Here is a 461,373-nt window from a genome sequence, read left to right on the forward strand (position 1 = left end):
ACGTAGCGAAAAACGCGCCATTTGCTTAAAAGCTTGGTAACGACGCGAGTAAAAGAGTTGAGCCGAGACAACTCCGCCCGCAGCGGCCACGCCGATTACAATTCCGTTAACTATGTTAGTCCACTGGTTAGCGGCCGAGATGGCTGCTACTGCGTTTAACTTTCCGACCATGAAGTTGTCAATAAAACCGTTCAAAGCAAAAAGCATCGCCCCGAGAATTACCGGGTAGAAAACTAGGAAATAACGTTTCCACTGACGAGCATCGCTCGGAAAAAAACTGCCTAAAAATCGCCTCTTCTCCGCGCGCTGAACTTCAAGTTGATCGTTTACTTCCTCGTTAACTTGCTCGCTAACTTCTTGCGAGTAATCTTCGTCATCAATCGTTGGGGTATTGCTCGTTGGTGTCATCGTCGTTATAAAAAAACGAACGCTCGTTGTTTCAAACTCGATGTCTTCCCAGTCAAAAACATGGTCGTAGTCGACCGTCTCAACATCAATTTCCAACTCGCCATCCACGACGTTAAAAGTTGTACTAACGCTGACAGGTCCGCCGCCGTACTCGCTGTCAATTCGTCACTGACGCGCTGCCTTGAAAATTGTACTCATTGTCCTGACCAAGAATTTCTCACGACTCCAAACTCAAACTTAACTTCAATTGGCACTTCCACCTTCAAAATGGTGTGGCGAAAAGTTTGCAGTGCCTCTTCCACAGTTTGAGCGTTAATTTAGTCGGTCATTTTTGCACCATAATTCAACATTCTACTAAAAAACCGCTTGCTCACGGCGGAGCGGCACGGTTTTAACTATTCTTAGTGCTGAATAACTCTACTTCCAAAAGGAAGCAAAAAATTTCCACCAAAGTCTTAATTTGGTAACCGATTAAACCGGCTAAGGCGATTGAAAAGACAACGTAGACTAGTCAAGCTAGTTCGCGGCGGGAAACTCGGATGATTTTAGCCCACTCAACTTGAGCTAAAACAAAGAAGGAAACGAGCAAGGAGATCAAATAAATCGTTAGTTGGACAAACCAGGGCATTAATCTCCCCGAGCGACTTTAATGCGGTTTAATGCTCGCTCTAACTTAAAATGTATAACGAATTTGCTGACTAGTTGAAAGTCTCTCCTCGCGAAGCCTTTTCTCTCGGCGTCAATTCGGGCTGACTCGGCTCTTTTTAAGTCAATCGCGTCTTTAAACTCGCAGCCGGAGTAACGACTTTAACGCCTTGGGCGTCAACTTGCATTAAACCGCCACCAGTGCCAAGACTTTGTGGGAGCGACTTTTTTCCTCTCCGATACTAGCTTGAGCAATGTCTAAGGCCGCTACGAGCGGGGTGTGGCCCGCTTGGATACCGATATAACCCCGGGTTGTTTTGAGCGTCACAAATCGGAACTGGGTCGTCAAAAAAAAAACGCCGTAAGGAGTTAAGATTGTCAGATGAATTTGTTTCATCGCTAAGCGTTAGCTTCCTTTTCTTTTTTTGCCTTAGCGAGTGCTTCGTCAATCGTACCAACGTAAAGAAAGCTGCTCTCGGGTAAGTTGTCGTGTTGACCGGCTAGAATTTCGCTAAACCGCGGATCGTTTGTTCCACTTTGACAACTTACCTTCTATACCCGAAATTTCTGGGCTACGAAAAACGGTTGGGACAAAAAGTTCCGAACTCGGCGAGCACGTTGAACAACTTTCTTGTCTTCTTCTGAAAGTTCATCCATTCCCAAGATCGCGATGATGTCTTGCAGTTCTTTGAAACGCTGCAAAATGTTTTTAACTTCTTGGGCCACTTGGTAGTGCTTTTCACCGACCACTTCCGGGTCAAGCAACCGCGAAGCCGAAGCCAGCGGATCAACGGCCGGGTAAATCCCGAGCGCGGCAATGTTCCGGTCTAAAACTGTTTTTGGCGTCCAAAGTGAGTAAAAGTTGTCGCGGAGCTGGGTCAGTTAAGTCGTCAGCTGGCACATAAACGGCTTGCACCGAAGTAATCGAACCCTTTTGAGTGGTAGTAATTCTCTCTTGGAGTTGACCCATTTCGGAGGCCAAAGTCGGTTGGTAGCCCACGGCCGAAGGCATGCGACCAAGCAAAGCCGAACTTCCGAACCAGCTTGGGTAAAGCGGAAAATGTTGTCGATAAAGAGCAAAACGTCTTGCCCTTGTTTATCGCGGAAATATTCGCCATGGTCAAAGCTGATAAACCAACCCGCATACGAGCTCCGGGTGGTTCGTTCATTTGACCAAAGACAAGCGCAGTCTTATCCAAAACGCCCGCCTGAGCCATTTCGTGGTAAAGGTCATTACCTTCCCGCGTTCTTTCGCCTACGCCAGCAAAAACTGAAAGTCCGCCGTGTTGAGTAGCGATGTTATTGATTAACTCTTGAACCAGCACGGTTTTACCCACGCCAGCTCCGCCAAAAAGACCAATTTTTCCACCCGAGCGTAAGGCATCAATAAGTCAATCACTTTAATGCCCGTTTCCAAAATTTGCGCCTCGGTGCTTTGTTGAGCGTAAGTTGGCGCGCTGCGGTGAATAAAGTCACGGGGCGCTTTTTTGGTAAAAGGCTTCTCGTCAATCGGATCGCCGAGCACGTTAAACATTCGACCAAAACGCTTGGTCAAACGGGCACCGAAATTGGTCCGCCGTGTCAAAAACTTTTTGACCGCGGACTATCCAAACCGTTGAGTCCATTGCGATGCAACGTGCTGTGTCGTTACCAATGTGTTGGGCGCTTCGAAAACTTGTTTCTCACCTTTGGTGTCAAGTTCCAGCGCGCTCAGTAAAAGCCGGGATTTATGGTCGGCAAACCTGACATCAATGATTGGTCCCAAAACTTGGGTAATCGTTCGTAGTTTTTTGGCATGTTTCCTTTCGGGCTAGTTTTGGCTGCCAGCCACAATTTCGCTAATTTCTTGGGTAATCGCCGCTTGGCGCGCTTGGTTGTAACGAACTGTTAGTGTGTCGATCAATTCGGCGGCGTTATCAGTTGCGTTTTCCAATCGCAATCCGACGAGAAGCCATCTCAGAATACTTTGGACTCCACCAGTTTTATCAAAAACAAGACCGCGATGAAAAAGGGCATCATTTGGTGAACGATGCTAACGTCTTTGGGTTCAAACTCAGTTAGCTCCTCGTGCAAACTCGTTTCAGCCCGCCTAGTTGCCTCGGCCAGCGACCACACTAAAGGCTCAAACGAAATTGAGTTGATGTACTTGGTGCTGACGATTCTTAAGTCTTCACGCTTTGCTCAAGCAAAAGTCGCCGATTCGGTCCACGATTTGGTTATTAAACGGTAAGTAAATGTTTTCGCCTAAGTTGCTAAACGCTAGGTCAACGCTGCGACCAATTGTCTCAAAGTGACGCACTCCTTTAGTTCCGACCACGATTAGGCGGTCTTGGGGACCGATCTGAGATTGAGCTAGTTTTAAAACGTTGACATTGTAAGATCCGCTCAATCCTAAGTCAGAAGTAATCACCAGCCAAAGAACTGGCGCGTCTGGTTATCGCCAAAAAGCGTTTTTGGCTCCGCCAAAGTGGCGCAAAGTCGGTCAAAAAATTGCTTCCAAACTGGCAAGAACTGGTCCGAAGCACTAAAGTGACGACGTAACTTTTGCAGTTTAGAAGTCGCGACTAGTTGCATAGCGCGAGTAATTTTTTGATCGCAACAACACTATTTATGCGACTTTTTATTTCTTGGAGTGACGGCATTAGTCTTCGAAGTTGGCTCCTCTATTTTTGGCAGCGGATCGTGAATCGTCCGCGACATAGTTTTTAAATAGTTTTTTAGGAAAGTTTTGACAAAGCGGTAAACTTCCCAGCGCAACCTGCTCATAAAGCTCGGGGCTTAAAAGCTTTGGCCTGGCTTAGTTGGTAACGCAGTTTTTTAGCCACTGATTCGCGGCCAAAGTAACGTAAGAGTTCCTCTTTAAACTGACTCACTTGCTCAACTGGCAAAGGATTGGTTAACTTTTCTTTGACCGCTAAAAGCAAAAATCGCCTGGTCAATTTGTCAATCGGCGCGTACTGGTGTTGTTTTCATAAGCTCGAGCACTTTTTTCCCTGACTCAAAACCCGCTTAGTACTTTGGTCAAGGTCAGAGCCAAACTGGCAAAATCAACCATTTCGTTATAACTGAGCCAACTCGAGTTTAAGCGAACCAGTTACTTGCTTAATCGCCTGATTTGAGCTGCTGAACCAACGCGCGAAACCGAGTAACCTACGTCAACAGCTGGGCGTTGACCGAGGTTGAAAAGACTTGTCAGCATAAAAATTTGTCCATCGGTAATCGAAATGACGTTGGTCGGAATGTAAGCGGAAATGTCGCCGGCTTGCGTTCAATGATTGGTAAAGCTGTGATCGAACGCGCCGTGCTGCGGATTGATTTTAGCAGCTCGTTCTAAAGTTGGGAGTGAAGGTAAAAAATCGTCGCCAGGTAAGCTTCTCGACCAGGAGGGGCGACGCAACAAAAGCGACAAAGTTCGGTAAGCAACGCGTGTTTAAGATAAATCATCGTAAACTATCAAAACATCCTTGCCTTTTTCGCGCCAAGCTTCGGCAATCGTAACTCCCCGTGTAGGGAGCAATGTACTGCAGCGGAGCTTGTTCGCTGGCACTAGCGTCAACCACAGTCGTGTACTCCAGCGCTTTGTAACGTTTTAACTTACCCACGATTTGAGCAACCGTGGAACTTTTTTGTCCAATCGCCACATAAACGCAGTAAACATCTTTGCCGCGCTGGTTAATAATCGTGTCAATCGCCACCGCGGTTTACCATTTTGACGGTCGCCAATAATTAAATTCGCGTTGACCTTTGCCAATCGGAATCATGGAATCGATTGCTAAAATGCCCGTTTCAATCGGTTGGTTGACTTCTTCGCGCGTCATTACTCGGGGGCGATTTGGAAATTTCCCGGCGGGCCAATCCTTTGAGAGCTTTTTGCTCGTCATCGGCTCACCTAGCGCGTTAACTACCCGACCGAGCAGAGCATCGCCCACTCCGACCCGAAATCACTTGTTTAGTCCGTTTAACGACGTCGCCTTCTTTCACGTGACGGGCTGGTCCATCAACACAAACCAACCGCGTCTTCTTCCAGACTAAGAGCCATCCGTAAAGATTTTTTGCCAAAACTTAACAGTTCACCGAGCATCACTTTGTCAAGACCAGAGACGTTGCAATCCGTCGCCGATTTTAAGTAGTACCCGCTTTTCCTGAGGTGTAATTTGGTGGGTAAATTTTTCAATCTGCGGCCTAAGAATTGCCGCTAAGTCCGATGCTCTAGTTGCCATCTTGGAGAATTCCTTTCAAAGTTAAACGCTCACGGAGCGCTTCTAAACGGGCATTGATCGAATCGTCAATCGCCTGGTCTTCAATCACGACTTTAACTCCGCCAATTAACTCCTGGTCAATTTTGTTAACTAGTTCAACGGTTTTTTCATTTGGCGGCTAATTTTGGGCTAATTCGCGTGATTTGCTGCGGAGTTAATTTTCACTCGAGTAAAGCACGCCGCTTTGCACTCCGAGCGCTTGGCTAGCCAGTTCGCCAAAGTGAGACAAAATTTTGCTCGCTAAGTAGGCGTTTTTCCGCTCGGCTAAAATGAGCATTAAGTTGATTAGTCAGCGGTCAAATTTGCGTGTTAAAGCCTTTTCAATGAACTGGGTTTTTTGCCGCGTGCTCAATTGGTAAGAATCAAGCGCCGACGCTAGAGTTGGGTAAGTGCGAAATACCTCCGCTAACTCCGCGGCCTGCTTTTTTAAAAGAGCAGTTTTGCGCGCTTTTTGAGCGAGTTGGAAAGCGCCAAGGCATAACCAATACTTTGGGTGCTATCCATTATTTTTTACCAATGAATTCTTCCACTAGTTTACGGTTAGTCGGAGAATCCATTTCCTTGCCGATCACCTTTTTAGCAGCGTCAATTGCTAAATCAACAACCGCTTTTTGGGCGTCGCTGTAAAACTCTTCGCGAGCCTTTTCAATCGATACTTTAGCCTTTTCCAGCAGAGAGTCGGCCTGGTCTTTCGCTTCTTCAATTGTCGCAAGTTTTAACCTTTGCGCTTCTTTTTTAGCATCGCTAATAATAGCGTGGGCCACGTTGCGAGCGTGGAGAAGTTCTTCGTTGGCCAAAACTTGGCTTTGACGGGACTTTTCCAGTTGCTTTTCAGACTCGTCAATGTTGTCTTGAATGTAGCGACGACGTTTGCTGTACATTTGGCGAAACAGGGTTGTAAAGCAGTTTGGTCAAAACTAAAAGCAAAATTAACAGCGCCAGTAAAGTTGCGACCACTGTTGGTCAAGTGGGGAACAGTTTATCGGCGATGTCAATGTTTACAGCCTGCCACATAATTTCCTAACCTCCGAAAGCAAACAGAAGTAAAAACGCGATCAAAAGACCGTAAATCACGGCTGTTTCAGTCAGCGCAATTCCAACGATCATGGTGGTACGAATTTTACTCTGTGCCTCAGGATTACGTCCGACTGCTTCGCAAGCTTACCAGCGGCGTAGCCTTGCGAAATTCCGACCCCGATTCCCGGCAAAAGCGCGAGAGCGGCTCCGATCGCAATTAGTCCTTTTTCCATAGTGAATTCCTTTCCTTTAAGTGAATTAGTTTATTCGGTTTCTAATGACCAGTATAGCATCGTTAAAAGTGTGAAAACATAAGCTTGGACAATTCCACTGAAAATGTCAAAGTAGGCGTGAAAAACGGGCGCAATTAAGCTCCAAGTAAATTGATCTCGCCAACCACGGGAATCATTTGCCAAATTCACCCCGTCATGTAGTAGAGCAGATAAAGAATGATTGATCCGCCGATGATGTTACCAAACAGACGAAAAGAGAGCGAAATTAGCGGAGCAAACTGTCCGATTAACTCAAGCGGGTTGGATAAAAAACGAAGTCAGAACCGTCAACGTTTGTAAACGATTCCGACTACGTAAACGCCCATCCAAGAAACTAACGCCAAAGTCAAAGTCACGCTGTAAGAAGTTGAGACAGCCGGCACTCCGACTAGCGAAATCAAGTTGCCAAAAACTAAAAAGGTGAGCAAAGTGAAAATGTAGGGCGCTGGACGCTCAAGTTTATTTCCAGCTACATCACGGTAAAGGTTGTCCACGCCATAACATAGTGCTCGGCAACTTGGGCTACGCCAACGGGCGCACGGTTAACGGGTTGTTTACTAACTTTGAGATAAACAACGATTGACAAAACGATTAAAATCAACACCACCAAATCATTGAGAAAATGTGGGGCTGTAGTTTAACCGATAAAAAGGCTTCTTTAAGTTGTTGCACTAGTTATTTTCTCCGGCTGAGATTTTCGGCAAAGAAAACCGACCCACGTGTAGTTAGTGAGAACATAACCTCCAACCCCAGCAAAAACATTAACCGGTTTTGTAAAGCTAAGTCAACTACTTTCTGACCACGCGAGTCCGTTGGAAAATTTATTAACGGCGATGGCAACAATCAAAACTAACGCCATCACCAGAAGCAAGGTTCACGATCTAAGCAAACCAAGCGCGAAACCTTTGGAACTATTTTCAAGCAACCAGCGGGAGTAAGCGCTGTTCATCCAAGCGTTGGCACCGCTAATTAGCGAACCAAAAATTCACCCGACAATTAGACTGTAATCCAAATGCTGCTAAGACTTAAAGCTAGTGTTGTCAAAATTCAACTAACCACTAGCGTTTGTCCGATCCAACTGAGTTTCTTTTTGTTATGCAATTCGCACCTAACGACGAGTAGCTTGACTAGTGATTAGTCGCGTACTCACTAACTATTTTACTACATAAATAGTGCGGTGCCCAGGGCATAACCGGTTAGTAAACCGGTTTTTCTAACAAATTGGGTTGGGGAACTAATTTTCCGCCAACGTAAACTTTTTCGATGTTCCGGTCGTCGCCAATGTAAACAAAACGTTGAATTCGTTCAATAAGTCAAGTGGTTTGTTTTGACCAAGTGAGCGGTCGTCAATTACTAGAGCGTCAAAGCGGTAACCGGGTTCAAACTACCAACTTTACCAAACATTTCACCGCACCTTTAGTTGCTAAGTAAAACGCTTCCGGAGTGGTAAGTGCTTTTTCTTTCTCAACTAGGTGAGCTTGGAGCAGCTTTGATCCGTGGATCGCTGCGACCATGTTGTGGAGTAGCGAGTTGTCGTGTCCACCGGAAACGTCACTACCTAGGCCAACTTTAACGCCGTTTTCAAAGAAACGCCGAATTGGAGCGATTCCGCTGAAAAGGTTAAAGTTTGAGTAAGGACAGTGGGAAACAATTACGCCGTATTTTTTCAGTTTCTCAATTTCGGGTTGCTTAGATTGAACGCAGTGTGCCATCACTGTTGGAGTTTCAAGTAGTCCAAAACGCTCGTAAACCGATACGTAATCGGGTGAATCGGGGAAAAGTTCTTTGACCCAAGCCACTTCACCTTTGTTTTCGGAAAGGTGAGATTGAACTGGAACTTGGTATTTTTTAGCTAAATCTCCGAGTCCTTGCATTAGTTTGGCTGAGCAAGTCGGCACAAAACGCGGAGTAATGATTGGATTAACTAACGGGTGTTTACCGTGGTATTCCTTAATAATTTCCTCGGTGTCACGCAAAGAATCCTCAGTTTTTTCAACCAAGTTATCAGGCGAGTTAATGTCCATGTTAACTTTTCCGACCAAGGATGAAAGACCAGATTTTTAAACATGTCTAACAGCAGTTTAGTCGCATCCTTGTGGATGGTGTTAAACACAACGCTGGAAGTTACGCCGTTTTTTTCAAAGGGTCGTAATAAAGTCGTTGTAAACTTTGCGAGCGTAGTTCAAATCTTTGAACTTAGCTTCCTCGGGGAAAGTGTAAGTTTCCAGCCAAGCAAAAGTTCTTTGTCAAGACCTAGTCCGCGGTTAGTAAACTGCGGAGCGTGGATGTGAGTGTCAACTAGACCAGGAATAATTAACTTGTCTTTGTAGTCGCTCACGGGGTAAGAATGATACTGGGAAGGGATGTCCTTGCCAACTGCTTTGATGACATCGTCTTCTACGACAATGTGGCCATTTTCGATTAGTTCAAACTGACTCGGTTTTGAAGTGTAAACGATGTGACCTTTAACAATAAAACCTTTTTTCACTTTTGCTTCCTTTGCAATGGATCTACCCGCCTAACTTAAGTGTTTGCGGCGGATAGGTAAAGAAGTTTTGTGTTGGGCCTGTGAGCCCCCAAAAAACCAGTGGACAACCGCCAACGGTTAGTCAACTCTTTACCGATGAAATTATAAACAAAAGCCACTGGAAAAAAGATTTCCAAAAGTTGCCGACCAACTAAATGCGACGATTACGGAAAATGTAGAAAATTACGATGGAATTCATCAACAAAGCGATCGCGTTAGAAACGATTAATCCGTAAGCTCCGTAGGCACCGGGACCGTTAGCAATTAGAAGGACGATACCGTAAATCATGAAAAAGAGAGCTCCTAAGTGGAAAATCAAGTACTGCGAAAGCGATAAGTTGGCAGTTTGTTTGGTTTGAATCGTGCGGATGGCGTTAGGTAAGAAAGAAATCGTCACCAAAATTCCTCCGATGATTCCAAACAATTCAAAATATATATTCATTGCGATTTAACCTTTCTGTCAAAACAACTTTTCCATTATACAAAATAAAAAGTTCCGCTCGCTCAGGAGCAGAACTTTTATTAGTAGCGGTAGTCTAAACTAGTGTTCGAGCTCAGTCAACGCGGTAAACAGCGATTCCAAGCACGATGCACTTCATTAACTCACCGAAGCCGTTTCCAACTAGCGCAACGGTTACTCCAGTTCAGTTAATCGCTTTGACTCCGGTTTCCGGATCAATCGGCAAGGTAGCCGAACTAATTCCAAGCGAAATCAAGAATCATCCGACGATAAACACATAAGCCGATATAACGTCTAGAACCGAAGAAAGCATCGCTCTTCCGCCTACCCGTAGAACCGATAGGAAGACCATCGTGAACGATAGAAGAAGAATCCAAACGCGTGTCAGACGGTGTGCCACTGGGTGTAGAAGAGTAGCATGCTGCCGGCTGGGAGACGGAAAATTGGTCCCATTCCGAAAATACCAATCATAAGAAGCATGAGCGCTAAAATGAAAGATATCATTAGCACCATTCCGCAGAAGCGTTTGAAGGCAAGTTTAGCGCCTTCGGGGTCACCAGCTCCAAGACGTGTTCCGACATAGTAAGGAATCAGAGTCCGGTAACCTTGGAAAATCGCGAAGAATAGGTTGACAATCGTCATCGTAATCACGATCGCTTTCATACCTAAGTCTCCGGAAGTTGGACCTCCCAGTTTAATCATCACGATTTGAACAAGCGCTAGAGACAGTGAAAACAATACGTCCGAGAAGGCAATTTTGCCAAAGTTTCCAAGCACTTTCACGAATAGATCTTTGGAAAGAACTTGGTCACGTGAGAACGGACTGAAAGCGTGACGAACGCTTGGCATCGCAAAACAAAGACCAACGTAGGTTGCGGCTTCAAAGACCCTTGAGGTAATTGTTCCCAAGCGGCTCCTTTAACACCCATACCCCACTGAGTTACCCGGAAGACTGGGTTGTGGCCGTCGTACTCAATTAAGCCGTAGTCCATGCCTTCCAATTGTGTTGCGGCTTGGCCAGCTTTAGGCATTAGGATGTTTAGTCCCTCTCCGCCGCTGGTTACGCTCACAATGTTATCGCGCAGCTGTTCAATGTTATTGACCTCGCAGCGCTTAGACCGTATTTAACGATGTCTTCGTTACGTAAAATCGCGCCAGGTACGTTTCAAAGCGCCAAGTCCACTACGACAACGCGCTGGTTTTCGCTGAGTTGTTCTCAAACTGTGTTCCAGCTAGTGTCGGTTCCCCGGCCATCTACGATAGACCAAATGTTGGCTGATTCTTCCTTAATTTGTTCAGGAGTTAAACCAGCAATATCAGCGGGAACATTAATACCGTTTTGAATGTCGCGGTTAATTTGTTCCCAATTTTCTAAAGCACCTTCAATGTACCGGCGAACCGCGTCACCGGAAATGTAGTTGTCAAACCTCCAATTTTTGATCAACCCGTTGTAGCCCGTCATAAACAGTGGATTGAGCGTACTGTTAATGATAAAGGCAGTTCCTGAGACAATCATCGGGATAAGCGGCTTACCTCATTCAACGAAAGTAAACTGGATCGGTAAAACTAGACCCAGCAACACAAATGACCATGAAACAAGCGCTCAATACTCTTTAGCGTGTTTAATCGCCGCGCTGTTTGGCCCTCCGTTGTTTGAGAGGAAAAAGTAAAAAAGCCCTTGGTCGTTTTGAGGAGCTAAGGCTGCTGCCGTTAGCACCCCGGTTAGAACAAGGGCGATTGAAGTTCCAATCACAATTTTCCAGCTTACCGTTTCACGGACTTTGGGAGTATTTTTAGCACCGAAATACTGACCGGTAAAAATACCTCCCGCCACACAGGCCGAAATGACCGTGAACAGGATAAGTTGAAAGACGGCGTTGGAAGAGCCGACTCCCGCCGTGGCGTCTTCACCAATCAAGTTGGAAATAAACATCGTGTCAACCATGTTGATTCCCGCAATAAAAATTGATTGGATAACCACAGGCAGCATTAATCTAATCGATTTTTTGATGAACTGTCAATCAAAAAAGGACGAGATTTTTGCTCGGAATCCTGATGATGGATTTTTGTTATCGTATGTACTAGTCATACGAGATACATTATACATCAAGCGAAATAATCACGCCAGTTGGAAATTTAACCTATTGAAGCGACTTTTCTAACTTTAAAAATCGTCCTTTTCAATCCTGAATTGGAAGTTGATAATGAGTTAAAAAAACGTGTCTGGAACCGGGAAGCGTCTGGCCAAATCATCAACCTTTTGACTCACGCCCGATGAGTGACCACGTCAAACTTGGTCAATTAGGTGAGCCAGTTTTTCAAACTCAGCCGCGCCAAACCCGCGCGTTGTCATCGCCGGCGTGCCCAGACGAACTCCGGAAGTAACCGTTGGTGACTCGCTGTCGTTTGGCACCATGTTTTGTTAGCGATGATGCCGTGCTCCTCTAGAAGAACAGCCGCTTTTTGACCAGTTAGTCCGTAAGACTTTTTAACGTCAACTGTCAGTAAGTGAGTGTCAGTTCCGCCCGTGACCACTTTTGCTCCCAACTTAGTTAAAGTCTGAGCTAACACTTGGGCGTTTTCGACAACTCTTTGAATGTAAGTTCGGTAGCCGGGCAAAAGCGCTTCGCCAAAAGTGACTGCTTTACCGGCTACAGCGTGCATCAGAGGACCGCCCTGCAAAAACGGGAAGACTGCCCGGTCAATTTTACGGGCTAATTCGGAATCGTTAGTCATGATTACTCCGCCGCGAGCACCGCGCAAAGTTTTGTGGGTCGTGGAAGTAATTACGTGGGCATGACCAACGGGACTAGGATGGGCTCCGGTGGCAACTAGGCCGGCAATGTGGGCGATATCAGCCACGAGGTAAGCGCAACCTGGTCAGCAATTTGACGAAAACGAGCTCAGTCAATTTGACGCGGATAGGCCGAGTAGCCAGCCACAATCAAAGCCGGTTTTTCACGGTGAGCAATTTGGGCGATTTGATCGTAATCAAGCAAACCCTGGTCATTCACGTCGTAGCTAACGGCTTGGTAGTAAAGACCAGAAAAGTTGGCGCGGTAGCCGTGCGAAAGGTGACCGCCCGCGTCAAGCGCTAAACCGAGAATTTTTTGGCCTGGTTTAATTAACGCAAGGTAAGCCGCGTTGTTGGCTTGAGTACCCGAGTGGGGTTGGACGTTAGCGTAATCAACACCAAAAAGTTTGCGCAGTCTCTCAATCGCTAAAAGTTCGATCTTGTCGGCTTGGGTTGTTCCGCCGTAATAACGCCGACCTGGGTAGCCTTCCGCGTACTTATTAGTAAAAACGCTGCCTACGGCATTGAGCACTGCCTTGGAAACGTAATTTTCCGAAGCAATTAGTTCAATTTCAACGTTTTGACGTTTCTCTTCGGCCTCAATAATCGTATCAACGTCTCGGTCAGTTTTACGTTTCACAAACCACCTCTTGGCACTAACAGTTAGACGACCGCGCGGTTACGAACCGAAGCGATAATTTCGCACGTTATCGTTACTGCGACTGTGCTGACAGCGCCGCCCACAATTAAAACGTCGGCAATGTTAAAAGTTCCCCGGTCAGCCCAAGGGGTGTAAATCACGTCTCGCACATATCCAAATATGTACCAGTCTAGCGTGTTACCTAAAAGTCCCGCTAAGGTGATCGCTAAACAAAAAGCCACAATTTTGCGGCGATTTAAAACGGCAATTAAAAACACCAGCAAGGCAAGAACTGTTCCGACTCCCGCAAAAGCCGCTGGCGGAACTTGGATTTGGAGTCAGTTAAACAAACTTGAGTTGGGATGCTTAACTCGTCGAAAACCAATTCAACCTAACGAACGTTCTTCTCCGTTAAAAATAGGGTTCTTAAAAACAAATCATTTTAACCATTGGTCAAGGGCGATCAAAGCGCCGCTGACTACCAAAATGATAAGTAGGTTTATTAGTCGACGACGACGTTTGGGGTTTGAAGTTGTGATGTTAGGGAAAAATGCCATGTACAAATTATACTCTGCTGGCACCTTGTAAAACTAAAACTTCTTGGCAGCGCTGGCAAAGACTTTCCTCGTTAACCTGATCGGGTAAATAATGGTTCCAGCAACGAACGCACTTGACCGATTCAAAAGTGTCAACTTGGTTATTTTTGCCCCAGACTACTTGTCCGACCATTAAAAGTTTGGCTAAATCCCAATTTTCTAACTCGGGTCACTTTCTCTCCAAGGTTACCCGGGCGGCGTAACTGCGACCGATTTGACCCGCCTGCTTAGCTTCTTCAACCATTTTAAACACTAAATCTTTCAGTTCAAAAAACTGCTTAAAACGTTTAAGGTCAGCTGGTAAAACTTTGCTTTGGTAATCAATTTTGGTGAGGAAGATCGACGTTTTCTGCTGGTCAAAGCGATAGACCTGATAAGCTTGCTCGCAAGTAGTTGGTAAAACCGGAGCGAGTGCTTGCAAAACAAAAATTAGCACCTGGTAAATAACGCTCTGGATCGCTCTACGCTCGGGGTCGTTGGCCGCATTGGCGTAAAGAGCGTCCTTCGAAACTTCCAAGTAGTACGAGGAAAGTTCTAGCACAAAGAGGTTGACTAAATTAACAACTTGGTTAAAGCGACTAGCTTGGTATTCGCGCTGGACCGATTTTTTAAGGTCAGCCAACTTTACTAAAACTAACCGGTCTAGTTCGCTGTAATTCGGTTTGGTCGCGGGCTTTCAAACAAAGTCAAACAAAACGCCGAGCATAAATTTAATTTGCTTCTCAGTCCCCGGTAAAAAGTTGCGACTTGCTCTAGAATTGGTTCAGAGACGCTCACGTCCGCGCCGTATTCGCTCAGTGCCACCCAAAGTCTTAGAATTTCGGCTCCGTAACGAGCGACGATCTTGGCTGGATCAATCACGTTGCCCAGCGACTTAGCCATTTTAACGCCGCGCTGGTCGAGAACAAAGCCGTGCGAAATAATCTTTTTAAAAGGAGTTTGATTAGCAAAAGCAACGCTGTTAACGAGCGAGGAATTAAACCAACCGCGAAACTGGTCGGCGCCTTCCAAGCAAAGATCAGCTGGCCTGCCATTTAAAGATGGTAGGCGAAACGAAGTCCCCGAGTCAAACCAAACGTCCATAATGTCAGTTTCTTTTTTTCAACTTTTAGCCCGCTCAGTCCAAGCGGTTGGAACGAGTTTCTCGTTTGGTCATTCCCATCAAATTTGACTGCCGTGCTGGGCAACTAATTTAACGATGTGTTTAAAAATAGCCGGTTCAAAAACGGGTTGACCTTCGCGGTCGTAAAAATGCTTAGCGGCACACCTCAACTTCTTTGACGCGAAATCGTCCAAGTCTGGCGGGCCAGAGCCATAGTTGACAGTCGCTCGGTTGCTCACCCAGGGTAACCCTTAACTCCGACTAGCGCTTTTTTGATCCGGACTTTGAGCGGTGCTAAGTTGACAAACCACTGTTTGGTTGCCCGGTAAATGACTGGTTGATGCGTTCGCCAGTCGTGGGGATAAGAGTGGGTAATTGCTCGCTCGGCTACTAACTGAGATCTCTCTCGTAAAAACTGACAAATTAGCGGATTAGCTTTGAGGTAAAACTGACCTTGCGCAATTGGACTAGCTTGGTTAATAAGGCCTTGGTCGTCTAAGTGCATAATCATCTCAAGACCGTATTTTTGACCCAGCTCGTAGTCCTCCACGCCAAAAAGAGGAGCAAGGTGAACTAGACCTGTTCCTTCCTTGGCATCAACGTGATCGCTCAAAACGACTGGTCCGCTCCGCTCGCTAAAAGGTCTTTGGTAAGTTAGATCAACCAATTGCTCGCCGCTTAAAGTTTGACTAACGCGGTAATTTTTCAACCAGCTAGCTCGGCCACTTTTCCAAACAATCTTTGGCTAATAAAAAAGACTGCTGGTCAACTTGGACAAGGGAGTAGATTATTTTGGCGCCGACAGCCAAGGCGCTGTTAGCTGGCAAAGTTCAAGGCGTGGTGCTCATCAGCAACAGTTTGTTTGAGACGGAACTTTTTGGTTGCCTTTTAAAACGCTAAGAGCCACATAAATTTCCGGTGAACTAACTTGCTTATAAACAATTTCAGCCTCGGCTAAAGCGCTTTGCGAAGAAGGGGACCAATAAATCGGTTTGAGCGCTTGGAAAACTAATTTGTCTTGCACCATCTTGGCAAAAACTTCTAGTTTGGCGGGCTTGATAAACCGAATCATCGGTCTGGTAAAAATCGTCTAGGTCGGGCAAGAGTTGTAAAGTTTCAAACTGCTTTTTCTGAATTTGAATTTGCTCCTGAGCGTAAGCTTGAGCGAGTTGGCGGATTTTAGCTGGTGCAATTGCTTGACGATCGTGAGCAGTCTTAGTTAAAACTTGGTTTTCAATCGGCAAACCGTGGGTGTCCCAACCCGCAACAAAAGGAGTCGCATAACCCTCTAAAGTTTTGTTTCTTAAAACGATGTCTTTGAGAATTTTGTTGAGCGCGTGACCAAGGTGAATTGAACCGTTCGCATAAGGCGGACCATCGTGTAAAACAAACTGACCTTGACTAGCGTTTTGCTTCAAGGCACGCTTGTAAATCTGCTCCTTTTTCCAAAACTCGCGCCAACGCGGTTCTTCGTGAGTAAGGTTAGCCCGCAAAGAAAAATCGCTCCTTGGCATTAAGAGCGTAGTTTTTCAATCTGAGAGTGAATTTGGGGACTTTTTCATAACTTCCAAGCGCAGTGCCTGCATTATAAACTAACTGAGCGGCTAAGGAATAACTTATAATTCCAATGAATCTGAACGAGTATTTTAGCACTTGACACCTTAGAGTGCTAGACATGCTATAATTGAACTAGCAAGGAGATCGCATGGAATTTAGTTTTAACCCTACCCAAGAGTCTAACAACCCACTCAAAGACTTCGGACGCAACTTAACCGACGAAGCAGCTCGTGGCAAATTGGATCCGGTCATTGGCCGGGACGACGAAATTCGTCGTATCATCCGGATTTTGTCACGGAAAACCAAAAATAATCCCGTTTTAGTCGGGGAGCCCGGAGTCGGAAAAACTGCCATCGCTGAAGGACTAGCCCAAAAAATTCTCAGCGGCGATGTGCCGGAAAACTTGAAAGACAAAGAAGTGATTGAAATTGACATCCCCGCTTTAATCGCTGGCGCTTCTTTCCAAGGTCAGTTCGAAAAAAGACTCAAATCGCTCATGAAAGAAATTAAGGAGGCTCAAGGCAACTTAATTCTTTTCATTGACGAAATCCACATGATTGTCGAACGGGTAAAAACGCCCAAGGCGGAATGGATGCCGCCCAAATTATCAAGCCGATGTTAGCCCGCGGAGAAATGCGTCTAATCGGCGCAACTACGCTAGACGAACACCGTAAGTACATCGAACAAGACCCGGCTCTAGAACGTCGTCTCCAAAAAGTTTACATCGCCGAACCTTCCGAGGAAGAAACTGTCACCATTTTGCGAGGACTCAAAGATCGCTTTGAGTCTTACCACGGGTGAGAATTCATGACAACGCCTTAGTGACAGCCGTTAAACTTTCAAGTCGTTACATTTCCGACCGTTTCTTGCCAGATAAAGCGATTGACTTAGTTGACGAAGCAGCCGCTGCGATCCAAACCGAAATGAACTCAAAACCAGAGAACCTAGAAAAAGTTGAGCAGCGCTTAGCAATGCTAGAGATGGAGAAAGTCGCTCTTTCCAGCGAAAAGATCCTAAGTCCCGCGAAAGACTCGGCGAAATTAAAGACCGGATTGGGGAAACCGAAAAAGAAGTTAAGGCGCTTCGGAGCGCTTGGAATCGCGAGAAAGAAATTCTCCGTGACATCGTAAATACAAAGAAAAAGTTGAGCAACTCAAAACTCAGCAGCAACGCTACCAAGCCGAAGGAGAGTTTGAAAAGCTTCAATCTTGCTTTACAAAGAAATTCCTGACTGGGAGAAAAAACTCCAAAAAAGCCGAGGAGCAAGCCGGGCAACGCGAAAACTCGATGATTAAAGAAGATGTAGACGAGGAAAGAAATTGCTAACGTAGTCGCTAAGTGAACAGGCATTCCAATTACTAAACTGCTGCAAGGTCAACGTGAAAAACTACTGACTTTGGAAAAACACCTGCCAACGGATCAAAGGCCAAACTAACGCGCTTAGACTAGTCAACGACGCTATCTTACGTTCGCGAGCAAACGTGAATGACCCTAACAAACCAATCGGTTCGTTTATTTTTATGGGACCAACTGGCGTTGGTAAAACCGAAGTGGCTCGGGCACTGGCTTTTGAACTTTTTGACACCGAAAAAAGCATGATTCGGTTAGACATGTCAGAGTACATGGAAAAACACGCCGTTTCACGTCTAGTCGGTGCTCCTCCAGGCTACATTGGTTTTGACCAAGGTGGTCAATTGACCGAAGCAGTTAGACTCAGACCCTACTCGCTCATTTTTGCTTGATGAAATTGAAAAAGCTCACCCCGAAGTATTAAACATTTTGCTGCAAGTCTTAGACGATGGACGGTTAACTGACGGTAAAGGCAAAGTGGTTGACTTTAAAAATACAATTGTAATCATGACAACTAACATCGGATCGCTTGACATTTTAGAGGGCAAAAAAAACGAGCAAGTACTAAATTGCTCTACAAATTTCTCAGACCCGAGTTTATTAACCGAGTGGACGAAATCGTGGTCTTTAACGCTTTAGACGAAGAAGCGGTTCGGCAAATAACGGTGGTTGAACTAGAAAAGTTATCCAAACGTCTAGCCGACAGAAACATTTTGCTCGAGTTTGACGCGGGGGTAGTTGATAAAATCGCCAGCGAAGGTTATGACCCGCTTTTTTGGCGCACGGCCAATTAAACGTTACATCGTCAAAAACTTAGAATCCGATTTAGCTCGTAAAATCATTAGCAATGAAATCAAAGAACAAACCCAGTACGTGGTCAAAACACTTAACAGCGAGTTTGTCTTTGACGAAAAACGTCTCAACTAAACTTCAAAGTGACCGCCCAGCGCCCTCACAATCGCACGGGCAAAAGCCAAACTTTGTTCAAAATCGCGCGCGGTAATTAAGTTCTCCGCTACTTCCAGCGCGGTTTTTTTGTTGGACTTAGTTAGTCCATAACCTGGGTAGGCAGTGATGGCGCGTCCCTTGAATAATTTCGGCTTTGACAAGCAGTTGGGGAGCGGCACAAATTGCTCCAATTAGTTTGTTGCTGGCGTTAAAACGTTTAATCAAACTAAGCACTTTTGGCATTTTTGAGCAAAACCGCGTGACCTGGTCCGCCCGGAATGACCAAAGCGTCAAACTGGTCTCACTGGTCAATGCTGGACATTTTCTGACTGACAACTTGAGCCACGTACTTACCTTTGACTAACTCTTTGTCCTCGGGCGATACGATGCTGACCTGAAAACCAGCCCGGCAAAAACGTCCACGCTCGTGATTAATTCAATGTCTTCAAAACCTGTGGCGGCTAAAACTAAAATTTTGGCGGTTTTTTTCATGCTCAAATTATACCTTATCAAGTAATGTCAGTCAGACGAGCGAGCTCCTGGAAAGTGTGTTGGCGACGGTACTTAAAACTAAGCGGCGACGGGTGAGCGTCAACGATTGCTTGACTGCTAATAATTCGGCGGTAGTTTTTTGCTTCGTTACCCCAGAGCACCCAAATTGGTGCTTGACTTTTGTCAAGTCAACGAATCACTTTTTCGGTAAAACCTTGTCAAATGTGTTTGTGACTGTTAGGCATGTGCACGCGAGTAGTCAGCGAAGTGTTAAGTAACAAAACACCCTGCCTAATTCAATGTCTAAGCGTGCGGTCAGCGTAAACTTTGCCTTGCACTTGCCGAATCTCTTGGAAAATGTTGCTGAGCGAGGCCGGATCGGCGCGTAAGAATTAACGGCAAAAGCTCATCCGTTAGCTACTTCCGGCGTGGGGTAAGGGTCTTGGCCAAGAATAACCACTTTTATTTTGTCGGGTTCAAGCTCAAAAAAGCTGAGCACTTGCTCGCGTTGAGGAGTAATTGGTTCGTTCCAATCAAGCGAGTCTAAAATCGCTTTGACCTTCCTCAATTAAAACTTTGGGTCAGTCCATAGTTAATTGTAAACAAAGCCGCGCAAAATAAAACCACCCGGGAGGGTGGTTAGCAGTTAGTTTCACTAACAAACGAGTATTTGCGTTTTCAATCCGACCAATTCGCAACCAACTAGTTGGCCTTACTTCTTGATCATCTGGACTTTACCGACGCAAAAAACTCGGCAAGTCATCAGTCTCGTCTTCATCGACTAGCTCAAGTGAGTCATCGGCGCTGACCGGTTTAACACGCGTTTCTTCGCTAATGTGCATTTTAGCACTTTCGGGAACGGGTCTTTGACCAGCAATTCACGCGTTCCCTCGTCTTCAAAATCAAGGTCAATTGTGTCCAGAACTTGCGACACTTGGTGCTTGATTTGTTCTTGAGTGAGCGGTTTTTGCTGTTTTAGACCAGTTGCTATCACGGAAACTTGGATGTCGTTACCAAGACTTTCAACGATTGAAACACCGAAAATGATGTTCAATTCGTCACCAGCGGCTTTTTTGATCGTCTCAACGGCTTTGTTAGCTTCATCAAGAGTGATGTCGCCACCGGAGATGTTAATAATCGCATCTTGGGCTCCGAAAATCGAAGCTTCTAGAATCGGACTGGAAATGGCGTGAGTAGCGGCTTTAATCGCTTTGTCTTGACCGTTTGCTTTACCAATTCCGATCAAGGCTGGACCTTTGTTGCGCATGACGGTCGTCACATCGGCAAAGTCTAAGTTAATTAGCGCCGGAAGCGCAATTAAGTCGGTAATCGTGCGGACAGTTTGCTTAAGCACTTTGTCAGCGTACATAAAAGAATCTTTTAACGAAATGCTGCCAAACTGTTGAAGTAGTTTGTCGTTAGAAACGACAATTAGCGAATCGACTTCGGCGCGTAAGTTATCTAATCCTACTTTCGCGTTGTCAATCCGCTTAGTTCCCTCAAAAGCAAAAGGTGTCGTTACGATCCCGATTGTGAGTGCTCCGAGCCCTTTGGCGACCTTGGCGATTACTGGCGATGCGCCAGTTCCAGTGCCGCTCCCATACCCGATGCAATAATGACCATGTCTGCGCCTTCCAGTAGGTCGCGAATTTCCGACTCACTTTCCATCGCTGCCCGGTGTCCTTCTTCCGGATTAGCTCCGGCGCCTAAACCACGGGCACTTTTGCCAAGCGTCAATCGATCGTTTGCAATCGAGGAGTTAAGAGCTTGTTGATCGGTGTTAGCGACAATAAAATCCACCCCTTGAATTCCTTCTTGAATCATGGAATGAATCGTGTTGCTGCCACCTCCTCCAACTCCGATTACTTTGATTTTGACGATTGAATCTAAATGCTGTTTAGTTTCATCCATTTCTTCCTCCAATTCACTGGTAGATGCGATTCCAAATCCCCTTACCTTTTTGACTAACTAACTTAAAATCGCTTAGCAAGTCGGGATTTGTTTCCACGATTGTATCATAATGAACACCGCTAATTTGATCACTCTTCTCCATTAGTTTTGATTAGTCCTAGACTAGGCAGGTTGTGAGCGTTTCGCTCCACGAACGTCATGGGAGCGTAAGCTGACACGTTTTGTTGCCCTAGTCTTTGACGAGCAAATTCCTCCAAACCCTCTAAAATGCTTGCCTTACCAACGATGACAAACGGAAGATCCAAATACGTGAACCTAACTTTTTTCTAAGTAGCCGCGAACGACTAAAAGAATTCGAGCGAGGCGGATTTGGCAAAAATGGTTTAACCAACTGCTTGTTAGTCCAGGTTGATCTTGGGTAAGAGCAATCGACTGAGATGACTCTTTCCTTGCTAAATCAATGTTAACTAATAAAAGTCGCTCGATTTGCTCAGTTTCATAAGCAAGCTTTTGGCTGAGCGTTTCCAGTCAACTTAGGTAACGCTTTGGTCTAACCGGAGCATCAAAACTACGGCGTGTTTTTAATTAAAGTTAAGTAGGTGTGTTACCACTTAATCTAAGGTGACCACTCCTTGCGATTGAGCTCCATCGGACGCACTAGCTAAAGCGCGAGCTTGGGGAGTCAAAACAATTTGGTTAATTTTTAGTTCGTGGACTTGAACAAGTTTGTTGATAAAACTTTCAATTTGCCGACTAATTGTTGTCAGCGCCAGAATGGCAGTCAGTTTTTGACCGCGTTTATTGAGAGGTGCACTGTTGTAATTTTTGACCACTACATCGTGAACCTGAAAACGAAGTGGTTGAACTAAAATCAACGCTCGCTGACTAGTCGTGTTTTTCTCACGAACTAGTGCCAGCAAGTTATCAATGTCTTGCGTTGCACAAGTCCGTTAGGAATTTTAATTGACTGGCTAGTTAAGTTAATTTGTTGCTCCACTTCATCAAACGGGTCAAGAATAATTGAAACACGAGAGATTTTGCCACCAACTGATTTCTCAACGGATCGCAAAGTATCCTTAATGAAAAGGTGGTAATCGACCCAAGTAGACCGAGCGTTAAAGAGCTCAACCGTTGCGGTTGGCAATTTCTCGTAAACTTGGATGCTGATTGCATCTTTCTGAATTAAAAAGTTAGTGATGATGTTGCGTTTCATGTTTATTCTTAGGTTGTTTGGTGTTAATTAAAACACGGAGACGAGCCGAACGGGACCGTTTGTTTTTGGTTATTTCACTCGGTTCCGGTCGGAAACTTTTGGCGCGGTAGTTCGTAGTTTGAACAACCGGTAATTTGTTGTTTTCTTGGTCGGTCAAAGCGCTAAATTCACGTTTAACTATTCGATCTTCACAAGAATGAAACGTGATCACAAGCAACCTGCCTTGAGGATTAAGACGTTTGGTAGCTTGCTCTAACATGCTTTTGAGCCCGCCTAGTTCATCGTTGACCGCAATTCTTAGCGCTTGGAAAACTTGTCGAACGACATTTTTCCGGCGCACTAACGGAGCGGGCAGCGACTCCCTAACAATTCTCGCTAACTCAAGCGTAGTTTCAATTGGTCGCTTTGCTACCAGCGCATTCGCAACTCGGTGAGCGAGTTTTACATCTGCGTTATTCCGGAACAATTGCGCTAACTGATTGGCGCTCGAGTGGTTGACAATTTGGTGAGCATCAAGCGTTTGACTTTGGTCCATTCGCATGTCAAGCCGGGCGGCTTTGGAATAGGAGAATCCGCGGTGGGCCTCGTCAAACTGTGGGGAAGATACGCCTAAATCAGCCAAAATACCGTCAACCTTACCAACGCCAAGCCGATCAAGTTCTTCGTTAAGATAACGAAAATCTCGGTGTACAAGTCGGAAGTTAGTGCGGTTTTCTTGACTTAGTCTGCGCTGGCAAAACTCAATTGCCTGCAAGTCTTTGTCAAAACCGATTAACAATCCCGCCTGATCAAGTCTGGCTAAGATGGCCTGAGCATGAGAGCCCCGACCAAGAGTTAAGTCTAAGTAAATTCCCGTTGGTTTGATGGCTAGTTCGCTCAGAACTTTATCCAGCAAAACCGGAACATGCTCTGAATTAGAACTGACCGCCATCTTCCAACAGTTTTTGAGCTAACTCCTCAAGCGATTTTCCACCACTGTGGTCTTTTTGGAACTTTTAAACGTCTCGGCTGGCCAAAGTTCAACTTTGTTACCAACTCCGACGAAAACAACGTCCCTGGTGATTTGCGCTCCTTGGATCAAGTGGTCGGGCAACATGACTCGACCTTGACCGTCAACATTCAACTCGGCGGTGTTACCCAGCAAAAGCCGGGCGAAAATTCGCGCCTTAGAGTTAAGCATGTTGTTGCCAAGTAATTTGCTTTTCCACAAATTGAACGAGTCGGCGTCGCGTAGTTCGAGTACTTTGTCGGGTCCGATTGTAGCGTAAAAAAACCATTCCGAGTTCCTGACGGAGCTTCACCGGAACGATTACCCGCTTTTTTTGATCAAGTGACCGTTCAAAGTTACCGAACATATTTACCACTTTCTACCACAAATCACCACTCACATTATAGCGAGTTTTTTGGGAGAGACGAGTTTTTTTAAGTCGCTAAAGAAAACCATCCCCGGGTGAACCCGGTGGATGGTAAACAAAAAAATTAATCGTTAGTTTTATGAAGGTCGGTTCTTTTTTGGTACTTGACCAAGCGGTGGGGTACTTTTGTGCCGCTAACGTTGACTAGGTTAGGCAACTTAATAGCGTGGTGTGCCCGTCGCTTGTTTTTGCGAGATTTAGAAGTTTTTCGTTTTGGGACTGCCATCGGTACCTCCTCTTAGTTTTTGATTATAACACCAGAACCGCAACTAGACTTGTGATTTATTAACTCCGTCGTCATCGGCATTAACATCTAGCACGACTGTTTCTTCTAGACCAGCTTCTTTGATCATGCGCTCTTTTTCACGTTCAATCGCACGCAGTTGTTTTTTCTCGCGGGAAGTTAACTTTTCAGGCTCTTCAACAGCTGGTGGCTGATCTAAGTCAGGGGTCTGAGTAATTTCGCCTTCCTCGCGCTTAGTTTGGTATTCGTCTAAAACATCTTTGATGTTGGCCTTGTAAAGAAACAGCTCCTCGGGAATGTGGTTGAGCTCACCCGTAATGATGCGGGCAAAACTATCAATCGTGTCTTCCAAACTAACCGAAGCGCCCTGAATGCCTGAGAAACGTTCGGCGACGATAAAGGGTTGAGTTAAAAAGTTTTGCAAACGCCGGGCAGTCGCGACTATGTGTTTGTCTTCGTCAGTTAGTCCGTTGAAACCAAGAATCAAAATAATGTCTTGGAGCTGATTTAGTTGTTCAATGAACTCTAACACGCGCGTAGCGACTTCGTAATGGAGTTGGTGAACCGATCCGCGAGCCAGAAATTTGGAGTTAGATTCAAGCGGGTTAACAGCTGGAAAGCGACCTTGAGCAGCGATGTTTCGATCCAAAATAATTGTGGAGTCAAAGTGGGCAAACGCAGCTACCGCTGAAGGGTCACTCAAGTCGTCAGCCGGGATGTAAACCGCCTGCATGGAGGTAATTGAACCTTCTTTGGTTGAACCAATTCTCTCTTGAAAAATACCCATCTCCCACGATAGAGTCGGTTGGTAACCAACCGCGGAAGGTAGTCTTTCTAGGAGTGAAGATAGTTCGGCTCCGGCTTGAACGTAGCGGAAAATGTTGTCCACGAAAAGCAAAATGTCTTTTTTAAGCGTGTCACGGAAGTACTCAGCTACTTTGACGCCGGCAAAAGCAGCCCGGTAACGAGCTCCAGGCACCTCGTTCATTTGAGCATAAATGAAAGCGGTTTTTCCAGAAATTTAAGGTCTTTGGCTTCTTGCCATAGTTCGTGTCCTTCGCGCGTTCTTTCACCAATCCCAACAAACACCGACAGTCCATCGTGGTTTTTAATGAAGGAGTTGATTAACTCTTGAACGACAACAGTCTTACCGACTCCAGCCCCTCCGAGCAATCCAACTTTTCCACCGCGCGGAATTGGTAAAAGTAAGTCAATCACCTTCACGCCCGTTTCAAGTATTTCGTTGGAAAGCACGCTTTGGTAAGACTCTTTCTCAGTTCGTTCTACGTCAAGAATTTCCAGACGAGCACTAGCTTTGATTTTGTGTTCGCTAGCATCGTAAGGACGTCCGAGCAGATCCATCACCCGACCCAGAATTTCTCGACCAACGGGAATGGTCACCCCTAAGTTGTCAGTCGTAACCACATTGCCAAGTCCGGTTCCATCGACTTTAGTTAGGGCGTAAGCCCGTACCGTATTGGTGTCAATCAGTTGGGCCACTTCAAAAAATTCTTGCGAACCATAACTAGTGTCAACTTGTAAGAGAGCGCCAATTTTAGGAATTTTCCCGGTTCCAAAACGCACATCAATTACTTGCTGGTTAATCGCAACAATGCGACAATTAGTTTTCGGGTCGATTTTTTAGACCTGATTCGCGGAGTTTTTACTTGAGTTTTAGCCATTATTTACCTCCTAAGTTGCGCGCCACGTTTTTGTAAATCCGGCCGTCATCGCGAATGTCCCGGTAAAGTTCAACAAAACGGTCGTTTTTGCGGATGTGCGGGTACTGCATAATCAAGAAGTACTTGAGCATCGGCAAAACAATTTCGCGGTTGACTAACTCCGAAAAGGCTGGTTTGACTTCACTAGTTGAGATCATCTTACGAATGTGACGACCAAGAAAATCGTTTTCCATGTAGGTGTTAAGCAGTTTTTTGATGAAGACAATTTCGTGGTTGTTTCAAAAAAGTTAAGGTAGCCTTGCTTGTAAAGCGTCAAGAGCAGCGTACCAGTCTCGTAAAAAGTACATCTAACTCAGGTTGAATTAAAAGCGCCGTTAAAACACGTCCTTTTTCCAAAATTGTCGCGTTTTGACCTTGGGCTCCCCGGTCAAACGAGCTAATTTACGAGTTTCCTCATACTGAGAAATAGTCAACTTGAGTCCGCTCGACACGCTGGCCAAAGCTTTGGTTTGAGCTGCGGAACCAACCCGGGAAACCGAGAAAGGTACATCAATCGCCGGACGTTGACCGGAGTTGAAAAGTGTCTTAGAGGTAAAAATTTGTCCATCGGTAATCGAAATCACGTTGGTTGGAATGTAAGAAGTAATGTCACCAGCTTCAGTTTGAACAATTGGCAGCGCGGTTATCGAACCGCCTCCAAAGTTCTCGTTAAAGCGACCAGCACGCTCTAGCAATTTGGAGTGAAGGTAGAAAATGTCACCCGGGTAAGCTTCACGAGCTGGAGCTGAACGAATCAGAAGCGCCAACTCACGGTAAGCATCTGCGTGCTTTGAAAGATCGTCGTAAACAATCAAGACATCGTCGCCGTAAGTTTCCTGCAAGTACTCAGCGATCGTAGCTGCCACGAAGGGCGCTAACCATTTTTTGGTCGCGACTGTTTCGGCTGAAGCGGAAACGATCACTGAGTTTTCCAAAACTCCGCCTTGCTCCAATTTGCGGTAAACATCTAAGACCGAAGTTTTTTTCTGACCAATCGCTACGTAAATAACTTTTGTGTCTGAGCCTTTCTGAGCCACCATCGCGTTTAGGGCGATTGAAGTTTTACCAGTTTGACGGTCACCCAAAATTAACTCTCTCTGTCCGCGTCCAATCGGAATCGCTCAATCAACAGCCGCCAAGCCAGTTATTAGTGGTTGGTTGACGAAGTCGCGAGCGTAAATTGGCCGGGCAATTCGGAAAATTGGTCGACGGACTTTCGCGCTGGAACGTACTTTCGGACGATGGTCGCTCATCACTTGTCCGTCAATGTTAATGATGTTACCCATAATTTGCTCGGTAAATTCAATTTCAAACTCACGACCTGTCGGTTTGCAAATGTCGCCAACTTCAATTGGTTGCACGATAGAAACATCAAAAAGAGCAATGTCAGCGTTTTGTTCGTTAGCACGCATAACAATACCCCGGGTTTGATTGGGAAAGCGAACAATTTCGTTGAGAATGAAATTGTACTTTCCACTTACTTGGACGATGTAGTCCTTGATTTTTGTTACTTTGAGAGCCATAATTACCTTCCTTACATTCTACCCAATCGGCACGAAAATTCCGAGTACGACCAGTGTGAGAGCCGCGACAACGAAGACCGCAAAGACAGTCCGTGAAATTGCCAGCGAACGACTTGTGAGTATTTGACGAGAGAATTTACGTCAAGTTAGCGCCAAGCCGACCACGCTAATCATACTTAAAATTGCTCCGGCCACGATAATCGTGATTTTAGCGGAAGCGCTCGATTTGTAGACCGCTTCAATAAACTCACTACCGTAGGGAACTTGGAGCGACAAGTAGCGCACAAGGTCGCTTTTAAGCAAGTCTTCGGCGATAACCGGCGCTTGGTCACGACTGCTGAGTCCGCTGATGAAATAACGAATGTTGTAATAACCAGCGTTAACCCCGACACTCGTAATTGTGTTTGGTTCGTAAGCCGCATCTCCCAGCGCTTTGCGCAACACATTCTGGTCTTTCTTGCTTAGTTCGGGGTGTAGTTCCAAGTACTTAGTGATGATTGATTCAAGGTTACGACCGATGGCTAAATTTCTATGTAAGTTGAAGTGGTACGACCACCGAAGTACTCGTAACGGAAAACTTCATCGTTTTCCACAATCGCTCTAATCGCTTCCCGAACCACTTTGCGAATTTCATCCGCGTAATCGGCATTTTCAATTTTTCCGGCTGTGATTTCGTCAATGATTGTCCAAGGGCGCGGAAATTGCCGCCGATAATTTCGGTCAAGACTTTGTCAAGCAAATGGATCATGTTTTGAGCTAGACGCGCATTTTGGGGATCGCGGTAACTTTCGGGTTTAAGAATGTCGCCTTTGCCATCTAAAAACCAACTGATAAAGTTTTGGCGATCGGAATCCTCTAGGTAGCGGGAATACAAACCGTTATTAGTAATGAAAGTCAAAATTGAACCTAGTTCTTCGCTCCCGTTGCTTACTTTGGTAAAGTAGGCTGATTTAGCGTAGTAAAGCTGCATGTCTCTCAAAATCTCTGACATTTGACTCGTGTCAATCAAGCCCAAAACGTCGGGGTTAATCCCAATTGCATCATCGCGTTCAGTCTCTAAGTACTCGCCCATGTAAAGAGCTAAAACACCGCCTTTTAAAGTGTCAAAGTTGTCTTTCTCAAGTTTAAACAAAACGTTTAACGCTTCGCTAAGCGGTTGGGAAATGATGTGCATCACAATTTGAAGCGATTTTTTTTCACTCCGGTGTTGAAGTGTCGATGTTTGAACCATCAACGGGCGCTTTGTTTTTGTTCTTGACATCAGCATCCAAATCCCAAGGCAAATTTCTAGCGGCTACTTCCTTGATAATCTCGGTGATGATTTCTTGCATCTCCTCAGTTAAAGCTGCGCCGGATCAATAACGGACAATTGCGTCGCTAATTTGCATTAAATTTTGACCTTGAATACCAGTGTTATTGACGATTCTTTTCTCAATGAACGATAACTTGGTGGAGGTGTCGCTCATTAAGTAATAGTTCTGTTCGCGGAGGTTATCGGTAATCCCGAACTTTTTTTCCAACCAAATCGCGTAGCGGTTAGTTGAATCAACTAGTCGCTGAACAATGTTCTGCCCGGTATTAGGAATTAAAATCGGGTTTCCTTGCTCGTCAACTAAGTCACGACCCGTCTCAGGATCCTCGGCAACAAGTTGGTGGTAGACTTTGTTCTTGTTAATTATTCCGCCATTTTCGTCTTCGTAGTAACTTTCGTAGGTGACTGGAAAAAACGGGATATCCTTTAGCCAAAGGCGGGTTTGGGAACCAAGCCAGGTTGGGTTCAATGAAATATTGGTCAGCTGAGTCAATGCTTCCCGACCAGTTAGCGTAAACATAACCCACTATGTGTTTGTAAAGTTCGTCAATGTCGGCCTTGGCTTCGATGATAATAATTCGTTGTCCTTGGGTAATGTCTTCAATCGGGTTCACGCCAGTTGGCGGTTCAAAGAAAAACTTGTCACGTCAATTTTTGTTTTCGTAATTCTGCTCATCAGTCGGCGGAACTGTCGGGTTAATTTGCATGACACCCTTTTGCAAGATTAAATCAACTTGTAGTCAATTGACAGTTTTTCCACCGGTCGACAACTCGTGTACATTAGTTGAGATTGAAATTGGCGAGACTCCTTGCGCCACTTCGTTAAAATCGCGGGTATTAATTGCGAACTTGCTCGGATTAACTTCGATGTTTAGTTCGGTGTCAAAATTAATTTCCAAAATGTTGTTTTGACCGTCAAAAACATCGGAGCCCTTGTTATTAAACTTGAGCGATTCGCTCCACTTTTGTGCCGGGAGCCATAAAGAAGCGCAAATGTTCGGCTTCCTCAATTTTTTGCCCCATGGTTGGTACATCAATCTCTTGACGTCAGTTAGAAAGGTTCAGCGCAATGTTGAAACTGTCACTCGTGTCGCCCGGATCGTAAAGCGGCGCGCTAGGATCAAGCGGATCTTCGCGGTAAGGGTAAGAAGTGTCGTTAAAATTGGTAATCATTTTCATGTGATTTGGACTGAGTGAATTGTCAAGAATTCCGTAAGTGAGCGCTTGGACAGCCGAATCGCTCGTGTCAGATTCCACGCCAAAGTGAACTACTTGGTTTGAACTTGACGGTTTAATCATGATCTCTAGCGTTGAATTGTCGGCAGTTTTGGCTAGGCGAACAACATCGGTTAGTTTTTTGACTTCTGGCGTTTCCTGACTAGCAAAGTCATAAACGTGTCCATCAAATCTGTCGCGAATGAAAATCGTGTTGTTATCAGCTAATTCTTGAAGGGTAAAGTCAGAATCGCTACTGCTAACTAGGTCCTTTAATTCGTTGTTTTGGTTATTAAGAATTAGTTGGTACTCGCCCGACTGGGAATCAGGATCGTTTTCGTCTTTGAGACTAAAAACGTAACCTTCGTTGTCTGGCACTTGGGCTAAGTTAATTTGCGCCACTTTGTACATGAAATCGGTTGGAATGGTAACTTGGGCACCGCTGACATCCGTTGCGCTAGCGCTAAAAGTGTCAACCACGCTCTCTGGGCGACGAATCTTAAGATCAACATCGCGGCCAAGCACCTTGAACTGGTTCAAAGTTCTGAAAGCTTTGTTAACTTCTGTGCGGTTGGTAAATTGCGTTTCTAAGCGCTGAGCGCGCTCTCTGATGCCGGGAATCTCGGGAGCATTAATCGCCGCGACAATCGTGATTAAGGCGTTATCGTAGATGCCCCGAATTTCATCGGAGTAAATGTCTAGAGCTACCAGACCCCGGATCAGCGCTTGAACTTGACGCGTGTTGTTGTTTTCCGTCGGTGAAGGCAAAGTAGGAATCGTGTAAAGAGTCTGGGGAGTGTCTCCATCGGCAAGTGGTTGAATCGCTTGCCCAACCGAATGAGACGGAGATTCTAAGGTGCTGGAATGAGCAAGAGCTAATCCGCTTGAACTGAAAAGAGTTAAAGTGCTCGCAAAAACCGTCGCTATTCAAGAACGTAATTTCATTAGGCCAACTCCTCCTGCAACAACGTGCGGTTTTCCCGGATGATGCGCCTAATCATCACATCCAACAAATAGTGGCGAACAAGCGAATTACGGCTTGTTCGTAAGCATCTTCTACGTCAAGTCGTTGTTCGGCTTGGAGAGCCGATTGCTTAGACAAGTCAGTTAACCGACGGTTAGCCAGTTGAATTTCCTTTTGAATCGCTGAGTAGTAAGAGCTAAAAATGTCGCTCGCTAGAGCTGACTTAACTAAACGAGGATCGCGGTCAGCGTAAGAGCGAATTAAGTGCGAAATGTACTGAATATCAACGTACTTAAGGTCTTCCGAACACATTAGCAATAACCCTTTTTGACTAGCAACAAAGAAAACACTTGAAGCTAGAAAGTCGTAATACTTATCAAATTCGTCCCAAACTCTAATCCAAGTCGTTTCGTAAGATCCGACTGTTTGCTTTTTAGACTCGTCGGATAAATCAAATCGCAAAACGCCCTGAGTGAAGTTAAAAAGACGCACGCGGGTTGGTTTCGCCGCGAAAACTTCGTTAAAAACTCGCGAAATTGAAATTAATTCCAAAGGTTTAAGCATCGGACCTCCTTTTTGGGACTGGTTGATCATCTTCTAATCCGATCACCGAGAAGGCCACTGCACTCGTAATCAGTTCGTTGGTAATGTTTTCTTTCCGAACTCTTTGCATCATCGCTTGGACGCGTTCAACTTCGCTCTTAATGTTGTTTTCTTTGTCTTCAAGCGACTGAAGTTCACGGGTTTTTAGCGAAAGGCGGTACTGAATCATTGATTCATAAACTTTCAGTTCAATCGCCAACTTAGCAATTCTCTCAGCCACCGAACTTAAGTCACGTCGTCAAGTCACTTTACTAAGGTCAATCTCTTCAATGATTGAAATTGCTGAACCAAAGTTTTCTCAGTCGTGTTTAGTTAATTTCTTAGTTTTGTTCTCAAAGGGGTAAATACTTAGAGACACGACTCTTTGCTCAATAGCGCTCAAGTAAATTAGTTGGGCCTCAACGAACATCAAGTCGCTGTAACCGCGGTAAATTTGCCAGGAAATACGCCGGTAAATTGAAGGATCATCAATGTCTTGGAGACTCATCTGTTTAGCTACATTGATTCCGCGCTTTGTCAAAAAGTCAGCTAACTCCCGACCGATGACAACGTAAATATCGTTAGCAGTGTGATTTTTGGAAATGTATTCGTTAATTAACCGGTGGGCATACTTTCCTAGGCGATCCGAACTTGGGTTTGCCATTACAAAGTAAAGATTGCGTTTCTTAGGCACTCGCGACTTCTCAACTAGGAACATAGCCGGCTCGTAAACGTTGTACTTCCGGTACAAATCAATCATGTAATTGTTGAAAACGGTGTAAGAAAAGTTGATTTGGTCAATCTTGTCTTTGATCTCGCCAATTTCACGAATGATCTGGATCTTTTGGATGTTAATCACGCGGGTGAATTCTCCAAAAGTCTTGATCCGATTTTTGAGTTGTCTTAAATTAGCCACTAATCCGTTCCTTTACCGATTGCGCCACCACGCTTCATGCGACGTGATCCGTCAGTTTTGCTTTTAGCGCTAGAAACTGACTTTTTGGCTTTTTGCGATTTAACGCTCGAAGTTGAAGATTTTTTAAGCGCCTTTGCCCGACTTGTTTGAGAAGTCGGTCTTTTGCCTTTGTTTCGCTTAGAAGAAGTTTTTTGGCTAGAGCCCGTAGTTGCCTGACTTGGAACAACTGTTGGCAGTTCGTTATCTAGGTGAGTTGGGTTGGTTAAACTCAATTGATCCTCTTCAAAGTGACGAGAAGATTTTTGGCTTTTTTTGCTAGACTGCCCTGAACTCTTGCGGATCTTTTTGGCAAACCAACGTTTAGTAACCACAGGTGCATCGTCTTTGGTAGAAACAGGGTTTTTAACCACGACTTTGTCTTCGGTCTGAGGACTAAACTCGTCATCAAGAGCAGTGGTTGGCAATGTGCTTTCGTGTTGCATTAGTTTAGCGTCAAATTCAAGTGTTTTTTCCAGGGTTTTTTCGGCTTGAATCATTTTCTTGCGCTCTAATTTGCGGCGCTCACGGCGCGCTTTAAGAGAATCGCGCTTAGATTTGCGCGGTCTTCCGTCATCTTTAGCTCGAAATCCTTCGTCTGGTTGAGGAGAAGGTTTACGACGAGTTTTGGCGTCAGCTTCTTCTTGAGCAATCTTAGCCAAAGTTTGCTGCATGTTAACCACGTCGTCACTAACAGCCACAATTTGTTGTTTTTGCTGGTCTTGGTAAGTTTGGAAATCATGGTTGAGACGAACTAGTCTTTCGTGTGAATACAGCAAAATCGTGCTTCGGCTCTCAAAGTTAACGCGCGCCAAGATGAAATCACCTAGTTGAACATAGTAACCGCGACGTACGTTTTCGTCTAGAGCAAAAGTAAAGTTTTCCACGATCGGACGGTCGCTGATACTTAGTTTGTTGTCTTTGACTAGACGATCAAAAAGTTTTTGCCAAGAAATGGCACGTATTTCGGAAACAAACTTCGGACTAATTCGCGAAGCCAAAAGAACTTTGTCAACGTAAACAACTACCTCAAAGAAGAGTTCGCTTGAAATCTCAACGCCGACTCCAGTTGATAAAGTCGCAAAAATTTCGTCCGTAAAAATAGTGATCACATCAAGCACTTTGTCCACGTCTCAATTACGATTGAAGTTGATTAAAGAGAGTTGAACGCTATGAAAGATAGTCCCACGTAAGCACCGCTGTCAATTACATCTTGGTAAGTTGCGTTGATGCGACGGCGCGCCAGATCGTAGTTTTGAGCGATTGATTCGCGAGTTAACTTCATCAACTCTTCGTTTTGACGATCGTTTTGCGTACTATCGATCAGGAAGTTCATTGAGTCAGTAGTACGAATAATTTCGGTGAAACTTTCGCGACCTGGGTCTTGGTTAAAAGGGATCGTTTTTTTGATCGAGTTCGTTTGACACGCCAGTTTCGGCTAACATGTCCTCTTGATTGTTCTTTTTGCTAAATAAAGCCATTACCTTACCTCCGTGGTAGTCGTTGTCGGACTAACGAGCGTTGCTTGACGACGATCTGTTAAGTGTTTAACAAACCCGTACCCGACCAAGTAAATTAAATCAATTGTAATACTAATCATCTCAGGTGCAAGCGCGATGAGCAAAAAGAGAACGATTAGTTTATCGGCCACGATGTTCATAATTGCGATCGTGTTTTCCACGAAAACAACTGTGAAAACTAGACCGACAATCGCTGCCGTGGCGGCCATGCTAACTCCGATGAGAATTCGGAAGTACTTTGAAAAAGTGATTAAGTTGCTGAAATGAGCCCAAGCCATACCGCTTACGACCGTTAAGCAAGTCACGAACAAAATCGCGTAAGACATCGTAGCGTACTCTTTGGCGTGCGGATAAATAACGGGCAAAAATTCAACGGCGGTTAAACCTACAAGAGCAACTGCAATCACATAAGAGCGCAGTACCAACTCGTTAATAATCGGGTTGGTTCGGGGAATATTTCTTAACCGAGCGTTAATAAATAAGTAGAGCATGAAAGCCAGCAGAAAAGCGCTGTCTATTCCGACCACTACTCAAAGCAAAGTTTGTCATTTGATACCAAAGGCAAATTTAATTGAGATTGCCAACATAGCACTGAAAGTGACTGCGGTTGGAAGAGCGCCCAAATAGCGGTAAACTTTTTCAAATACTTCGCTTGCTAGAGGGATTAAGCTTTAGAGTGGCAGCAATGCCAATTGCCATAATGGTAACGCCAATTACCCAAGGCAAAAAAGCTCCGAGCATTATGTCAAGTTGCCTAATTTGACTAACGTCGTAAAGGCGCCAAATTAAGTACGCGTTTAAACTGACAACCACCGGCCCAATCAACGTAGCTAGTGTGCGCCATTTTGCGTTGGGATAAATTCTTGAACGAGCCAAGTTAAGAACAAGAGCGTAGAACGAACTGGACACAGCCATAACGATTTGCAAAATCACAATTATTCAAAGTAGGGAGCGGTAATCGGGTCCTTCCATAGTTTCTATCAAGGATATCCCGTCAGCAAAGTAACTGGCGCAATTAAATAACCTATCATCTCCCAGAAACTGATTTTATGGGGTCGACTCCGGGACCAGAACTGAACTACTCCACAAACAAAAAGGAGCGATATAAGCGTTAATCAGTTGATTAAGATCATTGGGCGTTCACCCTCTCAAAATTTAAATCGGTTAGCAATGTAATGAGCATCATCGTTGCCAATGGCCGAGTAGACGACAAAACCGATCACAAAGCGTGGATGATCACTATTAGCAAAACGTAAAGACGTTGACTAAAACGACTTCTCTGTCGAAATCCAACTGGCAGCATGTATGGTTCAATACTCATCACGTTTGCGATCCGAGTATTGTTATCAACGACGCTTTGGTTAATGTTTGCCATGTTGCTCCTTACTACTACTTTCCCTAGCCGTTAGTCGGTCGCGGCTGAGCAAAAACAATCGTTTGCTCGTAAGCCTCGCGACGACCAGCCCTTTCAAGGTGAACAATGATCCGGGTGTCTCTCCGACCAACTTGAGGGGGCTGATAATCAACCCGGTAATTAATGTCCTTAGGAATGCCACGAACCATTTCGGAGTAACTTCTAAAACTGGTTCTCCGCTTAGATCCACCGCAATTTTAATTAGATTGGGCGAAAAGATTCGGGCGTTAGAAAACATGTTTTGGTCGCGAAGCGAGTTTTTGTGCTCCTCACGGCTTTGTTTAAAAGTGATTTGTTTACCAATGATGACAGATTTGGTCAAGGTGCCAACTTTCACATTTACCTCAACCTCTTTCGCGTTAGCGGGCGGACGTAAGTACCGCACCGATAAAACTCGGAAACGAGGGTTTACCTCAAACAATCCGGCTGGTAGGTGACTGGTCGGGAAGGGAGGCAGTAAATCCTGGTTGATTTGAATGTCGCCTGGACCAATTTTTCCGAGTTGGTAATCATTGTACGACTCGTTAAGTTTGATCCATTTTTCAAAGGGTCACTCCACTAGGTTATTACCATAGCGCTCAACGGCAATAATTCGAAAAGTCGCGTAACGCGAGTCATCTTTAAAACCAACGAGTTTAATGTCCTTGATTGACTCGTACCGGTAGCCGGGCACGATCGTGGTAGATTTTTTAAGTTCGCGATCCAAAGTTTCATCTCCGCGGTAAAGATCGTGTAAAACGACTGGATCATAAAAACGACTGCTAATGTCAACCGAACGTTTTCAACTCGAATTGTTTGCCAACGACCGCTGACATATTGTCGCTTAGAGTACTTGAACTCTAAACGTTTAGGAATTAACAAGTTGACAGAACGATAGGAAACGACTAGCGTCATGTCAACAAAACGATCGTCCTCGCGAATTTGGTCGTAGTGGTATTCCACGTCAACTAAGCGCAGATTTTGGATCGGACCTTGGTAACTGAACTGCTCAGCCCGAATAAACGTGGGCGGAGCTAAGCGGTTAAGGGGCAAATAAACAAAGTCGCGTGGTTTGATTCGACTGACAAGATTTTCAGCTTCTTCGCGAATGGTCTGACCAAAATCAAACTCAACTTGTTCGTTAAAAATCCGACCGTCGTAATAGTACTCAACTTGTAGGTAAGAACGGGTTTCATCAATGCTTGCCGGCGGCATGTAGATTACTTTTCGCAGTTTGGCCCCTGATTTAGCCGTCACGATTGAACTACTAATTTTGATAGGCGGAACACCCCTAACAAAAGAACGATCAACGCTGTAATGTTTCACTTGATTGAGTGGAATTATTAGTCCCTTTTCAATCGCAACTTCTGTGTCAACGGTGATTTGACTAGTTTGCGCTGGTCGATCAACTTTGATGTACTGAGTTTTTTCAACTTGAGGTTCAAGTCTTTTTTCAACCGAGTTGCTAGTGATAATCGGTAACTGGACTTTGTAAGTTTTTTCAGTCTCGGGTGACTCGCTCGAAAGATGGTACTCAATCATGGCGTAGCCTCGGAGATTTTCGCTCTCGGTGTCAAAGTTTTTAGGCACATTGATAAATGGTTTGGCCGAGTAGACCACCCGGTCTACGACCACGTCCTCATATTTAGCATCAATGTCTTGCGGTTGAAGATGACGGTAATTTTTCTTGATCAACGAATCTGGGCGAATCTCAAACGAATCAGGACGGCGAATTTCTTCAAGACGTTGGTTTCAAGTGTAGGCAAATGGCAAATCAAAAATGTTGTTAACTCGATCGCCAGTTTTGCTTTCGGCTAAAACTTCTAAACGACCAACCTTTTCGTTGCCAACCGGATGGCGGTAATCAAGACTGATTAAGTTTCAACCCTTACTCAAGGTAAGGTCTTTCTCAGTCACATTGGCAAGCGGATAACCAACTAGCAGTTGCTCGTTAAAAGCAGCTACAATCTGTTGATTTTCCGATGAATTAACTAGTTTTACTTTCATAATAGTTTACCACACAATTATAAAACAAATAGCGTGTAGTTCTCCATTTTTTTTCCTATCCTAACCGTCTTCTCCGGTGACGGATAACCAGCGTAATCACCGTCGCTACCGCGGCAAAGAGTCCCAGAATGGAAACCGCTAAAATCGTGGTCAGTAGTTGACCTGAAATAGTTGATTCAGGCACTAAGAAATCGATTTTAATGCTCACGGTTTTGAAAACCACGAACGCTAATGTTGTTGAGTCCTTGGCGGGCTCCTAGGGTGATGTGCAAGTACTGACCGTTATGCAGTTTTTGCGGCAGAGCGTAGCCAAAACGATCTAGGTCTGGTGGTCATTGGCTAGTGCTTACGTAAAACTTCCACTGCAGTTTATCGCGGTGAACGATCGCTTGACCGCGAACATCAACTAGCATTTCGCTAGGATCAGACGAAATAAGCGGCGAGTTAATTTGGACATCGGCTTGATTTTCGCGTGAATCACTTAGCCGCAAAGCAACAGTTGGTTTGGCGGATTATAAGGATTAAAGCGGTCAAAAACTGCGACCTCTAAATCACTTAAATCAATTGTTTGCTCAAGCCCTGAAACCTTTACTCAACCGGTTAAAAAGTCTTTGGTCAGTCCTGTGTCAGGCAAGTTAGAAGCGAGTCTAACAGCGACGTAATCATCGTTTGATAAATCAGTCGGCGGTACTGAGGTTCACTCAACATCTTCTCACGATGGCTCATTTTGTCCTTTTCGGTAAACAGCGTATTCCCAGTGGTAACCCTTGATTGCTTCCGGAGTTACCGCTACCGATCCAGTTCCGTTTGATCCAATGAAAGTTAGTGTCGGAGGTTGCTGGTCGGTTGGCGGAGCAATAACTAGGTCTTTAATTGTCAGTTGTCTAGCAACTTCTTTGGACAAACTGAACTCGGGGTCTTTTGAATAAAGTTCAATCCGAATTTGGTCGTTGTTAGCTAATTTAGTTGGCGGGTTAGCCGAAGAAACTGGGGTGCCGTAGTTACCAGTGTCAGGGTCGTATCTTCTCAGAATGTAACGAATGCCGACTTTTTCGTAATAAGGCGCTCCGCTCGAATCCACGAGTTTACCTTGGGCGTCTTTAATAGTTTCGCGGTTTAAAATACTTGAAGCTGTCAGCGTGGCTCAGCCGTTTAAGATTTTATCAGCTGGGATTAGGTTGCCTTCCGAATCGTGAGACGGGTGGCTGCCCATCCTAATTACGCTTACTTCGGTTAAATCAACTTGGTTCACGTTGAGGTAGTTTTTTAAGCCTTGAACTTCAAAGTTAATTCACTCATCTTTCCAAAGTGCTAAGCGACTATCTCCCACGGGACTAACGTGAATACCTTGCTCGGGCTTGTTGTCACTTGGGTTAAGTTGGTAAAGATCGCGTGGCAAAGCACGAACCGAAATCCTATCGCCGTTTTTCAGTTGGGTGAAGTAGTCTAGGGCGTGTCAATTAATTCCGTCGGTACTTGCTTGGAAAGTTAAACCTTGGGCGTCTAAGGTATTATCAGTTTCAATCACTAAGTTTGAGCGGTCATTAAAACCTTGGATTTGGATTTTAATGTTCACTTTTTGAGGATCAATGAAGAGATTGCGCACTTGGTTTCAACCAAGTAGGTGTTCGGGCTGATTTTCTTCCTGGTCGGTTTCACCCCATGAATAAACTTTGGCAAAAACAACGTCATCCGGTGAAACAGCGCCTAGACGAATCCGCACTCACATACCGTTGTTAAGCTGGTCGGGAACTTGCTTTGCCACGGTAGTTGCTCGATTTGACGAGCCGATAACTGACGCGGATCAGTGTTAACAATTTGGAACTGTCACTCAACTCCGCCGCGCGGATCAAAACTCGGTCCGATTTGCGGCTTAGGTAGTGAACCGGATTCGCTGCGATCGTACTCTAACCAGTTATCACCTTTTTGATGTTCGGTTAAGTTAGCGATTGTTCCCTGACCCACATAACCTTTAAAACTAAATTCGGGTCGCGGCACTCCGTCTGAATTAATCCGGTCTTGCAAAGTAGCTACCACAAAAGTGACTGGTTGGTTGAGTTTTTGGTAATCGGGGTGGAAAACATAACCAGAACTGCGCGGAACCATTTGGACCGTGATTTCGTCGCCGTTTGAAACATCCAACGGAATCGTTAACTGGTTTTCTAAGGTAGGTTTCCCGCTTTGGTATTTAATCTGGAAGTTTCAGCGTCATTGCTTGTTCTCCGTACTTGGTCCAGACATAGTAATCACGGCGTTGCCATTTAGTCTCTCCTCCGGTTTATTTGAGTAGACTAAGTGCTCTTTAGACGCGTAAGTGTCAGGGTAAACGTAAAGTCCGCGAACTGGAATTGGCGTTTGGTTTTGGCCGCTTTCAGAACCGGCTAACAATCCGCCGCGGTTGTAAACATCTTGACTCTTTTCCTTAGGAAAGAGCTCGTTAGGAAAGTTTAACTGCTCGTCTTGGTAACGGAAACCGTAGCCAGCCGCGCTCTTAACTCAAACAGCAAGGCTGAACCAACCGATAGATTTTTGGTCGCCGAAGGTAGTTTTCAGACGCCTTCAATTTCTCTAAAACCAGGCTGTCAACCAACTGTCAAAGTTGGATAAAGCGTGTTTTGCCCTTGCTCGGTTAAGTAAACCACTTCTTTTTGCCCGTTTTTATCAAGCGTCGTGTAGCCGTAAATAGGACGCTGGTAGTTGGTTAAGTAAGCGTTAACTGGTTGACCAGTTGGCGCAAGAGGTTCTAACACCATCATGTAAGCATCAAACAAACTGTTAAGACCATGCTCGCCCGGAATTAGACTCACTTGACCTTTGCCATCACTACCTTCAAACTTCAGCGTTGGCATGCCCGGCACCTCTTCAATGCTTTGACCTTCTAAGTCAATTAGGTGAGTTGGATCGTAAAACGCGTAATTATCTGGTAAATCGATCGGTTGGACTAGACCGCTAACAGGGGCAAATTTAATCTCAGCCGACCAGCGCACGGGACTATTTTCTTTCTGTCCAGGTCGCTCGGGATCGTCGGATTGAGGGTCAATAATCACGTAGCCATTCCGAGCTCTGAGACGAGCGTAAACGATTTGTCCGTTGGAAAGCGAAATCGGATAGCGACCAAAATTAAACACCTGAGCTTCGGGTGCTTGGTCGTAGCTATGTCACCCTTCTTTGGTCAAAGTAGTTTGACTGTCAACATCAAAGCTGGTTCAACTGATATCTTGACCGTCGGCATTCACAACGCGGTATTCCAGCACGTAATAAGGTTTGCTAGTTAGATCAGTTAGGACCGATCCATCAGCTCTTAGTAGTTCAATTGACAAATTACCTTGGTTATAGTTGCCGTCTGGATCTTTGGTTTTAAAACGACCTTCGCCGTTAAAACCAACGTAAACAGCGTCGCCAAACTTAATGCCGGTTGTGTCAACTGTCAGAGCCACGTAAAATTCACGTTCTCACGTCTGGTCTCCCAGCTGACCTTCTAATCCGCTCGCACTACCGTCGGGTAGTTCATAACCTTGGTCTGGACTGATTCGAATTCTGAGTCCGGCAAAATTAGTTGACTTAACTAACTGCTCTGGATCATCTTGGCTTCACGGAGTTCACTCACTAGTTTGGGTCGCGCGAGAACTAAATTCAAAGTGGGCGTGACGCGGTGCTAGAGCGTTAAGACGAGTGCGGTTAAGGAAGTCATTAGCGTCAAAACGGTTTTGGTCTAGAAGGTAGTAAGAGCGTCCTTGCTCATTAATATCGTTATCGTCGTAAACAATTTTTTCAATTCGGACGTAACGTTCGGTTTGACCGGCCTGGTAAACAATTCTAAAGAGCGGATCATTTGCAAACTCTTGCCAAGTTTGCTTGTTTGGTAAGCGCTGGTCGGGCGTGTCAACGATGATCGGTTGAATTAATTGCTGAATTTCTAGGGAGCGATTAAGTCTGTTTTCTTCAATGCTAACGCCCTCCTCAGTGGTAAACTCATATTCATCGCGACTCGCGTTTTTAATGATGTAGCGAATTGCCACGTAGGCATCGCGGTCTTTGTCAAGTGCCTTAATATCTTTACCTTCAATTAACGGCATAATCTCTTCCAAGGTGTCAAACCAAACTAATTGACCGGACGCATTTTTCTTAACTAATGCAAACTGAACTTGCCCGTGAATTTGCCCATCGTCCGAAGTAGGCACTTCTGGCGGCTGGTTCAATCACTTAGGATCGTAAGTTTTACCTTCTAAGCTGACTAAGTCAAAATTCTCCAACCAAGCCTGATCAAGAACGATCGCTACTTTCAGTTGACTGGCGCTCAGCTTGGTAATTTGTTGCCCTTCTAAAACATCACTACCAAGTTTAAAGTCGCTGCTTAAAGGAGCAAACCGGATTCAAACGCCTAGGTGCTCGGGAATCTTGTTTGGAAACTCGTCTTCTCAGTTAGCGTCAGAACTAGGTGCGTCAGGGTCGTTAAGATCCGCGTCAGTCGTAAACTGGAGTTTTACGCCGCGTTCAGTTAGGAGATTTTGATCCAGTTTTGGGTCGTTAAGTTTGAAGTTGATTCTCAAGTTATTACCGCTGACTAAAACTGATTGATCGCTTAAAACTGTGATGTCTTCGGTGTAAACAACGTTAATCAGCGTTGCGGCTTGCGAAGGTATCACTAACGAGTCATCGCTCACTTCGTTATCATCTTTTTTGTCTTCCAAGATGGCTCAACCGATTCGCAAGGTGTTTCTCCGGAAGTTAAGTTTTTTAGTGTCAAGCGCGGCTTTAAATTCGGCTAAAGTTTCAAAAGTGAAAGTGGTGCCAGCCGGATAGTCCTTATTAGGACGAGTTGCCTCAACTTGGTATTTAATAGTTAGCCCCATCTCCTTAATTCACTGAGCACGCTGGTCTAAATCAACGATCGGAACGTATTCACCGGTCTGTTCATCCATTTTTTCGTATTTAATTGAAGCTTCGGAGCCGTTTAGGTAAGGGGTTTGCTCGGCTCTAAATTCGCTTTGCGTGTCACCACTAATTACCATGCTTTCTAAAACGCTAGAATCAACTTGGATGGTGTAACGCATATTTTCCGTGCTAATTTTAATCATCGCCACTTTTGAACCGTCTATTTCGTACTGGGAAGCCAGGTAGTACTGCTCAGGGAAAACTGGTACAAAACGAATTCAAAGCGATTTGTGAATTGGATCCAGTCCTTGTGATTCGATCACGCTGCGGTTGCTCAAACTATCTTGTCAATGGCTACTATCAAGTAGTTCACTCGGGTTTTCAACTACGGACCACTGCACTTTCATGTTGTACTTAGGAATCGCTTGCCCGCCCTTGAGAGTGCCAGTTTCGCGTCAGTGCATGTTAGCGCTATTAATTGATCCGTTAAGTTCGTATTCGTTATTACCGTTAATCAGCTCTGCGATTGGTTTTTCGTCGCTTTGGATCGTTCAAATGTTGACAAAAGTTTTAAACTCGCTCGTGTCAATCTGAACTTGCTGATCTTGACTGTCGGGCAAGACTGCGTCCTTAGGATCAAGCAGTCTTCAACGGGCTCAAACATTTTCGTGACTAAAGTCTTCGGGCAACGTTAAATTAGCGTCTTTGGGTAAATTGCGACGCTCAGCCATTTTTTCAAGCAGCGCCTCTTTGTTGTACCAACTACCAAAGTAAAGGTAAACAATTTCCACGTACTCGTATTTGGCTACATTGTTATCAACTTGCGATTCATCCAAACCTTTTTCAATGTCGCCGTCTAGATCGCTCACTAAGTAGGAGTGACCTAAAATTTTCAGTTGAGTCAATTCATCTTTATCTACGTCAATCATTAGTTTGAACCGGCGGGCCTGGTTAGCGTCGGTTTCTTGAGTTTTTAAAGTTTGGTGAGAATGCGACTGATCTTCGTAACCAATGTAAAGACGAGTGTTTTCGTAGTCAGTCGACGCTCCTTCGCGGTTAATTGGCACGACTTTCGCTCAAAGTTGACGGGCTACTTGGGTACTTCAACTGGCTTTGCTAAAGTCAGGTAAATCGTCTTGATAATTAAGCTCGTCAAGGCTGTAAACTAGTTTAAGACCGTGACGAGTGAGTTCTTCAGAACTGACTGGGTAAGTTGGCGACTCGGCGGTTTGTCCATCAATTAGTAGTTGGTAGTTGTGGGTGTGACCTTCCACGACGATAGCGCCTAAAGCGCGGCGGAATCTTTCTCCGTCAAACCACTTCCGGAAACTTAAACTTAGGTCTAAGCCAGGCACAACTTTTAAGTTGATCGCTTTTTCGTCGCTAACCATGTAGCGTGAGTTTGTTGCGCCTCATTTAATGTAAATGCGGTTAATGTTTAGATCTAAGTACTTTGGCGTGGCCCGACCCACTTGACTTAACTGGCGAACTTCTTGGTTAGGGTTAGCGCGGTAAACCACCTTGGAGCCAGATAAAATGAGTTGGCCGTTCAGGTAAGCGCTAAAATCACTTTTGTTAAGCCAAAGCGCTTGGTCGCTTAACTGGTTGACATTTGAAATAGGTTGGCCGTTTTTCAGATCAATAGCGTACAGAATTTCAACGTAACCTTCAAAAGTAGTTTGGTTAAGACTATCAAGCAAGTCGATTAACGGCGTGCCGCCTTCTTGCATTCCGTTATTGTCTTCGTGAATTAAAACGTCGTGCGTGTGACCGGTAAAGTCAATTTGGCTTAAAAGTGTGTGGTCGGTGTTAATCACAACTGGCAACTGAGATGTGTCAATGATGTAAGCGTTTTGAGCGTCTTGCTGGTGGTGATCCTGCGGTTTAACTTTGGTAGCCTCAAAGTACTGACTAATTATTCAAGTCGGTTCAACACCGCTAATTTGTTTGCCAAGGTCATTCGCAATTGGCACAATTCGCAGTGCCAAGAAAGATTTGCCGCCTTCAAGCGGAGTAAGAGTTACTCAAAATCCGTGAGCGATGTCGCGGTTAATGCCTTCTTTTTCCCCAGCACTAATTTCTTGGTCGCGAACGATGGTTCAACTTGCGCCTTCTTTTAAAGTAGCTCCGTCCTCGGAATCGGTGCTAAATTGGAGTTGGAAACCGAGCGGCTGTAAAACACCATTAGTCAGTTGGTCAGGAATTGAAACCGCGATTCCTAACCTAGCTGATGTACGACCTTGGAGTCCGATGCTAGTGTTAGCGTCGGTTCCGTAAGCTAACATCTTAGTTCACTGGCTAATGTCGCGGTAAGTGTAAAGATTATCAATCTCAGGTTCTCCGCGGCTGACTTTGTCTTGCTCAGGTGAAAGAGAGTATTTTTCGCTCGTTGGCACAAAGCGAACAGACACGTAAGTTCTCACAAACTGTTTAAACGAAGCAACTTGAGAGTTAGCCGCCTGGTTGAAAGTTAAAAACTCCTGTTTGTTCATGCTGGCCTTGAGCTTGGAAACGCTAATTTTAGTGTCGCTGTCTAAGCCCATAAACGTTAGGCGACTTTTCATAGTTGAAAACTCTTGCCAGTCTAAAAAGTTAGTCAAACTGTAGTGGAAAGTTAAGTGCTCTCTGGTGAGTGACTCTAGTTGCTCGTTAATAGTTGGATCGTTGGTCAGTCCTTCAAAACTGCTCAGTTTTGAACTTAGACCGTCGATGTTTACCCGCGTGGGCACTAACTGAATGCGCGAAGTCTCGTTGATTGAGTGCGGCTTAGAATCAGATACAAACGGCATCTCGCCATCTTCGTAAGGCTGATCAGCCACAAACCGGACTCAAACATAACGCTTGCCATGGTCAGCAATTTCGCTTGGCGGTTGGTCAGACCAATCTTGATCAGCAGGGCTAGGTGATTCTAAAGTTGAAAACTGAATTTTAGCGTGGAGTAAGTGGGTCTGGTCGCCGGTGTTAAGAATTAGTTCCGGTATTTCTCAACCAAGTTGTTGGTTATCAACGTAACCACCCCAGTCAACGCCGTTATAAACTTTCCGATCGTACTGACCACTTTGCGGTGATCACCAACCGCTTTGCTCGTCTTGAGTCACTACCTTAATTTTGCTAATCTCAGCAATTAAAGGACTAACGTCTATGAAACGCTGAACTTTTTCAACGTTAGGTTGAACGTCAACGCTCGCGCTCTCTGAACTGATTGCATAACCTGTTAGTGCTCGGTAACCAACCCGGATTTTTGCCGTCCTCAACTACCATCAAACCTCAAAGTTTGGAGATATTTTAAAAACTCGTCAAAACGCGCGTAACTTGTCCCTGCTCAACGTCAAGCAGTTGGTAAACAACTTCTAAACCGGTGTAAGTCGCGTTTTCGTTGTTCATCTGTCCCCACAAGTCGCTTTTTAAGGCACTTGGGTCGATGCTATCAATTTCTAAGTCGCGGGTGTTGCCTTTTAGCAGCACCTTAGTGGCTAACTGACTGCGGTCAGCTTCAATGAACTTAAGCACGCGCGTATTCGCTAAAGCGCTCTGGTGGTCCCATATCACAAATGAGTCTTGTCGCTCTGGTTGGTCGTCGGTACCAATCACTAACTTGCCAGGGTTAGATTCAGTTGGAATAATTCGAAAAGCTAACTCGTAAAGGAAGTTAATTTTGTCAGGTAAAGCGTTAGTTTTAACTTGAACAGCATCAAAGTTGGGCTGACCTTCGCTAATGATTGGAGTAGTTTGAACTCGCGCATTTTTGAGCGAGAGTTCGTTCTCTAAATCAATTTTGACTATTTTAGCAAACTCCTCGCTTCTTAAGTGGGCAGTGTCGCCCTCAATTTTAAGTTTGGCAAACTTCTTGTAGTAATCGCTAACATCAACCCATTTCATTAAGTTACTAATGTCGGGCTGAGTCTCAGCCTCGTCAGTTGGGATGTATTTCTCGGATGAGCGTGATCTTCAAGCTACGCGAGCTGAGGTAAGTTCAATTTTGTTTCAAAACGGACGCGACTCGCTAACCGGTAACAATTGGTAACTGCTGTTAGCAATTGATCAACCTTTTACAGGACGGTTACCGTTTAACACCTGGGATCCGCTTACTACCAGTTGACCTTTAGCTCAAGCGATGAAATCTTCGCGCTCTAACCAGTGGGAAAGGTTTTTATCATCAATGTGGTAAGCTACCCGAATATCACCGCTGTAATCTGGCGAATTAGGGTTTAAAGTTGCTAAAACTTGACTCGCGGTTTGGCCGCTTAATAGTTCTTCAATTTGTAAATTACGAGTGTGGTTAGCTAAAACAATGGTTTTTAAGTTGCTCTGTGCACCGCTATCGTTAGTTACGACTAGTGTCACCAACTCAACTGGCAACTCTAACACATAAGGCGCCAGGTCAGGTCGGTTATTCCAGTAGTCTGACAAGTGAACCATGGTGGCGTCAAGTCAATTCTCGTAGAGCGAAGGATCAGACGGGGTTGGTACACTTTGGTTTTGGTCGTCTTTGAAAGGTACAAAGCGGAAAGATATTTTTGGTTGTGAACCATCGCTTGGTTGGTTAACGCTAATCAGTTGACCAGTTCCAGCCGCAATGTTAGGAATTCCCCGGTCTTTGTTGGAAGGGATTCCAGTCGGACTTAGGTTGACGCTTTGCCAACTAGAGCCTTGAATAGAAATCTGAAGTTTAATGCCGACTTTATCTAAGTTAGAAGTCATTAAAGGCTCAGGTACTACGAGAGCTACGCCATCTTTTTGACCCACAACGCCGTAAAGTTTAATGCCCGATTCGGCGGTGGTCCCAAGCGACTTAATTTGACCAGAAATGTCTCTGTAAGCGAAAAAGTTTTCAATGTTAGGAGCCCGAATTGAATTGTTTACATCTTGGCGGCGAATTACGTAAAGATCGTCGTTGGTCGTTTTAGGACTAATTTGCACGCGCACGTTAACGCGGCTAAATTGATCGTAGTTCTGTTCCATTCAACGGACAAAAGCCGATTCGTAACAGGCGGATTTAATTTGTCATCTTCGTCTTGGACAAAGTACTCTAGAGCGGTGAAATTAGGTAATTCCACGCCCGAGCGTCAATCACGGCGTCAAACGTATTTTGGGTGAAAACGACTTGCGTTAGATCAACGTTATCAACGTTAATCCGAGCGAGCACTTTTTGAAGGTTAGAGCTGGCTGTTAAGTCCCAACTTTTACCCTGGTTAGATAAAACGTAACGATCATTAGGGTAATCTTCTGGCGTCACTTTGGCATAAAGGTAACGATCTTGGTGATTGAAAGCAACTTGTTTTGGTAACTGGTTTAAAAACTGCCAATCGTCTGCGTTGTCAAAACTAGGCGATGAAGCAGTTGAAAACTCTACTTTTAACCCCGCTTTCTTTAGTTGATCAACTAGAAAACCAATGTCTTGTCAAAGCACTTGGTCTGAGTCAGATTTATAACGTTCAACCACCGCCTTAACATTTTTTTCAAGACTTTCTCGGTAGTCTTGGACTCAAATGTATTTTTTTAGCGTGCTCATCGCTTCTAAGTTAAGCGTGACAGGACTTAGGCGTTCGGACAACTGGTAGGAAGAAGGACTAGTTGTTAAATCAACGCCGATACCAAAAAACTGGGTCGCCCACTTATTTGCGTCCCGGTACCATAAGTTGGCTCCTCCGCGGGCACTAACGCCGTTACTTTGCCAAAAGTCTTTTAACTGTTCAAAAGTCATTCAAGCAAGCGGTTTAGCGCTTAAATTCATGTGGTTTTGCTGTTGGTCGCTAATTACGCTACCTGCATTAAGCGTTAACTTAAAGGCAAGGTCTTTTTTGGCCAAGACAGGAAGCTGAGTTCCGTCCGCGTAAGCGATGTTTTCTAACTTGCCAAAGATGTGAGAATGACCCGTTAAATAGGCTTTGTCAAGCGCTAGCAGACTCACGTCAAAAAACCTTTTTCAATTTTTGCTAGGAGCACTAGCTTGATAAAGATCGTGTTTTTGGTGACTGCTCTTAGTTCAGAAATGCTCGGGGTCTTTAACTTTGGCAATTGAATAAAGGTTGACAGCGAACTCTCAACGGCGCTGATCTCAAATGTTAGCCGGGGTTGATCCGTCAAAAAGTTTAAGTAGTTCAGCTTGGGTTAATTGCGTTTTACCGCGCACGGTCTCTTTCTGAGCATCACTTAGCCCCAGGGCGTTCATTTGCGCTTCGCTAATTGGAGTCGGTTGGTTATCAAAACGATAGCCCCAAATTATCTGGTCTAAAACTGCCGCCGAATCTTCGGATCAACCGCTTCATTTGTGGGTGTTGCCCGTCGGAGCAAAACGCGCCTCAAGCACCGAAGCATCGATGTAACGAACTACGTTAGCCATGTCAATCTCTGTGCCACGACTTTCGCTTGGACGGTAATTGACTAAATCAGTGCTTAGTCAAGTGAAGATGAAAACATTTTCTGGACCCAGCATCTTGTTTCAATCAGGAGTGGCTTCTTGAGCAGTTAAATCGCCGTAAACAAAACTATCTGGGTCGGCCGCGGTCGCTTTTCAACGTTTGACCGCTTGGCCATCTTGATCAACCACTTGACCGCTTGAATTAGCTTTTAACTGACCGTTAATCCACTTAACAAAATCTTGCATTTCCAGCGCCAGTCTGTCACCTGCAATCGCGACATGTAAAGTCGCCTTGACGTAAGCAGTGTAATCGCTGCCCTGGTTAAGGTCTTGGAGTCAAGTTTGCCAATCGCTGTGATTTCCAACTACGTTAGCTTGGAAGTTGTCATTAGTTCGACCCGCAATCTCCACTTGACCTGACGTTGGTCTAATGGTCACTACGACCGTTGGTAAATTATCCAGGGTAATCACGTAGACCTCTGGTTTTTGGAAGTTTGAATCAAAGAAATCCGAGTTATGCACTTTGGTCGCCTCTACGATTGCTTGGTAATCGTTTGGACTGTTTATCTCGGGAGTTTGACCATTTTCATCCGCGTAAGGTACAAAGCGAAAGGCGAGCGAAGCGGTTTGACCACCAATTTGTTTGACGGTGAAAATAGCTCCTAGTCCGGCCGGAATTGCTGGGATACCTAGGTCTTGGTTAGGATCAATTGCTTGATCAAGTTGTGGGAAGATGTCAATCCAATTTTGCTGGTTATCCACACTCACTTGCAAAGTCGTTTTTCAAAGCGATAATTGATCTTGTTTAAGCGTAGTAGGCAGTCTAATTGCGATTCCGTTATCCACTCCGAGCGAACCAAAAACATCCACTTTGTTAGAACCGCTGCTGTTTTTAAGCGCATCTAACAAACTGGTTATGTTTCGGTAAGAATAAAACTGGTCGGTGTTAACGTTTTGAACTTGGTCGGTTCCTTTGAAAACAACTTGGACACCTTCTTTAGCCGCTACTTTGGCCCGGAATACCCGGTGTAACGAGTAATTAGGACCTTTTGAAAGTTCGTCTGTAAAGGCACTCAGTAGTTCGTCGTAAGTCATCCATTTGTTGCCAAAAATACCTTCACCTTGGAAAAGAATGCTAACGTAAGGCTGAAGATCATCGCTAAGAACGTTGTAGTCAATGGAAGGTTTGCGAATATCTCCTTTGAAAATAATGGCGCTTAGATCTACTTCTGAAACATCCAAGAAAGTTTTGACAAGACGGATTTTGGATGACTCGGTTAAGTCAATTACCTTGGGCCAAGAAATGATGTAATTGCCAGTCTTTTCTCCTCAAACAACTTGAGCCCATAAAAAGCGAGCGCTTGGATCGCGGTCAAGTTTTGTCGGCAGTTTGTAGTTGTAATTTCAACCTTGCGCGTCAAAACCGTAACTAGGTCCAACTTTGGCGTCAGAAAAGTCTAGTCTTACTCCGCGGGCACGGAAATCGTCAAAAAGCGGGTTAATAAAGTCTGCTTCGCGGTGCCAGCGGACTTGCTCGTTGGTACTTGCTTCCGACGTATCGGCTTCAATTTGTTTAAGTTTGTCCACTAAGTCGTTAACTTGAACATATTTAGTGAATGCTTCTATAGTTTCGGTTGGTATGGGTGTTTGAGAAGTGATGCTAATTTTGTAGTCGGTTTTTGAGTAAGAGTCAAAAAAGGACGCAAGTACTTTCCCGCCGTCGAGTCCCTCTATTACCCCGGCTTGGTCTATGTAAAAATATCATCTTAGTCCACCTGTTCCTCCGTAAACTTGATCAAATCCCCACTTACGATCTTGAGAAACTCAAAGATTAGCTTGCATCTCGCCATCTTTCAAACTAAAATGTTCACTCAAACCCTTGTTAGTTAATCTGTTGAGAAGCTCGGGTGTGTTTTTAATGTTCATCGCTTTCATTTGGGCTTCAGTGAGAAAAGATTTTCCGTCTTGTCGCGGCAAACTAAGACCCAATCTGAGCTGGTAAGACAGTCCGGCAATTGAATTTGGTTTTCAATCTGACTCTACCTTGATATCGGCGGTGTGGCCAGTTAAACGGAATTTTTCGGAGATTTTTTCGGGTTTCAAAAAGATAATGCGCGGTCTTGAGTTGATCGTGTCAAATTCCAAAGTTTGGGAAACAGCTGAACCGATGAATTTTTCTTCCATCCAAAATCTGTTTTCGTCGCTTAGTCTAACGTGTAAATAAAGCTTGTTGAAAACTCAGTCGAGTTCTTCTTCGTTGAATAAGTTGGCTGAGTCTTGGCCGTTAAGCATTCCGAAAGCTTCTTGAAATTGCTTTAAAGTTATTAGACCTGAACTAGAGAAAAGGTCGCTGTCAGCTGAACTAAGTTTTAGACGTGCTGCCTGCTCGGCACTAATCGGTGAGCCGTCAATTTTAAAAGAGTAAAAATATTGGATTCAGCCCGCCTTGAAAGCTTGCCCAATCATGTCACTGCGCTTCTGATTGGGCCAGTTGTTAACTAATGCTTCGGCAGAATACCCACTTATCTCTGGGCGGTTAAAATCGTCGGATAGTTCCACGTAGCGGACAATTTGTGCCACTACTTGGTCGGTATTAATGTCTAAAACTTGTGAATCAGCACCTAAGAAATAGCCTTCGTCAAAATTGGCCCACTTGACTTGGATATTTCAAGTTAAATAGTTCCAGCTTGGAATTGGAAACATTCGCAGGGAGGCTGAAACTTGGTCAGCGCGAAGAGGCGTTATTTTTTCCAGTCAATGAATCTATTCCGCTAACGCGGTTTCCGCTGGGATCGACCACAAAACCTTCGCTGTCGACTTGAAGTTGTCCGTTAAGCCACAGCACGAAGTTATCCAGCGCAATAAAGTAATTAGGGCTCGCGTCTTCAAGGTACGAAATCAAAAATACAGGTTTAACTTTTTCGGATAAATTTTGATCTAAACCAGAGTTTAGACTTTGCAAAGCTTCTTGCCAAGTTTGACCGCCAATCGAAAATTGAACCGCAAAGTTATCGTTAGTGCGTCCTGAAAAACTAATTTGCCACTGACTTGGATCGTTTGGAATGTTGATTGACTGTTTTTGGTTGCTTAAATCAACCTCAACAACAGTTGGACCAGTAAAATTATTTCTAACATAATCAGAGGGTTGCACCTTTAACTTTTTATTTTCAATTATTGATTGATAAGAACTTCAGTCCGAGATGGAAACCGTTCGTCCGACGTCATCCTTAAACGGTACAAGGCGTAAATAGAGCGACTGGTTTTGAGAAAGAGTAATTAACTGCCCCTGACCAGCTGGTATTTCGGGAATGTCATAAATTGGATTAGCCGTTATTTTTTCTAAGTCCAGAGACACATTTACTCATGTCTCGCCATTTTTGCTAAGTTGTAACTTATAACCTGCCTTGTCTAGTTCCGAAGTTTTCAAAGATTGCGGTACTTGGAGGGCAGCGCCATCATTGACATCAATTACGCCGTGAACTTGCACATCAGAAAGCGCATTGACAAATCTGTCTATGTTATGGTAAGCGAAAAACTCTGATGTATCAGGGTGGACGAGACCAGGAAGAGAAACAAAAGATGGGCCTCCTGAAGAAGGTTTGTATTCAGCGCTGTTACTTCTAGCAAACGGAATTTCATACACACCATAACGAGGGAAGACTCCGGGTTCCTTGCCAGATTGTGTTAAAAATGCTCGTTTTAGAAATTCCAAGTTTCCATGGGCACGGGCACGTATTTCGTATGGTTTACTATATTCAATAACTCAAAAAGTTTGCCATACATCCTCTAAATGTTTAATTTCATCGGGAAAAGTCATGCCAGAAGTATCAACTCTGAAGTTAGCTGTGTTACCAATAAACTTAATTTTTTGGAGGTTTAGTCCTCCCTCACCCAAATTGATTAGCGATTTCACTTCCTTAGTTTGGGCAAATCAATCTGGTCATCAGTTAACATTACTTCAGTGCCAAGTTGAGAGGTATAATCATGCGATCTTTGAGTAAATCGCATTGAGTCGGATCAATTCGCACCCTTACTGATTCTGAATTTTAAGAAACGGTTTTTGTAATAAAGGGCTGTCTCGGCTGGCAAATCGCTGGTCCAAGTCGACCCAGTCGAGATTTCCAACTTTAAACTGTGGTTTTCAATTTTTTCAACTAAATTCTTAAACTTCTCAAGGTCTCACTTTAACTCTGAGTGTCAAGATGTTTCAACGTCCAAAAGACCTTGGAATGAGTCCTTGACCATTTGAAAGACCACGTCTGATGGAATAACCTTTTTTACATAAGTTGTCTCAAGGTCCATCGTAACTTGGTTTAACTGCGAAAGAATCGTAAATTCATCATGAGTATCTAACTTAATTTCAAGCGATGGCACTACTCAACGGCTTTCCGCTGGGTATCACAAATTTCCGCCAAACGTAACATATGAACCGACTGACAATTCCAAGGGTCGAAAAAGTTTCATAAGACTGATCTCTTGGCTGTCAAAAATCCTAATTCAATTTAAAGAAAAAGGCACATTTTTCTGAAAGTTAAATTCTTTCATTTGCGTGCTGGTTGGTTCTTGACCCTTGTTAAAGGAGACCATAACTATTAGATGTGGGTCTCCTTTGCTATAAGCTCCCAAACCCGTTTTACTTTGTCCGTATTGTAAAAAATTTGAATAATTAGAAATTGCCAATTTACTCAAATCAAAAATATCGGTAAAATGTACCTCTTTCACTCGGAATTCAACTTGGTGGGAGTGATAAATTGTTGCGGTTTAAAGTCGCTTTCATTGCTCCAAAAGCGGTCGTTATTAATCACAGGTCAAGCGTAGAGCGATTGCATAAACGACCATTTGTTCTCCTTTGAATTTCAAAAATTGGCCCTGCTTTGACCATTGAAAATACCCATTAACTCGGTTTGGGTTAAACCTAAACCTTGACTTTTTCTTTGCTTAATGAGCTCAAAATCAGCAATACTCAAACCAGCATCATTGACAAGAGTTGGTTCTCCACCATCTTTGCCTGCTCACGGAGCGTAGTACCACTTAAAGACGGGAACGTTTTCTCTGATGCCATCTGGTAATTCGCCAGTGTCTTCTTCCCAACCCGACTTAATGTGGTGGGTGTCACCCACTAGTTTGAGACGGGGTTGCAAGTTGTCAATCGGATAGTAAATCTTCACCCCGTCAATTCACTCGTTATCACGGTCAATTCACGAAGTGGAGTCTACCGTCAAATACGAAACGTTGCTAACCAAACGAGCGACCATGTCAGCTAACAAAGGAGTTCCTATGTGCTTAGAACTAACTTTTATGCCTTCGGAAGCGGGCAAATAAGTTAGTTTGTCTTGGGCGGTCTCTTCCCAACCTGTAACCACTTTACCAGTTGACTTATAAGTTAGTCGTCCAAGACTATCAGCAACCAGTTCGCCTCGGTAGTAAGCGACAAAGTCTTCAATTCGGAAGTAAATCGGGTTTTCGCTCACTAAGTTTAGGTCAGAGTTTTTTGGATAAGCACCAGTTGAGATTACTAGCGATACTCCGTCTTTGTCTCCATCAGCAACCAAATCTCGACCACCATTAGCTTGTTTAAGCGCCTGTTTTCAATCTACTCCGTCAAAAGTAGCGCTCACAAAACTAAAACCACTGCTACCAGCATCATGAGTGCGGCCGGTAAATTTCACCTTTAAATCGCCACTAGGAATTTCAACTTTCTGCTGCAGTTGTTGCAAAACGTTTTTTAGGGTATAAACCCGTGGTCGATTAAACGTACTGCTACCATTTGGATCTTGAGCCGTGTGAAGACTGACTCGCGAAACTTGGTAATAGAGATTGTAGTCTTGATAAGTTGCTAGTTCAAGATCTCACCAAACATTTCGTATTGGAATAATCCGGAAGTTAATTTCATCTTTGTCTGCAATTGGGTTAAAAGTTACATTTGCAAAGTGAGTTTTTCCCTCTCTCTTAGGAGTTATTCGTTGCCATGATCGACCAGCAACTTGGTACTGCAGTCCAACTCCAAATCTTCCAAATCTAGTTTCAAAATCAACGTCTGTCAGAAATTCCAGTCTAACTCCTCCCCCAACATTAACTTGTCCCGAAACTTTAACATTTAGTTCATACGGCGTGTCTGGTTTGATGGTTTGGGGCTCTTCCTTTGTCAATCACCACTCAGACGCTCGATTATCCGAATAGCGATAGTATTTGGATGTGTCAAGTGAAACTTCGTACCAACCGATTTTTTCAGAGAATGAATAGGAATCTATTTTGGGAGCAAATTCTTTAAAAACAAACCCTGGCATTGGGTCTAAAAAAACTCTGAACTCAATGATTGCTATGTCATCAAATACGGAAACTGCTCTTGAAACTAAATGACTTCTTAATTCTGAGCTGGAGTATGTGGCTCAAATTTTCCGTCTTTTTGGCGCACTACATACACCAAGCGTGTTTTACCGCCGCCTTCAACTGGAACTAACTCATTGGGAAGAGAGCCATAAGTTGGTAAAACTGCAAAGTGATGAGGCAGACTGTGGTAACTAGTTAGACCTCCACTTCCTTCAAGATTGACTTTTACGACACCGGGATCCTTTTCTGAGGCATTAAAACTAAGAAAATGAGGCAGGGATTTTAAACCGATAACTTCGGCGGCATACAAGGCGTTGTTTCTTATGGAAGCTTTTTTTTCCGTCCACGGTGAAATCTTCATCGTCGGCTTCCACATCTCTTGCGGTAGTTCCAACATTAAGGAGGGTCAATTTAATCCGTACTCAAAAAATGCGTGTGTTTGGATCATCAGCAATACGAACAGATTCTAAATCTCTCTTAAGAACTAATTCCGAGGTAGCAGAGTACTTTAATTCACCACCATCAAAACCAAAAATAACTTGTGGTGATCAAACGCCATCGTCAAAGATTTGCTTGATTTCCTGAATGATTGCGTGTATTTCCGATATGTTTCACCTTGTTCTGTTGGGAGTACTAGGATCAAATTCAACCCGCATAATTCGGGCAAGTTTTTTGAATAACTCGTTGGCTTTGGGAGCGAATTGAACTTGATCCAACTCAAGTCCAATGTTTTTTAGTTTTAGCGCATAATCAATTGACCGACCAACTAAAGTGTAACGAGTGCTGCTTAAAGAAATCTTGATCTTCAAGTTTTCAAAAACTCAGCGCTTTTCACTATCTGACCAAAGATTAGGAGCGTTGGACGAGCCGTCAAAAATCTCCTGAAGTAATTGGATATTTCAATGACTTCGAGCAAGGTTTTGGAGTTTTGACGTCGCAGAACTATGATCGCTCAAAAGACTTGATAACGGTCTTTTCCCGCCGTCAAATAAAAATTTAAGTCGGGCCACTCTCCCAATTGCCCAGTCATCGAGCGGATTATCGACTCCGCTAATGTGTCTGCTGTTACCACGGAAACGGAAGTTAGCCAGTTGCTCGTGGATTAGTTTTTGATCAAGCGCTTTTTTAATTCGCTGACTTTGCCGCAACCAATTATCAATCCTAATTTTTAGCGCTTCATCGCCCGGCTCTTGTTGGTCAAGTTGAACTAAAGCAAACTCAATTGAGTCGTAATGAGCCCGGTTGTTAAGCGTATCAAAAAGGTTGCCGGCTTGGGAAGATCCGTCAAAGACCCACTTTAACTCCTGCAGTGTTAACCACTTTTTGCTAACTAAAAGATCTGCGCGAGCGCCCGCGGCACCAAAAGTCAACCGACGCGAACCAGACAAGGAAACTAAGTATTTAAGACCAAACTTTTCAGCCTCAATTCCCAACTCTTGACCTTGGTGATTGAGCAGCGACTTCAAATGGTTAGTTGAATTGTGCTCAAAATCGTAAGAGCTTCTTGGCGTTCAATTGCGCGCTAAACCATGCCAGTATTGATGAGGACTAACATGTTTTTTCCAGTCCACTTCAGTTACTTTGGAAGATCCGTTAACAACCGGCGAGCCAAAGCGAGTTTCAATTTTAATCCGCTGATTAATTAGTTGAGTCAATCTATCAAAATTAGTGTTGATTCACGCCAGAAAGTCTTGGGTTGAAAGTCAATCCGCTTGATCTTTTAAGCGGTGGTAAAAACCGACTTGGGAAAGCCTTTCAACCGACCAACTTGGGTTGTAAGTTTGGATAAGTTTCCACAATGAAGTGCCGTTATTGGCTTTAAATTTAAACGCAAAATTCTCGCCGACAAAACCTTGCGTTTCAATTTTTAAAAGATTAAGTAACTCCTCGGGAAAAGCGAGCGGTTGTTCAAGCAAAACGCATTCTTCTAGGTGGTAAGTGAGCGACTGACCGCGGAAAGTTAAACTGACCTCTAGGCTTTGACTAGTCAAGTCGTAGTTAGTAGCGGCAATTTTTACCTCGGCGGGCAAACTGGTTCCAACTGACTTAAGCCAGGCAGTCAAATCAAAGTTAGGCGCTGAGTAGTCTTGGTAAGAAAGTTGTCTGTTGATTAATCCTTTGATTGATTCAAGTCATTTCTCAATCGCTTGAACGTGACTCTTTGCGTAAGTTAGCGTAAATTGACGTGGCTTAGATCACTCGTCTTGACGCCCAATCCGGTAAGTAACTTGTTCTTCGGTTTGACTCAGTCAACTTTGGCTGAGAATTTCTAAAGTCAGACCTACCGGCAAATCAATCTTCTCGCTAATCAGACCAATCCCAGTCTCGCTACTTGGGTCAAACTCAAGCGGACTTTCCATTTCAAAGTCGCTCACCTTGAAATGGTTTAGGTAAAACCAGTCCACTGAGCGATAAACTAATTCGCTAGCACTTTCGCTTGCAAGGTAATACTGGTCTTGATCTGCGTGAGCTAAATCGCTGGGGCGGATGTCGTAAATCTTCTCAAGATTAAGTTGGTGATCTAGATCAGTCAAATGACCGCCAATCTGATTATCACTGCTAGTCTTAGCAAAAACCCAAGGGCTGCTAAAGTCTTCGTGCCAAATTAAGACTGACTGCTCGGAACCTATTGGCCAATTACTTTCAATTGTCCGCAAACTTAGTCTTTCGGGCAAATGGTTTGAGTTGGGGCTGGCCTTTTGCTCTTGATCAAGAGATTGAGACGCGCTCGGCACAGTCAAACCAACTGTTATTCCAACTAGCGAAACGACTGAAGATGTGAGCAAAAATGGTAGGCGTAACTTAGTGAATAATCGCCTAAATTTATTGGTTCTTTTTACTAAAATACTCCCAATTTTCATACGAGGTAATTATACTATTTTTTAAATTTTTTTAATCAAAAAACTAAAAGTATTTGGATAATTTTTTTAGGGTGCATATTCGCAAAAAAACCGCCAATCAAATAGCGGTTTTGTGAAATTTTTAATCCAAAAAACAAACGATCAACTAATTTGTCACAACTAGGTTAGCCGTCTTCTCCGGTAACGGATAACTAGCGTGATCACCGTCGCTAACGCGGCAAAGAGTCCCAGAATGGAAACCGCCAAAATCGTGGTCAGTAGTTGGCCTGAAATAGTTGATTCAGGCACTAAGAAATCGATTTTAATGCTCACGGTTTGAAAACCACGAACGCTAATGTTGTTGAGTCCTTGGCGAGCTCCTAGGGTGATGTGCAAGTACTGACCGTTATGCAGTTTTTGCGGCAGAGCGTAGCCAAAACGATCTAGGTCTGGTGGTCATTGGCTAGTGCTTACATAAAACTTCCACTGCAGTTTATCGCGGTGAACGATCGCTTGACCGCGAACATCAACTAGCATTTCGCTTGGATCAGACGAAATAAGCGGCGAGTTAATTTGGACATCGGCTTGATTTTCGCGCGAATCACTTAGCCGCAAAGCAACAGTTGGTTTGGCGGGATTATAAGGATTAAAGCGGTCAAAAACTGCGACCTCTAAATCGCTTAAATCAATTGTTTGCTCAAGTCCTGAAACCTTTACTCAACCGGTTAAAAAGTCTTTGGTCAGTCCTGTGTCAGGCAAGTTAGAAGCGAGTCTAACAGCTACGTAATCATCGTTTGATAAATCAGTCGGCGGCACTGAGGTTCACTCAACATCTTCTCACGATGGCTCATTTTGTCCTTTTCGGTAAACAGCGTATTCCCAGTGGTAACCCTTGATTGCTTCCGGAGTTACCGCTACCGATCCAGTTCCGTTTGATCCAATGAAAGTTAGTGTCGGAGGTTGCTGGTCGGTTGGCGGAGCAATAACTAGGTCTTTAATTGTCAGTTGTCTAGCAACTTCTTTGGACAAACTGAACTCGGGGTCTTTTGAATAAAGTTCAATCCGAATTTGGTCGTTGTTAGCTAATTTAGTTGGCGGGTTAGCCGAAGAAACTGGGGTGCCGTAGTTACCAGTGTCAGGGTCGTACCTTCTTAGAATGTAACGAATGCCGACTTTTTCGTAATAAGGCGCTCCGCTCGAATCCACGAGTTTACCTTGGGCGTCTTTAATAGTTTCGCGGTTTAAAATACTTGAAGCTGTCAGCGTGGCTCAGCCGTTTAAGATTTTATCAGCTGGGATTAGGTTGCCTTCCGAATCGTGAGACGGGTGGCTGCCCATCCTAATTACGCTTACTTCGGTTAAATCAACTTGGTTCACGTTGAGGTAGTTTTTTAAGCCTTGAACTTCAAAGTTAATTCACTCATCTTTCCAAAGTGCTAAGCGACTATCTCCCACGGGACTAACGTGAATACCTTGCTCGGGCTTGTTGTCACTTGGGTTAAGTTGGTAAAGATCGCGTGGCAAAGCACGAACCGAAATCTTGTCGCCGTTTTTCAGCTGGGTGAAGTAGTCTAGGGCATGTCAATTAATTCCGTCGGTACTTGCTTGGAAAGTTAAACCTTGGGCGTCTAAGGTATTATCAGTTTCAATCACTAAGTTTGAGCGGTCGTTAAAACCTTGGATTTGGATTTTAATGTTCACTTTTTGAGGATCAATGAAGAGATTGCGCACTTGGTTTCAACCAAGTAGGTGTTCGGGTTGATTTTCTTCCTGGTCGGTTTCACCCCATGAATAAACTTTGGCAAAAACAACGTCATCCGGTGAAACAGCGCCTAGACGAATCCGCACTCACATACCGTTGTTAAGCTGGTCGGGAACTTGACTTTGCCACGGTAGTTGCTCGATTTGACGAGCCGATAACTGACGCGGATCAGTGTTAACAATTTGGAACTGTCACTCAACTCCGCCGCGCGGATCAAAACTCGGTCCGATTTGCGGCTTAGGTAGTGAACCGGATTCGCTGCGATCGTACTCTAGTCAGTTATCGCCTTTTTGATGTTCGGTTAAGTTAGCGATTGTTCCATGACCCACATAACCTTCAAAACTAAATTCGGGTCGCGGCACTCCGTCTGAATTAATCCGGTCTTGCAAAGTAGCGACCACAAAAGTGACTGGTTGGTTGAGTTTTTGGTAATCGGGGTGGAAAACATAACCAGAACTGCGCGGAACCATTTGGACCGTGATTTCGTCGCCGTTTGAAACATCCAACGGAATCGTTAACTGGTTTTCTAAGGTAGGTTTCCCGCTTTGGTATTTAATCTGGAAGTTTCAGCGTCATTGCTTGTTCTCCGTACTTGGTCCAGACATAGTAATCACGGCGTTGCCATTTAGTCTCTCCTCCGGTTTATTTGAGTAGACTAAGTGCTCTTTAGACGCGTAAGTGTCAGGGTAAACGTAAAGTCCGCGAACTGGAATTGGCGTTTGGTTTTGGCCGCTTTCAGAACCGGCTAACAATCCGCCGCGGTTGTAAACATCTTGACTCTTTTCCTTAGGAAAGAGCTCGTTAGGAAAGTTTAACTGCTCGTCTTGGTAACGGAAACCGTAGCCAGCTCGCGCTCTTAACTCAAACAGCAAGGCTGAACCAACCGATAGATTTTTGGTCGCCGAAGGTAGTTTTCAGACGCCTTCAATCTCTCTAAAACCAGGCTGTCAACCAACTGTTAAAGTTGGATAAAGCGTGTTTTGCCCTTGTTCGGTTAAGTAAACCACTTCTTTTTGTCCGTTTTTATCAAGCGTCGTGTAGCCGTAAATAGGACGCTGGTAGTTGGTTAAGTAAGCGTTAACTGGTTGACCAGTTGGCGCAAGAGGTTCTAACACCATCATGTAAGCATCAAACAAACTGTTAAGACCATGCTCGCCCGGAATTAGACTCACTTGACCTTTGCCATCACTACCTTCAAACTTCAGCGTTGGCATGCCCGGCACCTCTTCAATGCTTTGACCTTCTAAGTCAATTAGGTGAGTTGGATCGTAAAACGCGTAATTATCTGGTAAATCGATCGGTTGGACTAGACCGCTAACAGGGGCAAATTTAATCTCAGCCGACCAGCGCACGGGACTATTTTCTTTCTGTCCAGGTCGCTCGGGGTCGTCGGATTGAGGGTCAATAATTACGTAACCATTCCGAGCTCTGAGACGGGCATAAACGATTTGTCCGTTGGAAAGCGAAATCGGATAGCGACCAAAATTAAACACCTGAGCTTCGGGTGCTTGGTCGTAGCTATGTCACCCTTCTTTGGTCAAAGTAGTTTGACTGTCAACATCAAAGCTGGTTCAACTGATATCTTGACCGTCGGCATTCACAACGCGGTATTCCAGCACGTAATAAGGTTTGCTAGTTAGATCAGTTAGGACCGATCCATCAGCTCTTAGTAGTTCAATTGACAAATTACCTTGGTTATAGTTGCCGTCTGGATCTTTGGTTTTAAAACGACCTTCGCCGTTAAAACCAACGTAAACAGCGTCGCCAAACTTAATGCCGGTTGTGTCAACTGTCAGAGCCACGTAAAATTCACGTTCTCACGTCTGGTCTCCCAGCTGACCTTCTAATCCGCTCGCACTACCGTCGGGTAGTTCATAACCTTGGTCTGGACTGATTCGAATTCTGAGTCCGGCAAAATTAGTTGACTTAACTAACTGCTCTGGATCATCTTGGCTTCACGGAGTTCACTCACTAGTTTGGGTCGCGCGAGAACTAAATTCAAAGTGGGCGTGACGCGGTGCTAGAGCGTTAAGACGAGTGCGGTTAAGGAAGTCATTAGCGTCAAAACGGTTTTGGTCTAGAAGGTAGTAAGAGCGTCCTTGCTCATTAATATCGTTATCGTCGTAAACAATTTTTTCAATTCGGACGTAACGTTCGGTTTGACCGGCCTGGTAAACAATTCTAAAGAGCGGATCATTTGCAAACTCTTGCCAAGTTTGCTTGTTTGGTAAGCGCTGGTCGGGCGTGTCAACGATGATCGGTTGAATTAATTGCTGAATTTCTAGGGAGCGATTAAGTCTGTTTTCTTCAATGCTAACGCCCTCCTCAGTGGTAAACTCATATTCATCGCGACTCGCGTTTTTAATGATGTAGCGAATTGCCACGTAGGCATCGCGGTCTTTGTCAAGTGCCTTAATATCTTTACCTTCAATTAACGGCATAATCTCTTCCAAGGTGTCAAACCAAACTAATTGACCGGACGCATTTTTCTTAACTAATGCAAACTGAACTTGCCCGTGAATTTGCCCATCGTCCGAAGTAGGCACTTCTGGCGGCTGGTTCAATCACTTAGGATCGTAAGTTTTACCTTCTAAGCTGACTAAGTCAAAATTCTCCAACCAAGCCTGATCAAGAACGATCGCTACTTTCAGTTGACTGGCGCTCAGCTTGGTAATTTGTTGCCCTTCTAAAACATCACTACCAAGTTTAAAGTCGCTGCTTAAAGGAGCAAACCGGATTCAAACGCCTAGGTGCTCGGGAATCTTGTTTGGAAACTCGTCTTCTCAGTTAGCGTCAGAACTAGGTGCGTCAGGGTCGTTAAGATCCGCGTCAGTCGTAAACTGGAGTTTTACGCCGCGTTCAGTTAGGAGATTTTGATCCAGTTTTGGGTCGTTAAGTTTGAAGTTGATTCTCAAGTTATTACCGCTGACTAAAACTGATTGATCGCTTAAAACTGTGATGTCTTCGGTGTAAACAACGTTAATCAGCGTTGCGGCTTGCGAAGGTATCACTAACGAGTCATCGCTCACTTCGTTATCAGCTTTTTTGTCTTCCAAGATGGCTCAACCGATTCGCAAGGTGTTTCTCCGGAAGTTAAGTTTTTTAGTGTCAAGCGCGGCTTTAAATTCGGCTAAAGTTTCAAAAGTGAAAGTGGTGCCAGCCGGATAGTCCTTATTAGGACGAGTTGCCTCAACTTGGTATTTAATAGTTAGCCCCATCTCCTTAATTCACTGAGCACGCTGGTCTAAATCAACGATCGGAACGTATTCACCGGTCTGTTCATCCATTTTTTCGTATTTAATTGAAGCTTCGGAGCCGTTTAGGTAAGGGGTTTGCTCGGCTCTAAATTCGCTTTGCGTGTCACCGCTAATTACCATGCTTTCTAAAACGCTAGAATCAACTTGGATGGTGTAACGCATATTTTCCGTGCTAATTTTAATCATCGCCACTTTTGAACCGTCTATTTCGTACTGGGAAGCCAGGTAGTACTGCTCAGGGAAAACTGGTACAAAACGAATTCAAAGCGATTTGTGAATTGGATCCAGTCCTTGTGATTCGATCACGCTGCGGTTGCTCAAACTATCTTGTCAATGGCTACTATCAAGTAGTTCACTCGGGTTTTCAACTACGGACCACTGCACTTTCATGTTGTACTTAGGAATCGCTTGCCCGCCCTTGAGAGTGCCAGTTTCGCGTCAGTGCATGTTAGCGCTATTAATTGATCCGTTAAGTTCGTATTCGTTATTACCGTTAATCAGCTCTGCGATTGGTTTTTCGTCGCTTTGGATCGTTCAAATGTTGACAAAAGTTTTAAACTCGCTCGTGTCAATCTGAACTTGCTGATCTTGACTGTCGGGCAAGACTGCGTCCTTAGGATCAAGCAGTCTTCAACGGGCTCAAACATTTTCGTGACTAAAGTCTTCGGGCAACGTTAAATTAGCGTCTTTGGGTAAATTGCGACGCTCAGCCATTTTTTCAAGCAGCGCCTCTTTGTTGTACCAACTACCAAAGTAAAGGTAAACAATTTCCACGTACTCGTATTTGGCTACATTGTTATCAACTTGCGATTCATCCAAACCTTTTTCAATGTCGCCGTCTAGATCGCTCACTAAGTAGGAGTGACCTAAAATTTTCAGTTGAGTCAATTCATCTTTATCTACGTCAATCATTAGTTTGAACCGGCGGGCCTGGTTAGCGTCGGTTTCTTGAGTTTTTAAAGTTTGGTGAGAATGCGACTGATCTTCGTAACCAATGTAAAGACGAGTGTTTTCGTAGTCAGTCGACGCTCCTTCGCGGTTAATTGGCACGACTTTCGCTCAAAGTTGACGGGCTACTTGGGTACTTCAACTGGCTTTGCTAAAGTCAGGTAAATCGTCTTGATAATTAAGCTCGTCAAGGCTGTAAACTAGTTTAAGACCGTGACGAGTGAGTTCTTCAGAACTGACTGGGTAAGTTGGCGACTCGGCGGTTTGTCCATCAATTAGTAGTTGGTAGTTGTGGGTGTGACCTTCCACGACGATAGCGCCTAAAGCGCGGCGGAATCTTTCTCCGTCAAACCACTTCCGGAAACTTAAACTTAGGTCTAAGCCAGGCACAACTTTTAAGTTGATCGCTTTTTCGTCGCTAACCATGTAGCGTGAGTTTGTTGCGCCTCATTTAATGTAAATGCGGTTAATGTTTAGATCTAAGTACTTTGGCGTGGCCCGACCCACTTGACTTAACTGGCGAACTTCTTGGTTAGGGTTAGCGCGGTAAACCACCTTGGAGCCAGATAAAATGAGTTGGCCGTTCAGGTAAGCGCTAAAATCACTTTTGTTAAGCCAAAGCGCTTGGTCGCTTAACTGGTTGACATTTGAAATAGGTTGGCCGTTTTTCAGATCAATAGCGTACAGAATTTCAACGTAACCTTCAAAAGTAGTTTGGTTAAGACTATCAAGCAAGTCGATTAACGGCGTGCCGCCTTCTTGCATTCCGTTATTGTCTTCGTGAATTAAAACGTCGTGCGTGTGACCGGTAAAGTCAATTTGGCTTAAAAGTGTGTGGTCGGTGTTAATCACAACTGGCAACTGAGATGTGTCAATGATGTAAGCGTTTTGAGCGTCTTGCTGGTGGTGATCCTGCGGTTTAACTTTGGTAGCCTCAAAGTACTGACTAATTATTCAAGTCGGTTCAACACCGCTAATTTGTTTGCCAAGGTCATTCGCAATTGGCACAATTCGCAGTGCCAAGAAAGATTTGCCGCCTTCAAGCGGAGTAAGAGTTACTCAAAATCCGTGAGCGATGTCGCGGTTAATGCCTTCTTTTTCCCCAGCACTAATTTCTTGGTCGCGAACGATGGTTCAACTTGCGCCTTCTTTTAAAGTAGCTCCGTCCTCGGAATCGGTGCTAAATTGGAGTTGGAAACCGAGCGGCTGTAAAACACCATTAGTCAGTTGGTCAGGAATTGAAACCGCGATTCCTAACCTAGCTGATGTACGACCTTGGAGTCCGATGCTAGTGTTAGCGTCGGTTCCGTAAGCTAACATCTTAGTTCACTGGCTAATGTCGCGGTAAGTGTAAAGATTATCAATCTCAGGTTCTCCGCGGCTGACTTTGTCTTGCTCAGGTGAAAGAGAGTATTTTTCGCTCGTTGGCACAAAGCGAACAGACACGTAAGTTCTCACAAACTGTTTAAACGAAGCAACTTGAGAGTTAGCCGCCTGGTTGAAAGTTAAAAACTCCTGTTTGTTCATGCTGGCCTTGAGCTTGGAAACGCTAATTTTAGTGTCGCTGTCTAAGCCCATAAACGTTAGGCGACTTTTCATAGTTGAAAACTCTTGCCAGTCTAAAAAGTTAGTCAAACTGTAGTGGAAAGTTAAGTGCTCTCTGGTGAGTGACTCTAGTTGCTCGTTAATAGTTGGATCGTTGGTCAGTCCTTCAAAACTGCTCAGTTTTGAACTTAGACCGTCGATGTTTACCCGCGTGGGCACTAACTGAATGCGCGAAGTCTCGTTGATTGAGTGCGGCTTAGAATCAGACACAAACGGCATCTCGCCATCTTCGTAAGGCTGATCAGCCACAAACCGGACTCAAACATAACGCTTGCCATGGTCAGCAATTTCGCTTGGCGGTTGGTCAGACCAATCTTGATCAGCAGGGCTAGGTGATTCTAAAGTTGAAAACTGAATTTTAGCGTGGAGTAAGTGGGTCTGGTCGCCGGTGTTAAGAATTAGTTCCGGTATTTCTCAACCAAGTTGTTGGTTATCAACGTAACCACCCCAGTCAACGCCGTTATAAACTTTCCGATCGTACTGACCACTTTGCGGTGATCACCAACCGCTTTGCTCGTCTTGAGTCACTACCTTAATTTTGCTAATCTCAGCAATTAAAGGACTAACGTCTATGAAACGCTGAACTTTTTCAACGTTAGGTTGAACGTCAACGCTCGCGCTCTCTGAACTGATTGCATAACCTGTTAGTGCTCGGTAACCAACCCGGATTTTTGCCCGTCCTCAACTACCATCAAACCTCAAAGTTTGGAGATATTTTAAAAACTCGTCAAAACGACGCGTAACTTGTCCCTGCTCAACGTCAAGCAGTTGGTAAACAACTTCTAAACCGGTGTAAGTCGCGTTTTCGTTGTTCATCTGTCCCCACAAGTCGCTTTTTAAGGCACTTGGGTCGATGCTATCAATTTCTAAGTCACGGGTGTTGCCTTTTAGCAGCACCTTAGTGGCTAACTGACTGCGGTCAGCTTCAATGAACTTAAGCACGCGCGTATTCGCTAAAGCGCTCTGGTGGTCCCATATCACAAATGAGTCTTGTCGCTCTGGTTGGTCGTCGGTACCAATCACTAACTTGCCAGGGTTAGATTCAGTTGGAATAATTCGAAAAGCTAACTCGTAAAGGAAGTTAATTTTGTCAGGTAAAGCGTTAGTTTTAACTTGAACAGCATCAAAGTTGGGCTGACCTTCGCTAATGATTGGAGTAGTTTGAACTCGCGCATTTTTGAGCGAGAGTTCGTTCTCTAAATCAATTTTGACTATTTTAGCAAACTCCTCGCTTCTTAAGTGGGCAGTGTCGCCCTCAATTTTAAGTTTGGCAAACTTCTTGTAGTAATCGCTAACATCAACCCATTTCATTAAGTTACTAATGTCGGGCTGAGTCTCAGCCTCGTCAGTTGGGATGTATTTCTCGGATGAGCGTGATCTTCAAGCTACGCGAGCTGAGGTAAGTTCAATTTTGTTTCAAAACGGACGCGACTCGCTAACCGGTAACAATTGGTAACTGCTGTTAGCAATTGATCAACCTTTTACAGGACGGTTACCGTTTAACACCTGGGATCCGCTTACTACCAGTTGACCGTTAGCTCAAGCGATGAAATCTTCGCGCTCTAACCAGTGGGAAAGGTTTTTATCATCAATGTGGTAAGCTACCCGAATATCACCGCTGTAATCTGGCGAATTAGGGTTTAAAGTTGCTAAAACTTGACTCGCGGTTTGGCCGCTTAATAGTTCTTCAATTTGTAAATTACGAGTGTGGTTAGCTAAAACAATGGTTTTTAAGTTGCTCTGTGCACCGCTATCGTTAGTTACGACTAGTGTCACCAACTCAACTGGCAACTCTAACACATAAGGCGCCAGGTCAGGTCGGTTATTCCAGTAGTCTGACAAGTGAACCATGGTGGCGTCAAGTCAATTCTCGTAGAGAGAGGGATCAGACGGGGTTGGTACACTTTGGTTTTGGTCGTCTTTGAAAGGCACAAAGCGGAAAGATATTTTTGGTTGTGAACCATCGCTTGGTTGGTTAACGCTAATCAGTTGACCAGTTCCAGCCGCAATGTTAGGAATTCCCCGGTCTTTGTTGGAAGGGATTCCAGTCGGACTTAGGTTGACGCTTTGCCAACTAGAGCCTTGAATAGAAATCTGAAGTTTAATGCCGACTTTATCTAAGTTAGAAGTCATTAAAGGCTCAGGTACTACGAGAGCTACGCCATCTTTTTGACCCACAACGCCGTAAAGTTTAATGCCCGATTCGGCGGTGGTCCCAAGCGACTTAATTTGACCAGAAATGTCTCTGTAAGCGAAAAAGTTTTCAATGTTAGGAGCCCGAATTGAATTGTTTACATCTTGGCGGCGAATCACGTAAAGATCGTCGTTGGTCGTTTTGGGACTAATTTGCACGCGCACGTTAACGCGGCTAAATTGATCGTAGTTCTGTTCCATTCAACGGACAAAAGCCGATTCGCTAACAGGCGGATTTAATTTGTCATCTTCGTCTTGGACAAAGTACTCTAGAGCGGTGAAATTCGGTAATTCCACGCCCGAAGCGTCAATCACGGCGTCAAACGTATTTTGGGTGAAAACGACTTGCGTTAGATCAACGTTATCAACGTTAATCCGAGCGAGCACTTTTTGAAGGTTAGAGCTGGCTGTTAAGTCCCAACTTTTACCCTGGTTAGATAAAACGTAACGATCATTAGGGTAATCTTCTGGCGTCACTTTGGCATAAAGGTAACGATCTTGGTGATTGAAAGCAACTTGTTTTGGTAACTGGTTTAAAAACTGCCAATCGTCTGCGTTGTCAAAACTAGGCGATGAAGCAGTTGAAAACTCTACTTTTAACCCCGCTTTCTTTAGTTGATCAACTAGAAAACCAATGTCTTGTCAAAGCACTTGGTCTGAGTCAGATTTATAACGTTCAACCACCGCCTTAACATTTTTTTCAAGACTTTCTCGGTAGTCTTGGACTCAAATGTATTTTTTTAGCGTGCTCATCGCTTCTAAGTTAAGCGTGACAGGACTTAGGCGTTCGGACAACTGGTAGGAAGAAGGACTAGTTGTTAAATCAACGCCGATACCAAAAAACTGGGTCGCCCACTTATTTGCGTCCCGGTACCATAAGTTGGCTCCTCCGCGGGCACTAACGCCGTTACTTTGCCAAAAGTCTTTTAACTGTTCAAAAGTCATTCAAGCAAGCGGTTTAGCGCTTAAATTCATGTGGTTTTGCTGTTGGTCGCTAATTACGCTACCTGCATTAAGCGTTAACTTAAAGGCAAGGTCTTTTTTGGCCAAGACAGGAAGCTGAGTTCCGTCCGCGTAAGCGATGTTTTCTAACTTGCCAAAGATGTGAGAATGACCCGTTAAATAGGCTTTGTCAAGCGCTAGCAGACTCACGTCAAAAAACCTTTTTCAATTTTTGCTAGGAGCACTAGCTTGATAAAGATCGTGTTTTTGGTGACTGCTCTTAGTTCAGAAATGCTCGGGGTCTTTAACTTTGGCAATTGAATAAAGGTTGACAGCGAACTCTCAACGGCGCTGATCTCAAATGTTAGCCGGGGTTGATCCGTCAAAAAGTTTAAGTAGTTCAGCTTGGGTTAATTGCGTTTTACCGCGCACGGTCTCTTTCTGAGCATCACTTAGCCCCAGGGCGTTCATTTGCGCTTCGCTAATTGGAGTCGGTTGGTTATCAAAACGATAGCCCCAAATTATCTGGTCTAAAACTGCCGCCGAATCTTCGGATCAACCGCTTCATTTGTGGGTGTTGCCCGTCGGAGCAAAACGCGCCTCAAGCACCGAAGCATCGATGTAACGAACTACGTTAGCCATGTCAATCTCTGTGCCACGACTTTCGCTTGGACGGTAATTGACTAAATCAGTGCTTAGTCAAGTGAAGATGAAAACATTTTCTGGACCCAGCATCTTGTTTCAATCAGGAGTGGCTTCTTGAGCAGTTAAATCGCCGTAAACAAAACTATCTGGGTCGGCCGCGGTCGCTTTTCAACGTTTGACCGCTTGGCCATCTTGATCAACCACTTGACCGCTTGAATTAGCTTTTAACTGACCGTTAATCCACTTAACAAAATCTTGCATTTCCAGCGCCAGTCTGTCACCTGCAATCGCGACATGTAAAGTCGCCTTGACGTAAGCAGTGTAATCGCTGCCCTGGTTAAGGTCTTGGAGTCAAGTTTGCCAATCGCTGTGATTTCCAACTACGTTAGCTTGGAAGTTGTCATTAGTTCGACCCGCAATCTCCACTTGACCTGACGTTGGTCTAATGGTCACTACGACCGTTGGTAAATTATCCAGGGTAATCACGTAGACCTCTGGTTTTTGGAAGTTTGAATCAAAGAAATCCGAGTTATGCACTTTGGTCGCCTCTACGATTGCTTGGTAATCGTTTGGACTGTTTATCTCGGGAGTTTGACCATTTTCATCCGCGTAAGGTACAAAGCGAAAGGCGAGCGAAGCGGTTTGACCACCAATTTGTTTGACGGTGAAAATAGCTCCTAGTCCGGCCGGAATTGCTGGGATACCTAGGTCTTGGTTAGGATCAATTGCTTGATCAAGTTGTGGGAAGATGTCAATCCAATTTTGCTGGTTATCCACACTCACTTGCAAAGTCGTTTTTCAAAGCGATAATTGATCTTGTTTAAGCGTAGTAGGCAGTCTAATTGCGATTCCGTTATCCACTCCGAGCGAACCAAAAACATCCACTTTGTTAGAACCGCTGCTGTTTTTAAGCGCATCTAACAAACTGGTTATGTTTCGGTAAGAATAAAACTGGTCGGTGTTAACGTTTTGAACTTGGTCGGTTCCTTTGAAAACAACTTGGACACCTTCTTTAGCCGCTACTTTGGCCCGGAATACCCGGTGTAACGAGTAATTAGGACCTTTTGAAAGTTCGTCTGTAAAGGCACTCAGTAGTTCGTCGTAAGTCATCCATTTGTTGCCAAAAATACCTTCACCTTGGAAAAGAATGCTAACGTAAGGCTGAAGATCATCGCTAAGAACGTTGTAGTCAATGGAAGGTTTGCGAATATCTCCTTTGAAAATAATGGCGCTTAGATCTACTTCTGAAACATCCAAGAAAGTTTTGACAAGACGGATTTTGGATGACTCGGTTAAGTCAATTACCTTGGGCCAAGAAATGATGTAATTGCCAGTCTTTTCTCCTCAAACAACTTGAGCCCATAAAAAGCGAGCGCTTGGATCGCGGTCAAGTTTTGTCGGCAGTTTGTAGTTGTAATTTCAACCTTGCGCGTCAAAACCGTAACTAGGTCCAACTTTGGCGTCAGAAAAGTCTAGTCTTACTCCGCGGGCACGGAAATCGTCAAAAAGCGGGTTAATAAAGTCTGCTTCGCGGTGCCAGCGGACTTGCTCGTTGGTACTTGCTTCCGACGTATCGGCTTCAATTTGTTTAAGTTTGTCCACTAAGTCGTTAACTTGAACATATTTAGTGAATGCTTCTATAGTTTCGGTTGGTATGGGTGTTTGAGAAGTGATGCTAATTTTGTAGTCGGTTTTTGAGTAAGAGTCAAAAAAGGACGCAAGTCGATCATTGTTAATTTCCGTTACCCCGGCATGGCTTATGTAAAAATATCATTGCAGTCCACCTGTTCCTCCGTAAACTTGATCAAAACCCCACTTACGATCTTGCGAAACCCAAAGATTAGCTTGCATCTCGCCATCTTTCAAACTGAAATGTTTACTCAAATCATTGTTATTTAAGTTATTGGTAGGCTCGGGTGTGTTTTTAATGTTCATCGCTTTCTTTTGAGCTTCAGTGAAAAGAGATAATCCGTCTTGTCGCGGCAAACTTAAACCTAAATTGAGCTGGTAAGACAGTCCGGCAATTGAATTTGGTTTTCAATCTGACTCTACCCTGATATCGGCGGTGTGACCAGTTAAACGGAATTTTTCGGAGATTTTTTCGGGTTTCAAAAAGAGAATGCGTGGCTCTTCATTGATTGTGTCAAATTCCAAAGTTTGGGCAACAGCTGAACCGATGAATTTTTCTTCCATCCAAAATCTGTTTTCGTCGCTTAGTCTAACGTGTAAATAAAGTTTGTTGAAAACTCAGTTGAGTTCTTCTTCGTTGAATAAGTTGGCTGAGTCTTGGCCGTTAAGCATTCCGAAAGCCTTGGTAAATTGCTCTCAATTTAATAGGCCCGAACTAGTTAACAGGTCGCTGTCAGCTGAACTAAGTTTTAGACGTGCTGCCTGCTCGGCACTAATCGGTGAGCCGTCAATTTTAAAAGAGTAAAAATATTGGATTCAGCCCGCCTTGAAAGCTTGCCCAATCATGTCGCTGCGCTGCTGATTGGAGTGGTTGTTAACTAATACTTCGGCAGAATACCCACTTATCTCTGGGCGGTTAAAATCGTCGGCTAGTTCCACGTAGCGGACGATTTGCGCCACTACTTGGTCGGTATTAATGTCTAAAATTTGTGAATCAGCACCTAACAAATAACCCTCGTCAAAATTGGCCCACTTGACTTGGATATTTCAAGTTAAGTAGTTCCAGTTTGGAATTGGAAACATTCGCAGAGAGGCTGAAACTTGGTCAGCGCGGAGAGGCGTTATTTTTCCAGTCAATGAATCTATTCCGCTGACACGGTTTCCGCTGGGATCAACCACAAAACCTTCGCTGTCAACTTGAAGTTGTCCGTCAAGCCACAGCACGAAGTTATCCAGCGCAATAAAGTAATTAGGGCTCGCGTCTTCAAGGTACGAAATCAAAAATACAGGTTTAACTTTTTCGGATAAATTTTGATCTAAACCAGAGTTTAGACTTTGCAAAGCTTCTTGCCAAGTTTGACCGCCAATCGAAAATTGAACCGCAAAGTTATCGTTAGTGCGTCCTGAAAAACTAATTTGCCACTGACTTGGATCGTTTGGAATGTTGATTGACTGTTTTTGGTTGCTTAAATCAACCTCAACAACAGTTGGACCAGTAAAATTGTTTTTAACGTAGTCAGAAGGGTGAACTCTAGTTGAATTGATTTGTTCTTGATAAGTGTTCTCCTCAACAGATCCACGAACAGCCCCGACATTGTTTTTGTAAGGTGTTAAGCGAAAATAAAAAGCATTTTTCTGGTTTTCTGATGGCCTAAGCGTAACTAACTGACCTTGGTTAGCGGGTATTTCGGGAATGCCATACAAAGAATTGGACGTAATTTTATCTCTGCTCAAGGCGATGTTTTTTCATGCTTGTCTATCAGTGCTGTACTGCAGTTTGTAACCCAATTTATCCAATTCTGTATTCATAAGTCCTGCGGGAACTCGGATAGCCAAACCATGTTCAATGCCGACCACGCCGTAAACTTTAATGTTTGAGAGATCTGTGACAAATGTGTCAATGTTTTGATAGGCAAAAAAATCTGAATCATTCAAACTGAGAAAACGTTGACCAAAAAATTCGCTGTTAGAGACTGTGAAAGTAGTAGTGAAGGATGGACCTTCCGGCACAACAATGGTTTGCCCTCGTATTCATCCGATAGGATAACCAACATCAACACGCGGGAAAACGCCAGGTTTGCGTTGTGCATCTTCTAAAAACATCTTTCTCATATCAATTTCGTTAGCATAAGTTTTTTTTCATGTGCCCATCGAGGGGTAAGTTGAGAACCAAAAAAACTTTCATAGTTTCTCTAGATGTTTGATTTCATCAGGGATAGTAATCTCTGAGTAATCAATTTTGAGGTCGCGGGTGTTACCAATAAACTTAATTTTTTGGAGGTTTAGTCCTCCCTCACCCAAATTGATTCACGAGCTTACTTCCCTTAGTTTTGGCCAATCAATCTCGTCATCAGTTAACATCACTTCAGTGCCAAGTTGAGAGGGAAAAGTAGGCAATGTTTGACCAAATCGCATTCGGTCTGATCAATTCGCGCCCTCACTGATTCTGAATTTTAAGAAACGGTTTTTGTAATAGAGGGCTGTCTCGGCTGGCAAATCACTGGTTCAAGTTGACCCAGTCGAGATTTCCAACTTTAGACTGTGGTGTTCAATTGTTTCGACTAAATTCTTAAATTTCTCAAGGTCTCACCTTAACTCTGAGTGTCGAGATCATTCTACGTCCAAAAGACCTTGGAATGAGTCTTTGACCATTTTAAAGACCGCGTCTGATAGAATAACCTTTTTTACATCAGTTGATTCAAGGTCTATCGTGACTTGGTTCAAATGCGAAAGAATCGTAAATTCATCATCAGTATCCAACTTAACTTCAAGCGATGGCACTACTCAACGACTTTCCGCTGGGTATCACAAATTCCCACCATATGAGGGATATCTAAATAGTGGTTCAAAAAGTTTTAGGAGACTAAGTTTATTGGTGTCAGAAGCTAACAGAATTCAATTTAAACGACCAGAAACTTCTCTTTGAAAGTTAAATTCTTTCATCTGCGTGCTGGTTGGTTCTTGCCCCTTATTGAGAGAGACCATAGTCTTTAAATGTGTTTGTGATATATCGTAGCTCCCCAAACCTGCACTTTCTTTACCGTAATAATACAAATCAGCTGAATATGCTCCCAACGATAATTTGCTTAAATCAAAAATATCCGTAAAAATGTACCTCTTTCACTCGGAATTCAACTTGGTGGGAGTGATAAATTGTTGCGGTTTAAAGTCGTTTTCATTGCTCCAAAAGCGTCATTATTAATCACAGGTCAAGCGTAGAGCGATTGCATAAACGACCATTTGTTCTGCTGTGAATTTCAAAAATTGGCTCTGCCTTGACCATCAAATATTTGCATTAACTCGGTTTGAGTTAAACCTAATCCTTCGCCTTTTCTATTAAGAAGTAGGGTAAGACTTCCGTATGGCAAATTAGCGTCGTTTGTAACAGTCTGTACATTGCTGCCATCCTTGCCTGCTCACGGAGCGTAGTACCACTTAAAGACGGGAACGTTTTCTCTGACGCCATCTGGTAATTCGCCAGTGTCTTCTTCCCAACCCGACTTAATGTGGTGGTGTCACCCACTAGTTTGAGACGGGGTTGCAAGTTGTCAATCGGATAGTAAATCTTCACCCCGTCAATTCACTCGTTATCACGGTCAATTCACGAAGTGGAATCAATCAGAAAATTTGAACTATTGCTAGCAAAACGAGCGACCATGTCAGCTAACAAAGGAGTTCCTATGTGCTTAGAACTAACTTTTATGCCTTCGGAAGCGGGCAAATAAGTTAGTTTGTCTTGGGCGGTCTCTTCCCAACCTGTAACCACTTTACCAGTTGACTTATAAGTTAGTCGCCCAAGACTATCAGCAACCAGTTCGCCTCGGTAGTAAGCGACAAAGTCTTCAATTCGGAAGTAAATCGGGTTTTCGCTCACTAAGTTTAGGTCAGCGTTTTTTGGATAAGCACCAGTTGAGATTACTAGCGATACTCCGTCTTTATCTCCATCAGTAACCAAATCTCGACCACCATTAGCTTGTTTAAGCGCCTGTTTCCAGTCTACTCCGTCAAAAGTAGCGCTCACAAGGCTAAAACCACTGCTACCAGCATCATGAGTGCGGCCGGTAAACTTCACCTTTAAATCACCGCCTGGAATCTTTACTTCTCTCTCTAATTTTTGGCCAACGCCTTCTAACTTGTAAATACGAGGATGTTTGAAAGGACTGCCTCCAGCCGGGCTTTGAGCTGTAAGCAGATCCACTCTACGATCAATGTTATACACACTGTAGTCTTGAGGGAGCCCCCCTGTGTAAACTCAAAAGGCGTTTCGAATTGGAACAATTCGAAACTGAACAAAATCTTCGTTTGATACCGGGTCATAGGTTATGTCGGCAACATGAGTGCTTCCGCTTTGCTTTGGCGTAATCCAGTTCCATTTACGACCTGCTACTTGGTACTGAAGCGCCACGCCTAAATTTTCAAAATCATCAGCGTAAGTTCCTTTTCCTAGAAACTCTAGTCTAACTCCGTTGGTAACGCCTATTTCACCAGAAAATTTGATGTTTAAGTCGTACGGTGAATTATGTTTAATATCAATTATCTTTTCCTTCATGAGTCATCACTCAGAAGCTCTGTTGTCAGAAAAACGAAAGTATTGAGAAACATCAATTGCCAACTCGTATCAACCGACTTTTCCGAGTTTAGGGTCTTCAAGTTTTGGCGCAAAGTTTCTGAAGACATAACCGGGCGTGGGATCAAGAAAAACTCTAAGACTTACAACCGATTTATCCCCGTAGCGCGGAAGTTGTTTTTTCAAATAATTTTTCAAATCTTCCGGGTTATAACTAGCAAAAAAATTGCCGTCTTTTTGAACTGCCACATAAATTAAGCGAGTTTTTTCGCCGCCAGGAATTAAATCCTGGGGAATTGATTTGTAATCCACTTCAACTTGAAATTTGTCAGAGTAAGGAAAATCCATTCACTCAACTAATCTTCAAGCAATAATTTTGGCTAAGGCTACATTTGGGTCGTTCTCTCGAGCGTCTAAACTTAACTCCCATCTAAGAGCACGCATTCCTGTAACAAAGTGAGCGTTAAGAATCTTATTTTCAATTTTGCCAAGAGCACCTAAATCTTCGTTTTGAATACCAAAACCAGGGTTGCATCCGCCATTTTGGGTAATTGTGATTCAAAAATAACGAGCATCAGGGTTTTTTTCAACCCTAATCTTGTCCAACTGTTCCTTGAGGGCGTCTTCGCCAAAATTCGCAAAAGAAGTCAAACTACTGAAGCAACTTTCGGTTGGGAGGCTTCAGTACTGTAACTTAAGTGAGGGTAAGTAATGCTAGAAACTGCGCCGGGAACACTTAACTCCTTAATGAAATTTATCAATTGAGTTACATTCCACTTGTATTTTGTCGGATCAGAGGGATCGAGTAACACCCGAACACTTTCGGCAAATTTTTTCAGTCAAGCGTTTGCGCTCATGGGAGCACGAGCGATTTTTGTCTCTAGTCCCAAGTCGCTAAATCTAACTTTGTGTTCGCCGATTACATTAGTCAAAATGTAGCGAGCATTGTTGACTAGAACTTTCGTAACTAAGTTTTCAAAAACTCAACGATTTTCGCTCTCTAACCAAAGGTTAGGCGCATTGGGCGAACCGCCAAAAACTTCTTGAAGCATTTGACTGTTTCACTGATCCTGGCTAAGGTTAGGTAGCATTGCTTGCACTCCGGACTGGGCTTCCAAAAGACGGCGTGAACGCCCCTTAGCGCGATCAAAGGAAAAGTTTAGCCGCACCACTTTAGCAATTGCCCAGTCATCGAGTGGATTATCGACTCCGCTAATGTGTCTGCTGTTACCACGGAAACGGAAGTTAGCCAGTTGCTCGTGGATTAGTTTTTGATCGAGCGCTTTTTTAATTCGCTGACTTTGCCGCAACCAATTATCAATCCTAATTTTTAGCGCTTCATCGCCCGGCTCTTGTTGGTCAAGTTGAACTAAAGCAAACTCAATTGAGTCGTAATGAGCCCGGTTGTTAAGCGTATCAAAAAGGTTGCCGGCTTGGGAAGATCCGTCAAAGACCCACTTTAACTCCTGCAGTGTTAACCACTTTTTGCTAACTAAAAGATCTGCTCGAGCGCCCGCGGCACCAAAAGTCAGCCGACGCGAACCAGACAAGGAAACTAAGTATTTAAGACCAAACTTTTCAGCCTCAATTCCCAGCTCTTGACCTTGGTGATCAAGCAGCGACTTCAAATGGTTAGTTGAATTGTGCTCAAAATCGTAAGAGTTTCTTAGCGTTCAATTGCGCGCTAAACCATGCCAGTATTGATGAGGACTAACATGTTTTTCCCAGTCCACTTCAGTTACTTTGGAAGATCCGTTAACAACTGGCGAGCCAAAGCGAGTTTCAATTTTAATCCGCTGATTAATTAGTTGAGTCAATCTATCAAAATTAGTGTTGATTCACGCCAGAAAGTCTTGGGTTGAAAGTCAATCTGCTTGATCTTTTAAGCGGTGGTAAAAACCGACTTGGGAGAGTCTTTCAACCGACCAACTTGGGTTGTAAGTTTGGATAAGTTTCCACAATGAGGTGCCGTTATTGGCTTTAAATTTAAACGCAAAATTCTCGCCGACAAAACCTTGCGTTTCAATTTTTAAAAGATTAAGTAACTCCTCGGGAAAAACGAGCGGTTGTTCAAGCAAAACGCATTCTTCTAGGTGGTAAGTGAGCGACTGACCGCGGAAAGTTAAACTAACCTCCAGGCTTTGACTAGTCAAATCGTAGTTAGTAGCGGCAATTTTTACCTCGGCGGGCAAACTGGTTCCAACTGACTTAAGCCAGGCAGTCAAATCAAAGTTAGGCGCTGAGTAGTCTTGGTAAGAAAGTTGTCTGTTGATTAATCCTTTGATTGATTCAAGTCATTTCTCAATCGCTTGAACGTGACTCTTTGCGTAAGTTAGCGTAAATTGACGTGGCTTAGATCGCTCGTCTTGACGCCCAATTCGGTAAGTAACTTGTTCTTCGGTTTGACTCAGTCAACTTTGGCTGAGAATTTCTAAAGTCAGACTTACCGGCAAATCAATCCTCTCGCTAATCAGACCAATCCCAGTCTCGCTACTTGGGTCAAACTCAAGCGGACTTTCCATTTCAAAGTCGCTCACCTTGAAATGGTTTAGGTAAAACCAGTCCACTGAGCGATAAACTAATTCGCTAGCACTTTCGCTTGCAAGGTAATACTGGTCTTGATCTGCGTGAGCTAAATCGCTGGGACGAATGTCGTAAATCTTCTCAAGATTAAGTTGGTGATCTAGATCAGTCAAATGACCGCCAATCTGATTATCACTGCTAGTCTTAGCAAAAACCCAAGGGCTGCTAAAGTCTTCGTGCCAAATTAAAAATTGCGTCTGTTGGTGACTTTCAATTAAACGCTTTTCAATTTGCTTAAGGCTGACGCGCGTAGCCGGGTCTAAAAAATTACCGTCCGCTTTTGCTTCCGAGGCCAAAGCAAGTTTCTCAGACTCACCTTTAGAGTTAGTCACCCAAGTCGCCGTTAAAGCAGCGGTTCCCAAAAAAGTCGCGGTCAAAGGAAACTTTCACCAAAAAGTTTTCTGTCTCCACTTAATTCAGTTTCAAACTTTTTTCATCATGCTTTTTTTAATAAAAACATTGTACTATAATTTATTAAAAAAAATACTAAATATCCGAAAAACTGCCGAGTCTTTCTGAACAAAAAAACTGCTAATCACCAATCAGCATAAGAAAATTAAGTTGGTTAGAAAAAAAGGTGTCAGTGTCTATTTACGGAGCGAAAGTTGTTTGATAGTTGACTGGTAAAGATTTAAATCGGTTCTTTTCAAGTAAGCAAGCATTTTTTTGCGTTGTTCAATCTTAGCTAAAAAACCGCGTTTAGAGTGAATGTCTTTCGGATTAGTTTTGAAATGCTCTTTTAAAGATTCGATTTGACTAGTTAAAAGCGCAATTTGAACAGCGGGCGCACCGGTGTTATCAGCACGCTGACCAAACTTTTTAACTAAGTCTGCTTTTGCTACTTTCGTGACCATAAAATTTTTACCTCGCAAACTTTCTTATGAGCAAAATTATACAGAACCGGATTTATTTTCTTAAATATTCCTCAATTTTCTCACGCGCTTGAACAAAGTCTGATTTTTTAACAACTTGATCGTTTTGGTCATTAAAAAACCTTAGACTAGCCAAAATTTCCGCTCTGCAAGTTTGCCTGCCTAACTCAAACTGGTAATCGGGCACAACCAGCTGACAATCTTGGTCCGTGATTCGACAAAGCCCTCAGTAACGAATCGCATTAATAAAAACTCAAACCGCGTAAATTCCCGGCAAAGGTTTAACGATGGGCGGATAGTCAAAACGTCCTTTTTGATCAACTTGAACTTGAAAAGTGAACGGAAAAAGTGCCCGTTCATTAATTAAAGCGACTTCACCCAGGGTAATTAACTGTTTAAGTTCCCGCGTTGAAAGTTTGACCGACTGACTTTTGAGATGTTTGATAACTAACGTGGATGGGAATCACTTTTTTAAGTCTTCAACACTAGCTTGACGATTTTGACCAAAACGAAACTTTTCGCCCACAACTAACGTCTGGGCGTTTGTCAAATGAACGATTTGCTTAACAAAACTAACTCCGTCTAAATCTTTAACTTGGGCAAAATCAACTAGGTAAGCAAATTTAAATCCGAGCGCAGCTAATTGCTGCAATCGAACCGCTAACTGGTTATAAGACCGGTCGTGACTCTTGCTGGGAATTTGACTAGGATCGCTAAAAAGCAAGACGCCGAGCGGTTTTTTTTAACTTGCGAGCTTTTTCAAAAAGAAGGGCGTGTCCGCGGTGCAAAGACTCAAAAGCACCCAACACTAAAACCGTTTGGTTTGGCTTGACTTGGCCGGGGTAGCGGTAAACGTCCATGGTTAAACTTGTTTGATGGTCACTCAAGGTGGTATGGTGCGCAAGAAGGGAGTTGAACCCTTACTCCGTTAGGAACTAGTGCCTAAAACTAGCGTGTCTGCCAATTCCACCACTTGCGCTTGGTGCGCCCTAAAAGATTCGAACTTTTAACCAAAAGCTTAAAAGACTTCTGCTCTACATTGAGCTAAGGGCGCTGGTGCTGGTTATAGGACTTGAACCTACAACCTACGGTTTACAAGACCGTTGCTCTCCCAATTGAGCTAAACCAGCCAATGGTGCAAGATGAGGGGCTCGAACCCCCGACCCTCTCCTTGTAAGGGAGATGCTCTCCCAGCTGAGCTAATCTTGCGTATTGGTGACCCATGCGGGAGTCGAACCCGCTCGTGTATGGATGAAAACCATATGTGTTAACCGTTTCACCAATGGGCCTTGGCGCCGAATACAAGATTTGAACTTGTGACCAACTGGTTAACAGCCAGCTGCTCTACCACTGAGCTAATTCGGCCAGCGTAAGAATGCCCACCCATTATACAAAAATTTAATTCGGCTAACCGATATTTACGTCCTCTTCAACGTAAGAATAATGCTTGGCTGTGCTGTTGCGACGACCCCACAACAAAATCGTGGAAGAAACGCCTAACTGACCAATGAACATGATGAGAATCATTGAAGACTTAGTTGAGGCTGACAGTCCGCTCGTTAAGCCGGTGGAGAGTCCAGTTGTTCCAAAAGCCGAGGAAACTTCAAACAAGAGTTCTAGGAAGGTAAATTTATCGTCGCGACGGGCTAGCACGCTGCCCGCGTCAATGGGCGTGTATTTTTGGTCGTTAAGTAGACCGCCGTAATCGTTAAACGAGGTGTTGCCGATCGCGTTAACTAAAAAAACCAGAGCAATTGAAGTCGCAAAAACTACGTAAGCACGCTCGACTGTTTGACCAGGGATTACCCGTCGGAAAACACGCACTTGCTCACGACCGCGAATTCGGTTTCAAATCCCATGATAATAATTGCCAAGGTGGTAGTTCGAATCCCTCCAGCCGTTGAAGAAGGAGCCGATCCGATGAACATGAGAATGATGTAGACAAACAAAGAGTAGCGTGACAAATCGTACATACTAATTGTCGAAAAACCGGCGTTTCGGGTTGACATTGTGTTAAAAATCAGCGCCATTACCCGGTCTCCCGCGTTACCAAAGACAGCGTCGGAAGACTTTCAAAACGAACGCTCGTTTTTAATTGTCATCTCAAAAACAACTACAAGAGCGATACCGACCAGTGCAACGATTACGTAAGTCACCATCGATAACTTACTGAAAAGCGACCAGCGGAAAGGTTGCTTAGTAAATTTTGATTTGAAGTAGAGGTAACAGTCGTAAATGACTGGGTAGCCGATTCCGCCAATGATAAAAAGCAACATGAACATTAACTGCAAACCAAACTGGAAGTAGTAAGGCGCTAAAGACTGGGGCCCCACGATGTCAAAGCCGGAGTTATTGAGCGCAGAAATGGTGTGAAAAACGCCAAAACGAAATGCATCCGACCAACTACCATAGGGTGAAATTCCGAGCTTACCCTCGTTGCTTAACCCCGGTTTAGAGGGGTCCATGTCAACGGGAACAAAGTAGAAGTAAAGCGTTAAAATGAACGAGAAAACGAGAATGAAACAGAAAAGAATCGTCACCGAAATTTTTGATAATTCGCGGCGAACCACCGACTTTGTTGCTACCCCGCTCGGTGGAAAGTGTCATGTTAGTGTTATAAGAAATTGGACGTCTGAGCAAAATGTTAAAGAAGTAAACTTTGAGCGAGAAAAGCCCGATTCCGCCCGTCAAAATCAAGACAGCAATTACCGCTTGACCAAAATAACTCCAAGTGCTGTAAGTAGGGACTGTCACTAAACCTGTGTCCGAGAAAGCCGAAGCAGCCACAAAAAGCGCGTCTAAGAAAGTCACCTCCACTTTCTCTTGCTGGGAAATTGGCATGTAAAGAATCAATGCGCCGATCAACGTAGTTAAAAGGTAAAAATTAGAATGTGTTTAAAAACCGACAAAGTTCGAAAGCGGTAAATGCGGCGCGCAATCCGGTCTTTGAACGTAATTGGTTGACCCTTTTGATCGGGGATTTTTTTCATAACCAAAATTATACTTCAAGACTTACGCAGTATAATTATGGGAGTTTTCCCGGGAGGTAGCAATGAGCAAAAATGTCAACGATATTTGTGTAATTGGCATCGGCCGGTTTGGTCTAACGGTCGTCAAGCAACTAATCGAGCTGCGCAAATACGTTTTAGCGATTGACCGCAACAAAGAAAATCTCAAAGAAGTTTCTCGTAACACCAACACGGTTGTGGTTGACGGAACTGACATTGAAGGTCTCAGAGCGGTCGGAATTAACCTTTTTGAAACGGTCATCGTCGCCACGAGCGACAACATTGAAATCGTCGCTTCTTTAATTGAATTGGGAGCCAAAAACATCATTGCTAAAGCAAAAAGCGCGACCCACGAACGGGTGCTCAAACACATTGGCGTTGACATTATTATTCGTCCCGAGTACGAAGCAGGGATTCGAGCCGCTTTAATCGCAACTAGCACCAACTTCATTAAGTACTCTAAGTCACTCCAAGAAATTGGCGACGGTTACGCGATTGGTTCAACTGCGCTCAGAAACCGCGACTGAATTAACCGTCCGCTCAAAAACCTTAAGTTCAACAAACTAGGCGTTTCGGTCGTGTCAATCAAACGCGGTCCTAAAGTCCACTTGCCCTCGGGTAATGTGACACTAGGGGCTGATGACCTAATTACGGTGGTTGGCAAAATTTCTAACATCGTTAACGCCTTTGGCGAACTTAACGCCGAGCATGATCCGAGTCCGAGCGCAGCTTTACCAAGCAGTCGTATTCCGGACGTCAAAATTAAAGTTTAACCACTTAGCGAGTGACGATGATCGCGCCGAAATTACCAGTTTCAAACTTTCATTCGTAACCCTCTTTTTCTAAGTAATCAATCACAACTTGGCGCACAATTTGTCCTTGTCCGACTATTAACTTAATTTGTTGGTAGTGCTGGTTGTTATCTAATTCAAGCAGCGCCAAAGTAATTTTGCTAGCGGCTTGGTTAACATCTAGTCCGTGAAAATCGTAAGTTTTTAAAATCATGGGTTTACCTCGTTAAGTTTGTTTAGGTCCAATAAAATTACTCAAATTTAATCGCTCGTTCGCGGTCGGTGTGAAAGTAGGACGAACCGATTTTCTTACGCAGTTTGAAAATAATTTGGTCAACCACTCGGGTCGTGTCGCCACCCGGACATATTTTCAAACTTGGTTAAAAATTTCGCTTTTACTAACGTGTTGACGCCGGCGTTCTAAAAGAAGTTTTAAAACTAAAAACTCTTTGCGAGTTAAAGAGATTTCGTTGCCGTTGAGGGAAACATAACTGTCAATAAAATCGGCGATAATACCCCGGTAAATAACAGTTGTGGGCTTGGAGTAAATTTCCCAGTAACGCCGCAGCAAAGCGATCGTTTTCCACTTGACTTGCTCAAAACCATGGCTAAGGTGAATAATGTCATCGGCCAGCAGTTTAAACACCTGAGTGTCTTGGTGGTCGGGAGCATCTTTAAGAACTACGTAACTAAAAGACTGGTTAACCTTTTTAAAAGCGTCTTTGTAGTTTAATTCAAACCCGCTGATAGCTCCGCCATCTAAAAACAAAAAATCAACGTGCTGGTTTAAGTAAGAGGCTAGTTGATCCGGGCGATCCACCGTGTGATCCACGTTGAAATACTTTTCCCAAGCGTTGGCAACTTGGTGCCAATCTTTAGTTAGTTCGCTCCGAATTAATGAAACGATTTTAAGTTTGGAAAGACTAGCGCTTGACATCGCTTACCCATTATAAGCAACTTGCTCCTCTTTATCAACTAAATTGGCCGCCTGAGCCAAAGCAACCGAGAAGAAACTAGTCACGCCGCGCTTTTGCATAGTGGCTCCAAAAAGTTTGTCCACTTTAGCCATCGTGCCAACTCGGTGAGTAACGACGATAAACTGGGTCTTATCTTTGAGTTCTTGGAGATAATCGGCAAAACGGAGCACGTTAGCTTCGTCTAGGGCTGCTTCAACTTCGTCTAAAATGCAGAGCGGTAGCGGCTGAGCTTTTAAAATCGCAAACAGAAGCGAAATGGCGATCAACGCTTTTTCTCCGCCGGAAAATAAATTCAAGTTGCGAATTGTTTTGCCTGGCGGTTGGGCGATCACTTCAATGCCTGTCTCAAGCAAATTACTCGGATCGCTGTACTTAACTTGGGCGTGCCCGCCGCCGAACATAATTTTAAAAAATTCCGTCCATTTCGCGGTTGACGGCGCTGACTGTTTCATCAAGGCGAGTAATAATCACTTGATCCATCTGGCTAATCGCATTCATGATTAACTCTTGGGCCGAACTGAGCTCTTCCTCGTTTTGCTTAATTTTTTCAAACCGGCCGTTAATTTCTTCGTAATCAGCGATCGCATCTAAGTTAACTGGGCCAAGTTCTTTCAGTTGACCTTTGATTTCTTTGACGATTTCACGCGCTTTTTCGGGCTCAATCGTCAATTTTTCAACTTCTAAAGCGGCTTCAAAAGTCATTTCGTATTCCTCGGCTAAACGTTGGCGAGCGTTTTCCAAAATGAACTCGGCTTGGTTTTTGGCATTAAGTTGTTGACTGGACTTATCCAGCAGTTCGCGCAACTCGCGTTCCAGGTCGTTTTTAGTGGTAGTTAAGCGACCTAGTTCGTGGTTTAAAGCAATTGCGGTTTCGCGCTTAGCCTTGATAAGCGCTAGCAAAGAAGCGCGCTGAGACTCAAGTTGAATTAGGTCTTCTTCAATTTGACCGCTTCCCTCTTTGGCGACAAACTGCCGACTAGTCAATGTTTCGTACTGGGTTTTGAGTAAGTTGTACTGCGACTGTTGGATCGAAATTTTTTCGCCTAGTTTAGCCAGTTCTAAGTGGTTAGAGGCGATTAAACTTTGTTCCTCCTGCTGACGATCTTGCAAAAGACTAATTTCACTTCTTAACTTGTTAATGTCTTTTTCAAGCGAAGGCACTTGACTCTCAAAGTGGTCAATTTGTTGGTCTAGACCTAACAGGTTTAAAGAGCGCTCTTGGTGACCGCCGGTCATCGATCCGCCCGGCCGAATGATGTTACCATCAAGCGTTACAATCGGGTAAGTTTGGAAAAGGCGGTAAAGCTCGCTGGCACTCTCGATCGTGTCAGCCACCAAAATGTGACCGAGTAAATACTCAACTAAATTAGCGTACTTGGGGTCAGCCTGGACGAGCGAACTTCCCAGCGCCACAAAACCAGCTTGTTGACTAGCGATTTGCTGGTGTTCGGATCGAATGCTCTTAGGTTTAATCACTTTGAGCGGCACAAACGAAGCTCGACCCGCTCGGTTTTCCTTGAGAAAATTAATCGCTTTAATTGCGTCTTGCGAATCGTCCACAACTAAGTGTTGGAGTGCGTTTTGCAAAACTGTTTCAATCGCAGTGCGGTGTTCGGGTAAAACATCGATCAAGTCGCAAACCATTCCGTGAAGACCGCTAAAAATTTGACGGTTTTGAAGAATTGTTTTAACCCCTTTGAAAAGGTTAGACTTGTGATCGCGCTGGTCTTTTAAAATCGCCACTTTTGACTTTAAAGTTAAAAGTTCGGTTTGATTTTGGTCAACTTGCACTTGGTTGGCGTAAACATCGGCTTGAATTTCGCGAATAATTCGGCGACGATCTTCAACCGTTTCCCGGTGTTTAGCTTCCAAACGCTGGAAATTTTGGATCGTCTGAGCGATTTGGTTAAGTTCTTCGTCCAGGGCGCTAATTTGTTCTTCCCGGGGCGCCTCAATTTGGCCACCAATCATTAGTTGCCGACGTTGACTAGCGAGCGAATCGCGAACTGTCACTTTCTCAAGTTTTTCTAGAAGAGCTTGGTTTTCGGTTTCAAGCGCATGAATTTCGTTGTCTAGTTCCAACTTACGTTGGGTTTTGTAACTTAAGTCTTCTTCGCTCACTTGCAGACGAGTTTGTAAGTCAGAGCGACTTGTTTCAACGCCGCTTAAGTGGGCATTCAGCTCAATTAACTTACTTTGGTAAAAAGCGATGTCCTGGGCTAAAAGAGCAATTTCAACGGACTTTAACTCTTGGCGTTTAGCAAGGTAAAGACGAGCTTTTTCCGCTTGGCGTTTGAGGGGCCTTAGTTGCCGCTCTAACTCCTGAGCTACCGCGCGAACTTTGTCAAGCGCTTCGGTGGTTTTCTCCAGTTTACGTAAAGCTTCTAATTTGCGGGCTTTGTACTTAGCAATTCCAGCCGCTTGCTCAAAGAAAAGTCGCCTTTTCTCGTTGCTAGCTTGGGCAATATCTTGAACCGTTCCCTGGGAAATAATCGCCAAGGAAGATTTAGCCATCCCTGATTCAAGCGCTATTTCGCGAATGTCGCGTAAACGAGCGCTTTCTCCGTTAATAAAATACTCGCTCGTTTGTCCTCGTTTGAGCGAACGAGTAATCGTAAACTGCTCGTGGGAATTGAGACACGTTTTTCCCGGTTATCAAAAGTGAGCGAAACGTAAGCTTTGTCAAGCGCGGGCACAGTTTTGGAACCGGAAAAAAATCACATCCTCCATTGAATCGCCGCGCAGCGATTTAGCCGACATTTCGCCGAGCACCCATTTGATCGCGTCATTAATGTTGGATTTACCCGACCCGTTGGGTCCGACCACTCCGACCACTCCGCCGTCAAAAGTCAAAACAACTTTATCGGCAAACGACTTAAAACCTTGCGTTTCAACTTTGATTAATCGCACGTTAGTCCTCTGTTTCCCGGCTTAAACGTTCCAGCGCTTGGCGAGCAGCTTCGACTTCGGACTGTTGCCGAGTTTTGCCTTTGCCGCGACCGAGCACTTTGCCATCACATACAATTCTAGTGTAAAAAACTGCTTTTCGCGCCGTGGTAGCGTAATGTCAATCCCGAGCTTGTTGGCGTTGCAAAAGTTCCTGGAGCAAAGTTTTAGGGTTTTTTAATTCTTGACCTTGGAGTTCAGCAATTTGAGTGCTCAAGACCCGGTCAAGAAAGTGGTTGCTAGGCCGGCTACCCTTGTCTAAGTAAAGCGCGCCGATGAAAGCTTCAAAAAACATCGGAAAGAATTTTTTCGTTTTGCTGAAGGTCTTGGGCCTTAGGGGCAAAGCGAATTTGGGTTTGAAAATTAAGTTTCCGAGCTAAGGCGCCTAAGTTAGTCCAGCTGACTACCGAAGCTTTTAAAATGGACATTTTGCCTTCGCTGAGCGGCGGAGTGAGACGGAAAACGCGTCGCGCCACGTAAAGACTGATGATGGCATCGCCTAAAAATTCCAGCCGTTGGTAGTTTTGGGTTTGACCTTTTTTGTTAGTAAATGAAGGATGGGTAAAAGCTTGCTCGTAAAAAAGCATTTCCCGCGGTTTAATCCCTAACTTGCCTAAGAAATCGCGTAAATTCATTAAGCCAGCACTTTCTTAAATTTAGTTAGGTAATTCTCTTCTAGCGCACGGGCTAAGCGATTGAGCGCGCTTAAATAAGCTTGTTTATCGGAATTGCCATGAGTTTTAACCGCTAGGCCGTTAATACCAATCACCCAAGCCGATCCCACGTTGCGGTAATCAAACTTTTGCTCCACCTTTTTAAAAGCCTTCTTAACTAGCAACCCTCCGATCTTGTAACTAAGACGAGTGCGCATTTCGTTTTTCAAAACCTTTTTAAAAGCGAGCGCGGTTCCTTCCATCGCTTTTAAAACTAAGTTGCCTCCGTAGCCATCGCAAACAACAACGTCCACGTCTCCGTTTAAAATGTCGCGCGGCTCAACGAATCCTACGTAGTTAAGACGAGGCATTTTTCGAAGACTCTGGTGCACCGCCTGGTGAAGTTCGGTACCCTTAGTTGCCTCTGTCCCGATGTTTAGCACCGCTACCCGCGGGTCTGTAATTCCTAAAATGCTTTGGGCAAAAACGGCCCCCATTTTAGCTCACTGCTCAAGCATTTCGCTCGTCGCGACGCTGTTAGCGCCCACGTCCAACATAACAAAAAACTGATCCGGGTTAACAGTCGGAATAATCGGCATAAAAGCGGGTCTTTTGACGCCCGGGATTCTTTTGAGGGTGAGCGTTAAAGAACTGAGGTACACGCCCGAGTTGCCGGGTGAAATTACTCCGTCCGCTTGTCCGTTTTTAACCAAATCAATCGCTTGTTGCATGGAAGTTTTTTGCCGGCGCACTTGGCGAACGTTAGCCTCAGAACTAACGCTAAGCGGCGCATCAACGATTTTAATCCGTTCGTTATCTTTAACGTACTTATCAATGTGTTTGCGGTCGCCTATTAGGTAAAAGTAGTAGTCTAAGTTGTTTTTAACAAACTCAACGACGGCTTCCACAGCTGGTCTAACGCCGTGGTCGTTGCCCATCACATCAAAAGCTATTTTGCGCATTTTTCTCCTTGCTTACTCAAAAGAAATTAAAAAGTCGTAAATGCGTTGGCCGCCCTTTTTAATTTCCACCACTGCGTTGTACTTGCTTTCCACGTAAACAGACACTTCCTGGGCGTCGGCTTCAGTGGCATCAGCTCCGTACCAGATGGTAATAATTTCCGTGTCATCGCTGACTAGTTTGTCAACTACCCGGCAAGCCGCTTCCACTTTGGACTTAACCGACGCGACAACTTTGCGCTCGGCGATCGCTAGGTACTGACCTTTTTTAATCGTGACTTTGTTAAGTTTACTGTCTTTAATCGCGATGCTAACTTGACCAGTTAAAACTTCTTCCACGCCCTCAAGCATTAACTCCTGGTTTTCCTCTAATGTGTTAGTTTTGTCAAAGTTAATCATGGCGGTAATGCCTTCCATTTGCGTTTTGGTCGGAATGATGATAATTTTTTTGTCGCGAATCGTTTGAATAACTTGTTGAGCAACCAAAATAATGTTGGAATTGTTAGGCAAAATAATGATGTTTTGGGCTTTGATTTGGTCAATTGCAGCCAGAAAATCACGGGTGCTGGGGTTGTTAGTTTGACCGCCCTCAATCACGTGAGCGCCCAAATTTTTCATCTCGGCAATGATGCCGTGCCCATCGTTACAAGAAATAACTTCAATCGCTTGATGAGCCGGCAATTCTTCCTGGGCTAGTTGACTGGGCGCGTGGCTCTTTTGACCTTGGGATAAGTTAGCTTGGAGCGTCATGTTTTCGGACTTAAGTCTTAAAAATTCACCCCAGCGCTGAGCGTAGTTAAAAACGTTGCCCGGCGTAGGAGTGTGAACGTGTACTTTAACGATTTCTTCGTCGTGAACCACCACGATCGAATCGCCTAGTTTACCTAGTCCGTTTTCAAAAGCCCGTTTGTCAAAGCTTTCGGGTTTTTCCAGTTCAATGACGCACTCGGTGCAGTAACCAAACTCGCCTTCGTAAACTTGGTTAGCTCCGTGTAAAAACTCGTTGCTCGTAGTTGCTTGGTCCCAATTTTTACTTTGGAGCGCGACCGGCTTACCTTCCAAAGCGCGCAAAATACCAGTCAAGATTAAAACCAGTCCTTCGCCGCCCGAATCAGTTACGCCAACTTCTTTTAAAATCGCTAAGAGGTTGGGAGTTAAGTCACAAGCACGGCGCGCTTCTTGGACTGCGCTCTGGAAAATTTGAACGAAATTGTGCGAGTGGGTGACAGTTTTTTCCAGGTGTTCGGCCACCATTCGAATAATTGTCAACATCGTTCCTTCAACCGGTTTCATGACAGATTTGTAAGCGTGTTTTTGCGCTTGGATAAAAGCTTCAACGATTTGGAAATTAGTAGCGCTTTCCACTCCGTCTAGAGCCACGGAGATCCCCTTAAAAATTTGCGAAAGAATTACGCCTGAGTTGCCGCGGGCGCCGAGCAAAGCACCCCGAGCAAAACGTTTAGTTAATTCACCGATTGATTTAAAGTCTTGGTTTTCAATTTCGCCAAGACCCGATTTAATTGTCCCAGCCATGTTAGAACCCGTGTCGCCGTCGGGCACGGGAAAGACGTTTAACGCATCAATTTTGTCGCGGGAATTAATTAGAGCGCTTGCTCCGGAAATGAGCGCTTTTTTAAACTGGGCGGCGCTAAGTTGACTCATTAACTAACCCCTCGGATGTAAATATCAATTTTGTCACAGTTAATTTTGTTAGTCTTAAAAAGACTAACAAGTTGGCCGACAAGTTCTTTGCAAATCGTTTTAACACGGGTGTTACGCATCACAATGATGGCTAATTCAAAGTGGTTCTGGTCAACAATTTTGCGAAAGGCAAACCCCTTAGTGTAACTGCGGAGCGGTAAATCAATTTCCCGGGCGGCAAAATCTAAGTTAGCAAAAGTTGCTATGCCAGGGACACTCGTAATTACTTTGTAAATATCAAGGTTAAGTTTAGTCATTATAACTGTGCAACAAGCAAATTATACCCAATCTTGGCAACTCATTTGTATAATAACCTCACCTTTAAAACCGGCTCAGACTGGTTAAGAACCACTAGATAAGGACGCGAGAATGGCAAGAAAAGACGCAATTACCGGCAAAGGAGCAATGTCAGGCAACTTACGTTCGCACGCGATGAACGCTTCGCGACGTAAGTTTGAACTCAACCTCCAAAAAGTTACCGTTGTGGAAGACGGGCGAAAAAAGACTTTGCGCGTCAGTGCCAAAACTGCGAAAACTTTGAAAAAACAAGGACGCGTCGCTTAATTTTTTACGTCTAAAAACTTAGTAATCGCTTGGTAATCTGGTGCAACTTTTAAATCTTGGTTAACGCTTAAAGCGACCACTCGCTGGTCAGCATCAATTAGCATTAGTCCTCTTAAGAGCATCGATCCGTCCGCTGTTAATAGCCCAGTTTGGCTGGCAAAATCACGCATTTTCGCGTCCGAAAGCAAAGTTAAGTTTTTAACTTGGTGAACTTGCAGTCACTCCTTGCCCACGCTAATTGGATCAAGCGAAATCGCCACGAACTTTTCGGCAGGATAACGGTTAACTAACTCGCTAATTTTTAAAGTTTGTAAGTCGCAAACTTTGGTATTTAACTTCGGAAAAAACGAAACGACTAAGCGCTGGTTAATTTGGCGCGAATCAAAAACTCCCTCGGAACTTTTTCGGCTTTAAAACTAAAGTGGTTGCCGACTTTTAAATTTGTCTTAGTCATGGAACTAATCTCCTTCTCAAAACTTTCACTGTTTGCCTTGATTATACTTTTTGACCCGCGTAACTAGTTAACTTGCTAGCTGCGGCCCGGTCAAGCAACACGGTTACATCCGGGTGTCTTTGCAAAACTGAGGCCGGCACTTTTGGACTGACTGGCCCTTCCAAACTAGCTTTAATTGCGCTCGCTTTGTTAGACCCAGTCGCGACTAACAAAATTTTTCGCGCTCGCAAAATCGTGCTAATTCCCATGCTGATCGCTTGACGCGGCACATCGGCACGGGTCGGGAAATACCGCGCGTTAGCTTTGATAGTTGAGGCTGCTAAATCAACCACGCGGGTTTTGCTTTCAAAAGAACTGCCGGGTTCGTTAAAACCAATGTGAGCGTTTTGGCCAATCCCGAGCAGTTGATAATCTAGCCCCTTTTCAAGCGCCTTTTCGTAAGTGGCGCTGTTTTTAACCGGATCGCCGGTTGGATCTGGCAAATGCGTTTTGTTAGGACTTAAGTTAACGTGTTCAAACAAATTTTCGCGCATGTAATGGTGGTACGAAAAAGCGTGCTCGGGACTGAGACCCAAGTACTCGTCCAAGTTAAACGTTTCAATCTGGGACCAATCGGTTTTGTGTAGTTCGTGCAGTTTAACTAACCGCGCGTAAATGCCTAGCGGAGTTTGACCCGTGGCTAAACCAAGCCGGGCCCTTGGGTTGTGGCGGATAAACTGATCCAGCAAATTAGCGCCGTAATGATCGACTGCGCTCGCAGTTGGTAAAACAATTACTTCCATAGAGCCTCCCTCTTGCTCTGATCTAGCGCCCAAAAAGCGGCTCCGAGCATTCCGGCGTCGTTTTCGGTTTGAGCCAGCAGTATTTGGGTAGACCTGTTAATAAAATCAAGCTGGTTTTGCTTAACCAAATTAGCTAAAAGTGCTCGGAACGGTTCACCGAGCGCCGAAGCGCCGCCGCCGATAATAATTGCCTCGGGATTGAGCGCGGTTTCCATGGTGGCAATGTGATGGGCCAGCGGTGTTAAAGACGCGCTAAGAACCGCGTCAACTTGAGGGTTTTGACCGACTAACTTTTTAATTTCCCGTAAGCTGCCCGGCAAGTTCGCGGCGCGCAAAGCCCGTTCCATTCCCTGGGCTGAGGAAACTGGTTCAATGCAGTGCTTAAGACCGCAAGTGCAATCAACCTGGTTTTGAAAATTACCGCCGTGACCCAGTTCGCCCGCGTAACCTTGGTGACCGTAAACTAGTTGGCCGTTAATGACAATACCGCCGCCAATTCCCGTCCCAATCGTGTAAAAAATGATCGAATCGTAGTTAGCTCCAGCTCCACGTCAAAATTCGCCTAACGTAGCCGCGTTAGCATCGTTTAAAACGTAAACTTTGCCTGAGTAAGGGGCGGCTGCGCGGAAATGTTTGACTACGTCGTAGTTTTTTAGACGCAAGTTGCCCGACCAAGTTACGATCGCTTTTTGGTGGTCAATAAACCCGGGAATTGAGATGCCGACTAAATCCACTTTTTTCCAGAGCTCGCGGGGCAGTTTTTGAACAAGTGGCTTAAAAAGGTTGGCGCAATCGGTTTTAACTTCGTAACGCTCAGTAATTTGACCATTCTCTACCAGGCCAACTTTGGTGTAAGTTCCGCCCACATCAATCCCTAAGACGCGCATAGTTTGCCTCGCTTGTAAACCGCCTGAATGCTAAGGTCACGTTTTAAAACGACTAAATCCGCGTAGTAGCCGACAGCGATTTGGCCAACCTTGGCAATTTTGTGCGCCTGAGCGCTGGAATAAGAGCTCATTGCGACTGCATCTTGCCAAGAGTAACCTAACTGGATTAAGTTAACAAAACTATCGTGGAGACTAATTGCTGACCCGGCAATCGTATCGCTACCAGCTAAAGTAATCCGGTTAGCCTGCTTTTGAATGGCAAGGTGACCAGAAAGACTTGGTCCGTCGGTTAGACCAGCGGGACGAATGGCGTCAGAAACTAACATAATCCGGCTAGGCCGCTTGGCTAAAATGCTTAAACGAAGCGTAATCGGATCCACGTGCTGAAGGTCGGCAATTACTTCGGCGTACACATTGGGATTAACTAACGCGGCGCTAACTAAACCAGGTTGACGGTTAATCACGCCCGACATGGCGTTTCAAAGGTGAGTCACTTGGTTAACGCCAAGATCAAAAGCTTTTTGAGCTAACTCGGCCTCGGCGTTAGAATGGCCAAGAGCGGGCAAAATGTCGCTTTTTAAAAGCGTTTTCACCACCGCATTTAAATCGCCGACCACTTCGGGAGCAAAAGTAATTTTACGAACCATGCCGCGACTTATTTTGTCTAACTCAGCAATTTTTTCAACCGTTGGTTTGAGTAAATACTGGGGATTGTGGGCCCCCTTCTTAAGCGGACTAATGAAGGGTCCTTCCCAGTGAATTCCAAGGCAAGAAGACGATTTTTGGGCGTAAGACCGAATTCGCTTGACAATTTCAACTAATTCATCCCAAGGTTGGCTAATCACGCTTGCTAGTCAACTAGTCGTGCCGCGCGAAATTAAACTCTTGTCAATTTCTGCTAGCGCTTTGGTTGAATCGCTCACGTCATAACCACCTCAACCGTGAACGTGGGTATCAACAAAACCGGGCACCACCACGAACTGACCTTGGCCTGGTCGGGGAATGATTTCGCTAATTAAACCTTCACGCAAAACTAAGTCGGCGTTTTCAATTTGAGCATCGTGGTTGACGATACAAACGTTAGTCAGACGGGTGATGAGCAGCCTCCCAACTTGGCAAACGAGCTGCCATTCAACGAACTCGTTTTTGAACTACGTTAATAAAGGTGTTAATTAAAGTGATTTGGTCGTGAATCCGAATCACGTAAGTGGTTGAGTGACCCGCCAAACCAAACTGAAGACCATAAGTCTCAAAACTTAAACGGGTCAGTTGGCGGTAAGAGAAACTGAGGTGAGTTTGGGCACTTGCGATAATAAAGCGGCGGCTCGTAATTAAAAGTTCACCTTTGAGCAAAATGACTAGACGGCCGGCTTTTTTGACTTGGTAAAGCTCGCCGCTTAAAAAGCGCGCTGCGGCGAACTCTTTTTTGTAAAAGGGGAAGTTGACATCCAAAACTTTAATGTGGCGGAAAGTTGAAAAAACCCGTTCCTCGATTAAGTTTAAGTTGTGCTGCTCGAGTTCGTTAAGACTTAATCCGAGCTTGCGGATTAAACGTTTTAGTTGAGTTAGAAACGTTTCGCTGTTTTGGTTTTGGCGTTTGATTCACTGCTTGAGCACTTGGTGGAGATACAAATTAACTAACCGCGGCGATTCGCGGCGGAAAATTCTCCAAAGCTCAAACCGACTTAGAACTTCGATCGTTCGCCAGTTAACTCTTTGACCGTACTCAATCGTTCAAAGTCTTTGACTCACTTGACCGAGTTGTTGTTCTACCATGGTTACTCGCTGACGTTTTTTACCTAAGTTGTGAAAAACTTGCTCACCTTCGTAACGGGCGGCCGGACCCAACATCTCTTCAATCGCTAAAAGGCGGTTATATTTAGCTACCCGGTCAGTTCGGAGAGTGAACCAGTCTTAATTTGACCGGTATTAAGCGCCACGGCTAAGTCGGCAATGGTGGTGTCCTCGGTTTCGCCCGAGCGATGCGAGATGACCGCGCTCATGTTAGCCTTGTGGGCAATCTCGATCGCTTGGATCGTTTCGGTTACCGTTCCGATTTGGTTAAGTTTAATCAAAATGGAGTTAATCGCGCGGTTGCGAACAGCCTTTTTCAAAATGTGAGGGTTGGTAACAGTTAAGTCATCGCCCACAATTTGAATCAGTTGACCAAGTTCGCTGGTAAAGTGTTCAAACCCGGCTCAATCGTTTTCCGCCAAGCCGTCTTCGATTGAAATGATCGGAAATTTTGCGACTAGTCTTTTCCAATAATTAACCATTTCGCCCGAAGTGAAGCGGGTTTTTGTGCCTGACAGTCGCTTTTTTTCAAAACCAGGTTGGCGGTTGCGAATTGCCTCCTCAATTTTTTTAAACCGGTAGTGGTGGCCGTCGTAAAATTCCGAGGCGGCCGCGTCAAGAGCGATCGCGATCGCTTTGGGTCCGCGGCGACTTGGCTTGTAGCCGGCCTCGCGAATGGCGCGAACTAAAAACTCAAGCGCTTGCTCGTGCGAGTCCAGGTTGGGCGCAAAACCGCCTTCATCACCAACCAGCGTTCCGTAGCCTTCTTGTTTAAGCAGTTTGGCCAAAAAGTGAAAAACTTGGTTAGCCATTTGCATCGCTTCACGAAACGTCTTTGCTCCGATGGGCATAATCATAAATTCTTGGATATCAAGCGTGTTAGAGGCGTGTGCTCCGCCGTTAATCACGTTAAGCATCGGCACGGGCAAAAGACTGGCGTTAACTCCACCCACATACTGGTAAAGTGGCAAACCCCGTTCGTCAGCGCTCGCTTTTAAATTAGCCAAAGATGCGCCCAAAAGAGCGTTTGCGCCCAGTTTAGATTTGTTAACGCTGCCGTCTAAACCGATCAGCGTTTCGTCAATGAGAATTTGGTGAGAAGATTCAAGCCCGATTAAACGCGGCGCAATGACGCGGTTCACATTTTCAACCGCCACCCCGACTCCTTTACCTCCGAACCACTGTTTGCTTAAGCGACGACCTTGGGCCGTTTTGACCATCGCATCTCTTAACTCAACTGCCTCCAGTTGACCCGTCGAAGCTCCCGAGGGAACCATCGCCGAACCATAACCACCTGCCTCAGTTCAAATTTCAACTTGCAAAGTCGGGTTACCTCGTGAATCGAGCACTTCGCGAGCGTGGACTTGCTTAATTGCCGACATTTTCGCTCTCCTTGCCTTAAAAAGTTAAGTTCATTATAGCATTTGTCAAGTTGACGATCCGGGGTCGGAAACAAACTAAAAGAGTCTAGCACGGGCTAGACTCTCAAAGTTTAAAACGAGTTAAGTGTCAATTTGACGGGAAACAAATTTTTGACCCTCTTCGGTTTGAAGAGCCACGTCAACTTGAGCTTCGGCCAGTTTGTCACGGCGGTTAAGAATCAGCACAAACGGCGTGTAAATGATCATGGCCACTAATAGGTTGATAAGCGCCAGTAAAACGGCTCAGAGCGAACCACCCGTGGCAATAAAGGCGCCAGCTCCGATTGGCATAGTTCAAGGAATGAGAACTTTGACCGGAGCAACTAGTTTGAGCACTCCGATTCCAACCCACGTTGTCACAACCAAAATTGGCATAGTGATGAAAAGCGGAATGATCAGGTACATGTTCAAAACAAGCGGGTAGCCAAAAGTCACGGGCTCGTTAATTTGAAAAATACCCGGTGCAACCGAAAGACGGGAAATTTGGTGTTGCGAAGAGTTTTTGCGTCCGAAGATTAACGTTGCTAAAATTAGCGCTAACGTTGCTCCCGATCCGCCGATAAAAATGAAGGCGTCAAAAGTTCCTTGCACAAAAACATGCTGCTGAATTCCGCTCACATTTTGGGCGTAGAGAAGTAGTCAAATCGGATTGAAAACCCCGTTGGCAATGTTGGCTCCGTGGAGACCAAAAAATCAGAAAAACGAGATGATGAAAACGTAAAGAATCGCTAAACCAAGCGCTGCTCCAGCTCGGGAAGCAATTTCTAAAAACGGCGCCACAACTATCGCGTAAATAAACGAAGTTAAAGTCACGTCCCCTGTCAGTGGTTTAGTACCTAGAGACGTGCTATAGTCCCCTTTTTCAAAAACTTCAATCGCGTGGCCCATTTGGTCGCCCTGCGGATCAACGGCGGTAAAACCTTGGAAGGGGTGATCGGCGATTAACTCACTGAAGGTGGCTTGATCCGGCGCAGAGATCAACTGGTTCCAAAGCGCCTGGTCTACGTTAGTAAAGTGTTCCGGACCTAGTCCTAACCCCACTAAGGTATCAAACTGACTTTTAGTTAAGACTAGATCGCTTTTAAACTTAACTTGCAAAGAAGCGCCTTCTTTGAGCTCAACTCCTGTGAAGTAAAAAGGCACCCAAACAATTAAGTTAATGGTGGCCGCTAAAACAATTGTCAAGATGACCGGAAACAGTTTAGCAAAGGCGCGCGAAATAGCTGGCGGTACGCCCTGGGGCATTTTGATTGATAACCGGTCGTTCTTGGAAAGAAAACAGAAAAACTCGGCGCAAATCATGCTGATAATAATCGCGGTTAGCAGTCCGCGGGCACCGAGTCAATACATTCCGCTTTCCCAGGAGCCGCTAATCATCATGGAAGTAACGCTTAAAAAGCAAGCTAACGTGGTCAAACCACAAATGGTTGGCGTGCTGTTGTTTTTAGCTTGCGCTAAAAAGTAACCAACTCCAAAAGCAATGTAAAGCGACATGACATTAATCGTGCCAACTTGCACATAGAGCATTCAGTAACTCATGACAGTCAAAAACTTGTAGTAAATACCTTGTTGACTAATCGTAAAGTTTTGGAAGTGAAGTCACCAACCCGAAACTGCTCCTTGTCCGCCAGCTGGTGAAAAAATGACCGAGCGTCATAAAACGGCCATCGCTCCGGCGATAATTACGGGCGTAAAAATCGCAAAAGCATCGCGAATCGTAGCGAGGTGGCGCTGGTTACCTAAACGGGCCATGGAAGGTAAAAAGCGGTCTTGAAATCAACTTTTTTTCATGTTTAAACGGTTTTAAGCGGTGTTCATGATGAACACGGCAACGATTACAAGCGCGATTAAACCTACACCAATCACGAGTTTGTAAAGGTAGAAAAAAGTAAAACCGGTCGGCTCCTCCCTTCAGCTAGCGAGACGCCCATTAAAATGTGTAACGATTGCAACCAATATTTGGATACCAATCAAGGCAAAACCGCTGATCCAAATCGTTCAACCCAAAACGTGGTAGTTCAGTCCTGGTTCTAGACTGTAAGCGGCCCCGGCCAAAAAGGCTAAAACTAGACCCAAGATGAATAAACTCGTTACTAATCCACTCGTCTTTTGCAAAAACCGAGGAATTAATGGCATCTTATCCTTTCTCAAATTCAACTTAAAATTTGCGTAGTTTGATCACAACTACACCACCATTATAAACGAACCGATTTTGACATTTTTAAACTGAGTTTGTTTTCTAGAACAAACTTCTATGGTCCGTTTAACTAGATGGCGACAGACGGTTAAAAGTGCCTAATCTGTCTGAAAAGGTTTGATTTGGAAACAGCCAACTTAAGACAAAGCGCTTTCCTATGCAAAGCATGCACAACTTGGCTAGTCTATAATTAGTTTGATTTACAATGGAATTTGCCACTAATTTTTTTCTAGTTATTTCGGGTTTAGCAGTCGCGATTTGACTAATGTTTTGAACGATGATTCGTTGGAAAAGACGCATCTACAACCAAAACCAAACTTGGTATTCCCCGGTTTGGTGAACTTTGTTAAGTTTGAGTCTGGCTAGCTTTCTAATTGCGGTAACTTTGTTTTACCTACGTTAGAATCGTCTTGACAAACGCGGTTAAGATACTTAATCATAGCGCGGGTTTGGTTGCGGTGCTCACGTCTAAAACGAAACTGTCCCAGTTTGCCATTTAAACCGGTCACCGTGTGCTCGTTTTTGATTGTGTGAATAAAAGTTACTTTGGTGTAGTCGGGGCTAATCGCTTTAAAACGTCAGTAGTGGCTGTGAAACTTGGGACCTTTTTGAAAAACTAACTCAAATTTTTGCGGAGCGCGGTACTGTTCCACGAAAGCGATGTTACCTTGGCGAGTAATAATTTTTTTTCCTTGGTAAAGTTGGCCGCGGTGAGTGGTATTTTTTAAAACGGCGGCCAAGACGGCTTTGAAAACTTTCTCGCACACGCCAGCTACGATACCAGAGTGGCTTTTGCTAACTAAACGCTTAAACTCATCGTAAGTTGAGACGTAAATTTTTTTGTTGAACTCGATTTTAAACTGTTGGTAATTTGCGGACATGGCAAATTCATTATAGACCGAAATAATTACTTTGCAGGGGTGATCAGACGGTAAAGATCGACCATCTCTTGAGCGAGCAAAATCACGGTTTGGCTCGCCAAAAGTTGGTCTTCGGCGTGAATAAACAAGACGCGGTACTCTAGTTTTTGCCCGTTGGCCTCGGCTTTAATCACGTCAAAATGCCACCTGCTAGCGTCGGCAGAAGATTTATGTGCTTGGTCCAGTTTAGTTTTAGCTAAGTCAAAATCGCCTTTTTTAGCCGCTCCGATCGCCTCCATCGCCAAACTTTTGGCTAGTCCGGCGTCGGTAATTATTCCCAAAGCGACTTTTTCCCAGTCAACCTCGTGTTTTTTATCAGTTTTCACTGCTTTGTTAGACATCAAAACCTCCTTCCTTAATAATTTTTTGGTACCAAAAAGCCGACTGTTTCAGTCGCCGGGTTTGGGTCGGTAAATCAATCTCGATTAAACCGTAACGGTTTTTGTAAGCGTTTAACCACGATCAGCAGTCAAAAATCGACCAAAGCGTGAAACCAAAGCAGGGCGCGCCTTGTGCTAGCGCTTTCTGGATCCAAACTAAGTGAGACTTTAAAAAGTCAATCCGGTAAAAGTCCGCGATCTTGCCCGACTTGTCCCGAAAAAGGTTTTCGTTAGCGACTCCCATTCCGTTTTCAGAAATGTAAAAGGGGAGGCCGGGAAATTCCCGACTAATTCGCATCATTACCCGGTAAATTCCCCGGGGATAAATTTCTCAGCCGCGCGACTTGTTGTACCGGGCGCTCGGCTTTTTCCACGTTTCAAACAAAGTTGACAAACCGCTTTTGGACTTGGCTCTAACTGGCTCCCGGACGCGAGTCGGAAAGTAGTAGTTAACTCCCAAGTAATCGCACTTAACTTGAGCGATCGTCTGGAGGTTTTGGGAGGTCAGTTCTAGACGAGCGCCCAACTTGGCAAAAAGTTTTCGGATCGGCTGACCGATTTTGCCCGCTACCATGCCTTCTAACATTCACCGGTTGTGAAGCGTTTCGTAAGCGCGGGCTGCTTTTCGGTCGCCTGCGTGGTCTCTCCGGCGCGGATAAACGGGTGATAAATTGAGCACTACGCCAATCTTAGCGTGGCGCGGACGGGACTTAAAGAGACTAACGGTTTGGGCGTGAAGCAAAATTAAACCGTTGCCGACGTTAAAAGCGAGCTGGTAATTTTCGGCCAAAGGTCAGTGACATTTTTGACCCATGTAACCGCAAATCGTTTCCACGATTGGTTCACAAAAAGTCGCGAAAGCCTCAGTTTTGGCGTCGTACTCGCGAAAAATTAAACTGGCGTAATTTAAAAAAGCCGCTCTGACCTTCGAATTAGATCAACCGCCAACTTGAACGGCTCAAGCAGGTAAATCAAAGTGCGATAAAGTCATCAGAGCTTTAATTTTGTGCTCTGCCAACTCGTCCAGCACATCGTGGTAAAACTTGACAGCGGACTGGGAAGGTTTTTGGTCGTCGGGAAAAAGACGCGCTCACGAGAAACTGAGTCTGACTGCCTTGATTCCGATTTGAGCTCACAAAGCAATGTCTTGGACGTAGCGCCTGGCAAAGTCGGAAGTAATTTCCGGACCAACCTTTTCAAAAAATTGGTTTGGATCGCTCTGGAAATGTAAATCCCACTTAGTTAATCCTTTGCCAGTTTGGCCACGACCTTCGCACTGCTCAGCACTCGTAGCAGCACCCCAGAGAAAATGGTTCGGAAATTTAATTTTTGGCATAGATTTTAAACTTACGTCCTCCGACAATCGCTTGGAGCTGATATAAATCGTCAACGATTACTCGACCGACCAAGTTCCGAATTTTTGAACGCCGGTCATCAATCGGGCGGAGCAAAATGTGAACTTCCCCTTTGTAGCGACCAATGTTGTCGTTGAGAACCACTACATCGCCGGGCTGGAGCATTTTGCCAGTTCTAGCCGGCTTAATCGACTCGCTCTTATAAAGCACGCGGGTTAAAGTTGAGCGGATAAAGTAACTAGAGTAGTCGGGACGGTTAAGATGGTAAGCACCAAAAGAGTGGGCGTAACTTTTAAACTCGGGCTGGGCTAACTTAGCCGGCAATTTACGAGCTAAAACGATTTCCTTCTCTAGGTCGCTGACTTTGCTCACCCACTCAATTTCCACGTTAACCACTTTTTGGGCGCTCAACTTGTTTCAATTTTGCACGAGCTGACCCAGCATCTTAAATTCCTGGCTCGTTAAACCTTGCTGGGAAACAATAATTTGGTCGCTTAAACCGATTGATAAAAGGTGCGCAACTTGCTGAACAAGTGGTCAATCGCGGTGTTCTTCTAAAGTGGGCATGCCTTGGTTAACTCCCCAAGGACCAATCGCCCGACGCGACGGCTCCTGAGTGACAAAAGCCGCGACAGGAACGCCGAGTTGTTTAATTCGCGCACTGAGCTCAATAAAACGCTCGTACTTTAAACCAGTGTAACGGAGCGGATAAAAATTGTGGCAAGCGATCAAATTGCTTGGTTTACCACCGCTAGCTAAAATTTTTTCTAGTGTTTGTACGCCGGCCGAAGCGTTTATTTCCACTTTAAAATTAAGACGGTTTTGGCTGATTTTAGCTTCCACTTCTCCGCCAAAATCTTGGTCCATTCGCACACCACTAGCGCCGAGTTGACGAAAAAAATTGATTTCATCAGGCGGTAAATTCAGTGTCTTGTAAACTTGCTCGTCAACGTCAATGATCGGAACTAAACCCCAGTTTTTGGGCAGCACCAAGTAAGTTGGTTAACATTTTCAGACGCTCGGGATCATCGGATGTTTCAAGCAAGTTAACAAAAACGCGTTTAAAACCGGCCTGGGCAGCTTTTTTTAAGTAAGCAAGCGTTGGTTTTTCGCCAGCTTTTTCCGGGTAAATCGCAATGCCTAACTCAGCCATTTTAACTACTTAGTTAGCAAAGTCCGCACCTGGTTCACTAAAGCCTCTCCGTTAGCAGTTGCGTACACCATCGGTTCAATTACGGCAACCGGTTTATCGGGTGCCATTCGCTGAAATTGATCGAGCATAAAGCGAATTTGTGGTCCGAGTAAAACTACGTCAAAATCGGCTAATTTTTCGCGGGCCTGGTCTGAACTAAGCGCCAAGGCGTGACCTTCAATCTTGGCCTCTTTCAAGTAGTCGTTGACAGCTTTCTCAAGCAGCGAAGTTGACATTCCGGCTGAACATGCAAGTAATATTCTCATAACTTCTCTTTCGTGACCAGTTCTAGTTTGGTTCATTAAATTATAAGCGCAAAACTAATTGATTAAAAACTGGGGCATCTTTTCCAAATTTAAAAAATCCGCCCGAGAGGACGGATTTACTGAACTTGGTTTTGGTTTTTGACCAGCTCAACTAATTGCTGGAACGTGGCTGGGTGATGAATGGCCAGTTCGGATAGCATTTTCCGGTTTAAGCCAATCTCTGCTTGTTTAAGACCGTTAATGAACCGTGAATAAGTTAGTCCTTCGGCACGCACAGCGGCGTTAATGCGAGCGATCCAAAGTTTGCGAAAATCGCGCTTAACCCGTTTGCGGTCGCGAAAGGCGTACGTTCACGACTTGACAACTTGTTGTTTAGCGACTTTAAAACCGATCGACTTATGCCCGAAGTAACCTTGGGCTTCCTTGAGTCATTTTTTACGACGACGTCGGGTGACTGTTCCACCTTTAACACGCATATCGTCCTCCTAAATTAATTGCTTAAAACGTTTCACATCCGAAGGATCCATCAAGTGGGGTTGACGTGATTGACGTTTTTGCTTAGTGGTTTTGTTTTGGGCTAAGTGGGATCGAAAAGCTCCCCCACGTTTTACTTTTTGGTTAGCCGTGACTTTAATTCTTTTTTGGAGCGCTTTTTTGGTTTTCATTTTCGGCATTGGGCGACTCCTCCTTCTTGCTTTTTGAGACTTTAGTGGCGACAAGGTACATGTCCAAAAAACGACCGTTTGCTAAAGCTGGTGGTTTTTGAATTTGGGCAACGTCGGCCACCTTTTGAAAAAACTGGTCCAGTTTGGCGTGACCAAGCTCTTGACGCACGATTTCGCGGCCGCGGAATTTGAGCGACACTTTGACGCGGTCACCGGCCAATAAAAACTGGCGGGCTTTTTTTGCTTTAACGTCTAAATCGTGTTCACCAATCATCACCGTCAAACGAACTTCGCGGTTATTGGTGAAAGATTGCTTAGCCTTGACTTCCTTGCGTTTTTTGCTGCGGTTGTACTTATAACGACCGTAATCAAGCAGTTTAGCGACTGGTTGGTCGGGATTGGCCGAAATAATTACTAGATCCAACCGTTTTTCGGACGCAAGCTCTAAAGCTTGGTAACGTTCAAGTACTCCTAGCTTAGTTCCGTCAGCGTCAATCACGAACATTTTCTTAAAGGAATGTCGCGGTTGACAAGGTGTTCTTTCTTAGGTGGTTTTTTTGCGACTTGGATGCACAGACACTTTCTCGTCTCAAACTAGAGACATTGAATGGTAAAAGAGCTATACCAGAGCATCAAATTAAATTTTACTTTGATGTTGGAGCATGGACCCCTGGATTAACCAGCAGGTGAGATAAAAATCTGCTTTCTGCAACATGTGAAGTTGCAAAGGTAATTTTATCACGTTTTAAGTCGCTAAATGTACAATGTGGTTATGTCCAAAATCATCGAAGTTAATTTAGAAATTCCCCGTCATTCAAACATTAAATACGAATACGATCGTAAAAGCGGTCAAATTGTGGTTGACCGAATTTTACGCGAACCGTTTGTTTACCCGACTAACTACGGTTACGTTGACAAAACGCTTGACTGGGACGGCGACGAATTAGACGTTTTAATTTACTCGCCCGAACAATTTTTACCTGGCGCAGTTTTGCGTGCACGAATTGTCGGTGCCATGCGCATGGTTGACGATGGCGAAATTGACACCAAACTAATCGCTATTCACGCTGACGACTACCGATTAGACCACATTCAAAAACTAGACGATTTACCGAGCGAGTTTTTGAACGAAATCGAAATCTTTTTCTCAACTTACAAAAACTGAAAACGCCCTAACATCACGAGCGTTGAAGGGTTTGAAAACGAAATTTGGGCGCTGGGCGAACTGGCGGCTTGTCAAAAACTTTTCAAAGACTACGGCGACTTGCCTAAATCAGAGTTTATTGCTCAAATGCGGAAAAACACCCAACCAAGTACCCCAAAGAAAAAACCGCTTAATTACTTGGTTTGGGAACTTTTACGGGCAGAAAACCACCGCTTTTTGGCTTGGCTAGGGTCGTTTTCGGCGTGTTTACACTCCGGGTAGCGTGAGCAACCAAAAAACCTTTCCCGGGTACGGCGGTTAGTTTTCACTACTAGCGGAGATCCGCACTTCGGACAATCTTTGCCCGCTAGGACGGGTAAAAGCTCGGTAATTGCAAGCTCGCTAGTCGCGTTAGTCAAATCATCGCTAAAGTGGGACCAAAAACTATCAAGCAGTTTTTTGCGATCCATCTTACCGTCAGCGATCATGTCTAGTTCTTTCTCAACTTCGGCAGTGTAGCTCTCGTTCATAATGCGCGGGAAGCCGTGAATAAGTTTGTCGTAGACCACTTTAGCAAATTCAGTCGGACGAAGGGCGCGGTTTTCGACACTCACGTAATGGCGGTCTTTGAGAATCGTCACGGTCGAAGAAAAAGTTGATGGGCGACCCACCCCGATGTTATCCAAAGCTTCAATCAGCGTTCCGTCTTTGTAACGGCCTGGACCCTTAGTTTCGTGCTCTTTTTTCTGATAATCGCGCACTTCAAAAGTTTGACCAATTGTTCAAGTCGGTGCCACTTGGTCAGACTTTTCGGGTTTAACAACTAAGTAGCCAACAAAAGTGACTTTGCTAGTCGAATGACGAAATTTGTGTTTAAAAACTGGGTCAACTAGTTCATAGCGAGTAATTTGGCGCTCGGGTGGCCGCATTAACGTTTGCAAGGTGTGCTCGTAAATCAGTTGGTAAAGTTTGCTTTCGGAACTGCTTAGTTCAAAACGACTCGTCGCCTGTTCAGGAGTTAAACGAATGTCTGTCGGTCTAATCGCTTCGTGGGCATCTTGGTTACCCGAAAAGCCTTTGACTCCGGAGGCAACTAGTTGAGCGCCGTACTTTTGCGTAATGTAAAGTTTGGCGTTTTCCACGAAATAGTTAGCCATGCGAGTTGAGTCTGTGCGAGGGTAAGTAATTAAACCGCCGTCACCATAACCTTCGTAAAGTCGCTGGGCGCTGCGCTGAGCGACTTTGGAAGACATGCCCAATTGCGCATCTGCTCTTTTGTAAAGTGTGGCTTGCTTAAGCGGCGTTAATTGCACATCTTTTTTAACCCGCTCAATTTTGTCAACTACCTCAACTTGTCCGCTCAGCGTTTTCATCAAAGTTTCAATCATTTCGGGTTTCACGGAAAAAACATCGCCTGTTACAGCTGGTTCAGGCGACAAGTAGTTAACCGTCTCGCCAACTTTGAGAGCAGCCTGCAAAGTGAAATACTTAATTGGTACAAAACGATCAATTTCTTGCTCGCGCTCAACGACTAGTTTAAGAGCAATCGATTGAACTCGACCGGCCGAAGGAGCCAGTGGAAAACGGCTGATTTTTTGCCGCATCAAACGGGAAAGTTTGTAACCGATTACGCGATCTAAAATGCGACGAGCGGTTTGCGAATCCACCAGAGGTTCGTCAATTTTACCCGGGTGTTTAATTGCTTGCAGCACAGCTTGTTTGGTAATTTCGTTGAAACGAATGCGGTAGTAACGGTCGGAAATTTTCAAAAACTCAACTAAGTGGCTAGCGATTGCTTCGCCTTCGCGGTCCGGGTCAGTTGCCAAATAAATGCGCTCAGGTTTGAGTTTTTTAATTTCACTAACTAAAATTTGAAAATACTTCCTTTTTTCCGGGTCAATTTTATAACGCGGAGTTCAAGTCTCCATTTCCACGCCAAAATTGTTTTCGCCCGAGGAAGGCAATTTCAAAAAAATGGCCAACTGTCGCGACCACTTCGTAACCGTCGCCCAAGTATTTTTTGATTGACTTAACTTTGTGGGGCGACTCAACGATGACAAGGTTTTTCTGCATACAAACTTAAAAATAGCATAAAAACTAACTTTTCAAATCTTGAAATAACTTTTGACTAGCGTTAGTTTTAGTGCTTAAAAACCGCCGATCTAGTTAATCAAACCAGGTTTAATTGGGCTAACTGATGCGCGAGCAGAAATTAAATTGGCGGTTTTGACTGCCAACTTATTTTAAAAGTTTGAGAACAAATTTTTCTAGGGCGAGGTGCTTATCAACTTGACCTTGCTTAATCGCTAAATCAACCCCGGCAAGTTCTAAAATTAATTCTTTAATTTTAGAAGGGCCAACCTCAGTTAAGAGCTGCTGACCTTGCTTAACTTTCCAAAGCGGTATTTGCGTCGATTCGCTAATTTCATAATCTGACTGGCCAAGGTTTTTGTGGTAACTAATTTCCAGCGCCAAGGAAAGCAATTGGTTAATTTGGTGAAGCATAAAAGCCGGATCATCACCCAGTTTTTGGCGGTTCCGATAAGCGGTTATGATTTGCTCGTTGTCCTGCTCTAAAATAGCTCTAGAAAAATCAAATAAACCGCCTTGGTTTTGGCGGGCGATTTGTTCAACGACCATTTCGCGACTGATTTGGGTACTTGTTAAAAGTAGTTTGTCAATCTCACTGACAATAGTCCAAAGGTCAAGCGGCAAACGAAGCGTTAACTCGTGGGTTGCGCTTGGGCTAATTTTTGCTCCGCGCTCGCTCACTATTTGGTTAATTGTTCTTACCACGTTACGATCGGTTAATTTAGGCACTGCCACTACGCGGCTCTTTGTAAAAGGAAGTTGACTAAGTTATTCCGGTGGTTAAGTTTAGCTGCTTCCAAAGCGAAAATAATTTGGTGACTCCAGTTGCTAGCGACTAGTACTTGGAAAAACTTTTGCCCGAGCGTTTCATCAACTAAAGCCGGATGGTTACGGACAATGATTAATTTGGGTGAGCCAAACATTTCGACTGTCACTAGCGCGTTTTGAATTTCTTCGACCGAATTTGTCTCGTCAAAGGTGACACACGTGCCGACAAACTTTGCTCGTGCTTGGGCAAGCATCTGGTGGATCCAGTAAGACTCGTTCCCGTGGATAAATTGCATGGTTCACTAATTATAAGGTAAGCGTAAAGAAGCGTTTCGACACTTCAAACTAACTCGGTTGGGCAAGGGTCAAGTTGGATTCAAAACTTAATTTGCCTGGCCATTAGCAATAACTGATCAAGGGGATCAAACAGGACCTGTAAATTAACGCCTCAGGGGTAAAGCGCTAAGGTGAGAAGGTAAGTTAAGAGCGTAAAGGGACTGAGTCAGTAAGTAAGAAGCGGAGCGGTTAAATTAAAACCGCCGCCGATTTTCGCAACCAGCATTAAAGTTGCCACGTAAGGTCCGAGCGCGAAAAAAATTACTTTGCTAAACCGGTACTTAAAAGTCTTCTCCAATCCGTGAGCCAAACTTAAACTGGCCGCGTAAGCGAGCAAAAAACCCCAGCGGTAAACTAACCAGGGCCGGGCAACAAGCATCAATAAACTAGCTAACGTAACAAGACTTACTTTAGAAATTTTGACCGCTTTGAACCGGCTGCTGATTAAGTAAAAGGCGAGCAAAATGCTGGCCCGCAAAAACGAATCGTGGTAGCTAAGTCAGTAGCCGTAAAAAAACAAACTTCCCCAAGCGAGTCACCCGGCTCAAAATGGATTTAAAGTGGTCAACTTAAGTAAAAAGGTCAAAACTTGTCAAAGCAGACCGATGTGAAGGCCAGATACAACAAAGAGGTGGCTTAAATTGAGTCGAGTTAACTGGCGGTAAAAATCACCGTTTAAATATACGTTTTGACCAGTCAAAAAAAGCGCTCCGTACCGACTGGTTAAATCTGACCGGGTCGCTAAGTTTTTACTCAACTCGCAGAGCGGCGAAGAGCAACTCCTCACTAATTCAAGTCGCGGATATTTGATTCAGTGCAAAACGTTAAGTCCGCGCAAATAGGCACCTAAGTTAAAAGATTGACCGTCTAACTCCGGTGGTTGGACGGGCAAAACTAAACCGCGCACTCAAAGCCGATCGCCAACTCAAAAAATTCCCCGGTCAGCGAGAAAAATTTGGCGTCCTTGTCAACTAACAATCGGTCCAATTTTACTGACGTGGACAACCTCTAGATGTGCATCAATTTTACCAACAAAAGGCGCGGGTCGCTGTCACCAAAAACTAATTAGCAAAGCCAGTCCGAGTGCTAAAGCAAAAGCCAAAAAGCGGCGTTTTAAAATGACTCATACCGAGAAAGTTAACGCTCCCAAAGTTGTTTCAACTTGCCAAGGATTAGTTAATCAGACATACCAAAGTACGCTAGTTAGACTAGCGCTAGTTAAGTCGTAGCGACTCGGCGTTTTAAACCACGCGCAAAGAGCAGTCATAAGTGATTACTCGCTCGGGCTCAATTAAAACCCACGCGCCTTTCCGGCGCTCGTAGATCCGCTGGTAAGTAAGTTGGTGTTGGTGGCCAAAACGAGCCACGATTTGCCACGCTGACTGACCGGGATTAAAACTTAACTGACTCTGGTAATGGTGTGGACTACTCAAACTCACCAAAATTCAAGTACGTGCGTTAGACGCGCTCTCCCAAACAAAGCCTGCGCTCATAAGAGTTAGCCACGGCGCACTCTTGAGCCCAAAAAGCAAAAATTTAGTTCACACATAGAGGTGGCTAAAAATTTATTTTTTACGCAAATTTTCTAAAATGGCATCAATTTTGATGCCTCGTTCCAAGGAAGTATCAAACTTAAAAACTAGCTGCGGAACAAGACGGGGGTTAACTTCCCGAGCTAACCTTGAACGTAAAAAGGGCACTGCTTTTTGCAAGGCTTGCTCGGTTTTAATCTTTTGAGACAAAGTTGTGTAGTGAAGTTCTAAGTGACTAGCGTCGCCCGAGAGCTTAGCACCAGTTAAAGTTATTTTTCTCAAAAGAGGGCCTTTGGTCTGCTCGTGTAAAATGCGCGCCAAAGCTTGGAAATAAAGACTTTCTTTGCGTTTATGGTTAACACTGAGTGGCATTTTAATTCTCAACTTCAACTTGCTCGTAAGCTTGGATTATGTCCCCAACTTTAATGTCGTTGTAGTTGACTAAGTGAGCTCCGCATTCAAAACCTTTTTCCACTTTACGAACTGCGTCTTGACCGCGTTGGAGCGAATCAAGTTCGGTGGTAGCGACAATTTTACCTTCGCGAAGCAGTCGAACTTTGCTCTGAGATTTAATCAAACCATCAATCACTTTGCAGCCAGCGATGTTGCCGATTTTGGAAGAGTAGATCACTTTTAGAATTTGCGCTTCACCGGTAACTTTCTCGGTAAACTTTGGCGCCATCATCCCTTTCAAAATCGTTTGAACATCCTCCACAATTTGGTAAATAACCGTATGGGGTCGAATTTCGACTTTCTCTTGGGCTGCGATTTGTTTAATGTCGTTGGAAGGGCGGATGTTAAAGGAAAAAATCGTCGCTTGCGAAGCTTGAGCGAGCAAAATATCCGACTTGCTAATTTGACAACAGACGAGCGAACAACGTTAACTTTGACTTCTTCGTTTTCAATTTTGCTAAGCGTTTGTTTAATTGCTTGGGCTGAGCCTTGCACATCAGACTTGATAATCACGTTTAAAACTTTTACGCCTTCTTTGACTTGGAGCGGAATTCTTTCCTTTAACTCCTGGGCGCGGTCTTCTTGCCGTTTTTTGTTCGGCTAAGTTTTTAGCAAACTTCTCGTCTTTAAAAGCGAAAAAGCGGTCACCAGCCCGGGGCGAATAGTTCAGTCCGGTAATCAACACTGGCGCACCAGGCAGGGCCACCTTGAGCGGTTCACCGTTTGGATCAAGCATCATTCGAATGCGCCCGTAGTTAAAACCAGCGACAACAAAGTCGCCTTTGTGGAGCGAACCGTTTTGCACGATTAAAGTCGCAATGGTACCGCGTCCTTTGTCAACTTTAGATTCGATAACTGTCCCAAGCGCAAACCGATCAGGGTTAGCTTTTAACTCCAACATTTCGGCTTGCAAACTAATCGCTTTAAAAAGTTCTTCAATTCCGTCGCCAGTTAATCCTGAACCGTAAACAAACTGAACATCGCCACCCCAATCCTCGGCCGTAATGTGTTCTTTCGATAGTTCGCGTTTAACTTTTTCTAGGTCAACGCCGGGTTTGTCAATTTTATTGACAAAGACGATAATAGCCACTTTAGCAGCGCGAGCGTGGTCAATCGCTTCCCTAGTTTGGGGCATCACTCCGTCATCAGCCGCAACGACTAAAACCACAATGTCAGTTACTTTCGCTCCTCGGGCACGCATGGCCGTGAAAGCCTCGTGACCAGGCGTATCAATAAAAGTAATTTTTTGACCTTGGTAATCAACTTGGTAAGCACCGATGTGCTGGGTGATGCCGCCCGCTTCGCTAGCGGTAACTTGGGTGTGACGAATTTTATCAAGCAAAGTAGTTTTCCCGTGGTCAACGTGGCCCATGATGACAACGATTGGGGGTCGCGGTTTGAGGTCCTTGGGATCGTCTTTAATTTCCAGGACTTCCATGAAGTTAGAGGCTGTAACTTGCTCTTGCTTGCTAAAATCGTACCCGTACTCTAAGCACAGTTCAGCAATTTGCTCTTCGGTCAACATGTGGTTAATGTTGTAAAGTTTGCCGAGTTTGAAGTAGTGATTAATGATTTGGTTGGGCGATTTGCCGATTTTGGCCGCAAATTCACCAATTGTGAGCGGGCTGGTAAAAGTAAAAACGCCGTCTTTAAGTTCAATATCGACGGTTTTGAACTGGGTTCGAATTTCTTCGACATTTGACCTACGTTTGTCCTTTTTCACTTCCCCTCCTTTTAAAATGGTGAGCAGTTCCTGGTAAACAGCCGCTGAAACGTTTTGACGAAACGCCTTGTGGAGCAGTTTTTTTTGCCAAATTTTGGTTGGATCGCCAGCATTCTTAGCAAAGTAGACCCCTCGACCAGGTAAATCCGAGTTGACTAAAATGCTTTGGTCGGGCAAACGAACTACCCTTATTAAAGCATTTTTTGGGAGGATTTGGTAGGTCAAGTAGCAGCGGCGAAAAATCTCTTTATTGGTCTTTGTCATGGTCCTTGGACGGGTTAAAACCGAAGTCCTGGTCAAACTCAGCTTCCATTTTTTTGAGTTCTTCGTCCGTGAAGTTGGTTTCTAAATCGGCTGAGAAATTGCGCACTGGCTGCTCTTCTTCATCGCTTTGCTCGGTTATGTCCTCTTTGGAAAGACCGAATTTGGTCGTCAATCTCCGTAAAGTCAATTCGTGGGGAGCGATGATTTGAACGCCGGTAATCAAACGATTCGCTCGGTAAACGACCAGTGCGACTAACGCGGTGTAAATCATTTTCGCTCAGCGTACCATTTCAAACAAAGGAAATGTTTTGCTCGCGTGCCTGCTCAAGCGACAAAATGTCTATGTTAACTTTGGTCAGTTCAACCGCTAAACGCACGTTGGCACCTTGCCGACCGATCGCCAAAGTTTGGTGAACTTGGGGAGTAATGGCAATTTTTGTGTTAGGCACATTTCGTCCGTACTGGTCAACTTTGTTTTGCACAGCGATAATTTTGGCTGGTTCAAGTGCGTGAGCCACGAACTTGTCAATGTCGCTTGAGTAGTTGATAATGTCAATTTTTTCGCCCTCTAGTTTGCTAACGATGGCGCTAATGCGCGTTCCTTCGGGTCCGATAACCGCCCGACGGGGTCAACGTTAGGGTCAGACGAGCGAACCGCCACTTTGGAGCGTTCGCCGGGAATACGAGCTAAAGCGACAATTTCAACTACTCCGTCAGCAATTTCGGGCACCTCAGATTGCAAAATTTGGCGAACCATTTCTTTTGACCCGTTAGAAACTACGATTTGTGATTCGCGCGCTTCGCGCTTAACTTCTTCCACGAAAACTTTAATTCTCTCGCCGATCGAAAGAGGGATTTTTAAGTTGCGAAGCGAAGTAGGCATGTAAGCGTTAGTGCCTTCGGAAAGACTGAGAACTGCGTCGCCTTTACGACTAATTGAGACCACCGTGGCGTCCACGGTTTGTCCGACTAAATCTTTGTGGCGGTCAAAGATGTTTTGCTTTTTACGCTCGCGGAAAGTTTGGGTTAGCAGTTGTTTAATTTGATTAGCAAACTGTTGAAAACTAACTTGAAGGGAGATTTCCTGTCCGACTTTAATGTTCTTATCAATTTTAAGCGCCTCGGTTAATCCAATTTCGATCGCTTGGTTACGCGGATCAAAATCTTCGTCCTCAACTACTAAAACGCTGTGGTTGAGCAGTTGAAAAAGGTTTTTTTCCGGATCAATGTTTAACTCTAAACGGGCATCGGGGTCATAACGAGTGTGAAAAGTGCGAATAATCGTCTCCCGAATAATTGTGAAAATTTCGTCTTTTTCAATCAAGTTATTTTTAGAAATTAAATCAATCGCAGCAAAAAACTGCTCCTGATCAAAAACTGATTTATTTTTACGGATCATAAACTCTCCTTTAATTACTTGCGCTCGCCGAAAACACATCCAAAATGTAAGAACTTGCACCGGCATCGATTTCGTCAAGGTAATCGGAAATTTGGCGGGACAAACTCTTAATTTGACTAAGACTAGTCAAACTGGTACTTACTCGCAAATAAAGTTGCTGGCCTTCTTTTTCCCAGTCAGCACTGGTAATTTGAGCAAAACGTCCTCGTAGTCGCTTCTCAACTGATAGCATTATTATCTCCCCCAAACAAGATGAGTTGCCGGAGGGCAACTCAATAATATCAGTTGACGCCGAAATTATAACACTATTTGAAAAAATCAAACGCTATTTGGTTAGTTTCGTAAAGTTGATTTAAAACGTCTAACTCGGCTAGTTTATTGAGCGTTGTGCGGTTAATTAAAGTTCGCTCATAAAGGTCTTCGTGGGAAGTAAACCAGCGTTTTTGACGCTCTTCTACGATTGAATTAGCCGCGTTAATCCCAAGTCCGTCTATCGCCACAAACGGCGCGATCAAAGCCCGGCTGGCTTGGTCAATGACTCAAGTGGTCGCCTCTGAACGTTTTAGGTCAACATTTAAAAACTTGATTTTGCGCGCGTAAGCTTCGTTAGCAATTTCCAAAATCGGAATTAGTGCCTGCTCTTTGTTGCTTAGCTCGGCTGCACCGCGTTTGTAGCGACCTTTAATTAAATCTTGAAGACGTTCTTCAACTAACTGTTTTCCGCCGATTAAAGTTGTCAGTTCGGTCACATCGGCTCGGGTGGAAAAGTAAGTGGCGTAGTAAGCGAGCGGGTGGTAGAGTTTAAACCAAGCGATTCGCCACGCCATGATTACGTAAGCTGTAGCATGGGCCTTGGGAAAAATGTACTTAATCTTTTTGAGTGAATCAATGTACCAAGTCGGCACCTTGTGCTTAGTCAACAGTTTTTCCTGGTGCTCGCTAATTGAATGACCTTTGCGCACTTGTTCCATGATAGTGAAAGCGGTGGACTCGTCAATTTGCTGAGCAATTTAAGTAGTTCATAATGTCGTCCCGGCAAGAAACAAGGTCGTGAAGTTTGAGTCCCTGGTTTTTAATTAATTGTTCGGCATTATTAGTTCAAACATCGGTTCCGTGCGAAAGTCCTGAAATTGAAATTAAGTCGCCAAAACTTTTGACTTGCACGCTTTTCAGCATCGAACGAACAAACTTAGTTCCAAACTCAGGAATTCCTAGCGCGCCAGTTGTTTCGCCGTTAATTTGTTCCGGACTAACTCCTAATTCTTGGGTGAAGAAAATAAGTTTAAAACCCGCGGGTCAGACATCGGAATTGTGCTTGCTAAAACGCCAGTCAACTTTTCTAAATTCCGGATCGCCGTCGGATCATCGTGACCAAGTAAATCTAACTTAACCACGTTGTCATGAATGGCGTGAAAATCAAAGTGGGTCGTCAGTCAAGCTGCCCCGGCATCGTTAGCCGGATAGTTAACCGGGGTGAAATCTTCAACCACGTGGTCTTGGGGAATGACGATAATCCCGCCCGGGTGTTGCCCAGTTGTGCGTTTAGTACCGGCCACGCGCTGAACTAAAAAACGACGGAACATTTCTGAAATATCGTGTTTTTTTTCTTCTTCCCAGTTTTTGACAAAACCAAAAGCGGTTCGTTCAGCCACAGTCGAAATGGTGCCGGCGCGAAAACAATGCTTAGCGCCAAAAAGTTGCCGCACTTGATCGTGAACAGCGCCCTGGTATTCGCCCGAAAAGTTAAGGTCAATGTCTGGAACTTTATCGCCGCTAAAACCTAAAAAAGTTTCAAAAGGGATGTTTTGACCTTCGCGCGCCATTGGATGAGCGCAAGTCGGGCAATTTTTAGGCGGTAAGTCGTAACCAGAGTTAAGGTTAGTATCGTTAACAAACTCGCTAGTTTGGCAAGTTTTGCAAAGGTAGTGAGGGATTAAGGGGTTAACTTCGGTAATTTTAGCTAAAGTGGCCACCAGCGAAGAGCCAACCGAACCGCGCGAACCAACTAAGTAACCGTCTTTAAGCGATTGGTTGACAAGTAAGTGGGAGATTCAGTAAATGACTGAGTAGCCGTACTTTTGAATCGGTTCAAACTCTTTTTCAAACGATCGGCGACAATTTGAGGCAAATTCTGTCCGTAAATTTGGCGGGCGTTGTGGTCAACTAGTTGGAGCAATTTTTCGTGTGCCTGGTCTAATGCGGGCGGATAAAGGCGGTCTTTAATGACAACTATTTTGTCAATTTGATCGGCAATTTTTTGACTGTTAAGCACGACGATTTGTTCAATTAAACGGCTATCCTCTAAGAAAGCAAACGCTTTTTTCATTTGCCGAGTAGTGCGGAAATAGAGCTCGGGAATCGGGGCGTCGTTTTTAAGGTAGCGGTAAAGCGGGTGTCGTTCGCCGCCGAGTCCTTTGGAATAGATGTAAACTTGGTAAAAAACTTGGTCTTGGGGACGAAGGTAACGTACATCTCCGCTTGCAACAACTAGTTTGTTTTGCTGGCGCGCCTCGTCTACGAGCATTTTTAACATCTGTTCAAGTTGTTCCCGCGATAAGTCATCGCCGATTAGATGGGCAAAGTTTTCCGGCGGTTGACACTCGATGTAGTCGTAACGGCTAATTTCGCGTCGGATTTCTTCGGTCGTATCGCGCAACATTTTGTTAACTAGGTGGGAATGAAGACCACCCGAGCCGACTAATAAGTTTGGTAAATTGGTTAAGTCGCTCCAAAAAAGTTTCGGTGTTTTTCAATATTGCTTAGTGTGCGAAAGCGAAATCAACTCGAACAAATCACGCAGTCCGCGCTGGTTTTTGACTAAAAGCGTCACTTCGTAAGCAAATGCTTTTTCCCACAGACTTTGGTGACGGTAGTCAGCTAAGTCTTTGAGAGTGATAATTTTTTGACTCTCTAAAATCCGAAGTGCTACAAGTCAGGCATTAGCTAAAACGTTCGCGTCGTAATCGGCGCGGTGAGCCGCGACGCGGTTGTAAGCAATTCCTAAACGTCGAACAAAATTTTCTAAGCGGTACTTTTTGCTTTTAGGATCTACGATTCGCGCCACTATTAACGTGTCAATGATGGGATTAGTCAAAGGTGGCAAGCCAAAATGGGCGACTTTTTCGGCCAAAAAAGCCCAGTCAAAGTTAGCGTTGTGAGCGACTAAAACGGCCTTACCAAGGTAGTCAATGATTTGTTTAAGACCTTCAACTTGCGAACAAGCTCTGCTCACGTGCTCATCAGTAATGCCAGTTAAACGAGTAATTTGAGCATTAATTGACCGACTGGGTTTAATGAAAAATTGCTTGTGGTCGGTGATTTTTCCGTCAACAATTTTAACTGCTCCAAATTCAATGATTTCGTCTAAAATGGGCGAAAGACCAGTCGTCTCCAAGTCAAAAACTACGTACTCTAAAGCGGTAAGTTTGTGGTCTGAGGCGCCGTTTTTGACCGTCCCGGGATTTTCGTCAATCACTTGGAAAGTTGCTCCGTAAATAGCTTTGAGTGGAGTGTTTTTGCTGGCGTTATAAAAATCGGGAAAAGCTTGGACTGAGTTTAAGTCGGTAATCGCCACGGCCAAATGCTGGTTTTGTAAAGCGTGTTCCACGATTTGCTTGGGACTTAAAATTCCGTCCATGGTTGACATTTGAGTTCGAAGCGAAAGTTCAACTCGGCGGTTGGGAGCATCGTCTAAATCGCTTTCCAGCGGCGATTTAACGGGCGTGATTTTATTAGCCATGATGACCATGATCCGTTTATAGTTGTCAAATTGGTAAGCCCCTTGCACGCTAACTCAACGGTTAAGTCAAGTTTGTTTTTGAAAAGTTTGCCGTTCTTGGTCGGTTCGAAGAAATTTTTTGACCATGATTGCTTCCTGGTAATCGCTAACGCCAATTTCAACCACGCTAAGGTTAGTTTTGGCGCTGTGCCGAAAATTAACTTCAAAGATCTGGCCTTGAATTTCAACTTGCGATTGGGTGCATCTTTTAAGTCGCTAATTTGGCAAGCGTAATACCCCCGTCTTGAACGATTAGTTTGGTGCCAGAGAGGCGCTGGGTTGGCGCTGGTAATCTTTCCAAGCTTGGCTGACTAATTTGAGATGGTCGCGTTTTTCTTGACTCAGCAAATCTCCCTGGGGTTCGTGGTAAGTTAGTTTAAACGTCAAATTCTCAAAACCAAACCGGCGAAGTTGATCGGTAATTTTGTTTTGGAGCAAAACGCAGTCCTGGTAAATTTTTTCGCTGACCAAATTCAAATAAAGTTCCTGGTCATTCAGTTTCATTGATTCGTGGTAAATCAGCACGGCCAACTTAGGTTGGCTAAGCAAATCACCACGATTCAACGTAAATATTGTTTGAGCGTTAAAAGGTCGTACTGGCAAGTTTTGACGCGAAAATTTAACTCGGTCGAGTGGGGAAAGTTGTGACTTAAGCAGTCGTAAAAACTGATTAGTTCGTCAAGCGGAACAATCGTATCAGTTTGAAGAGAGATTTTAAAAACTTTTTGCTCCGAAAGTCGGGCACCTAAAACCCGCGCGTTTTCAAAGCTAGGCGAAGGTTGAAAGTAAATTTTTTGGGCGAGTTTAGAAAAAGCTGGGTCCATATTGTCCTAGGTTAGCATGAAAATAACGATCACGAAAAAAAGCGTGACGGAAATGGCGTCAATGCGGTCAAATATACCGCCGTGCATTGGTAAAAGATTGGAAAAATCTTTTAGTTTGAGCGAGCGTTTGAGCGCCGAAAAAAACAAGTCGCCGAGCTGGGCAATGATGGGAACAATCAGAGCCATCATAATCGAAAACCAAACTTGGTACTCAGAGGCAACTGGTCAAATGTGGCAAAAATAGCCGACTATCCCGGTAAAAAGACTAGCGACGACTCACGAACAAACCGCGCCAGCCCAAGTTTTTTGCGGCGAAATGGTCGGGGCTAATTTTTTACCTCCAAACCATTTTTGCCCAAACCAAGTTCCTCCCAAATACCCGAAGGTGTCGCTCACAACTGCGATCGAAACTACAAAGACCAATTTGTCTCAAGCGTAAATGTTAAGCACTCAAGCGCCCTTAATAATCAAGAGCACCATGTAACTAATCCCGAGTAAAAAAAGCGATAAAACCGGAAGCGTTTTAAGTTGGAGTTGTCTTTGAGCGCACAGTCAAAAAACTAGCAGCGCGAAAATGGGCACTAACCAAGTTTGTCAGGAAAAGCTGATTTTGAGATTGTCAAGTAAATTTGAGTAGTTTGACCCTAATCTTAACGTGTGCTCAAATTCCCAGTAGGGCAATAGCACGCCGGGCAACACAAGCGAAAGGGCAAAAACAATCGCCACCCAAGACTTTCTGATGAAGGCAAAAGTTAACTCGTAAACTCCCAAGACGCCCAGCAAAACGTAAGCGATTAGGCCGATCAAACGACCCGGGTAATTTCCGTAATAAGTGAGTGCAAAAACCGGGATTACCAAGGCTAAAATTAACAGCGCAAAAACTGTTCTTTTAACTAGGTTGGTGTTTAAAAATCGCACTCTCGCATTATAAATTTAAACTAGTTAAATCGTCACGAGTTCTTGCTCTTTTTGCTCGGTGAGTGCTCCGATGGTTTGGATAGACTGATCAATCAACTTTTGAACTTGCTCTAAGTTGTACTTAACTTCGTCTTCGCTGACATTTTCGTCACTTTTAATCAACTTATTAAATTTTTGACGAACCGCTCGCACTCCTATCCGGGCCTTTTCGGTGTATTCGTCAACTTGCTTGACTAGTTCCTTGCGGCGTTCAGCGGTTAAAGGCGGGATTAAAATCCGAATTTGGTGACCTTCGTTATTGGCGTTAAAACCAAGGCGAGCTGAGTTAATCGCGCTGACCATCTCCTTAATAATTGCTTGGTCAAAAGGTTTAATCAAAATTTGCTGCGTTTCGGGCATGGTTATCGCGGCTAATTGCGTCAGTGGCAAACGCTCGCCGTAATAAAGAACTCGCACCTGGTCAAATAACTTGGGTTAGCTTTGCCGGCGCTAATTTTAGCGATGCTCATTTCGTAGTGTTCTAAACTTTTTTGATTTCGCTTTCCGCGCTTTGTAATAATGCTTGTATATCCATCACATCTCCTTACTCAACAATTAGCGTGCTAACCATTTTGCCCTCGGTTACTTTAATTAACGAATCGGGTTGGGTGATGTCAAAAACAATCACTTTAATGTGGTTATCGCGTGCCATAGCCGCCGCAGTAGCATCCATCACTTTCAAACCTTTGTTAATTATTTCTGCGTAAGTTATCGTTTCAAAACGTCGCGCGTCTTGGTTAACTTTGGGATCCGAGTCATAAACTCCGTCCACACCATTTTTACCCATCAAGATTGTGTCAGCTTGCAGTTCGCTCGCAACTAGTGCCGCTGCGGTGTCAGTTGTAAAAAACGGTCGACCAGTACCGCCGACAAAAATTAGTACTTCGCCACTTTTGAGCGCGTTAACAGCTTTCTCGTTAATGTAGTTCTCAGCCACCCGGGCGTCAACAGCGATCGAAGACTGGATGCGAGTAGGTACTTTGGCCTGCTGAAAAAGCCGACTGAAGCGCTAAACCGTTCATGACTGTCGCCAGCATCCGATGTAATCCGCTCGGTTGCGAGGAATGCCGTGTTTTTCAGCCGCGGCTCCGCGTCAGAAGTTACCTCCACCAACTACGATCCCAACCTCAATTTTACGGTCAATAATCTTTTTAATTTGACCCACGATCTTTTTCAACAATGTCGTTATCAATCGCCAAATCTTTGCTTTTGTTAGCTAAACTTTCCCGGATAACTTAATGATAATTCTGCGCATAACTTTTTTAGAAATTATACTCCAGCATGACCACGTTTAGGCGGTTTAATCTAGTCCGCCTTTACCCGGTCCAAATTTGAATTAGTCCATTTTAGGTAAAATTAACTAATCAATTAATCAATTTCCAAGGGAGGGAAATATGACCAAAAAATGGTGAAATGGAGCGATTATTGCCGGAGTAGGTGCTTTTGCACCCATGAGCGCTCTTGGTTGTGGTGCTAATGAAGAAGCGGAAATTAACGACAAAAAGACCCGCAGGGTTCATCCTCTAACCTTTATGTTTAGGCGATAGTCTGAGCGATGCCGGAGTTTTTGTTGAGGCTGGAACAGCGATCATTAAAAACCTAAAAAGTGCAATTAAAGAGAGTAAGGAAAAAGGTGAAGAAATTGGGATGATTGCCGAAATGTTTGAAACTTTTGTCCAAGTTGACAAATTAAACTGCCGTCGATTTACTACAAGAAAAATACTTTTCAACTGGACCGACTGCGGCAGCTCTGTTAGCCCAGAAACTAAAACTTAACGGTGACCCGGCTTACCGAATTGAAAACGCACTGTTTGGTTCAATTGAGAAAAAAGGGGCTAACTACGCCTTTGCAGGTTCGCAAATTAGTCCCCACCTTAGTTCTATAGCGGAAAACTTTTTCGGATCGGTTAGCCTAGAAAAGCAAGCTGACGCTCTTTTCAAACAACACGAGTTGCTTAACCAAGACATTGTCTACATCAACATCGGAAGTAATGACTTTTTAGACATGGTCAAATCTTGAGAAGAAGGACACAGTTTTTTGAGTCCCGAAAAAGTAGATATGGTTCTGGAGCCAAGCAAATGCTTGAACGGTTTGGCAAAGTCTTAGAATCTTTGATTGCTAAGGGCGCGAAAAGAATTCTTGTTTCTAACATCGTTGAACTGGCTATCGCTCCGCGTTTTTCTCGAATTGCGGAAGATGTTCAACTAAGTTAAAAGCGGGAGTGCAAACATTCAACCAAGGTTTAAGCGAAAAATCACCCAACTAAGTAACAGCCAAAGCGGCGTTGTGATTAAACTTCACGATTTACACAGCGATTTTTTCCAACTGCGCGACCAATTTTTGGCCCGCGGTGACAAATTTACTAACGCGACTGATTTTCGAATTATGAATTTGCTTTCTAAAGATGGCGACAAGTTCGATTATGTCAACGGAGCTAACGCCGAAAACTTAGGCAATTACTTCTTCCTAGACGAGTTGCACCCTACCGGGTGAGCTCACGAACAAATCGCGGAAAAACTTTACAAAATTGCCAAGAATTTTAAAAGTTAACCGCGTAATTTCGCTGCTACGCTGGATAGTTTTTGCCGTGCCTTCTTAAGCGTATCGCTGACTGCTTGGCGAGTAGTAGCCAAAACATCGGCTACCTCTTGCAAAGTTAAATCTTCTAAGTAGTAAAGATGAAAAGTCTGCTTTTGAGCTTGGTTAAAAAGTGCTCGTAACGATCGTAATAAACAGTCACTTTTCCCGTTCATTAAGCGGATTTTTTTTCATTGACTAGTCCCTGGGTCAGCCATAAATAAAAGCATCTAAATCAAACTCTTGTAAATCATCAATCTTTTCGCCTAATCCAACGTATTTAACCGCTAACTGAAGTTGATCTTTAATTGTTAAAACAATGCCACCTTTCGATGTTCCGTCCAGTTTTGTCAACACAATCCCGGTTAAAGGTGTGACATCTTGAAGTGTTTTGCTTGCGATAAACCGTTTTGGCCAGTTGTTGCATCAAGCACTAGCAAAGATTCGTGCGGAGCCGCAGGAATTTGCTTACTAATCACTTGGTTAATTTTTTTAAGTTCGTTCATGAGGTTGACTTTGTTTTGGAGACGTCCGGCCGTGTCAATGATTAAAACATCATAGTCTTGGGTTTGCAAAACTTCTAGACCCTGGTAAACGACCGAAGCCGGATCGGCCGGAAAGTGTTGAGGTTTAACGATTTTAACTCCCACGCGCTGAGCCCAAGTCTGAAGTTGTTCGACGGCTCCGGCCCGGAAAGTGTCAGCAGCGGCTAAAACCACTTTGTAATCCGATTGCTTAAGTTGGTGAGCCAACTTAGCGATCGTGGTAGTTTTGCCCGAACCATTAACTCCTACGATGAGTATCACGTTTTTACGACCAGGCTCTACGTTTAGCAAAGTGTCAACGATTGACTGGTTAGCGTAGGTGGTAAAAATTTTGTCGGCCACTATTTCGCCAATCAATTCGGATCCTGGACATTTTCGAATTTAACTTCCTGTTTAATTTGACTGACTATTTCATTAACTAACGGCAAAGAAATGTCAGACATAATTAGCAAATCTTCCAGTTCTTCAAAAAATTCTTCGTCAATTTGATTGTGGCGAGTTTGGAGTTCGCGAATGCTGCGCGCAAAAGAGTTGCCCGACTTGTTTAAACCGGCTAAGTACTTGTTAACGCGCTGTTTTTGACGAGCTGCTTTGGCCTCTTGCTTGCTAATTTTTTTTCGCAAATTTAGCTTTTTTAGCGGCCAGTTTTTTATCCAACTTACTCTTATCGTCTAAACTTGCGACAGACGAAGGTTTATCATCGCTAGTTTTAAGGTTAAAAAGGCGAGCTTTTAATTTTTGAAAAAACTTCATAGACCTACATTATATTTTAAGTTGTTCGCGGATCAGTTCCCAATTAGCGTAAATGATCGCACCAATTTTTTGAAAAAATATTCTAACCAAAAAAGCCCGTTTCAATGCTCAAAACGTAAAGCTCGGTAAGTTCGTGGTTTGCGGTAAGCGCTTTGAATAACCAACTCTTTCTTGAATTCAAAACTAACGGGGTGGCGATGAGTAAAGACGACTACTTGAACTTTTTTGCTTCTTAAAATCGTTAAATTTTCGCTTAACTGGTCTTTGCTAATCGATTCATCAAAAATTATTCAGAGAGTTTTTTCATCTAACCGGGCTAATGATTTCAATTCGCCGATCTCACGAATCACCTTGGTGTTAAAACCTAACTTAGTTAGTTGGCGGGCAAAATCTTGGCACGGATGGTAGTGGACAAAAGTTTGGAAAACGATTTGGTTTGCTTGACGAATTATTTCAATTAACTGCTCAAGATTCTTGCTTTGGGTTTCTGCAAGGTCAAACGCGCGGTAGAGGTTAAAAAGAATTTGCTGGTAAGCGCGGGCGGCAATGTGACTGACGTGCTGGTCTAAACATTTTGCTTTAGTTAGCGCGCTAACTAAGGCGGGGTAAGAGGGTCAAACCTAGCAAGTTAGCTAAACCAGTTAGTGCTAACTCAGAAACGCTAAGTTCCGCCGTTATTTTTTGACTTTCTAACTGCCCAGGTTGATTTTGGTGGTCAACCAAAAACTGAGTCAATTTTTGAAAAGGGTGCTGGCGATCGAGGCTAATTAGTTTCAGCCGGGCCAAAGTGTCAGTTGGATCCATAAAATTGAATATCGTTTTCAATTATGGCCAACTGCACAGTTAAGAACATCAAACGAACAAAATCGCGAAAATAAAGGCTTAACTTACTAAACTAACCGCGATACGAGCAATTGCATCAATCTCAACTAAGCCGTCCTTAGGTAAGCGCGACACTTCCACGCAAACTCGCGCGGGTTTGTGAGTCTCGAAAAACCGCTCGTAAACTTGGTTAATGGCGGCAAAAATCGTCCATGTTTTTGACAAAAATTGTGCATTTCACAACGTCGGTTTTGTCTAACCCAACCGAAAATAAAACATGCCCTAAGTTTTCAAGCGCCCACAAAGTTTGCTCTTCAACTCCTAAACCAAACCGGTGGGTTTGTGGGTCAATGCCCAGTTGCCCGGAAAGAAAAACCAGTTTGTCAACTTGGATTGCTTGGCTATAAGGCCCGAGCGCAACCGGCGCTTTTTCGGTGTTAATAAATTTCATGTTACTCCTTATTCGAACTCGTCCACGATTTGACCGTGCGCGGCTAAAACTGTGGTCAAAAACTTGGCCGCACGAGTCGGACTGAATAAAACTGACACCCCAATTTTATCAACGTAATGAGGTGATTGTGGTAAAACACCTTGATAATTTGAACTTCAATTTGACCGGCTTTTTCAATTAAATTAGTCAAACTATTTTTTAGGTCCGACCGCTTTAAAACGGCTTTAATGCTACTTTGATCGCTCAGATCGATTTTGGGTTCATTTTCAAAGTGAGAAAATTCCACGTTGGAACGCTTATGATTAAAACCACGTTTTGACCTAGGCGAGAAAACTTGACTTTATGAGTTAGCAAAGCTGCCACGCAAACCGCGGCCGAACCTTCCACGATCACGCCGCAATGCTTGGCCATGAAAATCATCGCGGCTAAAATTTCGGCTTCGGTCACTTGAGCAGCCTGGTCAAGGTGAGATTCAATAATTTGCCAAGTTTTTCAACTGAGCGTTTTGACAGCGATGCCTTCGGCCAGCGAAGGTAAAGGTCTAACACTGACGGCTTACCGACTTGAAGTGCTTGGTTTAGCGAATTCACGTTTTCAGCTTCAACTCCCACGATCTTTGTGCGCGGACTCACTTGTTTTAAGTAAGATGCGATACCGCTCGCAAGACCGCCACCACCCACGGGTATCAGACAGTAGTCAATTTGTGATAACTCCTGAGCAATTTCTAAACCGATCGTAGCTTGGCCTTGAATAACTTTTAAATCGTCAAAAGGATGGATTAGTGTGAGTTGGTCTTGAGCGGCAATTTCCTGCGCCTTAGCGAGAGCATCATCAAAAAATTCGCCGTGTAAAACCACTTTTGCTCCGTAATTGCGAGTGGCGTTAACTTTGTTAATTGGTGTTAAAACGGGCATCACGACCGTCGCTTTAATGCCTAATTTTTGAGCTGACAAGCTACGCCTTGAGCGTGGTTGCCCGCGCTAGCAGCGATTATTCCCCGCTGAATTTCTGACTCAGACAAATTAAAGATCTTATTAAGCGCTCCACGTATCTTAAAACTACCGGTGGCTTGAAAGTTTTCCATTTTAAGGTAAATGTTTTGACCGGTTAAATTAGAAAGCGTTGCGTTATAAACAAGCGGAGTCGGAATAATTTGGTGGCTTAATTTTTGGGCTGTCTCTTCAACTTGAGACTGTAAAAGATCTACTGGCGTGGGCATAATCGGATGATAGGCTCATTCTAACACAGTCGGTTTAACTAAAATGAAAAACCTAATTGATTGTCTTTGAAATTGACGCAAAAGAAAAGATCCCCAGAGGGAGATCGGTTACGGCGTATAGCCTTGTTTTAGGGATGTATATCCTTATGTATCCTTGCGAGTCAACTGTACAATTAACTCACAACGTTATTATATAGCAAATTTAAATTTCAATCTCACAAATTTTTTGGAAAGAATTTTCTAACAAAAAACTGTCGTAATTTCGTTCACCCTTGAGGAAATCGTTAAGTTGTTTGGGGCTAATCACAGTTTTAGTTTCTAGCTCTAACCAAGAAATTAACTTTTCTTGGTCTTCCACGACAAAAATTTTGTTGTGTTTTTGGTTGTCGATTCAAAGCGATTCTAAGGTGTTATACTGAACGACTTGCCCTTTCAAACTAGTTAAAACGTAAAGAAGATCTAAGTTGGTGTAAATCGTCTTGGCGGGTTCAAAACCGGCGATAACCACCTGGGTCCGCTTAGCGATGAACTGATCAAACATCGCTAAAATGTGGGGAATGTGTTCCGACTCCACGTATTGGTCCGAAAGACTAATCACCGTTTTTAGTAACTTGTCGTAATCAAGGTCGTAATCAAAAAGTTCAATGCCCAACTTTGCGTTAACTTTTTGAATAAAACTGACTACAAACGGCTCGTTAAGTAGCTTTTCCCGGTAATCAGGTTGCTCTTGATTCATCAGTTCGTAAAGCGGATTTTCCTTCTTAAAGTTGAAAAGATCGCAGTACTTGGTAAAGGGAGTCAAAATTACCGCGCTGGGGTTGGAAGCTTGGATTTGCTTCAAAATTTCCAAGTTGCGCGTTGTATACAAAAACTTTAACCCGTCCAGTTCTAAATTATTCCCAAAGATCTTCATCGATTCTCACGTACCTTTCTGAGTTGTTAACTAGCTCGTTTAAATAGCGATCGCCGCGCAAAATTTTCATGTCGTAAAACTGCCGGTCGCTAACGAGCATGCATCTGACGTTGCCGTGGCTAGGGATTGATTTAGCGAGCGCTTTTTCTTCGTAAGAGTACTTAGTGATGGCGTTAATGGTTTTGTAGTAAAGCGAATATTGAAGCATCACGTAACCCCGCTTAATGATTCATTTGTGAAACTTAGTGTACTCTTTGACACGATCAGGCGAATCCATGTTTAAGTCGTACATGAGAATTATTTTCATGTATCTACCCAAGTTCAACCCTTTCCACGAATTACTAAGTCCATGCACTTATCAATCGCATTGTTAATGTACTCACTTTTTCCCAGCAAAGTAATTTTGTCGGTTAATGACTCAATTAATTTTTGACGAATTTCCACGCTAAAAATGGGGCGTCACGGTTTTGGTAAACTACGCGGTCAATGATGGGCCTGAAAGGTTCCATCAAATCCGAAGCCAAAGCGTAAAAATTACTAAACGACTTGTGGTAAATTGAAATTCTCGGATCTAAACCTTTTTTAACGATGGATTTAATTACTAAACCTCGCAAAACTGCGTAACCGTAATTAAGCATTGAGTTAATGGTTGGATTTTGCTTAGCATAGTAGTCACGCGTAAAATCTTGACCAAATAACAGCGCCCAGTAAACTTTGGCGGCGTGACCTTCCCGGTTGGTAACGTCATAAGGTTTAACTTGCTCGATTGTTTTTAAGAAAAATTCGTCATCAATTGACTCAAGTTTATATTCGGTTAGTAAATGGTACTGGTTATTGATTTTGTTACGAATCACTTCCTGCCATAGTTTGCCTTTGTAAACGCTCGTCCAAGCGATTTGATTTTCCAAAACTTTCAGCGACATGTGGTTGCCGTTGACAGAAAAAACATAACTGGCTGGTTCTCGTCGACTGTTGAAAGTGATGATTAATCCGTTAGCTTGGGTAATCGCGTTAATTAACTGGACACTCAAGGTTAACTTATAGTTATCAAGCAAAAGGACATCAATGTCGTTGATGTTGATGATAATCTTTTTGGACTCACGCTTAATTAAAATGTTGTTAAGGTAAAGTTTTAAATGGTCGTCAGTGTTAACTTGAACTACTTTTCAACCCATAAGATCTTTCTGGTTTATTTTTCATTTTCGGTTTCTTGCTAATTATAAACATTCCGTCGTTTTGCGCGCTAGGATAATTTACCCAGGACTTGAAAAATCAAAGCAATTATTTAAAACGTGTTCAAAACTTTTTGACAAATGGGTAGAATACATTTCTTTTTTTGGTGTTTGATCTGATTTTAGCTGTAAAACTGACAGAACAAAAAAACAAAACCTTGCGAACAGTCGGCAAGGTTTTGAATTTAACTATCATAGCCAAAGCAAACAAATCACTTTATTTACTTTCCAATTTCTTAAGTAGGCTGCTTACCCAAAAATTCTTTGACGAGCAAGTCAATGAATTCTCCTCACCTTAATTTGGTTTGTGATTTATCTGACATGAGTTTGTAAGCCTTTTCAAGATGCTCTTTGTTAACGCTGGCAGAAATTCTCTTTTTGTTGTTTTTATCCATACTCACCTCCTTTTTCAAATATTTCTTTAATCTAATCATACGCAGTAGCGGTTAATTAAGACCAGAATGATGGAGGGCTAGGCATTTTTGCGACTAACGTTTGTAATCCGGCCATTGCTTTCTCGTAATCCTTGATTGCAATGATTGACCCGGAGATCACAAATTCGGGTTTTCGGCAATGCTTGACAATTGATTCAAGTAATTTTTTGCTAACGAGAGATGATTTTTATATTCAGTCAGTGCGAGTGTGCTTTCCTCCTCAAGTTTTTGGTAATGATCAAGACTTGCTCTCAATTATTTATTTTGCTTAGTCTCACTTTGGGTTTGCTTTCCAATTTAGCAATTTTCCGATTGATTCTATTAATCTTATTTTGATGCGAAACATTTTTGATTTCTAAAGCGGTGGCCTTTTTCTCAAAATAAGGCAGATTACGTCAATGAAATTCTCTTATTTTGTCTTTTATTCTGTGCTTCATTATTAGTTCGTGCCATATGCGTAGATAAAAGTTTAGCGCTTCCTTTGTAAGCTTAGCTTTTTGCTTGTTGGCAAAACCTAACATCTTCTTCCCTAGAGCAGTTACCGCTTCTTGCTCATTTTTAGCGTGAAAACGTGTGCGAAAATTACCGAAGATGTTTTCTTCTACGAAAACAGAATAATTTGCCCCAACTCTTCTAACCTCAATGTCAATTAAATCTTCTAACAAAGCTTGGTCAATCTCTTTTTCACTTGAGATTCCGAGTTCAACCAACTTTTTTTCAACCGATCTAGCCATGGCGTGGCGAGTGGCATTTGCTATTGCGGAAGAGACCGCGGCCGTGACAGCAACGGTGATAGATCATATAATTGCTCTTTTGAGAATTTGTTCAATAGTATTAACATTATAGGAGAGGAGGTGTAAAAATGAAAATCATTGAAAGCAAACACAGAAGCTCTAACGATCAACGTTCTAATGTCCACAATCCTAACAGCAAAGATCATAAAGACAATAGAGACAACAGATCTAATCAGAAAAATCCCAATTGGAACAAGTAGTTAGGTTCATGAAATCATAGTTCTTGAACTATTTATCTGCCAAATCTAAAAGGTCTTATTTGAACTTGAAAATAGCATTTTCTAAGATAAGAATGTAGTCAACAAAAACTAATGTGTGCGATTATCTGTGAAAGTGAAATCGTACACGATTCCTATATAGCTAAAAAACACTCGGGACTACGCGCTATAAAAGCGCTAATCTCTGAGTGTTTTTTATTTGTGGAGAATTTTGCGGTTTGATCTTTCTCTACTGTTTCCTAAAGATTATACTGCCCCAAAATTAAAATCCGCGTGGTAAATTGAAGTCTTTTGTTTAAGGATACATAAGGATTATACTGCCCCAAAATTATCCTTACTAAAACAAAAGGGCTTTTTCGTTTAAGGATACATAAGGATTATACTGCCCCAAAATACCCCCGAAGTTACGATTGAGTATAACCCAGTTTAAGGATACATAAGGATTATACTGCCCCAAAATTAAAATGAAAAAAAGCTCAATTAACGGATCGTTTAAGGATACATAAGGATTATACTGCCCAAAATACAACTTTTTATTTGACGCGATGCTGCGAGGTTTAAGGATACATAAGGATTATACTGCCCCAAAATGCCGTGGGGTAGCGTTTTAGCAGTTGCCAAGTTTAAGGATACATAAGGATTATACTGCCCCAAAATCTCGCGAAGAATTAGCATGAGTGAGAGACTGTTTAAGGATACATAAGGATTATACTGCCCCAAAATTAGAAGAAAGATTTAATAAATGATCTTTTTGTTTAAGGATACATAAGGATTATACTGCCCAAAATTGCCGAGTAAAAAACTTTGGTGACTTGGCGGTTTAAGGATACATAAGGATTATACTGCCCCAAAATCTGGTTCCATTTCGGAGTTTACATAGTTAGGTTTAAGGATACATAAGGATTATACTGCCCCAAAATCGGTTGCCTTGATTTGATTTTGATTCTGGGTTTAAGGATACATAAGGATTATACTGCCCCAAAATTAAAATCCGCGAGGTAAATTGAAGTCTTTGGTTTAAGGATACATAAGGATTATACTGCCCCAAAATGATGAAAAAATTTAATTGATTGGAACCTCAAGGTTTAAGGATACATAAGGATTATACTGCCCCAAAATGAAAAATGGTCTCCAGTCAGCGAAATAAAAGTTTAAGGATACATAAGGATTATACTGCCCCAAAATTAGGAAAAACGCCAACTGCCACTGATTTTAGTTTAAGGATACATAAGGATTATACTGCCCCAAAATTACTGAAACTCAGTCAAGAGCGGCATAATTGTTTAAGGATACATAAGGATTATACTGCCCAAAATTGTCAACACTCCTTTTTTGTTGTTTGGGGTGTTTAAGGATACATAAGGATTATACTGCCCCAAAATCGCCCGTTTAAACAGATGCGATGATGTTAGGTTTAAGGATACATAAGGATTATACTGCCCCAAAATTGTATAGATTGGGGCATGCTTGGCATTACGTTTAAGGATACATAAGGATTATACTGCCCCAAAATGCAACACGTAAATACCTTTTTTATAACGGTGTTTAAGGATACATAAGGATTATACTGCCCCAAAATCATGGTCATAATGTTTAAACATCACCAAAGGTTTAAGGATACATAAGGATTATACTGCCCCAAAATTTGCGGTATCAAGGTGTCTCCGCCACCACTGTTTAAGGATACATAAGGATTATACTGCCCCAAAATAGGTTGGCGGTGATGCCTATATTTCTATTTGTTTAAGGATACATAAGGATTATACTGCCCAAAATCTTACGCAAACGTGCCAGCAGTTCTACGTAGTTTAAGGATACATAAGGATTATACTGCCCAAAATAGGCAAATGAAGTATATGACCGCACGATGCGTTTAAGGATACATAAGGATTATACTGCCCCAAAATCAGCATTAAATGGCGTTCAAATGTTAATTGGTTTAAGGATACATAAGGATTATACTGCCCAAAATTTGAAACAATGCTGAAATTGGAGTACATAAGTTTAAGGATACATAAGGATTATACTGCCCCAAAATATAGCAGAATGCATGCATCGATGCCATGAAGTTTAAGGATACATAAGGATTATACTGCCCCAAAATACGAGCGGGATCGGCGTCTGCCATTTGTTTGTTTAAGGATACATAAGGATTATACTGCCCCAAAATATATGTCGTACGCGAGTTCTACACACGTGCGTTTAAGGATACATAAGGATTATACTGCCCCAAAATGGGACGCCACTCTTTAATTTCATAGTCAGGTTTAAGGATACATAAGGATTATACTGCCCAAAATCATTTGACAGTTGGGGTGTGGAACAAAAAAGTTTAAGGATACATAAGGATTATACTGCCCCAAAATTCAAGTTCTCCCAAACTCGTTGTCATTCGGTTTAAGGATACATAAGGATTATACTGCCCCAAAATAAAATTTTCAAAATCGCAAAAATTTTTTTCGTTTAAGGATACATAAGGATTATACTGCCCCAAAATTGATGATTTAAAAGAAACCGTTTCATTTGTGTTTAAGGATACATAAGGATTATACTGCCCCAAAATTCGGCGTCTTGTGGTCACATACTTTGAAGAGTTTAAGGATACATAAGGATTATACTGCCCCAAAATTTGACAACCTAAGCGCCAAGTCTCCAAAATGTTTAAGGATACATAAGGATTATACTGCCCCAAAATAAAATGCCGCCAAACTATTTGTCGATTGGTGTTTAAGGATACATAAGGATTATACTGCCCCAAAATTGACCAGCGGGTAGTGGTCGTATTACCATTGTTTAAGGATACATAAGGATTATACTGCCCCAAAATTGGTGCCGCAATGGATGCTAGCGGCGACCCGTTTAAGGATACATAAGGATTATACTGCCCAAAATCAAAGAAAAAAGGAGCAAAATGGCTAAAAAGTTTAAGGATACATAAGGATTATACTGCCCAAAATTCATGATTATATTGATAAATTTTACCCTTAGTTTAAGGATACATAAGGATTATACTGCCCAAAATCCACTTCTTTTCAACTAATCCGCTTACCTTGTTTAAGGATACATAAGGATTATACTGCCCCAAAATAGGACGACTTGAAAGTGCCGAACAACGCCAGTTTAAGGATACATAAGGATTATACTGCCCCAAAATCTTAGCAGCAATTGTCTTATTAATTGTTTTGTTTAAGGATACATAAGGATTATACTGCCCCAAAATATCCTTAGACTGGGGCATGTTATGACACTAGTTTAAGGATACATAAGGATTATACTGCCCCAAAATCCACCACTTTTAACTCCGTATTCCACATAAGTTTAAGGATACATAAGGATTATACTGCCCCAAAATCCCGCGTGTAAAATTCACGCACGACGTAAAGTTTAAGGATACATAAGGATTATACTGCCCCAAAATCATCTTTGGACCAATCATTAGTGGTTAGGAGTTTAAGGATACATAAGGATTATACTGCCCCAAAATAAGCGCCAATAGTTGTGATTTGTTTCAACGGTTTAAGGATACATAAGGATTATACTGCCCCAAAATCCGAGTTAGTTGATGGAAAATTTGATTCAAGTTTAAGGATACATAAGGATTATACTGCCCCAAAATACAAGTTAAAGTGTGGGACGCCGCAAAAAAGTTTAAGGATACATAAGGATTATACTGCCCCAAAATCTATCCCTTCGCCGTGAGTGCTAACCCGCGTTTAAGGATACATAAGGATTATACTGCCCAAAATCGGATTTAAGGCTAAGCCAACTGACGAGCAGTTTAAGGATACATAAGGATTATACTGCCCCAAAATCCGTATTTACCTTTGATAATTATATCATTTGTTTAAGGATACATAAGGATTATACTGCCCAAAATATAGGTTATTTTGAGACTTCAACTTTAAAAGTTTAAGGATACATAAGGATTATACTGCCCCAAAATCTGTCGCTTGCGGTTGATCATTGCTTCTATGTTTAAGGATACATAAGGATTATACTGCCCCAAAATTGCGTATGGGCTAATTCTAAGCCCTACAGTTAAGGATACATAAGGATTATACTGCCCAAAATTAAAGCACAGCCCAGGCTACCTTAAAAGTGGTTTAAGGATACATAAGGATTATACTGCCCCAAAATTCGGGGAGTCGGATTGCCGGGATAAAAAGTGTTTAAGGATACATAAGGATTATACTGCCCCAAAATCCGGGATTGATTGGGGCGTGATTTGGCACAGTTTAAGGATACATAAGGATTATACTGCCCCAAAATAGGAAGACTTGAAAGTGCCGAACAACGCCAGTTTAAGGATACATAAGGATTATACTGCCCCAAAATTGAACTAGCCGTTCAGTTGATGAAAAAAGCGTTTAAGGATACATAAGGATTATACTGCCCCAAAATCATACTCCTTATTTATATGTTCTGCAACTTGTTTAAGGATACATAAGGATTATACTGCCCCAAAATCTAAACAGCGTTTATTTTACCGCTGTCGCTGTTTAAGGATACATAAGGATTATACTGCCCAAAATGACCTTGATCCGGTCTTGGCACTGCTAAGCGTTTAAGGATACATAAGGATTATACTGCCCCAAAATAGATGGGTTGCGAAAGGTCAACGACTGATGGTTTAAGGATACATAAGGATTATACTGCCCCAAAATTTACATTGGGGACTATGCCCCACTGGCATTGTTTAAGGATACATAAGGATTATACTGCCCCAAAATAAAGGGGGATATGTATTACGAGATGGAAAAGTTTAAGGATACATAAGGATTATACTGCCCCAAAATCGTTCCACGTCTAATTCATTAACTGTGTTAGTTTAAGGATACATAAGGATTATACTGCCCCAAAATTCGCCGGCTACTCTACTAAAAAACAAAATTGTTTAAGGATACATAAGGATTATACTGCCCCAAAATTGGCGTGTTCTTCAACTTCCCTTCTCATAAGTTTAAGGATACATAAGGATTATACTGCCCAAAATCGAACTAGTCGTTCAGTTGATGAAAAATGGTTTAAGGATACATAAGGATTATACTGCCCCAAAATACGAAAGGAAAAAAAATGAGTATTAATCAAGTTTAAGGATACATAAGGATTATACTGCCCCAAAATTGACCGTTAGGTTGCCCCTTTTTTATATTGTTTAAGGATACATAAGGATTATACTGCCCCAAAATGACAGCAACTGGTATAGTACGAGACATCAAGTTTAAGGATACATAAGGATTATACTGCCCCAAAATATTAGTGGTTGCACCCATTCTCGCTGACAAGTTTAAGGATACATAAGGATTATACTGCCCCAAAATTGAAGCGTTCCCCAGGCTATCTCAAAAGCGGTTTAAGGATACATAAGGATTATACTGCCCAAAATTATGACTTATCATCGTCGGAAATAAAACTAGTTTAAGGATACATAAGGATTATACTGCCCCAAAATCATATCGGGGTCTATCTTAACTGCTTTTTGTTTAAGGATACATAAGGATTATACTGCCCCAAAATTCGCCGGCTACTCTACTAAAAAACAAAATTGTTTAAGGATACATAAGGATTATACTGCCCAAAATGGGTTTATGCAAGGGATTAATTTAGTAAAAGTTTAAGGATACATAAGGATTATACTGCCCCAAAATCCAAATCAATCATTGTTTGTTAATTTCGGGTTTAAGGATACATAAGGATTATACTGCCCCAAAATTGACTCCTCCACTTAATGTCATACTTAATAGTTTAAGGATACATAAGGATTATACTGCCCCAAAATTCAAACGGCTCGGCCACAGGCTGACCATAGGTTTAAGGATACATAAGGATTATACTGCCCCAAAATTATTTGGCGTCTTCTGTATCTCAAATAGTTAGTTTAAGGATACATAAGGATTATACTGCCCAAAATCGCAAAGCGATAATTGCTGGTACTTTGGCTGTTTAAGGATACATAAGGATTATACTGCCCCAAAATCTGAGGGACCTGATAAGAAGTTTTGGGCGTGTTTAAGGATACATAAGGATTATACTGCCCCAAAATTGACTTTATTATTAAAAAGAAAGGATAAAAGTTTAAGGATACATAAGGATTATACTGCCCCAAAATATTTCAAAGTTTCAATATTGGGCGACAGCCGTTTAAGGATACATAAGGATTATACTGCCCCAAAATGTCAAATTTAAAAATTTTTTAATTTTTTTACACCAAGAGTTTTAATGGTCGGAAAATGTGTTTAATTTTTTGACGTTACCTAGATAATCTAGATTCACCATTTTGCAATTTACAAGTTTAGTGTTTAAGGTTCAAAAATCTCGCATTTCTTTTCCTTTAGAATCCAGGTTAGGCTTTCCATCCAATCTCTTAAGTTCTAATTTATTAGCTCGGGGAACACAACCACATATTCTGTAGATATTATCATCTTTGTCAACGATAATATCTCCTTTGTGTATGACAAAATACTCTGTATCGCTATTTATGCCTCTTCCCTTGATTTTTTTTCAGTATTCTTCTTTCAATTGATAAGAACCGTCGTTTTTGTATTTAGCGACCAACGCATTGATTGGCACTAACTGGTATTTGCCTTCATCATCACGATATAAATGAATTTCGGTTCACTTCATTGATTCGTAAAAAGAAGTAGAATCGGTTTCTCCGCTGCTCTTGCGCAAAACGATATCATCTAACTGCTTTTCTTCTCTTACAATCTTGATTGAGCTAACTTTCTAGTAATTTGCTGTCCCTTTTTGTTTTCAAAGATAACTGGCACTCTGCCTTGTGCGTCAGCCAATTTTACAAAAGGATTGCTGTCTCCGCCATTTAAGAAAATTGTTCTCAATGCTAAAAATGTTTTCGGATCATGGATTTTCATTGGAACTGTGTATTTATAATCATCTGAAAAGACTTTTTTTAGATCATCAACCTTAGTGGTTGGATCAGCAAGATTAATTTTAACCACTTTGTGAATCTTGCCATCCACCTTTTTGCTACCATAAAGAGTTTCGTTAAACAGTTGTATGTTATTTTTCTTATTAACATGTAAGAAAAACGAACTTTTTCCATGTTTGCATTCAGATCTTCACGAATTTCATTTGGTTTCATAACACGATTGTGTTCATCAAAAATTTTGCCAACTTTTTCACTTGTACCTTGTTTAACTCCATCTAGCACATCTTGAACACTTGCGGCAGGATTGCTGACAATTTTTTCAATAAGTTTACCAAGTCCTGGGTTTCTCAAGGCTAAATGAGTTACTAGGACAGCGTCTTCGGCATGGTGACCATTCCACTGACGAATTTTGATGCCGTTTTCATCAAGCGATCCGTCTTTTTCGGCCCAATCTGGTCTTTTCAGCGGATACCTTTTAGTGTCAACAATTTTGCGCAAATAACTGGTGCCTTTCCGTTAATAGTTTTAACTTTTGCTTGGTGGAAGGGATGATTCTCTTCAACTGTTTTAGCAAATTCTTTTAGAATTGCAAGCACTTCTTTGGCAACGTAACGCGTATCCACCAGATTACGCTGAATGAAACGATGATTGTTGTTTGGATCAGAATAATCAACTTCTGACGTTATAAGTTCATATTTAGATGGCTGCCCGCCTGGTCTTTTTTCAGTTTTAGCAAAACGACCTTCCTTGCCGTATCAAATTGCTCACTGTTTTTTTCATGCGAGCAAACTCTTCTGATGACAAATATTGAAAGGGAGTTAGTTGACCTTTGCGAGAATTATGAATTTTTTTGGTCAAAACTTTGTTATGACGCGAATCATCAAAGACTGCGAATAAGGAATAATGTGATCAATGTCTGTGTAACCAAAGTCTTTAACTACTCTGTCAAGGTCAAGCAATTCACCATCATAAGCATCACGACCATGTTGTTGAACATAAAGTCAAACTTTTTGAAGCGCTTTGCCTTCTACTCGCGATGATCACCCCTCTTTTTCAGCTCGGTCCTTAATTTGTTCAACAAGTTCACGAATCTGTTCGTTACGTTGTGCCAAATATTTTTGGATATTTTTGATCGATTCCTTGGCCTGTTTGCCATTATGTTCACGAGCCATTTCAATTACGACATTTTGAACTTGATATTCTTTGTGCTGTTTGATAATTGTATTAAGCAAATTAATAGTCTGTCGAATTGAACGTTTAACTGTGGGAGAAGCAACCAATTCATCCATCCATTTTTAGGTAGGTAAACGAGATTGTCGCCCGCCTGTAAGCGACTTTTCTTTTGGAATAGATCGTTTTCCTCGGCGATTTCCATTTGATTTTTACTAGTTTGCAATAACTCTGGCAGCATCATGCGCATAGCCTTGTAAGAAAGACTGTGATTTTCGCTGAAGCGAGCTCCTTTAACTTGGGATAGTTCCTCAATAATTTCTCTATTCAAGATAGGTGAATTGATCTCACTTAATTCAACTCGGCGATCCTCGACGCTTTTAAACTCGGAAAATACGTCCACTATATTGTCAACTATTTCTAATTTAAACTGATGCCCATCAAACAAATCGTCTAATTTCAACTCGCGATCAAATTTTTTCAAAACATTGTTCACAAGATGGAAAGAAGTCAATGGGGTAACAAGCGGTTTTCATTCCCCGTGTTTGCCCTCAACTCGAAAACCTTTAAAGTCTTGTTCTTCCATGTTGTAAGTCGCCATTAAATAAGCGATTATTTTGTTGGTGTTAGCTTTTGTTTTTAGGGCAATTTCTAAACACTTAATTTTGTCTTGAAGCGATAAATGAGTGCGATCAGATTTGTTATCGGGATTGCCCATTCAAACGTTATTAAGATCGTTTAGTAAATTGAACACTTCAGCCGTAAGACTATTTTTAGGTGCTCTGTTTTGATCGGGCAAATAGGTGCACTTACCAATCGTTCTTGCTCACATGTTTGGGTGAGATTCAAGTTTTCCGGTTTCTTTGTCAATGTAGTAACGACTGTAAGGTGAATTAACTGGTAATTCTTTAGACCAACATTTCGTAACCTTCTTTTGGTCCCGGACCAACCTCAAAAACTGCGGTGGCGATTAAATAACTCTAAATAATCTTTTTGGAAATTTGATGTTGGGGTGGATTGACCCAAAATCTTCTTCAATTCTTGGTCGTAGTCTTTTCGTCAGAAATTTGGTTAAACTCGTTGCGGAAATAACCTTCCGCCAAAAAAACACTCCCACTGGTTTTTCAATCGGCAACTTATCTTTGTCGTAATAGTCGTTGTACGCAGAATCTTTGGTCTTTTTACCTGGTTTATCCGATCCTTGATCGTCATCTTCCACCGTGTATTTTTTACCACGGTGAGCTAAATACCAGTAAAGAACCTGGATCAAATCGTTTTGAGAAAGTTTTTGTGTTAAAGCGCGCTTACGCAAAACCATCACCCGAGAAGTTTTGAGCTGCCTTTTTGCTCGGCACTTAAGTCCAATCCTTGGAAATCCTTTTCCTCAACTTTATCAACGATGTACTTGTTAACAAATCGTAGAGATACTTTCTCTCGCGATCCATCGCGTCAATTTCTAAGTCAATCAGTCCGTGTTTTTTTTAAAAGTTTGATGTAATCAAGTTTTAAATTTTTGCGACGGTTTTTAAGTCGGCGAGCTGATCTTTTTTGGCGACGAATTTGATTTTCTAAGTGGTGATCTTTTGGATCATCAACCGTTTCAAACAATCGCACTCCGTGCTTAATTATTTTAAGATTTTCATCTAGAATCGCTCAACAACCGAAGCAATTCCAATATCAAGTCCGATATTAACTTTTTTACGCGCTAGTTCTTGTTGCATTTATACACCCTAATTAGCCTGACAAAGTTAGTCAGGTTTGCTGCGTAATAAAACTATATACTATCCACGCGCGACAATAATTACTTTTTTGACCAAGTTCGTTTGTTCTCAACTCGCGGACCAACAAAAGTTTTGTAGTAAGACGCGTTGGTAGTGATGCCTAGAAAAATGAAGTAAGTAATGATCAGCGAAGATGTGCCGATGTACATGATCGCTCCCACGGTGCATAACGACTGTAACTCCACATGTTAGCAATTGCTCCAAAAACGGCTAAAAACAAACTAGTCGGCAAAGCGCTAACCATGGCACCCGGCAAAACTTGCCGAGTTTTAATTTGAAAAACGCGGTGAAAAGCGGTAGAAAAAAAGAAACATCATCAGCATCAAAACGAAAAGACCAAAAATTAAAAAGATGTACATGATTGCTTCCTGCGCCACCGGGTCAATTGGCAAAGCGTGTACTTCGCGGTCCACAATGATGTTAATCGTTAAAGCAATTGCCAAAATAACCGTGAACTGTAAAACCAACATCATGCCGCGAAACTTATTCATCCAGTACCCGCCCACAAAACGGTGTTCGTAAAGGTAAGATTGGGTGTAAATTAGTTTGGCAAATCCGCCCGCTGCAATTCAGGTAGTAATGATTAGGAAAAACAAAATGGCAAAGCGGTGCCTAAGTTGGTAGTTCAACCCGAAACGGCCTCGCCAATTTGACTGATGATGTCCCTCATACCAGGAATAAACTTCCCCAGCACCTCGGCAATCGGATCTCTATCACCCGTTGAAATGAATTCTTTAAAACCAGGGATTGAGTAAATGAACATGATAATCGTCATGATCGGCATAAACGACATGATTAAGTAAAAAGCGATTGAAGAGGGAATGTAAATAAAGTCCGAAGACATAATCCGCTTATAAGTCCTGTCAATGATTTCAAAGTTTTTTTGCGGATCTCTCCAACGACTTGGTTTGACAACAATTCTTAAAGCGATGAAAATGATGAATTTAATTAGTTTTTCGTAAAAGGGGATTTGCGCTGAGAATCAACGAGCAAAGATGAAATTAACTTGAACTGTTTCGGTTTTTTCTTTTTCTTAATTTTTTGGGTTTTTTCGTAGCCAGCGTCTAATCCCTTATTTCTTTTGAACATTAGTTTTCAATTCTAACCGCACTAACTCGCTGAGCATTTTCGCATCGGCTTGACCACGGGTTTCACGCATGATTTGACCAACGAGAAGTTAGCGACTTTGTCCGGTTTGTCAGAGTTTTTTCCCAATGAACTCCCGGTTTGCAAGCACGGTTTTCTTAATTATCGCACTGATTTGACCTTGATCCAACTTTTCGCGGGCTCTAGACTCTTTAACAACTTGGTCAAACGTGGTTTGGCCCTGGTCTAGCTTAATTAAAGTTGGTTTAAGTTGAGCAATTGGCAAATCGCCTTGGCTAACGAGCTTGACAAGTTCCCCAAATTCGGTCGGTTTAATTTTTAAATTTGCTAGTCCGCGGTTTTGGTAATTAGCTAAAGCCATTAGATGACTGAAAAATAGACGCGCCCCTTGCTGATGATTATAAAGTTAACTGCATCAAAGTAAGCGCTTTGTCGGGGCTACTCACTAACTGTTCTATGTACTGTGGTTCAACGCCAAGTTTTTGGTACCGTGAACGTTTTTGCCAAGGGAGTTCGGCGATTTTAATTTGCTCACCCAGGCGCGATCTAGTTTAATCGGCGGAATGTTTGGTTCGGCAAAGTATTTGTAATCAATTGCAGCGGTTTTTTCGCGCATAGTCACCGTCTGGCCACTTGCTTCATCAAAAACGCTTAGTAGCTTGAACCACTTTTTGACCGCTATCTAAAGTTTTGGTCTGCACTTGCGTTTCAAACTCAACTGCCTTCAAAATGTTTTGCAAAGAATTAAGGTTTTTGATTTCCACTTTAGTCCCATAACCATCAGATTGCGGCTTGTTAAGAGAGATGTTAATGTCTGCCCGCAGCGATCCTTCTTCCATTTTGGCATCGGAAATGTTAAGCGTTTGAGCAATTAGGCGAATTAAATTTACGTATTCATGAGCCTCTTGAGCACTAGATAAATCTGGTTCGCTGACAATTTCAATTAGCGGCACTCTGCGCGGTTGTAGTCAAGCAAGTCAATTCGCTTGATGGTGTTGAGCGCGCCGTGTCTTCTTCAAGGTGAATCCGGGTAATTCGAACTTTTTTTTTCGTTTCTCAAGTGCAAAATTCCCTTCGTGGCAATCGGTTCAAAATTGTGGGTTATTTGGTAGCCCTTGGGCAAGTCCGGATAAAAGTAGTTTTTCCGATCAAACTTTAACTGATCTGCAAGTTGCATCTCTAGCGCCTTAGCGAGCTGAATCGCTTTTTCAACCGCCGCTTGGTTAACAGTTGGCAAAGTGCCCGGGTAGCCTAAATCAATTTCGTTAATCAAAGTGTTTGGCTCAGCGGCAAAATCAACGGGCGAACCGGAAAACATTTTCGTTTTAGTGTTCAGCTCTAGGTGAATCTCGATGCCGATTCGTACTTGGTAATTTTTAGTCACGCTTTGCTCCGATCAGTTTTTCAAAGTAAAGCGCGTGGGAAAGCAGTTTTTTGTCGTGGTAAATTTTCGCGTCCAACAGTAGTCCGACCGGCATGCCTTCTTCCCTAGTAAAGGGAATTGAAACCGACGGGTTACCAACCAAATTTTGAAACGGCGCAGTACTCACTAGTTCAAACATTTGGTTTACCGCTTTCTCAAGTCGGCGCAAAAGTCGTGGTTGGAAAAACTAGGACATCGTAATGGTCAAAAATTTGGTTGTAGCGGTCGTGAATTAAGCGGCGAAGAATTAATGAGTAAGAAATTACTTCGTAATTGGGTCAATTAGTTCAAAAAGTCTCTTGCTCTAAATTGACAACCTCAGTTTTGACGCCATCCTTGTTTAACTTGTCTTGCAAATCCAAGTAGGCTTTTTTTAACCGTGGGCGATAGTTGACCGTAATCGTTTAAAAAAGCAACTCGCTGGTTTAACCAATTGAACTTCTGCCGCTCTCTACTTCCTAGTAGTTAAATCACGCGATCTTGACCAAAAAGCGCTTGCTAGCCACAATCGCGTCTGTTAACTTGAGTAATTCATCCGACTGATGTCTAACGAAGAGGCGAAGCAAACATGCCGTAGCGCGACACCGCTCCGTAAGAGGTTTAAAACCAACTAGCCCGCAGTAGAAGCTGGTAAACGAACTGAGTTCCCGTGTCTGAACCAATCGCCAAACCAATGTTTTGCAAAAGTTGCCACCAAACCCGATGAAATCCGCCGGGCATACGAGTTGAATCTAGCGGATTATTAATTTTTCCTCAGCCGAGTGCTCCCCATCCACCTAGTCAAGTTCGTTCCATGTGAACTTTAGCACAATGCCGGCTCCCGCTTGGCGCAATTTAGTTACAACCGCGCGTCATAACCAGGCTCAAAACCAACCAAAATTCGAGAAGAGGCTTGAGTCGCGCGTCGGCAGTTGCGTAAAGTTCTTGATTGTGACGACAACTTGACTAAGCAGCCCGGCGCCAAACTCCACTTTTGTAAAGAGACTAAAGCTGGGTTTGAATCATTTTGATTCATGAATCGTTGACCTAAGTTGCCTTTTTGTTTAAACACTAGAGCACCTTTTTTAGACTAACCAAACCGTTTTGCTGGCTCGGAGCGTTTTTTAGACAAATTTCGCGTCAATTTGGTGATTGGCTCATCAACTCGCAAATTTAAAAATGGCAAGTTTGCCCAATCAAACAAGCGATTTACGCCGCTCACATCAACCTTTTTGAGGCGATAATTTTAGTCTCTAAAAGTTCGTACTCCTGCTCTAATTGATATCCAGCACCTCAGAATTGACTTCTAGCATTAAGTATTGGCAACTTTAGTCAGTTTGGCTCCGGTCCATGCTAAACTTCCTCCTGCAAAATTTTCTTGAGCTGTTTTTCCCTCAATAAACTTTAATTTTTAACTGCTCGCCTTATAACTAATTTGGAACCCGATCTTGACCAACCACTAAGTAGTTAGCTTGAGTGACGGCGCTTTCACGTTGCCGCCTTGGCTTCAATCATGCTAACGTACTTTTCGCGGGGCACATAAGGGTGCGTCAAAACAAAGTTAACGCCAACTAAATTTTACTTCCGCGAACTTCCGACTGCTCTATTTTAAACCGAGTTGGCAAACTTACTTAACATCTTAATGTTAGCCGCGTCGCGGTAAAAAAACTGTGGACTGAATTAGTGACCCGGGCCAAGAGTTAAAATTTTGCTCAATTTGAGCGGTTCGGCAGATGCTAAAATTATCTAACGAACCAAGCGCTGACTTAGAATTTTGACGCGTTTTGCACCGACGTGGCGATTATTCCTAGTCCGTAAATAAACTTGGCAACGGGCGCTTTTAGCTCTTCAATGCTTTAGAAGTTAGCAGTGATTTATCGCTGAACTTAGGTAGTTCTAAAATGCGGTCTCGCTGGGTTCCAAAGCAAAAATGGAGAGTAAATCGCTGACCAATTTTTCGCTTAAAAAATAACTCTAAATCATGTGGAAAGACCCGGAATGTCCATCGCTCCCTTGGAAACAAAGTGTTCAAGGCTAGCTAAAATGCGGCCGGACAGTTGATTTAGGACAATACTGTCCACTTCGCCGTTAATCTTAAAAGACGCGTATTTGACAGCGCGGGCAATGGGTCGCTTCTGCCAAGGCTGAGAGTTGACTTTGCGCGCAACTCCGAGCACGCGAGAATAATCGCGCTGACTTTTTCACTTTTACTACATCCCCCACGTAAATGTTGCGCTCGCTACGTAGTCAGCATTATGGAGCGTAGCCGCGCTGACAATCGTACCCGCTAAGCGAATTGCTCTATTGGCGTTATAAGTCACATCACCCGTTCGACCAATGCTAGGAAAAATCGCGTTTAACTTTGGTTTGGCCAACTTCTTCGGCAAATTTATAAGCGATCATTGACTTGATACTTGGCAGTCTGCCAATGTCCTCGTAAAGTTTTAAGTCATTAACTTTGATAACAACTCCGTCGTGTCGTAATATTAACTTTTTCACATCACCCGTTCGACCAATGCTAGGAAAAATCGCGTTTAACTTTGGTTTGGCCAACTTCTTCGGCAAATTTATAAGCGATCATTGACTTGATACTTGGCAGTCTGCCAATGTCCTCGTAAAGTTTTAAGTCATTAACTTTGATAACAACTCCGTCGTGTCGTAATATTAACTTTTTAGCTTGGTCGGCCAGTTTTTGCGTTTGTTTAACCGCCGCCTTGATACCAACAACTACTTGGCCGTGAGGCTCAATCGGTAGCCCCTGACTTTTGATAAAGTCAATAAAGTCAAGCACATCTTTTGACCAGGTAATTGGTGTGCCAAAGGATTAACTAGCGCATAAAAAAAAGCGTTTAACCGGCGCTTTTGGACCACCTTGGCATCTAGTTGCCTAAGCGTGCCAGCCGCGGCATTGCGCGGGTTAGCAAAGCGCTGATCGGTCTGGGAGTTAAGTTGGTTAAAAACTTGGTGGCTAAGGTAAATTTCACCGCGAAACTCAACCTCTTGTTTGGAGGGATTTGATACGGAATGTCAGCGATCATTTTAACGTTGTGAGTAACATCTTCGCCCACTAATCCATCGCCGCGCGTTAACGCTTGGGTTAAGATGCCTTGGCGGTAAATGAGCGCAATTGAAACGCCATCAATTTTAAGTTCGCAAACATATTCAAGCGGTTGACTACGGGCGAGTTGATTCATTATGTGCTGATCAAAACGAATTAAATCCGCCTCATCAAAAGCGTTAGCCAAGCGACATCATTGGTTGCTGTGGGCGACTTTTTGAAAACGCTGGTCAACTTTTCCGCCGATCCGCTGGGTAATTGAATCGGGGCTAACTAGACTAGGAAATTGCTGCTCTAACTTTTCAAGTTGTAAGTAAGCTGCGTCATAAACAGCGTCGCTTACGCTGGGAGCATCTTTTTCGTAGTATTCCTTGGATCAGCGCTCCAGTTTACGGCGCAGTTCAGCCACCTTTTGGGCGGCCTTTTTTTCGTTCATAGCCTAATTATAAGGCAAGGTCTGTGCGCTAAAAGGACTAGTCGAGGAGTTCTTCTTAGAGTTAATTGATTTTTTGCGGTAACGCTTTTCAAGACTCTGAATCTGTTTCTCAATTTTGACTTCGGCTCGCATTTTACGAAGACGATCCTTGAGCTTAAGTTTAACCTCGCGCGGTGTTAAAGGCGTAACCGTGAGCGGTATTTTGGCAAAATCAGCCGTGCGGTTAACTTTACCTTTCAAAATCGCTAACTCCTGATTTAAGTAATCAATCCGCTGGTCTAAACCAGTTAAACGGATGTAGTTGACTAAAGTTTTAATCAAGATGTAAATTAACAGACCAAAAATCCAGAGAAAAACTCATTCCATGCCGTGGGGCAGTTCGAGGCCAAACACGTAAAAGCAAAAAGGCTGAAAAGGTTGGGTGCAACGTAGCCAAAAATTTGCAACATTTGAACGATGAAAATGTAAATCACGGCCAAGGTGTAAACGCAGTTTAAAACTAACCAAGTAATCATTGACTTGAGTTGCACACGCTTGCGTTTTATTTCAACAAAAAATCAAACCAAAGTGGCTAGCGCCAGAGCCAAGGAGCAGTGTCGGCATGCTAATTCCGATCACACGCCAATTTGAATTCGTAAATCTGGGAGATTATTCATGGTTAGACGGGCCCCTTTTCAAACGTTGAACAACTAAAATTGATATCAACCACCTCAAAACTTGCATCCACCTTCGTCAGCGCGTGGGATAAAGTCCGGAGTATTTCCGTTTCAGAGGATTAATTTTCAAATTTACGCCTACTTCGGTAAAAAGATACTGGTTCATTAATAATAAAGCAATTGCGTCGGGTCCTGACCAAGTGTCATCCCGAATTAGTGTTTCCAGCGTTTTCAATTTGAAAAAGACGAAAGCGTAAAACCGGGTCGGAAATGTAGCGTCTAGTTGAACGCTTGAGCGCTCAAGTTAGGATTTTGTCGGATCAACGCCTTTTTTTAGACCGCTTGGCGTCGGTAAAACGCGTAGCCAAAACAAAGTCATTTTTTTGAGCCTGCTTGGTCAATTTTTGGATGTCGCTTACTTCAAAAAAGTTGGATCCGTCAAACTCAACCACGGCCTGGTACTCCTGAGCTTGGGCGTAGCGCAAACCAATCTTAAAAGCTTGACTGTAACTGGTTGGTAGGGGTGTTGAAAGGTAAGTCATTTTGTTGTTGTCTAACAAATCAATCGTGCGATCGGTAGACCCGTGGTCAACGACTAAATAGTCAACTTTTGGATTGGCCTTTTGGATTTGTTCCACGACTTGTAAAATCGTTTTTTTCAACGTTGACAACCGGGATAACCAACAAAACTTTCATACTTTTATTATAGAAACATTTGCTGAACATTAGTCTATGTCTTTTGGCGCTTTGAAGCATTTTTGTCTTGAATTACAGCGGAACTACAAAACTGCAACCAATAATGTTTGATGTCATCCAATTATTTCGCCCATGATAATTTCGGGCTAAAAACTTGAAGCTTCCCTACCATTGAGGGTTGTCGCTAATTTGTAAATCTTTTAAGTAATCTAACGGAGGTTTAAACTAGAGAACTTAATTCGGTAGCAGTGCAAATAAAGACGTTTGGCTGGTTTACCGCCGTACTTTTTATCGCCTCAAATCGGTTGACCTAGCTCTGCCAAAGTAACTCTAATTTGGTGTTTTCGACCAGTTTTTAACTGCGCGAATTGCTGGCCTTTTCGTTTCAAAAACTGTTTGACTGATCTTTCCCTTGGGCAGCAACTTTTTGGCGACCTTTTTGGCGATCATCTGCCAATTTCAAACTGATCTCTTGGTTAACGGGACGGTCAGTTTTAAGAAGGTAGGTTTTTTCAATTTGATCTTGTTGAGCATTGAGTCTGGTTAAAGCCAATAATTCTTTGCGTAAATAATTAGTCCGGAAGTCTCTTGGTCTAGCCGACCAACGTGAGAAGGACGAAAACTTGAGTTGCCTTAAAACGTAAGTAAGTTAAAACTTGCTCGTCCAAGTTATCGCTCTTTCCGTGAACAATTAACCCGGCCGGTTTGCTAACGACTAAAATGTTTTGATCTTCGTAAACAAGTTTAAAAGTTGGTGGACGCCGAAGAAAAGATTTAGGCGAAGCGTCGGCTTTTTAAGACCGTAAACAACAATTAAATCTCCGCTTTGTAGTTGGTAGTTTTTGCAACTTGGCGTTGACTATTTAAAGTTAAGTCGCGCTGACGAAAAAGCCGCTCAATCCGACTGACTGGTACGTCGGGCAACATTTTCCGTAAAAACTTAAATAGCGTGCGACCTTCGTCATCAGAGTTGGCGGTTCATTTTAACATCACGATTAAAACTACTTTAAAAAGGTTAATTTGGCCGTAATAATACGATGGAGCAAGTGACGGGAATCGAACCCGCATCGTCTGGTTGGAAGCCAGAAATTCTAGCCATTAAACTACACTTGCGGAAAGAACTTTTCCATTATAGCACCAATTTAATGCTCGCGCATGAATTGCTCAACCAGCGCTAAAACTTCTTTTTCACTCGCACAAACAAGCGATTTTTGGGCTAATTTAACCGCTTCAACTTGGGTCAGACGGGCGATTTGTTGGCGAGCCGTCAAAATTGATTCGGCCCCCATTGAAAACTCATCTAAACCAAGGCCAATTAAAATCGGAATTGCCCTTTGTCGCCAGCCATCTCACCACACATACCAACCCACTTGTTGTGTTTGTGACCGCCCTCAATCGTAGCCCTAATTAAATGCAAAATCGATGGGGTTGAGCGGTTGGTAAAGGTAGCGACTTTTTGGTTCATGCGATCGTGGGCCATGCTGTACTGAATTAAATCGTTGGTACCGATTGAAAGAAAATCAGCGTGGCGGGCAAACTGCTCCGATAAAACTGCCGCGGCTGGAATTTCAACCATCATTCCAACTTGAATTCGCTTGGCCACCTTTGTGCCCGCTTTAACTAGCGAGTTGTAAACGCTTTGGTAAATTTTCTTAGCCGCTAGAAATTCTTCTAACGTAGCTATCATCGGAAACATAATCGCCAAGTTGCCGTGGATCGAAGCACGAATTAAAGCTCTAAGCTGGGTTCGGAAAATATCGGGCTTGTCTAAAGAAAAACGGACCGCTCGATTACCCAGGAAAGGATTGTCTTCGACCGGGAACTTGTGATAAGCCAACGTCTTGTCGCCTCCGATGTCAAGCGTGCGTACCACCACTGGTCGGGGCGCCATTTTTTTTAAAATTTGCCGGTAAATCTTGTACTGCTCTTCTTCGCTTGGCCAATGTTGGCTGTGCATGTAAATAAACTCTGAGCGAAAAAGTCCAATCCCTTCGGCGTCGTTAGTTAGAACTTTCTCAAGATCCTCCAAAGAACTGATGTTAGCCGCTAACTCAACTTGATGGCTATCTAACGTGCAAGTTTTTTTGCCGCGAAACTTCTCTGCGCTAGCGCGTTGAACTTCCGCCGCAATCATTTTAGTTTGCAGACGTTTTTTTTCCTCAAGCGTTGGTTTTACAATCACCATGCCAGTTTCGCCATCAATCGCGACTGGATCGCCAGTTTTTATTTTCTTGAGTAAATTGCTAACGCCAAGCACAGCCGGAATTTGGCGGGCTCGGGCAATAATTGCCGCGTGGGAAGTTTGACCACCAATTTCGGTGGCAAAAGCTAAAACTTGATCGTTCATTTGAGCGCTTTGGGAAGGTGTAATGTCGTGGGCCACAATTACAACTGGTTTTTTGATTTGCGAAAGATCTACCCGCTTAACACCTGCCAGCGCAAAAGCGATTTGATTAGCAACATCCTTAATGTCGCTCGCTCGCTCGCGCATGTAAGCGTCTTCCATGTTTGCAAAAAGCGTCACCCACTTGCTGCTAACTTGGTCAAGCGCTCAAAGTGCATTGGTCTTTTTGTCTTTGATTAAAGTTTCAACTTCGCCTAACAAACTTGGATCTTGAGCAATTGAGCGGTGAGCCTCTAAAATGTCGGCTTGCGAAGTATCTGATTGAGCCCGGCTCTGTTTTTCTAAAACGCTAATTTGGTTAACGATTTGCTTGACCGCTTGGCGAAAGCGAGTTATTTCGGTTTGACTATCAGCCGGAGAAGCGGTAATTTTTAATTTTTGCTCGCTTAAAACGAGCGCATTTCCCACCGCGATACCATTTGAACTTCCGATTCCCTTCAGTACCATAGTCTGCTTAAATGAGACGGTTTTCTTGCATCGCCTTTTTAATTGCCACGATCGCCTGGTCAGCATCGTCCCCAAGCGTTTCCACGCGAACTACGTCGCCCTTTTTCACGCCTAAAGCCATCACATTCATTATGGACTTCAAGTTACCATTGCGCTCGTTAGCACCAATCGTAGCGTCGCTTTTAAACTTTGAAGCCACTCCGACCACTAGCGCAGCCGGTCGAGCGTGCAACCAACTGGATCAATAATTTTTGCTTCAAAAGATGCCATATTTCCTTCTTTTCCGCTGAACTACTAGGTTTGAAAAAATTATAACAGACTACATAGCCGGTGCAAAAAAGAGTGCTAAGACGCTAATGAATCAGCGACGCAAGCGTTTTTGTTTTAAATCACTTAACTCAACAAACTCGAAAGACGGCGGTAATGCTCAATTAAAGCTCCCACTTGTTGAGCGGCTTCTCCCTGCACTAAGGCGCTGCATTCAAACTGGGAGTTCATGGAGCGAAAATCAAAGTTGAATGTCCCAAGGTAAGCGTACTGGTCGTCAAACAAACCAATTTTAGCGTGCAAAATCATCTCGCGTGCCTGGTAGACTTTGACGCCATAAGGTTTGAGTTGACTAAGCCAAAAAAGCGTGGCCGTGTAAATACTCTTTTTATCGGGCAAACCAGGAATAAAAATCTCCACTTCCACGCCACGTAAAGTCGCCGCTTTAAGAGCTCCGAGCAAAGCGTGGGTTGGAATGAAATAAGGAGTGACAATTTGAATTTTTTGTGAGCGTTAAAAATCCAACTCACAACCGAACTTTCCAGCGGATTATCGTCAATTTCAGGTCCATCTTCCACTAACACGGCCAAGAATTCCCGCCACTTTTGTCTTCCAAAAGGTAAGACTCAAGCGGCTCTAGGGCGGACCAATCGAATTCCAATCGCCCAAAAAAAGCAGCGAATAAGAACGAACGATTGGACCGGTAATCCGCGCCTTGTAATCTAGTCAAACGCCAAAACGCTTGTCTAGGTTAGCGTATTCATCGCCGATGTTAGCTCCGCCGGTGTGAACAATTCGGCCGTCAATAATGATTAGTTTGCGGTGGTTGCGGTAAGTGTTGTTTGATCCTATGAAAGGAAAGTGAATCCGGTTCAAAATCCGAATTTCTACTCCTTGCTGACGTAAAAATTTCATTTCGTACCACGGCAAGCCCCAACGCCCAATGTCATCAATGATCATGCGTACTTTGACTCCAGCGCGCACTTTTTCAACGATTAGCGCCCGGAACTGGTCGTAAATTTCGCCAGCTTTAATGATGTAGTAATTAACGTGAATAAAATGCTGGGCCTTTTTGATGTCCGCAAAAATTTGTTCAAAACTTTGGGGCCCGCTCGCAAAAACTTCAAAATTACCCCGGTAAATACCGCGGTTAGAAAGTTTGCTTTGGTTATTAAAAAGTTCCTGACGCGTTGGTAAGGAAGTGTTTAAATCGGTGATTTCGTGTTTAAAATTTTGCTTTTGGCGGTAAATATCTAAACTGGTTCGTTCCGAATAACGTAGTCCGAAGAGCAAAAAAAGAAGTGGTCCGACCAATGGCAAAAGAATAAACACTAGCAGTCAAGATAATTTAACGTATTTGTTGCGGCGCTGACTAAAAAGCGCAAGACCTGTCACAACCGATAAAACGTAAATTAAAACTACGCCGCTAGCCCACGGCGAAACGCCTTGCTGAGCCAAAAAATAAACTAGGTAAATACCACCTAGAAACAAAAACAGCAAAACGAAATAAATGCCCGTTGTTCTTAGCCCGCGTCTTAAGTAATGCATACCCTCATAATTATAAAATCTTCCTAATTAGCCAGGGGCTAAAAAAAATGGCGGGCCAGAGAGGGCTCGAACCTCCACATCACGGAAGTGATCTACGTCCTTAGCAGGGACGCCTCTTAACCAATTTGAGTACTGACCCGGAAAATAATTACTTACATGATACTACAAACCCGCTGCCGGACCAGGCTTAGGGCCGCAAAAAAAACCACCCGGTGAGTGGTGGTCCTCACTAAGAAGTGGCCAAATCAAGAGTACATCAAGGGAATGCTTTAAACCTAGGCTCTAACTTAACGCTGATGGCTAAATAGACCAAGGCAACGATAGGGATATAACGGACAAATAACTACTTTAATTGAACTCTAAGATAAGAATGAAAAGCGAGTAGGAGTAACGAATAAGCCGTCTAGTTTGATTTGGCACCCATTTTCTTAGTGCCCCTTCATTATAGACAAACTGAAAACTGGAAATTTATATTCCCAATTTTGGAAATTTTGCTAGATAACTCCGATCGACGAAAGGATGCCGATTGAAATACCAAATAGAACCAAAGTGGCCACCGCATCAATAACAGTTGTAATCAGCGGACCCGATAAAAGCGCCGGATCAAGACCGACTTTCTTAGCTAAAAGCGGGATGATTGAACCGACGGTTTTCGCAATCACAATCACGATCCAAAGCGCTAACGAAGAGGTGAAAGCCAGCAGGATAAAATCGCTGTCGTGAATATCGCCCGAAATTGAGTAGTAAATGATTAGCCGCACAAAGTTAAAAATAGCCAAAGAAAAACCGATCAGCATCGAAACAAGTAGTTCTTTGCAAACGACTTTCAAATAATCTTTGGTCGTAATGTCGCCAACGGCTAAACCTCGGATTACCAAAGTGGATGTTTGCGTGCCAGCATTTCCAGCCGCGTCCATCACGACAGGGATAATCGCGACTAACGCCGAAGTTAAGACCGAACCAAGTCGCAACTGGGAAACATTTTTGAAAATGTCAATAAAAATTGAAGCTACCGTTGATGAAAGCATCAAAATTAAGAGTCAAATCATCCGGAACGGTAAGTGGTAAAAACCGACGTTTCGGTGTAAGTTTTTTTCCTCAGTCCCACTAACTCCAGCAAACTTACGAAAGTCGTCGATGGCAATCTCTTTAATTACGTCAATCATGTCGTCGGCAAAAACCATTCCAACCACCTCTTTTTGGGTGTTTAAAACTGGTAGAACCGACATGTCTTGCTCAGCAAAAATAATCGCAGCGTCTTCTTTGTGGGTAGTTGTACGGAGTTCGGTGCTAACTGGGCGGACGAGTTTTTGAATCTTCGTGTCAGCTTTAGCAAAGACAAGATCTTCCAAAGCCACGTAACCAACCAGTTGGTTGCGCGCATTAACGACGCAAAAATAGTGGGCTAGCCGAGCTTCGCTTTTTTCTTCTTTAATTGTTTCAAGCGCTTTCTTAGTCGTGAAAGTTTGACGCAGCAAAACGATGTCAACCGACATAATTGAACCGATTTGATTGTCGTGGTAGCGGAGAATTTTGTTGATGCTCTCCTTAGTCTCTTTGTCGGTTGCTAGCGAAAGAATTCGCTTAGCTAGTTCAATTGGCACCTCTTCAACAAGGTCGGCAATGTCGTCGGTGTAAAGTTCGCCCACGATAGTTTTAATTTCCGAATCGGTAAAAGAACTGACTAACTCCTCTTGGAAATCAGGGTCAAGCGCAGCAAAAATGTCCGACTGACTAGTCGTGTTTAAAAGTCGAAAGTAGAGCACTCGTTCGGTCGGAGTGAACTCTTTGAGCATTTTAACTATGTCGGCAACGGGAGTAACTTTGGTGATTTTACGAATTTGCGGAACATTTTTGGCTTTGATGGCGGCTTGTAAAGTCATTGGTGGCTCGTTTAACTGAGATACTCGGTTAACTTTTCTTGGAACTCACTAGATTTACAACCACAAACTTACTTTTGAGCGTAAAAGTGATCGCTCCCGAAGTTTCCGAAACCACGATTGTTAAGGCGTCGGTGCTTTCAGAAATGCCTAGCGCGGCACGGTGACGCGCTCCAAAGCGGTTACTAATTGACTTGGAGGTGATTCGGTAGTAAGTCGCAGCGTACTTGATTTTGTTGTCTTGGATAATAATCGCGCCATCGTGAAGAGGAGAGTTTTTGTTAAAAATAGCCAAAATTAAAGCCGAGGAAATGTTAGCGTCTAACTTCACGCCGTCAGTGCGATAGTTGTCAAGCGTGTCTTTGTTAATGATGGAAATAATCGCCCCGACTTTGTTGCGTGAAAGTTCCACTACTGCGTCGTTAATTTGGTGAACTAAACGAATTCGTGAAGACTCGCCGAGTGTTTTGTAGTTGGGCTTAAAGTGGTGCTCACGTGCCCACTTAATGATCCAAGGCAAAAGTTGCACCACCATAATCACAACTAGCAGCGCAATTACGACTATTCCAATTACTTTGAAATTTTGTTGGTCACTCACTTTTAAACTAAGTCTTCTCGCCCTCGAATTACTACCATTATATGTTTTTTAATCGGTTTTTTGCAAACTGGACAAAGACGGCGTTTTTAAAGGGCGTTTTTCCAAAAAATCAGCGATATAACGAACGTTTTGCTCCGATAATTTGCTTGGATGGGTAGTTTTTTCCAAAAATTTTCCGCCCACTAAATCAAAACCGAGTTAAGCGCTCGCGTGAAGGAATTAAGATCTTCAATTTCAAAAGCAACGGTTTTAATTTGGGGAGCAATTTTGCGAATCTGCTCGGATGCGCAAACGTTTAACGCCTCGCTGGCACAGAAAAGGAATTTCGGTCGTAGTTGCTCAAGTCAAATTAGTCGAAAAGATTTGGAAGCAAAAAAAGCGATTCGAACGCCTTGCTTTTTGAGAAGCAAGACATTTTGCCTAAGTTTACCTCACTCGCGAACTTTAGCCAGTAAATGGTCGGCAAAAATCAAAACCACTTGGGTAGGCAAAACATCCATACTCTCAAGTCGTCGCATGAAGATGCGAGCGTCAAAATCGGTGGTTAAAATTTGCGGAGCGTAAAAAAAGGCCAGACTAGTTCGTGAAGTTAACTTGCTCAGCGATGTGAAGGCGACGTAACGGTCAAAAACTCTCTGTCAACCCAAAAAGTTGATGTATTTGTTGACCGTCTCTTTCAAATCTGAGTAATCAACTTTTTCAGTTCTGACAAAGTTTAAAACGGTTTGACCTTTCTTAAGGTCATAAAGCGGCACGAAGTAGTTAACAAAGTTATCCAAACCAATGCGCTTATCCAGCAAAGAAAGTTCACGGGTTTGGTTAACAATTTTTCGTTCAACCACAGGGTCAAAAAGCTGAACCACGTTTTCGCGGTTTTTGCTGAAATTGGCCAGGGCAAAGTTAGCCATGTCGTTGAGCTGTCAAATCGATTGCGATTGCAAACCGTAAAAAGCAACTCCCGCGTAAATTTTAACGGGGACCTTTTCTTCCCAAGAAGTTAAGTAGGTAGTTGAGCGACGTTTCACGATTTTTTCCAACGTAAATAAAGCGTCTTGCGGACTTCGATCTGAAGACGCGTTGCCCGTTAAACTAAAGCGGTAGTCGGGTTTGGCGCTCAGGGGTAGAAAAAAACCGTAACGTTTTTGGTCAGCACGAAACAAAATCGCCTCGCTGGGAAAAGCCTTTTCAAAGTCTAATAAAACGCTCTCGCGAATTTCCAAGTTTTTTTCGATCGAGCGTAAAGGCGGATAACGGAAAACGAAAATGCCGTAAATACCAAAATTAACTTTTTGTTCGCTAATTAATTGCCCAATTGCAACATCGCGTAAGCTAGTTCGGTAGTAACGCGAAAAATTAAAGTTAACTGCTTGGTACAAAATGTTGGCCGAAACTAAAAAGTTGATTGCCAAAACTAAAAACGAATAAACCACGAAAGCGGTTAAAAATGGAAAGAAGTGAATTTGCGCGATTTTTTGTCAACCAACTTGGTAAACCTGTTGCCAAACTATGAGTGTGACGGCGCTGACCAATAAGCAAGCATTGATCACCCAGGCGTTGTAAGAATACTTGTTTTTTTCAAAATTTAACGATTTGACCAACGATCAGCCGAGCGCAAACCAAATAAGTGTTAAGTAGATTAAAAGGTCAATCTCGTACGCAACCAAGTAGTAAACAAAAGGCGGCAAAACCGCTCAACTAGCTACTAAAGCGCTTTTCACGAAAAGCAGCGTTAAGCCTACAACTACAAAAAGCGGCGTAGCGTATCCAGGTGAAATCGCCCGGGCAATCAAAGCAAAAACGATTACGAAAAAGCCGTGCAAAACGCCTTCCGCCATGTCTTTGACCGCGTCGTAAATTTTCCAAGCAAAAACGGTTTTGCTAGCCGAATTTTTTCAACCACGATGTAAGAAGCGAAGAAAAAAATAACTAACAGAAATATTAGGCCGATTTGGGAAAGAGCGAACACTCCCCTATTATAAGTTGACTAAATTAGAAACTTAAATTTGCTGAATCAAATTGTTTTCGCGTCAAAGTTCGTAAAATTCGCTCAGCACTAACTCAATCTTGCCTTCGTTTTTAAATGTTTTGACGATCGTAACATCAACCATGTCGCCGATAACAAAGCGACGTTTATTGCTTCGCAAAATTAGTCCATTCTCTTCCACGCTGTACTTGCCGTCTAACAAAGATGAGAGGTGAACTAGACCGCCAGCTTTGTTAGGAAATTCCACGAAAAAACCAAACTTGCTAATCGTAGTAATTTGACCGGTGAAAGTGCGACCGATTAATTTTGAGTAAAACTCGGCTTTCTTGATGTCATCAACTCTGCGCTCTAATTCCATGGCGCGCTGCTCGGCCAAAGAGCAGTGCTGAGCAATGTCGTCCAATATTTCTCGGAAATGCCCGCTCGCTTTGGGGTCTTTCTCCACGAAGTAACGCCGCAGCATGCGGTGAACCATTAAGTCGGGGTAGCGCCTGATCGGGAAGTAAAGTGGGTGTAGTAAGTTGAAGCCAAACCAAAGTGACCGATGTTTTGAGCCGAATAAACCGCTTTGGCCATCGTGCGAAGCATCATCACTTTCATAAAATCGTCAAATCTGAGCGCTTTAATTTGGCGGATGGCAAGCGCAAACTCGGCCGGAATTGCATGGCGCGGAATTTTAACATCAAGCTCCAAAACCCGTACCACGTTTTCTAAGTTAGTCAACTTCTCTAAGTCGGGTTTGCTGTGCACGCGGTAAATAAAAGGCATTTCTAGTTTAGACACGTGCTGAGCAATCATTTCGTTAGCGCGTACCATGAAGTCTTCAATTAGCATTTCTGACTTGTCGCGTTCACGGGCAACAATGTCAACTGTTTTGCCAAGCTCGTTCACAATGATTTTTGACTCTTCAATTTCAAAATCAATGTAACCTTCCGACTCTTTCTTACGGCGAATCACACTAGCCAACTCAAGCGCTTGATCGAGCATTTTTTCTAATTCCGGTTCGTGCAGTTTTTCCTCACCGCGGTAGTAATTATTAACCGCCTGGTAAGTTAAACGTTTTTTGGACTTAATGACCGCTGGGCAAATTTGGTATTTAAGTGTTTCGCCGCGGTGATCAATTTCCATTTCAATCGCTAAAACTAACCGATCCACGTCAGGATTGAGCGAACAAATGCCGTTTGATAACTCAAATGGCAGCATTGGGATAACCCGGTCAACCAGGTAAACCGATGTGCCGCGCTCAAAGGCATCGTGGTCAAGCGGAGTGTTTTCGGGTACGTAGTAGGCTACGTCGGCAATGTAAACACCTAACCAAAAAGTCCCCTCTTTAGTTTTGCTTACCCAAATGGCATCGTCAAAATCTTTGGTGTCATCACCATCAATCGTCACGATTAGTTTTTCGCGTAAATCTAATCGACCTTCCAAATCTTTTTCCAAAACGTGAGTCGGCAACTTTTGCGATTGGTGACGAGCCGCGGTTGAAAAGCGATAGGGAACGTTAGCGTCTTCAATCGCAGATAAAATGTCTATCGCTACGTCATCGGCTTTTCCGATGATACGCACTAATTCGATCAAAACTTCGCGCGGATTAACTTCCAAAACTTTGACTTTAATTTGGTCGTTCAAGGAAACAAGCGGTTTTTTCACAAATCGAAAAGGCCCGCGGATTTTGCTATCAAGCGGTTTAATGCTTAAAAAGTCGTTTTCCAAAATCACTTGGCCCACAAAAAATTCTTTGTTGCGTTTAACCACTTCCAAGATGTAACCTTGGTAAAGCTGGGTCTGTTTGTTTTGACTCACGTTGCGCACATCTTTAAAGTAGCGCACTTTTACCATGTCGCCATTTAAGGCGTTGCCGCTGTCGCGGTTTAACACAAAAACATTTTTCTCCTCGGCTTTGACAAAACCATAACCTCGGTTTGACCCCGAACTGTAAACGCCCTCAAGTTCGCCGAGAAACTGCGGAACAAAGTATTCCTGATCATAAGTCAAAAAGATATCGTGTCGTTCAACCAGATGGTTTAACGCCCGCGATAAAGAACGGTTTTGCTCGCGAGATACGTTCAACTTACGAGCCAAAAAACTAAAAGAACTAACGCCAGAATTTTTGACGGTTTGGTAAATCAGATCTAAACTAATAGCCATTTAATGTAGTGCCCTTATAACTAACGAGATCACCAAAAGCGCCAGACCCAGCCCAAACATTAACCATTTGAGTAACTTCTTGGACCCGCGTTCTTTGGAAATTTTAAAAAGATCCAAATCGCTCGAACCAACGATCGCTCCCGAAAAAGCGTTTGAATCCGGTGCCATCATGAGAGAAACGATCAAAATTACGAATGATAGGGCGAAAAGTATCCAAACTAAAGCAATGATTGCCATCTTATTTTACCCTCCGTTTAAATTATAAAACCGCCATTAGTACCCAACCGCCAATGTAGATACTCGCGATTAGCGAAGGAACAACCAAATAATAGCGTTTTTTCTTGACAAAGTTCAAAAATGTTGCTTGGAAAGCGAGCAGAATAATCATGATGGAGGTTTGTAAACTGAGCGGCAACAGAGCGCTAACGTCTGGATTTTGGTTGAAAATCGCGTCTTTAGTGTAAATCATGTCTCCGACAAATGGAATCGCCAAGTTGAATAAGTGCGAACCAATAATCGAAAGCGTCGCAGCCGCTAACAATCGTTTACGAAGCATTAAAACAAACACAGAAGCCTCGGGCAAAGAAGTGCTAATTGAAAGAAACACGCCACCAACTACGTTGGAAGTTAAGTTGTACCCGTCGGCCATCGATTGGGCTACCCAGTTTAAAACTAAAGCTCAAACAATTAAATTCAGACCTCAAAAGACGAAGAAAAAAGTTGCCTTCTTTAACGAAATATCCTTACTTTTATAAATTGCCGGTTCATCGTCGTTATCCCCATACTTGAGTGAAACTCAAAGCGAAATAACCCAGAAAAGAAAAAAGAGAAGCGGCACAATTCCGATTGCAAACCGACCTGGCGTCCCGATTACTACGTCGCGGTTGACAGCCACCATCACCGTAAAAAAAACAATCGCTCCGGCCGACATCCAGAGCGAAATTTTAGCGTAGTGGTTTAGGTGTTTTAAAAACATGGAACGCACAAAGATAATCGCTGATACGGCCACTAAAAAAATGGAAAAAGAATTGGAACCCATGTCATCGGCGAGGCCGATCTCGGGTTTGCCGAGCAGCGCCGAACTAATTTCGGTAACTAGTTCGGGAGTTGAGGTAATTACGGCCACAAAAGTGCCGCCCAAAAATGAATCGTTCAAATTGCTCTTGTTGGAAATTACGCCCAAGTTTTGAACTAACCTAAACGAACACCAAACTAGCACGCAACTTACCAAGAGAAACCATAGAACTGATAACTTGCCGCCTAATGATCAGCTCGAGATTCAATCGGAAATAACCGCCATGGGTAGATTATACAACCAGGAATTAATTTTTACCGGCTGCGTAAAGGCGGCGTAGTTTAATCAAATAATGGTTAGCAGCCGAGCGACTAATTTTGTTTTGGTGCTGACTGTTGTAAAGCAGAACTAGTTCGCTGAGCGACAAATAAGGGTTAGTTTTTTTGAGTTCAAAAAACTTCCAAGCCTTGGCAGGGAAGTTTGCTCGACCGGCAAATTTTTGAGCCTTTTTAAAACTGCTCAGAAAAACTTGGTTGGCCTTGGCTAAACGGGCTAAGTTGTAAGTATCAAGGTTAGAGTAGCGATTAAAATAGTTAACGTAATCGCGTTCAATTCGGTGGTCTTCAAACTCTAAGACCGCCGAAAAAACGTGGATTGACTTTAAAAAATCGGCGATTTCTTCGGCCTTTTTTAAGTAAAGAACTGGTCTTTCTCGGCGCTTAATCAACTGAAAAGGAAAAGCGTGCTGGTTTAAAAAACCGAGTAACTGGCGTGCTAGCGCCCAAGATCGAACTTGCATTTCTAAGTGGTACCAACGCGAAGTTAGCTTGGAAATCGATCCGCCACTCACAAAAACGCCCGCCAAAAAATAACTTGGGTAATCGCTAAAAGTTAGTTTTTTTAACTTGTCAATCTCTTTGATCGTTAAAACGTTAGGCGCACTGTGACTTACCAAAACGGGACTTTTTTGCAAAACTTGCTCTAGCGCTTGGCGAAGAGCAGAATTAAAAATTTTTAAACGGCAAATTGATGGCCAAGGTTGACTAATTAAGTTAGTTAAACCGAGCACAAAAGCGCCTAGCTCTGACTGAGCAAAGTCTTGGCTGACAATTTCCATTTTAACGCGCTGGGTAAATGACTCCACGCTGTCCTCGATTCCGGGCGCCAATTAAATACGGTTAGCTAAAATTTTGCCCACGATTACGCCGTCAGCGACGGCTGTCGCGATTTGTCTAACTTCTTTGGAGCGCACATCGCCAACCGCGTAAATACCGGGAACTTTCGTTTCCATGTAATGGTCAGTTTCAATGAAACCAACCGGGTCGCTCACACCAAGGTGAGCCACGAGTTGACTGTTAGGTATGTGGCCGATGTAAGGAAAAACGGCGCTAATGTTCATTTTGACATCCTGACCGTCAACAGTTGCCTCGATCGCTTCTAACTGATCTTTGCCGATTAAACGTTTAATTTCTCCCGACGTAAAAATTGTCAAATTCTTTTTGTGCGTGGCATCTTGGATCAACTTTTTTTCGGCGATTAATTCCTCGGGTTTACGAACAAAAACGTAAACGTGGCTAGCGACCGAAGTTAAGTAGGCTGCTTCTTCTAAAGCCGAGTTGCCGCCGCCAATTACTGCCATCGGCTGATCTTTAAAAAGCGGTCCGTCGCAAATAGCGCAGTACGAAACGCCGCGGTTTTCAAACTCCGTAATTCCGACGATGCTAGTTGGAATGCGCTCGGTCATACCGGTTGAGATTATGACCGCTTTAGCGCTCAAAGTGGTTTGATCTGACAAAGTTACCACTTGACGCTGAGGCCCTTGCGAATCAACTCGCATAACTTTGCCGTATTTGTAAAGAGCGCCAAAAGCTTGAGCATGGTTAAACATGCGCAGCGATAAATCTGGTCCTTCAATTAACCGCTCTCCGCTCCAATTTTCAATTTTGAAAGTTTTGACCATTTTTCCGCCCGGTGCGCCTTGTTCAATAAAAACCGTTTTAAGGTTAGCTCTTGAAGTGTAAATAGCCGCGCTTAAACCGCCTGGTCCGCCGCCAATAATGATCACATCGTATTCAACTGGTTTGTTTTTGCCCATCTTAACCCACTTGCTCATCGCTGGAAGGTTTTAACTTCGGCTTTTTGAGTTCGGCATTAATTTCCCGCTTAGACCACTTAGTTGAGTCTTGAACTGGAATTCAAAGACGAACTCTTTTTTCAACTTGCCGACCAAAGAAAATGTACCTCGGCCACGTTTGGGTCTCAGGACCCCACAAAATGTACTTATGGCGCGGTTTAATCGCAATGATCAGTTCGTACTCTTTTTTAAAGGACATTAAAATCGCATCGGGCAGTAGTTTTTCAACCCATGGGTAAAACGGTCTTGACAAAAACTGGTACCAAATTACGAAAAACATGCCCACGCAAATCATTAGTAAAGCAACCACAAACGAAATTGGTACGTTGCCAATTCGCATAATGTCTTTTGGGTCCCGAATCGGTTCCATCGCCGCGCGAATTACTCCGTAGACAACAAAGTAAAGACCGCCCGTGACGCCCGGACGCAAGTAGTTTTTGTTAACCAGCACCCAAACTAGTAGCACGTACCCGATGAAGTTAGCAAACGATTCATAGAGAAAAAGTGGTGCCCGGTAAGCGTGTTCAATGTACATGTGCGACTTAATGCCGATTCAGTCAAGTCAATTGAGTGAATCGCCGCTTACCTCTAATCCGTAAACTTCGTGGTTAGCAAAGTTGCCTCAGCGACCGATTGTTTGACCAATTAATACGGCCGGCACGATCAAACCAAAAGCAGTTCGCATGTCAATCAGACGGCGTTTGGTGTAAGCGTAAGGCAAAACAGCTAGCGTAGAAAAGACCACTCCGCCGTGAATTGACATCCCTTGGAAAACGAAAAATCTAGATCAAGCTTCCGGGTTAGAAAAGGCGTACCACAAACGAGCCCCGAGAATGGCGCTGGGTATCGCGATGATCAAAATTACTTGGAGAATTTCCCACGAGTAACGTTGGCGTTTCCAAAAGTAGGCTACCGTCAAAAAAGAAGCTATCACGCCTAACAAAATTGTGATGGGATAAGGACTTAAAAAACCGATTTTCCAAATCGGTTCGCCTCTTTTTCAAGATCCGTCTAAATACATTAGTGCTCCCCTTTTTGACGTTTAGTGATTGTTTCTAGCGGATTAATCCCGTCTTTTTTGGCAAGGTAAACATTTGCAGCCGCCTCAATTAAAGTTGCCGAAGAGCGACCTTGGTAAATGGGAATTTTAACTTTTGGCAAAGTCGTCTGCAAAACTTCGTAACGCAAATTTTGAGTGCCTAAACGGTCAAATTTCTGGAGGCTGTCGGGCACGACTAATTCTACCACGAAGTCAATCGTGGTTGATTCCTTGACAACTTTAAACCCGTACACGTGACCAATGTCAACTAAACCGATGCCGCGGGCTTCCAAAATGCCGCTCGTAATCGGAGCTGACTCGCCAATAATTTGCCGCCCAATTCGTTTGACAATTACGGTGTCATCGGAAATAAACAAGTGACCGTTTTGAATTAGTTCCAAAACCGCTTCCGATTTACCAATGCCGGATTTACCGGTGATTAAAACTCCCACGCCGTTGACAATCATGAGCGATCCGTGAACGCTTTGACTGGGTGCAAAGTAAGTTGCTAGGTAAAGTCCGATCGTCGAAATCACGCCTGACAAGTGGTGTTTAACTTGGCTAACGGGGATTTTGAAGCGGTTAGATTGTTCAATGATTCAGCGCAAAGACTGACCTTTGACGCCCGAGGAAAGAATCACGAGCGGAGTTTGGGTGGATAAAACGTTGCCAAGCGCTTGAACGGCCTTTTGAGGACCAATTTTTTTCAATCAGTCGTTTTCCTTGGTACCTCAACCGATGATGTGGGCTTCCTGGTGAGCATTAGCAAAACCCATTAGTTCTAGACCAGCCCTGTTAATGGCGGCTCCGCGCACAATTCGGTCCAAGTCTAAATCAGCTTTTTGGTTAATCAGTTCTAAGTCAAAAGTTTCAATGACTTCGCGTGATGTTAATGGTTTTTTATTTGCCGTCATGCAAAATCTCCCGCAAATACTTAGCGGTGTGCGATTGCTCACTCGTAGCAACTTGCTCGGGAGTGCCTCTGGCTACCACTAAGCCGCCCTTGTCTCCGCCGTCGGGTCCTAGGTCAATTATATAATCACACGATTTAATCACATCTAGATTGTGTTCAATTACCAAAACCGTGTCACCGCCGTCCACAATTCGACCTAAAACTTTGATTAACTTTTTAACGTCCCACTGGTGCAAACCGGTGGTTGGTTCGTCCAAAATGTAAATTGTTTTGCCGGTCGGTTTTTTTTGCAAAAAAGTCGCCAGTTTAACCCTCTGGGCTTCGCCACCCGATAAAGTTGTGGCGCTTTGACCCAGTTTGATGTAGCCTAGTCCCACGTCAATAATCGTTTGAAGTTTGTGTTTGATTTTAGGGCGGTTGGTAAAAAATTCAAAAGCTTCGTAAACTCGCATCGCCAAAACATCGGCAATTGACTTATTTTTGTACTTGGCCTCCAATGTTTCGTGGTTATAACGTTTACCATCGCAAATGTCGCATAAAACGTAAACGTCGGGCAAAAAGTGCATTTCAATTCGGAGTAGACCATCGCCTTGGCATTTCTCACACCGACCTCCATCAACGTTAAAAGAAAAACGTCCCTTCTGGTAGCCGCGAGCTCGGGCAACTTGGGTTTGGGCAAAAACATCGCGGATGTCGTCAAAAACGCTCGTGTAAGTGGCTGGGTTAGACCGAGGGGTTCGGCCGATTGGCGACTGCGAAATCGGCACAACTTTGTCTACAAATTCAATTCCCTTGAGTTTGCCAAACTGACCCGGCGCCATGAAAGGATTAGTCAGACGTTGAATTAATGCTTTGGCGAGGATTTCATTAACTAGGGTCGATTTACCCGAACCCGAAACTCCCGTCACGCCAATTAGTTTACCGAGCGGAAATTTGACGTTAATTCTTTGGAGATTATTTTCACGCGCGTCTTTAATTTCCAAAACTTGCCCGTTGCCCGAGCGACGGTAAGATGGGGTTTCAATTTTAAGTGCACCCGTTAAAAACGCTCCGGTAACCGATTCGGGCGATTTTTTGATTTGCTCAAGATCGCCTTGGGCCACAATTTGTCCGCCCTCGTCGCCTGCTTGAGGACCAATGTCAACGATGTAATCAGCCGAGCGAATCGTTTCTTCATCGTGCTCAACAACAATTAAAGTGTTGCCGATGTCAACCATTTTTTTTAGCGCGGTAATTAAACGCCGGTTATCTTTTTGGTGTAATCCAATCGAAGGCTCATCTAAAACGTAAAGCACGCCAGTTAAGTTGGAGCCAATTTGAGTCGCTAGACGGATTCGCTGCGATTCACCACCCGAAAGCGTTTCGGCCTTGCGGTCCAAAGACAAGTACTCTAAACCAACGTTAATTAAAAATTCCAGTCGGTGAGTGATTTCGTTTAAAACTAAGCGCGCCACTTTTTCTTCGTAAGGCGAAAGTTCAAGTTGCAAAATAAATTCGAGTGCTTTTTCAATCGGCAAAGTGGTCAACTGGTGAATGTTTAAATTGCCAATTTGAACTGCTAAACCAAAAGTATTTAAGCGCGCTCCGTAGCAAACGTCGCACTCGCGATCTGACATAAAAGTGCTTTTGTACCATCCGCGGATTTGTTCCGAACTAGTGTTCAAGTAACGGCGTTCAATTTTAGGTATCAGCCCTTCAATGTAGCCGTTTTTTTGGTGTCTAATTCCGCTGCGCGAAACCAAATCGTAATCAATCGCTTCTAGCGATCCGTGCAGAATAATTTCCCAATCGTTTGAACTTAAATCTTTGAGAGGCGCGTCTAAACTAATGCCGTAAAAATCTAGCATCGCTTTGAACTCTTGCCAGTCTAAGTTCTCCGAATCAACTAAGTTTTGGTAAAACTTGATGCCGCCCTGACGAATGGAAAGACGACGATTAGGAATTAGTTTGTCCACGTCAACGGCTAACTTTAAACCTAGTCCTTTGCAGCCTTGGCACATTCCTTGGGGAGAGTTAAACGAAAAAAGTCGCGGCTCAACTAATGGCATATTAAAATCACAAACCGAACAAGAGTGGTACTTTGAAAAAGTTTGTCTGTTCTTGCCATCCGCACTTTCGACTAGCATTAAACCTTTGCCGTGCTCCAAAGCAATTTCAATCGCTTCGCTAACTCTCGGACGTGTTTCAGGAGTAAGACTAATCCGGTCAACGACGATTTCAATGTTGTGGCGACGGTTTTTAGGTAAATTAATTTCTTGGTCAAGGTCAAGCATGTGACCATCAACCATCACGCGCAAGAAACCTTCCCGGCGCAGTTTGGCGAGCAATTGTTGGTGTGTGCCTTTCTCATTTTTAACGACTGGCGCTAAGATGTTGAGTCTAGTGCCGGTCGGATGGTTGAAAATGGCGTTTTGAATGTCTTTGTTAGTTTGAGCGGAAATGGGTCCGTGGCCGTTAGGACAAAAGGCTTTGCGATCCGGGCGTAGAGTAAACGCAAGTAATCGTAAATTTCGGTGACAGTTCCGACTGTGGAACGCGGATTATTGTGGGTGGTTTTTTGTTCGATTGAAATGGCCGGCGAAAGACCATCAATCGAATCAACGAGCGGTTTTTGACTCGAACCAAGAAACTGGCGCGCGTAAGAGGAAAGTGAATCGACGTAACGACGGCGTCCTTCTTCGTAAATTGTGTTGAAAGCTAAAGATGATTTACCACTCCCGGATACGCCAGTAAAAACGATTAACTTGTTTTTGGGAATTGTGACGTTAACGTTTTGGAGGTTGTTCTCTTTGGCGCCTTTAACGATGATGTACTTTTGACTATCTTGCATAGTGGAGGACTATTATAAAGAAAAACCTAATGGTCTTGCTTTGAGAGACTGGCTCGCCTATCGCCTGCTTGATAATTTGTGCCTAACCTCCTTAGTGAGCTTGCTTAACCCTAATCTAGTTTTGTGACTCCCTACTAGTCGTTTTATCCAAAACTACTTTGTGGGCGCAGGCAAAAAACCAACGACTTGCAAATCTTTACTTCTTTCTTCACCTTTAAATTTTAATTCAGCGCGAATTTTCACCTTGCCCAGACGCTGGTTAACCGATAAGACTATGTAAGCTACCTCAGCTCCGCGCAAGTTGAAAATAATTTTCGTGTCCAAACCAAGTTGCTCAAGAGTAGCAAATCGACCAACGACAATTTGATGCTCGTTGATGCTCTGGTTAGTTAAACTCGTCTGGTAAACGGATTTAATTTTGCGAATTAAATGGTTCAAAATATCGCTTTTGGTGCTTGTCAAAAAACCTGCCACCAAAATCACTTTGTTGACAATTTTTCGACTCGTTTGAGCATCCAATAAGTGGACTTGCAACTGACCACTTTCGTCATCAATCTCCACCACTTGCAACTTAACTTTTTGCTTACCAAGCGAAATTTGACCGACTAAACCCAATTGGTTAACCGTTAAATTTTGGCCAATTTCAAAATCTAAAGTTGTTTTATCAGTTAGTTTTGTTTGGTAAACATCTTTAAGTTCCAAAACCTTTAACTCTTGCTCTTGATCTGGGTCTTTGGTTTTGTTGGCGCCAAAGCCATCGGTCCCAAAGTGAATAATTGTCGCTACTGGAACAGTTACAGTTGTGAGTGCGGCTAAAGATAACAGATACTTCTGGTATTTCTTGAGACTTTTGCGGTCAATCATTTCCCAACGCCTTCCCTGTTTTTAACAACATTATAATGTTTGCAAGGTCTAAAACAGCCAGTCGGCTGAGTTGTCTATCGGCAAATTGAAAAGGAGTGGTTATGAAAAAACAAAAATTTGGTTCGGTTTGCTAGGGTCAATCGCGCTAGTTGCGCCGGCAACATTTTCGCTGGTAGCGTGTCAAAACCAAACTAGCCAAAAAGAAACGCGGGAAGAAATTGACAAAGAGCAAGGGATTCGCGACTTATACTACGCGACTTTGTGGCAAACTTCGGCCGAACGACGCGCTTTAATCATGACTCAGTATCAAAACGCTAAGTCACAATTTAAAGCTGCCCTAAGCAAAAACAAAGATTTACTGGACTTGGAAGCGATCAAGATTGATAATAGGTTAAGACCAAAAATTTCCAAACCTCGCGACGGACTTTTTATTCCGTTAGTCGTGATGGACATTGATGAGACGATTTTGGACAACACTCTTTACCAAGTTTACTTAGCGCTAAGTCAAAGTCAGGGATTTAAAGCGGAGAGTTGACACAAATGAACCCAAGCCCAAAAAGCCCCGATTTACCCCGGGGTAATCGAATTTGCCAAATTGGTTTGAAACAGCGGCGCGATGGTAGCATTTGTTTCCAACCGCCGGCAAGGGAACTTTGGAACGGGCGACGAATTAGTAGCAACGCGCGCCAACCTAATTAAAGAAGGTTATCCAAGCGGTTTTTTAGATAGTTATTTGTGGTGAACAATGGGCTCTTTGCCCTACGGAGAAACTCAGCAAAACGAGCAAAGCATAGCCGCTTTAAAGCTGAAAGAGTCACGCTATGAATACATTAACGAGCACGGACTTAGTTCGCGAGAGCCCGAAGAGCTAGGTTTAAAAAAGGAGCAAGGTTGGCAAGACGAGTTAAAGACCCCGGTCAAAAATTTACCGGTGCAAATTATTATGCGAGTTGGTGACGACCTTAACGACTTTAACGACCACTTAACCAAGGGCGGTCACAAAATTAGCCATCAACTACGACACGATTATTTAGACGATCTAGACATCGCAAAACTTTTTGGTCAAGTCAGCCCGCGGGTCAAATTTGAAATTAATTACAGCCAAGGTAAGAAAATGATTACCAAAAGGATGCACCCCGAATCGCATGTCAATCAAATAGACAACACCTTAGTTCGAAAAGGCTACGTGGACAGAGTGGCTTGAATGCCAAAAAACAGTCCTAACATTTGGGAAACCTATTTATTAATGGGCGGCAACAGCACTTACGGCGGTTGACTTTCATCTTACCAAGCTGAGCACGGCAAGGGGACCCAAGGAGTTCGTAAGGCCTTGGAAAAATATTGGATCGCTGCTAAGGGCGATCAGATTTTCGCTTAAGGACCAAATTAAACTTTAAAGATTTGTTTGCCTAGTTTAATTCACTCGCTGACGTGGTTATCAATCACGCCAAACGCGTGGTCGTAAATCTTTTGGTCAAAAAGATCAATCCCGCTCGCTTTTAAAATTTTTAGCGGTCAATCCCGTCCGCCGGCTCTAAGAAAGTTGTCGGTGTAACTTTGGAGCACCTTGGGACCGTGTTGCTGGTATTGACTAAAGAAAAAGTTAGCGCAAATTTGACCAATGGCGTATTTGTAAACGTAAAAGTTGTAGTAAAAATGGGGCACGTAAACCGCCGGTCACTGTTTTTTAGGATCAAACTGCTTTTTTTTCTTTTAAGTTGTACTTCAAACTGTTTTGGTGGTAAAGCTGGGCTAAGGCTTCGTAAGTTGAAAGCGGCTTGCCTTCATCGATCGCTTGGTAAAGATCAAACTCGTAGTTCGACCACTCGATTTGACGCAAGACCGTCGCCTGGAAACCGTAAATTATCCGTTGGTGAATCAGAAACTTTTCCGGCGCTGAGTGGGAATTTTTCAGCAGATGGTCTAAAACCATTAACTCATTAAAAATTGAAGCAATTTCGGCTAAAAATATCGGGTAACTCGCGTTGGATAAAGAGTTTGAGTTATCGGAAAAGTATGAGTGCATGGAGTGGCCAAGCTCGTGAGCTAGCGTTTCAACCGAACGCAAAGTGCCATCAAAATTCATTAAGATGTACTTTTTGTTAATTCCGTAAGACATCCCAATTGAGTAAGCGCCCGTGCGCTTGTTTTGGACCGGCATGTAGTCTACCCAACGCTCGTTCAAAATTGCTTTTTGAGCAATTTGCCTGTACTCAGAACTAAAAGGTTTCAAAGACTCAATCACAATTTTTTGCGTTTGCTCAATCGTGTAATTGGTTTGCTGTTTAACTAGAGCCACTTCGTAATCGTAATCGGTGATTTGACGCCCAAACTTACGACGGTAAAAAATTTGGTGGTACTTACGAGCACGTTTAAAAACGGGCAAATATTTTTGAACTTGCTCGTAAAGAAAAGTTAGCATCTTTGGCTCAACCCGGTCGCTAAAAGTGAGCATTGCCACTGACGAATCAAACCGTTCCAACTTGGCCCAAGTGGAAATCTTTTTAAAATGTTGGTAAAGCAAGTTTGCCAAAGTGCCTTTGTGCTTTAAGTAGGCATCGCGGTAAGAAATGGCAGCCGTTTTACGCACTTTTGCATCGTGGTGTTGAGCAAGTTTTTGTCGGTTGGCGCTATTAACAGTTATTTTTTGACCTTTTGAACTAACTGCGGGAGCAAACTCTAACTCGCTGTTAGTTAAAATTGAAAAAACTTCTGAAGCCGAAATATCAGCGCGGCATTCAATGGTCCGGAATTCCTCAACTTCGCGGGAAAGACGGTGTTTTTCCTCCTCTAATTTAGCGCTGAGGCTGTGGCGGTAATCAGCAAAAGCGGGCTTTTTAATTCATTCGCGAATTTTGGCGCTGTGACTAAAAAAGCGGTCATCCTCAGCCCCAAGTTGTTGGCTAAGTTGGTTGATTTGAAAAGTTAATTTTTCGCGGCGCGAAATCATTTGGTGGTCAACGATGTTTTGGGAAATCTTGTTGGAAATGTAGTTGTGAATTCGACCGTACAAAATTGACATTTGGTCTCCCAACTCTAAAGCAGCTAAGTAAGCTCGCGGTGACTTATACTTAGAGTCTTTGATTTGGATCATTTTTTTGTAAAGTTTAATTAACTTGTCGATCAGATCGTCCAACTTTTCAGAACCGAGAATCGCTTCTAAATCCCAAGTGTATTTGACTGGGACTTGGGCGTGGGATTTGTACTGTTTAACAGCCATTATTTTCCTTTCGTAGCACCGGCTCGCCACTGGTAATCAGATTTAATCATGTCCGCTAAACTAGCGCGGGGCTTAAAACCAAAAGCGCGCTGAGCTTTGGCATAGCTAGTCACTAATCAGGCCGGGTCACCCGGACGTCGGGCGCTTACCTCGTATTTTAACGAAATTTGGCACGTTTGCTGGGCAGTTTCAATCACTTGTTTAACGCTGTAACCTTGGCCAGACCCAAGGTTAAAATCGCCCGAGTGACCGCTTTTTAAGTAATCAATCGCTAAAAGATGCGCCCAAGCCAAGTCTTCCACGTGAATGTAATCGCGCACACAAGTGCCGTCGGGAGTTGGATAATCTTGACCATAAACAGTTAAGCGAGGTAGTCGACCTAGCGCATAACTAGTCACGATCGGAATTAAATGACTAAGGTGGGGATTTTCGGGCAAAGGCAAATTAGAAAGCGCTTGACTAACCCCAGCCACATTAAAATAGCGAAAAATTACCGCTTCAATTTGGCCGATTTTAACTAAATCATTGAGAATTTTCTCGCCCATTAACTTTGATTCGCCGTAAGGATTAATCGGGTTTTTAGTCACTTTTTCGTTAATCATTTCACCCGGTTGCACTGCCTGCCCATAAACGGCTGCGGTTGAGGAAAAAATGATTTTTTTAACTCCGCTTTTTGCCATCGCAACTAGCAAATTAATCAATCCCCCACGTTAACTTGGTAGTAATCAAGTGGCTGGCGCGTTGACTCGCTAACAAGTAGTTTGGCCGCGAGATGGATGACTAAACTTATTTTGTGAGCAACGAAAATTTCGGCTAATTTTTGCGAGTTAAGCACACTAGCTTGGTAAAAAGTGGCTTGCGGATGGACTCATTGAGCTTGACCAGTGCTCAAATCATCAAGCACGATCACCTGGTGTCCTTTTTCAATTAATTGGTAAACAACGTGGCTACCAACGTACCCGGCTCCGCCGGTAACTAGTATTTGCATAAAGACCTTTCGTCGCTCGGTTGTAATTGTGTCAATTATAATGTAAGCGATGTTAACCCGCTACAGCGACCCCGTGATTAGCCAAATTTGGTCAACCGACAACAAATACCAAATTTGGTTGCAAGTTGAACTAACTGTTTTGGCTGCTCAAAGTCGTTTTGAACGTTTGCTAAGTTCCGAGCAGTTGGCGAAAATTAACGCTAATGCCCGCGTTAATCCGCTTCAAATTGCTCAAATTGAAAAGCAAATTGGTCACGATGTAGCCGCTTTTGTGGACCAGGTCTCGCAAACACTTGGCCCCGAAAAAAGATTTTTTCATTTTGGTCTAACTGCTAGTGACGTAGTTGACACGACTTTGTCTTACCAACTAAAACAAGTTAACCAACACTTGCGGTCTAAAATTAACCAGTTAATTGACAAGCTCAAAGAAATGGCGCTGCGCTACCAAAACACTTACCAAGTTGGACGAACTCACGGCGTCCACGCCGAGCCAACTACTTTCGGCTACAAAATGGCGCTCTGATACGCGGAAATGCGCCGTCAACTGACCCGCTTTGATTTGGCGACTCAACAAGTGGAAATCGCCAAAATATCGGGAGCAGTCGGTAACTTTGCCCATCTTGATCCGCGCGTGCAAAGTTTCGTCGCTAAAAAGTTCGATTTAACTCCGAGCCCAATCGCAAGTCAAATTTTGCAACGTGATCGGCACGCCTTTTACTTACAAACTTTAGCTCTTATAGCGACTTCACTTGATAAGTTTGCCACCGAAATTCGCCACTTACAACGTTCGGAAGTTAGCGAAGTTAGCGAATCTTTTGGAATTAGTCAAAAAGGCTCTTCCGCCATGCCTCACAAGCAAAACCCGATTTTAAGCGAAAACATTAGCGGTTTAGCCCGCGTGATGCGCGGCTATGCTCAAAGCGCTTTAGAAAATGTTGCTCTCTGGCACGAACGCGATATTTCTCACTCTTCAGCCGAAAGAATTATTTTGCCCGACGCAACTAACCTACTAGCTTTCATGCTGACACGCATGCAAAACATCTTAACTAACCTGGTTGTTAAAGAAGACCAAATGCTAGCCAACTTAGCGCGCAACCAAGAAGTAATTTTTTCCCAACGAGTTTTGCTTTACCTAATTGAAAAAAAACTTTACGAGCGCGATGCGGCTTACCGGCTAATCCAAGTTTTAACCCAAAAAGCGTTAACAGACAAAGTGAAACTGAGCGAGCTTTTGCTAGAAGGTCAAGTTTTAAATTCCGGGAAATTGACGAACTTTTCGATTACCGATACTACCTTCGTCGCGTTAACCAAATTTACCGAAAACTCGGTCTTTTGAACAACTCAAAACCAAAACGCCCAGTCAAAAAATAATCACCGTTAATTTAGGTAAAATTACTAGGTCCTAGCACATTTAGGGTGCTGGCAGGGAGGTTAGTTTGAAAGTTTTTGATTTTGAAGACGTGCAACTGTTACCTAAGCGTTGCATCACCAATTCAAGGAGCGAATGCGACCCAAGCGTTAGTTTTGCCAATTACCGCTTTAAACTGCCCATCGTTCCGGCTAACATGAAATCGATTATTAGCGAAGATTTGGCACTGCAAATGGCTGAGCGCGGTTATTTTTACGTTATGCACCGTTTTAACGTTGACACGGTTAAGTTTGTTAAAAAGGCTCACCAAAAAAAATTGATTGCCTCAATTTCAATCGGCGTTAAACCGGAGTGGTTTGAAATAATTGATCAACTGGCTGAGCAAAAACTAATCCCCGAATTTATTACGATCGACATTGCCCACGGTCACGCTAATTCCATGAAAAAGATGATCAAACACATCCGAGCCAAAATGGGTAAACAGCCGTTTATCATCGCAGGCAACATTGCCACTCCCGAAGCTGTGGTTGATTTAGAAAGGTGAGGTGCTGACGCTACCAAAGTCGGAGTCGGACCAGGGCGAGTTTGCATCACTCGTCTTAAGACAGGTTTTGGAACGGCTGGTTGACAACTTTCAGCGATTAAATGACTTTCTAAGTCGGCAACTAAGCCGATGATAGCCGACGGAGGAGTACGCCACCCAGGAGACATTGCTAAAGCAATTCGTTTTGGAGCAACGTTTGTAATGGCTGGGTCAATTTTAGCTGGTCACAAAGAATCGCCTACGCCCATCATTAAAAACGAAGGTCAAAGTTACAAAGAGTATTACGGTTCAGCTTCCGAGTATAACAAAGGTGAAAGACGACACGTGGAAGGTAAAAAAGAACTCGTTCTGCTCCGCGGTTCAATTTGGGACACTTTCAAAGAAATTGAACAAGATTTGCAATCGGCCATTTCGTACGCTGGCGGTCTAAAACTTAACGCGCTTAAAAAAGTTAGTTACATTTTGTTAAAAAATAACGAAGGTTATTAAAGCTCAATCATTTGCCGACGGTCAGGTCCGATTGAAAGATATTTAACCGGCACCCCGACTAATTGACTAATTCGGTTAACGTAGTTGAGTAGCTCCTTTGGCAAGTGTTTGCGAGCACTAAGGTTAGTTAAACTGGTTTTTCACCCGGGCAATGTCTGGTAAATTGGCCGAACCTTTTGGTACTCAAAAATTGAGGCGGGCACAAAATCAATCGTTTGTGATCCTAACTGGTAAGCGGTGCAAATTTTAATTTCTTCTAGACCGCCCAGCACATCTAAAAGCGTCAGCGCTATCTGAGTTACTCCGGCTAATCTCACGCTGTGTCGAAGCATCACCGCGTCAATTCAACCAATCCGACGCGCACGTCTGGTAACAGTCCCAAACTCTTGACCTTGCTCACGAATTTGCTCGGCCACTACACCACTAATCTCGGTCGGAAAAAACCCAGCTCCAACTCTGGTGCTGTAAGCTTTGACAACTCCTAAAACTTTGTCAAGAGCGTGAAAATTAACGCCGGCTCCGAGCGCAACCCCGGCTCCGGTTGGCGAGGACGAGGTTACAAAGGGATAAGTCCCGTTTTCAACGCAAAGCATTACCCCTTGTGAACCTTCAAAAAGAACTCGTTTTTTTTGGCTAATCGCTTTATCAATTAAGCGACCAGCATCGACTACATAAGACGCCAATTGCCGCGCAGCTTGACGGTTTTGCTCGATTAACTTATCAATTTGATAAGTTGGCAATTTCCAACTAGTTAACTGACGGTTTTTAACTGGCAAAACGCGCTTAAGAACTTGACGGAAATAACTTGGCACGATAAAATCGGCTCACCTTACTCCAAGACGTGCATACTTGTCCTGGTAAGCCGGTCCGATTCCTTTGCGGGTTGTCCCGATCGACTGACCGCCCTTCTCTTCGCTCGCCTGATCAAGGTCCAGATGGTAAGGCATAATTACGTGCGCACGGTCGGAAATGTAAAGTTGAAACGGTTTTTTTCAACGCTTTTTTAACTCGTTAATTTCTTGAACTAGTTGCTGGGATTAACCACGCATCCTTGCCGATGATGTTAACCGCTTTGGAATTAAAAACCCCGACCGGCAAATGGTTAAGCGCAAATTTTTCATCGCCCATAACAATCGTGTGCCCGGCGTTATTGCCGCCTTGAAAACGGACAATCACATCGCTCTTCTGCGCTAAAAAATCGGTTACTTTACCTTTGCCTTCGTCGCCCCATTGTAAACCAACAATTACCAAAGTGTTTTGACGCTGGCGTCCCATTTAAACCTCGTCAAGTTGATTAACAATCGGTTCGCTTTTTGGTGATGTTCCGTACTCATTTAATTTTTAGAACGAGTAGCAAAAACAGTCCGGTTTGAATAATTTCCGCTAGCGCCATCACTAGAAAAATGAAACGCGTTTCCATGCTGAAGACTTTGTAAAGCATTCAAACTAGCAAAGTTTGGTGAACCGTAGAAAAAGCGATGTCAACGACCGCTGCCAAACCGCTTTTACCACCGATCCGTAAAAACCCGATTAAGAGCACCGAACCAGAGGAAAATAAAAACCCGATCACTTGGAAAGTTAAGATTCAACTCGCGTTAAAACGGATGGCTGGGTCAACGCTAGAATAAATTACATCCATCAAAGTTCAAGCTAAGATCAACATAATTGTCGCGGCAAACGAAACCATGATGTAAAACAGTTTGGTAATCCGCTTGCTATTAGCAATCGCTAAGTCGCTTTGGTTTGAGCCGAGCGCCGGTCCAACAAAATTAGACACCGCTATTGAACAAGAAGCTCAAAAAGCGTAAAGCACGCTCATGAAAATTAGAATTAAAACCGTGGCTTGGTAACTATCCGTGCCGCCGTAACGAATTATTAAAATCCGGTTAATGAAAACTAGCATTTGGTAAATTCCGTTGGAGAAAAGAATCGGTCAAAACTGTCTTTGAACTCCAAAGAAAACCGTCGGCGTCACCTTAAAAGGGCGGCTGAAAGGGTTATAAGGACGAACTTTTTTCTGTCAGAAAACTAGCGTAACTAAAATCGCTTCCACGGCTCGAGCAATTAAAGTTGACCAAGCGATGCCCACGATTCCTAGCGTATCGCTGGCAAAAGCAACAAATAAGTAATTACCAACCACGTTGACTACGAAGGCAACTAGAGAAACTACCAAAGTGCGGTTAGTAAAGCCGAGCGTTTGGAGGGCTCCGTAATTAATCATGGCGTAAATTTGAAAAATTAGACCAAAAGCTAGAACCGATAAGAAATTAAAACCAGCTTCAATTTGTTCTTTGCTAAAAGCGTAACGCGGATCCAATCGCAAAATGCTTTCAATTAAAGCGCCTCCGGCTAAAGTCAAAACCAAAATGGATGGCACAACTATAAAAATGCCCAAAATTCAACCACACCTAATTGACTCTTGGATTTTAAAGTTATTCTCTTGACCTTTGTACTGACCCACGTAAATGCTGCAGGCAATCGCGACTGACATGCTGAGCGTAATGACGATTTGAAAAATCTCAAGAACAACCCCAACGCCTGGTAAATTTCCACTAAAACTGTTGGCGACAAAAATAATGTCAATTTGGCCAACTAGCAAAATAACGATCGCTTGACAAATAACGGGGAAGACAATCCAGAAAAATTTGTGCGCGAACTTTCAATCAAGAGTGCCGCGGCGTGACTGGGTTCTTGGGTTAATTATGCTTCCTCCGTTTTAATTTTTTTTAAGTAATGAGCGAATTATACAAGAAAGGTTCAGCTAAGCGGCTTGGTCTTAAACATTTACCAAAGCGGGAACTAACTCCACTTTTTGGTTGGAGTTTGTGCTTAAACTCTCATCTTGGTAAGTAATGACGTGGGTCTTGTTAGCGAGTTTAAAACTGAGTGTTTGATTTCTAACAGTGCCGTAACGGTGAACTAAAACGTTAAGCCTTCTAAGTGACCCATTTTAAAACCGGTTTCTTTAATCGTGACAACCAAACTACCGCCTTTGACAAAAATCAAACTCTGATCGGCTGGGCAATCTAAAGTTATTAGTCTTTGGCCTTGGTAAGCATTTTCGTGTTGACCCCATAAATACCACTCGCCCTCGGGCAAGTAGACTTGTCTTGATTGGGTGTTGGCCGTTAAAACCGGGCAGACCATAATTTGGGATCCGAGTAAATACTGGTCGTCAATCAGTTGGGCAATTTTATCATCCTGAAACTCTAAAACGAGCGGACGAATAATTGGTCATCCTTTGTCAACCGCAGCTTGTTCGCAAATTTTAAAGTAGGGCAACAGCGAACGTTTAAAATGAGCAAAGCGCAAAGCAATTTGGTAAGTTTGACCGCTAAAAAGTCACGGTTCACGAGCACCAATCCCATGGTAACGCGAGAGCGGAGTTAACATGCCAAATTGGGTTCAGCGCTGGTAAAGATCCTCGCTAGGAGAAGGTCCAGCAAAACCGCCGATGTCGGTACCCCAAATAACGTGTCCCGCCAAAGCAGCGCCTAGCCCTGCTCACAAATGGGTTTTTAAAAAAGCGTAGTCAGTGTAACTGTCGCCCGACCATTTGCCAACGAATTTTTGAGTGCCTATAAAACCTGGCCGAGCAAAAATTAAAGCTTGACCGTCGCCAAAGTATTCTAAACTGGCCTCGTAGCAACAACGTAAGTAAAGGTAAATGAATCACTGACGCATTGCGCTACCAAATTGACGAGAATTAAAAAACGCATTTTTAGGCACTCCGTCGCCGTAATCGGGTTTGACAAAACGAACCCCTAAATCAAACAACCTTTTAATTTGCTCCTTATACCAGTGGTAAGCCTCCGGATTAGTGAAATCAACGATGTAATTGTTATCTTGTTGAGTTTCGGCTCCGGTTCAAGGATGAGCCAACTGACCTTCGTGATTTTTAAGCAGTAAATTGTTTTTGTTCAGGTACTTCCAAGCCGCGCCGCCGTCAGCTTGAATGTAGGGATTAATTCAAAAACAAACTTCTAAGTTAGCTTTTTTAATTTGACTAATTAACTCGGCAAAATTACCAAAGGCGCTTTCGTTAAGAGTAAAATTGCACGATTTAACGTAGCGGTCCTTTAACCACTTGGGGTCAAGAGTAATTACGTCCAGCGGATAAGCGTTTTTTTGAGCGAGTTTAATTTGTTCCCACAATTCGTTAACGTTGTGGTAGTAAAGACGGTTTAACCAAGTGCCGTAAGCTAAATCGGGAACTCCTTTAATCCGACCAGTCAGCAAAGTGTAGTGACTAACGCAGTCTTTGATACTTGAACCAGTTAACAAAAACAAGTCCAAAAATTCTTCGTGACAAAGAATTGAAAGCGCGTCGCTTGTTGGTGCACCAATTTCAAAATCAACTTGAAAACCGGAGTTAACTAAGGCAGCTCAGTTTTTGCTAGAGTAAACTAACGGCACTCCAGCGTAAGCTAAGTCGTGGTTAGTTAGGCAAGAACTGTCGCTGTTCCAAACCACCGACTCAACTCCGTTTTTAACAAACGGACGAAATTTTTCGCCCAGTCCGTAAATTTTTCTCGTCGTTAAATAATTCAAACGAAATAAAGGGCAGACTCTTGTTTTCCCGAACTTTTTTAAAACCTAGGTGCGGAGCGTTGAGGTTTTTAAAAAGCTGGTAACCGGGTTTGTGGTTCAGTCGTCATTTGAGTGCGCCAGACTTGTCGATTAAACTAATTTGACCGGTCTTTTTAACGATCAGAATTTTTTCTTGGCTGGCTAGATCAACACTAATTAAATCTTCATCCCAAGAGGCGTCAATTTTTTTGGGCGTTAGTTCGGAATTAAGGTGGTCAGCAAACCGTTTTTTAGGTCAGTTTTTTTTGGTGGTAGTTAAAACGAATAATTTCGTCAGTTCAAATTTCAATTCTTAAGTAAGACTTTTGTAAGTTGGACAAAAGCATTTCAACTACTAACTGGTCTTTTTCCATTCAAACATCACTTACTTTTTGAACGATTGCAAAATCATCCTGGTGGTGAAAAATTTTTGTTTTGATGGGAAAATTTTCGAACAGAGTTTTTTTATGATCCATTAGATTCCTCGCTTAGATTGCCCAAATGCTTAATAACTTGTTCCTTGAGCGCGTTGGCTTCTGGTCCGTAAACAATTTGGTAGTAATTACCCTGGCTAACCGTTGCCAAAGCTTGCGTCAGTTCTTTAAATTTGTTTTGCACCCGCTTAGTATCGCTCACCACGATTCTTAAACGAGTCATGCAAGCATCTACCTCTTGAATGTTATCTTTGCCGCCTAGCAATTTCACAATTAAAGCAATTCTTGTCTGAGCATCATTTAAGACTAATGGTGGCGGCCGAGAAGTAACCACCCGGGTATCGCCAGCGGCTGGAACTAACATTTCTCAGCCAGGAATCGGCGGTTTTAACCAAAGTACTAGGGTTCTGAAAGTCAGAGCGTAAAGCCCGGCGAAAATTAAAGTTGTGAAAAGAAACCAAACTCCGTCTAACCACAAGTTAGTGTTGAGCGCGCTCGTCGCCAAACTAGTTGGACCTAAAACTAACAAGTACTTCAAAAGCGTTTCGATTAAACCAAAGGCGTGAATTCTCATCGGTAAAAAGTCAGCCATGCCAAAAGCGACTCCGGTCAGTAAAGCGTGAACTAAGTAGAGCGGCGGCGAAACAAACATGAATAAAAATTCGACCGGTTCGGTTACGCCAGTTAACATGCAAGCCAAGGCGCCGGAAACATAAATCGAGCGGTTGGCCGGACGGGCTGATTTTTTGAGTGCGTAAAGCATCCCAAAGGCGGCCCCCACTAACGAGCCGGTCGAACTAATCATTTGACCAGTTTTAAATCGAGCTGGCGTAAAAGCGCCCGAAACAACTTGGTAAACCGCCTCAGTTGAAGTCGATATTCCTTGCCCCGAAGCATAACTTTGCCAGTGGTCACGTACCCCGTTCAGCGCCTGAATTCAGGTGTACCACATGTTCTCTTGGCCTTGGGCTTTAAGTTGATTTTCCTTAGCAAAATCTTGTTCAACCAAGTATTTAAAAAAAGCGGCTAACTGCTCAGCAGTTAGACCTTGGGCACTCTCGTGGCCTGAAAGAGCTTGTTTGAAAGTGTCTGCGTCTAAAAAGTTCAAGTTTCCGCCAAGTTCGGTGTAATTCATCGGAATTGTCAAAAGGTGGTGGAGACCAAAAGGCAACATTAAACGTTCAAGCGTTCCGAATAAAAACGGCATGACAAACGGCACGCGGTTGTTTTTAGCAATGTTGGTGCCCATCCAGTTAATTCCGGCCTGCAGCAAAGGTCAAAATAAGGCTAGACCGCAAGCAAGCGGCACAACGATCGCGAAAACCATCAGCGGCACAAATCTGACACCGTTAAAGAAAGACAAAACTTTCGGTAAACGGTTAAAGGTGTGAAATTTGTTGTAAATTATGGCGCCAAGGAACCCAGTTAAAATGCCGCCCAGAGCACCGAAACTAATTGAGCGAACACCTTCTTGCCAATCAAAATAACCGCGCGTAGGCGTTCACTTACCTCCAACAATGTAATTCAAAAAATACTCGCTGTTTGCGCCGTCTGTTCTAATTAAAAAAACGAAGATCCAACCGCCAACAAAGTAAAGTAACTCAGTCCCGCTGCAAAGGCGCCTCCGGCCGAATTTTTCGACCAAGCGCCTCCGATCGCGATGGCAAATAAAAGACCAATGTGAGTAAAAGGTAGTCAACCAACGGTTTCAATTACCGTGCCAATTTGATTAAAAACAGCCGAACTAGCTGGTATCTTGCCTAAACCAAGTGGACCAATCACTTTCCCAAGCACAATTAGTAAACCAGCCGCGGGCAAAACGGCAATCATCGTTAAAATTGCTTTGGCAAAACGACTGACTAAATTTTTGAATTGTCCCGTCGCCCTAGGCGATCGAAGATTTTGGGTCTTTGTTTTTACCGACATTAGAAGGTTACTTGCTAATTTAAGATTATAGCTGCCTAACTGGACGACTTTTCCTAAACTTGTTTAAACAACTTGCTCAAACAAGCTACTCAAGGTGATACTCAACTTCTAGTTCAATGATAATGTCGCGCAGTTGCGCTGCTCTTTCAAAATCAAGTTCTTTTGAAGCGCGCAGCATTTGACGTCGTAAATCAGCGATAAACTCGCGTTGTTGCTTTTTGTCTTTTTGACGACGACCAGTTTTAAATTCTTCAATTGCTTGGTCAATTGATTGCCCGTGAATTGGAGCTGGAATCGGTTTGACAACCGTTTGAGGAACAATGCCGTGTTTTTGGTTGTAAGCGATTTGAATTTTGCGACGGCGGTTAGTTTCATCGATCGCGTTTTGCATGGAAGTAGTCACTTTATCGCCGTAAAAAATAACTCGTCCGTGCACATTTCGAGCGGCACGACCAATGATTTGAATCAGCGACTTAGTTGAGCGGAAAAAAGACTCTTTATCAGCATCAACCACGCAAATTAGCGATACCTCCGGGATGTCAATTCCTTCGCGAATCAGATTCACACCCACGATGGCGTCGTAAACACCTTTACGCAACTTGCGCAAAATGTCATCTCTTTCAAAAGTTTTGTGCTCGGAGTGAATGTAAGCGATTTTAAGTCCTCTCTCTTTGAGGTAAAAAGAAAGTTCTTCCGCCATTTTCTTAGTCGTGGTCAAAATGATCGTGCGCTCTTTTTGTTTGATTTGGAGTTTGATGCTGTTAAAAATATCTTCCACTTGGTTGACGATGGGGCGCACTTCAATTACCGGATCAAGCAAACCAGTCGGACGAACGATTTGACTAATGATACGGTGATCCGATTTTTCAATTTCATAATCCGCTGGCGTAGCGGAAACATAAATGCGGTTAAACTCAAAAGTCTCAAACTCTCCGAATTTTAGCGGCCGGTTATCTAGTGCCGACGGCAAACGAAAACCGTATTCCACCAAAGTTTCCTTGCGAGCGCGATCCCCGTTATACATGGCATTGATTTGCGGGATCATCATGTGCGATTCATCGATTACCATCAATGAATCGGCTGGAAAATAGTCCAGTATCGTCGCTGGGCGCTGACCAGGTAGGCGACCTTCTAGGTGACGAGAATAGTTCTCAATTCCTGGGCAAGTGCCAAACTCAAGTAGCGATTCAATGTCCGAGTTAGTGCGCTGCTCTAACCTTTGCACTTCCAAAAGTTTGTTTTGTTTGCGCAGTTCAGCCAAACGAGTGACTAGTTCATCGGCAATCGTTTTGGTGGCTCTTTTAATTACATCGCGACTAGTTGTGTAAGCATCGGCTGGAAAAAGCAGGCGATTATTTTCCTTTTTAATGAGTTCGCCCGTTAAAGTGTCAATCTGGGCAATTGATTCGATTTGCTCATCAAGCAAACCAATTCGAATGTAGTAGTTTTGGGTCCATCCCGGACTGATTTCGATCACATCACCCCGTACTCTAAACCGGCCGGGGGCTAGCTCTACGTCGTTGCGAGTGTAGTTACGCGTCACAAGTGCATTCAACAAATCTTCGCGACGCATTTTTTGACCCACTTTTAAGTGCATGAAGGTGGCCACGTATTCTTTGGGCGATAGTTGAGCGTATATGGCCGCCACGGAAGCAACTACAACTGTGTCTTTGCGAGTCAATAACGAGTTGAGCGCACTCATTCGCATCACTTCAATGTCCCAGTTACTTTGGGAAGTTTTTTCGATGTAAGTGTCTGAGGAAGGTAAGTAAGCTTCGGACGGTAGTAGTCAAAGTTAGAAATAAAGTATTCCACGTTGTTATTGGGAAAAAGACTTTTTAGCTCGGAATAAAGTTGAGCTGCTAAAGTTTTGTTGTGCGAAAGCACCAAAGTTGGTCGCTGAAATTTTTCAATTACGTGGGCGATTGTAAAAGTTTTGCCCGTGCCGGTGGCCCCGAGCAAAACTTGGTCGCTCTTTTTTTGAACTAGACCGGCTCAGAGCTCCTTAATCGCCTGCGGTTGATCGCCAGCCGGTTTAAACTTACTTTCTAACTTAAAATTCATCAACGGTTTAATCACCTACTACTTGGCATGGGCAGCAAAAAACCAACGCTGTTTATCAACGAAAAGAAAAATTTCGTCTAAAAGCGGTTGGATAACGCTGTTAGTTTTGACTTGCTCGGCCAAAGTTTGAATTTTATTAAGATCGTTAACCACGTTGGTAACAATTTCTTGAGCACTAAAAGCGTGGGGCTTATACTCCTTAATTTGACTGTGTTCCAAGTAGGACGCCATCGTTGACAAAGGCTGATCGTTTTGCATCGCAATTTTTTCTGCTAACGCGTCAACAAACTCGTTAAGCCCTTGGTAAAGCTTTTCGGTTAACTTGTGAAAAGTTCGAAACTGCTGACCGCGAACATTCCAATGCATGTTTTGAGCGTTTTGAGTTGCCACCGCTACGCTGGCTAGCAATTTGTTCATATCAAGCATTTTCTCACCTCAAAAAACTAAGTTAATTTATAAAACGTTCGATTCATGCTAATCATAACACGGTAAAGCGACACGTAAATTAGGAGCGCGACGGGCCCGAGGATAGCCATTTGAATGCCCGTTGAAACTAGCATAGCAAGTGCCATGGAACTCCCGTAAACTAACTGAGTTAAAAACGCTTTTAAAATAACGAATGCGGCCAGCGCAATCGTAAGACCAAGCGCAGCTCAACCAAGGTGTTTAAAAGATTTAAAAATCTCAATCACTACAATTGCCGTAATCATTGGTAAGTAGTTGAGTCAGAAATTAGCATCGCCCGAAATTAGTAACTCGGTTAAAGTGATTAACGCCAAACTGCTCACTAAAGAGACTCGCCAATCAACCAAAAGCGGAATCGCTAAAGCCATCAAAAGACCGCCCAAGCAAATTGGATAAACGCCCACTGAAACGTGGAAATGTAAAAAACGCTCAATTACCACGCCAAGTGTAATTAATAAAGCCGATATCGTGATTTGACGAATTAAATCACTTGTTTCTAAACGGTAAAAAAGTCTTTTCATAGTTAAGGGTTGTGAATTGAGTTAATTATAGCAAAAATACATTTATTGTAATTTTGTTTTTTAAAGCGATTTTTGTCAAACCACGAAAACCCAACTTACTTACTGTTCTTTGTGTCTTTGACGTCGGCTTTGCTTTCCATTTTTTTGAGCAAAGCGCTGATCTGCGCTTCGCGCGTGTTAACTTTTTGCTGAGCGTACCTGTTTTGCATCAAAATCCGCACTACGTTGTGGGAGATACGTTTGAGTAAGTCGCGAAATAACTCGGTACCACGTTCCACGTAAACTTGGTACGGGTTTTTTTGGGCATAGTGAGCTAACGAGGAAGACGACCTTAGTTTTGTCATTTGGTCAATGTGAAGTTGTCAATTTTGGTCAAAAGTCATTAATAAAATTTCGCGCTCCATTTGGTGCGCGCTTTCCTCGTTAACGTTGTCAATTATTCGCGAGCGCAAGACATCGTAAACTTCAACTGCATCTTTACTAATTTGTTCAATTAATTCCTCTTTACTAAAATCAACTAGTTGGTTAACGTGGAATTTAAAGTCCACTAACTGAAACCAAACGTGGTTAATGGTTGCCACCATTTTGTCTAAGTCCATCGAACCATCGTTGCGGAAAAACTGCGGGAATTCAACTAAGTCGCTCACCACCGACTTAATCATCCGCACGATGACCGGGTAAAGATCAGTTTGAGAAATGATTAAATCGCGCTGAGCGTAAATTAAATCGCGTTGTTGACGAACAACGTCGTCGTACTGGAGCAAGTTTTTACGGGTGTCAAAGTTAAAGCCTCAATTTTTCGTTGAGCACGGTTAATGTAACGGTTAATCAGTTTGCCGCTAATCGGTTTAGGTCCGTAAGACATAAAATGTTTCTTAAGTTTTTCCTGGTTAGAAAAACGTTTGATTAATTTATCGTCTAGCGAAATGTAAAAACGCGATTCGCCAATGTCGCCTTGACGACCAGAGCGTCCGCGCAACTGGTTGTCAATTCGACGGGCCTCGGCTTTGTTAGTTCCTAGCACGTACAGACCGCCCAGTTCAACCGCGCGCTGGCTCGGCTTAATGTCAGTTCCCCGACCGGCCATGTTAGTCGCAATTGTAATGGAATTAATTTCGCCCGCTTTGGCGATAATTTCCGCTTCCTGCTTATTTTGCTTGGCGTTCAAAACTGTGTGGGGAATTTTTTCGGCCTTTAACATGCGTGAGAGTTTTTCAGATTCGTAAACTTCTTCGGTTCCGACCAAAACAGGCTGACCTTTAGCAAAGCGAGCGGCAATGTCAGCCACAATCGCCTGGTACTTATACTGCTGATCCACGTAGATGACATCGGGGTGGTCAATTCTTATCATCGGTTTGTTAGTCGGAATTTCGTGGACACGCATGTTGTAAATGTCAATGAACTCATCTTCTTCGGTCTTCGCGGTCCAGTCATACCCGAGAGCTTTTTAAACATCCGAAACAAGTTCTGGTAGGTAATCGTGGCCAAGGTGGTGGTTTCGGGTTCAATTTCAACACCTTCTTTGGCTTGGATTGCCTGCTGAAGTCCGTCCGAATACGAACGACCTTCCATAACTCGTCCGGTGAAAGCATCCACGAGCAAAATTTTATTTTCGCTCACGATGTATTCCACGTCACGCTTCATGAGAAACTTAGCTCTTAAAGCGTTGTGAACGCGGTGAATAACTTCTGAACTTTGGATGTCGTAAATGTTTTTAACGGCAAAAAAACGGTTCGCTTTGTTAGCGCCGTGGTCAGAAAGTTGAATCGTTTTAGATTCCCAATCGATTTCGTAATCTTTTTCGCTCAAAGTGTTGACAAAAGCGTTAGCGGCGTTATACTGCTCCGAATTAGTGGTTTGACCGCCGGTAATGATTAGAGGGGTTCGGGCCTCGTCAATCAAAATTGAGTCCACTTCATCCACGAGACAAAAGTGAAACCCGCGCTGAACTTTTTGATCAATTGATTTAACCATGTTGTCGCGCAGGTAATCAAAACCAATTTCCGAGTGAACCGAGTAAGTAATGTCAGCTGCGTAGGCGGCTCGTTTATCATGGGCACTTAACTCGCGTAAGTTTGTGCCGACCGTTAGACCTAAAAAGTTATAAACTAGTCCAGTTTCTTCGGCATCGCGTTTGGTCAAGTATTCGTTAACAGTGGACACGATTACTCCGTGACCAAGCAAAGCGTTTAAGTAAACGGGCGGAATGGAAGTGATTGTTTTACCTTCCCCAGTTTTCATCTCAATCACCGAACCTTCGTGGATAATTAAACCGCCCAAAATTTGCACATCAAAAAAGACGCTTTTTCAAAACCCGCTCGGTCGCTTCGCGCACGACTGCGAAAGCTTCGTTTTTTAACTCATCAAGACTTTCACCGGCCAGCAAACGTTCTTTAAACTCGGTTGTTTTGTGGCGAAGCTCTTCATCAGTTAGCTTAGCGACTGACTTGCCGAGTTGATTAATTTCTTTGAGGTTTTGTTCGGCCTTTTTAAGTTCGGTGGATTTAAATAATTTGGTTAATTTCATGATTTCTCACCATTATACATTTCTAGTCTTTAAACATCTAGACATTAAAACGAAACAAGACGATGTCTCCATCTTGCATTAGATAACTTTTGCCTTCCTGACTAACTTTACCAACTGTACGCGCGCCAGACCAACCCTGCCCGGCTATATAATCGCCAAAACGAACCACTTCAGCCCGGATAAAACCGCGGGCAAAGTCGCTGTGGATAATGCCGGCGCAGTCTTGAGCATTCATGCCTTTTTTGAAAGTTCACGCGCGCACCTCTTGGGTCCAACCGTAAAAAATGTTGCTAAATTTAAAAGATCGTAACTAGCCCGAATTAGTTTGTCAACTCCACTTGTTTGAATGCCTAGTTGAGCCAAAAACTCGTTTTTTTCCTGTCCTTCTAAATCGGCTAAATCACTTTCGGCTTGAACGCAAAGAGCCAAAACTTGACCGCCTATTGAATCCAAGTACTTTTTTAATTGCTGAAAAGACTGAGACTGCTCAGGATTGGCTAGGTGTTTTTCGTCCACGTTAGCTAAATACAAAACCGGTTTAGCGCTAAGAAGGTGGTAATTTTTAAGTCAGTCCTGCTCGGCCTGGTTTAACTTAATCGTGTGCACCATGTGATCTTGACCAAGGTGAAAAATCAACTTTTCTACGAAGTTAAATTCCAGCGCAACTTTTTTATCAGATTGGGCTTTTTTGTGTAAACGAGTGCGGATTTTTTTAACGCTTTCTAAATCGGCTTGCATTAGTTCCAAGTTAACTATTTGCACATCTAAAACTGGATCAACTTGGTTAGCAACGTGAATAACGCTGGATCGGTAAAACATCTGACCACATGGACAATCGCATCAACTTCCCGAATATTACTCAAAAATTGGTTGCCAAGCCCTTCGCCTTGACTAGCTCCTTTAACCAAACCCGCAATATCAGTAAATTCAAAAATGGCCGGTAAAACTTGCTGGGTCGGGCCACTTGAACTAACTGCTCAAGGCGAACGTCAGGCACTTCTACCACCCCTACGTTGGGCTGAATGGTCGCAAAAGGATAGTTGGCAATTTCAACTTGCAACTTGGTGAGCGTTTTAAAAAGCGTTGATTTACCGACGTTGGGCAAACCAACAATACCTGCCCTCAGACTCATTGATTCCTTTCCGGGTGTTAAATCTTTTTAGCTAACGAGATCGCGTAAGTCAAGACAAAAATTGCTCCGATCAAAAGGAGCAGAATTATTAAACCGGCTAGTAACTTACCAAATTTGCGTTTTGATTGTTTTGTTTACGCAAAAATTGCTGGGTAAACTCTTGACTGTAAGGAGACTTTTCTTCCACGACTAAGATTATATATTTGCTGGGGGCTCGCGAAAAGAAATTTTTGCTCATAAAAGAACATTCTTAAAAAGATAAGTTCTTATAATGGAAAGTGAAGATGATGTATCTTAGGTTTCCCAACGGTTTAATTGAAGTAATTACTGGTCCAATGTTTTCGGGCAAATCCGAAGAATTGATTAAGCGGATCAAAATTTTGCAGTACGCAAAAATTAAAACGTTAGTCGTCAAACCCAAAATTGAAAAACGTTGAAATAAAGACGCAATTTTTTCGCGAGCCGGCACTTCAATTGAAACCATTAGCGTTGACAATGCCCGCCAAATTATGGAAAAGTGAACTCCAGCCTTCCGAGCTGTTGCGATTGATGAAGCACAGTTTTTTGACGCTGAAATTGTTAAAGTAGTGGTTAAACTGGCTGACCAAGGCGTGCGAGTGGTAATTTCAGGGTTAGATAAAAACTACTTGGCGCAGCCTTTTGGCGTGATGCCCACCCTGTTAGCAATTAGCGATAAAGTTGATAAATTAATCGCAGTCTGCGTGATTTGCGGAGCCGCTGCAACGTTAACATTTCGTCTCAAAGGCGGCAAGGAATTAATCCAAATTGGCGACAAAGAATACGAAGCGCGTTGCCGACACTGTTACCGACTTGGGATGGAAGACAAAAACGAGAACTGCTAAATTAATTAAAAAAAATGGGGCGTACGACGGGAATTGAACCCGCGAATGTCGGAACCACAATCCGATGTGTTAACCACTTCACCACGTACGCCACTTAGAAACTTAACTCCCACATTTTAACTGATTTCGCGGGCGAAAAATTCGATCTGCTTGGTTAAATGCTGCTTCAAAACCAAGCTGGCGCTCGTGCTGACAAAGTTACATCACATGTGACTAAAAACCAAAATAGCAAACTGGTAAAGTTTTAAAAGTTTCTGATCTAGGCCTGCTAAGCGCACTAGTTTGGCCTGATCTACCTCGGGCAAAAGCGCCAGCGAAGCAAAATCAAAGTAGGCATCATCAAGTCTGGCCCACTCCCAATCTAGTAGAAGCATTTGACCGCGCGTGTTTACCAAAATGTTGTGTTTGTTTAAATCGTGGTGAGTCAAAACTAACTTTTGAAGAGCAGTAATTTTGCGCACCACATTTTGGTAAAGTTCAGTGATCGGGCCGGGCAAGTCGTTAACGTTTAGGTACGCCAACCAATTTTGTTTTAAAACCGGGAAATCAACTTTTGTCTGGTGAACTTTTTTGAGCACAACGAGCAACTTTTTTAAATTGCTTTCTGAGCCTAAATCGGGGTGTTTGCCGCTAATTCACGGTCTAATGACAATCCCATCGGTCGTGGAAAAATAAAGTCCTGCTCCGATGCCAAAAAGCTCATAAAGCTTTTTTTCCTGCTCAAAATCGTTTTGACGTCGGGGAATTCTCAAGATGTATTTTTGCCCGCTATTGAGTTTAAAAAGATAATTGTCGTTAGTGTAACCCGCGTGGATCAGTTTGTAATCTAAAATTTGCTCACTCTTAATTTGGCTTAGTCGGGTAAATAATTTTTTAATACGAAGCATAAATTTGTTTCCGGTTTTGGTTCAAATTATTTTTGTTAATTGTTCTAAGGCAAAGCGGCAAACTTGCACCGGAACTAATTAATAAGACGGCACTACGAAAACTGTTGGCTACTAGGGAATAAGTTCAAGCTGAGTAACCTTCCCAGGCGTACGACGCCCATAAAACTACCCCGGAAACAACGTGGGAGCAGTAAAGCCGCCGACCATCAGAAAAGTCCAACCTAGGTTGAATCAGACGGACGTTTTTTTCCAAGTTCAGGAGCCGCTCAAAGCCAAAAATAGGTAGGGCAGCCAATAATCAAGTGTTAACACGCCCAGTCCGGCTCAGGCATTTTTAGCTCAAAAGATGCCGCTGATTAAAATTGCCGGAGCAGCCCAAACCAGTGCTCCATAAAAAATTAAACCTGTCAATAGCGTTTTTTTTCAGCCGAAAAAAAAGGAGAAGCCGACCGTTAAAAGTTCGGGCAAAACAAAAACTGACCCGAGTCCGCTCGGCAAGTCGGGCATCAACCATGCCAAAGTGTGAGCGAGCAATAAAAGCGTGAGCATCAAGGCGCAAAGTGTGATGGTACGAATTTTCTGGTGCATAGTTTTGGTAGCAAAGTAATTTTATGCTCTTTGACTTTTAACTTTGAAAACGAGAGTAAATTCGCCCTTGATTTTTTGGGGATCTAGAGCGGACTTAATTTGCATAGGATTGCCGCGTCAGTGAGTTTCAAATTGTTTAGTCAATTCTTTGCCCACGAAAACTTCAACTTGATTTTGAAAAACGCTCGCCAAGTCTTCTAGAGTAGCAAGAAGTTGGTGGGGAGGAACATAAACGACAAAAGTTCCGCTCGGTAGTTTTTGAGTTGGTTTTGACGCTTAATTTTACGGGCTGGTAAAAAACCTAAAAAAGTAAAAAACTGGTCCAAATTAGCTCAAACAACTGCCGTAGTTAAAGCGGAAACTCCGGGAATGATTTCTACCGCTAAGTTTTTTCAAGCGCAGCACGCATAAGTAAAAAGCCCGGATCGGCAATGCCGGGCATCCCGGCATCGCTAACCAAGGCGACATCAAAACCTTGCTCAACTAACTTAATGATGCCCGGTGTGCTTTGGCGTTCGTTGTGAGCATGGTGAACAAGTAGTTTTTTACCTTTAATCGCATAAATTGCTAAAAGTTTGCGAATTCGGCGCGTGTCTTCACAAGCGATGTAAGCGACTTGCTCTAGTGTGCTCTTGGCGCGAAAAGTTAAATCTTGGCTGTTGCCAATTGGCGTAGCCACAAAGTAAAGTTTAGCCATAACACTTTTCTCAATTTAAAACTAAGGAGTTCCAATTGAGCGATTGGTTAACGTTGTGTTTGACCATCGTTAAGAAACTTTCGACAGCCGCAAAAGCTCGCTGGGTGTCAAAGTTTGCCGCGAGCGACCAATTAACGATGTCTTGGTGGTCGGGATTAATTAACTGGTAGCCGTGCTGAGCGCGAGCAATGTCTTCCACGATGACAAGTAAAATCAAAACTAAAAGCACTTGATTGCTAGAGTTAAACAATTTTTTGAGTCGAATGCTTTGAGCTGGTTCACGGCAAGTCTTAGTTAAAATTTGGCAAACGCTGGGGTAAAGTTCGCTAAATTGCAGGCGGTTAATTCAATCTTCAGCCCGTTCGGGACTGCGCGTTAAAAAAGCTAAGACGCGGGCGTACTGCTGCGACAAATTGTGTTTACGCAAAATCTCAATGGTCTTAACAAAAGAAATTGGACGGAGACGAATTTCCAGCGAACGCGATCTAATCGTAGTTAACACGCGGTGAACTTGGCTAGCGGTCATAATGATGTAAGTCGCCGGAGGCGGACTTTCCATGATTTTAAGCAGCATGTTTAGGGCGTATTTATTGCTGTTTTCAACTTTTTTAATTAGCAAAATTTTGACGCCTTTGTCGTCTAAAGCCGTTAGTTGTAATTTCTCTCTGACGGCGCTAATTTGCTCCTTAGTAATTAATTTACTTTGTCCGTCCACGACGAGCAAGTCCGGGTAAGTTTTAGTGAGACGACCTGGTTGACCGGCAAAAATGTCGTTATCACTAATTAGCGCTTGAATGAGTATTTCCGGCGCTTGTTCTAAATCGGTGTCAATCCCGCCGTTAAAAAGGTAGGTGTGAGCAACTTTTTGTTGCGAAAGGAATTCCGGATGATGCGGTAGGCTGTCGGATTTGTCTCGCGAAATAGTTCAAGATTTGCCATAAATTAACCTAGTCTAATTTTAAAACTTTCTTTAAAGCGTCCTTAACCTCTTGCAAAACACTCGCCTGGTCTAGGGAGGCATCAATTGTTTTAAACCGCTCGTTAAACTTTTTGATTACCTGGCGGTAGCCCTGGTTAATAAGATTTCGAAACTTGCGATTCACCGATTCAAAGCGGTCCAACTTTGCGCGACTTTGCGTACGAATTTTAGCTTGCCTAGGCGGTAAATCAAAGAAAAAAAGTTAAGTCAGGGATCGTATTTTGGGTAATGAATTTTTGCATTTCCCAAACTTTATCAATTCCTAACTGACCTGCGTAACCTTGGTAGACTAACGAAGAATCTAAGTAGCGGTCGCAAAGTACGACTTTGTTAGATTTAAGGGCGGGTCAAATGTGCCGCTCTAAATTTATTCTCCGGTCTAGCGAATAAAGAAGTAGCTGGCTCATAGCGCTAATCGGCGTCTTTTCGTCAAGCACCAAAGAACGGATTTGACTAGTGATCGGGTTGGATGAGCCCGGCTCACGAGTTATCACGTTAGCAATTTTTAAACTATCCAGTCATTTTTGAATTTCTTTGATAACGGTCGTTTTTCCCGATCCGTCTAATCCTTCAAAAGTAACTAAAAGTCCTTGTTTGTTTTTTTGAACCATAACGGCCCGAACTAAATTGCGCTACAAGGGCAAATTAGTGTTTTTGGGTTGAATCGCCTCCTCGGCTTGGTCAATCAATTCGTTAGCTTCGTTCACAGCTAGCATGAAAAGGTCCTCCACTATCTCTTTGTCGTCCGGATCAATTAGAGCCGGGTCAATGTCAACTTTATCTAGCCGCCGGTTACCCAACATGACAATCGAAAGTCCTTGTTTATTAACTTCAAATTTACGTTTGTGCAGTTCTTTCTCGGCTTTTTCTAGTTCGGCTTGCATTTTACGAGCCTGTTTCATCATCGCGTTAATGTTCATTCCGGTTCCTTTCTAGTCAAAACTGTTATTTTCCAAATAAATCGCCGAAGATGTCGCGACCAATTTCTTCGTGCGGATCAACTTTAACTTCTAATTGTGGTGGTGAAATCGCTTCGCCAGCTCGTAGTTGGCCCTCGGCCTTCATCACACTCCAAGATTTTTTGACTTCCTCAAATTGCTCTCTAGTGATCGCATAAATTCACCGAGCAGAGCCAAAAACCTCTTGGGTTAATTGGTGCACAATCGGGTTTTGTCGGTAAAGATTCAAAGTTTGCACTAACTGATCTTCTTCGCTTGAAACTAAAACAAAGTGTTCGCCCGCACTAATTACTTTGCTTTTCATCAGCAAAGCAGCAGGTTGGCCATACTTTTCTTGACCAGCGTAAGCAGTTAGGAGCGGCCATTTTCCTTTCACAAATTGCAACTGATCTCGCTTAGAAATGATTAGTAAGTTGATTAGTTCCTCGAGCGTGTAACTGTTTGGTTTATCAAGAGTTATTTTTTCGGTTTCGTTAGACTGGTCAAGTCCGAAAAGTTCGGTAATGTCAAGATCATCTTCAACAGTCTTATCTTTTTCGGCGCTGATTAACTTTTTGCCACCAATTTCGTCTTGACTGAGCGGAATCACCAAAGAATCTTCCCAATCAGGTCTGGACTTAACTGGACTAGCAGCGGGCAAGGTTGGCTGAGGGTCATCCGGAGCGGTCTCGCTAAAATTTTCAAAGTTTAAATCGTGGAGCTGAGAATCTGCGGCAACTGTTTGGGTGCTTAATTGGTCGCCAGTCGCTGATGTCTCTTCCTCGGCTGTCAACTTATTTTCTAACTGGACTGGACCTGGTTCAGGCACAGATACACCCGCCGGTTCTGTTTTCAAAAGAGCAAGCATTTTTAACTCAAAAAGTTGGTTTGGTAACTGGGTAAACTTAATTTGGTTAGCTAACTCGATGAGCGTGTCAACCATCTGGTAAGCAAAACTCAAATCAACCACTAACTGGTTCACGTCTTCCAACGTTAAATACTCAATTAAGTTAAAATCGGATGTTTTCCGATAGACGATCAGATCGCGCAAAATTTCAATCAAGGAAAACGTTAGCCTTTCTAAATCGACTCCGTTTTCAATAAAACCGGTTAAAGCGAGGAGAAAGACTTTGCTCTCGCCGCGGTAAATTGAGTTAATCAGTTCAATTTGTTTACCGATTGATACCAAACCAAAAACTTGCGAAATAGCTTCAAAAGTAATTGAGTTGTTGCCAAAGGCAGCCGCCTGATCAGAGATGGAAAGAGCGTCGCGCAAACCGCCGTTAGCTAACTTGGCGATAAATTTAAGCGCCTCGGGTTCGCAGTCAATTTTCTCTTGTTCAAAAACTTGGGAAAGTTGTTTTTCAATTACCGTCGGTTCAATCCGTTTGAAATTAAAACGCTGAGTTCGGGAAAGAATTGTGGCCGGAATTTTGTGGGGTTCGGTCGTGGCTAAAATGAAAACAATGTGGCGCGGCGGTTCTTCCAAAGTTTTTAAAAGCGCGTTTCAAGCACCTTTGCTGAGCATGTGGACTTCATCGATGATGTAAACTTTGTACTTACCTTGCACGGGAGCAAAGCGAGCGTTTTCAATGATTGAACGCATTTCGGCGACTCCGTTGTTGGAGGCAGCGTCAATTTCAATGATGTCAAGCGTTAAATCTTGGTCAACTTGACGAGCGTTTTGGTTGATTGCTCGGGCAAAAATGTGAGCCACCGAAGTTTTACCTGTCCCCCGGGGACCCGCAAAAAGGTAAGCATGGGAAACTTTGCCTTGGCGCACCACGTTTTCTAAAGTAGTTACAATGTGATTTTGACCAACCACTTGGTTAAATTCTTCGGGTCGATAAGTGCGGTAAAGTGCTTTATAAGACATTTCTTAGTTAATTATACACGGCGGTTTGCTGGGCTAGCAAACCGATTTGAAATAAGGCAAATTAACTCTTCAACTCTTAAAAAATAGGTCAGCGCCACCCCTGTTTGACGTAATTGGTTTTTTTATAAAAAAAACCAATTACGTCACATTGGGATGGCCTTTTAGAGTTTGCAGTTAATTCGGGCTTTGTCAAAAAACCAAAATTTGACGTCCAATTAAAGGCAAACTGCTAACCCCTTTGTTGACAAACCAAGGTCTAACCTCGTTATCATCAAACTTACTTAAATCAAAGTCGCGACGGTACTCAAGCGGACTAGAATTGTTGGTGTAATCAGAGCCAAAAGTGGGCGATAAAATGCTTCACCATGAGTTTGATTCTTCGTCATAGTCGGCAAATACGCCGTTAACGCTGTTAACAAATAGTCCATATTTAGCGTGGGGGTCACGAAAACCAAACCGAGGTTGGTTAACAATTTTTTGTTCAACTTCAAACTCGTTAATTCAAAGCAGTAAATCGGAGAACATTTTTTGACCGTTCTGGATTTGGTAAATCTGGTCCATTTCTTGCTTTCCATCAAGCGTTTTTGAAATAATTCGAACCTCGTTTTCAACCCCAAAATAGGCAGTTTCTAACTTCTTAATCTTTTGTTTGAGCTCTTTGATTTGTTCCAAAAGATGGGTGTTATTTTGCTCAAGCTCTTTGATTTTTTCCCGGTAGCCTACTCGATCTTGCTGGGCATCGTCTATCTTTTTCTCTAACTGAACTAACCGCTCAACTAAAGCATCGCGCTGGGTCTTAGTATCTTCTTTGGAAAGTGTCTGCTTGGCGCCGCAACTAACTGCCAAAGTGGTGATTAGTCCTAAACTTGGCAAAATTACCATTTTTTTTAACATTTTTACTCCTTCTACCAAAAATCGTTACTGTCAACTCGAAAAACATTTTCAAAAAGAAATTTACTAGTTTCAAACAAAATGGTGGCCGCGATAAAATTGCTAATTGCTCCGAGCAAATTGGGAATAACCGCGGTGGCAAAGCGCGCAACCGCAAAGGAAGGACCAAACAAAAGCAAGTCGTAAGGGTAATACCAAAACATAATTGAAAACCCTCAAAAACCACACCATAGCGCAAAGAAAAGTTGGTTTTTATTAAGAAGACGTTTAAACGCGAAAGAGAAAAGTCCTTCCAAAGGAAATATGAAAAAATAAACTAACCACCAAGTGCCAAAACCATAAATTATTCCCGTGATCATAACAAACGCAAAAATAATCGTTTGCGAAAGTCTAAACGGCAAAAATACGCTGTACAAAATGCACAAAAAGGTAACGACTTCCACGCCGACAATAAATCCCAGCGCGTACTTTGCCGCTACGACTAGCGAAGTCAAAATTGCGCTCACCGTGATTTTGCGAGTGGTCATCTCTAAAACTCAATTCCTTGGCGAGCTTTTAGCCCGCGGTTGAAGTAGTGTTTCTGAGGTTCAAAGTGCGTTATTAAGTCAGCTAAATCAAAAACCTGTTTCAGTTTAACGTGACCGGAAATAAGAACTTCGCGCTTTTCAATTCCAAGTTTTTTAAAAAAATTAGCCAGATATTGCTCGGAAAATAATTGGACGCTGGAAGCAGCTAAATCTAAAATTTCATCAATAATAATCACGTCAAACTGGTCTTTGGTTTTTTTAATTTGCTCAAGTCCTTCGTAAACAATCTTCCGAGTTTTTTCTTTTTCGTTTTGATCCATTTCAATCACGAACTTGCCCGTGTGGTGAAAGTGAACCGGCGGAACGCCGACTAATTTTAAAATCTCATTTTCGCTGCTCGGTCGACCTTTGAGAAAGCGGTAGTAAGCCACCCGCATTCCAGCGCCTTTGGCACGAATCGCTGAACCGTTAAGCGCCGAAGTTTTACCTTTGCCAAATCCTCAGTAAATGTGCAACATAATTTAGTAGTTAAACTACCCGCATCTCCTTAATCGCAAAAATTCCGCTGAAAACACTTTTTCCTTCGCTGACATTATCGAGTTGGTAGAAAAACGAATCCCCAGAGGCAAACTTAGTTAGTTTAAAGTGTTTGCCATCAGGAATTAGTTGGTAAAGATCAACGACTCATTCGTTAGGTTTGGGACCTGGTGTTGGCGGCTTGATATGGTAACTTGATCCGTCTAGATCGTCCAAGCGAAAACCTTGAAATTTAGGGTTCTTGTCAAATTCTTTACCCAGCCAAGTAACGTGTTTTCTTTGGAGATAAATGTAGGAATCACCAATTTTGTGAATTCGGTCGTTGCCGTGGAAAGCAGTTTTAACCGCGCGAAAATCGTAAGAACCGGGCAAAGCTTGCAAATACTCTTTGTGCCACTGGCTACCACCAACGATTGCTGAGTAAATTTTCGCATCTTGCGCGCTAATTTGGTGCTCTGAAGTGAGCGCGTTGTCGCGCGTCAAAATGAAACGAGCGTCGATGTATGGTTTATTAGGTGTTTTGTTAAAGGTAACTTTAACCGCGTTTTGATGGGTAATTTCGTAAGAAAAATAGTTCTCGTCGCCGACCAGCGGATACCAATTTTGGTGTGCTCCGGGATTGCCAGGATTTTTGTGATCAAAACGACCTGCCTCGTTGGGGCTCGTTTTAACATTTCAAAAATTAGAAGCGACTGCGATCGCGTCCCGGTTAGTTTCCTTAGCTAAAAACTCGGCAAAATATTTATCCCAATCTTTGTGAAGAATGCGTTTAGACTGCTCACAGTAGTAACGCGGTGTGCGGCCTTGCAATTGAGTAGTTTTATGAAATGGTATGCCGATTGAATAATCGTCTTGGTTACGAAAAATTTTGGCCGCGTTAAAATGACCCCGGTTAACTTTTAAAGAAGCTTCGTTAGTAATTAAATTGGTGTCATCTAAGTAAAAACTTTCTAGAAAGTGGGCGATTGAGTGACCATCATTATCATCGTCGTTGTAAAGAACGTAAAAAGAATCTCCGTCAGCAAAAAGAGATAGTCCAGATCCAAAGGGCATGTCGGTGTGAAGTGGCACAACTTGAGCATCGACCTGGGTGCCGTGGGTTTTATCACCCCATCAAAAAACGCCTTGGTAATCTTTTTTGACTAAGTATAGTCCGTCGTTAATTACGTTGTAGGGCTGACCATCAACTTCAAAACGAGGTAATTTTTTAACTGCTTCCATGTCAAGGCGTTTGTTTTCAGGAGGTATTTTTTCTTTTTCGTTAAGCTTATCGTCTTTGGCCGGCGGTTTTTCTTGGTCAGATGTTTGGGTACTGCAAGCCAAAACAGTTAGAGTCGGGCTAATTAAAGCCAAGGTGAAAAATGGGTAGAGAATTTTTTGCATTGTTTGTTTGTTCCTCGCATTAATAAGTTTGCTTAAACTAGTCAATCTGGTCAGTTTTTTTAACTACTAAACTGCTGGAGATGGCAAAACCAAAACCGCTAGACTAGTGAAAGTCGGTTTAACACTAAGTAACTACTCTTTTAACTATTTCAACAAGATTAAAATTTTGAACAGGCTGGTAAGTCTGGTCAACCTTGAGCATCAGCTGGTATTTTTTGCCATCGGTGCTAACTAATCGGTAGCGCTTTTCTTCGGGCCAAGAAACATGCAAATCAAAAACCACTTGGTAGTGCGAAGAAGGTAGTCCGGAGCGGTGAACTACGTAATTTTTACCGTCTACTCCGTTAAGTCGAAAAGCGTTAAAGTGCAAATTGTTCGCCAATTTTTGACCCAACCAACTCGCATCCTTGGCATGGAAAGTTAGGTACTCGTCGCCCAGCTTGTGAAGGCGCGAATTACTAACGGGTCTTTCTTTAAGCGCGCGGTACTGATAAACTTGATTTTGATGATTTAAGTAATCGTTGTGGCGGTCTTTTCCGCCCACAATTACCGAGTAAATTTTGACATCCTGAGCACTGATTTCGCGGTTAGCAAAATCTAAAGAACCGTCTTTGGCAAGTCCAAATTGAGCGTCTATGTAAGGTTTGTTAGCAGTTTGGTTGAAAGTAATTTTCACGGCGTTCCGATGGGTGATCTGGTAAGAAAAATAATTTTCCTGGCCCGTAATCGGGAGCCACAGTTTGCTAGCACCCGAAGCAGAAGGGTCTTGCGGATCAAAACTACCGCTCTTGTTTGGGGTGGTTTTGACGTTTCAAAAGTTAGCCGCTAAATTAACCGCGGCTGGGCTAGTTTCTTTTTGCAAAAATTCTGCAAAACTTGCGTCCCAACTTTGGCCAGCAGGTAGTTTAGACTGCTCGCCGTAATAACGAGGTGTTTGACCAGTTAAATCGGTTTTTTGTACGAACGGGATGCCGGTGTAATGGCCTCAGCGGTGACCGAGTTTAACAGCTTGCGCAGACTCGCGATTGAGCTCAAAAGACTCTTGGTTGGTAATTAAGTTGGTGTCATGTAAATAAAAACTGTCCAAAAAGTTGGCGATGGAATATCCGTCTTGGTCGTTATCGTTGTAAAGAACGTAAAAAGAGTCGCCTCCACTTAAAAGCGAAACTCCGACGTGGTAGGGCTTGGCAGTTTTTAGCGGCACTACTTTGGCATCGACCTGGGTTCCGTTTGTTTGGTCTCCCGATCAAAAAATACCTTGGTAAGCATCTTTGACTAGGTAAAGTCCGTCGTCCTTAACTGGATAATCTTGGCCGTCCACTTGAAAGGTCGGCAGTTTGGAAATGCGTTCTATGTTAAGTTTAGAGTTTGATTTAATGGCTGGATTTTTGTCTCCAACCCAGTCGTCAAGCGGTATGTCTAATTGACTTAAGTTGGCCGAGCAAGCCAAAGCCGAAGCGGCAGGCAAAGCTAAACCAAACAAAGTAAAAATGATTTTTTTCATCTCAGTAAAACTCCTTTAATTGCTCATGTCTCATTTAGCAGTTTGAACAAATATAACGATCGTATCAGCTACAAGCGGTATGCCAGAAATGCCGAAGTTGGTAGTCCAGTTTTGACGAGACTGTTCACCAAAAGACTGGTAAGCAAAGTCGCGGGAATAGTCAAGCGGTGTTTCGCTGTTAGTGATTGGCTTGGACGCGGTAGGTGAGAGAATTTTCCACCAACTTTCCGACTCATCATTGTAGTCAGCAAAAACTCCGTTGACACGGTTAACAAATAAACCGTAAAGACTGTGGTGGTCGCGAAAACCAAAACGTTCCTGGTCGGTGATTTTTTGTTCTACTTCAAACTTGTTAATTCACAAGATCAAATCTTCGAGAGTTTTATGATCGCTTTTTGTTACGTAAATCTGGTCCATCTCTTGCTTTCCATCAAACGTTTTTGACATTAAACGAACTTCTTTACCACCGTAATGACTGCCTTTTTCTAAGTTAGCATCTAGTTGTTGATACTTTTGAAAGTAAACGCTGAAAAGACTGGCAAAAACGATTAAGAGCAAAGAAACGATCGATAAGACTGCGTAAAATTGACTTTTCTTCATAACACAAATCGCAACCCAACTGGAGAGATGGGTTGCTCAAACAAACGAACATGATTAGTTTAAAGCGCCCGCTTTCATCCTTAGTGATCAGTGCTAAACAAAGACCCGACTATAACGGTTGCTAGGACAGTTTGGTATTTTCAACCAATTCCATGTTTTAACACTTGGCGTTAAATTGAGTTGCAACGCCATTATACTACCAAAGACAGAATTGCAAATTAATCCAAATTGCCTATAATTGGGGTTAATTAATCATGCAATTAGACAAAATCATTGATTTACAAAAAAAACTTGACCAAGCAATCGAAACTCAACACCAAGTTAAAAACGCCGATTTAACTAAGCACCGCGTCTTAGCATTAATTGTTGAAATCGCCGAACTTTCTAACGAAATCGCTTCTTTTAAATACTGAAAAAAACAGCGCCATTACCAGCGCGAAAAAATTCTGGAAGAGTATGCTGACGGACTTCATTTCTTTGCTTCGCTTTTGGTAAGAGCTAAGTTTAAAAAGTACCGTTTTGAATCAAAATTAGCCAACCGTCACGACATTAACACTCAACTGCTCAGTCTTTTTCAAGCGGTAAGCAGTTTGGAAAACAAAATTAGTCGCAAAAAAATTGGGCGCGCTTTCCGCCTCTACTTAGGTCTGGGAGAACTGCTCAATCTTTCCCAAAGTGAAATTGAACACCACTACATTAAAAAGAACTTAATTAACCACGAGCGCATGCAGCAAAACTACTAGACTTCGCACTTTAACTGAACGCCGCAGTTAGCACAAGAGTTGCATCCGCCAAATTTTTCAATCGTACCTTCTTTGCAAACTGGGCAGAGATTGCCAATTTGAACTCCGATGTCTTTGCCGTACTTTAGCCCGGGAATGTCAGACACCTTTTCTTTGATGTGCTCAACTTGCTCGCGGGTAAATTCGGAAACCGAAATCGTTTGGGTGTCAAGTTGGTTGTCTTCTTTATCAATTGATAGAACTTGCGAATCTCGCGAACCATCCACGTAAACGGTTCCTCCCTTAGCGTTATTGTCGTAAAGTCGCATGTAAATTTTTTCCACTTGTTTAACAGTGTATCCGCGGGGCGCGTTAACTGTTTTTGAAATTGAAGAATCAATTCAGCGCTGAATTGTCACTTGCACGTCAGCGTGCTCTTCCGGGGTAAGATCCATCGCCGAAACAAAGAAAGATGGCAATTCATTGCCGTTAAACCAGTTGCGGTGTTTTTTTCAATCAGCGACAATTTTTTGATCAACCTCAATGAATTTACCAAGTCGACCAGAACGGAAATATTTAAAAGCGAAGTAGGGCTCTAGTCCAGTTGAAACGCCAACCATCGTCCCAGTTGTTCCCGTTGGAGCGATCGTCAAAAGATGAGAGTTTCTAAGTCCGCCGTTTGCCCGAATGGCTTGGTGAACTTGCGGCGGTAAAGTTTGAATAAAGCCGGTTGAGCAAAGTTTTTCAACCTCTCCTTTTAAAAATGGGAAAGGGCCTTTTTCACGAGCTAGTTCAGCCGAAGTTAAGTAAGCTGTGGTGGCAATTTTTTCAAAAACTTTGTCAATCAATTCCAGCGATTCTTTTGAACCATAACGCACACCTTTCCAAATGAGAAAGTCGTGCAGTCCCATCACGCCCATCCCCACTCTTCTTTCTCCCAGCGCTTGGTGGCGATTTTCGGTTAGGAAATAGGGGGTTTCATCAATGATGTTGTCTTGGAGACGAACGCAAACGCTAACGGTTTTAGCTAGTTTATCCCAAAGAATTTCTCCGCTCTGATGCTCAATCATGTTAGCTAAGTTAATCGCACTTAAATTGCAAACTGAGTAAGGAGCTAGTGGTTGCTCTCCGCAAGGATTGGTGCAGACGACTTTTTGATCATAAGCTTGGGCGTTTGTCATCTGGTTAGCGCGGTCAATGAAGAAAACGCCTGGCTCGGCCGAGTAAGTTGCGCAAAAGTTAATCAAATCCCACAACTCGCGGGCTTTAATAGTTTTGTAAACTTTAACTGGATAACCCAGTTCTTCTCACCTGCGCACGTCGCCAATTTCATGCCAGTGTTCGTCGTAAAACTTTTTTTGTTCCGGGGTTAATTTTTCAATGTCGGGAAAACGCAACGACCAAAGCGCGTCTTTTTTAACCGCTTCCATGAACGGATCGGAAATACCAACCGAAATGTTAGTGCCAGTCAAAAACTCTGGCTCAACCACTTCGTAAGATCCTCCTTGTTCTAGTCTAGTAGTGGCGCTTTCCTTTAGTTCACGCGGAGCTTGACTGCTAATCACTTGCTCTAAAACTTTGCGCTCAAAATCTGATAAAGGTTTTAACTTTAATTTGTCATTTGCTTCACGAACAATGTCAGCGTCAGGAAAATGGTCAGCGATTCATTTCAAAATTGGCGCTTTTTGCATTTTTGAAATGATGAACTCAACAATGTCGGGGTGTCAGTCGGCCAAAATAATCATTTGGGCTCCCCGACGCGAACCGCCTTGCTGGACTAAGTGGGTTAGCATCGCGATGTCATTCAGTCACGATACTGCCCCCGAAGATTTACCTCCAACAGTCAGAGCAACCGTGTCTTTAGGTCGTAAAGTGGAGCCGTTAGTACCGACACCGCCGCCGCGAGACATGATTTCCATCACGTTTTTTACGGTGCTCGGAAATTCCTTCCCGGGAGTCGCGCGGCATGGGCATCACAAAGCAGTTAAAGTAAGTAACGTTGGTGCCAGAGCCAGCCCCATACAAAACCCGACCAGCCGGAACAATGTTGTTAGAAGCAATTTGCTGGTAAAACTCATCTTTTCAAGCTTGACTTTCGCTCGCTCCGAGCGCGTTAGCCACCCGGCGAGCAATTTGTTCAAAATAAACTTCCAGCGGTTTACTTAGAGTAGATTTATGAACTTGAATCACCCCGTCTTCGGTTGGGTGATAGTTGGGATCAATTTGGTTAATGTACTCGTTTTCAACTTGAATCGTAACTAACTCGTCCTTAATCTCTAACACGTAGGCCGTCCCTAAGGTAGGAAATTTGACGTCGTACTTAATTTTGGCCACGACCAAATCACCCTCTGACAAAGTTTTCAGTTTGAGATCTTTTTGAGAATAGCGGTCAAGCATCACTAGCCGACTAATTCCTTCGTAAGTTTTTTGCATTTCTGAACTAACGGGTGTTAGGTGAGGAAAATGCTCTAGGATCGCTTGGTTAAGTTGATCAATGTATTTTCGAGGGTAACTAACTGATGGCGTTTCAAGTGAAGTGGTACTAGCGGACATAGGTGTTGACCTCCTTAGAGTTAGAAAATTTTTTCAAACTGAATAGTGCATTGAACATTATCTACTAACATCTACCAACAAAGTAGAATTTTATGTAAAACACACTCCGAACTGGTTTTTGGTCTAATCGGGCGGCGAACCAGTTCTGGATCTGCTCTGAGCGGCAATGGACATTTTATCAAGGTTAATTTTGCGTTCCTTAGGAAGCAGAAAATTAGCGCTTATTCCGGCAAAAATCGCGACTGAAGTGGGCGAAAATACGATCGCCACCTGGTTTAAATTCCAGCCTAAAATTGCCCGGCCAAGACCAACAACTAACATAATGGAAACCACAAAAATGTTGCGTGCTTGGTGCAAATCAACTTTCTCATCTAAAAGCACTTTTAAACCGTTGGTGCCGATAAAACCAAAAAGAATTAGCTCTAAACCGCCTAAAACATGGGTTGGAATGAGGTGCAAAACAGTTGAAATCACCGAAACAAACGACATCCCAACCGCCATCACAGCTGCTAGAGCGGTCACGTAAACCGAAGCAACTCGCGAAAGACCAACCACGGTCGTGTTTTCGCCGTAAGATGTGTTAGCTGGTCCGCCCAGCGCGCCACCAACCATAGTTGCTAACCCGTCTCCTAACAAAGTTTTGTGTAGACCGGGCTGATCGCCCAAATAATCGCGGCCGGTAATTTTTCCTAGCACCGTGTGGTCGCCTATGTGCTCGGCAATCGTTGCCAGCGCCATCGGCATCATAATTAGAAGCGGCATCGGAGAATAGCTTTGATTTTTACCGATCACTTGACCATTTAAAAGAGCGTTGGAAAAATCAGGCAACCCTACGTAAGTGCTAATGTTAGTTCAATTTACTTGGTAGTATTTGGTGAACTCAGGCGTTTTGTGTCACGTCGAGACGACTAAAGAAACAACTAGACCAATTAGCATTGCGCTTGCAATTGGCACGAGTTTAAGTTTGCCGCGGCAAAGTAAAACGATTAGCATCGCGCTGGCGATCGTAATCAAAGCGACGCCGACACCTCATCAATCTATGTTTCAGTTGCCGTTTTCAAAAATGTTACCTTGCTTTGAATCAAGCAAAAAAATGTGGTTAATTGCAATCGGAGCCAGACTAAGACCAATGACAATAATCATTGGTCCCACTACAACCGGAGGCAGCATTTTTTTAATCCACCCCGTGCCAAAAAGGTAAACCAAAATCGCCACCAAGCAGTAGACAAGCCCTATCCCGAGCAGACCGAGAAACATGCTGTTTCCGTAAAGCGGGTAGAGCGCGCCCATCGTCCCGATGTACGCGACTGACGAGCCAAGGTAAATCGGCACTTTAGCTCTAGTAATTGCAATGTAAACAAGAGTACCAACGCCCGAAGCAAAAAGGGCGACATCAACACCAATCACTTTAGTTTGTCCTGTCGGGTCAGCGGTTAAATTAATTAATAGGGGTGTTAAAACAGTCGCCCCGAACATAGCAAAAACGTGCTGGAAAGATAAAATGATCCAAAACTTTAACGACGGTCGCTCGCGCACATCCAATACCATTTTTCTTGGTGGCGCGCTGGGAACAGTGATTTTTAGCGTTTTGGTTTCGGGCAAGTTTTTTCTTCCTAATTTTTTTCATGGTATCTCAATTTTGGAGTCAAAATTGTTAGATTTTTTTAACCATCAAACTTTTTACGGTAGAGAAAAACCTCAAAACCGTCGCCACGGAAAAACAAATCTTTCCGGTGCTTAGATAAATCAATTTTTAAAAAGACGTCGCCTTGCGCTTTTGTGTCCACTTGGGAAACGTATATTTCCTGGGCGTAAGGGTAAAACTGCTCGTAAACCGATTTACCGCCGCTAATGAAAATGTCTTTTTGATCGTGGTCAAACTTTTCAAAAAGTTTGACCACCTGATCGGTTGAGTTTAAAATGTGGTCAGCGTTTTTTAAGGGTCGATCACTCAGCACATAGTGGGTTCGGTCAGTTAATCGGCCCGGTAAGTTGGCAAAAGTGTTTTGACCTCAAAGCAAACTTTGCCCCAAAGTCATCCGACGGAAAAAAGCTAGTTCAGCCGGGTTTTTTCAAGCCAATTTGTTTCCCTTGCCAATTAGTCAGTTGGGCCAACGGCTACGATCATTTTGACCATTAAACCGCCACTTTCGCCTTGATGCTCGGATGACTTTGGTAATTAGCCAAAACAATGTCTTCAAACTTAAAGTCAAAAATGGATTTAACGGCTGGGTTAAGAATTAACCGGGGGAGTTTTAATGGTTTACGCGCTAACTGTTCGCGCGATTGGTCAAGATGGTTTAAGTAAAGATGGGTGTCGCCGGTAGTGTGAATAAACTCGCCCGGCTTGAGTCCGCAAACTTGAGCCACCATCATCGTGAAAAGCGCGTAAGAAGCAATGTTAAAAGGCACGCCTAAAAAAAGATCGGCCGAGCGTTGGTAAAGGTGACAAGATAAGTGTCCGTCTAAAACGTAAAATTGGATCAAAAGGTGGCAAGGCGGCAAAATCATCGATTTTAACTCGGGCGGATTCCAAGCGCTTAAAATTAAACGTCTTGAGTCGGGGTTATTTTTGATTTGATCAATCAAATGACTGACTTGATCAACGCCGCCAAAATTACGCCATTGCCGACCGTAAACCGGTCCGAGGTTGCCTCATTTTTGCGCAAAGGCAGAGTCGGTTTTAATTTGGTTAATAAACCACTCTAAGTTGTGTTCGGGCTGATAAAACTGACTTTGCTGATAACGCTGGTAAGGTCACTCGTTTCAAATCCGCACATCGTTATCAACTAAGTATTTAATGTTGGTGTCTCCGCTGATAAACCAAAGAAGCTCGTGAACGATGCTGCGAAAATGCATTTTTTTAGTGGTTAAAAGCGGGAATCCGCTCTTTAAATCGTACCTTTGTTGCGTACCAAACACGCTTAGAACATCCACGCCAGTCCGGCTTTTTTTGCGTTGGCCCCTTTCCAAAACGTGCGAAAGTATCTCTAAATATTTAACCATGGCGAGTTTATTATCGCAAAGATAGCGGCTATAATGCCTAGATGATATTAAACTGAGACCAGTACTTTCTAGCTTTAGCACTTGTTTCCGGTTGACGTTCAAAAGATCCGAACACCCAAGTCGGAGCGGTTTTAGTCAACGAGCATAACCGGGTAATTGGACTAGGCTACAACGGGATGCCCAAAGGAATGGATGGGGCTTTCCCTTGGCAAAAAGACGGAGAAAATGCCCACACCAAATACCCCTACGTAGTTCACGCGGAAATGAATGCCATTTTAAACTCAATCAAAGACACACGTAACACCCGACTTTTTACTTCGCTCTTCCCTTGTTCCAACTGCGCTAAATTTGTCGCACAGGCTGGTATCAAAGAAATAGTTTACCTGGATGACAAATACGATGGAACCGAAGACAACTTAATCGCTAAGAAAATCTTCCGTCAAACCAAGGTGGCATTTCGAGCCGGACCCCGGCTTAATCTAAAAATTGAGACCGATGAGATATGCGATAATTTAGTTGTCAAAACAAATGAAAGTGAGACAAACGATTAATGTACCAATACCGTGCTCGATTAAAAAGTTCGCAAGAAATTATCGCCGAAAGTCACACGCTGGAAAACATTGAACACCAAATCACCGCTTTCCGACGTGCTCAACTCCAAGGCAAGCACACTAAAATGAATGAACCAGTCGAAGTAATTCACATTTTCCGCAACAAAAAGCAAGGGACTGGCAAAGAAGTGTTAGTCAAAATCGTTTAATTAACTACTTACCTAAGCAAAAAGAAGCAAACATTTTGTCAAGTAACTGATAGTGATCGGCTTGGCCGTTCACATTGGCTAAGTTTTGGTAAGCCTGGTGCAAGTCAACAATTACCACGTCAAAAGTTTGTCCTGCCTCCAAAGCAGTTAGTCCGTCGCTCAGTGCCTGACGAGCTTTAGCAACTAAACTTACCTGGTGGGCACTAGTTAAAAATGTGCAAATCTGATAAATCGGTTTTTTGACATTTATCTTTAATTGCTTCCACCAGCGACTCGGTTTGCTTTAGTTGAGCGCTCACCAAGATTTTGTCTTTCTCATGACTTTGCTCAGTTAGTAAATCTGATTTATTAAAAACTTTTAAATAAATCTGATCCGCCAAAACGCGCTCTTCAATTAACTTATCAAAGTCGCTTTCACCAACCTTGGCATCAATCACATGCAAAACTAAGTCAGCTTGGCTTAGCGTTTGGTAACTTTTGCTAACGCCTGTTTTTTCCAACTCGTCGTCAGTCGCGCGAATGCCGGCTGTGTCGCTTAGTTTAATTAGTATGTCGCCTACCACTATTTGGCCCTCCACGACATCGCGGGTCGTGCCTGGTAAGTTTGAAACAATCGCTTTATCTTGGTCAATTAAAGCGTTTAGCAAAGAAGACTTGCCGCTGTTAGGAAGTCCAACGATGGCCACTTGAATCCCTTGGTAAATGCTTTGGGCTTGTCGAGACTCGTTTTCGATGCGAGTTAATTTTTCCAGCAACTGACTAACGATCGGAATTAATTTTTGGTCGCTAATTTGCTGAACATCATCGTGTTCGGGGTAGTCAATGTTAACTTCGCAAACCGCAATTAAGTCACTGAGTTCTTGAAGCATATTTTCAATTAGTTGACTAGTTTGACCAGTTAACTTCTGAGCAGAAATTTGGGCTTGTTTAAGCGTCTTGGCAAAAATCAAATCGTGAATTGCTTGAGCCTGAATTAAGTCAATTTTACCGTTTAAAAAAGCGCGGTGAGAAAACTCGCCGCGGTTAGCTAGGCGAGCGCCTTTTTTAATCGTTAACTCTAAAACTCTCTTGGCGTTGACCACACCGCCGTGAACATAAATTTCGGCCATGTCTTCCCCGGTAAAAGAGCTGGGAGCTTGAAAGAAGGCAACTAAAACTTGGTCAATAACCTCATCGCCATCGCTGATTAGACCCGGTTTAATGCTTTGGTGAGCGCCGATCTTGCCGCGAAAAATCTGTCTGACGACGCTAAAGGTGTCAGGTCCAGATAAACGGATAATCGCGATCGGTTGGTTAACCGGCGCAGTGCTTAAAGCGCTAATCGTGTCAAACATTTGGTAATTATAAACTCAAGGTTAACTAAGCACGACGGTACGGTCTTTTTTGCGTTTAGAGGATTTTTTGCGGTGGTTAACAATTTTGTGAGTTATGTAAACTTCAAATATCCGTCAAAGACCTCCGATGATTCAGTAAATTTGAATGCCGGCGCTGAAAATCACTGCTAAAAACACCATGATAAACATACTAATGTTTTGCATTTTGTTATTTTTCTTCATGGCAGTTTTTTGGTAAACATTAATGCGCAATTTGTCGCGCCGACGCGTCAGTAAGCGCGGAAACAGTTGGGCAAAAAGTTGCGTACCGGCCGCGAGCATAATTAACGGTAAATATTGAAATTGTCCGGCCAAAAGTTCTCTTCACGAAGTGGCTGAAAAATTAATTCCGAGTCAAACCGTTGATTTAATTTGTTGAACGCCGCCAATAACTCTCCAAATCGCCAAGAAAATCGGCATCATCAAAAATAAGTTGGCAAAAGCGCCGAGAGGGTTAATGTTCATCTTACGGTAAAGCTCAGCTTGTTCTTGCTTTTTACGACTTTCCATCTGTTTGTTGCCTTCGTAAGGTGCATACTTAGCATCAATGATTGCCTTCTTAGCTTGCATATCTTGCATCTTAGTTTGTTGCATGGTTGATTTAAAAGACAAAGCAAAAATGACAATCCGAGAAATCACCACGATAGTGACGATTGCAATTAGCGTCTCCCAACCCGAGAGCAAAGGAATCGCCGAAACAGTCATGGCAAAAATTTTACCGATCGGAAAAACAAATAAGCCGTAAAAAGGGCCGAGTGACCAAGCTTGGCCTCAACTAACAACTGGTCGGTAATCGGTTTTTTCGTAGCCAATCAAAGGCATGTAGTTGTGTTTGAGAATTAGTTTGTCTTGCTCGGGATCTAGATTGCCGCCTGATTTGTAACTTTGAAAATCACTGCTAACTCCGACATAACCCAGAATGTTGGCCAAAGCATTTTTTTGCAAAATGTAAAATCGCTCGATTTCGGAAGGCGCTTTTTCGTCGTCAATGTTTTTAACAATGGTGCGAGGGTCTTTGCTAATGAAGTCAAGGTAAAAAGGGTTTTGACCGAAAAAATGGTTTATAAAAGCGATGTTAAATTGGTTGCGTGGCAAAAGGGCGTCTTCTGAACTATCGGTCGTAATGGCGTTTCAGTTATCGCCCGCTTTTTGGTAAAGTCCAATCCCAACTTGCCGATAATCAGTTTTGGTTTTACCTTGAACCCAAAACTTAATTTTCTCAAGCGAACTAACGTTTGTCTGACCACCTAAGTTATAAACTTCGGCAAGCGAAGAAAGTAGAGCGTAATTATCGCTGTCAGAAAATTTGTGAATTTGACCGCTTGACTTTAATTCTTCAACGTTAGAGTTAACGACAAAAGATTCGTTAAGACCTTGTCAAGCGTCAGACAAGCGTAAGTCTTGCTGCTTGTTTTGCATTTGAATCGTCTGGTGAGCTTTTGCCAAGATTAATTCTCCGTCTTGGTCGCGCTGGTCTTCCCGGAAAAAAATGTTGCTGCTGGCATCGGCCTTAGCAAAATAGACCTCGCTAGTTTGATCGTCAATTTTGATTTCTCTTTTGTTGATGGAAAAGCTAGTTACGTGCGGAGAAATACTTTTTTCGCTTGTATAAATTTCAAATCCGCGACTCACGTTATCGTCAACTTTAATGAAGAAAGATTGAACGCAGCCGTACATGGAAAAGAAAAAAAGGCAGAAGTAAATAAAAATTCGCAAAAACTTGCCAAACGTTTTAAATTTCTCGCCGGCTGTTTTTTTGTTTCCGTCGTTACTTTGTTTGAATCAATCGTAATTTTTTGATCTTTGGCCGTAACTCACACTATAACCTTTCAAAAATTTGTTTAACAGCTTGGGCTTTGCTTTGGAAATCTAACGGCATAAATGGTTTTCGGATAATTAAAACCACATCGTAATTTAAATTAAAAACTTCTGGCGTTTGGTCAAGAATTTGTCGCACTTGACGACGGTAGTAATTACGCCGAATCGCGTTAGCGACTTTTTTTGAAATAGATATGCCAACTTTAAGATTGGATTGGTTAGGTCGGTAGTAAAGAACTAAGTACTTACTGACAAACTGTTTTTTACTCGCAATCACATCTTTAAACTGTCAGTTTTTTCGAAGAACAAACTTTTTATCCATTACTCGCTTGAGACAGTTAACTTTTTGCGTTTCTTTGCTCTTCGGGCCGCCAACACTCTTTGGCCGTCGCTAGTTGACATACGCGCTCGAAAACCGTGGGTCTTAGCGCGTTTGCGTTTGTTTGGTTGATAAGTTCGTTCCATGCTTGACTCTGTTCCACGCGGTGAGCGTTAACTTAACGTAGTTATATAAATAATCACTATACCAAAAAGTTGTTGAAATGTCCAATAATAATTATAGAGATTAACTGGGATAGAGTAAATTGAAAACTGTTTTATCACCCAAAATTCTTTCAACAACTTAAATTGTGGAAAAACCCATTTAGTCCCGTTAATCTGAGTTAAATTATGTGGATAAGTTGGTGGAAAAGCCGTTTTTTCCCGGTGGTTAAGTTTAACTTTAAAGTCAGTGAATTTTTATGACTATATGATGATTTTAGATTTAAAATGACTTTTCTATGCAACGACTAGTTTACAAACCTGATCAAATTGATAATAAAACTAATTCAGCTTCGCTGGTTAACTATTTAGAAGGTGTAATTGGCGACGAAATAATTCTTAACTCTTTCATTCGAGACTTAAAAATAGTTACCACTACTCCAACCTACGTTTTAATTGAGGTAAATTCACGCCAAGCGATCGAATTGATTAATTCTGAGTACAAAGAAGTTTTTCAACACGCGATTGAAATTGTTTTCAATAAAGTTTTGGACTACAAATTAAGGTGGAAGGGTCAACAAATTTCTCCAGTTGAAAATGTTTCTCCGGCGGTTTCTAAAAATATCAATCCGCGGTTTAACTTCGCAAACTACGTTGTTTCAAAATTTAACCATGAAGTGGTGAAAATAGCTCAGAAAATAATTACTAACGTAGGTCGTTTTTCGCCCTTTTATGTCAGTTCAAAATCAGGTTTAGGTAAAACCCATTTACTCCACGCAATTGCTAACCAAGCAATTTTGAATGGAAACTCGGTAATTTACATCGAACCAAACAAATTTACCCGGGATGTGACACAAATCGTCCGTAAAAATCAAGATATCGTTAGTTTCACCGAGAATTTTTTAAAGTACGATTTTTTACTTTTTGATGATATTCAAAATTTGGGAGATCGCAACGTAACCTTAGGAATTCTTTTTAACATCATCAACCGACACATTGAGGAACAAAAACAAATCGTAATTTGTTCGGATAAATTACCTAATGAATTAAGTGGTTTTGAAGAGAGATTTATCACCCGTTTTTCCTCGGGAATTTCTTCAATTATCCAAGAACCGGAAATTGACGATTTAATTAAAGTTTTGGAATTTAAAATTAAGCAGGAAAACCTTAATCCTGAGCAATGGGAAAAAGATGCTATTCGGTTTATTGCTCAAAATAACGCTTACTCTATCCGCTCTCTAGAGGGCGCAGTTAAAAGAGTTTTGTTTTTTGCCGAAAGCAATTCTAAAATCAAGTACACCTACACAGTAATTAGTAATATCTTCAAAGATCTAGGTGGTGATTTAATCGAAATGACACCACTCAGAGTACTTAACGTCATTTGTGATTACTACAAAATTAACCGAAAAGATCTGATTGGTAAATCACGCAAAAAAAACTTTGTCGCAGCTCGTCACATGGCAATTTGATTAATTCGAAAAATTAACAAACTCTCTTTTAACGAGATTGGCAAAATTTTCGGAGGAAGAGATCATTCAACAATTATTTTTTCAGTTAAAAACATCGATCACCTCATGTCTATTAACAAAACCATCAAAATAGCAGCTCGCAACATTGAAAATAGAATTAAAAATAACGTTTAGTTTTCAACAATTTTTCCCCAATTTTTTCCACACTAAAAACGCCCATTTTAAGGGTTTTAACTCTTTTATCCCCTAAACTAACAGTACTAATACTAATAATTAACTAATCAACATTAACTTAACTAACTAATTTTTCGGTTTGAGTTAATTTAACTAGTAAAATTAAGTTAATTTTTATGGTAATTAAATTAGATAAACGCAAATTTGAAAAGCACTTGAATAACGTTTTGAAGGCGTTAGACAGCAATGCTCATTTAATTGCGCTCAAAGGCATTTTAATTAAGGCTCTAGACAATCAGCTTGAACTTTTAGTTTCAAACGGTAACTTATCGATTAAAGAAACAATTCCAACTGATCAATCGTTTGAAGTAATTCAAACCGGCAAAATTTTAGTCCCAGGTAAGTTGTTTGTTCAACTAATTAAAAAACACAGTTCTCCACTTGAAATGAGTGTTGAAAAAGATCAACTTGTTTTAAAATCGCAAAACTTTTTTTCAAAAAATAATTTGTTAGACGTTTCCGAGTACCCGCAAATTAGTTTTGACGTTAGTGGTCAGGAAATTGATGTGGATGCTCAAGCGCTCCGTGAAACGATTAAAAACGTTGCCTTCGTAGCTTCTAACCGCGACTCTAACATAATTTTGAACGGCGTAAATTTATCTGCCAAAGATGATCAATTAATAGTTAGTGCTACCGACACCTACCGCATCGCTCGCGAAACTATTCCAGTTCAAACTAAGCAAGATTTTAACATTACAATTCTTTCGCGTCACGTCAGAGATTTTGTGCCAGAGCACGCCCAAGGTTTAATCAGACTTTGTTTAAAAGAAAATAAAGTTTTAACTTCTTACCAAAGTACCCAAGTTTTACTCAAATTAATTGACGGTATTTATCCTAACGTTGGCAAAGTTATTCCGAATCAATTTACTTACCGTCTAGAGATTGAGACTAGCGAACTAATTAATTTAGTTGAAAAAGCGCTAGTTGTTTACAAAGAGAGTTCTAGTTTAAACTCACTTTCGTTAGTTTTAAAACCACAAGAGTTAGAAATTTTAGGCCGCGAAAATGAAATTGGTCACACCGAAGTTAAAAGTAAAAACATTACTTGAAACGGGCCTGATTTTAAAATTACTTTCAACGGAAATTATCTTAAAGAAGCTGCAAGTCGTTTTAAAGGCAAGGTGGCGCTCCACTTCCTTGAAATTGAAAAACCTTTTGTTTTAAAAGGAGAATCTAACCCCAACTTAGTTCAATTGATTCTTCCTCAACGTCAGTAAGTTGGAAAGAGCCGCGTTTTGACAATTAAAAAACTTTTAGACCAAAAAAAACCAGCCTCTAAATTAGTTTTACGAGGATGGGTAGTTTCCAACCGGGGAAACAATAAAATTCGATTCTTAATCGTTAACGATGGATCAACAGTTAAAAATCTTCAGGTGGTTGCCAAAAAACAAGTTTCTGAATTAGAAGATATTAAAGCCGGTCAAGCAATTGAGATAAGCGGAAAAATTAATTTAACTCCCGACAAACCTCAACCAATCGAATTAGAACTTGAAAAATTTCAAATTTTAACCGCGTTGATGATGATTTTCCAATCCAAAAACAACACATTAACCGCGAAACTTTGCGAAAATTACCCCACTTACGTCATCGGACCAACTTGTTTCGCGTAGTTATGTTAATTCGTTCTAAACTAGCCCAGGAAATTCACCACTTTTTTGAAAAAAACGACTTTCTCTACTTACAAAGTCCAATTATCACCAGCAACGACGGAGAAGGAGCTGGGGAAACTTTCCTGGTGGAAAGTCCGGCTCACAAAAAATTTTTTAATCGCAAAGCTAACTTGTCAGTTACGGGTCAACTTCACGCCGAAGCTTACGCGGCTGGATTTCAAAAAGTTTATACCTTCGCTCCAACTTTTCGAGCCGAACTATCACACACAACCCGACACATCGCTGAATTTTGGATGGTTGAACCCGAAGCAGCCTTTTACGATTTGGAACAAATCATTAATTTAGGAACCCAAATGTTAAAACAAGTGGTTAGCAACACTAAGCAAGCACTAAAAGATGAATTTGATTGGCTAGGCCAAAACATTTCCGCTCAGCATGTTCAAAACTTAGACCAATTAATTACCAAAGAAATTCCCACGGTTGAATATCGCGAAGCGCTGGAAAAACTTAACCACTCAAGCGATAAGTTTGGTTTGAAAAAAATTTCCTTCGGCGAAGATTTGAGCATTGAACACGAAAAAGTTCTTTGTGAACAAATTTACCATTCACCAGTTACGGTCGTTAATTACCCTAGTCAAATCAAAGCTTTTTACATGCAACTAAACAAGGACCAAAAAACGGTGGCTAATTTTGATTTGCTTGTTCCAGGGGTTGGAGAACTAATTGGCGGATCGGTTCGGGAAGCAAATTACCAAAAATTACTTAAACGTATCAAAGAACTCAAAATCGACTCCCAAGAACTAGATTGATACCTTGATTTAAGGCGTTTTGGCGGCGGCAGATCAGCTGGATTTGGGCTGGGATTCGAACGTTTAGTTATGTATGTTTGCGGTCTTGATAACATTCGTGATACGATTCCTTTTCCGCGAACTCCCGGAAATTTAAGAATGTAAAAGAGCCAAGTTTTTTATCTTATAATGTTGTGGCACTTGATTATTGGAGAAGTAGCTCAACTTGGTAGAGCACTTGGTTTGGGACCAAAAGGTTGCAGGTTCAAATCCTGTCTTCTTCACCATATGGGGGGTTAGCTCAATTGGCTAGAGCACCTGATTTGCACTCAGGAGGTTGTGGGTTCAAGTCCCATACCCTCCACCATGGCTCTGTAGCTCAATTGGTTAGAGCGCACGGTTCATACCCGTGAGGTTGTGAGTTCGATTCTCACCTGAGCCACCAAATGGTCACCATTTTTCGGACCTATAGCTCAATTGGTTAGAGCAACCGACTCATAATCGGTTGGTCACAGGTTCGAATCCTGTTGGGTCCACCAGGGCAGATGGCCGAGCGGTTGAAGGCGCCTGTCTTGAAAACAGATGTACAGAAATGTACCCAGGGTTCGAATCCCTGTCTGCCCGCCATACCACGACCAACGTGCCCGAAATAGCCTGTCTACCGCCGGGCATTTTTGCTTTTAAAATGAAAAAAGAAGCCATTCGTCAGCAAGTTTTTCAAAAAATTAAGCGACTTAATTCCGACGTTAAAATCGCTAACGAAAGAAAAATTTTTCAGCAAGTTATTGACCATCCTTGGGTTAAAAACGCCCGTGTGATCGGTCTTTATTTTCCGGTTGAATTTGAGGTCAACACTAAAGCGCTTATTTACAAACTTATGCAAACAGGCAAAGAAGTTTGTTTGCCGCGAGTTGATCGTAATTTGGGGATGTCAATGCGACTAATTAATTCAATTCACTTTCCGTTTGAAAAGTACCGTCAAACTCGCCAACCAAAGTCGGATTCGACGATTGTTTTGGCTAAAGATATTGACGTCATCATTTTGCCTGGACTGGCTTTTGACCGTTTTTTAACTCGGCTTGGTTTTGGGGGCGGACACTACGACCGCTACCTTAGTCAAAACCAGGACATAAAAAAAATCATGCTTGCTTTTGAGGCGCAGCGATTTGACGCGCTTCCCTGCGAAAATCACGATGTTAAAGTTGACGTGGTAATTACCGAAAAACAAAGCTATTTGTCTCCGGTATAATCTCAACCATGAAAGGCGTTTTTTTCTCTGACATTGACAACACAATTTACGATTTTCGTCAGGAAATTCACCCCCAAACTGTTTGTGATGTAAATTGAGCTGCCAAGCAAGGTGTTATGTTGGTGCTAGCAACTGGCAACGGTTTAACTAACAACGTGAAGATTTTGGTCAAAAAGTTTAAAACACCCTACTCAATTTTGCTCAACGGATCTTTAATTTACGATTGGAAAAACAAGCGAACCATTTACAAAAAAACAATTCCTGGTGAGATCGCTAGTTCGGTAATAAATTTGGCGGTCGCTCACAAAGTGAGCGTGCAGTGATGGGAAGAAAATTCGTTTTATTTTTCACAAGGATCCGACCCGCTCCGAGTTGCCAAAACACGTCGGTTTCTTCAAAATTCACCGATTAACTTCGCCAACCAGCCAAATGGCGCAGTTTTAAAAATTGAGTTAATTGCCGATCCGGCTAAGATAGACCAGGTTTACAAGTTGATTGCGGAGTGACCGGTTAAGCTAGTTAGAATGTTGCCGCGACGAGTGGAAATTGTTGCTCAAAACGTGACAAAAGCGAGCGCGATTAAGTGGTTTTGTCAAAATTTTAATGTTTCACTCGGTAAAATAGGTGTGATTGGCGATTCACCGAACGACTTAGAAATGCTGAGCCTAAGCCAAAAATCCTACGCCGTGGCTAATGCTCAGCCTGAAATCCAAAAAATCGCCAGTCTGGTCGTAGCCGACTCTTTGAGTAACGGGGTCGGTCAAGCCTTAAGACATTTTGTTGAAAAAACTGTTTCTGCATCCGAGCCGTCTTAGCTCAATCGGTAGAGCACTTCCATGGTAAGGAAGGGGTAGCTGGTTCGATTCCAGTAGTCGGCACCATATCTTTAAAAAGATCAAACCACCTCCAAGAGGTGGTTAGTTTATAAACGATGTTATGATTTTGATATTAGTCGGATAGTTACTCAAGTGGTTAAGAGGCAGCATTGGAAATGCTGTAGGAGCTTAAAACTCGCGAGGGTTCGAATCCCTCACTATCCGCCATTTCGCACTGAGCGACTAACCGAGGTTTCATGCAAATAACTACTAAATCTCACAGTTCCATTAATGAGTTAGAGCAAGTTCGTCTAGACAAATGCGCTAAACTTAGGCAACTGGGAATTAACCCTTACCACAAAAGCTTACCCGTTAAAGACAACCACAAAAGTTTGCTTAAAAAATACCAACACTTAAGTCAAGAGGAGTTAAAAAGTCGTGCCATTTTAACGAGCGTGGCCGGACGCATTACCTCTATGCGTGGGCCTTTTTTTAACTTAAACGAAAAAAATCAGGCTGTCCAAATTTACTTAGCTAAAGATTTAGAGGGCGTTCAAAACGTGGCTAAACTGCTGGATTTGGGCGACATTATTTGGGCTAAGGGAACAGTTATGAAAACCGGGATTGGACAAATCGCCATTCGCGTGTTGGAAATAAAAGTTTTGACTAAAACGCTAAGACCGATGCCCGAAAAATGAAAAGGCCTAACTAACGTAGAAGAGCGTTACCGACACCGCTACTTAGACTTGATGAGTAACCAAGAAGTCAAAAACATTTTTTGAACCCGCAGCCGTCTGATTTCTTGGCTCAGAAACTACCTTGACAAACAAGACTATCTAGAAGTTGAAACGCCAATTTTACAATCGGTTTTAGGTGGAGCTGCTGCGCGACCTTTTTCCACTTACCACAACACTCTTCACCAATCTTTTTACTTGCGGATCGCGACAGAGTTGCCACTTAAAAAACTTTTGGTCGGCGGTTTTGAAAGAGTTTACGAAATTGGGCGACTTTTCCGCAACGAAGGAATTGACACCAGCCATAACCCTGAATTTACTTCGGTTGAGTTTTACCAGGCTTACTCCGACCTAGAGGGGATGATGAGTCAAACCGAAAAGTTGTTCAAGTTTTTGGCGTCCCAACTTAAACGCGATAAATTCCGTTTCCGTGAGCACTTAATTGATTTGAACAAGCCCTTTAAGCGTTTAAAAATGGTTGACGCGGTTAGCAAGGCAACGGGCGTTAATTTTGACGGGATCAGTTTTGAAAAAGCACGTCAGGTCGCCCAAAACCACAAACTTAAAATTTTGCCTTACTTTAAAACGGGCCACATTATTAATGAGTTATTTGAACTTTTAGTTGAACCGACTTTGATTCAGCCGACCTTCGTGACTAATTACCCGGTTGAGATTTCGCCGCTCGCTGCTGATTGTAAGCAAGAGCCGGGTTTTGTGGAAAGAGCCGAACTTTTCATCGCCAGCAAAGAATTCGCTAACATGTTCACGGAATTAAACGATCCTACCGAGCAGTTAGCTCGGTTTGAAAAGCAGTTGGAAGAGCGTCAAGCGGGCAACGAAGAAGCTAATGAAATCGATTTTGATTTTATTAACGCACTTAAACACGGCATGCCTCCGGCGGGAGGTTGCGGAATTGGCATCGATCGCTTGGTAATGCTTTTCACCGAACAAGATTCGATTCGGCAAGTTTTACTATTTCCTCACCTGAGAATTAAGGGTCACCAAGATGCGTAAATACTTTGTTTTTGACATTGACGGCACGCTTTTAAACAGTCAGCGTGAAATTAACGTTTCAACCGTTAAAGCGCTTGTCAAAGCCCGGGAAAAAGGTCACAAAATCGTTTTTTGTTCGGGTCGTCCTTACGCTAACTTAAGAAACCTTTTTTCTCAGCGACAACTAGTTGATTACTTAGTTTGCAATAACGGTAGTTACATTTACGACGTTGATCAACAAAAGTTTTACTTCAAAAAAAGTTTACCTGCCCAAGTCGTTCGAGAGGCTTTGGAAATAGCTGGTCCGCATTGTCCGCTCGTAACGTTGCACACTAACAAAGCGCCGTACCGCGGGATTGTTTGCGCACAGCCACTTAGACCCCCTTGGTTTGAACAAGTTTTCCAAGTTGAAAAGGCTGTTTTTCAAAGTAATTACGAGCTTAACCAAAACGACCTTTTAACCAAAGCAGAGCAGGAAAAAGTCATGCAAGTCGCTTTTCGACTAGACGAGCATAACGCCGAAAAATTAGCCAAAGAGTTAGGAGCCAATTTAAGTCAGCAAGCTAGCATTGCGATCGCTAACCAAACTTACGTTGATCTTAACCCTCCGGGCGTCAATAAAAAAACTGGTTTAGATGATTTGTGCGCTTTAGTTGGTTGTCAAGTGGAAAAAATGATCGCTTTTGGTGATTCAGATAACGACTTAGAAATGCTCCAAGCAGTTAATAATTCTTTTGCTATGTCAAACGGCACTACGCGCGCAAAAGCGATTGCTAAAACAATCATCGGTGACAACGATTCAGATGCAATTGCCACCAAAATCCTAGAAATTATTGGATAATAAGTTCTAAGAAAGGAAGTCAAATGACGCTGTTTGAAAAAATTATTCGTAAAGAAGTTAAGGCCAAAATAATTTATGAGGATAATCGTGTGATGGCTTTTAAGGACATTCGACCAGCTCGTCCCGGACACTTTTTAGTTGTACCCAAAAAATTCTCAACTAACTTAATTGACATCGGCTCCAAAGATTACCAGTATTTAATGGATAAAGCTCGTCAACTGGCTCTTGAGACCATTAAAAGTATGCGGGTTTCAGGTTTTAATTTGATTGTTAATAACGGACAGCCAGCCGGACAAGAAATTATGTACACCCACGTGCACATAATTCCATCTTTAATTTAACTCACCCAACGCAACTAAGACATTTTAAAGTTTTGCTATCATTTTTTTGCCACCGGAATTTGTGGGCTCAGAACCTGGTCAGGACGGAAACGTAGCAGCCATAATGAGCAGCAAGTGTTCGGTGGTGTTTTATTAATCCTTGTCGTCTTGGATGTAACTCAGACCTCTATCAATTAGGCGTTTTCTTAAAAATTCGTTGTTAACGACAATTTTGATATTTCGACCGCCCTTTTCTTCCTTATCAGAAAAGTATCGTAAAGCTTCGGTGTAGAGGGTGTCGTCTTGCGAATATAGCATTCAAGCGGCTTGGTCTTCTAGTCCTTGGAAAATTGATCCTTTGAGAGTAATTTTCTCTTCTCTTCAAATTGGCATGATGCCCAGCATCTGGGTTAGTTGGAAGGAAGTTTCCTTTTTAGACAAAAACTCAATGTCTTTCGTCACTAGGTCGCTCTCTTGCAAAAAACCGTACCAGTAATCGGAACTAGTTGCTTTCTTAAACCAACTCAAACTACCAAACCGCAATTTTCCCCGTCCAGAATCTTGCTTAGAAATACCTTTGTAAGCGAAGAAACTGTTCAGGTTAAGGTTAATTTTTTCCTTCGGAACTTCATCGTCTTCGGCTCGGTATTTAAGCAAACGAGCAGCAAAACTTTCCAAATCAGAACCGCTGTCATTCTCGTCTGGCTGGTCAACTGGATTGTCTTCTTCAGTTGGTTCCCTATCTTCAACAACAGGCTCTGGCTCTTTATCTTCAACGACAGGTTCTGGTTCTTTGTTTCCGTTATCACCTGGCTCTTGCTCGGGTTTTTCGACTTCAGCCACGAAACTCGTCAAGTTGAAAATTTGAGTTGGTAATTTTTTATTTCTTTCGCTTCAAGACATTAATTTTTGGAGAGCTTCGTCGCCTTCTGCACCCGGAATAAATTCTTTAACAGCGTCACTTAAATAGGGGTATTTATTTTCACCGAGTTTGTCCTGGATGTAAAAATTGGACTTTTCGGAGTCAAGTTTAATTTCCCATTTGAAAAACAGTTGTTTGTTTAGTAAGTTTTTAGTTAGGAGAAAGTTCACGCCCGGATCAATTTCTTTCTCAATTGCGCGGAATTTGTACTCTTTTTCGCTGGTGTCTTCATCGTCTTCGTGTTGCTTGCGGTAAAGAGTTTCAAACTCTTGACGTGTTAGTTTTTGGTATTCTGACACGATTAAATGTTTGTAAATTGTGTTAGCAAAACCAATTGCCAACTCTGACATCAAAATTTGACTAATTCTTTCAATTCGAGTTTGGTCAGAGCCTTCTAGGTAAGTTTGCTCAAAAAAGTCGTTTTCGTAACCATTCAAATACTGGCGTAAAAAAACCGATCTTGGTCAAGTTATTGATGTTATCCTCGGTCGTGTTATAAACAGCTTGACCCTCTTGGTCAGTTATTTTGAGAAGTTGCGATCCTAACGAATTTAAGTAGTCGGCGTTATTTGTTAACTGCTGGGACAAATAGAACTTAATCAAACGTTTGATAGTGGCATTTTGCCAAGGCGATTCATGGTTAATTTGCAAACCTTGGATGTCGGTGACTTTTTGGAACCAAAGTTTTTCTAAGTAATTAAGACCCTCTTTGGAGGTGAATTTTCTGAGCAGCTCGGAATCCTCGTCGCTCAACTCAGCTGCGCAAGCTAGCAAAGAGCCAAGCGGCATTACCGGCACTATGCTGCCAAGCGCCAATTTTCAAAGTTTTCGGTTTTTAAGCATCATTTTCCTCTCGAGTCGGTAAGATAGTTTCTTTGATGAGAACATTATAAACTTCCTCAGGACGCAAGGTAGGGTCGATCGTTCTAAGTTCTTTGTCGATCGAATCGATGTAAAACTCTTTCACTTTTTTGCCTAGGGCGTTATTAGCTGATTCCCAAGAGTTTGCGTTTTTCATTGATCCGACTAGTCTAACGATGTCGTTTCAGTTAATTTCCTTGTCTTGCTCAAGCACAAAGTTTTTAAGAGCATCACCTTGGTTATACTCGCGGATGATAAAGTCAATCCGAAAATGCTGGGTGAAGTGATTGTTGAAAAGGTTAGACCAGTTTGTTTCCGCTTTGTTAACTTCTTGATCTTGAGCAACTTGGGTTAGATCGCGTTCAATCTCAGCTTTTATTTTAGCCGGCTCGTCAAAACTAGTCACTTTAACAGCGTGAACACCGTTTTTAGAGATTACTACGTGGGCACCTTCACCAGCGGGGTAATAAAGTTCCAGTCCATCTTTTTCTGGGTCAAAAGTATCGCGGAAACTTTTCCCAAAAATTCGTTGGGTGTCGGCATCCCCTAAGTTGTTCAGCGCTTCAACCAAATCTTTTTGGTTAGTTGGCTGGTCATCTTTCCAAGCTTCTTGGGCACCTTTTTCGATGTTTTCAACTAAATCTTGGAGGTAGTTTTTTCCATTGCGCGGGTCATCACTTGGTAGTTCGGGCGAATTAAGAATCGCCAAAATTCCGAAAGAAAAACCAGGCACCATTTCTTTTACATAGTCGGTAACAGTTCTTATGCCCAACGATCCGTACTTGGTTTTTCCTGAGTCGTCGTTTGAGAAAAAGTCAATAAAGATGGCGGTGTCTTTTTCAACTTCTTCCTGGTTAGATGCTTCTGACTCTCCAGAACCAGTTGCAAAAAGGTTCGGAACTAACTCTAGAACGCGACGTTCACCGCGGTCAAAAAATGAAAGCAAGTTTTTGACGACATTTTTATCTTTTTCAAAAGTCCAAGGTAGCGATGAACCAGAATTGTTTTGTTTGGCCGCGATAAGAGCGTGGTTAACTTTGATTAAATTTTGACTAAGAACTTCTCGGATAAGAGCGTCTTCTGACTGCTGCCCTTCGGATGAGAAGTTAATTGCTAAACGACTAGGGATACGTGAGTTTGTGCCGGTAAAGTAGACTTTTTCCTTTTTACGTGTGTCCTCAACTTCTTCCAAAGGAGGAGCCTCTGTCTCATCGTATTTTTTCTCAACGGCATCTTTGAGGAAACTGAAAATTGGTTGTCCGTCAACTTGGGCTCTTTTTTGTTCGTAAGTGTAATCGCTGTTGATTTTAAATTTGAATTGTGCGAAAGAGTTCTCGCTGATTTCTTTGTGAGTTAAATAGTCAACTGCTTCTTTGTCGGTGGCGGCGTTATTGTACAGCCTTCTTCTTTCATCTGGTCAAGCGTTAAGTCCCTCTTGGCGAGTTGAGAATTTGCTGACGTAATTTTCTTTGCTGTCGTTATAAACCGTCTCTCTTTTTTGACGAACTTTTTCCAGCGGTAGAAGTACTTTAGGATACTCGCTCGCAAAACGATCACGTTCGTAATCCAATCCTTCAGCAGCACCAATTTCTCTGTTTAAAGCACTTAGTTTGTCCTCAATTTTGCGAATGTCATCTTGGTAACCTCGGATCCGCTCTTCGATCACACTTTGCTTTTCCTCAACTTTTTCTTTTTCGGCCTCAATTTTAAGTTTTAGTTCGTAGATGTCCCAGTTAAAGTGTTGTTTTTGAAGTTCAAGCGAACCTTTTTGCTCAAAGTCGTAAAGGTAAAAAGCAACTTGGTAATCAAATTTATCCAGTTGAATTTTCTCTTGTTGACCTTGCTTGTTGAGCGTTTGCTCAACTGTCTCTCCCAGCACGTCATCGTAAAGTTTATCTTTTGATTGGTAATTAAACTCAGGCTGGCTATAAATTGAAACAAGCGGTACAGCAATTGACGCAACCACGCCGGCCACGATGACGGTGGACGAGCCGATGATGATAGCTTTTTTAGTCCTTTTTTTCATATGTTTAATCTTCCTTTACTGGTGGGCTATCTTAGGTTGCTTAATTATAACAAGGACCGCTCATAATCGTGAGTTGCTGCGGCCAACATTTTTAACCTAATTTACTGCCCAGACATTATAATTTTATCGTTTCAAATGCGCAAAACAACCCAAGCACAAATTGACTTGATCAAACATTTTGCTAATCTTTGTCAGAAGAACCAAGTTTGGTACGTTTTAGACGGCGCAAGTTTGCTCAGCGCCCATCGCCACGGCGGTTTTTCTCTCTTAAGCTCGCACTTAGAGGTTCTAATGAGCGTGGAAAGTTACCGCCAATTGGCAAAAATTGCTCCGCAGCAGGTGGTTGACTCCTTTATAGACCCGCGTTACAAACAGCTCGGAGCTAGTTATGTTTGGGATCGGAAAAATTGACTTAAGCAAAGTCAGCACATAAAAATTAGAATTTTGGTGCCCAGCACAACCGAAAAAGTTAAACGGTTTCGTTCTTGAAAAAACTTTTGACTGAGAAAAAGGTTTTCCTACGCCGATAACTTATGAAGTGCGATTGAAGAGTTACACGACCACCAACCCAGCGGTTTTTACTTGCTTGGCCAACGAGGAGAGTCAGTTAAGCGTTCGTGAATAGTGCACTTTGACCCGCAGACGGTTGAAGTCAGTTTTCACCAAATGAAACTTCCTTGCGCTAGAAATTATCCTTACTTACTTGAGCGCTTTTTTGGATCAGATTGGCAAACTAACCAGAAATTTAAAAACGGGTACCACTACCTAACGCCGCTCAAGAGGAAAAGAATTAAAGAAGATATATGAAACAAACAACCGAAACAGAAATTAGAGCCCACAGTATCGTAACCGGGAAAGTCACTAGTTTGTGGAAGACTTACCTAGAAGTGGAGTTAACCGACGGATGCCGGGGACTGCTGCACATTTCGCAAGTTTCTGACTACTACGTTTACCGCTTAGACAAGATGTTTAAGGTCGGTAATGAATACGATTTTTACGTTTTAGGAGTTGACCCCAAGAGTCAAAAACTGGCTTTGTCATGAAAAAAAATTGTGCCCGTCTTTTTGCGCAATCCATTTGAGTTCAAAATAGCTCCCACGCGCCACGGTTTTAGCAATTTAAAAAAGTTTGTCCGAGGTCTAATCAATGATTAAGTTAGATTTATCCCAGAGCGGCGTTTTAGACGCTTTGCCTAGTTACCACAAAAAAGTGGCTGTTTTAGCTCAGCGGATGGAGACCCACCAAGTTAAGGGCGACGAATTTTTGGGTTGGAAAGACTTGCCCAATAAGTTTTAAAAAAAACCGAGTTTCAAACGATTAAAAATATCGTCAAGAGTCTCAAGAATGAGGGCGTTAATGTTTTAGTGCTTGTCGGGATTGGCGGCTCTTTTGCCGGCGCCAAGGCCGGTTTAGAAATGATGCTGGGAACCATGTCGCTAACAGCCGATATGGAAGTTATTTTTATCGGCGAATCGCTCAGCTCTACCGATTTAGCCCAAAAGTTAGCTTATCTTGAAGATAAGAATTTTGCCATTAACGTCATTTCTAAGTCGGGTCAAACGCTTGAACCGGCTGTCGCATTTAAAATCGTGCGTAAATTGCTCGAAAGCAAAGTTGGCCACTTTAACGCCCACAAGTACATTATCGCCACCACTGATGCCAACCGCGGTCACTTAATTGAAATGGCGCGCGAAAATTCTTGGCAAACGCTAGTAATTCCCGACCAAATCGGAGGTCGATTCTCGGTTTTAACCGCGGTCGGACTTTTCCCGCTAGCTTGCGCGGGAATTGACATTGATCTAATCGCCAAAGGTGCTCGAAAAGGTTACAAACTTTACCGTTCAACTAGTCTGGAGCAAAACGATGCTTACAAATACGCCGTGGCGCGCCACATTTTGGCTAAGAAATACCCGGTTGAACTGATGGTTCAATACGAACCACAAATGCGAGCTTTTTCAGAGTGGTGAAAGCAGCTAGCTGGCGAATCAGAGGGCAAAAACGGTAAAGGCGTTTTCCCTGCTTCGGCAGTTTTCTCGACCGACTTACATTCGCTTGGTCAGTTTATCCAAAGCGGTTCACGAGTGTTATTTGAGACGATGCTAGTCGTGGAAAACCCTCTGCTTGATTTAAAAATGTTTAACGATCCGCGTAATGCTGACCGTCTTAATTACGTGGCTAATTTAACGCTCAACCAAATTAATCAAGTCGTTTACCGAGCCACTTCGGAAGCCCATTTTAACGTGGGTAAAGTGCCAATTATCACGATTAAAATTAAGTCTTTCCAGCCGGAAGTTTTTGGTCAGTTAGTTTACTTTTTTCAAAGAGCGATCGCTATGAGCGCTTATTTAAACGACGTTAATCCTTTTGACCAACCGGGCGTAGAAATTTACAAGCAAAACATTCGCAAACTGCTTCAGAAAATCGACCAATAGATTGTTTAAACTCATTTTGGTTATAATTACTTAACTTTATTGACCGTCTATAAAAGTTAACCTTCGCCGCTCAATTAAGTTCTAAGGAGTAAGCATCGATGGCTCATCACCAACCTGGTCAACCAACTTCGGGCAATCCCAAAAAATTTAACTGGTCGTCTTTCATCGTTTCGACGCTTTTGATTGTCGGACTAGTCGTCTTAGCTTGGTGGTTATTTTTTGGGTTTGGCAGTCGCAAAAACGCCAAAGACGTGACTACCTTTAACCAGAGGGTGACCATAAACGCCGAGAATACTAGTGACAAAAATTACTTTGAGCGAGTAGAGTTTAATCGCTATAACCACCAAATTTACGTAATTGAAGTGGTTGATAACAAGAAGGAAGACTATGTTGTTTCGGCCGACCCGATTTTAATGAACGACTACCTTAAAGAAGGTATTCTTTCAGAATTGTTGGAAGACGCGGTCAAAGGGTCTCCTCACGAAGTCAAAATCATTAGTGCGGGTCCGCCAACCGAAAATAGATTTGTCAGCGCCCTATTTACCTTGCTGCCCGCTTTACTTTTGATCGGATTTTTTGTTTGAATGATGCGCAAAAGCGGAGGCATTACCGATTCAATTATGTCGCCCGGTAAAAGTCAAGCTAAAAAGATTATTAGTAAAAAGCGTTTTAGCGACGTAGCTGGTCAAGAGGAAGCCAAGGAAGAAATTGTTGAAGTGGTTGATTTTCTCAAGCATCCTCAGAAGTACCGCGCAGCAGGAGCGCGCGTCCCAAAAGGTATTCTTTTTGGAGGTCCGCCTGGAACCGGTAAAACCTTGCTAGCCAAAGCAACTGCCGGTGAAGCCGGCGTACCGTTTTTCTTCATTTCCGGTTCTAACTTCGTGGAAATGTTTGCTGGTCTAGGCGCTAAGCGCGTGCGTGAAATGTTCAAAGAGTCGCGCAAAGCTGCCCCAGCGATACTTTTCATTGACGAGTTAGATGCGATTGGTCGTAAGCGAGGCTCATCCCTAAGTGGTAACGACGAGCGCGAGCAAACACTGAACCAAATTTTGGTTGAGATGGACGGAATGGAAGAAAACGCTGGTCTTTTAATTATCGCCGCTACTAATCGCCCCGACGTGTTAGATCCGGCTCTTCTTCGACCTGGTCGGTTTGACCGCACAATTACCGTCAACAACCCAGATGTGAAAGAACGGGAAGCGATTTTAAGTCTCCACGCCAAAGGTAAACGAATCGCTAGCAACGTTAGTTTTAAAAGCATCGCCAAACGTACGCCAGGCTACTCGGGTGCTCAACTGGAAAACATCATTAACGAAGCGGCGTTACTATCAGTTCGCGAGAACACCAACATTATTACGCTTGAACAAATTGATGAGGCGATTGACAGGGTGGCAGCCGGGCCAGCCAAAAAGCACCGCGTAATTACTCCCAAAGAATTGCGCATGATTGCTTACCACGAAGCGGGTCACGCCGTGATTGGTTTGAAAGTTGCTTCGGCCGAAAAAGTTCAAAAGATTACCATTATTCCCCGTGGTCACGCCGGCGGTTACACTTTGATGACACCTCGGGAAGAAAAGTACAACTACTCTAAATCAGAACTTGAAGCAAAAATCATATCTTTCATGGGTGGTCGTGCCGCGGAACAAATCATGTATGGGATGGGCGAAGTTTCCACCGGCGCTTCTAACGACATTGAAAAGGCAACTAGCATCGCCCGTGCGATGGTTACCCAGTACGGTATGTCTGATTTGGGGCCAATTGCTTACGAACGAGATTACGGTCCGCAGTACCTAGGGCAAGATTACCGCGCTCGCGAATATTCAGACGCTTTGGCTGAACGGATTGATGAAGCGGTTCGTAAATTAATTATGCTAGCCGAGCAGAAAGCTATCGCGACTTTAAAAGTTAACCGCGATTTACTAGACTTGATTGCTGAGGAACTTTTGGAAAAAGAAACGATTGTTTCGGAAGAAATTGAGTACATTCACAAGTTTAAGAAGCGACCACCCCACAAAATCAAGCCGGCTAAAATTTTAGAGTCGGACAAAAGCCTTGAGGAAATCATTAAGGAAATTGACGCGAAAGTCGCTAGCAAGAAAGAGCCCAAGACCACTAAGACCGCTAAAACCACCAAAAAGCAAAAAGAACCGTCTTCTAAAAAAGACAAGCGTTTTGCCAAAAAATCCTCTAAAAAGTAAGAAAAATGATCCATAGATGAGCCAGCCAATCACTTCCATTCATTTCAAACGACTAATTTCTTCCCAACCTTACTTAGTTTGAAACCCACTTCCCCAGACAGAAGTTTTACCAAGCGAAGAATTTAATTTTGACGAAGACTCTTTCCTTGATAACGATTTAAGTTTTGGCGAAGCGGTTTTTGCTCGTGCACACCAAATTTTAATGAGCAAATTTTTGGCGCATTTAATCGAAAATTACCCTGGATTTCAAGTGGTAAGTGCTGGCGAAAGTCAAAAAAAAATTAACCAAACTAACAAATACTACCAAGATCCCGAGGTTGAGTTTATTTACAACCCGGTTTGAAGTTTTGACTACCAAAACTACCAAGTTTTGGCTAACCCAATTTTTTATGACAAAAAAACTGCCACCGTCGCTTTTATCAAATTGTCAACTTCAACCAAACGCAGCGACTTGTACAAAATTTATTTTGATGTCCAAGTTATGCTCAAATTAAATATCCCGATCAAGGACGTTGTGCTTTACATCGTGGCCAGCAAAAACTATCGCCGTGGCGAAGTAGATTTTTTTAAAACAACCACAATCAACCTCAACAAAAGTTCGCCCAAAGCTAGCATCACCTCGGAAACAGATTTTTTTAATTTACAGCAGGCTAAAGTTAGTCGCGCTAAGGGGCCAAACCCAACTTTGTACGAGTTTTTAATCGAAAACAGGACGGCGGAATTTGAATTTGCTAGTTTCAACTTTTACTTGGATCAAATTATAAGCGCCGCCGCGCAGAAAACTTTGTTGCCCTTCCGACCGTGTTACTTTGGCAAACAGCTTTGCTACTGCACGCACTGGAAAGAAGTGGTTCAGTTAACTGCTAACCCTGTTTTTCACAATTGAAACAACCGCATAATTGTCAAAAAGTTTTTTCATGAACACTTATCGCTCGGCGATATCGCTCACGAGAGTTTGGTTGTTCGCAAAATTCTTAAAGCTAACGGACCGCTATTTTTTGAGAACGTTTTAACAACTCAAATAGTTAACAAAATTCGCCTAGTCAAAGAGAGAAAAGTCGTTTGGTACGACTTTGAAGCTTACACTTTGCCCGTTGCCCCGCTTGATCACTACTTACCCTTCACCCAGGTGGTTTACCAGATTTCATTGATTAAAACCGATCAAGAAAGAGAGGTTGAGCGCCACAATCACGTTTTTTGATCCGCGCTACCTTACAATTGAGGACTTTGTCAAAATCATCCAAGCTATTTACGATCCCTCGGCCGACGTTTACGTAGTTTATAACGCTTCCTACGAACACTCTCGTTTGAACGAAATGTTGCTGAGGTTAAAAATTAAAAACCACCCCAGTTACCACTCGGTTAGTCAGATGGTTAAACAAATTCAAGAAAAATGCCTTGATTTAGCTAAATTTTTCCAAGTTAACAGTTACCGGTATTTACCGCCGATTTTAATTCCTGAACTAAGAGGCAAATCTTCAATCAAAACTTTAGAGCATTACATTCACGCTCACCACCCTGATCTTCCCTACCGAATTGTTGATTACCAAAGTTTAAACATTAAAAACGGAATGCAAGCTATGGACGTGGCTTGCCAGCGCGCACTCGGGATAATCGGTGACCGCGAGTGAGACCAAAAAGTTGAGGATCTTAAAAACTATTGCCAAAACGATGTTCAAGCCATGATTCTAGTTTATTACTTAATCAAAAAACTACTGCCCAAACGAATTTTGGAAAACCAAGCCCATGAGTTCCAAAAAATTTAAGAATAAATTTCCCCGCCGTTTTTGCCCAGTTCAGTTTTTAACTTGCCAAGGCTTAACTCGCGAAGGACTAGGAATTGTCAAGTGAAACGGCAAGATTTTTTGGATTGAGCAACTTTTGCCCGGCGAAAAAGCGCGGGTAGTCATTTTTTACCAGTTTAAAAAACACGGCTATGGGCGTGCGATCAAACTTTTAAATTGCTCGCTTGACCGAGCTTTGCCACTTGAGCATCCGAAGACTAAACTGGGTGTATACCACTTAGCGCATTTAAATTCGCCGGCTCAAGATCGTTTTAAACAAAGTCAACTTGAAAGCGTTTTTGGCACTAAGTTAGCACCCATTATCGTTGGCAAGAGAACTTACTACCGCAACAAAGTTGTTTTGTCGCACGGTGGTTTTAAAGCGCCCGGACGGTACCGTCGACAAATTTTTAAACCCGACCAAACCAGTTTTGATTTGATGGCGATTGATTTTGGTGCTTACCCAGATCATTATCCAAAGTACATCATTAGAAGACTTGAAGAAGAAATTGCCGGTCCGCCTGGCACAAAACTCGCTACTTACGACGCTTTCTTAGGCAAAAAATTCCGGGTAACGCTTGATTCTTTTTACCAAGTAAACAAAGAGATGGCGACCAAGGCCTACAAGATGATGCAAAGTTTTGTTTGGGCTGAGGCGGTGGTTTTTGATCTTTACAGCGGACTAGCCACAATCGCGATTTGTTTGTCAGACCGCGTGCGATCGGTTTACGCGGTTGAAGTTAACAAAGTGTGTTATCAAGACGCAAAAGCAAACTTAGCAATTAACCAAGTTAAAAACGTGACCTTAATTTGCCAAGATGTCACTCAGTGGATCACCCACACTAAAATAAAGCCCGATGTGATCGTAGTTGATCCGCCCCGGGCCGGACTAACTCCGGCGGTTTGCCGGGCTATCAATGCCAGCAAGGCGCGACGAATAATTTACTTATCTTGTCAAATTGAAACACAAAAAAGGGACATTGACCTTTTGACTAATTACCAAGTAGTTTTTAATCAAGCCTTTGATTTTTTTTCCGCAAACTTACCACATTGAAAATTTGGTTGTTTTAGACATCTGTTAGGGGTCTAAACGCCGCATTTATAAATGGTAGAATTAAATTGGTAGGTGAAGCCTCTTTTTCCATGCAATTATCAATTTTGGTCCCGGTCTACAAGCAAGCCAAAGTACTGCGCAAATTCTTAAACGCTATGCAGCACCAAGATGCGCAGGACTTTGAAATCGTGATCGTTTTGGATTCCAACATTGAAAACAACTTGGCTGTATTAGACTCTTTTCGGCTTTTTTTCAAAAACAGAATCGCCTTGGTATACAACACCCGTCGAATCGGTCGAACTAAAGCTCTCCAAGAAGCGATTGAAAAAGCAAGTAGCGAATACGTTTTGATTACCTCTTCTTCCAATTTCTTTGCTCGCGACGCAGTTAGTCAATTGCTCAAATTAATCAAAAATAAACCGGCCGACATCATCGAGTTTCGCGCTCCAATGCGTAGCCCAATTAGTTTTAAAGGCAAGATTAGGCAAAACCAACCTCAACAAGTCAACCTTGTTGACCGGCCAGAAGTTGTAGCCTACTCTTACCCGTTTGATTTCAACAAAATTTACCGCCGCGAGATTTTGTCAAACTCAAGTTTAGAAGCCGAAATTCGTCAAACGGTTAATTCGCGGTTTGCGATTAATTTCTTCCTAAGCGCGTGGGGAAAGGCTCGGACATACGTCAATTCCGACCTTAAAATTGTTCGTCTTCGCAACGATTTGTTTAGCGAGGTAACTCCGCTTTCAATCGCTAAACAGTGAGTTGAGTGAAGGAAAGCATTTGAAAAAAACGGACCTGCTAAGTACGCCGCTGAGTTAGATTACCTCAGTTTTTACCACTTAAGTGTGATTTTGGCGGGCTTTGTTACGGCAACTGACAACGCTCGTTTAAAAGAGAAGTACCGCCAATTTTTACAAAACCAGTGAACAACTACTACCAACCTCGTTTTAAAACCAATCCCTACTTTCGCCGGGAAAATTCGGAAACTCAAGCGTTTCGCAAGGCGATTAGTCGGGATGAATATTTTAAGTTGTATAGGACACTTTAAACTAAGCCATGCCAAATCAAAGTAGAGAACTGAAAACAAGCCATTTTTGACGCCGATTAATCGCCTTGGCGTTTGACTATGGACTGCTTTTTCTTTTGTCGGGTGCTTGAACGTGAGTTTTTTTGCGCAAGGAAAACGGAACTTGACGTTTTGCCGATCCTTACCTTTTTTACTTGTACGCCTTTCTAATCATAGTGAGCGTGCTGGTTTTGTTTTTGGTTTGTCCGATTATTTTAAGTGGCGCTACCTTAGGTAAGTATTTACTAAGAATCAAGGTGGTCGCCCAGAGCGGTCCGCTTTGAAAAGCGCTTTTACGTCACGAGTCGTTTTGGTCAATTAGTTGAATCTTCCTGCTTGTCTCAGGAACAATTTTGATTAACCACAGTTTAATCATTAAATTCGCCACCAATTCACAAAACAAAGCAGTTTTTGACAATTTTGAATCTTTTCGAATTGGCGTTTTGATGACCTTTAGTTCGGTCGTAATTTTTGGTCAAATGTTTTTGTTTATCTCATCGCTTTTCCACCCCGATCGGCTTGCGCTTCACGATCGCTGGGCCAAAGTGCGGTAGTTTACATGCGTCGCTGAGTAATTAAAAGTCAGCCTCAACCAGCCCAAGAAGATCCGCTTGCACCCAAAAAAGTGATTGAGCCAGTCGTCAACTTTATCGAAAAGGAAAAAGAGTAATCATGAGCAAAAAACCTTACTTAATGCAGTTAAACACCCAGCAACAAGCGGCCGTTTTACACGTCCAAGGACCTTTGGCTGTCATCGCGGGAGCCGGCTCAGGCAAAACCCGCATGCTCACTTCCAAAATCGCTTACTTAATCGTTGACATTGGAATTAGTCCCGAGCGCGTTTTGGCCGTTACCTTTACTAACAAGGCGACTAACGAAATGCGCGAACGCGTGGTGGAAATGATTGGTAGTCAAGCCGAAAAAGCGCAAATTTCAACTTACCACTCGCTTTGCGCCAAAATTTTGCGCAGCGAAATTGGACACTTTGGCTATCCAACTCATTTCAACATTATTGATGGGGCTGACCAGAAACAAATTTTAGACACGATTTACAAGATGCACGGAGCTAGCGCCAAACAGTTTACCCACAGTTCCATGCTAGATTACATTTCGCGCAACAAAGTTTTAAACATTAGCCCAAGTCAAAAAATGTCTGAAGCGCGCAAAGATTACGAAAAACTTGAGGCGGCAGTTTACCGCGACTACCAACAAGAATTAGAGCGGGTTAAAGCTTTGGATTTTGACGATTTAATCATTTTTGTCCACAAACTTTTCAAAGAAAATCCTAACGCACGAGCCAGATGGTCGCAAAAATTTGACTACGTTTTAGTTGATGAATTTCAAGACACCTCTTATACGCAGTACGAAATTTTGGAAACGCTTGCCTCCCGGGGCAACATTACTATCGTGGGCGACCCAGACCAAACTATTTACACTTGGCGCTGAGCCGATGTTGATCTGATTAACAACTTTCAAAAGTATTTTAAAGGCGCAAAGATTATTAAGTTGGAGCAAAACTACCGCTCAACCCAACTGATTCTGAACCACGCTAACAAACTAATTAAGCACAACCGGATGAGAATTGATAAAAATCTTTACACTAACAACGACCAAGGCGAAGGGATTGAATTTTTTTCAGCTTTTTCTGACGAAGCCGAGGCACGTTGAATAGTTCAAAAAATTTACGAACTCAAAAAAAACAAAACCCAACTCAAAGACATCGCCATCATCTACCGGGCTAATTACATCTCCCAATCGATCGAAAGAGCGCTTATCCGCGGCAACGTTAACTACGTTGTTTTTGGCGGCACTCGTTTTTACCAGCGTAAAGAGATTAAAGACGCCATCTCCTACTTAAAAATCATTAGTAACGGCGACGAAGTTTCGGTTTTGCGCATGATTAACGTGCCACCGCGTTCGCTCGGAGGCACCACCGTGGCCAAATTAGTCGAGTTTGCTAAAAAGGTTGGTAAACCGCTTTTGAGCGCTTTAACCGATCATTTTCAAGATTTACCACTTCAAATTAAACAGCGCAACGAACTAGCCACTTTTATAAATTTAATTAACAAGTATCGCGTTGCACTCAAGACTAACCCGATTGCCAAAGTTTTGCGCAGTTTTTTAATCGAAATTAACTACCTTGATCTTTGAAAAGCACCGGAAGACAAATCGCGGCTAGAAAACATTAACGAGTTAATTCGGTCAATTGACGTTTGGCAAAAGGAACACCAGGACAAACAATTAGCCGATTACCTAGAGGAAATCGTGCTTTACATTGATTACGAAAACATTAGTCGAACTAACGACTTTGTGTCTTTGATGACAGCTCACGCGGCCAAAGGTTTAGAGTTTAAAAATGTTTTTATCGCTGGTTTTTCAGAGAGCGTCTTTCCTTCGGCACGAGCGATTGATGAGGGCGGAGAAGCAGCTTTAGAAGAAGAGAGGCGACTAGCTTACGTGGCATTGACGCGCGCAATGAAGAAAGTTTTCATTTCCAGTTCAAGAGGTTATTCTATCGACTACAAATCGCAAAAAAGACCTTCGCGATTCTTGAAGGAAATGGGCATTAACACTAGTCGCTTTACCAAAAGTTTTATCGCTGAAAACCTTGATTCAGAGGCAATTAACTTAGCCAACGAAAACATCGTTGCTGGTGACCGGGTTTCCCACATAATTTTCGGGGAAGGAACTGTCATTAACGTGAACAACGAATTAATTGACATTAACTTTCGCAAACCCTACGGAGTGAAAACGTTGATGAAAAACCATAAATCAATCGAGAGGATTGGATCTTAGTGGTCATTTTGTCTTACTTTTTAGTGGTTGGTTTTTTGTTAGGCGGCTTGCTTTTAGCTCTAATCGTTTTGATGTTAACTAATTTTTGGCAGAAAAACATCAACGTGCAAGAACACCGCGGCGTTTTGTTTACAAACTAGATCCCATGACTAGAAAAGTCACCCCTTACCGAGTTGACCACTTATCTAGTGACAATTTTCAAACCCAAGAGTTTGCTTTAGACGAAACGATTAAGGAGAATAAATTGCGGCGCCAATTGAGTCGTCAGTTTGTGGTGCACGTGATTACTCAACACCCAGAAAACTCCAAACTTTACCGGGAAGCTCTCCAACAAATTGATAACGGCAAAACCGAAATTTCCTACGATTTTAAGTTTAATGGTGCGCGTCACTTTGGTAAACGCGTTCCGCTTTTGTTTAACGTGAGATTAAGCAAACTAGACAAAGTTTCTGACTACCTGATCGTTGTTAATTGAAAAATTGACCTTGAAGTTCCCGATGATGTGACTAATGCGCTAACTACTCCCGAAGAAGTAGCCAACCGAGACACTAAATTTAAAGGGTTTTTGGTTTTCAACTTAAATAACCATCTAACTAACGTCAGAGAAAACTTCATTTGCGAGATTTTAAAATTGCCACTGCGCTTTAAGTACGACATTTATGAATGACGTGAATTGGTGCTGTTAACTTGTTACGCGGCAAATTATAAAAAAGTCAAGCGCAAAGTTAATCACCTAGTTGAACTAGTTAAATTTAAAGTTGATCACGCAGGTTGAGGCACTTTTATCCGGGATCAGGTAGCGCTCGTTTTCAAGATGTTAATTACCGGAAAGTTTTTAACCGCGCATTGTCCACTCTTGACTTCATAGTCAACTTATCGATTCGTTGGAAACAAAACTTTCTTGACATTAAGCAAGTCCAGGAGTACCAGGGTGAATTTACCCACTACAGCGAACAAATCAAAATTTTTCGCGACGCGGTTAGATCGCACAAATTTGAAACCAAGTTAGTTCCGGTCAAAAGAATAAAGACGATAAAACAGTCGTCAATTACTCCTTTCCTGCACTTCCAGCTCTTGACAAGCAGCAGTTAAGCAACATTTTAGTCAACGCCTACAATTTGAACGGCCTAATCGACGCTCACGCCGAAAAAATTACCAGTAAAAAGTTAAGCTCCCAAGTTTTGTTAGATGTTAACAGCGAATGATTAAAAAACAACTTATCTCGTTTGGAGCCAACTGGTATCGCTTACGTGATTAGATTTGACAATTACGAACAACTTAACCAAATTAAACCAACTTTAAAACTGCTGTTGGAAAAAGGTTTTGCCATTGGTTTCCGCTTCAGGCGCTTCTCGCAGTACACGGTCACGGTTTTGCAGCAAATTAAGCCTTCCTTCATTGTTTTTAACTACAACTTGGTGGTGCAAGATTCGCAACTCCAAATCGAAAACTACTTGTATTTAATATCGCTCAGAAAAATTTTCCAAGACTACAACACCACTATCATTTGGGAAAACTTTAGCGAAAAAATAACCGCAATTTACCAATTTCAACCGAAAAAGACCTTTACTTCTTAAATTAAAAAAGTTGCATTTTGCCCCAGAAAAACCCCTAAAAAACATCTTTTAGTATAATGGTACGGTGAAACAACTAGTTAAAATCACGCCAATGGAAAAAGATTTTTCCCAGTGATACGTTGATGTAGTGATTAATGGCGGTCTGGCTTTATATGGCCCAAGCAAAGGCTTGATGATTTTTAAACCGCTTGCTTACGGGATTTGGGACAACATCCGGCTTGGTTTGAGCAAATTCTGAAAAAAATCGGCTCACAAAATGTTTACTTACCGCTGTTAATTCCGACTGATCTAATCGAGAAAGAGAAAGACCACGTTAAAGGTTTTGCGCCCGAACTTTACACAGTAACCCAAGTAGGCGAAAAAAAAACTAGCTTATCCGCTCGCGATTCGCCCCACTTCGGAAGTGCTTTTTAGTCAACTTTTTGGCCACGAAATTCACTCTTACCACGACTTGCCGCTAATTTACAACCAGTGAGTCAATGTCTTACGAGGTGAAAAGAAAACTAACCCCTTTTTAAGAACATCCGAGTTTTTGTGGCAAGAAGGGCACAGCGCTCACCAAAACGCCCAGGAAGCGCGCAAATTAACTCGAAAAATGATTCGCAACTATGCTCGTTTTTTAGCTAAGTTTTTAGCAATTCCCACTTTAGTTGGCAAAAAGACACCGCGGGAAAAATTCGCCGGCGCGGTCACGACTTATTCGTTAGAAGCGATGATGAAAGACGGCAAAGCGCTTCAAAGCGCAACTTCTCATTATCTTGGTCAAAATTTTGCTAAAACTTACGCCATCAAGTTTAAAAACCAAAATCAGGAGTTTGTTCATCCCTACCAAACTTCCTGGGGAATGTCCACGCGCTTAATTGGCGCGGTGATTATGGCTCACGGGGATAACAGGGGAATTATTATGCCGCCCCAAGTGGCAACTTACCAAATCGATTTAATCACTCTTTTTGCCGATAAAGACCCCCAAGTTTTGCTAACTGCTCGGAAACTTTTACAAAAGTTATCTAAACGCTGACGAGTTCGGTTAGACGCGAGCCCTAAAAGTCCTGGGTTTAAAGCTGCCGAGTCGGAAATTCAAGGAGTGCCGCTCAGAATTGAAATTGGTCCGCGGGAAATTAGCGCTGGTCAAGTCGTGATCGTCAGGCGAGATACATTGGATAAAACAAATTGCTCCCTTGAAAACTTGCCCGCTACCATCAAAGATTTACTCGCTTTAATTCAACAAAACCTTTTTGAAAAAGCCGAGCAAAGACTGCGCCAAAACACGGTGCGAGTTGATACTTACGAGAGTCTTAAAAAGGGTGTTCAAGATAACCGTTTTGTTTTGGTGCCCTTTGCCGGAACAGACCAAGATGAGCAACTTATTCAAGATGAGACTGGCGCTACCGCGCGGTGCATACCTTTTGATTACAAACTAACCAAAAGTCTTAAGTGCATCATAACGGGTCGGTTAACGCGCCGCTTAGTTTTGTTCGCCAAGGCTTATTAAGTCTGGCGTATAATGATTTTCAAAGATTAGAAAGCAGGTTAAGGATGCCATTAGAAATTATTAACGGTCGAGAAATTCAAGCTAAGTTAACAAGCGGAACGACAATAGTCAACTTTTTTGCTGAATGATGTGGTCCTTGCCGAATGATGGCACCAGTTTTGGAGCAGCTTGCCGAGCAAAATCCGCAAATCACTGTTTTAAAAGTTAACCTTGATACTAACCGCGAAGTAGCGGCCGAAATGGGCGTGCAAAGCGTTCCAACTACTTTCATTTACCACAACCAAAAACTCAAAAGTACTCAGGCTGGCTTTATGCCGATGGAAGTGCTTAAGCAACAAATCGCCGCCTAAAGAATGGTTTTCTTTCAGAAAGTAAAAGATCTTGTCAAAGACCCGGTCAGATTTCAGGCGTTAGAGCGTTATGTCAAATTAATTCATGAATTTGGTCAAAAGTTTAATTTAACGGCTTGAAGCGAAAGTCAAATTTGAGAGCACGGCGTTTACCAGTCGTTAGTCACTTTTAAAGACTGGGTCAGTGCGATGGAGACTAAGCCCGTTTTGGACATAGGCGCGGGCGCCGGTTTTCCCAGTTTACCGCTTAAAATCGTTCACCGGAAAATTCAACTGACGATTTACGAAGCAAACTCTAAAAAAGTTAGTTTCCTAAACGTTGTTAAACGCGAGTTAAACTTAGATTTTAAAGTTTTGCACGTCAGAGCCGAAGAGAGTCAAGATCGGGACAGTTTTGCCTTTGTTTTAGCTCGAGCGGTGAGCGATTTAAAACATTTAATTCAAATGAGTTACCACCTTGGCGCGCCCGGATCACGATTTTTGTTCGTTAAAGGTCCTGCTTACCACCAGGAGATAAAAGCGTGTGGGCGCCTGATTAAAACTTTAAAGTTGGAAATTAAAGCTCACCAAGTGGAAGGTCAAGTTCCGACTTACCTAGTTAGTTTTAGCAAAGTTTGCCCCACACCGACCAATTTTCCGCCGCCTTGGTCCAAAATGGATCAGGCATAATTACCCCTTATTTTTAATCGCCCTTATAATTGTTTAGTCCCTTAACTACAGGAACAACCAATGCCCAAGACAACCAAAGCCAAAAAACTAAAAAACTTAACCGTCATCCCAAAGGCAACAAAAACTTAAAAAACAGCGAAGGCAACATTATTGATGTTCGAAAACTGAACAAGTATTACGTCAGCGGGCATAACGCAGTTCGCATTTTAAAAGATGTCTCCTTATCAATTCCCAAGGGTAAATTGATCGTTATTTACGGACCTTCGGGAAGCGGCAAATCAACTTTTTTGAACGTAATTTCTGGCCTTGACCGCGCTACCACCGGAGACGTGATTGTGAACGACGTTAATTTATCGGCGCTAAAAGACCCGGAAATGACCCAGTTTCGTCGCGATAACGTGGGCTTTGTTTTTCAAAGTTACAACCTTTTGCCCGACTTAAACGCACGCGACAACGTTAAAATTGGCCAAGTACTACAAAAAGATCCGCAAAAAGCACTTAATGTGGAAGACCTGTTTAACGACCTTGGGATTAAAGACGTGCTTGACCAAGACATCCGTAATTTATCGGGCGGTCAGCAGCAACGAGTTTCGGTGGCTCGGCTCTTTCTAAAAATCCGACGATCATTTTTGCAGATGAGCCGACGGGGTCGCTGGATCAAAAAACCACTTTGAAAGTTATTCGTCTTTTAGCCGGCATTAATAAAAAGTACGGCACGACCATTATCATTGTCACTCACGACCAGCAGTGAAAAGAAGTGGCCGACCAAGTGCTTTACGTGGACGACGGGAGAGTTAGCGACCATGAGACTGCTAGTTAAACAAGCTTTTAAATTAGTGTTTTCAAGACGCATTTTTTCACTAATCATGGTGGCGATTATTTTCGTTTCTTCGCTAACTTACACGCTTTTACAGTCTTCAGCTTTTGCATTCAAAAGGTCATACGATCAAATTAGCCAAAAGGGTAATTTACATGACAGCGTGGTTAAGCAACTTTTTAAAAACGAGGGCGATTTTAGTTTGCGCGTGGAAGATAGTCAGTTGGCCGGACAGAAAAAAATCGTCGTTGACCAGGCAAGTGGTGATTACCAAAGTTATTTTGCGGCGCATCCGTTTGAGTATCCAGTTCAAACGGGTGGTCTTGACGCCGAACAAGAAAAAAATTCTTTTGGATCGGAAAATTTCCGAAGCAAAAGAATGGATTCAAGAAGTTGTTAATAACCAAAAACCGCAACGTTTCCAAAGAGCTATTAATCAGATTTACGAAGGTAAACTTGAAATGCGCCACACCGCGTCAATTGCCATTTTTGCCGAGGACAAAGCTTTTAAGTTAGTGCACGTTCCGAGCAGGATGTCAATGTCAACAAACTCATCATTTATGACGGAACAAAAAATTTCACTAAAATGTTGACCGACGAGCAATTTAAAAACGAAATAGACTTTCGTGCTCAAAACAAATTTGGCAGCAAAACGCCCTACAGCGTCAACAGTTTAAAAGGTTACCGCTGAGTAGCTCAAAGCTCAATCGGTTCGACCGTTACCCTCACTGACCCTTCAGCTTACCAAGCGATTGTCTCGCCATCTTACGCTAATTTAAATGGCAAGTACTCTCTCCACCCTAGCGAAGTGCTCAACCTTTACAGCGAGTACGATTTGGAGCAACTTCACGAAAACGATTACTTAAAAAACCGTTACCGCAACAACATAGTTTGGGTTGATCAAATGCCCTACTTTATTACCGGCATTGGAGTGACTCCCGACTTTGCCTTTCCAATTATTGACCATTCGCGTCCGATTCCAACGCCCGAGCGCGAAGCGATTGTTTATACCAACTTGCGGGGTTACCAACGCGCCGTTGACAGCTTCCGTTCTAATCCCGAGGAAAATTATTTTTCAATTAAGTATGCCGATCAGACATTGCCCGAAGAACGTAGCAAAATTGACGACCAAGTTGATTTGATTGCGCGTTGGGGCAGCGCGATTTTACCTTCTCTTGGCATTTCTTACTCGGGCGATATCCCGACCATGGGTTGACCCAAAAATGTCGCCATTGTTACTAAGTACAACCAATCTAACGATCCGATTGTTTTAACCCAAGAAAGAGTCATTTTCTTAGAGCAACTTAAAAAAACCATTTCAACGCTGACGATTGTGACGACCACCTTTTTGGTTATTTTGTAGCGACTTTGTTTTTACTAGTTTTTAAATCCCTGCTAACTTTGCAAAGGAAAAAATACGCCACTCTTTTAGCTTTGGGATACCGGAAAGGCAAAATAGCTTTCGCGCTCAGTTGCGTTACCTTTTTGCTCGTGACTTTGCCTTCAATTTTAGGTTACGTGGTCGGCTACATTCTTCAGTTTCCCTTTATCAATATATTTGCCAACTACTGAACAATTCCGACTTACGGCACGATGTTTAACTTAGTCTCGCTCATCGTGACTGTCATCGTGCCGGTCGTCACGATTTTTTTAATGGTTTGGATTTTATGCTACGTTGACCTACACGGGAACATGGTTGACATGATTGCTCAGCGCGACAAACACAAATTTTCAATTGCGAGAGTTTTTTTAAAACCTTTTAGATGGGTGAACGTCAAAGTTAAGTACATTATGTCTTTGACATTATCTAATTTTGGTCGACTGATGCTTTCAACTTTGGCGGGAATAATTTCGGTGGCTACAATCATCATCGGACTTTCTTCGCTAGGCAAAGCTCAGTACGCCTATGATCAAACTGTCAGCACTAACAACTACAGTTTTCAAGTTAATTTTTACAGCCCAACGATTGAGGGCGGCAATTACCGGGCTATCCCTTACGCGGATGCTATTTTAGCTAAGTATGATCCGGCCCAGTCCACGGCGCGTCTTTATCCAAGCGATCCCAATTCACCAGAGTGACACATTCCGAGCGTGCGTGACGTGGATAACGGCGCTAACGTGGATTTGATTAACTTGGATGATGTTGAGCAAATGCGCCGAGTGCGCCGATTTTTAGAGAACAAACTCCAATTTAAGCCGCTTCTGGATGTCACGATTAGTAGTGTCAACTCCTGGGACATCGCTCGCAAACTAATGCCTGATAACCAACGTAACCGGGCCGAAGCTAACGAAAGCGATTTTTACCAACGAGCAACTCAAGTCGGAATTAACCAACGTTATCGCAGTAAGCCTTGGTGGCCGACCGCGGCTAACGATTGAAAAGTTTTGAGTGAAAACAAAATGATTGATCAAGAAAACATTGACCCCGATTTTGTTGATTTTGTTTTCAACGCTTTAAGAAGAATGTTTGACACCTCATCGTCTTTCCGGCCTTACGTGATTACTTACAACAATTTGTTGGTTGAAAGTTGGGACGAGCCTTACACTTATGTATCTTTCAATTACGAAAGTCGCGGCCAAGAAATCCCCTACACGATGATCGGGCTTGAACGCGAGAGTCACTTTTTTAAGCTTTCGCCTTCAAACTGACAAAAACTAACTAACTACCCAAAAAATGACGCTAGCCCAGTCATCATTAACCGCTTCATATCAGAAAAACTTGGTTTAGGTCCAGGCAGTCGTTTTAACGCTCCCATTAGCAACCACGTTAACCGTAACTCAGAAAATTTTGCCACCCCATCGACTACTTTTGAAGTTGTTGATGTAATTGAAACTTACGATGATAACCGCTTTTTGACGCTTAAATCATATGCCAACAAGTTAATCGGTTGGGATGAGCAATCTAAAAACTTTAACGGCGTTTTAACTAACGAATCTGACCCAATTGTCCTAAGTACGTTAAGTTTGTACTCTCCGTCTTATTTTTACTTGGCGACGGACACAATCCACGGTCAGTGAGCCAATGTCGTAGAACGCATGTTAACTAACTCAGACTTAAGGTATCCAACCGACTTAGCCAAAACGCTCAGCGATTTTTACACTCTTTACTCACGCACTCCCTACGTTGCCATTAATAAGGACGTGGTTTGGCAAGACATTAGCAACACTTCATTCCGCAACATTTCTCGTCTTTCATCGGACATCATTTGAATCATTCAAATGATTTCGGTTACTTTGTCCATCTTGTTTGCTGCGATTGTTTCTGGGCTCTTAATTAGCGCCAACCGCCAAAGAATTGCCGCGCTTTGAACGCTCGGTTATAAACGAGGCGAAATAATGCGAATGTTCGCGCTAATTTACGCTTTGCCAGTTTTTGCCTCAATTGTGGTTGGCGTTCCAGTTGCGTTTGGAATTTTGACCTCTCTCAAGATTTTCGTAATTAATTTTGGCTCGATTTTAATTCCTTTTAGCATTTCCTGGTGAGCCGTCTTAATCGCTTTTGCTGCGATTGGCGTGATATTTGTTTTCTCGACGGTCGTCAGCATCATGACGATGAAACAGCAACAAGCCCGTGAGGCAATCGGAGTGTAAATGAAAAAACTATCGCTTTTTTGACCTTTGATATTCTCCGCTTTGTTGCCAATTCTTAGCGTTGGATGTTCAACCACTTGGTCTAAATGAAAACCTTTAGACGGTGATAACGAAACTACGTATGAATTTAAACACGATGTTGCTTTGCCAAGTCAATACCAAGTTCGACCGTGAACACAACTTTCCCAAGCTTACGACCCCAAGAATGACACGATTGATTTAGCGCTAGTTAACAACCATTATGAACTGATTGATATTCTCGGTACGATTAGCGCTTTGCGCACTACCAGAGCGTTTGATGCCGCTTGAGCAACTGCCGATTGAGGCTACTACGCTAATGTCAGCGATCAAGGCGGTTATTTTTACGCTCTGAGCGAAGTTACGAATGTGAAATTACGTTTTGAAAACACAACTACCCGCCTTTTTGAGTTAACAATTGGATCAGAAATTGAGCAAATAATTAGTGGTTTTGCCAATTATTCGGGTCCCCAAGACAAAAAGTATGATGTTGAAAAAAATGGTTTGAGTGACAACGGCACTCCCAAAGATTTTATTCAAGTTGCTCAAGCGGGTCAATCACTGACAACCATTAATTTAGTGTCCTCGCTGTTGGCCTATAAACCTGGTTTTGCGCTTCAACTTTCTAAGTTAGTTAATTTGCCAGCCAACAGTTTTGAGAATTTTGCTCAAATGATTGGAAAAATAGACATTTGAATTGAAACGATGTTTTTTCAATCAGTTTTTAAAAATTGATTAACTAAGCAAAATGTTGATTTAACCGTGGAAGAAAACGGATCTTACTACTTAGATGCCGGGGTTAGTCTTCAGTCACTTTGAAAAGGTAAGTTCCTTTATTACCTACTTTCGGGCCTAGCTGATTAAGGTGATTAAGCGATTTAAAACCGACCATTTAGTACTCTATTTTTATCATGACACAAAAATGAAAAAAAGTGTATAATAATTTCTGTTCACAATTATCAAAAGCAGTTTAATTGCTGACAAAGGAGCTTTAATGCGAAAAATTTTCATCTACTCTCTCGCGCCAACTCTTCTCACGAGTTTGCCGGTTTTATCGGCAGTCGCTTGTGCGAACAAACTTGACGAAAAAGATAAACGCGATGACTGGGAAATCATCCACCAGCAAGCAACCGAAATTAATTTGAATAGGCTTAACGGTATAGAAGATTTTTTTAAGAGTTTTAACTCTGTTTACCAAATTTTTATGCCTGAGTTAGCAACTAAACTACTGGCTAAGCCAACTCCGGCCACACTTGTCAAAAACCTTGAGAAACAGAAGGGTATTGCCCGAGATTCTTACGAAAAATTTATTAAATGGGCCCACAACATCAAGACTCAAGCCGTGGATTTAAAAATTTCCTACACCGACGGAGACCAAACTTGAGAGCAAAATTTTGATATGAGCGAATTCCGTGCGTCTGTTTTAGCGTTTAAGAAAGACTTGAAAAGCGAAAATTACCACCTTGTCACCGATTTAAAAACTGGCCTACAAGACATTGTGAAAACTTTTTGGAATGGCGACGAGCGCATACCTGCTCCTAACATGATAGCGATTGCTGCTCAAGCACTTGGAATAAGTTTTGCTATTAATTTTAGTGGTTTCACCACTTTACCAGGCGAAACTAGACACCATTTTTTCCGAATTCTAGATTCCTTGCACGCATTTTCCAAACAAGTTACCGATTCAACCGTTTGAAAAAAATGATCCGCCGGAAAAAAATACCAATTAATTCTATCCAAAAACACATTTTCTAATCAGTTTGCTGATTTTCACGAAGCGATTGGAAAAAAACTAAAAACCAATCTTGACGATTTAAACGCCTTTTTAACTAAGCAAGCGCTATCGCCAGGCGAGAAACCAGAGCAGTGGGCAGACAAAATTCACCAAGCTATCAACGAATTTTTAAAACCAGAAGTTGAGCGATTTGGAAAAACCGGCTTAAAAGCTGATTTCCAAGTTCAAGTTAAATGGTACGCTTCAGAGTTGTCAAAAGTTGATAAAAATCAAGAAGAGCGAAAGCATAAATTTAATGTTTGAGTTAAGACTACTGACCCTTACAAAGAAGAAAGATTGCCAAAAATTGCTTACAAACAGATGCTGACACTAGACCAGAATTTTAAATTACTGGAAGTTGATCCATTGCCTTCTGACCAAGATAAAAGTTACACGTCTAAGGTTGACCAATTCAAAGGACTCAGTCTTTATGAGGTAGTCGGCGACGGCGCTTATGGTCAAGACCAAACAACTTTAGAATTGATGTTTGAGAATTCCTTGGCCGTTCCCAAAGACTTAACAGGTCTTAATAATTTTGAAGCACAACTAATGTTTAACATCGTCAACATTTACTCAGAAGCCGATTAGGTTGCTAGCCCTTTGGAACTAGGTGTATAATTTTTGGTATACACCCAAACAAAGGACCTATTTATGAAAAAAAACCGCTCTTTTAGACTGTTTTGACCGACCTTAATTGTGACTTCCCTCCCCGCTTTTTCGCTTTTAGCATGCGGAGGGAAAAAAGTTGAAAACGGAAAAGATCCAATCGAGCAAAACGCGGTGGTAATTGATTTAGATTCTGCTAGTTCTGCCCAAGCCGTCTTTGGTCAAATGGACCAAAGTTTCAAAATTTTCATGCCCAAAAGAGGCGATCAAATGATGACGCCGGTAACTGACGGCAAAGACGATCAAAAGTATGTGAGCGAGGCAGATTTTGAGGTTCTCAAAGGTTACATTAATAAAATTGACTTTAGCAAACCAAAATTAGTTTTAAAAAGTTCGGGTCAGCAGCAAGAATTTGACTTGAGCAAAATTTCTGGCGCTCTTGCCAAAGTTAAGCAAGAACTTGCTTTAGGTTACCAAGCAGTTAAAACGACAAAAGAAGTTAATGACATCGTTGCTGATACGATAAACAAACCCGCCAACAACTTAACGGCGATTACAAATCATGCGATTGGAACGCTTTTAGCGACTAAGTTAGTTTCCTTTGCGGCCATCCCTGGCAATGGATTTACTTACTATAACGACATGTTGCAGGAGTACCATGTTTTGTCTTACGCAGTTTCCCAATCAAATGTTTGAAAAAATTGGATGACTGGTAAAAAGTACGCTTTAGTTAAAGCGCCCCAGGATATGAGCGCAGAACCAGAAGCTATTAGTGTTTCGCCGGGTGATTTGTACGATCAAGGTGACAAAATAGAGTTTTCTTTGCCCAAACCAACTAACCAAAACGAAATGAATAACTGGGAGGCCCAGTTAGTGCTTAGCATTATTAAGTTTGTTGCCTAAGTTAGCACTTTAATAGAGTTAGGACCATAACATCAAACGCCATTTTTACAACGGACAAGAGTATCAGCTCGATGAAGTTAACAAACGAGTTGAAATTTTGCCAACTTTTTTGGACAAACTCCGCCAGAAGAAGTTGTGGGGCAAGTTCGGTTTTAAAAAAATTGGCGGCTCTTTAATTGGCAATGTTTTAAACCTAAGTCGCTTTGGTTCGCCCTTTGCGGCTTTTTGCCGCATATTTTGGATTGACCATCCGCCCTTAGATCGTAAATACTTAAACGCTGGTCAAAAAATTGAGCCGATCGTGATTGATTTCTTGCGGGAAAAAATTGCTCACCCGATCGAAACTTTTGACGCTGTTAAGTATAACTACGACTACTTTGCCGACCGTCACCCGGTCGTGGGCGGACTGCCCGATGCTTACGTCAAGGAAACTAACATGATCATTGAAGTCAAAACTACCGCCGAAAAAAATTGGGATTTTTGACTTATGAATAAACCGCCTAGTCATTACATTCGCCAAGCTCAAATTTACGCCCACTTAATCGGCGCCGATCGTTTTACGATTGTAGCCACTTTCCTAAAGGAAAATGATTACGAAGATCCGGCCAAGTATGACATTAAAGATCGTAAAGTTAAGAATTGGAATTTTAAAGTCAACCTTCCCCAAGTCAAAGATGACTTAGAAAAGGCGGAGAATTGGTATCGGCAAGTTACGGTCTCAGGCAAGTCACCAACTTATAATTTGGACATTGATGCCGACTTAGTCGCTTGACTGAGGTGCCGTAATTTAGACGAGTGGCTTGACTTAAAAAAGAATTGAATTGAAAGCGGTAAACTGATTTTGCCAACTCAAGAGAGCAATTCTTAAGCATGAAAAATTTAGTCGCGAACATCAAGGTTTTTTTTCTGGATTTAGATGGAACGCTAGTTGATGAGAAAAACGACCAAATATCACAAGCTAACGCGCTAGCAATTAGTAAGTTACCGGCGGGAGTTCAGGCCATTATTTCAACCGGTCGGCAAGGACCCAAGGCGACTAAGTTTATTGACCAGTTAAACGTTAAATTCGCTGTTTGCGCCAACGGGGCTTTAATTGTTAACCGAAGCGGAGCGATAGTTTTTGCTCGCACCATGAATTCGCGTCAAATATCAACCGTTCTCGGTTTTATTCGCCGCAACAAACTTTCCTTTAAATGCGATGACCAGATGATCGCTTACGGCGTTCGGGTCTTATTAGTCGCTTTTTCGTGCGCAAACTTGGTTACCGCGTGACCCGCAGTTACGCGGTTAGTCCCAAAAATTACTACAAAATAATGGTTTGAGGAAAACGAAGGGGCAAAATCAAACGTTTAACCGAGCAGTTGAGAATGCTTGTACCTTCGGCTTCGGTGGTTAATTCAACCCGCGGATGAACAATTGAAGTCACCGATCAAAAGGCAACCAAAGGTTTGGCCAACCGTTACGTTTGGGAAAAATTGCTTCGCATCAAAAAAATTGAGCAAACCGCCCACGTTGGTGATTCGCTCAACGATTCGACTGTCGTAGGGCACGTAGGTCATTTAATCGCGCTTAAAAACGCCGATCCAGCGCTTAAAAAAATGGCTTCCATCCTAGGTCCGGACTTCCGTAATGGCGGTGTTGCCAAAGTCTTAGCTGGCAAAAACTTAAAAGCGGTTAAACTTCGATAGTTTTGTACATTCAGTTTCGCAACTTAATTAAGCCGATCAGAATTAACGGCACAAAAGTCACGCTTCTTAAGTACGTGAAGTTGTTTTCTAATCCCACTAAAGACAAGGTCGGGTAAATGAGTGGATTAAAGGCGGTAGCAAAAATTAAACTGATTAGCACTACTCCAGTTCGCCAGTGGATAATTTTGGTTCGCAAAATCGATCAGAAAATTAAAACCGTCACTAACGCTAAGATCGCTAACGCGTAAATAACGGCTTGGACAATTTTTAAAATTCCTACCGCCTCTTGACTAACCACAAAAGTTTGGTAATCAAAAACAAGGTGCTCTTCCCAGGCTATGTCGGTAATACTGCGCTGAGAAAAAGCGAGTACCAGGGTGGCAATTAGCAAAATTGTGACCAAAAATACGACCGGTATAACCCGGTTATTTCTTTGCAGAAAGTAGTTAATTTTGGCGATTAAATCGGTGGTTTTGCTAACGGTAATGATAATGTAAACGACTGCCAACACCACTAGCAGAAGGTAAACGATTCAAAAGTTTAACCAACTGACTACAATCACTAAAATTGGAATCATCAGTTGCGAGAAAAAAAGCGATGGCATCGGTTTTTTAAGAAAAATGTAAATTAAAGAAACAGATATGGATAAGGCGCTTAAAGTGATAAAAAGTCGGTGTTCAATAATCCAAGCCACCAAAAAACCAATTACGAAGACAAAACTGTACCTTTTGCGGGAAAATTGAATTATGTTGAGTGCTATTAAAAGCAGAAAAGGCACTAAATAAACGCCCAGCAAACTTTCAATTTGTCCGTTAAAGTTGAAAAATATCACCATTAAAAAGGCTAAAACCCAACTAATTAGGTAGTCTCAGAAATTTCTTTGCCGGGAAAAGCGCATCACAAGTGCACTGACTGCGCTAACTACCACACTTAAAGCCAAAAATCCGACGATTCATTGTTTAACAAAATCCAGATTCAAAGCGCTAACGCTGCTTAAAACGTTTTGAGTTCACTGCCAAAGGTAACTAAAAAAATTAAAGCGGTTACTTTCTGATTCCGGGACGATTTCTCTTTGGACGACAAAGTTGTAAAAAAGCAAAATTGTTAAAGCAGCTAACAAAATAAAAAGCACCGTTTGGTAGTCAACGCTAGCTAGACGTAGGCGGACTTTCCCGACAAAAATGTACGAGAAAATTAAAAAATCCTTAGCAACAAAAAATTATGATCAAATAAACGATGTTGGGCGTGATTCAAGCGAAGGGCAAAAAAGCTAAGAAGGTGCAACCTAGGTACGTTGCAACTCCCAAAGACCAAACGCGCTTTCATTGTTAATAAATAAGTTGTTGGTCAATGAAATTTTTTTGCCTAAAACATAAACCTCAAAAGCGATAAAAAGAGCAATGATTACAGCAATCGAAATTTGGTGCACCATGGTAGTATCATTATATAGACAGACCATGTATAATTTAGGTCTGACAGGGCACCATAGCCAAATGGCCAAGGCTGAGGTTTGCAAAACCTTGAATGCCGGTTCGAGTCCGGTTGGTGCCTCCAAACTGCGCCCGTAGCTCAATTGGATAGAGTGCTTGGTTACGGCCCAAGAGGTTGAGGGTTCAAGTCCTTCTGGGCGCGCCATATGTCTTCTGACGCCCAAAAATTTAGGAAGTAAATGCACAAAATAGCAAATTGTTTAGTTGTCGGTGGCCCAATCGCCGTTGGCAAAACTGCTTTGCTTGAGGCCTTACCTTTTCAAGTTGTGCCAGAGTTAGTCAAAAACGACGAGTTGCAAGAAATTTTGTTAGCCGGACTTTACCGCGGAGACAAATTGGCTGCCGAGGTTTTTCAGTTTGACATGCTTTTTAAACGTTTTGAAAAATACCAAGAACTGGCTAACCAAACAAGCACCCACGCTTTTGACCGATCTATTCTAGAAGATTTGTTGTTTGCCAAAACTTTGTTAAAATCGCCGTCTGATCTTCAGTATTACCAAGCTTTGTGAACTAATTGTTGGGACACCATAGCGATGAAAGTTGGATTGCCCAAACTTTATATTTTGCTGACTTGTTCTTGACGGACTTTTAAGAAGCGTCTTTTTGTTCGCGATCGCTACGTGGAAGTGAGCAACTACCGCTCTAACCGCCGGTACTTTAAAAAATTGCACAAAAATTACCGCCCCCACATGTTAAGCAGTTTTGCCGATTACGGCATTAGTTACGTGGAGATTAAAACCGATCGATTAAGCGTCAAGCAGATATCCGATTTGGTGCTGGAAGAGATGACTAAACGAGGGATAAAATGAAACTAGCTAATTTCATCGTGATCGGCGGCCCGATCGCAGCGGGCAAAACCACACTGACTGAATCATTGCCGTTTGATTTTGTCAGCGAAATTGACGAAGATGATCCAATTCTTAAAATTTTGCTAGAGGCTAGTTATTCCAAAAAAAATGTCCATCCCGAGGTCATCGAATTTTACTTTTTAAAGCTGCGCAAAATGAAGTATGAAAACCACGCTCGTTCCCGCAAAATGCACGTTTTAGATCGCTCAATTTTGGAAGCTCCTATTTTCGCTCGCAACACTTTGCCCAAGGCTAGTTTTGCTTACTGGTACGATTTGTGATGCGCCGAAGTTCAGGAGCTAGTTCGCAAGTTCGGGGTTCCAAAACTTTACATTTTGTTAACTTTAAATTTCCGCACTTTTGAAAAGCGAGTTTTAAGTAGAGGTCGCTCGGCAGAGTTAAAACATTTCCAGAGCAACCAAGGTTTTTTCCGGAAGGTCTTAGATCAGTACGACGAATTTATGCAGGACATTTTTTTGAAGTTAAAAATTAATTACCACCGAATTAACACTAACCAGAAGAGCTTGGAAGAGGTTCGAAAAGAAGCACTAGAACTAGTGGAAAAGTGGACCTAAATTTTTGACTAAACCATTCCTAACTATATAATGGGTAAGCCCTATGGATTTGCGTCAACAAAAACGTCGAGCCACCTTCATCCTGATAACTTTCTGGGTGATAGTCGGATTGACTTCGGCTTTGCTTTACGACTTAGAGTGGTTTATTCAAAAAGTCATTTTGTTTAACGGTCGACTCGTTCAAGATTTAGCCAGCGAGAAAATTAGTTTCACGTCTTTAGACGGTCAAGAGATAACGATAGCATTTAAGGATTACGGAGTAACTTCAACCAAGACCTTTTACGAGCAACTTGACACTTTAATTAGTTCTGATCAAGGCAGCAATTTAATCAAGTATTATGACGCCCGGATTAACTGAGCGTTTAAATTGGAAGGACTAATTTTTTCCGGCGGCGGTCTTTTTGCGGCCTTTGTTTCAGGCCCGCTCGTCATTTTAGCTGTTAACAAACGAAAAAATTACCGCTTAATCGTCTTGCCGCTAATCATTGTTTTTGCGATTGCTTTAGCTACGCTTGCGCCATTAGTTTCGTCGCTTTTACTTTTAATCGTTGTTTTCACGCCGATTTTTGCTTTTGGTTACGGCTACCGCACGGCTCTTGACCCTTGGGCAACTTCTGTGGCTCGGAAAAGTAACGTTAAAATATCGTTTGTGCGCGGTTTTTACGAAGTAGGAGCCGGGGTCGGCTCACTTTTCATTACGCAAATTTATTTTCACTTTAATTTTCACGCCAAAAACATATCTTATGCGAGCGGAACTCCTTACTACATTGTGGGCATGGCGCTAGTTATTTTGGCGCTCTTCTTAGCTTTTTTAATGCCTAACAACGTTTTCAGCGAATCGCACGTTAGCCACCAACTGAGCGAGCGCAAAATTAAAGAAGTTGAAAAGTCAAACTTAATTAACAAAACGTTAGTGTGGAAAGACATCGTTTTCAAAAAATCTTTTTTGATTGGTTTAGTCGCTTTTACCTTGATGATCGGCACTATTCAAGCTTTCAAACTCGATTTGAGTTAACACGGTTGAAAACTTAACTAAGACCGCTCAAGCAGTCAAGAACGTTCAACACATTGGTTACCAAAAGATTTTTTCAACTTTACCACGGGTTTTGTTCGCTTTTATAATGCTAAAAGTGATCGGTCGTTTTCCACTCAAAAAAATGCTGATTTTAATCGCGGCTTTTTCTTCGCTAAGTTGGTTGATGATCGGCACAATCGTTTACTTAGTCAAAGGACTAGATCCGCTTTTGATTGATCTTTTGGGCGGAGTGGCCGAAGCTTGCGTAGCAACCATGACGATACTTTTAGGTTATGAATTTGTTTCGCGACTTTCAACGCTTAACACTCGACCGACGGTTTTTGTGATTTTTAACTCGGTCACTTACGGAATTGGCGGAATAATTTTTGTCCAAATTAACGCTTTTTTATCTAAGACGGTAGTTTTTGGTGCCGAAGGATTTTTAGTTTGGTTAGTGATGTCAATTGCCGTAGCCGTTTCTCTAGTGATTGTGGCTATCTTCTTCAGGGAGCAAGACTACTTAACCGCGAAACTGACGAACACCTTTTTGATAAGCAAACCACTAAGCAGAGGAGAGGGTAGCTATGATCACTCTTTACGTATGAATTCGCGTCCGATGCTTGGCCTACCGAAAAGTTACGCATCGCTCGGTTTTAAACTGGGAAAAAACTAAGTTAATTGAGCGCGGTTTAAAGCTACCAAATCTTGCCAGTTTTGAAAGCCCTTTTCGAACAATTAAAACTCGCTTTGGTAACCTAAAACTTTACCGGCACGGAAAAAGTTCCCAAGTGGTAGTTTTTGTCAACGGCCTAGTTAGTAACCACTGCAGCGCTTTACGATTAGTTGACTACTGGAATTCGCGTCAATACAGCGTGATTGCTTACGACAACTATGGATGGAGCGATTCGCGACAATTTGGCAAAACAACGTTGGGTAAAAAAGAAGCGCTTTTACTCAAAGATGTTTTAGATTTTGTCAAGGAACATATTCGCCCTTCTAAACTAATCGTTTACGGCGAATCAATGGGCGGAGCCACGCTTTACCGTTTCATTGATAAGTTTGGTGCGCGCCAAGCCGATAAGTTTATCGTGGATGCTGGTTATTTCTCATTTTTTAAAAATGTGATTTGACTCGGCTACCGTCAAATTTGAATTTTTATTTGGTTAGCTTATTTGCCTCTCTTATTAGTTTTTTACTTACAAGGTTGACCAATTAAATCTTTTATTAGTTCGGAAAAATTGTCGACCCTGAAAAACGTTTACCACCTTCAATCCAAGGGAGATTCTTTGGTCGCTTACCGACACACTAAAAAATGGTTGCCTTACGTCAAGCACCACGTTTACACAAACGAAAATGTTCGGCATGTTTTAGGGTGGTACGACGCTTTAGCTGAGCATTACGAAACTCTGGACGAGTGGATTGGTTACCGAGCAAATTAATGACCTATTTAATCGCTCACCGCGGATTTCGCTCCGGAGACAAAGAAAATCGGCCGTTGATTTTCAAAATGCGTTGCAATTTACCCGCGCGGTTGAGTTTGATGTGCGCCTCACCCGGGACAAACAAGTTTTGATTTTTCACGACGAGGATTTTTATCGCATCGCTCGTGATTCGCGTCGAGTCAAAAGTTTGGATTTTGCCCAAATTCAGCAGATCGATTTTTTCCTTAACAAGCCCGATTTTACACCGCTTTTGTTTGATGATTTTATGGAAAAGTTTGGCGATGATTACCAGTTAATCAACGTGGAAATTAAACCTGACCAGTACACCTTAGAGGAAGAGAAAATTATTTTCAATAAAATTCAAAGTTGAAAACATTTAAAAGCTCAAATCATCGTTTCCAGTTTTGATTTTGATTTACAAAAAAAGATTATCAAGTTACCCTCTCGTTTTAAGAAAGGTTTTCTTTTCAACCGTTTCAGCGATTTAAACAAAATGTCTTGGAGTGATTTTGACTACTTACACGTGCCATTTAAATTGCTCAACTCTCCGCGCTACATCAAAACATTTAAAGAAATTAACCGACCTTTAATCGGTTGAACCTACCAAAACCAAAGCCAAGCTAACCGATCTAAACAAATTTATCAGCAGCAAATGTACGGCTACATTAGCGACAACCCCGAACTTAAACTTTAGTTTTTTTAGTAAAGTCTTCGTAAATTTGAGCAAGCTTACTTTCGTACAAGTTAGAGCGGTCAATTTGGAAAAACTCTTTGTTCACTAATTCTCGGGGTAGGTAGTTTTGTGCGATGAAATGACGAGGGAAATTATGCGGGTATAAATAACCTTTGCCGTGCCCCAGTTTACCAGCCGATTTGTAACTTGCATCTCTGAGATGAGTTGGCACCGAATGAGCCTGACCATCCTTAGTTACGAACTCGTAAGTTTTTTTGATCGCTAAGTAGCCGCTGTTTGATTTTTCGCTCAGAGCCATCTCAATTGTCACTAGGCCAAGCGGAATCATCCCCTCGGGCAAACCAATTTGGCGAAAACAGTCCACAGCGGTTTTAACTTTAACAGCGATAATCGGGTTGGCCAGCCCAACATCTTCGTAAGCTGTCACCAACATTCTCCGCATCAAAGCTTGGTGGTCGCCGTTCGCTAAAAGACGGGATAAATAGTACAAACTGGCGTTTACGTCGCTGCCCCGAACAGATTTTTGGTAGGCCGACAAAAGATCGTAGTGTTGGTCGCCGTAATGCGCTCCGGTCAGATGGGTGGAATTGAAAATTCCCGCGATTTTTTGTGCATCAATCAAACGTTTTTCGGGGAAAAGACGGGCGGCCAATTCAATGGTTTTCAGAGCATAACGCAAGTCGCCGTTACTAGAGTTAGCGATCAGTTCAAGCGCCTCGCTAGCAAAATTAGTTTTTTTGAGCAGCTAAAATTTTTTGTGCAACCGTTTTTAAAATATTCAAAATTTGTTCCGAGCTAAAGCGGATGAACTTCAATGATTTGGACGCGACTTCTTAAAGCGGATTAACGACGAAAAAAGGGTTTTCAGTCGTGGTAGCAAAGAGCAGCAATTTTTCTTGGTCAAGCGCTTGAAGAATGATGTCTTGGCGGTCGCGGTTAATGCGGTGAATTTCTTCAACAATCAAAATTGACATTGACTTTTCGCGCGAACTTTGGATAATTCTCTCTAATTCATTTTTTTTGTCAAGAGCCGAGTTGAAAACGTGAAACGTGAGTTTTAACTCGCGCGCCAAAGTTAATGCCAAGGTGGTTTTACCCGAACCGGGCGGTCCATAAAAATAACAGCGAAGGCGTAAATTTCTTTTTAACTATTTGCTTAATGAGCAAATAACGCGAACCAAGCATACTTTCTAAACTCCCCATTTCCAAAAGTGATTTGGGAGTTAATAAATTGCTCAAATTAATTTTGCTTTTAGCCATATCCCAATCATACTACGCGCTTTGAGAGATATTTTTAACCCGTTAGTCAAAATCAGTTCGGCTACCATCACTCGGTATAATGAGTTTATGCTCTGCTTAAAAATGATTACTCAAAACTTTGATTTAGTCAAAAATAAACTAGCTAGTCGAGGTTTTGACACCAAAGTTTTGACTCAAATCGTTGATTTATCGCGAGAGCGTTCCAAGATGTTAACTAGTCTCCAAAAAAAAGAGGCTGATCGGAATGTTTTAAGCAAACGTTTTGGGTCGCTCAGCCAAGAGGATAAAAGTCAAAAAAACCAAATTATTGCCAAAAGTCAGTCAGCTCAAAAAGACGATTGAAACGGCCAAAGAAAAAGTCGCTCAAGTTGAACTCGCTCTTAACAATTTGCTTGCAACTGTCCCTAATTTACCCGAGGATGATGTGCCAGTTGGGTTGGACGAATCAAGCAACAAAGTAATCAAAAGTTGAGCTCCCGAGCAGTTTGATTTCTCTCGTTCAGTCGTTGCCCACTACGAACTAGGGGCTGAGAAAAAACTTTTTGACTTTGTTAGTTCGGCTCAAATGGTTGGCGCTCGTTTTTGAACTTACTTAGATTGGGGTGCTCGACTAGTTAGGGCGTGCAGCAATTTAATGCTTGATTTTCACTCGTCAAGCGGCTTTCGCGAGTTAAATTTACCTTTGATTGTTAACGAAAAAACTATGTATGGAAGTGGTCAATTACCCAAGTTTGCCAATGATCTTTTCCGAATTTCTGGTCGCAACTGGTACCTGATTCCTACGAGCGAAGTTTCGCTGGTTGGTTTTTACAGCCAGCAAATTTTAGATTTATCAAGACAATTAAGTTAACTGCTTATTCGCCGTGTTTTCGCGCTGAAGCTGGTTCTGGCGGGCGCGATACGCGCGGACTAATTCGCGGTCACCAGTTTCATAAAGTAGAGTTAGTGACAATTAGTTCTCCTGCCGATGGACCATCGCTTTTTGAGTCGGTGGTTAACCAAGTGGCTCAACTCTTAGAAAAATTGCACTTACCTTACCGGCAAGTGCTGCTTTGCACGGGCGATTTAGGTTTTGCCGCTAGCAAGACGATTGACTTTGAAGTTTGATTACCTTCTGAAAACACTTACCGCGAAATTTCCTCGGTCTCTCTATGCCGTGATTTTCAAGCTCGTCGAAGTTTAATCCGAGGCAAAAATGCTGACGGGGAAAAATACTACGCCTGAACAATTAACGGTTCAGGCTTAGCGCTTGACCGCACCGTGGCAGCCTTAATTGAAAACCACCAATCGGAGGGCAAAATCAAATTACCTGCGGCTCTTAGCGCTTACCTAGGCGCTAAGGAAATTAAACTTTCTTCAAAAACTTAATCGCGTCTTTGAGCGGTTTGACTTGGTTAGTTTTCTCCCAACTTAAGTCTAAATCAAGTCTTCCAAAGTGACCGTAAGTGGCCAATTGTTGGTAAATCGGTTTTCTTAGGTTGAGTTTTTCAATTATTCCCGACGGCGAAAGATCAAAAACTTTTTTAACAGCTTTTAAAATCACTTCGGGATCTTCTTTGTGGGTTCCAAATGTTTCTAAACTGATTGAAATTGGTTTGTTAACACCGATGGCATAGGAAATTTGGGTTTCCACCTCGTCAGCCAGACCAGCCGCGACAATATTTTTGGCGATTCAACGGGCCGCGTAAGCGCCCGAACGATCCATTTTAGTGTAGTCCTTGCCAGAAAACGATCCGCCGCCATGACGTCCTTTACCACCGTAAGTGTCCACGATAATTTTGCGGCCAGTTAAACCGGTATCGGCAAAAGTCCCGCCGATGGTAAATTTTCCGGCTGGATTAATCAAAATTTTGCAGTCGGTGTTGAGCCCGTATTTTTTGGCAACTGGCTCAATAATTTTTTCTTAATAAAACTTTGGAACTTTTTTAAATCGCAATCGTGTTCGTGCTGAATTGAGATAACTACCGTATCCAGTCTGAAAGGTTTTTTGACCGTAATCAATGCTTACTTGCGATTTCATGTCTGATTTAGCGTGGGGAAATTTCTTTTTGCGGCGTAGTTTTTCGGCTAACTTGAGCAACTCGTGAGCTAAAACGATTGATAAAGGCATCATTTCCGGAGTTTCGCGCGTGGCATAGCCAAACTTAATGCCTTGGTCGCCCGCTCCAATCTCACCGTTTTTTTTATCAACGCTCGCTTGGATGTCGACTGATTGACGGTTAATGCTGACGATAATGGTGAAATCGTCTTGGTTGTAGCCAAGCGGCTGAATAACTTGCTCAACTATTTGGCGGAAGTTAAGCACGGCGTTAGTTTTTGCTTCTCCGCAAACGAAAATAGTTCGTTTAAAAGCAACGACCTCAATCGCAGTTCGACAGTTAGGGTCTTTTGCAAGGTAGGCGTCTAAAATTGCGTCAGCAATTTGGTCGCACATTTTATCAGGGTGACCGGCTCCGACCGATTCGGAAGTAAATAAACACTGGTAAATTTTTTGCTTTGCCACGTTTTGCTCCTGATCTTAAATTTAAAAAACATCCGTCTGCCAATTACTCGAAAGTTAAAACAGCCAGGATGTTTTAATTCAAAAGAAATCTTACAACAATTTTAAAAGTTTTTGGATTTCCCTACCGACGCCGCTGTGGTTATTGTCATAGTTGCTGACGCTGGTCGCGTAGGAAACTACTTCCGGAGTAGAACCGAGCATGGCATAACTTAAATCAGCTTTTTTAAAGAGCGGAATGTCGTTCCGTCCGTTTCCAAAAACCACTGTGTAAGTGATTTGATCCCATTTTTTAACTTTCATAAAGGCGGTATATTTGCTAATTTGGCTGGGGACCACGTGAATAATTGTTTTTTCAGGTCAAATCTCCCAAGGGTGAAAGTCTAAATCAGTTTTGTATTGTCTTGATAACGTTTGGGTAATTTTGGAAACGGTTAATTTGGCGTGTTTTTTCACGGTAAAGTAACAACCAATCGCTTGAAAGGGAGCGTTTCAGGCGATTTTTTTAACTGGTATTTTTTGACCAAAGAGCGGACCAATTACCGGTGAATTAGAGTTAGTTGCCAAAATTTGTTGCGCGGTTTGGACCATAAAATCATCAACGTTTTGATTTAAAATCGGCTCGTTAAAAAGTTTTTTAAGTGCCGAGAAAGAAATCGTTTTTTGCCAAACAATTTCATTTTTACGACTAATCACTTGACCGGCCGAAGTAATAAACCACGAATCAAGACCGAGCTTTTTGTAAAACTGGTAGGAGTGTTGGAAAGACTTGCCTGTCACTAAGTAAACTTGCCAACCGGCTTGACGAGCTTGGTTAATCATTTTTTGGTTAAACACACTAATCTTATTTTGGTCATCAAGCAAAGTTCCGTCTAAGTCGATTAGCAACGCGCGCTTCATTACTCCACCACGTTCAAATAGCGACTCATCGATAAAAGTGCATCCTCAACTCCTTGCACACCGACGCCCGAATCTTTGATGCCCAAGAAAGGAAATTGATCCGGACCGCGCGAAGAAGCGCCGTTAATGTTGACGCTTCCCGATTCAATTTGATTAGCCACGGATCGGGCTCACTTGTAGTCGCTTGTGTACAGCGAGTTTTGCAGCCCATAGTGGGTGTCGTTAATTAACTTTAGCGCTTTTTCATCGCTGTCGCAAACCACCACTGGCAACAGCGGACCAAAAGCCTCCTCTTGTCAACTCAAACTGCTCGGACTAGTTTGCACAATCGTGTTTTCAAACTGGTTGCCGCGTCTTTTTCCGCCGAGCAAAATTTTGTTCACCGGTTCTTGGAGCATTTTTGAAACCCAGTCTGCCGCAGCTGTGTTGACTAGGGGCAAGGTCGGCAAATGCCGTGCTTCTTTAATTAAAAGCGGCAAAAAAGCGTCCTTGATATCGGCGTGTAAAATTAGCCTTTTAATCGCGGTGCAGCGCTGCCCGGCATAACCGAAAGCACCTTTAGCAATCGATTGCGCCGCTTTTTTTAAGTCGGCATCGCTCCGCACGTAAGCCGCGTCGTTACCGCCCAGTTCAAGCACAATTGGCACAAGCGGTCGCAATTTGGCTATCCGCTGCCCGACTTTGATTCCGCCCGTGAAACTGATCATACTTACGGCCGGATGCTTAGTTAATAGGTCTCCGATTTGACTGCCAGAGCCTGTCAAAAAGTTAAAAACTCCCGGCGGCAGTTTTAGGGCATCAAACAAAGTCGCTAAGAGGTAACCCACTAACGAACCGTTTGTGGCCGGCTTGAAAACAACCGAGTTACCAGCCAGCAGAGCTGGCACAATTTTACTGAGCGATAAATTGACTGGGTAATTAAAAGGGGAAATAGCTAGTACAACGCCGAGCGGCACGCGGTAAATGGTGGCGGTTTTTCCCTCCGCAGTTATTTTTTTGCGCATTACTTTTTGGTAAGTCGCAATTGTTAAATTGATGTACTCAATTGATCTTAGAACTTCTTGCTGACCTTGAGCAAGCGGTTTAGCAATTTCTTGTTCCATCATTTTAGCCAGCTTGTTGGCATTGTTTTTCAGTTCTTGCGTTAACTTTTTTAAAAAACTAGCTCTTGTTTGTCACCTAGTCAACGACCAAGGACCCTGAGCAGATTGAGCCGCTTTGAAAGCAGCGTTAATTTGCTGGGCATTTAATTGGGGAACTGAGCCGACCGGTTTTTGTTTTAAAGCACCGATAATGGTGAGTTTTTTTTTCAGACTCAACAAATGCCCCGTTAATGTAAGCCGCGCCTTTTAACATCAACCTTATTTTAATACAAGCTTTGTGGACTGCCGAGTCAACAAATGCAACTTTCTTTTTGACGTTAAAGTTTGTTTTAAGAGGTTTAAAATTATCTTTAAACTTATTTGTTTAAGTCTGGAGGCGAAAAAATGGCAATGCTACAGTTGAGTGACGGAAATAAAATGCCAAAAATTGGCTACGGAACTTGGCTCATTGAACCGCAAGTAGCGCGCGAAAGAGTTTTGACGGCTTACAAAGTTGGCTACCGCCACTTTGATACGGCCCAAGTTTACAATAACGAGTACGAAATTGGGCAAGCGATTGAGAAATTAGATCGTCACAAACTTTTCATCACTACCAAGGTTTGACTACCCAACTATAACAGCGAGGAAATTTTCCTCAAGTCAGTCCGACAATCTTTGGAACGTCTTAAAGTTAGACACGTTGATCTTTTGCTTTTACACTGGCCAGTTAAAGGTAAAAACGTCAAAGCTTACCAGTACTTAGAAAAGGCTAAAGACCTTGGACTTACTAAAAGTATCGGCGTTTCTAACTTCATGGTTAATCACCTGGAAGAGATTTTGGAAATTGCTCGCCACAAACCAGTGGTTAACCAGATTGAGTTCCAGCCGCTTGTCCAACAAAAGCAGTTGGTTAAATTTTGTCAAGATCACGACATCGCTGTCACGGGTTATTCCAATTTAAAGTCTTACCTAGATGGCCGACTGACGGCCCGCGAAAACGCCATTTTAACTGCCATAGCCCAAGATATTAAACGGAGCGTACCCCAGGTAATTTTGCGCTGAGTTTACCAGAGCGGCATCATTTTAATTCCCAAAAGTTCTTCCGAATCACGGATGGCCGAGAACTTAGCGGTGGTTAACTTTAGTTTAACCGACGAGCAAATGGAAAAAATAAATTCCCTTGACCACGATAATTATGACAAGGCAGAGCAAATTTATTTAGGCCACTCTTGGGCTGGCGCTGAGTTAAAAAAACCAGACTTTCTCTTCGAAAAGCATTTCAAATAAGTCAATTTAACTGGTCCATTTTACCAACTTAACGTACTGAATTTTAAGCGGTTAAGTATAATTAACTCGCCATGAAATTAGGGATTATCGTTGATTCGTCTTGTGCTTTAAGTCAAAAAGAGGCTGAGGCGAGAGGTTGGGGTTTTTTGCCAATCATCGCCACAATTGACGGTAAAGATTATTTAGACGGAGTTGATTTAACCGCTGAGCAGTATTACAGCATGATCCGCTTAGAGATGCAAGTAAAGACTGCCACTACCCCGCTTGGTTTAGTCAAAAAGACGATCAAACAAATTGCCGCTAAGTACGACTACGTTCTGATTTATCCTCTTTCCAAACATTTATCTGCTCAAACCCAAAATTTAATTAATAACACCGCCGGAATGGATAAGGTTTTTGTCGTGCCTTCGGAAGCAGTCGGTTACTCAATCGTGACTGATTGCGAAATTCTTTTGGACTTAGCTAAAAAGGGCGTCTCGTGGGAAAAAATTAAAGAGGCTGCCAATCAACTAACGAGTCAACAATTCGGACTAGCTATTCCTAAAACCTTAACTTGGTTAGTGCGCGGAGGACGTGTTTCGCCCGCTTTAGCTTCGATGGCTAAACTCTTAAAAATTGTGCCTATTATTGCTTTGGAACACGGCAAATTGGAAAAGTTTGGTAAAAGTCGCGTTTTTGACAAAACGTTTGAAAAAATTTCTCGCATCATTACCAAAGAATACAAAAACCGCTCTTCTTTCCAATTTTCGATTTACCACGGCAACCACCCTGAAATTGATCGTCTGAAACAAATTGCGCAAAAATATCTCACGATTTCGCACGTGAAACTTTTTCCTCCTGTGATTGCTAACCACATTGGACCTGGCGTAGCAGGCGTTTTGGCTCACCGCAAAGACATCAAAGATTAACCGAATTCGAGCAACTTTCGGTAAGTCTTTTCGACTAAAACTAAACCGAGCGGAGCAGTAACTAAAATTGAAAAAATCGCGTAAGAAAGAATGGTTGTGGCGTAAACGATCAAAATTGAGTTGCCCGAGTTAGTTACTAACGAGAGCGGAACCGCACCCAGAGCTGCTTGAACAGTGGCTTTAGGTAAATAAGCAAAAACGCAAAAAAGCCTTTCTTTTGCATTCAATGGCGATTTAATTAAACAAAGTCAGACGCCCAAACCGCGAACCAAAAGACCAACTAGAAGAATCGGTAAAATTCAGGCAATTTGTCGCATGTCAGCTTGGTGAATATCCATTTTAGCTGCAATCAAAACAAAGAGCAACATCTTAGCAATTTCCCAAATCCGGTCGAGCGGTTTCTCGCTGCGCTCTGCAAATGATGGGCTCAAGTTTTTAATCGCAAAACCAGTTGCTACAGCGGTAATTGTCCCAGCGATTAATAAGACCCCCGCTCAAAAATTGAGAGTAAAAAGCATCGCTAGCAGCAGACTTAAGCAAAACGCAACACTAAATTTTTGGTGGACATTTTTGAAAAAATACTTGGCTAAAATAAGGCCGACTAGGAGTCCAATCAGTAGGCCTAGTCCAAAGCGAATCACTTCCTCGGCTCCGCTCAGTCAAGTCGGCAAAAAACTCGCTAAACCGCCCGTTGCATGACCAGAAAGCTGGTGGACTTTGGTTCAAACTCCGATCGTCGCCCCAAAGACGCTAATGCTAATAATGTCATCTAAACTAGCCCCGGTTAAAACTATTTGACTAACGTGATTACGGGTGCCATAACCTTCTTTTTCAATTCTTAGCATGGAAGGCACGACCACGGCAGGAGATACGGCCGAAATAATAAAACCTAACATGCACGATTCGAGTCAAGGTAATTTAATTAAAAAATGACTAAGCATCATGACCGCAAGCGCTTCGCAAAGGTTGGGGACAAAACTGAGCAAAAAACTGTCGCGCCAAGTTTTTTTGAGCACTTGCACGCTAATGCCTAAACCTGCTTTTAGCAGCACTACAACTAGAGCAAAACTAATTAAGTAGGAACTCAAGTTTAATTTAGCAAAAAATTCCAACTGTGGATTTTGAGCTAAACTGCTTATTTCTTTCATCCCAACTAGCGGATAACTGAGTAAATTTAGCACGCTCTTGCCTAAAATAAAACCGATTGCTAAGTAGCCCACAATTTCAAGTCGTCATTTTTTTAAAAGATGGTAGGTAATTAAACCGCTCGTGAGCAGCAATAAAAAGTCAATCGTTAAACAAATTAGCAATACTCCAACCGGCGCATTTGCCAATGACTTACTAAATCATTCAAACGTGTTAACCATTGGTTTTTATAATCCGTTAAAAAAATGGCAGGGGTAGCAGGACTCGAACCCACAACACACGGGTTTGAAGCCCGTTGTTCTACCAATTGAACTATACCCCTACTTGGTGCGATTTATTTGTTGCCAAGAGCGACTTTTTTAGTCGCCAAAAGCAGTTTGTTAATTTTTTGAACTATTTTTTGCGGACTTTCTTCCAGTGACGCTTTGCCTCCAGCTGCGCGGGCGTGACCTCCTCCTTCAAATTGATTAGCCAGGGAAATTAAATTAATACTGTTGGAGCGGAAATTTATTTTTCAATACTTTTGACCGGTTTCCGGGTCAAGATATCACACGAATAGCATTCAAATTGGGTAATCTTTTACGTTAGCGATCATTGACAGAAAACGTTGAGGTGGCAGTTTCGGGTATTTTTCAATAAATTTTTGGTCAATTACTCCGTAAACTACCTTACCTTGTAATTGAGCACTTTGTAAAAATTCCACTTGCGCTTGGAGAAACTCCTTAGATTTGGAGTAGAAGTTTTTAAAGAAAAAGTCAAGCGTTTTGTCGTGGACATTTTTGAGTAATTCTGAATAATAAAGCGGCGCTTTGGGATCAGCTAAACTGTAAGCAAAATTACCCGTGTCGGTCAAAATACCGATCAGCAAGTAAAAACTGCTTTGTTCGTCAAGTTTAATTTTTAGTCGATCAATTATTTCAAAAGCTTGTAAAGCTGATGCTGCGTAATTAGGGTCATGAATGTAAACGTTGACGGGAAAATCAATCTTGTTTTGATGGTGGTCAAAACAAACTTTTTGGCCCGCTTTTTGGTACTGCTCAAACTGAGCGACGCGACTTTTAACGGCCACATCACCAACTATCGCTAGCCAACTCTCATCAATGTTTTCTACAAAACGATCTTTAGTTAGTTTTAAAAACGGGAACAGCTCGCTCAACGCTTTGTAATCTCCCACTAGGCGGATATCTTTCTCGGGAAAACGAATTTTGAGCGCTAAACATAAACCATAAGAGCAAGCAAAAGTGTCTCCATCGGGAAAAACGTGGTGAAACAAAGCCACCTTGTCAAATTTCTTAATTAAGGCGATCGCTTGCTTGATTAACTTTTCTTTTTTTCGCTCAACAAATTGTTTTGATACCATGACTATTTACGAGAAGGAAGTTTCTTTTCAATCGTTGTGATGATATCTTCAATTGTTTTAATGCTCTCTAGTTCTTGGTCTGAGATGGCAATTTTAAGTTGTTCCTCAACGTCAGTAATTAGTTCTACCAAATCTAGCGAATCTATTCCGATCGCTAGCACTTCGGAATTAGTGTCAAACTTTTGGTTTGTCAGCGTTTTCAATTTTTCAAAGACCATTTTTTTAACATTCATAGACTTAATTATACCAGTCTGCCCAGGCAGGTTTATTCGACCCGGAGACGGTAAGTTTGGCTGGTCCGCTTTTTTTTCGCGCTCTAATTCAAAACCAACCACAACTTCTTGCGGACTAATTTGATTGACTCCGTACCAGAGACGATCTTTTTGGCCGATTTCAATTTGACTCACTACGTAAGCGACCACTTCGCTCACCATTGATTCGCTAATAATTGCTTGCAAAGAAGAAATTCTTAGGTGACGATAAAAATCTTGACTATTTAGCTTGGGAAAACTTCTTCGTTGGAACTCGGCAGTACGCCCGGTTTAAAAGTTATCAGTTTTTCCTTTGGATCTTGGTTAGAGTCGGACTTTTTGGTTGAGTAAACTAAAACCAAAATTAACGAAAGTGATCCGACGCAAACGCTCAGAGGAACTAACGCTCCAAGTATTTTGAGCAACTTATTTTTCACTGAGACGCCTAAGTATTTCTAAATTTAAAAGTCGACCTTTTTTCTTCAAATACTCTATAAGTGTTTTTTGCCCTCGCTGATTGAAATAACGAGTCTTCTTAACTTCATCTTTGGGCGCGAGGTTTTCCGCGATTAAAAGTCGAATTAGTCCGTAGTAAGCATCTAAAATCGGTTTTTCAATCCAGTTAACACTAGCGATTGTAAATTGATCATAAACGCCGTTGAGTGAAGTTTTAAGCTCCCGTTCGTAAAGACCCTGAAAGTTTCAGGGTACTTGGTCACCCACTTGAGCGCTAGGATCGCGGCCGATTTTAACTTCACCAGTTTGGTAGTCGTAAAACGTGGTTTGAAAAGTTAGAATACGACCGACTAAGAAAGTTGATAAGTTACCTTGCTGGGTTGATAAATTAGTTTGCACTGGTTGGCTTATGCCTTCAAAGTAGGTGATTAGTTTTTGGTTACTTTTTAGAGCCGAGGTTTTTAGGGAACCAACTTGGACAAAATGGTCAAATGTGGGCAAACTCCATCGTCGTTGTGCACGTAAATCTGGGCTAAAACTTCGGCGTTTTTCCAAGGATTAATTTTTCAGGCACGACTACCATGTGGTTGTACTGAACTTGGCTGATGGGAACAATGCGCCGCAATTTATCGGTTTGAAAATTAAACCGTTTGCTGCCGTGACCATCTTCCCAAGGGATGGTAAAGGCAATTTTTTTAGGTAGTTTTAAGTGTAATGCTTGGTTAGGGTAGAGCGTTTTTTGGTTAACTGGGTAGTAAAAGTGAGGAGTTAGGATGTAAGTAATGTAATCAATTGGGATTGATTGACTTACGTAAGTGCGCCTGAGTCCGAAAGCAATCATTTTAGACGATCTTAGTTTTTGGTTTTTAAACTGACTACGGTGGTAAGTGTGCCTTGACACGGGTCTGGGAAATGTGGTTTTAAAACCTTGGCTAATTTGAAAAGCGTTGTTAACGTTGATAAAAGATGATCCCTCGCCGTGTTTTACCATCGGAATGTCGTGTAGATAAATGTCGACATCAAAAGTGTCATCAACCAAATTTCGTTTGATTCATGAGGCTTCGCTCATTTGGTTTAGGTAAGGTCAAGATAAACCGCCCTTCAAAAAAACATACGGTTTTAATTGAAATTTTTCTTCAATTGTGACTAAGTCGAGCGGATTTTTAAGCATAAAGCATAAAAAGAAATTGGTCAATCGCTTCGTGCTTTAGTTTGTAATAAGTCGTTTTAGATCAGTGTTGCAAATACCAGTGCGGATTAGGGTCGACTTCAATGAAATCTTTTTCTAAAATTTGAACGTAATCTCGTCGCAGCAAAGACAAAATCGTTTCAAAAATTGACATCGTTTTAATGTTGAGCAAGTTTTGTTTTCTCATTGAGTCTGATAAGTTGTTGGAGTGTTTAAATTTTGTTTCGTAAATGTTGTGGGCATTTTTTATTTTCTTAAACATCAAGCAAACTTTAGTGATCAGAAGTTTTTTGTCACGGTACGGAATTTTGTTAATACTTTCGATACTCATTTAGAGCGTTTTACCTCCAACTAAATATTGGTAAAACGACAAATTTTGTTAAAAAAAACACCCCCTGCGTTTCAAGGAGTGAGGGAAGTGATATGGTGGCTCCGCCAGGAATCGAACCAGGGACACACGGAGCTTCAATCCGTTGCTCTACCGACTGAGCTACAGAGCCGTGGCGGTCTAGACGGGAATCGAACCCGCGATTTCCTCCGTGACAGGGAGGTGTATTAACCACTTTACCACTAGACCATGGGAGCGGGGGACAGGATTCGAACCTGCGACCTTTGGATTATGAGCCCAACGAGCTAACCACTGCTCCACCCCGCCATTTAAGGCAGAGTTATTATACGATAAGATTCTGGCAAAAAGACGAGTATTCTACTTAGTTTATCGCAAAAGCAAACGGTTACTAACTTGGTCAGGCCGGGATAATTATTGACCTACAATTAACTTTATTGTATATAATGGCGGAAAGAACAACACTTCTTCTTTTGCTAGAATTGAGCACTAATAATTTAATTCTCAATCAAAAGGAACTCAATCAAAATGGCTGACATCAACATATTTGCGCTCGGTGGACAAGACGAAAACGGAAAAAATTGTTACGTTCTAGAAGTTAATCGTGACATTTACGTGATTAACGCTGGTATTAAAGTGCCCATTAATAACCGTTACGGAATTGACGGGATTATTCCAAGTTTTGACTACTTAGTCAAACGTCGTAAATCAATTAAAGGTATTTTCATTACCCACGCTCATGACGATGTTTTTGCCGCGCTTCCTTGGTTGATTATGGATTTAAAGGGCGTGAAAATCTACGCCTCTAACTTCACTAGCAAAGTTATCAAAGACCGCATCTCAAAGTACAAAATTAACCACCAAGACTACGAGATTAAAGTCATCAACAAGCGGATGAATTTTGGTTCTGTAGAAGTTGAGCCTTTTGAAGTAGCTAATTCAATCGTTGGTTCTTACTGCTACAAGTTTTTGACGCCCGACGGCGACATTGTTTTTATGTCTAACTTTATCATTGACGACCTTGGTCAATTTGGTAAAACTAGTTTAAACCGCATCGCTCAACCCAATCGAAAAATTTTAGCGCTCATGTTAGATGCTCGTCGCTCTAATTTTCACGGCCGCTCTTCGGAGCACAAAAGCGTTGTACCAATTATTGAACCCCAGTTTAGCAGCGCATCTCCGACCGAAAGAATTATCGTCGGTGCTTATGACGAAGAAATGTACGTGTTGCAAGAAGTTCTTGAACTGTGCGTCAAATATAACCGCCCGGTTGTTTTGTACGGAAGAACTTACCAAACTCTTTACAACTTTTTAAAAATGGAAAACCCGAGTTTATCAGAACCCCGCATTTTAGATTACCGCACTATTAGTAAACACGATAACGCAGTTGTTCTCATCACTGGCACTTGGTCAAGACTTTACCAGCGTTTTGTTCGAATTGCCGAGCGCGCCGATGTTTATCTTAAACTCAAAAGCACCGATCGCATCGTTATGATCGCGCCGCCGATTAATGGTTTAGAAGTTGAGTACACCCAAATGCTTGACAAAGTTACTATGACAACGGCCAATATCACCGAGGTAACTTACAGCGATTATTACTCGCTGCGTCCGGCTGACTTAGACATTCGCGAAACAGTTCAGGTCTTAAAACCGCAGTATTTTATTCCCATTTCAGCTTTGTACCGTTACTTAGTAGTCGCTAAAAAACTTAGCCGCTCAAGAATGCGTGACGCTTGACCGTTCAATTGTTCTCCAAAACGGCAAAGTGGTTTGAATTCAAAACGGCCGACTTGTGTCGCAAAAAGGTCGGATTAAAGAGCAAGACGAAGTCATAATTGACGGTTTTGGCATCGGGGACATTTCTTACGAAGTAATTAAGGAGCGCGAAGTTTTATCGGCTAATGGACTAGTTAGCATCGCGATTCAAATTAACCCTAAGAGCAAAAAAATTGTTCGAGAAAACAGTTCCATCCAATTCGTTGGTGTGGCAGGTAAATCTAAGATTGAAGAGCTAAACCTCTTAACTTGGCAAGTTCTAGAACAAAAAGTAGAACAAGCCGAAAAGTGGGATGTGAAAGAGGTTCAAAACAGTGTGCGAAAAAGACTCAAAAAACTGCTAGTCCGGTTAATTGAAAAAACTCCGATTGTTTTAGTGACTTTTTACGAAGTGTAAGCGTTTTAGTTAATCTATAATTGTGGAATAACCCATGCCAAAACAAAAAACAGAAACTTCTTATTTGTGGTGAAAAGATCAAAAAATCTTTGGCACTTGCCTGCTCATAGTAGCGGTTAGTTTTCAAATTTTTGCTTTTTTAGACATTCCCGTCATGACCACTATTCACGGTTACACCGTCGGCCTAATGCTTGGATTTTACAACCCGCTTTTTTACGCCTTAGTTATTTACGTCGCTCTGCGCTACTTAACCAGCGGACGATTAGTGTTGCCCAGGTGAATCAAAATTAAAACTAGCACTTACTGCGTTTTGGTGGTTTCAATTTTGTTTGTTTCGGCTTCTTCAGGCTACTACCAAACTGAAACGGGATGATTCGCAGTTGGTCCGAAAACTTGGACCGCCTTTGAAAGGTGGTTTCTCGACTTTACTAGAAATTGGAACGCTTGGTTTCCGGCTAACACAAACGGAGGCGTAATTGGCGTTTTTCTCTACTCTTTCTTTGCCATGATACTTTCTGGAGTTGGCGCTTTCGTGGTGGCAATCTTATGGGTGGTGGTACCTTTTTCCATTCTTTTCACAGGCTCTGTTTGAGGTCTTTATTACCGACTACTAAGTAACCGGGTGGTTTTAAAAGTTAAGCCAATTAAGCGCAAAAAAGTTGCCAAATCTTCCGTGGCAACCATTGCCGCAACCCAAGGCGACTCAGTCAGCTCTGAGCAAGTTGTTAAAGGCGAAAAAGTCGCTCTGGATTTAGTCGTTGATAAGCCTAATTTACCGACTAGCGATTTAACTCAGGAAGAAACGACCTTTGATGACCCTTTTTAAATTTTGTTATAATTTTTCTTAAATTAGCAAGGAATCAAAATGCCCAACCGAAGAAAAAAATCTTTCCAAGATCACCGCAAACGTTTAATTGAGCGCGGAGTGATTACCAAACTAGATAAACTGGAAAAAATCAAATTTAAGCGCAGCTAACCAGAAAATAGAGACTGGGCACGTTTCTTCTATAATATTTTTGCATTTCAATGAAAAGAATAACGTTTAACCGCGACAAGTATGGAACGCTTGATTTTTTAATGGCTTTGTTTGTTTTACTAGTTCATTGCCTAGCTTTTGCTTTTTACTTAGCACTTGTCCTTTCGCTTTACTTTCTTTTTTACGGTGATTTTAATTTATCGCCAGCCAAATGAATAACTCTCTTGGCCTATCCGCTTAGTTTGGGCGTATTTTTTAACGCCACTCTTCAAATTATTTACAGCGAAATAGGCGGTCTTTGAATTAGGATGTCAATGTGACTTCACACTTTTATTTTGGCAGGTTTAATCGCGGTGATTGTTTTTGTGGTGAATTAATGAGAAAAATAACTTGAAGCGAATGTCAAAAAGAAATTAAAACGGGAACTCACCTCGTGGTCTTTACGACCGAGTGGTGCGGTGATTGCAAAATGGCCAAGCCCATCTTGAGGGATCTTCAGAAAGAGTTTGCTAATGACCCGATTTCTTTTGTTGAAGTTGACGCTCAAGAAGCCGCCCTTTTTGGCCGGGAAAATTCCGGTTCTTGAAAAGTGCTCAAAGTTCCCGCTTTTTACTTAGTCAAAGACGGCCACGCTCATTTGCTCGGGTATGAATACTTGCCGTTTGAAAAGTTAAAACAAGCGATTAGTCTCGTGGTTCCTAGAGGTAAGACATAAGATGGACCAAAGCCGACTAGATCACATTCCGGCTAAACCAGGCATTTACTTGTGGAAAGATCAAATCGGCGAAATTTTATACGTTGGCAAAGCTAAGAATCTTCGCAATCGCATGCGGCAGTATTTTCGGGGTATGCTTAACTCTTATAAAACCGCTGCCTTAGTTAGGCAAATATCTGATTTTGACTACATCATCACACCCAACGAAAGAGATGCGCTAATTTTAGAAAAAAACTTCATTGAAAAGCATCTTCCGAAGTTCAACGTCAAACTTTTAGACGATAAACACTATCCCTACATTGAAGTCAGACGCACTCAAGGTTTAACCATCAAAACTCTTTACCGAATTCGATCACAGAAGGCCGCTAAAAACGCTTTTTATTACGGGCCTTTTCCGACCGGGTTTGGTGTTCGTAAAATCGTTAATCTTTTAAACAGAATGTACGTTTATGAAAAAGGTCTGCCGATTGTCAATTTTGACTTGGCCACCTTAGATATTAAGTTTCGAGAAATTAAAAAGCTTCTATCTAGTCAAACACGTCACCTAGTTAAATTTTTGAAAGAAAAGATGCAAATTGCGGCTGAAAAACATAACTATGAAATGGCCCATGAAATCAAACAAACTATTCAAGCGCTTGAAACATTGGAAAACCACCAAACGGCCCGGATTAATAACTTGAAAAACATCGACGTAGTCGTTTTTTTAGAACAAGAGGGCTACTTGGCCGTTTCGATGCTTTTTTACCGCCAAGGCAACTTGCTATCGCGCTACGAAAAAATCGTCGAAAAAATCGCTCCCACGCCCGACACCATTCGCCAGTTTGTCAGTCAATACTACCAATCCAACCTCAAACCGGATATGCTACTTTCCAACTGAAACTTTGAAAGTACCGATTTTCAAGTTATCGTTCCGCGCCAAGGTAACAACAAAAAAATTGTTGACTTAGCGATTGAAAACGCCCGGGATAATTTAGCGGAAAAATTAAAACAGTTTAAGTTGGTTCAGTCAAGCAAACAGAAAGTTTTGCAAGATCTTCAAACGATTCTAGGGCTTGAAAGTCTTAGTCAAATTGACATAGTTGACACTTCTCACACCAACAACACTTTACCAATCGGCGTGGTAGTAGTTTACCAAGAGGGCGTGAAAGTGCCGCGTAAATTTAGAAAATACAGTTTAACTGCTGGCGCTAGAAAGGCCGACGTTGAGTACATGCAGCAACTTTTATTCAAACACTATGAGGAGCGTAAAAACGCTTGACCCAGTTTACTAATTGTAGACGGAGGTCGTGCTCAACAAAACATAGCCCAAAAGATTTTGCCGAGCGTTCCGGTCGTGGCACTTGGTAAAAATCGCGAACACAAGACCGATTATTTACTTAATCCGATCGGACAAAAAATTAAGCTCAAAAAATCTGATTTGTATAATTTTTTAAGTGGGATGCAAATTGAAGTTGATCGTTATGCCAAAGTAATTCACCGCCGCAAAAGACAAACTACTTTGGAGGGGATTTTAACTAGCATTAAAGGCATTGGTCTTGCTACTGAAAAAAAACTCCTCGAACATTTTGGTGATTACGCCAGCATTTACAACGCTTCAGTTGACGAGCTAACCAAGGTGGTACCAATGCGGTTAGCTCGGGCTATTAAAGAGAGATTAGGGGAAAAATAACATGTTCACAATTTTAGTCATTTCCGACAACCACGGCGATAAGGCTGTGATGGAAAAAGTTTTGGAAAAAGAGAGTTACGATTACAGCGTTCACCTAGGTGACTCTCAAATGAGCGAGGCCGAAATTAAAAGCATGTTTAACTTTTACGTGGGAGGAAACAACGACCAAGACTTTAGCGTTGAAGAGGAAGTGATCGAATTCGACCACCTAAGAATTGCGATTTGTCACGGTCACACCGTTTTTGACCGCTCGGGAGGTAGGCAATTGGCGCTAGCCCAGTTTGCTCAAAAATATCGCGCTTCAGTTGTCTTTTTTGGTCACACGCACATTCCCGTTTGGGAAAACTACCAGGGTTTAACTTTGATTAATCCCGGTTCAATTACTTTCCCGCGTTCGTTTGAAGGTAAGACTTACTGCCTAGTTGAAATCGATGATTACAAAATTGCTAACGTGATTTTTAAAAACCCTTAATCTAATCAAACTCTAAGGTGTTAAAATAAAAGTTATCACTTAATCGGTCGTGTAGCTCAGTAGGATAGAGCACGTGCCTTCTAAGCATGTGGTCGCAGGTTCGACTCCTGCCACGATCGCCATTTTTTTATTGACCTAATTGATTATGTCGCCGAACTACTACCAAAACAAGTTAAACCAAATTGAAAAATTAGCCAGCGAAAAACGGTTTGAAGAGGCTTACAAGTTAGTTCGTGAGGAACTTGACCTTCCTTATGTGCCTTGGAAATACGAGCAATTTTTTCGGCGTTGGAACGACTTTTTAGTTCGGGAGTTAAAACAACTTTCTCCCGACCAAAAGGCAACCATAATGAGCCAGGAAGAGTTTTGCCAATCACTAACCAGTCAAGATGCCCAAAAAATTGCTTTAGCTTTGCAAAGTGCCCGCCACATTAATCTCCACCCCATTCAAGACCAGGTCAAAAATTGAATTAACCAAGCAGACTCTGCCAATCGCTTGGCCAAAATCATTTTGATGGATGAGTTAGCTCGACAAAAAATTGGCGGTCAAGTTGTTTTTGAAAACCAAAAGGTTGACTTAGCCAAGTTTGACCAGTATTTTGACGCTAGTTTCTACACCGAAGTTTTAGAAGAGTTTGACAAACTCAGCACCCAAAATCCTTCTCTGCAAAAATTAGCGGTTCAAAACTTCAAAAATTATTTGTTGGCCAATTTTCCTCAGTCTGTTCAGCGTCCCAACCTAGCTAAAGCAATTGTGCGAGTAACGCAAAAAATGCTCGGTGCAAAAGTTGATCTTACCACCGAAGAAAAACTGATTCTCAAGCAAATTAAAGAATTTTAAGCGTTAAGTTCAATTAAACGGTTGATAACCTTATCGTTAATAATTGGCACTTGGGCGTAATTTTTACCGATCATTTTTTTAATCTCTTCAATCGGCTTGTTGTACATTTTGGCAAATTTTTGGTACTGCTGCTCAAAATCTTCCTCGGTTGGACGAATTTTTTCAGCCCGAGCTATTTCGGCAAAAATGAATGAGTCAACTAATCTTTTCACAGCTTGCTCGCGAAAGTGATCGTTAAGTTTGCGCTCATCTAAACCGAGCGAAGAAGCGTAGTCTTTCAAAGTGTAATTTTGGCGTTTAAGATTTTCGCTAAATTGCTCCTTGATAGCTTGAACCTCTTTATCAATTAATACATCCGGCACAACCACTTTTGTGTTGGATTTGAGTTTTTCAAAAACAGCTTGAATAAATTTATGGCGACTTTGCATGGCGTTTTGTTCAACAAACATTTCGCGAATGTGTTGACGAAGTTCTTTTAAATTGCTAACGTTTTTTAGTCCGACTTCTTGGGCTAATTTATCGTCTAACTCAGGCAGTTCTTTGACTTTAATTTCGTGTATTTTTATTTTAAAGACCGCCGCTTTACCTTTTAAAGATGCTACGTTGTAATCGTCGGGAAAGTTAACTTTTATTTCGCTTTCCTGTCCTTTAGCAAGACCGATCATTTGCTCTTCAAAACCAGGAATGAATTTCTGAGACCCAATTTCTAAAACGTAATCTTTTGCCCGACCGTTTTCAAATGGCTTGCCTTCTATGAAGCCTTCAAAGTCAAATTTGACTAAGTGCCCTTTGGCGATTTTGCCTTCGTAAGGAACGAGTAAGGCGTGTTTTTCGCGGAGATTTTCGAGTTCTTTTTCGATTTGACTTTCCTCAATTTTGACGCTCTCGTATTTGATTCCCAAGTTTTTGTAGTTGGCTAAATTAATTTTGGGGTAGACAGCGTAACGTAGTTCAATCGCCAATTCTTTGTCGCTAATTTTGTTAATTTTAGGGACTGGTTGGTCAAGAATTTTATCCTCGGGCGAAATTAATTCCCGGGCTTTTTTAACTAAGTCATCAAGTATTTTATCAATCGCTTTGGCTTGAATTTCGTGCTTACTAATGTGCTGTTTAGCAATCGCTTCTGGCACTTGGCCTTTGCGAAAACCTTTAACTAAGAGCGAATTACGAAGTTGTTCGAAACTATTTTTTTGGGCAGCAACTCACTGAGCACTTTCGACTTCGTTCACTATAACTAACTCTGACTTTTGGGCGTCAAAAACTTTTTTCATCCTTACATCCTTTGGTTGGTATGGGCTTATGCACACTGATTATACATTATCCAAATTAGTAAAAAATTAATCGGGTAAAATACACTTACTATGTCTAAGCCTCGCCTTGTAACCGGCATTACCGCGACTGGAAAAATAACTTTGGGAAATTACATCGGCGCGATCAAGCAGTTGATAGCTTTGCAAGATCGTTACGAATTGTTTGTTTTTGTGGCTGATTTACACGCTTTGACGATTGAAATAGACGCTAAAACTTTGGTTTCTAACCGTCAGCAAATCGCAGCGCTGTATTTGGCTTGCGGTTTAGATCCTAAAAAAGTAACTTTGTTTTACCAATCTGATGTCCCAGCCCACACTCAACTAGCTTGAATCATGCAAAACATTGTCACGGTGGGCGAACTATCGCGAATGACCCAGTTCAAGGATAAAGGTCAAAAACAAGCTAACCAGACCACCCAAATTCGGGGTGGACTTTTAACTTATCCCACTTTAATGGCGGCCGACATCCTGCTTTACAGCCCCAAATTGGTGCCCGTCGGATCTGATCAAGTCCAACACCTGGAATTGACAGCTCACTTAGCTCAGCGTTTTAACAATAAGTACGGACACACTTTTGAAATACCCGAGCCGCTTTTGCCGACTGTGGGAGCTAAAATTATGTCACTGACAGACCCGACTAAAAAAATGTCGAAATCCGACCCTAACCCTAAAAGTTTCATCGCTTTACTTGACGATCCCGAGCAAGCAGTTGAGAAAATTTTGCGTTCCAAAACCGATTCGGAAAATAAAATTTACGTAGATGAGCAAAAAACCAGGTATCAAAAACTTGCTCACCATTTACGCCGCTTTAACTAACGGTTCGCTGAAGATAGCCAGTCAAATTTTTGCCAAGGAAAACAGTTATTTACCACTTAAGCAAGCCGTGGCGCACGAAGTTAAACAGTGCTTAACAGCGATTCAAAGTCGCTACGAGCATTTTTTTGACAAAACCGAAGAGGTCCTAAAAAAGGGCGCTCAAAAAGCCAATCAAATAGCTAATAAGCAATACCAACTGGTTGCCCAAAAATTGGGACTTCTTTAGTTTTGGTCAACGCTGTCAGTGTTAAATCGACCGTAGTTAAATTTGATTTTAGTCGCGATAATTCAAAGATCTTTGTCAATCGCGTAGAGTTTGCGAATAATGTCGCCCAGTTCTAAGAGCAAAATGGTAGTCGTGATGACTTTTTTATCTTGACCAGTGTAACCAGATTTGAGCGGAATAATTGACCACGCGTGGTGGAAATTACTGTTTTTTAAGTAAGCAGAAACTTTTTCGGGTTGGTTGGAGTAAATATCTAACTTCACTTTTGAGTACTTAGGGTAAATTAGGTCAATAATCACCACGGTCACAAAAAGGTAAGTCAAAGTCCCGATCAAAATTATGAACCACAAATCATGACTGTAAGTTGGACGGTTAAGCGCGACAGAAATGGTAAACGAAATAGCCACCATGAACAAAGAAACAAACGTGTTAATTAAACCGACTGATTTTTTATAACGGTGGGAAAAGTAGTACACGATGATATCAGTGCCGCCCGTTCCGCCGCCGGTTTTTCAAGCTACTCCAATTCCGACGGCTACAATCGCTGCTCCGATCGCGGCCAGCAAAATGACAGTTCAACGCTCTTCGCGAATGGCGTCAATTTCCCGACCGGTTCAAAAACTTTTAATTCAAAATTCGCCAACTTGGGGAATTAGAAAAAATAGTCCGAAAAGCGCTTGTAGGACTAAGAAATAAAGCGATTTATAAATGTAGCGACGGCTGATTTTTTTCCAAAAAATCGCTATGAGCGGAATGTTAAGCGCAAAATAAATTAACGAAGCAAAAGGAGTAGCGTCCGGCGCTAAATAAATCGTCAAGTTTGCAAAAGCCATCAGCCCGGTCGGAAAGATGCCGGCTGCGTTGACAAAAGCGTTAATACCAAAAGCGTATAAAAAAGCTGCTCCAACTAACCAAACCCAGGAAAAGCGTTTCCTCTGCATAAAAAAAGATATTGTTTGCTGCTTCATTTTCTATTTTGTAACCAAAAACCAGACTTTGTACTTATACATTAGAAAAACATTTTAGACTATTTAAATCTCTTCTCACCTTAATCTTACCGAGAATTTAGTGCCGAGAACTTTTTTATTTTGGATAACGCGGAAATAAATTTTGTTTTTGTAAATGTAATTCAATTTAAGGTGAATTTTGCGGTTGATCCTTTTTTGAACTCACTGCTTAACGGTTAAATCTTGCACGCTTTCAAATTCCACGTTTTTGATTAGTTCGGCCAAAACCCGCATTTTTAAATCACCACTCACTTCCAGCGGTTAGGAGCAATTTGATTAATCAAGTGGGAATTGTCGTGTTCGTCATAAATTTCGCCAAAAATTTCCTCAATGATATCTTCAACCGTCACTAACCCAATCACCGCGTTTCCTTGCGTTTTACGAGTTGTGACAAACGCCATGTGCGTCTTGTTAATGCGCAGTTTTTCCAAAACTTTGCCAACCAATAAATTTTTGTCTACGTTAGGAATTTTTTGGATGTAATCGTAGGCTGTGCCCAGATTTTTATGAAGAATGTCTTTGAGCATCACCGCTCCTACAAAGCGGTGACCGCGCACAACTGGTAAACGAGAGTGGCCAGTTCGGCGAAAAATTTCCAAAAGATACTCAAGCGTGTCGTCAACTTTGACGTAAACGAAATTTTTGCGCAAAGTCATAATGTCTTTGGCTCTCAGCGAGTTAAGACCAATCGCCCGCGAAACAACTAGAGCCCCCTCTTGTTTAATCAATTTTTGCCGGGTTGCAATTGACAAAATTTCCCGAATTTCTTTTTCGGTGATGCTTGTTTTGGAAGAAAGAGCAATTCGCGAAAACGGGAAAGTGAACGGAAAGAGCAAAACATTAAAAAATTCCATCAAGTAGACAATTTTGGAAAGGTAGCCGTAAGAGTAGCGCTTGGCTAAAAGCTTGGGAATTATTTCGCCAAATAGGACCACGATTGGAGTTACAATCGCCGTAACAATGATTGGCACAAACGAAGAATTGACCATATCTGAGCCAGTTACCATGTTAGTGATTAAAGTGGTAGAAATAGACGAAAAGGCGATATTCACCAAGTTATTGCCAAGTAAAATGGTCGCTAGCGTTCACCCAAAAGATTTATAGTGCTTTTTAATTAGGCGGGCTGAACGGCGATTTTTCCGTAAGTTCTTTTCAATCGTGTACTTAGAAACGGATGAATAAGCTGTCTCGGCCGCCGAGAAAAACATCGAAAAGAAAAGCAGCAAAATTAACACGATTGCAAACGCTAATTGGATAGTTCAAGGCATTTCTAGTCCTTCTTGTCTGTGAAAAGACTGTAACTGGGGTTAAAAGAAAGAATTAAGTTGCCAGTCGCGCCGTTCCGGTGTTTAGACACAATAATTTCGGTTTGGTCTATTTCAGACTTAGGATCTTTATCGCGCTTGTAATACGCTTCGCGGTAAAGAAAAACGATTAAATCGGCATCTTGCTCAATCGCACCCGATTCGCGTAAGTCTGACATCATCGGAATTTTGTTTTCGCGCTGTTCTACCCGACGCGAAAGTTGCGAGAGTGCCACAATTGGAATGTTGAGTTCACGCGCCAGTTTTTTGAGAGTGCTAGAAATGATGCTTACTTCCATTTGACGATTTTCTGATAGGCGATTGCTAATTGAAATTAGCTGTAGGTAGTCAATCACGAGTAAATCGATTTGGGCGACTTTGGCCAGTCGTCGGGCTTTTCAAACCAAATCGGCTAATTTTAGTCCGGGGGAATCATCAACCCATAAGTTTAACTTTTTAATCGCCCGCGTAGCGACGTACATTTTGCGCGTTTCGTTCGGTGTTAAGTTTTTGGGATGGCGAATTTTATTGCCGTGGATAAAACTAAACGAAGCTAAGACGCGGTTAAAAAGTTGGACCGAAGACATTTCTAAGGAAAATATTCCGACTCTTTTGTTTTTAGCAACGTTAGTTGCGATGTTTAAGGCAAAGGCCGTTTTTCCCATTGAAGGCCGGGCGGCAACGATAATTAAGTCCCCGTTTTGAAACCCGAGAGTTAACTCATCAAAAGAAGGAAAGTCGGTTGGTAAACCAGAAACAGTTTGACCCGAAGCTTTTTGCTCAATTTCATATATGGTTCTTTCGATGATTTTTTCAGCACCGACAAAATCGCGGTACTCAAAACTGCGACTTTGGGAAATTTCTCGCTGGAATTCTTGGATTAAATCATCCGGGTCTTGTCTTTCGTCGGTAATTTTTTGACCAACCCGTTTTAGCATTGACTTAATTTTTTGGCGCTGGGAACGTTTAGCAATTTCGCGGATGTATTTATCTAAATTGGTGCGAATGCCGGCTAGGTCGATTAACTTGGACAAATAAGATTGGGCCGATTCTTTCTGGAAAGTTTGGTGGGATTTAATCGTTCCAAGCAATTCTTGCAAAACTAGCGACTGCTCAATTTCGACGTTATCTTGGAGCAGTTGTAAAATTGCCTGGTAAATAACCCGGTGTTTTTCGTTTTCAAAGTCCTCAACTTGCAAATAACCCCGCACTTTGTCAATTAAGGATGGTTCAATAAACAAAAGACCTAAAAGTTCGGCTTCAATTTGTAAACTAGTAACTTTAGTTTCCATCGCTTTTCACCTCAATTGGCAACCAAGCCGTGATGTTTTTTGACAGTTTAATCGGTACTTTGGTTTTGCCTAAAACACTTATTTTGAGATTTTCAATTCAAAGAGGGTTAACTTCAATTTGGTGTAAGCGCAATTCTTTACAAATTTGCTTACGCGTGATTGATCCGTGGATCCGTTGGTTGACCACCTTGAGATTAAAAGAAAAACTGAGACTCTCAATCGCGTTTTTAAGTTGCGTAAGCTCAAAATTGCGAGTTTCCGTTTTTTGACTTAGATCGGTAATTTTTTTATCCAGCAAATGTTTGGTCTTTAAGTTGTAAGGAACGGCCACACCGCGTTTAATTAGGTAGTTTTTAGCGTATCCATCTTTGACTTCGACCACCTGGTTGGCCTTGCCTAGTTCGCTGTCCTCAAGGAGAATTATCCGCATTATTTATCGCCTTTCCGTGAGACGATGGCTTGGATGACGTTATCAAGAAAAACGTTGAGAGGTTCGGTGGACTGAGCCGCACTCGCTCCAAAGTGTCCTCCCCACCAACTTGTTCGGCAATCGTTTGCACGTTAGTGTTAATGCCGCGCGCCGAAAGTTTTCAAACTTTTTTACCCGGAGTTTTGGCAATTACAAAGGCGGCTTTCCGACCTTGGGTACGTAAAATTTCGTCGGCCGCCAGTGAAACAATGTCGTCGGGCACTTCCCGTCGTAAGCGGCTAGAAAATACCCCTCTTTAACTTCCCTTAGTTCGCTCAAAATGGCGTTAACAAGCATTGAGTATTTGCTCGGAATTTTCAAAATTTCGGAGGCTATTTGCGATTGAGCACCGTGTTTTTCTAGTCAAGAAGCGGCGTCAAATGTCTTAGAGGAAATTGATTTTTGGAATTGCTTGGTATCAAGGTAAATCCCGTTGAGCATCAGTTGAACCGAATTTTTGGATGGCTTAATAGCGTAACGCGAAAAGATTAGCATTTCGGTAACGATTTCCGAAGCCGAAGAAGCAAATGTGTCAATGTAAATGTTTTCGATCGGAATTTCGTTTGGCAACTGGCTTGCCCGGTGGTGATCAATGACATAGACGTTGCTTAAGTTGGCTTTATCAAAGACACGCGGTTTTCAATTCGACTGATTTCGGCCGTATCAACGATAAAGATAACTGTCCCTCGGGACGTAAGTTTTTGAGCGCGGGCTGGGGTAATGAAAATTTCTAACTCGTCGCGCTCAAAAAAGTCGTTCAGCACTTTTTCGACGGTCTTGTCAAAAATTTTGTTTTGAATGTAAATCGGCTTGCCGATGTTTTTAAGCAGTTCGTAAATGCCAAAAGCAGCTCCAATCGCGTCTAAATCAGCGTCAATGTGACCGTAAATAATCACGTTTCGAACTGACGATTGACGAACTTTTTCCTCAATCATGGACGTGATCTGCTTAATTTTTACTCGCGAACTAGGAGCGGCAATTTCGGTTTTAGCTCCGAAGTAGCGCGGTTTTAAATTACTGTATTCAACCGCCACTTGGTCGCCACCCCGTGATTGAGCTTGCAGCAGCCCGTCTTTAGCAAGTTCAAGTAATTCTTTTTGCTGAGTTGATCCAGCTCCAAAGCCAATTGAAATCGTTAAACGTACGCCGTTCATGACGTTTTCGTTACGCACTTCGTCAAGAAAACTAAACTCTTGGCGTTTGAATTCCTCAAGCACACTTTCGTTGCAAACGAGAATGTATTTTCCGTGGACATACTGGCGGTAAATAATGTTGTAGCGATTAACAAGTTGGTCTAGCATTTTTAAAACGATCGTTTGCACGCGGTAAAGTTCATCCTCGGGCAAAACGCCTTGGAGCTGCTGGTAGTTATCAATTTCTAGTTCACCAAAGACGATTTTTTCGTCGCGGTAAGCTTTGAGTAAATTTTGTTCGGTTGTTACGTCTTTAACTACGATGGTACGGTTATGGGCGTTAACTTGTGCTTCGTAAACTAGGGAGTTAGTTTCAAAACGAAACTTGTCTTTTCCCGATTGCAACTTTTCGGCAAAGTCTTCTCCAAGACATTTAAATCTTGACCGATCAAAGTTTTTTCAAAACGCTGGTCCACAAACTGAGAAACCCAAATAATTTCGCCGTCTTTACTAAAAATGATGACTCCGACACCCGTGGTGTTAATTAAGTCATCAACGTAAAATTCGTAGGAATTACCGATGTTTTCCCGCCGTCTTTTGATGAGCCAGTAGTTATTGATGCCTAGCACCATCAACATAACGATCGTAGCGGCTAAAAGACCGACTAAAACCATCCGGTAAGTAAAACTAATCCGGAAGTAAAATCCGAGCAGAACAATGATTGTGACGTAAGTTGCAAACAGCAAAACGCTAAAAACGACTACGGCTAAACTGGAGCGTTTAATTTTCATCTTCACCAAAGATTATATAGTTATTTGCTTTCTCAATCATTCCTAGACCTGGTAGCAACCATCTTTTGACCTTTAACTCTTTTTGAGCCCGTTTGACGCGACTCAAAAAAATGTTTTTAGCGCTTAATTCTTTCGTTGCTGTAGGGCAACAAAGCCATGTAACGAGCTCTTTTAATGGCGTTAGAAATCGCTCTTTGCTGAAGCGCTGTCACGCCCGTTACTCGGGCTGGTAAAATGCGGCCGTGAATGTTAATAAATTTGCTTAAAAGTTCCACGTTTTTGTAATCAACGTATTTAACTTCGCGTCCAATGTATTGATTTTTGCGGCGACGTTTTCCGCCCTTTGCTTTTGAACGAGGTTTAGTTTTTCGAATTGTCATAAACTTCCTTTGCTTTTGATAAATTAGAGGTCAAGATCCCAAGGTACATCGTTTTCGCCCAGACTTTCTTTCTTTTGATCTGCAGCAAGGTTTTCTTTGATTGCGGGCTTCTCGTGCTCATCAGCGTTAATTTGGAGCTCTTGAGTGCGGGAGATGTTTTGGTTTTGGTTGCGGGCCTCAGCCACAGATTTAGTTTCCAAGGCACTGACGTGGTCACCGGTAATTTCGTAGCGAACTACCACTTGGTTATTGCTGTTTTGGTAAACCGAGGAGGTAAACCAACCTTCAACTGCGATTAACGCACCCTTTTTAAGGTATTTTTCCACGAATTCAGCTTGCTGACGCCAAAACTACGATCGGGACAAAATCGGCTTGGTTACGCGCTACTGGTCGGTTTACAGCGATTCTAAAACGTGCGTACTTAACTCCTAAACTGGTTTGGAACACATTCGGATCTTTGACTATTCGACCTACGAGCATAACTTTGTTCATTTTACTTTTCCTTTTCTTTTTCGGTTACTTCTTTGACCGTCTGATCTTCAGATGATGTTTTTGGAATTGGGTTTTCTGATTCAGGCGATGAAGCCGTTTTCTTCGATCAGTCTCGACTAGGGCGTTCATAGTTTCAACGCGGTTTTTCACCAGTTTGTGTTCGTTGGAGAGTCCGTGCACCAGGTCGCGGTTTACGGTCAGTTTTTTCTTGGTCAAGATTAACAACCAAATAACGCCAAACATTTTTGTTAAGGTTGGCTCGGCGGGTAAACTCAGCAATGTTGCTGCCGTCGGTTTCAATGTTAATTAGAATGTATTTAGCGGTTAAAGAGTTGTTAATCGGGTATGCAAGCTGATTTTTTTCGAAGGGACTAATTTGGTAAGAACCGGTTTTTAAAAACTTCTTGGGCCAGATTTTCGGTTTGCTTACTGTCGGCCTTGGGATCTACTATCAGCAAAATTTCATACTTAGGCATTAAAATGCCTCCTTTGGACGTTTGACCCTAATGAGGGTAGGAGCATTTGCTCAAGCGCATTATAAACGATTTGGCTCGGCAAGGTGCTCACGAATTGCTCGTTCTAACGTTTGCACAAGCCACTTCTTGCGGGCGGATACGTGAAAAAACCGCTTGTTTTGCTGCTCGGCTGATTTAGATAGCGCGTTTTTTTGGCTCTGGTTAACCAAGTCCCACTTGGTAAAGACTAGTCAGACTTGGTAATCGTTTCTTTGGGAGAGCAAATCAAGTCATTTTTGATCAATCGGCAAAATGTTGCGTCGACTGTCGATCAAAAGTAAAACGATTTTTAATTTTGGACGCTCTAAAAGGTACTGGCTAACCATTTTTTTGAGAGCGCTCGTTTGGAGTTGGCTAAGTTTAGCGTAACCATAACCAGGCAAATCGACCAAATCGTACTCGCCTTGGTTTGAAAACAAGTTAATTAAACGGGTCCGACCGGGCGTTTTGGAAAAATAAGCCAATCTTTTGGAATTAGTTAAGGCGTTAATTAAACTTGATTTACCAACATTGGAGCGACCAATTAAAGCCACTTCATTTTGGTTTGAAGTCGGCAGTTGTTTAACCGACTCGGCCGAAAGAGTAATTTTCCACATGGTCTTTACAAGTTGACCAGGTGTTTAAGACTTCTGACATACTGGGCTACGTAAGAACTTTCGTTGTCATACCAAGCGACCAGTTTGTGCATTCTTTTGCCGTCCACATCAATTGTTTGGGTTAGTTTAGCATCTAAAATTGACCCAAACAAGGAGCCGATCACGTCGCTTGAAACAATCGGCTCTTCCGTGTAACCAAACGATTCTGAAGATGCCGCTTGGAGCGCTTGATTAATTTGGTCGCTGTCAACATTTTTTCCCAGTTCGACCACTAAGTCCACTACCGATCCTGTGATGATTGGAACGCGCATGGCAATTCCGTCAAGGCGCCCTTTCAGTTCGGGGATCACTAATCCGATCGCCGAAGCTGCTCCGGTTGAAGTCGGCACAATGTTAACCGCAGCAGCCCGGGCTCTTCTTAAATCCGAGTGGGGAGCATCAACTAATCTTTGGTCAGCTGTGTAGGCGTGAACAGTTGTCATAAAACCGCGCGTAATTTTGAATTTTTCGTGAAGAACTTGTACAACCGGTGCTAGGCAGTTGGTCGTGCAAGAAGCAGCCGAAACGATTTGATCCTTGCTGGTAAGATTTTGGTGGTTAACGCCGTAAACAATCGTTTTCATATCGCCTTGACCCGGTGCTGAGATCAGGACTTTTTGGGCTCCCGCTTTTAAGTGTTTACCAGCCGCTTCTTTGCTTCTAAAAAACCCCGTTGATTCAACCACGGCATCCACACCCATTTTTTTCCACGGCAATTTTTCGGGGTCACGCTCGGAAAAAACCGCAATTTTTTGACCGCCAACAATTAGTAGGTTTTCACCCACTTCAACGGGTAAATCAAATTTACCTTGGGCTGAATCGTATTTTAGTAGGTGAGCCAAAACGTTTGGGGCCGTTAAATCGTTAATAGCAACAACTTGAAAATTTTTGTCCTTAATAATTTGACGAAAGACGAGTCTCCCGATTCTACCAAAGCCATTGATGGCGATTTTTTTCATATTATCTCCCGAACTGTCAAGTTCTTTTTCACATTATACGGCAATTTAAACGTCATTATTTTTGAGCTCGAGCGGCTCAGAAAGTTGGATAATTTTGCTAATCAAAGCTTGGGCTTTGTGAAGTTCGGGTAGTCGCTGGTTTTGGGTTTTAGCTTGGATTTGTAAAAGTTTTTCAACTGAGTAAGGTGAACTAAAAAAAGTTGGTTTTTGTTTTTCTAAGCGGTAGGCAAAAATTTGGTATAAAAATTCGTCGCGAAACCAGGGCGCGATAATTTCGTTACCAATGTCATCACAAAAGAGAAAGTCAACATTTTTGAGCAAATTTTTTAAATTATCGTACTCTTCGTTTTGTTGAAAAGCACGGCGAACGTAATTAACTAGGTCGGGCACAAAAACGTAGCCGACTTCGTAGTTTGTTTTGGCTAACTTTTTCACAATTCTTTTAAGGATAAAAGTTTTTCCCGATCCGTGTTTGCCCCAGAGGTAAAGCCCTTTTTTGCTTTGGTCAGGGTTAGCAAAAAAACCACGGATCCAATTTCCAACTTGAGCCCGACTTGGTTTAACTCAAAAATCCTTGTGATTTTCAAAGTCAATCGCTTGGATGTGATTAGTGACGATTCTCTTTAGGTAGAGATCTTTTTGCCCTTGGGGCGAAAGCACCTCCATCCGACGCACTTGTCCGCTGTCAGTTAAGTAAAAAGAAGTCCAGTAAGGTTGATCGGGACTTTCGGTTTGCTCGCTCATGTCAATCATGATCGGAATTGCCTCGATCATTTGCTGGTCGGTTAAATTAAGTTCTTGCACCCGCTTAGCAATTCGCTCGTTTTGGAGCAGTTCGGCCAAAATTTCTTGAACATTGAAATCGTTCATTAGAATTCTCCCAAGTCTTCAAACAGTTTTTTCAAGTTAATTTTTTGTTGTCCCTTTGGCGTTGAATCGCAAGTTTCTATCAAAGTATCGGTGGAGTTAAAAATTAGTTTGGATTCGCGTGCTCGAGTTAGTTCGCTTTGCACTTCTTGAAGATGGTTAATTTGCTTGTGTTTTAAATCTTGAGCAATTTTGAGAACGTGATTAGCAATTACTTTGCCATCGTTAACTTCAAAAGAGTAGTGAATGATCGTGTTGACGATCGGACTTAAATAGCCGAGTTTATTAATTTGCTCTAAAACCGCGAGCAGACTAGGCGAAGGTCGGCGGTTAGTAAGGTAGTGAAAGTACTGGCACTCGGTAAAGAATTGATTGCTTCTTGGGGATTTTTAAACCGAGCGATATCAATTTCCAAGGTGTTGTCGTTAGCTTCCAAATTAAGCGCCTGAGTTCCAAACACATCCGGGAATTTAGCGGTGTTCTCAACCATTTTTTGTTTGGCAAATTGGCTTTGATCGAGACTCAAAGTTAAGTACTGGAAAAATTCGGGACTCACCTTTTTTTGGAGTAAGTTAATTAGAAGACGGTTTTCCAAAAACTTTTTTCTTTCCAGCGGACGGTTAATAACGATTAAAGTTTGCGTTTGGTCTTGGCTTACGTAAGTGCGTAGTAGACCAACTCCACCCAAAACTTGCAAGGCCGCCTCAATTTGCTTTTCGCCTATGTTTAACGCTTCACCAATGAATTGGAAAGGTAAGTAATTTTGACTTTGCCGAGCGATTTTTGCGTATCCAAGTAATTGTCGGTACAAACTGGTTGGTTCAAGACCGATAATTGGTTGGTAAAAGGTTTCTAAACAAAGCAGTTGATCTTTGTTGAGAAAGACATTTTTTTCAACGAGGAAAAATTTGGGCATCAGTAGTTTAAGTCCAATCTAGCGGATTTGAGAATTAGGAACAAATTAACTATAACATTGCCCTAATTAGTCCCACTTATTTCCTCAAAAATGACTTAATTTTTCCTAGGTTATCCACACCCAGAGGGTCTTAAAAGGCCGGTAAAACCGATGTTTAATGGTCAAAATTGACTTATTAACACCCGTATTTTGTGAAAAAAATGACCCTCTAAATTTAAACCGGGTCAATTTCGGCTTTCAACTTGTTAACCAGCGAGAATAATTCGTATTTTTGAAAGAATTTAATCCCAAAAAAGACGTTTTTTGATTCGTATTTAAGTTCGTCAAGTTCAAAAGGCACTTGGAGTTGGTTTTCCAACTTTACCAATTGGCGCGTCAAAAAAGCTTGCTTTTGGTCTTTGACCAGTTTTTTTGCTACTCCAGGCGGTAAATCCGGTAGGTGGTCGTAGATTTTTTCTAACGATTGGTATTCTTGTAGCAACTTAAGCGCCGTTTTTGGGCCGATGCCGGTGATGCCTGGTAAATTATCGGAACTATCACCGACCAGACTTTTGTAATCCACGATTTGCTCGGGCACTAATCCAGTGTGTTGCCTAAAGTTTTCAAGATTTAAAACGATCGGTTTTTTGCGTCCGCTTTGGGGCGCGATTAGACTTACGCCGGGCGATACGAGTTGTCAAAGGTCGCGGTCTCCAGAAAAAACTGTCATTGTCAGTTTGTTTTGGTACTTATTTACGAGGCTAGCGATCAAGTCATCGGCTTCGTAACCTTCCAAAGCATAATGTTTGATTTTCAAACTGTCAAGCATTTCGTACATGATTGGAAATTGGAGTTGGAGCGCCTCAGGCGCTTTGGTTCGGTTAGATTTGTACCGCTCGCACATTTGGTGCCGCTTGGTTTTCTTGCCGGTGTCAAAAGCGACAAACAGGTAATCGGGCTGATGGGTAAAAACTAAGTTAATCATCATGCGTCCAAAAGTTAAAAGTGCGTTAACTGGTAAATCAGAGGAGTTAGTCAAAATTTCTCTGCCCGGCGTCATGGTTCCGTAGTAGGCTCGAAAAAATAAGGAGTTGCCGTCTACGAGCACCATTTTTTTATTGTTTATCAATTGACACTTCCTTTCACCCATCTTCCAAAGTTCAAACTAAAGTTCCTTGTCGCTGTGATCGTTTAATTTTACCTTGGTAAAGCCGCCCCGCGTTAGTGGTTTTGGCGATCTTTTTTCAGTAGGACGGAAAAACTAACACATCGGTTCCAAAGGAAGAGTCCACTAAGTAAAGCACTCCATCCTTTGCCGGTCTTTAGTAAAGGTAGTTAATCTCTTTTCTAGTCAAACGACAATTTCGGTCGCTTTTTCAAGCGGTAGATTGATTAACTTGATTGGGCCTTCGTACGGAGAGGTAAAATAGTTACTAACTTGGAGACTAGTCGTTTCAACTTCCCACTTTGCTTGTTGGTAGTTATTGGGTGGTATTTTTTCAATCTCGGGCACCTCAGCCAAGTTTTCCTGGACTTTTCCGTCCACTAGAACCATTGACGCGTAACGGAGCAACTTGCTTAAGTTATGCATTAAAGTGGTTGAATTAAGAAAAGTTCGGAAAGCATCGGCTTTAACTAGCGACTGGGTCACGCTGTCGCTCAGTTTGACAATTTTAAGCGCTTCTATAATCGTGAGCAAACTTTTAAAAGGTTTGAGTTGGCGTGCTTGAATGATTTTACTGTAAGCGGCCTGGCCAACCCCTTTAACAATCGTGAGCGGCAAAATTAAATTTTTGTTTTGGTTAATAGTTGTGTCGAGAGAGTTAACTATGTCGGGTCCCAAAGTTAAAATGCTTTTGCTTTTTGCTTCGTTAATGTAGTTGCGAATCATGGTTGGCGAGTCTAGCGATGAGTTAATAATTGCGGTGTAAAATTCGACGGGGAAACGTGCTTTTAAATAAGCGAGGCGGTAAGCCAGCATGGCGTAAGCCACGGCATGAGACTTGTTAAAACCGTAATCGGCAAATTTTTCAATGTACTGGTAAACGCGCTCAGCCAGCTCTTGGGAGTGGCCTTTTTGCTGAGCTCCTAAAAAAAATTCCTTTTTCACCGAATCAAGTAGTTGGAAACTTTTTTTACTAATTGCTCAGCGCAAAACATCAGCCCGAGCGGGCGACATACCGGCAAAAAACTGGGCGATTTGAATAATTTGTTCTTGGTAAACAATGATGCCGTAAGTTGAGGCTAAAATCGGGTCAATGCTTGGATCCAGTTTGGCGATTGGCTGGCCCATTTTGCCCGCTACGTAAAGGTCAATGTTATCCATTGGTCCGGGTCGGTAGAGCGAAATAATCGCGATCACATCGTTAAGCGAAGATACTTGCACTTTTTGGAGCGTTTTTTTCATTCCGAACGATGATTCGAGTTGAAAAATGCCGCTCGTGTCACCGGCGGTTAAAAGTTTGTTAGTAGCCGGATCGTCAAAGGGAATTTTGCGGAGGTTAATTTTTTTCTGGTAGTTTTCTTGGACTTCCTTTTGAATCGCTTGTAAAACTGTTAAGTTACGTAGTCCAAGAATATCAATCTTGAGCAGACCCTGGTCGTCTAAGTAATCCATGGAAAATTGAATTTGGGTTAAGTTTTGGTAACCACTTAAAGTCGGCGCTCGACTAGTGATCGGTTTTCTGTTTAAGACTACCCCAGCCGCGTGAGTTCCCAACTGACGGGGCAAGCCCTCGATTAAAGCGGCTTTAGCAACGAGCGACTGGAGTGTTTTGTTTTGGTCAACGATTATTTTGTAGGCTTTGACGTGGCGGTAAGTTTGATCCAGAGTGAAGTTATGCGGCACAAGGCGAGTTAACTGCTCGACCAAGGCGATGTTAAGACCTAAAAATCTCCCAACATCCCGGAGGGCCATTTTGGCACCCAATCTTTGGAAAGTGGTAATTAGGGCCACGTGTTCAAAACCGTATTTTTTAAACAGGTATTCGATGATTTCAAGCCGTCGGTTATCTTGAAAATCAATGTCAATGTCGGGCAAAGTGCTTCTCTCTAAGTTCAGAAAACGTTCAAAAACTAAGTCAAATTGGATTGGATCAACTTCGGTGATCATCAGAAGGTAAACTACCAGCGAACCAGCCGCGGAACCTCGACCTGGACCGACTAAAATATTTTGGCTTTTGGCTCAAGCCACCAAATCGTGAATGATTAAAAAGTAGTTAGCAAACCCGAGTTTATTGATTACCGCGATTTCTTTTTCGGCTCGCTTGACGTAAACGGATTTAGTTTTAGAATCCAGTCCCATCTCGTCAATTTTTTGCCGAACTAACTGATCCAGAAATTTTTCCGGACTTTCTGAGGCGCCTATTTCAAAAGGAGGTAAATCTATTTTTAATTCGGGTAAGTTGAGGTTAACTTGACTAACTAAATCAATCGCCCTTTGAACGGCCGGGTGTTTTTCAGACACGTTAACTGGGTAAGGTTTAAATTTGAGCGGAGCTTTCCCGAAGCGATTGTCAATGCTTCGGAGAATTTCTAAAACGTCGTTTTCTTTTTCTGAGTTAAGAATCCGTGTTTCGGGCACATAAACCGCTCCGCTTATTTCGCTAGCCGGATCATCAACTCCCACCCAGTAATTATCCAAAGCAAGTTTTTCTCGAAAACGAGCGTAGTAGCCTAGTCGGGGGTGATCAATCACGAACAAGTTTTTGGCATCAATGTCAGTTAAGGCGATAGTTTGGTTGTGCATTTTTCGCGACGAAAGACGCACTAACTCTAAGTAACCGGCGTAATTTTGGGCGATTAAAATGAGTTGGTAATCTTCTAAGTCTAGGTCAAGACCAACGACTGGTTTGATTTGATTTTGCCGACACTTGTGAATAAATTCGCTCACGCCGTGCAAAACATTGTGGTCTGTGATGGCCAATGCTTTGAGTTTTTTATCTTGGGCAAAGTTAATTAAGTTGTCAATTTTAATCGTTGATTCAAGCAAAGAATACTCGGTTGCGGTGTGAAGAGATGTAAAACTGACCATAGTGTAATTATAGTGAGAATAATTTGAGCAATTAGCAGGTGAACCGATCCAAGAAAAATTAAAATTCTGGGCGGGTAAAATCGTAAATTTGCGAGTGCTTTGTTAGGGCATCTTTTTCGAGTTGATCCAAGAGAGGCGCCATTTTTTGTTCCAATTTTTGGGCGACCACATCTTTGGGTTGGGTGATTGGATTAGTCGGCGCAAAAAGTTCACAAGTTTCCTGAGCGGGCAAAATTGAAAACTCGTAAGTCCCATATTTTTTAGCTTTGGCAATTATTTCTATTTTGTCAAAAGTTAAAAGAGGCCGATAAATTGGCATTCTAGTTTTGGGAAGAGATAGTTGCAATTGACTCCAAAGTTTGCGAAGCCACCTGGCCAAGACTTTCTCCGTTGGAAATACCAAGGTATTTTTCTCTTTGGCAAATTTGATCAGCGATGCGGTAAAAAGATCTTCGCATTAAATTAATTCGGTAATTTGATTTTTCGGTCAGCAAAATCAAATTTAACAACTTAGAGAAATCGACTTGGAAAAGCCGCGCTGAATTTTGGTAGCGAGTGCAAAACTGAATAATTTCGTGAACTTTAGCGGCACTTTTTTGGTCGGTGCTTGGTGGCGTGATAAAGTTGAGAAAATCCACGTGAACTCCTCTTTTCATCATTTCTAAAGCTGCCACGGGCGAATCTATTCCGCCCGAAATCAAGTGCAAAGTTTTGCCGTTTATCCCGGTGGGCAAGCCGCCTAATCCGACTCATCTTTCCCAAATAAGTAGGCTTGCTGTTTACGAATTTCTACTTCCAAGTTTAAGTCAGGATTTTTAAGGTCAACTCGTCACTCGGGTTTTCTCAGGCTAACAATTGTGCCGAGCTGCTTTTCAAGCGCGCTCGTACGATGGGGTAATCTTTTCAATGACGGTTGACGCTAACTCGAAAAGTGCTCACTTCGGATGGCAAATTAACTTTTTGAGTCGTTGACTTTAATTTTTCTAACTGGTGGCTGACGCTTTGGACGGGAGAATAAGAACTAATTCCAAAAACGTAGCGCAGTTTCTCTAAGTTAGATTGACTGTAAGGAACAAAGATGCGGTCAAATTCGCTGCTAACTTTGGTGCCCAAACTGATCCGAATGTTTTTCACCAGTTGAGCCATAAATTCACGGCGATTTTTACCTTTTAAAGTTAACTCACCTAGGCGAACTAAAATTAGGTCGTACTTAAGCATACTTAACTTCTCCTAGGTAAGCAATAATTCCGTTCAAGGCATCGCTGTATTGGCCGGCCATAAAATCTTTTTCGGCTTTTGACAACACATAAGCTAAACGTTTGTTTAAACCGCGTTGAATTGATAGTTCCTTAATCATGTTTTTAGCCATGCGAGCGATTTGCAAATCCAAGTTAACTGCTTGGTAAAGTTTAGCGATTTGCTTGGTCAGTTGGTCAATTTTTTCGCTAGTTTCCCGGTCAATTTCGTTTTCAAGACTGAGCGGATTAATTTGGGAGACTTGCGCCAGTAAGTTGGTAAGACTTTTTTTTCTTTCCGCGTTAAGAGCAATTTTATGAGTGCGCATTTCAAAAACAAGTTCTTCTAAAGCCGACTTTAGTTGTCGAATTTGTTTTGGTATTTGATTGATTTAACACTTAGGTCTCAAATTAATTTTTCGCAGTGCTTGGCCAAAGTCACCATTTTCCCGATTTGTAAAACGATTGCTTTCATTTGTTCAATTTTGCGAAGAGGCGAAAAATTTTCCTGAGTGAGCGATTTTTTTCACTCTTGGTAGTTGGCTAGTGTGACCTTATTTTGTCGATCCAACGCATCAAAGTTATCAAGCAACTCATGTCCGATTTGTTTGCCCTGTTCCACGGCAGACCGGTACATTTGCCGTAGTTTCTGGATGTGATCTTGGAGTTTTTTAAACTCGCTCGCTAAACTTGGGTAGTGTTTTTTGAAAAGTTTTTGCGACTCAACTTCAACGTAAATTCTTTTTCAAACTTACTAATCATTTGGTGGCATCCGATCACAGAAAGTTTGCATTTTTCTAAGTTAAGATTTTCAAAGTAAAGTCGGGCTTGTTGGTGGACTTTGACAATTTTCTTAATCTTATTTTCAACGCCGGCAGTCCGATTCGAATTTTTTCCGAAGCGGTTTTGGTAACTTTTAACTAGTTTTGACACGCGCTCGGGCACGCGGGAATAAAGGTGGTTACGGATAACCGGCGCCTGGTCAATTGTGATAGCTAAATCTAAGATGGCTTGTTCGTACTTGTTTAACCATTTTAAAGACGCGCGGTTTTTGCCTAGGTCAAGCGTTTGTTCAAACTCTTTTTCGTAATCGTTAAGAGTTTGGAGTGTTTTGTCAATTTTGTGGGCGACTGGGTTAAGCAGCACGCGGTGGTCGCGGTACTGTTTGATAATTGTTCTCAAATTGTTTTTAAGGTAAATCATTTCGGCTCGAATGAATTGGTTTTTGCGCGTGAACTGGTTAGCGATTTTTTCAAATTTATCGCCGCTTTTTTCAAAAATTTCCACTTGGGAACGTAAGTGAGTCATGCCGACTTTGAATTCTTTTCGCGACAGGCGGTAGGCTTGTTTTTGAAAAGCTTTAAAAGCAACTCGGGCGTTTTTGTGATTATTTTCAATTTCGTCGTAAGAATTGATTAACTCTTCGAGCAAAGGCTGGTACTCGCTATTTGACTGCGCAATCCGTTTAATTTGGACAATCACCCGGTCGGCTTTGAGCAAAATTCCCGCGTTTAGACGAGTTTCAATTTTGTGTAGTCAGTTATTTCTGAGTTTGCGCTGACCGTTAAAACTAAAGTAGAACAGCAAAACAAAAAGCAGCAGACTTAAGAAAAAAGCGATCATGATTAACGAAATACGTAATTGCGGAGACATGGAGACATTATATGGTCTCGGAGAACTTTTTTAGACTTGGTTAAACCGCCATTCTTTGCGTTATTATTTTTTTACTGATTAAATGAGGATGGAGTACCAAAGAAAATGAAAATTTTTAGTTTTTTGAACCGGTTCAAAAATTTAAAACGGGAGCCAAGGTTTACGTAATTTTGTGGTTTTTGACCGGTCTTTTTTTAGTATCTTTAGTGGTAGTTTTTGTGACTTTAGCGTCCGCTAGCCAAGCTCGGCGAGAAGAGGGTCGTTGAAAAATTGGCTACACCGATCAAATGAACGCTTACTTAGCTGATCCAAACACAACAGCTGAGGCGGCAGCGGGCATCATTGCACCCGAAAAAATTAACGTAACCAGAAGCGTACGTGAAGGTTATGAGCCGATTGAAGGTGTTGTGACTTTAGCCGATCTTTTAACCGAAAAATCGGCTAACTTACATTACGACTTAACGGGCGAAAAAGCTCCGCTTGGAAACACGGTTTTCTTAGCCGACCAAAGTGGCGAATGGCACAAAGTATCCGTTTGGCGTTTAACAGAGTGGCCAACTAGTCCCACCATGATGGCTCAAATAGCGCAAAACATTCAAGCCGGCGTGGCGCTTGTTTTCGTCTTGTTTTTAACTGCGGCGATTTTTACCACCGTGGGAGTTTCTGTTTACCAAAAAAAATCTGCCAAGGCGGTAACTCATGGGTCTTAAAACTATTTCGGCAAAGTTTAGTTTGGGGCGCTCAGTTGCCTTTTTAGGTCGGATTGGCAAGGCACTAATGTTTCCGATTGCTGTGCTACCAATCGCGGCTTTACTTTTGAGGATTGGCGCGCAAGTACCCCAAGACACGACTTTTAGCGCTTTTGTTCACCAAATAATTTTCGGAGCCGGCAACATCGTGTTTGCTAATTTACCGATTATTTTTGCGATTGGAGTTGGTTTTGGACTAACCAAAGATAACCGCGGCGAAGCGGCTTTGAGTGCTTTTCTCGGCATGGCTCTTTTAGCGGTTTTGATGCGAAGTGATGGGGTTGATTTGCCTGATAAAATCTACGGGTCAATTAACTTTTCTTTAGCACCGGGAACCGATGCTTCGGCGAGCGGTTTTCACCGAATTTTCGGTTCTAAGTACGACGCCATTTTAGCCGAAAACGTGCTTAATGGAATTGTGGCAGGTTCTTTAGTGGCCTGACTTTACAACCGGTTTAACGGAGCGGTTTTACCTAAGGTGCTGGGATTTTTCTCAGGACGTCGTTTAATCCCGGTTTTGTCAATTATGAGCGTTTTAATTTTAGGGGTTGCTTACGCAGTGATTTACCCTTGGGTGGGGTACTTGATTTACCGCTTCTCCCTTTCGCTATCTAGCGCGACTGGTCAGCGTTATGCTAACGCGGGCATAATGGGGATTTACGTCTTAATTAACCGTTTACTGATTCCTTTCGGACTTCACCACATACCTAACACAATGTTTTGGTTCCAACTTGGTGAGCACACTGATCACTTTGGTAACCTAGTTCAAGGCGACATTAACATTTTCATTTCCGGAGTCGCCAAAGGCAACACGGCTGGCACTTTTCAATCCGGTTTTTTCCCGATGATGATGTTTGGTTTGCCAGCTTTAGTGATGGCAATTTATAAAAGAGCTCAAGACCGCGGACAAAAACAACAAGTGTTGGCGATGCTGGGCGGATCCGCTTTTGTTTCCATGCTGACTGGCATTACCGAGCCGATTGAATTCGCTTTCTTGTTTGCGGCTACGCCTCTTTTCATCGCTCACGCTTTGCTGGGCGGTCTTTTTGCTTTCATCACCGGTCTTTTCGGAATTCAGTTAGGCTTTGGTTTTAGCGCGGGTCTAATTGATTACCTTTTGTCCATCCCTAAATCGATCGAAATTATTAACGCCAACTTAAGCGGTATAAACGCCGTGTTAGCCAACCCAGGTTGAATTTTCGCGATTGGATTAGTTTGTGCTTTGTTTTACTACTTTGGCGGTCTTTGAGCCATCGGCAAGTTTAACTTTGCTACACCGGGTCGGAGCACCAACTTAATTTTCGTTGCTCAGCAAGCTCAGCCGATTAGACCTGCCACTAGCGATCAGCCGGCTTTTGTCAAAGAGCAAGCTAGTATCGCTGAGCCAGCAAAAAAAACTGGGTCAGTTGCTGCTGATGAGCAAGCAACTAACGTTGAGCAAATTTCCAGCTCAGAGCAAACAAATAGCATTAAACCAGAGTCAACTGATAGTCAGTCAACAATTAGTGCTCGCACAGCCCAAATCGTGCTTGCACTAGGTGGATACGACAACATCACTAATTTTCAAAACTGCGCTACTCGTCTTCGCTACGATGTTAAAGACGCTGACAAAGTTGACAGATATAAACTAATTAGTTTAGGTATTCTCGGCGTGATGAAAGTGAGCAAAACTCACGTTCAACTAGTGGTTGGTCCGCAAGTTGAAGCGCTCAACGACGAAATTATCCGTTTTAAAGATGTTGATTTAAGTCAAGTTTAAATTTGGTTAACGAGGTATTTTTTGGTAAAATCATTCTAGCATATTTAAGCAACTTAACACTTAAGACCGCGTTATTTGCCTACGTCAGGATTGTTAGTAACTGAGCTTAAGCAGCGAACACATTTGAGGCAAATCGTCCTTGGGGAGTTAAGTTATCTTTGTATGCCTAATTCACACTAATTAAGGAGACACTATGTCACGCTACACTGGTCCAGTTTTCGTAAATCGCGCCGTTATAAGTTTTCTATTTTGGAAACTGGTAAAGAATTTGCTAAGGGCAAACAAAGAGAGTACGCGCCTGGGCAACACGGACAATCGCGTAAGAAAATGTCCGATTACGGACTTCACCTTTACGAAAAACAAAAACTAAAGTACCTTTACGGAATGAACGAGCGTCAGTTTCGTAATACTTTCAAAAAAGTTTCTAAGTTAAAAGGGATTACAGGAACAAACTTTTTAATCGCACTTGAATCAAGACTTGACAACTTGGTTTACCGTCTGGGTTTTGCTCGCAGTCGTCGCCAAGCTCGACAGTTAGTTAACCACAATCACTTTTTGTTAGATGGAAAAAAAGCCAACATACCTTCTATGTTGGTAAAAGTTGGTCAAAGCGTGGAAGTTAAACCAACTAGTCAAAAAATGGCCATTATTGAGGAAGCAACTGAAGCTCGCCAACCAGCTAGTTGACTGAGTCGTCACAAACTGGTCGGGAAATACGATCGTTTACCAGAGCGCTCAGAAATTAGCCGTGACATTAACGAGAGTTTAGTCGTTGAGTATTACTCTAAGTAATTTAGTTTTTTAGTGTTCCAGCAAATAGAAGTTGCGTTTACCCTTTTTGATGATGCTAACTTTTTTGTTAAAAAGGGACGGTTTAATTGAGTGATTAGAATCACTCACCACTTTGCCGTTAACTTCAATCGCTTTTTCAACGATTAGTTCGCGTGCTTGGCGCTTAGAAATGGCCGCTCCTGTGCTAATTAGCGCGTCAACCAAAAGACCTTTAGAAAATTTAACCGTCGGCAAACTATTGCGCAAACTCAAAAGATCGGCGGTTTTTAAAGTTTCAATTTTTTCTTCGCCAAAAAGTACGCTCGAAATTTTTTGAGCTTGCTCGGCTTCTTTTTTGGAGTGGATATCTTTGGTTACTTCGTAAGCTAGCAGTTTTTGGGCGATTCTTTTGTGCCTGTTAGAAGCGTGCCGGGTAATTGTTCGCTTAATAGTTTTGACATCCAAAAAAGTTAACCAAAGCAGCAACTTTTCAACTGCTTGGTCTTCGCTGTTAAAGAGGTACTGGTAGAGCTGGTAGGGCGAAGTTAAGTTTTTATCTAACCAAATTGCGTTACCTTCGCTTTTACCGAATTTTTCGCCCGCTTCGTTGGTGATCAGTTCGGTCATGATACCAATCGCCTGGTGGTCTTCATCAACCAGTTTGCGAATAAACTCCAGTCCGGTGGTAATGTTGCCTCACTGGTCAGAAGCACCCAGTTGAATTCGAACGTTAAATCTTTCATACATTACTTTGTAATCTCAACCTTGAATTAGTTGGTAAGCAAATTCGGCAAACGAGAGCCCAGTTTTAACTCGTTTTTTGATAAATTCTTTGCTGAGCAAATAACTAACATTCACGCTTTTACCAACATTTCTTAAAAATTGTAAAACGCTCATGCCCTGGTAAAACTGGTAATTATCAACCACTTTAAAACCGAATTGTTTTAACTGATGGGTAATTTTTTGTTTGTTAAGTGCAATTTGCTTTTCGTTGAGCAGCGTTCTCTCGAAAGCCTTACCCGAGGGATCGCCGATCATGCCAGTGGCCCCTCCAACTAGGGCGTAGGCGCCAAAACCCTTATTTTGAAAACGTTTAAGCAAAGCAATTTGCAAATAGTTTCCTAGGTGAAGCGAACTGGCGCTCGGGTCAAAACCAACGTAAACGCCGCTTTTGTTGGTTAGTTTTTTCAGTTTCTTCCGGTTAGCGATGTCTTTAATCAACTGCCGGTTTTCTAAATCCGTGATGATTGAGTTCATAAATCTTAGGTTTGACCAGTTTTTAAGTGTTCAGAACGATGAGGTTTGCCTTTTTCAACTTCGTTAAAAGCTTGGCGAATTTTTTTAGTCGCAACGCGAATGCTTTCCTTAATGGTATCAATCGTTTTTTCTAAGTCAATTTCTGAGAGAGTAAGTTTAGCTTGCTTAACTAACTTGTCCACGTTAGCACGAACTTGACTGGAGTTTACTTCTTGTGAGCCTTGCAAAATTTCGTTCGCTTGGCGAAGCAAATCATCAACAATCGGTTTAAACGCGGATTTCTTTTTTTCTAGCACCCGCCGAACTTGTTTACCTTCTTCAGAAGTGACGTAGATGCCGCCAATTACGGCTGCCGCTATTCAAAATAGAGTTGAAATTTTCACTTACTTCTCTCCTTTTTTGCGCTTGTCTTTTTGTTCGCCCAGCGCCAACTTACGCACGCGGTCTAAAACTTTGTAAATGTCTTCTTTGTTGCGAGCCATCAGTTTAGCGAGCGATTGGATGTTTTTCCGAGCCACTACTTCAAAAACGTCCAAGTAGTTAGCCATTTTAGCAGCTGTTTCAACCGATGAGTTTAGCATTTCCGATTTGTAAGTTACATCTTCAATTAGATAATCCAGTTTTTTAATCATAATCGTTCTTCTACGCAAAGCCGCAATTCCGTAAAGAAGTGCTACGATAGCCAAAATTGTGCCAATTAGGCCAATTATTAGGAGAGCAATAATGAGTTGGTTCATGGAATCGGGGCCGATTTTTTCACTGGAATTATACTTTGTAATCAGTTTTTTAAAGAATTTTAAACCTTTTTACTAAAAGTCTTTTCAACTATAATTTGGGCTAGAATGTTAGATTTTTTAGGAAAACGCCTCCAAAAGTCTTTAGCGAAAATTAAAGCTAAAACTACAATCAACGAGGCCGATATTTTAGAGGTCACCCGCGCGATCAAACTCTCTTTGCTTGAAGCAGACGTTAACCTCCAAGTTGTCCGTGACTTTGTCAAAACTGTCAAAGAAAAAGCGGTTGGATCTAATTTAATTGGCCAACTTAACGCCTCCCAGCAAATGGTTAAAATCGTCCGGGATGAATTAGTTGAGGTTTTGGGTCAAAAAAGCAAAGACGTTCCGCTTCACAGGCCAATCAATGTCGTGATGCTAACTGGTTTGCAAGGTTCTGGTAAAACTACCACGGCGGCCAAACTGGTCAGTTACTACCGTAAAAATCATCAAATCAAAAAACCGCTGTTAGTCGCTGCTGATGTTTATCGTCCGGCGGCGATTGATCAGTTAGTGACACTCGGTGAACAAAACAAAATCGCGGTTTTTTCGGAAGGTCAAGGTGATCCGCGGCAAATTGTGACTAACGCGCTTAAAAAAGCTCGCCAGGAAGAGTTTGATTTAGTCGTGATTGACACGGCTGGTCGTTTGGCAATTAACCAAGAGTTAATGCGCGAGTTAAGCGATCTTAAGAAAATCGCTCGTCCCCACCAAATTTACTTAGTAGTTGATGCTCTGGTTGGTCAAGACATAATTAACGTGGCCAAGACTTTTAACGAACAACTTGATTTAACCGGTTTTATTTTAACCAAACTTGATTCTGATGCCCGAGGAGGTGCCGCTCTTTCGCTAACTTACCTTTTGAAAATTCCGATCGTTTTAATCGGAACGGGCGAAAAAGTCGGCCAAATCGAACTTTTTCACCCCGACCGCATGGCACAAAGAGTTTTGGGCATGGGCGATGTTTTAAGTTTAATTGAGCAAGCCCAAGACGTAGTGGATGAAAAACAGTCCCAGCGCCTAATGCATCGTCTAGCTAGTGGCCGTTTTAACTTAAACGATTTGATTGACCAACTTAAGCAAATTAAAAAGATGGGTAAGATGAGCAAAATTCTCAAAATGATTCCCGGAATGAGTCAAAAAATTTCTGAGGAAAAAATCGCCAGTGCCGAGCGCAAATTAGTTACTTTTGAAATCCTCATTCAATCAATGACAAGTCAAGAGCGACTGGAGCCAAAACTGCTTAAACAAGTCGCTCGCAAACAGCGAATTATGAAAGGTTCCGGTCGTTCTGCCCAAGACTACAACCTTTTAATTAACGAGTTTGATCGCATGTCTAAACAAATGAAAGATTTATCTAAATCGCTCCAAGACGGCAGTTTTAATCCGCGAAAGTTTGGGTTGACTTAAAATGATTTGCACATTGTGGTTAGCTCCCTTAGTTGTCAGCTCTCCTACGTTAGTAAACGGAGGCGAGTGGAAAAGTTTTCATTCTGCGCAGGAGCAGTCCGAAACAAGCCCGGCTTACCTTGCCTGGTTAATTCCGCTCAGTTTAATTCCTTCGCTTACGCTCGGTCTAGTTTACTTCTTTGCTCACCGCAAAGAAAAGGAAATTGAGGAAATTAAAAAAGCCCAGTCTTTACGGCAAGATCAGCCCGAGTGGGTCGATCAAACGATTAATCTTAAAATTGACGCTAAAAATCCGCGCCAAAAGTAAGTTTTAAATGTTATTAGACTAGTTAGTCTCGAGCAGACTTTTCCATATAATCAATTTACTATGTCAAATTCGGCTGTTTCGCGTTTTTCGCTCTGGAAAGAATACCGTGCCCAAATAGAGGAAAACATTAAACTGCAAAAAGCAGTCCAAAACTCAAGCGAAAAATTTCAAATCCTTAACCGCAGACTGGTCGAGGCTTTTCCTGATTACCACCAAAAGTACCAACTTGACCAAAAGTCTTTTGCGAGCAAGCTAGCCCAGATTGATTCTCCGCCCGAGTTTACTTGTCCTAATTTGCCCGTTATTTTGGCTGAAATTGAGCGCATAGAACAAAGTTTTACGCAAGCCAAAGTTGACTTTAGCGACTTAAACTTTTCCCTAGGACGACTAACCGATTTAATTAGTGACTTGCGGAGCGGGAAAAACAAACAGAAGTTTACTCAGCACTTCGCTTCTGATGCAGACGTAACCTCTTCCCAAAGTTTTACTGCCCCGACCGCTCGACCTAGTTTTAGCGTGGCGATTGACGGACCAAGCGGAGCTGGAAAGTCGTCAGTCGCCCACCGTCTTAGTCAAATCTGAGGGCTTTTCTATCTCAACACTGGACTGCTTTACCGAGCCGTTGCTTTCAAAGTTAACGCCACCCAAACTTCGCTTGATGATCACCAAAGCATTCGCGCGCTGCTTGACCCTCAGATGATAAAACTGCGTCGTCACGAGAGAGTTTGAATGGAGGGAAAAGATGTTACTCATCAGCTTCGTTCAGACCAAATTTCTCAACTTGCCTCCCAAGTTTCAGCGCTGGACTTTGTGCGCGATTACGTCAACACCGTTCTTAAAAATTACACTTCACAAAAAGGTTTAATTGCCGAAGCCGAGACACTACTTTCCGTGTTTTGCCCCGAGCCGAAATTAAGATTTACCTTGACACAAAGCCGGAAATTCGTGCCGAGCGCAGAGCTCAACAAAACAAAACGCTTGGCTATGAAACTGATTACCAACAAATTTTGGATCAGATTCAAACTAGAGACCACCGCGACCAAAATCGCCAATTTGATCCGCTGCAAAAAGTGCCGACGCAACCGTAATTGACGCGTCTAATTTAAGCGTTGATCAAACGGTGCAAAAAATTAACGAAATTATTAAAAACAAACTTGGACTTAGGCCACCCCATGAATAACTTAGTGGCAATCGTTGGTCGGCCCAACGTAGGCAAGTCGACACTCTTTAACCGGTTAACCAAAACGCGTCAAGCGATCACTAGTTCTTCGCCTGGCACAACACGCGACCGTAACTTCGCCCGCTTAACCAAAGACGGAATTAGTCTCACCTTAGTTGACACCGGCGGTTTAGAAGTCAGTTCCAAGAGCGACAAAATCGCCGAGCAGACAGAGTTTGCGATTGCTCAGGCTAACGTAATTCTTTTTGTTGTTGATGGACGCAGCATTTTAGTGCCTGATGATTTACGGGTGGCAAAAATGCTTCGTAAAACTAACCGACCAGTTTTGGTGCTGGCTAACAAAATGGAGCAAAAAAATCCGCTTGATAAATCACTGTGGTCGCTCGGCTACCCAATCGTTGAAATCGCTGCTTTGCACGCAATAGGCATCCAAGATTTGTGAGATTGACTTTTACCGCGACTAGAAAAGGGTTTACTTAGTGAATCAAGTCAGGAACCCAAATTAGTCATTTTAGGTCAAACTAACGTGGGTAAGTCCTCCTTGCTAAACGCTTTGAGCGGTCAAAAGAGAGCGATAGTTTCAAGTCAAAAGCACACCACACGCGACGCGGTTAGCGAGAAAATTAATTTAGCCGGACAAGAATTTGAAATTATTGACACGGCCGGCTTAAGACGCAAGTCACGCTTAGAAGAAGACGTTGACTACTTTGCTTACCTAAGGACTCAGCGCGCGCTTGAAAGCGCCACGATTGTAGTGCTGGTTTTAGATGCGACCCAAAAGCCCAGTCATTTTGACGCTCGCATAATCGGTTACGTAGAGGAAGAGAAAAAACCGTTTTTGATTGTCGTGAACAAGTGGGATTTAGTTGGCTCTCAAATTAGTTGTCCTAAGTTCCAAAGTGAGTTGGTTAGCAAATGGCCTTTTTTAAAGTGGGTGCCAGTAGTTTGTGTTTCGGCTTTGCGAAAAGAAAAAATTGACCAGATCGGTCAAGCGCTTAGCAAAGTGCTGAGCGGTTTAAAAACTAAAATTACCACCCGTAATTTCAACGATCTACTTAACGATGTTCAAACAGTTAAACCAGCGCCGAGTTACCGCGGCAGTCGATTGGAAATATTTTTTGGTCAACAAGTTCAAGCTCGAATTCCCACTTTTAAACTTTTTGTTAACAACAAGCAGTTGGCCCATTTTTCCTACCTACGTTTCATTGAAAACCAGATTCGCCAAGTTTATCCTTTTTGAGGGGTGCCGATTCGATTTTTATTGGAAAATAAACGTCAATCAAAGGCATAATAAAAGTTATGGCTAGCGCAAAAATTTTAGTAGTCGGTAGCGGAGCGATGGGTTGTGCTATTGCCCAAGCGCTAGTTGATAAAAGCGGCGATCCGGTTTGGATTTATGGCGTGGACAAGCAGGAGTTAACTGATTTAAAAAAAAGGCTATAACCGCCGCTATTTCCCAAACCACCAGTTTCATAATTTCGTAATCACGAGCGATTTAAAAGAGGCAACTCAAAACGCTAAGTACATTTTTTTAGCCGTACCTTCGCAAGTTTTGGGAGATATTTACCAAAAACTTGCCGCTTTAATCACGGTCAAAAACAAAGTTTGTCTAATTAACTTGGCCAAAGGTTTTACCCGGGCAGCACGGAAACTGCTCACGCTTTTTTAACTAAAAAAACTCAGCAAGACCAAATTTTCCGCGGGATTGTTTCGCTTTATGGTCCTTCTTTTGCTTTGGAAATAGTTGAGCGGAAGTTAACTTTTTTAGCGGCAATTTCAGCCAGTCCAAAACTCAGCCAAGAAGTTCAGACGCTGCTCACTAACAATTATTTAAAAGTCTTTTTAGCCAAAGACGCGCTCGGAGTGCAGACGGGCGCAATTTACAAAAATGTGGTGGCGATTGCCAGCGGGCTAGTAACTGGTCTTGGCTACGGTCTTAATGCTCAAGCGGTTGTTTTGACCCAGGGGTACCAGGAGTTAAACGTTTTAGTAAAAGCCTTGGGAGGACAAAGTAAAACCGCTGCTGGGATTAGCGGATTAGGCGACTTAATTTTAACTGCCAGTTCGGCTCAGTCGCGCAACTTCACTTACGGCCTTAAGTTAGCCAAAGACGCCTCGGCAGTCATTGACCAAACCGTTGAAGGTCTATTAGCTTTAAAAGTCTTTTTCAAAATCGCTCGGCAGAAGAAGTTAAAACTGCCGATCACCGAGGCTCTCTGAGGAATAATTCACGAGAAGCGCGATCCGCAAACGATTTTGGAATGTTTAGAATCCAAAGCAATGATTTCCTAATAAAAGCGTAAAGACTTATAATTTGAAGGGTATTTTCACTTTGGAAAGGGTATGATGAATAAAACAGAGTTAGTTGAAAAAATCTCTGAACAACTAGATTTTCACAAATCAGATGTTGAGCAAGTAGTAAACAAATTAGTCGAAGTTATCGTTGGTAGCGTGAAGAAGGGTCGCAAAGTCCACGTCAGTGGTCTTGGTTCCTTTGAAAAAATAAGACGTTCGGCACGGACAGGTATCAATCCAGCCACCGGTAAAAAAATGCAAATTCCCGCTAAAAACGCCCCTAAGTTTAAAAGCGCTAAGAATTTCAAACAGTTAGTTGCCTAATTTTTTGGTAAGTTAAACCCGCTAGTCTGATGAGTGTCAGGTTAGTTTTTTGACACAACTTAGCAAATCTAAGTAGCCTGGGTAACGCAAGCTTGTTTCGCAGGCTACTTTTTCTATTTGGACAAGGCTATAAACACTTGGCCTGTTTTGTTTTAAAAAAGTCATTGGGACAACAAAGAAACGTGTCTGTGTTAAAAAGGCAACCAAACAAAAACTGATTCCGCCTAATTGCTCTACTTCCAGTAGATAGTTTAACTGGTGGGGTTTAATTTGGTTAACCGCCCAACTGTTTTTGATCGTACTTTTAGCTTCAAAAGCGATAAATCGACCTTGAAATAAACCGTAATAGTCAGCGCGGGAACGAGCAAAAATTAGCGCGTTTTTCACTCTTTTAAAAGGCTTGGCGCGCTCAGTTTTAAAAATTTTAGTTTCTAGCGCCAACTTGTGAATCAAGGCTACTTTCTGATCTTGGTAAAGACGGATCGTTTGATTAATGATCAGTTCCCATCAAAGACCCGAATTAAGACGTTTTTTTCATACTCACACACCCTTAATTGGGAAAGATTGCCGCTTTGGGTGATTTTTAGCGACTATGCTATACTTTTTTAAACTAATAGACTAAAGCATTTACGATGCTCGCTCGGTCGTGCCCGGTCGTCCGCCAGGTTCCGAGTTTGGAGTCGTAAAGAAGACAAAACGAGGAACTACATGCATTCAGATCAACAAGATATTCAACCTACTTCCGAAAATACTTCGCCAACTGAGCAAAGTCAAAGCGGAGAAAGTTCGGAAATTGTTTCCAACAACAAACTGCTTGAAGCAGGCACTTACTTTGGACATAAAAAAGACAAGTGAAACCCTAAAATGAAGCCTTACATTTCGGCTACCAAAAAGGGTATGCACATTATTGATACTAAGAAAACCAAAAAAGCGCTTGAGTTTGCTTACGCCTTAATTGAAAGACTGAGCAGCAAAGGCGCGAGTTTTATTTTCGTTGGAACTCGAAAACAAGCCCGCGAGACAATTAAAAATAACGCCTTGCGAACTAACTCCCACTACGTAGCTGACCGCTGACTAGGCGGAACGCTAACTAACGCCAAAACAATTTTTTTCACGCGTTAAGTACATGGAAGATTTAGAGCAAAAAGCGAGCCAAGATTTTTCGGGTTACACCAAAAAAGAGGGACTTAAGTACGCCAAAGAATTAGAGAAGTTAAAGCGAAACCTGATCGGAATTAGGCGGATGAAAAGTAGTCCCAACATTATGATTGTGGCCGATCCAGTGCACGATAAAATCGCGGTTCGCGAAGCTCGCAAGTTAGGCGTTAAAGTGATTGGGATAGTTGACACTAATGCCGACCCTACCTTTGTGGACGTAGCTATTCCGGCTAACGATGATTCGATCAAATCAATCACGCTCATAATTACAATTTTGGCCGATGCGATTGCTAAAGCCAAAGGCGGCCAACAACTTTACGCTTACCAAGGCGACGACGCGGTTAATCTGCCCGAAGACCGTCGTGAACGTTTGGAAGATCGTCCTGGCAAAGGGCGTTTTGGTCAGCAGCGCCGTCGCAGCGCTAATTTAAAAAATTCTTCCCGGGCTAGTTTTTCAAAACCAAAAGAACAAACTGCCACCTCAAGCGAATCTCCTGCCAGTTCGCGAGCTACAAGCGAGAAAGAGAGTGATCAAGATGGAACAAATCGAGAAAATTAAACAACTAAGAGAGATGACCCACGCCGGATTCTTAGATTGCAAAAAAGCACTCGAATCCACTAAGTGAGATCTTGATAAAGCGGTTGAGTTTCTTCGCAAAGCCGGGATTAGCAAAGCCGCTAAAAAAGAGTCGGCTATCGCAGCCGAAGGAGTGATCGCCATCATTTCCGACGACGACAAAATTCTCATGTTTGAAGTAAACAGTCAAACCGATTTTGTAGCTCAAAACCCGCAATTTCTAGAAGTGGTCGATGAGATCGGGATTGCGCTGATCAAAGACGCTAATCCGACCGTGGAAACGGCGCTTAAAATTAAAAATGCTGATGGTCAAAGCGTTGAGGAAATGATCACTAGTTTGAGAGCGACTTTGGGAGAAAAAATCGCTCTTCGTCGTTTAGTTCAAATTCAAAAAGAAAGCGGCAAAAGTTACGGAGTTTATTTGCACACTAACCGTAAAATCGGAGCAATTGTCGTTACCCAAGGCGGAAATGACCAGATTGCTCGCAACGTAGCCATGCACGTCGCATCAATGAATCCCGCTTATTTAGATGCTCACAGCGTCCCAAGCAAGGACCTTGCTAATCTCCGTCATGAAATTAGTGATTCGCCTGTTTTAAAAAGTAAGCCGGATAACATCAAAGAGCAAATCGCCGAAGGAATGCTCAAGAAAAAGTTAGCCGAACTGACACTAGTAGACCAGGAATTTGTGATGGAAAAAATGCCGGTGCAAACGTACCTGAAAAATCACCAAGCTAAAGCGGAGGCTATGTACCGGATGGAAGTGGGTCAAGGCATGGCTCACAAATCTTGTGATTTTGTCTCGGAAGTTCAGCAACAAATCAAAGAACACGATAAAGTTGATTCTTCTAACAAACGTTAAGTTAAAAATCTTATGAACGCAGTCGATCTAATTGAAAAAAAACGCACTGGCCAGAAATTGACAAGTTTTGAAATTGAAAAACTCGTCAATGCTTACGTCCAGGGCGTTTTACCCGACTACCAAATGGCGGCTTTTTTGATGGCCGTTATGTTTCAAGGGTTAGATGTTCAAGAGACTAGCGCTTTGACCATGGCGATGGCTCGTTCAGGCGACATTTTAGATTTATCGTCGGTTAGTCGCCCGGTCGTTGATAAACATTCAACCGGCGGAGTAGGTGATAAAGTCAGTTTAATTATCGGTCCGGTGATGGCTAGTTTAGGAGTTAGTTTTGCTAAGATGTCGGGCCGCGGTTTAGGTTACACCGGCGGCACGGCTGACAAACTAATGTCAATTCCTGGCTACAAAATTAATTTACCAAGTTCGGAATTTATTAAGCAAGTCAAAGACATCAAAATCGCTTTGATCGGTCAAAGCGGCAACATTGTCCCGGCCGATAAAAAGATTTATGCTTTGCGAGATGTTACCGCGACAGTCGAGTCAATTGCTCTTATGACTGCTTCGGTGATGTCTAAGAAAATTGCTACGGGCGCCGACGCTATTTTGCTAGACGTTAAATGCGGTGATGGCAGTTTTATGAAAGATATCCCAGCGGCTAAAAAGTTGGCTCAATTAATGATTAAAATCGGCCAAGAACTAGGCAAAAATGTGCGCGCTGAAATTTCCAACATGAGCCGACCACTTGGTAAAGCGATCGGCAACCGGATTGAAGTTTTAGAAGCGCTTAACTATCTTAGCGGTCAAGTTATTCCTGATTTAGATGAGTTAATTAAGTCTTCGTGCCAGACGCTTTTACTCCAAGCTAGGCCTTCTCTTACCTCTGAGCAAGCCGCTCAGCAAGTAAACCAGGTCATCACTCAAGGCAAGGCACTAGAGAAGTTCAAAGAGTGAATGATTCGTCAAGGAGTCGATTTTGAACACTTACGCTCGGATAATTTTTGGAAACCCAAGTACAGCCACGAAATTTTTGCCACCAGCGAAGGAGTGCTTGACATTGTAAGCGCAGTTAAGTTTGGCACTGCCGCCATGAAATTAGGGGCCGGCCGCGAAACAAAAGATCAGGAAATTGATTACGATGCTGGCATTTATTTGCACCATAAGTCAGGTGAACGCGTTAAGAAGGGCGACTTACTCTTTACGCTCTATTCGTCTAATCCGATCGAAAGTTGACAAGTTGATCTCCTGGCTGACGCTTATAAGGTTGGTCAAAGTTACCAAGCCCAGCCGATGGTTTGAGCGCGAATTTAGTTTTATCTGCTTGTTATTTATTAGCGGTGAGCAAAAAGTAATTTGTTAAGATTAGGTCAGAATTAGTCGTGGTAAAAATACTCAATCATCCCCTAATCAAAATTAAACTGACTAAGATGCGTGATGCAAGCACGTCGCACTTACCCTTTCGCAAAAATTTAAGCCAACTGGCATCTCTGATGGTTTACGAAGTTTTACGCAAGTACCGAGGCAAAACCAAGTGAGTTAATACGCCAACTGGTACGCGCGCCAAAGGTTTAGATTTTGACAAAGAAATCGTGATCGTACCAATTCTCCGAGCTGGACTAGGAATGGTTAACGCGATTGAACATTTAATTCCCCAAGCGCGAATTGGTCACATCGGTATTTACCGCGACAGTAAAAACTTTCACGCGGTAGAATATTTTTACAAAATGCCACCCGTTGCATTAGACTCGGAAGTTATTATCGTTGACCCGATGCTTGCAACGGGCAATTCCGCCGTTGACGCAATCGCCAGTCTTCGTAAAAATGGATTTCAAAAAATTTCCTTGCTTTCAATTGTCGGATGCCAAGAGGGGATTGACAATGTTTTGAAACACCATCCGAAAGTTAACATTTTTTTAGCTGCTAAGGATAGCCACTTAGACGAAAATAAATACATTATTCCTGGTTTAGGCGACGCCGGTGACCGTTTGTTTGGCACGAAATAAAAATTGAATTTTCCCGACGCTTTACCAATATAAAACGGGGATATAAAATGGAAATATACCGGATTGGTAAAGTTGTAGCTGTCGGCAATTTACACATTGTTTTAGAATCGCGTTACAGCGGAGAAATAATCTACGTTGCCGATGGCAGCAAATTTACTCGCCACAAAATTCAAAAAGTTTACATTTATCGCTGCCGTAACGATTACCAGGACACGCTTTACGGTTTTAGCGATTTTCGGGAACGAAGTTTGTTTGAAGATTTAATCGCTATTTCGGGCATTGGACCCAAAAGCGCCCTGAACCTTCTTCGATCAGGTGTTGAGTGACTAATTAAATGCATCGTTGAGGATAGGCTGAGTCTTTTGGTTGAAAAACCGGGCATCGGTATTAAGACCGCCCGGCAAATTATTTTGGGTCTTAGAGATAAGTACGCTAACTTTGGTCAAAAAAAGTCGGTGTTCACCGAGGTCAGCAAACTCAAAGCCGCTCTTTTGTCGCTTGGCTTTAACCAAAGTCAAATTGATAAAGCGAGCGAAAAAGTTGAGAAAAGTGATTCACTGGATAAAATGGTAGAAAGCGCGATCAAAATAATTGCCCGTGAAAAATTTGCATAGACCAACGCGTTTTGACGGTTTTGTCGGCCAGGCTGAAATTAAAACCACTCTCAAAACAATGGTTAGCGCGGCCAAACTCCGTCAACAGGCGCTAGATCACATTCTTTTTAACGCTCATCAGGGGCAAGGCAAAACGACTTTAGCGACTATTTTGGCCCACGAAACTAAAAGACCAATTCGTTATAGTCAGGGAGCAATGCTGCGCGAAAAGTCTGAGTTATTGCTTCTTTTGAGCGGACTGAGCGATCAACAACTGGTTTTTATCGATGAAATTCACAGTCTTAACTCTAAACTGTCGGAAATTCTTTACATTGCCATGGAAGACAGGTTAATCGATGTAGTTCTCGGCCACGGCAGCGAGCAGAAAATTATTCGGCTAGAGTTGCCGCCTTTCACGCTGATCGGAGCTACGACAAAAATCGAGCAAATTCCCTTGCCTTTCCAAAATCGCTTCGGCTTAATCGCCCAGTTTAAACCTTATTCGCTCGAGGATATGATGGAAATCATTCGTCAAAATGCCCAACAATTAAAGTTGACTTTACCGAGCAAAGTCATGCGTCTTGTCGTGGATTATGCTGATCAAAATCCGCGGATTGCAATTAACATTTTGCGTCGTTTAGCTGATTTTATCGAAGTTGAAAAACCAACTTTAATTAACCCAGCATTTGTTAAAAAAGTTCTTTCGTCAATCGGTCTCCACTTAGGAGGTGTTAACCCGATTCAAATTACCTATCTCAAAGTTTTAGCCAGCTTCCCTCACCAGACATGAATATCATTGGCGACAATCGCCAAACTAGTTAATCAGAGCCCCGTTTACGTGGTTAGTCAGTTAGAGCCTCTTTTGCTCGGACACAAACTAATTGTTAAATCAACGCGTGGTCGGCAAATTAGCGAGCTCGGCCGAAAATACTTAAGCGAACCCCACTAAAAGCTCGCTGATACTTTCCTATATAATTACTTAACATTATGAACAGGTTGAAAAAATGACTGACGCTGACGCGTTGAAAAAGAATTTTTTTGGCGACCTTAATTAGCATTTTGAGTCTTTCGGCGATTGTTTTCGGGAGCATTTTTTACTTAGTCCCGCGCATTAAACCTGGCTCAGACCTCGCTCAGCGTGCCCAGTACGTTTTGCGAGTTAACAACGAAAAAAGTTTTACCAACCGCGCCGAAAAAGAGGACTTTGCCGCTCAAGTAGCGCGTGAAATTCGCGACCGAGTTGACGGGCTAGGTACGATCGGTGTCACTACCACTCCGGAAGTTAACGACAATGGGGTTTTTGTAAGGGTGGAGTACCCTGGCATTGACGACCCGGTCAAGGCTAATTCCATCCAAGAGGTTTTAACCGCTCGCCCTCACCTTATTTTCACTGACTACTACGGCAACACGCTTTTTAACCGAAACGGAGGTTTTAACCAGGAACTTTCTGGCGATCCTTCCAAAGCTTTGATTACACCCGAAGAGATGCTCTGACGCCAAGAGAGTTACGTTGACGTAGCTATTAACGGCGCCAAACCCGTTTACGATACTAAACCAAAACTCAAAGTCGCTTGGGCTACCAAAGAAGCTAAATCGCTTGAACTAGAGCGTCTCTTTACGTTAGCAGATTGCCCGAGGACAAAAGAGTCATTTTGGCATGAATTGACATTGATAAATACATTCAACTAGCCAAATCCAACTGACCCGAGGCTTGAAAAAAGCCGGCGGCAACCCCTACCTATTTTCATTTGTGGACGAAGAACCGGTTGATAAAAATAAAAAACCCAACATTTTTAAACGCTACCAAATTGACGTTAAAAACCACTTGATCTCCACGATTAAAGTTGATCCTCAACGCCCGCTTTTTGGCGACATCATTTTGGAGGATGATTCTTTTAGTCCCGAACGCGTTCAGTACTTGGCTCAACAAATTAACTTCGGGGCTAATAATTACAGTCTGACGCCAATTGTGACCGTTTTTTTTGCCACCTGCCAACGGTCCTAACGGATTTTTACACGCCAGCATCGCTATCGGCGTTATTTTGGCTCTCCTAGTGTTTTTCTTAGTGTTTAACTACGGAATTCTCGGTCTTATTTCAACTTTGTCTTTTGGTCTCTTCACCTTCTTGGCTTTAACGCTTTTCATAGTTTTTGGCGGGATATTTTCGGTTCTGGCGCTAGCTGGTTTTTTTAGTTCTAATTCTCTTTACCGACATTTGCATCTTAACTTTTGAGCGTCTCAAACGGGAACTTTACCAAGGCAGCACGCTGGACAAAGCTTTGCAAAACGCTAACAGACAAAGCCGAAAAGTTATTTTTGATAGCAAAATACCGCTGCTTTTAATTGGCGTGATTTTCTTCTACTTAAGTTCAATTTTCATGCGGGGACTTTCGCTCAGTTTGATTTTGGGCACCGTTCTCAGTTTGCTAGTAACTTTCTTAGTTAACCGCGTGCTCATCAACTTAATTTTGCGCTCCGGTCTAGTGAGCGAGAAAACAAAACTCTTTGGCTTAAGGCCAACTTGGGACGCTGGCTTTTCAAAACTAGTCAACAAAGTTAACTATCCTCGTTTTGGCCGCCGCTTTTGGTTAATTACTCTAGTTACTTTGGCGGCTTGTGCGGTGGTGTTTACGATTTTGCCGGTTTATCGCTATCTTTCTGGGGTGGTTTTAACTTAGACACCAGTTTTGCCCGGCAAGATTTGATTCAAATCAAAGGCGCGACTGGTTCAATTGGAGCTGGCGATTTAGCGGAGTTAAAAACCATTTTGGCTCGTTTTGGCGTTGACCTGAACTCGGTGGATTATTTGACTAACGATGCTAACCCTAACTTAGTTGAACTAGTCACGATCCGCACTTTAAAAGGCGTTGACACAGAGGGTCTAAGTCAAGCGTTAACTATGGACAAATTTAAATTTTACTTCTTTGAAACAGTCACTTCTAACGCGTTTGACTACGGAAGCAGTTTTGCCATTGCAATTTCAGTCACTTTAGTCGTTTTGTTTGTTTACTTACTAATTCGTTTCAAGTGAACTATCGCGCTTTCTTTTGTGCTAATGCTTGGTTTTGACTTAATCGTTTTGACCGCGTTAGTGGCGCTTTTCCGCGTGCCGATTAACCAATATTTCCTAGGCGGATTATTTGTCGTGTTTTGTTTGACTGTCAACGAAAAAGCGGTTCTTTTTGACAAAGTGCGCGAAAAAATGCAAATTCACGTCGGGCACCTTGAGCAAAAACAAACCGTTGCCTTAGTGGCTAACGCTCTCAGAGACACTTTAAAACGCTCTTGATTGGTGCTTGGGTTTGAAATTTTAAGTTTGGTAATTCTAATGGCAGCAGTTAATGCAGTGCCGCTCAGTTACTCTTTAACTCTTTTAATTGGTCTTCTGTGGTGCCACGGATCAACCAACTTGTTAGCCGTCGGTCTTTGGTCAAGACTAGAAATTATTCGCCAGAAAGGTATTAACCGACGAATAAGAACCAAGTATTGGGATGTTAATCAGCTAGAAGAACAGCAATTTGTCGGCATTAACAATTACAATCCATAGTAGGAACAAAAGATGTTTGCAAGTCGACCAAGGGGTACCCGTGATTTTTACGGCCCCGAGCAATTAGTAAAAAAAACCGTTGAGCAAAGACTTGCTCAATTAGCCGAGCAGCACGGTTTTTCACAAATAGAAACGCCGATTTTTGAGCACGCCCAAGTTTTCACTAAATCAATTGGTTTAGGCACCGACATAGTCGGCAAAGAAATGTACCAGTTTAATGACCGTAAAAACCGTCCGATGGTACTAAGACCCGAGGCGACAGCTAGCGTTGTGCGTGCTTGGGTCGAGGAAAAACTCCACCTTAAATCCGACTACCATCGTCTTTACTACTCGGGTCCGATGTTTCGTTACGAAAATCCTCAGCGCGGTCGCTACCGTCAATTTCACCAGTTTGGCGTGGAATATTTATCACCCAAAGATCCGTGCGCCGATTTAGAAATTATTTTGCTTGCGCAAGCCATCGTAAAACGTTTTGGTTTAAAAACTAAGTTGGTGATTAATTCGCTGGGTGACGCTAAGTCACGCCAAAATTACGTCAAAACTTTGCGCGCCTATTTCCAAAAAAAATCGTCTCAGTTTAAACGAGCATTCACAACGAAGGATTGACCTTAATGTTTTACGAATTTTAGACGATAAAACCGAGCGAAGGAAAAAAGTGGTGCAGATGGCGCCTCGGATCGGTGATTTTTACACTCCGGATGCTAAAAATTACTGAGATCAGTTTTGCCAGTTGCTTGACCAGTTAGACATCAAATACGAAGTTGACCCTTACCTAGTTCGTGGTCTTGACTACTATAACGACATTATTTTTGAGTATTTGCCCGCGAGCGGTTCCCAGGGTAGCCAAGACACAATAATTGCTGGCGGTCGCTACGACAACTTGCTCGCTCAAGCGGGTGGCCCCGACCAATCAAGCGTTGGTTTTAGTTTAGGCATCGAACGCTTGATGGCCTGCCTACCTGCTAGCGTTAGAGAGTCAATTAGTCCAAAGCGGGCTCTTCACGTGGTTAACTTTAGTTCTGCCGGGTGCGCTTATGGTTTAAAAATTAGCGATCAAATTCGCGCACAGGGTTATAAAGTTGAACTATGAAGCGGTCAGGCCAAACTGTCTAAAACGCTCGGTAAAATTGCCAAAAAAAAATCCCCTAGCGATTATCATAATTGGTAATCAAGAAGTGGAGACAAACACGTATCTTCTCAAGGCTAGTTTTGAGCAAAAAAGTTTTAACCAAGCCCAGTTACTTGAGCAGTTAGAAATTCACTTTAAAGATTATAGGCACTCCCATGAAACAAATTAACAACGCTCAACTCTCTTTAAAAAATGTGCACCAAAATGTTGTGCTGCAAGGTTTTGTCGCTCAAAAGCGTAATTTTGGTCGGATCACTTTCGTAGATTTGCGCGACAATCGGGGATTGTTCAGTGCGTTTTTCAAAAAGACCAGGCTGATTTTAGTAAGGAAAGCGTTTTGGAAGTTAGCGGGAAAGTTGTCGCTCGCAAGACGCCCAACCCTCGCCTTTCCACTGGGCAAATTGAAGTTGAAGTTCAAACCGTCCGCGTTCTTTCCCGAGCTAAGAATTTACCATTTGTGGTTGATACTCATTTGAGCGCCAAAGTTGACACCAAGCTTAAACACCGCTACCTTGATTTGCGTCGCTCCGAAATGCAAAGCAAACTGATGTTTCGCCACCGACTAATCAAAAATTTCCGTGACTACTTAGATGCTCAAGATTTTGTGGAAATTGAAACTCCTTACTTGGCTAAGTCTACGCCCGAGGGTGCTCGGGATTTTCTGGTGCCTTCACGCTACCGCGGCAAGTTTTTTGCCTTGCCCCAATCTCCCCAACTTTACAAGCAGCTTTTGATGGCGAGCGGATTTGACCGTTATTACCAAGTGGCACGGGTTTTTCGTGATGAAGATAACCGCAAAGATCGCCAGCCGGAATTTACCCAGCTAGATTTAGAGACAACTTACGCTAGTCAAAAAAGTTTAAAACAGTTGGTTGAAAAAATGCTTGTTGAGAGTTTGGCCAAATTAGGCCTAGCGGTTAAAATTCCTTTTCCCACGCTTGATTACCGGAAAAGCATGGACCTTTATGGCACCGATCGACCCGATTGCCGGTTTGGTTTACATCTTAATGATTTAAGCGATTTTTTTCATGGTGATAAAAATTTCAAACTAGACGCTCAGGCAAGCGTTAAGTCGCTCAATTTGGAGCAGTCAATTGAGCCGTCAGTGGAAAAAATGGTCCGCGAAATCGCTCAAAAAAACCGCGCCGAAAAAATTTGATTTGTTAACGCCAAAAATGCCGAAAAACTGCCCTGAATGCAAAAATTACTAACTCAGCTTGGTCCCAAGGTTCAGACCTGTTTGGTTGTGGTTGGATCGCCAGATGACACTAACCAAGCTCTAGGGGCAATCCGTAATTATTTGGCTGAGAAGTTTGAACTTTTTGATCCTAAAAAACTTTACTTTCTCTGGGTAGAAAAGTTTCCGCTCTTTGAGCGCGAACTTAACACTTCGCGTTGAACTAGTCTTCACCACCCTTTTACGATGCCAACCCAGCCCCAAAAGTTGCTTGAGTTCTCTGCCAAAGATAACCTGGGCGAACTAGAAGGCCAAACTTTTGACTTAGTTTTAAACGGCTACGAAGTGGGCGGAGGTTCGATTAGGATTCACGAATTAGAACTACAGAAAAAAGTCTTTCAACTGCTCGGCCTTAGTTCCGAAGTTGTTAGTGAAAAATTTGGCTTTTTCTTAGAAGCGTTTGAATACGGACTTCCTCCCCACGGAGTATCGCACTGGGAATTGACCGTCTGGCGATGATTTTAACTGGCAGCGATTCAATTAGAGACGTGATTGCCTTTCCAAAAAACGCGACTGGGCACGCCGTGATGGAAAATGCCCCGAACGAAATTGCCGATCAACAACTTGAAGAGTACCATCTTAATTTAAAACCTGCTGTTGAGAAAAGGAGTTAAGGTTATGAAGCAAAAAGTGATTCAGGCGCTTGAAACTGCCGCTGAGCAGTTAGGTTATTTTGAAAATGTTGAGCTAACTCCTAGTCGTGGCCGGAGCGATTTTGCCACTAATTTAGCGATGAAAGTTGCCAAAAAAATTAACGCTAATCCGCTGGAAGTTGCTGAGCAAATAATTGCTAACTTGAGCGCGAGTTTTATCGCTCGCGCCGAAGTAGCCACGCCCGGTTTTATTAACCTTTACCTTAACCCCAACAGCTTGGCTTTACAAATTCAGCAAGTCTTAGAGCAAGGAGCAAACTACGGCCGCGGGAAGCAGTCCCACTACATTAACGTGGAGTATGTTTCGGTCAACCCGACGGGCTACCTTCACGTTGGTCACGCGCGTAACGCGGCGCTTGGCGCAACGCTGAGCAACGTATTAAATTTGCCGGCAACCGAGTAGACCAGGAATATTACGTTAACAACGTCGGAGTTCAAATGAAAGTTTTGGCCGAATCGCTCTATGTGCGCTATTTACAAGCTTTGTCTAAACCTGCTGAATTACCCGAAGAGGCTTACCGGGGACCAGAAATTATTGATTTGGCTAGTCAAATAGTGAAAGATTCTGGTGCCAAGTACCTTGAATTACCGGCTCAGAAAGTTAAGCAAGAGTTTGCAAAAATTGCTGAAAATTTTATGATTGAAAAAATTAAACAGCACCTAGCACTAATTGGCGTCAAAATGGATACCTATTATTACGAGCAAGATCTTTACGATCATAAGCTAGTCATTCCGGCCCTTGAAAGCATGCCCGACACTTACCGCAAAGACGGGGCTTTATGGCTCAAAACTACCAAGTTTGGCGACGACAAGGACCGCGTTTTAATTAAAAGCGACGGCAGTTTTACTTACTTTGCTTCCGACATTGCTTACCACAGCGTCAAATTAAAACGTGGTTATGATGAGTTAATTGACGTTTGAGGTGGCGATCACATCGGTTATGTTAAGCGGGTAAAATCAGTTTAGCTCAGCTTGGCTTGCCAGCTGACAAACTTGACATCATCATTATCCAAATGGTTCGTCTGATCCAAGATGGTAAAGAACTGAAAATGTCTAAGCGCAAGGGAGTGGCTTTTACGCTTGAAGAACTTGTCAAAACAATTGGTCAAGACGCTGCGCGGTTTTACTTAATTAGTCGCGCCAACACCACCCAAGTTGACATTAACTTAGACCTAGTCACCAGCGCTAACTCTGACAACTTAGTTTACATGGTTCAATACAGTCATGCTCGAGCACGTCAACTGCTAGTTAAATCTAGTCAAAAACCACGGATTGGCGTTTATTTAGAGGGCAAAGAGAACCAGTTAGTTAACTTAATTAGCGAGTTCCCCGAATTAATTGAGACGATTGCTAAAACCCATAAAGTTCATCTTTTGCCGCAGTACTTAGTTAGTTTGGCTCGGCTGTTTAACCAGTTTTACAGCGAAACGCGCATCATCAGTTCTGAGCGTGAAAGCGAACTTTTAGCGCTAGTCAAAGCTGTCAAACAAGTTTTGGCAACCGGACTGACTTTGATTGGCGTGTCAGCTCCGGACCAGATGTAAAACTTTGGTAAAATTGGGTGAGCATGGACAAAGTGGTCATTGAAGTTCAAAACATTACTAAAATTTACAAGCAAAAAATCGCTAATGACGACATTTCCTTTTGTGGTCCGCAAGGGCGAAAGAGTCGGGGTAATTGGTCAAAACGGAGCTGGCAAAACCACTTTGGTTGAACAAATTGTCGGAATCACTAAACCTAGCAAAGGCAAAATTATTTACCACTTTCCTTACAAACGTACTCCGCAGGAAAAAATGGGCATTCAATTCCAAGACTCATCTTACCCCGAAGGCCTGACTGTTAAAGATGTCATTAATTTTCAACTTGATATTTACGGTTCAACCATTTCGCGTCGGGAACTGCTGAACATGCTTCACATTTTTCAAGTTGACGAGTTTTACCACAAAAAAGCGAAGGGGCTTTCAGGCGGTCAATTGCAGAAAATTAACGTTTTGCTGGCGGTGATTCACAACCCGGAAGTGGTAGTTTTAGACGAAATTTCAACTGGTTTAGACATTTCTGCTCGCGAAGAGATACTTAACTACGTAGAAAAATACTTGGTTGAAAAGAAAATGACCACGTTTTTAATTTCACACAACATGTCAGAAATTGAACGTCTGTGCCGACGTGTTATTTTGCTTGATGACGGAAAAATCCATTATGATGGACCTTTGTCAGACATTCTTAAGCAGCACGGTTCGTTAGGTGCTTACGTAGTTAAGTTTTTACAATCAAGAAAAAAGGCCAAAGAATTACTTTTAAGAAAAAAGCTCGCCTCCCTAAGTGATTCGCCCAAGAAAGGTGCTTAGTCGTGAAACCCGGCCCGATAGTTTTAGACGAAAAATTGACTAAAAACGACCATCCAAAGTTCCACTTTCTTAAACACGGACGCAGAGGCGGGAAAGTCGCGATTTTTCGTTTGCTTTTTAAGTACTACTACAAGTCTTTCTACGGACCCTTTTTAAACTTTATTTTTCCAATTTTGCTCTACACCATATTGTCGTCTTTCATGGAACCGCGTTTAGTCTTGCCGGGGATGATTTCCATGACGACTATGTCAATGGGAATCACCGGACTACCGCACTCAATTCTGGAACTGAAAACTTCGGTTATCTTAAAGAGAATTGGCGCGGCTCCCGTCAAAAAAGGTGATTTTACGAGCGCCACGATTTTGTTTTTTCTTTGCCAGTTAGTCATTTCAATGTTTGTGCTGATGGCTTTTGCTTACCTAAGACATTTGGATTGGGATTTGTTTAACGGTCTAACCGATCCCTATTCTGCGCTTGGTTTTATTTACGGCAACCTGCTGAACATTTTTCTCTCAATTGTGCTCGGTTTTCTAATCGCTTCCTTTTCGCGCACAACTAACCAAGCTAATGCGATTGGAATGCTAATCTATTTTTCCGGCTGCTTTTCTATCTGGTCAATTTATCGCGATGAACGTCTTAATTACTAAACCGATCATGAATTACATTTCGTACATTTTCCCTTTTCGTTACACCACGATGATCATTTCTGTCACTTTTAGTGGTCCGGAAATTTTTACCGGCAATCCCTTTATTTACGAAGATATCAAGATGGAAAAAGTCGGCTCACTTTTAAACATCATTCAGTGGCTTTTAGACAACAAAAAGATCACTAGCACCGGACTAGCCGAACTAACTTTTGGCGATTTAGTCACGTTAGCAATTCAAAACGGTTTCCAACCGATTCCCAACGCCGATGGTCAGTACGACTTTAAAATTTGAAATTTAGGTAAAGAGGTGATTTATCAAGCTTGGGAGACGATTATGGCTTACGCTTACATTTGGCCTTTGATTGTCGGCGCGCTTTACCTATCAATTCGTCGCTTCACTTGGAGTAACCGTGGTTAAAAAAGTCTTAAAAAGAGGTTAGTTTGCTTCACCACAACAAAAAATCAGTTTTTTTTCGGCAGTTATTTTGATTATCGCCACCACCATCGGGGCGGGAATTTTTTTCAAAAACAAAGAACTCAACGCCATGGCTCACGGCAGTTTAGTTTTAGTGCTCATCACTTGACTAGTGGCGGCGTTAGCGATTATTACGCTCGGCGGCGCGCTTTTAGAAGTGACCAGCGTTAAAAAAGCGACGGGTATTTTGGGTTGGACGCGCGTTTTTACCCACCCAATTTTTCACAAAGCTGCCGTTAATTACAACAAGTATTTTTTTATTCCGGTTTCGATTTTTGCCTTAGCCCTTTACGCTGCCTCAAGTTTGAATTTCATTAATAGTCCGCTCGTTAAAAATAGCTACTTCATTTGAGCTGTCGCGTTCGGGTTCTTTTTGTGATTTATGGTCGTTAACTTTTTTTCTCTGCGACTAGGCGAATACATGCAGTGGATCACGACCGCTGTCCAAATGGTTCCGTTAGTCTTGATACCCATTTTGGCACTCACCCAAGTTGGTAGTTCCGGGTCTGGACTAGTGGTAGACAAAGACATTGATCCGCCAGTTGGTCTTGGCGGGACAAGTCGTTGAATTGTGCTCATTGCTGGTCTGCCGGCCATTTGCTTTGCTTACGATGGTTTTTACACGGTCGGAGCGCTCAAACAAAATCTCAAAAACCCTCGGAAAGTGGCGGAGTTTTAATGTGGGGCCTAATCGCTATTACGTTCATTTACATGTTTTTATCAGTCGCTTTTAACTTGGGTTCACGTGATGGCACCCACCAAGGCATTGACATGCCACTCTGGTTAAGACATACTTTTGACATTTGCATTGGAGTGGGAATTTTGGGAATTGTAAACGGCTACGTGGTGGCTAGCCCCTACCAGTATCGTCAACTTAGTCAAGATAGCGATGGTTGGGACATTGTTAAGTTGTCCCGGGCAATGTTTGGTCGCTCCTACCAAAGTCTATCGGCTCGTCAGCAGTTTAAAGCGTCTTGATTTTACCTTTTAATTACGACCAGTCTTTTCTTTCTCGTTTTTGGTCTAGTTGGCATACTCGGTTACCAAGACCAGAGTAACTGACCCGCGTTAATTTACGGCGCCAGCGGTAAACTTTTTCAATTTGCCGATGTTTTGCTTAATTACTCCTCGCTTATAACGTTCATGATTTTGGCAACCATCGTCTTGGGTTGTCTAATCAACCGGAAAACAAAAACCGTTGAAGTGGAAAAACGTCGGTTTTTCGCTTTTTACGCTCTTTTTAGTTTGCTAGTTTTTTACGGCGGCGGTCTTTACATCGTGATCGCAGCGCTGGTAGATATGACCGGGTTTAACCAAGCTAGTACAATTTCGGGTCTGATTCAATTTTTAATTATTTTGTCGGTGTTAATCATGAGCACAATCCCGGCTGTAGTCAGTTTTTACCGCGGTAAAAATACTCGCGCACCGGTTAAGTTATCAGTCCTTTAATCGCTTAATTTGCTAAACTTTAACTTATGGAACCTAAAATTATTTTCGTGGCGGGAGGTTCTGCGTCGGGTAAAACTACTCTTTCGCAACAAATCATCGACCATTTTAACAATCGCGCTATTTTGTTAGCCCAAGATTCGTTTTACCGCGGTTCCAACAACAGCAACGTTAACTTTGATTTACCCAGTTCGATGGATTTTAAGTTAATGAGAAAGACGCTGATCGCTTTAAAAAAAGGTCAAAAAGTGCAAATCCCTGTTTACGATTTTGTCTCCCACAAAGCAACGGGAAAAACTTGACTGGAGCCGAAGGAAATCGTTATTTTTGAAGGTTTGTTCACTTTTTACGATCCAGAGTTAACTAAGTTAGCCGATTTTTAAAATTTTCGTTGATACGCCAGCCGATACGCGTTTAGCCCGTCGCATTATTCGTGACACCAAAGAAAGAGGTCGGAGTCTTGACAGTGTTATCCAGCGCTGAATTGCCCACGTTCAACCTTCGTACAAAAAGTTCATATCCCCAACTAAAAAAGATGCCGACGTGGTAATCCCCTGGGACAAAATTAAAGCCCGGTCCATCGAAGCACTTTTGATTACCATTAACCACATTGGCGACGATTACACTAAGTTATTTGCCAGCTAGGAGAGACAATGCCAACTATTTACGAAGTCGTTAAAGATTTATTAACCGAGCACAAAACGCTTAGTTTTCAAGAAATTTGATCCAGTTTGAAAAAAACCATGGCCGCAAAATGGTCTAAAAATCCCACCGACTTAAAAAGTGATGAGTTCGAGAAGAAAAAAATCGGCGAACTTTATTACATGCTAACTGTGGACGGCGATTTTGTTCGTCAAAACGAAAACCACTGGGGATTGACTAAACGTTTAAGTTACGAAGAAATTAAAAAAACTCGCATTCGTGTTCCCGAAAATAACGAATAACTAACTTAGGCAAGAGCTAAATGCCAATTTAGGAGGGTTGCTATAATTAAGTAAACCCACTTGGTTTCAAAGGACTTCCATGCCATTAGTTAGCGCCAAACACATTATTCAAAAAGCGGTTAAACACCACTACGCAGTTCCCCACATTAACATTAATAACTTAGAGTGAACTAAGGCCATTTTGGAAACGGCTCAAGAAATGCGTTCGCCAATTATTCTTGGCACTTCCGAGGGCGCGATTAAATACATGGGCGGATACCAAACGGTTTTTAATTTGGTCAGCGGTTTAGTGGAAGATTTGAGTATTAGTGTGCCGGTCGTTTTGCACCTTGACCACGGTTCGTATGAAGCGGCAAAGGTTGCTATTAGCATGGGCTGAACGTCAGTTATGTTTGACGGGTCAAACTTATCTTTTGAAGAAAATGTTCATTTATCAAAAGAGATAATTTCCTTGGCTCAACATAAAGACATTTCGGTGGAAGTTGAAGTTGGTTCAATCGGCGGAGAGGAAGACGGAGTAATTGGAACTGGCGAGTTAGCTGATCCAGAAGAGGTGGCCAAGATGGCCAGCATTGGCGCGGACATGATTGCAGCCGGAATCAACAATATCCACGGACGTTATCCAGCGATTGAAAGGGTTTAGATTTTAAAACGCTGGAACTGCTTAAGTCTCAAGCGGCTGGTAAGGCATTAGTTTTGCACGGCGGATCGGAAATACCTAATGACCAAATCAAAGCCGCAATTAAACTGGGCATTGCCAAAGTTAACGTCAACACCGAACTTCAAATCGCCAACGCGTTAGCGATTGAGCAGTTTGTGCAATCGGGTCAAATTAAAGTGGGGCGCAACTACGACCCTCGCAAGTTGCTCGCACCTGGCTACCAGGCAATTAAAAAAGTTGTGCGAGATAAAATTAATCTTTTTGGTTCCCAAAATAAAGCGTAAATACTGCCCCTTAGTTTTAATCTTGGCGGCTGGAACGCTAATATTTGGCGGCAGCTTTTTCAAAGTGGCAAGTTTTGAAAAAAGCAAGTTTCCAAATCCAAGTCGCTCAAGTGCTTGACGGAGACACTTTTTTAGACATCCAAGGACAAAGTTACCGAATTCACGCCGTTAACACGCCCGAGTTAAGCGCTAAAAATGCTCGTCAGCGTCAACTAGCCTACGCGGCTAAAGATTACTTAGAAAATTTAATTCATGGCCAAACGCTAACAATCAAGATTGAGACTAGTGACCAGTACCAGCGGGTAGTGGTTCGCGCTTTTTTCCAAAGTTTTGATTTAGCTTTTTTACTTTTGGAAGCTGGTTATGCCAAAGTTAGGTACATTAGTTTAAACTCTAAAAGTCGTTTTTACACTACTGACCACCGTTATTTTGCTCATCTTTTGGAGCGGCAACACCGAGCTTTTTTAGCAAAAAAAGGTGTTTGAAATACTCGTAAAATGTTAAAATGAGAGAACTAAACTGAGGACGGTCTCTCGTGAAAAAAAATATCCACCCAACCAATTATCGTGAAGTAGCTTTCCGCGACACTGCTTCTGGGCACGTTTTTATCATTAAATCGACTGTTAACACTAACGAAACGATTAACCACGAAGGTCGCGATTACCCGCTTTTAACTGTTGATACATCCAGTCAGTCGCACGCTTTTTACACCGGTAACCGCCAAAGCGCCCGTTCGACTGGTCGCGTTGAACGTTTCAACCGCATGTTTCACAAAAAAAGAGCTTAGGTTTTAATTCCCAGCCGCTTATAAATGACTTTTTGTCCGTAAAGAAAAATGGCGCTTTTTAATTCTGGCCCTTCGCCAAGCTGGGTCGTCGCTAAGCGGATCGGCATGTAAAGTTCCTTGCCACGCGCTCCCGTTAGCGCGCTTGTCTTTTCAATTGCTTTACTAATTCCCGTTGGTTCAAAGGTTTGCTCGCTCAGTTGCTTTGCAAAGACCTGGGCAACTTTGGTTAACTTTTGTTTTTCAACGCTCGGGTTTTGGTACATCAAAAAATAGTTTTCAAGCGCTAGGTAAGAAGGGCAATTTTGTTTGTAAGTCTCAAGAAATAAGTTGAGCCACTTTTCGCCGTGCTTAGTTTTTAAATTAAGGTGTTTAATTAACTGGGAGTTAGAAGTGTTTTTGATGTACTGTTTAGCAAACCAGTCTAACTTTTGGGCGTCAAATTTACTGGGCGAGCGGGAAAAACGTTTAGGATCAAAATCTTTAATTAATTCTTCCTGGCTCAGCAGTTCCTTTTTACTCGGATGAGACCAACCTAGCAAAGCTAAAAAGTTGAAAATAGCGGCGGGAGGATAGCTTTCCCGGCGGTAGTCTTCGATGTACTGGTGAGTTGATAAATCGCGTTTAGAGAGTTTTTTGCCTTCTAAATTAGTGATGATGGTTAGATGGGCAAACTGGGGAGGTTTTCAACCAAACGCTTCGTAAAGTGCTAGTTGTTTGGGCGTGTTGGTAATGTGTTCTTCGCCCCTGAGCACATGGCTAATTTGCATGTCGTGATCGTCAACTGTCACGGCCAAGTTGTAAGTTGGGAAGCGGTCTTCCTTTTGAATCACAAAGTCACCAATGTCGCTGGCGTTAACGCTAATTTGCCCGCGCACTAAGTCGTTTCACTGGAAAGTTTGCTTCGGTTTTAATGCTAAGCGCACCACGTAATTGCCGTTTTGGTGGCGGCGCTCTTTTTCGGCTGGGCTAAGTTTGAGTCATTTTTGGTCGTAACGGAACGAATAAATGCCACGAGAAATTTGCCAAGCGCGTTGTTTTTCTAACTCTTCAATCGTGTCGTAAGCGTAGTAAGCGTGACCTTTTTGAATTAAAAGCTCAATAACTTCTTGGTAGCGCGCCAGTTTTTCGCTTTGTCGGTAGGGACCAAAATCAGAGTTTTGGTTTTTGAGGCGATTCGTCGGCGACTATGCCCAGTCAGGCCAGGTCAGCAAGTTGGGACTCCTCAGCTTTGGCCACGTTGCGAAGTTGATCAGTGTCTTCAATCCGAACAACAAACTGACCACCGTAATGCTTGGCAAAAAGGTAGGAGAAAAGAGCGGTTCTGGCTCCTCCGATGTGGAGATTGCCAGTTGGCGAAGGCGCGTACCTAGTTCGGACCTTTTTCATAGGTTTATTTTAGCATTTATTAAAGCCCAGCTCTTAGCCGCCATGACTAGTTCTTTACACTATAATGTCTCTACCCATGCTTGACAAAGTAGTTTATGATTCCTTAGTTAAAATTCGCCAAAATTATTTGCACTTAAACCAGCAGTTAAACGACCCAGAAATAGTTAGCGACGTTAAAAAATACCGGCAAATTTCCCAAGAAATCGCCCAAATCACCGACGTTGTGCAAGTTTTTAACCAGTACTTAGCGGTTTTTGAAAATTACCAGCAAGCTAAAGAACTTTTAAATATCACCAAAGACGAGTCGATCGCGGCGCTTTCCAAGCAAGAAATAAACGAAGCTCTAAAAAAACTGACCGAGTTAAGTCAAGAGTTAAAAATTTTACTTTTGCCAAGAGATGAAAACGATGCTCGCGATGTGATTGTCGAAATTCGCGGAGCCGCCGGCGGACAAGAAGCTAACATTTTTGCCGGAGATCTTTTTGAAATTTATAAAAAGTGGGCTGCTCTCCACGGCTTGCAAGTTAAACCGATCGTAATCCAAAAATCAGAAAGCGGCGGTTTTACTTTAGTGGTTTTCAGCGTCAAAGGACCAATGTTTACGCCCAACTCAAATACGAAACAGGTGTGCACCGCGTTCAGCGCATTCCGCTGACCGAGACCCAGGGACGAGTGCACACTTCCACGGCGACAGTTACGGTCATGCCTGAAATTGATGATTCGATCGAAATTAAAATTAGCCCCCAAGATTTAAAAATTGACACTTACCGCGCTTCGGGTGCCGGAGGTCAGCACGTTAATAAAACTGATTCTGCGGTTCGAATTACCCACTTACCGACTAACATAGTCGTCCAGTCCCAAGACGGAAGATCGCAAATCGCCAACCGCGATTTAGCGCTTAGCATTTTGAAATCCAAACTTTACCAACTTGAACTAAGTAAAAAAGAAGAGCAAGAGGGCGCTTACCGTAAATTGGCTGGCACGGGTGCACGTTCGGAAAAAATTCGCACTTACAACTATCCCCAAGACCGGGTGACCGATCACCGGATCAATTTTTCCACCTCTTTAAAAGGGATTTTAAGCGGTAAGATTGATCCGATCGTGGAAGCTTTAATCGCGGCTGATCAGTCGGAAAAAATGCGTCAAGCGGGGCTTTAATGGATCAGAGTCGTTGGTTAGATTTTTTAAACTATAAACGCAGTTACTCTTTGCCAGAGCAAATTAGTCGCCGGGAAAAAAGACTGCTAGCGCGCCAAGTTCCCTTTCAAAAAATTTTAGGTTACGTTGATTTTTCAAACTTACCAATTCGGATTGACCAGTTTGTTTTTATTCCCGTTTTGAAACGCTAGAAGTAATTGATTTAGTCGCCGGACTGCTGAGGTCTGGACAGTCGGTTTGTGACTTAGGGTGTGGCAGTGGTCTAATTGGTTTGACTTTGAAAAAAGTTTCCCGGATTTAAAAATAACGTTAGTTGACAAAGATCCAGTCGCGGTTAAACAAACTCGCATCAATGCTTTAAAAAACAAATTAGCGGTGCACGTAATTCGCTCAGATTGGTTTTCCAATTTAAAACCTCAACGTCAATTTGATTTAATTGTGGCTAATCCGCCTTACATCAAAGACTCTACGCATTTAGATAGCAGCGTAGTTAAACACGAACCAAGTCACGCCTTATTTGGCGGTCCAGACGGTAACGCGGCTTACCGAGCTATTTTAGAAAGTTTTGCTAGTTATTTAAAACCGGGCGGCTACTTAGTTTTTGAAATCGGTCCCGACAACGTCAGTTTTTTGCGCTCGCAAAATTTTAATTTAAAGCGCGATATTAACGGCAAGTGGCGAATTGCTTACCGACGTTTTTAGTTTTGACACTTAGGACAGTAGTAAGTGCCGCGCTGCCCGACTTTGGTTTTAGCGATTTTACTTTGGCAGCGCTGACAAGGTAAATTAACTTTGCCATGGACTTTAAGAAAATTTTGAAACTGTCCGCCCTGGTCATTAAAGGCTAGGAAAGTTTTAATCGAACTGCCGCCCAATTTAATCGCCTGTTTTAAAATTCTTCGGGCGCTGAGCAGAATTTGCGAGGTCTTAGCTAGAGTTAAATTTTTACTAGGTAAAGACGGATTAATTTGCTGGTCTCACAAAACTTCGTTGACGTAAATATTGCCTAGTCCGACCATAACGCTTTGGTCAAGCAAAACAGTTTTGATGGCGATGGCAGTTTTTTGCAGTTTTTGGTAGAGCTCGGCTGGTTTAATTTCAAACGGATCAGGGCCGAGATTACTAATTGGCGGTCGGCTTGCTCAGTCTTTTTGAGTGCGAATTTGGAAAGTTCCAAACTGACGCGAATCGTTATAAATTAGGTGACGGTTTTGATCCAAATGAAAAACCAGGTGGTCTTGCGGACCAAGATTGGGCGAACCTTGCGTTAGCCGGTAGCGGCCTTCGAGTCGGAGATGAGAAAGGATCACGCTTTGCTGATCAAGGTGAAAAACGATGAACTTGCCCCGGTTAGTGATTTGGTTAATGCGTTGACCTTGCACTTTGGCTTTGAACATCTCAGGAGTAACTTCTTTGACAAATTTATTTTTCCGAACCGTTAAATTTTCTATTTTGGCGCCGGAAAGATTTTTTTCTAAATAATTTACAACTGTGATTACTTCGGGAAGTTCGGGCATACTTAGCATTTTAAACGATTGGTTCCAAACGTCAAAGAGCAAGTTTATAATGAAATTATTGTGCTAGATCATTCGTCGCTTTTTCTGGCCTCCACCGACACGGTCGTCGGTCTTGGCGGTCCAATTAGTCAAGCTAACCATCAACTAATCTGTCAACTCAAAAAACGTTCACCGGAAAAACCGCTCGTAGTTATGGTTGGTTCGTACCAGCAAGCTCGTCAATTCCCGGAGTGAAGCGTCCAAGCAGAGAAGTTTGCCCGCAAAATTTGACCTGGTCCCTACACTTTAGTTTTAAGCGATAACTTAGCTCTGCGCATGCCAGCACACTTGCAGCTTTTAAATCTCATCAAAAAGATCGGTCCGGTTTACATGACTTCGGCTAACTTAGCGGGTCAACCGCCGTTAAATTTTGAACAGGCTCGCGCCGCTTTTCCTAGCGTTAGAAAACATTATTACTTTGGAAAAGGCTCGGGTCGGCCTTCAACGGTGATTAGACTGAGCGACAAGAAGGTGCTTCGTGAATAAAAATCAAAAAATTGTCTTAGCTTCTGACCACGCCGGTTACAAACTCAAAAAAGCAGTTCAAGATTACTTTGCTAACCACGGCTACCAGGTGGTTGATCTTGGGCCCGAAAACGACGATAAACCAGTCTCTTACGCTCGTCAAGGGCAAGCCTTGGCCCGTTTTGTCCAAAAAAATCCCGCTTATCTGGGAGTTGGTGTTTGCGGAACTGGCATCGGCATTTCACTCGCTGTTAACCGCTTTGCCGGTATCCGCGGAGCAAGACTTGTTAGCTTGGAAGATGCGGTGCTGGCTAAAAAGCACAATAATGCGAATGTTTTGCTTTTCGGAGGCCGCCAAACTAAACCTAAAAAAGCGATCAAAATGATTTTGGCTTTTGAAAACGAGCATTTTGAAGGCGGTCGTCACCAAAGTCGGATTGCCGATTTAGACCGCGCAAACACCCGACCAAATTCACCTAGTAAACGTAGCAAAAAGTAAGAAAGTTTGGCTAATCCAGTCAGTGAGCCACTACCATAGTATAATTAGCGCACTAACAAAGCAATTTGACGTAGGCCGGCGTGGAATATTACCTAGTGAAAACCCCAATAACCAAGACTTGGTTAATCCAAGCGGTTCTTTTGCCATTTCAATTGAAAATTTAACTAAAAAATTTAAACATTTTACAGCCGTTAAAGAAGTTAGCATCCAAGTTTCTCGCGGAGCTATTCACGGTTTTATTGGTCCTAACGGCGCTGGTAAAACAACCACGATTAAGTGTTTAATTAGTGCGATGATCCCGACCAAGGGACGACTTTTAATTCAAGGTTTGAAAGCCGACCAAGTTGAGGCTAAAAAATTAGTCGGTTACATTCCCGAATCGGCTCGTTTTCCGAAACGAATTTCAACCTTAGATTACCTTTATTCGATGGCTTTAATTAGCGGATTAACTAAAAAAGAGGCCCACAAAATTGCGGAGGACATTTTAAAGACGATCGGTCTTTGGGAATTTCGGCGTCGCGACCCCAACTCTTATTCCTCTGGCATGAAAAAGAAAGTGTTGCTAGCGCAATCGCTTTTAAACAATCCAAGTGTTTTAATTTTGGATGAACCGGCGGCTAACCTTGACCCGACTGCTCGAGCTGAACTTTTTGATGACCTAAGAAAACTGGCTCAGCAAGGTAAAACAATTTTTATTTCTTCCCACGTTTTAGCCGAACTGCAGCAATTAATTAACGAAGTGACCATTCTTAACCAAGGTCAAGTGGTTTACAATTCCAGACTTAGCGACAAGCCTACCAACACTTACTTGGTGGGCAGCGATAACCAAAGCAAACTTTTAACTTTGCTTAAAAAAACACAAAGTGTCGGCTGTCAAACAGCACGACAAGATTTTAGTTAAAGTTAAAAATAGGGCCGAACTGGCTAAAATCAACTACTGGGCTGGCGCGGAAAAGATCGTTGTTTTTTCAATCGCGCCCGAAAGTGCCGACCTTCAGTCAATTTACGATAAGTACGTTCGAAACGAAACGCCATCGCATTTCTCAGCGGTCAATAAAGGAGCTAGATAATGCCAATTTATCGTTTCACGATTCGGCGGATGATGAGAGCTCCCTCGACTTGGATTTACTTAGCCGTTAGTCTGGCGGTTTTCATTTTTGCTTTTGTGATGCTCAACACACTCGTAGTCGAGCAATCGCGCCGGGAAGTTAATCAACTCCAGTACCAAATTTCCGACGCTTCAATTTTGGCGATAAGTTGACGCCAGGTCGTTGTTTTTCTCTTGCCGTCCATCGCGATGATCGGTTTTATTGCCGTCAAAGTTAACCAAATTTTTCGAAATGATATTGACGAAGGCACTTTGTTAATTTTGATTTCTAAACCAATTAGCCGCAACCGAATTTGGTTAGAAAAATGACTAGCCTTTATGAGCGTTTTGTACGTGGCTATTCCGCTCATGATTTTGCTGCCACACCTAGTTTTTTTAATTAATGGTCCGGAAATTTTCTGGCGGTACTTTGTTTGGGCGCTTTACCTAGTTTTGATTAGTCTTCTGATCATTTTGGTTATTTCTTCCATTGCACTTTGCATTTCTTTAGCTGTTGGCGCCGGCGGAACCGTGGCGTTAGTTTTTCTCTTTGTGCTTGCTTTTGCGCTCGGGCCGGTTTTTGATTCTTTTGTCACTTTGCCAGACGGAGCTTACCTGTTAAGTTATTTTGCCCAGGGACATCTCAAGCTCAAAAATAAATTACCCGCTGAGCAAAGCGAGCACTACGAGTGGATGGTTGGGCAAACCAAAGACAAGTTCGAGTGACAAAAAACCGAAGCGCAATTTCAAACTACCTTGGAGGATATTTACCACCTTTACGTTGATGGAGAGCAAGATTACAGCGTTAGTGGGCAATACTACGAACCCGAAGCCGAACAAGCGATTTTCACTCAAATTGCTGAGCATAAAAGAGCCGACCAATACCCCGACCTTAGTTCAGAACAAATTGACCTAATCACCCACGCTTACTACCTAAGCGAAGCGCTTCGCACGAGCAAGGGTCAAGGTTACTTGGCTCTTTTTACTAGCACAGCCACATTTAAAGACGCGGTTCAGACTGACGTTGTTCCGCTTTACACGGTCGGATCTTTAGTTAATGGTCAAATTTTTGGAGGCTTAGACGAAAAACAGCACGCCGCTTACGAAGAGCAAGTTTTCAAAAAAAGAATTTTAAAATATCTTAACGTCTTAGACCATCTATCGTTTTTGTGAAGAAATGTTTTGGAGTTTGCTGATTTTGAATCTTTTGTGAGTGAGACTAGCGTTGCCGTTTCAATGGACAACCCTGCGATTGTAGGCGATCTTTATTTTGATAATGACACTCAAACTTGGCGAATTGATTTGGACAAGTTGGCGTCGGCACCTAAGTTAGTTAACTACTGGGCTGTTTTAGGGTTTTACTCCTTAGTTGCGATCGGACTGTTGGTTTTGAGTTGACAAGTCTTTAAAAAACGCGATTTTGCTTAGTTATCAAAACGCATTTGTTGGCGTAAACTTTGGTAATCGGGGATGTAGTCAGCGACTAGCTTTCAAAACTCATTTTGGTGGTGAGGGTGAAAGTGGTGAGCTAACTCGTGAACGATGACATAATCAATCACCCTCTGGTCAAAGTGGGTTAAACGACTTGAAAACGATATTCTTCGCTTTTGCAAATTGTTGCTGGCTCAAGTAGCGCGTTTATCACTGACTCTAAATTCATAAGGACCGGTGGCCATTTTTTTAATCCAGTGGGACAATCGAGTGAGCAGATGTTTTTCCAAGGAAGTTTTTAAGTATGTCTTAATCGCACTTATGATTTGGGAGTTTGACCCTTGACTAGTTTGGATGTAGACTTTAGAGCCGCTGATTTTGAGAGCGTTTTTTGGATAACCAGTTAAAGAGTCAAAACGGTACATTTGGCCGTGCAAAACAAGTGTTTGCTGGTTTAAATTAACTTTGGTATTTTTTAATTGCTTAGTCTTTGCGCTAACAAACCGGGGTAGTTTTTCACTCACAAATTGGCGCGCTAATTCCAAATCCATCTTTTCAGGAACGCTAACTACGAGCTTTCCGTTAGTTAGTTGGAAATACATGCGACGGTTGTTGGTTCGTTTAATTTCCACGTAGTGCCAAGTTTGGGCGTGGTAAAGCGAAAAACCTTTCATAGTTGCAATTATAAGTTGAGCAGTTAAGTCTTTGGTTGATTTTTAAAAGACCAGTCGTTGAATTCAGGCGGCGGGTCAACCTCAAAAAACATTTTTTTACCGCTGCGCGGATGAAGAAAAATTAATTGGTAAGCGTGGAGTCTTTGACCAAAATTATCGATTAATTTTCCGTACTTAGGATCTCCGACCACGGGGTGGCCAATGTGGGCTAGGTGAACGCGAATTTGGTGAGTTCTTCCCGACTCTAGTTCGCAACGAACCAGCGTTTTATCGGGGTAACTTTGGAGCACGTAGACGTGAGTTAAAGCCGGTTTAGACTTTTCACTTTGGACACGCATTCTCTGGCGGCGGTAAACATCACGCCCGATCGGCAAGTTAATGTGAATGACGCGTTTTTCGATTTTTCCCACGACCCAAGCTAAGTAAATTCGTTTAATTTGGCGCTCTTTTAAAGCCTTAGCTAGCTGGGCGTGAATTTCATCGTTTTTGGCAAAGAGAATTAGTCCCGAAGTATCTTTATCAAGGCGATGGACAGTACCGGGCCGGTCTTGACCGCCCAGGTGAGAAAGTTTTTGGTAACGACCAACTAAAGCGTTGACAAGCGTGCCGCTTAAATTACCCGGCGCCGGATGAACGACTAGACCGCTCGGCTTATTGACAACGATAATGTCATCATCTTCGTACACAACATCAATCGGTAAATCTTCGGCCTTAACTTTGCTTTCTTTAGGTTTAGGCGTGCTAATTTCAATTAGTTGACCTGGTTGGAGCACAAAGTTTGCTTTGCGAACTAAGTTGCCGTTCACACTGACTCTTTGCTGGTCGATCAATTTGCGGATTTGAGTGCGACTAAAGGAGAGGTTTTCGGCTAAGTGTTTGTCAATGCGCTCGTTTTTTTGCGCCGTTAATTTAGTCGCCTTTTCCATAGCGAGATTATAACAATAAGCCGATCGTTCGGCTTAGAGCATAATTCGGTAAGTTCGGGCGAATTTGAAAAGTTTTTTAGCGACAATCCGGAAAGAAATTTCAACCCAAGATTTTTGCGTACTCATTAAAGTTACTATGAATGGATAAGAATCTTTTCAGCCTAAACGGCGAGCTATTTTGGCGTAGTAAGGATGGTGGTCATAAATCACTATGTTAGTTGCGTGCGATAACATCACGCCTTGCCAGACTAAGTATTTGGAGAGTGACTTGCTCACTTCTGTTTCGTCAAAAAGAATTACTTCGGACGAATTCAGCACGGTAATTTGGTAAACCCCTTCTTGACCTTCCTGGTCAAAGTAGGTTTTTTCGAAAATGCGGGCTTTTTCAAGTTCAGTTTTTTCCAGCTTTACACCGAGCATTTCAATCCACGTTTCCCGGTAAGGAAGTTGCTGGTAACTGAGCATTTTTACTTGAGCAGTTGGGCAATCGTATTCTTGACTAATTGGAATAAAGTTGGCGCCGATTCGAACCGAAGCGACAAAGTAGCCTTTACCCTTGACGGGAACTAGGTAGGAGCTGTAGACAAGGCTTTGCAAAATGTTGCGGATGGTAATGCGTGAACAATTAAATTTAATTGCCAAAGCATTTTCAGACGGAATTTTTTCGCCTGGCTTCCACTCACCATAGTTAATTTTGAGGAGAATATATTTTTGGACAAATATTCTCGTGCTCAACTTTTTGTTCATCGAAGATTTGAAAGAATTTTTCTATTTTCGTAGGAACAAATCGCTTTGGCAAGATCCTAGCCGATCCAAGTTGTTCACTTAAAAATGCGATTCGCTCAGCTACTACTCTGATTTTGGATTTCAAACCGTTGATTTTTCACTTGGCCTAACAAGTTAATCACGTGTATAGGTTGGTTAGGTGGTTAAAAACTTGCTATTTATGAACTAAGGAGAACGACTAATCGCTTTTTATTCCAATTTTGACCAAAAAAAAGACCCCTTTGGGGGCCGCTTTTACGTTGCTGATAAGACTTTTAACGGTAACTTAAAATCGTTATGGCTTTATTTTCCACAACTAAAAGTTTATCGCCTTTCTTAGCTCCGTAAATTTTCGCTACGTCAAGCGCTTTTTGCTTGTTAGCTTTGATCGCTTCAAATTGACTAGTGTCGGGCGACATGAAAACCGAGGAAGTAATTCCGAACATCGTAGTTTGCTGGGCATTGTTAGTGACTCCCAAAATGTTGGTGTTAGGTCTAAATTTAGCTACCTCTTGGAGCAGTTGTCCAGTTCGCGAGAGCACGACAGTAAATTTAAAGTCGCCGTTAATCGTTTTGCGCGCCACTGACCGAGCGATTTTAGCTCTTGCTCCACGCGAAATTTTTTCAATCGCTTCCAACTGGACTTGGTAGTAGAGTTTGTTATAAAACTCTTTTTCGGCGCGAGCATTAATCGTTGACATAACTTTAACGGCTTCAATTGGGTATTGACCAGCTGCTGATTCACCCGAAAGCATCGTTGCGTCAGCGCCCAACTCAGTCGCGATGTAAACATCTGTCACTTCGGCTCGGGTTGGATGGGGATTTTTTTCCATTGAGTCTAACATTTGCGTGGCGACCACAACCGGTTTACCAGCTTCGCGGCATTTACGGATCATCATTTTTTGCACGACAGGTACTTCAAAGTAAGGTATCTCAAGCCCTAAATCACCTCGAGCTACCATAATCCCGTCGGCCGCAGCGAGAATTTTATCGAAGTTATTAATTGCGTACTGCGATTCAATTTTGGCGATGATTTTAATTTGGGTCGCTTGTTGCTGTTTTAAAATTTCGCGAATTTGCTGGATGTCGTCGGGAGAATTGACAAAAGATGCGGCGATAAAATCAACTTTTTGCGCGCAACCAAATTTGATGTCTTCCACATCTTTTTCAGTTAAAAAAGGCATCAAAAAAGGTTTGCCGGGTAAATTAATTCGTTTGTTAGGTTTGAGACGGTGGTGATTGATCGCCCGGGTTTTAATAGTTTGCGGTTTGACGCTCGTTACTTCCAGCTGCAATTTGCCATCGTCCACGAGAATTAGGTCGCCAGGTTCTAAGTTTTGACTAATGTCAGCCGAGACGGTAATTTGACCGACCTTAGCTTTGAGTTTTTGGTACGAGGCTGGATCGGTTAAAACCACCACTACTTGGTTGGCGATAATTTTTTGAACGCTGTGCTGAAACTTGCCTACTCTTACTTCCGGCCTTTGGTGTCAAGCATAATTGAAATAGGCAAACCTTTTTCTTTCATCACTGCTCGAGTGTTATTAATTCTTTCCAACTGTTCTTGGTAAGTGCCGTGGGAAAAATTAAGTCTTACGGTGGTCATGCCTGCGTCAAAGAGTTGACTAATAATCTCTTTTTTGTGAGATGAAGGTCCGATCGTAGTTATGATTTTCGTTCGTTTGGTAATTTGCACTTTTACTCCATTTAGGCTTGGTTAAGACGGTTGTACTTTTGGGCTTTGCTGGCGCGGTCTTGCCGAGAGCGACCAAGTGCTTCCATAATTGGCATTGCGCTTGTGCGGCTATTGACAATCCCAACGGCTAGTCCCGACTGGTTTTGGCTGAGCAACTCAATTGCTTTTAGACCCATTCTTGAGGCGTTAATTCTTTCAATTGCGCCCGGAACGCCTCCGCGTTGGATGTGGGAAAAAGACATCGCTCGCGTCGCTCGCCCGCTGATTTTTTCAACTTCGCGCTCAAGTTTGACAAGGTTTTCAAAAATCATTTCGCTCACCACAATGATGACTGATTTTTTGCCTTTAGCGAATTGTTTTTTAGCGAGCAAGCCTATCTCTTTGGCGCTGAGTAAGTTTTCGTTGGTAACGATAATTTCCGCTCCGGTGGCTAATCCCGAGTAGAGAGCTAAATCTCCGCAGCCGTGCCCCATCACTTCCACGATAGCGATGCGACGGTGTGATTCCATCGTGTCGCGCACCCGGTCAATGTTTTCCACGATCGTTTGAAGCGCAGTTGGGTAACCGATCGTAAAGTCAGAGGAGTTAATGTCGTTGTCAATTGTGCCTGGCAAAGCAATTGTTTTAACGCCCATTTCGTGCAGCGCTTGAGCACCGCGGTAAGATCCATCTCCGCCGATTACGACTAGCGCTTCAATGCCGCGTTTACTTAGTTCTTTGAGCGCTTTTTTGCGAACTGCTAAATTAGTAAACTCGGGAAAACGGGCCGAACCAATTAATGTTCCGCCGCGGTTAATGTACGCGTCAACGTCATACTCAGAGGCCAAAGCAAACTGGCCTTGGCAAAGTCCTTTGTAACCTTCAAAAACTAGTCAAGCCTCAATTTTATGCATCCGACTTGCCCTAACCAAAGACCGGATGGCGTTATTCATGCCCGGTGCATCGCCTCCCGAAGTTAAAATTGCAACTTTTTTGACCATTGATTTTCGGCTCTCTTCTGAGCAGCCTTTACCTATAATAATTCTATATGAAAAAGTACGGCCGAGTTTTTATGATTGTAACTGATTCGTTAGGGATCGGCGCCGACCGACGTGCCCATAAATGGGGTGACCAAGGTTCGAACACTTTTCAGTGCGCTGCCAACACCCAAAAACTGGTTTTGCCAAACTGGGTTAGTTTAGGAATTGGTCAATTAGTTAACTTGCCTGGTCAAGCTAAATCTGCGCCTCCCCGGGCTTACGTGGCTAAAGTTGAGGAAATTTCTAACGCCAAAGACACCTTAGCGGGTCATTGGGAAATGATGGGGATTGAAACTAAAAGACCTTTTCCCGTTTTTACTCAGACTGGTTTTCCGCCCGATTTAATCGCCGCTTTAGAATCGGCTTGGCAACGAAAAATTGTTGGCAACAAAGCTGCGTCAGGCACAACGATTATTGATGAGCTCGCTGACCAAGAAATTAACCACCAAAAAGTAATCGTTTACACATCGGCTGATTCGGTTTTACAAATTTGTGGTCACGAAGAGACGATGGGTCTGAAAAAACTTTACCAAATGGCCAAGATTGCTCGACAAATTTGCTCTTCCCGTCCCGAGTGAAATGTGGGACGTATTATTGCTAGGCCTTACGTTGGAGAGCCCGGTCACTACCGCAGAACTGCTAACCGCCACGACTACGCACTTAAACCGCCTAGTCCTACTTTGCTAGACCGCCTACAAAAAGCGGGAGTCAAAGTGATTGGCGTGGGTAAAATTAGCGATATTTTTGACGGACAAGGAATTAGTCAATCTTTCCGGAGTAAGTCCGACGCAGATGGAATGGACATTACCATTCAGCTCACAAAAACGGCAGGGCCTAACAGTTTCATCTTTGTCAATTTAGTTGACTTTGACTCCAAGTACGGTCACCGCCGCGATGCGCTTGGCTACGCCGAAAACTTGAATCTTTTTGACCAAAAACTAGGTCAGTTAATTGCTCATCTTCAAGCCGATGATTTATTAATCATTACTTCAGACCACGGCACCGATCCTTGTTTTCAAGGCAGCGACCACACAAGCGAATTTTTGCCGCTGACTGTTTACGCTCATAACTTTAGTTCCCAACCCAGAGTTTTAGAGCCGTTTGTTAGTTTAGCAAGCGTGGGCAATTTAGTTGCCAAAAATTTTCAAGTTGAACTAAGCTCAATCGGGCAAGACAGGAGTCACGAAATTACCTAGTTCTAGATTTTTAACTAACTGGCTCAGTCAAGCACTAATTAGCTCAGGTTTATCTTTAATCGGATTGTGGTAGGCGCCTGGAACGACAAGCGCCTCTTTTTGAAGTTTCTCTTTGACGTAACTCACAAAGCAAGCTTTTTCAACCACGTAATCCCATTCGCCGATTAGGAAAAAAGCTGGTTTTTTCAGCGACTGACGGTAGTGCTGGTCTAATTCTTTTGCTAGGTAATCTTGGTTAAGCAAGTTGTTTTCAATGATGTGTTGATACGCGCCCGGTGAATGAAAATTTCTTCCATCTCAGGATGAGTGCTGATGTACTTAGCTAACTCTGGCCGCTGCTCAACTGCGGACGAGCCAAAAGTTTTTGATAACTGGCGGTAACTTTGGGAATTAACTACGCCAGGCTGGACGGTTGCTAAGTAGATTAGCGCTTCAACTTTCTCGTGCTGTGCGAGCGCGCTAATGGTCAAGCCGGCTAACGAGTGACCGAGTAAAATCACTTTTTTAAAGGGGCAAACAAAGTCCAAAAAAGTTTTTAGGTAAGCTTTAAAAAGCTGAATTGTTAACTGAGTTGATGCGTAAGGTAGGTGGGGACTGCCGGGCAAATCCAAAGCGACTAAGTTAAAATCGCGAGCCAAGTTTTCTAACGGCAGACCAAGGTCGCTGGACGAGTGATAACCGTGAACTAATAAAACCGTTTTTTGAGCTTGGTTATCAAGCACTCGGTAGGAAAAATCAAAGCCTTGGGAATGTGTAACAACTAGTTTCACCTAACTTTACCTCTTTAAAAAAATGGTGCCCATAACTAGACTCGAACTAGCACGGTATTACAACCTGGGGATTTTAAGTCCCCTGCGTCTACCATTTCCGCCATATGGGCTTCGGGAAAAAGCCACTTAATTATAAACAGACTTACTTACGAAGCGCTCAAATAAATGGCCGCTTTTTTTAATGTTAATTTGACCAAGCGTCTCCCAGTCGCTGACCCACTTTTGGTCCCACTTTTTTAGCCCCAAGTAACTTAAGAGTTTACTCATAGCAGTTGGCATCGCGACTTTGAGCATTAAACCGCTCGTATAAATGCCGTGGCAGATAAGACTGATGACTTTGGCAAAACGGTGTGCGTCGCTAATTTGCCAAGGCGCTTGGGCGTCGATGTAAGCGTTTAGTTTTTTGTTTAGAAGGTGGACTTGACTAAGCGCGCGAGCAACGTGGCACGCGGCAAAGTGACTTTCGTACTCAGCGTAAGTATCTTTAATGGTTTGGGTTAACTTTTTCTCGTCGCTAGTTCACTCGCTGTCCTTGGTCAGTTCAATTTTTCCGCCGCATTTTTTAAGCGCCAAAGCCAAAGTGCGACTGACTAAATTACCAAAAGCGTTAACCAGTTCGCTGTTATAAACTTCGACCAAGTGACCTTCATCAAAGACATGGTCATTTTCTACGTCAAACTTGGTTGTCAAGTAGTACTTAACCACTTCGGGGCTGAATTTTTCTAAAAGCTTGTAGGGCGAAACCACGTTGCCTTTTGACTTGGACATTTTGCCCGTTTTGGTGGTAATTCAACCGTGGGCTAAAATTTGCGTGGGTAAAGTTAGGTCGAGACACTTAAGCAAAATTGGTCAGTAAATGGCGTGAAAACGACTAATTTCTTTGCCTATCACGTGGATAATTTTTCCCTCTGAACGCCAGAATTTTGGGAAGTTAGTGGCGCTTTTATCAAGATAACCTAGACTAGTCAAATAACCTAAAAGAGCATCGACTCAAACGTAAATTGTTTCCGAGCTTTTTGGAGCGGTTGGCACTCCCCAACTTAAATTTTGCCGAGTGATTGATAAATCGTGCAAACCGGGCTGGACGAAGTTGTTGTTCAACTCGCGGTAAACCTTAGGCGGAAAAATTAGTCTTTGCTGTTCCGGGAAAGTTTTTTCCCACCAGTTTTGGTAATGGCTCACTTTCAAAAAGTGACTAGGCTCTTGTAGTTCAACTAACTCGTGACCCGACTGCGGATGGTAGTATTTGCCGTCTTTAGCTTTGGCCTGGCTAGGCAAAAAGTATTCTTCGTCAGCGACCGAATAAAGACCGCGGTAACTGGCGGGGTAAACGTTTTTTTGGGCGATGAGTTTGGCAAAAACCTTTTGGACTTTAGTTACGTGCTCAACGTTAGTTGTGCGGACAAAAAAGTCGTAATCAATCGCCAAATCCTGCCAAAGTGTTTTAAAATTCTGACTCATTTTGTCTACGTAAGTTTGGGGACTAACTTGGTTTTGCTCGGCGCTTTGGGCGATTTTTTGGCCGTGTTCGTCAGCGCCAGTCACAAAAAAAGTCTCGTAGCCCCGATCCTTAAAATAATTACGAATGACCCAGGCCAAACTCGCGCTGTAAGCGTGACCAATGTGAAGTTCACCCGAGGGGTAAAAAAGTGGAGTGCTAACGTAAAGAGTTGGTTTTTTAGCCACGGTTATCTTTCTGATTGGCTGGGATCGGAGTGTAAAGCGCGACTACTTCCCGCCGGTAAGAGTTGTCGTTTAGATCGTCGTTATGGAGGTAAAGATTAGGTAAAAAGTGAGTTCCTCAGTTTGCTTGGTAGCGTCCTTCCACGAGTACTAAGTTAGATTTTTGGAAAGTGCGCGGATGAATGAACTGAACTCTTTTAACTTCAAAACCGTTTTGGCGCATTAAATGGCAAACGTCAACAAAACGCTCGGTGGCAATCACGAGCGCCAAGTAAGCGTTTTTTTTCAGCAACGCACTGGCACCGCGGATAATTTCTTCCAAAGTAATTTTGACTTCGTGAGTGGCAATCAGTTTGCTGGGCGAAGTTTTACCCAAATTGGTTGTGCCTTTTTTGTAAAAGGGTGGGTTGACCACGACTGAGTCGTAGAGCTGTTCTGGGTCGGCTCTGTAAGTTTGGAAGTAATCGTTAAAGTCGCCTTCAATTAAAGTGATTTGGGACTGCTTTTGGTTGAGCTCAACGTTTTGCCGGGCAATTTCGATCGCCTCGGGCTGAATTTCTATAGCGTCAACGTGAATTTTGGCACTGCGTGAAACTAGAAATATCGCTAGCGCGGCGTTATTAGTGCCGATTTCCAAAACTTTTTTAGTGCTGGCGCTCAGCGTGGCAAAGTTACCGAGCAAAATCGTGTCAACCGAGTAATTAAACATTTGTTTGTCTTGGTAAACAAAGAGCGATTGGTCGTAGCCGAGCGAGTTTTTAACGATCTTTTTCATGGACAAACCAATCATAGACTAGATAGTTTCTATTTGGTACTTTTCCCGGATGTGACGCGCTTCGCTGGAAATGACTCCGCCTTGGACTTCGGCAATGTGACCTTTACCAAGCAATGCCATGGCTAGTCGGGGTAAGTTAAAACGAATTTCCAAAACTTTGTAACTTTGGCGAACAAGACTTTCGTAAAAAGGGTTAGTTAAAAACTGCTCTTGCCCAGATAGAGTTAACTGGTCTTTTAATTGCTGACCGTTACTAGTCAAAGCGATCGTGGCCACTTTAATGGTTAGTGCATTAACTCTGTCACGCAAAATGATTTCGTAGTGGTTGCGTAAATCGTATAAATTGGGCGGTACATTTTGGTGAATGTGGCCGGAGAACATTCTTAAACCTGAGGCTTCCAATATGTAAGCGTCGCTTTCTAGCACAAACTCAATTTCGCGGTTATCAAAAGACTCATTAGGCAGTTCGTTTTCCATCATTTGACTAGTGACAAAATTAGCGCTCGGCGGGTAAATGTTTTTGATTTGCCAACGTTTTCAAACTTCTTTGGCCAGTTCAAAAATGATTTGGTAAATTTGCTGGGCCTGAGCGCGCGCTAGTTTTACTTCGTCTTCATCAGCGCCAATTTTTGTTTGAAAAATAATCTCGTGCCGAGTGATGGTGTCGCTCGGAGTTTCGGGTACATCGCGCCAAATGCTCTGCGATTCGGTTCAAAGTCCTTCGCCCACTCCCAGGTCAAGTCTTTCGATCATGGCTCTAATTCAGTTTGTCGGGGTGAGCAATAAAGTGCAGACGCGGTACTCGTCAATCGCGTCAAACGAAATAGGTCGGGTTAGACTTGGTAGTCGCACTTCTAAAAGCGAGTCTTGCTCTAAGAAAGGAGGCGCACTCACGTAGGTGAAGCGGTAAATTTTTTTGATTTGCCAAATAACTTGCTCACGCAACCAGGCCAAGGCGGCAATTGTGTTTTTGAGACTAATTTCTGGGGTGTAAGTTGTGTTGAATTTCATAGTTATTTTTTTTGACCAAGCACCTTTTGGATAGTTTCACTTTTTAAGTTTTTGAGCAGGTAACTTCCGACTACGATTTGATTAAGACCGGTTTTAACTAGTCTTGGACCAATCTGGTCATTAACTCCTCCGTCCACTTGAATTTTGCACTTGTGTCCGCTGGCTTGGATTAGTTTTTGAACTTGGGCGATTTTTTCGTAAGTCTCAGGAATAAACGATTGTCCGCCTTGACCAGCTTGGACCGACATAATCACCACGTGGTTTAAATATCCTAGGTAAGGTCTTAAAGACACAACAGGAGTGCGAGGGTTAATCGCTATGCCCAGTCGAATGTGCTTGTTTTTGACTAAAATCTTGACGGCTTTTCGGGCTGACACAGCTTCGATGTGAAAACTAATTTGGTCAGCGTAGGGAGCGATTTTTTGAATTTGTCGCTCAGGACGCCGGGTCATTAAGTGCACGTCCACAAAGTGTTTAGGACTAGCATTAACAAGTCTACTAAGCTCGTCAACGGGCAAAGTTTTTTGGGCTACGAACTTACCATCCATCACGTCGTAGTGGATCGCTTTGACTCCTAGTTTGAGCGCTCGTTTGATCGTCCAAAGACGATCGGGCGCATCAAGAATTGAAAGGTGTAAGTTAGTTTTGGAAGGCATTTTTTAAATTTGGTTCAGTAATTTAAGGTAGTTTTCGTACCTTGACAAACTAATTATTCCATTTTTAACAGCCTTTTTAACGGCGCAGTCTTGTTCGTGTTGGTGAAGGCAACTACGACCGAACGAGCATTTAGAACTAAGAGCATGAAAATCGTGGTAAGCGTGGGCAAGTTGAGTTTTTGACAGACCAAGTTCAATCGTTTCAAAACCAGGCGTGTCAACTAGTTTGCCGCCTAAGAAATCAACCATCTCGATTACGCGCGTCGTTTGCTTGCCGCGTCGCGTGCGAGTGGAAATTTCGCCCGTCGGTAACTCCAGTTTGGCAAGTTTATTAATTAGTGTTGATTTGCCTACTCCGCTTCGCCCAATCGCTACATTGATTTGCCCAGCAAACTTAGCTCGGAGCGGCAAAATGGTTTTGAGGTCAAGAGTGTTAACCGGAAAAACTTGGTAACCCTCCCGAGCGTAAAAAAGTCACGGACTTGGATCGGCTAAATCTGTTTTGGTAAAAACTAGCACCGGGTTAATGCCCTTTGCTTCCACAATTGCTAAGTTTTTATCAAGCCAGAAAGTTGAAAAGACCGGGTCAAAAACCGATGTTACTAACAAAACTTGGTCCACGTTAGCCACCTCGGGCCGGGTCAGTTGGTTTTTGCGAGGGTAAATTTGGGTGATTAGTTGCTCGGGCTTAAACTCAACGTAATCACCAACTCAAGGACTTTGCTGCTCGTGGCGGAGTTTACCCGATCCGCGCACTCGGTAAATTTGACCTGACTCGGTCTCAAGGTCATAAAATCCAGCGATTACTTTTCGAACTAGTCCGCGCATCAAGCCCCTATTTAACCACGATTAAGACGATCACAATCGCTATGAGAAGGGCGATGACCGTCAGTCCGACCACTAGTCAAAAAGCCGAGGAATTAATTTTTTCAATCCACGTTTTGCGCAACTTATCGCCTAGTTGATAAACTGGTTCATAAAGTCTTTTATCGCTCAGGCAAGTGTCAAGATCTTCGTAAAGATTGTAAGCGGTTGAATAACGATGGTGCGGTTTTTTAGCGGTTGCTCGAATGACGATGTTAGCCACGGCCTGGGGAATGTTTTTTAAAAATTTTGTTGACGTGAGGAACAGTTGAAGTTTGGTGTTTGCGAGCGGTGTCAATCCCCGTCTTTTCTTTAAATGGTACGTCTCCAATCAGCATTTCGTAGAGCAAAATGCCTAGGGCGTAAATGTCGGTTTGGGCGTTGGCTTCTTCTTTTTCAAGCAGTTCTGGTGCTAAGTATTGAACCGAACCGATGATGTTGTCAGTTTGGGTAACCCGGTCAGTTTCATCGTGAAGAGCAATGCCAAGGTCGATGATTTTAACTTGCCCGTGGTCGGTAATCATGATGTTAGAAGCTTTGATATCGCGGTGAATAATTCCAAACTTGGTGCATTTCGTGAAGTCCGAGCGCAATTTGCTTGGCAAATTCCACCGCTTCATCAACCGTTAAATTACCGCGCCTTCCAATGTACTCTTTTAAAATGCTTCCGTCAATGTATTCCATCGCGATGTACTGCACTTGGTCGTTTCAGGCGTAATCAAAAGCGGCCACGACGTAAGGCGAACGAATCGCTTTAATCGCTTGAATTTCAGAGCGAAAACGCCGTTGGTTGCGGTGAGAATCTTTGTTATCTGGTCGAAGCAGTTTAATCGCTACGATCCGACCGGTGGTTTTTTCAATCGCGCGGTAAATTTTAGCCATTCCGCCTTGACCCACTTCGCCACTAAAAACGTATTTTTTCTTTAAAGCTTCTAACATTGATTTTCCTCGTTTAAACAAACAATGATACCGGTTAAGTTATCAGAAGATTTGCCCATGATCGCTTTTTTGACCATTTCGTTTAGTTTCTCATCCAGCGAAGATTTTTTAGCCAAAATCATTTCAAACTTAGGTTTGGGTAAGTAGTCGTGAATGCCGTCGGTCGTCAAGATAACGTAGGTGGCTTTTTTTGCTGAGCGGAATGTGGAACCATTCGACGTGAGTTTTTTTTGTTGGTCCAAGCGCGTTAGTGAGCGCCATCGCTCCCAAAGTCATCGCGGCTTGTTCCTCGGTGTATTTGTAATGCTCAATGTAATAATTCCGGATGTTGTGGTCCTTGGTAATTTGACTCAGCAGACCGTCGTAAAGGTAAACGCGCGAATCACCTACGTTGTAAACAAATAGCTCTTGCCCGATTTTGATTGCTCCTGCGACAGTCGTTCCCATGTCAAAAAGTTTTGCGTCGCGCTTAGCAAACTTAATCATCGCTTTGCGAGCTTTGTTAATCGCTTCTTCAAACCATTTAACTAGCGAATCGGCGTTAACTTTGCGCGGGAAGTTGTAAGTAAATTCTTTGTCAAACACATCAATCGTAATGGCAGCCGCCGTTTCTCCGCCTTCGTGCCCGCCCATACCGTCGCAAATGATTGCGAAAGTAACGCTATGGTTTTGAAAAACGGCCCCTCGGTCTTGGTTTTGGCGTCTTACTACGCCGATATCAGTTTTTAATCGCTCACTTTGGCATTACTTGGCCTGCACTATCTTTTTAATTTTAGCGACAACTTTGTCTAAATCGTCGTTAACGATCACATGTTCAAAAAGTTTGCTATCGGCAATTTCCTTGTTGTAGCGAACAAGTCGTTCTTTGAGTTGCACTTCGCTTTCAGTTGCTCGTTCGCGAATTCTTCTCTCTAACTCAGCCACCGAAGGCGGCATGATGAAAATCGTCACTAATCGGTAATTGTGAGTTTGGCTGTTAATAATTTGTTTAGCGCCTTCCACGTCAATTTCCAAAAAGGGCACGTAACCCAGTTTACTAATCCGCTCAAGTTCACTTTTCAATGTCCCGTATTTATGAAAAAAGTGCTGATTTCATTCAAAAAACTCGTTTTTTTTGACTTTTTCGTTAAATTCCTTTTCGCTTAAAAAGTAGTAATGGCGTCCCTGGTTTCGCCTAAACGAGGAGGTCGAGTCGTGGCCGAGCAAGAAAACATCAGTTTTAAATCTGGGTCAGCAAAAAGTTTGGCTTCAATCGTCGCCTTGCCAACTCCGGAAGGACCAGCAAAGATAATTAATTTCCTGTCCATATCACCACATTATATATTTTGTAATTGTTAGGTCGCTAATTCAAGTTTTTAAGCGCTAAAGGTTGTAAGTCAAAAAAAGCAAACTAGTTTTTTGGTAGCGCTTAACTTTTCATTTCACCAGTTGCTTAGGAACGTTTACCAGGTCAAGCTCGTTAGTTTGGACTACGATCAGACCTTGGGAGTTAAGCAAGTTGTTTTTGATAATCGCTTTTAAAATTTCGTTTAGAAGGTCAACTTTTTGATAGGGCGGATCTAAAAAAATCAGGTCAAAGCGTACTCCCGAAACAAGACTTACGTAGTTTAGAGCGTCGCGAAGGTAAAAGTCAAAGTTTCGGACTCCAATTTTTTCCGCGTTTTCTTGGAGCACTTGAAAGGCGCGCGCATCTTTTTCAAGCGCAATCGCTTTGCTAGCTCCGCGCGAGAGCGCTTCGATCGCCAGCGAACCCGAGCCGGCAAAAGCGTCTAACACAACGCTGCCTGGCAACCACTCGCTTATGATGGAAAAAAGTGCCTCTTTGACCGCGTCGCGCATCGGCCGAGTCGTTTTCTGATCGGGCAAGCGCAACCGCTGACCGCGGTATTTGCCGGCGATGACTCTCAGCATAAACCCATCATAACACCGTGATAGAATAGGTGTGTGAAAATCATCCTTCTACCTAACAAAAAACTGCGATCGGTTTCAGCCAAAGTTAAATTGCCGCTCAGCGAAGCCGACCAAAAGTTGGCTGAGCAAATGATTCACTACGTTGATAGTTCGCAAAAAAAAGATAGTTCACTTCGCGAAGGCATCGGGATTGCGGCTGTTCAAATGGGTCATTTGAAAAGAATGTTTTACGTCAATGTGCCGCCCGGCGAATTTCACCGCGGACTGCGGGAGTTTTTAATTAACCCCGAAATAACCGCCTACTCGCCCAGTTACGCCGCGCTTGAACAAGGTGAGGGATGTTTATCAGTTGACCCTGAGCGCGATGACCAGGCCGGGTTAGTTCACCGCCGTTTTAAAGTCGTAATTCAAGGCTACTCCTATTTAAATCAAAAAAAAGTCACTCACCATTTAACCGGCGTTTTGGCAATTGTGGTTCAACACGAAATGGATCATTTGGATGGCAAACTTTACTTAGATCGGATCGACTACCGCAAGCGTTTTAAGCCCCGGGAAAACGAAGTTATCTTTTAGTTGGTTAGCCCAAATTGGCCCGTCGGTCAAAAAAAGGATTTTGCTATAATAACCACAAGTAAAACGTTAAACACTTGAGCGGACTAATTAATTCTGGTCCAGCGACAGGAGAGGCAAGATGTATTCAACCAAGTTTTTTGCTTTGGGCGGTATGCAAGAAATCGGCAAGGCAATGTTAGTCGTGGAGTACCGCGATGAGATCGCAATTATGGACGCCGGCATTCGTTTCACTAACAGCATGGAAACGGGTGTTTCGGGCATTATCCCGATTACACTTATCTCAAAGAGAACGCTTCTAAAATTGTCGGTCTTTTCATTACCCACGGACACGAAGACCACATTGGCGGCGTGCCCTACTTACTTCAGCAAGTTGACCTAAAAAGAATTTACGGCTCAGGCGTGGCAATTGCTTTTATGCGTAAGCGGCTTGATAACATGAAAATTAAAACTAAGGTCGAATTCATTGAGTACGAGCGCGACTCCGTTTACCGTTTTAAACACATGGAAGTTGATGTTTGGACGGCGCAACACTCGATTCCCGAGGCTTACGGCGTGCGGGTAAAAACGCCCGACGGAGCCATAATGGACACGGGCGACTTTCGCTTTGACTACTCTCCGATCGGTAACTTAACCGATTTTACTAAGTTGCGGCAAATGGGTGACGAAGGTCTTGATATTTTGATTTCTGATTCTACCAACTCAATGCTGCCCGAGCATTCTCCAACCGAGCAAAACATTATGCGGGACTTGGAGCGTAACATTGCAAGCGCCCGCGGCAAAGTGATTTTCACCACTTTTGCCTCCAACATGAACAGGGTCAAAGTTGGCATTGACTTAGCCGTTAAACACAAGCGAAAAGTTTGCGTTTTTGGTAGATCGATGATTAACGGGATGGAAATTGCTAAACGTTTTAAATTCATTGACGTTCCCGAGGAAGTTTTCGTGGACAAAAAAGAAATTGACAAAATCCCTGACGAAAAACTGTTCATTTTGTCAACCGGTTCGCAAGGTGAAGAAATGGCTGCGCTTTGGCAAATGGCTTCCGGACGCCACCAGTATGTCAAACTCAAAAATAAAGACGTGGTAATTTTTTCCTCTTCACCCATTCCTGGCAACCGGGTTAAGGTTGAGCTTTTAATTAATCAACTTTACAAAGTCGGCGCCGAAGCGCGTGAAAACCGTGTGGATGGACTTTTGCACATTTCGGGCCACGCCTATAAAGACGAACACAAAACTATTTTTAACGTCACAAGACCAAAGTATTTCATCCCTTACCACGGGTTTTACCGTCAATCGGCCGTCCATGGTCAAACTGCTTACGAGTGCGGCGTTCCGCGCGAAAACATTTTTTTAATTGAAAACGGCCAAGTGGTTGAACTGAAAAAGGGTGTGGTTCGTCTCACAAAACTGCGAATTCCCCACGGCCCCATTTACATCGATTCAACCATTGCTAAAGCTGAAACTTTGGAAATTATTGATGTGCGTGAAAAGTTGGCCCAAAACGGCTTTGTCAACATTATTGCCATGGTTGACCGCGCTAAACGAGAAATCATTGGTAAAACAAGAGTTATTTCCCGCGGAGCTCTTTACGTGCAAGAGTCGCGCGAAGAAATTACCACGATCCAACGTTTAGCCCATGGCGCAATTCTTTACACGATTAAAAACAACCCGAATTGAACCCGCAAAAACGTGGTGGATTTAGTTGTTTCAAGAATTGGTCCCTTTTTCTACAAACATAAACGCCGGAATCCGATGGTGGTCGTTTCGCTTTTAGAAAAAAAAGTCAGCGATCCAAGTCGCCAACAAAAAGCGACTTCCAACCAAACTGCTCACCATCAAAAAGATCACCGACGGCACAACAACTACCGCCGACCGCACGTTAAAAGAGCAGTTAATCCAGGATCTGGTTAGCCAAACGTCGAGCCGAGTTACCGACAATTAAAGTTAGGCCACCTGAGTTGGCAAAAACTCCCGATACGCCGGGTAGTTTTTTTAATTTTTTCGGTTTGTACCAAACGTCTTTCTTTCACAAAAATTTTCACCTTGGTGTGGGTGAACTCAGCACCGACTAGATTTTCTAGTCCGCCCAATAATCTTCTTAACTCATCCACGTCTACGCTGATTTTTTCGCTAGTGGAAAGTTTTTGGTTGACTGGTTGATGACGACCACGCCAATAGACCACGGCCGGAAAAATGCCGAGCGTAATAATTGAGAGAAAAATAAAAATAACTTTGTCTTTGGTACTCATGGATGTTTTTCTTAATTATAAAACTGTTTTAAGTTTGGTAAGAAAAACCGCTTACCTTCTAGGGTAAGCGGCTGGACAAGCAAGACTTATTTTTTGGGTTGTCCGTCTTTGGTATCATCGGTTTTTGGTTTTTCAGGCTCATCCACTTCAATCGGGTCAGTGTCTTTTTTCTTACTTGCGCTAGCAGCTTGGGCAAAGGCTTGAGCCATCTGATTGATTTCGTCGAGTTTTTTCTTGAGTTTATCAATTTCGTTTTTTCTCAAGCATTTCTTTAAGTTCTTTAATTTCAGCGGTAGTTTTTTCTTTTTGTTTAGCGTCAATTTTGTCGCCGCTTTCTTTGAGCCCTTTTTCCAACTGGTTGATGAGCGATTCGGCTGAGACGCGCGTTTCAATTTCTTCTTTGCGTTTAGCGTCAGCTTCGCGGTTTTCTTCCGCTTCTTTTACCATTTTGTTAATTTCTTCTTCGCTGAGAGAAGTGTTGTTTTCAATCGTAATTGACTGCTCTTTGTTAGTTTTTTTGTCTTTGGCAGTTACTTTTAAAATTCCGTTAGCGTCAATGGAAAAAGCGACTTCAATTTGCGGCATTCCCTTAGGAGCCGGTTCAATTCCGGCTAAGTTGAATTGACCAAGCGATTTATTATCTATCGCCATCGATCTTTCTCCTTGCACAACGTGGATCGTTACTTCGGGTTGGTTGTCAGCCGCGGTTGAAAAGATTTGACTTTTGGACACAGGGATGGTTGTGTTACGGGTGATTAAAGGCGTTGCCACACCGCCCATCGTTTCAATTCCCAAAGTCAGCGGCGTAACATCTAAAAGCAAAATATCGTCAATTTCACCAGCTAAAACTCCGCCTTGGACAGCTGCGCCCAGCGCAACTACTTCATCGGGGTTAATCGAGATGTTTGGCTTTTTGCCCGTTACTTTCGCCACCATCGCCTGAACGGCTGGGATGCGAGTTGACCCTCCCACGAGCAGAACCTCGTCTAGGTCGCTCGCTTTTAACTTAGCTTCTTGAGCGCGTCTTCAATCGGTTGACGAGTTTTTTCAACTAGATGCTCAGTTAATTTTTCAAATTTTGAACGAGTTAGTTCAGCCTCAACGTTAAGAGGTCCTTCATCTAGCATGGCTAGGAAAGGTAAAGTAATCGTGGTGCTGGACTGACCTGAGAGTTCAATTTTAGCTTTTCAGCTGCGTCTTTAAGACGTTGCATCGCCATTTTGTCTTGCGACGGATCGTGTTTGTGCTCTTTTTTAATTTTTTCAACTAGCCATTTAACGATTTCGTTATCCCAGTCATCTCCTCCGAGACGGTTATCTCCGGAAGTGGAAAGAACTTCGAAAGTTCCGTCGGCCAAATCTAGAACCGACACGTCAAAAGTTCCTCCACCTAAGTCATAAACAAGCAACTTTTGCTCCTTGTTTTTTCTTTCCAAACCGTAAGCAAGCGCCGCTGCGGTTGGTTCGTTAATAATTCGTTCCACTTTGAGACCGGCAATTTTTCCGGCGTTTTTAGTCGCCTCACGTTCGGCGTTGTTAAAGTGGGCGGGAACGGTGATAACAGCCTTTTCCACTTTAGAGCCGAGTTTTTTTTCGGCGTAATCTTTCAAATAACCAAGAATCATCGCCGAAATTTCTTCGGGCTTATATTCGCGGTTATTGGCCTTAATGGTTTGTTCAGTTCCCATTAAACGTTTGACAGAAGCGACCGTGTTAGGGTTAGTTTCAATTTGACGTTTAGCCACTTCGCCAACGATGATTTCTCCGTTTTTAAAAGAGACTACCGAGGGCGTTGTGCGTTTGCCGTTTGGGTTTTCAATTACGCGTGGTTCTTTTGCATCAACAATCGCTACAACCGAGTTAGTCGTACCAAGGTCAATGCCAATAATTCTTTCTTTTGCCATACTTCTTTCGTCCTTCCATTAATACTCTTAGTTAATGTTTTCAACGCTTAGTATAACACACTTTTTAGCACTCTCATACAAATAGTGCTAATTTTTTTAAAATTGACTTTTTAAGTCAAACGCGAGCGATCTTTTGACTTAACGTTTGGTGAGACAAACCCAGTTAAGGTCTAAAATTAAAACGTGAAAAATTTTGCTTCCCATCGGATCAGTTTTAAAAAAATTAGCCCAGTTAAAACTAACTAAGCACCAACGCGCTGGGAAGTTATTTTTAATTGAAGGTCCGCACTTAGTTGACGAGGCTCGCCAAGCTGGTTTGCTTGTTCAGGCTTACAGCGTTGACGGGCGTCCGGGGACGACTTTTGGCGAGTTTAAAAACGCTCCAAAGACTAAGCACGACTAAAACCGCAGCGCCAGTCGTGGGTCTTTGCGTTAAACCAACCGAGCGACCTCTTGGCCAGCGCGTGTTAGTTTTACACCAGCTCCAAGATCCAGGCAACGTCGGAACGCTAATTCGCAGCGCCTTGGCCTTTGGCTTTGATTCGGTCATCGTGATCGGTTTAAGCGTGTTTAATCCTAAGGTGCTCCGAGCTAGCCAAGGAGCCATCTTTCACATTAATGTAGTTGAAAAAAAGACTTGGCCAACTGGTCTTTGCGCTTCACACACTTGCTGAGCCGCCGTTAGTCAAGGACAAGGTGCTCGAGATATTTATCAAGTTAAACCGCGATCTCCCTGAGCGCTCATCTTGGGTAACGAGGGCAGCGGCCTACCGACTCAAATTACTAATTTAGCCCAAGGCAAAATTTGGGTACCAGTCAATTTTGAATCACTCAACGTAGCTAGTGCCGGAGCGATTATTATGAGTCATTTTAATCGGGGTGGATTTGGTGAAAAGGGTTAAGCTCGTGCCGAGCGCTGTATTTTTTAGTTCTAACCCGGCGTAAATTTTCCACAAACTTACCGTCTTGGTCGGCTAAGAATAGTTCCAAAAATTCTGCTACACCGCCCTCTTTGTGACTTTTGCTCGTAATTCAAGTCGCAAAACTTTTAATGTCGTCCGAAGCGTTAGCCATTGCGACCGAAATTTCAGTCGTTAAAAACATCGGAATGTCGTTGTAACCGTCTCCGATCGAAATCGTTTGGTAAACGGGCACTTTGTAATATCGTGAGATGAGCGACACGGCTTTGGATTTAGTGGCACCTAATCTTGTCATGTCAATCACCGGCGTTAGTCCGTCGCCTTTTGACCAAGATGAGAATTCAACCAGGTCGCCAAAACGGCGTTTTAAATAGTCAAGCAGTTTTCGAATGTCAACGTTTTGGTTAGTGTCAACAATCACACCCGTTGGCTTGAGCGGCAGTTTGTGAAAATCTAAACCAACGTGAAACTTGGGTGCACTTGAAAAACCAAACACGTTTTCTAAGTGAGGATCACGCTTTTGCAGTTGAACTCAGCCTGGCCCTTCAAAAGCAACGTTGCGGGTCGCTTTTTGCAACTCTTCGTCACCGAGTATGTACATCACATCGTTAAGGTTTAAGTTGGTGATGTAAGGTTGGAAGTTGTAATCTGAAGGGTTGTGAATGTGAGCGCCGTTGTAGTTAGAAACCACGGTGTCGAGCTTAAGTTTTCTGTAAATTTCGGCCGTTGAACGCCAAGGACGCCCCGTGGTTATGCAAACGATGTGACCGCGCTTAATCATTTGTTCAACCGCTTTAACGTCGGATGGGTTAAGATGACCAGTCGTGGAATCTTGTAAAAAAGTACCGTCTAAGTCAATGAAAATTAGCCAGCGCTTTTCGGTGTTAGTCGCTTGACTGACCTTAGTGGGTTTATTCTTCATTCTTTCCCCATTTTAGCACAAGCCAATCTAGGCGAGTTGGGAGCGGCTAACTTAGGAAAAATTGGGTTTAAAATTACATAAAAGTGAGTATAATTGCGGAGAACATTGACGAGTGATTAACGGCTAGTCGGTTAACTCTTGGTTTTGACGACACAGAAAAAGGAACAGCGGAAAATGTTTGCAGTTATTCAAACCGGAACTCAGCAAATTTTGGTTAAAGTTGACCAAACGATTTTTATCGAGAAAATTCCGGGTCAGCCGGGCGACAAAGTCACCTTTGACCAAGTTTTAGCTTTGCCAGAGCAAGTAAAACCGGACGAGTTAAAAAACATCAAGGTCCAAGGCGTGATTGAAAAACAGTCTAAACAGTCCAAAATCATAGTCTACCGTCACAACGCCAAGTCAACCACAAGCGCAAACTCGGCCACCGTCAACCTTACACGCGTGTCAAAATTACCGCGATTGAAGGTCTTAAATCGCCTAAGGAGTCAACTGATGTCAAAAGTTAAAGCGGGCGGAAGTTCCAAAAATAACCGGGAGTCGCACAGTAAAAGACTGGGCGCAAAACTTTCTGATGGTCAGTTTGCTCACGCCGGCGCGATTATTTACCGCCAGCGCGGCACTAAAATTCACCCTGGACTGAACGTGGGCCGAGGAGCGACGACACACTTTTTGCCAAAACTAACGGCGTGGTTAAGTTTGAAGTTCGTCGCAACCGCAAGTGAGCCGTGTTATTCCGAGCGAAACCAATTAATTTATAATTAGTTTTAAATTGTGCTTTAGTTAGTGAACTAGCGCTGTTAAACTAGGTCACTAGTAGGAAACTATGTTGGGATGAGATCTAGTTGCCACGTTAATTTTAATGCTGATCGGTTATTTGATCGGTTCGGTTAACTTTGCGATTATTTTCGCGCGTCTTTTTAAAAGGGAAGACATTCGCAAAAAAGGGTCGGGCAACGCCGGGGCGACTAATATCCGGCGTAATTACGGTCTTAGCGCCGGGCGTCTAACGGGCGTTTTTGACGTTTTTAAAATTTTGTTAGCGCTTTCAATCGCCTGGATTTTAAAAGTCCGGGCACCTTTTTTTGCCGGTGCTTTTGTGCCAGTTGTCGGGATCGCCACCATTTTAGGCCACGTTTTTTCCGGTTTACTTCCGCTTTAAAGGCGGCAAGGGCGTGGCTTGTCTTTTCGGTTTCTTGTCTTTTTACCAGTGGTGACTGGCGCCGTTTGGTTTACTCATTTTTGTTTTGATCATTAAAAAAACCCGCGTTGTTTCGCTTGGTTCAATTATTGCACCTGGAATTTGAATCTTAATCGGCTCAATTTGTTATTTTGCCTTTGACTGAGCTAATTTTAAAGTTGTCTGGGACATGCCCATCGCTCACCTTTCACTTTGGTGACAAAACGCGCTTTGTTTTTTAGCGGCTCATTTACTAGTGGTAGCGATGCATTACCAAAACATTCAGCGGATTATCCGCGGACAAGAAAGAAAGTTACCGCGCGTAAAAAAGTCTAGACAAATATTTCGTCCATTTGCGGGCTTGGATGTTTTGGAGTTTGTACCAAGCAAACCCCAGTCCGACAAAAGACAAAATTGTCACTAAGGCCAACGTAATCGAGATGAGTAGCGAGTAAGCGACTGGCAACTTTAAGTTGAAAACATTGAAAAAGTTAAGGAAAGCATAAACGGCCACGTTGCCTTGGGTTGCCGCGTAAAGTCCGATCGTAAAGGCCATGTAAAAAAGCGGTATTACCATCGTTACGGTTAGACTTTTACGCCACTCAAGTTTTAAGTTTGGGGTTGCTCCCGGAGTGACAGCGAACCACCAAATTCCGACCAAAACCACGATTAAATGCTCATGGATCAGTGTGAAATCAAAGTAGGCTGATTGTCCCCATTTCACCATCGGAGCAATGAAAAGGAAAAAGACGATTCCCGTTACGCTCAAATAAACCATCACCGCGGTTTTTCAGTAGGAATTGATTTTGACGTGTCCGATCCAACTGAGCGCCAAAGTTACCACGAAAATAAAGTTGGTGATAATTGTAAAGTAGACAAACTGACTACCAAAAGCTCCAAAAATATCCCGCACATTGAGCGACTGCAAGGCGTCTATTTCGTCAGATGTTAAGTCAAGGCTGACATGAGGTCAGTGAGTTACGCTTCGAAATGTTTCAATGATTCTAATTGCTACCAGCGCCAAGGCTACTAGCGCATGGATTGTCCTAGTGATGTGTTTGTTAAATCTGTACATGCATTTATTATATGGCAAGGCCTGGTTTCTCGGGAGCGTCAAATCGTTTTGTTATAATTTAAACTAGGTTCTAAATGCGTCATTTTCCGCTGATGTGGGTCTTTCGTCGGAAAGTTCACTACCACGATAAAAAGGTTGTTTTAAGTGAACTCTTACTTTCGGGACTGCTCTTGGTGGCCCTAGTTATCACATTTGACGTTTTACTAATCATTGATAAAAACTACATCTTTAACTACACCAGCCCCACGCAACGCCACCTTTCGCTCGTCGGTTTAGTCTTGGCGATTCTAATTATTAGCGTTGAAGCGTGAGACATTTTAATTGCTCTCGCCTGACTAATTAAACTGCGCACAACGCTTTACAGTCGGGTTGTCCTAATCATTTTGATTTTGGCCACTTCACTATCGATGGTTTTTTGGTCGCTTGTAATCGTGACGGGCCAGTACGAACGTTTCATTCTCTTTAAGAATTTGTCGCTGCTAATGCTTGGCGCTTCGGTGGCGCTGACCTCTTACATGCTTTGGCGAATTCTCCACGATGTCTACGTTTAACTTTTGTTATACTTACTGAGCAAATTAAATTTGCTTAACATTTTTAACTAGCGAGTGGAAGGACTTTAATCAGTCTGCTTGACCACACAGAGAAAGGAAACCTCGTGGCTAGAGTCAAAGAAGTTGTCCGAGTGGCAAAACTTCAGTTTAACGCCGGACAAGCTAAACCAGGACCAGAGCTTGCTGGTCTGGGCATCGTTATGCCCGAATTTACCAAGCAGTTTAACGACGCAACGCGAGCTAGAGGCGATGAACCTGTACCGGTTGAAATCACCGTCTACCGCGATAAGTCGTTTGACTTTAAACTTTTCACCGCGCCTGCTTCTTACAAAATTATGCAAAGCGCCAAAATTGAAAAAGGTTCACCCAACTCCAAAACTCAAAAAGTTGGGACGATTTTGAAAGAGCAACTTCGGCAAATTGCCGAGTACAAATTGCCTGATCTTAACACTAACGACTTGGAAGCAGCGATGCGAATTATCGCCGGAACAGCTCGCAACATGGCGTTTTAATTGAGGGCGTTGACAACATTGAGGCCGAATTAGAAGCCGCTAAGGAAGCGGCCAAAGAGGCTGATTGAGCAGCTAAGAAAGAGGCTCAACTTGAAGAAGATCTGCAGCAAGCAACTCAGTCTAAGGATCAGCCAATTGAAGTAAGCGCGATTAAGCAGCAAGACAAGGAGACTGACGAAGAAACTGACCAAAGCAAGGAGGAGAAATAAACATGGCACGCAAATCAAAAAAACTCATCTTAGCCTGATCAAAAGTAGACCGCAAAAAACACTATCCTCTTGCCGAGGCGATTAAGTTGGCCCAGGAAACTTCCTACTCTAAGTTTGACGGATCAATTGATTTAGCTTTTAATCTCAATCTTGATGTTCGTCAAGCCGATCAACAGTTGCGCGGATCGGTCGCTTTGCCTAACCCAACTGGTAAAAATGTGCGCGTTTTAGTGATTAGCGACGACACTAACGTCCAGGAGCTCGCTCGTCTTAACGGAGCTGATGAGGTCGCTAACCAGAATGACGCCAAAGCGATTTTGTCCAAAGAAAAATTTGATTTTGACATCATTGTCACCGACCCCAAAACAATGCCGTTTTTAGCTAAGTACGGGAAAGTGTTAGGACCCCGGGACTAATGCCTAACCCAAAACCGGCACCGTCACTCCGAACGTAGACCGGGCTGTCGGGGAAGTTAAAAAGGGTAAAGCTAATTACCGAACCGATAAAACTGGCATTGTTCACACATCAATTGGGAAAGTTTCGCTTGATTCCCAACATTTAATTCAAAATGCAGAAACAGTCATTGCTGCCATTAAGCGCGTTCGTCCTGCGGCAGTTAAAGGCGCTTACATCAAAAATTTAACCGTCTCAGCTTCGATGGGACCCGCGATTAAAGTCGAATTAGTTTAGAGGGTAGTTTAATAATTTTTGACGCAAATTGTGTTAAAATTGTGGTAGAAAATTTGCCAGGGGGAAACTAGGTTGATGAGACAGCAACAGTTGATGGGGATCGGTAATTTTAACAATGTTCCTCGTCCCAAGGATTTGTGAAAGAACGAAAAAAATCGTTACCGACACTGGATTATTTTGTTCGGAATCGGTTTTTTGGTAATTTTAGCGATCCATTTAACTGGCACAATTTTGAACATTTTAGACCGTGATTCCATCGTCAACAATTTAGAGCAACTTTTTCGCGAAAGTTATCCTCACCAAGCTGACAACGTTTACTCAGAGCTGGCTAACCGCAAATTCACGATTGATTATTTGACATTGCCAATCGTTTTGATTTCCGTCATTTTAGTCGGTCTGACGCTTTACTTAATTACCGTCACGCGCTCTTACCGCCGTCACTCTTTTTCTTACATTTCCACTTTGTCAATTTACATAATTGGCGGCGGGGCTTTGATGGCCTTTGTCCAAGTGATCATGATGCTTTTGCGAATTCGATCTGTTTTTGACACGGCAGGCTCAATTTTCCAGTTTGTTAACTTCTTTGTCGTGATCGGAGTCTGGTGCACTTGCGCGGTCAAAGTTAACGCCATTCGTAAACAATTCAGTTTTTCCGAGTATGTGGAACGTCTACGTCATGACGAGCGCTTTATTCAGTGGCAGCAGCAAATGGAACAAGCGGTTCGCGAAGGACGAGGAATTAATCCCTTAGCTCCTTTTGCGCCCTCAGTTGACCAGCCTGTAACCACTAATCTCAAAGAGCCAACTGCTCCAGCGCCCAAGGCAACCAAACCAGCAGTTAATCAAACCGAGGAACCCAAAAACTTACGGGCTTCCCGTCTCAAAACTCTCAAGGTTGATGAGCTACGCGAAATTGCTAAAAAGCTTTCCATTTTCGGCTCCGAAACAATGAACAAAGAAGAACTTGTGAGTCACATTTTGCGCGTGACATCGGGTCGCTAGAAAATCGTCCCAAAACCGGTTAGTTAAACCGGTTAGGCAATTTTTTGATACACGGGGTTAGTTGTTGTATAATCAGCAGTACTCATTTGACTTGATCGGAAAAAAGAAAGGAATTTAATGCCGACAATTAACCAATTAGTTACTTTTGGTCGCGAGCGAAAAAAGAAGAAAGGCAAAGCGCCTACGCTCGGTTACGGCTATAACTCGTTGCAAAAAAGAGTGACCCGCAACCCGTCACCTTTTAAACGCGGAGTTTGCACTAGGGTCGGGACTATGACGCCCAAAAAGCCCAACTCGGCGCTGCGTAAGTACGCCCGTGTTAAACTTTCCAACGGAATCGAAGTAACGGCTTACATTCCTGGTGAGGGTCACAACTTGCAGGAGCACTCGGTCGTTTTAATTAGAGGCGGAAGAGTTAAGGATTTGCCCGGAGTTCGTTACACGATTGTGCGAGGAACCCAAGACACAGCCGGAGTTAACAAACGAAAACAAGGTCGCTCACGCTACGGCACTAAAAAACCGAAAGATAAGAAGTAGGGAGGAGAAATATGTCACGAAAAAACCGCGCTCCAGTCCGATCAGTCTTACCAGACTTAGTTTTTAATTCAAAAGTGATTACAAAGTTAATCAACACGATTATGAAAAAAGGTAAGAAAGTTTTGGCGCAGAAAGTTCTTTACCGCTCGTTTGATTTAGTCAAGGAAAAAACCAACCAAGACCCGATGGAAGTCTTTAAAAAGGCAATTGAAAACATCACTCCTCAACTTGAAGTGCGCACTCGCCGAATTGGTGGAGCTAACTACCAAGTGCCAGTTGAAGTAACCGAACGTCGGAAAATGGCTTTATCGCTGCGCTGGCTAGTTAAGTACGCCGTTTTGCGCTCGGAAAAAACGATTGAAGTCAAACTTGCTAACGAAATTATTGACGCTTCCAAAGGAGTCGGAGGAGCCGTCAAGAAAAAAGACGAAAGCCACCGCATGGCCGAAGCTAACCGCGCTTTTGCCCATTACCGCTGGTAAAAATAGGAAACTGACATGGCTAGAAAATATCCCATTCAAGATTATCGCAACATTGGTATCATGGCTCACATTGACGCCGGTAAAACAACCACAACCGAACGGATTCTTTTCCACACCGGTAAAATTCACAAAATTGGTGAGACCCACACGGGTGAATCACAAATGGACTGAATGGAACAGGAACAAGAACGTGGTATCACGATTACTTCGGCGGCTACGACAGCCTTTTGAAAAGACAAACGCGTCAACATCATCGACACCCCTGGTCACGTGGACTTCACCGTTGAAGTCGAACGTTCTTTGCGGGTACTCGACGGAGCCATCGCTGTTTTAGATGCTCAGTCTGGTGTTGAACCCCAAACTGAAACTGTTTGACGTCAAGCCACCGACTACCGGGTGCCGCGACTAGTTTTTGTTAATAAGATGGACAAAACTGGTGCCGATTTCCTTTTGGCGGTTGACTCGGTCAAAAAACGTCTCAACGGCAACGCGGTTCCGATCCAACTTAACATGGGCGTGGAAAATGACTTTAAAGGTGTGATTGACTTAGTGGCGATGCGCGCTTATGAGTTTAGCGGCGACGCTGAAGAAAAGGGTTACGATAATCCGCTTGAAATTCCGGCCGACCTTCTTTCGCAAGCCGAAGAATTGCGGCAAAAATTAATCGAAGCGGTCGCCGATTTTGACGAAAGTTTGCTCGTCAAAGTTTTAGAAGGTCAAAAAATCGAGGAGAAAGAACTTAAGTCCGCGATTCGAGCAGCAACTTTAACGGGCGATTTTTACCCGGTAGTTTGTGGCAGTGCCTTTAAAAACAAAGGGATTAAACCGCTTTTAGACGCCGTAATTGATTACTTGCCTTCACCAGTTGACATTCCTCCGGCCAAAGGTCATGACGAACAGGGCAACGAAGTGATTTGCAAAGCGAGCGATGATGAGAATTTCGTGGCGCTTGCCTTTAAAATCATGTCTGACCCTTACGTTGGTTCGCTGACTTTCTTCCGTGTTTACTCAGGAGTGCTAAAAAAAGGTACTTACATTTTTAACACTACTAAAGACGAGAAAGAACGAATGGGTCGCATCTTGCAAATGCACGCCAACAACCGCGAGGAAATTGACGAGGTTTACGCGGGCGACATTGCGGCCGCGGTTGGTCTAAAGTCAACTACCACGGGTGACACGCTCGTGTCTGACAAAGGACCGAAAGTAATTTTGGAGAAAATGAATTTTCCCGAACCAGTTATTTCGCTCGCCTTAGAGCCAACTTCCAAAGCTGCGACGGAAAAACTTTCCCTTGGTCTACAAAAACTAGCTAACGAGGATCCGACTTTTAAAACTTACACCGACCATGAAACTGGTCAAACTATTATCGCCGGCATGGGTGAACTCCACTTGGAAATTATCGTTGACCGACTAAAAGAGAGCACGGGGTTGAAGCTAACGTTGGTAAACCGCAAGTTTCTTACCGGGAAACGATTACTAAAACTGCTGACGTGGAAGGTAAACACATTAAACAGTCGGGTGGTCGCGGACAATACGGTCACGTTTGGTTTAAGTTTGAACCAAATCCTGACGGCGGTTTTGTTTTTGTTGACAAAATTGTGGGCGGTAAAATTCCTAAGGAATACATTAAAGCGATTGAAGCTGGACTAAAAGCCAAGATGGAAAGTGGTGTTTTAGCTGGCTATCCTCTAATTGACTTAAAGGCGACTCTTTTTGACGGATCTTACCACGAGGTTGACTCTTCTGAAATGGCTTACAAAATCGCCGCTTCAAAAGCTCTGACAAACGGTAAAGACGCGATTGGTTTAGTTTTATTAGAACCGATCATGGATGTTTCAGTCGTTGTGCCCGAAGCTTACTTTGGGGACGTGATGGGCGACATTTCCCGTCGTCGCGGTCAAGTGCGCGAAAACGAACTTCGTTCAGATGGTGTGCAAATCATTAAAGCGCACGTGCCGCTCGCAGAAATGTTTGGTTATGCGACCGATTTACGCTCAATGACAGCCGGTCGGGGAACTTACCAAATGTACTTTGACCATTACGAAAAAGTGCCGGCTAACATTTCCCAAGAAATCGTTAAAAAAAGAAATTTCGAACATAAGTCAGCTAGTTAGATTTAGGTTCTGTGCGTGGTATAATCGTTTCAAAAAGGATAACCTATGAAACTATTTAGTCAAATCAAAACTCATCCGACGACCGAAGTTGCTCTGTTAACCCGCGTTTTCACTTGGGTCGCCGTTTCGTTTGGTCTTATTTGCTTAGTCGCGGTCAGCGCGGCGTTAGTTGTTGACGCGACTGGCGTTTTGAAAGATCTTGGTCGCTACAACTTTGAGGTTTACTCAATGTTCCGGGCAACTTCGTCCGCTATGAGAAGGCTATTTTACCTCATGATCTCTTCCAACGTTTTGATCATGGTTTCGTTTATTCTCTCGTTAATTTGGCTTTTTAACTGGCAACGCGCTTCCCAGAAAATGATCTACTCGGTTTACTTTCTTTACATTTTGAGTACGGGGTTAGGTTTTGGAGTCTTTTTTGCTTTGTTAAGAGCAATTGAACTGGTCGCTATTTTTGGTGTCAGCACCTTAATTTTTGGTGCGATGGCTTTAGTTGGTTGGTACGCTAAAGATTTGAGCAAACTAAGACCTTTCATCATAACCGCCGCGGTTCTCTACTTTGTTTTCGCCATGGTTGAAGTTGTGCTTTACATGATGGGAATTTTTTCGGACACAATTTACCTAATTGTAACTTTGCTCTTAACCTTCTTTGTCCTAGCTAACTCGGCTTACCAAATTTGGGTTTTGCGTCGCACATCGGAGTTTTACCGCGACACGCTAGCTTATCAAAGCGACTTTGCTTTTCGTTTTATCGCATTCATGAGTTTTCAAATTTTAGTTTCCTATGTCACGCTTTTAATGACGGTTTTGCGTTGGTATTTGTACATACGAAACTAGCGTTTGTTGGTGTCAAGGTAATTTTTAATTCAGTCCACTTCAAAAGGAATTTCTGGTTGAGCGTAGGCTCAAAGCAGCGTTAAGTAGTGGCAAAACCGCTGATAGCGTTTGAGAATTAAAGGCTCAACCACGCGATCAGCGTTTTTTTCGTAAGCGGTTAAAAAAACTTCGCTTTGCGCTGGACTTAACCGGGCTGATTCGATTCAAAAAGCTAAGTCAAAGTAAAAGTCTCCAAGCGTGGCGTATTCCCAGTCGACTAACCAAAGTTTACCCTTAGCATCTCGAAGCACATTCTCGGGTCAAACGTCGTTATGCGAGGGGTAGATATTTTTCATTTTGGCTAGGAGACTGACCATTTCACGGTAGTAGTTTTCAATTTGCGGTACCCGCAAATTTTTGTTGTGGATAATTTTGAGGTAAGTGTGAAGTCGACGTCGCAAGTTGTTAGGCGGAAATTTCAGTTGGCTCTGGTGAATTTGGGCCAGCATCTTTGCGACTTTGGTAAGTTCTAAATCGCTTGGATCGTGCAAATGCTCAGTTTTACCCAAGTACTGCCAAACGCTTTTTTCGGAATCATCTTGCTTTAAACGCGGCACGAAAGTAAACTGCTGAGTCAGCGAGTAGTCAATTCGGTGGTTAAACTGGTTGGTGTTTTTCAAAACAACGAAGTTATTTTTCTCAACGTACTTATCGTTAGTGTGACCAACTGCGATTTTTATTTTTGCCATGGCAGTTTCAATTATAAAAAAATCCCTGGCCTAGGTTCAATTTTAGTTGGCGTTATAATGTTAATCACAAGCAAACAAAGGATCTGATGAAAATCGCAATTTTTGACGCTCGTCCTTATGATGAAAAAACCTTTACCCGCGTGAACCGGCAATTTCGCCATAAACTAACTTTTTTTGATGTAACTTTATCGCCTAAAACGGTCAATCTAGCCGCTGGTCACCAAGCTGTCTGCGGCTTTGTTAACACGGTTGGTTCAGCCGCGGTTTTACGCAAACTCAGCGCGCTAGGTGTTAAAGTTTGGCTTCAACGTTCAATGGGTTACGAACAAATCGATTTAGCCGAAGCTCAAAAACTGGGCATTGCCGTCTTTAGAGTCGCCAATTACTCGGCTGAATCGGTGGCTGAACACGCCTTAACTTTGATGCTGGCCGTTAATCGCAAACTGCCGATTGTCAAAGCGCGCAACTCAAAGTGAAATTTTTCGCTGGTCGGACTGCAAGCTTTAATGGTTAAAAAATTCGGTTGTCGGGATTGTTGGAGCTGGCAAAATCGGACTTAGTTTGATTAGAATTTTAAACGCCATGGGAGCGCGCACGCTCGTTTTTGACCAGTACGCTCGCAAGAGTTTTCCCGAGCACGCGAGCGACTACGGTTTTACTTACGTTTCTTTGAATCGCCTTCTCACTCAATCCGACTTTATCTCGCTCCACGCTCCTTTAACCGAAACCACCTACCACATGTTTGACAAGGAAGTTTTTAAAAAAGTCAAACCCGGCCTTATTTTAGTTAATTGCGCTCGGGGTGAGTTAGTCAAAACTAAGGACTTAGTTTGAGCGCTTAAAAAAGGGATTGTGGCCGGCGCCGGACTAGATGTGCTTGAGCGCGAACGCGAGAGATTTTTTTACGATTTGCAAACTCGTTCTAAAAGGCTGGCCAAGGAAGACCCGGATTGAAATTACTTACTCCAAGCCGAGAACGTGATTGTTAGCGCTCACCAAGCTTATTTTACTAGCGCAGCTCTAGATCAAATCGCGGCCATTACCTTGCAGAACGCGAGCGCGGCTGAAAAAGGCGAACTAACCCAGGCCTTGGTTTTAAAATCAGACGGCACGGTTATTAATGGCTAAATTTCAAACTCAGCGCGCCATTTTAGCTGGTTCTTTTGACCCGTGGCACGAAGGGCACCAGTCGGTTCTAGAAGCCGGGCTGGAAATTTTTACCCAAGTAATTGTTTTAGTCGCTAACAATCCAACTAAAAAGCAAACTCCAATGTCGCTGCGCTTGGCGCAAGTTCAAAAAAAAGTCCGTCACCCACGTGCGGTGGTCAAATCGCTGACTCAAGGCTACGTAGCTGACTTTGCTCGCCAGGCCGGAATCAACTTTTTAATTCGCGGTGTCCGCGGCGATGCTGACTGAAATTATGAGCGTGAACTAGCCTTAGCTAACCAAAAAATTAACCCCAATTTAAAGACGATTTTTTTCTTAGCTAAACCAGAACAAGCTAGTCTGTCTAGTTCGGCTTTGCGACCAAACATCGATTAGGCTTTTAGTACAATGATTAGTAAGATGGAAGTAAAGTATGACCACCGCTTAGTCGAAAAAGGTCGAGCTCTGAAATGGGTTAGACAAGGTTATTTTTCAACCCATCAGCCTAGTTTAAAAAAGTTCAGTTTAATTTTGCCCCCTCCGAACGTGACGGGCGAACTTCACCTGGGCCACGCCTGAAACGCTTACATTCAAGATACGCTAGTTCGCTTCAAGAAACTTGAAGGTTATGACGTTTTATGGCTGCCCGCGGTTGATCACGCCGGCATTGCCACCCAAGTCAGAGTCGAGCAGCACCTTTTTAAAATGCAAAAAACCACCCGTCATGAACTGGGTCGCTCAAAGTTTATCAAAGAGGTGTGGAAGTGAAAAAATCTCTACGCTCAAAAAATTGTTGACCAGTGGCAAAAACTTGGTTTAGCGCTTGATTATAACCACCAAAAATTTACCATGGATGAGGACCTTGTCCAAGCGGTAAACCAAGCTTTTATCACTCTTTACCAGCGCAAATTGATTTACCGCGGAATTCGCGCGATTAATTGGGACCCCAAACTTCAAACGGTCATTTCTAACATTGAAGTAGAAAACCGTCCCGTCGCCAGCAAAATGTACTACTTTGAGTACGTTTAGTTGACGGCATCAAAAAATTGCTAGTAGCGACTACGCGCCGGAAACAATGTTTTCCGACGTGGCCTTGGCCGTTAACCCCAGCGACAAACGCTATGCTTCTTTGGTCGGTCAAAAAGCGCTCAGCCCGCTAACAGGAGCAGTTTTGCCCATCATTGCCAGCACGCACGTAGAGCATCGCCGTGGCTCGGGCGTGATGAAAGTGTCGGCTCACGCGGCGGTCGACGTTGAAATTATCCAGGCCAACCGACTACCTTTGATCGAATCAATTGACCGCCAAGGCAAAATGAATTCTAACGCCCAAGATTTAGTTGGCTTAGACCGTTTTCAAGCTCGCAAGGTCGTGGTTGATCGTTTGAAAAAATCGGGCGCTTTAGTTAAAGAGGAAGACACCATTAGTTACGTCGGCTTTTCTCAACGCTCAAACGAGGTGATTGAAATTCTTGTCCAACCGCAGTGGTTCATTAAAATCGCTCCGCTTGCTCGCCGAGTTTTAGAAAATTTAGACTCAGCTCAGGGCAGTCAGTTTTTCCCTCCACGTTTTAAAGGGGTGCTCAAAACGTGGGTTAAAACGCGCACGACTGGACGATAAGTCGCCAACTTTGGTGAGGCCACCGGATTCCCGCCTGGTACTTAGGTGATAAAGTAAAAGTTCAAAGCGATTCGCCTGGTCCTGGTTGACGCCAAGACGAAGATGTGCTTGACACCTGATTTTCTTCGGCGCTTGTCCGTTTAGTTTTCTTGGTTGACCGCGTAAAAAAACGCTTTTGCAAGACTACTACCCGCTCTCAATTTTGGTAACTGGTTATGACATTATCTTTTTCTGAGTTGCTCGGATGTATTTTTTCGGGCTTGAGTTTACGGGTCAAACGCCTTTTCAAGCGGTGTTACTCAACGGATTAATTCGTGACGAAGAAGGTCAAAAAATGTCCAAATCACGCGACAACGGCATTGATCCGACAAAGGTGGTTGACAAGTACGGATCCGACGCTTTGCGTTGGTTTTTGCTGACAAACTCAACGCCTGGGCAGGACATTCGTTTTTCGTACCAAAAAATTGCTTCCGCTTGGAACTTGCTCAACAAACTTTGAAACGTAAGTCGCTACATCATGCACGTAATGCCGCATAAGTCAGTCCAAAAGCCGTCAGACACTGATTTATGAATCAAAAAACGTCTGGCTCTTTTAGCCAAGACGTTGACCAAAAAGTTAGACCAGTACCAACTTACTTTAGCTGGGCAGGCGATTAGTCAATTCATTCAGGAAGATTTGTCGTCTTGATACGTGGAGTTTAGTAAAACAGAACCTAATTACCACTTTGCTAGTCAAATACTAAGTCAACTTTTAGTGCTCGTTCACCCGTTTTTACCGTTTTTGAGCGATTACTTATTTGAAAAGTTGACCGGAGAAGAACTCTTAGAAAAATCTTGGCCAACTTTCAAAACTAGCCGCGACGTTTCTTACATTGACCGCGTCATCAGTTTGACCAGAGCGCTGAGAGAGTTTCGCGCACTTCACCAAATTAGTCACCGTCAAAAAATTTTTTACGACTCCGAAACTAAACTAAAAGACTCCGAAGAGAAGATGCTTAACCACTTAGTTAACGGAGAGAGAAAGACTAACCGCGATGTTTTGCTTTTGGCGGGCAGCGAAAAGATTTACGCGATTTTACCGGCCGAGCAAATTGAACTTCAGAAGAAACGTCAGACCCAGCAACTGACTCATTTAGCGAGTGAAATTAAACGCGCGGAAGATTTATTAGCTAACGTTAACTTCCAATCCAAGGCTCCGCGGGAAAAAGTCAAGTTAGAAAAAACCAAACTGGCTCAGTTAAAAGATCAGCTCAAAAAACTTAAAAGTAATTTGTTGAATTAATGGTTAGTTTTTCTCAGAAAAGTTTGTCAACTAACTGAATAAATGTGATACCATTCTATTTGGGTCGCAAGACCCAAAGCATAAGTACACAACTCATTTTCAATTTCAGATAAGATTTTTATATCTCTTTTTTATTTTCATTTAGGTAACTTCATTTGTTTCGCCCTCTAACCCAGAGGGTTTTTTCTTACCCAATTGATAGTCTCTATAATTGTCTTAATTATGCAAACGCTTGATGGTCGCCAGCTAGCCCAAAAATTAACTACCGAGTTAATTCAAAGAGTAAAACGCTTGCCTTTTGCACCGCGTTTGGCGATTGTGCAAGTCGGCCATGACCCAACTTCTGAGCGGTACGTGCGAGCGAAAATAACTAAGGCTCAAGAGATTGGCATCAAGACTTTACACGTTCAAGTTAACTCAGAGATTAGCGAAAAAAAGTTGCTAGATTTGGTTAGAAAAAACTCACTCAGTGCCGAGGGATTAATTGTCCAATTGCCTTTGCCTAGCAAGGTTAACTCTAGACGCGTGCTTGACGCGGTGCCGCCTTGAAAAGATGTTGACGGGCTTTCTAGTTTAAATAAAAAGGTTATTCCGGCTACGCCGCGGGCTATCTTGGCACTTTTAGATTATTACGGCATCAAAATAGCTAACCGAACCGTGGTGGTTGTCGGTCAGTCGCTTTTAGTCGGAAGCCCTGTTAGCGACCTTTGCGAAAAAAAGGGTGCCCGCGTTATTCGGCTTGATAAAAACACGGGTATCGCCCAAGCCAAACTAGCTGACATTTTGATCGTGGCTACGGGCGTAGCATCTTTAATCAAAGCCGAGCACATTAAAAAGGGTGCGGTCATCATTGACGTGGGAATTAATGAGGTCGGAGTTTTACCTAGTTTTAAAAAAGTGGTGGGCGACGTTGACAAAAAATCGGTTAAACACAAAGCAGGCGCTCTTTCGCCGGTGCCTTACGGCGTGGGGCCAGTGACGATTTTAATGCTTTTAACTAACTTGGTTGAGCTAGTTGAGCAAGCCCAAGAAGTCCGTTAGCACTAAAGTGCTATAATTTTTTTGCTATGACTTCGCGCCAAATTGAAATTTTAAAAGCGATTGTGGAAGAGTACATTCAAACCGGCCAACCTGTTGCTTCTGCTCATTTTACTAGTCAACCTCGTTCGCGTCGTTGGCGTTTTGGAGCGCTCTCATCAGCGACGATTCGAGGCGAAATGTTTGCTCTTGAAAAAGACGGTTATCTCCAAAAAGCGCACGCTTCTTCGGGACGCATTCCGACTACCAAAGGCTACCAACACTACGCCCAAAACGTTGCGACTGAGAGTAATGATGTTTTGCTCAGCAAACTCCAAGATGTGTTTGCCCGCCGACGTATTTCGATCGATTTAGCGCTTGACCAAGCGGCCAAAGCGATTAGTCAAGTGGTCGGCATGACACTAGTCACTAGCACCCATCCCGAAGACGAATTAATGAAATCAATTTGACTAACGCCGATCGACCACAATTTAGCCACGATTGTCGTAGTCACTTCAACGGGTCGGGTTGAATCTAAAATTTTGGAGTTTTCCGAAAATCTGAGTTTAAACGATGTGCGGATTGCCGTGCGACTTTTTAAAGAGCGTTTAGCTGACACGCCCTTAAAACAGCTTTCAAGCAAAGTTGCCGCGCTGGCACCGCTTTTAGCTAAGAGTGTCAAACATTACGAGGAGTTAATCGCCACTTTTGTCGGCAAGATTTTTGATTTTCACCACCACATTTCTAACAAAGTTTACGGCAATTGAAACTTAGTTAAGTCGACCGAAATTAAACGCGAGGATTTAGCTAAACTACTGGACATGATTGAAAATAAATCGATTTGGTCTTCGATTGAAGGCAAACTAAGCGACGAGGAAAATTTAAAAATTGCCGTTCGTCCTGACAACATCTCAATCATCTCTAAAAAAATTCATCTCAATAACACCACTAAAGAAATTTCAATCGTGGGATCAAACCGTCTCAACTACCAGGAAGCGCGCACCGCGATCAAACTCCTGGAACGTTTTTAAAGGAGGAGTAAGGTGCAAGAATTTTTAACGGTAATTTTAGTCGTGTTTTTGATTGTATTGGTGGTCGGAATTGGTCTTAGTCTTTACCTTTACCGCCTGCGCGAGCGCTCTCGCTCGGTGGGCGACATTGGCGCAACGCGCGAGCACCAATTGCAAAGTTTTAACACGCGAATTGAGGAGTTACGTTTTCAACTAACGCTTTTAATGAGCGGAGTGGAGAACACAAAACTAGATGAAGACGAAATTGTCAAACTGATTAGCTCAGCTCACTCGGACCATCAGCGCGAGACATTTCCGCTCCGGGAAATGTTAGAAGCAGTTTTAGGTGGTGATAAAACTTACTACGTTTGGCAATACGCCGACGCTGAAAATTCTTTTGACGCGATGCTCTACGGAGTCAGAGATCAAAAGAATAACATTATCATTGACAGCAAGGCGCCGCTTGACCTTTACCACAAAGCGTTTGTTTTGCCTAACAAAGAAAAACGTCACGAACAGTTAAAAGTTTTCATTGACAAACTGCAAACTTACTTAAGGTCGGTCAAGTCTTTTTTAGATGTTGACCACGTCGCGCCTTTTATGCTCGTGTATTTGCCCAGCGAATCGGTTTTCAACTATTTAAAAAGACGTCAACCCGAACTAATTAGTGCCGCTCGCGAACAAGGCGTTCACCTAGTCGGACCCATCCAACTTTTTCTCGCCTTGCTTCTGTTTAAAAAAATGAAAACTAAGGTCCAAGGTGATAAACTTTATGATGAGATTGCTCAACTAAAACAAGATTTTGCCAATTTTGCTAGTCGCTGAGATAAACTAAACCGGCGTTTACGCCAGTTTAGTCAGGAGTTTGACCAAGTCAAAAGTAGTTTTTAATTTGGAGATTAACGATGAAAAAACCGCCCAAGTCCCAGAAAGAGCCGCATAAATCACCGACTCGTCCCAAACCAAAACGTCAAGCCGGTTCCAAAGCCGCAGCTAATAATTCTGCTAAAAAGGTTAGTGAACTGCAAAAAGAGATTAAAACTTTGCGCGCCAGTCTAACTAATTTAGAAAGTCAAAACTTGGTGCTAAAGCTTGAAAACCAAAAAAACATCGCCGATTTTCAAACCAAGGCCAAAGGTTTCCAAACCAAGGCTCAAGCCGAACTTGAAAAGGCTAAGCAGCATTTGCTCAGACAAGTTAAAGAAGAAAAAGAGCAGTTGCGCCGCTACGGATCGCAGCCGCTAGTCGAAAAAATTATCGACCTATCGTCCACATTGAACAAGCTCTCCAAACCGGCTCTGAGCAAAAAGACCCAGCTGTCCGAGCTTACTTAACCGGTTTTAAAATGCTGTTTGACCAACTTTGCGAAGGCCTTAGCGAAGGCGGACTAATTAAAATTGTGCCTCGCGTGGGTGAGGAGTTTGACCCCGAAATTCACCACGCTATTTCAACCGAGAAAAAATCTGGTCGTGCCAATAAAATCGTGAGCGTCAAACAAGTGGGTTACAAACTCCACGACCGGGTAATCAAGCCGGCTGTAGTCGTAGTCGGCAGTTAGTTGTCTATAATTATTGCATGGCTCAGCCCCGTTATTTTGACAGCCACGCCCATTTAGTCAAACCTTATTTTAACCAGCAGCAAGTTGAGGCTGCACTCGCTTTAGCACGCGAAGCGGGCGTTGATCGCATCGTTGTGCCTAGCACCAACTTAGAGGATTGACAAGAAGTTCGTCAACTCGCTAAAACTCACCCCAAACTAGGTTTGGCTTTTGGTATTCATCCCGACAGCGCTCAAGCGGACTACGACAAGAGCATCTTTAAACAAATTCAAAAAACGCCGATCATCGCACTTGGTGAGATTGGCATTGATCTTTACCGCGAGGCTAATCCGCCGCTGGAAGTTCAACGTCACGTTTTTGAGCTCTTTTGCGATTATGGTCTGAAACACAATTTACCGCTGCTTGTTCACATGCGCTCTGCCGAGCAAGCTGTGTACGACGTGCTTAGTCAAAAGAAGTACCAAAAACTTCGCTTTGTAATTCACAGTTACACGGGCGATCTTGATTGAGCGCTTAAGTTCATTGAGCTAGGCGGACTAATTTCCTTCTCGGGAATCGTAACTTTTAAAAACGCCGAAAACGTCCAGTCAGTTGCCCGTCAACTTCCGCTTGACAAAATAATTTGCGAGACCGACACTCCGTACTTAACACCCACTCCTTACCGCGGTCAAACTAACCAACCTGCTTACGTAAAACACGTCGCCGAATTTATCGCCCGGATTCGTCCTGAGAAAGACGAGAAAGTGATTGAGGCTCTCTATGAAAACGCCCGCCGGTTCTTCCGCAAAAAAGCCGCTTAGTCCGTCCGAGATAGTTGATATTTGGAACCAAATTGCCTTTAGACCAACGCGTGGTAAGGGTCAAAACTTTTTGGTTGACCTAATCGTTTTGGACCGGATTAGCCAACTTGTTAGCAACCAAAAATGAGCGACAATCGTGGAAATTGGCGCTGGTCTAGGCGCTTTAACGCCGTTTTTAATTCACCAAGCCGCAAAAGTAGTCAGTTATGAAATTGACTCTCGTCTAGCCCAGTTTTTAAAAAAACGGCTTAGTTTTGAAAACTGAACTTTGGTGGAAGACGATTTTTTAAAAAGCGATCTTAGTCAGTTCCAAAAGCCCCTGCTAGTCGTTGGCAACATTCCTTACTCTTTAACCGCGCCGATTCTTTTTCACCTTTTCCGTTTTAGCGACTCGCTTAGTCAAGCCATTTTGATGGTCCAAAAGGAAGTCGGTTTGCGTCTGGCCGCTCAGCCGGGTCAATCTAATTACGGCAAACTGACATTGAGCGCCAACTTGTTTTGTCAAGTTAAACTTGACCAGAGTGTTTTTGCCAAGCAGTTTTAAACCGCGTCCCAAAGTGGACTCAATTTTGGTTGTCTTGACTTTTAAGCCCGGAGTGAGTTGGCAAAAAAACGCTTCCGAACTTGAGTTTATTAGCCGCGCTTTTGCCTATCCGCGCAAAACGCTAGTCAACAATTTAAAAAATTTTTATCCGCTTAAGAAGATTCACTCAGTTTTAGACAAGCGCGGTTTTAAGCAGACAGTTAGAGCCGAAGAACTTAGTGGTGAAGCGCTAAGATCGTTATATAATCTACTCAACCACTAACATGAACGGAAAAAAAGTCGTTTTATTTGCGATGCCTAACTCCCAAAAACTGGGGCAAAAAATTTCTCGTGAATTAGGAATTAAGTTAACCAAAATTGATGTGACCACTTTTGCTGACGGCGAGACAATTTTAAAGTCGACCGAGACAATTCGCAACAAAGACGTTTTTGTGATTGGTGCAACCGCGCCGCCCGTTAACGAAAACATCGTCCAACTTTTAATTTTTCTTGACTCGCTTAAAAGAGCTTCGTCTGCTTCAATCACAGTCGTGCTTTCTTACTACGGATACGCTCGCCAAGACCGTAAATCGCAAGGTCGCGAACCGATCGGGGCTAAACTTGTTGCCGATTTAATTGCGACTGCCGGAGCGACCAAAGTGATTGCCGTTGACTTACACAATCCTTCAATCCAAGGTTTTTTTGATTTACCCGTTGATGATTTACGCGGTCAGTACATTTTGGCCAAGCAACTTAAAAAAACTCGCGCCAAACTTGATGATTGTTTCTCCCGACCACGGCGGAGCCGTTAAAGCCCGTCTTTTGGCCGACATTCTCGGCGGACCAAGCGAAATTGCCATCATTGACAAAAGTCGCTCGGGTCCTAACCAGTCCACGATTCAAGGCGTTTTGGGAAACGTTGAAGGCCAAGACGTGGTAATTATTGATGACATGATTGACACGGGCGGAACGATTGTCAAAGCGGCTAAACATTTAAAAATGGCCGGAGCTAAAAAATTATCGTGGCCGCTACCCACGGCATTTTTTCGCGCGGTTTTGACATCTTTAACGAATCGGATGAAATTGACCAAATCGTGGTGACCGATTCGATTGAGCAAGTGGCGCAATTAAGTCAGCTAAGTTAACGGTCGTTTCGTTAGCTGAGTTTATTGCTAAAGCGATTGAGGCGACTTACTCTAGTACTTCAATCACCAAAATTTACCACCAAATGAAAGAGCGAATTCACAGTTAAGATGAAAGTTTACGTTTATCCACCTGCCATTACAATTGGACAGTTTCTCAAGAAGATGCGCTATGTTTCAACGGGCGGTCAAGTGAAACATTTTTTAGCTCACAACGTCATCAAAATTAACCAAAAGAGTCCGGTCGGAAGAAACACCAAAGTTCCCGTCGGTGCCACCGTTTGGGTTAACGATGATCTTTACATGGTTTTAGCTGACCCGAGCGCCTCAGAGACAGCTAGTTAAATTAGTTTTTCTTGACTTGCGCCGATTAGCGTTAAAACACCACCAACAATTCAGTAAAAAAGAATCGCAATAATGCAATGAGTTAAGGTAACAGTTTTTTTGCCTTGGATGCGTTGCATACAACCAATTATCATCGGAATCCCCCACAGCATGCCGATGATGGTGAAACACCAAATGCAGGCGAAAATAATCGTTAAAATTTGGCCGGCCAAAATTAAAGCGTTTTCGTTTCTTTTGTCAGGCGTTTGGATTAAGCTGGTATGGGGTCGTACTTCATTGGAATTGTTTGCTCCTTGCTAGGCGTTTAGCTGTGATTGCTTGGTATTTTAATTATAGGGATACTTTAATCCAACACCGACTTAATTTTGTCAACCACGATTGAAAACTGCTTTTCGTAAGTCAAAATGTGACGGGCGTGGGGTACTCAAATTAGAGTTAAATTGGGTTTTTTTTGGGCAAATATGCGGCGGACTTTTGGTAAGTTGGCTACCACATCATCCCCAGGCTGAAAGTAGTAGACCGGCTTTTGGGGTACTTTTTTGGCCATGTAACGTCAAGCGCGTTTGTTAGCGGCTCAAGTGGCGAGCGTTTCACGGATTTGGCGGTTTTTGTTCCGGTCAGCTAGACGTGCTAACCGGTGTAAAGCCCGGTTATTAGAAAAAAGCTCGTAGTTAATTTGGGTTTGGTAAGCAAAGTTAATGTTGGTTAGGTAGGAAATGCTAGTTAAAAACTGCACTTTAAATTGTTCCCAGCGCGAGGCTTTGAAAACATTAACGAGTTTACTGGGGATTGATTGAGCAAAGACCCTTCAATTAATTCGGGGTATTTGTAAGCAAAAAGCACGCTGTAAGAACCACCCATCGATTCACAAGCAGCCAAACTCGGTAACCCAAAGCACGAAAATGGTTGACGACAAAACGGTAATCTTTCAGGTGTTTGGCGATTGAACGAGAAGCTTTGAGTTGAGAGTTGGCGTGTCCTCTTTGTTCAATGGCAACAATTTGTAATTTTTAAAAGCGTCAAAAAGCGGGCGCGCAAACGAAGCCGATCCATCTAGACCGTGTAAGTAAATGATTAGTTTTTTGCTTTCGCTCCGGTTAGTCAAAAATTGGATGTGACTTTTTTGGTATTTAAGACTCCGGCAAATAATTTCAGACGCCATTAGTTTCTCATCAATTATACCAACTACTTAGGACTAACTGAGCACCCCGATGCTTAAAAGCATCCTAGTCTAGGGCTTAGGTTTGAGTTTGTCTAGTTAAAGTTGTTATAATTTTTACCATGAAAATAGAAGCTAAAATTTCAAGTGTAGTTAATCCAGAGCTCTTTGTTTGCCGCGTAGTTTTTGGCGAAATTGACCAGAGCACCTACTTTACCAAAAGTTGGGCAAAGTAATTTGTGTTTTAAAAGCAAAACCGCTGACCTATTTTTAGGCCCGGTTCAAAAAGTGGACTATTGAAAAATTGCTGAGCACCTGGGGCAGTTTTTTTCCCGCTGACCAGCTCACCAGCCGCTGCAAGTCGATCTAGGTTTGTTCCAGGCTGCCAAACTAACAGAAAGTGAACTTTACCGGCTAATAGTTTGGAGTTTAGCTCAGGCCAAGCACCCGGCTTATAAACTGAGCGTTAAGCCCAAAAAAGTTCCTGACGTTTTCAGTTTAACTTTGGTCGACAGCCAAGGACCAAGCAGCGAGAAAAATGCCCAGTTAGAAAATTTACTGACCGTTGCTAGGGCAGCTAACTTAGCCCGCGATTTACAAGACACTCCGCCCAACCTTTTAAACAGCGAGCAGTTTGCCGACAAAATCAGAACTGAACTAGCTAATGTAGCCGAACTAAAACTAGAAATACTTGACCAAAAAGCGATTCAAGCGTTGGGCATGAACCTACTTTTAGCAGTTAACGCCGGCAGTCCGGTCGAACCGCGCGTAGTTGTGATTGAGTACTTAGGAGCACCCGAAAGTCAGGAAAAAATCGCGCTGGTCGGTAAGGGGATTACTTTTGACAGCGGAGGTTACTCGCTCAAACCAAGCAACTTTCAGAGCGGAATGAAATTTGATATGTCCGGAGCCGCGGCAGTTTGCGCGACGATGAAAGCGCTCGCTGAACTTAAACCAGCGGTTAACGTAGTGGCAGTTGCTTGTTTAACTGATAACCGAATTGGTAAAACGGCCACTTTAGTCGAATCGGTTGTCAAGTCTTTAGACGGTAAATTCGTGGAAATTGAGGACACCGATGCCGAAGGTCGGTTAGTTTTAGCCGACGGAATTTCTTACGCGATTAAACACAAAAATGTGAGCGAGATTATTGATGTAGCGACTTTAACTGGCGCTGCTAGTCGCGCGCTTGGACCTTGGTTTACCGGCGTGATGGCTAACGACGCGAGTTTAATGGACCGATTCGGACAAGCCAGTCAAATTTCCAAAGAGCGAATTTGACCACTACCCGTTATCCGCGAACACCGCGAAATTATGCGTAAATCGCAAACTGCTGACTTAAGTAATTTTCCGGGCGAAGTTAAAGCCGGAATGTCAACCGCGGCCGCTTTTCTCTTTGAGTTTAGCCAGGGAAAACCACACCTTCACCTTGACATTGCCGGAACTGCTTACGCTAAAAAACGCGGTCAAGGAGTGATGGTCAAAACGCTTTTAACTTACTTAACTAACCGGACTTCTTTTTCCGACCACTCGGTTTGGCTCGGTACTTCCGGGTTGTTAGCCGAAAATAAGTCTTAACGGGAAAAGCATGCGGATGTACCAGGGAATCCATTTAAAACGGACTCCTCGGGTGTTAATTTTAGCTTTCCGCTCAGGAACTCTTTGAGCGCGTCTTCTCAGTTCCCAAAGATACATTAAAGCGTAGGCCGACACTTCGCGGTCGGTGTCCATTTTGTCAATTTCTTCGATGTTATCAAGCCAAAGATCAACGCGCTTTTGATCTCACTTGGCTTGGGTGGAGTTGCCCGGTCGGTCGACTCACCAAACTACCAGCGGCTCGCCAAGGTAGTAAATCCGCTTGGCTTTAGAGATTAAGTAATTGAAAAGAATTGTGTCTTGGTAAGAAACTTTTTCGCGCAACTTAGGAAGCTGGTAAAAAGTTCGCGCCGATAAAACTTTCCGTGGGAGTCGAAAGCGGCGATCGAGCTTGGGCAGCGCTGATGTACTTACTCTTAAACAAAATAACGGGCAGGGCACGCTGCTTGCCGTTCATTAGTCTAATTAGTTTTGTGATTAAAACATCAATTGTCGGATCGCGAACTAGTTGTTGGTTAACAAGTTCTAGAGCGCGAGGAACAAACCAATCGTCAGAGTCTAAAATAGTCACGTACTGGTTCTTAACCAGTTTTTTTGTAAAACGTAGTTAATCACCGATCCCCAGTTGCCGTTTGGTTTGCGGAAGTAACGTCAGTTAGCGTGTTTGTCTAAAAAAGGTTCAACCGCGGTTTTTAAACCGTCAGTTGAACCGTCATCAATAATTAGGACTTCAAAATTTTGGTAAGTTTGTTGCTCTAACGAGCGCAAGGTTTTGCTAATGAATGGGACTGCGTTATAAGCAGGAACAATAACCGTGAACGACATCGCTCCTAACATTATATCTGCTTTTAACAACTGAGCCGACGTGGTTAGACAAGTTGGGCTTTACGTCGGGTGATTTTATTCCGCGCGGGTGGCAGCAATAAAAGCAAAAAGGGCATTAGCGAAAACCAAGCGGCAAAAACAAGCCACTTTCTTTTCTCTAAGTAGCAACTATAAATTATCGCCAGTCTAATTTGGGCTAGACCTAGTCGTTGACGAAAATCATGGCCAATCGATTGACCGTATTTCTTAATTAGTTCAAGCGTTTTGCTGCCAACCAAGTCGGGTCACTGATCGTAAAAATCTCAACCTTGGTCAAAAAGGTAAATTTGGTAAAGTCCGTGTTTGGTCTTACTCCATTCGTAATCAACTCCGGTGAAAATGCTGCTCAGACAGAAAATAAAACCAATCAGCGGCAAAATTCCGACCGAACCGATGATTATTCAAACCGCCCGGTCGGAGTAAAAAATTCCCAATACGATTAGACCACTGATAACAAGAGTAAAAAAAGTCATCAGCATTCAAGCGCTCCAGGCCGCCATCTTAATTAAGTGTCGGAGAGACTGAAAGTCGCTAATGATCGCACGACTGTGCTTTTTTCATTGTTTGACTGGTAAGTTGCTAACTGAGGAGCGGTATTGACTAATTCGCATGTTGAAAAAATTATACCAATTAAGCCCCAAGTAAGGTCACCAGAACGAGAGGTTAATGCTAGTGTTATAATCAAAATAAGTCTGAATGAGAGTCAAAACGGGGAGATTTTAGTACGATGCGAGTTAGTAAAAAGTTTTTTTGCGCCTTGATCGGCGGTTGTGCGCTAACTTTTAGCGTTTCGGGAGTCTTAGCTTGCGGAGCCGCAGGTCGAGTTCAAACGTTCAGTAAAATTGGTTTAGTTACCGACACGGGTTCGCTTTATGACTTTTCTTTTAACCAACAAGCTTGGGAAGCGATCCAGGCCTTAGATCCAAAGGCCACTCAGGCTGACAGCGTAGTGATGCCTTCGTCGCTCGATTCCAGTGCGCTTGAGCAAGGTTACAAACGCTTTTTCAAAGACAGAGGCAAGGAAATTGCCGTTGCTAACGGTTTTTACCACGCCGAAGCGATCCAACGTTTTAACCGTAACAATAATTCCGGGGAAGGCGTTTTCATTTTGAACGACGCGGAACTGCCAGCTGTTAACAATGTTGCTTCAATTGTTTATGACACTCGAACCGCTTCATTTCTGGCTGGTTACTTAGTTAGTCTTTACCTTGAGGCTCGCAGCGATATTTACCCGATGCCCAAAGTTGGTACTTGGGGAGCTAAAAACATTTCCAATGTAACTGACTTTATGATCGGCTTTATTTACGGCGTTAATTACTACAACATTAACCGTCCGTCGGGCAAACAATCAATCGCTTTTGGGCGGTTTGCTAATCGCGATTCGTACACTAACTCTGGTTTTGAAAAAGGCGGCGGTACTAAACAAGCCGATGAACTTTTAGCCGAAGGAGTCAGCGTGCTTTTTCCTGTGGCCGGAATTCAAACGTCTGACGCAATTAGCAGAATTGAAAATTTGGGCGAAAGTTCCCGCAACACACTCAAGGTGGTCGGAGTCGATAGCGACATGGTGCTAAGATACCCCGACAAACCCCAGTACTTTTTGACCTCAGTGATCAAAAATACCAAAGCGGCGATTATGGGCATGCACCGAGTTTTAGCGGGCAGCCCCGAAGCTGACCCTGACATTTTTAAGGGCTTAGGCGCTACGACAGTCGGAAATTTATCCAACCAACTAACTGGAGTAGCTAATAACAGCGGTTCGGCAGCTTGGAGAGAAGTAAGTAATTCAGGAGCAATTTACCAAAAGGCAGTTGGGCCGGAAATAGTTGATATCGCCATTAAAACTGTGGTTGAAAAAACTTGAGACGAAGCGCTCATTTTGCTAGAGTCAATGAACCGCAACGAAATCCGTTTCTAGCATTTTTAGTTGGTCAAACTACGTTATTTAAACTTAGCAAGGAAAGTTTCTTTCCATAGTTTTGCCTTGAAGTGCGATGCTATAATGCTCTATGAAAATGATGAAAGGAAATTCTGATGCGTAATACTAAGAAGTTAATGTTGGCTAGCCTGCTCGTTTGGGCAGTTTGCCAGCTCTGAGTTTGGTCGCTTGCGGCGGAGGTGTGGCAGCCGGAGCAACTAACATCGGTCTTGTAACCGACGCGGGTTCAATCAACGATAAGTCGTTTAACCAACAAGCTTGGGAAGGGGTCAAAGCAGTTGATCCAACCGTCTCTGAAGCGAAAAACGTGGTGCGTCCTTCAGCAACTAGTCCAGCTGCAATTGTTTCTGGTTACAAAACACTTTTAACTAACGGGATTAAAAACATTGTCGCGCCTGGCTTTTACCACCGCGATGCAATTGAGCTTTTTAACCAGGAACAAGGCGCTGCGAAAGATGACGTTAGGTTTATGCTACTTGACACGGAACTAGAAAATCGTGCGTCAAACACAGCTGAACTTACTTACGATACCCTTTTCGGCTTCATTTCTGGCTGGTTACTTAACTAGTCTTTGGTTTGAAACTCAAGTCGAGCAATACCCCGAGCCCAAAGTTGGTATGTGAGGTGGCGGTCCTTTTCAAGGCGTAACTGATTTTATGATCGGTCTAGTTTACGGAATTAAGTACTACAACGAAACACGCGCAGTTGGTAAAAAAAGCGGTTTCTTTCGCGACTTTCAACAACAAAGATAATTACACTGATACCGGTTTTGAACCAGGTAAAGGTCGGGCAAGAGCCGACGCGTTAATCGCCAGCGGAGCTAAAGTTATTTTTCCAGTCGCCGGACCTCAAATTCAAGATGTTTTCGCATCCGCAGAAGCAGCTGGTAAAAACGACATTCGCGTAATCGGAGTCGACACAGACATGGCTAATCGTTACGACAAGCAAAAAGACTGGTTCATTACTTCGGTTCTTAAAAACATTAAAGACTCGGTGAGTGGACTTTACAAAGTTATTACCAATTCGCCTGACGCTGACAAAGAAACTTTCAAAGGTCTTGGTCAAATTACCCGCGGTAACTTTGCTAACAAACTAACCCAATTAGCTGATAACACCACGCTAGGTGCCTGGTCAAAAGTGAGCGATCCGGGCAGTTTTTACAAAAAAGTGGTTGAGGACAAAGCGCTAATCACAAAAGCGGAAGACTTAACCAAAGGCAAAACTTGGGACGACGCTTACAACGAATTAATTAAACTTGACAACAACGACATTAGAGCGTAAATACCACTAACAAGAGCACTTTCTAAACTAGCCGCGAGGCTAGTTTTTTTGCTACGATTAGAGCTTTTAAACGTTAAGTGCTCGCTTGCCAAAAGGGTCCATTTGAAAAAAACTCGCTTGCCAAAAGGCCTTAGTATAATGGTATTATCAAACTGATTAATTAGACATTAGTAGGAGCAGAGCAAAAATTATCGCAAGGAGTTTTTGGATGAAAGTAGAAGCGGTCAAAACTTGGGAAGATTAAAAAAAACTTAAACACGCTTTTTACGGACCGACGGGACCAGTCGTTAAACTCAAGCAACAACTTAAAAAGCTTCGCCGTCCGAAAAAACCCGCGCTTGGTAAAAAACTGCAAACTTTAGTGGCTGCCCAGGAGCAAAAATTTGCTGCGGTCGTCAAAAACCTGGAACTTGAAGCGGTTGAAAAAAAGAATTAAAACCGAAACCGTGGACATTAGCACTCCCATTGGCCCTGCCGGTAGTTTGCACCCGCTAACTTTAATTGCTAACCGCGCTCGTCAGTGACTACTTAGTCAAGGATACTTTGAGACAAGCGGATCGGTAGTTGAAAATGACGAATTTAATTTTGAACGACTTAGCGTTCCTAAAGACCATCCTTCGCGCGAAATGCACGACACGCTTTACATTGACAAAGTTTTACTGCTGCGCACGCACAATACCAGTTTATCGGCCCGCGAAATGGCCGAGCGACCTAACCAAAATTTTGCCCAGTTTTCGATCGCAGCGTCTACCGCAACGACGTGGACGATGCAACGCACTCACACCAATTTTTGAACTAGATTTAGTTAATGTGGGTCCTTACGGACTTCCTGAGTTAATTTGAACTTTAGAAAATTTAGTTAACTTCATTTTGGAAGGGAAGTACGAAATTCGTCTCCGTCCTTCGTACTTTCCTTTCACGAGTCCGTCGCTGGAAATGGACATTAAAATCGCCGGACGCTGAACGGAAGTTTTGGGGGCTGGATTAATTGCTCGGAGCGTTTTTGACAAAGCCGGCTACCAAAGCAACCAAAATGGTTTTGCGGCCGGAATTGGTCTTGACCGTCTGGCGATGGTAAAGTACCAAATTCCTGACATCCGCGAATTTTACAAGAATGATCTCCGCTTTTTAAGTCAGTTTAGAGGAGCCGAAAAATGCTTTTCTCATTAAAGGAGTTAAGGCGTTTAGCTAACTTACCAATTGAAATGGGCGACCAACTGGTTGTTGATGCGCTAGTTCAACTCGGTTTTGAGGTTGAATCGCAAACCGCGTTTCCTTACGTTGAGAAAGTTAAGTTTGGGCGCGTTCACGCGGTTGAACCCAATCCCCAGGCCGACCGTCTTTCGGTTTGCCAAGTGGTTTTTAACGACCTAACTCGCACGATTCAAACAAGTGCGACTAACGTGAGAGTCGGAGCGGTAGTGGCTGCTTTTGTAAGCGGATCAAAGCTGGGCGAAACAATCTTTTCACCCCGCAAGATGCAAGGCGTTGTTTCCGAAGGGATGCTAATTTCGCTGAGCGAAGTCGGTTATCCAAGCGCGCTGTTGGGCGAGCTGGGCGAAGGAATCACACTTTTTGAAACTGACACCGACCTTAATTTAAATCCCATCGACTTTTTAGGTTTAAACGACACTTTACTCGACATTACCGTTTTACCAAATCGCCCTAACAGTCGCTGTTACCAAGCGATCGCCCGCGAGTTAGCCGCTTTTTTTCACCGTCAAGTGACGCGCGAACATTGAAATAAGTTTCGTCCGTTTGGCAATTTAAAAGCTAGCGCTCTGGCTGGCAACGACTACGTTTTGGTCGGTGCCAAAGCTGATTTTCAAATCACTTGAGCCGAAAAAACTGCTTATCGTTAAAAGCGGGTTTGCTTTAGGCGACAAAATCACCAACTTAATTAACTTAACTCTTTTAATGAGCGGCTTACCCATTAGCGTTTACGACCAGGACAAAATTGGAACCTCGCTCAGTTTGGTCAAGGTGTCAGACGAAAACATTGCTTGGGCTGACCACCGCTACAACTTAAGAAACAACTTGGTTGTTCGCGACAAAAGTCAAATTATTGGTTTAACTGGTCTTGGCCCCATCGATTTTTTCCGTGCTAGCGAACTTTCCAAACAACTGGTGATTGAAGTGGCAGTTTTTAACCGCGCCGATGTGTTAGCAAACTTAAAGTTAACCGCCGCCAGCGGCTCTAGTTCCCAGGGTCAAATTCACGCCCGATCGCTTGGAATTGGCGCGCTTTTAAGAGCGCTCAGTTTTTTAAAAACGCGCTTAGGTGACCTAACCAGTTTAACCGGTTTTAAACTTCCGCCCCGGCGTTTACTTGAGTTAGATAACCAAGTTCTTAGTCAAATTGCGGGCGAAGACATTAGTCAAACCGACAAGTTTGTGGCAGCCATGCTCAGTCTTGAAACAATCGGTTTTGAAATTGACCGCGGCAAAATAGCTCTTCCCTACGATCGCCAAGACGTGATTAGTCAATCGGACTTAGCGAGCGAAATTTTGCGTTTTTACGGGCTAGGTTTTTTAAAACCACGACCACCCGCGCCGAGTCGAGGTGAGGTCGTCTGACCAAAACAATTAATTTGAAAACTAGTCGGTTTCGGTTTGAGTCAGATCTATTCTTACTTGCTAGTGGATTGGGAAGATAACCAGTTTGATTTTTTTAAGCTTGGTAAACCGATCAAACTTTTAGATTACCCTTCAAAACTTTACAGCAGCATTCGTAACTCGCTAGTGAGCAGTTTTTTGCCGATCGTAGATTACCACTTAAAACGGAAAATAAGTCCGCTGGGTTTTTTTGAAATTGGTCAAATCCACTTAAACACCAAAGTTTTAGGTCTTTGCCAAACTGAGACGGATTTTCAATCTTTTAAAACAAAAGTGGCCGCTCTATGTCCGCCCGGGTCAGTTTTGTCCGCAGCACTTACGTCCATTTACACCCAGGTCAAAGCGCTGAGATTTTGCTTAACAAACAAAAGATTGGTTACCTTGGCCAACTTCACCCGGCTTTTTACGATCAACCGGTTTACTTTGCCGAAATTAACTTAACCCACTTAGCCAAACTCCAAGAGACCAAAGCGCTCACCTTTAGCGCTTACCAAAACGATCCGCTCAAAGTTCGCGACTTGACGCTTAGTTTTAAGCCCGGGAGAGCGCCGAAAAAACACTCACCCAAATTAGTGCCATTCCGGGAATTTGGCAAATTCAAGAAATTGGTCGCTACCTTAAAAAAGATGGTCAAGTTAATGTGACTTACCGGGTGAGCGGACATGCGAAGGCGATCGGAATCTTTGAAAGTAAGTTTTACCGCACGTAGACCCGCCCGGTTTAGTCTATATTTAAGTTGGTGTTTATGAAAAAAAATCTCAACGTTTTGTTCATCGGAGACATTTTTGGTCGGCCAGCTGTCGAAGCGTTAGCAACTTGCCTGGCTAAGTTAGTTAAACTTCACCGGGTTGATTTTGTGATTGCTCAAAGCGAAAATGTATCCGATCGCAAGGGACTAGTCAAGGCCGATTATGAACGTCTAAAAGAAATCGGCGTCCAAGCTTTTACGCTTGGCAATCACGTTTGAGCCAAAGACGGCATTAAACAAATTATTGCTAACTCGGACGTGATTCGCCCTTTCAACGTCCACAGCGATTACCCGGGTGAGGGAACGCGCGTTTTTAAAATTGCTTCCCAAACTTTGCGGGTCACTTCCATGCTCGGAGTGACTTTTAACGAATTAACTGACAATTGGAAACAAAGTCAGGCCGACAATTTTTTTGACGCCTTTGATTTGATTGAGAAAGACTATCCGCGCACGGATTACCACCTAATTGATTTTCACGGGGAAACAACGAGCGAAAAAAAATGTTTTTGGTCTTTACGTGGATGGTAAGGCGAGCGCTCTAGTTGGTACGCACACCCACGTCCAAACTAACGACGCCCGCATTTTGCCGCGCGGCCTAGCTTACATTACTGACGCTGGTATGACTGGTCCGAGCAACTCAGCGATCGGTGCCGAGTTTAAAAGTGTCTACCGTAAAATGCGCTTTGACGCTCGGAGCAAGTTTATCGTTTCGCAAAACCGCGTCCAGTTTAACGGCGTTTTAATTCGTTTTTCTCCGCACGGGCACAAAATTAAGAGTTTAAACTTTCTAGTTTAATTTAAGATTGTTATACTTCTATCAGTTACTTGGTATTCAAGCACATGGATAAACATAACCAACCTCGCAAAAACGCCTGAGGAACGATCAGGCGTGTTTTTGGTCGCGGTGTTCAGGCGACTTTAAACAGCGTGGAATGAATTGGTAATAAGTTTCCTAAACCGATTTACCTTTTCCTATTTTTAGTTATTATCATCGTTTTTGTTTCAATGATTTTAAGTCTCGCCGTGCCAAACGGAGTTGTTTTAGAAGGTCTTAACCAAGACCAACCGGTTCACTTTTTCAACTTGATTGGTCGAGACGGAATTATTTGGTGACTGAAAAACTTCATTCCCAACTTTATGGCTCTTTCCACAACGGGAATTGTCATCATCACCACCGTCTTTGTTAATGTGGCCGAAAAAGCTGGTTTTGTCGATTTAGTGATGCGGAAAATTGCGACTGCCGTTTCGCGCAAAATTCTCACGCCGATGATGATTATGATTGGTTGCTTAACTAACTTAGCGGCTGACGCGGGTTACTTAATTTTGATTCCTCTAGCTGGACTGCTTTACTACCGGGCTGGTCGCCACCACTAGCGGGGATTGCGGCTGTTTTTGCTGGCGTGTCGGGCGGGTTTGTCACCACGCTTTTGCCAGGAACGATTGACGTGATTATGACTTCACTGACTAACGATATTTTGGCTCAGCAAGGTTATGAACATTTGAGCATCAACCCGATGTCAATTTACTACTTCACGCTCACACTGTTTTTCCTTTACATTATTGTCGGTTGAGCTTTGACTGATTTAGTGATTGAAAAAAGACTCCACCAACGTTATAAATTTGAGCGTCCAGCTCACATCGTGGTTGGTGAAAAAACTAAACTGACCCATCTTCAACGCCGGGGATTAATCGCGGCCCTAATTTTTATCGCGCTTTACGTAATTGTTTTTGTGCTGTTTATTACCGTCCCCGGAGCACCTTTTAGCGGTTTTATTTACGAGATTCAAAACATTCCCGCCGGTTTTAAAATTCAAGATTACCAGCCGCTCAACCACCTAGCTCTAATCATCGGCTTTCTTTTTCTGGGATTGGAATAGTTTACGGCTTTTTTGCCCAAACTTTTAAATCGCCTCAAGATGTAATTGATAGTTTAGTGGAAGGTTTTAAAAAAGTCGTTCCGGCTCTAATTCTTTTCATGGTCATGGCTCAGTTTATCGCGGCACTGAGTCAATCTAACATCGGAATTGTATCGGGGTATTACTTGGGGATCGGTCTAGTCAAAATTTCTAATCCGCTCGTCGTGTTGGCGCTTTTTGTAATCGTAGTGGCATTTTTTAACTTGATGATGGCCGGCTTAACTTCTAAGTGGGGCATCTTAGGTCCGATCTTTCTATTAGCTCTTGCCAAGGCGGGCATTGATCCAAGCGTGACCACGGCTGCTTACCGGGTTGGCGATAGCGCGACTAATTTAATTGCTCCTTTGATGGCTTACTTTCCGCTCATTTTAATGTGAACCAAAGATTGGGTAGTTAAGGAACAGCGCGCACGGTTTGAGATGGGCTCGCTTATGTCAATCATGTTTCCGTACGCGGTGTGCTTTTTAATTGTCGGTTTAACGACTCTCCTAGTTTGGGTAGCGATCGGTACACCGCTTGGAGTCGGCAGTCATGTTTACCTCAAACCTTCGGAAGAAGACCTAGCTTTTTTGGCGCCTTTCCAATCGGATTGACGGCTCGTTAATTCACCAACCGAAATTTTTAAATTGAGAATTTAAAGCCGCTACTGGACGGGATATTTTGGTTTTTTTGAACCTAAATGCTACAATATAGGTGCTATTCTAATTTCGAGGAATAGCGATCCAATACCAAGATCATTCGAGATCTCTATAGAGGTTTTAAAACAGAAAGGTTTGTTTAAAACAATTAGTATGAATAAAAAATTATTCTTGAGTTTCGGAGCGCTAATTGGGATTACAGCACCACTTGCAGCTGTGGTAGCTTGCGGTCCTAAAGCGAAAACCGATGACGAGTTGGTGAAAGAGTACACTGGTAAAATCCAGACTTCTTACACCACCACAAAGAAAAGATGTCCTTGTAGATACTTTAAACCTTAAAGTAAACGATGAGACAAAAGCCGAAGTACTAGGAATTGCAGATTTTCCTAAGCCTGATGAGGCTACAGTTGTAACAATGACTGTTGCTCAATTGGACGCAGCTGCAGGTACTGTAAAAGTTAAAGTTGATGTTAAAAGAGGTAGCGCTACGGATTCAAAAGAAGTTAATGTTACTGGCTTCAAAAAACCAGACGCACCTTCTGATGACCAAAAAGCTGTTGACGAATATCTAGCTGGAATTCAAACTTCTTACACAACTAGCAAAACTACCACAGCGGCATCTGCATCAGGTATCTCAACTTCAACAACTTGAAACACTATTGCGGAAGCAAATACCGCTTTGGGTACAACAATTCCAACAACACTTCCAGAAGGAATTACAGTCACATTTAAAGTAACTGCTGTGGAAACACCAACGGGAGCACAAGGGAGCGTTAAATTCGATCTTACCGCAACCAAAGGAAGCACCAGCAAAGCAAAATCAGTCACAGTTACTGGATGAGCAGCTGAGGCCTAAGCAGATATCTCTTTTTAAGTTAAACAACAAAAAACAAGCAATTAAATCTTAAGATTTTGCATAAGACTAACCGCGAGGTTAGTCTTTTTTATCGTTTATAATCAGAACAGTTTACAGAGCAGGAGGTTGGCAGATGAAAATTGACTTGCACTTGCATTCGCCCGCTTCCTCGTCCAACGGCGATTCGATTGGATGAAAATCGCTCCACCACGCGCTGCAAAAGTTAAAACTGCATCGCGTTAAAGTCGCGTCTTTTACCGACCACAACACTTTTGACGCCCAGTTTTACTTACAAGCTCGTCAACTAGCCAAAACCGCTGACATTCATCTTTTACCTGGAATCGAGGTGGATGTGCTGCGCTCCAACGATCGCCGGGCCAACTTACTAATAATTTTTGACGGCGATCTAAGCTCAGCAGAACTACAGCAGATTGAGCAAATTGCTCGGCAAAACCTTCTTTTTAAACAGGGTATCAGCATTAATAAGATCAACGAGTTATTTAGCGATTTTGAAACGCTCAGAATTCCCCACGTGGGCAAAAACGACTTTTTTTGCCCCGAAGATTTAAAACTACTTCGCTACGACGCGGTGGAAGTTAGTAGTTTTGACCACCCCAACTACCGCAAGTATTGCAAAACCGATGCGCAAAAAGCGGTCGTCGCTTTTTCCGATACCCACGTTTGGAAAAAATACCCTCAACACGGAAAAAAACTGATTACTTGGGTGCCTATTAATGAAAAGTCTTTGACAGCTTTAAAAACCGTCTTGGCCCAGCCAAGTGTTTACGCGCGAGAAGGAGAACCATGTTAAAGAAAATAGTTTTTGGAGATTTAGAAGATCTTAGTCAGTCAAAAAAACGAGTTGAAGTTGAGTTTGGCAAACGGTCCAATGTAATTGTTGGGCCCAAGGGCGGCGGCAAGTCGACGCTTTTTGATTTAGTAGCCGGACTAAAGAAAAACGTTATTTACCAAAATGTAATTGACGCTTTAGAAAGTTTTGGTCTGGAATTTTTAAAAGCCGAAAAATTTAACGGCGAAATTATTTCGGTTCACAGTTTGTCGCTGCGGACCGCTAAGACGCGTTTGCAAGATTATGCGCAGCGACACGACGTAATTTACCAACAGGATCCGATCAAGGAAAATTTGCACAACTCCAAAGAAATCACTAAGAAAAAAGAACGCTTTGCCCACGAAGTGGTCGCCCGTGCTGAATCGGTCCAGAAACTAATAGAGAAGATATCTAATTTCCACCACGGCATGGTAAGGGTAAAAAGTTTTAATGACAAACAAATTAATTGAGCTAATCTTTTTCCTTGAAAGGCCAACAAAAAAAACGGCGATGATTTAATTATCAAATTAAATTACGATTCTCATCCGCAAATTATTGAGCTAAAACGTCAAAGACAAATGTTGGAAAAATCTGGCCAGGAAAGTCAAGATTACCAGCGCCACACGCTTTGGCAACTCAAAATAATTTGGACAAACTTGACCAGTTGTCTTCCGAAAGTCGCGAGCAATTGCGTAAGCAGTTAGTGAAGTTAGACGAGCAAATTGGCGTTTTAAACAAGTTTTTCACCCAACAAATTAGTTGGCTTGATCGGATCAAAAAGTTTTTACTTTGGTTTGAAAACGCTTACCAAAAAGTGGTTGAAAAAATGAAGGCCAAATCGTTCGAGAAGGCCGGAATCAAAGAGTTTCAAATTAAAGCTGAAACCCATTTTCGTGATTACGCAAAACTCATTCGTTACCAAAGAGACTATTTCACGATTTGCTCGTCAATCCGATTCAACTCAGTTTTGACGAATCACAAGAAGGCACGTATTTCTTGGCTTTTGAAATCAAAAAGAGTGTCGAACTTCAGCAAGTTCAAATTTACGATTTGATTTCCCAAGTTCTCTATAAGCCGGCTTCAAATAACGACATCGGAGACTGAATTAAGAAGGTGCTGGAAAAAGGGCTCAAAGATTTTGAGCCGGGCAAAATTCGTAAAAAACTAGCTCAAATCGTCAAAGAAGAAGTTAACGTTTTAGCCAACGGCAAAAATTACGAAACAATGTCGCTCGGAGAAAAATCAATTTACGGGATTGAGTACAAACTCCGTGAATCAGCCGGTGAAACGCTTTTCTTAGACCAACCGAGGACAACTTAGATAATGAGACGATCGCTGAGCGCGTGCTGAACCTAATAAACGATCACAAAGAGCAAATTTTTATGGTTACCCACAACGCCAATTTAGGGATTTTGTCCCGGCCTGACAAAGTTATTATCGCTAATTTGCACGGCCAAGACGCTTTGCCTTACCAAGAAGGCCACTGGATCAGCGTTGACCAGCCAGTTGCTGATGGAACGCTTTACTTAGAAGGTGGTACGCAGTTTTTAGAAAAAAGGTACCAGATTGTGAAAGGAAAAAGATATGACAATTAAAATTAAACAAGCTTTGGCATCCCAAGAGGGAGATTTTTCTCCGATTGAAGTCAGTTTTGCTTCCGAGAAGTTAATTATTTCACCCGATTCAGACCAGTGAAACAACCAAGGAATTAACAGTTTTTTGACTAAATTGGCTGCTAACACTCCGTCTGAGGGCAAAATCGAAGTCGAGTATGACGAGCAAAACCGCGGCGAAATCTATCTTTACGTGGTCCAACTCTTTAAAACTTTTCAAGACCAATATAACTCGGAGTCCTTAACGGAAAAGTAGTTTTAGTGTTAAACTGACTTTCTAATGAGTCGGTTAGTTTTTTTGACCCAAGGATTAAATTGGAAGTGCACTTTTCCGAGTGGTTTAATTTACCGCGTTTTCCAAATCGGTCGGAAAATTTTGTTAGTTAAACTCACTTTTGGTGCCGAGTTTGTCAGTGCCAAAGCGCTTGCAACCAAGGGTGGTCAACTTAGTCAGCGCGATCAAAATGCGCTAACTAGTCAAATTAAGCGTTGGTTAGGTTTTGGCGACCCCTACCTTAACGAGTTTCACCGCTTAGCCGTCCAAGACGATTGGTTAAAACCAATCTTAGCTGCTCACCGCGCCTGCCCTTTGGTCGGGCAAAGCGATTTCTACCGCGCCCTAGTTTGAACAATTATCGGTCAACAAATTAGCATGGCGGCGGCTCGAACAATTTTTGAGCGTTTCATTAGCACTTACGGCGACAAATTAGTTTACCAAGGTCAAACTTACCACGCTTTTCCCGGTCCAAAATTAGTCGCTACTTTAAAGGTTGAAAGTTTAACAGCCGTCAAAATTTCCAGACCCAAAGCAAAGTCAATTTTAAAAATTAGTCAAATGATGGTGACTAGTCAGTTTGACTACCGAGCTTTAGAAAAGGTCAGCGACTTAGAGCAGTTAGTTAGTTGCTTAGTCGCTCTACCTGGTATAGGCCCTTGGTCGGCCCACTACTTAGCGATGCTTTATTTTCGCCATCCCGACGCTTTTCCAGCTCAAGATGCTGGTCTAATCAAAGCAATTAAGTTGCTTAGCAGGCAGCAATTGGTTGACGAACAAGTTTGAAAAAAAGAAGTTAGAAAAGTGGCAGGGATTTCGTGCTTACGCGGTTTATTTTTGTGAAAATACTTAGTTTAGCGTTTTGACAAGAAATTTTAACGACAAGTCGTTAAGAGAGTTTTTTAAAATTCCGGTCTTGCGAGCCGAGTTTTTGACCATATAATTAAAAGGTGAAACAAGCATCTGATCCGACCGAAAACCGTTTGTTTAACCGACCTATTTGCATAGTTTACTTTTTCTTAAGGTCAAAAAACGACAAGTTTAGTGATCGTTATTCACCAAGGAGTTGCCCGTGGAGTTAAAACCGCTTTTCCAGACTTCAACCATTAAAATTGTCACTTCGCCAGCCACAAGCGTTAAAAAAAGTTTAGGGCGCCGCACCAAAGTCAGTGAAGATCCGCTCGGGGTCATCCCAACGGGTATTTTTCGGGTAATACGTTCAGAAATTTTGCGTCAAAAATTAACGCTCATCTTTTTATCGGGACTTCTCTTGGCGCTCGCAATTTGGATCACTTTGTTTGCGCTAGTTTACAAAACGAGTTGAATTAGTTACGTTTTGCCCAGCAGCCTTTTGCTTTTTAGCGTTTATAAGTTTTTGATTACGTTAGTTGAAATGGGATGTATGAGCCGGGCAGTAACACGCTACCGGGAAGACCTACGTTTAGATTTAACTTCGACGCCGCCTTTTTTGGCGACTTTGTACTTAAATCTTTTCAAAAAACAAATCGCCCACAACTGATTAACGTTTGTGATGATTTTCTACGGCGGAATTTTAACGCTTTTGCTCTGGTGACTAAAAGATTTCCAGTGGTGATTTTTTGACTTTAAAAATTGGATCCAAGCTCTTTTTGCTAACCCTACGCTGATGAGTTGAATTTTTACGATCGCTTTAATTACTTTGGCAGTTTTGCACATTTTAATGAGCATTCACCGCCGTAAAAAAATTCTCGAGATTGATGCTTACTTTGGGGCTAAGTTGGCACCAGCGAGCGAAATTGAAACTTTAAAAACAAACCACAACAAATTTTACCGTCGACTGTTTTTGGTCTCATTGCTCGTCATGCTAATTATTCCCGTTATAATCAAAATGGTTGTCTTTACGATCTTGCGTCGCCGTCGCAAGTAGTTTTCAACAAGTTGCCAGGAGGACTTTATGCCAGTCGGAGCTTGAATCGGAATTTTAGTCGTTAGCATTATCATCGCCCTTTTAACCGGCGCAGCCGTCGGTTTTTTCCTAACCAAAAAAATGTTTGAAAAACAACTCCGGGAAAATCCGCCGATCACCGAGAAACAAATTCGTGCCATGTACATGCAAATGGGTCGCAAACCTTCTGAGGCTCAAATTAAAGCGACGATGCGCTCGGTTAAACGAGCAAAATAATTACGCTTCGCCAGTTTTTTAGTTTATAATTTGCCTAGGTCGCCATAGCGCTAGGGTCCACCTGATCCCATCCCGAACTCAGCAGTTAAGCCTAGCAGCGCCGAAAATACCTCCGGGGAAGATAGGACGCGGCTCTTTTTTTTCGCGATTTTTGCGCTTTTACTGGGCGAATTGGTCCCTCAAACGCACCGCGTTATAATCGCTTAACGGCGCTTTTTCAACACTCGTTTGCCACAATGTTCGCTTATAATCTCTATGAAAAACCAACTACCAAGGGGAGGGTCCTCAATTGGCAAATGCGATCGAAATGAAGCATATATCAATGGTCTTTGGCAATTTCGTTGCTAACGATAAAATTGATTTAACGGTCGCCAAAAACTCGGTGCACGCTATCATTGGCGAAAACGGAGCTGGCAAAACGACTTTGATGTCAATTCTTTTTGGACTTTACCAACCCACGAGCGGAACGATTAAAATCAACGGTAAGTTGGCCGCGATTAGGTCACCCCTTGACGCCAATAGGCTCGGAATCGGAATGGTTCACCAACATTTCAAATTAGTCGACATTTTCACTGTCTTTGAAAATGTCACGCTTAACTCCGAAAACACCACGCTAGGTTTTATTACCCAGTCTGAGCAGAAAAAAAGACTGCAAGCTATCGTTGATCGTTACGGGTTGGAACTAGATTTAAAACGTAAGATTTCCCAAGCGAGCGTCGTTGAACAGCAAAGAACCGAAATTTTGAAAATTCTTGCCCGCGATGCTGACATTTTAATTTTGGACGAACCGACTGCTGTTTTAACACCTCAGCAAATTGACGACTTTTTAGCCGCCGTTTTAAATTTAAAAGCCCAAGGCAAAACGATCGTCATCATTTCTCACAAACTAGACGAACTTCGCAAAGTGGCAGACCGAGCAACAATTATTCGCCGCGGAAAAGTGGTTAAGCAGGCAGACATGTCAAAGTTGACCGACAGTCAAATTGTTCGCGCCATGGTTGGGGCTCAGCCGATGCCAAAGCGAGCGCGCAAAGCCAGCCGCCCCGGTCCAGCGCTTTTAAAAATTGAAAACTTGGAAGTTAAAAAGTTAGGCAGCAAGGCGCTAGGACTACGCGATTTTTCGCTGAGCGTTCGCGCCGGTGAAATCGTGGCTATTTGCGGAATTGAAGGAAACGGTCAACAAGAACTTGTTAACGCGATTGCCGGTCTTCAAAAAGTTGAAAAAGGCAGCATTGAGTTTTTGCAACCAGTTTTGCCAAGTGCGAGTCGCCAAAGCATTTTCAAAGCTAAAAAATTAACCGCGCCAACTTCAGAAGTTGCTCTTCAAAGCGTTAACGTGGCTCATAGGTCGGTTAAGAAACGTTACGACGTGGGATTAGCTCACATTCCCTCGGACCGCCATAAATGAGGTCTGGTGTTAGACATGAACGTTTTTGAAAACGCGGTCATCCAAGATTTTAGATTAGCAAGTTTTAGTCGCGCCGGTTTTTTCCGCTACGCCAATGTGCGTAACTACACCAAAAAGATCGTTGAAAAATTTGACGTTCGAACGCCCCACGGCATTAGTTCCATCGTCCGTTTTATGTCCGGAGGTAACCAGCAAAAATTAATTGTTGGCCGGGAACTTTCCCGTTCGAGAGCAAGTATTTTGCTCGTTAGTCAACCAACGCGCGGTCTTGACATTGGCGCGATTAACAAAATTCACCAGTACATTTTAGAGGCCCGGCAAGCCGATAAAGCGGTTTTGCTAGTTAGTTATGAACTCGACGAAATTTTGGCCTTGGCTGACCAAGTCGTGGTAGTTAACCACGGCACCAAAGTGGATCAGCTGCCCATTAGCCAAGTGAGTCGTCAAAAGTTAGGTCAACTAATGACTAGCAAAGCGCTTGAGAAAGGAACCGCTTAGGATGAAGACTAAGAGCGAGCAAACATCAAAACGCTGACCTTGGCATTTACAGTTAATTCGCCTCATCAACAGCGATGGTTCACGCAGCGCTTGGTCCAAAGTAAGAGCTTCGCTAATTGCGATTTTGATCGGGCTAGCGATCGGTCTTTTACCAATTCTGCTCGCAGGCGGTGACCCTTGGGTTGGCTATTACAGAATGTTTACCGCGCCTTTTCACGCGATTAATTTCAACAAAACTATGGTGACGATTTCAATTTTCATTTTGCTTGGCACGGGAATCGGCATTTCCTTCAAAACTGGTCTTTTTAACATTGGAGCCACGGGGCAGTTTTTGATGAGCGGAGCGATTTGCGTTTTAGTTGGCATTCACCTTGATTTACCTAAGGCAGCCGCTTTACCGCTTTTAATTTTGCTTTCAAGCGGCGTGGGAATGGTTTGCGCCCTTGTTCCAGCCGCTTTAAAAGCTTTTTTCAACGTTCACGAAGTCGTTTCCACGATTTTGTTAAACTGGGTTTTCTTTTTCATCGTTAAATGGATTGTGGCTTTACCTCAGTACCAAGATGTATCGGGTTCTACAATTGCGATTCATCCGTCAATGGGATTTACCACCCGACGCGATTCATGGGATTTTCTAATTATTCTAGGTTTGGCTATTTTGTTAAGTTTGATGGTGTTTTTGGTGTTTCGTTACACGACTTTTGGCTACCAATTGCGCGCTAACGGGCTAAGCCCAACCGCGGCTCGTTACGCTGGTATCAATGCCAAGATGATGATTATTTGGGCGATGGTGCTTTCAGGTGCCTTAGCGGGCCTAGCCGGTTTTCTTAACTACTGCACCTTAGAGGGTCGGATTCCGCGGATGGGACACGTTTTGCCTACGATTGCTTTTGAAGCTATCACAGTTACTTTGTTAGCTTTTTCTTCGCCGCTTGGTTCAATTTTAGCCGGCTTATTTTACGGAACTCTTTACAGCGGCCAAGCCTTTGTGACCCAAGCTGGTGGCAACGTGGTCCGCGAAACGGCTCAGCTTAGTCTGGCAATTATCATTTTTACCGCCGCTTTAGCCAGTTCTTTCACGCGTTTTAACATTGGTCAAATCTTAGTTAGGCAAATTAGACTAGGTAGATCCGATTGAGTTAAGCGTCAAAGGCAAATTTACTACCAGAAGCGAGCCCAAATTAAGAGCATCTACCACACTCGGGCACAACTTCTTCGGGATCAAATCCGTCTTAACAAGCAAAAACTCGTCGCTTTGCAGCGGCAATGGAGTGCCGAAGTAGTTCAAGTTGAGAGTTTGTTTAAAAAGGATCAAATTGATTTAGCGACCAAAAACGCTCGTTTAAACCAAATCAACCAACTTTACCAAAGCAAGACCGAGCATTTAATCGGGTCTAACAGCGACCAACTTCGGCGTGAATACCGAATTGAAATTAAAGATCTCAAAGGTCAACACCGCTTTGAAGTTTTGACCCGTCTTGATAAATACGAAACGCTTTGTCAACAGCTTGTTTGACAGTATCGCCACGCTTTAGCCCACGCTGATGACCTTGAGGAAAGAGTCAAAATTAAGCAGCGCTTTTTTGAAGAGAAAACCAAACTTTACGATTGATGGATCGGAGCGGTGAACTAAATGGTTAGCGTGATTGTGATCGGAGCGCTTGTCTCAATTATTATTATTTTTGCCCTAGCTGCGGTTGGCGGCATGGTCAGCGAGAAGGCAGGCGTAATTAACTTGTCAATCGAGGGATTTATGACGATTGGCGCGATTAGTTACGCAGTCTTTGCCAATTTGCCGAGCGTGAAAAACATTTTAGCTTACCAGTGGTTGCTCTTCCCGTTGGCCGGTCTTTTTGGCAGCGTTTTTGCGATTATTTACGCGCTGGCGACGGTCAAACTTAAAGCTAACCAAACTATCGCCGGTATCGCGCTTAATGCACTGGCTGTGGCTATCTCGTTTTTTATAATCAAACTTAAAAAAACTAGCGAGATCGAAATGCAACCTTACCTTTGAACGCTAGGCGAGAATAACCAAAGTTTTGTTTGAATTTTTAACATCGCAGTCTTTTTGGGTTTACCGATGATTGGTCTAGTCATTGTCGTGCTCAACTACACTAAGTTTGGCAAATTAATTAAAGCGGTCGGGGAAAACCCCGACGCCGCGGCTACTTTGGGTGTCAGGGTTGAGTGAATTCAAATTAAAGCGGTGGTTTTTTCGGCTTTCTTTAGCGCCCTAGCCGGCGCGATTTACGCCCAAAACATATCCGGGTATTTTCACGGCACGACTCAGGGAGCCGGATTTTTAGCGGTTGCGCTGGTGATTTTTGGTCAGTGAAAACCGTCGTTGATTCTGCTAGGATCAATTATTTTTGGTTCCATTTATGCCATAATTAACAATGCAACGCTGATTCCGGTGCTTAACACCATTGAGGGAACCGATTTACTGCACACGATTCCTTACCTACTGTCAACGTTAGTCTTAATTTTCAGCTCACGTCATTCCAGAGCTCCCCGATCACTCGGGATTCCTTACTCAATTCAAGGCAGGTAATTTATGACTCCGCACATCCAAGCTAGAAAAATGACATTGCTCCGGTAGTTTTAATGCCAGGTGATCCGCTTCGCGCCAAGTACATTGCCGAACATTTTCTCCAAGATGTTCGTCTAGTTAACACTTTGCGCAACATGCTCATGTACACCGGACGTTACAAAAAGAAAATGATTTCAATTTGCGCTTCGGGCATGGGTCAAGCTTCAATCGGAATTTATGCCTATGAGTTGTTTAATTTTTACGATGTCCAAAAAATTATTCGGATTGGTTCGGCTGGTTCGTACCAAAAAAATCTCCGTCTTTTTGAAGTTGTTTTGGCGACTAGTGCCTACAGCGAATCAACGAGTTACGGATTGAACATTTTGGGCGTGGAAGAGCAAATTTTTTACCCTTCGGAACTTCTGAACGAAAAAATTCGCCAAGCCGCTCTCAAAGTGGGCATTAACTTGGTTGAAGGTCCGATCCACACTTCCGACGTTTTCTACTCGGTAATTCCGCTCCAAGAAAGAATTGCCCAGACGCAAGCGATTTGCGTTGAGATGGAAGCAGCGATGCTCTTTGCCATCGCGCGTAAGTTTTCCCGTCAGGCGGCTTGCCTTTTGACAATTAGCGACAACTTAATTACTAACGAGGAAACTTCGCCCGAAAACCGTGAGCAAGCTTTCCAAGACATGATGCGTTTAGGGCTTGAGTTAGCCGAATAAAGTGCGAATTAAAAGTTGGATGAATGCTCTGTTTAGCTTGGTTTTTGTCGCCGGACCAGCGCTTTTAATGTTTTATTTTTGGCTTCCTGAGTGAAACGACAATAAGTATCAGATTCCGATCGGGTACTTGTATTTATCCGCATTTGGTTTAGTGATTTTCACTTTTTTAGCGACGTTTTTGTTTGTTTACTTAGGTTTAATTAGTTTTGATGCGCTTCGTTTTAGTTTGCCCTTGGCATTAGCATTTGCCGTCATTTTAGTCTCAAGTTTTTGACCAACTTGGGTCCGGGCTTTCGCGGTAATTTTGACGGTCATGTTCGCCTGACCAATCAACGGTTTAATTAGTCGGTTCAACTTTAAAAGATAAGCAAACTTGTATAATCAAGTTATTAATGAAGTTAAGTTCGTGGCTACCGAAACGGAGATTTGCCCACCATGTTTTACGCCTAATTATTCCGATCGCTCTTGGTCAAATGTTAGTCACTTCGGTCTCGTTTGTCGATCAGTTTATGGTCGGTTGGATTGAGGACGTTGAACAGCCGCTCACGACCGTTTTAATTACGACGGAAATTTTTCATGTGGCGATGAGTATCAACTTGGGGATTGGTCTAGTTGGTGACATTTTTGGCGCCCAGTTTTTCGGAGCTAAGATGTTTCGTAAGTTTAAAGCGGCTAACAAAATTAAAACGCTTACCAATTTTTGGGCCGCTCTTATAACGGTGGTTTTTCTCAACATTTTTGCCGAAAGACTGCTCGGTTTATTCATTGACCACCCCTACACTTTACGCGTGGCTGCCCGTTATCTCCGGCTTTTGACGATTGGCCATGTCATGTACGCGGTTACGATGAGTTTCATTGGCGCGCTTAACACGATTGGCAAACCGCGCTACCAACTTTATTCTTCGCTCGTGCCGCTCACGGTCAACATTTTCTTTAACGTGGTTTTTCTTTATTGGATGAAACTTGACCTTTCAGGCGCTGCCCTTTCAACTATTTTGGCTCGTTTTTTAGAACTAATGCTCGTCTTTATTTTTGTTTGGAAAAACCGGAAGTTTGTTTGGTTTGGTTGAAATTGGTGAAGATTTGATTTTCAGTTAGTTAAATCAATGGCCAGGCGCGGCCTCATTATTACTAGTCAAGTCGCGCTTGCACTCGGACTAGTGGCTAAAACAGCGGTTTGAACTAACAATTACCCGGATATTAGCGAAGCGGTCGGGATCGGTTATGCCATTAACGGACTTTTGTGGGCAACTTTCCCTGGTTTTAGCACCGCCTCAAAAGTTTTAATCGGACGGCGAATGGCGAACAATCAATTTGACCAAGCTTACGACGAATCGCGGAAAATGTTGCTAATCGTTTTTGTTTTTGGACTAATCTTGGGCCTAACCACTTTACCGCTCGCTTTTTTCTTGCCTAGGGCGGTTGGCCTGAGTTCGGCCAATGAAATTAGCGCTGCCCAGACGATGATTATCGTGGAAGCATTTTTGATCGTTTTTATTATTTGCGGAGTCTACATTTTTTCGCTGCTAGAGGCGGGCGGATTTTCATTTGCTTCAACTTTTTTAAACAGTTACTACGTGATTGCCGTTGTTTTTCCCTTCGCTAGCCTATTAGCCCATTTCACTAATATTTCGTTTGAGCGACTTTACCTATTAACCCAACTACTCCATTCGCTAGGTGTTTTTAGCGTTTCGCTACCTTTCTTTTTCCGCCGGCGTTGACTACGCAACATTACCATTAGTCACCGCTAAGGTTTGCTCTTACTAATTACGCGCAAAAATTCTTGGAAGAGCGGATGGGGATGCAGCGGATTAGCTTCAAACTCGGGGTGAGCTTGGACGCCGATGTAAAAAGGGTGACTTTTGACTTCGCACACTTCGGCTAGACCGGTTTGTTCATCAAAACCTGAGAAGAGAAAATCACCTTGATTGAGTTGCTCAACGTACTGCGGACTAGCTTCGTAGCGGTGCCGGTGGCGTTCGTAAGCGTGAGTTGAACCATAAATTTGGCTCACGCGCGATCCACGGACTAGTTTGGTTTTTGAACGACCCAGTCTTAAGGTCCCGCCCAGTCGGTGGTGTTTTTTATCTTGAATTAAATCAATCACAAAAGTTCCTTGGCGCGAAATTTCTCGGCTGGTCGGATTGGGAATTTGGAGTTCTTGAGCCTGAACAATCACCATCGCTTGGAAACCGTAGCAAATGCCGAGCGTTGGCAACTTGCGTAGTCGCGTAAAGCGGGCGACGGCAACTTTGCCAATAAAACCGCGTTTACCAAAGCCGGGCAAAATAATCACACCGCTAACACCTTCTAAACGCTGGGCGATCGTTTTTTCGTCAAGCAGCGAGCTTGAGGCTAGTCAAACAAGTTCCACTTCGCAGTGGGCATAGTTAGCCGAAATGTTAATCGCTTCGACGATTGATTTATAAGCGTCTTCTAGTTCGACGTACTTACCAACCATTGCGATGCGAACTTTCTTGTGTTTTGGTGCGTTAATTAGTTTGACGTATTTTTTTCAGTCCGCTAAATCGGGTCGTGGACAAGGTAGGCCAAAGTGTTGCAAAATAAATTTGGCTAAGTTAAGTTTTTCAAAGTAAAGTGGCAGTTTATAAATGTTATCCACATCAGGCACGGGCACGCAATGGTCGCGCTTGACAAAAGTTAGTGCGGCTGTTTTTTCGGCGATTGAAGCTGGAATAGCCGAATTAGCTCGCAAAAGAATCATGTTAGGCGACAAACCGCTCGCGTGAAGTTCGCGCACCGAGTGTTGAGTCGGCTTAGTTTTAAATTCTTCCGAGGCTTTTAAATAAGGAATAAACGAGCAGTGAATTAAAAAAGTTTGCCCCTGGTAGCGATGGGAAAACTCCCACAGAGCTTGTAAAAAAGGTTGCGATTCGATGTCTCCGACCGTTCCGCCCACCTCGGTAATGATAAAGTCGGCTTTAGAGCTAAGCGCAACTTGTTCAATTTTGTGGATGATTTTATCGGTCACGTGGGGAATGGCCTGGATTGTTTTGCCGTGGTAAACTCCGAGCCTTTCTTCTTCAAGCAACTCTTGCATTAACTTGCCCTGTGTGTAGTTAGAATCTTTGGTAAAAGTTTCGCCGATAAACCGCTCATAATGGCCAAGGTCTAAATCGGTTTCACCACCGTCAACAGTTACAAAAACCTCACCGTGTTGGTAAGGACTCATCGTGCCGGGGTCGACATTGTAGTAGGGGTCAAATTTTTGCACAAAAACTCGGTAATTGCGGGCTTTAAGCAAACGTCCCAGCGCCGCGGCTGAGACACCCTTTCCTAAACCAGATACAACTCCTCCCGTGACAAATAAGAACTTGGTACGTTTTAAAGGCATGGCACTCCTTGCAAAATAGCTACAAAATCATTTTACTGGACACACCGGCTGACCTAACCACGATTTTTCTCGTAGAATGTAATGGAAAGAGGGTGAACGTTGCGAGCATTTTTTGGCTCCCGCCAAACTCGAAACCGAACTTTGGTCCAGAAGATTGCTTTGAGCGGTATTATGCTCGGTCTAGTTTTACTGGCTCAGTTTTGCGAACGTTTCATGCCGATTTTTGCCTACATGAAAATTAATTTTTCGCTCGTTTTCATCTTGCCGGTCTTTTACTTTGCCGGTTGGTATTTTGGTTTGCTTTTGCTCGTATTAAGAGGCATCTTGGGAACGCTGATCGATTCTTTCACGCTTGCGACTTTAATTGGTCACGCAATTTTGCTGTTTGTGGAGACATTGCTCGTGCTGCTGATGTACCTTTACTCGTTTGTTTTTAGAAATGTGGTTAACCACAACTTAAAAATGCTTTTCATCATTTTGGCGACTTTGGTCAGCATTTGTTTTCTAGCCAGCTATTTGAACGCGACTTTGTTTTTACCCATTTACCTTTTTTACTACGGCATCACTTCTTCGCCCACGCTCGCGGCGGCCATTAGCGTTTTTGATCAGATTAGCCCCTTTTACTTTGGCATCCCTAACTACTGGGCGGGAACTTTGGTTGCTTACTGAGTTGGCAATTTTTGTAAGTTTGGGCTAGTTTTTACGCTTTACTTTCCGCTGGCTAAAATTTTGCGCGGTTATTACGCTGGATAAAATCGTTTAGCACTCTGGACACTAGTCTGCTAATTTTGGTATAATTAATTCAAAAGACGCCTAAGCAGTTAAAATTAAAGTTAAAAGAGGTGCCCATTGAAATATCCTGTTATAACAACTCGCGGAGTAATCGTTTTTCCCGGTTACACGAGTTCGTTAGATGTTGGTCGCAAGTCTTCGCTCAACGCGATTGACATCGCTATTTCCAAGTTTAACAACCAGTTAGTTTTGGTGTCCCAACGCGACATTCTCAAAAACGAAGTTGGCGGCAAAGCCGACCTTTTTAGCGTGGGGACTTTGGTGTCGATCAAAGTTGAACGCGAACACCAAACTAACGCCAAAACTTTAGCCGTGACCGGTCTAAAAAGAGTGCGGATCAAAGAGATTAGTTTGAACGAAGGTTTTTTGGTGGAAGCCGAAATTAGCGTTCTCAAAGACCGCCAAAGCAAAACGGGTGATGAAGGTTCGTTGGTAACTAAAATTTCCCGTAAACTTGACGCGGTAGTCGGGAGCATGGTTAACATTCCTAAGCACGTTCTCTCTTCGTTAGCCTCGGGCATTTCGGCTGGCGAGTTAGCCGACGTGATCGCCCATTACTTACCAATTGCACTGCCGAAAAAACAAGAAATTTTGGAAGCTACCTTAGTTTCTAAAAGGCTGAAATTAATTTTGCAGCACTTAGAAGAAGAGTCGCGAATTAACCAAATTGACAAAGACATTGATAAGTCGGTTCGGAAAACGCTTGATGGCCAACAGAAAGAGTTTCTTCTGCGCGAACGTATGAAAGCGATTAAGGAAGAGCTCGGAGAAATTTCTTCCAAAGACACCGAAATTGAAGATTGGAAGAAAACGCTTGAGGACAAAAAATACCCCGGAGAAGTTCGGGCTAAAGCTTTGGAAGAAATTAAAAAGTACGAGTCGACTCCGCCCATTTCGGCCGAAGCTAACGTCATTAAGAGTTACATTGAACTAATTATTAAACTGCCTTGGAAAACTTTCACAGTTGATAACGAAGACATTCAAAAAACTAAGCATGTGCTTGATAAATACCACTACGGTCTCAAAAAGGTTAAGGAACGGATTTTAGAGTACTTGGCGGTTAAAATTAACACCAAAAATTCTCACGCCCCAATTATTACTTTGCTTGGTCCTCCCGGAGTTGGAAAAACTTCCTTGGCGCGCTCGATTGGCGAAGCAATCGGTCGCGAAGTGATTAAAGTTTCGCTCGGAGGACTGCGCGATGAAGCCGAGATTCGCGGTCACCGCCGCACATACGTCGGAGCGATGCCGGGCAAAATAATTCAAGCGGTTAAAAAAGCCCAAACTTCTAACCCCGTTATTTTGCTTGATGAGATCGATAAAATGTCTTCCGACTACAAAGGCGACCCCACTTCGGCGATGTTGGAGGTGCTTGATCCTGAGCAAAACCGCAAATTTCAAGACCACTACTTAGAGTTGGAGTACGACCTTTCCCAAGTCATGTTTATCGCGACTGCTAACTACTTAGAAAACATCCCGGCTCCTTTAATTGACCGGGTGGAAATCATTCGTCTGAACCAGTACAGTTCAGAGGAAAAACTGGAGATTGCTAAACAGCACATCATTCCCCGTACGATTATGGAAAATGGACTCACCAAAAAACAGTTCAACATTTCTGACCGCACGATTGAGTATGTGATTGATAAATACACCCAAGAAGCTGGTGTCAGAGAACTTCAGCGGATCATGAGTAAGTTGGCTCGGAAAGTGGTCGTTAAAAAGTTAGAGGGCAAAGTTCAGGAAGAATTTCACGTCAATCAGCAAGTGGTAACTGAGTTTCTCGGTCAAGAGACGGTTTACAAAGAAAAACTGAAAGGACGCGCCGAGGTTGGTCTAGTCAACGGCATGTATTACTCGGCCGTCGGCGGCGGTTTGTTGCCGATTGAGGTGACCACATACCCAACTAAAAACGGCGAAATTAAGTTGACAGGTTCGATTCGCGACGTCATGAAAGAGTCACTTAACATCGCGATTGGTTACATCAGAGCTAACTCAAAACGGTTTGGCATTAATTTTGACTTTGAAAAAAACACCATTCAAGTTCACGTTCCCGAGGGAGCAATGCCTAAAGATGGACCTTCGGCCGGAATCGCTTTTGCGACCGCCGTTATTTCCGCTTTGCTCAACAAACCGATTGACAAAGACATCGCCCTAACTGGTGAGATTACTTTGCGCGGAAAAATTCTGCCGATCGGAGGACTAAAAGAGAAATCGCTCGGCGCGGTTGAAGCGGGCGTGAAACGAATTTTCATCCCTCGTTTTAACCAAAAGGACACCGAAGATTTAGCCAAAAAAGTTCGCCAGTATGCCCAAATTATTCCGGTTGAAAATTACAACGAAGTTTTTGAGCACATCTTTTCTTCTTAGTCTTAAATCAGTTTTCCAAAGTTAATTAGCGCGCTGGTTGAGCGCGTTTTTTTGACCAACTTTTCAGCGTTAAATAGGGGGCAAAACTGGGCAAAAAGTTTTTTTCCAACCTTGGTTTAAAGTCTATATAATAATTAAGCAACTAACGGCCTTGAGGTATTAGGTTGTTGATACGCCCAAAATAGTTGTCCTAGGCGGATCAAGAGTTAATACGGAGCCGGTTCTGTTCAAGAACAAAAGGAGACAACATGTCGCAAGTGAAGATTAAAATTCGTGCCTACGAAGCAGCGTTAGTTGACCAAGCGGCCCGAAAAATCACCACCGTTGCCGAGCAAGAAAACGCCAAAGTGTCTGGCCCAGTGCCAATGCCAACTCGGAAAGAAATTTTTACTGTTATTCGTCCGACGCACATTTACAAAAAGTCGCGTGAACAGTTTGAAATTCGTACTCACAAACGTTTGATCGTTTTAAGTAGTGTGAGCGAAAAATTATTGACCACGCTCAAACGACTGGAAGTTCCCTCTGGCGTGGAAATCCAAGTTGATTTTAAGTAGTAGTTGAAACAAGTCCGCCTTTGGAAGCGGACCGATGGGAGAAACATGAAAGGTATATTAGGCAGAAAAGTTGGAATGAGCCAAGTTTTCAGTCAACACGGACAAGCCATCCCCGTTAGCGTTATTGAAGTCCAGCCTAACGTGGTTAGCGCGGTCTTAGAAACCGAAAAACACGGCTACCAAGCTCTCCAGCTTGGCGCTTTTGATCGAAAAAAATCGACTCATAAAAAACCGCTAGTTGGTCACTTTGCTAAAGCTAACACGGTACCCAAAAAGTTTGTTCGGGAAATTCGCGACATGGAAGGTTACCAGTTAGGCGACCAAGTAGATTCCAGCATTTTCCAGGCTGGAGAACTTGTTGACGTAACTGGCATTAGTAAAGGCAAAGGTTTTGCCGGCGCAATTAAACGTCATAACCAACGGATTGGTCCTAAGTCTCACGGAGGCGGCGGAGGTTCTAAACCCGTCCGCCAAACTGGTTCGCTCGGTGACATTAGCGGCAACAAAGTTATTAAGGGTATGAACATGCCGGGTCACATGGGTCACCAGCAAGTGACAGTTCAAAACTTAGAAGTAATTAGCAGCGACCCTGAAAATGATCTCCTTTTAGTTAAGGGGTCAATTCCAGGTCCAACCAAAGGTTACGTTTTGGTTCGCCAAGCAGTTAAGGGTCTTAAAAACCGGGCAGGCGTAGAACTAGTTAACGTTCAAGAAACTATTTTGAAAAACAAGTTGCTTGAGGAAGCCAAAAAAGTTGGAGCCGAGATTAACACCGACATGAGCGTTAAACAAATGCGGGAAGCGATTGCCGCGGCTGAAAAAGTTCGTGAGCAAGAAGAGGCTCTTTCCCATGTTAGTCCGGCCGAGAAAAAACTGCGCGACGAAATTAAAAATTTGACTAACGAAATTGACCAAATTAAAGAACTTAGTGCCAAACAACAAAGCGAGAAAGACCACGAAGGAGTCAAAAGCAGTCAAACTAAACTGGCAGCTTTGGAAAAACTGTTGCAAGAAGCTCAGGCTAAATTGGCTAAGATTGCCGAGCCAATTGTTAGCCCAGCCGAGCCGCAAGCAAAAAGCGGTCCTGAAGAAGAAAAAGAAAAACCTCAGGACGATCAAACTAACGACGAAAGTCAACCCGATCAAAAAACTCCCGTCCGTCGCGATGCTCAAACGCAAGAGCAAAAAACTGATCCAGCTCAGTCTGAACAGACCGCGCCAAGCGATAAACCCGCCAGCAACTTAGCTTCAAACGCCGAGGCTGTTCAAACGCCGAGTCAAGGCCAGGAGGACGATAGTTCCCAAGCGCCAACTGAGTCTGAAGGTCAAGACGAAACTGAATCAGACAAGCCAACGGATGATCTAGCTAAAGAGCCTAAAGGTGGTGAGTAATGAATTCTAAACAAGTTAAAAAAGATCACCCAGCGCAGAGCAAACCAAGCTCTGCTAGTTCAAAGCCAGTTGAGACTAAAAAGACCCAACCAACTCAGGTCAAAACGGCTCAACCACTAACTAGCGAGCATAAAGATAAATCTTTGAAAAGTCATCACTCGCCAAAGGATGTTTCAGTTGCTCCTAAACACGCTTTTGACACGCATCACAAAACGGCGAAAAAATCGGTCTCAACGCCAGAAAAACACCCAACTCAACCGACCGCAAAAGTTTCTTCCTCAACTCCTGCAGCCAAAGAAAGCGCTCCCAAGCCACAAACTAAATCAACGCCGACTACCTCTGGATCTAAAATTCAACCAGCCAGCGGTTTAAAACCAGCCATTTTCGCGGTGAAAGTTAATCGGCAAGCGATTTTTGACGTGGTGCTTTCGGAAAGGGCTAGCCAGCGACAAGGCACTCACAAAGTGAAAAACCGTGCCGAGGTTCGCGGTGGCGGAGCTAAGCCATGGCGTCAAAAAGGAACCGGACGAGCCCGAGCTGGTTCTAATCGTTCGCCAATTTGAGTGGGCGGCGGAGTTGTCTTTGGACCGACTCCTAACGTCAACTACCAACTCAAAGTCAACAAACAAGTGCGCAAACTGGCTTTTCTCTCGGCCTTGACTCTTAAGGCTAAACAAAAAGCGGTTTTTGTTCACGATTTTAAAATCGCTCAGCCGTCAACCAAAAACTTCTTAAAACAACTTGCCAACTTAGCGCTAGACGACAAAATGCGCAAGCTACTTTTTGTGGGCGAAAACGAAAAATTGGCTTTATCGCTGCGCAACTTACCTGATTGCCAAATCGTCAAACCTAATTCGGTTCACGTCAGTCAAATCATCGGATCCGACGCGGTCATTTTTTCACCCGATGCTTTAACTAGTTTGGAAAGGATGGCTAGCTAATGCATGTCTCAGAAGTAATTAAGTCACCGGTTTTGACCGAAAAAACTTACCGCCAAATGGCTCAGCAAATTTACACTTTCGCCGTTGACCCTCGCACTAACAAGTCCGAAGTCAAGCGCGCCGTGGAATTTATCTTTAACGTCAAAGTTAAAAAAGTCAACATCATTAAAGTTGACCGTAAGCCTAAGAAAATGGGTCGTTTTGCCGGCTTTAAACCAGGTTACAAAAAAGCGATTGTTACGCTTAAAGAAGGCTCTATCGCGATTTTCCCTGAGGATAAAGATGCCCAGCCAACTGCTCCAACTGCCGCGGTTGACGAAAACATTAAATCCCAGTCAGGCGAGCCAACTAAACAGGCTAGCGACGTTGAAGCGCGGGCAGCCGCTAAAATAGCCCAGAAAAAACAGCCGCAGAAAGCAGACGAGCCAGCTGAGTCCAAGACTAAGCAGGCCGAGGAATTAAAACCTGCTAAACCGGCTCAAAAACCAGAACAGGCTGACAAGGAAACAAAAAAACCTGACTCAGGAGGTCAAGATGGCGCTTAAGAAATACAGCGCGGTGACTAATGGCCGCCGCAACATGACAAGTTTAGATTTCCGCGCCAACTTGACTGCTTCACGCCCGGAAAAATCTTTGCTTGGTAAACAAAAACAAACCGGCGGTCGTAATAACAGCGGGAAAATCACCGTTCGCCACCACGGCGGTCAAGTCAAGCGTAAGTACCGCTTCATTGACTTTAAACGCAACAAAGATAACATCCCGGCCCGAGTTAAAACGATCGAGTACGATCCCAATCGCTCAGCCAACATTTCGTTAGTCGTTTACCAAGACGGTGAAAAACGTTATATCTTAACACCCCGTGATTTAAAAGTGGGTCAAACGATTGTCTCGGGACCCGACGCTGACATTAAAATTGGTAACGCTTTACCTTTGAAAAGCATCCCCGAGGGAGCTTTTGTTCACAACGTGGAACTTTACCCGGGTGGCGGAGGTCAAATTGCCCGCTCAGCCGGTTTAGACGCTCAAATTCTTGGTAAAGATGAAAACGGAAAATACGTGACTTTAAAACTGCGTTCTGGCGAAGTGAGACGAATTTTAGCAAGTTGCCGGGCAACAATCGGAACAGTCGGCAACGAAGAGCACTCGCTGGTTGACCAAGGTAAAGCGGGTCGCAACCGTCACCGCGGAATTCGCCCAACCGTGCGCGGTTCAGCTATGAACCCGAACGATCACCCTCACGGCGGTGGTGAAGGACGTCAACCGATTGGGCGCAAAAGTCCGATGACTCCGTGAGGTAAAAAAGCGCTCGGTGTCAAAACTCGTAAAACTCGCAAAGCTTCCGATAAACTAATTATTCGTCAACGAAAGGGGCGTAAATAATGGCACGTTCACTCCGGAAAGGTCCGTTTGCTGACCACCACTTACTTAAGAAAGTAGCGGCAATTCTTGAAAGTAAAGCGCCGAAACGACCGATTAAAACTTGGTCGCGTCGGAGCACGATTTTCCCCGATTTTATTGGTCTGACTTTCCAAGTTCACAACGGTCGTAAATTCATTGATGTTTACGTTACCGAAGATATGGTCGGCCACAAGTTGGGCGAGTTTTCACCGACGCGCACATTTAGTGGTCACGGCGCAGACAAAGGTAAGAAATAATGACTAAAGTAGCTCGAGCTCACGTGAAAATTGAACGTATTTCAGCCCGCAAGGCACGTCTGGTGGCCGATACTTTCCGGCGTCAGTCAATCGGTGAAGCGTTGACCACTTTGCAAAACGTTCGGAAAAAAGCGGCCCCAATTTTTATTAAACTGCTCAACTCAGCCGTGGCTAACGCCGTTAACAACCACGGACTAAACGCCGACAAACTTTTTGTGCGCAAAGTTTTAGTTGACGAAGGGCCAACTTTGAAAAGATTCCAACCCCGAGGACGCGGTCGGGCTTTCAAAATTTTTAAACGCACATCAAGACTAACGATTGAAATCGAGGAGAGGTAAGCGATGGGACAAAAAGTAAATCCAAATGGTTTTCGCTTTGGCATCACTAAACCCCATAACGTCAAGTGGTTTGCCAACAAAAAAGACTACGTAAAAAACTTAGTTGAGGATCAGCGCATTCACCGCTTTTTTGACCGCCAAGTGAGAACTTACAAAATTGGTCAAGTGGAAATTTTGCGAACTCAAACCAACCAAATTATCGTTCGTATTCACACGGCTACGCCGGCGATCGTAATTGGTTCAAACGGAGACAACCTCAAAAAGATTCACACCGACTTAGTTAAGTACCTCAAAAATCGCGCGCTTAAAATTAGTCTTGACGTACAGGAAATCGAAAGACCCGAGTTAAGTGCTCGTTTAGTGGCTGAGGACATCGCGACTAAACTTGAAAACCGAAGTTCGTTTAGAGCGGTGCAAAAGTTTGCCATTCGACAAGCTTTGCGTAACGGCGCTCTGGGAATTAAAACCTCAGTAGCCGGTCGACTAAACGGCGTAGACATGGCAAGGACTGAGGGCTACGCCGAAGGCGAAATGAAACTTCACACTCTTCGCCAAGACGTTGACTATGCCACCGCTAACGCCAACACTACTTACGGGACGATCGGCGTGAAAGTTTGGATTTCCAAACGCGCACCGTGGTTAGGAGGTGCTCGCAATGTTGCAACCCAAGAGAACTAAGTACCGCAAGCCGCACAACATTTACCCGGATAAGAAAAACGCTACCAAGGGTAACAAGGTTGAATTTGGTGAATTTGGTCTGCAAGCTCAAACCGCTGCTTGAGTTACTTCGCGTCAAATCGAGGCCGCTCGAATCGCGATTACCCGCCGGATGGGCCGGGAAGGACAAGTAATTATCCGCATTTTTCCGCATTTGTCTAAAACCGCTAAACCAATCGGTGTTCGTATGGGTAAAGGAAAAGGAAGCCCGGAAAAATGGGTCGCAGTTGTGCGGAAATACACGGTTATGTTTGAGGTGCTGGGAGTTGACCCCGAAATAGCTTTGGCGGCTCTCAGATTAGGCGGGCACAAGTTGCCGGTTAAGTGGAAAATTTTGACGCGTCCAACTAGTGCGGGAGAGGAGTAGATCATGGAAGTTAAAGAGTTACAAAGCAAATCAGTTTCCGAACTACGTAGTTTAATTAACGATCTTAAAGCCGAACTATTTACTTTACGCTTTAAAAACGCCACTGGTCAACTGGACCAACCGCACAAAATTAAGTTAGTTAAACGCGACATCGCTCGTGTGTTCACGATTATCGCCCAACGTCAAGACAAGCCAGAACAAACCCAAGACAAGGCCGCTCCGGTCAAGAAAAAGGCCGCCAAAAAAAGAGCGACTAAAGTTAAAAAACCTTCCAAAGTCAAAAAATCTTCCAAGTCAGCCGCAACTAAGTCAGCTAAACCAAAATCAGTTAAGAAAAAGCCCGCTCGTAAAAGTAAACCAGCCGAGTCTAAATCGGGAGCAAAGGAGTAAAGCATGAACAGAAACACCCGTCGTAAACAACTAGTTGGAACGGTTGTCTCCACCAAAAACAGCAAAACGTTAGCTGTGGCGGTTGACACATACCAAATGCATCCGATTTATGGGAAACGTTTTAAAGTGACTAAGAAGTTTGCGGTTCACGACGAAAACGAAAGCGCCAAACTGGGCGACCAAGTTCAAATCGCTGAAACTCGTCCCTACTCTAAAACTAAAACTTTTCGCTTAGTCAAAATTTTGCAGCCAAGGGTAGGTGATCAGTAATGGTTCAAGAACTCAGTCGTGCTAAAGTGGCCGATAACACCGGCGCTAAGGAAGTTGGCATCATTCGCAACATCGGCGGATCGGTTAAAAAAACTTCTAACATTGGCGATGTGGTCGTTTGCTCGGTTAAAAAAGCGATTCCTAACGGCATGGTCAAGGAAGGGCAAGTCGTCAGAGGCGTGTTAGTTCGCACTAAGTACGGACTACGTCGCAAAGACGGCACCCACATTAAATTTGATGATAACGCGGTCGTAATTATCAAACCCGACAAAACTCCGCGTGGAACGCGTGTCTTTGGTCCAATTGCACGAGAACTGCGCGATCGAGGCTACGGCAAAATTATTTCGCTGGCCCCCGAGGTAATTTAGGAGAGTTATGAGAAAACTAAGAAAAAATGACCAGGTAATAGTTTTGAGTGGCAAACACAAGGGGACCCGCGGCACAATTATTTCGTTGGATTGAAAAAAAGGACGCGCCAAAGTTGAGAAAGTTAACGTAGTCAAGAAACACGCTAAACCTTCCCAAACTAACGCCGAAGGCGGAATTATTGAGTTTGAAGCTCGATTGACATTTCCAACATCGCTCTAGTTACTAAGGGCAAAGATGGTCAGTCAACTCGAGTGGGGTTTGAAATTCACAACCAAAAAAAGGTGCGCATTAGTAAACGGACCGGAAAGGAAATTTAGATGAACAATCTTCGTCAGCAGTACCACGAAAAAGTTAAACCGGATTTGCAAGCCCAGTTTAACTACAGTTCGCCGATGCAAATTCCCCGTTTATCCAAACTGGTTCTAAACATGGGCGTTGGTCACGAAATTGCTAACTCTAAAGCCGTTGATGAAGTGGTTGAGCAATTAACTTTAATTAGCGGCCAAAAACCGGTCTTAACTTTAGCTAAAAAATCACTCGCTTCTTGAAAACTTAGGGAAGGTATGCCAGTCGGGGCTAAAGTAACTTTGCGGGGCGATAAAATGTGAAACTTTTTACAGAAAATGATTGACATTGTCATTCCGCGGATTCGCGACTTCCGTGGTCTTAGCCCCCAGTCGTTTGACTCGCAAGGCAACTACGCTTTTGGAGTTAGCGAACAAATTATTTTCCCGGAAATTGATTTCGATAAAGTTCGCAAAATAAAAGGTTTAGACGTAATTATCGTCACAACCGCATCCGATCAAAAGGAAGCACTAGCGCTTTTAACTTTGCTCGGATTGCCTTTCAAGAAAGGTCGCTCCTAAGGAGGATGTATGGCACGAAAATCATTAATTGCTCGAAATAACCAACGAATTAAGCAAGTTGAAATCAATTACAACTTGCGGGCAGAACTTCGGGCGCTAGCTAAAAAAGGCGATAAAGACGCTCAACTAAGACTGAACAAAATGAGCCCTAACTCTTCCTACATCCGGATCCGTAATCGCGATGCTTTTGACGGAAGGCCACGGGGTTACATGCGTCGTTTTGGCGTTTCCCGGATTAAATTTCGCACCCTAGCTCACGAAGGCAAAGTGCCGGGCGTGAAGAAAGCGAGCTGATAGTATGTACGGAATCATAACTGACCCAATCGGTGACATGTTAATTCGAATTAAAAATGCCAACCAACGCAAACACAAAACCGTCGCGATTCCCTACTCCAAAATCAAACACCAAATCGTCACCATTTTACGCGACGAAGGTTTTATTACCGACTATGAATCACGTGGTGAAGGTGTCAGCAAGGAACTGGTCGTGGGACTTAAATACCGCGGTGACCAGCGGGTAATCGTGGGCGTAAAACGGATTTCTAAACCAGGGCTACGCGTTTACGCTGGCTACCACAAATTACCGCGCGTTTTGTCTGGCTACGGAACGGCGATCGTTTCAACCTCGCGGGGAATTGTAACCGATCGTCAAGCGCGAGAATGGAAAGTGGGCGGAGAAATTATCGCCTACGTTTGGTAGGAGGAAAATATGTCTAGAGTAGGAAACCGCATCTTAACTATTCCCGATCAAACCGAAGTATTGATTCGCGGAACCACAGTTGAAGTCAAAGGCAAATTAGGCGCGCTAACGTTAGATCATTCGCCGCTAATTGCCGTTAGCGTCAACCAAAATCTGCTCGTCACTAGCCGCGCCAACGAAGAAAAGTCAACCAAACAACTGCACGGAACAACTAACTCGCTAATTAAAAGCATGCTTGACGGTGTTAACCTTGGTTTTCGGAAAGAGATTGAAATTAAGGGTGTTGGATACCGTGCTAGCTTGCAAGGTTCGAAGTTAACGCTTAGCGTTGGTTACTCGCATCCGATCGTGCTTGACATTTTTCCTGATGTTAAAATTGAAGTTCCCAAGCCAAGCATTGTAATTGTGAGCGGAATTGATAAACAAAGAGTCGGGCAGATGGCGGCTATCATTCGCCAAGTGCGCCGTCCCAACCCGTACTCAGGTAAGGGAATCATGTACAAAGACGAAAAAAATTCGTCGTAAAGAAGGCAAGACTGCCAGCAAGTAGAGGTGTTTATGAAAACAACTAGTCGTAACTATTATCGCAAGCGGAAACACTTAAAAATCCGCCAAAAAATCCACGGCAGTGCCGAAGCGCCGCGTCTGAGCATTTTTAAATCTTTGCGCCACATTGAGGGACAACTAATTAACGATGATAAACGCCAAACGCTTGCCTACGCATCTACTCGCCAACTGAAACTCAAACACGGGGCAAACTTAGAAGGCGCTACCAAGGTTGGTCAAATTCTAGGTGAAAAAGTTGTTCAGCTCGGAGTTAAAAAAGTGGTATTTGACCGTTCAGGGTACATTTACCACGGTAAAGTCAAAGCTTTTGCCGATGCTGTCCGAGATAAAGGAGTAAAATTCTAACTATGTCAGAAACTAAGCCGCTTAAGCCAAAAACACCTTTATCTAGCGAGTCCAAAGATTTCCGGATTCCGACCGCTGGTCGCCGGCGTCCGACTCACGCTCAGCCCGCCGCTAAATCAGCGAGCAGTGACCGTCAACGCGGTCCACAACGTCGTTTTCGTTCCCGCATGAAAGACGACTCACTTGAATTTAGCGAAAAAGTCGTTGATATTTCCCGCGTCACCACCGTGGTTAAAGGTGGACGGCGTTTTAGTTTCTCAGCCGTCGTAGTCGTCGGAGATAAAAAAGGCAGCGTTGGATGGGGTCATGGCAAAGCTAACGAAGTACCCGACGCGATTAAAAAAGCAATTAAAGACGCTCGCAAAAGACAAGTTAAAGTTCCGATCATTGACAAACGAACAGTTCCCCACGTTCAAAGCGCCAAGTTTTTAGCTTCCAGGGTGATGGTTAAGCCGGCACCGCGCGGAAAAGGTATTGTCGCTTCGGGCGCAGTTCGCGCCGTGGTAGAGTTAGCTGGCTACAAAGACATTTACACGAAGAGTCTTGGTTCGCGTTCCAAAACTAACGCGATTAAAGCGACGATCAAAGCTCTTTCTGAACTTCGCACAGTCGAACAAATCGCCGAAATGCGCGGTCTTAACGTTAGCCATTTCAAACATAAAAAACAGGGAGGTGAAAAACATGCAACTGCACACACTCCAACCTAAAGAAGGCGCACGCCAACGAAAAATTCGCGTAGCCCGAGGTCACGCGGGTCGGCGTGGTAAACAAGCTGGCCGTGGTCAATCGGGTCAAAACAAGCGTGGTTCAACCAGGCCAGGTTTTGAGGGTGGTCAAAACCCGTGGTTTCGTCGCCTACCTAAACGCGGGTTTAAAAATGTTAACCACGTGGAATACCAAATTGTTTCGCTCACTAACCTGAGCAAGAAATTTCCGGTCGGGGCTGAGGTTGATCGTTCAGCTCTTAAAAAAGCTGGTCTAATTGCTTCAACCACTTTACCGGTCAAAGTTTTAGCCAACGGCAAACTGACTCACAAATTAAATTTAAAAATTAATGCGATCTCCAAAACTGCTCGCCAAGCGGTCGAAAAAGCTGGCGGCAAGGTTGAGGTGCTTTAGGGCATGAAACTAGCGCTGCAAAAGTCGGACGTTTTTTCGCGAACGGGTTTTTTAGTTTTCGCAGTTACTTTAAAAACAAAACTTTACTCAAGCGAATTCTTTACACGATTTTGTTAATTTCAATTTTCCGAATCGCGGCCACGATTACGATTCCGATCGTCAAAGTTAACCAAGACTTAGTTGAGAATTCAAACTCGCTGATTGGTATGCTTAATTTAATTGGCGGCGGCGCACTTTCGAACTTTTCGATTGTGGCGCTCGGTATTTCACCTTACATTACGGCTTCGATCATTATGACGTTGCTCCAGTCGGAGGCTTTTCCGGCTATTTACCGACTAGCCCACTCGGGACCGGTCGGTAAACGCAAAATAGCTTTTACGACCCGGATTTTAACCATTTGCTTTGCTATTGTCCAGGCCATGACAGTTATTCAACAGTTTCGCATTAGTCAGCACGTTGAGCTTTTGTCGCCGGCTGACAACGTATGGTACCAGTACCTAGTGATTCCTTTGATTCTTTTGGCGGGCTCCTTGTTTTCGCTTTTCTTGGGCGAGCAAATTACTTCCCGCGGAGCCGGTAACGGAATTTCGCTGATTATCTTCTCAGGTATCGCGGCCGACTTACCCGCTAAAATCCAACTTGCCTACAGCTACTTTGTTTCAACTAGCCAAGGCGGCTCTTTTGTTGGTGGCATGAATTTCATCGTCCACTTTAGCATTTTTGCCGGTTTAATTTTCATCGTTACTTTCTTTCACAAAGCTGAACGTCACATCCCAACCCAACAAACGGGCAGCGGTTTGACGCGCGATGTCAAACAAATGTCGCACTTACCGATGAAAGTTAACCCAGCGGGTGTCATGCCTGTCATCTTCGCGATGACCATCTTACTTTTGCCGCTAACAATCACTGGTTTTTTGCACCACCAAGATCCAGCTCGTCAGTGAATAGAAAATCATCTTCGTTTAACTGATCCGCTGGGACTGGGCATTTTCATTTTGATTATTTTTGTGTTTTCGATTGTTATGAGCCTAATCACTTTTAACCCTTACACGGTGACAGAGAACTTTAAAAAGAGCGGAACTTTCATTCCAGGCATTCGTCCTGGTCAAGAAACCGAAAAGTATTTAACGGGAATCGTGATGCGACTAAGCGTTTTTTCCGGTTTTTATTTGTCCATCATTTCCTCGGTTCCTTTCATTGAACAAATGCTTGGCATTCCCCAACCTTTTACAATTAGTGGTACTTCGCTAATCATTTTAGTTTCGGTTGCGATTGAAACGCTTGAGCACGTTCGAGCTCGTGACACGACCCAAACTATTTCCCGTGCTCGTGAGCAAGTGCTTAAAACCATCGACAGTGAGGATGGAAAATCGGGTGGTCTACTTTGATAGGTAATTTTATTTTTCTTGGACCCCCTGGGGTTGGAAAAGGGACTTTATCTAAACAGTTGGCTGCTCACTACAATTTAAAACACATTTCCTCGGGTGAAATTTTTCGCGAGGCTGTCAAAAGCGGTTCCAAGTTAGGACAAGCAATTAAGAATACGTTAGACAAAGGTGCTTACGTAGATGACAACTTGACTAACCAAGTCATTTACCAAGCGATTAAGTCTAGTCACAGTCGTGGTCAAGGTGTGATTTTAGACGGCTATCCTCGCACGCTTAACCAAGCGCATTTTCTAGAAAATGAGGGAATCAAGGTTGATCACGTGATTTGGTTAGATGCACCGATTGACGTAATTATTGAACGTCTAATTAAACGTGGTCGTGCTGACGACCACCCCGAGACAATTAGGCAGCGAATTGCAGTTTACCGCCAGCAAACTCAGCCCTTAGTTGATTATTACGAAGCTCATAAAACGGTACTTAAACTTGACACAAGCGGGAGCGAAGACGAGAATTTTGCGTCTTTGATCGCGAGGCTTGAGCGTGATTAGCATTAAGTCATCTCAAGAGATTGAGTTTATGCGCCGTTCGGGTGCAATTCTGGCCAAAGTTAAACGCGTTTTACGTGAAAAAATTAAGCCGGGCGTGAGCACCGAGCAGCTGGACAAACTGGCCAGCCAAATGATTACTAAACTAGGCGGTCAGCCGAGTTTTCTTGGATACCAAGGCTACCCTAAAACGATTTGCGCGTCCGTCAACGAGCAAATGATCCACGGTTTACCTACTTCTCGCTCCCTAGTTAGGGGTGACCTACTGAAAATTGACGTTGGCGTGAAATACCGAGGTTACCACACCGACAGCGCTTTTAGCGTTGAAGTTGGTCAAAGTAGTCCAGCGGCTCAAAAATTAATTGCCGTTGCTCAGGCGGCTTTTTGACGCGGAGTAGATGCGATTAAACCAGGTGCTCGGGTTGGTGACGTGGAACACGCGATCGGCTCTTACGTGCGCGGTCAAGGGTTAACTGTGCCAACTGATTACAGCGGTCACGGCATCGGAACTCAGCTTCACGAAGACCCTTCCATTTTTAACGACGGTCTAGCGGGACGCGGTCCGCTCCTACGCGATGGCATGACGATTTGCATCGAACCGATGATTTTGCAATCTAGTTCAGACGTCAAAGTTTTAGATGATGGTTGGACGGTCGTGGCGAGCGACGGAAAGTTAACGGCTCATTACGAAGAGACTATTTTAATTGAGAATGGCCAAGCGGTTATTTTGACACAAGAAGGGGGTGATGGAGATGGCTAAAGACGCAATTCGTGTTAAGGGCGTGGTCAAAGCGGCTCATTCAATGAGTGAGTACGAAGTGGAGCTTGAAAACGGAATAACGGTTCACGGGACAATTTCCGGAAAAATGCGCGTTCACCACATTCGGATCTTACCGGGAGATAAAGTTGAAATTGAACTATCGCCCTACGATTTAACCCGTGGTCGGATTACTTACCGACATTAGAAAAAAATCTAGTTTTTTATGATTAATGACTAGTTTTTATGATAGAATAAAACAGTTATTTAGGCATTTTTCCGCGCTTGAAACACGCTTGAAGATAGGAGTTGTTTCGTGAAAGTTCGTACGTCAGTTAAACCAATTTGTCAAAACTGCCGCGTTATTAACCGCCATAAGTCAGTGCGGATTATTTGCGTTAACCCTAAACACAAACAGCGCCAAGGGTAAAGGAGTCAAGAAGTACACTTATGGCTAGAATTGCTAACGTTGAAATACCAAACGATAAGAGAGTTGTCATTTCGCTGACCTATATTTACGGGATCGGCAAGTCGCTTTCAAAGCAAATTTTAAGTAAAACTCAAATTAGCGAAGATATTCGCGTCAAAGATTTAAGCGAAGACCAGCTCCAATCAATTCGCCAGGAAATCAAAAGTTATTTGATTGAGGGTGAACTACGCCGTGAAGTGGGCGCTAACGTTAAAAGACTCAAAGACATTAAAAATTACCGCGGTATCCGGCACCGGAAAGGACTGCCAGTTCGTGGTCAAGTGACTCAGAAGAACGCGCGAACTCGCAAAGGACCACGTAAAACTGTGGCCGGTAAGAAGGGCTAGTTAATGGCAACTAAAACTGCAAGCAAAACTAAAAAAACTAAGAAAAAACGCGCCACGATTGTTACTGGCATCGCCCACATTCACGCGACGCACAACAACACGATCATTAGTTTTAGCGATCCCAAGGGCGCTATCTTTGCTTGGTCATCGTCGGGGGCAATTGGTTACAAAGGTACTAAAAAGTCAACCCCTTACGCCGCTTCTTTAGCGGCTAATTCGGCGAGCGAAAAAGCCAAAGAGTTTGGTCTTAAAGAAGTGATAGTTAAGATTAAAGGCACCGGACCTGGTAAAGATGCGGCTCGGAAACAAATCGAAGTTTCTGGTATTAAGGTGATGAGCGTCAAAGACGTCACTCCGATTCCCCACAACGGAACTAGACCGCCTAAACGAGTTATCAAAAGACTCAGTGCGAGAAAGTAGGTTGAGATGAAAAAATTCGCCATTTTAAATTACAACGAAGTAGCCAAACGGAAAGTCAATAATTATGAGACAGCTTTTACGATTGAACCGCTTGAGCGCGGTTTTGCCAATACGATTGGTAACGCTGTTCGCAGAGTCTTGCTCTCCTCCATCACGGGCGTAGCGCCCTTTGCGGTCAAAATTCAAAATGTTCAACACGAGTTTGAAACTTTGCCTGGCGTGGAAGAAGACGTAGTCAAATTGATTTTGAACTTAAAAAAAGCCCGCTTTGTTTACAACCGCGAGTTGATTAGCCAAGGCGATGTTGTTCGGGTGACGCTTAAGAGCGACAAAGGTCAAATTACCGCTGGTGATTTACAAACACCTTCGGGATTAGACGTAGTTAACCCCAATTTACCGATCGCCAAAGTCACCAAAGCGGGAGCATTGAAATTAGAAATGTTTATTACCACGGTCGCGGTTACGTTTCTTTTGAGGAAAACAAGCAAGTTATTAAAATGCTCTCTAACAAAATTGAGTCCAAAATTCAACTCGGTTCACTAATTGCGATTGACTCTGATTTTTCTCCGGTTGAGAGAGTGTCTTTTGAAGTGACTGAACTTAACACCTCCTTTGCGATTGTCCAAGAGAGACTAGTTTTAAACGTTAAAACTGACGGTTCAGTTGAGGCCAAAGAAGCACTTGCTCAAGCGGCTAACATTTTGATGTCACACTAGAAGTGATGGCGCAAGTTTCAAACCTGGAACGCGAAACCGTTTTCATGTCTCACGAGGAAATTCAGAAAAAACCGGTGAACAAAACGATTCCAATTAGTCAACTTGAGTTATCGGTTCGTTCCTTTAATTCGCTCAAACGCGCTGGCTATAACACTTTGGAAGACTTGGCTAGTTTGACGGCTAAGGAATTAAGCGACATTCGTAACCTAGGCAAAAAGTCTGAGCAAGAGATTATTGCTAAGCTAGAGGAATTTGGCATTAACTTGGAGGACGGAGAGTAAGATGGCTAACCCAACCCAAGTCTTTCGCCGCGATACTACGTGAGAAAAAGGAGTCATGCGCAACTTGGCTAGTCAGTTGATTGCTCACGCCGCATTTTGACAACCGAATCACGAGCCAAAACATTAAGACGTTACGTTGACAAACTAATTACCCAAGCTAAAACAAACACGCTTGCTTCAAGACGTCGTGCCGAAGCTTTCCTAAGACCGATCGAAGTACAAGGTCAACCGATCGGGAAATACCTTTTTGAAAAAATTGGTCCTAAGTACCAAACTCGCAATGGCGGTTACAGCCGAATCATTAAGGCGCCCAGCCGGGTTGGCGATAACGCCAAAATGGCTTACATTGAATTAGTCTAAATTGATCACTGCGCTATTTATCAACTGCTCAGTTGTATATTTAATTACAGAGTTGTCTAGATTTTGAATGCTTATTAAAGAAAAGACGGTGAGATATGCGCAACAAACTTTTCGGTTTGCTGATGTTGGTGCCTTTTGTAAGTAGCACAGTTTTGTCTTGCGGTGGTACAAGTGGTTGGGAAGAGGATTTTGTTGATTACGCCAAACTCCGCGAAGATGCCCAAGACATGCAAGAGTTACTCAACAAAATTCCCGACAAGATTGCGACCAATTACAAAAGTACTTTACCAAGTTCAATTGGTCAAAAAGGTTTAATTGTTACTCAGGAAATGCTTGGCATTGAAGTGACCATTGAACACCCAACCATTAAACCCGAGTTCCAAATTACCCAAATTAGCAACAAAAAAGGCAAAATTTGGATCCGTCTACGACTTCATAAAAAGTGAATTCACCGCGAGAAGAGAATTGAAATTTATGACTATGACCGCAAAATTCAAATTGAAAATCCCTTCGTGATCGCCTTTATTGAGGAGTTAAAAACCAAGAAGACCAGCAAGACCAAGAGCATCCCATCGGAAGTCAGCGGCAGAGGAAAAACCACGTCCGATCAACTTGGTCTTAATCACATAGAAATTAACGAAAACTGGCACATCGAGTGAACCGTTTTAGGCTATGACGATCCGAAGGGATGCATCTTGCTTAAAATTAGTATCACTGTCAACGGAGAACTAGAGGGGCACCAACAGTTATCAATTTGTGGATACCGTAAAATGAATGTTTCCTCTGACGATTTTGAGTAGCGTTTAGGAAGACTCTTTTTTCTCACGCTCGCGAAGAAATTCGCGAGTTTTTTCGTACTGATCGCGGTCAATGATCTGGCGCTCATAAACTTCTTCGACAAGCGTTTTGTCGCTTTTAGGCATTGATAAGTAGAGAATTTGTCCGATCAGCGGCAAACAAAAACAAATCACTAGTCCTCACCAGCGACTGCGACCCCGCTCATTAGCTAGAGCCAGTCCAACTGCGCCCGAGGCCAGGCAAATCACCAGCGCTACAAAAATAAGTAAGACTATCGTGGTAATCGTCATTTTACTTGCTAACCATTTCGTAAAGCGTGCGAACCATTGGCGCTTGGGGCACTTCGTTAATTTGGGCTGTTCCTGCGATATCAAGGTGTAAAAATTCGCTGTCTTGAGCAAACTCTTTTAAAAAACATCGCGGCTGAACACGAGTTACCTTTATTAGGGGCTTTGTAGTCCACATTTTTTAGGTCAGCCACCAAAGATTGACGGATGTTTTTGGCGAAGTTTTTCGTGGAAAGGCATTCGTCAAACTAGTTCGTGGGCGTCTTGACTGGCGTAGTAAAGATCTTCCCAAACGCGGTCGCTGCTAGCTCAAGCTCCGGTGTAAGTATCTCCGAGCGAAATTAAAATCGCGCCTGTGAGCGTTGCGATATCAACTACTCGCGTCGCTTTAAGTTTTTCAATTGCGTAAGTGATTCCGTCCGCTAAAACTAGCCGACCTTCGGCATCAGTGTTATTTACTTCGACTGTCTTTCCGTTCATGGAAGTAAAGACTGAGTCGGCCGTGGAGGCAAAGGGCGAAATCATGTTGTCGGTGATCATCATTAATCCGGCTACGTTTGTTTTGGGTTTAAGCGTTGCGACGGCTTTCATAACTCCGGCCACTACGGCTGATCCTGACATGTCAAATTTCATGCCAAGCATGTTGAGAGAGGGCTTAAGGTTCATACTCCCGAGTCAAACATAATTCCTTTACCGACCAAAACCGTTTTAGTTTTTTTGCTACTTGGCGCGCCGTTGTACTCTAGAATCACTACCCGAGCATCAAAAGCCGATCCAGCGTTGACCGACAAAAGCAGACCCATTTTGAGTTTTTGGATTTGACTTTTATCAAGCACAGTGACTTTGACATTGGGGTGTTTTTGAAAGTCTTTTTTAATTCGGTTAGCTAAATCGGTTGAACGCATTACGTTAGGCGGCGTAATTTGTAAGTCGCGGGTGTAGTTAACTGCTTGGGACAAAATTTCCGCGTGTTGTGAACTTTTTTCTCTTTGACGTTAACTAGTTCAAGAGTTGGCTTGGCTTGAGTTTTTTGAGTTTTAAGCGAGAAGAGTTTGGCTCTGTCAAAGTTGTAAAGGTGGACAAAATTGTTGACTATTAATCTTTCACTGACGTTTGCTAGCAGTAAAAGACTCCACGTCAATTTGGTATTCCCGGGGCGCTTTTTTAATGATCTCGGCGGCACTTTTTTGAATATTTCCTCGTTGTAGGATTTGGCTTTACCAAGGTAAGCAAAAGCTACATTTTTGTTAATGTTTTCCGTGATAGATCCAACTTTAGCCGCGATGTACTTAGGCTGGTCTTTGTCGTAAAAAAAACCTTTTAAAAGCATAATTTTTGGGTTGCGTGTTTTTAATTGCATAATAATCAAACCTTCTCCGGTGTCTGACCCTAATTGTACCACCGAAAAGTTGTCTTATAATTTAGAAACCATGGCTAAAGTAATCACGCGTCCGCTGCTGAATCTTAAACACGAAACTATTTTGAAAAAAAAGTTTGCCGTCGAACTTTCGGGTTATAACGCTGGCGAAGTGGACGGGTTTTTAGACTTAGTCATCAAGGATTACCAACTTTATGACCAGCACATTGCTACGCTTCAGGATATAGTTTAGCGAAAAAGTGGCCTTAGTCAACGATAAGGATGAGCAACTTGACAAACTTAAAATTGAAAACGCCAACCTGAAAGAGCAGCTTGATTTTCTTTACAAAAACAGCACCAACCAAGTTCTTCACAAAAGACTTTCTAACTTGAAAAAGAACTCGGTAAATAGTCGGTTTAACCGCGACCGATAAGTGTTTTTAGCACCTAAATGCGGTATAATTTGGTTGGCACCAACTCAATCGCTGCCGCTGGTCAGGACGTATAAGACGTCTGGCTAGGTTATTTGTCTTACAGTGTAGTCTACAAATAGCAACTCGAACCTTTAAAGTCATCCTATTCTCCTATTAGTTTGGTTTAAATACAACAGTTGCATCTACATAACGAATAACTGATGCCAGCGCAAGACTCTTTGAGTCAGTTCTGATCAAGGTGGTAGAGGAAAGTCCGCGCTAGCACTGCCTGCGATGGCAGTAGTGTTCGTGTCAAACCCAATAAGTTTGAGCCCAGACGACTAGTGCCACAGAGACGAATCTATTAAGTTAGAGTGAAACGCGGTAAACTCCACGAGCTAGAAACTCAAATTAAGGTAGAGGAGTCCCCGAGCGGAAAATGAACTTGCTCAGGGAATGCGATGTTCAACAAACGCGCATAGATAAATGATTGAGCCTTCTTGTAAGGAACAGAACGCGGCTTACTTGGTGTCCAAATAACCCATCCGGGTTATTTTTATTTGGTAAGATTAATGGGACAACCAAGGAGACTCAGAAATGTGAGCTTGAATTGTACTGGGAAGTTTGCTCGGAACTGTGGTGGTTTTTCTGTTAATTAGTGCTTTGAAAGATAAGCGGAAAAATTACGTCGTTAAAAAAGAGACCGAAAAACACGAGGCATTAAAGGAACATGCTCGCCAACTGGTTGGTATTTGAGTGGAAATCGTTGACTGACACAACCAAAAATTGCTGGACCAGTTTGTCCCTTCAATCGGTAAAATTAGAATGAGCGAAATTCGTCACCGAGCTCGAACCGCTCTTGAACTGTTAACCGAAAAACAAGAGTTTCAAATTATGTCCGAGTCGGAAGCTAACCAGGATATGGTTCAAGCGTTTGAAAAGCTGCGCCGATCCAATTCCAACAACTGAACTAAAAATAACCGGGATGAATTAAAACTTTTTCCGCTCGGCTGCTGAGCAAGGAATTAACGCTCGTCAAAATCACCCGTTTTACTACCAAGCTCAGCGTGAAATCGAAGGAGTCTACCGTGAATCTACCTAACAAGTTAACTGTTTTTCGTTTAATTTTAGTTTTGCCTTTAATTGTTCTTTTTAGTCTGGCCTTAAGTTTGCCCAGCGAAAAAGCCACTTACCAATTACAAATGACTTACATGTATTCGGCCGGAGGAGTCTTCGCTTTAGCGATGATAACCGATTGACTCGATGGTTGAATTGCCCGCCGTCGCCAGGAAGTAACCACTTTTGGCAAAGTGTTTGACCCAATTGCCGATAAGTTAGTCGTGGTAGTCAGTTTAATTTTCTTGGCTTTGCTCAAGGTAACCCCTTTCTTTGTGCCGATTTTAGTGGTGATGCGCGACATTTGTGTGGACGGCACACGAATTTTGAAAGCTCACCGTCGCGGACAAGTGGCCGCTAACATGCTCGGAAAAATGAAGACTGTCTTACAATCAGTTGGAATTTTAGTGGTCGTTTTTGTCGCGCCTATTTTAAACTGAGGCTCTGGCAACCAGTTTGAATTTATCAAAGCTAGCTGACAACTTTGAATGATTAACGCAACACTTTTAGTTTCTTTGCTGCTGGCTTACGTGTCAGGTTTTTGGTACATTCATCAAAACCTTAAAACAAGCAAAGTAACACCGATGGAGCATGAAAACGCTTAAGTCTTTGAGTAAGCAAACTTTTTACATCCTTGATCCGCGCACTTTTAAGGATGGTAATCAAGATGCTACGGCGACCTAATCGGCTTGGCCGCCAAGTGGTTATTTTTCCATGCTAGGCATTGACGCTTTGGTCTTGCGAGGCGTTTGAAAAGACTTGCCTTTGTCAAAACAAACTTTCACGAGTTTAAAACCCGAAGTGGGAACGATTGGTCAGTTAGGCAAACTAATCCGTCTTTTTCAAGATAAAGGCATCAAGGTTTTGCTAGAAATTTCTTTGGCCGGAATTGATCCGCGCCACATTTTTTGTCGTCCTACTTCGGAGAGAACTGTCAAGGAGCAAGACCAACTTGCTCGCCACGGCCAACTGCCAACCCGGGAACAGTATTTGCTTGGCGACTTAACTACCGACGTAGTTTTAAATCAGCAACGTGAAAACTTTCTTAGCAACTTAACCCAGTTAATTAATTACTGGAATAAGCACGGTTTGGCCGGATTAGTTGTGAGCGACTTTGAACAACTTTTTGATTTTAAGAAAACCGCTATAATGGGCGAACAGACTAAAGCGGTTTTAAAACGAATTTACACGATTGTTAAAATGGTGAGCGATCAATTTTTGTGAATTGGCATGGCTCACATGCTCAGTCCTGAGCAAATCCGAACTCAAAATCCGTCTCACGATCCTCTTTTCGATTACTTAGGGACTTACGATTTTTCTTTGCTGGGCAAAGATCACGCGGTTAAAACCAAAGCGCCCAAAGTTAAATTCACACCTCATCAGTATGTTAAATTAGCTCGGAGCTACATAGATCATCGTCGCGGTCTCCACGCGCTTAGTTCGCATTTGGCAGGCAGAATCATTAGTCGCTGAGCAAGTGATTACGCTTACCATAGCGAGGCGGCAAGAGTTTGCTTTTTTTGCTCTTGCTTCACGCCGGATCAAGTCTAATTTACCAGGGTGACGAAATGGCTCAACCTAACCACTTTGCCCTTAACTCCCAAGACTTAAAATTAGTTAAACACGTTGAATTTCCGCGCACTTGGTTAACTAAGGAAAAGGAAAAAGAAGCCGAAACATTGCGTCAACTGCGCTATGCTCACCACGCTGTTCACGCTCACGGTTTAATGACTTGGGATGAAAAGCGAATTTAGCGGTTTTAGCAAAACTGCTCCGCGAATTGGTTATGTTTATCCGAGCAAAGAAGTTGTGAGCGTTAAAAAGCAGTTTCAAGATAAAAAATCGGTTTGGCACTTTTTCCGTAGTTTCAACGCCTACCTTAAAAACCAAACGATTGTATCTCTTAAGATTGCTTACCAAAGTAACGGACTAATTGTGTTTCGCGGACGCAGTAACAGGGGTCGTTTCATCGTGCTAGTTAACATCAGTCGTGAGCGTAAAGAGTGAGGCCATGGAACCGCAGAAAACATGGCACAGTCGTGTTTTCGAGTTATTCGCACCGAAACTACTCAGTCTGTCCAAAGCGACTGAACGCTTTTGAAAGCGTGCTTTACTTATTAAGTCAAGTACCAGTGAAGTGCCTGTTAGTCTTTAAAGTATAATTGGGACAAGGAAACTTTATGTTTGACAAACAGAAAAAAAGCCTTTTAAGCCAATTGAACCAGAGCTTTAAGTCCGGCTGATGAGTTAGAGCAAGCTAAAGAGCGTGCTCGTCTTGAAAGGGAAATTGCCGCTAAACTTAAACATGATTTAAAACGATTATGTTGATCATGAGAGCGATTTGCTTGAGCAGCATCGTAACTACTTTGACTGATGATGATTTAGCCAAAACTACCCAGGTTGATGTGGACGGGGTTGAAAATATTCAAGAATTCATTGAGAAGAATTTGGCGCCGGATTCTAAAAAATTAAAGAAGTAAGTTCAATTCAATAACAATTTGCTACTGTTTTTGAGGAAGCTTTTCTACTATTGCAAAGCAAGAAACCTTTTAGATCATTTTCACTCGTGCTTTCAATCATTTTTTATTCGTTTCTCTATCTTTCGGCGTGTAACCAAATTTTTCGCATATATCTTCAATTGTTCCACAAAAATCATCCAATTGTGGTTCATTGAAAATTGCCTTTTTCTCTTTATAGTCAAGTTCCACACTGTTTCAAACAGAGGATACATTTAATGGAGCTTTTGGCTCTGCATTTTCGTTTTTAACATTAAAGATTTTGTGTTCTGATTTGGTTATTCAACCAGCTCCGGCCTACTGACGCAAATCAGGATTTATGCATTTTTGCACTTGTAACATAAATTACGTAGAGTTTTCTTTTTGAGATAGAATTTACAAAACAAGATGCAAGGTATTCACATAAGTCTTTTTGTTGTTCTTGGGACTCTGGATTCTTGGTGTTTGGCGCTTGTGTACAAAATCTCATCTTTGGGAAAATTATTTCTAATCAGCATTTTATAAATTAGGTTGCAGTAAAACGCGTCTTCACCGGTATGACTTATTAAAATTTTTCTCTTTTTAACGTCAGCCTGAGGGTTTATGTTGAAGGTATTCCTGGCTATCCTTATTAAAAATCTCTTTCCATTTATTGATGAAGATCTCTTTTTTAACAGGTGACCTCAAGTCGTCAATATTAGACTCCTTGGATACATAACTGTTTAACTTTTCAAAAAAATGGTTTTCAAAACTCAAAAACTCTCTTTAACCTTTTTCTGCGTATTCTTCAATTTATTACGTTCGTTTTTATTTTTTTCTTCGTTTTTATGGTCAACGTAATTTTTCCGCATTTTTATTATTTTAGTCAGAATTTTGCGCGCTGTTTTCAAGGTTTCATCATATCTCTTATCTACAGATAAGTATCCAGTTTCTGTCGCTGGAAGCCATATCATCCAAATCACTGTCTTCAAGCAAATCTACATGCAGCTCGCCCACTACGTACGACTCTGTAACTGAGTTTTTTCCTATACTTGGCAAAATATTGAATGCTCCAATTTTTTTGTTTGAGTAAATAGAGATAAAGTTTGTCGGGAAAATCTAATATTTCTTTTTTGCGTCCTTTGGTTCCCTTGTAAGTACCTACCCATCCTTTTATTACTAGATCCTTGTTTACTTTTTCCCCATTCTTATTTACCAAATCTTTTAGGTGTACGATTATTTCTTTCTCGTTTAGTTCAAACTGACCCTTGCTTTCCTTAATTAGAAGTCTTTCCGCATATTTTTTAAATTCTTGCCCATAAGTTACTATCGTTGACAAGGAATTATCAACAGAGAATAAGCGAAGATTCTACCTCAATTTTTCATCGTTTTTGATAAGATGAATCTTAAAGTTGTCATCCATGAAAGGAAAAACTCTGGTTATATTTTTTGCGATAGTTGGTATCTTTGTTTCAAGGATGTGCTTAGGATTTTTCATCTCTATTGAAGTTCCGTGATCTTTTATAAATAAAAGTGAACATCTTCTTCGTTAATTGGTTCTAATTTGCGGGTTTCGTCCAACATTTTGGTTGAAAGGGTAAAACCTGATTTTTCGCCATTTTTTATCGTTTTAAGAGTGTAAGTATCCGACAAACCAAGCGCCGCTAGTTTTCCTATGCCTTTTCTACCCATTTTTTTTCTTCGTAATTTACTGGTTAATTCGTCAGATTGATTTTTTCTAGTTTCAATACCCACTTTTAAATACTTTTCAGCGATTTCTCCGTCCTTGTATGACATGCCGTTTCCGTCGTCTTCTATTGTCACTGAGTTCTTCTCTATCTTGATGTAGACGTTTTCAGCATCTGCATCTCACGCATTCGCTATTAACTCGCCCAGTATGAAGTACATGTTTTTGTACATTTGTGTCCCTATCAACTTAAGCATCTCCGGCCCTATCTCAATAACATATTCCCTTTTAGCAGTTTCTTTTTCACTCGTGATTTTCAAATTTTCCATTATTCTTCTCCTTCTCATTTGACTTACAAAAGTTTTCCAATTATTTTCCCTAAAGCCGGTGGTACAGCATTGCCAATGTGTTTGGCAATGTCGGTTTTTGATATTCCTTGGGTTATGCCAAAATCATAATCCTTGGGGAACGACTGAATTAGAGCGCCCTCTCTCAAGACAAAGCTCGATCTTGTTCGTAGTGACCGTATCTTCCAGTTCCGTAACGATTAAATTGGGTGGTTAACGTAGGAGCCGGTTTGTTAGGATCAATGCGGCCGTAAACTACAGAAAAGGTTTTGCCAGTGGCTTTTTTATAACAAGCGGGTAAAAGTCGCTCTGGTCAAATCTCTTCATGTCCCCCTGGCTTTGAAGCCCTAATTCTCTCAAGGTTGATATAAGACAAGTTTGATGCCGTGTGAAGCAGATCGTTTTTACATGTTTGACCAGCCTTAATCTCAGGAAGTCAACCAATCGCATTTTTTACCGTAACCCTTTTCGATAGTTCTTTTGGAAGTTGAATTTTCCCGATTTTTGAAGCAACAAACACAAAACGTTTTCTATTTGAGGTATCCGTACTTTGAGACATTGACTACGCGTGAAAAAGTTTCGTAGTTGTTAGCATCAAATCACTTTACGAACTTCTTCAGTGAGTGGTCAAAACGTATTTGAGGAACATTTTCCATCGTTACAAACTCTGGCTTTACCTCCTTTATAATCCGGAGCATCTCTAAGATAAGACATACTTGCTGTGTTTTCTTTTATCCACGTTTTTGTTCTGATGAGTAGAATAAGGTTGGCAAGGAGCACAACCTGCAATTAATTTGTAGGATTTGCTGGGAAAATGCTTTAGTAAATCTTTGCCCCTAACATTTTTTATGTCCTCACAAATGAATTTAGCCCCATTGTTTTTCTCAAACGCATACTTGCAAGTAGGGTCATTGTCTACGCCCACTCTGATGTCTATTCCTGCCTGTTTCAAACCATAAGTCAAACCGCCTATGCCGCAGAAGAGATCAACACCCACTATCTTTTTCACCAACTAATTATAATTACAAACTGATTAACCGGTGGCACGAACTATGAGTTTTAATGCGGGCAAAATGCGCCTAAATCTCATTGATCATTTAGTTAGTTGTTTATCAAAAAAATGTAATATAATTACATGGCATTAAACCTCCCTATTTTGGGGAAGAAAGTTGATTTATGCGCCAGACAACGATTGCTAAACCCAAAGAAGTCCACCGCAAGTGGTATTTAATTGACGCCCAAGATCAAACGCTTGGACGCCTAGCTACTTTCGTAGCCAGTTACTTGCGAGGCAAACACAAAGTTGACTTTACTCCTCACGTTGATATGGGTGATTGCATCATTGTTATTAACGCAGCCAAGGTTGGCCTTAGTCCCGAAAAGAAATCAAAAAACTTTATCACCGCCACTCGGGTTATCCTGGTGGACTAAAGACAATTAACGCTCGTGATTTAGAGCACGTCATCCGATTCGCTTAGTTGAAAAAGCAGTTCACGGGATGCTGCCTCACACTAAACTTGGTCGTAAGCAACGACTTAATCTTTACGTCTATCCCGACGAACAACACAAACACTGGGCTCAAAATCCCCAGCAAATTGAGGTTAAATAATGGAAGCAAAAACAAATTACCGTGGTCTTGGACGTCGCAAATCTTCAACTGCTCGTGTCTTACTGATGCTTGGTCAGGGTAAGTTTACTATTAACCAAAAACCAGTTAAAGAATACTTAAAGTCTCCGCTTCTAATCAAGACACTTTGCAACCTTTTACCCTAACTAACACTGAAAACCAATTTGATATTAAAGTTAATGTGAGCGGAGGAGGGCTAGCGGTCAAGCTGGGGCTATTCGTCTTGGCATTGCCGCGCTCTTTTAGAAGTTTCGCCCGACTACCGTACTCCGCTGAAAAAAGCCAAAATGGTAACTCGTGATCCACGTCGTAAAGAGCGGAAAAACCTGGTTTACGCAGTGCACGGCGTGCTCGCCAGTTCTCCAAACGTTAAAAGCACGTTACTTGCGGATGTAGCTCAGACGGTCAGAGCACAACGACTGATAATCGTGAGGTCGATGGTTCGATTCCATTCATTCGCACATATAACGCGCCAAGCCCGACCTAGCGTCGGGTTTTTTTGTTGCTATAATGGCCTTGCTTATCAAGGGAAAGGATAGTCGTGAAAAAAACTTTTAAACCGGTTAAGAAGGCTGTTATTCTAGCTGCCGGATGAGGGACCGCTTTTTACCTCTTACGAAAACGATTCACAAAGAATTAGTTCCAGTGCTCAATAAACCAATTATTCATTACCTAGCTCAAGAAGCCGCTTCTGCTGAATTGAGGAAGTAATTTTAGTCATTTCACCCCGCAAGTTAGACATCATTAAATATTTTACGCTTAACGATCCACTTGAATCCGAACTACGCGAAAAGGGTAAAGTGACTTTGCTCAAAAAAGTCGTTGAAACTAATCAGCTCGTTAAAGTGTCTATCGCGATCCAAAACAAACAACTCGGCATCGGTCACGCTATTTCGGTTGCTTACGACCTATTGCGCGATGAACCTTTTGCTGTCATTTTAGGCGACGACCTTTTTGTTTCTAAACGGCCAGCGATTGGGCAACTAATTGACGCTTATAACCAAACAGGTTCAACGATTATCGGGGTTCAAAATGTTAGCGCTGAAAAAGTTCATTTATACGGAGTAGTTAAGCCAACAGTTAACTCATCCAGAGAGGGCAATCTTTTCCAAATTTCAGGCGCAGTGGAAAACCTTCTCCCGAAAAAGCCCCCAGTCACTACGCGGTGATGGGCCGCTACGTTTTTACAACCCAAAGTGATGGAGATTCTGCTTGAACTCAAACGCGGTTGGCAAAGTAAGCGAGGAGAGTTGAACGTATTGACGCCCTTGATAAACTTCAGCAAGGCCACGAAAAAGTTTACGCTTTTGAGTTAGAGGGACAGCGCTACGACCTTGGGTCAATGGAAGGATTTGTCAAAGCTAACATCGATTTAGCGCTCAAAGATCCTGAAATTGGTCCGGCCATTAGCGATCACATTCGCACTAATGTCAAGAAAATCCTGGCCTCCTAGCCTCGGTCGCCACTTTCTAAGTCAGTTATAATTGCAATGTATGGGTAAGTACGACGCTAGTAGTCTCAAATCGCTTGAAGGCTTAGAGGCAGTTCGGAAACGACCTGGAATGTACATCGGCTCGACCGATAACCAGGGTTTGCACCACCTAGTTTGGGAAATGATTGATAACGGCATTGACGAGGTGCTGGCCAAATCTGCCGACAAAATCAAAGTTGTTCTCAAACAAGACGGGTCGATTATCGTGGAAGATAATGGTCGTGGGATACCAGTTTGATATTCACAAACCGTCTGGTAAATCGGGCGTTGAACTAGTTTTTAGCGAATTGCACGCCGGTGGCAAATTTGACGAAAAAGGTGCATACCGCACAGCTGGAGGTTTGCATGGCGTAGGAGCTTCGGTTGTTAACGCTCTTTCAACCAAAGTTATTGTCAGCGTTTTTCGCCAAGGTCACCACTACTTGACCACCTTTGAAAACACGCACATTAAGCAAAAAACTCACCAAGTCGAGACGACCCACAAGACGGGGACCCGCGTTCAGTTTTGACCGGATAAAAGCATTTTCCGTTCGGTTAAATTTGATTACGACCGGATTTGGGAGAAACTGCGCGAGTCAGCCTTTTTAACTGCTGGACTAACGGTTAAGCTTCGCTCGGAAATTGATGGTCGTCAAGACGAGTTAGTGTCACACCACGGCATCGCCGATTTTGTCCACTACATTGACGAATCAAAAAACAACCTCACTAAAGCGTTTGTGTTTAAAGGCGGTCAAGACCGAATTGAGGTGGAAATTGGCTTTCAGTACAACGCGATTACGCCGAGACAATCGTTTCGTTTGTCAACAACATTAAAACAACTGGTGGCGGAACGCACGAGCAAGGTTTCAAAGTCGCTTGAACCAAAGTGATTAACGAGTACGCTCGTCAGCAAAACCTAATCAAAGCCAAGGAATCTAACTTGGACGGGAGCGATATTCGCGAGGGATTGACGGCGGTAATTTCGCTTCGCGTTCCGGAAAAGATGCTTGAGTTTGTCGGCCAAACAAAGAGTCATTGCGCACGCCGGCCGCCAAAGGCGCCGTGGAAAGCGTGATTAACAATAAACTTGCTTTTTGACTCCAAGAACAAAAAGAAATTGGCTCACAAAATTATTCAAAAAATCACTCGTCGCTTCGCGAGCTCGTAAAGCAGCTCGTAAAGCTCGCGACGAAGCTCGCAGTGCCAAGAAGACGCTCCAGCAAACGCGGATCATTTCGGGCAAACTAACCCCTGCCAATCGAAAAACCCGCTTGAACGCGAACTTTTTTGGTTGAGGGTGATTCGGCTGGTGGCAGTGCCAAGTCGGCGCGCGATCACCGTCACCAAGCTATCTTACCTTTGCGAGGTAAAGTGATTAACTCTGAAAAAGCGCGTTTAGTGGACGTTTTAAAAAACGAAGAAATCGCGACTGTTATTAACACAATTGGCGCCGGAGTCGGGAAAGACTTTAGCATCAAAGATTGTCAGTACGGCAAAAGTGATCATTATGACCGACGCTGACACTGACGGAGCGCACATCCAAACTTTGCTCCTCACCTTCTTTTTCCGCTACATGCGACCACTGGTAGCGGCTGGCGGAGTTTACATCGCTTTAGCGCCGCTTTACCGCGTTGCCTGGAATGAAAAAGGTCAGAAAACTCACCGCTACGCTTGAACTGACCAAGAACTCTCGACGCTTTTAGATGAGCACCCTAACTCCGAGATTCAACGTTACAAAGGATTAGGAGAAATGAATCCCCACCAACTTTGGGAAACGACCATGGATCCATCAACCCGAACTTTAGTGAAAATTAAAATCGATAACGTGGCCAAGTTGAGCGCCAAGTTTCGGTTTTAATGGGCGACAAAGTTGAACCGCGCAAAAACTGAATTAACCGTCACGTCAAGTTTACGATGGAAGACGACTTTGCTAAGTCGAAAGGACGCCGTGTTTAATCCGCGCGACGAGCACATTCTCAACCAGAGTTTTGGACCGAATTTTGTCCGACCGCTTTGGCCGCTACTCTAAATACATTATCCAAGACCGAGCGTTGCCCGATGCTCGCGAGCGGTCTTAAACCAGTCCAACGTCGGATTCTTTACGCGATGTACAGTCTTGGTCTAACACCCGATAAAGCTTTTAAAAAGTCGCTCGCGTCGTCGGGGAAGTGATTGGTAAGTATCACCCGCACGGCGATAGTTCCATTTACGACGCGCTAGTTCGAATGGCGCAAGAGTGAAAAACCAACTTCCCACTGTTGAAATTCACGGTAACAAAGGTTCAATTGACGACGACCCGCCCGCTGCCATGCGTTACACCGAAGCGCGCTTAAGTCCTTTGGCGTTAGAAATGATGCGTAACATTGACAAAGAAACCGTTAAGTTTACGCCTAACTTTGATGACTCGGAAATTGAACCGACAGTTTTACCGGCCCTAGTTCCTAATTTACTAGTTAACGGCGCGCTGGGAATTGCCGCCGGTTACGCGACCGATATGCCTCCCCACAATTTAAAGGAAGTTTTGGAAGGGGTAATCGCTCGAATCCGCAATCCTCACCTCAGTTTGCGCGAACTTAACAAAATCATTAAAGGTCCGGATTTCCCAACCGGCGGAATTGTGCTTGGGAAATCGGGTATTCACGAAGCGTTTGAGCGAGGTTCGGGCAAAATCGCGCTGCGCGCTAAAACCAAATTAGCCCGCCTAACAGCAAACACCCCTACATTAAAATTACCGAGATCCCTTACGGGGTAGTCAAGTCGCGTCTAATTCGTCAAATTGACGAAATTCGTCTTGACACCAAGGTGGCCGGACTTAAAGAAGTGCGCGACGAAAGCGACCGCCATGGCATTCGGATTATGGTGGAATTAAACAAAGAGAGCGACCCGTCTAAAATTTTGGCTTACCTTTTTAGTAAAACTGACCTTCAAGTTTATTACCACTACAACAACGTTGTCATCGCTAACCGGGCTCCGGTTAAACTCGGCCTAATCGGTTTAAATTGACGCTTACCTAGTTCACCAGCGCGAAATACTGCTGCGCGCACTTGAGTACGATTTGGCTAAACACGAGCGCCGACTAGAAATCGTCAAAGGACTAGTTAAAGCGAGCCAAATAATTGACCAAATCATTCAGTTGATTAAGGAGGTTTCTGGCTCCAAGCAAGCCGTGATTGAAGCGCTAGTAGCCAAGCACCATTTTAGTCAACTGCAAGCTCAGGCGATCGCGAACTGCGTCTTTACCGCTTATCAAACACCGACCAGAGTTTGCTGAGCGAGGAGAAAAAAGAGTTAACTAAACTGATTCACCAAAAACAGGAGCTGATTAATTCCCGTCTAAGTTTGATGAGTATTTAATTAACCTACTGACCAAACTAAGCGAGCATTTTGGTCAAAAACGTAAAAGTCAAATTGAAACTCACATTGACACTACCAAAGTTGATTTAGAAGCGCTAGTTAAACACGAAGACGCTTACCTAGGAGTGACGCGCCAAGGTTACATCAAAAGAGTCGGCGTAGCCGAGTACGGAGCCGACCAGTTAATTGATTATCGTTTAAAAGAAAACGACACGCTAGTTTACTTTCATCAAGTTAACACGGCTGACAAACTGCTTGTGTTTACTAATTTGGGTCGCTACATTTTCTTACCGCTCCACAAAGTTGAAGCCTCTAAGTGGCAAGACTTTGGAAAACATATCAACGACTTTGCTCTAATTGATCCGCACGAAAAAGTCGTCGATGCGATCGCTGTCCACGATTTTAATCTCCACGCTTACATCGTTCTGGTCACCCGCCAGGGCAAAGGCAAAAGAGTTCGACTTAGCGATTTTCTAGTCACCCGTTACACCAGTCCGCTCCGGGCGATTAATTTGGAAAAAGATGACGAGTTAATTAACGCCCGACCTTCTAACGGTCACCACCAAGTCATCATCATCACGAAGGTCGGTCGGGCTGTGCGTTATGCTGAAACGCAGTTAACGATTTATTCTCCACGTTCAAGCGGAATTCGTGCCGTAGCGCTTAATCAAGATGACCAGGTGGCCAGTTTAGTGATCGGTAAAGGTACCGACGTGATCGGACTCGTTTCTAGTCGGGGTGGTTTAAACGAATTCGGATTAAAAGCATTGAACCGATGGGACGTAACACCAAAGGTAAGCCGATTTTTCTCATGCTTAAAAAAACTCCCCACTTAGTTTTAGACGCTAAAATCGTGCTGGCCAAAACGCTAATCTACGTAAGACGCGGAGAAGAAAAACGAATCATTGATTTTAAAGAGGCAGAAATTACCACTAGCCAAACTGGCTTCTCGCTCACTAAGTTCAAACATTTAGATGATGCTTCAATCATGCATTACAACCGTCTCCACCAAGGTTCGTGACTTTTTAGCGAATCGCAAAAAGATAGTTTTGAGGCTGACTTTGCTAAGGCTGAGGAAGATCTTGATAAAGCTAGCCAACTATCGATTGATGACATTTTAGACAGTCTTAAGTAGTTCAGATAGTTTCGCGCTTAGCTGGCTCGGTTATAATTACAAAATCTAATTGAAGAAGAGGTTTGTCCTTATGAATAAGCTTTGTCACTTTGTTGATACCCAAGATTTGTCGCGCCATGACATTTTGGCTCTGCTCAAACTTATGAAGTATTTCAAAGACGCTCGTTACAACGGAGCCGTCCCTGAACTACTTAAAAACCGCACTTTGGCGATGATTTTTGAAGAGCCCTCAACTCGCACTCGCGTCTCGTTTGAGGCTGCTATGACGCTTTTAGGCGGTCACGCTCAGTATTTAAAACCTGGTGAAATTCACCTGGGCGAACGCGAATCACTCTATGACACGGTCAAAGTGCTTTCCCGTATGTGCGACGGGATCTTTTGCCGAGCTCTTAAACACAGCACGATTTTGGAAATTGCCAAGTATAGCGACGTACCTGTTTTTAACGGTCTTTCTGATTACAACCACCCACGCAAGCAATTTGCGATTTATTCACGATGCTCGAACACGCAGACCCTAGCAAAACTAAAAACCTTTCTTTTGGTCAGTTAAAAGTTGTCTTTATCGGCGACCGCACGAATGTGTGCAGTTCTACTATGCACATTACGACTAGAATGGGAATGAACTTTGTTCACATTGCGCCCAAGAAATACCAGTCGCCCGCCGAGTGAATTAAAATCGCTGAGCAAAACATCACCCAAGCTAAGAGCGGCAGTGTTAAAGTGACCGACGATATGAACGAGGTTGCCGACGCTGACTTTGTTTACACCGACTTATGGTGGTGAGTAGACCAAGAAAGCGAAGCCGGAGAGCGCGTCAAGGCTTTTAAACCGACTTACCAAGTGACGCCGGCTGTTCTCAAAAAGCCGGCCCTCAAGCTCGTTTTATGCACTGTCTGCCCGCTTCGCGCGGCGTTGAAGTGTTAGACAGTGTGATGGACGGTCCTCAGTCGATTGTCTTTGACCAGTCGGAAAACCGTTTGACGGCTCAGTTAGCGCTTTTGGCTTACTACATCTATCCGCGTCTTGACCAGGCCGACCAGGCCGTGCGGGCTTACCACCGCGGCCTAATTGAGAATTACCTTAACGATCGCCACCGTCCTTGGAAACAGCGCTACACTTACAACCATGCCGTAAGCGAGCCGAGTCATGAACCAAAAACCCGTCAAAAAACTTAAAGTTAGCGACATCGTTCTTTTCACTTTTGCCGCCGTTTTTGTTTTGGATTCTTTTGCCGCGGCAGCGGCAATTGGTTGACAGTCGATCGTTTGACTTTTAATTTTTGCCTTATTTACTTTTTGCCCTACGGTTTTATTAGCGCCGAACTCGGCGCGGCAATTGGCGATGAAGGCGGCATTTTTGCTTGGGTAAACCGGGCCTTTGGTCGGCGCTGGGCAATTCGCAGCAGTTGGTATTACTGAATTAACGTCGCGCTTTGGATGCCTTCGGTTTTTATCGCTTTTTCCAGCACTTTGTCTTACACCTTCTTTGGCAACCAACTAACGCTTTGAACTCAAATTGGCATCGCAATCAGTTTAATTTTTTTAACGACTTGTTTTAACTTTCTCAGCATTGACAAACTCAAGTGATTGCCCAACTTAAGTTCAATCGCCAAACTAATCGTGACAATCGCTCTAATTGGTGCGGGAATTGTTTGGCTAGTTCAAAACCGCTCGGTTAGCACGCCCGTTCTTGACCCGACTTTGGTTTTATTCCTAGTTGATCCAAAGGCGTGATGTTTTTTGCCAGTTATAATCTACAACTTATCAGGCTTTGAACTATCTTCCAACACATCAAGCGAAATGGATAACCCGAGCCGGGCGATACCTAAGAGCATCATTATCGCTGGTTTAACTACCATCATTGCTTATGTGCTTGGTACCGCCGCGGTTAACATTGTCTTAGATGTGAAGGAAATAGATATTTCAAACGGTCTAATTGACACGATTAAAACCGCTTTCAACTTGCCATGGATAGTTGAGATTATCGCGCTCTTTTTACTTTTCACCTTTTTTGGCAACATGATCACTTGAACCGCCGGTGCCAACCGCACGATTATTGAGTCGGCCCAAAGCGGCGCTTTTCCGGCACTTTTTGCTAGCCGTATTCGCGCTACGAACGGACCGCTTTGGTCTTCCATCATTACCGGTCTAGTTAGCACGCTCGTCGTTCTTTTGGCCGGATCACTTTCAAGCGACGGTAAAATTAGCGACTTATTTTGGTCAATTTACGCTTTTTCGGCCGTCGTCTTCTTACTGCCTTATTTGTTAATTTTCCCGGCCTATCTCAAACTACGAATTCGTGAGCCTGACTTAGCAAGACCTTTTAAAATTCGCGTCCGCTCTGAGTTCAAGTTATCATTAGCGTTTTACCGACATTAATCGTAATCTTAAGCATTTTTCTCTATATTTTTGGTGCGGTTGTTGTCGGCGAAAAAACGCTGGCTCTAGATGATGGAGGGATGCAAGTTCTCTTTTGTCTAGTTGGCACAGCGCTGACGGTCGCGGTCGGCGAAGCGCTCATTTTTTGGCAGTCCGCGCAAACCTCAAGAGTTAGCAATGAGTAAATTACTAAAACCACCCTTTAAAAGACGGCTTCTACATGCCGGGCGAGTTTGAACCCCACGTTGGTTGTTGAATGGTTTTTTCCCGAACGTTTAGACACGTGGCGCGCTAAAGCCGGACCGGCTCAAGCGACTTTCGCCCAAGTGGCTAACGCGATTAGTCAGTTTGAACCAGTTACGATGGTAGTGAGCAAAGCGACGGAAAAAGCGGCTCGCGCAATTTTTAAACTCTAAAGTGCGCATCTTGTTTACCCATCGGATGATTCTTGGATGCGAGACATTGGACCGACTTTTGTCCGTAACAAGGCTGGCGATGTGCGCGGAGTGGACTGAATTTTTAACGCCTGAGGAGGACAAGCTTACGAGTCGTGAGACCAGGACGATTTGATGGCTAAAATGTCTTAGACTATTTAAAAATTGATCGCTACCGAGCACCACTTATTTTGGAGGGAGGTTCGATTCACTCAGATGGCGAAGGAACGATTTACACGACTGAGGAATGTTTGCTTAATCCTAACCGCAACCCCAACCTAACTAAGCAGCAAATCGAGAATTACCTCAAGGAATACTTGGGAGCTGAAAAAGTGATTTGAATTCCCTACGGAGTTTTCAAAGACGAAACGAGCGGTCATGTGGATAACATTTGCTGCGTAATCAAACCCGGCCGGGTGTTCTTGGGATGGTCGGACAACCCCGACGACCCTCAGTACGAGCGAAGTCAGAAAGATTACGAGTACCTTAGCAAAATGACCGATGCTCGCGGACGGAAAATTGAAGTTGTCAAAATGCCTATGCCAACTAAACCGCTTTACCGCAGCAAAGAGCAAGCTTTGGAAATCGAAACGCAACTTGCCAAAGCTCGACCAGTCGGCGAAAGATTAGCGGCTAGTTACGTTAATTTTTACATTGCTAACGGCGGAATTGTCATGCCAACTTTTGGTTTGCCGAGCGACCAAGCAGCGATTGAATTAATTAAGCGGGAATTTCCCGACCGCAAAGTAGTTCCGATTCCTTCGATCGAAGTTTTACTCGGCGGCGGAAACTTCCACTGCATTACTCAGCAAGAAATCAAAACACCGCGCCACAAATCTTAAATTTTGTAGAATAAAAAAGATGGAAAAAACACTTTGAAGCGATCGTTATCGGCGGAGGCCACGCCGGCGTCGAAGCCGCTTTTGCTTTGGCCAATTCCCGCGTTAAAGTTGCTCTGATTACTCCTAACTTACGTCGCCTGGCTAGCATGCCTTGCAACCCGGCGATCGGCGGTCCGGCCAAGGGGATTTTGACCGCGAAATTGATGCTCTGGGCGGAGTGCAAGGTTATTTCAGCGATTTAGCGATGATTTCAAATTAAAATGCTCAACCAGAGCAAAGGACCAGCCGTGAGGGCTTTGCGGGCTCAAATTGACAAAGATAAGTACAGTCAACTAATTTACGAGGCGGCCAAACATCATCCGCATTTAAACTTGATGGCGTCCATGGTTGAAGACTTAATCGTTGAGCAGGGGCAAATCCAAGGAGTGGTGCTGACTGGCGGCCAAAAGATTTTGGCCCCTGCAGTTTTAATTACGACGGGCACTTACTTAACGCTCAAATTTTGCAAGGTTTGAAAAAACTGCCAGCGGCCCCGACGGTGAAAAAGGCAGTTATGGCTTGAGTGCTGCCTTAGCGCGACTTGGTTTTTCACTCCAGAGACTTAAAACCGGCACTCCGCCGCGCATTTTAGCCAGTTCGATTGATTTTAGTCAAGTCCAAGAGGAAGTGTTGCCACCGGAAAAGCACGCTTTTTCTAATCGTTCGGGTCGACAATTAGACGAGCAAATTCACTGCTACTTAACTCACACCAACCAGAAAACTCACGCGGTGATTCGGGAAAATCTGGGTAAGTCGTCGCTTTACAGCGGTTTAATCAAAGGAGTGGGACCGCGCTACTGTCCTTCGATTGAAGACAAAGTTTGCCGCTTTCCCGATCGTCCGAGCACCAAATTTTTTACGAACCCGAAGATGCTGCCTGCAGCACGATTTACTTAAACGGCCTGTCAACTTCTTTACCGCCCGAAGTGCAAGCCAAGGTGGTTAAAACTTTGCCAGGTTGCGCAAACGCTAAAGTGGTCAAATGGGGTTACGCGATTGAATACGACGCGGTTGACCCACTGGAATTAAAAGCAACTTTGGAAACTAAGCGGTGGCAGGTCTTTACTTGGCTGGTCAAATAAACGGCACTTCCGGTTACGAAGAAGCAGCCGCTCAGGGACTGATCGCTGGAATTAACATCGCTTGCAAACTTAACCAGCGCGAACCAGTTGTGCTGGGTCGCGACCAAGCTTATATCGGCGTTTTGATTGATGACCTAGTTACGCGCGGGACACGCGAACCTTACCGAATGCTTACTTCTAGAGCCGAGTACCGCTTGCTTTTACGTCACGATAACGCTGACCAGCGACTGAGCGAAATCGGTTACCGAGTCGGACTTATTTCGGAGCAAGAAATCGAAAAAATTCGGGCTAAGTACGAAGAAATTGAACAAAGCGTTCGTCACTTAGAATCCACTTACCTTTCAACCAAAAGCCAGTTGGCGCTTCGAATTGGCCTGAGCGAATCAACTAGTTTGGCTCAGTTGATTGTCCGCGGGTTAGTTGACCCGAGCGAACTAATTAATTCGCCTTACTTAAGCGAAATTACCACGCGAGTTAAACTGGGCGGTTACATCGCCAAACAAAACCGCGAAGTGAGCAAAATGGTCAAACTAGAAAAGATTTTAATTCCCGAAACTATTAACTACCACGAAGTTAGCAATTTAGCTTCGGAAGCACGTCAAAAACTCAGTTTAATTAGGCGCGTACTATCGGTCAAGCTCGGCGGGTAGCAGGGGTTAATTTGGTTGATATTCAAATGTTAACTTTTTACCTTGTTTCGCAAGGTAAAGTGCGACCCTTTGACCAAAAGCGCTCCTAACTTTAGTCTTAGCTAGGCCACAGTAGTGCGTACTAAGGTGACTAGATTGGTTTAGCGGTGAAATTAGGTACAATTTGGTAGTCATGTGAGTATTTTGAAAGTCGGTCAGAATTCGGGCTTGGAACATCCGTAAGATCGCCTTTGTTTCCATTTTAATTTCAACTTCGGTCACATTCATTCTAATTTTTTCGAGCGTCATTCCGATCGCCGCTTTACCTCTTTTAAAATCACTTTGGCCGGACTACCAATTAACTAACTGGCTATATTTTCGGTCCTTTTATCGGCGCGATTACAGGAATTGCTAGCGACATTATTTCCTTCATGTTTCGGCCCACTTTTTTGCACTGGTGGTACACTTAGCTTTTGCTTTGGTTGGTTTAATTCCCGGAGTGATCGGTTACATCTTTAACCGCCGCTGACTTAACAAGCAAGACGTGGATAAACTTTTTACCCGTAAATACATTGACTCCAACTTTTTGGTCACGGTAGTTATTTTGCTGCTGATTTTAGTGGGAGTGACAACTTTTGTGGTTCTCCAAGGCGATCAAGTTTTGAGCGTCAGGAACTCATCACTAATAAGTGGGTTTTTTCTTGGCATTTCCATGTTTGGAATTTCAACGATGCTAATCGGAATTTTTGTTTTTCGTTTTGCCCTCAAACCGCGTTCTTTTAACGGCGTAATTCCGATCATCGCTTTTTCGGCGATTTTAGAAATTTGCACCACACCGATTTTAACGCTCGGTGACGTGGCAGTTTGGGGATACGATATGAAGCAGTTTGTCACGCTTTTAACTGGCCACTTAATTTTGACTCCGGCTAAAATTTGGTTTAACCTGTTTGTAATTTACTTCGCCTATAAAATAGTTTCGCCTTTAATTTATAATAAGACAGCAATGGCTGGTAACGAGCTTTTGATTTATGTTTGTGGTCCGACTGTTTATGATGAGGCTCACGTCGGCAACTTTCGCCCCATCTTAACGTTTGATCTTTTTGTTAGGGCTCAAAAAAGTCTGGGTAAAAAAGTCCATTTAATTCACAACATAACTGACATTGATGACAAAATTATCGCCCGGGCGAACGGGAAAAAAACTAGCGCGTCGGAAGTAGCCCGTAAATACACCAAGTTATACAAAGATTTACTGAAGTTTTATAACGTGACTTGCGTCAGCAAAATGCCGCTTGTCACCCGCCACGTCAAAGATATGCAAAACATAATTCAGCAGTTATTGGACAAAAAAAGCGCCTACCAATCTGAGGGCAACGTTTTCTTTAACGTTGAGCGCGCCCGGAAACACTACGGAGAAGTTTCGGCTCAATCTTTTGAACAAATGGTCAGTCCGACTGAATCGTCTGATTCAAGCAAAAAACACCCGTCTGATTTTGCCCTTTGAAAAAAAACTTTGACCGGCCAGCGCTGAAATAGTCCCTGGTCCAAAGGGCGCCCTGGTTGGCACACTGAGTGCGTGGCGCTAATTGAGCGCTGAGCCCAGGGCCGCAGACTTGATTGACACGGTGGCGGAGTGGACTTAATTTTCCCTCACCACGAAAACGAAAACATTCAGTTTAGAACTATCCACGGAAAACCAATTACCACCGAGTGAAAACACGTTGGTCTTGTCAATTGGAAAGACACCAAAATGGCTAAAAGTCTTGGTAATTGAGTCAGTGCGGTTGACTTTGGTCAAAAACACGGCTTTGACACGCTCAGAATGATTTACTTAATGACTAGTCCAACTAGTCCCGTTGATCTTGGCCCAGAGTTAATTGACCAAGCTAGTTTGCAAGTCAAACGCTGGCACCACGTTCACTTACAAAGTCAACTAGAGCGCTCAAGCGGTTTTGTCAGCGAGCAAGAAAAGCAAGTTTTTGAGCAGATTAGCCAGCAAATTAGTCAGTGGAATTTTAGCGCCGCGCTCAAAGTGATTCACGCCCAACTCAAACTTTTTCACGAAAAAAAAACGAGCGGTTACTTAATGCGCAAGATTTTTGCTTTGCTCGGTTTTAAATTTTCCGTGGAAAAACTAACCGACAAACAGCGCCAGCTTTATCAGCGGTGAACTTTGCTTCGCACTAAACAAGATTACCAAGCCGCGGATAAAATTCGGGCTTTACTAATTAAACAAGGACTAATTTAAGAAAACAAAAATGGCAAGTGATCCAAAATTAATTTACGGTAAAAAACACGGTTTTAGAAGCGATTAAACACGGCTATCCGTTAAAGCTAGTTTACGTTCAAAACCTCTTTCCAATCACTTAACCAAGGGCGTGCCGGTGCAAGTTAAATCAAAACAGTTTTTAGACCAGCTAACTAGCGCTAACCACCAAGGCTACGTGGCTCTAGCCAAAAATTATCCTTATGCCGAATTGGAGTCTTTTTGAAAAGACCAGCCGCGCCGCGTCTTGGCGCTGGATCACCTCCAAGACCCCCATAACTTAGGAGCGCTTTTAAGAACTGCTAATGCACTAGGTTGAAAACACGTGCTCATTCCCAAAGACCGCTCGGCCCAAGTTAGTCCCGCGGTTTTAAAAGTCGCGAGCGGAGGTCAAAACGGTCTTAAGATCGCTCGGGTTAATTCGCTCCAAAGCGTTTTAGAAAAGTTTAAAAAGCGCGGATACTGAATTTACGGAGCAACGCTGCAAGGTGATAATTACCGCGCTGCACCCCTCAACTGACCGTTAATTTTGGTGCTGGGAAGCGAAGCGAAAGGGATCAGCACCACTTTAACTAAACAAGTTGATTTTAAAATTAAAATTCCGATGTTTGGCTCAGTGGAATCGCTCAATGTTTCAGTCAGCGGCGGAATTTTGATGAACCATTTAAGCGAGTAAAACGTTAATGGAGATTGAGAAAATCACCGCGTTAGTTAGTTCGCTTTACGCTCGCACTTTGGAAGTTGTCATTCACCAAGTTTTAGCGCTTTACCGGCAAGTGCCGCTCACTTACGAAGACGCCCACTTAGCGTTTTGCGCCCAAATACCTTGGTTAATTTTTCGTTATCGTCCCCAGTTTGGTTTGAGTTTTAAAACTTTTCTAGCTTTAAAATGCAAGTTCATGGTTCGCACTTTAGCCAAAAGTTACTCAACTAAAAACTACCGACTGCTCAACGAAGCTTACAGTTTAAACGACTCAGAAAGCGCTCAGGAATTTGTCTTAAACTTAGACGAGTCATCCGAACTGGATTTATCAGTTTTAAGCGTTTTGGAAAAGAAAGTTTACGAGCTCCACTTTGTCAAATCACTCAGTCTTAAAAAGGTTGGTCAGACGCTTGGACTTTCTTACGCCAGAATTAAAACGCTAATTAAATCGCTCAAAAGTAAAGTCAACCTTCAAGTTAAAAGTTTGTATAATTAACGAAGTTATGCAAAGAATCAAACGTTTTATTAAGGAACTTAAGCGCGTGCGTTGACCAACGCTTGGTCAGACGGGCAACACCTTTGTCAAAGCGGTTCTTTTCATCGCGGTGAGCGCTTTATTTTTGCTCGGTTTGGCGCTATTTTTTGCGTTTATATGACGCCACATGGGAATTGGATTGTAGGTTAAAATGGATAAAAAGTGGTACATGATTACGACCATTTCAGGTAAAGAAGATAAAGTGATTGAATCGCTCAAAAACAGGGTTGTTTCTGAAAATATGCAAGATGATTTTGACGAGTTTAAAGTGATGCCGCATTCCTCACTTAACACCCCGCGAGTTAGCTAAAAAAACCGCTAACCAACCGCACCGCGTTCGCGAGGTTAACCTTTACCCCGGTTACATCTTCATTCGCATGCGAATGGGTAACGAAGCGTGGTTTTTAGTTCGCAACACCGAGTACGTGACTGGCCTAGTGGGCTCATCGGGTCAACGCACTAAACCGACCCCAGTTTCAAATTTAGAGATGCGCAAAATGATCAAAAGAGTCGAAAAAAATTCGCCACGATTTTGATGCCGGTATCGTGCGCACTAACTTTGTACGGGCGTAATTGTGGAAATTATTGATGGACCAGCCAAAGGTCAAATTGGTCCGATTTTAGAAAACGATGACCAGCGTCAAGTGGCTATCGTGGAGCTGATCATGTTTGAGCGCAAAACTCCGACCGAAATTAGTTACAAAGATTTAAAAATCCGCAAGTAGGTCGGGCAATCGCAGTCGCACTGTTATATAATATTTTCGTTTCCAGTAGGCGGAGAGATAGTGAAGTGGCTAAACACGGGTGGCTGTAAACCATCTCCTTCGGGTTCGGGGGTTCGAATCCCTCTCTCTCCACCAATAATAGCCCATTAGCCAAATAGGCAAGGCAACGGTTTTTGGTGCCGTGACTGTTGGTTCGAGTCCAACATGGGCTGCCATTCCACCCTAGTGACCGATCTTTTTAACCGAGTAAGGCCTACTTATCGCACATGGATAAAAGCAAAATACGTAATTTCGCCATCATTGCTCACATTGACCACGGCAAATCAACTTTGGCCGACCGGATTTTGGAACTAACCCAAACCGTCAGTCAGCGTGAATTAAAAGCCCAGCACCTTGATTCGATGGAACTTGAGCAAGAGCGTGGCATCACAATTAAACTCAACGCGGTTCAAATAGTCTACCAAAGTTATTTGTTTCACTTAATTGACACGCCTGGTCACGTTGATTTTGGCTACGAAGTTTCTCGTTCCTTGTCGGCTTGCGAAGGAGTGCTTTTAGTGGTTGACGCGGCTCAGGGCATCCAGGCCCAAACTTTAGCTAACGTTTACTTAGCGATTGAACACAACTTGGCGATCATCCGGTGATTAACAAAATTGATTTGCCCACGGCTGATCCAGAGTCAGTTAGTCAGCAGTTAAGTGAGACTTTGGGAATTAAACCGCAAGACATCATAGCCATTTCGGCTAAAAACCGGTCAAAATTTACCCGCGGTAATGGAGGCGATTATTCAGCGCATTCCGCCGCCGGCCAACGCCGACAATCATTTGCCGCTTCAAGCGCTTGTCTTTGACTCTTACTACGACACTTACCGGGGAGTGATTTGTTTAGTTAGAATTTTCGGCGGACAAATTAAAGTGGGGGACAGTTTTAAATTTATGTCAACCGGCGAAAAGTTTGACGTGACCGAGCTAGGAATCCAAAATCCCCAGGAAGTAAGCGCGAGCGTCTCCAGGCGGGCGAAGTCGGTTGACTAGCCGCTGCTATTCGCTCGGCCCAAAGCGTGGCGGTTGGCGACACGATTACTTTAGTTGCTAACCCGTCCGAGCAAGCTTTGCCCGGTTTTAAAAAACTCAAGCCGGTCGTTTTTACCGGTTTTTATCCGCTTGATAACGGGCAGTACCCTCAACTGCGTGATAGTCTGGAAAAAATTGCTCTCAGCGATGCGGCCATTGTTTACACGCCCGAGACTTCCCAGGCGCTTGGTCACGGCTACCGAATTGGGTTTCTCGGCCTTTTACACATGGAAGTTTTACAGCAACGTTTAGAACGCGAATTTAAACTTGATTTAGTGACAACCGCTCCGACTGTGAGTTATCGTCTTAAACTAACTGACGGTCGGGAGTTAACGATTGAGAACCCGTCTGTTTGACCCGATAAATCGCGGATTTTAGAAACGCTAGAACCTTTTATTAAAGCCGAGATTATCGTGGTGGAAAAATACCTCGGGCAAGTTTTGGATTTATGCCAATCGCGCCGCGGCACTTACTTAAAAATGGAATACCTTGATCACTTGCGTCGGAAAGTGATTTACCGTCTACCGCTCGCCGAAGTGATTTTTGACTTTTTTGACCACCTTAAATCGCTGTCCAAAGGTTATGCGACTTTTGACTACGAGTTTTGATGCTTACCAAGTTAGTAAGCTAGTTAAAGTTGACATTTTACTCAACGGTGAGCCTGCCGATGCTTTTGCGTTCATCGCCGAGAAAGATCGCGCTTATGCTCGTGCTCGTCAACTGGTTGAGAGACTTAAGGAAGTAATTCCGCGCCACAACTTTGAAATTCCCGTTCAAGCGGCAATCGGAGCGAAAGTAATTGCCCGGGAAACAATTAAAGCTTTTCGGAAAGATGTGACGGCAAAGCTTTACGGAGGGGACCGGACCCGACGCGATAAACTGCTTAAAAAGCAGAAAAAAGGTAAACAGCGCGCCCGGCAATTCGGAGTTGTTAACGTTCCGCAAGAGGCGTTTTTAGCCGTGCTGAAAACTGACCACGATAAGCACCGTTAACAAAAATTGACATTTAGATACAATTCTATGACATAATAGAAATATGAATTTAGTTAGGAAAAAGTTGCGGACCTTGTTTAATCGTAATAATGGCTCTTTTGATGTCTTTTGCTTGCTAGTTCAAGGACAAAGTTTGGATGCGATTAGTCAGAAATTGAAAATACCCAAACCGATCGTCAAAAAAATGCGCGAAAGTATTTACCGGACAGTTTTGTCCGTTTTAACTAACCAAGTTAAAATTTTTAAGACCACTACTTATGAGCAACTTTTTAACTTGCAGCAAGTGTCAGTTGACAAACTTGATGATTACACTACCATTGCTTACTTAGCCCGCCGTTATAAAATGATTAACAACGTGCTTTACAAGCGCTCTTACTTTCGCCAAGAAGTTATTAAGCAGCGGAAAAAGTTTTCCGAGCAGGGTTTTATCAAAATTAATCCCTTTTGAATGCCGCCGCATCGATCGGTTAAAGTTGACGGATTAATTTTTGGTAACGCTCAGTACTTAATTCGCCACTGACTCACGACTTCAGACTTAGAATACATCACGATTAACCAAAGTTTAATTGAAAAACTTAACCGGATAGGTTATAAATCATCGCGCCGTTCTTTAATTGCAACTTTAGAACGTCAAGAGTGACTTTTGAAAATTGACTCCAACAAATTTCGCTTAGCGCGCAACCAAGACGCAGATTTGGCCGCCCAAATTTACGCCCTCGTCAGCGCGGTTGAACACCACCCTCTTTTAACTAAAAACAAGTTTATGAAGCTAGTCGCTCCCGTTATAACTGAGAATGACTTAGTTTGCGACGAACCATACTACTTACTCAAAAAGTTTTATGGTCAAGTTTTGCGTTTTTCAGTTGGTAATTCCATGACAATTTATCTAGACGCTAACTTAGATAACAACGCTCCGCTATTTAGTCGACTAGTCAACTACTGCGGACGCCGTCCGTCGGTTTTCCCAGCGATGAATTTTTCCGTCTCTTTGGAGGATCACCCTACGTGGTCCAAAACAACAACTTTTTTGTGGCGCGCCCGAGGGAATCAAATCGCTTACTTAGATTTGACTTATAACCGCAAAAAACTACGTACCTTAATTAGCAATTGGTTTACCGAGCAAGGCGGTCAACGACTGACGCTAAGTAAATACAAACAGTTTTTGAAAAAAATCCGACGATCCTTACTTGCAAGTTCTCTACCAAATTCCCGAGTACTTAAGAATTTTAAAACGCGTTTTTGGTCGTGAAGTGGAAATTTTAAAAACAGGATCCATCGTGTTTTTACCAATTCAAAAACAAGTTTTGTTGGACAAACCAGTTTTGAAACATTAGCTTTAACGAGCTCCGCAGTTATAATTAAAGTTAGATGGCCCAACAAGTTCCGTTCGATTTAACTTACGAAATTGAAAAATGTTTACGAATAATTGACCGAATTAGCAATTACACAGTTGATAGTTTTAGTGCTGATGATGTTTTTAAACACACCCAAATGATTTTGCGTTCTGACTACGCCAAGTATCTCCGCCAGTCGTATTCCGAACCGAGCAATTTGCTAGACGTTTTTAAAATCAACCAAATCTTGCTTTTAGTGCTCAATTTATTTACCAAATTACGCGAGCAGAAAGTGCTGGACGATTGATTTACCCAAAGCAAAGATTACCAGTGGAAGTTTTTTGTACTTCAAAACATCATCATGATGGGCAACGAAATTCAAATGAACTTAGAACTTAATCTGGCTTTTTCTTCGCTTGCTAAAATTCGTCAGTACTTTGAACTTTACGCTATCCACTATTTAATCGAAAAGTACGGATCGCACGTTTTTGACCATTTTCTGATCCACGGCATGAAAAACATGCGTAAATTCGCCGAGTTTTTGCTCCATGAGCTCAAAACGGCGCGGCCTTTTTGGCCAACTTGGTCGCCAATTTTTCTCACGCAAGCAAGTTCGCAGTCCTTACGGATGAATGCAGAAGATTAAAAACCTAGACCGCGAAGACCGCAAAATTAAACTGATTATTCAAAATGGCATTCGAGACGATAAATACTTGAAACACATTTATTTGCAGTCTAACTTTCCCAACCACGCCTCTTCCTTTATGTTTGCGACTTACGCCAGCCAAACGACTTATCTGCAACTTAGTCGTTACGCGAGTCAAATGGTGTTTCACGCCTACTTATGATTGCTAGGCGTTTTTAACCAGACGATCAGAAATAATTTTGCTAGTCTGGCTAGTCAGCACAAAAAAACTGAACTCAAACTTTTACTGAAACTTTTTGATTTACTGGGCGAATACATCGGACAGGTCGGATTAACTAACCGTCAAAAACTGGAAAAAAACACTTTTACCGAAACCGATTGAAAAGATTAACTTACGCTTTTTTAAGACCTACCACGGTGACATTTTTAAGGCGGTAAGCTAACGCGTGAGTGGCGTGAACACGCAAAATTGCCGAACCGCGCGTGTTGTTTGGGTAAATAATTTCGTAAGTCACTTTGACGCTATGGTGGTGCTCAATTTTTATGTCAATGCCCACTGTAGCAAGATCTTTAGGTCGGCGAAACTTCATGTGGTAGTCGTAAGGAAGCATATCTTTGATAGAAGTTTCCACTTCATCGGGTAGTTGCGCAATTACGGCTTCTACGGCTTTGAGAGCGGTTAAGAAACCTCGCAAAATGGTAATCGTTCCCAACACGAAACTTGCACCGTCTTTTAAAATTGTAAAACTAGTGCGGACATTTCCGGCTACGTCATCGGTCGCGTAAATTTCTATGTTCAAGACTCAGTTGTCGGGAATGTAAAGTTCCTCAAGTCCTAAATCCTTCAAAGTCACTTTGGCACGATAAGTTCCAATATCTGTCGGCATATCATTGGTCCGACTGGTAGTTTGTTTTTGAATGAAGTCCATGAACCACGTTCTGACTTCACCAGATGTTTTATCGTTAAGCGCTTGAAAGCCGCCGACTGTAATTTGTTTTTCTTTCTTAGCTTGACCTTTGGTAATTTTTACTTTGACGTTAACTGAACCGCTAAAGTTGTCCACCAAAGCAATTTCGTATTCCACTTTGGCGCCGCTCAATTCTTCCTTAGTGGCAGCGGTGATGCCGAGCAGTTTTTCGTCCACGAGATCTTTGGTTTTGAAAAGTTCGCGCGGATACTTTTTGTTAAATTGGGTTTTGGCGTCAATTATCGTGTTACGGGCTAATCTTTCCACAATTTCTAAGTCATGGTGGTAAGTGTCTTGGTAACCGCTGAGCGTAATCTCGTGCTCTTCAATCACCTTTTGACCGCGTTTAAGCACCATTTTTAGTTTTAGGATTCCTTCATCATCAAACGCTTCAAGCGGCACGAATTCGGCCGTTCAGCCAGCTGGTAGTTTTGGCATTTTAAGACCAATTTCTTCCGCTGAGTGACTTTGGTCTTTTGCAAACGAGGAAGGCAAAACGTCGTTTCTCAAACTAGTTTTGGTTTTTTTAATTTGCTCAACTAGTTTGGCAACGATTTCTTTTTCGTAGGCTAAGTTGGTCTTGAGTCCTTGGACAAGAATTCTTTTCTCTTCCGCCGCGTCGGACTTAATAACGCGCACGATCAAAGTTAAAATTCCGTCTTCGTTATCTTGCTCGGCAATTATGTAACGCAAAACAACATTTAATTCCTTGGCGCTTGGAACAGTCGGTAAGCCGAGTTTTTGGGGATCTACTTCTTCACCAACGTTGCCTACGTCAAGTGGTCTTAAGTTAGCAAATTCGCCACTTACCTTCCAATCTTTTATTTTTTCTAGCACCACTTTGACATCGTCTTGGTCTTGTTGGTGACGAGTTTTAAAACCAGAAAGAGTGAAAGTGTGCCGAAAACTTTCCCGTTTTAGTCAACGAAGCGAAGCTTCTAAAGTGATCGTTCCGGTTTTGTCTTCGATGTCGGTGATGGATAAACTAATTTTTCAACCGATCGGAACAAGCGGCATTAGGATTGCAAGATCTATGGGTTCGACCGGACCTATTTTAAAGAGCTGACTCGCCAAATCTTTGGCAAAGATTGTTTTTCGATCGTTAAGAAGCGGTCAAATTTTCTTGACGATTCTCGCTTGGTACTCTAAGTTAGTTTCAAACCCACTAACAACCGTTTCTCGGAAATTTTTGGTTTGACCTTTGCTAACGTTAACTTGAACTTTCATAGTTCCTGTTTCATCGTCAAGACTGAGCACCTCTAAGTCAATGCTTAGCCCGCGCGGATCAATCGCGGCTGGTAACTTAGCGTCCAAGTCAGCCAGCGTAATTATTTGGTGCAGTTTGAAAATTTCACCGGCTCTTTTTTCGTTAAGCTTAGGACCGATTTTTATTGACTTAAGCGCGTCTAACACGGCGCTAACATCAATTTGATTTTGTTCGGCTTGAGTGCGAAAACCGCTAATTTGAACTTCGACAGTTTCAAGCAATTTACCGTTTTTATAAATTTCAACTTCCAAGTTAATTGTGCCTTGCTCGTCGTCAAAAGTTTTCACTTTGTACTTGGGATCTAGCCCAGTCGGTAAAAGCGGCGGACTGCTCACGCCCAGCGCGCTCAAGTCTTCTCCAAAAAGTTTGCTAGCCGCGTTAGGCATTAAATCAACTCGACTAGTTTGGACGCTTTCCCACTCGGACAAAAACTTTTTAATTGCCAACTGATCGCGGTCTTGTTCGGTTTGAAAGCCGCTCACTTTAAATTGACGACTAGTGTTAGCTTGACCCTTGGTAATTTTGACTTCAATTAACACCTCACCGTTTGAGTCGTCAATCTCAACTACTTGGTAAGTTAAGTTAGCGTCGCCCACTTTGGTTGGGTCAAGATTTTCAAAACCTAGGTCAGCCGGGTTAATTAGATCACCGACTTTAGTTATTTTGCTAAGTTGAGTGTTGCGAAAACTGTCATTCGCACTTTGGTCTTGAACTAGTGCGGCGATCTCTTCAACGTCTTCTTGGTCTTGCTGAGCTTGTTTTTTGTAACCCTTAACTACAAATTGGTGTTTTATGGCTGGGTGATCGCGTCACTTTAGAGAGGCCTCAAAATGAACCTCACCGCCGGGATTATCTAACTTAAGTACTTCCCAAGTAATTTCTCATTCCGGTGGCAACTCGGGTTGTTTAAATCCAAGTTGGTCGGCCTCCACCTCGCCTAGTTTGAAAACCGATCCTGGCGTTTTGTCCTGGTCGCTGGTGGTCAAATTCTCGAGTTGTTTCCAAACTTGCTCAGCGACTCGGTTCTGATAGGCACTGTTGTCATCAAAACCGGTCAAAACTCTTTCGCCGCCGTCAGTAATTTGACCTTTAGTGACGGTGATTTTAACTTTGGCTTCGCCGTTTTCATCGTCAAGAGTTAAAATTTCCAACTCAATTTCTACTCCGCGTCGATCAATAGTTTTCGGCCACGGGAAATCAATTTCTTCCAAAGTGATTTTTTGCCCAATTTCAAAAACTTGGCTCGGTCTTTTTTGACTAAATTTATCGCTAACTCTAATTTCCTTGAGCAGTTCCAAAATTTTGCTCACATCAAGTTGGTGTTGAACCGCGGTGGTTCGAAAACCTTTGACCACGACGGTGACTTTTTGAACTAACTGGCCTTTTTTACTAATCTCTGCTTCCAGAGTAATCGTTCCGTTGTCGTCGTCAAAAGTTTTGATCATGTATTTGACGCTGAAGTGTTCGGGTAACTGAGGCTGCTGTTCCACGCCAAGGTCAGCTAAGCTAGCATCAAACATCTTAGCCGCGTCACGCGGTAGGTAGGTGACCAAGGTCGTTTTGACACTTTCCCAGGCGCTTAAAAACTCTTTAATTGCGTTTTCATCGCGCTGTTTCTCGGTCTGGTAACCGGTCACTTTGAAAGTGCGTCTTTCCAGCGATTCGCCTTTTTCAATGGCCGCTTCAAGTGTCAGTTCGCCGTTTTCGTCATCGATTTTCACGACGCGGTAAGTGATTTTAGCACTGCCGATTTGCTCTGGACTTGGCGATTCAAAACCAAGGTCGCTCGGGTTAACTAGCTCATCAACTTTGGCAATTTTGCTTAGTTGACTTTGACCAAAGGAAGCGTGAGCGGTTTGATCTTTAATTAGCGCGGCGATTTTTTCAACATCTTCCTGGTCTTTAGTTGATTGTCTTTTAAAACCGCTGACAGTGAAGCGGTATTTTAGAGGCGGAGTATCACGTCATCGCAAAGTTGCTTCAAAACCAACTTGTCCGCCTGCATCGCGAATTTCAACCACTTTTAATTCCATTTTTCATTCAAAAGGCAAAATCGGCAACATGAAACCAATTTCATCTAGACCAACTGGTCCAAGTTTAAAAATTTGGCTAGGCACTTTGTCGCTGGTTTTGACTTTTAAATCGGTTAATAAGTCGCTAATCCGTTGTCCCTCGCGTTGACGGTAGCGCTCGTTAGTGTCAAAACCACTAATGATGGATTCGCGCTTTTTGCTGTGGACTCCTTTGCTAACGGTAATTTCCACTTTGGCTTGGCCGTGCTCGTCGTCAAGTTCTAATATTTTGACTTCCACTTTCATGCCAGCCCGGTCGATGTCACGTGGTCAAGGAATGTAAAAATCTTCTAGTTCCGCCGTTTGACCTTCTTTGAAAACTTGACTCGGACGCTTATCTGCTAGCCTTTCGCCGGCCGTTAACTCACCAGTCCATTAATAATGCCGCCAATGTCGATCAGGTGTTGTTCAGATGAAGTTCGGTAACCGCGCACTTTAACTTGGGCAGTTTTGATTTCTTTGCCTTGTCGGGAGATTATTACGCGTAAGTTGATGATTCCGTTGTCGTCGTCAAAATTTTCAATTTCATAACGCGCTTCCAAACCACCAGTCAGTTGGGGAGGATTTTCTACGCCCAGCTTGCTTAGTTCGCCTTTAAAAATCGCCGCCACTAGTTTGGCTAAAAGACCGCTGGTACTAGTTTTGACGTTTTCTCAATCTTTCAGAAACTGAGCAATCGCACTTTGGTCGCGTTCGTTTTGGTTTTGGAAACCGCTCACCACAAACGTGATCCGACGTTCTGAGTTACGCTTTTTCCCGATTACTTCCACGGTTAGTTTCCCATCGGTGTCATCAATTGAGAACACGCGCAGTGTCACTTCCACGCCGTTTAGTTGATCGTTGCTTGGCAATTTGACACCGAGTGCTCGGGCGGAAACAACTTGGCCTTGTTTAAACATTTCGCTAACTTGCTTGTCGCGGTTAGATTCCTGGGTAACTTGGTCTTGGAAAAGACCAACCACTTTGTTCACGTCTTCTTGGTCTTGTTCAACCAAAGTTTTAAACCCAGTTATACGCGATTTACCTTGGGCGATGACTTGGTTATCAGCGTCACGAAGTTCCAAAAATAAATCAATCCGACCTTGGTCTTCTTCGTAAGAATCCATACTAATGATGAGTTTTAAGTGGTCGGGCAATTTTGGTCATTTGACACCGAGCGATTCAGGCGTAAAAGGTTTGTTTTTAATGATGTCACGCACTAAAATGTCAGTTTTGTCAGTTTGAGAAACTTTGGTCTTTGGATAAACTGGTGCGCGATTTCGTGGTCGAACTGCTGCAGAGTTTTCAGTCCTGATAGTTCGATTGTTTTGCTTGCTGTTGAATCCCCGTACTTAAAGTCAATTTTGATTTCAATCGTACCTTTTTGGTCATCATGGGAGACTACGCTGACTAGACCTGAAAGTTTTTTTCAATCAAGGTTAGGAATCGGTTCAAAGATTAAGTTTAGTTTTTGGTAATCAAGCGGTCAGTCCGGTTTTTCTCTTCACTGACTTGGCAATTGTTCAGCTCAGTTGGCGTGAACTTTTTGATCTTTGAGCGAGTCCAGTAGTTTGTGAAGTTGTTTTTTTTCAAAATTAATCTCGTCAAGAAAACCGCCGATTTCCACGCTGCGGCCGTCTAGATTAGTGTCTTCGTGGTAGACGCTAACTAAAAATGTTGCGCTTCCTTTGACATCGTTAATTTTGGCTACCGTCGCTTCAAAAGCGTCATTTATCGGGCAAAGTCGGTCAATTAATGCGAATTTTTTGCAGATCCGTTTGACCTAGTTTGAGTATATCGCTCGCTTTTTGGTCGCCGTGGTCAGCCCGCAATTTAAGCGCTTTGGCAAAAAATTCGTCAATCACGCTTTTACGGTAAACACTCTTAGACAAAAAGCCGTGGATTCTGACCACTTTTTGGTCACTAATTTTGCCGCGGTTAATCGTAACTCTCACGATGATTGCGCCAGTTTCATCGTTTTTTTTGAGAGTTTCGTACTGCAAATCCACGCCGTTAATTTTTTCTAAATCCCAAGGCTTACCACCAATGTTTTCCCAGTAGGTGTCTTGCTCGGTGAGATCAATTTCGGAAGGTAGAAGAGATTGGTTAGAAGGCTTAGTTTTTTGGTCCACTAACAGCGCTTTAATTTCTTCAACGATGATTTTATTGGGGTGTTATGGTTTTTAAACCGGCAACTTTGTACTTCTGCTTGTGCTTAGTTTGCCCGTTCTTTTTTAAAGTCGCTTCAACCACGACATAACCTTCGTCGTCATCAACCTCTACCACGTTAAGATCAACTTCTCAACCGTGGGATAAGTCGTATTTGTTTAGACCGATTTTATCAAAGTCGGCGGGACCAATTTGACAACTTTCGCTCGGCAGCTTTTGCTCGTGAAGCGTTTTGTTAGCACTAATCATGTACTCGGACCATTTTTCAACTGCTTCGCGATCGTGGTCGGTTTTTTTGCGAAGTTAATCACGTTAAAATTGCGGACAATGTGACGTGACTCATGACTTAACTTAAGTCTTACGCTGACTAGTCCGGTGTGGTCATCAAGGTCGTCAATCGTTAAAGTTGTGGTGAACTTATCAAGCGAAGGCGGCAAAGTGATGCCCAAATCATCGGCGCTCACTTCTTGGTTAATTTCAAATGTTTCCGAAGGAACTAGGTCGGTATGGTATGTTTCTAACTCTTCAATTTCGTTGAGTTCTGACTCAACCTCTTCAAGCGAAGAAGTTTTTTGTGGTCAACAACTGGCACAAGCAAACGCGCCACCGCCGAGCGACACTACGGCACCAAGCATTCAAAACGCTTTTTTCAAACGCACTATACCAACTGACTTTCTTTTCAAACTAATTATAACGCTAAGCGCCAACTTGTTAACTAGTTCTTAGTTGTTAGCAAGTTTAAATTAAGAAGTTGACTAAGCCCCATTGGGGTCAAAACATTTTTTGGTGACGGAAATTGCTTAAGGTTCGTGACGAACGTAAACTGGTGTCGGTGAAAGTAAAACTTGGTCCAACGTTTAAAATTCGCAAGATGATTTGCCGCCTAGGATTGCGGTAAAAAGCGCTCACGATTAAGTTTTCGTTTTCAACTAGCGCCGGAATTTGTCACGTGTGAGGATCATCGTGCTGACCGCGGTCGTAGTGGGCTAAGTTGGACTTCCAGTGCAAAAGCGGTTGGGCTCACTGACTTGGGTTAGGTAAGTAGTAGTTTTTGTAAAGAAGGTGTTTGGAATTTTGAAACTGCTGAGCGAGTGTGCGGTAGTTGTAGTCAACTACGAAAGAATAACTTAACTTACTTTGGTGGAGTTGGCAGTCGGCGCTAGGGCTTTCAACCATCGGACTAGGTCCAGTTCGTCACGAAAGTTTTCCGGCGCTAATTTTGCTAAAACTGCGTAAGAGCGTAAAAGCAAAGTAATGCTTTCCTTCCCAGACTAACAGTTCATGCTCGCGAGTTCCTTGGGTGAAGATGGTAGCGGTGTTTTGGTAGTTGCTAACAAAGTGGTGGTGAATGCTTTGGCTGCCAAGGTACTCAGGACGGCGGTAACCAAACGAGTCGGGCGTTTTGAGCGCGTCTAAGCCAACCGAGTTAATTTGGTTTTCTTCGATTCCAAAAACTTGGTCGTGTCACCAGCGATCTTCGCCGCTGTTAGCATCAATTAAAACGACTAGTCTAGTGTCTTGCAAAGTGTTAATTAAGTTGACTTTGAAAAAGACGCGATCTTCGATTAAAACGATGTTAATTTCAATGTTTTGGCGCTGAGCTTCTTTTTCGGCTGACCAGTTGTCGATTCCGCTCGGCACAAACCCACTGGCGATAATTCTGAGCGATTGGTGATGAGAATCGCTGGCTAAAACTTTGTATTCGTCAAAAAAGTAAGCGCGGTCGGCTTCCTTAAGTGGCGAGTGGGTAAAAGTGTCGCCAGCCGATGGGTAAGCACAAATTTGCCAAAAATTAGTTCAAGTTTTATTGCCCTTGGTCAGCGTTAGCCCGCGGCGACCAACTCTTACTTCTAAGTGTTCGTTGCGGACAAAGTTTTCTAAGGGCGGCAGGGCCCGCGGTTTTTTCGTGGTATTTGACAGCGATCAGTTTGTAGTTGAAGGCGGGAATACGTACTTCGTGGAGCAAAATTAAGTAAGAGTGATCGGGGTAAGTTTTGATAACGCTAAATTTAAGCGGCGTGTCTTGGTCCCAAAAACTGAAGTGACCAATTTGGCGGTCATCTTTGAGGTTAATTTTGATTTCGTAAGGACCTTCGTAAATTTTTAGATCGTAGTTAAAAAGAATTAGTTTTTGATAAGCGTCAATTTCCTCGCGGATAAAGCGCTGGGAAAAAATCCGCGATAGCATTGCTAAGACGTTGCGACCGAGTCTAATCGCGCCGGTCAGACGTTGACGGTTTTTTTGACTAACATGGTCAATACTCACACCCGCGTAAGAGTGGTAGGCAGCTGATTTAAGGTACTGTTTTCAAAATCAGTTCAATCATGGCCCAAGGAACGTCAATTTTTTCGATTTGACACATCACGCTCATCGGCTCAATCATGTCAATTAAGAGCGACTCTAGTTCGTAATAAAGTTGCTTGAGATCAATTCGCGTTGATGCTACTCCGCGGTGAACAGGCTTGGTAACCCCTTCTTTTAGCGGAATGTCAACCGTTGGTAAGGTCGTGTTTTGGCGTTTGAGAGCATGCTTGATTTTAACGAGCGCTGATTCATAATCTCCGAGCTCCAAGTTTCAGTCTTGGTACTGACTTTTTAGACGAGTGACGAGCTGTTTCACTTCGGGTTGATAAGGATGCTGGTCAGCTCCAACGGGCACGATAATTGGTAGCTCCTGGTTTCTTTTAAGGTAAGACTTGATTGAGGGGTGAAACTGACCTGGTTCGGGATATTCCTCAACTAAATAAGCAATTCAGTCGTTTAAGTTAGCCCCGAGCGTGCTCGGGTGACTAGCGTAATCAGTTAGTCACGTACTAAAAACTTTGCTGCCGTCAGGACTCTGGAGCCAAAAGTAAAGGTTGTTGCCAATTAACGAGGGATTAATTCCGCGCGAGAAAAAAAACTGTCGATCCCGTTCATGCGTAAAATTTGACTGGTTTGCTGGGAGTGGCAAAAAATCGGGTAAGTAACCGACTTTCATAGCGTGGCCATTTGCTGGGCTAAGTCGATGCCGATTTCTAAGTTGCGCACAAGTGCTTCGCCGCGTGCTTGGTAATTATCCATTTGGGTGTAAAATGGTCCGATCAGCAATTTTCGACTCTTGACAACTTTTTTAAGACGCCCGCGTCAGTCGGGAGCAAAGCGGAGAAAATCGTCAACGATGACGCTTTGTCCGTCAAAGGTAAAAGTGTCGCGCGTACTCTTTTCTAAGTTTTCAATTAGGTACTTGAGATGGTAGTAGAGCAAAGTGCGACTGTCGTCGCTAGTGAAGTACCACTCGCGGTTTCAGTGGGTGTGGCGGACAAAGTAGACGGTTGGTTTTTTAGGCAACTCACTCCTAGATACAAGTTTTCAATCTATTTTTATTTTAGTCTACTTGTCTAACAAGTTGATTTTTTTGACCGTTTTTATCTTGAAAATGAATAGTTCGACCGGGAGTTAAATTTATGGTTTGGGTGCTAAATAGGACTTGCGGGAACTTTAGACGGCCAAAATCGCTCGTCAGACCATTAAAAACCAACTTGGCCATACAAGTTCTTGGGCTTTGGACACTTCGCACTGGACTAACATTTTTTTGAAGTGTCCAAAAGAACCGGTTTTGAAAATTCTTGCCACCAAAAGATTCGTCGCCTTTTGTCAGAAGGCACTCGGTTAGATGTGCACATTTCCTCTAGACTAGTCAGCAACAAAGCTTGTGGTCGTTTTGCGACGATTAAGCAGCTGGCCAGTTTTTTAGAAGCACCTGTCTCAACTTGTTCGCGCTACGTTCAAAAACTCGGTTATAAGTCGTTTCGAGATTTTTACCTTGAGTATTCGCGTCACTGCGTGAGCAAACTAAGTGCAGGTCACACTTTTCCCGAGCCGAGTACGGGCGGTCGCAAAACGCTTGACAGTAAAATGGAACGAATTAGCCAGCACTCTTACCAAACAATTTTTGTGCTTAGTTCCAGAAGATCACATAGTTTAGCTTTGTGAATGTCTTCTCGCCTGGGCGAGGCGAAAATTAAGCACCAAATTTTTGAAGAGGAAAAAGAAAAATTAATCGACTGACTTGGTCAAGTTGGATCAGAAGATTTGGTAGTGTTAGTCAGCATCACGGGAGAGTCGTACCGAGTTGACAAAGCACTGCGGTATTTCAAGACGCGCAAGAAAGACGTGTTTGGGGTATTAGTTAGTTCGGTTAGCAATGTTAAGCGCGTACCCTCCCATTTTATTTACTTTAGTTCGGCCGGCAGGTCATCCCATCACTCTAAAGCGAATAACTGACTTGAATACAACCGAGGGCAAGAAAACGTCGTCAAAACGCTCGTGTCGTTGTTGAAAACCATTTTTGAGGCAGTTAAACTAAAAGACACTTCTGAAATTGAAGATCATGACGCGATTTAGATGAGTAAAACTTTGGGCAAACCCAAAAGTTTAAAAACTCAAAGAAATTTTTCTATCAAAAAAAATAGATCAAATGAAAACTAGAAGATAGCGTTTTTAGTTAGAAATATTGAAAATCAACTAAGTCACGAGGGCAATCAAATTAACCCGACTGTTAATGACAAGGTAATGATAAAAGCTGTGAAGTCTTCTGTTAAAGCAGTTGGGAAATAACCATGAAAGTTCCAAAAATCATTACGAAAAAACCTAGAACTCAAGCATCTCGTTTGATATTTTTTCAGATTTTTTCAAGACCACCTAGGTCTAGTTGCGCCTTTTCTTGCGATTCGTCAAACTTTTGCTTTTTAAAAATTAGGTAATTTCTTATCGCGATTAGCTTTGGGTCCTTACTAACGGTTTTCTTGAAGCGGTAACCGACGATCATTAGATAAACTATGTAGACAAATACTAGACCACCCGCTGTCCAAGCGAGCGCATCTTTTAAAGGACTAGAATCACTTGTTAGCATTGCTTCTAGGTAATAAGTTCAAACTGTGATTGAAGTGAAAAGCACAATCATTAAACTAGAAAAAACAGCTCACCAACAAATGCGAAATTTTTGGATTTTGGACATTAAAACCTCCCTTCAAACACCACTTCGGCATTGATGGCTGTTAATACGTTATGGATGTACATTTCAGATCTATCACCTCATATGGATGTTGCATTAGCGTGTGCTTCCAGTTCTGTTTCTATCTTTATTTCGGCATTTTGCTGGTAATTGGAGAATGACTTGTTTATTGCGTTAATTTTAAAAGGTCTAGTCATAATTTGTTCATAAATTTTTTTTGCCTCAATTTTACGATTTTGCAATTCTTTCTTTCATCCGTTATCTCACTTATAGCTTTGAACTACGCTATTTGTGAGTCCAATCCCCAGCCCTCCCTTGGCAATTCAGGCGGCTAGGGCAAGTAAGGAACTACCTCCACTGGCAAAAGTGGAGAGTATGGCAAAAATTGCACCAGGTATTACCAATAAACCCGTGACTAAACCTTTCCAAAATTCAGTCCCTACAGCGTGACCTTCAGGCAATAGTAGTCTTTGTTTACTGTTCGCCAAAAGCGGTAAACCTTGGTCTTTTTCAAAATAAATCTTTCTAAAATTTAGATGAGCTTCTGATATGGGCGGATCTGTTATTGCTGCAATTGGCAAAAAACCGATTTTAGAGGGTTTTATTGATTTGATGGTTATATTTGGATTATTTTGTAATCCTAAATGTTCAAGGATAGTTTTCTGAGATATTTTGTATTCAAATTTCACGCTTTTCTTAGCACTATTTCAAACGCCTCACGATGATCTAAAACTTAACTTGCCGTTTTCAGTTATTTTACCGCTGAGGCTGTCGGCGGTGTCTAGGAGTAGGTAAAAGTCGTTTGCTGACACGGTATGTAGTTTTATTCTGCTTGATTGATGTTTTTCTTCGTGAACTGAAGCACAGGCAGCGCGATGACACTGCTAACTGGCACTACTAACGCGCTAGTTATCAAAAAAAACTTTTCTCATTCCATTTCTCCGTTTCTTTGTACACTGGCAAAGAAATTATATGTAAAACTTTTTTCTGTAGGGATTTACAGAAATTTTTATAACGGATTGCTAAGCGAAAAGAATGGTTGCAATAATTTAGACGCTTCATTCAAAAACCAACTTCATTGTTAAACATGTGGCTCACAATGTGAGATTCGGGCCCACAAGTGGCGGAAGTCAGTAAATTTTGAGTCTGCCGTTTTTCTCATTGGAAGTTTTTCAATACAAGAACGACTAATTAGAAATTGAAATTATTCGTCTTTTTATTTTCAAGACACCATCGTAATCCTCACACACTCGTTTCAAAGTACTAATTTTTTCTACTTTTTCATAGTAATTGAGCAATTTTTAGGATTTTACTCCGCTCTTTTCTGGTTAAACAGAATTTCACCTTTTTTTGAAAAGGCTTAAAATGGAGTTGATGTTGCGATATTTAGTAGATAAAGAATTAACGCGATGATGTAAGAATGAAATGAAACCGCAAGAATCGGAAATGAGTAAACTGTGAGTACAAACAGAATTAGAGAATTTGAATTTAAGGATTTGAGGTTGTGGGGAAAAAATCCTAGATACACAAACATACAAGAACTGAATTTAGACAACATAGGTTATGAGGATTACGATTGTGAAAGACAATTGGATGTTTACAATCAAAACTTGGATTCATATTATAAAAAGTTGATAAAGATTAGGCCGCAAGTTATCAAACTTCTTGATCTTACAGAGAGTCTATCCAGCGGGTTTAACCCTGACATTGACGAGATTTTGGTCAGCACATCTCCGTATTTGAGGAATAAGGATGAACGGTATAAAAAAGTCTTCTACGTTTTGGAGGGCAACAGAAGACTATTTTCGTTGCACCTAATTTTTAATCTTAATAATGCTAGAGAAACTTTAAGAAACTCTATTGGAAACGAATGGTATGCGAAATTTGAAAGAATATTCAACGGCCCCGTAGCAATTGATATCACCAAGATAGAATGCAAGGTGATCGATATAAAATTTAACGGCGAGGAACGCATAAAAAAGATTTTGAACAGCAGGCATTTTGGATACCGCAAAGGGAAGCTTAATTGACCTAGAGGTCTCGTTTTGCAGTCAATATATCAAAGGGTATTGAAGTTTAGGGAAGAAAAATCCATTTTAGACGATCAAAAAGCCACGAAAGAACAGATGAAAGATTTAAAAATTGATTTAGAAAATTTTACGGGCAAAAAAATCACAAACAGCGATCTTAATTCATCGCTATGAACAATTAGAGTTATAGACACTTACAACTACAAAAATCCTAACAACAAAATATCTTTTGAAGAAACTGACGAAGAATTAGGTAAGCATGAAGAGGATATAGAGCAAGAAAGAGGCACAGAAGGCGATGTTTTGTCTGATCAAAAAAACGTTGAGAGAAACCGTTTTTTGGGTTTAGATGCTTTTTCCATATCCTCCCTTGAATTGGCGTACACCACTATTAAGGCCTTTGATTCAAAAGGAAATAGAAAGTCCTTGTCTTCAATTATTGATCTCAAAACAGACACTTCAAGGTGAAAAATATCACACAATTTGAGCGAGAAAGAATGAAATCAGCTGTGCATTTACATAGTTGAATCAATAAGAAGCGGAAAACTAAACACCCGTAAATTTGAAGATGCATACGCTATTGAGCTGCAATCTATTTTACGAGATAAAAGCACTAAAATAAGCCAAGACATTATTGAGCAAACAAAAAACAAAAGAATGAGATACGAGGATTTAAGTTTGGGATCAATTATCAGTTCAAAAGAAAGTAACATTGAGTTTAAGACAGCTGAAGACAAAGACTTTTACAATTACATGAAAACGAAAGTTGTCCCACAATTTGAGCGAATTTCGGAACTTTCCAAAAAACTGGAAGAAGTTTTGACTTATTTGGATAAATTAGAGATTAGCGACGTTGACAAAAAATCTCTGTTCGGTTTAATATACACATGGACAGTAGATTTCCAACCCGTAGTTTTGGCTAAATACAGTGTTAAAATACGTAGATTTCCGTTTTTGACTGCATCTTCTTTATTGCGAAGCACGAGTGAATTGATTTCAAATTGGTTGGTTTTCATAGACAAAGAAAATGTCACAAGTAGTTTTCTAGATTGACTCAAGAATCTTAAAGACAAAGGTAGAGTCAAGGGCGAGTTCAACAACACCAAGTATAAACACATAGAAACCGCTATGTGCAAACAAACTATCATAAAGCATATATACGATATTTATTGTCACAAGTGCAAC

534 protein-coding genes, 27 tRNA genes, 1 rRNA gene, 2 other RNA genes, 50 pseudogenes, 1 CRISPR repeat array and 1 riboswitch (2 of these 616 cut by a window edge) are annotated in these 461,373 nt (G+C 43.0%); of the genes and pseudogenes, 276 read left to right on the forward strand and 338 right to left on the reverse strand.

The window, feature by feature from the left end; genetic code table 4:
* The 30 genes and pseudogenes from CSH31_RS01005 to CSH31_RS01125 form a co-directional block, all read right to left on the reverse strand.
* Positions 1 to 606, reverse strand: the 5' portion of a protein-coding gene (locus CSH31_RS01005) for an MATE family efflux transporter (RefSeq protein WP_128008516.1). The gene continues 651 nt to the left of window position 1, outside the view; the window shows 606 of its 1,257 coding nt (coding positions 1-606); it begins with the start codon at positions 604 to 606; its stop codon lies beyond the left edge, outside the window.
* A gap of 193 nt (positions 607 to 799) precedes the next feature.
* Positions 800 to 1,036: a hypothetical protein gene (locus CSH31_RS01010; protein WP_128008517.1), complete on the reverse strand. Its 237-nt coding sequence runs from the start codon at positions 1,034 to 1,036 to the stop codon at positions 800 to 802.
* Between the two features lie 204 nt (positions 1,037 to 1,240).
* Positions 1,241 to 1,450 carry a hypothetical protein gene (locus tag CSH31_RS01015; protein WP_128008518.1) on the reverse strand — a complete coding sequence of 70 codons (210 nt, stop codon included), beginning with the start codon at positions 1,448 to 1,450 and terminating at the stop codon, positions 1,241 to 1,243.
* A gap of 2 nt (positions 1,451 to 1,452) precedes the next feature.
* Positions 1,453 to 2,830, reverse strand: a pseudogene (gene atpD, locus CSH31_RS01020) (F0F1 ATP synthase subunit beta).
* Between the two features lie 33 nt (positions 2,831 to 2,863).
* A pseudogene (locus CSH31_RS01025) lies at positions 2,864 to 3,020 on the reverse strand (F0F1 ATP synthase subunit gamma); the annotation flags it as partial.
* Positions 3,021 to 3,142: 122 nt separating this feature from the next.
* Entirely contained in the window at positions 3,143 to 3,463 is a 321-nt protein-coding gene (locus tag CSH31_RS01030) for a hypothetical protein (protein ID WP_345775150.1), read from the reverse strand.
* A 307-nt stretch (positions 3,464 to 3,770) separates the two neighbouring features.
* Positions 3,771 to 4,088, reverse strand: a pseudogene (locus CSH31_RS04570) (hypothetical protein); the annotation flags it as partial.
* Positions 4,089 to 4,147: 59 nt separating this feature from the next.
* Positions 4,148 to 4,453 (reverse strand): hypothetical protein, encoded by a 306-nt coding sequence (locus CSH31_RS04845; RefSeq protein ID WP_345775151.1) that lies wholly within the window; start codon positions 4,451 to 4,453, stop codon positions 4,148 to 4,150.
* Positions 4,371 to 4,748 (reverse strand): hypothetical protein, encoded by a 378-nt coding sequence (locus tag CSH31_RS04850; RefSeq protein ID WP_345775152.1) that lies wholly within the window; start codon positions 4,746 to 4,748, stop codon positions 4,371 to 4,373. The genes CSH31_RS04845 and CSH31_RS04850 overlap by 83 nt, the downstream gene beginning before the upstream one ends.
* Before the next feature lie 6 nt (positions 4,749 to 4,754).
* Positions 4,755 to 5,051 (reverse strand): hypothetical protein, encoded by a 297-nt coding sequence (locus tag CSH31_RS04580; RefSeq protein ID WP_236630683.1) that lies wholly within the window; start codon positions 5,049 to 5,051, stop codon positions 4,755 to 4,757.
* A gap of 211 nt (positions 5,052 to 5,262) precedes the next feature.
* A pseudogene (gene atpH / locus CSH31_RS04585) lies at positions 5,263 to 5,793 on the reverse strand (ATP synthase F1 subunit delta).
* 22 nt (positions 5,794 to 5,815) lie between these two features.
* A complete protein-coding gene (locus CSH31_RS01055) occupies positions 5,816 to 6,193 on the reverse strand; it encodes an ATP synthase F0 subunit B (protein ID WP_128008524.1) in 378 nt (125 codons plus the stop codon).
* A 139-nt stretch (positions 6,194 to 6,332) separates the two neighbouring features.
* Positions 6,333 to 6,562: pseudogene (gene atpE, locus CSH31_RS01060) on the reverse strand (ATP synthase F0 subunit C).
* Between the two features lie 134 nt (positions 6,563 to 6,696).
* Positions 6,697 to 7,095: a F0F1 ATP synthase subunit A gene (locus tag CSH31_RS01070; protein ID WP_128008525.1), complete on the reverse strand. Its 399-nt coding sequence runs from the start codon at positions 7,093 to 7,095 to the stop codon at positions 6,697 to 6,699.
* On the reverse strand, positions 7,071 to 7,205 hold the full coding sequence (locus CSH31_RS04855) for a hypothetical protein (RefSeq protein WP_345775153.1): 135 nt from the start codon (positions 7,203 to 7,205) through the stop codon (positions 7,071 to 7,073). Before CSH31_RS04855 ends, CSH31_RS01070 begins: the two co-directional genes overlap by 25 nt.
* A gap of 592 nt (positions 7,206 to 7,797) precedes the next feature.
* Positions 7,798 to 8,625 (reverse strand): amidohydrolase family protein, encoded by an 828-nt coding sequence (locus tag CSH31_RS04465; protein ID WP_201736472.1) that lies wholly within the window; start codon positions 8,623 to 8,625, stop codon positions 7,798 to 7,800.
* Positions 8,526 to 9,089, reverse strand: a complete 564-nt coding sequence (locus tag CSH31_RS04470) for an amidohydrolase family protein (RefSeq protein WP_201736473.1) — start codon at positions 9,087 to 9,089, stop codon at positions 8,526 to 8,528. The genes CSH31_RS04465 and CSH31_RS04470 overlap by 100 nt, the downstream gene beginning before the upstream one ends.
* 190 nt (positions 9,090 to 9,279) lie before the next feature.
* Positions 9,280 to 9,570: a PQ-loop domain-containing transporter gene (locus CSH31_RS01080; protein WP_127942676.1), complete on the reverse strand. Its 291-nt coding sequence runs from the start codon at positions 9,568 to 9,570 to the stop codon at positions 9,280 to 9,282.
* A 94-nt stretch (positions 9,571 to 9,664) separates the two neighbouring features.
* The gene (locus tag CSH31_RS01085; protein WP_128008526.1) at positions 9,665 to 9,901 is read right to left on the reverse strand and encodes a hypothetical protein; all 237 of its coding nucleotides are present in this window, start codon (positions 9,899 to 9,901) and stop codon (positions 9,665 to 9,667) included.
* Positions 9,902 to 9,912: 11 nt separating this feature from the next.
* Positions 9,913 to 10,497, reverse strand: a complete 585-nt coding sequence (locus tag CSH31_RS01090) for an MATE family efflux transporter (protein WP_128008527.1) — start codon at positions 10,495 to 10,497, stop codon at positions 9,913 to 9,915.
* A gap of 151 nt (positions 10,498 to 10,648) precedes the next feature.
* Positions 10,649 to 11,578, reverse strand: coding sequence for an MATE family efflux transporter (locus tag CSH31_RS01095; protein ID WP_161565634.1), 930 nt, complete (start codon positions 11,576 to 11,578; stop codon positions 10,649 to 10,651).
* A gap of 219 nt (positions 11,579 to 11,797) precedes the next feature.
* Positions 11,798 to 11,956, reverse strand: coding sequence for a hypothetical protein (locus CSH31_RS04590; protein WP_236630732.1), 159 nt, complete (start codon positions 11,954 to 11,956; stop codon positions 11,798 to 11,800).
* Positions 11,890 to 12,450 carry a hypothetical protein gene (locus CSH31_RS04860; protein ID WP_345775154.1) on the reverse strand — a complete coding sequence of 187 codons (561 nt, stop codon included), beginning with the start codon at positions 12,448 to 12,450 and terminating at the stop codon, positions 11,890 to 11,892. The genes CSH31_RS04590 and CSH31_RS04860 overlap by 67 nt, the downstream gene beginning before the upstream one ends.
* Positions 12,420 to 13,022 carry a hypothetical protein gene (locus CSH31_RS04865; protein WP_345775155.1) on the reverse strand — a complete coding sequence of 201 codons (603 nt, stop codon included), beginning with the start codon at positions 13,020 to 13,022 and terminating at the stop codon, positions 12,420 to 12,422. The genes CSH31_RS04860 and CSH31_RS04865 overlap by 31 nt, the downstream gene beginning before the upstream one ends.
* Positions 13,023 to 13,045: 23 nt before the next feature.
* The gene (locus CSH31_RS01105; protein ID WP_148668992.1) at positions 13,046 to 13,579 is read right to left on the reverse strand and encodes a signal peptidase II; all 534 of its coding nucleotides are present in this window, start codon (positions 13,577 to 13,579) and stop codon (positions 13,046 to 13,048) included.
* Positions 13,580 to 13,586: 7 nt separating this feature from the next.
* Positions 13,587 to 14,324, reverse strand: a complete 738-nt coding sequence (locus CSH31_RS01110; RefSeq protein WP_128008950.1) for a class I tRNA ligase family protein — start codon at positions 14,322 to 14,324, stop codon at positions 13,587 to 13,589.
* Positions 14,261 to 14,890: a class I tRNA ligase family protein gene (locus CSH31_RS01115; RefSeq protein ID WP_128008530.1), complete on the reverse strand. Its 630-nt coding sequence runs from the start codon at positions 14,888 to 14,890 to the stop codon at positions 14,261 to 14,263. Before CSH31_RS01115 ends, CSH31_RS01110 begins: the two co-directional genes overlap by 64 nt.
* Positions 14,806 to 15,429 carry a class I tRNA ligase family protein gene (locus CSH31_RS01120; protein WP_161565635.1) on the reverse strand — a complete coding sequence of 208 codons (624 nt, stop codon included), beginning with the start codon at positions 15,427 to 15,429 and terminating at the stop codon, positions 14,806 to 14,808. The genes CSH31_RS01115 and CSH31_RS01120 overlap by 85 nt, the downstream gene beginning before the upstream one ends.
* 4 nt (positions 15,430 to 15,433) lie before the next feature.
* On the reverse strand, positions 15,434 to 15,568 hold the full coding sequence (locus CSH31_RS04870) for a hypothetical protein (RefSeq protein WP_345775156.1): 135 nt from the start codon (positions 15,566 to 15,568) through the stop codon (positions 15,434 to 15,436).
* An 84-nt stretch (positions 15,569 to 15,652) separates the two neighbouring features.
* Positions 15,653 to 16,234, reverse strand: a complete 582-nt coding sequence (locus tag CSH31_RS01125) for a class I tRNA ligase family protein (protein WP_161565636.1) — start codon at positions 16,232 to 16,234, stop codon at positions 15,653 to 15,655.
* Between the two features lie 191 nt (positions 16,235 to 16,425).
* On the opposite strand from CSH31_RS01125, the gene CSH31_RS04875 reads away from it, so the two are divergent.
* The 8 genes from CSH31_RS04875 to CSH31_RS04910 are packed head-to-tail and all read left to right on the forward strand — an operon-like array spanning position 16,426 to position 18,554.
* Positions 16,426 to 16,899 carry an AAA family ATPase gene (locus CSH31_RS04875; RefSeq protein WP_345775157.1) on the forward strand — a complete coding sequence of 158 codons (474 nt, stop codon included), beginning with the start codon at positions 16,426 to 16,428 and terminating at the stop codon, positions 16,897 to 16,899.
* Positions 16,866 to 17,099, forward strand: coding sequence for a hypothetical protein (locus CSH31_RS04880; RefSeq protein ID WP_345775158.1), 234 nt, complete (start codon positions 16,866 to 16,868; stop codon positions 17,097 to 17,099). The genes CSH31_RS04875 and CSH31_RS04880 overlap by 34 nt, the downstream gene beginning before the upstream one ends.
* Positions 17,099 to 17,407: a hypothetical protein gene (locus tag CSH31_RS04885; protein WP_345775159.1), complete on the forward strand. Its 309-nt coding sequence runs from the start codon at positions 17,099 to 17,101 to the stop codon at positions 17,405 to 17,407. The genes CSH31_RS04880 and CSH31_RS04885 overlap by 1 nt, the downstream gene beginning before the upstream one ends.
* Complete coding sequence (locus CSH31_RS04890; protein WP_345775160.1) at positions 17,370 to 17,603, forward strand: hypothetical protein; 234 nt, start codon at positions 17,370 to 17,372, stop codon at positions 17,601 to 17,603. The genes CSH31_RS04885 and CSH31_RS04890 overlap by 38 nt, the downstream gene beginning before the upstream one ends.
* Before the next feature lie 53 nt (positions 17,604 to 17,656).
* The gene (locus CSH31_RS04895; protein WP_345775161.1) at positions 17,657 to 18,097 is read left to right on the forward strand and encodes an AAA family ATPase; all 441 of its coding nucleotides are present in this window, start codon (positions 17,657 to 17,659) and stop codon (positions 18,095 to 18,097) included.
* Positions 18,057 to 18,266 (forward strand): AAA family ATPase, encoded by a 210-nt coding sequence (locus CSH31_RS04900; RefSeq protein WP_345775162.1) that lies wholly within the window; start codon positions 18,057 to 18,059, stop codon positions 18,264 to 18,266. The genes CSH31_RS04895 and CSH31_RS04900 overlap by 41 nt, the downstream gene beginning before the upstream one ends.
* Complete coding sequence (locus CSH31_RS04905) at positions 18,197 to 18,421, forward strand: hypothetical protein (protein WP_345775163.1); 225 nt, start codon at positions 18,197 to 18,199, stop codon at positions 18,419 to 18,421. The genes CSH31_RS04900 and CSH31_RS04905 overlap by 70 nt, the downstream gene beginning before the upstream one ends.
* Positions 18,390 to 18,554: a hypothetical protein gene (locus CSH31_RS04910; RefSeq protein ID WP_345775164.1), complete on the forward strand. Its 165-nt coding sequence runs from the start codon at positions 18,390 to 18,392 to the stop codon at positions 18,552 to 18,554. The genes CSH31_RS04905 and CSH31_RS04910 overlap by 32 nt, the downstream gene beginning before the upstream one ends.
* On the opposite strand, the gene CSH31_RS01135 is transcribed toward CSH31_RS04910, so the two are convergent.
* The 54 genes and pseudogenes from CSH31_RS01135 to CSH31_RS04935 all read right to left on the reverse strand — a co-directional run bounded on the left by CSH31_RS01135 (position 18,551) and on the right by CSH31_RS04935 (position 81,313).
* Positions 18,551 to 18,736 carry a hypothetical protein gene (locus CSH31_RS01135; RefSeq protein WP_128008533.1) on the reverse strand — a complete coding sequence of 62 codons (186 nt, stop codon included), beginning with the start codon at positions 18,734 to 18,736 and terminating at the stop codon, positions 18,551 to 18,553. The genes CSH31_RS04910 and CSH31_RS01135 overlap by 4 nt on opposite strands.
* A gap of 199 nt (positions 18,737 to 18,935) precedes the next feature.
* Positions 18,936 to 19,067 (reverse strand): hypothetical protein, encoded by a 132-nt coding sequence (locus CSH31_RS04915; RefSeq protein ID WP_345775165.1) that lies wholly within the window; start codon positions 19,065 to 19,067, stop codon positions 18,936 to 18,938.
* Positions 19,068 to 19,081: 14 nt separating this feature from the next.
* Positions 19,082 to 19,405: a uracil-DNA glycosylase family protein gene (locus CSH31_RS01145; RefSeq protein WP_128008535.1), complete on the reverse strand. Its 324-nt coding sequence runs from the start codon at positions 19,403 to 19,405 to the stop codon at positions 19,082 to 19,084.
* Between the two features lie 443 nt (positions 19,406 to 19,848).
* Entirely contained in the window at positions 19,849 to 20,436 is a 588-nt protein-coding gene (locus CSH31_RS04595; RefSeq protein WP_236630684.1) for a hypothetical protein, read from the reverse strand.
* 93 nt (positions 20,437 to 20,529) lie between these two features.
* Positions 20,530 to 20,676 (reverse strand): annotated as a pseudogene (locus CSH31_RS04600) (cell division protein FtsZ); the annotation flags it as partial.
* Positions 20,634 to 20,978, reverse strand: coding sequence for a hypothetical protein (locus CSH31_RS04605; RefSeq protein ID WP_236630685.1), 345 nt, complete (start codon positions 20,976 to 20,978; stop codon positions 20,634 to 20,636). The gene CSH31_RS04605 and the pseudogene CSH31_RS04600, both read right to left, overlap by 43 nt.
* Positions 20,965 to 21,120, reverse strand: coding sequence for a hypothetical protein (locus CSH31_RS04335; RefSeq protein WP_161565638.1), 156 nt, complete (start codon positions 21,118 to 21,120; stop codon positions 20,965 to 20,967). Before CSH31_RS04335 ends, CSH31_RS04605 begins: the two co-directional genes overlap by 14 nt.
* Before the next feature lie 469 nt (positions 21,121 to 21,589).
* Entirely contained in the window at positions 21,590 to 21,898 is a 309-nt protein-coding gene (locus CSH31_RS01155; RefSeq protein WP_128008536.1) for a hypothetical protein, read from the reverse strand.
* Entirely contained in the window at positions 21,886 to 22,191 is a 306-nt protein-coding gene (locus CSH31_RS01160) for a hypothetical protein (protein WP_128008537.1), read from the reverse strand. The genes CSH31_RS01155 and CSH31_RS01160 overlap by 13 nt, the downstream gene beginning before the upstream one ends.
* Positions 22,169 to 23,122, reverse strand: a complete 954-nt coding sequence (gene rsmH, locus CSH31_RS01165; protein ID WP_128008538.1) for a 16S rRNA (cytosine(1402)-N(4))-methyltransferase RsmH — start codon at positions 23,120 to 23,122, stop codon at positions 22,169 to 22,171. Before rsmH ends, CSH31_RS01160 begins: the two co-directional genes overlap by 23 nt.
* Positions 23,123 to 23,140: 18 nt before the next feature.
* Positions 23,141 to 23,401 carry a hypothetical protein gene (locus CSH31_RS01170; RefSeq protein WP_161565639.1) on the reverse strand — a complete coding sequence of 87 codons (261 nt, stop codon included), beginning with the start codon at positions 23,399 to 23,401 and terminating at the stop codon, positions 23,141 to 23,143.
* Positions 23,402 to 23,670: 269 nt separating this feature from the next.
* A complete protein-coding gene (gene rpmF, locus CSH31_RS01175; protein WP_127942688.1) occupies positions 23,671 to 23,832 on the reverse strand; it encodes a 50S ribosomal protein L32 in 162 nt (53 codons plus the stop codon).
* A 43-nt stretch (positions 23,833 to 23,875) separates the two neighbouring features.
* Positions 23,876 to 24,829, reverse strand: coding sequence for a hypothetical protein (locus CSH31_RS04920; RefSeq protein ID WP_345775166.1), 954 nt, complete (start codon positions 24,827 to 24,829; stop codon positions 23,876 to 23,878).
* Entirely contained in the window at positions 24,784 to 25,434 is a 651-nt protein-coding gene (locus CSH31_RS04925) for a hypothetical protein (protein ID WP_345775167.1), read from the reverse strand. The genes CSH31_RS04920 and CSH31_RS04925 overlap by 46 nt, the downstream gene beginning before the upstream one ends.
* Before the next feature lie 97 nt (positions 25,435 to 25,531).
* On the reverse strand, positions 25,532 to 25,765 hold the full coding sequence (locus CSH31_RS01185) for a hypothetical protein (RefSeq protein WP_128008540.1): 234 nt from the start codon (positions 25,763 to 25,765) through the stop codon (positions 25,532 to 25,534).
* Positions 25,766 to 25,906: 141 nt separating this feature from the next.
* Entirely contained in the window at positions 25,907 to 27,094 is a 1,188-nt protein-coding gene (locus CSH31_RS01190) for an MMOB1660 family gliding motility ATPase complex subunit (protein ID WP_128008541.1), read from the reverse strand.
* A gap of 18 nt (positions 27,095 to 27,112) precedes the next feature.
* A complete protein-coding gene (locus CSH31_RS01195) occupies positions 27,113 to 27,577 on the reverse strand; it encodes a hypothetical protein (RefSeq protein ID WP_128008542.1) in 465 nt (154 codons plus the stop codon).
* 46 nt (positions 27,578 to 27,623) lie between these two features.
* Positions 27,624 to 28,325: a hypothetical protein gene (locus tag CSH31_RS01200; protein WP_161565640.1), complete on the reverse strand. Its 702-nt coding sequence runs from the start codon at positions 28,323 to 28,325 to the stop codon at positions 27,624 to 27,626.
* Entirely contained in the window at positions 28,243 to 28,875 is a 633-nt protein-coding gene (locus tag CSH31_RS01205) for a hypothetical protein (RefSeq protein WP_128008544.1), read from the reverse strand. The genes CSH31_RS01200 and CSH31_RS01205 overlap by 83 nt, the downstream gene beginning before the upstream one ends.
* Positions 28,766 to 29,305 carry a hypothetical protein gene (locus tag CSH31_RS01210; RefSeq protein WP_161565641.1) on the reverse strand — a complete coding sequence of 180 codons (540 nt, stop codon included), beginning with the start codon at positions 29,303 to 29,305 and terminating at the stop codon, positions 28,766 to 28,768. The genes CSH31_RS01205 and CSH31_RS01210 overlap by 110 nt, the downstream gene beginning before the upstream one ends.
* Positions 29,306 to 29,345: 40 nt before the next feature.
* Complete coding sequence (locus CSH31_RS01215; protein WP_128008546.1) at positions 29,346 to 30,566, reverse strand: hypothetical protein; 1,221 nt, start codon at positions 30,564 to 30,566, stop codon at positions 29,346 to 29,348.
* A 575-nt stretch (positions 30,567 to 31,141) separates the two neighbouring features.
* Complete coding sequence (locus CSH31_RS01220) at positions 31,142 to 32,083, reverse strand: F0F1 ATP synthase subunit gamma (RefSeq protein ID WP_161565521.1); 942 nt, start codon at positions 32,081 to 32,083, stop codon at positions 31,142 to 31,144.
* Positions 32,083 to 33,249, reverse strand: a complete 1,167-nt coding sequence (locus tag CSH31_RS01225) for a hypothetical protein (protein WP_128008547.1) — start codon at positions 33,247 to 33,249, stop codon at positions 32,083 to 32,085. Before CSH31_RS01225 ends, CSH31_RS01220 begins: the two co-directional genes overlap by 1 nt.
* A 23-nt stretch (positions 33,250 to 33,272) precedes the next feature.
* Positions 33,273 to 33,455 (reverse strand): hypothetical protein, encoded by a 183-nt coding sequence (locus CSH31_RS01230; protein ID WP_128008548.1) that lies wholly within the window; start codon positions 33,453 to 33,455, stop codon positions 33,273 to 33,275.
* A gap of 144 nt (positions 33,456 to 33,599) precedes the next feature.
* Positions 33,600 to 34,226, reverse strand: a complete 627-nt coding sequence (locus CSH31_RS01235) for a hypothetical protein (RefSeq protein WP_148668993.1) — start codon at positions 34,224 to 34,226, stop codon at positions 33,600 to 33,602.
* Between the two features lie 774 nt (positions 34,227 to 35,000).
* Positions 35,001 to 35,612 (reverse strand): hypothetical protein, encoded by a 612-nt coding sequence (locus CSH31_RS04340; RefSeq protein WP_161565642.1) that lies wholly within the window; start codon positions 35,610 to 35,612, stop codon positions 35,001 to 35,003.
* Positions 35,612 to 37,039 (reverse strand): hypothetical protein, encoded by a 1,428-nt coding sequence (locus CSH31_RS01245; RefSeq protein WP_128008551.1) that lies wholly within the window; start codon positions 37,037 to 37,039, stop codon positions 35,612 to 35,614. The genes CSH31_RS04340 and CSH31_RS01245 overlap by 1 nt, the downstream gene beginning before the upstream one ends.
* A 55-nt stretch (positions 37,040 to 37,094) precedes the next feature.
* On the reverse strand, positions 37,095 to 37,247 hold the full coding sequence (locus tag CSH31_RS04345) for a hypothetical protein (protein ID WP_161565643.1): 153 nt from the start codon (positions 37,245 to 37,247) through the stop codon (positions 37,095 to 37,097).
* Positions 37,237 to 37,530, reverse strand: coding sequence for a hypothetical protein (locus CSH31_RS01250; protein ID WP_128008552.1), 294 nt, complete (start codon positions 37,528 to 37,530; stop codon positions 37,237 to 37,239). The genes CSH31_RS04345 and CSH31_RS01250 overlap by 11 nt, the downstream gene beginning before the upstream one ends.
* Positions 37,521 to 38,804: a hypothetical protein gene (locus tag CSH31_RS01255; RefSeq protein ID WP_128008553.1), complete on the reverse strand. Its 1,284-nt coding sequence runs from the start codon at positions 38,802 to 38,804 to the stop codon at positions 37,521 to 37,523. The genes CSH31_RS01250 and CSH31_RS01255 overlap by 10 nt, the downstream gene beginning before the upstream one ends.
* Positions 38,747 to 39,427: a hypothetical protein gene (locus CSH31_RS01260; RefSeq protein ID WP_128008554.1), complete on the reverse strand. Its 681-nt coding sequence runs from the start codon at positions 39,425 to 39,427 to the stop codon at positions 38,747 to 38,749. The genes CSH31_RS01255 and CSH31_RS01260 overlap by 58 nt, the downstream gene beginning before the upstream one ends.
* Positions 39,428 to 39,486: 59 nt before the next feature.
* Entirely contained in the window at positions 39,487 to 45,168 is a 5,682-nt protein-coding gene (locus tag CSH31_RS01265) for a hypothetical protein (protein ID WP_128008555.1), read from the reverse strand.
* A gap of 31 nt (positions 45,169 to 45,199) precedes the next feature.
* Positions 45,200 to 46,876, reverse strand: a complete 1,677-nt coding sequence (locus CSH31_RS01270; RefSeq protein ID WP_148668994.1) for a hypothetical protein — start codon at positions 46,874 to 46,876, stop codon at positions 45,200 to 45,202.
* 67 nt (positions 46,877 to 46,943) lie between these two features.
* Complete coding sequence (locus CSH31_RS01275) at positions 46,944 to 50,978, reverse strand: hypothetical protein (protein WP_128008557.1); 4,035 nt, start codon at positions 50,976 to 50,978, stop codon at positions 46,944 to 46,946.
* Entirely contained in the window at positions 50,869 to 52,188 is a 1,320-nt protein-coding gene (locus CSH31_RS01280) for a hypothetical protein (RefSeq protein ID WP_128008558.1), read from the reverse strand. Before CSH31_RS01280 ends, CSH31_RS01275 begins: the two co-directional genes overlap by 110 nt.
* Positions 52,176 to 52,862 (reverse strand): hypothetical protein, encoded by a 687-nt coding sequence (locus CSH31_RS01285; RefSeq protein ID WP_128008559.1) that lies wholly within the window; start codon positions 52,860 to 52,862, stop codon positions 52,176 to 52,178. Before CSH31_RS01285 ends, CSH31_RS01280 begins: the two co-directional genes overlap by 13 nt.
* Positions 52,863 to 52,867: 5 nt before the next feature.
* Positions 52,868 to 54,562, reverse strand: a complete 1,695-nt coding sequence (locus tag CSH31_RS01290) for a hypothetical protein (RefSeq protein WP_128008560.1) — start codon at positions 54,560 to 54,562, stop codon at positions 52,868 to 52,870.
* Positions 54,563 to 54,639: 77 nt separating this feature from the next.
* Entirely contained in the window at positions 54,640 to 54,915 is a 276-nt protein-coding gene (locus CSH31_RS01295) for a hypothetical protein (protein ID WP_128008561.1), read from the reverse strand.
* Positions 54,866 to 57,466 carry a hypothetical protein gene (locus tag CSH31_RS01300; protein WP_128008562.1) on the reverse strand — a complete coding sequence of 867 codons (2,601 nt, stop codon included), beginning with the start codon at positions 57,464 to 57,466 and terminating at the stop codon, positions 54,866 to 54,868. The genes CSH31_RS01295 and CSH31_RS01300 overlap by 50 nt, the downstream gene beginning before the upstream one ends.
* 159 nt (positions 57,467 to 57,625) lie before the next feature.
* Entirely contained in the window at positions 57,626 to 73,411 is a 15,786-nt protein-coding gene (locus CSH31_RS01305; RefSeq protein ID WP_161565644.1) for a hypothetical protein, read from the reverse strand.
* A 331-nt stretch (positions 73,412 to 73,742) separates the two neighbouring features.
* A complete protein-coding gene (locus tag CSH31_RS01310; protein WP_128008564.1) occupies positions 73,743 to 75,599 on the reverse strand; it encodes a hypothetical protein in 1,857 nt (618 codons plus the stop codon).
* A complete protein-coding gene (locus CSH31_RS01315; RefSeq protein ID WP_128008565.1) occupies positions 75,491 to 78,016 on the reverse strand; it encodes a hypothetical protein in 2,526 nt (841 codons plus the stop codon). The genes CSH31_RS01310 and CSH31_RS01315 overlap by 109 nt, the downstream gene beginning before the upstream one ends.
* A gap of 147 nt (positions 78,017 to 78,163) precedes the next feature.
* The gene (rpsO, locus tag CSH31_RS01320) at positions 78,164 to 78,430 is read right to left on the reverse strand and encodes a 30S ribosomal protein S15 (RefSeq protein WP_127942697.1); all 267 of its coding nucleotides are present in this window, start codon (positions 78,428 to 78,430) and stop codon (positions 78,164 to 78,166) included.
* Between the two features lie 52 nt (positions 78,431 to 78,482).
* On the reverse strand, positions 78,483 to 79,172 hold the full coding sequence (locus CSH31_RS01325) for a hypothetical protein (protein WP_128008566.1): 690 nt from the start codon (positions 79,170 to 79,172) through the stop codon (positions 78,483 to 78,485).
* Positions 79,162 to 79,308 carry a hypothetical protein gene (locus CSH31_RS04930; RefSeq protein WP_128008567.1) on the reverse strand — a complete coding sequence of 49 codons (147 nt, stop codon included), beginning with the start codon at positions 79,306 to 79,308 and terminating at the stop codon, positions 79,162 to 79,164. Before CSH31_RS04930 ends, CSH31_RS01325 begins: the two co-directional genes overlap by 11 nt.
* Before the next feature lie 34 nt (positions 79,309 to 79,342).
* A tRNA-Leu gene (locus CSH31_RS01335) sits at positions 79,343 to 79,427 on the reverse strand.
* A 1-nt stretch (position 79,428) separates the two neighbouring features.
* Positions 79,429 to 79,502, reverse strand: a tRNA-Lys gene (locus CSH31_RS01340).
* Positions 79,503 to 79,578: transfer RNA gene (locus CSH31_RS01345), tRNA-Thr, on the reverse strand.
* 3 nt (positions 79,579 to 79,581) lie between these two features.
* Positions 79,582 to 79,657, reverse strand: a tRNA-Val gene (locus CSH31_RS01350).
* Between the two features lie 4 nt (positions 79,658 to 79,661).
* Positions 79,662 to 79,737: transfer RNA gene (locus CSH31_RS01355), tRNA-Glu, on the reverse strand.
* 1 nt (position 79,738) lies between these two features.
* Positions 79,739 to 79,813: transfer RNA gene (locus CSH31_RS01360), tRNA-Asn, on the reverse strand.
* Positions 79,814 to 79,855: 42 nt separating this feature from the next.
* A complete protein-coding gene (locus CSH31_RS01365) occupies positions 79,856 to 80,272 on the reverse strand; it encodes a potassium transporter TrkG (protein WP_161565645.1) in 417 nt (138 codons plus the stop codon).
* Positions 80,251 to 81,018 (reverse strand): potassium transporter TrkG, encoded by a 768-nt coding sequence (locus tag CSH31_RS01370; RefSeq protein ID WP_345775168.1) that lies wholly within the window; start codon positions 81,016 to 81,018, stop codon positions 80,251 to 80,253. The genes CSH31_RS01365 and CSH31_RS01370 overlap by 22 nt, the downstream gene beginning before the upstream one ends.
* The gene (locus tag CSH31_RS04935; protein ID WP_128008570.1) at positions 80,900 to 81,313 is read right to left on the reverse strand and encodes a potassium transporter TrkG; all 414 of its coding nucleotides are present in this window, start codon (positions 81,311 to 81,313) and stop codon (positions 80,900 to 80,902) included. The genes CSH31_RS01370 and CSH31_RS04935 overlap by 119 nt, the downstream gene beginning before the upstream one ends.
* Positions 81,314 to 81,500: 187 nt before the next feature.
* Between CSH31_RS04935 and CSH31_RS01380 the strand changes: the two genes are divergently transcribed.
* Positions 81,501 to 82,229: a TrkA family potassium uptake protein gene (locus CSH31_RS01380; protein ID WP_127942700.1), complete on the forward strand. Its 729-nt coding sequence runs from the start codon at positions 81,501 to 81,503 to the stop codon at positions 82,227 to 82,229.
* A gap of 4 nt (positions 82,230 to 82,233) precedes the next feature.
* Here the strand turns inward: CSH31_RS01380 and CSH31_RS01385 are convergent, their stop codons facing one another.
* The 10 genes from CSH31_RS01385 to CSH31_RS01430 all read right to left on the reverse strand — a co-directional run bounded on the left by CSH31_RS01385 (position 82,234) and on the right by CSH31_RS01430 (position 89,740).
* On the reverse strand, positions 82,234 to 82,461 hold the full coding sequence (locus CSH31_RS01385; protein ID WP_127942701.1) for a hypothetical protein: 228 nt from the start codon (positions 82,459 to 82,461) through the stop codon (positions 82,234 to 82,236).
* Between the two features lie 12 nt (positions 82,462 to 82,473).
* Positions 82,474 to 83,184: a winged helix-turn-helix domain-containing protein gene (locus CSH31_RS01390; protein ID WP_128008571.1), complete on the reverse strand. Its 711-nt coding sequence runs from the start codon at positions 83,182 to 83,184 to the stop codon at positions 82,474 to 82,476.
* A 3-nt stretch (positions 83,185 to 83,187) separates the two neighbouring features.
* Positions 83,188 to 83,625 (reverse strand): AAA family ATPase, encoded by a 438-nt coding sequence (locus tag CSH31_RS01395; protein ID WP_161565647.1) that lies wholly within the window; start codon positions 83,623 to 83,625, stop codon positions 83,188 to 83,190.
* A 4-nt stretch (positions 83,626 to 83,629) separates the two neighbouring features.
* A complete protein-coding gene (locus CSH31_RS01400; protein WP_128008573.1) occupies positions 83,630 to 85,738 on the reverse strand; it encodes an ABC transporter ATP-binding protein in 2,109 nt (702 codons plus the stop codon).
* Positions 85,739 to 85,876: 138 nt separating this feature from the next.
* Positions 85,877 to 86,134 (reverse strand): AAA family ATPase, encoded by a 258-nt coding sequence (locus CSH31_RS01405; protein ID WP_128008574.1) that lies wholly within the window; start codon positions 86,132 to 86,134, stop codon positions 85,877 to 85,879.
* A gap of 1 nt (position 86,135) precedes the next feature.
* On the reverse strand, positions 86,136 to 86,465 hold the full coding sequence (locus tag CSH31_RS01410) for a putative dsRNA-binding protein (RefSeq protein ID WP_128008575.1): 330 nt from the start codon (positions 86,463 to 86,465) through the stop codon (positions 86,136 to 86,138).
* Positions 86,419 to 86,805, reverse strand: a complete 387-nt coding sequence (locus tag CSH31_RS01415; RefSeq protein ID WP_128008576.1) for a ribonuclease III domain-containing protein — start codon at positions 86,803 to 86,805, stop codon at positions 86,419 to 86,421. Before CSH31_RS01415 ends, CSH31_RS01410 begins: the two co-directional genes overlap by 47 nt.
* Entirely contained in the window at positions 86,805 to 87,785 is a 981-nt protein-coding gene (gene plsX, locus CSH31_RS01420; protein WP_128008577.1) for a phosphate acyltransferase PlsX, read from the reverse strand. The genes CSH31_RS01415 and plsX overlap by 1 nt, the downstream gene beginning before the upstream one ends.
* A 12-nt stretch (positions 87,786 to 87,797) precedes the next feature.
* Positions 87,798 to 89,444: a DAK2 domain-containing protein gene (locus CSH31_RS01425; protein WP_128008578.1), complete on the reverse strand. Its 1,647-nt coding sequence runs from the start codon at positions 89,442 to 89,444 to the stop codon at positions 87,798 to 87,800.
* Entirely contained in the window at positions 89,444 to 89,740 is a 297-nt protein-coding gene (locus CSH31_RS01430) for a hypothetical protein (protein WP_127942707.1), read from the reverse strand. The genes CSH31_RS01425 and CSH31_RS01430 overlap by 1 nt, the downstream gene beginning before the upstream one ends.
* A gap of 112 nt (positions 89,741 to 89,852) precedes the next feature.
* Here CSH31_RS01430 and rpmB point away from each other — a divergent pair, with 112 nt between their 5' ends.
* Positions 89,853 to 90,047, forward strand: coding sequence for a 50S ribosomal protein L28 (rpmB, locus tag CSH31_RS01435; RefSeq protein ID WP_127942708.1), 195 nt, complete (start codon positions 89,853 to 89,855; stop codon positions 90,045 to 90,047).
* Here the strand turns inward: rpmB and CSH31_RS01440 are convergent.
* The 16 genes and pseudogenes from CSH31_RS01440 to infC form a co-directional block, all read right to left on the reverse strand.
* Positions 90,044 to 90,418, reverse strand: coding sequence for a redoxin domain-containing protein (locus tag CSH31_RS01440; RefSeq protein WP_201736482.1), 375 nt, complete (start codon positions 90,416 to 90,418; stop codon positions 90,044 to 90,046). The genes rpmB and CSH31_RS01440 overlap by 4 nt on opposite strands.
* A gap of 124 nt (positions 90,419 to 90,542) precedes the next feature.
* Positions 90,543 to 91,283 carry a glucosamine-6-phosphate deaminase gene (gene nagB / locus CSH31_RS01445; protein WP_128008580.1) on the reverse strand — a complete coding sequence of 247 codons (741 nt, stop codon included), beginning with the start codon at positions 91,281 to 91,283 and terminating at the stop codon, positions 90,543 to 90,545.
* Positions 91,274 to 92,170, reverse strand: coding sequence for an ROK family protein (locus CSH31_RS01450; protein ID WP_128008581.1), 897 nt, complete (start codon positions 92,168 to 92,170; stop codon positions 91,274 to 91,276). Before CSH31_RS01450 ends, nagB begins: the two co-directional genes overlap by 10 nt.
* Positions 92,158 to 93,201, reverse strand: coding sequence for an N-acetylglucosamine-6-phosphate deacetylase (gene nagA / locus CSH31_RS01455; RefSeq protein ID WP_128008582.1), 1,044 nt, complete (start codon positions 93,199 to 93,201; stop codon positions 92,158 to 92,160). Before nagA ends, CSH31_RS01450 begins: the two co-directional genes overlap by 13 nt.
* Before the next feature lie 763 nt (positions 93,202 to 93,964).
* A pseudogene (gene eno, locus CSH31_RS01460) lies at positions 93,965 to 95,346 on the reverse strand (phosphopyruvate hydratase); the annotation flags it as partial.
* 120 nt (positions 95,347 to 95,466) lie between these two features.
* On the reverse strand, positions 95,467 to 97,176 hold the full coding sequence (locus CSH31_RS01465) for a PTS transporter subunit EIIC (protein ID WP_127942715.1): 1,710 nt from the start codon (positions 97,174 to 97,176) through the stop codon (positions 95,467 to 95,469).
* Positions 97,177 to 97,188: 12 nt separating this feature from the next.
* A complete protein-coding gene (locus CSH31_RS01470) occupies positions 97,189 to 97,521 on the reverse strand; it encodes a hypothetical protein (RefSeq protein ID WP_127942716.1) in 333 nt (110 codons plus the stop codon).
* A gap of 423 nt (positions 97,522 to 97,944) precedes the next feature.
* Positions 97,945 to 98,463 (reverse strand): SRPBCC family protein, encoded by a 519-nt coding sequence (locus CSH31_RS01475; protein WP_127942717.1) that lies wholly within the window; start codon positions 98,461 to 98,463, stop codon positions 97,945 to 97,947.
* Positions 98,464 to 98,489: 26 nt separating this feature from the next.
* The gene (locus tag CSH31_RS01480; protein WP_127942718.1) at positions 98,490 to 98,843 is read right to left on the reverse strand and encodes a PTS lactose/cellobiose transporter subunit IIA; all 354 of its coding nucleotides are present in this window, start codon (positions 98,841 to 98,843) and stop codon (positions 98,490 to 98,492) included.
* Positions 98,836 to 100,218 (reverse strand): glycoside hydrolase family 1 protein, encoded by a 1,383-nt coding sequence (locus CSH31_RS01485; RefSeq protein ID WP_128008583.1) that lies wholly within the window; start codon positions 100,216 to 100,218, stop codon positions 98,836 to 98,838. Before CSH31_RS01485 ends, CSH31_RS01480 begins: the two co-directional genes overlap by 8 nt.
* Positions 100,205 to 101,227, reverse strand: a complete 1,023-nt coding sequence (locus tag CSH31_RS01490) for a MupG family TIM beta-alpha barrel fold protein (RefSeq protein ID WP_161565648.1) — start codon at positions 101,225 to 101,227, stop codon at positions 100,205 to 100,207. Before CSH31_RS01490 ends, CSH31_RS01485 begins: the two co-directional genes overlap by 14 nt.
* Positions 101,115 to 101,390 carry a MupG family TIM beta-alpha barrel fold protein gene (locus CSH31_RS01495; protein ID WP_128008585.1) on the reverse strand — a complete coding sequence of 92 codons (276 nt, stop codon included), beginning with the start codon at positions 101,388 to 101,390 and terminating at the stop codon, positions 101,115 to 101,117. Before CSH31_RS01495 ends, CSH31_RS01490 begins: the two co-directional genes overlap by 113 nt.
* Before the next feature lie 5 nt (positions 101,391 to 101,395).
* Positions 101,396 to 101,731, reverse strand: coding sequence for a PTS sugar transporter subunit IIB (locus CSH31_RS01500; protein ID WP_127942721.1), 336 nt, complete (start codon positions 101,729 to 101,731; stop codon positions 101,396 to 101,398).
* Between the two features lie 80 nt (positions 101,732 to 101,811).
* Positions 101,812 to 102,171 (reverse strand): 50S ribosomal protein L20, encoded by a 360-nt coding sequence (rplT, locus tag CSH31_RS01505; protein ID WP_127942722.1) that lies wholly within the window; start codon positions 102,169 to 102,171, stop codon positions 101,812 to 101,814.
* A 9-nt stretch (positions 102,172 to 102,180) separates the two neighbouring features.
* On the reverse strand, positions 102,181 to 102,369 hold the full coding sequence (gene rpmI, locus CSH31_RS01510; RefSeq protein WP_127942723.1) for a 50S ribosomal protein L35: 189 nt from the start codon (positions 102,367 to 102,369) through the stop codon (positions 102,181 to 102,183).
* A complete protein-coding gene (infC, locus tag CSH31_RS01515) occupies positions 102,326 to 102,865 on the reverse strand; it encodes a translation initiation factor IF-3 (RefSeq protein WP_128008586.1) in 540 nt (179 codons plus the stop codon). The genes rpmI and infC overlap by 44 nt, the downstream gene beginning before the upstream one ends.
* 267 nt (positions 102,866 to 103,132) lie before the next feature.
* Here infC and CSH31_RS01520 point away from each other — a divergent pair.
* A pseudogene (locus CSH31_RS01520) lies at positions 103,133 to 103,698 on the forward strand (inorganic diphosphatase).
* On the opposite strand, the gene topA reads toward CSH31_RS01520, so the two are convergent.
* The 20 genes and pseudogenes from topA to CSH31_RS04945 all read right to left on the reverse strand — a co-directional run bounded on the left by topA (position 103,699) and on the right by CSH31_RS04945 (position 118,806).
* Positions 103,699 to 105,486 (reverse strand): type I DNA topoisomerase, encoded by a 1,788-nt coding sequence (gene topA / locus CSH31_RS01525; protein ID WP_236630686.1) that lies wholly within the window; start codon positions 105,484 to 105,486, stop codon positions 103,699 to 103,701. It abuts the pseudogene before it with no gap.
* 256 nt (positions 105,487 to 105,742) lie between these two features.
* The gene (gene holA, locus CSH31_RS01535) at positions 105,743 to 106,330 is read right to left on the reverse strand and encodes a DNA polymerase III subunit delta (RefSeq protein WP_128008590.1); all 588 of its coding nucleotides are present in this window, start codon (positions 106,328 to 106,330) and stop codon (positions 105,743 to 105,745) included.
* Positions 106,330 to 106,530 (reverse strand): hypothetical protein, encoded by a 201-nt coding sequence (locus CSH31_RS01540; protein WP_161565649.1) that lies wholly within the window; start codon positions 106,528 to 106,530, stop codon positions 106,330 to 106,332. The genes holA and CSH31_RS01540 overlap by 1 nt, the downstream gene beginning before the upstream one ends.
* Positions 106,530 to 107,966: a ComEC/Rec2 family competence protein gene (locus CSH31_RS01545; protein WP_128008592.1), complete on the reverse strand. Its 1,437-nt coding sequence runs from the start codon at positions 107,964 to 107,966 to the stop codon at positions 106,530 to 106,532. The genes CSH31_RS01540 and CSH31_RS01545 overlap by 1 nt, the downstream gene beginning before the upstream one ends.
* The gene (locus tag CSH31_RS01550; protein WP_128008593.1) at positions 107,941 to 108,132 is read right to left on the reverse strand and encodes a hypothetical protein; all 192 of its coding nucleotides are present in this window, start codon (positions 108,130 to 108,132) and stop codon (positions 107,941 to 107,943) included. The genes CSH31_RS01545 and CSH31_RS01550 overlap by 26 nt, the downstream gene beginning before the upstream one ends.
* A 132-nt stretch (positions 108,133 to 108,264) precedes the next feature.
* Positions 108,265 to 108,615, reverse strand: a complete 351-nt coding sequence (gene rbfA / locus CSH31_RS01555; RefSeq protein WP_127942730.1) for a 30S ribosome-binding factor RbfA — start codon at positions 108,613 to 108,615, stop codon at positions 108,265 to 108,267.
* A pseudogene (gene infB, locus CSH31_RS01560) lies at positions 108,605 to 110,407 on the reverse strand (translation initiation factor IF-2). Before infB ends, rbfA begins: the two are co-directional and overlap by 11 nt.
* Positions 110,408 to 110,443: 36 nt before the next feature.
* Positions 110,444 to 110,671: pseudogene (locus tag CSH31_RS01565) on the reverse strand (YlxR family protein); the annotation flags it as partial.
* Between the two features lie 14 nt (positions 110,672 to 110,685).
* A complete protein-coding gene (locus CSH31_RS01570; protein WP_236630687.1) occupies positions 110,686 to 111,189 on the reverse strand; it encodes a hypothetical protein in 504 nt (167 codons plus the stop codon).
* Between the two features lie 50 nt (positions 111,190 to 111,239).
* Positions 111,240 to 112,070: a NusA N-terminal domain-containing protein gene (locus tag CSH31_RS01575; protein WP_161565650.1), complete on the reverse strand. Its 831-nt coding sequence runs from the start codon at positions 112,068 to 112,070 to the stop codon at positions 111,240 to 111,242.
* A 10-nt stretch (positions 112,071 to 112,080) separates the two neighbouring features.
* Positions 112,081 to 112,317 carry a hypothetical protein gene (locus CSH31_RS01580; protein WP_161565651.1) on the reverse strand — a complete coding sequence of 79 codons (237 nt, stop codon included), beginning with the start codon at positions 112,315 to 112,317 and terminating at the stop codon, positions 112,081 to 112,083.
* 58 nt (positions 112,318 to 112,375) lie between these two features.
* On the reverse strand, positions 112,376 to 113,032 hold the full coding sequence (locus CSH31_RS01585) for a hypothetical protein (protein WP_161565652.1): 657 nt from the start codon (positions 113,030 to 113,032) through the stop codon (positions 112,376 to 112,378).
* On the reverse strand, positions 113,010 to 113,348 hold the full coding sequence (locus CSH31_RS01590; RefSeq protein ID WP_128008951.1) for a hypothetical protein: 339 nt from the start codon (positions 113,346 to 113,348) through the stop codon (positions 113,010 to 113,012). The genes CSH31_RS01585 and CSH31_RS01590 overlap by 23 nt, the downstream gene beginning before the upstream one ends.
* A complete protein-coding gene (locus CSH31_RS01595) occupies positions 113,327 to 114,154 on the reverse strand; it encodes a hypothetical protein (RefSeq protein ID WP_236630734.1) in 828 nt (275 codons plus the stop codon). The genes CSH31_RS01590 and CSH31_RS01595 overlap by 22 nt, the downstream gene beginning before the upstream one ends.
* Positions 114,076 to 115,974 (reverse strand): exonuclease domain-containing protein, encoded by a 1,899-nt coding sequence (locus CSH31_RS01600; RefSeq protein WP_128008599.1) that lies wholly within the window; start codon positions 115,972 to 115,974, stop codon positions 114,076 to 114,078. The genes CSH31_RS01595 and CSH31_RS01600 overlap by 79 nt, the downstream gene beginning before the upstream one ends.
* A 126-nt stretch (positions 115,975 to 116,100) precedes the next feature.
* A complete protein-coding gene (locus tag CSH31_RS01605; protein WP_161565653.1) occupies positions 116,101 to 116,373 on the reverse strand; it encodes a hypothetical protein in 273 nt (90 codons plus the stop codon).
* A 305-nt stretch (positions 116,374 to 116,678) separates the two neighbouring features.
* Positions 116,679 to 117,590 (reverse strand): phosphatidate cytidylyltransferase, encoded by a 912-nt coding sequence (locus CSH31_RS01610; RefSeq protein ID WP_128008601.1) that lies wholly within the window; start codon positions 117,588 to 117,590, stop codon positions 116,679 to 116,681.
* Positions 117,591 to 117,614: 24 nt separating this feature from the next.
* Positions 117,615 to 118,058, reverse strand: a complete 444-nt coding sequence (gene frr / locus CSH31_RS01615) for a ribosome recycling factor (RefSeq protein WP_128008602.1) — start codon at positions 118,056 to 118,058, stop codon at positions 117,615 to 117,617.
* Positions 118,059 to 118,173: 115 nt separating this feature from the next.
* Positions 118,174 to 118,596, reverse strand: coding sequence for a hypothetical protein (locus tag CSH31_RS04940; RefSeq protein ID WP_345775194.1), 423 nt, complete (start codon positions 118,594 to 118,596; stop codon positions 118,174 to 118,176).
* A 42-nt stretch (positions 118,597 to 118,638) separates the two neighbouring features.
* Positions 118,639 to 118,806, reverse strand: coding sequence for a hypothetical protein (locus CSH31_RS04945; RefSeq protein ID WP_345775169.1), 168 nt, complete (start codon positions 118,804 to 118,806; stop codon positions 118,639 to 118,641).
* A gap of 902 nt (positions 118,807 to 119,708) precedes the next feature.
* Here CSH31_RS04945 and CSH31_RS04950 point away from each other — a divergent pair.
* Positions 119,709 to 119,843 carry a hypothetical protein gene (locus CSH31_RS04950; protein WP_345775170.1) on the forward strand — a complete coding sequence of 45 codons (135 nt, stop codon included), beginning with the start codon at positions 119,709 to 119,711 and terminating at the stop codon, positions 119,841 to 119,843.
* Positions 119,844 to 119,916: 73 nt separating this feature from the next.
* Positions 119,917 to 120,180, forward strand: a complete 264-nt coding sequence (locus CSH31_RS01625) for a hypothetical protein (protein WP_128008603.1) — start codon at positions 119,917 to 119,919, stop codon at positions 120,178 to 120,180.
* Here CSH31_RS01625 and CSH31_RS01630 read toward each other — a convergent pair.
* The 61 genes and pseudogenes from CSH31_RS01630 to CSH31_RS01930 all read right to left on the reverse strand — a co-directional run bounded on the left by CSH31_RS01630 (position 120,177) and on the right by CSH31_RS01930 (position 164,854).
* Positions 120,177 to 120,383 carry a sigma factor-like helix-turn-helix DNA-binding protein gene (locus tag CSH31_RS01630; protein WP_128008952.1) on the reverse strand — a complete coding sequence of 69 codons (207 nt, stop codon included), beginning with the start codon at positions 120,381 to 120,383 and terminating at the stop codon, positions 120,177 to 120,179. The two genes, CSH31_RS01625 and CSH31_RS01630, sit on opposite strands and share 4 nt — an antisense overlap.
* Positions 120,384 to 120,405: 22 nt before the next feature.
* A pseudogene (ftsY, locus tag CSH31_RS01635) lies at positions 120,406 to 121,420 on the reverse strand (signal recognition particle-docking protein FtsY).
* Positions 121,421 to 121,483: 63 nt separating this feature from the next.
* Positions 121,484 to 121,834, reverse strand: a complete 351-nt coding sequence (locus CSH31_RS01640; protein WP_128008604.1) for a hypothetical protein — start codon at positions 121,832 to 121,834, stop codon at positions 121,484 to 121,486.
* A gap of 262 nt (positions 121,835 to 122,096) precedes the next feature.
* Complete coding sequence (locus CSH31_RS01645; RefSeq protein ID WP_128008605.1) at positions 122,097 to 122,309, reverse strand: hypothetical protein; 213 nt, start codon at positions 122,307 to 122,309, stop codon at positions 122,097 to 122,099.
* A gap of 78 nt (positions 122,310 to 122,387) precedes the next feature.
* Positions 122,388 to 122,570, reverse strand: coding sequence for a Rid family hydrolase (locus tag CSH31_RS04610; protein WP_345775171.1), 183 nt, complete (start codon positions 122,568 to 122,570; stop codon positions 122,388 to 122,390).
* Positions 122,518 to 122,778 carry a Rid family hydrolase gene (locus CSH31_RS01650; protein WP_236630689.1) on the reverse strand — a complete coding sequence of 87 codons (261 nt, stop codon included), beginning with the start codon at positions 122,776 to 122,778 and terminating at the stop codon, positions 122,518 to 122,520. The genes CSH31_RS04610 and CSH31_RS01650 overlap by 53 nt, the downstream gene beginning before the upstream one ends.
* Positions 122,779 to 122,991: 213 nt before the next feature.
* On the reverse strand, positions 122,992 to 123,225 hold the full coding sequence (locus CSH31_RS04955; RefSeq protein ID WP_345775172.1) for a hypothetical protein: 234 nt from the start codon (positions 123,223 to 123,225) through the stop codon (positions 122,992 to 122,994).
* On the reverse strand, positions 123,204 to 123,731 hold the full coding sequence (locus CSH31_RS04960; RefSeq protein ID WP_128008607.1) for a pyridoxal-phosphate dependent enzyme: 528 nt from the start codon (positions 123,729 to 123,731) through the stop codon (positions 123,204 to 123,206). Before CSH31_RS04960 ends, CSH31_RS04955 begins: the two co-directional genes overlap by 22 nt.
* Positions 123,713 to 123,997, reverse strand: a complete 285-nt coding sequence (locus CSH31_RS01665) for a pyridoxal-phosphate dependent enzyme (RefSeq protein WP_128008608.1) — start codon at positions 123,995 to 123,997, stop codon at positions 123,713 to 123,715. The genes CSH31_RS04960 and CSH31_RS01665 overlap by 19 nt, the downstream gene beginning before the upstream one ends.
* Before the next feature lie 202 nt (positions 123,998 to 124,199).
* Positions 124,200 to 124,847: a hypothetical protein gene (locus CSH31_RS01670; RefSeq protein WP_128008609.1), complete on the reverse strand. Its 648-nt coding sequence runs from the start codon at positions 124,845 to 124,847 to the stop codon at positions 124,200 to 124,202.
* A 43-nt stretch (positions 124,848 to 124,890) separates the two neighbouring features.
* Entirely contained in the window at positions 124,891 to 125,217 is a 327-nt protein-coding gene (cas2, locus tag CSH31_RS01675) for a CRISPR-associated endonuclease Cas2 (RefSeq protein ID WP_127942746.1), read from the reverse strand.
* The gene (locus CSH31_RS04350) at positions 125,208 to 125,354 is read right to left on the reverse strand and encodes a hypothetical protein (protein WP_161565655.1); all 147 of its coding nucleotides are present in this window, start codon (positions 125,352 to 125,354) and stop codon (positions 125,208 to 125,210) included. Before CSH31_RS04350 ends, cas2 begins: the two co-directional genes overlap by 10 nt.
* Positions 125,333 to 126,085 carry a type II CRISPR-associated endonuclease Cas1 gene (cas1, locus tag CSH31_RS01680; protein WP_128008610.1) on the reverse strand — a complete coding sequence of 251 codons (753 nt, stop codon included), beginning with the start codon at positions 126,083 to 126,085 and terminating at the stop codon, positions 125,333 to 125,335. Before cas1 ends, CSH31_RS04350 begins: the two co-directional genes overlap by 22 nt.
* Before the next feature lie 293 nt (positions 126,086 to 126,378).
* Entirely contained in the window at positions 126,379 to 126,537 is a 159-nt protein-coding gene (locus CSH31_RS04355; protein WP_161565526.1) for a hypothetical protein, read from the reverse strand.
* A 209-nt stretch (positions 126,538 to 126,746) separates the two neighbouring features.
* Positions 126,747 to 127,286 (reverse strand): hypothetical protein, encoded by a 540-nt coding sequence (locus CSH31_RS01685; protein ID WP_128008611.1) that lies wholly within the window; start codon positions 127,284 to 127,286, stop codon positions 126,747 to 126,749.
* Between the two features lie 529 nt (positions 127,287 to 127,815).
* Positions 127,816 to 133,763: direct repeats of the CRISPR family, unit length 36 nt; unit sequence GTTTAAGGATACATAAGGATTATACTGCCCCAAAAT.
* A gap of 41 nt (positions 133,764 to 133,804) precedes the next feature.
* A complete protein-coding gene (locus tag CSH31_RS01690) occupies positions 133,805 to 134,260 on the reverse strand; it encodes a hypothetical protein (protein ID WP_128008612.1) in 456 nt (151 codons plus the stop codon).
* Between the two features lie 29 nt (positions 134,261 to 134,289).
* The gene (locus CSH31_RS01695) at positions 134,290 to 134,547 is read right to left on the reverse strand and encodes a hypothetical protein (protein WP_128008613.1); all 258 of its coding nucleotides are present in this window, start codon (positions 134,545 to 134,547) and stop codon (positions 134,290 to 134,292) included.
* Positions 134,499 to 134,828, reverse strand: a complete 330-nt coding sequence (locus tag CSH31_RS01700; protein WP_128008614.1) for a hypothetical protein — start codon at positions 134,826 to 134,828, stop codon at positions 134,499 to 134,501. Before CSH31_RS01700 ends, CSH31_RS01695 begins: the two co-directional genes overlap by 49 nt.
* A gap of 14 nt (positions 134,829 to 134,842) precedes the next feature.
* Positions 134,843 to 135,265: a hypothetical protein gene (locus tag CSH31_RS01705; protein WP_128008615.1), complete on the reverse strand. Its 423-nt coding sequence runs from the start codon at positions 135,263 to 135,265 to the stop codon at positions 134,843 to 134,845.
* Positions 135,266 to 135,295: 30 nt separating this feature from the next.
* A complete protein-coding gene (cas9, locus tag CSH31_RS01715; RefSeq protein ID WP_128008616.1) occupies positions 135,296 to 135,766 on the reverse strand; it encodes a type II CRISPR RNA-guided endonuclease Cas9 in 471 nt (156 codons plus the stop codon).
* Entirely contained in the window at positions 135,655 to 136,596 is a 942-nt protein-coding gene (gene cas9, locus CSH31_RS01720; protein WP_128008617.1) for a type II CRISPR RNA-guided endonuclease Cas9, read from the reverse strand. Before cas9 (CSH31_RS01720) ends, cas9 (CSH31_RS01715) begins: the two co-directional genes overlap by 112 nt.
* A 21-nt stretch (positions 136,597 to 136,617) precedes the next feature.
* Positions 136,618 to 136,965 carry a hypothetical protein gene (locus CSH31_RS01725; protein ID WP_161565658.1) on the reverse strand — a complete coding sequence of 116 codons (348 nt, stop codon included), beginning with the start codon at positions 136,963 to 136,965 and terminating at the stop codon, positions 136,618 to 136,620.
* The gene (locus CSH31_RS01730) at positions 136,941 to 137,261 is read right to left on the reverse strand and encodes a hypothetical protein (RefSeq protein WP_161565659.1); all 321 of its coding nucleotides are present in this window, start codon (positions 137,259 to 137,261) and stop codon (positions 136,941 to 136,943) included. The genes CSH31_RS01725 and CSH31_RS01730 overlap by 25 nt, the downstream gene beginning before the upstream one ends.
* Before the next feature lie 187 nt (positions 137,262 to 137,448).
* Positions 137,449 to 137,613, reverse strand: a complete 165-nt coding sequence (locus CSH31_RS04360) for a hypothetical protein (RefSeq protein ID WP_161565660.1) — start codon at positions 137,611 to 137,613, stop codon at positions 137,449 to 137,451.
* An 84-nt stretch (positions 137,614 to 137,697) separates the two neighbouring features.
* Positions 137,698 to 138,057 carry a YihY/virulence factor BrkB family protein gene (locus CSH31_RS01735; protein WP_161565661.1) on the reverse strand — a complete coding sequence of 120 codons (360 nt, stop codon included), beginning with the start codon at positions 138,055 to 138,057 and terminating at the stop codon, positions 137,698 to 137,700.
* Positions 138,012 to 138,272 (reverse strand): hypothetical protein, encoded by a 261-nt coding sequence (locus tag CSH31_RS01740; protein WP_128008621.1) that lies wholly within the window; start codon positions 138,270 to 138,272, stop codon positions 138,012 to 138,014. The genes CSH31_RS01735 and CSH31_RS01740 overlap by 46 nt, the downstream gene beginning before the upstream one ends.
* A 104-nt stretch (positions 138,273 to 138,376) precedes the next feature.
* Positions 138,377 to 138,517: a hypothetical protein gene (locus CSH31_RS04365; protein ID WP_161565662.1), complete on the reverse strand. Its 141-nt coding sequence runs from the start codon at positions 138,515 to 138,517 to the stop codon at positions 138,377 to 138,379.
* Positions 138,501 to 138,911, reverse strand: a pseudogene (locus CSH31_RS01750) (hypothetical protein); the annotation flags it as partial. The pseudogene CSH31_RS01750 and the gene CSH31_RS04365, both read right to left, overlap by 17 nt.
* A 175-nt stretch (positions 138,912 to 139,086) precedes the next feature.
* Positions 139,087 to 139,488: a hypothetical protein gene (locus tag CSH31_RS01760; RefSeq protein WP_161565663.1), complete on the reverse strand. Its 402-nt coding sequence runs from the start codon at positions 139,486 to 139,488 to the stop codon at positions 139,087 to 139,089.
* The gene (locus tag CSH31_RS01765) at positions 139,479 to 139,943 is read right to left on the reverse strand and encodes a hypothetical protein (RefSeq protein ID WP_161565664.1); all 465 of its coding nucleotides are present in this window, start codon (positions 139,941 to 139,943) and stop codon (positions 139,479 to 139,481) included. The genes CSH31_RS01760 and CSH31_RS01765 overlap by 10 nt, the downstream gene beginning before the upstream one ends.
* On the reverse strand, positions 139,912 to 140,061 hold the full coding sequence (locus CSH31_RS01770) for a hypothetical protein (RefSeq protein ID WP_236630690.1): 150 nt from the start codon (positions 140,059 to 140,061) through the stop codon (positions 139,912 to 139,914). Before CSH31_RS01770 ends, CSH31_RS01765 begins: the two co-directional genes overlap by 32 nt.
* Positions 140,051 to 140,320 carry a hypothetical protein gene (locus CSH31_RS01775; RefSeq protein ID WP_148669002.1) on the reverse strand — a complete coding sequence of 90 codons (270 nt, stop codon included), beginning with the start codon at positions 140,318 to 140,320 and terminating at the stop codon, positions 140,051 to 140,053. The genes CSH31_RS01770 and CSH31_RS01775 overlap by 11 nt, the downstream gene beginning before the upstream one ends.
* Before the next feature lie 238 nt (positions 140,321 to 140,558).
* Positions 140,559 to 140,753 carry a hypothetical protein gene (locus CSH31_RS01780; protein WP_128008628.1) on the reverse strand — a complete coding sequence of 65 codons (195 nt, stop codon included), beginning with the start codon at positions 140,751 to 140,753 and terminating at the stop codon, positions 140,559 to 140,561.
* 1,145 nt (positions 140,754 to 141,898) lie between these two features.
* Positions 141,899 to 142,114, reverse strand: coding sequence for a hypothetical protein (locus CSH31_RS01785; RefSeq protein WP_128008629.1), 216 nt, complete (start codon positions 142,112 to 142,114; stop codon positions 141,899 to 141,901).
* 163 nt (positions 142,115 to 142,277) lie between these two features.
* Positions 142,278 to 142,436, reverse strand: a complete 159-nt coding sequence (locus tag CSH31_RS04370) for a hypothetical protein (protein WP_161565668.1) — start codon at positions 142,434 to 142,436, stop codon at positions 142,278 to 142,280.
* Positions 142,437 to 142,455: 19 nt separating this feature from the next.
* Complete coding sequence (locus tag CSH31_RS01795; RefSeq protein ID WP_161565669.1) at positions 142,456 to 142,728, reverse strand: hypothetical protein; 273 nt, start codon at positions 142,726 to 142,728, stop codon at positions 142,456 to 142,458.
* A gap of 88 nt (positions 142,729 to 142,816) precedes the next feature.
* Entirely contained in the window at positions 142,817 to 143,431 is a 615-nt protein-coding gene (locus CSH31_RS01805; protein WP_128008632.1) for a hypothetical protein, read from the reverse strand.
* A 3-nt stretch (positions 143,432 to 143,434) separates the two neighbouring features.
* Positions 143,435 to 143,824, reverse strand: coding sequence for a hypothetical protein (locus tag CSH31_RS01810; protein WP_128008633.1), 390 nt, complete (start codon positions 143,822 to 143,824; stop codon positions 143,435 to 143,437).
* A gap of 382 nt (positions 143,825 to 144,206) precedes the next feature.
* Positions 144,207 to 144,749 (reverse strand): glycosyltransferase, encoded by a 543-nt coding sequence (locus tag CSH31_RS01815; protein ID WP_161565670.1) that lies wholly within the window; start codon positions 144,747 to 144,749, stop codon positions 144,207 to 144,209.
* Between the two features lie 389 nt (positions 144,750 to 145,138).
* On the reverse strand, positions 145,139 to 145,336 hold the full coding sequence (locus CSH31_RS01825) for a hypothetical protein (RefSeq protein ID WP_128008635.1): 198 nt from the start codon (positions 145,334 to 145,336) through the stop codon (positions 145,139 to 145,141).
* 260 nt (positions 145,337 to 145,596) lie between these two features.
* The gene (locus CSH31_RS04375) at positions 145,597 to 145,773 is read right to left on the reverse strand and encodes a hypothetical protein (protein ID WP_161565671.1); all 177 of its coding nucleotides are present in this window, start codon (positions 145,771 to 145,773) and stop codon (positions 145,597 to 145,599) included.
* A gap of 48 nt (positions 145,774 to 145,821) precedes the next feature.
* Positions 145,822 to 145,896 (reverse strand) — tRNA-Gly (locus tag CSH31_RS01835).
* A 29-nt stretch (positions 145,897 to 145,925) separates the two neighbouring features.
* A complete protein-coding gene (locus CSH31_RS04380; protein ID WP_161565672.1) occupies positions 145,926 to 146,072 on the reverse strand; it encodes a hypothetical protein in 147 nt (48 codons plus the stop codon).
* Between the two features lie 26 nt (positions 146,073 to 146,098).
* A complete protein-coding gene (ptsP, locus tag CSH31_RS01845) occupies positions 146,099 to 147,700 on the reverse strand; it encodes a phosphoenolpyruvate--protein phosphotransferase (RefSeq protein ID WP_345775173.1) in 1,602 nt (533 codons plus the stop codon).
* Positions 147,642 to 147,904 (reverse strand): annotated as a pseudogene (locus tag CSH31_RS01850) (HPr family phosphocarrier protein). Before CSH31_RS01850 ends, ptsP begins: the two are co-directional and overlap by 59 nt.
* A 123-nt stretch (positions 147,905 to 148,027) precedes the next feature.
* Positions 148,028 to 148,402 (reverse strand): phospholipase D-like domain-containing protein, encoded by a 375-nt coding sequence (locus tag CSH31_RS01855; protein WP_128008639.1) that lies wholly within the window; start codon positions 148,400 to 148,402, stop codon positions 148,028 to 148,030.
* A 135-nt stretch (positions 148,403 to 148,537) separates the two neighbouring features.
* Positions 148,538 to 149,449, reverse strand: coding sequence for a phospholipase D-like domain-containing protein (locus tag CSH31_RS01860; RefSeq protein WP_128008640.1), 912 nt, complete (start codon positions 149,447 to 149,449; stop codon positions 148,538 to 148,540).
* 48 nt (positions 149,450 to 149,497) lie between these two features.
* Positions 149,498 to 149,588, reverse strand: a tRNA-Ser gene (locus CSH31_RS01865).
* Positions 149,589 to 149,943: 355 nt separating this feature from the next.
* Positions 149,944 to 151,332, reverse strand: coding sequence for a magnesium transporter (mgtE, locus tag CSH31_RS01870; RefSeq protein WP_128008641.1), 1,389 nt, complete (start codon positions 151,330 to 151,332; stop codon positions 149,944 to 149,946).
* A gap of 28 nt (positions 151,333 to 151,360) precedes the next feature.
* On the reverse strand, positions 151,361 to 151,927 hold the full coding sequence (locus CSH31_RS01875; RefSeq protein WP_236630692.1) for a diadenylate cyclase: 567 nt from the start codon (positions 151,925 to 151,927) through the stop codon (positions 151,361 to 151,363).
* 182 nt (positions 151,928 to 152,109) lie between these two features.
* A complete protein-coding gene (locus tag CSH31_RS01880; protein WP_128008642.1) occupies positions 152,110 to 153,762 on the reverse strand; it encodes a hypothetical protein in 1,653 nt (550 codons plus the stop codon).
* Between the two features lie 162 nt (positions 153,763 to 153,924).
* The gene (locus tag CSH31_RS01885) at positions 153,925 to 154,374 is read right to left on the reverse strand and encodes a S1 RNA-binding domain-containing protein (RefSeq protein WP_161565674.1); all 450 of its coding nucleotides are present in this window, start codon (positions 154,372 to 154,374) and stop codon (positions 153,925 to 153,927) included.
* Between the two features lie 11 nt (positions 154,375 to 154,385).
* The gene (locus CSH31_RS01890; RefSeq protein WP_128008644.1) at positions 154,386 to 156,059 is read right to left on the reverse strand and encodes a VacB/RNase II family 3'-5' exoribonuclease; all 1,674 of its coding nucleotides are present in this window, start codon (positions 156,057 to 156,059) and stop codon (positions 154,386 to 154,388) included.
* A complete protein-coding gene (secG, locus tag CSH31_RS01895) occupies positions 156,060 to 156,296 on the reverse strand; it encodes a preprotein translocase subunit SecG (RefSeq protein WP_127942769.1) in 237 nt (78 codons plus the stop codon).
* A 22-nt stretch (positions 156,297 to 156,318) separates the two neighbouring features.
* The gene (locus CSH31_RS01900; protein WP_127942770.1) at positions 156,319 to 157,359 is read right to left on the reverse strand and encodes a hypothetical protein; all 1,041 of its coding nucleotides are present in this window, start codon (positions 157,357 to 157,359) and stop codon (positions 156,319 to 156,321) included.
* 22 nt (positions 157,360 to 157,381) lie between these two features.
* Complete coding sequence (gene whiA, locus CSH31_RS01905) at positions 157,382 to 158,242, reverse strand: DNA-binding protein WhiA (RefSeq protein ID WP_128008645.1); 861 nt, start codon at positions 158,240 to 158,242, stop codon at positions 157,382 to 157,384.
* Positions 158,243 to 159,187: an FAD-dependent oxidoreductase gene (locus tag CSH31_RS01910; protein ID WP_236630693.1), complete on the reverse strand. Its 945-nt coding sequence runs from the start codon at positions 159,185 to 159,187 to the stop codon at positions 158,243 to 158,245. It abuts the gene before it with no gap.
* A complete protein-coding gene (gene lgt / locus CSH31_RS01915; protein WP_128008646.1) occupies positions 159,171 to 160,229 on the reverse strand; it encodes a prolipoprotein diacylglyceryl transferase in 1,059 nt (352 codons plus the stop codon). Before lgt ends, CSH31_RS01910 begins: the two co-directional genes overlap by 17 nt.
* The gene (gene hprK / locus CSH31_RS01920; RefSeq protein ID WP_127942773.1) at positions 160,229 to 161,161 is read right to left on the reverse strand and encodes an HPr(Ser) kinase/phosphatase; all 933 of its coding nucleotides are present in this window, start codon (positions 161,159 to 161,161) and stop codon (positions 160,229 to 160,231) included. Before hprK ends, lgt begins: the two co-directional genes overlap by 1 nt.
* Positions 161,148 to 163,990, reverse strand: a pseudogene (gene uvrA, locus CSH31_RS01925) (excinuclease ABC subunit UvrA). The gene hprK and the pseudogene uvrA overlap by 14 nt, the downstream one beginning before the upstream one ends.
* A 153-nt stretch (positions 163,991 to 164,143) precedes the next feature.
* Positions 164,144 to 164,854, reverse strand: a complete 711-nt coding sequence (locus CSH31_RS01930) for a lipoprotein 17-related variable surface protein (protein ID WP_127942775.1) — start codon at positions 164,852 to 164,854, stop codon at positions 164,144 to 164,146.
* 127 nt (positions 164,855 to 164,981) lie between these two features.
* On the opposite strand from CSH31_RS01930, the gene CSH31_RS01935 reads away from it, so the two are divergent.
* The gene (locus CSH31_RS01935) at positions 164,982 to 166,232 is read left to right on the forward strand and encodes an HAD family acid phosphatase (RefSeq protein ID WP_128008647.1); all 1,251 of its coding nucleotides are present in this window, start codon (positions 164,982 to 164,984) and stop codon (positions 166,230 to 166,232) included.
* Between the two features lie 8 nt (positions 166,233 to 166,240).
* Here the strand turns inward: CSH31_RS01935 and CSH31_RS04965 are convergent, their stop codons facing one another.
* From CSH31_RS04965 to CSH31_RS04970, 4 genes are read right to left on the reverse strand one after another with little or no spacing between them, the layout of a single operon-like run.
* Complete coding sequence (locus CSH31_RS04965) at positions 166,241 to 166,519, reverse strand: M3 family metallopeptidase (protein ID WP_128008648.1); 279 nt, start codon at positions 166,517 to 166,519, stop codon at positions 166,241 to 166,243.
* Positions 166,520 to 166,541: 22 nt separating this feature from the next.
* Positions 166,542 to 168,074 carry a M3 family metallopeptidase gene (locus CSH31_RS01945; protein ID WP_128008649.1) on the reverse strand — a complete coding sequence of 511 codons (1,533 nt, stop codon included), beginning with the start codon at positions 168,072 to 168,074 and terminating at the stop codon, positions 166,542 to 166,544.
* Positions 168,074 to 168,754 carry an NAD-dependent epimerase/dehydratase family protein gene (locus CSH31_RS01950; RefSeq protein ID WP_128008650.1) on the reverse strand — a complete coding sequence of 227 codons (681 nt, stop codon included), beginning with the start codon at positions 168,752 to 168,754 and terminating at the stop codon, positions 168,074 to 168,076. The genes CSH31_RS01945 and CSH31_RS01950 overlap by 1 nt, the downstream gene beginning before the upstream one ends.
* Positions 168,755 to 168,759: 5 nt before the next feature.
* A complete protein-coding gene (locus CSH31_RS04970) occupies positions 168,760 to 169,062 on the reverse strand; it encodes an NAD-dependent epimerase/dehydratase family protein (protein ID WP_128008651.1) in 303 nt (100 codons plus the stop codon).
* Positions 169,063 to 169,111: 49 nt separating this feature from the next.
* On the opposite strand from CSH31_RS04970, the pseudogene purB reads away from it, so the two are divergent.
* Positions 169,112 to 170,433, forward strand: a pseudogene (purB, locus tag CSH31_RS01960) (adenylosuccinate lyase).
* A 65-nt stretch (positions 170,434 to 170,498) separates the two neighbouring features.
* The gene (locus CSH31_RS01965) at positions 170,499 to 171,464 is read left to right on the forward strand and encodes a GMP reductase (protein ID WP_128008652.1); all 966 of its coding nucleotides are present in this window, start codon (positions 170,499 to 170,501) and stop codon (positions 171,462 to 171,464) included.
* Here CSH31_RS01965 and CSH31_RS01970 read toward each other — a convergent pair.
* The 15 genes and pseudogenes from CSH31_RS01970 to ychF all read right to left on the reverse strand — a co-directional run bounded on the left by CSH31_RS01970 (position 171,461) and on the right by ychF (position 185,102).
* Positions 171,461 to 172,739, reverse strand: a pseudogene (locus tag CSH31_RS01970) (adenylosuccinate synthase). The gene CSH31_RS01965 and the pseudogene CSH31_RS01970 sit on opposite strands and share 4 nt — an antisense overlap.
* A gap of 19 nt (positions 172,740 to 172,758) precedes the next feature.
* Positions 172,759 to 174,168, reverse strand: a complete 1,410-nt coding sequence (locus CSH31_RS01980) for an MATE family efflux transporter (protein WP_345775195.1) — start codon at positions 174,166 to 174,168, stop codon at positions 172,759 to 172,761.
* A gap of 215 nt (positions 174,169 to 174,383) precedes the next feature.
* Entirely contained in the window at positions 174,384 to 176,015 is a 1,632-nt protein-coding gene (locus CSH31_RS01985) for a TIM-barrel domain-containing protein (protein WP_128008656.1), read from the reverse strand.
* Complete coding sequence (locus tag CSH31_RS01990; RefSeq protein ID WP_128008657.1) at positions 175,954 to 176,343, reverse strand: hypothetical protein; 390 nt, start codon at positions 176,341 to 176,343, stop codon at positions 175,954 to 175,956. Before CSH31_RS01990 ends, CSH31_RS01985 begins: the two co-directional genes overlap by 62 nt.
* Complete coding sequence (locus tag CSH31_RS01995) at positions 176,285 to 176,509, reverse strand: hypothetical protein (RefSeq protein WP_128008658.1); 225 nt, start codon at positions 176,507 to 176,509, stop codon at positions 176,285 to 176,287. The genes CSH31_RS01990 and CSH31_RS01995 overlap by 59 nt, the downstream gene beginning before the upstream one ends.
* Positions 176,499 to 177,995: a PTS transporter subunit EIIC gene (locus CSH31_RS02000; protein WP_236630695.1), complete on the reverse strand. Its 1,497-nt coding sequence runs from the start codon at positions 177,993 to 177,995 to the stop codon at positions 176,499 to 176,501. The genes CSH31_RS01995 and CSH31_RS02000 overlap by 11 nt, the downstream gene beginning before the upstream one ends.
* A 32-nt stretch (positions 177,996 to 178,027) precedes the next feature.
* Positions 178,028 to 178,393: a PTS transporter subunit EIIC gene (locus tag CSH31_RS04620; RefSeq protein WP_236630696.1), complete on the reverse strand. Its 366-nt coding sequence runs from the start codon at positions 178,391 to 178,393 to the stop codon at positions 178,028 to 178,030.
* Positions 178,394 to 178,478: 85 nt separating this feature from the next.
* Positions 178,479 to 180,457, reverse strand: a pseudogene (uvrB, locus tag CSH31_RS02005) (excinuclease ABC subunit UvrB).
* Between the two features lie 18 nt (positions 180,458 to 180,475).
* A complete protein-coding gene (locus CSH31_RS02010) occupies positions 180,476 to 180,874 on the reverse strand; it encodes a DNA starvation/stationary phase protection protein (RefSeq protein WP_161565532.1) in 399 nt (132 codons plus the stop codon).
* Positions 180,875 to 180,900: 26 nt separating this feature from the next.
* Positions 180,901 to 181,443, reverse strand: a complete 543-nt coding sequence (locus tag CSH31_RS02015; protein WP_127942787.1) for a hypothetical protein — start codon at positions 181,441 to 181,443, stop codon at positions 180,901 to 180,903.
* A 95-nt stretch (positions 181,444 to 181,538) separates the two neighbouring features.
* Entirely contained in the window at positions 181,539 to 182,207 is a 669-nt protein-coding gene (locus tag CSH31_RS02020) for a hypothetical protein (RefSeq protein ID WP_128008659.1), read from the reverse strand.
* Entirely contained in the window at positions 182,165 to 182,827 is a 663-nt protein-coding gene (locus CSH31_RS02025) for a helicase-related protein (protein ID WP_128008660.1), read from the reverse strand. Before CSH31_RS02025 ends, CSH31_RS02020 begins: the two co-directional genes overlap by 43 nt.
* Positions 182,788 to 183,732 (reverse strand): hypothetical protein, encoded by a 945-nt coding sequence (locus CSH31_RS02030; RefSeq protein ID WP_128008661.1) that lies wholly within the window; start codon positions 183,730 to 183,732, stop codon positions 182,788 to 182,790. Before CSH31_RS02030 ends, CSH31_RS02025 begins: the two co-directional genes overlap by 40 nt.
* Entirely contained in the window at positions 183,665 to 183,970 is a 306-nt protein-coding gene (locus tag CSH31_RS02035) for a hypothetical protein (RefSeq protein WP_128008662.1), read from the reverse strand. Before CSH31_RS02035 ends, CSH31_RS02030 begins: the two co-directional genes overlap by 68 nt.
* A gap of 37 nt (positions 183,971 to 184,007) precedes the next feature.
* A pseudogene (gene ychF / locus CSH31_RS02040) lies at positions 184,008 to 185,102 on the reverse strand (redox-regulated ATPase YchF).
* A 287-nt stretch (positions 185,103 to 185,389) separates the two neighbouring features.
* Here ychF and CSH31_RS02045 point away from each other — a divergent pair.
* Positions 185,390 to 185,965, forward strand: coding sequence for a thymidine kinase (locus CSH31_RS02045; protein WP_127943102.1), 576 nt, complete (start codon positions 185,390 to 185,392; stop codon positions 185,963 to 185,965).
* Between the two features lie 15 nt (positions 185,966 to 185,980).
* Here the strand turns inward: CSH31_RS02045 and CSH31_RS02050 are convergent.
* From CSH31_RS02050 to CSH31_RS02120, 16 genes are all read right to left on the reverse strand, one after another.
* Positions 185,981 to 186,056 (reverse strand) — tRNA-His (locus CSH31_RS02050).
* 25 nt (positions 186,057 to 186,081) lie between these two features.
* Positions 186,082 to 186,852, reverse strand: a complete 771-nt coding sequence (locus CSH31_RS02055) for a phosphotransferase (protein WP_127942791.1) — start codon at positions 186,850 to 186,852, stop codon at positions 186,082 to 186,084.
* A 165-nt stretch (positions 186,853 to 187,017) separates the two neighbouring features.
* Positions 187,018 to 187,440: a hypothetical protein gene (locus CSH31_RS02060; RefSeq protein WP_128008663.1), complete on the reverse strand. Its 423-nt coding sequence runs from the start codon at positions 187,438 to 187,440 to the stop codon at positions 187,018 to 187,020.
* Between the two features lie 21 nt (positions 187,441 to 187,461).
* A complete protein-coding gene (locus tag CSH31_RS04625; RefSeq protein ID WP_161565675.1) occupies positions 187,462 to 187,632 on the reverse strand; it encodes a hypothetical protein in 171 nt (56 codons plus the stop codon).
* 190 nt (positions 187,633 to 187,822) lie between these two features.
* Complete coding sequence (locus CSH31_RS04630; protein ID WP_128008664.1) at positions 187,823 to 188,137, reverse strand: SAM-dependent methyltransferase; 315 nt, start codon at positions 188,135 to 188,137, stop codon at positions 187,823 to 187,825.
* Complete coding sequence (locus CSH31_RS02070; protein WP_128008665.1) at positions 188,130 to 189,083, reverse strand: hypothetical protein; 954 nt, start codon at positions 189,081 to 189,083, stop codon at positions 188,130 to 188,132. Before CSH31_RS02070 ends, CSH31_RS04630 begins: the two co-directional genes overlap by 8 nt.
* A gap of 1 nt (position 189,084) precedes the next feature.
* Positions 189,085 to 189,258, reverse strand: a complete 174-nt coding sequence (locus tag CSH31_RS02075) for a hypothetical protein (RefSeq protein WP_236630697.1) — start codon at positions 189,256 to 189,258, stop codon at positions 189,085 to 189,087.
* A 34-nt stretch (positions 189,259 to 189,292) separates the two neighbouring features.
* Entirely contained in the window at positions 189,293 to 189,727 is a 435-nt protein-coding gene (tmk, locus tag CSH31_RS02080; protein WP_128008667.1) for a dTMP kinase, read from the reverse strand.
* A gap of 21 nt (positions 189,728 to 189,748) precedes the next feature.
* Positions 189,749 to 190,036, reverse strand: coding sequence for a YbaB/EbfC family nucleoid-associated protein (locus CSH31_RS02085; RefSeq protein WP_127942796.1), 288 nt, complete (start codon positions 190,034 to 190,036; stop codon positions 189,749 to 189,751).
* A 25-nt stretch (positions 190,037 to 190,061) separates the two neighbouring features.
* A complete protein-coding gene (dnaX, locus tag CSH31_RS02090; RefSeq protein ID WP_128008668.1) occupies positions 190,062 to 191,930 on the reverse strand; it encodes a DNA polymerase III subunit gamma/tau in 1,869 nt (622 codons plus the stop codon).
* Between the two features lie 174 nt (positions 191,931 to 192,104).
* Positions 192,105 to 192,824 carry a hypothetical protein gene (locus CSH31_RS02095; protein WP_128008669.1) on the reverse strand — a complete coding sequence of 240 codons (720 nt, stop codon included), beginning with the start codon at positions 192,822 to 192,824 and terminating at the stop codon, positions 192,105 to 192,107.
* An 11-nt stretch (positions 192,825 to 192,835) separates the two neighbouring features.
* The gene (locus tag CSH31_RS02100; RefSeq protein WP_128008670.1) at positions 192,836 to 193,348 is read right to left on the reverse strand and encodes a hypothetical protein; all 513 of its coding nucleotides are present in this window, start codon (positions 193,346 to 193,348) and stop codon (positions 192,836 to 192,838) included.
* Between the two features lie 2 nt (positions 193,349 to 193,350).
* Positions 193,351 to 193,866 carry a cob(I)yrinic acid a,c-diamide adenosyltransferase gene (locus CSH31_RS02105; protein ID WP_128008671.1) on the reverse strand — a complete coding sequence of 172 codons (516 nt, stop codon included), beginning with the start codon at positions 193,864 to 193,866 and terminating at the stop codon, positions 193,351 to 193,353.
* 10 nt (positions 193,867 to 193,876) lie between these two features.
* Positions 193,877 to 195,268, reverse strand: a complete 1,392-nt coding sequence (locus CSH31_RS02110) for a hypothetical protein (RefSeq protein WP_128008672.1) — start codon at positions 195,266 to 195,268, stop codon at positions 193,877 to 193,879.
* Positions 195,269 to 195,392: 124 nt separating this feature from the next.
* A complete protein-coding gene (locus tag CSH31_RS02115) occupies positions 195,393 to 196,772 on the reverse strand; it encodes a hypothetical protein (protein WP_128008673.1) in 1,380 nt (459 codons plus the stop codon).
* A 15-nt stretch (positions 196,773 to 196,787) separates the two neighbouring features.
* Positions 196,788 to 197,372 (reverse strand): hypothetical protein, encoded by a 585-nt coding sequence (locus tag CSH31_RS02120; RefSeq protein WP_127942803.1) that lies wholly within the window; start codon positions 197,370 to 197,372, stop codon positions 196,788 to 196,790.
* A gap of 44 nt (positions 197,373 to 197,416) precedes the next feature.
* Positions 197,417 to 197,536, reverse strand: a riboswitch (adenosylcobalamin-variant (AdoCbl-variant) riboswitch).
* A gap of 90 nt (positions 197,537 to 197,626) precedes the next feature.
* Here CSH31_RS02120 and CSH31_RS02125 point away from each other — a divergent pair.
* Entirely contained in the window at positions 197,627 to 198,115 is a 489-nt protein-coding gene (locus CSH31_RS02125; protein ID WP_128008674.1) for a dUTP diphosphatase, read from the forward strand.
* Here CSH31_RS02125 and CSH31_RS02130 read toward each other — a convergent pair.
* From CSH31_RS02130 to thyA, 4 genes and pseudogenes are all read right to left on the reverse strand, one after another.
* Positions 198,112 to 200,647, reverse strand: a pseudogene (locus CSH31_RS02130) (vitamin B12-dependent ribonucleotide reductase). The gene CSH31_RS02125 and the pseudogene CSH31_RS02130 sit on opposite strands and share 4 nt — an antisense overlap.
* A 123-nt stretch (positions 200,648 to 200,770) precedes the next feature.
* Positions 200,771 to 202,249 (reverse strand): solute carrier family 23 protein, encoded by a 1,479-nt coding sequence (locus CSH31_RS02135; RefSeq protein ID WP_128008675.1) that lies wholly within the window; start codon positions 202,247 to 202,249, stop codon positions 200,771 to 200,773.
* Positions 202,250 to 202,311: 62 nt separating this feature from the next.
* Positions 202,312 to 202,728: a dihydrofolate reductase gene (locus CSH31_RS02140; RefSeq protein WP_128008676.1), complete on the reverse strand. Its 417-nt coding sequence runs from the start codon at positions 202,726 to 202,728 to the stop codon at positions 202,312 to 202,314.
* A 55-nt stretch (positions 202,729 to 202,783) separates the two neighbouring features.
* Positions 202,784 to 203,653, reverse strand: coding sequence for a thymidylate synthase (gene thyA, locus CSH31_RS02145; protein ID WP_128008677.1), 870 nt, complete (start codon positions 203,651 to 203,653; stop codon positions 202,784 to 202,786).
* 41 nt (positions 203,654 to 203,694) lie between these two features.
* Between thyA and CSH31_RS02150 the strand changes: the two genes are divergently transcribed.
* Complete coding sequence (locus CSH31_RS02150; RefSeq protein WP_127942809.1) at positions 203,695 to 204,204, forward strand: cytidine/deoxycytidylate deaminase family protein; 510 nt, start codon at positions 203,695 to 203,697, stop codon at positions 204,202 to 204,204.
* Complete coding sequence (locus CSH31_RS02155; protein ID WP_127942810.1) at positions 204,204 to 204,413, forward strand: hypothetical protein; 210 nt, start codon at positions 204,204 to 204,206, stop codon at positions 204,411 to 204,413. The genes CSH31_RS02150 and CSH31_RS02155 overlap by 1 nt, the downstream gene beginning before the upstream one ends.
* A gap of 4 nt (positions 204,414 to 204,417) precedes the next feature.
* On the opposite strand, the gene CSH31_RS04975 is transcribed toward CSH31_RS02155, so the two are convergent.
* The 5 genes from CSH31_RS04975 to rpmH are packed head-to-tail and all read right to left on the reverse strand — an operon-like array spanning position 204,418 to position 208,069.
* A complete protein-coding gene (locus CSH31_RS04975) occupies positions 204,418 to 204,669 on the reverse strand; it encodes a hypothetical protein (RefSeq protein ID WP_128008678.1) in 252 nt (83 codons plus the stop codon).
* Positions 204,617 to 205,747 carry a tRNA uridine-5-carboxymethylaminomethyl(34) synthesis GTPase MnmE gene (mnmE, locus tag CSH31_RS02165; RefSeq protein ID WP_128008679.1) on the reverse strand — a complete coding sequence of 377 codons (1,131 nt, stop codon included), beginning with the start codon at positions 205,745 to 205,747 and terminating at the stop codon, positions 204,617 to 204,619. Before mnmE ends, CSH31_RS04975 begins: the two co-directional genes overlap by 53 nt.
* A 21-nt stretch (positions 205,748 to 205,768) precedes the next feature.
* Positions 205,769 to 207,604: a membrane protein insertase YidC gene (gene yidC / locus CSH31_RS02170; RefSeq protein ID WP_161565676.1), complete on the reverse strand. Its 1,836-nt coding sequence runs from the start codon at positions 207,602 to 207,604 to the stop codon at positions 205,769 to 205,771.
* 1 nt (position 207,605) lies between these two features.
* Positions 207,606 to 207,926: a ribonuclease P protein component gene (rnpA, locus tag CSH31_RS02175; protein ID WP_127942813.1), complete on the reverse strand. Its 321-nt coding sequence runs from the start codon at positions 207,924 to 207,926 to the stop codon at positions 207,606 to 207,608.
* Positions 207,926 to 208,069, reverse strand: coding sequence for a 50S ribosomal protein L34 (gene rpmH, locus CSH31_RS02180; protein ID WP_127942814.1), 144 nt, complete (start codon positions 208,067 to 208,069; stop codon positions 207,926 to 207,928). Before rpmH ends, rnpA begins: the two co-directional genes overlap by 1 nt.
* 314 nt (positions 208,070 to 208,383) lie before the next feature.
* Between rpmH and CSH31_RS02185 the strand changes: the two genes are divergently transcribed.
* The 16 genes and pseudogenes from CSH31_RS02185 (at position 208,384) to ffs (ending at position 217,291) form a co-directional block, all read left to right on the forward strand.
* A complete protein-coding gene (locus CSH31_RS02185) occupies positions 208,384 to 209,727 on the forward strand; it encodes a DnaA/Hda family protein (RefSeq protein WP_128008681.1) in 1,344 nt (447 codons plus the stop codon).
* Between the two features lie 176 nt (positions 209,728 to 209,903).
* Complete coding sequence (gene dnaN, locus CSH31_RS02190; protein ID WP_127942816.1) at positions 209,904 to 211,004, forward strand: DNA polymerase III subunit beta; 1,101 nt, start codon at positions 209,904 to 209,906, stop codon at positions 211,002 to 211,004.
* Between the two features lie 18 nt (positions 211,005 to 211,022).
* Positions 211,023 to 212,350 (forward strand): annotated as a pseudogene (gene asnS / locus CSH31_RS02195) (asparagine--tRNA ligase).
* A gap of 45 nt (positions 212,351 to 212,395) precedes the next feature.
* Positions 212,396 to 212,472 (forward strand) — tRNA-Pro (locus tag CSH31_RS02200).
* 3 nt (positions 212,473 to 212,475) lie between these two features.
* Positions 212,476 to 212,552: transfer RNA gene (locus CSH31_RS02205), tRNA-Ala, on the forward strand.
* A 1-nt stretch (position 212,553) separates the two neighbouring features.
* Positions 212,554 to 212,630, forward strand: a tRNA-Met gene (locus CSH31_RS02210).
* Between the two features lie 17 nt (positions 212,631 to 212,647).
* Positions 212,648 to 212,724: transfer RNA gene (locus CSH31_RS02215), tRNA-Ile, on the forward strand.
* Positions 212,725 to 212,812, forward strand: a tRNA-Ser gene (locus CSH31_RS02220).
* Positions 212,778 to 213,434 carry a 5-formyltetrahydrofolate cyclo-ligase gene (locus tag CSH31_RS02225; protein WP_128008682.1) on the forward strand — a complete coding sequence of 219 codons (657 nt, stop codon included), beginning with the start codon at positions 212,778 to 212,780 and terminating at the stop codon, positions 213,432 to 213,434. Before CSH31_RS02220 ends, CSH31_RS02225 begins: the two co-directional genes overlap by 35 nt.
* An 8-nt stretch (positions 213,435 to 213,442) precedes the next feature.
* Positions 213,443 to 214,249, forward strand: a complete 807-nt coding sequence (locus CSH31_RS02230; RefSeq protein ID WP_128008683.1) for a Cof-type HAD-IIB family hydrolase — start codon at positions 213,443 to 213,445, stop codon at positions 214,247 to 214,249.
* Positions 214,240 to 214,315: transfer RNA gene (locus tag CSH31_RS02235), tRNA-Thr, on the forward strand. The genes CSH31_RS02230 and CSH31_RS02235 overlap by 10 nt, the downstream gene beginning before the upstream one ends.
* 73 nt (positions 214,316 to 214,388) lie before the next feature.
* Positions 214,389 to 214,477, forward strand: a tRNA-Ser gene (locus CSH31_RS02240).
* A gap of 29 nt (positions 214,478 to 214,506) precedes the next feature.
* A complete protein-coding gene (lysS, locus tag CSH31_RS02245) occupies positions 214,507 to 215,997 on the forward strand; it encodes a lysine--tRNA ligase (protein ID WP_128008684.1) in 1,491 nt (496 codons plus the stop codon).
* Entirely contained in the window at positions 215,990 to 216,817 is an 828-nt protein-coding gene (locus CSH31_RS02250) for an HAD family hydrolase (protein WP_128008685.1), read from the forward strand. Before lysS ends, CSH31_RS02250 begins: the two co-directional genes overlap by 8 nt.
* Positions 216,818 to 216,840: 23 nt before the next feature.
* Positions 216,841 to 217,158 (forward strand): histidine triad protein HinT, encoded by a 318-nt coding sequence (hinT, locus tag CSH31_RS02255; RefSeq protein ID WP_128008686.1) that lies wholly within the window; start codon positions 216,841 to 216,843, stop codon positions 217,156 to 217,158.
* A gap of 44 nt (positions 217,159 to 217,202) precedes the next feature.
* An RNA gene (ffs, locus tag CSH31_RS02260) (signal recognition particle sRNA small type) lies at positions 217,203 to 217,291 on the forward strand.
* Here ffs and CSH31_RS02265 read toward each other — a convergent pair.
* From CSH31_RS02265 to CSH31_RS02275, 3 genes are read right to left on the reverse strand one after another with little or no spacing between them, the layout of a single operon-like run.
* The gene (locus CSH31_RS02265; RefSeq protein WP_128008687.1) at positions 217,291 to 218,496 is read right to left on the reverse strand and encodes a hypothetical protein; all 1,206 of its coding nucleotides are present in this window, start codon (positions 218,494 to 218,496) and stop codon (positions 217,291 to 217,293) included. The genes ffs and CSH31_RS02265 overlap by 1 nt on opposite strands.
* Complete coding sequence (locus tag CSH31_RS02270) at positions 218,420 to 218,902, reverse strand: hypothetical protein (RefSeq protein WP_128008688.1); 483 nt, start codon at positions 218,900 to 218,902, stop codon at positions 218,420 to 218,422. The genes CSH31_RS02265 and CSH31_RS02270 overlap by 77 nt, the downstream gene beginning before the upstream one ends.
* Positions 218,895 to 220,946: a hypothetical protein gene (locus CSH31_RS02275; protein ID WP_128008689.1), complete on the reverse strand. Its 2,052-nt coding sequence runs from the start codon at positions 220,944 to 220,946 to the stop codon at positions 218,895 to 218,897. The genes CSH31_RS02270 and CSH31_RS02275 overlap by 8 nt, the downstream gene beginning before the upstream one ends.
* Positions 220,947 to 221,081: 135 nt before the next feature.
* Here CSH31_RS02275 and CSH31_RS02280 point away from each other — a divergent pair, with 135 nt between their 5' ends.
* The 29 genes and pseudogenes from CSH31_RS02280 (at position 221,082) to CSH31_RS02405 (ending at position 245,761) form a co-directional block, all read left to right on the forward strand.
* Complete coding sequence (locus CSH31_RS02280; protein ID WP_128008690.1) at positions 221,082 to 221,795, forward strand: hypothetical protein; 714 nt, start codon at positions 221,082 to 221,084, stop codon at positions 221,793 to 221,795.
* Positions 221,750 to 222,100, forward strand: coding sequence for a S1 RNA-binding domain-containing protein (locus CSH31_RS02285; RefSeq protein WP_127942826.1), 351 nt, complete (start codon positions 221,750 to 221,752; stop codon positions 222,098 to 222,100). Before CSH31_RS02280 ends, CSH31_RS02285 begins: the two co-directional genes overlap by 46 nt.
* Positions 222,093 to 222,242 carry a hypothetical protein gene (locus tag CSH31_RS04390; RefSeq protein WP_161565677.1) on the forward strand — a complete coding sequence of 50 codons (150 nt, stop codon included), beginning with the start codon at positions 222,093 to 222,095 and terminating at the stop codon, positions 222,240 to 222,242. Before CSH31_RS02285 ends, CSH31_RS04390 begins: the two co-directional genes overlap by 8 nt.
* 29 nt (positions 222,243 to 222,271) lie before the next feature.
* Complete coding sequence (locus CSH31_RS02290; RefSeq protein WP_236630736.1) at positions 222,272 to 223,378, forward strand: glucose-6-phosphate isomerase; 1,107 nt, start codon at positions 222,272 to 222,274, stop codon at positions 223,376 to 223,378.
* Positions 223,379 to 223,476: 98 nt separating this feature from the next.
* Complete coding sequence (gene ftsH / locus CSH31_RS02295; RefSeq protein ID WP_128008692.1) at positions 223,477 to 225,576, forward strand: ATP-dependent zinc metalloprotease FtsH; 2,100 nt, start codon at positions 223,477 to 223,479, stop codon at positions 225,574 to 225,576.
* Positions 225,577 to 225,592: 16 nt separating this feature from the next.
* Positions 225,593 to 226,861 (forward strand): DUF2779 domain-containing protein, encoded by a 1,269-nt coding sequence (locus CSH31_RS02300; protein WP_128008693.1) that lies wholly within the window; start codon positions 225,593 to 225,595, stop codon positions 226,859 to 226,861.
* A complete protein-coding gene (locus tag CSH31_RS02305) occupies positions 226,752 to 227,342 on the forward strand; it encodes a UU173 family protein (RefSeq protein WP_161565679.1) in 591 nt (196 codons plus the stop codon). Before CSH31_RS02300 ends, CSH31_RS02305 begins: the two co-directional genes overlap by 110 nt.
* On the forward strand, positions 227,323 to 228,450 hold the full coding sequence (locus CSH31_RS02310) for an RsmD family RNA methyltransferase (protein WP_128008695.1): 1,128 nt from the start codon (positions 227,323 to 227,325) through the stop codon (positions 228,448 to 228,450). Before CSH31_RS02305 ends, CSH31_RS02310 begins: the two co-directional genes overlap by 20 nt.
* 29 nt (positions 228,451 to 228,479) lie before the next feature.
* A complete protein-coding gene (locus tag CSH31_RS02315; protein ID WP_128008696.1) occupies positions 228,480 to 229,487 on the forward strand; it encodes a glycosyltransferase family 2 protein in 1,008 nt (335 codons plus the stop codon).
* Positions 229,471 to 230,034, forward strand: a complete 564-nt coding sequence (locus CSH31_RS02320; RefSeq protein WP_128008697.1) for an RDD family protein — start codon at positions 229,471 to 229,473, stop codon at positions 230,032 to 230,034. The genes CSH31_RS02315 and CSH31_RS02320 overlap by 17 nt, the downstream gene beginning before the upstream one ends.
* Before the next feature lie 118 nt (positions 230,035 to 230,152).
* Positions 230,153 to 232,276, forward strand: a complete 2,124-nt coding sequence (locus tag CSH31_RS02325) for a UvrD-helicase domain-containing protein (RefSeq protein ID WP_128008698.1) — start codon at positions 230,153 to 230,155, stop codon at positions 232,274 to 232,276.
* Positions 232,276 to 232,416, forward strand: coding sequence for a hypothetical protein (locus tag CSH31_RS04395; protein ID WP_161565680.1), 141 nt, complete (start codon positions 232,276 to 232,278; stop codon positions 232,414 to 232,416). Before CSH31_RS02325 ends, CSH31_RS04395 begins: the two co-directional genes overlap by 1 nt.
* A 5-nt stretch (positions 232,417 to 232,421) precedes the next feature.
* Entirely contained in the window at positions 232,422 to 233,144 is a 723-nt protein-coding gene (locus CSH31_RS02330; protein ID WP_128008699.1) for a hypothetical protein, read from the forward strand.
* A complete protein-coding gene (locus tag CSH31_RS02335; protein WP_128008700.1) occupies positions 233,123 to 233,368 on the forward strand; it encodes a hypothetical protein in 246 nt (81 codons plus the stop codon). The genes CSH31_RS02330 and CSH31_RS02335 overlap by 22 nt, the downstream gene beginning before the upstream one ends.
* A gap of 26 nt (positions 233,369 to 233,394) precedes the next feature.
* Entirely contained in the window at positions 233,395 to 233,853 is a 459-nt protein-coding gene (locus CSH31_RS02340; protein WP_128008701.1) for a hypothetical protein, read from the forward strand.
* Between the two features lie 64 nt (positions 233,854 to 233,917).
* Positions 233,918 to 235,345: pseudogene (gene proS / locus CSH31_RS02345) on the forward strand (proline--tRNA ligase).
* 44 nt (positions 235,346 to 235,389) lie between these two features.
* Positions 235,390 to 235,695, forward strand: coding sequence for a thioredoxin family protein (locus CSH31_RS02350; protein ID WP_127942836.1), 306 nt, complete (start codon positions 235,390 to 235,392; stop codon positions 235,693 to 235,695).
* A 3-nt stretch (positions 235,696 to 235,698) separates the two neighbouring features.
* A complete protein-coding gene (gene rsmG / locus CSH31_RS02355; RefSeq protein ID WP_128008702.1) occupies positions 235,699 to 236,364 on the forward strand; it encodes a 16S rRNA (guanine(527)-N(7))-methyltransferase RsmG in 666 nt (221 codons plus the stop codon).
* 29 nt (positions 236,365 to 236,393) lie between these two features.
* Complete coding sequence (locus tag CSH31_RS02360) at positions 236,394 to 237,056, forward strand: ATP-binding cassette domain-containing protein (protein ID WP_128008703.1); 663 nt, start codon at positions 236,394 to 236,396, stop codon at positions 237,054 to 237,056.
* On the forward strand, positions 237,035 to 237,184 hold the full coding sequence (locus tag CSH31_RS04400; RefSeq protein WP_161565681.1) for a hypothetical protein: 150 nt from the start codon (positions 237,035 to 237,037) through the stop codon (positions 237,182 to 237,184). Before CSH31_RS02360 ends, CSH31_RS04400 begins: the two co-directional genes overlap by 22 nt.
* The gene (locus CSH31_RS02365) at positions 237,168 to 237,581 is read left to right on the forward strand and encodes a hypothetical protein (protein ID WP_128008704.1); all 414 of its coding nucleotides are present in this window, start codon (positions 237,168 to 237,170) and stop codon (positions 237,579 to 237,581) included. Before CSH31_RS04400 ends, CSH31_RS02365 begins: the two co-directional genes overlap by 17 nt.
* A gap of 186 nt (positions 237,582 to 237,767) precedes the next feature.
* Entirely contained in the window at positions 237,768 to 238,544 is a 777-nt protein-coding gene (locus CSH31_RS02370; RefSeq protein WP_128008705.1) for a hypothetical protein, read from the forward strand.
* Positions 238,545 to 238,549: 5 nt separating this feature from the next.
* Complete coding sequence (locus tag CSH31_RS02375) at positions 238,550 to 240,772, forward strand: ABC transporter permease (protein ID WP_128008706.1); 2,223 nt, start codon at positions 238,550 to 238,552, stop codon at positions 240,770 to 240,772.
* Entirely contained in the window at positions 240,773 to 241,654 is an 882-nt protein-coding gene (locus tag CSH31_RS02380; protein WP_128008707.1) for a hypothetical protein, read from the forward strand. It begins immediately after the preceding gene.
* A 130-nt stretch (positions 241,655 to 241,784) separates the two neighbouring features.
* Positions 241,785 to 243,152 carry a hypothetical protein gene (locus tag CSH31_RS02385; protein WP_128008708.1) on the forward strand — a complete coding sequence of 456 codons (1,368 nt, stop codon included), beginning with the start codon at positions 241,785 to 241,787 and terminating at the stop codon, positions 243,150 to 243,152.
* 63 nt (positions 243,153 to 243,215) lie between these two features.
* Entirely contained in the window at positions 243,216 to 244,073 is an 858-nt protein-coding gene (locus tag CSH31_RS02390; RefSeq protein WP_128008709.1) for a hypothetical protein, read from the forward strand.
* Positions 244,074 to 244,104: 31 nt separating this feature from the next.
* Positions 244,105 to 244,941, forward strand: a complete 837-nt coding sequence (locus CSH31_RS02395) for an MAGa7180 family putative nuclease (RefSeq protein ID WP_128008710.1) — start codon at positions 244,105 to 244,107, stop codon at positions 244,939 to 244,941.
* Positions 244,942 to 244,943: 2 nt separating this feature from the next.
* A complete protein-coding gene (locus tag CSH31_RS02400; protein ID WP_128008711.1) occupies positions 244,944 to 245,387 on the forward strand; it encodes an HAD hydrolase family protein in 444 nt (147 codons plus the stop codon).
* Complete coding sequence (locus tag CSH31_RS02405; protein WP_161565682.1) at positions 245,387 to 245,761, forward strand: HAD hydrolase family protein; 375 nt, start codon at positions 245,387 to 245,389, stop codon at positions 245,759 to 245,761. Before CSH31_RS02400 ends, CSH31_RS02405 begins: the two co-directional genes overlap by 1 nt.
* Here CSH31_RS02405 and CSH31_RS02410 read toward each other — a convergent pair.
* A complete protein-coding gene (locus CSH31_RS02410) occupies positions 245,748 to 246,893 on the reverse strand; it encodes a hypothetical protein (RefSeq protein ID WP_128008713.1) in 1,146 nt (381 codons plus the stop codon). The genes CSH31_RS02405 and CSH31_RS02410 overlap by 14 nt on opposite strands.
* Positions 246,894 to 247,240: 347 nt before the next feature.
* On the opposite strand from CSH31_RS02410, the gene CSH31_RS02415 reads away from it, so the two are divergent.
* The 8 genes from CSH31_RS02415 to CSH31_RS02450 all read left to right on the forward strand — a co-directional run bounded on the left by CSH31_RS02415 (position 247,241) and on the right by CSH31_RS02450 (position 251,825).
* Positions 247,241 to 247,315, forward strand: a tRNA-Cys gene (locus CSH31_RS02415).
* Between the two features lie 4 nt (positions 247,316 to 247,319).
* A tRNA-Arg gene (locus CSH31_RS02420) sits at positions 247,320 to 247,396 on the forward strand.
* Between the two features lie 34 nt (positions 247,397 to 247,430).
* On the forward strand, positions 247,431 to 248,066 hold the full coding sequence (locus CSH31_RS02425; RefSeq protein WP_128008714.1) for a deoxynucleoside kinase: 636 nt from the start codon (positions 247,431 to 247,433) through the stop codon (positions 248,064 to 248,066).
* On the forward strand, positions 248,057 to 248,674 hold the full coding sequence (locus CSH31_RS02430) for a deoxynucleoside kinase (protein ID WP_127942847.1): 618 nt from the start codon (positions 248,057 to 248,059) through the stop codon (positions 248,672 to 248,674). The genes CSH31_RS02425 and CSH31_RS02430 overlap by 10 nt, the downstream gene beginning before the upstream one ends.
* Before the next feature lie 97 nt (positions 248,675 to 248,771).
* Positions 248,772 to 249,689 carry a hypothetical protein gene (locus tag CSH31_RS02435; protein WP_128008715.1) on the forward strand — a complete coding sequence of 306 codons (918 nt, stop codon included), beginning with the start codon at positions 248,772 to 248,774 and terminating at the stop codon, positions 249,687 to 249,689.
* Positions 249,690 to 249,804: 115 nt separating this feature from the next.
* Positions 249,805 to 250,362, forward strand: coding sequence for a hypothetical protein (locus tag CSH31_RS02440; protein WP_161565683.1), 558 nt, complete (start codon positions 249,805 to 249,807; stop codon positions 250,360 to 250,362).
* Positions 250,310 to 251,128: an alpha/beta hydrolase gene (locus tag CSH31_RS02445; protein ID WP_161565684.1), complete on the forward strand. Its 819-nt coding sequence runs from the start codon at positions 250,310 to 250,312 to the stop codon at positions 251,126 to 251,128. Before CSH31_RS02440 ends, CSH31_RS02445 begins: the two co-directional genes overlap by 53 nt.
* Positions 251,109 to 251,825: a glycerophosphodiester phosphodiesterase family protein gene (locus CSH31_RS02450; RefSeq protein WP_161565685.1), complete on the forward strand. Its 717-nt coding sequence runs from the start codon at positions 251,109 to 251,111 to the stop codon at positions 251,823 to 251,825. Before CSH31_RS02445 ends, CSH31_RS02450 begins: the two co-directional genes overlap by 20 nt.
* On the opposite strand, the gene CSH31_RS02455 is transcribed toward CSH31_RS02450, so the two are convergent.
* Together CSH31_RS02455 and CSH31_RS02460 are read right to left on the reverse strand one after the other, a co-directional pair.
* Positions 251,815 to 252,570 carry a hypothetical protein gene (locus CSH31_RS02455; protein ID WP_345775196.1) on the reverse strand — a complete coding sequence of 252 codons (756 nt, stop codon included), beginning with the start codon at positions 252,568 to 252,570 and terminating at the stop codon, positions 251,815 to 251,817. The genes CSH31_RS02450 and CSH31_RS02455 overlap by 11 nt on opposite strands.
* 88 nt (positions 252,571 to 252,658) lie before the next feature.
* Positions 252,659 to 252,973, reverse strand: a complete 315-nt coding sequence (locus CSH31_RS02460) for an AAA family ATPase (RefSeq protein WP_128008720.1) — start codon at positions 252,971 to 252,973, stop codon at positions 252,659 to 252,661.
* A 199-nt stretch (positions 252,974 to 253,172) separates the two neighbouring features.
* On the opposite strand from CSH31_RS02460, the gene CSH31_RS02465 reads away from it, so the two are divergent.
* Genes CSH31_RS02465 through CSH31_RS02470 form a run of 3 tightly spaced genes read left to right on the forward strand, consistent with a single transcriptional unit; the run spans position 253,173 to position 254,453 of the window.
* The gene (locus CSH31_RS02465; RefSeq protein WP_128008721.1) at positions 253,173 to 253,469 is read left to right on the forward strand and encodes a hypothetical protein; all 297 of its coding nucleotides are present in this window, start codon (positions 253,173 to 253,175) and stop codon (positions 253,467 to 253,469) included.
* Complete coding sequence (locus CSH31_RS04635) at positions 253,393 to 253,935, forward strand: hypothetical protein (RefSeq protein ID WP_236630699.1); 543 nt, start codon at positions 253,393 to 253,395, stop codon at positions 253,933 to 253,935. Before CSH31_RS02465 ends, CSH31_RS04635 begins: the two co-directional genes overlap by 77 nt.
* Positions 253,932 to 254,453, forward strand: a complete 522-nt coding sequence (locus CSH31_RS02470; RefSeq protein WP_236630737.1) for an aminoacyl--tRNA ligase-related protein — start codon at positions 253,932 to 253,934, stop codon at positions 254,451 to 254,453. Before CSH31_RS04635 ends, CSH31_RS02470 begins: the two co-directional genes overlap by 4 nt.
* Here the strand turns inward: CSH31_RS02470 and metK are convergent.
* The 3 genes and pseudogenes from metK to CSH31_RS02485 all read right to left on the reverse strand — a co-directional run bounded on the left by metK (position 254,431) and on the right by CSH31_RS02485 (position 257,804).
* Positions 254,431 to 255,573, reverse strand: a pseudogene (metK, locus tag CSH31_RS02475) (methionine adenosyltransferase). The gene CSH31_RS02470 and the pseudogene metK overlap by 23 nt on opposite strands.
* A gap of 105 nt (positions 255,574 to 255,678) precedes the next feature.
* On the reverse strand, positions 255,679 to 256,473 hold the full coding sequence (locus CSH31_RS02480) for an HAD family hydrolase (protein ID WP_161565687.1): 795 nt from the start codon (positions 256,471 to 256,473) through the stop codon (positions 255,679 to 255,681).
* 11 nt (positions 256,474 to 256,484) lie between these two features.
* Complete coding sequence (locus CSH31_RS02485) at positions 256,485 to 257,804, reverse strand: aldehyde dehydrogenase family protein (RefSeq protein WP_128008724.1); 1,320 nt, start codon at positions 257,802 to 257,804, stop codon at positions 256,485 to 256,487.
* Between the two features lie 201 nt (positions 257,805 to 258,005).
* Between CSH31_RS02485 and CSH31_RS02490 the strand changes: the two genes are divergently transcribed.
* The gene (locus CSH31_RS02490) at positions 258,006 to 258,854 is read left to right on the forward strand and encodes an aldo/keto reductase (protein WP_161565688.1); all 849 of its coding nucleotides are present in this window, start codon (positions 258,006 to 258,008) and stop codon (positions 258,852 to 258,854) included.
* A 71-nt stretch (positions 258,855 to 258,925) separates the two neighbouring features.
* Positions 258,926 to 259,762 carry a DegV family protein gene (locus CSH31_RS02495; protein ID WP_128008725.1) on the forward strand — a complete coding sequence of 279 codons (837 nt, stop codon included), beginning with the start codon at positions 258,926 to 258,928 and terminating at the stop codon, positions 259,760 to 259,762.
* Here CSH31_RS02495 and CSH31_RS02500 read toward each other — a convergent pair.
* The 11 genes from CSH31_RS02500 to CSH31_RS02550 all read right to left on the reverse strand — a co-directional run bounded on the left by CSH31_RS02500 (position 259,759) and on the right by CSH31_RS02550 (position 264,819).
* Positions 259,759 to 261,096: a cation:proton antiporter gene (locus tag CSH31_RS02500; RefSeq protein WP_148669006.1), complete on the reverse strand. Its 1,338-nt coding sequence runs from the start codon at positions 261,094 to 261,096 to the stop codon at positions 259,759 to 259,761. The genes CSH31_RS02495 and CSH31_RS02500 overlap by 4 nt on opposite strands.
* A 58-nt stretch (positions 261,097 to 261,154) precedes the next feature.
* A tRNA-Trp gene (locus CSH31_RS02505) sits at positions 261,155 to 261,230 on the reverse strand.
* A 12-nt stretch (positions 261,231 to 261,242) separates the two neighbouring features.
* A complete protein-coding gene (locus CSH31_RS02510; RefSeq protein ID WP_127942858.1) occupies positions 261,243 to 262,268 on the reverse strand; it encodes a DHH family phosphoesterase in 1,026 nt (341 codons plus the stop codon).
* 2 nt (positions 262,269 to 262,270) lie between these two features.
* Positions 262,271 to 262,726, reverse strand: a complete 456-nt coding sequence (locus CSH31_RS02515) for an acyl carrier protein (protein WP_128008727.1) — start codon at positions 262,724 to 262,726, stop codon at positions 262,271 to 262,273.
* A gap of 38 nt (positions 262,727 to 262,764) precedes the next feature.
* Complete coding sequence (locus CSH31_RS02520) at positions 262,765 to 262,956, reverse strand: hypothetical protein (RefSeq protein WP_128008728.1); 192 nt, start codon at positions 262,954 to 262,956, stop codon at positions 262,765 to 262,767.
* Entirely contained in the window at positions 262,946 to 263,476 is a 531-nt protein-coding gene (locus tag CSH31_RS02525) for a hypothetical protein (RefSeq protein ID WP_128008729.1), read from the reverse strand. The genes CSH31_RS02520 and CSH31_RS02525 overlap by 11 nt, the downstream gene beginning before the upstream one ends.
* A gap of 31 nt (positions 263,477 to 263,507) precedes the next feature.
* On the reverse strand, positions 263,508 to 264,146 hold the full coding sequence (locus CSH31_RS02530) for a hypothetical protein (RefSeq protein WP_128008730.1): 639 nt from the start codon (positions 264,144 to 264,146) through the stop codon (positions 263,508 to 263,510).
* Positions 264,139 to 264,495 (reverse strand): MG284/MPN403 family protein, encoded by a 357-nt coding sequence (locus tag CSH31_RS02535; protein WP_127942862.1) that lies wholly within the window; start codon positions 264,493 to 264,495, stop codon positions 264,139 to 264,141. The genes CSH31_RS02530 and CSH31_RS02535 overlap by 8 nt, the downstream gene beginning before the upstream one ends.
* Before the next feature lie 93 nt (positions 264,496 to 264,588).
* Positions 264,589 to 264,664 (reverse strand) — tRNA-Phe (locus CSH31_RS02540).
* Between the two features lies 1 nt (position 264,665).
* Positions 264,666 to 264,741: transfer RNA gene (locus tag CSH31_RS02545), tRNA-Asp, on the reverse strand.
* A gap of 1 nt (position 264,742) precedes the next feature.
* Positions 264,743 to 264,819 (reverse strand) — tRNA-Met (locus CSH31_RS02550).
* A 219-nt stretch (positions 264,820 to 265,038) separates the two neighbouring features.
* Between CSH31_RS02550 and CSH31_RS02555 the strand changes: the two genes are divergently transcribed.
* The 9 genes from CSH31_RS02555 (at position 265,039) to CSH31_RS02595 (ending at position 271,356) form a co-directional block, all read left to right on the forward strand.
* Complete coding sequence (locus tag CSH31_RS02555; RefSeq protein ID WP_128008732.1) at positions 265,039 to 266,325, forward strand: ribonuclease J; 1,287 nt, start codon at positions 265,039 to 265,041, stop codon at positions 266,323 to 266,325.
* A complete protein-coding gene (locus tag CSH31_RS02560) occupies positions 266,303 to 266,683 on the forward strand; it encodes a hypothetical protein (RefSeq protein ID WP_128008733.1) in 381 nt (126 codons plus the stop codon). The genes CSH31_RS02555 and CSH31_RS02560 overlap by 23 nt, the downstream gene beginning before the upstream one ends.
* A 34-nt stretch (positions 266,684 to 266,717) precedes the next feature.
* Positions 266,718 to 267,509 carry a hypothetical protein gene (locus tag CSH31_RS02565; RefSeq protein ID WP_127942864.1) on the forward strand — a complete coding sequence of 264 codons (792 nt, stop codon included), beginning with the start codon at positions 266,718 to 266,720 and terminating at the stop codon, positions 267,507 to 267,509.
* A gap of 200 nt (positions 267,510 to 267,709) precedes the next feature.
* Positions 267,710 to 268,036, forward strand: coding sequence for a hypothetical protein (locus tag CSH31_RS02570; protein WP_127942865.1), 327 nt, complete (start codon positions 267,710 to 267,712; stop codon positions 268,034 to 268,036).
* Positions 268,036 to 268,374 (forward strand): thioredoxin family protein, encoded by a 339-nt coding sequence (locus tag CSH31_RS02575; RefSeq protein ID WP_127942866.1) that lies wholly within the window; start codon positions 268,036 to 268,038, stop codon positions 268,372 to 268,374. Before CSH31_RS02570 ends, CSH31_RS02575 begins: the two co-directional genes overlap by 1 nt.
* 1 nt (position 268,375) lies before the next feature.
* On the forward strand, positions 268,376 to 270,043 hold the full coding sequence (locus CSH31_RS02580) for a GIY-YIG nuclease family protein (RefSeq protein WP_128008734.1): 1,668 nt from the start codon (positions 268,376 to 268,378) through the stop codon (positions 270,041 to 270,043).
* A gap of 1 nt (position 270,044) precedes the next feature.
* Positions 270,045 to 270,515: a YfcE family phosphodiesterase gene (locus tag CSH31_RS02585; protein WP_128008735.1), complete on the forward strand. Its 471-nt coding sequence runs from the start codon at positions 270,045 to 270,047 to the stop codon at positions 270,513 to 270,515.
* A 45-nt stretch (positions 270,516 to 270,560) separates the two neighbouring features.
* Positions 270,561 to 270,637: transfer RNA gene (locus CSH31_RS02590), tRNA-Arg, on the forward strand.
* A gap of 23 nt (positions 270,638 to 270,660) precedes the next feature.
* A complete protein-coding gene (locus CSH31_RS02595; RefSeq protein WP_128008736.1) occupies positions 270,661 to 271,356 on the forward strand; it encodes a DUF3196 family protein in 696 nt (231 codons plus the stop codon).
* Here the strand turns inward: CSH31_RS02595 and tig are convergent.
* On the reverse strand, positions 271,353 to 272,627 hold the full coding sequence (gene tig / locus CSH31_RS02600; protein ID WP_128008737.1) for a trigger factor: 1,275 nt from the start codon (positions 272,625 to 272,627) through the stop codon (positions 271,353 to 271,355). The two genes, CSH31_RS02595 and tig, sit on opposite strands and share 4 nt — an antisense overlap.
* A 90-nt stretch (positions 272,628 to 272,717) precedes the next feature.
* Between tig and trpS the strand changes: the two genes are divergently transcribed.
* Positions 272,718 to 273,482, forward strand: a complete 765-nt coding sequence (gene trpS, locus CSH31_RS02605; protein WP_345775174.1) for a tryptophan--tRNA ligase — start codon at positions 272,718 to 272,720, stop codon at positions 273,480 to 273,482.
* Positions 273,454 to 273,708, forward strand: a complete 255-nt coding sequence (locus tag CSH31_RS04980; protein ID WP_345775175.1) for a hypothetical protein — start codon at positions 273,454 to 273,456, stop codon at positions 273,706 to 273,708. The genes trpS and CSH31_RS04980 overlap by 29 nt, the downstream gene beginning before the upstream one ends.
* Here the strand turns inward: CSH31_RS04980 and CSH31_RS02610 are convergent.
* From CSH31_RS02610 to CSH31_RS02715, 24 genes are all read right to left on the reverse strand, one after another.
* Positions 273,705 to 274,649 carry a YitT family protein gene (locus CSH31_RS02610; protein ID WP_161565689.1) on the reverse strand — a complete coding sequence of 315 codons (945 nt, stop codon included), beginning with the start codon at positions 274,647 to 274,649 and terminating at the stop codon, positions 273,705 to 273,707. The two genes, CSH31_RS04980 and CSH31_RS02610, sit on opposite strands and share 4 nt — an antisense overlap.
* Before the next feature lie 90 nt (positions 274,650 to 274,739).
* Positions 274,740 to 274,967, reverse strand: coding sequence for a hypothetical protein (locus tag CSH31_RS02615; RefSeq protein ID WP_128008738.1), 228 nt, complete (start codon positions 274,965 to 274,967; stop codon positions 274,740 to 274,742).
* Positions 274,952 to 275,983, reverse strand: coding sequence for a hemolysin family protein (locus tag CSH31_RS02620; protein ID WP_128008739.1), 1,032 nt, complete (start codon positions 275,981 to 275,983; stop codon positions 274,952 to 274,954). The genes CSH31_RS02615 and CSH31_RS02620 overlap by 16 nt, the downstream gene beginning before the upstream one ends.
* A 2-nt stretch (positions 275,984 to 275,985) precedes the next feature.
* Complete coding sequence (gene dnaB / locus CSH31_RS02625) at positions 275,986 to 277,311, reverse strand: replicative DNA helicase (protein ID WP_127942874.1); 1,326 nt, start codon at positions 277,309 to 277,311, stop codon at positions 275,986 to 275,988.
* On the reverse strand, positions 277,301 to 277,741 hold the full coding sequence (gene rplI, locus CSH31_RS02630) for a 50S ribosomal protein L9 (protein WP_127942875.1): 441 nt from the start codon (positions 277,739 to 277,741) through the stop codon (positions 277,301 to 277,303). The genes dnaB and rplI overlap by 11 nt, the downstream gene beginning before the upstream one ends.
* 189 nt (positions 277,742 to 277,930) lie before the next feature.
* Positions 277,931 to 278,350, reverse strand: coding sequence for a hypothetical protein (locus CSH31_RS04405; protein ID WP_161565690.1), 420 nt, complete (start codon positions 278,348 to 278,350; stop codon positions 277,931 to 277,933).
* 38 nt (positions 278,351 to 278,388) lie between these two features.
* Positions 278,389 to 279,318 (reverse strand): DHH family phosphoesterase, encoded by a 930-nt coding sequence (locus CSH31_RS04410; protein WP_161565691.1) that lies wholly within the window; start codon positions 279,316 to 279,318, stop codon positions 278,389 to 278,391.
* Positions 279,273 to 279,704 (reverse strand): hypothetical protein, encoded by a 432-nt coding sequence (locus tag CSH31_RS02640; RefSeq protein ID WP_128008741.1) that lies wholly within the window; start codon positions 279,702 to 279,704, stop codon positions 279,273 to 279,275. Before CSH31_RS02640 ends, CSH31_RS04410 begins: the two co-directional genes overlap by 46 nt.
* Before the next feature lie 116 nt (positions 279,705 to 279,820).
* Positions 279,821 to 280,084, reverse strand: coding sequence for a 30S ribosomal protein S18 (gene rpsR / locus CSH31_RS02645; RefSeq protein ID WP_127942877.1), 264 nt, complete (start codon positions 280,082 to 280,084; stop codon positions 279,821 to 279,823).
* Positions 280,085 to 280,107: 23 nt separating this feature from the next.
* Complete coding sequence (locus CSH31_RS02650; protein WP_128008742.1) at positions 280,108 to 280,410, reverse strand: single-stranded DNA-binding protein; 303 nt, start codon at positions 280,408 to 280,410, stop codon at positions 280,108 to 280,110.
* On the reverse strand, positions 280,394 to 280,564 hold the full coding sequence (locus tag CSH31_RS04985) for a single-stranded DNA-binding protein (RefSeq protein WP_161565692.1): 171 nt from the start codon (positions 280,562 to 280,564) through the stop codon (positions 280,394 to 280,396). Before CSH31_RS04985 ends, CSH31_RS02650 begins: the two co-directional genes overlap by 17 nt.
* 547 nt (positions 280,565 to 281,111) lie before the next feature.
* Positions 281,112 to 281,687 carry a ribosome biogenesis GTP-binding protein YihA/YsxC gene (yihA, locus tag CSH31_RS02665; protein ID WP_128008744.1) on the reverse strand — a complete coding sequence of 192 codons (576 nt, stop codon included), beginning with the start codon at positions 281,685 to 281,687 and terminating at the stop codon, positions 281,112 to 281,114.
* Between the two features lie 5 nt (positions 281,688 to 281,692).
* Positions 281,693 to 282,685, reverse strand: coding sequence for a type I glyceraldehyde-3-phosphate dehydrogenase (gene gap / locus CSH31_RS02670; protein ID WP_128008745.1), 993 nt, complete (start codon positions 282,683 to 282,685; stop codon positions 281,693 to 281,695).
* Between the two features lie 45 nt (positions 282,686 to 282,730).
* Positions 282,731 to 283,555: a DnaA/Hda family protein gene (locus tag CSH31_RS02675; RefSeq protein WP_127942882.1), complete on the reverse strand. Its 825-nt coding sequence runs from the start codon at positions 283,553 to 283,555 to the stop codon at positions 282,731 to 282,733.
* Between the two features lie 292 nt (positions 283,556 to 283,847).
* Positions 283,848 to 284,468, reverse strand: coding sequence for a hypothetical protein (locus CSH31_RS02680; protein WP_128008746.1), 621 nt, complete (start codon positions 284,466 to 284,468; stop codon positions 283,848 to 283,850).
* Between the two features lie 214 nt (positions 284,469 to 284,682).
* Positions 284,683 to 285,576, reverse strand: coding sequence for a 5'-3' exonuclease H3TH domain-containing protein (locus CSH31_RS02685; protein ID WP_161565693.1), 894 nt, complete (start codon positions 285,574 to 285,576; stop codon positions 284,683 to 284,685).
* The gene (locus tag CSH31_RS02690; RefSeq protein WP_128008748.1) at positions 285,563 to 285,751 is read right to left on the reverse strand and encodes a hypothetical protein; all 189 of its coding nucleotides are present in this window, start codon (positions 285,749 to 285,751) and stop codon (positions 285,563 to 285,565) included. Before CSH31_RS02690 ends, CSH31_RS02685 begins: the two co-directional genes overlap by 14 nt.
* Positions 285,739 to 288,480, reverse strand: coding sequence for a DNA polymerase III subunit alpha (dnaE, locus tag CSH31_RS02695; protein ID WP_128008749.1), 2,742 nt, complete (start codon positions 288,478 to 288,480; stop codon positions 285,739 to 285,741). Before dnaE ends, CSH31_RS02690 begins: the two co-directional genes overlap by 13 nt.
* 58 nt (positions 288,481 to 288,538) lie before the next feature.
* On the reverse strand, positions 288,539 to 288,799 hold the full coding sequence (locus CSH31_RS04990) for a hypothetical protein (RefSeq protein ID WP_345775176.1): 261 nt from the start codon (positions 288,797 to 288,799) through the stop codon (positions 288,539 to 288,541).
* Position 288,800: 1 nt separating this feature from the next.
* Positions 288,801 to 289,214, reverse strand: coding sequence for a hypothetical protein (locus CSH31_RS04995; RefSeq protein ID WP_345775177.1), 414 nt, complete (start codon positions 289,212 to 289,214; stop codon positions 288,801 to 288,803).
* Positions 289,215 to 289,281: 67 nt separating this feature from the next.
* On the reverse strand, positions 289,282 to 289,698 hold the full coding sequence (locus CSH31_RS04645; RefSeq protein WP_236630700.1) for a hypothetical protein: 417 nt from the start codon (positions 289,696 to 289,698) through the stop codon (positions 289,282 to 289,284).
* Complete coding sequence (locus CSH31_RS02705) at positions 289,691 to 290,044, reverse strand: hypothetical protein (RefSeq protein ID WP_128008750.1); 354 nt, start codon at positions 290,042 to 290,044, stop codon at positions 289,691 to 289,693. The genes CSH31_RS04645 and CSH31_RS02705 overlap by 8 nt, the downstream gene beginning before the upstream one ends.
* A 29-nt stretch (positions 290,045 to 290,073) precedes the next feature.
* Positions 290,074 to 290,352 (reverse strand): hypothetical protein, encoded by a 279-nt coding sequence (locus CSH31_RS02710; protein WP_128008751.1) that lies wholly within the window; start codon positions 290,350 to 290,352, stop codon positions 290,074 to 290,076.
* Between the two features lie 47 nt (positions 290,353 to 290,399).
* Entirely contained in the window at positions 290,400 to 291,368 is a 969-nt protein-coding gene (locus CSH31_RS02715; RefSeq protein ID WP_128008752.1) for a septation ring formation regulator EzrA, read from the reverse strand.
* Between the two features lie 179 nt (positions 291,369 to 291,547).
* Here CSH31_RS02715 and CSH31_RS02720 point away from each other — a divergent pair, with 179 nt between their 5' ends.
* The 3 genes and pseudogenes from CSH31_RS02720 to rpsD all read left to right on the forward strand — a co-directional run bounded on the left by CSH31_RS02720 (position 291,548) and on the right by rpsD (position 294,668).
* The gene (locus tag CSH31_RS02720) at positions 291,548 to 292,078 is read left to right on the forward strand and encodes a hypothetical protein (protein WP_128008753.1); all 531 of its coding nucleotides are present in this window, start codon (positions 291,548 to 291,550) and stop codon (positions 292,076 to 292,078) included.
* Positions 292,068 to 293,876, forward strand: coding sequence for a PTS transporter subunit EIIC (locus CSH31_RS02725; protein WP_128008754.1), 1,809 nt, complete (start codon positions 292,068 to 292,070; stop codon positions 293,874 to 293,876). Before CSH31_RS02720 ends, CSH31_RS02725 begins: the two co-directional genes overlap by 11 nt.
* 193 nt (positions 293,877 to 294,069) lie before the next feature.
* Positions 294,070 to 294,668 (forward strand): annotated as a pseudogene (gene rpsD, locus CSH31_RS02730) (30S ribosomal protein S4).
* Positions 294,669 to 294,677: 9 nt separating this feature from the next.
* Here rpsD and tyrS read toward each other — a convergent pair.
* Genes tyrS through CSH31_RS02745 form a run of 3 tightly spaced genes read right to left on the reverse strand, consistent with a single transcriptional unit; the run spans position 294,678 to position 296,641 of the window.
* Complete coding sequence (gene tyrS / locus CSH31_RS02735; protein WP_127942890.1) at positions 294,678 to 295,904, reverse strand: tyrosine--tRNA ligase; 1,227 nt, start codon at positions 295,902 to 295,904, stop codon at positions 294,678 to 294,680.
* Positions 295,905 to 295,909: 5 nt separating this feature from the next.
* The gene (locus CSH31_RS02740) at positions 295,910 to 296,287 is read right to left on the reverse strand and encodes a hypothetical protein (RefSeq protein WP_128008756.1); all 378 of its coding nucleotides are present in this window, start codon (positions 296,285 to 296,287) and stop codon (positions 295,910 to 295,912) included.
* The gene (locus tag CSH31_RS02745) at positions 296,288 to 296,641 is read right to left on the reverse strand and encodes a hypothetical protein (RefSeq protein WP_128008757.1); all 354 of its coding nucleotides are present in this window, start codon (positions 296,639 to 296,641) and stop codon (positions 296,288 to 296,290) included. It lies immediately after the preceding gene.
* 105 nt (positions 296,642 to 296,746) lie between these two features.
* On the opposite strand from CSH31_RS02745, the gene ffh reads away from it, so the two are divergent.
* From ffh to CSH31_RS02780, 8 genes are all read left to right on the forward strand, one after another.
* Positions 296,747 to 298,087 (forward strand): signal recognition particle protein, encoded by a 1,341-nt coding sequence (ffh, locus tag CSH31_RS02750; RefSeq protein WP_128008758.1) that lies wholly within the window; start codon positions 296,747 to 296,749, stop codon positions 298,085 to 298,087.
* 13 nt (positions 298,088 to 298,100) lie between these two features.
* Complete coding sequence (locus tag CSH31_RS02755; RefSeq protein WP_128008759.1) at positions 298,101 to 298,394, forward strand: hypothetical protein; 294 nt, start codon at positions 298,101 to 298,103, stop codon at positions 298,392 to 298,394.
* 60 nt (positions 298,395 to 298,454) lie between these two features.
* A complete protein-coding gene (locus tag CSH31_RS02760; RefSeq protein WP_128008760.1) occupies positions 298,455 to 299,495 on the forward strand; it encodes a (d)CMP kinase in 1,041 nt (346 codons plus the stop codon).
* 71 nt (positions 299,496 to 299,566) lie between these two features.
* Entirely contained in the window at positions 299,567 to 300,865 is a 1,299-nt protein-coding gene (gene der / locus CSH31_RS02765; protein WP_128008761.1) for a ribosome biogenesis GTPase Der, read from the forward strand.
* 8 nt (positions 300,866 to 300,873) lie between these two features.
* A complete protein-coding gene (locus tag CSH31_RS04415) occupies positions 300,874 to 301,017 on the forward strand; it encodes a hypothetical protein (protein WP_161565694.1) in 144 nt (47 codons plus the stop codon).
* A gap of 52 nt (positions 301,018 to 301,069) precedes the next feature.
* A complete protein-coding gene (locus CSH31_RS02770; protein ID WP_236630738.1) occupies positions 301,070 to 301,243 on the forward strand; it encodes a hypothetical protein in 174 nt (57 codons plus the stop codon).
* Positions 301,244 to 301,308: 65 nt separating this feature from the next.
* Positions 301,309 to 301,866, forward strand: coding sequence for an NAD(P)H-dependent glycerol-3-phosphate dehydrogenase (locus tag CSH31_RS02775; protein WP_161565695.1), 558 nt, complete (start codon positions 301,309 to 301,311; stop codon positions 301,864 to 301,866).
* A 51-nt stretch (positions 301,867 to 301,917) separates the two neighbouring features.
* Positions 301,918 to 302,193 carry an HU family DNA-binding protein gene (locus CSH31_RS02780; protein WP_201736476.1) on the forward strand — a complete coding sequence of 92 codons (276 nt, stop codon included), beginning with the start codon at positions 301,918 to 301,920 and terminating at the stop codon, positions 302,191 to 302,193.
* Between the two features lie 21 nt (positions 302,194 to 302,214).
* Here the strand turns inward: CSH31_RS02780 and CSH31_RS02785 are convergent, their stop codons facing one another.
* Complete coding sequence (locus CSH31_RS02785; protein ID WP_161565696.1) at positions 302,215 to 302,739, reverse strand: Holliday junction resolvase RecU; 525 nt, start codon at positions 302,737 to 302,739, stop codon at positions 302,215 to 302,217.
* Positions 302,740 to 302,901: 162 nt separating this feature from the next.
* On the opposite strand from CSH31_RS02785, the pseudogene rpsB reads away from it, so the two are divergent.
* From rpsB to CSH31_RS02930, 28 genes and pseudogenes are all read left to right on the forward strand, one after another.
* A pseudogene (rpsB, locus tag CSH31_RS02790) lies at positions 302,902 to 303,910 on the forward strand (30S ribosomal protein S2).
* Positions 303,888 to 304,790 (forward strand): translation elongation factor Ts, encoded by a 903-nt coding sequence (tsf, locus tag CSH31_RS02795; RefSeq protein WP_127942900.1) that lies wholly within the window; start codon positions 303,888 to 303,890, stop codon positions 304,788 to 304,790. Before rpsB ends, tsf begins: the two are co-directional and overlap by 23 nt.
* A 12-nt stretch (positions 304,791 to 304,802) precedes the next feature.
* Complete coding sequence (locus CSH31_RS02800) at positions 304,803 to 306,095, forward strand: thymidine phosphorylase (protein ID WP_128008765.1); 1,293 nt, start codon at positions 304,803 to 304,805, stop codon at positions 306,093 to 306,095.
* A 68-nt stretch (positions 306,096 to 306,163) separates the two neighbouring features.
* The gene (upp, locus tag CSH31_RS02805) at positions 306,164 to 306,787 is read left to right on the forward strand and encodes a uracil phosphoribosyltransferase (protein WP_127942902.1); all 624 of its coding nucleotides are present in this window, start codon (positions 306,164 to 306,166) and stop codon (positions 306,785 to 306,787) included.
* A 47-nt stretch (positions 306,788 to 306,834) separates the two neighbouring features.
* On the forward strand, positions 306,835 to 307,401 hold the full coding sequence (gene ruvA, locus CSH31_RS02810; RefSeq protein ID WP_128008766.1) for a Holliday junction branch migration protein RuvA: 567 nt from the start codon (positions 306,835 to 306,837) through the stop codon (positions 307,399 to 307,401).
* Complete coding sequence (gene ruvB / locus CSH31_RS02815; RefSeq protein WP_161565697.1) at positions 307,385 to 308,329, forward strand: Holliday junction branch migration DNA helicase RuvB; 945 nt, start codon at positions 307,385 to 307,387, stop codon at positions 308,327 to 308,329. Before ruvA ends, ruvB begins: the two co-directional genes overlap by 17 nt.
* 38 nt (positions 308,330 to 308,367) lie before the next feature.
* On the forward strand, positions 308,368 to 309,069 hold the full coding sequence (locus CSH31_RS02820) for a hypothetical protein (protein ID WP_128008768.1): 702 nt from the start codon (positions 308,368 to 308,370) through the stop codon (positions 309,067 to 309,069).
* 22 nt (positions 309,070 to 309,091) lie between these two features.
* On the forward strand, positions 309,092 to 309,385 hold the full coding sequence (locus CSH31_RS02825) for a hypothetical protein (RefSeq protein ID WP_128008769.1): 294 nt from the start codon (positions 309,092 to 309,094) through the stop codon (positions 309,383 to 309,385).
* A complete protein-coding gene (locus CSH31_RS02830; RefSeq protein ID WP_128008770.1) occupies positions 309,363 to 309,674 on the forward strand; it encodes a hypothetical protein in 312 nt (103 codons plus the stop codon). The genes CSH31_RS02825 and CSH31_RS02830 overlap by 23 nt, the downstream gene beginning before the upstream one ends.
* A complete protein-coding gene (locus CSH31_RS02835; protein ID WP_128008771.1) occupies positions 309,661 to 310,059 on the forward strand; it encodes a hypothetical protein in 399 nt (132 codons plus the stop codon). The genes CSH31_RS02830 and CSH31_RS02835 overlap by 14 nt, the downstream gene beginning before the upstream one ends.
* Positions 309,996 to 310,928, forward strand: coding sequence for a hypothetical protein (locus CSH31_RS02840; RefSeq protein ID WP_128008772.1), 933 nt, complete (start codon positions 309,996 to 309,998; stop codon positions 310,926 to 310,928). Before CSH31_RS02835 ends, CSH31_RS02840 begins: the two co-directional genes overlap by 64 nt.
* Before the next feature lie 12 nt (positions 310,929 to 310,940).
* On the forward strand, positions 310,941 to 311,540 hold the full coding sequence (locus tag CSH31_RS02845; RefSeq protein ID WP_128008773.1) for an ATP phosphoribosyltransferase regulatory subunit: 600 nt from the start codon (positions 310,941 to 310,943) through the stop codon (positions 311,538 to 311,540).
* Between the two features lie 52 nt (positions 311,541 to 311,592).
* Complete coding sequence (locus CSH31_RS02850; protein ID WP_128008774.1) at positions 311,593 to 312,096, forward strand: ATP phosphoribosyltransferase regulatory subunit; 504 nt, start codon at positions 311,593 to 311,595, stop codon at positions 312,094 to 312,096.
* Between the two features lie 298 nt (positions 312,097 to 312,394).
* The gene (aspS, locus tag CSH31_RS02855) at positions 312,395 to 313,759 is read left to right on the forward strand and encodes an aspartate--tRNA ligase (protein WP_128008775.1); all 1,365 of its coding nucleotides are present in this window, start codon (positions 312,395 to 312,397) and stop codon (positions 313,757 to 313,759) included.
* Complete coding sequence (locus CSH31_RS02860; RefSeq protein ID WP_161565698.1) at positions 313,750 to 313,908, forward strand: hypothetical protein; 159 nt, start codon at positions 313,750 to 313,752, stop codon at positions 313,906 to 313,908. Before aspS ends, CSH31_RS02860 begins: the two co-directional genes overlap by 10 nt.
* Positions 313,909 to 313,912: 4 nt before the next feature.
* Positions 313,913 to 314,350 (forward strand): hypothetical protein, encoded by a 438-nt coding sequence (locus CSH31_RS02865; protein WP_128008777.1) that lies wholly within the window; start codon positions 313,913 to 313,915, stop codon positions 314,348 to 314,350.
* 35 nt (positions 314,351 to 314,385) lie between these two features.
* Complete coding sequence (locus CSH31_RS02870) at positions 314,386 to 314,913, forward strand: hypothetical protein (RefSeq protein WP_128008778.1); 528 nt, start codon at positions 314,386 to 314,388, stop codon at positions 314,911 to 314,913.
* A gap of 11 nt (positions 314,914 to 314,924) precedes the next feature.
* Positions 314,925 to 315,491, forward strand: coding sequence for a DALR anticodon-binding domain-containing protein (locus tag CSH31_RS02875; RefSeq protein ID WP_128008779.1), 567 nt, complete (start codon positions 314,925 to 314,927; stop codon positions 315,489 to 315,491).
* Positions 315,492 to 315,575: 84 nt separating this feature from the next.
* On the forward strand, positions 315,576 to 316,295 hold the full coding sequence (locus tag CSH31_RS02880; RefSeq protein WP_128008780.1) for an ABC transporter ATP-binding protein: 720 nt from the start codon (positions 315,576 to 315,578) through the stop codon (positions 316,293 to 316,295).
* 2 nt (positions 316,296 to 316,297) lie between these two features.
* Entirely contained in the window at positions 316,298 to 316,942 is a 645-nt protein-coding gene (locus CSH31_RS02885) for an ABC transporter permease (protein WP_161565699.1), read from the forward strand.
* Positions 316,923 to 317,360 carry a hypothetical protein gene (locus CSH31_RS02890; RefSeq protein ID WP_128008782.1) on the forward strand — a complete coding sequence of 146 codons (438 nt, stop codon included), beginning with the start codon at positions 316,923 to 316,925 and terminating at the stop codon, positions 317,358 to 317,360. The genes CSH31_RS02885 and CSH31_RS02890 overlap by 20 nt, the downstream gene beginning before the upstream one ends.
* Positions 317,361 to 317,487: 127 nt before the next feature.
* Complete coding sequence (locus CSH31_RS05000; protein WP_161565700.1) at positions 317,488 to 318,096, forward strand: amino acid permease; 609 nt, start codon at positions 317,488 to 317,490, stop codon at positions 318,094 to 318,096.
* On the forward strand, positions 318,096 to 318,866 hold the full coding sequence (locus tag CSH31_RS05005) for an amino acid permease (RefSeq protein WP_128008784.1): 771 nt from the start codon (positions 318,096 to 318,098) through the stop codon (positions 318,864 to 318,866). Before CSH31_RS05000 ends, CSH31_RS05005 begins: the two co-directional genes overlap by 1 nt.
* Positions 318,867 to 318,892: 26 nt before the next feature.
* Positions 318,893 to 319,246 carry a zeta toxin family protein gene (locus CSH31_RS02905; RefSeq protein WP_128008785.1) on the forward strand — a complete coding sequence of 118 codons (354 nt, stop codon included), beginning with the start codon at positions 318,893 to 318,895 and terminating at the stop codon, positions 319,244 to 319,246.
* 270 nt (positions 319,247 to 319,516) lie between these two features.
* Complete coding sequence (locus CSH31_RS02915) at positions 319,517 to 319,807, forward strand: hypothetical protein (RefSeq protein WP_127942913.1); 291 nt, start codon at positions 319,517 to 319,519, stop codon at positions 319,805 to 319,807.
* Between the two features lie 79 nt (positions 319,808 to 319,886).
* Positions 319,887 to 320,752 (forward strand): annotated as a pseudogene (gene fba / locus CSH31_RS02920) (class II fructose-1,6-bisphosphate aldolase).
* Positions 320,753 to 320,826: 74 nt separating this feature from the next.
* Positions 320,827 to 321,270 (forward strand): thermonuclease family protein, encoded by a 444-nt coding sequence (locus CSH31_RS02925; RefSeq protein WP_161565701.1) that lies wholly within the window; start codon positions 320,827 to 320,829, stop codon positions 321,268 to 321,270.
* 17 nt (positions 321,271 to 321,287) lie between these two features.
* Positions 321,288 to 321,539, forward strand: coding sequence for a type B 50S ribosomal protein L31 (locus CSH31_RS02930; RefSeq protein WP_128008787.1), 252 nt, complete (start codon positions 321,288 to 321,290; stop codon positions 321,537 to 321,539).
* On the opposite strand, the pseudogene gltX reads toward CSH31_RS02930, so the two are convergent.
* A pseudogene (gltX, locus tag CSH31_RS02935) lies at positions 321,536 to 322,925 on the reverse strand (glutamate--tRNA ligase). The gene CSH31_RS02930 and the pseudogene gltX sit on opposite strands and share 4 nt — an antisense overlap.
* Positions 322,926 to 323,001: 76 nt before the next feature.
* Between gltX and prfA the strand changes: the two are divergent.
* The 3 genes and pseudogenes from prfA (at position 323,002) to CSH31_RS02950 (ending at position 324,785) form a co-directional block, all read left to right on the forward strand.
* Positions 323,002 to 324,083, forward strand: a pseudogene (prfA, locus tag CSH31_RS02940) (peptide chain release factor 1).
* Complete coding sequence (locus CSH31_RS02945; protein WP_128008788.1) at positions 324,083 to 324,274, forward strand: hypothetical protein; 192 nt, start codon at positions 324,083 to 324,085, stop codon at positions 324,272 to 324,274. The pseudogene prfA and the gene CSH31_RS02945 overlap by 1 nt, the downstream one beginning before the upstream one ends.
* A gap of 58 nt (positions 324,275 to 324,332) precedes the next feature.
* Complete coding sequence (locus CSH31_RS02950; protein ID WP_161565702.1) at positions 324,333 to 324,785, forward strand: methyltransferase; 453 nt, start codon at positions 324,333 to 324,335, stop codon at positions 324,783 to 324,785.
* Here the strand turns inward: CSH31_RS02950 and mutM are convergent.
* Positions 324,782 to 325,600, reverse strand: coding sequence for a bifunctional DNA-formamidopyrimidine glycosylase/DNA-(apurinic or apyrimidinic site) lyase (mutM, locus tag CSH31_RS02955; protein WP_161565703.1), 819 nt, complete (start codon positions 325,598 to 325,600; stop codon positions 324,782 to 324,784). The two genes, CSH31_RS02950 and mutM, sit on opposite strands and share 4 nt — an antisense overlap.
* A gap of 60 nt (positions 325,601 to 325,660) precedes the next feature.
* On the opposite strand from mutM, the gene CSH31_RS02960 reads away from it, so the two are divergent.
* From CSH31_RS02960 to CSH31_RS02980, 5 genes are read left to right on the forward strand one after another with little or no spacing between them, the layout of a single operon-like run.
* Positions 325,661 to 326,125 (forward strand): L-threonylcarbamoyladenylate synthase, encoded by a 465-nt coding sequence (locus CSH31_RS02960; protein WP_161565704.1) that lies wholly within the window; start codon positions 325,661 to 325,663, stop codon positions 326,123 to 326,125.
* Positions 326,118 to 326,603 carry an RpiB/LacA/LacB family sugar-phosphate isomerase gene (locus CSH31_RS02965; RefSeq protein WP_127942922.1) on the forward strand — a complete coding sequence of 162 codons (486 nt, stop codon included), beginning with the start codon at positions 326,118 to 326,120 and terminating at the stop codon, positions 326,601 to 326,603. Before CSH31_RS02960 ends, CSH31_RS02965 begins: the two co-directional genes overlap by 8 nt.
* Before the next feature lie 22 nt (positions 326,604 to 326,625).
* On the forward strand, positions 326,626 to 327,504 hold the full coding sequence (locus tag CSH31_RS02970) for an ABC transporter ATP-binding protein (RefSeq protein ID WP_161565705.1): 879 nt from the start codon (positions 326,626 to 326,628) through the stop codon (positions 327,502 to 327,504).
* Positions 327,467 to 327,673, forward strand: a complete 207-nt coding sequence (locus CSH31_RS02975; RefSeq protein ID WP_128008792.1) for a hypothetical protein — start codon at positions 327,467 to 327,469, stop codon at positions 327,671 to 327,673. The genes CSH31_RS02970 and CSH31_RS02975 overlap by 38 nt, the downstream gene beginning before the upstream one ends.
* Positions 327,673 to 329,118, forward strand: coding sequence for an ABC transporter permease subunit (locus CSH31_RS02980; RefSeq protein WP_127942924.1), 1,446 nt, complete (start codon positions 327,673 to 327,675; stop codon positions 329,116 to 329,118). Before CSH31_RS02975 ends, CSH31_RS02980 begins: the two co-directional genes overlap by 1 nt.
* On the opposite strand, the gene CSH31_RS02985 is transcribed toward CSH31_RS02980, so the two are convergent.
* From CSH31_RS02985 to pfkA, 5 genes and pseudogenes are all read right to left on the reverse strand, one after another.
* Positions 329,115 to 329,795 carry a YgjP-like metallopeptidase domain-containing protein gene (locus CSH31_RS02985; RefSeq protein WP_128008793.1) on the reverse strand — a complete coding sequence of 227 codons (681 nt, stop codon included), beginning with the start codon at positions 329,793 to 329,795 and terminating at the stop codon, positions 329,115 to 329,117. The genes CSH31_RS02980 and CSH31_RS02985 overlap by 4 nt on opposite strands.
* Before the next feature lie 23 nt (positions 329,796 to 329,818).
* On the reverse strand, positions 329,819 to 330,721 hold the full coding sequence (locus CSH31_RS02990; protein WP_127942926.1) for an RluA family pseudouridine synthase: 903 nt from the start codon (positions 330,719 to 330,721) through the stop codon (positions 329,819 to 329,821).
* A gap of 33 nt (positions 330,722 to 330,754) precedes the next feature.
* Positions 330,755 to 331,468 (reverse strand): GntR family transcriptional regulator, encoded by a 714-nt coding sequence (locus CSH31_RS02995; RefSeq protein ID WP_127942927.1) that lies wholly within the window; start codon positions 331,466 to 331,468, stop codon positions 330,755 to 330,757.
* Positions 331,469 to 331,761: 293 nt separating this feature from the next.
* A pseudogene (gene pyk / locus CSH31_RS03000) lies at positions 331,762 to 333,182 on the reverse strand (pyruvate kinase).
* A gap of 11 nt (positions 333,183 to 333,193) precedes the next feature.
* Positions 333,194 to 334,162, reverse strand: a complete 969-nt coding sequence (gene pfkA / locus CSH31_RS03005) for a 6-phosphofructokinase (RefSeq protein ID WP_128008794.1) — start codon at positions 334,160 to 334,162, stop codon at positions 333,194 to 333,196.
* 47 nt (positions 334,163 to 334,209) lie between these two features.
* On the opposite strand from pfkA, the gene CSH31_RS03010 reads away from it, so the two are divergent.
* Positions 334,210 to 335,397: a phosphopentomutase gene (locus CSH31_RS03010; RefSeq protein ID WP_127942930.1), complete on the forward strand. Its 1,188-nt coding sequence runs from the start codon at positions 334,210 to 334,212 to the stop codon at positions 335,395 to 335,397.
* On the opposite strand, the gene CSH31_RS03015 is transcribed toward CSH31_RS03010, so the two are convergent.
* From CSH31_RS03015 to rsmD, 16 genes are all read right to left on the reverse strand, one after another.
* Entirely contained in the window at positions 335,356 to 335,640 is a 285-nt protein-coding gene (locus CSH31_RS03015) for a hypothetical protein (RefSeq protein ID WP_128008795.1), read from the reverse strand. The genes CSH31_RS03010 and CSH31_RS03015 overlap by 42 nt on opposite strands.
* Positions 335,619 to 336,167, reverse strand: coding sequence for an alpha/beta hydrolase (locus tag CSH31_RS03020; RefSeq protein ID WP_128008796.1), 549 nt, complete (start codon positions 336,165 to 336,167; stop codon positions 335,619 to 335,621). The genes CSH31_RS03015 and CSH31_RS03020 overlap by 22 nt, the downstream gene beginning before the upstream one ends.
* Positions 336,168 to 336,190: 23 nt before the next feature.
* A tRNA-Leu gene (locus CSH31_RS03025) sits at positions 336,191 to 336,277 on the reverse strand.
* 16 nt (positions 336,278 to 336,293) lie between these two features.
* A complete protein-coding gene (gene metG, locus CSH31_RS03030) occupies positions 336,294 to 337,853 on the reverse strand; it encodes a methionine--tRNA ligase (protein WP_128008797.1) in 1,560 nt (519 codons plus the stop codon).
* Entirely contained in the window at positions 337,846 to 338,625 is a 780-nt protein-coding gene (locus tag CSH31_RS03035; protein WP_128008798.1) for a tRNA1(Val) (adenine(37)-N6)-methyltransferase, read from the reverse strand. The genes metG and CSH31_RS03035 overlap by 8 nt, the downstream gene beginning before the upstream one ends.
* Positions 338,626 to 338,643: 18 nt before the next feature.
* On the reverse strand, positions 338,644 to 339,636 hold the full coding sequence (locus CSH31_RS03040) for a hypothetical protein (protein WP_127942934.1): 993 nt from the start codon (positions 339,634 to 339,636) through the stop codon (positions 338,644 to 338,646).
* A 2-nt stretch (positions 339,637 to 339,638) separates the two neighbouring features.
* A complete protein-coding gene (locus CSH31_RS03045; protein ID WP_127942935.1) occupies positions 339,639 to 340,292 on the reverse strand; it encodes a ribulose-phosphate 3-epimerase in 654 nt (217 codons plus the stop codon).
* 3 nt (positions 340,293 to 340,295) lie between these two features.
* Positions 340,296 to 341,120 (reverse strand): ribosome small subunit-dependent GTPase A, encoded by an 825-nt coding sequence (gene rsgA / locus CSH31_RS03050; protein ID WP_128008799.1) that lies wholly within the window; start codon positions 341,118 to 341,120, stop codon positions 340,296 to 340,298.
* 7 nt (positions 341,121 to 341,127) lie between these two features.
* Positions 341,128 to 341,379 (reverse strand): hypothetical protein, encoded by a 252-nt coding sequence (locus CSH31_RS03055; protein ID WP_128008800.1) that lies wholly within the window; start codon positions 341,377 to 341,379, stop codon positions 341,128 to 341,130.
* Positions 341,372 to 341,776, reverse strand: a complete 405-nt coding sequence (locus tag CSH31_RS03060) for a protein kinase (RefSeq protein WP_128008801.1) — start codon at positions 341,774 to 341,776, stop codon at positions 341,372 to 341,374. Before CSH31_RS03060 ends, CSH31_RS03055 begins: the two co-directional genes overlap by 8 nt.
* Positions 341,685 to 342,095 carry a protein kinase gene (locus CSH31_RS03065; protein ID WP_128008802.1) on the reverse strand — a complete coding sequence of 137 codons (411 nt, stop codon included), beginning with the start codon at positions 342,093 to 342,095 and terminating at the stop codon, positions 341,685 to 341,687. Before CSH31_RS03065 ends, CSH31_RS03060 begins: the two co-directional genes overlap by 92 nt.
* The gene (locus CSH31_RS05010; protein ID WP_345775178.1) at positions 342,089 to 342,217 is read right to left on the reverse strand and encodes a hypothetical protein; all 129 of its coding nucleotides are present in this window, start codon (positions 342,215 to 342,217) and stop codon (positions 342,089 to 342,091) included. Before CSH31_RS05010 ends, CSH31_RS03065 begins: the two co-directional genes overlap by 7 nt.
* A 7-nt stretch (positions 342,218 to 342,224) precedes the next feature.
* Positions 342,225 to 342,824 (reverse strand): protein phosphatase 2C domain-containing protein, encoded by a 600-nt coding sequence (locus tag CSH31_RS03070; protein ID WP_128008803.1) that lies wholly within the window; start codon positions 342,822 to 342,824, stop codon positions 342,225 to 342,227.
* Between the two features lie 15 nt (positions 342,825 to 342,839).
* A complete protein-coding gene (locus CSH31_RS03075; RefSeq protein ID WP_236630701.1) occupies positions 342,840 to 343,301 on the reverse strand; it encodes a guanylate kinase in 462 nt (153 codons plus the stop codon).
* Complete coding sequence (locus CSH31_RS04655) at positions 343,238 to 343,402, reverse strand: hypothetical protein (protein ID WP_236630702.1); 165 nt, start codon at positions 343,400 to 343,402, stop codon at positions 343,238 to 343,240. Before CSH31_RS04655 ends, CSH31_RS03075 begins: the two co-directional genes overlap by 64 nt.
* 55 nt (positions 343,403 to 343,457) lie before the next feature.
* Entirely contained in the window at positions 343,458 to 344,006 is a 549-nt protein-coding gene (gene rsmD, locus CSH31_RS03080; protein ID WP_128008804.1) for a 16S rRNA (guanine(966)-N(2))-methyltransferase RsmD, read from the reverse strand.
* A gap of 33 nt (positions 344,007 to 344,039) precedes the next feature.
* Between rsmD and def the strand changes: the two genes are divergently transcribed.
* From def to CSH31_RS03090, 3 genes are all read left to right on the forward strand, one after another.
* Complete coding sequence (def, locus tag CSH31_RS03085) at positions 344,040 to 344,579, forward strand: peptide deformylase (protein WP_128008805.1); 540 nt, start codon at positions 344,040 to 344,042, stop codon at positions 344,577 to 344,579.
* Between the two features lie 118 nt (positions 344,580 to 344,697).
* Positions 344,698 to 344,958 carry a hypothetical protein gene (locus CSH31_RS04660; protein WP_236630703.1) on the forward strand — a complete coding sequence of 87 codons (261 nt, stop codon included), beginning with the start codon at positions 344,698 to 344,700 and terminating at the stop codon, positions 344,956 to 344,958.
* Positions 344,895 to 346,490: a ribonuclease J gene (locus CSH31_RS03090; RefSeq protein ID WP_236630740.1), complete on the forward strand. Its 1,596-nt coding sequence runs from the start codon at positions 344,895 to 344,897 to the stop codon at positions 346,488 to 346,490. The genes CSH31_RS04660 and CSH31_RS03090 overlap by 64 nt, the downstream gene beginning before the upstream one ends.
* Before the next feature lie 17 nt (positions 346,491 to 346,507).
* Here the strand turns inward: CSH31_RS03090 and CSH31_RS03095 are convergent, their stop codons facing one another.
* Positions 346,508 to 346,828, reverse strand: a complete 321-nt coding sequence (locus CSH31_RS03095; protein WP_128008806.1) for a hypothetical protein — start codon at positions 346,826 to 346,828, stop codon at positions 346,508 to 346,510.
* Between the two features lie 86 nt (positions 346,829 to 346,914).
* Positions 346,915 to 348,731, reverse strand: a pseudogene (gene dnaK, locus CSH31_RS03100) (molecular chaperone DnaK).
* A gap of 193 nt (positions 348,732 to 348,924) precedes the next feature.
* Between dnaK and CSH31_RS04420 the strand changes: the two are divergent.
* Both CSH31_RS04420 and CSH31_RS03105 read left to right on the forward strand, forming a co-directional pair.
* Positions 348,925 to 349,134, forward strand: a complete 210-nt coding sequence (locus CSH31_RS04420; RefSeq protein WP_161565708.1) for a hypothetical protein — start codon at positions 348,925 to 348,927, stop codon at positions 349,132 to 349,134.
* Positions 349,094 to 349,633, forward strand: a complete 540-nt coding sequence (locus CSH31_RS03105; RefSeq protein WP_161565709.1) for an RNA methyltransferase — start codon at positions 349,094 to 349,096, stop codon at positions 349,631 to 349,633. Before CSH31_RS04420 ends, CSH31_RS03105 begins: the two co-directional genes overlap by 41 nt.
* Here CSH31_RS03105 and CSH31_RS03110 read toward each other — a convergent pair.
* Positions 349,602 to 350,573: an HAD family hydrolase gene (locus CSH31_RS03110; protein WP_127942946.1), complete on the reverse strand. Its 972-nt coding sequence runs from the start codon at positions 350,571 to 350,573 to the stop codon at positions 349,602 to 349,604. The two genes, CSH31_RS03105 and CSH31_RS03110, sit on opposite strands and share 32 nt — an antisense overlap.
* A gap of 174 nt (positions 350,574 to 350,747) precedes the next feature.
* Between CSH31_RS03110 and rplU the strand changes: the two are divergent.
* From rplU to CSH31_RS03125, 3 genes and pseudogenes are all read left to right on the forward strand, one after another.
* Positions 350,748 to 351,082, forward strand: a pseudogene (gene rplU / locus CSH31_RS03115) (50S ribosomal protein L21).
* Positions 351,069 to 351,334, forward strand: a pseudogene (gene rpmA, locus CSH31_RS03120) (50S ribosomal protein L27). The pseudogenes rplU and rpmA overlap by 14 nt, the downstream one beginning before the upstream one ends.
* 65 nt (positions 351,335 to 351,399) lie before the next feature.
* On the forward strand, positions 351,400 to 351,735 hold the full coding sequence (locus CSH31_RS03125) for a glycerol-3-phosphate acyltransferase (RefSeq protein ID WP_128008808.1): 336 nt from the start codon (positions 351,400 to 351,402) through the stop codon (positions 351,733 to 351,735).
* A 331-nt stretch (positions 351,736 to 352,066) separates the two neighbouring features.
* Here the strand turns inward: CSH31_RS03125 and CSH31_RS03135 are convergent, their stop codons facing one another.
* Entirely contained in the window at positions 352,067 to 352,846 is a 780-nt protein-coding gene (locus CSH31_RS03135; RefSeq protein WP_128008809.1) for a hypothetical protein, read from the reverse strand.
* A gap of 56 nt (positions 352,847 to 352,902) precedes the next feature.
* On the opposite strand from CSH31_RS03135, the gene CSH31_RS03140 reads away from it, so the two are divergent.
* The 9 genes and pseudogenes from CSH31_RS03140 to CSH31_RS03175 all read left to right on the forward strand — a co-directional run bounded on the left by CSH31_RS03140 (position 352,903) and on the right by CSH31_RS03175 (position 359,762).
* Positions 352,903 to 353,379 carry a hypothetical protein gene (locus CSH31_RS03140; RefSeq protein ID WP_127942951.1) on the forward strand — a complete coding sequence of 159 codons (477 nt, stop codon included), beginning with the start codon at positions 352,903 to 352,905 and terminating at the stop codon, positions 353,377 to 353,379.
* 104 nt (positions 353,380 to 353,483) lie between these two features.
* Complete coding sequence (gene rplK, locus CSH31_RS03145) at positions 353,484 to 353,891, forward strand: 50S ribosomal protein L11 (RefSeq protein ID WP_236630704.1); 408 nt, start codon at positions 353,484 to 353,486, stop codon at positions 353,889 to 353,891.
* A gap of 211 nt (positions 353,892 to 354,102) precedes the next feature.
* Positions 354,103 to 354,516 (forward strand): hypothetical protein, encoded by a 414-nt coding sequence (locus CSH31_RS05015; protein ID WP_345775179.1) that lies wholly within the window; start codon positions 354,103 to 354,105, stop codon positions 354,514 to 354,516.
* 67 nt (positions 354,517 to 354,583) lie between these two features.
* A pseudogene (locus CSH31_RS05020) lies at positions 354,584 to 354,790 on the forward strand (50S ribosomal protein L1); the annotation flags it as partial.
* Positions 354,791 to 354,865: 75 nt separating this feature from the next.
* Positions 354,866 to 355,792 (forward strand): Rho termination factor N-terminal domain-containing protein, encoded by a 927-nt coding sequence (locus CSH31_RS03155; protein WP_127942954.1) that lies wholly within the window; start codon positions 354,866 to 354,868, stop codon positions 355,790 to 355,792.
* A gap of 117 nt (positions 355,793 to 355,909) precedes the next feature.
* The gene (gene rpsL / locus CSH31_RS03160; protein ID WP_127942955.1) at positions 355,910 to 356,329 is read left to right on the forward strand and encodes a 30S ribosomal protein S12; all 420 of its coding nucleotides are present in this window, start codon (positions 355,910 to 355,912) and stop codon (positions 356,327 to 356,329) included.
* Positions 356,330 to 356,340: 11 nt separating this feature from the next.
* Positions 356,341 to 356,811: a 30S ribosomal protein S7 gene (gene rpsG, locus CSH31_RS03165; RefSeq protein WP_127942956.1), complete on the forward strand. Its 471-nt coding sequence runs from the start codon at positions 356,341 to 356,343 to the stop codon at positions 356,809 to 356,811.
* 15 nt (positions 356,812 to 356,826) lie between these two features.
* Positions 356,827 to 358,925 (forward strand): annotated as a pseudogene (fusA, locus tag CSH31_RS03170) (elongation factor G).
* A gap of 45 nt (positions 358,926 to 358,970) precedes the next feature.
* Positions 358,971 to 359,762 carry a hypothetical protein gene (locus tag CSH31_RS03175; protein WP_127942958.1) on the forward strand — a complete coding sequence of 264 codons (792 nt, stop codon included), beginning with the start codon at positions 358,971 to 358,973 and terminating at the stop codon, positions 359,760 to 359,762.
* Here CSH31_RS03175 and CSH31_RS03180 read toward each other — a convergent pair.
* Complete coding sequence (locus CSH31_RS03180; protein WP_128008811.1) at positions 359,759 to 360,490, reverse strand: phosphotransferase; 732 nt, start codon at positions 360,488 to 360,490, stop codon at positions 359,759 to 359,761. The two genes, CSH31_RS03175 and CSH31_RS03180, sit on opposite strands and share 4 nt — an antisense overlap.
* Before the next feature lie 86 nt (positions 360,491 to 360,576).
* On the opposite strand from CSH31_RS03180, the gene CSH31_RS04665 reads away from it, so the two are divergent.
* From CSH31_RS04665 to CSH31_RS03255, 16 genes and pseudogenes are all read left to right on the forward strand, one after another.
* The gene (locus CSH31_RS04665; protein WP_236630705.1) at positions 360,577 to 361,050 is read left to right on the forward strand and encodes a hypothetical protein; all 474 of its coding nucleotides are present in this window, start codon (positions 360,577 to 360,579) and stop codon (positions 361,048 to 361,050) included.
* 1 nt (position 361,051) lies between these two features.
* Entirely contained in the window at positions 361,052 to 361,618 is a 567-nt protein-coding gene (locus CSH31_RS04670; protein WP_236630706.1) for an NAD(P)-dependent oxidoreductase, read from the forward strand.
* Positions 361,611 to 362,033: a pantetheine-phosphate adenylyltransferase gene (gene coaD, locus CSH31_RS03190; protein WP_128008812.1), complete on the forward strand. Its 423-nt coding sequence runs from the start codon at positions 361,611 to 361,613 to the stop codon at positions 362,031 to 362,033. The genes CSH31_RS04670 and coaD overlap by 8 nt, the downstream gene beginning before the upstream one ends.
* Before the next feature lie 24 nt (positions 362,034 to 362,057).
* Positions 362,058 to 362,666 (forward strand): class I tRNA ligase family protein, encoded by a 609-nt coding sequence (locus tag CSH31_RS03195; RefSeq protein WP_161565710.1) that lies wholly within the window; start codon positions 362,058 to 362,060, stop codon positions 362,664 to 362,666.
* A 46-nt stretch (positions 362,667 to 362,712) separates the two neighbouring features.
* Positions 362,713 to 363,255: a class I tRNA ligase family protein gene (locus CSH31_RS03200; RefSeq protein WP_128008814.1), complete on the forward strand. Its 543-nt coding sequence runs from the start codon at positions 362,713 to 362,715 to the stop codon at positions 363,253 to 363,255.
* A 175-nt stretch (positions 363,256 to 363,430) separates the two neighbouring features.
* Positions 363,431 to 364,537, forward strand: coding sequence for a class I tRNA ligase family protein (locus tag CSH31_RS03205; RefSeq protein ID WP_128008815.1), 1,107 nt, complete (start codon positions 363,431 to 363,433; stop codon positions 364,535 to 364,537).
* Between the two features lie 222 nt (positions 364,538 to 364,759).
* On the forward strand, positions 364,760 to 365,578 hold the full coding sequence (locus tag CSH31_RS03210; RefSeq protein WP_161565711.1) for a bifunctional 5,10-methylenetetrahydrofolate dehydrogenase/5,10-methenyltetrahydrofolate cyclohydrolase: 819 nt from the start codon (positions 364,760 to 364,762) through the stop codon (positions 365,576 to 365,578).
* A gap of 26 nt (positions 365,579 to 365,604) precedes the next feature.
* Positions 365,605 to 366,585: a heat-inducible transcriptional repressor HrcA gene (hrcA, locus tag CSH31_RS03215; protein ID WP_128008817.1), complete on the forward strand. Its 981-nt coding sequence runs from the start codon at positions 365,605 to 365,607 to the stop codon at positions 366,583 to 366,585.
* A 12-nt stretch (positions 366,586 to 366,597) separates the two neighbouring features.
* Positions 366,598 to 367,455, forward strand: coding sequence for a DNA recombination protein RmuC (gene rmuC, locus CSH31_RS03220; RefSeq protein ID WP_128008818.1), 858 nt, complete (start codon positions 366,598 to 366,600; stop codon positions 367,453 to 367,455).
* 14 nt (positions 367,456 to 367,469) lie between these two features.
* Positions 367,470 to 367,898, forward strand: coding sequence for a hypothetical protein (locus tag CSH31_RS03225; protein ID WP_128008819.1), 429 nt, complete (start codon positions 367,470 to 367,472; stop codon positions 367,896 to 367,898).
* On the forward strand, positions 367,895 to 368,122 hold the full coding sequence (grpE, locus tag CSH31_RS03230) for a nucleotide exchange factor GrpE (RefSeq protein WP_236630741.1): 228 nt from the start codon (positions 367,895 to 367,897) through the stop codon (positions 368,120 to 368,122). The genes CSH31_RS03225 and grpE overlap by 4 nt, the downstream gene beginning before the upstream one ends.
* A gap of 17 nt (positions 368,123 to 368,139) precedes the next feature.
* On the forward strand, positions 368,140 to 368,922 hold the full coding sequence (locus tag CSH31_RS03235; RefSeq protein ID WP_127942967.1) for a TatD family hydrolase: 783 nt from the start codon (positions 368,140 to 368,142) through the stop codon (positions 368,920 to 368,922).
* Complete coding sequence (locus tag CSH31_RS03240) at positions 368,882 to 369,466, forward strand: rRNA adenine dimethyltransferase family protein (RefSeq protein ID WP_128008821.1); 585 nt, start codon at positions 368,882 to 368,884, stop codon at positions 369,464 to 369,466. The genes CSH31_RS03235 and CSH31_RS03240 overlap by 41 nt, the downstream gene beginning before the upstream one ends.
* The gene (locus CSH31_RS03245; RefSeq protein ID WP_345775197.1) at positions 369,444 to 369,728 is read left to right on the forward strand and encodes an rRNA adenine N-6-methyltransferase family protein; all 285 of its coding nucleotides are present in this window, start codon (positions 369,444 to 369,446) and stop codon (positions 369,726 to 369,728) included. The genes CSH31_RS03240 and CSH31_RS03245 overlap by 23 nt, the downstream gene beginning before the upstream one ends.
* Position 369,729: 1 nt before the next feature.
* Positions 369,730 to 370,697: pseudogene (locus CSH31_RS03250) on the forward strand (ribose-phosphate pyrophosphokinase).
* A 1-nt stretch (position 370,698) separates the two neighbouring features.
* On the forward strand, positions 370,699 to 370,932 hold the full coding sequence (locus tag CSH31_RS03255) for an RNA-binding S4 domain-containing protein (RefSeq protein ID WP_127942970.1): 234 nt from the start codon (positions 370,699 to 370,701) through the stop codon (positions 370,930 to 370,932).
* On the opposite strand, the gene CSH31_RS05025 is transcribed toward CSH31_RS03255, so the two are convergent.
* Together CSH31_RS05025 and CSH31_RS03260 are read right to left on the reverse strand one after the other, a co-directional pair.
* A complete protein-coding gene (locus CSH31_RS05025; protein ID WP_345775180.1) occupies positions 370,929 to 371,051 on the reverse strand; it encodes a hypothetical protein in 123 nt (40 codons plus the stop codon). The two genes, CSH31_RS03255 and CSH31_RS05025, sit on opposite strands and share 4 nt — an antisense overlap.
* A 224-nt stretch (positions 371,052 to 371,275) precedes the next feature.
* Positions 371,276 to 372,094 carry a hypothetical protein gene (locus tag CSH31_RS03260; RefSeq protein ID WP_128008823.1) on the reverse strand — a complete coding sequence of 273 codons (819 nt, stop codon included), beginning with the start codon at positions 372,092 to 372,094 and terminating at the stop codon, positions 371,276 to 371,278.
* 234 nt (positions 372,095 to 372,328) lie between these two features.
* Here CSH31_RS03260 and CSH31_RS03265 point away from each other — a divergent pair, with 234 nt between their 5' ends.
* Positions 372,329 to 373,666: a M17 family metallopeptidase gene (locus CSH31_RS03265; RefSeq protein ID WP_161565713.1), complete on the forward strand. Its 1,338-nt coding sequence runs from the start codon at positions 372,329 to 372,331 to the stop codon at positions 373,664 to 373,666.
* Here the strand turns inward: CSH31_RS03265 and CSH31_RS03270 are convergent.
* From CSH31_RS03270 to CSH31_RS03285, 4 genes are read right to left on the reverse strand one after another with little or no spacing between them, the layout of a single operon-like run.
* Positions 373,646 to 374,008 carry a hypothetical protein gene (locus CSH31_RS03270; RefSeq protein WP_128008825.1) on the reverse strand — a complete coding sequence of 121 codons (363 nt, stop codon included), beginning with the start codon at positions 374,006 to 374,008 and terminating at the stop codon, positions 373,646 to 373,648. The two genes, CSH31_RS03265 and CSH31_RS03270, sit on opposite strands and share 21 nt — an antisense overlap.
* Position 374,009: 1 nt before the next feature.
* Entirely contained in the window at positions 374,010 to 374,255 is a 246-nt protein-coding gene (locus CSH31_RS03275) for a hypothetical protein (RefSeq protein ID WP_128008826.1), read from the reverse strand.
* Positions 374,243 to 374,521, reverse strand: a complete 279-nt coding sequence (locus CSH31_RS03280) for a glycosyltransferase family A protein (protein ID WP_201736478.1) — start codon at positions 374,519 to 374,521, stop codon at positions 374,243 to 374,245. The genes CSH31_RS03275 and CSH31_RS03280 overlap by 13 nt, the downstream gene beginning before the upstream one ends.
* A 32-nt stretch (positions 374,522 to 374,553) precedes the next feature.
* Positions 374,554 to 375,159, reverse strand: a complete 606-nt coding sequence (locus CSH31_RS03285; protein WP_127942975.1) for a hypothetical protein — start codon at positions 375,157 to 375,159, stop codon at positions 374,554 to 374,556.
* A gap of 116 nt (positions 375,160 to 375,275) precedes the next feature.
* On the opposite strand from CSH31_RS03285, the gene CSH31_RS03290 reads away from it, so the two are divergent.
* From CSH31_RS03290 to CSH31_RS03415, 29 genes and pseudogenes are all read left to right on the forward strand, one after another.
* A complete protein-coding gene (locus CSH31_RS03290; RefSeq protein ID WP_128008827.1) occupies positions 375,276 to 376,466 on the forward strand; it encodes a BMP family ABC transporter substrate-binding protein in 1,191 nt (396 codons plus the stop codon).
* 166 nt (positions 376,467 to 376,632) lie between these two features.
* A complete protein-coding gene (locus CSH31_RS03295) occupies positions 376,633 to 377,055 on the forward strand; it encodes a BMP family ABC transporter substrate-binding protein (RefSeq protein WP_161565714.1) in 423 nt (140 codons plus the stop codon).
* 137 nt (positions 377,056 to 377,192) lie between these two features.
* Positions 377,193 to 377,768 carry a BMP family ABC transporter substrate-binding protein gene (locus CSH31_RS03300; protein ID WP_161565715.1) on the forward strand — a complete coding sequence of 192 codons (576 nt, stop codon included), beginning with the start codon at positions 377,193 to 377,195 and terminating at the stop codon, positions 377,766 to 377,768.
* 307 nt (positions 377,769 to 378,075) lie between these two features.
* Positions 378,076 to 378,204 (forward strand): annotated as a pseudogene (locus CSH31_RS04675) (hypothetical protein); the annotation flags it as partial.
* A complete protein-coding gene (locus CSH31_RS05030) occupies positions 378,188 to 378,577 on the forward strand; it encodes a hypothetical protein (RefSeq protein ID WP_345775181.1) in 390 nt (129 codons plus the stop codon). The pseudogene CSH31_RS04675 and the gene CSH31_RS05030, both read left to right, overlap by 17 nt.
* 1 nt (position 378,578) lies before the next feature.
* A complete protein-coding gene (locus tag CSH31_RS05035) occupies positions 378,579 to 378,938 on the forward strand; it encodes a hypothetical protein (RefSeq protein ID WP_345775182.1) in 360 nt (119 codons plus the stop codon).
* Positions 378,923 to 379,630 (forward strand): hypothetical protein, encoded by a 708-nt coding sequence (locus CSH31_RS03310; protein ID WP_128008830.1) that lies wholly within the window; start codon positions 378,923 to 378,925, stop codon positions 379,628 to 379,630. Before CSH31_RS05035 ends, CSH31_RS03310 begins: the two co-directional genes overlap by 16 nt.
* The gene (locus tag CSH31_RS03315; RefSeq protein WP_128008831.1) at positions 379,578 to 380,825 is read left to right on the forward strand and encodes a phenylalanine--tRNA ligase beta subunit-related protein; all 1,248 of its coding nucleotides are present in this window, start codon (positions 379,578 to 379,580) and stop codon (positions 380,823 to 380,825) included. The genes CSH31_RS03310 and CSH31_RS03315 overlap by 53 nt, the downstream gene beginning before the upstream one ends.
* On the forward strand, positions 380,711 to 381,196 hold the full coding sequence (locus CSH31_RS05040) for a hypothetical protein (protein ID WP_345775198.1): 486 nt from the start codon (positions 380,711 to 380,713) through the stop codon (positions 381,194 to 381,196). Before CSH31_RS03315 ends, CSH31_RS05040 begins: the two co-directional genes overlap by 115 nt.
* Positions 381,130 to 381,660: a YmdB family metallophosphoesterase gene (locus CSH31_RS03320; RefSeq protein WP_345775183.1), complete on the forward strand. Its 531-nt coding sequence runs from the start codon at positions 381,130 to 381,132 to the stop codon at positions 381,658 to 381,660. The genes CSH31_RS05040 and CSH31_RS03320 overlap by 67 nt, the downstream gene beginning before the upstream one ends.
* The gene (locus CSH31_RS05045) at positions 381,650 to 381,928 is read left to right on the forward strand and encodes a YmdB family metallophosphoesterase (RefSeq protein ID WP_345775184.1); all 279 of its coding nucleotides are present in this window, start codon (positions 381,650 to 381,652) and stop codon (positions 381,926 to 381,928) included. The genes CSH31_RS03320 and CSH31_RS05045 overlap by 11 nt, the downstream gene beginning before the upstream one ends.
* Positions 381,929 to 381,972: 44 nt before the next feature.
* Positions 381,973 to 383,009, forward strand: a pseudogene (locus CSH31_RS05050) (AbgT family transporter).
* 44 nt (positions 383,010 to 383,053) lie between these two features.
* Entirely contained in the window at positions 383,054 to 383,686 is a 633-nt protein-coding gene (locus CSH31_RS05055) for an AbgT family transporter (protein ID WP_345775199.1), read from the forward strand.
* Between the two features lie 247 nt (positions 383,687 to 383,933).
* Complete coding sequence (locus CSH31_RS03340; protein ID WP_128008835.1) at positions 383,934 to 384,542, forward strand: lipoprotein 17-related variable surface protein; 609 nt, start codon at positions 383,934 to 383,936, stop codon at positions 384,540 to 384,542.
* Positions 384,543 to 384,675: 133 nt separating this feature from the next.
* Positions 384,676 to 385,353: a hypothetical protein gene (locus CSH31_RS03345; protein ID WP_128008836.1), complete on the forward strand. Its 678-nt coding sequence runs from the start codon at positions 384,676 to 384,678 to the stop codon at positions 385,351 to 385,353.
* Positions 385,347 to 386,075: an AAA family ATPase gene (locus tag CSH31_RS03350; protein ID WP_128008837.1), complete on the forward strand. Its 729-nt coding sequence runs from the start codon at positions 385,347 to 385,349 to the stop codon at positions 386,073 to 386,075. Before CSH31_RS03345 ends, CSH31_RS03350 begins: the two co-directional genes overlap by 7 nt.
* A gap of 235 nt (positions 386,076 to 386,310) precedes the next feature.
* Positions 386,311 to 386,691 carry a hypothetical protein gene (locus tag CSH31_RS03355; protein WP_128008838.1) on the forward strand — a complete coding sequence of 127 codons (381 nt, stop codon included), beginning with the start codon at positions 386,311 to 386,313 and terminating at the stop codon, positions 386,689 to 386,691.
* 23 nt (positions 386,692 to 386,714) lie between these two features.
* Positions 386,715 to 386,966: a hypothetical protein gene (locus tag CSH31_RS03360; protein WP_128008839.1), complete on the forward strand. Its 252-nt coding sequence runs from the start codon at positions 386,715 to 386,717 to the stop codon at positions 386,964 to 386,966.
* Complete coding sequence (locus CSH31_RS03365; protein ID WP_127942985.1) at positions 386,956 to 387,240, forward strand: hypothetical protein; 285 nt, start codon at positions 386,956 to 386,958, stop codon at positions 387,238 to 387,240. The genes CSH31_RS03360 and CSH31_RS03365 overlap by 11 nt, the downstream gene beginning before the upstream one ends.
* Positions 387,241 to 387,264: 24 nt before the next feature.
* On the forward strand, positions 387,265 to 388,116 hold the full coding sequence (locus CSH31_RS03370) for a DNA-3-methyladenine glycosylase (RefSeq protein ID WP_128008840.1): 852 nt from the start codon (positions 387,265 to 387,267) through the stop codon (positions 388,114 to 388,116).
* 214 nt (positions 388,117 to 388,330) lie between these two features.
* Positions 388,331 to 389,164, forward strand: a complete 834-nt coding sequence (locus tag CSH31_RS03375) for an MSC_0882 family membrane protein (RefSeq protein WP_128008841.1) — start codon at positions 388,331 to 388,333, stop codon at positions 389,162 to 389,164.
* Between the two features lie 27 nt (positions 389,165 to 389,191).
* Positions 389,192 to 389,419 (forward strand): YneF family protein, encoded by a 228-nt coding sequence (locus CSH31_RS03380; protein WP_127942988.1) that lies wholly within the window; start codon positions 389,192 to 389,194, stop codon positions 389,417 to 389,419.
* 34 nt (positions 389,420 to 389,453) lie between these two features.
* A 5S ribosomal RNA gene (gene rrf / locus CSH31_RS03385) occupies positions 389,454 to 389,557 on the forward strand.
* Positions 389,558 to 389,741: 184 nt separating this feature from the next.
* A complete protein-coding gene (locus tag CSH31_RS03390; protein WP_236630707.1) occupies positions 389,742 to 391,325 on the forward strand; it encodes an ABC transporter ATP-binding protein in 1,584 nt (527 codons plus the stop codon).
* A 1-nt stretch (position 391,326) separates the two neighbouring features.
* On the forward strand, positions 391,327 to 392,955 hold the full coding sequence (locus CSH31_RS03395; RefSeq protein WP_127942990.1) for an ABC transporter permease: 1,629 nt from the start codon (positions 391,327 to 391,329) through the stop codon (positions 392,953 to 392,955).
* The gene (locus tag CSH31_RS03400) at positions 392,956 to 393,873 is read left to right on the forward strand and encodes an ABC transporter permease (protein WP_127942991.1); all 918 of its coding nucleotides are present in this window, start codon (positions 392,956 to 392,958) and stop codon (positions 393,871 to 393,873) included.
* Between the two features lie 3 nt (positions 393,874 to 393,876).
* Positions 393,877 to 394,577 (forward strand): annotated as a pseudogene (gene deoD / locus CSH31_RS03405) (purine-nucleoside phosphorylase).
* 67 nt (positions 394,578 to 394,644) lie between these two features.
* Positions 394,645 to 394,944 carry a hypothetical protein gene (locus CSH31_RS03410; RefSeq protein WP_128008843.1) on the forward strand — a complete coding sequence of 100 codons (300 nt, stop codon included), beginning with the start codon at positions 394,645 to 394,647 and terminating at the stop codon, positions 394,942 to 394,944.
* 25 nt (positions 394,945 to 394,969) lie between these two features.
* A complete protein-coding gene (locus CSH31_RS03415) occupies positions 394,970 to 396,328 on the forward strand; it encodes an MATE family efflux transporter (protein ID WP_127942994.1) in 1,359 nt (452 codons plus the stop codon).
* On the opposite strand, the gene CSH31_RS03420 is transcribed toward CSH31_RS03415, so the two are convergent.
* A complete protein-coding gene (locus CSH31_RS03420; protein ID WP_128008844.1) occupies positions 396,325 to 397,932 on the reverse strand; it encodes a CTP synthase in 1,608 nt (535 codons plus the stop codon). The genes CSH31_RS03415 and CSH31_RS03420 overlap by 4 nt on opposite strands.
* Positions 397,933 to 398,031: 99 nt before the next feature.
* Here CSH31_RS03420 and CSH31_RS03425 point away from each other — a divergent pair, with 99 nt between their 5' ends.
* The 34 genes and pseudogenes from CSH31_RS03425 (at position 398,032) to CSH31_RS03590 (ending at position 417,764) form a co-directional block, all read left to right on the forward strand.
* Entirely contained in the window at positions 398,032 to 398,685 is a 654-nt protein-coding gene (locus tag CSH31_RS03425) for a hypothetical protein (protein WP_161565718.1), read from the forward strand.
* A 96-nt stretch (positions 398,686 to 398,781) separates the two neighbouring features.
* Positions 398,782 to 401,091, forward strand: coding sequence for an endopeptidase La (lon, locus tag CSH31_RS03430; protein ID WP_127942997.1), 2,310 nt, complete (start codon positions 398,782 to 398,784; stop codon positions 401,089 to 401,091).
* A gap of 248 nt (positions 401,092 to 401,339) precedes the next feature.
* Positions 401,340 to 401,645 (forward strand): 30S ribosomal protein S10, encoded by a 306-nt coding sequence (gene rpsJ / locus CSH31_RS03435; RefSeq protein ID WP_127942998.1) that lies wholly within the window; start codon positions 401,340 to 401,342, stop codon positions 401,643 to 401,645.
* Between the two features lie 45 nt (positions 401,646 to 401,690).
* Positions 401,691 to 402,413, forward strand: a pseudogene (gene rplC / locus CSH31_RS04685) (50S ribosomal protein L3); the annotation flags it as partial.
* Between the two features lie 623 nt (positions 402,414 to 403,036).
* Positions 403,037 to 403,978 (forward strand): 50S ribosomal protein L4, encoded by a 942-nt coding sequence (gene rplD / locus CSH31_RS05060; RefSeq protein WP_128008847.1) that lies wholly within the window; start codon positions 403,037 to 403,039, stop codon positions 403,976 to 403,978.
* Positions 403,978 to 404,523: a 50S ribosomal protein L23 gene (gene rplW, locus CSH31_RS03450; RefSeq protein WP_127943001.1), complete on the forward strand. Its 546-nt coding sequence runs from the start codon at positions 403,978 to 403,980 to the stop codon at positions 404,521 to 404,523. Before rplD ends, rplW begins: the two co-directional genes overlap by 1 nt.
* Complete coding sequence (gene rplB / locus CSH31_RS03455; RefSeq protein WP_127943002.1) at positions 404,513 to 405,358, forward strand: 50S ribosomal protein L2; 846 nt, start codon at positions 404,513 to 404,515, stop codon at positions 405,356 to 405,358. Before rplW ends, rplB begins: the two co-directional genes overlap by 11 nt.
* Positions 405,358 to 405,633, forward strand: coding sequence for a 30S ribosomal protein S19 (gene rpsS / locus CSH31_RS03460; protein ID WP_127943003.1), 276 nt, complete (start codon positions 405,358 to 405,360; stop codon positions 405,631 to 405,633). The genes rplB and rpsS overlap by 1 nt, the downstream gene beginning before the upstream one ends.
* Positions 405,630 to 405,971: a 50S ribosomal protein L22 gene (gene rplV, locus CSH31_RS03465; protein ID WP_127943004.1), complete on the forward strand. Its 342-nt coding sequence runs from the start codon at positions 405,630 to 405,632 to the stop codon at positions 405,969 to 405,971. The genes rpsS and rplV overlap by 4 nt, the downstream gene beginning before the upstream one ends.
* Before the next feature lie 3 nt (positions 405,972 to 405,974).
* The gene (rpsC, locus tag CSH31_RS03470; RefSeq protein ID WP_127943005.1) at positions 405,975 to 406,649 is read left to right on the forward strand and encodes a 30S ribosomal protein S3; all 675 of its coding nucleotides are present in this window, start codon (positions 405,975 to 405,977) and stop codon (positions 406,647 to 406,649) included.
* A complete protein-coding gene (gene rplP / locus CSH31_RS03475) occupies positions 406,627 to 407,055 on the forward strand; it encodes a 50S ribosomal protein L16 (protein WP_127943006.1) in 429 nt (142 codons plus the stop codon). Before rpsC ends, rplP begins: the two co-directional genes overlap by 23 nt.
* A gap of 3 nt (positions 407,056 to 407,058) precedes the next feature.
* Positions 407,059 to 407,445 carry a 50S ribosomal protein L29 gene (gene rpmC, locus CSH31_RS03480; RefSeq protein ID WP_128008848.1) on the forward strand — a complete coding sequence of 129 codons (387 nt, stop codon included), beginning with the start codon at positions 407,059 to 407,061 and terminating at the stop codon, positions 407,443 to 407,445.
* Positions 407,446 to 407,448: 3 nt separating this feature from the next.
* Complete coding sequence (rpsQ, locus tag CSH31_RS03485) at positions 407,449 to 407,715, forward strand: 30S ribosomal protein S17 (RefSeq protein ID WP_127943008.1); 267 nt, start codon at positions 407,449 to 407,451, stop codon at positions 407,713 to 407,715.
* Positions 407,715 to 408,083 carry a 50S ribosomal protein L14 gene (gene rplN, locus CSH31_RS03490; RefSeq protein WP_128008849.1) on the forward strand — a complete coding sequence of 123 codons (369 nt, stop codon included), beginning with the start codon at positions 407,715 to 407,717 and terminating at the stop codon, positions 408,081 to 408,083. Before rpsQ ends, rplN begins: the two co-directional genes overlap by 1 nt.
* A gap of 7 nt (positions 408,084 to 408,090) precedes the next feature.
* Positions 408,091 to 408,401, forward strand: a pseudogene (gene rplX / locus CSH31_RS03495) (50S ribosomal protein L24).
* Positions 408,402 to 408,950 (forward strand): 50S ribosomal protein L5, encoded by a 549-nt coding sequence (gene rplE, locus CSH31_RS03500; RefSeq protein ID WP_127943011.1) that lies wholly within the window; start codon positions 408,402 to 408,404, stop codon positions 408,948 to 408,950.
* Between the two features lie 9 nt (positions 408,951 to 408,959).
* Positions 408,960 to 409,247: a 30S ribosomal protein S14 gene (rpsN, locus tag CSH31_RS03505; protein WP_127943012.1), complete on the forward strand. Its 288-nt coding sequence runs from the start codon at positions 408,960 to 408,962 to the stop codon at positions 409,245 to 409,247.
* Position 409,248: 1 nt separating this feature from the next.
* Positions 409,249 to 409,650 (forward strand): 30S ribosomal protein S8, encoded by a 402-nt coding sequence (gene rpsH / locus CSH31_RS03510; protein ID WP_127943013.1) that lies wholly within the window; start codon positions 409,249 to 409,251, stop codon positions 409,648 to 409,650.
* Between the two features lie 9 nt (positions 409,651 to 409,659).
* Positions 409,660 to 410,200, forward strand: a pseudogene (rplF, locus tag CSH31_RS03515) (50S ribosomal protein L6).
* Positions 410,201 to 410,208: 8 nt separating this feature from the next.
* On the forward strand, positions 410,209 to 410,562 hold the full coding sequence (rplR, locus tag CSH31_RS03520; RefSeq protein ID WP_127943015.1) for a 50S ribosomal protein L18: 354 nt from the start codon (positions 410,209 to 410,211) through the stop codon (positions 410,560 to 410,562).
* Between the two features lie 185 nt (positions 410,563 to 410,747).
* Positions 410,748 to 411,269, forward strand: a pseudogene (rpsE, locus tag CSH31_RS03525) (30S ribosomal protein S5); the annotation flags it as partial.
* Complete coding sequence (gene rplO / locus CSH31_RS03530; RefSeq protein ID WP_128008850.1) at positions 411,244 to 411,681, forward strand: 50S ribosomal protein L15; 438 nt, start codon at positions 411,244 to 411,246, stop codon at positions 411,679 to 411,681. The pseudogene rpsE and the gene rplO, both read left to right, overlap by 26 nt.
* Before the next feature lie 95 nt (positions 411,682 to 411,776).
* A complete protein-coding gene (secY, locus tag CSH31_RS03535; RefSeq protein WP_345775200.1) occupies positions 411,777 to 413,072 on the forward strand; it encodes a preprotein translocase subunit SecY in 1,296 nt (431 codons plus the stop codon).
* Positions 413,066 to 413,617 (forward strand): nucleoside monophosphate kinase, encoded by a 552-nt coding sequence (locus tag CSH31_RS03540; protein ID WP_161565547.1) that lies wholly within the window; start codon positions 413,066 to 413,068, stop codon positions 413,615 to 413,617. The genes secY and CSH31_RS03540 overlap by 7 nt, the downstream gene beginning before the upstream one ends.
* Positions 413,610 to 414,374, forward strand: a complete 765-nt coding sequence (gene map, locus CSH31_RS03545; protein WP_201736479.1) for a type I methionyl aminopeptidase — start codon at positions 413,610 to 413,612, stop codon at positions 414,372 to 414,374. Before CSH31_RS03540 ends, map begins: the two co-directional genes overlap by 8 nt.
* Positions 414,367 to 414,579: a translation initiation factor IF-1 gene (infA, locus tag CSH31_RS03550; RefSeq protein WP_127943020.1), complete on the forward strand. Its 213-nt coding sequence runs from the start codon at positions 414,367 to 414,369 to the stop codon at positions 414,577 to 414,579. The genes map and infA overlap by 8 nt, the downstream gene beginning before the upstream one ends.
* 108 nt (positions 414,580 to 414,687) lie before the next feature.
* On the forward strand, positions 414,688 to 414,801 hold the full coding sequence (rpmJ, locus tag CSH31_RS03555; RefSeq protein ID WP_127943021.1) for a 50S ribosomal protein L36: 114 nt from the start codon (positions 414,688 to 414,690) through the stop codon (positions 414,799 to 414,801).
* A 20-nt stretch (positions 414,802 to 414,821) separates the two neighbouring features.
* Positions 414,822 to 415,187, forward strand: a complete 366-nt coding sequence (gene rpsM / locus CSH31_RS03560) for a 30S ribosomal protein S13 (protein WP_127943022.1) — start codon at positions 414,822 to 414,824, stop codon at positions 415,185 to 415,187.
* Between the two features lie 3 nt (positions 415,188 to 415,190).
* A complete protein-coding gene (gene rpsK, locus CSH31_RS03565) occupies positions 415,191 to 415,607 on the forward strand; it encodes a 30S ribosomal protein S11 (RefSeq protein WP_127943023.1) in 417 nt (138 codons plus the stop codon).
* Between the two features lie 6 nt (positions 415,608 to 415,613).
* Entirely contained in the window at positions 415,614 to 416,150 is a 537-nt protein-coding gene (locus CSH31_RS03570; protein ID WP_128008852.1) for a hypothetical protein, read from the forward strand.
* The gene (locus CSH31_RS03575) at positions 416,105 to 416,323 is read left to right on the forward strand and encodes a hypothetical protein (protein WP_128008853.1); all 219 of its coding nucleotides are present in this window, start codon (positions 416,105 to 416,107) and stop codon (positions 416,321 to 416,323) included. The genes CSH31_RS03570 and CSH31_RS03575 overlap by 46 nt, the downstream gene beginning before the upstream one ends.
* A gap of 5 nt (positions 416,324 to 416,328) precedes the next feature.
* A complete protein-coding gene (locus CSH31_RS03580) occupies positions 416,329 to 416,604 on the forward strand; it encodes a DNA-directed RNA polymerase subunit alpha C-terminal domain-containing protein (RefSeq protein ID WP_128008854.1) in 276 nt (91 codons plus the stop codon).
* 1 nt (position 416,605) lies between these two features.
* A pseudogene (gene rplQ / locus CSH31_RS03585) lies at positions 416,606 to 416,964 on the forward strand (50S ribosomal protein L17).
* Positions 416,965 to 417,059: 95 nt separating this feature from the next.
* Entirely contained in the window at positions 417,060 to 417,764 is a 705-nt protein-coding gene (locus CSH31_RS03590; protein ID WP_127943026.1) for a lipoprotein 17-related variable surface protein, read from the forward strand.
* A gap of 3 nt (positions 417,765 to 417,767) precedes the next feature.
* On the opposite strand, the gene CSH31_RS03595 is transcribed toward CSH31_RS03590, so the two are convergent.
* The 4 genes from CSH31_RS03595 to CSH31_RS04705 form a co-directional block, all read right to left on the reverse strand.
* Entirely contained in the window at positions 417,768 to 418,052 is a 285-nt protein-coding gene (locus CSH31_RS03595; protein ID WP_127943027.1) for a hypothetical protein, read from the reverse strand.
* A gap of 153 nt (positions 418,053 to 418,205) precedes the next feature.
* The gene (locus CSH31_RS04695) at positions 418,206 to 418,670 is read right to left on the reverse strand and encodes a leucyl aminopeptidase family protein (protein WP_236630708.1); all 465 of its coding nucleotides are present in this window, start codon (positions 418,668 to 418,670) and stop codon (positions 418,206 to 418,208) included.
* The gene (locus CSH31_RS04700; protein ID WP_236630709.1) at positions 418,652 to 419,008 is read right to left on the reverse strand and encodes a leucyl aminopeptidase family protein; all 357 of its coding nucleotides are present in this window, start codon (positions 419,006 to 419,008) and stop codon (positions 418,652 to 418,654) included. Before CSH31_RS04700 ends, CSH31_RS04695 begins: the two co-directional genes overlap by 19 nt.
* The gene (locus tag CSH31_RS04705) at positions 418,954 to 419,451 is read right to left on the reverse strand and encodes a hypothetical protein (protein ID WP_236630710.1); all 498 of its coding nucleotides are present in this window, start codon (positions 419,449 to 419,451) and stop codon (positions 418,954 to 418,956) included. Before CSH31_RS04705 ends, CSH31_RS04700 begins: the two co-directional genes overlap by 55 nt.
* Positions 419,452 to 419,479: 28 nt before the next feature.
* Between CSH31_RS04705 and CSH31_RS03605 the strand changes: the two genes are divergently transcribed.
* The 9 genes from CSH31_RS03605 (at position 419,480) to CSH31_RS04435 (ending at position 423,415) form a co-directional block, all read left to right on the forward strand.
* Positions 419,480 to 419,659, forward strand: a complete 180-nt coding sequence (locus tag CSH31_RS03605; RefSeq protein WP_128008855.1) for a DivIVA domain-containing protein — start codon at positions 419,480 to 419,482, stop codon at positions 419,657 to 419,659.
* 7 nt (positions 419,660 to 419,666) lie between these two features.
* The gene (locus CSH31_RS04430; protein ID WP_161565720.1) at positions 419,667 to 419,840 is read left to right on the forward strand and encodes a hypothetical protein; all 174 of its coding nucleotides are present in this window, start codon (positions 419,667 to 419,669) and stop codon (positions 419,838 to 419,840) included.
* 200 nt (positions 419,841 to 420,040) lie between these two features.
* Positions 420,041 to 420,348, forward strand: an RNA gene (rnpB, locus tag CSH31_RS03610) — RNase P RNA component class B.
* 68 nt (positions 420,349 to 420,416) lie between these two features.
* Positions 420,417 to 420,848: a hypothetical protein gene (locus CSH31_RS03615; RefSeq protein WP_128008856.1), complete on the forward strand. Its 432-nt coding sequence runs from the start codon at positions 420,417 to 420,419 to the stop codon at positions 420,846 to 420,848.
* 59 nt (positions 420,849 to 420,907) lie between these two features.
* Positions 420,908 to 421,540 (forward strand): CDP-diacylglycerol--glycerol-3-phosphate 3-phosphatidyltransferase, encoded by a 633-nt coding sequence (gene pgsA, locus CSH31_RS03620; protein ID WP_127943031.1) that lies wholly within the window; start codon positions 420,908 to 420,910, stop codon positions 421,538 to 421,540.
* A gap of 109 nt (positions 421,541 to 421,649) precedes the next feature.
* Complete coding sequence (locus tag CSH31_RS03625; protein WP_128008857.1) at positions 421,650 to 422,486, forward strand: hypothetical protein; 837 nt, start codon at positions 421,650 to 421,652, stop codon at positions 422,484 to 422,486.
* Positions 422,456 to 422,689 carry a hypothetical protein gene (locus tag CSH31_RS03630; RefSeq protein WP_161565721.1) on the forward strand — a complete coding sequence of 78 codons (234 nt, stop codon included), beginning with the start codon at positions 422,456 to 422,458 and terminating at the stop codon, positions 422,687 to 422,689. The genes CSH31_RS03625 and CSH31_RS03630 overlap by 31 nt, the downstream gene beginning before the upstream one ends.
* Positions 422,673 to 423,056 (forward strand): hypothetical protein, encoded by a 384-nt coding sequence (locus CSH31_RS03635; RefSeq protein WP_128008859.1) that lies wholly within the window; start codon positions 422,673 to 422,675, stop codon positions 423,054 to 423,056. Before CSH31_RS03630 ends, CSH31_RS03635 begins: the two co-directional genes overlap by 17 nt.
* A 200-nt stretch (positions 423,057 to 423,256) precedes the next feature.
* The gene (locus CSH31_RS04435) at positions 423,257 to 423,415 is read left to right on the forward strand and encodes a hypothetical protein (RefSeq protein ID WP_161565722.1); all 159 of its coding nucleotides are present in this window, start codon (positions 423,257 to 423,259) and stop codon (positions 423,413 to 423,415) included.
* Between the two features lie 1,515 nt (positions 423,416 to 424,930).
* Here the strand turns inward: CSH31_RS04435 and CSH31_RS03645 are convergent.
* The 3 genes from CSH31_RS03645 to CSH31_RS03665 all read right to left on the reverse strand — a co-directional run bounded on the left by CSH31_RS03645 (position 424,931) and on the right by CSH31_RS03665 (position 426,452).
* Complete coding sequence (locus tag CSH31_RS03645; protein ID WP_161565723.1) at positions 424,931 to 425,425, reverse strand: ATP-binding protein; 495 nt, start codon at positions 425,423 to 425,425, stop codon at positions 424,931 to 424,933.
* A 148-nt stretch (positions 425,426 to 425,573) separates the two neighbouring features.
* Positions 425,574 to 425,963, reverse strand: a complete 390-nt coding sequence (locus CSH31_RS03655) for a DNA cytosine methyltransferase (RefSeq protein WP_128008862.1) — start codon at positions 425,961 to 425,963, stop codon at positions 425,574 to 425,576.
* 180 nt (positions 425,964 to 426,143) lie between these two features.
* Positions 426,144 to 426,452 carry a DNA cytosine methyltransferase gene (locus CSH31_RS03665; protein WP_161565725.1) on the reverse strand — a complete coding sequence of 103 codons (309 nt, stop codon included), beginning with the start codon at positions 426,450 to 426,452 and terminating at the stop codon, positions 426,144 to 426,146.
* A 167-nt stretch (positions 426,453 to 426,619) separates the two neighbouring features.
* Here CSH31_RS03665 and rplM point away from each other — a divergent pair.
* From rplM to CSH31_RS03795, 31 genes and pseudogenes are all read left to right on the forward strand, one after another.
* Positions 426,620 to 427,052, forward strand: a pseudogene (rplM, locus tag CSH31_RS03670) (50S ribosomal protein L13).
* Positions 427,052 to 427,443 (forward strand): annotated as a pseudogene (gene rpsI, locus CSH31_RS03675) (30S ribosomal protein S9). The pseudogenes rplM and rpsI overlap by 1 nt, the downstream one beginning before the upstream one ends.
* Before the next feature lie 13 nt (positions 427,444 to 427,456).
* Positions 427,457 to 427,531 (forward strand) — tRNA-Ile (locus CSH31_RS03680).
* A gap of 130 nt (positions 427,532 to 427,661) precedes the next feature.
* A complete protein-coding gene (locus tag CSH31_RS05065) occupies positions 427,662 to 427,781 on the forward strand; it encodes a sugar phosphate nucleotidyltransferase (protein WP_345775185.1) in 120 nt (39 codons plus the stop codon).
* 89 nt (positions 427,782 to 427,870) lie between these two features.
* Positions 427,871 to 428,386 carry a sugar phosphate nucleotidyltransferase gene (locus CSH31_RS03685; protein WP_345775186.1) on the forward strand — a complete coding sequence of 172 codons (516 nt, stop codon included), beginning with the start codon at positions 427,871 to 427,873 and terminating at the stop codon, positions 428,384 to 428,386.
* A 177-nt stretch (positions 428,387 to 428,563) separates the two neighbouring features.
* Positions 428,564 to 430,497: pseudogene (locus CSH31_RS03690) on the forward strand (DNA gyrase subunit B).
* Positions 430,498 to 430,777: 280 nt separating this feature from the next.
* Positions 430,778 to 431,293: a DNA gyrase subunit A gene (locus tag CSH31_RS05070; RefSeq protein WP_161565726.1), complete on the forward strand. Its 516-nt coding sequence runs from the start codon at positions 430,778 to 430,780 to the stop codon at positions 431,291 to 431,293.
* A gap of 14 nt (positions 431,294 to 431,307) precedes the next feature.
* Entirely contained in the window at positions 431,308 to 431,604 is a 297-nt protein-coding gene (locus tag CSH31_RS05075) for a DNA gyrase subunit A (RefSeq protein WP_345775201.1), read from the forward strand.
* Positions 431,597 to 431,833, forward strand: coding sequence for a hypothetical protein (locus tag CSH31_RS05080; RefSeq protein ID WP_345775187.1), 237 nt, complete (start codon positions 431,597 to 431,599; stop codon positions 431,831 to 431,833). The genes CSH31_RS05075 and CSH31_RS05080 overlap by 8 nt, the downstream gene beginning before the upstream one ends.
* Before the next feature lie 187 nt (positions 431,834 to 432,020).
* Positions 432,021 to 432,731, forward strand: a complete 711-nt coding sequence (locus CSH31_RS03715; RefSeq protein ID WP_128008869.1) for a DNA gyrase C-terminal beta-propeller domain-containing protein — start codon at positions 432,021 to 432,023, stop codon at positions 432,729 to 432,731.
* Positions 432,707 to 433,030 (forward strand): hypothetical protein, encoded by a 324-nt coding sequence (locus CSH31_RS03720; RefSeq protein ID WP_128008870.1) that lies wholly within the window; start codon positions 432,707 to 432,709, stop codon positions 433,028 to 433,030. The genes CSH31_RS03715 and CSH31_RS03720 overlap by 25 nt, the downstream gene beginning before the upstream one ends.
* 70 nt (positions 433,031 to 433,100) lie before the next feature.
* Entirely contained in the window at positions 433,101 to 433,580 is a 480-nt protein-coding gene (locus CSH31_RS04715; protein ID WP_236630711.1) for a hypothetical protein, read from the forward strand.
* 44 nt (positions 433,581 to 433,624) lie between these two features.
* Positions 433,625 to 434,205, forward strand: a pseudogene (locus CSH31_RS04720) (hypothetical protein).
* Between the two features lie 75 nt (positions 434,206 to 434,280).
* Positions 434,281 to 435,408, forward strand: a complete 1,128-nt coding sequence (locus tag CSH31_RS03730) for an APC family permease (RefSeq protein ID WP_236630712.1) — start codon at positions 434,281 to 434,283, stop codon at positions 435,406 to 435,408.
* A 220-nt stretch (positions 435,409 to 435,628) separates the two neighbouring features.
* Positions 435,629 to 436,684: pseudogene (aguA, locus tag CSH31_RS05085) on the forward strand (agmatine deiminase).
* Between the two features lie 47 nt (positions 436,685 to 436,731).
* Positions 436,732 to 437,289 (forward strand): annotated as a pseudogene (locus CSH31_RS05090) (FAD-dependent oxidoreductase).
* Positions 437,243 to 437,825 (forward strand): annotated as a pseudogene (locus CSH31_RS05095) (FAD-dependent oxidoreductase); the annotation flags it as partial. The pseudogenes CSH31_RS05090 and CSH31_RS05095, both read left to right, overlap by 47 nt.
* Before the next feature lie 501 nt (positions 437,826 to 438,326).
* Positions 438,327 to 438,455, forward strand: coding sequence for a hypothetical protein (locus tag CSH31_RS05100; RefSeq protein ID WP_345775202.1), 129 nt, complete (start codon positions 438,327 to 438,329; stop codon positions 438,453 to 438,455).
* 436 nt (positions 438,456 to 438,891) lie between these two features.
* Positions 438,892 to 440,679: a class I tRNA ligase family protein gene (locus CSH31_RS03745; protein WP_128008871.1), complete on the forward strand. Its 1,788-nt coding sequence runs from the start codon at positions 438,892 to 438,894 to the stop codon at positions 440,677 to 440,679.
* A 130-nt stretch (positions 440,680 to 440,809) separates the two neighbouring features.
* The gene (gene rlmB / locus CSH31_RS03750; protein ID WP_345775188.1) at positions 440,810 to 441,373 is read left to right on the forward strand and encodes a 23S rRNA (guanosine(2251)-2'-O)-methyltransferase RlmB; all 564 of its coding nucleotides are present in this window, start codon (positions 440,810 to 440,812) and stop codon (positions 441,371 to 441,373) included.
* 7 nt (positions 441,374 to 441,380) lie between these two features.
* Entirely contained in the window at positions 441,381 to 441,896 is a 516-nt protein-coding gene (locus CSH31_RS03755; RefSeq protein WP_128008873.1) for a sigma-70 family RNA polymerase sigma factor, read from the forward strand.
* Positions 441,897 to 441,903: 7 nt separating this feature from the next.
* Positions 441,904 to 442,080 carry a preprotein translocase subunit SecE gene (secE, locus tag CSH31_RS03760; RefSeq protein ID WP_127943049.1) on the forward strand — a complete coding sequence of 59 codons (177 nt, stop codon included), beginning with the start codon at positions 441,904 to 441,906 and terminating at the stop codon, positions 442,078 to 442,080.
* Between the two features lie 6 nt (positions 442,081 to 442,086).
* A complete protein-coding gene (locus CSH31_RS05105) occupies positions 442,087 to 442,245 on the forward strand; it encodes a hypothetical protein (RefSeq protein ID WP_345775189.1) in 159 nt (52 codons plus the stop codon).
* 73 nt (positions 442,246 to 442,318) lie between these two features.
* Complete coding sequence (locus CSH31_RS05110; RefSeq protein ID WP_345775203.1) at positions 442,319 to 442,492, forward strand: transcription termination/antitermination NusG family protein; 174 nt, start codon at positions 442,319 to 442,321, stop codon at positions 442,490 to 442,492.
* 18 nt (positions 442,493 to 442,510) lie between these two features.
* On the forward strand, positions 442,511 to 442,660 hold the full coding sequence (locus CSH31_RS04740) for a hypothetical protein (RefSeq protein ID WP_236630716.1): 150 nt from the start codon (positions 442,511 to 442,513) through the stop codon (positions 442,658 to 442,660).
* Positions 442,661 to 442,711: 51 nt separating this feature from the next.
* Positions 442,712 to 442,795 (forward strand) — tRNA-Tyr (locus CSH31_RS03770).
* Between the two features lie 5 nt (positions 442,796 to 442,800).
* Positions 442,801 to 442,875 (forward strand) — tRNA-Gln (locus CSH31_RS03775).
* 51 nt (positions 442,876 to 442,926) lie between these two features.
* Positions 442,927 to 444,726, forward strand: a pseudogene (gene lepA, locus CSH31_RS03780) (translation elongation factor 4).
* Positions 444,727 to 444,799: 73 nt separating this feature from the next.
* Positions 444,800 to 446,122: a hypothetical protein gene (locus tag CSH31_RS03785; protein WP_148669015.1), complete on the forward strand. Its 1,323-nt coding sequence runs from the start codon at positions 444,800 to 444,802 to the stop codon at positions 446,120 to 446,122.
* Entirely contained in the window at positions 446,095 to 446,706 is a 612-nt protein-coding gene (locus tag CSH31_RS03790) for a hypothetical protein (protein ID WP_128008875.1), read from the forward strand. The genes CSH31_RS03785 and CSH31_RS03790 overlap by 28 nt, the downstream gene beginning before the upstream one ends.
* Positions 446,693 to 447,097 carry a hypothetical protein gene (locus CSH31_RS03795; RefSeq protein ID WP_128008876.1) on the forward strand — a complete coding sequence of 135 codons (405 nt, stop codon included), beginning with the start codon at positions 446,693 to 446,695 and terminating at the stop codon, positions 447,095 to 447,097. The genes CSH31_RS03790 and CSH31_RS03795 overlap by 14 nt, the downstream gene beginning before the upstream one ends.
* A 1-nt stretch (position 447,098) precedes the next feature.
* Here the strand turns inward: CSH31_RS03795 and CSH31_RS03800 are convergent, their stop codons facing one another.
* The 10 genes from CSH31_RS03800 to CSH31_RS03845 form a co-directional block, all read right to left on the reverse strand.
* Positions 447,099 to 451,259, reverse strand: a complete 4,161-nt coding sequence (locus CSH31_RS03800; protein WP_128008877.1) for a lipoprotein 17-related variable surface protein — start codon at positions 451,257 to 451,259, stop codon at positions 447,099 to 447,101.
* A gap of 113 nt (positions 451,260 to 451,372) precedes the next feature.
* Positions 451,373 to 452,212, reverse strand: a complete 840-nt coding sequence (locus CSH31_RS03805; RefSeq protein WP_128008878.1) for a lipoprotein 17-related variable surface protein — start codon at positions 452,210 to 452,212, stop codon at positions 451,373 to 451,375.
* Positions 452,212 to 452,619, reverse strand: a complete 408-nt coding sequence (locus tag CSH31_RS03810) for a lipoprotein 17-related variable surface protein (protein WP_161565727.1) — start codon at positions 452,617 to 452,619, stop codon at positions 452,212 to 452,214. Before CSH31_RS03810 ends, CSH31_RS03805 begins: the two co-directional genes overlap by 1 nt.
* A gap of 70 nt (positions 452,620 to 452,689) precedes the next feature.
* A complete protein-coding gene (locus tag CSH31_RS03815; protein WP_161565728.1) occupies positions 452,690 to 453,124 on the reverse strand; it encodes a lipoprotein 17-related variable surface protein in 435 nt (144 codons plus the stop codon).
* Between the two features lie 31 nt (positions 453,125 to 453,155).
* Positions 453,156 to 453,278: a hypothetical protein gene (locus CSH31_RS05115; RefSeq protein WP_345775190.1), complete on the reverse strand. Its 123-nt coding sequence runs from the start codon at positions 453,276 to 453,278 to the stop codon at positions 453,156 to 453,158.
* 41 nt (positions 453,279 to 453,319) lie between these two features.
* Entirely contained in the window at positions 453,320 to 453,796 is a 477-nt protein-coding gene (locus tag CSH31_RS03825) for a hypothetical protein (RefSeq protein ID WP_161565729.1), read from the reverse strand.
* A 103-nt stretch (positions 453,797 to 453,899) separates the two neighbouring features.
* Positions 453,900 to 454,802 carry a hypothetical protein gene (locus CSH31_RS03830; protein WP_128008883.1) on the reverse strand — a complete coding sequence of 301 codons (903 nt, stop codon included), beginning with the start codon at positions 454,800 to 454,802 and terminating at the stop codon, positions 453,900 to 453,902.
* A 163-nt stretch (positions 454,803 to 454,965) separates the two neighbouring features.
* Positions 454,966 to 455,484, reverse strand: a complete 519-nt coding sequence (locus tag CSH31_RS03835; protein ID WP_128008884.1) for a hypothetical protein — start codon at positions 455,482 to 455,484, stop codon at positions 454,966 to 454,968.
* On the reverse strand, positions 455,456 to 456,142 hold the full coding sequence (locus tag CSH31_RS03840; protein ID WP_161565730.1) for a hypothetical protein: 687 nt from the start codon (positions 456,140 to 456,142) through the stop codon (positions 455,456 to 455,458). Before CSH31_RS03840 ends, CSH31_RS03835 begins: the two co-directional genes overlap by 29 nt.
* Complete coding sequence (locus CSH31_RS03845) at positions 456,031 to 456,492, reverse strand: hypothetical protein (protein WP_128008886.1); 462 nt, start codon at positions 456,490 to 456,492, stop codon at positions 456,031 to 456,033. The genes CSH31_RS03840 and CSH31_RS03845 overlap by 112 nt, the downstream gene beginning before the upstream one ends.
* Positions 456,493 to 456,741: 249 nt before the next feature.
* Between CSH31_RS03845 and CSH31_RS03850 the strand changes: the two genes are divergently transcribed.
* The gene (locus tag CSH31_RS03850; RefSeq protein WP_128008887.1) at positions 456,742 to 457,548 is read left to right on the forward strand and encodes an SIS domain-containing protein; all 807 of its coding nucleotides are present in this window, start codon (positions 456,742 to 456,744) and stop codon (positions 457,546 to 457,548) included.
* A 193-nt stretch (positions 457,549 to 457,741) separates the two neighbouring features.
* Here the strand turns inward: CSH31_RS03850 and CSH31_RS03855 are convergent, their stop codons facing one another.
* Complete coding sequence (locus CSH31_RS03855) at positions 457,742 to 458,161, reverse strand: hypothetical protein (RefSeq protein ID WP_128008888.1); 420 nt, start codon at positions 458,159 to 458,161, stop codon at positions 457,742 to 457,744.
* Positions 458,161 to 458,970 carry a hypothetical protein gene (locus CSH31_RS03860; RefSeq protein ID WP_128008889.1) on the reverse strand — a complete coding sequence of 270 codons (810 nt, stop codon included), beginning with the start codon at positions 458,968 to 458,970 and terminating at the stop codon, positions 458,161 to 458,163. Before CSH31_RS03860 ends, CSH31_RS03855 begins: the two co-directional genes overlap by 1 nt.
* 645 nt (positions 458,971 to 459,615) lie before the next feature.
* Between CSH31_RS03860 and CSH31_RS03865 the strand changes: the two genes are divergently transcribed.
* A protein-coding gene (locus tag CSH31_RS03865) for a hypothetical protein (protein WP_128008890.1) crosses the window boundary here: on the forward strand, positions 459,616 to 461,373 show its 5' portion. The gene runs 324 nt beyond the window's last position; 1,758 of the gene's 2,082 nt are visible here — the first part of the coding sequence; its start codon is at positions 459,616 to 459,618; its stop codon lies off the right edge, out of view.

The organism is Mycoplasma sp. ATU-Cv-508, assembly GCF_004011945.1.
Lineage (GTDB): Bacteria > Bacillota_I > Bacilli_A > Mycoplasmatales > Metamycoplasmataceae > RYZV01.